Source organism: Pseudomonas sp. W5-01 (assembly GCF_046540435.1).
Lineage (GTDB): Bacteria > Pseudomonadota > Gammaproteobacteria > Pseudomonadales > Pseudomonadaceae > Aquipseudomonas > Aquipseudomonas graminis_B.
Genome location: NZ_JAXCIP010000003.1, coordinates 230,687 through 692,059 on the forward strand (window position 1 = coordinate 230,687; position 461,373 = coordinate 692,059).

Annotated in this window: 401 protein-coding genes, 13 tRNA genes, 8 pseudogenes and 3 riboswitches (1 of these 425 running past the window's edge); of the genes and pseudogenes, 245 read left to right on the forward strand and 177 right to left on the reverse strand. The window is 60.2% G+C overall.

Annotation, left to right across the window (positions count from 1 at the left end; genetic code table 11):
* On the reverse strand, positions 1-142 hold the 5' end (the start) of the coding sequence (locus SLW75_RS10985) for a glycosyltransferase family 2 protein (RefSeq protein WP_192132191.1). It extends 2,447 nt beyond the left edge of the window; 142 of the gene's 2,589 nt are visible here — the first part of the coding sequence; its start codon is at positions 140-142; its stop codon lies beyond the left edge, outside the window.
* 230 nt (positions 143-372) lie between these two features.
* Between SLW75_RS10985 and tcdA the strand changes: the two genes are divergently transcribed.
* On the forward strand, positions 373-1,191 hold the full coding sequence (gene tcdA / locus SLW75_RS10990) for a tRNA cyclic N6-threonylcarbamoyladenosine(37) synthase TcdA (RefSeq protein WP_410934468.1): 819 nt from the start codon (positions 373-375) through the stop codon (positions 1,189-1,191).
* Positions 1,192-1,208: 17 nt separating this feature from the next.
* Here tcdA and SLW75_RS10995 read toward each other — a convergent pair whose 3' ends face one another.
* From SLW75_RS10995 to SLW75_RS11010, 4 genes are all read right to left on the reverse strand, one after another.
* Complete coding sequence (locus SLW75_RS10995; protein ID WP_410934469.1) at positions 1,209-1,613, reverse strand: SufE family protein; 405 nt, start codon at positions 1,611-1,613, stop codon at positions 1,209-1,211.
* Entirely contained in the window at positions 1,610-2,815 is a 1,206-nt protein-coding gene (locus SLW75_RS11000) for an aminotransferase class V-fold PLP-dependent enzyme (protein WP_410934470.1), read from the reverse strand. Before SLW75_RS11000 ends, SLW75_RS10995 begins: the two co-directional genes overlap by 4 nt.
* A 64-nt stretch (positions 2,816-2,879) precedes the next feature.
* Positions 2,880-3,914 carry a 2,3,4,5-tetrahydropyridine-2,6-dicarboxylate N-succinyltransferase gene (gene dapD, locus SLW75_RS11005; protein WP_065989858.1) on the reverse strand — a complete coding sequence of 345 codons (1,035 nt, stop codon included), beginning with the start codon at positions 3,912-3,914 and terminating at the stop codon, positions 2,880-2,882.
* Between the two features lie 31 nt (positions 3,915-3,945).
* The gene (locus SLW75_RS11010) at positions 3,946-4,308 is read right to left on the reverse strand and encodes an ArsC family reductase (RefSeq protein WP_410934471.1); all 363 of its coding nucleotides are present in this window, start codon (positions 4,306-4,308) and stop codon (positions 3,946-3,948) included.
* On the opposite strand from SLW75_RS11010, the gene SLW75_RS11015 reads away from it, so the two are divergent.
* Positions 4,301-4,507 (forward strand): hypothetical protein, encoded by a 207-nt coding sequence (locus SLW75_RS11015; RefSeq protein WP_192132184.1) that lies wholly within the window; start codon positions 4,301-4,303, stop codon positions 4,505-4,507. The two genes, SLW75_RS11010 and SLW75_RS11015, sit on opposite strands and share 8 nt — an antisense overlap.
* A 56-nt stretch (positions 4,508-4,563) precedes the next feature.
* A complete protein-coding gene (locus tag SLW75_RS11020) occupies positions 4,564-6,210 on the forward strand; it encodes a Na+/H+ antiporter (protein WP_410934472.1) in 1,647 nt (548 codons plus the stop codon).
* A gap of 30 nt (positions 6,211-6,240) precedes the next feature.
* Here SLW75_RS11020 and dapC read toward each other — a convergent pair whose 3' ends face one another.
* From dapC to map, 3 genes are all read right to left on the reverse strand, one after another.
* Positions 6,241-7,437 carry a succinyldiaminopimelate transaminase gene (gene dapC / locus SLW75_RS11025; protein ID WP_410934473.1) on the reverse strand — a complete coding sequence of 399 codons (1,197 nt, stop codon included), beginning with the start codon at positions 7,435-7,437 and terminating at the stop codon, positions 6,241-6,243.
* A 96-nt stretch (positions 7,438-7,533) separates the two neighbouring features.
* Complete coding sequence (locus SLW75_RS11030) at positions 7,534-10,233, reverse strand: [protein-PII] uridylyltransferase (RefSeq protein ID WP_065989850.1); 2,700 nt, start codon at positions 10,231-10,233, stop codon at positions 7,534-7,536.
* Between the two features lie 84 nt (positions 10,234-10,317).
* Positions 10,318-11,100 carry a type I methionyl aminopeptidase gene (gene map / locus SLW75_RS11035; protein WP_065989849.1) on the reverse strand — a complete coding sequence of 261 codons (783 nt, stop codon included), beginning with the start codon at positions 11,098-11,100 and terminating at the stop codon, positions 10,318-10,320.
* 338 nt (positions 11,101-11,438) lie between these two features.
* Between map and rpsB the strand changes: the two genes are divergently transcribed.
* The 23 genes from rpsB to ispD all read left to right on the forward strand — a co-directional run bounded on the left by rpsB (position 11,439) and on the right by ispD (position 37,606).
* The gene (gene rpsB / locus SLW75_RS11040; protein WP_065989848.1) at positions 11,439-12,179 is read left to right on the forward strand and encodes a 30S ribosomal protein S2; all 741 of its coding nucleotides are present in this window, start codon (positions 11,439-11,441) and stop codon (positions 12,177-12,179) included.
* 187 nt (positions 12,180-12,366) lie between these two features.
* Entirely contained in the window at positions 12,367-13,230 is an 864-nt protein-coding gene (gene tsf / locus SLW75_RS11045) for a translation elongation factor Ts (protein WP_410934474.1), read from the forward strand.
* Between the two features lie 221 nt (positions 13,231-13,451).
* On the forward strand, positions 13,452-14,195 hold the full coding sequence (gene pyrH, locus SLW75_RS11050) for a UMP kinase (RefSeq protein ID WP_037014256.1): 744 nt from the start codon (positions 13,452-13,454) through the stop codon (positions 14,193-14,195).
* Entirely contained in the window at positions 14,192-14,749 is a 558-nt protein-coding gene (frr, locus tag SLW75_RS11055; protein WP_065989845.1) for a ribosome recycling factor, read from the forward strand. The genes pyrH and frr overlap by 4 nt, the downstream gene beginning before the upstream one ends.
* 16 nt (positions 14,750-14,765) lie before the next feature.
* Positions 14,766-15,521 (forward strand): polyprenyl diphosphate synthase, encoded by a 756-nt coding sequence (uppS, locus tag SLW75_RS11060; protein WP_065989844.1) that lies wholly within the window; start codon positions 14,766-14,768, stop codon positions 15,519-15,521.
* Positions 15,521-16,339, forward strand: coding sequence for a phosphatidate cytidylyltransferase (locus tag SLW75_RS11065; protein WP_410934475.1), 819 nt, complete (start codon positions 15,521-15,523; stop codon positions 16,337-16,339). Before uppS ends, SLW75_RS11065 begins: the two co-directional genes overlap by 1 nt.
* The gene (gene ispC, locus SLW75_RS11070) at positions 16,336-17,526 is read left to right on the forward strand and encodes a 1-deoxy-D-xylulose-5-phosphate reductoisomerase (RefSeq protein ID WP_192132175.1); all 1,191 of its coding nucleotides are present in this window, start codon (positions 16,336-16,338) and stop codon (positions 17,524-17,526) included. Before SLW75_RS11065 ends, ispC begins: the two co-directional genes overlap by 4 nt.
* An 87-nt stretch (positions 17,527-17,613) precedes the next feature.
* Positions 17,614-18,966 (forward strand): RIP metalloprotease RseP, encoded by a 1,353-nt coding sequence (gene rseP, locus SLW75_RS11075; protein ID WP_296309217.1) that lies wholly within the window; start codon positions 17,614-17,616, stop codon positions 18,964-18,966.
* A 75-nt stretch (positions 18,967-19,041) separates the two neighbouring features.
* Positions 19,042-21,414: an outer membrane protein assembly factor BamA gene (gene bamA / locus SLW75_RS11080; protein WP_065989835.1), complete on the forward strand. Its 2,373-nt coding sequence runs from the start codon at positions 19,042-19,044 to the stop codon at positions 21,412-21,414.
* Positions 21,415-21,460: 46 nt separating this feature from the next.
* Positions 21,461-21,964, forward strand: coding sequence for an OmpH family outer membrane protein (locus tag SLW75_RS11085; protein ID WP_037014235.1), 504 nt, complete (start codon positions 21,461-21,463; stop codon positions 21,962-21,964).
* 5 nt (positions 21,965-21,969) lie between these two features.
* Positions 21,970-23,025: a UDP-3-O-(3-hydroxymyristoyl)glucosamine N-acyltransferase gene (gene lpxD, locus SLW75_RS11090; RefSeq protein ID WP_192132168.1), complete on the forward strand. Its 1,056-nt coding sequence runs from the start codon at positions 21,970-21,972 to the stop codon at positions 23,023-23,025.
* A gap of 110 nt (positions 23,026-23,135) precedes the next feature.
* Positions 23,136-23,576, forward strand: a complete 441-nt coding sequence (gene fabZ / locus SLW75_RS11095) for a 3-hydroxyacyl-ACP dehydratase FabZ (protein ID WP_037014232.1) — start codon at positions 23,136-23,138, stop codon at positions 23,574-23,576.
* Positions 23,573-24,349: an acyl-ACP--UDP-N-acetylglucosamine O-acyltransferase gene (gene lpxA / locus SLW75_RS11100; protein ID WP_065989832.1), complete on the forward strand. Its 777-nt coding sequence runs from the start codon at positions 23,573-23,575 to the stop codon at positions 24,347-24,349. The genes fabZ and lpxA overlap by 4 nt, the downstream gene beginning before the upstream one ends.
* Positions 24,350-24,351: 2 nt before the next feature.
* The gene (lpxB, locus tag SLW75_RS11105) at positions 24,352-25,488 is read left to right on the forward strand and encodes a lipid-A-disaccharide synthase (protein WP_065989830.1); all 1,137 of its coding nucleotides are present in this window, start codon (positions 24,352-24,354) and stop codon (positions 25,486-25,488) included.
* An 11-nt stretch (positions 25,489-25,499) separates the two neighbouring features.
* Positions 25,500-26,141, forward strand: coding sequence for a ribonuclease HII (rnhB, locus tag SLW75_RS11110; RefSeq protein WP_065989828.1), 642 nt, complete (start codon positions 25,500-25,502; stop codon positions 26,139-26,141).
* Positions 26,142-26,212: 71 nt separating this feature from the next.
* Positions 26,213-29,734: a DNA polymerase III subunit alpha gene (gene dnaE, locus SLW75_RS11115; protein ID WP_410934476.1), complete on the forward strand. Its 3,522-nt coding sequence runs from the start codon at positions 26,213-26,215 to the stop codon at positions 29,732-29,734.
* A gap of 127 nt (positions 29,735-29,861) precedes the next feature.
* Entirely contained in the window at positions 29,862-30,809 is a 948-nt protein-coding gene (locus SLW75_RS11120; protein ID WP_065989826.1) for an acetyl-CoA carboxylase carboxyltransferase subunit alpha, read from the forward strand.
* Positions 30,810-30,888: 79 nt separating this feature from the next.
* Positions 30,889-32,226, forward strand: coding sequence for a tRNA lysidine(34) synthetase TilS (gene tilS, locus SLW75_RS11125; RefSeq protein WP_410934477.1), 1,338 nt, complete (start codon positions 30,889-30,891; stop codon positions 32,224-32,226).
* 272 nt (positions 32,227-32,498) lie between these two features.
* The gene (locus SLW75_RS11130) at positions 32,499-34,130 is read left to right on the forward strand and encodes a CTP synthase (RefSeq protein WP_192132158.1); all 1,632 of its coding nucleotides are present in this window, start codon (positions 32,499-32,501) and stop codon (positions 34,128-34,130) included.
* A 14-nt stretch (positions 34,131-34,144) separates the two neighbouring features.
* Positions 34,145-34,990 carry a 3-deoxy-8-phosphooctulonate synthase gene (gene kdsA / locus SLW75_RS11135; RefSeq protein WP_065989822.1) on the forward strand — a complete coding sequence of 282 codons (846 nt, stop codon included), beginning with the start codon at positions 34,145-34,147 and terminating at the stop codon, positions 34,988-34,990.
* Positions 34,991-35,160: 170 nt separating this feature from the next.
* Positions 35,161-36,447, forward strand: coding sequence for a phosphopyruvate hydratase (eno, locus tag SLW75_RS11140; RefSeq protein ID WP_122537377.1), 1,287 nt, complete (start codon positions 35,161-35,163; stop codon positions 36,445-36,447).
* A gap of 159 nt (positions 36,448-36,606) precedes the next feature.
* Positions 36,607-36,885, forward strand: coding sequence for a cell division protein FtsB (gene ftsB / locus SLW75_RS11145; RefSeq protein ID WP_037014212.1), 279 nt, complete (start codon positions 36,607-36,609; stop codon positions 36,883-36,885).
* A 10-nt stretch (positions 36,886-36,895) separates the two neighbouring features.
* Positions 36,896-37,606: a 2-C-methyl-D-erythritol 4-phosphate cytidylyltransferase gene (ispD, locus tag SLW75_RS11150; protein ID WP_065989818.1), complete on the forward strand. Its 711-nt coding sequence runs from the start codon at positions 36,896-36,898 to the stop codon at positions 37,604-37,606.
* A 5-nt stretch (positions 37,607-37,611) separates the two neighbouring features.
* Here the strand turns inward: ispD and SLW75_RS11155 are convergent, their stop codons facing one another.
* A complete protein-coding gene (locus tag SLW75_RS11155; protein ID WP_410934478.1) occupies positions 37,612-38,508 on the reverse strand; it encodes a LysR substrate-binding domain-containing protein in 897 nt (298 codons plus the stop codon).
* Between the two features lie 103 nt (positions 38,509-38,611).
* On the opposite strand from SLW75_RS11155, the gene SLW75_RS11160 reads away from it, so the two are divergent.
* The 8 genes from SLW75_RS11160 to rpoS all read left to right on the forward strand — a co-directional run bounded on the left by SLW75_RS11160 (position 38,612) and on the right by rpoS (position 45,893).
* The gene (locus SLW75_RS11160) at positions 38,612-39,724 is read left to right on the forward strand and encodes an S-(hydroxymethyl)glutathione dehydrogenase/class III alcohol dehydrogenase (protein WP_410934479.1); all 1,113 of its coding nucleotides are present in this window, start codon (positions 38,612-38,614) and stop codon (positions 39,722-39,724) included.
* A 93-nt stretch (positions 39,725-39,817) separates the two neighbouring features.
* A complete protein-coding gene (gene fghA / locus SLW75_RS11165) occupies positions 39,818-40,663 on the forward strand; it encodes an S-formylglutathione hydrolase (RefSeq protein WP_410934480.1) in 846 nt (281 codons plus the stop codon).
* 106 nt (positions 40,664-40,769) lie between these two features.
* Positions 40,770-41,243, forward strand: coding sequence for a 2-C-methyl-D-erythritol 2,4-cyclodiphosphate synthase (gene ispF, locus SLW75_RS11170; RefSeq protein WP_122622973.1), 474 nt, complete (start codon positions 40,770-40,772; stop codon positions 41,241-41,243).
* Complete coding sequence (gene truD / locus SLW75_RS11175) at positions 41,240-42,298, forward strand: tRNA pseudouridine(13) synthase TruD (protein ID WP_410934481.1); 1,059 nt, start codon at positions 41,240-41,242, stop codon at positions 42,296-42,298. The genes ispF and truD overlap by 4 nt, the downstream gene beginning before the upstream one ends.
* Positions 42,286-43,035 (forward strand): 5'/3'-nucleotidase SurE, encoded by a 750-nt coding sequence (gene surE / locus SLW75_RS11180; protein WP_065989806.1) that lies wholly within the window; start codon positions 42,286-42,288, stop codon positions 43,033-43,035. Before truD ends, surE begins: the two co-directional genes overlap by 13 nt.
* Before the next feature lie 41 nt (positions 43,036-43,076).
* Positions 43,077-43,712 carry a protein-L-isoaspartate(D-aspartate) O-methyltransferase gene (locus tag SLW75_RS11185; RefSeq protein WP_172610991.1) on the forward strand — a complete coding sequence of 212 codons (636 nt, stop codon included), beginning with the start codon at positions 43,077-43,079 and terminating at the stop codon, positions 43,710-43,712.
* Between the two features lie 179 nt (positions 43,713-43,891).
* Positions 43,892-44,785, forward strand: a complete 894-nt coding sequence (locus SLW75_RS11190; protein WP_065989802.1) for a peptidoglycan DD-metalloendopeptidase family protein — start codon at positions 43,892-43,894, stop codon at positions 44,783-44,785.
* A 103-nt stretch (positions 44,786-44,888) separates the two neighbouring features.
* Positions 44,889-45,893, forward strand: coding sequence for an RNA polymerase sigma factor RpoS (gene rpoS / locus SLW75_RS11195; protein ID WP_065989798.1), 1,005 nt, complete (start codon positions 44,889-44,891; stop codon positions 45,891-45,893).
* Positions 45,894-46,471: 578 nt separating this feature from the next.
* On the opposite strand, the gene fdxA is transcribed toward rpoS, so the two are convergent.
* Together fdxA and mutS are read right to left on the reverse strand one after the other, a co-directional pair.
* Complete coding sequence (fdxA, locus tag SLW75_RS11200) at positions 46,472-46,795, reverse strand: ferredoxin FdxA (RefSeq protein WP_065989796.1); 324 nt, start codon at positions 46,793-46,795, stop codon at positions 46,472-46,474.
* Between the two features lie 239 nt (positions 46,796-47,034).
* Complete coding sequence (gene mutS / locus SLW75_RS11205) at positions 47,035-49,602, reverse strand: DNA mismatch repair protein MutS (protein WP_192132495.1); 2,568 nt, start codon at positions 49,600-49,602, stop codon at positions 47,035-47,037.
* Between the two features lie 260 nt (positions 49,603-49,862).
* Between mutS and SLW75_RS11210 the strand changes: the two genes are divergently transcribed.
* The 4 genes from SLW75_RS11210 to recX all read left to right on the forward strand — a co-directional run bounded on the left by SLW75_RS11210 (position 49,863) and on the right by recX (position 52,225).
* A complete protein-coding gene (locus SLW75_RS11210) occupies positions 49,863-49,994 on the forward strand; it encodes a hypothetical protein (RefSeq protein ID WP_265386899.1) in 132 nt (43 codons plus the stop codon).
* 104 nt (positions 49,995-50,098) lie between these two features.
* Entirely contained in the window at positions 50,099-50,599 is a 501-nt protein-coding gene (locus SLW75_RS11215; RefSeq protein ID WP_410934482.1) for a CinA family protein, read from the forward strand.
* Between the two features lie 85 nt (positions 50,600-50,684).
* Positions 50,685-51,749, forward strand: a complete 1,065-nt coding sequence (gene recA / locus SLW75_RS11220) for a recombinase RecA (RefSeq protein ID WP_065989790.1) — start codon at positions 50,685-50,687, stop codon at positions 51,747-51,749.
* Between the two features lie 8 nt (positions 51,750-51,757).
* Complete coding sequence (recX, locus tag SLW75_RS11225) at positions 51,758-52,225, forward strand: recombination regulator RecX (protein WP_065989787.1); 468 nt, start codon at positions 51,758-51,760, stop codon at positions 52,223-52,225.
* Positions 52,226-52,273: 48 nt separating this feature from the next.
* Here recX and SLW75_RS11230 read toward each other — a convergent pair whose 3' ends face one another.
* The gene (locus SLW75_RS11230) at positions 52,274-53,389 is read right to left on the reverse strand and encodes an LOG family protein (RefSeq protein WP_410934483.1); all 1,116 of its coding nucleotides are present in this window, start codon (positions 53,387-53,389) and stop codon (positions 52,274-52,276) included.
* Between the two features lie 378 nt (positions 53,390-53,767).
* Complete coding sequence (locus tag SLW75_RS11235; RefSeq protein ID WP_065989783.1) at positions 53,768-54,193, reverse strand: quorum-sensing-regulated virulence factor family protein; 426 nt, start codon at positions 54,191-54,193, stop codon at positions 53,768-53,770.
* 222 nt (positions 54,194-54,415) lie between these two features.
* On the opposite strand from SLW75_RS11235, the gene SLW75_RS11240 reads away from it, so the two are divergent.
* Entirely contained in the window at positions 54,416-55,147 is a 732-nt protein-coding gene (locus tag SLW75_RS11240; protein WP_065989782.1) for a tRNA-uridine aminocarboxypropyltransferase, read from the forward strand.
* 60 nt (positions 55,148-55,207) lie between these two features.
* On the opposite strand, the gene SLW75_RS11245 is transcribed toward SLW75_RS11240, so the two are convergent.
* Positions 55,208-56,092 (reverse strand): DMT family transporter, encoded by an 885-nt coding sequence (locus SLW75_RS11245; RefSeq protein WP_410934484.1) that lies wholly within the window; start codon positions 56,090-56,092, stop codon positions 55,208-55,210.
* A 175-nt stretch (positions 56,093-56,267) separates the two neighbouring features.
* Between SLW75_RS11245 and erdR the strand changes: the two genes are divergently transcribed.
* Together erdR and SLW75_RS11255 are read left to right on the forward strand one after the other, a co-directional pair.
* Positions 56,268-56,915: a response regulator transcription factor ErdR gene (gene erdR / locus SLW75_RS11250; RefSeq protein ID WP_065989781.1), complete on the forward strand. Its 648-nt coding sequence runs from the start codon at positions 56,268-56,270 to the stop codon at positions 56,913-56,915.
* Between the two features lie 105 nt (positions 56,916-57,020).
* The gene (locus tag SLW75_RS11255; protein ID WP_065989780.1) at positions 57,021-57,389 is read left to right on the forward strand and encodes a diacylglycerol kinase; all 369 of its coding nucleotides are present in this window, start codon (positions 57,021-57,023) and stop codon (positions 57,387-57,389) included.
* 27 nt (positions 57,390-57,416) lie between these two features.
* On the opposite strand, the gene SLW75_RS11260 is transcribed toward SLW75_RS11255, so the two are convergent.
* Positions 57,417-58,343 carry a LysR family transcriptional regulator gene (locus SLW75_RS11260; protein WP_065989779.1) on the reverse strand — a complete coding sequence of 309 codons (927 nt, stop codon included), beginning with the start codon at positions 58,341-58,343 and terminating at the stop codon, positions 57,417-57,419.
* A 122-nt stretch (positions 58,344-58,465) separates the two neighbouring features.
* On the opposite strand from SLW75_RS11260, the gene fpr reads away from it, so the two are divergent.
* Complete coding sequence (gene fpr / locus SLW75_RS11265) at positions 58,466-59,245, forward strand: ferredoxin-NADP reductase (protein WP_065989778.1); 780 nt, start codon at positions 58,466-58,468, stop codon at positions 59,243-59,245.
* A gap of 164 nt (positions 59,246-59,409) precedes the next feature.
* Here the strand turns inward: fpr and tsaA are convergent, their stop codons facing one another.
* The 3 genes from tsaA to SLW75_RS11280 all read right to left on the reverse strand — a co-directional run bounded on the left by tsaA (position 59,410) and on the right by SLW75_RS11280 (position 61,377).
* The gene (gene tsaA / locus SLW75_RS11270) at positions 59,410-60,117 is read right to left on the reverse strand and encodes a tRNA (N6-threonylcarbamoyladenosine(37)-N6)-methyltransferase TrmO (RefSeq protein WP_192132136.1); all 708 of its coding nucleotides are present in this window, start codon (positions 60,115-60,117) and stop codon (positions 59,410-59,412) included.
* 17 nt (positions 60,118-60,134) lie between these two features.
* Entirely contained in the window at positions 60,135-60,596 is a 462-nt protein-coding gene (locus tag SLW75_RS11275) for a DUF1456 family protein (protein ID WP_074891250.1), read from the reverse strand.
* 70 nt (positions 60,597-60,666) lie between these two features.
* On the reverse strand, positions 60,667-61,377 hold the full coding sequence (locus SLW75_RS11280) for an rRNA pseudouridine synthase (protein ID WP_410934485.1): 711 nt from the start codon (positions 61,375-61,377) through the stop codon (positions 60,667-60,669).
* Between the two features lie 162 nt (positions 61,378-61,539).
* Here SLW75_RS11280 and SLW75_RS11285 point away from each other — a divergent pair, with 162 nt between their 5' ends.
* On the forward strand, positions 61,540-62,535 hold the full coding sequence (locus SLW75_RS11285) for an alpha/beta fold hydrolase (RefSeq protein ID WP_410934486.1): 996 nt from the start codon (positions 61,540-61,542) through the stop codon (positions 62,533-62,535).
* A 12-nt stretch (positions 62,536-62,547) separates the two neighbouring features.
* On the opposite strand, the gene SLW75_RS11290 is transcribed toward SLW75_RS11285, so the two are convergent.
* Together SLW75_RS11290 and rimO are read right to left on the reverse strand one after the other, a co-directional pair.
* A complete protein-coding gene (locus tag SLW75_RS11290; RefSeq protein WP_296313500.1) occupies positions 62,548-63,000 on the reverse strand; it encodes a GNAT family N-acetyltransferase in 453 nt (150 codons plus the stop codon).
* A 121-nt stretch (positions 63,001-63,121) separates the two neighbouring features.
* A complete protein-coding gene (gene rimO, locus SLW75_RS11295; RefSeq protein WP_065989766.1) occupies positions 63,122-64,459 on the reverse strand; it encodes a 30S ribosomal protein S12 methylthiotransferase RimO in 1,338 nt (445 codons plus the stop codon).
* A gap of 270 nt (positions 64,460-64,729) precedes the next feature.
* Here rimO and SLW75_RS11300 point away from each other — a divergent pair, with 270 nt between their 5' ends.
* Positions 64,730-66,628, forward strand: coding sequence for a potassium transporter Kup (locus SLW75_RS11300; RefSeq protein ID WP_065989764.1), 1,899 nt, complete (start codon positions 64,730-64,732; stop codon positions 66,626-66,628).
* A gap of 209 nt (positions 66,629-66,837) precedes the next feature.
* On the opposite strand, the gene SLW75_RS11305 is transcribed toward SLW75_RS11300, so the two are convergent.
* From SLW75_RS11305 to SLW75_RS11320, 4 genes are all read right to left on the reverse strand, one after another.
* Positions 66,838-68,127 (reverse strand): virulence factor family protein, encoded by a 1,290-nt coding sequence (locus SLW75_RS11305; protein WP_192132128.1) that lies wholly within the window; start codon positions 68,125-68,127, stop codon positions 66,838-66,840.
* Complete coding sequence (gene mprF, locus SLW75_RS11310; RefSeq protein WP_410934487.1) at positions 68,127-70,769, reverse strand: bifunctional lysylphosphatidylglycerol flippase/synthetase MprF; 2,643 nt, start codon at positions 70,767-70,769, stop codon at positions 68,127-68,129. Before mprF ends, SLW75_RS11305 begins: the two co-directional genes overlap by 1 nt.
* A 329-nt stretch (positions 70,770-71,098) precedes the next feature.
* Positions 71,099-71,175 (reverse strand) — tRNA-Met (locus SLW75_RS11315).
* A gap of 267 nt (positions 71,176-71,442) precedes the next feature.
* A tRNA-Met gene (locus SLW75_RS11320) sits at positions 71,443-71,519 on the reverse strand.
* 237 nt (positions 71,520-71,756) lie between these two features.
* On the opposite strand from SLW75_RS11320, the gene dinB reads away from it, so the two are divergent.
* Positions 71,757-72,815 carry a DNA polymerase IV gene (dinB, locus tag SLW75_RS11325; protein ID WP_369319703.1) on the forward strand — a complete coding sequence of 353 codons (1,059 nt, stop codon included), beginning with the start codon at positions 71,757-71,759 and terminating at the stop codon, positions 72,813-72,815.
* A gap of 17 nt (positions 72,816-72,832) precedes the next feature.
* On the opposite strand, the gene SLW75_RS11330 is transcribed toward dinB, so the two are convergent.
* From SLW75_RS11330 to SLW75_RS11340, 3 genes are all read right to left on the reverse strand, one after another.
* A complete protein-coding gene (locus SLW75_RS11330) occupies positions 72,833-73,789 on the reverse strand; it encodes a hypothetical protein (protein WP_410927908.1) in 957 nt (318 codons plus the stop codon).
* An 83-nt stretch (positions 73,790-73,872) separates the two neighbouring features.
* A complete protein-coding gene (locus SLW75_RS11335) occupies positions 73,873-75,588 on the reverse strand; it encodes a proline--tRNA ligase (RefSeq protein WP_065989756.1) in 1,716 nt (571 codons plus the stop codon).
* A 173-nt stretch (positions 75,589-75,761) separates the two neighbouring features.
* Positions 75,762-77,084 carry an OprD family porin gene (locus SLW75_RS11340; RefSeq protein ID WP_410934488.1) on the reverse strand — a complete coding sequence of 441 codons (1,323 nt, stop codon included), beginning with the start codon at positions 77,082-77,084 and terminating at the stop codon, positions 75,762-75,764.
* Positions 77,085-78,065: 981 nt separating this feature from the next.
* Between SLW75_RS11340 and SLW75_RS11345 the strand changes: the two genes are divergently transcribed.
* Both SLW75_RS11345 and SLW75_RS11350 read left to right on the forward strand, forming a co-directional pair.
* Positions 78,066-78,491, forward strand: a complete 426-nt coding sequence (locus tag SLW75_RS11345; protein ID WP_410934489.1) for an HIT domain-containing protein — start codon at positions 78,066-78,068, stop codon at positions 78,489-78,491.
* A 2-nt stretch (positions 78,492-78,493) separates the two neighbouring features.
* Entirely contained in the window at positions 78,494-78,700 is a 207-nt protein-coding gene (locus tag SLW75_RS11350) for a SlyX family protein (protein ID WP_065989748.1), read from the forward strand.
* A 76-nt stretch (positions 78,701-78,776) separates the two neighbouring features.
* Here SLW75_RS11350 and SLW75_RS11355 read toward each other — a convergent pair whose 3' ends face one another.
* Positions 78,777-78,998 (reverse strand): cold shock domain-containing protein, encoded by a 222-nt coding sequence (locus SLW75_RS11355; protein WP_004667445.1) that lies wholly within the window; start codon positions 78,996-78,998, stop codon positions 78,777-78,779.
* 108 nt (positions 78,999-79,106) lie between these two features.
* Positions 79,107-79,382 (reverse strand): annotated as a pseudogene (locus tag SLW75_RS11360) (cold shock domain-containing protein membrane protein); the annotation flags it as partial.
* Positions 79,383-79,807: 425 nt separating this feature from the next.
* On the opposite strand from SLW75_RS11360, the gene SLW75_RS11365 reads away from it, so the two are divergent.
* The 17 genes from SLW75_RS11365 (at position 79,808) to SLW75_RS11445 (ending at position 93,562) form a co-directional block, all read left to right on the forward strand.
* On the forward strand, positions 79,808-80,281 hold the full coding sequence (locus SLW75_RS11365) for a Dps family protein (RefSeq protein ID WP_037014103.1): 474 nt from the start codon (positions 79,808-79,810) through the stop codon (positions 80,279-80,281).
* A 436-nt stretch (positions 80,282-80,717) separates the two neighbouring features.
* On the forward strand, positions 80,718-81,065 hold the full coding sequence (locus SLW75_RS11370) for a ribbon-helix-helix domain-containing protein (protein ID WP_065989744.1): 348 nt from the start codon (positions 80,718-80,720) through the stop codon (positions 81,063-81,065).
* A 262-nt stretch (positions 81,066-81,327) separates the two neighbouring features.
* Positions 81,328-83,103, forward strand: coding sequence for an aspartate--tRNA ligase (aspS, locus tag SLW75_RS11375; protein ID WP_065989742.1), 1,776 nt, complete (start codon positions 81,328-81,330; stop codon positions 83,101-83,103).
* A gap of 138 nt (positions 83,104-83,241) precedes the next feature.
* Positions 83,242-83,988 carry a YebC/PmpR family DNA-binding transcriptional regulator gene (locus SLW75_RS11380; protein ID WP_065989740.1) on the forward strand — a complete coding sequence of 249 codons (747 nt, stop codon included), beginning with the start codon at positions 83,242-83,244 and terminating at the stop codon, positions 83,986-83,988.
* A gap of 124 nt (positions 83,989-84,112) precedes the next feature.
* Entirely contained in the window at positions 84,113-84,637 is a 525-nt protein-coding gene (gene ruvC, locus SLW75_RS11385; protein ID WP_065989739.1) for a crossover junction endodeoxyribonuclease RuvC, read from the forward strand.
* A gap of 61 nt (positions 84,638-84,698) precedes the next feature.
* The gene (gene ruvA / locus SLW75_RS11390) at positions 84,699-85,307 is read left to right on the forward strand and encodes a Holliday junction branch migration protein RuvA (RefSeq protein WP_065989737.1); all 609 of its coding nucleotides are present in this window, start codon (positions 84,699-84,701) and stop codon (positions 85,305-85,307) included.
* Positions 85,308-86,363 carry a Holliday junction branch migration DNA helicase RuvB gene (gene ruvB / locus SLW75_RS11395; RefSeq protein ID WP_410934490.1) on the forward strand — a complete coding sequence of 352 codons (1,056 nt, stop codon included), beginning with the start codon at positions 85,308-85,310 and terminating at the stop codon, positions 86,361-86,363.
* Positions 86,364-86,500: 137 nt separating this feature from the next.
* The gene (gene ybgC, locus SLW75_RS11400; RefSeq protein ID WP_093463495.1) at positions 86,501-86,971 is read left to right on the forward strand and encodes a tol-pal system-associated acyl-CoA thioesterase; all 471 of its coding nucleotides are present in this window, start codon (positions 86,501-86,503) and stop codon (positions 86,969-86,971) included.
* Positions 86,961-87,656, forward strand: a complete 696-nt coding sequence (gene tolQ / locus SLW75_RS11405) for a protein TolQ (protein WP_037014076.1) — start codon at positions 86,961-86,963, stop codon at positions 87,654-87,656. Before ybgC ends, tolQ begins: the two co-directional genes overlap by 11 nt.
* Before the next feature lie 14 nt (positions 87,657-87,670).
* On the forward strand, positions 87,671-88,135 hold the full coding sequence (gene tolR, locus SLW75_RS11410; protein WP_037014073.1) for a protein TolR: 465 nt from the start codon (positions 87,671-87,673) through the stop codon (positions 88,133-88,135).
* Positions 88,135-89,226, forward strand: coding sequence for a cell envelope integrity protein TolA (gene tolA, locus SLW75_RS11415; protein WP_065989723.1), 1,092 nt, complete (start codon positions 88,135-88,137; stop codon positions 89,224-89,226). Before tolR ends, tolA begins: the two co-directional genes overlap by 1 nt.
* A gap of 17 nt (positions 89,227-89,243) precedes the next feature.
* Positions 89,244-90,524 (forward strand): Tol-Pal system beta propeller repeat protein TolB, encoded by a 1,281-nt coding sequence (tolB, locus tag SLW75_RS11420; protein ID WP_410934679.1) that lies wholly within the window; start codon positions 89,244-89,246, stop codon positions 90,522-90,524.
* 53 nt (positions 90,525-90,577) lie between these two features.
* Positions 90,578-91,081, forward strand: coding sequence for a peptidoglycan-associated lipoprotein Pal (gene pal, locus SLW75_RS11425; protein ID WP_065989719.1), 504 nt, complete (start codon positions 90,578-90,580; stop codon positions 91,079-91,081).
* Positions 91,082-91,087: 6 nt separating this feature from the next.
* On the forward strand, positions 91,088-91,906 hold the full coding sequence (gene ybgF, locus SLW75_RS11430; RefSeq protein ID WP_065989717.1) for a tol-pal system protein YbgF: 819 nt from the start codon (positions 91,088-91,090) through the stop codon (positions 91,904-91,906).
* A 179-nt stretch (positions 91,907-92,085) separates the two neighbouring features.
* A complete protein-coding gene (gene queE, locus SLW75_RS11435) occupies positions 92,086-92,733 on the forward strand; it encodes a 7-carboxy-7-deazaguanine synthase QueE (RefSeq protein ID WP_065989715.1) in 648 nt (215 codons plus the stop codon).
* A 15-nt stretch (positions 92,734-92,748) separates the two neighbouring features.
* The gene (gene queC / locus SLW75_RS11440; protein WP_167355802.1) at positions 92,749-93,423 is read left to right on the forward strand and encodes a 7-cyano-7-deazaguanine synthase QueC; all 675 of its coding nucleotides are present in this window, start codon (positions 92,749-92,751) and stop codon (positions 93,421-93,423) included.
* 63 nt (positions 93,424-93,486) lie between these two features.
* Positions 93,487-93,562: transfer RNA gene (locus tag SLW75_RS11445), tRNA-Lys, on the forward strand.
* 347 nt (positions 93,563-93,909) lie between these two features.
* Here SLW75_RS11445 and xerC read toward each other — a convergent pair.
* The 4 genes and pseudogenes from xerC to SLW75_RS11465 form a co-directional block, all read right to left on the reverse strand.
* A complete protein-coding gene (xerC, locus tag SLW75_RS11450; protein ID WP_410934491.1) occupies positions 93,910-95,247 on the reverse strand; it encodes a tyrosine recombinase XerC in 1,338 nt (445 codons plus the stop codon).
* 8 nt (positions 95,248-95,255) lie between these two features.
* Positions 95,256-96,370, reverse strand: a pseudogene (locus tag SLW75_RS11455) (helicase/relaxase domain-containing protein); the annotation flags it as partial.
* A gap of 1 nt (position 96,371) precedes the next feature.
* A pseudogene (locus tag SLW75_RS11460) lies at positions 96,372-96,506 on the reverse strand (DUF2857 domain-containing protein); the annotation flags it as partial.
* 28 nt (positions 96,507-96,534) lie between these two features.
* The gene (locus SLW75_RS11465; protein WP_410934492.1) at positions 96,535-98,274 is read right to left on the reverse strand and encodes a ParB family protein; all 1,740 of its coding nucleotides are present in this window, start codon (positions 98,272-98,274) and stop codon (positions 96,535-96,537) included.
* 1,002 nt (positions 98,275-99,276) lie between these two features.
* Between SLW75_RS11465 and SLW75_RS11470 the strand changes: the two genes are divergently transcribed.
* The 9 genes and pseudogenes from SLW75_RS11470 to SLW75_RS11510 all read left to right on the forward strand — a co-directional run.
* Positions 99,277-100,137: a ParA family protein gene (locus tag SLW75_RS11470; protein WP_410934493.1), complete on the forward strand. Its 861-nt coding sequence runs from the start codon at positions 99,277-99,279 to the stop codon at positions 100,135-100,137.
* A 1-nt stretch (position 100,138) separates the two neighbouring features.
* Positions 100,139-100,882: a hypothetical protein gene (locus SLW75_RS11475; RefSeq protein ID WP_410934494.1), complete on the forward strand. Its 744-nt coding sequence runs from the start codon at positions 100,139-100,141 to the stop codon at positions 100,880-100,882.
* A complete protein-coding gene (locus tag SLW75_RS11480) occupies positions 100,882-101,580 on the forward strand; it encodes a DUF2786 domain-containing protein (protein WP_410934680.1) in 699 nt (232 codons plus the stop codon). The genes SLW75_RS11475 and SLW75_RS11480 overlap by 1 nt, the downstream gene beginning before the upstream one ends.
* The gene (dnaB, locus tag SLW75_RS11485) at positions 101,577-102,923 is read left to right on the forward strand and encodes a replicative DNA helicase (protein WP_410934495.1); all 1,347 of its coding nucleotides are present in this window, start codon (positions 101,577-101,579) and stop codon (positions 102,921-102,923) included. The genes SLW75_RS11480 and dnaB overlap by 4 nt, the downstream gene beginning before the upstream one ends.
* Positions 102,920-103,252 carry a hypothetical protein gene (locus SLW75_RS11490; protein WP_410934496.1) on the forward strand — a complete coding sequence of 111 codons (333 nt, stop codon included), beginning with the start codon at positions 102,920-102,922 and terminating at the stop codon, positions 103,250-103,252. The genes dnaB and SLW75_RS11490 overlap by 4 nt, the downstream gene beginning before the upstream one ends.
* Positions 103,249-103,497, forward strand: coding sequence for a type II toxin-antitoxin system HicA family toxin (locus tag SLW75_RS11495; protein ID WP_074891480.1), 249 nt, complete (start codon positions 103,249-103,251; stop codon positions 103,495-103,497). The genes SLW75_RS11490 and SLW75_RS11495 overlap by 4 nt, the downstream gene beginning before the upstream one ends.
* The gene (locus tag SLW75_RS11500; protein WP_410934497.1) at positions 103,484-104,116 is read left to right on the forward strand and encodes a nucleoid-associated protein; all 633 of its coding nucleotides are present in this window, start codon (positions 103,484-103,486) and stop codon (positions 104,114-104,116) included. The genes SLW75_RS11495 and SLW75_RS11500 overlap by 14 nt, the downstream gene beginning before the upstream one ends.
* A 52-nt stretch (positions 104,117-104,168) precedes the next feature.
* The gene (locus SLW75_RS11505; protein ID WP_410934681.1) at positions 104,169-104,237 is read left to right on the forward strand and encodes an Arc family DNA-binding protein; all 69 of its coding nucleotides are present in this window, start codon (positions 104,169-104,171) and stop codon (positions 104,235-104,237) included.
* Positions 104,219-105,058, forward strand: a pseudogene (locus tag SLW75_RS11510) (DMT family transporter); the annotation flags it as partial. The gene SLW75_RS11505 and the pseudogene SLW75_RS11510, both read left to right, overlap by 19 nt.
* Before the next feature lie 396 nt (positions 105,059-105,454).
* On the opposite strand, the gene SLW75_RS11515 reads toward SLW75_RS11510, so the two are convergent.
* Positions 105,455-105,769 (reverse strand): hypothetical protein, encoded by a 315-nt coding sequence (locus tag SLW75_RS11515; protein ID WP_065986020.1) that lies wholly within the window; start codon positions 105,767-105,769, stop codon positions 105,455-105,457.
* Positions 105,770-105,882: 113 nt separating this feature from the next.
* On the opposite strand from SLW75_RS11515, the gene SLW75_RS11520 reads away from it, so the two are divergent.
* From SLW75_RS11520 to SLW75_RS11535, 4 genes are all read left to right on the forward strand, one after another.
* Positions 105,883-106,704 (forward strand): NADPH-dependent oxidoreductase, encoded by an 822-nt coding sequence (locus SLW75_RS11520; RefSeq protein ID WP_192132110.1) that lies wholly within the window; start codon positions 105,883-105,885, stop codon positions 106,702-106,704.
* Positions 106,705-107,089: 385 nt separating this feature from the next.
* Entirely contained in the window at positions 107,090-109,117 is a 2,028-nt protein-coding gene (locus SLW75_RS11525) for an FIST N-terminal domain-containing protein (protein WP_065986019.1), read from the forward strand.
* A gap of 53 nt (positions 109,118-109,170) precedes the next feature.
* A complete protein-coding gene (locus SLW75_RS11530) occupies positions 109,171-109,980 on the forward strand; it encodes a helix-turn-helix transcriptional regulator (protein ID WP_065986018.1) in 810 nt (269 codons plus the stop codon).
* Positions 109,981-110,085: 105 nt separating this feature from the next.
* Positions 110,086-111,483, forward strand: coding sequence for an NAD-dependent succinate-semialdehyde dehydrogenase (locus tag SLW75_RS11535; protein ID WP_410934682.1), 1,398 nt, complete (start codon positions 110,086-110,088; stop codon positions 111,481-111,483).
* A gap of 114 nt (positions 111,484-111,597) precedes the next feature.
* Here SLW75_RS11535 and SLW75_RS11540 read toward each other — a convergent pair whose 3' ends face one another.
* The 4 genes from SLW75_RS11540 to SLW75_RS11555 all read right to left on the reverse strand — a co-directional run bounded on the left by SLW75_RS11540 (position 111,598) and on the right by SLW75_RS11555 (position 116,890).
* Complete coding sequence (locus SLW75_RS11540) at positions 111,598-113,091, reverse strand: M10 family metallopeptidase C-terminal domain-containing protein (protein ID WP_410934498.1); 1,494 nt, start codon at positions 113,089-113,091, stop codon at positions 111,598-111,600.
* A gap of 281 nt (positions 113,092-113,372) precedes the next feature.
* Complete coding sequence (locus tag SLW75_RS11545) at positions 113,373-114,062, reverse strand: type 1 glutamine amidotransferase domain-containing protein (RefSeq protein ID WP_065986742.1); 690 nt, start codon at positions 114,060-114,062, stop codon at positions 113,373-113,375.
* 224 nt (positions 114,063-114,286) lie between these two features.
* Positions 114,287-114,889, reverse strand: a complete 603-nt coding sequence (locus tag SLW75_RS11550) for a TetR/AcrR family transcriptional regulator (RefSeq protein WP_410934499.1) — start codon at positions 114,887-114,889, stop codon at positions 114,287-114,289.
* Between the two features lie 141 nt (positions 114,890-115,030).
* Positions 115,031-116,890, reverse strand: coding sequence for an ABC transporter ATP-binding protein (locus tag SLW75_RS11555; protein ID WP_065986746.1), 1,860 nt, complete (start codon positions 116,888-116,890; stop codon positions 115,031-115,033).
* 259 nt (positions 116,891-117,149) lie between these two features.
* Between SLW75_RS11555 and nadA the strand changes: the two genes are divergently transcribed.
* Positions 117,150-118,208, forward strand: coding sequence for a quinolinate synthase NadA (nadA, locus tag SLW75_RS11560; protein ID WP_410934500.1), 1,059 nt, complete (start codon positions 117,150-117,152; stop codon positions 118,206-118,208).
* A gap of 109 nt (positions 118,209-118,317) precedes the next feature.
* Here the strand turns inward: nadA and SLW75_RS11565 are convergent, their stop codons facing one another.
* Complete coding sequence (locus SLW75_RS11565; RefSeq protein WP_410934501.1) at positions 118,318-119,754, reverse strand: M48 family metalloprotease; 1,437 nt, start codon at positions 119,752-119,754, stop codon at positions 118,318-118,320.
* A 146-nt stretch (positions 119,755-119,900) separates the two neighbouring features.
* Between SLW75_RS11565 and SLW75_RS11570 the strand changes: the two genes are divergently transcribed.
* Both SLW75_RS11570 and SLW75_RS11575 read left to right on the forward strand, forming a co-directional pair.
* Entirely contained in the window at positions 119,901-120,152 is a 252-nt protein-coding gene (locus SLW75_RS11570) for a sulfurtransferase TusA family protein (RefSeq protein WP_065986752.1), read from the forward strand.
* A 37-nt stretch (positions 120,153-120,189) separates the two neighbouring features.
* A complete protein-coding gene (locus tag SLW75_RS11575; RefSeq protein WP_065986753.1) occupies positions 120,190-121,260 on the forward strand; it encodes an AI-2E family transporter in 1,071 nt (356 codons plus the stop codon).
* 113 nt (positions 121,261-121,373) lie between these two features.
* On the opposite strand, the gene SLW75_RS11580 is transcribed toward SLW75_RS11575, so the two are convergent.
* Positions 121,374-121,847 carry a peroxiredoxin gene (locus tag SLW75_RS11580; RefSeq protein ID WP_065986754.1) on the reverse strand — a complete coding sequence of 158 codons (474 nt, stop codon included), beginning with the start codon at positions 121,845-121,847 and terminating at the stop codon, positions 121,374-121,376.
* Positions 121,848-121,857: 10 nt separating this feature from the next.
* Positions 121,858-122,421, reverse strand: a complete 564-nt coding sequence (locus SLW75_RS11585) for a glycine cleavage system protein R (protein ID WP_037014004.1) — start codon at positions 122,419-122,421, stop codon at positions 121,858-121,860.
* A gap of 313 nt (positions 122,422-122,734) precedes the next feature.
* Here SLW75_RS11585 and dapA point away from each other — a divergent pair, with 313 nt between their 5' ends.
* The 6 genes from dapA to SLW75_RS11615 all read left to right on the forward strand — a co-directional run bounded on the left by dapA (position 122,735) and on the right by SLW75_RS11615 (position 127,355).
* Positions 122,735-123,613 carry a 4-hydroxy-tetrahydrodipicolinate synthase gene (dapA, locus tag SLW75_RS11590; protein WP_192132095.1) on the forward strand — a complete coding sequence of 293 codons (879 nt, stop codon included), beginning with the start codon at positions 122,735-122,737 and terminating at the stop codon, positions 123,611-123,613.
* 17 nt (positions 123,614-123,630) lie between these two features.
* Entirely contained in the window at positions 123,631-124,746 is a 1,116-nt protein-coding gene (gene bamC, locus SLW75_RS11595) for an outer membrane protein assembly factor BamC (RefSeq protein WP_410934502.1), read from the forward strand.
* On the forward strand, positions 124,747-125,505 hold the full coding sequence (locus SLW75_RS11600; RefSeq protein ID WP_065986758.1) for an MBL fold metallo-hydrolase: 759 nt from the start codon (positions 124,747-124,749) through the stop codon (positions 125,503-125,505).
* 60 nt (positions 125,506-125,565) lie between these two features.
* Positions 125,566-126,279: a phosphoribosylaminoimidazolesuccinocarboxamide synthase gene (gene purC / locus SLW75_RS11605; protein ID WP_410934503.1), complete on the forward strand. Its 714-nt coding sequence runs from the start codon at positions 125,566-125,568 to the stop codon at positions 126,277-126,279.
* Positions 126,280-126,383: 104 nt separating this feature from the next.
* Positions 126,384-126,473: transfer RNA gene (locus tag SLW75_RS11610), tRNA-Ser, on the forward strand.
* A gap of 204 nt (positions 126,474-126,677) precedes the next feature.
* Positions 126,678-127,355, forward strand: a complete 678-nt coding sequence (locus tag SLW75_RS11615; RefSeq protein ID WP_410934504.1) for a class I SAM-dependent methyltransferase — start codon at positions 126,678-126,680, stop codon at positions 127,353-127,355.
* 45 nt (positions 127,356-127,400) lie between these two features.
* Here SLW75_RS11615 and SLW75_RS11620 read toward each other — a convergent pair whose 3' ends face one another.
* A complete protein-coding gene (locus tag SLW75_RS11620; RefSeq protein WP_410934505.1) occupies positions 127,401-127,631 on the reverse strand; it encodes a DUF6555 family protein in 231 nt (76 codons plus the stop codon).
* Positions 127,632-128,028: 397 nt separating this feature from the next.
* Here SLW75_RS11620 and SLW75_RS11625 point away from each other — a divergent pair, with 397 nt between their 5' ends.
* From SLW75_RS11625 to SLW75_RS11660, 8 genes and pseudogenes are all read left to right on the forward strand, one after another.
* Positions 128,029-129,717: an NAD-dependent malic enzyme gene (locus SLW75_RS11625; RefSeq protein ID WP_065986764.1), complete on the forward strand. Its 1,689-nt coding sequence runs from the start codon at positions 128,029-128,031 to the stop codon at positions 129,715-129,717.
* 130 nt (positions 129,718-129,847) lie between these two features.
* Positions 129,848-131,473, forward strand: a pseudogene (locus SLW75_RS11630) (GMC family oxidoreductase).
* Between the two features lie 196 nt (positions 131,474-131,669).
* Entirely contained in the window at positions 131,670-133,319 is a 1,650-nt protein-coding gene (locus tag SLW75_RS11635) for a phosphoethanolamine transferase (protein ID WP_410934506.1), read from the forward strand.
* Complete coding sequence (locus tag SLW75_RS11640) at positions 133,312-133,971, forward strand: class I SAM-dependent methyltransferase (RefSeq protein WP_410934507.1); 660 nt, start codon at positions 133,312-133,314, stop codon at positions 133,969-133,971. Before SLW75_RS11635 ends, SLW75_RS11640 begins: the two co-directional genes overlap by 8 nt.
* Before the next feature lie 140 nt (positions 133,972-134,111).
* Positions 134,112-135,245 (forward strand): ribonuclease D, encoded by a 1,134-nt coding sequence (gene rnd / locus SLW75_RS11645; protein ID WP_410934508.1) that lies wholly within the window; start codon positions 134,112-134,114, stop codon positions 135,243-135,245.
* Entirely contained in the window at positions 135,242-135,535 is a 294-nt protein-coding gene (locus tag SLW75_RS11650; RefSeq protein ID WP_065986773.1) for a YcgL domain-containing protein, read from the forward strand. Before rnd ends, SLW75_RS11650 begins: the two co-directional genes overlap by 4 nt.
* 131 nt (positions 135,536-135,666) lie before the next feature.
* The gene (locus SLW75_RS11655; RefSeq protein ID WP_410934509.1) at positions 135,667-136,599 is read left to right on the forward strand and encodes a D-2-hydroxyacid dehydrogenase; all 933 of its coding nucleotides are present in this window, start codon (positions 135,667-135,669) and stop codon (positions 136,597-136,599) included.
* A gap of 353 nt (positions 136,600-136,952) precedes the next feature.
* Entirely contained in the window at positions 136,953-137,402 is a 450-nt protein-coding gene (locus tag SLW75_RS11660; RefSeq protein ID WP_410934510.1) for a YcgN family cysteine cluster protein, read from the forward strand.
* A gap of 62 nt (positions 137,403-137,464) precedes the next feature.
* Here the strand turns inward: SLW75_RS11660 and SLW75_RS11665 are convergent, their stop codons facing one another.
* The 4 genes from SLW75_RS11665 to SLW75_RS11680 form a co-directional block, all read right to left on the reverse strand.
* A complete protein-coding gene (locus SLW75_RS11665; protein WP_065986777.1) occupies positions 137,465-137,836 on the reverse strand; it encodes a DUF2892 domain-containing protein in 372 nt (123 codons plus the stop codon).
* An 85-nt stretch (positions 137,837-137,921) separates the two neighbouring features.
* Positions 137,922-138,410, reverse strand: coding sequence for an RNA methyltransferase (locus tag SLW75_RS11670; protein ID WP_410934511.1), 489 nt, complete (start codon positions 138,408-138,410; stop codon positions 137,922-137,924).
* Positions 138,411-138,566: 156 nt separating this feature from the next.
* Positions 138,567-138,938, reverse strand: coding sequence for a YajD family HNH nuclease (locus SLW75_RS11675; protein WP_037013952.1), 372 nt, complete (start codon positions 138,936-138,938; stop codon positions 138,567-138,569).
* Positions 138,939-139,008: 70 nt separating this feature from the next.
* Positions 139,009-139,695 carry a spermidine synthase gene (locus tag SLW75_RS11680; RefSeq protein WP_410934512.1) on the reverse strand — a complete coding sequence of 229 codons (687 nt, stop codon included), beginning with the start codon at positions 139,693-139,695 and terminating at the stop codon, positions 139,009-139,011.
* A gap of 111 nt (positions 139,696-139,806) precedes the next feature.
* On the opposite strand from SLW75_RS11680, the gene SLW75_RS11685 reads away from it, so the two are divergent.
* Complete coding sequence (locus SLW75_RS11685) at positions 139,807-140,094, forward strand: hypothetical protein (RefSeq protein WP_410934513.1); 288 nt, start codon at positions 139,807-139,809, stop codon at positions 140,092-140,094.
* A 16-nt stretch (positions 140,095-140,110) separates the two neighbouring features.
* On the opposite strand, the gene SLW75_RS11690 is transcribed toward SLW75_RS11685, so the two are convergent.
* Complete coding sequence (locus SLW75_RS11690; RefSeq protein WP_369319715.1) at positions 140,111-140,578, reverse strand: Crp/Fnr family transcriptional regulator; 468 nt, start codon at positions 140,576-140,578, stop codon at positions 140,111-140,113.
* A gap of 118 nt (positions 140,579-140,696) precedes the next feature.
* Positions 140,697-142,754, reverse strand: a complete 2,058-nt coding sequence (locus SLW75_RS11695; RefSeq protein WP_410934514.1) for a S9 family peptidase — start codon at positions 142,752-142,754, stop codon at positions 140,697-140,699.
* Positions 142,755-142,905: 151 nt separating this feature from the next.
* Here SLW75_RS11695 and SLW75_RS11700 point away from each other — a divergent pair, with 151 nt between their 5' ends.
* The 6 genes from SLW75_RS11700 (at position 142,906) to SLW75_RS11725 (ending at position 147,471) form a co-directional block, all read left to right on the forward strand.
* A complete protein-coding gene (locus SLW75_RS11700) occupies positions 142,906-143,409 on the forward strand; it encodes an MFS transporter (protein ID WP_410934515.1) in 504 nt (167 codons plus the stop codon).
* A gap of 51 nt (positions 143,410-143,460) precedes the next feature.
* Positions 143,461-144,234, forward strand: coding sequence for a class II glutamine amidotransferase (locus tag SLW75_RS11705; protein ID WP_065986787.1), 774 nt, complete (start codon positions 143,461-143,463; stop codon positions 144,232-144,234).
* A gap of 13 nt (positions 144,235-144,247) precedes the next feature.
* The gene (locus SLW75_RS11710) at positions 144,248-144,772 is read left to right on the forward strand and encodes a DUF2937 family protein (RefSeq protein ID WP_192132068.1); all 525 of its coding nucleotides are present in this window, start codon (positions 144,248-144,250) and stop codon (positions 144,770-144,772) included.
* A gap of 310 nt (positions 144,773-145,082) precedes the next feature.
* Entirely contained in the window at positions 145,083-145,847 is a 765-nt protein-coding gene (locus SLW75_RS11715) for a 5-oxoprolinase subunit PxpA (RefSeq protein WP_410934516.1), read from the forward strand.
* Positions 145,844-146,548 (forward strand): 5-oxoprolinase subunit B family protein, encoded by a 705-nt coding sequence (locus SLW75_RS11720; RefSeq protein WP_410934517.1) that lies wholly within the window; start codon positions 145,844-145,846, stop codon positions 146,546-146,548. The genes SLW75_RS11715 and SLW75_RS11720 overlap by 4 nt, the downstream gene beginning before the upstream one ends.
* Positions 146,545-147,471 (forward strand): biotin-dependent carboxyltransferase family protein, encoded by a 927-nt coding sequence (locus tag SLW75_RS11725; RefSeq protein ID WP_410934518.1) that lies wholly within the window; start codon positions 146,545-146,547, stop codon positions 147,469-147,471. The genes SLW75_RS11720 and SLW75_RS11725 overlap by 4 nt, the downstream gene beginning before the upstream one ends.
* 137 nt (positions 147,472-147,608) lie before the next feature.
* Here SLW75_RS11725 and SLW75_RS11730 read toward each other — a convergent pair whose 3' ends face one another.
* Together SLW75_RS11730 and SLW75_RS11735 are read right to left on the reverse strand one after the other, a co-directional pair.
* Positions 147,609-148,787 carry a vWA domain-containing protein gene (locus tag SLW75_RS11730; protein WP_410934519.1) on the reverse strand — a complete coding sequence of 393 codons (1,179 nt, stop codon included), beginning with the start codon at positions 148,785-148,787 and terminating at the stop codon, positions 147,609-147,611.
* Positions 148,788-148,832: 45 nt separating this feature from the next.
* Positions 148,833-149,678 (reverse strand): AAA family ATPase, encoded by an 846-nt coding sequence (locus SLW75_RS11735; protein WP_074890636.1) that lies wholly within the window; start codon positions 149,676-149,678, stop codon positions 148,833-148,835.
* Positions 149,679-149,885: 207 nt separating this feature from the next.
* Here SLW75_RS11735 and SLW75_RS11740 point away from each other — a divergent pair, with 207 nt between their 5' ends.
* Both SLW75_RS11740 and SLW75_RS11745 read left to right on the forward strand, forming a co-directional pair.
* Complete coding sequence (locus SLW75_RS11740) at positions 149,886-150,116, forward strand: DUF4160 domain-containing protein (protein WP_410934520.1); 231 nt, start codon at positions 149,886-149,888, stop codon at positions 150,114-150,116.
* Complete coding sequence (locus tag SLW75_RS11745) at positions 150,113-150,643, forward strand: hypothetical protein (protein ID WP_410934521.1); 531 nt, start codon at positions 150,113-150,115, stop codon at positions 150,641-150,643. The genes SLW75_RS11740 and SLW75_RS11745 overlap by 4 nt, the downstream gene beginning before the upstream one ends.
* Before the next feature lie 103 nt (positions 150,644-150,746).
* Here the strand turns inward: SLW75_RS11745 and SLW75_RS11750 are convergent, their stop codons facing one another.
* Positions 150,747-151,820, reverse strand: coding sequence for a DUF748 domain-containing protein (locus SLW75_RS11750; RefSeq protein WP_065986805.1), 1,074 nt, complete (start codon positions 151,818-151,820; stop codon positions 150,747-150,749).
* Between the two features lie 126 nt (positions 151,821-151,946).
* Here SLW75_RS11750 and cysK point away from each other — a divergent pair, with 126 nt between their 5' ends.
* The 3 genes from cysK to SLW75_RS11765 all read left to right on the forward strand — a co-directional run bounded on the left by cysK (position 151,947) and on the right by SLW75_RS11765 (position 155,333).
* Positions 151,947-152,921 (forward strand): cysteine synthase A, encoded by a 975-nt coding sequence (gene cysK / locus SLW75_RS11755; RefSeq protein ID WP_065986807.1) that lies wholly within the window; start codon positions 151,947-151,949, stop codon positions 152,919-152,921.
* Positions 152,922-153,079: 158 nt separating this feature from the next.
* Positions 153,080-154,018, forward strand: a complete 939-nt coding sequence (locus SLW75_RS11760) for an aspartyl/asparaginyl beta-hydroxylase domain-containing protein (protein ID WP_065986809.1) — start codon at positions 153,080-153,082, stop codon at positions 154,016-154,018.
* 460 nt (positions 154,019-154,478) lie between these two features.
* A complete protein-coding gene (locus SLW75_RS11765) occupies positions 154,479-155,333 on the forward strand; it encodes a DMT family transporter (protein ID WP_065986811.1) in 855 nt (284 codons plus the stop codon).
* Positions 155,334-155,362: 29 nt separating this feature from the next.
* Here SLW75_RS11765 and SLW75_RS11770 read toward each other — a convergent pair whose 3' ends face one another.
* Positions 155,363-158,836 (reverse strand): hybrid sensor histidine kinase/response regulator, encoded by a 3,474-nt coding sequence (locus SLW75_RS11770; protein ID WP_296307026.1) that lies wholly within the window; start codon positions 158,834-158,836, stop codon positions 155,363-155,365.
* A 247-nt stretch (positions 158,837-159,083) separates the two neighbouring features.
* On the opposite strand from SLW75_RS11770, the gene SLW75_RS11775 reads away from it, so the two are divergent.
* Both SLW75_RS11775 and SLW75_RS11780 read left to right on the forward strand, forming a co-directional pair.
* Complete coding sequence (locus SLW75_RS11775) at positions 159,084-160,226, forward strand: TDT family transporter (RefSeq protein WP_410934522.1); 1,143 nt, start codon at positions 159,084-159,086, stop codon at positions 160,224-160,226.
* Between the two features lie 142 nt (positions 160,227-160,368).
* Positions 160,369-162,240: an MFS transporter gene (locus SLW75_RS11780; RefSeq protein WP_410934523.1), complete on the forward strand. Its 1,872-nt coding sequence runs from the start codon at positions 160,369-160,371 to the stop codon at positions 162,238-162,240.
* Between the two features lie 258 nt (positions 162,241-162,498).
* Here SLW75_RS11780 and SLW75_RS11785 read toward each other — a convergent pair whose 3' ends face one another.
* Both SLW75_RS11785 and rdgC read right to left on the reverse strand, forming a co-directional pair.
* Positions 162,499-163,461 carry a bile acid:sodium symporter family protein gene (locus SLW75_RS11785; RefSeq protein WP_410934524.1) on the reverse strand — a complete coding sequence of 321 codons (963 nt, stop codon included), beginning with the start codon at positions 163,459-163,461 and terminating at the stop codon, positions 162,499-162,501.
* 81 nt (positions 163,462-163,542) lie between these two features.
* Positions 163,543-164,463 carry a recombination-associated protein RdgC gene (gene rdgC / locus SLW75_RS11790; RefSeq protein WP_410934525.1) on the reverse strand — a complete coding sequence of 307 codons (921 nt, stop codon included), beginning with the start codon at positions 164,461-164,463 and terminating at the stop codon, positions 163,543-163,545.
* A gap of 159 nt (positions 164,464-164,622) precedes the next feature.
* Between rdgC and SLW75_RS11795 the strand changes: the two genes are divergently transcribed.
* Together SLW75_RS11795 and SLW75_RS11800 are read left to right on the forward strand one after the other, a co-directional pair.
* Positions 164,623-164,698, forward strand: a tRNA-Val gene (locus tag SLW75_RS11795).
* Positions 164,699-164,717: 19 nt separating this feature from the next.
* Positions 164,718-164,794 (forward strand) — tRNA-Asp (locus tag SLW75_RS11800).
* 546 nt (positions 164,795-165,340) lie between these two features.
* On the opposite strand, the gene nirD is transcribed toward SLW75_RS11800, so the two are convergent.
* Positions 165,341-165,736 carry a nitrite reductase small subunit NirD gene (gene nirD / locus SLW75_RS11805; protein ID WP_410934526.1) on the reverse strand — a complete coding sequence of 132 codons (396 nt, stop codon included), beginning with the start codon at positions 165,734-165,736 and terminating at the stop codon, positions 165,341-165,343.
* Positions 165,733-168,294, reverse strand: a complete 2,562-nt coding sequence (gene nirB / locus SLW75_RS11810) for a nitrite reductase large subunit NirB (protein ID WP_410934527.1) — start codon at positions 168,292-168,294, stop codon at positions 165,733-165,735. The genes nirD and nirB overlap by 4 nt, the downstream gene beginning before the upstream one ends.
* Before the next feature lie 593 nt (positions 168,295-168,887).
* Between nirB and SLW75_RS11815 the strand changes: the two genes are divergently transcribed.
* The 5 genes from SLW75_RS11815 (at position 168,888) to SLW75_RS11835 (ending at position 175,424) form a co-directional block, all read left to right on the forward strand.
* On the forward strand, positions 168,888-172,694 hold the full coding sequence (locus SLW75_RS11815; protein WP_410934528.1) for a molybdopterin-dependent oxidoreductase: 3,807 nt from the start codon (positions 168,888-168,890) through the stop codon (positions 172,692-172,694).
* 192 nt (positions 172,695-172,886) lie between these two features.
* Complete coding sequence (locus SLW75_RS11820) at positions 172,887-173,675, forward strand: FKBP-type peptidyl-prolyl cis-trans isomerase (protein WP_065986831.1); 789 nt, start codon at positions 172,887-172,889, stop codon at positions 173,673-173,675.
* A 428-nt stretch (positions 173,676-174,103) separates the two neighbouring features.
* Positions 174,104-174,553, forward strand: coding sequence for a YkvA family protein (locus tag SLW75_RS11825; protein WP_065986833.1), 450 nt, complete (start codon positions 174,104-174,106; stop codon positions 174,551-174,553).
* A gap of 143 nt (positions 174,554-174,696) precedes the next feature.
* The gene (locus tag SLW75_RS11830; RefSeq protein ID WP_410928059.1) at positions 174,697-175,053 is read left to right on the forward strand and encodes a helix-turn-helix domain-containing protein; all 357 of its coding nucleotides are present in this window, start codon (positions 174,697-174,699) and stop codon (positions 175,051-175,053) included.
* Complete coding sequence (locus tag SLW75_RS11835; protein ID WP_065986840.1) at positions 175,050-175,424, forward strand: hypothetical protein; 375 nt, start codon at positions 175,050-175,052, stop codon at positions 175,422-175,424. Before SLW75_RS11830 ends, SLW75_RS11835 begins: the two co-directional genes overlap by 4 nt.
* A 122-nt stretch (positions 175,425-175,546) precedes the next feature.
* Here SLW75_RS11835 and SLW75_RS11840 read toward each other — a convergent pair whose 3' ends face one another.
* On the reverse strand, positions 175,547-177,337 hold the full coding sequence (locus SLW75_RS11840) for a bifunctional diguanylate cyclase/phosphodiesterase (protein ID WP_410934529.1): 1,791 nt from the start codon (positions 177,335-177,337) through the stop codon (positions 175,547-175,549).
* Between the two features lie 120 nt (positions 177,338-177,457).
* Positions 177,458-179,539, reverse strand: a complete 2,082-nt coding sequence (locus SLW75_RS11845; protein WP_208600730.1) for a carboxy terminal-processing peptidase — start codon at positions 179,537-179,539, stop codon at positions 177,458-177,460.
* Between the two features lie 144 nt (positions 179,540-179,683).
* Here SLW75_RS11845 and SLW75_RS11850 point away from each other — a divergent pair, with 144 nt between their 5' ends.
* Positions 179,684-180,646 (forward strand): NAD(P)H-quinone oxidoreductase, encoded by a 963-nt coding sequence (locus SLW75_RS11850; protein WP_410934530.1) that lies wholly within the window; start codon positions 179,684-179,686, stop codon positions 180,644-180,646.
* A gap of 66 nt (positions 180,647-180,712) precedes the next feature.
* Here the strand turns inward: SLW75_RS11850 and SLW75_RS11855 are convergent, their stop codons facing one another.
* From SLW75_RS11855 to SLW75_RS11885, 7 genes are all read right to left on the reverse strand, one after another.
* Positions 180,713-181,801: an Ig-like domain-containing protein gene (locus SLW75_RS11855; RefSeq protein ID WP_410934531.1), complete on the reverse strand. Its 1,089-nt coding sequence runs from the start codon at positions 181,799-181,801 to the stop codon at positions 180,713-180,715.
* 249 nt (positions 181,802-182,050) lie between these two features.
* Positions 182,051-182,704, reverse strand: coding sequence for an HAD family hydrolase (locus SLW75_RS11860; protein ID WP_410934532.1), 654 nt, complete (start codon positions 182,702-182,704; stop codon positions 182,051-182,053).
* Between the two features lie 188 nt (positions 182,705-182,892).
* A complete protein-coding gene (locus tag SLW75_RS11865; protein ID WP_410934533.1) occupies positions 182,893-183,882 on the reverse strand; it encodes an ABC transporter ATP-binding protein in 990 nt (329 codons plus the stop codon).
* Between the two features lies 1 nt (position 183,883).
* Positions 183,884-184,681 carry an ABC transporter permease gene (locus SLW75_RS11870; protein WP_065986852.1) on the reverse strand — a complete coding sequence of 266 codons (798 nt, stop codon included), beginning with the start codon at positions 184,679-184,681 and terminating at the stop codon, positions 183,884-183,886.
* Positions 184,668-185,510 (reverse strand): ABC transporter permease, encoded by an 843-nt coding sequence (locus SLW75_RS11875; RefSeq protein WP_065986853.1) that lies wholly within the window; start codon positions 185,508-185,510, stop codon positions 184,668-184,670. The genes SLW75_RS11870 and SLW75_RS11875 overlap by 14 nt, the downstream gene beginning before the upstream one ends.
* Positions 185,507-186,313 (reverse strand): alkaline phosphatase family protein, encoded by an 807-nt coding sequence (locus SLW75_RS11880; RefSeq protein ID WP_410934534.1) that lies wholly within the window; start codon positions 186,311-186,313, stop codon positions 185,507-185,509. Before SLW75_RS11880 ends, SLW75_RS11875 begins: the two co-directional genes overlap by 4 nt.
* 147 nt (positions 186,314-186,460) lie before the next feature.
* Entirely contained in the window at positions 186,461-187,528 is a 1,068-nt protein-coding gene (locus tag SLW75_RS11885) for an ABC transporter substrate-binding protein (RefSeq protein ID WP_296309312.1), read from the reverse strand.
* 360 nt (positions 187,529-187,888) lie between these two features.
* Between SLW75_RS11885 and SLW75_RS11890 the strand changes: the two genes are divergently transcribed.
* Positions 187,889-188,608: a UTRA domain-containing protein gene (locus SLW75_RS11890; RefSeq protein ID WP_065986856.1), complete on the forward strand. Its 720-nt coding sequence runs from the start codon at positions 187,889-187,891 to the stop codon at positions 188,606-188,608.
* A gap of 285 nt (positions 188,609-188,893) precedes the next feature.
* Entirely contained in the window at positions 188,894-189,574 is a 681-nt protein-coding gene (locus SLW75_RS11895; protein ID WP_410934535.1) for a hypothetical protein, read from the forward strand.
* Positions 189,575-189,696: 122 nt separating this feature from the next.
* On the opposite strand, the gene SLW75_RS11900 is transcribed toward SLW75_RS11895, so the two are convergent.
* A complete protein-coding gene (locus SLW75_RS11900) occupies positions 189,697-191,886 on the reverse strand; it encodes a mechanosensitive ion channel family protein (protein ID WP_410934536.1) in 2,190 nt (729 codons plus the stop codon).
* A gap of 202 nt (positions 191,887-192,088) precedes the next feature.
* Positions 192,089-193,378, reverse strand: a complete 1,290-nt coding sequence (locus SLW75_RS11905; protein ID WP_192132015.1) for a M18 family aminopeptidase — start codon at positions 193,376-193,378, stop codon at positions 192,089-192,091.
* Between the two features lie 447 nt (positions 193,379-193,825).
* Between SLW75_RS11905 and SLW75_RS11910 the strand changes: the two genes are divergently transcribed.
* Positions 193,826-193,960, forward strand: a complete 135-nt coding sequence (locus SLW75_RS11910) for a hypothetical protein (protein WP_410934537.1) — start codon at positions 193,826-193,828, stop codon at positions 193,958-193,960.
* Between the two features lie 300 nt (positions 193,961-194,260).
* Here SLW75_RS11910 and SLW75_RS11915 read toward each other — a convergent pair whose 3' ends face one another.
* The 4 genes from SLW75_RS11915 to minC all read right to left on the reverse strand — a co-directional run bounded on the left by SLW75_RS11915 (position 194,261) and on the right by minC (position 197,061).
* A complete protein-coding gene (locus tag SLW75_RS11915; RefSeq protein ID WP_410934538.1) occupies positions 194,261-194,896 on the reverse strand; it encodes an RluA family pseudouridine synthase in 636 nt (211 codons plus the stop codon).
* Between the two features lie 151 nt (positions 194,897-195,047).
* Positions 195,048-195,302, reverse strand: a complete 255-nt coding sequence (gene minE / locus SLW75_RS11920) for a cell division topological specificity factor MinE (RefSeq protein ID WP_037013831.1) — start codon at positions 195,300-195,302, stop codon at positions 195,048-195,050.
* Positions 195,302-196,114, reverse strand: a complete 813-nt coding sequence (minD, locus tag SLW75_RS11925; RefSeq protein WP_037013830.1) for a septum site-determining protein MinD — start codon at positions 196,112-196,114, stop codon at positions 195,302-195,304. Before minD ends, minE begins: the two co-directional genes overlap by 1 nt.
* Before the next feature lie 200 nt (positions 196,115-196,314).
* Positions 196,315-197,061 (reverse strand): septum site-determining protein MinC, encoded by a 747-nt coding sequence (minC, locus tag SLW75_RS11930; RefSeq protein WP_074890214.1) that lies wholly within the window; start codon positions 197,059-197,061, stop codon positions 196,315-196,317.
* A 142-nt stretch (positions 197,062-197,203) separates the two neighbouring features.
* On the opposite strand from minC, the gene SLW75_RS11935 reads away from it, so the two are divergent.
* On the forward strand, positions 197,204-198,136 hold the full coding sequence (locus SLW75_RS11935) for a lipid A biosynthesis lauroyl acyltransferase (protein WP_410934539.1): 933 nt from the start codon (positions 197,204-197,206) through the stop codon (positions 198,134-198,136).
* Positions 198,137-198,155: 19 nt separating this feature from the next.
* The gene (locus tag SLW75_RS11940) at positions 198,156-199,400 is read left to right on the forward strand and encodes a patatin-like phospholipase family protein (protein ID WP_410934540.1); all 1,245 of its coding nucleotides are present in this window, start codon (positions 198,156-198,158) and stop codon (positions 199,398-199,400) included.
* 18 nt (positions 199,401-199,418) lie between these two features.
* Here the strand turns inward: SLW75_RS11940 and SLW75_RS11945 are convergent, their stop codons facing one another.
* The 3 genes from SLW75_RS11945 to SLW75_RS11955 form a co-directional block, all read right to left on the reverse strand.
* Positions 199,419-200,273 (reverse strand): pirin family protein, encoded by an 855-nt coding sequence (locus SLW75_RS11945; protein WP_296307786.1) that lies wholly within the window; start codon positions 200,271-200,273, stop codon positions 199,419-199,421.
* 457 nt (positions 200,274-200,730) lie between these two features.
* Positions 200,731-201,534: a VacJ family lipoprotein gene (locus tag SLW75_RS11950; RefSeq protein WP_065986871.1), complete on the reverse strand. Its 804-nt coding sequence runs from the start codon at positions 201,532-201,534 to the stop codon at positions 200,731-200,733.
* Positions 201,527-202,825, reverse strand: a complete 1,299-nt coding sequence (locus SLW75_RS11955) for a serine/threonine protein kinase (RefSeq protein ID WP_065986875.1) — start codon at positions 202,823-202,825, stop codon at positions 201,527-201,529. Before SLW75_RS11955 ends, SLW75_RS11950 begins: the two co-directional genes overlap by 8 nt.
* A 221-nt stretch (positions 202,826-203,046) precedes the next feature.
* Between SLW75_RS11955 and SLW75_RS11960 the strand changes: the two genes are divergently transcribed.
* Positions 203,047-203,412 carry a hypothetical protein gene (locus SLW75_RS11960; protein ID WP_410934541.1) on the forward strand — a complete coding sequence of 122 codons (366 nt, stop codon included), beginning with the start codon at positions 203,047-203,049 and terminating at the stop codon, positions 203,410-203,412.
* Positions 203,413-204,003: 591 nt separating this feature from the next.
* Here the strand turns inward: SLW75_RS11960 and SLW75_RS11965 are convergent.
* Positions 204,004-205,605, reverse strand: a complete 1,602-nt coding sequence (locus SLW75_RS11965) for a glycosyl hydrolase family 17 protein (RefSeq protein ID WP_410934542.1) — start codon at positions 205,603-205,605, stop codon at positions 204,004-204,006.
* A gap of 361 nt (positions 205,606-205,966) precedes the next feature.
* Here SLW75_RS11965 and SLW75_RS11970 point away from each other — a divergent pair, with 361 nt between their 5' ends.
* The 4 genes from SLW75_RS11970 (at position 205,967) to SLW75_RS11985 (ending at position 209,957) form a co-directional block, all read left to right on the forward strand.
* Complete coding sequence (locus SLW75_RS11970) at positions 205,967-206,824, forward strand: glycine betaine ABC transporter substrate-binding protein (RefSeq protein WP_065986879.1); 858 nt, start codon at positions 205,967-205,969, stop codon at positions 206,822-206,824.
* A gap of 233 nt (positions 206,825-207,057) precedes the next feature.
* Positions 207,058-207,369, forward strand: a complete 312-nt coding sequence (locus SLW75_RS11975; protein ID WP_065986881.1) for a DUF485 domain-containing protein — start codon at positions 207,058-207,060, stop codon at positions 207,367-207,369.
* Positions 207,366-209,024: a cation acetate symporter gene (locus SLW75_RS11980; protein WP_192135476.1), complete on the forward strand. Its 1,659-nt coding sequence runs from the start codon at positions 207,366-207,368 to the stop codon at positions 209,022-209,024. Before SLW75_RS11975 ends, SLW75_RS11980 begins: the two co-directional genes overlap by 4 nt.
* Positions 209,025-209,660: 636 nt before the next feature.
* Positions 209,661-209,957 (forward strand): hypothetical protein, encoded by a 297-nt coding sequence (locus SLW75_RS11985; protein WP_410934543.1) that lies wholly within the window; start codon positions 209,661-209,663, stop codon positions 209,955-209,957.
* Between the two features lie 571 nt (positions 209,958-210,528).
* On the opposite strand, the gene SLW75_RS11990 is transcribed toward SLW75_RS11985, so the two are convergent.
* The gene (locus SLW75_RS11990) at positions 210,529-211,569 is read right to left on the reverse strand and encodes a hypothetical protein (protein ID WP_012723149.1); all 1,041 of its coding nucleotides are present in this window, start codon (positions 211,567-211,569) and stop codon (positions 210,529-210,531) included.
* A 112-nt stretch (positions 211,570-211,681) separates the two neighbouring features.
* Here SLW75_RS11990 and SLW75_RS11995 point away from each other — a divergent pair, with 112 nt between their 5' ends.
* The 3 genes from SLW75_RS11995 (at position 211,682) to istB (ending at position 214,481) form a co-directional block, all read left to right on the forward strand.
* Positions 211,682-211,945, forward strand: a complete 264-nt coding sequence (locus tag SLW75_RS11995; protein WP_012723150.1) for a hypothetical protein — start codon at positions 211,682-211,684, stop codon at positions 211,943-211,945.
* 239 nt (positions 211,946-212,184) lie between these two features.
* Complete coding sequence (gene istA, locus SLW75_RS12000) at positions 212,185-213,735, forward strand: IS21 family transposase (RefSeq protein WP_032657045.1); 1,551 nt, start codon at positions 212,185-212,187, stop codon at positions 213,733-213,735.
* Positions 213,732-214,481 (forward strand): IS21-like element helper ATPase IstB, encoded by a 750-nt coding sequence (gene istB, locus SLW75_RS12005; protein WP_012723152.1) that lies wholly within the window; start codon positions 213,732-213,734, stop codon positions 214,479-214,481. The genes istA and istB overlap by 4 nt, the downstream gene beginning before the upstream one ends.
* A 204-nt stretch (positions 214,482-214,685) precedes the next feature.
* Here istB and SLW75_RS12010 read toward each other — a convergent pair whose 3' ends face one another.
* The 10 genes from SLW75_RS12010 to SLW75_RS12055 all read right to left on the reverse strand — a co-directional run bounded on the left by SLW75_RS12010 (position 214,686) and on the right by SLW75_RS12055 (position 222,597).
* Positions 214,686-214,775: a DUF4113 domain-containing protein gene (locus SLW75_RS12010; RefSeq protein WP_311138688.1), complete on the reverse strand. Its 90-nt coding sequence runs from the start codon at positions 214,773-214,775 to the stop codon at positions 214,686-214,688.
* A gap of 169 nt (positions 214,776-214,944) precedes the next feature.
* Entirely contained in the window at positions 214,945-215,325 is a 381-nt protein-coding gene (locus SLW75_RS12015) for a hypothetical protein (protein ID WP_012723153.1), read from the reverse strand.
* Positions 215,326-215,446: 121 nt separating this feature from the next.
* Complete coding sequence (locus SLW75_RS12020) at positions 215,447-215,641, reverse strand: hypothetical protein (protein ID WP_032657047.1); 195 nt, start codon at positions 215,639-215,641, stop codon at positions 215,447-215,449.
* A 3-nt stretch (positions 215,642-215,644) separates the two neighbouring features.
* On the reverse strand, positions 215,645-216,934 hold the full coding sequence (locus tag SLW75_RS12025) for a cbb3-type cytochrome c oxidase subunit II (RefSeq protein ID WP_012723154.1): 1,290 nt from the start codon (positions 216,932-216,934) through the stop codon (positions 215,645-215,647).
* Between the two features lie 3 nt (positions 216,935-216,937).
* Positions 216,938-218,395: a cbb3-type cytochrome c oxidase subunit I gene (locus SLW75_RS12030; RefSeq protein WP_046722265.1), complete on the reverse strand. Its 1,458-nt coding sequence runs from the start codon at positions 218,393-218,395 to the stop codon at positions 216,938-216,940.
* Positions 218,388-218,894: a c-type cytochrome gene (locus tag SLW75_RS12035; RefSeq protein WP_012723156.1), complete on the reverse strand. Its 507-nt coding sequence runs from the start codon at positions 218,892-218,894 to the stop codon at positions 218,388-218,390. Before SLW75_RS12035 ends, SLW75_RS12030 begins: the two co-directional genes overlap by 8 nt.
* Positions 218,891-219,253 (reverse strand): hypothetical protein, encoded by a 363-nt coding sequence (locus SLW75_RS12040; protein WP_224265906.1) that lies wholly within the window; start codon positions 219,251-219,253, stop codon positions 218,891-218,893. The genes SLW75_RS12035 and SLW75_RS12040 overlap by 4 nt, the downstream gene beginning before the upstream one ends.
* A gap of 1 nt (position 219,254) precedes the next feature.
* Positions 219,255-220,490 carry a molybdopterin-dependent oxidoreductase gene (locus SLW75_RS12045; protein WP_103388956.1) on the reverse strand — a complete coding sequence of 412 codons (1,236 nt, stop codon included), beginning with the start codon at positions 220,488-220,490 and terminating at the stop codon, positions 219,255-219,257.
* Between the two features lie 59 nt (positions 220,491-220,549).
* A complete protein-coding gene (locus SLW75_RS12050; RefSeq protein WP_012723159.1) occupies positions 220,550-221,542 on the reverse strand; it encodes a beta-propeller fold lactonase family protein in 993 nt (330 codons plus the stop codon).
* Positions 221,543-221,700: 158 nt separating this feature from the next.
* Complete coding sequence (locus SLW75_RS12055) at positions 221,701-222,597, reverse strand: LysR family transcriptional regulator (RefSeq protein ID WP_012723160.1); 897 nt, start codon at positions 222,595-222,597, stop codon at positions 221,701-221,703.
* 115 nt (positions 222,598-222,712) lie between these two features.
* Between SLW75_RS12055 and SLW75_RS12060 the strand changes: the two genes are divergently transcribed.
* A complete protein-coding gene (locus tag SLW75_RS12060; protein WP_012723161.1) occupies positions 222,713-223,882 on the forward strand; it encodes a TDT family transporter in 1,170 nt (389 codons plus the stop codon).
* Between the two features lie 8 nt (positions 223,883-223,890).
* Here SLW75_RS12060 and SLW75_RS12065 read toward each other — a convergent pair whose 3' ends face one another.
* On the reverse strand, positions 223,891-224,499 hold the full coding sequence (locus tag SLW75_RS12065; RefSeq protein ID WP_012723162.1) for a uracil-DNA glycosylase: 609 nt from the start codon (positions 224,497-224,499) through the stop codon (positions 223,891-223,893).
* Between the two features lie 45 nt (positions 224,500-224,544).
* Here SLW75_RS12065 and SLW75_RS12070 point away from each other — a divergent pair, with 45 nt between their 5' ends.
* A complete protein-coding gene (locus SLW75_RS12070; RefSeq protein WP_012723163.1) occupies positions 224,545-225,972 on the forward strand; it encodes a cytochrome ubiquinol oxidase subunit I in 1,428 nt (475 codons plus the stop codon).
* A 3-nt stretch (positions 225,973-225,975) separates the two neighbouring features.
* Positions 225,976-226,983 (forward strand): cytochrome d ubiquinol oxidase subunit II, encoded by a 1,008-nt coding sequence (cydB, locus tag SLW75_RS12075; RefSeq protein ID WP_012723164.1) that lies wholly within the window; start codon positions 225,976-225,978, stop codon positions 226,981-226,983.
* Between the two features lie 131 nt (positions 226,984-227,114).
* Here the strand turns inward: cydB and ppa are convergent, their stop codons facing one another.
* The 9 genes from ppa to SLW75_RS12120 form a co-directional block, all read right to left on the reverse strand.
* Positions 227,115-227,666, reverse strand: coding sequence for an inorganic diphosphatase (ppa, locus tag SLW75_RS12080; protein WP_012723165.1), 552 nt, complete (start codon positions 227,664-227,666; stop codon positions 227,115-227,117).
* A 114-nt stretch (positions 227,667-227,780) separates the two neighbouring features.
* Positions 227,781-229,064, reverse strand: coding sequence for a phosphopyruvate hydratase (gene eno / locus SLW75_RS12085; RefSeq protein WP_012723166.1), 1,284 nt, complete (start codon positions 229,062-229,064; stop codon positions 227,781-227,783).
* 73 nt (positions 229,065-229,137) lie between these two features.
* On the reverse strand, positions 229,138-229,479 hold the full coding sequence (locus SLW75_RS12090) for a hypothetical protein (RefSeq protein ID WP_032657050.1): 342 nt from the start codon (positions 229,477-229,479) through the stop codon (positions 229,138-229,140).
* Positions 229,480-229,582: 103 nt separating this feature from the next.
* Positions 229,583-229,849 (reverse strand): hypothetical protein, encoded by a 267-nt coding sequence (locus SLW75_RS12095; RefSeq protein WP_012723168.1) that lies wholly within the window; start codon positions 229,847-229,849, stop codon positions 229,583-229,585.
* A gap of 42 nt (positions 229,850-229,891) precedes the next feature.
* Positions 229,892-230,215 carry a DUF190 domain-containing protein gene (locus tag SLW75_RS12100; RefSeq protein WP_012723169.1) on the reverse strand — a complete coding sequence of 108 codons (324 nt, stop codon included), beginning with the start codon at positions 230,213-230,215 and terminating at the stop codon, positions 229,892-229,894.
* Between the two features lie 83 nt (positions 230,216-230,298).
* The gene (locus tag SLW75_RS12105; protein WP_012723170.1) at positions 230,299-230,664 is read right to left on the reverse strand and encodes a hypothetical protein; all 366 of its coding nucleotides are present in this window, start codon (positions 230,662-230,664) and stop codon (positions 230,299-230,301) included.
* On the reverse strand, positions 230,661-232,007 hold the full coding sequence (locus SLW75_RS12110) for a voltage-gated chloride channel family protein (protein ID WP_012723171.1): 1,347 nt from the start codon (positions 232,005-232,007) through the stop codon (positions 230,661-230,663). The genes SLW75_RS12105 and SLW75_RS12110 overlap by 4 nt, the downstream gene beginning before the upstream one ends.
* A gap of 80 nt (positions 232,008-232,087) precedes the next feature.
* Positions 232,088-232,160: riboswitch (Fluoride riboswitch) on the reverse strand.
* Between the two features lie 95 nt (positions 232,161-232,255).
* On the reverse strand, positions 232,256-232,579 hold the full coding sequence (locus SLW75_RS12115; RefSeq protein ID WP_012723172.1) for a DUF190 domain-containing protein: 324 nt from the start codon (positions 232,577-232,579) through the stop codon (positions 232,256-232,258).
* A 289-nt stretch (positions 232,580-232,868) separates the two neighbouring features.
* Positions 232,869-233,027 (reverse strand): DUF3309 family protein, encoded by a 159-nt coding sequence (locus tag SLW75_RS12120; RefSeq protein WP_092410703.1) that lies wholly within the window; start codon positions 233,025-233,027, stop codon positions 232,869-232,871.
* Between the two features lie 447 nt (positions 233,028-233,474).
* Here SLW75_RS12120 and SLW75_RS12125 point away from each other — a divergent pair, with 447 nt between their 5' ends.
* The 3 genes from SLW75_RS12125 to csrA (SLW75_RS12135) all read left to right on the forward strand — a co-directional run bounded on the left by SLW75_RS12125 (position 233,475) and on the right by csrA (SLW75_RS12135) (position 235,091).
* Complete coding sequence (locus tag SLW75_RS12125) at positions 233,475-234,287, forward strand: SDR family oxidoreductase (protein WP_410934544.1); 813 nt, start codon at positions 233,475-233,477, stop codon at positions 234,285-234,287.
* Positions 234,288-234,359: 72 nt separating this feature from the next.
* A complete protein-coding gene (locus SLW75_RS12130) occupies positions 234,360-234,692 on the forward strand; it encodes a YnfA family protein (protein ID WP_410934545.1) in 333 nt (110 codons plus the stop codon).
* 201 nt (positions 234,693-234,893) lie between these two features.
* The gene (gene csrA / locus SLW75_RS12135) at positions 234,894-235,091 is read left to right on the forward strand and encodes a carbon storage regulator CsrA (RefSeq protein WP_065986888.1); all 198 of its coding nucleotides are present in this window, start codon (positions 234,894-234,896) and stop codon (positions 235,089-235,091) included.
* Position 235,092: 1 nt separating this feature from the next.
* Here csrA (SLW75_RS12135) and SLW75_RS12140 read toward each other — a convergent pair whose 3' ends face one another.
* The 9 genes from SLW75_RS12140 to mnmC form a co-directional block, all read right to left on the reverse strand.
* Entirely contained in the window at positions 235,093-235,323 is a 231-nt protein-coding gene (locus SLW75_RS12140) for a YheU family protein (protein WP_296306106.1), read from the reverse strand.
* Between the two features lie 64 nt (positions 235,324-235,387).
* Positions 235,388-236,572 (reverse strand): osmoprotectant NAGGN system M42 family peptidase, encoded by a 1,185-nt coding sequence (locus tag SLW75_RS12145; RefSeq protein ID WP_065986892.1) that lies wholly within the window; start codon positions 236,570-236,572, stop codon positions 235,388-235,390.
* 92 nt (positions 236,573-236,664) lie between these two features.
* Positions 236,665-238,413, reverse strand: coding sequence for an N-acetylglutaminylglutamine synthetase (gene ngg / locus SLW75_RS12150; protein ID WP_410934546.1), 1,749 nt, complete (start codon positions 238,411-238,413; stop codon positions 236,665-236,667).
* Positions 238,414-238,416: 3 nt separating this feature from the next.
* On the reverse strand, positions 238,417-240,189 hold the full coding sequence (locus SLW75_RS12155) for an N-acetylglutaminylglutamine amidotransferase (protein ID WP_410934547.1): 1,773 nt from the start codon (positions 240,187-240,189) through the stop codon (positions 238,417-238,419).
* A gap of 434 nt (positions 240,190-240,623) precedes the next feature.
* Positions 240,624-240,851: a hypothetical protein gene (locus SLW75_RS12160; RefSeq protein ID WP_065986897.1), complete on the reverse strand. Its 228-nt coding sequence runs from the start codon at positions 240,849-240,851 to the stop codon at positions 240,624-240,626.
* A 135-nt stretch (positions 240,852-240,986) separates the two neighbouring features.
* Complete coding sequence (locus SLW75_RS12165) at positions 240,987-242,105, reverse strand: lipocalin-like domain-containing protein (RefSeq protein WP_410934548.1); 1,119 nt, start codon at positions 242,103-242,105, stop codon at positions 240,987-240,989.
* On the reverse strand, positions 242,095-244,575 hold the full coding sequence (locus tag SLW75_RS12170) for an FtsX-like permease family protein (protein WP_410934549.1): 2,481 nt from the start codon (positions 244,573-244,575) through the stop codon (positions 242,095-242,097). Before SLW75_RS12170 ends, SLW75_RS12165 begins: the two co-directional genes overlap by 11 nt.
* Before the next feature lies 1 nt (position 244,576).
* The gene (locus SLW75_RS12175; protein WP_065986903.1) at positions 244,577-245,245 is read right to left on the reverse strand and encodes an ABC transporter ATP-binding protein; all 669 of its coding nucleotides are present in this window, start codon (positions 245,243-245,245) and stop codon (positions 244,577-244,579) included.
* Between the two features lie 148 nt (positions 245,246-245,393).
* A complete protein-coding gene (gene mnmC, locus SLW75_RS12180; protein ID WP_410934550.1) occupies positions 245,394-247,409 on the reverse strand; it encodes a bifunctional tRNA (5-methylaminomethyl-2-thiouridine)(34)-methyltransferase MnmD/FAD-dependent 5-carboxymethylaminomethyl-2-thiouridine(34) oxidoreductase MnmC in 2,016 nt (671 codons plus the stop codon).
* 136 nt (positions 247,410-247,545) lie between these two features.
* Here mnmC and SLW75_RS12185 point away from each other — a divergent pair, with 136 nt between their 5' ends.
* On the forward strand, positions 247,546-251,856 hold the full coding sequence (locus tag SLW75_RS12185) for a dermonecrotic toxin domain-containing protein (RefSeq protein WP_410934551.1): 4,311 nt from the start codon (positions 247,546-247,548) through the stop codon (positions 251,854-251,856).
* 157 nt (positions 251,857-252,013) lie between these two features.
* On the forward strand, positions 252,014-253,516 hold the full coding sequence (gene pap / locus SLW75_RS12190) for a polyphosphate:AMP phosphotransferase (RefSeq protein WP_065986909.1): 1,503 nt from the start codon (positions 252,014-252,016) through the stop codon (positions 253,514-253,516).
* Positions 253,517-253,591: 75 nt separating this feature from the next.
* On the opposite strand, the gene SLW75_RS12195 is transcribed toward pap, so the two are convergent.
* Positions 253,592-254,179 (reverse strand): YecA family protein, encoded by a 588-nt coding sequence (locus SLW75_RS12195; RefSeq protein ID WP_192135458.1) that lies wholly within the window; start codon positions 254,177-254,179, stop codon positions 253,592-253,594.
* 210 nt (positions 254,180-254,389) lie between these two features.
* On the opposite strand from SLW75_RS12195, the gene recQ reads away from it, so the two are divergent.
* The 5 genes from recQ (at position 254,390) to SLW75_RS12220 (ending at position 260,855) form a co-directional block, all read left to right on the forward strand.
* Positions 254,390-256,516 carry a DNA helicase RecQ gene (gene recQ / locus SLW75_RS12200; protein WP_065986913.1) on the forward strand — a complete coding sequence of 709 codons (2,127 nt, stop codon included), beginning with the start codon at positions 254,390-254,392 and terminating at the stop codon, positions 256,514-256,516.
* 182 nt (positions 256,517-256,698) lie between these two features.
* Positions 256,699-257,133: a MarR family transcriptional regulator gene (locus SLW75_RS12205; protein ID WP_065986915.1), complete on the forward strand. Its 435-nt coding sequence runs from the start codon at positions 256,699-256,701 to the stop codon at positions 257,131-257,133.
* Between the two features lie 143 nt (positions 257,134-257,276).
* Positions 257,277-259,616, forward strand: a complete 2,340-nt coding sequence (locus tag SLW75_RS12210) for a FimV/HubP family polar landmark protein (RefSeq protein ID WP_410934552.1) — start codon at positions 257,277-257,279, stop codon at positions 259,614-259,616.
* A gap of 3 nt (positions 259,617-259,619) precedes the next feature.
* Complete coding sequence (locus SLW75_RS12215; protein WP_065986919.1) at positions 259,620-259,916, forward strand: SelT/SelW/SelH family protein; 297 nt, start codon at positions 259,620-259,622, stop codon at positions 259,914-259,916.
* Positions 259,917-260,036: 120 nt separating this feature from the next.
* Entirely contained in the window at positions 260,037-260,855 is an 819-nt protein-coding gene (locus SLW75_RS12220) for a UDP-2,3-diacylglucosamine diphosphatase (protein ID WP_410934553.1), read from the forward strand.
* A 64-nt stretch (positions 260,856-260,919) separates the two neighbouring features.
* On the opposite strand, the gene SLW75_RS12225 is transcribed toward SLW75_RS12220, so the two are convergent.
* Positions 260,920-261,231: a DUF962 domain-containing protein gene (locus tag SLW75_RS12225; protein ID WP_296306111.1), complete on the reverse strand. Its 312-nt coding sequence runs from the start codon at positions 261,229-261,231 to the stop codon at positions 260,920-260,922.
* A 106-nt stretch (positions 261,232-261,337) separates the two neighbouring features.
* On the reverse strand, positions 261,338-262,792 hold the full coding sequence (locus SLW75_RS12230) for a TrkH family potassium uptake protein (protein WP_065986924.1): 1,455 nt from the start codon (positions 262,790-262,792) through the stop codon (positions 261,338-261,340).
* Positions 262,793-262,966: 174 nt separating this feature from the next.
* On the opposite strand from SLW75_RS12230, the gene SLW75_RS12235 reads away from it, so the two are divergent.
* Positions 262,967-263,527, forward strand: a complete 561-nt coding sequence (locus SLW75_RS12235) for an NAD(P)H nitroreductase (RefSeq protein WP_410934554.1) — start codon at positions 262,967-262,969, stop codon at positions 263,525-263,527.
* A 149-nt stretch (positions 263,528-263,676) separates the two neighbouring features.
* On the opposite strand, the gene SLW75_RS12240 is transcribed toward SLW75_RS12235, so the two are convergent.
* From SLW75_RS12240 to SLW75_RS12260, 5 genes are all read right to left on the reverse strand, one after another.
* Positions 263,677-265,017 carry a sensor histidine kinase gene (locus SLW75_RS12240; RefSeq protein WP_410934555.1) on the reverse strand — a complete coding sequence of 447 codons (1,341 nt, stop codon included), beginning with the start codon at positions 265,015-265,017 and terminating at the stop codon, positions 263,677-263,679.
* 93 nt (positions 265,018-265,110) lie between these two features.
* Positions 265,111-265,554 (reverse strand): Spy/CpxP family protein refolding chaperone, encoded by a 444-nt coding sequence (locus SLW75_RS12245; RefSeq protein ID WP_065986932.1) that lies wholly within the window; start codon positions 265,552-265,554, stop codon positions 265,111-265,113.
* 276 nt (positions 265,555-265,830) lie between these two features.
* The gene (locus tag SLW75_RS12250) at positions 265,831-266,508 is read right to left on the reverse strand and encodes a response regulator transcription factor (RefSeq protein WP_065986934.1); all 678 of its coding nucleotides are present in this window, start codon (positions 266,506-266,508) and stop codon (positions 265,831-265,833) included.
* Between the two features lie 271 nt (positions 266,509-266,779).
* Positions 266,780-267,079 carry a YciI family protein gene (locus SLW75_RS12255; RefSeq protein WP_410928085.1) on the reverse strand — a complete coding sequence of 100 codons (300 nt, stop codon included), beginning with the start codon at positions 267,077-267,079 and terminating at the stop codon, positions 266,780-266,782.
* Position 267,080: 1 nt separating this feature from the next.
* Positions 267,081-267,689 (reverse strand): septation protein A, encoded by a 609-nt coding sequence (locus SLW75_RS12260; protein WP_065986938.1) that lies wholly within the window; start codon positions 267,687-267,689, stop codon positions 267,081-267,083.
* Between the two features lie 65 nt (positions 267,690-267,754).
* Here SLW75_RS12260 and SLW75_RS12265 point away from each other — a divergent pair, with 65 nt between their 5' ends.
* The 6 genes from SLW75_RS12265 to rluB all read left to right on the forward strand — a co-directional run bounded on the left by SLW75_RS12265 (position 267,755) and on the right by rluB (position 272,613).
* The gene (locus SLW75_RS12265; RefSeq protein ID WP_410934556.1) at positions 267,755-268,615 is read left to right on the forward strand and encodes a PHP domain-containing protein; all 861 of its coding nucleotides are present in this window, start codon (positions 267,755-267,757) and stop codon (positions 268,613-268,615) included.
* A 13-nt stretch (positions 268,616-268,628) separates the two neighbouring features.
* Positions 268,629-269,261, forward strand: a complete 633-nt coding sequence (locus tag SLW75_RS12270; protein ID WP_108121457.1) for an L-threonylcarbamoyladenylate synthase — start codon at positions 268,629-268,631, stop codon at positions 269,259-269,261.
* 140 nt (positions 269,262-269,401) lie between these two features.
* A complete protein-coding gene (locus SLW75_RS12275) occupies positions 269,402-270,100 on the forward strand; it encodes a segregation and condensation protein A (RefSeq protein WP_163022142.1) in 699 nt (232 codons plus the stop codon).
* A 17-nt stretch (positions 270,101-270,117) separates the two neighbouring features.
* On the forward strand, positions 270,118-270,909 hold the full coding sequence (scpB, locus tag SLW75_RS12280) for an SMC-Scp complex subunit ScpB (protein WP_410934557.1): 792 nt from the start codon (positions 270,118-270,120) through the stop codon (positions 270,907-270,909).
* A 54-nt stretch (positions 270,910-270,963) separates the two neighbouring features.
* A complete protein-coding gene (locus SLW75_RS12285) occupies positions 270,964-271,158 on the forward strand; it encodes a DUF1289 domain-containing protein (protein ID WP_065986946.1) in 195 nt (64 codons plus the stop codon).
* Between the two features lie 207 nt (positions 271,159-271,365).
* Complete coding sequence (gene rluB, locus SLW75_RS12290; RefSeq protein ID WP_410934558.1) at positions 271,366-272,613, forward strand: 23S rRNA pseudouridine(2605) synthase RluB; 1,248 nt, start codon at positions 271,366-271,368, stop codon at positions 272,611-272,613.
* A gap of 83 nt (positions 272,614-272,696) precedes the next feature.
* On the opposite strand, the gene SLW75_RS12295 is transcribed toward rluB, so the two are convergent.
* Positions 272,697-273,665, reverse strand: a complete 969-nt coding sequence (locus SLW75_RS12295; RefSeq protein ID WP_410934559.1) for a leucyl aminopeptidase — start codon at positions 273,663-273,665, stop codon at positions 272,697-272,699.
* A gap of 70 nt (positions 273,666-273,735) precedes the next feature.
* On the reverse strand, positions 273,736-273,873 hold the full coding sequence (locus tag SLW75_RS12300; protein ID WP_410934560.1) for a hypothetical protein: 138 nt from the start codon (positions 273,871-273,873) through the stop codon (positions 273,736-273,738).
* 518 nt (positions 273,874-274,391) lie between these two features.
* On the opposite strand from SLW75_RS12300, the gene SLW75_RS12305 reads away from it, so the two are divergent.
* The gene (locus tag SLW75_RS12305; protein WP_410934561.1) at positions 274,392-275,816 is read left to right on the forward strand and encodes an amino acid permease; all 1,425 of its coding nucleotides are present in this window, start codon (positions 274,392-274,394) and stop codon (positions 275,814-275,816) included.
* Positions 275,817-275,868: 52 nt separating this feature from the next.
* Entirely contained in the window at positions 275,869-276,282 is a 414-nt protein-coding gene (gene arfB, locus SLW75_RS12310) for an alternative ribosome rescue aminoacyl-tRNA hydrolase ArfB (protein WP_410934562.1), read from the forward strand.
* 15 nt (positions 276,283-276,297) lie between these two features.
* Here the strand turns inward: arfB and SLW75_RS12315 are convergent, their stop codons facing one another.
* From SLW75_RS12315 to phhA, 5 genes are all read right to left on the reverse strand, one after another.
* Positions 276,298-277,512 carry an MFS transporter gene (locus SLW75_RS12315; protein WP_065986958.1) on the reverse strand — a complete coding sequence of 405 codons (1,215 nt, stop codon included), beginning with the start codon at positions 277,510-277,512 and terminating at the stop codon, positions 276,298-276,300.
* Positions 277,513-277,775: 263 nt separating this feature from the next.
* Positions 277,776-277,913, reverse strand: a complete 138-nt coding sequence (locus SLW75_RS12320) for a hypothetical protein (protein ID WP_166650518.1) — start codon at positions 277,911-277,913, stop codon at positions 277,776-277,778.
* A gap of 180 nt (positions 277,914-278,093) precedes the next feature.
* Positions 278,094-279,290 (reverse strand): amino acid aminotransferase, encoded by a 1,197-nt coding sequence (locus SLW75_RS12325; protein WP_410934563.1) that lies wholly within the window; start codon positions 279,288-279,290, stop codon positions 278,094-278,096.
* 1 nt (position 279,291) lies between these two features.
* Positions 279,292-279,648: a 4a-hydroxytetrahydrobiopterin dehydratase gene (locus SLW75_RS12330; protein WP_410934564.1), complete on the reverse strand. Its 357-nt coding sequence runs from the start codon at positions 279,646-279,648 to the stop codon at positions 279,292-279,294.
* 52 nt (positions 279,649-279,700) lie between these two features.
* On the reverse strand, positions 279,701-280,489 hold the full coding sequence (gene phhA / locus SLW75_RS12335; RefSeq protein WP_410934565.1) for a phenylalanine 4-monooxygenase: 789 nt from the start codon (positions 280,487-280,489) through the stop codon (positions 279,701-279,703).
* Positions 280,490-280,761: 272 nt separating this feature from the next.
* Here phhA and SLW75_RS12340 point away from each other — a divergent pair, with 272 nt between their 5' ends.
* Complete coding sequence (locus SLW75_RS12340) at positions 280,762-282,315, forward strand: sigma-54-dependent transcriptional regulator (protein ID WP_065986966.1); 1,554 nt, start codon at positions 280,762-280,764, stop codon at positions 282,313-282,315.
* A gap of 164 nt (positions 282,316-282,479) precedes the next feature.
* On the opposite strand, the gene SLW75_RS12345 is transcribed toward SLW75_RS12340, so the two are convergent.
* Positions 282,480-282,746: a DUF2790 domain-containing protein gene (locus SLW75_RS12345; protein WP_065986968.1), complete on the reverse strand. Its 267-nt coding sequence runs from the start codon at positions 282,744-282,746 to the stop codon at positions 282,480-282,482.
* A 446-nt stretch (positions 282,747-283,192) separates the two neighbouring features.
* On the opposite strand from SLW75_RS12345, the gene acs reads away from it, so the two are divergent.
* The 14 genes and pseudogenes from acs (at position 283,193) to astE (ending at position 299,801) form a co-directional block, all read left to right on the forward strand.
* Positions 283,193-285,148: an acetate--CoA ligase gene (gene acs, locus SLW75_RS12350; protein WP_065986974.1), complete on the forward strand. Its 1,956-nt coding sequence runs from the start codon at positions 283,193-283,195 to the stop codon at positions 285,146-285,148.
* Between the two features lie 1,267 nt (positions 285,149-286,415).
* Positions 286,416-287,192, forward strand: a complete 777-nt coding sequence (locus SLW75_RS12355; RefSeq protein WP_065986206.1) for an ABC transporter substrate-binding protein — start codon at positions 286,416-286,418, stop codon at positions 287,190-287,192.
* Between the two features lie 91 nt (positions 287,193-287,283).
* A pseudogene (locus tag SLW75_RS12360) lies at positions 287,284-287,972 on the forward strand (ABC transporter permease).
* Complete coding sequence (locus SLW75_RS12365; protein ID WP_410934566.1) at positions 287,969-288,667, forward strand: ABC transporter permease; 699 nt, start codon at positions 287,969-287,971, stop codon at positions 288,665-288,667. Before SLW75_RS12360 ends, SLW75_RS12365 begins: the two are co-directional and overlap by 4 nt.
* Position 288,668: 1 nt before the next feature.
* On the forward strand, positions 288,669-289,781 hold the full coding sequence (locus SLW75_RS12370) for a succinylglutamate desuccinylase/aspartoacylase family protein (protein WP_410934567.1): 1,113 nt from the start codon (positions 288,669-288,671) through the stop codon (positions 289,779-289,781).
* Between the two features lie 21 nt (positions 289,782-289,802).
* Positions 289,803-290,567 carry an ABC transporter ATP-binding protein gene (locus SLW75_RS12375; protein WP_108121445.1) on the forward strand — a complete coding sequence of 255 codons (765 nt, stop codon included), beginning with the start codon at positions 289,803-289,805 and terminating at the stop codon, positions 290,565-290,567.
* 149 nt (positions 290,568-290,716) lie between these two features.
* Positions 290,717-291,700 (forward strand): transcriptional regulator ArgR, encoded by a 984-nt coding sequence (argR, locus tag SLW75_RS12380; RefSeq protein ID WP_410934568.1) that lies wholly within the window; start codon positions 290,717-290,719, stop codon positions 291,698-291,700.
* A 224-nt stretch (positions 291,701-291,924) separates the two neighbouring features.
* Entirely contained in the window at positions 291,925-293,145 is a 1,221-nt protein-coding gene (locus SLW75_RS12385) for an aspartate aminotransferase family protein (RefSeq protein WP_410934569.1), read from the forward strand.
* A gap of 192 nt (positions 293,146-293,337) precedes the next feature.
* Complete coding sequence (aruF, locus tag SLW75_RS12390; protein ID WP_065986199.1) at positions 293,338-294,369, forward strand: arginine/ornithine succinyltransferase subunit alpha; 1,032 nt, start codon at positions 293,338-293,340, stop codon at positions 294,367-294,369.
* Positions 294,370-294,492: 123 nt separating this feature from the next.
* Positions 294,493-295,518, forward strand: coding sequence for an arginine N-succinyltransferase (gene astA, locus SLW75_RS12395; RefSeq protein ID WP_369318794.1), 1,026 nt, complete (start codon positions 294,493-294,495; stop codon positions 295,516-295,518).
* Complete coding sequence (gene astD / locus SLW75_RS12400; RefSeq protein WP_410934570.1) at positions 295,515-296,984, forward strand: succinylglutamate-semialdehyde dehydrogenase; 1,470 nt, start codon at positions 295,515-295,517, stop codon at positions 296,982-296,984. The genes astA and astD overlap by 4 nt, the downstream gene beginning before the upstream one ends.
* Positions 296,985-297,054: 70 nt before the next feature.
* Positions 297,055-298,401 carry an N-succinylarginine dihydrolase gene (gene astB, locus SLW75_RS12405; RefSeq protein ID WP_065986196.1) on the forward strand — a complete coding sequence of 449 codons (1,347 nt, stop codon included), beginning with the start codon at positions 297,055-297,057 and terminating at the stop codon, positions 298,399-298,401.
* A 76-nt stretch (positions 298,402-298,477) separates the two neighbouring features.
* A complete protein-coding gene (locus SLW75_RS12410) occupies positions 298,478-298,771 on the forward strand; it encodes a topoisomerase II (protein ID WP_065986195.1) in 294 nt (97 codons plus the stop codon).
* Positions 298,772-298,793: 22 nt separating this feature from the next.
* Positions 298,794-299,801: a succinylglutamate desuccinylase gene (astE, locus tag SLW75_RS12415; RefSeq protein ID WP_410934571.1), complete on the forward strand. Its 1,008-nt coding sequence runs from the start codon at positions 298,794-298,796 to the stop codon at positions 299,799-299,801.
* 185 nt (positions 299,802-299,986) lie between these two features.
* On the opposite strand, the gene SLW75_RS12420 is transcribed toward astE, so the two are convergent.
* A complete protein-coding gene (locus SLW75_RS12420) occupies positions 299,987-300,481 on the reverse strand; it encodes a 6,7-dimethyl-8-ribityllumazine synthase (RefSeq protein WP_065986193.1) in 495 nt (164 codons plus the stop codon).
* A 126-nt stretch (positions 300,482-300,607) separates the two neighbouring features.
* Positions 300,608-300,767: riboswitch (FMN riboswitch) on the reverse strand.
* A gap of 182 nt (positions 300,768-300,949) precedes the next feature.
* Between SLW75_RS12420 and ltaE the strand changes: the two genes are divergently transcribed.
* The 7 genes from ltaE (at position 300,950) to SLW75_RS12455 (ending at position 306,964) form a co-directional block, all read left to right on the forward strand.
* Entirely contained in the window at positions 300,950-301,954 is a 1,005-nt protein-coding gene (ltaE, locus tag SLW75_RS12425) for a low-specificity L-threonine aldolase (protein WP_410934572.1), read from the forward strand.
* Positions 301,955-302,096: 142 nt separating this feature from the next.
* Positions 302,097-304,718: an alanine--tRNA ligase gene (gene alaS / locus SLW75_RS12430; RefSeq protein WP_410934573.1), complete on the forward strand. Its 2,622-nt coding sequence runs from the start codon at positions 302,097-302,099 to the stop codon at positions 304,716-304,718.
* Between the two features lie 90 nt (positions 304,719-304,808).
* On the forward strand, positions 304,809-306,041 hold the full coding sequence (locus SLW75_RS12435; protein ID WP_065986190.1) for an aspartate kinase: 1,233 nt from the start codon (positions 304,809-304,811) through the stop codon (positions 306,039-306,041).
* Between the two features lie 181 nt (positions 306,042-306,222).
* Positions 306,223-306,411, forward strand: coding sequence for a carbon storage regulator CsrA (csrA, locus tag SLW75_RS12440; protein WP_037013733.1), 189 nt, complete (start codon positions 306,223-306,225; stop codon positions 306,409-306,411).
* 62 nt (positions 306,412-306,473) lie between these two features.
* Positions 306,474-306,564: transfer RNA gene (locus SLW75_RS12445), tRNA-Ser, on the forward strand.
* Between the two features lie 107 nt (positions 306,565-306,671).
* Positions 306,672-306,748, forward strand: a tRNA-Arg gene (locus SLW75_RS12450).
* A 139-nt stretch (positions 306,749-306,887) separates the two neighbouring features.
* Positions 306,888-306,964, forward strand: a tRNA-Arg gene (locus SLW75_RS12455).
* Positions 306,965-307,005: 41 nt separating this feature from the next.
* Here the strand turns inward: SLW75_RS12455 and SLW75_RS12460 are convergent.
* Entirely contained in the window at positions 307,006-307,491 is a 486-nt protein-coding gene (locus tag SLW75_RS12460) for a cell envelope protein SmpA (protein WP_410934574.1), read from the reverse strand.
* A 320-nt stretch (positions 307,492-307,811) separates the two neighbouring features.
* Here SLW75_RS12460 and mgtE point away from each other — a divergent pair, with 320 nt between their 5' ends.
* Positions 307,812-309,254, forward strand: a complete 1,443-nt coding sequence (gene mgtE, locus SLW75_RS12465; protein ID WP_065986188.1) for a magnesium transporter — start codon at positions 307,812-307,814, stop codon at positions 309,252-309,254.
* 146 nt (positions 309,255-309,400) lie between these two features.
* On the opposite strand, the gene SLW75_RS12470 is transcribed toward mgtE, so the two are convergent.
* The 3 genes from SLW75_RS12470 to SLW75_RS12480 all read right to left on the reverse strand — a co-directional run bounded on the left by SLW75_RS12470 (position 309,401) and on the right by SLW75_RS12480 (position 310,690).
* Positions 309,401-309,727: an Arc family DNA-binding protein gene (locus tag SLW75_RS12470; RefSeq protein ID WP_065986187.1), complete on the reverse strand. Its 327-nt coding sequence runs from the start codon at positions 309,725-309,727 to the stop codon at positions 309,401-309,403.
* Positions 309,728-310,180: 453 nt separating this feature from the next.
* On the reverse strand, positions 310,181-310,366 hold the full coding sequence (locus SLW75_RS12475; protein WP_410934575.1) for a PA3371 family protein: 186 nt from the start codon (positions 310,364-310,366) through the stop codon (positions 310,181-310,183).
* A gap of 75 nt (positions 310,367-310,441) precedes the next feature.
* Entirely contained in the window at positions 310,442-310,690 is a 249-nt protein-coding gene (locus SLW75_RS12480; protein ID WP_065986185.1) for a hypothetical protein, read from the reverse strand.
* Between the two features lie 285 nt (positions 310,691-310,975).
* Between SLW75_RS12480 and SLW75_RS12485 the strand changes: the two genes are divergently transcribed.
* Positions 310,976-311,047, forward strand: a tRNA-Arg gene (locus SLW75_RS12485).
* A 76-nt stretch (positions 311,048-311,123) separates the two neighbouring features.
* Here the strand turns inward: SLW75_RS12485 and SLW75_RS12490 are convergent.
* From SLW75_RS12490 to SLW75_RS12505, 4 genes are all read right to left on the reverse strand, one after another.
* Positions 311,124-312,701: a diguanylate cyclase gene (locus SLW75_RS12490; RefSeq protein ID WP_410934576.1), complete on the reverse strand. Its 1,578-nt coding sequence runs from the start codon at positions 312,699-312,701 to the stop codon at positions 311,124-311,126.
* A gap of 23 nt (positions 312,702-312,724) precedes the next feature.
* Entirely contained in the window at positions 312,725-313,321 is a 597-nt protein-coding gene (locus SLW75_RS12495) for a chemotaxis protein CheB (protein WP_065986183.1), read from the reverse strand.
* A 204-nt stretch (positions 313,322-313,525) separates the two neighbouring features.
* Entirely contained in the window at positions 313,526-315,166 is a 1,641-nt protein-coding gene (mqo, locus tag SLW75_RS12500; RefSeq protein ID WP_065986182.1) for a malate dehydrogenase (quinone), read from the reverse strand.
* Positions 315,167-315,544: 378 nt separating this feature from the next.
* Positions 315,545-317,185: a methyl-accepting chemotaxis protein gene (locus SLW75_RS12505; protein WP_192135410.1), complete on the reverse strand. Its 1,641-nt coding sequence runs from the start codon at positions 317,183-317,185 to the stop codon at positions 315,545-315,547.
* A 309-nt stretch (positions 317,186-317,494) separates the two neighbouring features.
* On the opposite strand from SLW75_RS12505, the gene SLW75_RS12510 reads away from it, so the two are divergent.
* Both SLW75_RS12510 and SLW75_RS12515 read left to right on the forward strand, forming a co-directional pair.
* The gene (locus SLW75_RS12510) at positions 317,495-319,099 is read left to right on the forward strand and encodes a response regulator (protein ID WP_410934577.1); all 1,605 of its coding nucleotides are present in this window, start codon (positions 317,495-317,497) and stop codon (positions 319,097-319,099) included.
* Positions 319,096-319,788: a sensor histidine kinase gene (locus tag SLW75_RS12515; protein WP_065986179.1), complete on the forward strand. Its 693-nt coding sequence runs from the start codon at positions 319,096-319,098 to the stop codon at positions 319,786-319,788. The genes SLW75_RS12510 and SLW75_RS12515 overlap by 4 nt, the downstream gene beginning before the upstream one ends.
* A gap of 89 nt (positions 319,789-319,877) precedes the next feature.
* Here SLW75_RS12515 and SLW75_RS12520 read toward each other — a convergent pair whose 3' ends face one another.
* Positions 319,878-320,600 carry a FadR/GntR family transcriptional regulator gene (locus SLW75_RS12520; protein ID WP_065986178.1) on the reverse strand — a complete coding sequence of 241 codons (723 nt, stop codon included), beginning with the start codon at positions 320,598-320,600 and terminating at the stop codon, positions 319,878-319,880.
* Between the two features lie 118 nt (positions 320,601-320,718).
* The gene (locus tag SLW75_RS12525) at positions 320,719-322,461 is read right to left on the reverse strand and encodes an IlvD/Edd family dehydratase (RefSeq protein ID WP_065986177.1); all 1,743 of its coding nucleotides are present in this window, start codon (positions 322,459-322,461) and stop codon (positions 320,719-320,721) included.
* Between the two features lie 230 nt (positions 322,462-322,691).
* Here SLW75_RS12525 and SLW75_RS12530 point away from each other — a divergent pair, with 230 nt between their 5' ends.
* From SLW75_RS12530 to SLW75_RS12565, 8 genes are all read left to right on the forward strand, one after another.
* Positions 322,692-324,008: an MFS transporter gene (locus tag SLW75_RS12530; protein WP_065986176.1), complete on the forward strand. Its 1,317-nt coding sequence runs from the start codon at positions 322,692-322,694 to the stop codon at positions 324,006-324,008.
* Positions 324,009-324,059: 51 nt separating this feature from the next.
* Positions 324,060-325,052, forward strand: a complete 993-nt coding sequence (gene araD1 / locus SLW75_RS12535; RefSeq protein WP_410934578.1) for an AraD1 family protein — start codon at positions 324,060-324,062, stop codon at positions 325,050-325,052.
* A gap of 97 nt (positions 325,053-325,149) precedes the next feature.
* Complete coding sequence (locus SLW75_RS12540; protein WP_410929274.1) at positions 325,150-326,475, forward strand: MFS transporter; 1,326 nt, start codon at positions 325,150-325,152, stop codon at positions 326,473-326,475.
* Positions 326,476-326,558: 83 nt separating this feature from the next.
* Positions 326,559-326,858 (forward strand): DUF5629 family protein, encoded by a 300-nt coding sequence (locus tag SLW75_RS12545; RefSeq protein ID WP_410934579.1) that lies wholly within the window; start codon positions 326,559-326,561, stop codon positions 326,856-326,858.
* Between the two features lie 285 nt (positions 326,859-327,143).
* Positions 327,144-328,313, forward strand: coding sequence for a lactonase family protein (locus SLW75_RS12550; RefSeq protein WP_410934580.1), 1,170 nt, complete (start codon positions 327,144-327,146; stop codon positions 328,311-328,313).
* A 196-nt stretch (positions 328,314-328,509) separates the two neighbouring features.
* Positions 328,510-328,692 carry a hypothetical protein gene (locus SLW75_RS12555; RefSeq protein ID WP_065986171.1) on the forward strand — a complete coding sequence of 61 codons (183 nt, stop codon included), beginning with the start codon at positions 328,510-328,512 and terminating at the stop codon, positions 328,690-328,692.
* Positions 328,693-329,257: 565 nt separating this feature from the next.
* Positions 329,258-329,449 carry a hypothetical protein gene (locus SLW75_RS12560; RefSeq protein ID WP_410934581.1) on the forward strand — a complete coding sequence of 64 codons (192 nt, stop codon included), beginning with the start codon at positions 329,258-329,260 and terminating at the stop codon, positions 329,447-329,449.
* A complete protein-coding gene (locus SLW75_RS12565; RefSeq protein WP_410934582.1) occupies positions 329,446-329,676 on the forward strand; it encodes a hypothetical protein in 231 nt (76 codons plus the stop codon). The genes SLW75_RS12560 and SLW75_RS12565 overlap by 4 nt, the downstream gene beginning before the upstream one ends.
* 35 nt (positions 329,677-329,711) lie before the next feature.
* Here the strand turns inward: SLW75_RS12565 and SLW75_RS12570 are convergent, their stop codons facing one another.
* The 11 genes and pseudogenes from SLW75_RS12570 to SLW75_RS12620 form a co-directional block, all read right to left on the reverse strand.
* Entirely contained in the window at positions 329,712-330,341 is a 630-nt protein-coding gene (locus tag SLW75_RS12570) for a glutathione S-transferase (RefSeq protein ID WP_410934583.1), read from the reverse strand.
* Between the two features lie 2 nt (positions 330,342-330,343).
* Entirely contained in the window at positions 330,344-330,853 is a 510-nt protein-coding gene (locus SLW75_RS12575; protein ID WP_296312085.1) for a peptidylprolyl isomerase, read from the reverse strand.
* A 104-nt stretch (positions 330,854-330,957) separates the two neighbouring features.
* Positions 330,958-334,605: an AAA family ATPase gene (locus SLW75_RS12580; RefSeq protein WP_410934584.1), complete on the reverse strand. Its 3,648-nt coding sequence runs from the start codon at positions 334,603-334,605 to the stop codon at positions 330,958-330,960.
* Positions 334,602-335,843 (reverse strand): exonuclease SbcCD subunit D C-terminal domain-containing protein, encoded by a 1,242-nt coding sequence (locus SLW75_RS12585; protein ID WP_410934585.1) that lies wholly within the window; start codon positions 335,841-335,843, stop codon positions 334,602-334,604. The genes SLW75_RS12580 and SLW75_RS12585 overlap by 4 nt, the downstream gene beginning before the upstream one ends.
* Positions 335,844-335,910: 67 nt before the next feature.
* Positions 335,911-337,605 (reverse strand): BatD family protein, encoded by a 1,695-nt coding sequence (locus tag SLW75_RS12590; RefSeq protein WP_410934586.1) that lies wholly within the window; start codon positions 337,603-337,605, stop codon positions 335,911-335,913.
* Positions 337,606-337,966: 361 nt separating this feature from the next.
* A pseudogene (locus SLW75_RS12595) lies at positions 337,967-339,335 on the reverse strand (VWA domain-containing protein); the annotation flags it as partial.
* Positions 339,332-340,399, reverse strand: coding sequence for a vWA domain-containing protein (locus SLW75_RS12600; protein WP_192134631.1), 1,068 nt, complete (start codon positions 340,397-340,399; stop codon positions 339,332-339,334). The pseudogene SLW75_RS12595 and the gene SLW75_RS12600, both read right to left, overlap by 4 nt.
* Entirely contained in the window at positions 340,392-340,883 is a 492-nt protein-coding gene (locus SLW75_RS12605; protein ID WP_065986161.1) for a DUF4381 domain-containing protein, read from the reverse strand. Before SLW75_RS12605 ends, SLW75_RS12600 begins: the two co-directional genes overlap by 8 nt.
* On the reverse strand, positions 340,880-341,824 hold the full coding sequence (locus tag SLW75_RS12610; RefSeq protein ID WP_065986160.1) for a DUF58 domain-containing protein: 945 nt from the start codon (positions 341,822-341,824) through the stop codon (positions 340,880-340,882). The genes SLW75_RS12605 and SLW75_RS12610 overlap by 4 nt, the downstream gene beginning before the upstream one ends.
* Positions 341,825-341,828: 4 nt before the next feature.
* The gene (locus SLW75_RS12615) at positions 341,829-342,788 is read right to left on the reverse strand and encodes an AAA family ATPase (RefSeq protein ID WP_037013687.1); all 960 of its coding nucleotides are present in this window, start codon (positions 342,786-342,788) and stop codon (positions 341,829-341,831) included.
* Positions 342,789-342,975: 187 nt separating this feature from the next.
* Positions 342,976-343,338 (reverse strand): hypothetical protein, encoded by a 363-nt coding sequence (locus SLW75_RS12620; protein ID WP_410929283.1) that lies wholly within the window; start codon positions 343,336-343,338, stop codon positions 342,976-342,978.
* A gap of 844 nt (positions 343,339-344,182) precedes the next feature.
* Between SLW75_RS12620 and SLW75_RS12625 the strand changes: the two genes are divergently transcribed.
* Positions 344,183-349,039 (forward strand): NAD-glutamate dehydrogenase, encoded by a 4,857-nt coding sequence (locus SLW75_RS12625; protein WP_410934587.1) that lies wholly within the window; start codon positions 344,183-344,185, stop codon positions 349,037-349,039.
* Between the two features lie 593 nt (positions 349,040-349,632).
* On the opposite strand, the gene SLW75_RS12630 is transcribed toward SLW75_RS12625, so the two are convergent.
* Together SLW75_RS12630 and acnB are read right to left on the reverse strand one after the other, a co-directional pair.
* Positions 349,633-350,136 carry a GNAT family N-acetyltransferase gene (locus tag SLW75_RS12630; protein ID WP_410934588.1) on the reverse strand — a complete coding sequence of 168 codons (504 nt, stop codon included), beginning with the start codon at positions 350,134-350,136 and terminating at the stop codon, positions 349,633-349,635.
* A gap of 649 nt (positions 350,137-350,785) precedes the next feature.
* Positions 350,786-353,395, reverse strand: coding sequence for a bifunctional aconitate hydratase 2/2-methylisocitrate dehydratase (gene acnB, locus SLW75_RS12635; RefSeq protein WP_410934589.1), 2,610 nt, complete (start codon positions 353,393-353,395; stop codon positions 350,786-350,788).
* A 427-nt stretch (positions 353,396-353,822) separates the two neighbouring features.
* On the opposite strand from acnB, the gene SLW75_RS12640 reads away from it, so the two are divergent.
* The 6 genes from SLW75_RS12640 (at position 353,823) to SLW75_RS12665 (ending at position 360,026) form a co-directional block, all read left to right on the forward strand.
* Positions 353,823-354,296, forward strand: coding sequence for a DUF1289 domain-containing protein (locus SLW75_RS12640; protein ID WP_065986417.1), 474 nt, complete (start codon positions 353,823-353,825; stop codon positions 354,294-354,296).
* Positions 354,297-354,415: 119 nt separating this feature from the next.
* Positions 354,416-355,024 (forward strand): tRNA-(ms[2]io[6]A)-hydroxylase, encoded by a 609-nt coding sequence (locus tag SLW75_RS12645; RefSeq protein ID WP_369306420.1) that lies wholly within the window; start codon positions 354,416-354,418, stop codon positions 355,022-355,024.
* Positions 355,025-355,169: 145 nt separating this feature from the next.
* Positions 355,170-355,643 carry a MarR family winged helix-turn-helix transcriptional regulator gene (locus tag SLW75_RS12650; protein ID WP_065986418.1) on the forward strand — a complete coding sequence of 158 codons (474 nt, stop codon included), beginning with the start codon at positions 355,170-355,172 and terminating at the stop codon, positions 355,641-355,643.
* Positions 355,640-357,136, forward strand: coding sequence for an efflux transporter outer membrane subunit (locus SLW75_RS12655; protein WP_410934590.1), 1,497 nt, complete (start codon positions 355,640-355,642; stop codon positions 357,134-357,136). Before SLW75_RS12650 ends, SLW75_RS12655 begins: the two co-directional genes overlap by 4 nt.
* 10 nt (positions 357,137-357,146) lie before the next feature.
* Positions 357,147-358,424 (forward strand): HlyD family efflux transporter periplasmic adaptor subunit, encoded by a 1,278-nt coding sequence (locus SLW75_RS12660; protein ID WP_065986420.1) that lies wholly within the window; start codon positions 357,147-357,149, stop codon positions 358,422-358,424.
* A 69-nt stretch (positions 358,425-358,493) separates the two neighbouring features.
* A complete protein-coding gene (locus tag SLW75_RS12665; protein WP_065986421.1) occupies positions 358,494-360,026 on the forward strand; it encodes a DHA2 family efflux MFS transporter permease subunit in 1,533 nt (510 codons plus the stop codon).
* Positions 360,027-360,209: 183 nt separating this feature from the next.
* Here SLW75_RS12665 and SLW75_RS12670 read toward each other — a convergent pair whose 3' ends face one another.
* Together SLW75_RS12670 and SLW75_RS12675 are read right to left on the reverse strand one after the other, a co-directional pair.
* The gene (locus SLW75_RS12670; RefSeq protein WP_410934591.1) at positions 360,210-360,974 is read right to left on the reverse strand and encodes a UDP-2,3-diacylglucosamine diphosphatase; all 765 of its coding nucleotides are present in this window, start codon (positions 360,972-360,974) and stop codon (positions 360,210-360,212) included.
* Positions 360,971-361,474 (reverse strand): peptidylprolyl isomerase, encoded by a 504-nt coding sequence (locus tag SLW75_RS12675; RefSeq protein WP_065986423.1) that lies wholly within the window; start codon positions 361,472-361,474, stop codon positions 360,971-360,973. The genes SLW75_RS12670 and SLW75_RS12675 overlap by 4 nt, the downstream gene beginning before the upstream one ends.
* Positions 361,475-361,747: 273 nt before the next feature.
* Between SLW75_RS12675 and SLW75_RS12680 the strand changes: the two genes are divergently transcribed.
* Positions 361,748-363,445: a glutamine--tRNA ligase/YqeY domain fusion protein gene (locus SLW75_RS12680; RefSeq protein WP_065986424.1), complete on the forward strand. Its 1,698-nt coding sequence runs from the start codon at positions 361,748-361,750 to the stop codon at positions 363,443-363,445.
* A gap of 10 nt (positions 363,446-363,455) precedes the next feature.
* Complete coding sequence (cysS, locus tag SLW75_RS12685) at positions 363,456-364,838, forward strand: cysteine--tRNA ligase (protein WP_065986425.1); 1,383 nt, start codon at positions 363,456-363,458, stop codon at positions 364,836-364,838.
* A gap of 201 nt (positions 364,839-365,039) precedes the next feature.
* Here cysS and SLW75_RS12690 read toward each other — a convergent pair whose 3' ends face one another.
* The 3 genes from SLW75_RS12690 to SLW75_RS12700 form a co-directional block, all read right to left on the reverse strand.
* Positions 365,040-365,417 (reverse strand): type II toxin-antitoxin system VapC family toxin, encoded by a 378-nt coding sequence (locus tag SLW75_RS12690; RefSeq protein WP_065986426.1) that lies wholly within the window; start codon positions 365,415-365,417, stop codon positions 365,040-365,042.
* Positions 365,414-365,653 (reverse strand): type II toxin-antitoxin system Phd/YefM family antitoxin, encoded by a 240-nt coding sequence (locus tag SLW75_RS12695; RefSeq protein ID WP_065986546.1) that lies wholly within the window; start codon positions 365,651-365,653, stop codon positions 365,414-365,416. Before SLW75_RS12695 ends, SLW75_RS12690 begins: the two co-directional genes overlap by 4 nt.
* A 194-nt stretch (positions 365,654-365,847) precedes the next feature.
* Positions 365,848-367,701 carry a sigma-54-dependent Fis family transcriptional regulator gene (locus SLW75_RS12700; RefSeq protein ID WP_410929292.1) on the reverse strand — a complete coding sequence of 618 codons (1,854 nt, stop codon included), beginning with the start codon at positions 367,699-367,701 and terminating at the stop codon, positions 365,848-365,850.
* 355 nt (positions 367,702-368,056) lie between these two features.
* On the opposite strand from SLW75_RS12700, the gene SLW75_RS12705 reads away from it, so the two are divergent.
* From SLW75_RS12705 to SLW75_RS12730, 6 genes are all read left to right on the forward strand, one after another.
* Positions 368,057-369,151, forward strand: a complete 1,095-nt coding sequence (locus tag SLW75_RS12705) for an ABC transporter ATP-binding protein (protein WP_065986430.1) — start codon at positions 368,057-368,059, stop codon at positions 369,149-369,151.
* A complete protein-coding gene (locus SLW75_RS12710; RefSeq protein ID WP_065986432.1) occupies positions 369,151-370,281 on the forward strand; it encodes an ABC transporter ATP-binding protein in 1,131 nt (376 codons plus the stop codon). The genes SLW75_RS12705 and SLW75_RS12710 overlap by 1 nt, the downstream gene beginning before the upstream one ends.
* Entirely contained in the window at positions 370,274-371,140 is an 867-nt protein-coding gene (locus SLW75_RS12715) for a carbohydrate ABC transporter permease (protein ID WP_192134653.1), read from the forward strand. Before SLW75_RS12710 ends, SLW75_RS12715 begins: the two co-directional genes overlap by 8 nt.
* A 27-nt stretch (positions 371,141-371,167) precedes the next feature.
* A complete protein-coding gene (locus SLW75_RS12720; RefSeq protein ID WP_074892149.1) occupies positions 371,168-371,968 on the forward strand; it encodes a carbohydrate ABC transporter permease in 801 nt (266 codons plus the stop codon).
* Positions 371,969-371,979: 11 nt separating this feature from the next.
* On the forward strand, positions 371,980-372,252 hold the full coding sequence (locus tag SLW75_RS12725) for a DUF2160 domain-containing protein (RefSeq protein WP_065986436.1): 273 nt from the start codon (positions 371,980-371,982) through the stop codon (positions 372,250-372,252).
* A 97-nt stretch (positions 372,253-372,349) separates the two neighbouring features.
* Positions 372,350-374,122, forward strand: a complete 1,773-nt coding sequence (locus tag SLW75_RS12730; RefSeq protein ID WP_410934592.1) for an ABC transporter substrate-binding protein — start codon at positions 372,350-372,352, stop codon at positions 374,120-374,122.
* A gap of 88 nt (positions 374,123-374,210) precedes the next feature.
* On the opposite strand, the gene folD is transcribed toward SLW75_RS12730, so the two are convergent.
* Entirely contained in the window at positions 374,211-375,065 is an 855-nt protein-coding gene (gene folD, locus SLW75_RS12735) for a bifunctional methylenetetrahydrofolate dehydrogenase/methenyltetrahydrofolate cyclohydrolase FolD (RefSeq protein ID WP_133776580.1), read from the reverse strand.
* Positions 375,066-375,375: 310 nt separating this feature from the next.
* On the opposite strand from folD, the gene SLW75_RS12740 reads away from it, so the two are divergent.
* The 3 genes from SLW75_RS12740 (at position 375,376) to SLW75_RS12750 (ending at position 375,729) form a co-directional block, all read left to right on the forward strand.
* Positions 375,376-375,452: transfer RNA gene (locus tag SLW75_RS12740), tRNA-Arg, on the forward strand.
* Between the two features lie 59 nt (positions 375,453-375,511).
* Positions 375,512-375,587, forward strand: a tRNA-His gene (locus SLW75_RS12745).
* 57 nt (positions 375,588-375,644) lie between these two features.
* A tRNA-Leu gene (locus SLW75_RS12750) sits at positions 375,645-375,729 on the forward strand.
* A 1-nt stretch (position 375,730) separates the two neighbouring features.
* On the opposite strand, the gene SLW75_RS12755 is transcribed toward SLW75_RS12750, so the two are convergent.
* Entirely contained in the window at positions 375,731-375,883 is a 153-nt protein-coding gene (locus tag SLW75_RS12755) for a hypothetical protein (protein WP_410934593.1), read from the reverse strand.
* 219 nt (positions 375,884-376,102) lie between these two features.
* On the opposite strand from SLW75_RS12755, the gene tig reads away from it, so the two are divergent.
* The 6 genes from tig to SLW75_RS12785 all read left to right on the forward strand — a co-directional run bounded on the left by tig (position 376,103) and on the right by SLW75_RS12785 (position 384,666).
* Positions 376,103-377,413, forward strand: coding sequence for a trigger factor (gene tig, locus SLW75_RS12760; protein WP_410934594.1), 1,311 nt, complete (start codon positions 376,103-376,105; stop codon positions 377,411-377,413).
* A 91-nt stretch (positions 377,414-377,504) separates the two neighbouring features.
* Positions 377,505-378,146 (forward strand): ATP-dependent Clp endopeptidase proteolytic subunit ClpP, encoded by a 642-nt coding sequence (gene clpP / locus SLW75_RS12765; RefSeq protein ID WP_065986441.1) that lies wholly within the window; start codon positions 377,505-377,507, stop codon positions 378,144-378,146.
* Between the two features lie 115 nt (positions 378,147-378,261).
* Positions 378,262-379,545, forward strand: a complete 1,284-nt coding sequence (gene clpX / locus SLW75_RS12770; RefSeq protein ID WP_037013640.1) for an ATP-dependent Clp protease ATP-binding subunit ClpX — start codon at positions 378,262-378,264, stop codon at positions 379,543-379,545.
* Positions 379,546-379,746: 201 nt separating this feature from the next.
* Positions 379,747-382,143, forward strand: a complete 2,397-nt coding sequence (gene lon / locus SLW75_RS12775) for an endopeptidase La (protein ID WP_410934595.1) — start codon at positions 379,747-379,749, stop codon at positions 382,141-382,143.
* 136 nt (positions 382,144-382,279) lie between these two features.
* Positions 382,280-382,552 (forward strand): HU family DNA-binding protein, encoded by a 273-nt coding sequence (locus SLW75_RS12780; protein WP_065986445.1) that lies wholly within the window; start codon positions 382,280-382,282, stop codon positions 382,550-382,552.
* A 239-nt stretch (positions 382,553-382,791) separates the two neighbouring features.
* Complete coding sequence (locus SLW75_RS12785; protein ID WP_410934596.1) at positions 382,792-384,666, forward strand: SurA N-terminal domain-containing protein; 1,875 nt, start codon at positions 382,792-382,794, stop codon at positions 384,664-384,666.
* Between the two features lie 948 nt (positions 384,667-385,614).
* Here SLW75_RS12785 and fabI read toward each other — a convergent pair.
* From fabI to gloB, 9 genes and pseudogenes are all read right to left on the reverse strand, one after another.
* Positions 385,615-386,409 carry an enoyl-ACP reductase FabI gene (gene fabI / locus SLW75_RS12790; protein WP_065986448.1) on the reverse strand — a complete coding sequence of 265 codons (795 nt, stop codon included), beginning with the start codon at positions 386,407-386,409 and terminating at the stop codon, positions 385,615-385,617.
* 19 nt (positions 386,410-386,428) lie between these two features.
* On the reverse strand, positions 386,429-388,039 hold the full coding sequence (locus SLW75_RS12795; RefSeq protein WP_065986449.1) for an ABC transporter ATP-binding protein: 1,611 nt from the start codon (positions 388,037-388,039) through the stop codon (positions 386,429-386,431).
* Position 388,040: 1 nt separating this feature from the next.
* On the reverse strand, positions 388,041-389,060 hold the full coding sequence (locus SLW75_RS12800; RefSeq protein ID WP_410929294.1) for an ABC transporter permease: 1,020 nt from the start codon (positions 389,058-389,060) through the stop codon (positions 388,041-388,043).
* A gap of 1 nt (position 389,061) precedes the next feature.
* On the reverse strand, positions 389,062-390,144 hold the full coding sequence (locus SLW75_RS12805) for a microcin C ABC transporter permease YejB (protein WP_410934597.1): 1,083 nt from the start codon (positions 390,142-390,144) through the stop codon (positions 389,062-389,064).
* A 1-nt stretch (position 390,145) separates the two neighbouring features.
* Positions 390,146-392,056, reverse strand: coding sequence for an extracellular solute-binding protein (locus SLW75_RS12810; protein WP_410934598.1), 1,911 nt, complete (start codon positions 392,054-392,056; stop codon positions 390,146-390,148).
* Complete coding sequence (locus SLW75_RS12815) at positions 392,053-393,882, reverse strand: extracellular solute-binding protein (protein ID WP_410929297.1); 1,830 nt, start codon at positions 393,880-393,882, stop codon at positions 392,053-392,055. Before SLW75_RS12815 ends, SLW75_RS12810 begins: the two co-directional genes overlap by 4 nt.
* A gap of 255 nt (positions 393,883-394,137) precedes the next feature.
* Positions 394,138-395,574 (reverse strand): LysM peptidoglycan-binding domain-containing protein, encoded by a 1,437-nt coding sequence (locus SLW75_RS12820; RefSeq protein WP_410934683.1) that lies wholly within the window; start codon positions 395,572-395,574, stop codon positions 394,138-394,140.
* Positions 395,575-395,642: 68 nt separating this feature from the next.
* Positions 395,643-395,751: pseudogene (locus tag SLW75_RS12825) on the reverse strand (lytic transglycosylase domain-containing protein); the annotation flags it as partial.
* 99 nt (positions 395,752-395,850) lie between these two features.
* A complete protein-coding gene (gene gloB, locus SLW75_RS12830) occupies positions 395,851-396,630 on the reverse strand; it encodes a hydroxyacylglutathione hydrolase (RefSeq protein ID WP_410934599.1) in 780 nt (259 codons plus the stop codon).
* 99 nt (positions 396,631-396,729) lie between these two features.
* Here gloB and SLW75_RS12835 point away from each other — a divergent pair, with 99 nt between their 5' ends.
* From SLW75_RS12835 to SLW75_RS12855, 5 genes are all read left to right on the forward strand, one after another.
* The gene (locus tag SLW75_RS12835; RefSeq protein ID WP_065986459.1) at positions 396,730-397,488 is read left to right on the forward strand and encodes a class I SAM-dependent methyltransferase; all 759 of its coding nucleotides are present in this window, start codon (positions 396,730-396,732) and stop codon (positions 397,486-397,488) included.
* A gap of 45 nt (positions 397,489-397,533) precedes the next feature.
* Entirely contained in the window at positions 397,534-397,986 is a 453-nt protein-coding gene (rnhA, locus tag SLW75_RS12840) for a ribonuclease HI (RefSeq protein ID WP_065986461.1), read from the forward strand.
* Positions 397,987-398,294: 308 nt separating this feature from the next.
* Positions 398,295-398,429: a hypothetical protein gene (locus SLW75_RS12845; RefSeq protein WP_410934600.1), complete on the forward strand. Its 135-nt coding sequence runs from the start codon at positions 398,295-398,297 to the stop codon at positions 398,427-398,429.
* Positions 398,422-399,168 (forward strand): DNA polymerase III subunit epsilon, encoded by a 747-nt coding sequence (gene dnaQ, locus SLW75_RS12850; RefSeq protein ID WP_410929379.1) that lies wholly within the window; start codon positions 398,422-398,424, stop codon positions 399,166-399,168. Before SLW75_RS12845 ends, dnaQ begins: the two co-directional genes overlap by 8 nt.
* Positions 399,169-399,353: 185 nt before the next feature.
* Complete coding sequence (locus SLW75_RS12855) at positions 399,354-399,923, forward strand: GNAT family N-acetyltransferase (RefSeq protein WP_410934601.1); 570 nt, start codon at positions 399,354-399,356, stop codon at positions 399,921-399,923.
* Between the two features lie 81 nt (positions 399,924-400,004).
* On the opposite strand, the gene SLW75_RS12860 is transcribed toward SLW75_RS12855, so the two are convergent.
* On the reverse strand, positions 400,005-400,217 hold the full coding sequence (locus SLW75_RS12860; protein ID WP_083232993.1) for a hypothetical protein: 213 nt from the start codon (positions 400,215-400,217) through the stop codon (positions 400,005-400,007).
* A 329-nt stretch (positions 400,218-400,546) separates the two neighbouring features.
* Between SLW75_RS12860 and SLW75_RS12865 the strand changes: the two genes are divergently transcribed.
* The gene (locus SLW75_RS12865) at positions 400,547-401,110 is read left to right on the forward strand and encodes an NADPH-dependent FMN reductase (RefSeq protein ID WP_065986466.1); all 564 of its coding nucleotides are present in this window, start codon (positions 400,547-400,549) and stop codon (positions 401,108-401,110) included.
* A gap of 227 nt (positions 401,111-401,337) precedes the next feature.
* Positions 401,338-406,629 carry a dermonecrotic toxin domain-containing protein gene (locus SLW75_RS12870; protein WP_410934602.1) on the forward strand — a complete coding sequence of 1,764 codons (5,292 nt, stop codon included), beginning with the start codon at positions 401,338-401,340 and terminating at the stop codon, positions 406,627-406,629.
* 78 nt (positions 406,630-406,707) lie between these two features.
* Here the strand turns inward: SLW75_RS12870 and SLW75_RS12875 are convergent, their stop codons facing one another.
* From SLW75_RS12875 to egtB, 3 genes are all read right to left on the reverse strand, one after another.
* Complete coding sequence (locus tag SLW75_RS12875) at positions 406,708-407,859, reverse strand: acyl-CoA dehydrogenase family protein (protein WP_065986472.1); 1,152 nt, start codon at positions 407,857-407,859, stop codon at positions 406,708-406,710.
* A 3-nt stretch (positions 407,860-407,862) separates the two neighbouring features.
* Positions 407,863-408,960 (reverse strand): enoyl-CoA hydratase/isomerase family protein, encoded by a 1,098-nt coding sequence (locus tag SLW75_RS12880; RefSeq protein WP_065986474.1) that lies wholly within the window; start codon positions 408,958-408,960, stop codon positions 407,863-407,865.
* A 138-nt stretch (positions 408,961-409,098) separates the two neighbouring features.
* Positions 409,099-411,246: an ergothioneine biosynthesis protein EgtB gene (gene egtB / locus SLW75_RS12885; protein ID WP_410934603.1), complete on the reverse strand. Its 2,148-nt coding sequence runs from the start codon at positions 411,244-411,246 to the stop codon at positions 409,099-409,101.
* 458 nt (positions 411,247-411,704) lie between these two features.
* Here egtB and SLW75_RS12890 point away from each other — a divergent pair, with 458 nt between their 5' ends.
* From SLW75_RS12890 to SLW75_RS12900, 3 genes are all read left to right on the forward strand, one after another.
* Positions 411,705-412,877: an XdhC family protein gene (locus SLW75_RS12890; RefSeq protein ID WP_410934604.1), complete on the forward strand. Its 1,173-nt coding sequence runs from the start codon at positions 411,705-411,707 to the stop codon at positions 412,875-412,877.
* A 77-nt stretch (positions 412,878-412,954) separates the two neighbouring features.
* Positions 412,955-414,634, forward strand: a complete 1,680-nt coding sequence (locus SLW75_RS12895; protein ID WP_410934605.1) for an MFS transporter — start codon at positions 412,955-412,957, stop codon at positions 414,632-414,634.
* 95 nt (positions 414,635-414,729) lie between these two features.
* A complete protein-coding gene (locus SLW75_RS12900) occupies positions 414,730-415,845 on the forward strand; it encodes an HlyD family secretion protein (protein WP_410934684.1) in 1,116 nt (371 codons plus the stop codon).
* A gap of 47 nt (positions 415,846-415,892) precedes the next feature.
* Here SLW75_RS12900 and SLW75_RS12905 read toward each other — a convergent pair whose 3' ends face one another.
* Entirely contained in the window at positions 415,893-416,435 is a 543-nt protein-coding gene (locus SLW75_RS12905; protein WP_167355767.1) for a cytochrome b, read from the reverse strand.
* Between the two features lie 676 nt (positions 416,436-417,111).
* Here SLW75_RS12905 and SLW75_RS12910 point away from each other — a divergent pair.
* The 7 genes from SLW75_RS12910 to SLW75_RS12940 all read left to right on the forward strand — a co-directional run bounded on the left by SLW75_RS12910 (position 417,112) and on the right by SLW75_RS12940 (position 424,005).
* Positions 417,112-418,215: a transaldolase family protein gene (locus SLW75_RS12910; RefSeq protein ID WP_410934606.1), complete on the forward strand. Its 1,104-nt coding sequence runs from the start codon at positions 417,112-417,114 to the stop codon at positions 418,213-418,215.
* On the forward strand, positions 418,212-418,949 hold the full coding sequence (locus SLW75_RS12915) for a sulfotransferase family protein (RefSeq protein ID WP_410929305.1): 738 nt from the start codon (positions 418,212-418,214) through the stop codon (positions 418,947-418,949). Before SLW75_RS12910 ends, SLW75_RS12915 begins: the two co-directional genes overlap by 4 nt.
* The gene (locus SLW75_RS12920; RefSeq protein ID WP_065986486.1) at positions 418,946-419,677 is read left to right on the forward strand and encodes an SDR family NAD(P)-dependent oxidoreductase; all 732 of its coding nucleotides are present in this window, start codon (positions 418,946-418,948) and stop codon (positions 419,675-419,677) included. Before SLW75_RS12915 ends, SLW75_RS12920 begins: the two co-directional genes overlap by 4 nt.
* Before the next feature lie 45 nt (positions 419,678-419,722).
* Positions 419,723-420,925, forward strand: a complete 1,203-nt coding sequence (locus SLW75_RS12925) for a hypothetical protein (protein ID WP_410934607.1) — start codon at positions 419,723-419,725, stop codon at positions 420,923-420,925.
* Positions 420,894-421,676 (forward strand): class I SAM-dependent methyltransferase, encoded by a 783-nt coding sequence (locus SLW75_RS12930; protein ID WP_410929307.1) that lies wholly within the window; start codon positions 420,894-420,896, stop codon positions 421,674-421,676. Before SLW75_RS12925 ends, SLW75_RS12930 begins: the two co-directional genes overlap by 32 nt.
* A 25-nt stretch (positions 421,677-421,701) precedes the next feature.
* On the forward strand, positions 421,702-422,307 hold the full coding sequence (gene cysC / locus SLW75_RS12935) for an adenylyl-sulfate kinase (protein ID WP_410934608.1): 606 nt from the start codon (positions 421,702-421,704) through the stop codon (positions 422,305-422,307).
* A 120-nt stretch (positions 422,308-422,427) separates the two neighbouring features.
* On the forward strand, positions 422,428-424,005 hold the full coding sequence (locus tag SLW75_RS12940; RefSeq protein ID WP_410934609.1) for a diguanylate cyclase: 1,578 nt from the start codon (positions 422,428-422,430) through the stop codon (positions 424,003-424,005).
* Positions 424,006-424,121: 116 nt separating this feature from the next.
* Here the strand turns inward: SLW75_RS12940 and SLW75_RS12945 are convergent, their stop codons facing one another.
* Entirely contained in the window at positions 424,122-424,385 is a 264-nt protein-coding gene (locus tag SLW75_RS12945; RefSeq protein WP_410934610.1) for a hypothetical protein, read from the reverse strand.
* 72 nt (positions 424,386-424,457) lie between these two features.
* Between SLW75_RS12945 and SLW75_RS12950 the strand changes: the two genes are divergently transcribed.
* The 10 genes from SLW75_RS12950 (at position 424,458) to SLW75_RS12995 (ending at position 440,621) form a co-directional block, all read left to right on the forward strand.
* Positions 424,458-425,684, forward strand: coding sequence for an MFS transporter (locus tag SLW75_RS12950; RefSeq protein WP_410934611.1), 1,227 nt, complete (start codon positions 424,458-424,460; stop codon positions 425,682-425,684).
* A gap of 307 nt (positions 425,685-425,991) precedes the next feature.
* Positions 425,992-426,789 (forward strand): hypothetical protein, encoded by a 798-nt coding sequence (locus SLW75_RS12955; RefSeq protein WP_065986498.1) that lies wholly within the window; start codon positions 425,992-425,994, stop codon positions 426,787-426,789.
* A 679-nt stretch (positions 426,790-427,468) separates the two neighbouring features.
* Entirely contained in the window at positions 427,469-429,091 is a 1,623-nt protein-coding gene (locus SLW75_RS12960) for a methyl-accepting chemotaxis protein (RefSeq protein WP_410934612.1), read from the forward strand.
* Positions 429,092-429,981: 890 nt separating this feature from the next.
* Positions 429,982-431,154 carry a non-hydrolyzing UDP-N-acetylglucosamine 2-epimerase gene (gene wecB, locus SLW75_RS12965; RefSeq protein ID WP_410929313.1) on the forward strand — a complete coding sequence of 391 codons (1,173 nt, stop codon included), beginning with the start codon at positions 429,982-429,984 and terminating at the stop codon, positions 431,152-431,154.
* Between the two features lie 39 nt (positions 431,155-431,193).
* Positions 431,194-433,407 (forward strand): hypothetical protein, encoded by a 2,214-nt coding sequence (locus SLW75_RS12970; protein WP_410934613.1) that lies wholly within the window; start codon positions 431,194-431,196, stop codon positions 433,405-433,407.
* Positions 433,408-433,419: 12 nt separating this feature from the next.
* Entirely contained in the window at positions 433,420-435,528 is a 2,109-nt protein-coding gene (locus tag SLW75_RS12975) for a glycosyl transferase family protein (protein ID WP_065986506.1), read from the forward strand.
* Positions 435,525-438,101, forward strand: coding sequence for an NfrA family protein (locus SLW75_RS12980; RefSeq protein WP_410934614.1), 2,577 nt, complete (start codon positions 435,525-435,527; stop codon positions 438,099-438,101). The genes SLW75_RS12975 and SLW75_RS12980 overlap by 4 nt, the downstream gene beginning before the upstream one ends.
* 8 nt (positions 438,102-438,109) lie before the next feature.
* Positions 438,110-438,775 (forward strand): alginate O-acetyltransferase AlgF, encoded by a 666-nt coding sequence (locus tag SLW75_RS12985; protein ID WP_410934615.1) that lies wholly within the window; start codon positions 438,110-438,112, stop codon positions 438,773-438,775.
* Positions 438,772-439,761: an alginate O-acetyltransferase AlgX-related protein gene (locus SLW75_RS12990; protein ID WP_410934616.1), complete on the forward strand. Its 990-nt coding sequence runs from the start codon at positions 438,772-438,774 to the stop codon at positions 439,759-439,761. Before SLW75_RS12985 ends, SLW75_RS12990 begins: the two co-directional genes overlap by 4 nt.
* Complete coding sequence (locus SLW75_RS12995; protein ID WP_065986511.1) at positions 439,758-440,621, forward strand: hypothetical protein; 864 nt, start codon at positions 439,758-439,760, stop codon at positions 440,619-440,621. The genes SLW75_RS12990 and SLW75_RS12995 overlap by 4 nt, the downstream gene beginning before the upstream one ends.
* 32 nt (positions 440,622-440,653) lie before the next feature.
* Here the strand turns inward: SLW75_RS12995 and SLW75_RS13000 are convergent, their stop codons facing one another.
* Positions 440,654-441,424, reverse strand: coding sequence for an SDR family NAD(P)-dependent oxidoreductase (locus SLW75_RS13000; RefSeq protein ID WP_192134729.1), 771 nt, complete (start codon positions 441,422-441,424; stop codon positions 440,654-440,656).
* Positions 441,425-441,600: 176 nt separating this feature from the next.
* On the opposite strand from SLW75_RS13000, the gene SLW75_RS13005 reads away from it, so the two are divergent.
* The 3 genes from SLW75_RS13005 (at position 441,601) to SLW75_RS13015 (ending at position 445,682) form a co-directional block, all read left to right on the forward strand.
* Positions 441,601-442,422 (forward strand): SDR family oxidoreductase, encoded by an 822-nt coding sequence (locus SLW75_RS13005; RefSeq protein WP_410934617.1) that lies wholly within the window; start codon positions 441,601-441,603, stop codon positions 442,420-442,422.
* Positions 442,423-442,650: 228 nt separating this feature from the next.
* A complete protein-coding gene (locus SLW75_RS13010; RefSeq protein WP_410934618.1) occupies positions 442,651-443,676 on the forward strand; it encodes a type III secretion system chaperone in 1,026 nt (341 codons plus the stop codon).
* Complete coding sequence (locus SLW75_RS13015) at positions 443,676-445,682, forward strand: hypothetical protein (protein WP_410934619.1); 2,007 nt, start codon at positions 443,676-443,678, stop codon at positions 445,680-445,682. Before SLW75_RS13010 ends, SLW75_RS13015 begins: the two co-directional genes overlap by 1 nt.
* 662 nt (positions 445,683-446,344) lie before the next feature.
* Here the strand turns inward: SLW75_RS13015 and SLW75_RS13020 are convergent.
* The 9 genes from SLW75_RS13020 to SLW75_RS13060 form a co-directional block, all read right to left on the reverse strand.
* Complete coding sequence (locus SLW75_RS13020) at positions 446,345-447,661, reverse strand: OprD family porin (RefSeq protein WP_410934620.1); 1,317 nt, start codon at positions 447,659-447,661, stop codon at positions 446,345-446,347.
* Between the two features lie 199 nt (positions 447,662-447,860).
* Positions 447,861-448,691: a DJ-1/PfpI family protein gene (locus SLW75_RS13025; protein WP_410934621.1), complete on the reverse strand. Its 831-nt coding sequence runs from the start codon at positions 448,689-448,691 to the stop codon at positions 447,861-447,863.
* An 11-nt stretch (positions 448,692-448,702) separates the two neighbouring features.
* Complete coding sequence (locus SLW75_RS13030; protein ID WP_410934622.1) at positions 448,703-450,019, reverse strand: TonB-dependent siderophore receptor; 1,317 nt, start codon at positions 450,017-450,019, stop codon at positions 448,703-448,705.
* Positions 450,020-450,022: 3 nt separating this feature from the next.
* A complete protein-coding gene (locus SLW75_RS13035) occupies positions 450,023-450,889 on the reverse strand; it encodes a TonB-dependent siderophore receptor (protein WP_410934623.1) in 867 nt (288 codons plus the stop codon).
* A gap of 98 nt (positions 450,890-450,987) precedes the next feature.
* A complete protein-coding gene (locus SLW75_RS13040) occupies positions 450,988-451,404 on the reverse strand; it encodes a DUF2946 domain-containing protein (protein WP_410934624.1) in 417 nt (138 codons plus the stop codon).
* Between the two features lie 18 nt (positions 451,405-451,422).
* Positions 451,423-452,817, reverse strand: a complete 1,395-nt coding sequence (locus SLW75_RS13045) for a PepSY-associated TM helix domain-containing protein (RefSeq protein WP_410934625.1) — start codon at positions 452,815-452,817, stop codon at positions 451,423-451,425.
* Positions 452,818-452,925: 108 nt separating this feature from the next.
* The gene (locus SLW75_RS13050; RefSeq protein ID WP_410934626.1) at positions 452,926-453,336 is read right to left on the reverse strand and encodes a DUF2946 family protein; all 411 of its coding nucleotides are present in this window, start codon (positions 453,334-453,336) and stop codon (positions 452,926-452,928) included.
* 196 nt (positions 453,337-453,532) lie between these two features.
* Positions 453,533-454,585: a HoxN/HupN/NixA family nickel/cobalt transporter gene (locus SLW75_RS13055; RefSeq protein WP_410934627.1), complete on the reverse strand. Its 1,053-nt coding sequence runs from the start codon at positions 454,583-454,585 to the stop codon at positions 453,533-453,535.
* Between the two features lie 33 nt (positions 454,586-454,618).
* Positions 454,619-454,740, reverse strand: a riboswitch (cobalamin riboswitch).
* A gap of 111 nt (positions 454,741-454,851) precedes the next feature.
* Positions 454,852-455,766, reverse strand: a complete 915-nt coding sequence (locus SLW75_RS13060) for a LysR substrate-binding domain-containing protein (protein WP_369318744.1) — start codon at positions 455,764-455,766, stop codon at positions 454,852-454,854.
* 112 nt (positions 455,767-455,878) lie between these two features.
* Between SLW75_RS13060 and metC the strand changes: the two genes are divergently transcribed.
* The 6 genes from metC (at position 455,879) to SLW75_RS13090 (ending at position 461,273) form a co-directional block, all read left to right on the forward strand.
* Positions 455,879-457,030 (forward strand): cystathionine beta-lyase, encoded by a 1,152-nt coding sequence (gene metC / locus SLW75_RS13065; RefSeq protein ID WP_410934628.1) that lies wholly within the window; start codon positions 455,879-455,881, stop codon positions 457,028-457,030.
* Between the two features lie 105 nt (positions 457,031-457,135).
* A complete protein-coding gene (locus SLW75_RS13070) occupies positions 457,136-457,960 on the forward strand; it encodes a transporter substrate-binding domain-containing protein (RefSeq protein ID WP_410934629.1) in 825 nt (274 codons plus the stop codon).
* A gap of 3 nt (positions 457,961-457,963) precedes the next feature.
* The gene (locus tag SLW75_RS13075) at positions 457,964-458,614 is read left to right on the forward strand and encodes an amino acid ABC transporter permease (RefSeq protein ID WP_410934630.1); all 651 of its coding nucleotides are present in this window, start codon (positions 457,964-457,966) and stop codon (positions 458,612-458,614) included.
* The gene (locus tag SLW75_RS13080) at positions 458,611-459,369 is read left to right on the forward strand and encodes an amino acid ABC transporter ATP-binding protein (RefSeq protein WP_410934631.1); all 759 of its coding nucleotides are present in this window, start codon (positions 458,611-458,613) and stop codon (positions 459,367-459,369) included. The genes SLW75_RS13075 and SLW75_RS13080 overlap by 4 nt, the downstream gene beginning before the upstream one ends.
* Before the next feature lie 86 nt (positions 459,370-459,455).
* Positions 459,456-460,232: a transporter substrate-binding domain-containing protein gene (locus SLW75_RS13085; RefSeq protein ID WP_410934632.1), complete on the forward strand. Its 777-nt coding sequence runs from the start codon at positions 459,456-459,458 to the stop codon at positions 460,230-460,232.
* Positions 460,233-460,265: 33 nt separating this feature from the next.
* Positions 460,266-461,273: a succinylglutamate desuccinylase/aspartoacylase family protein gene (locus SLW75_RS13090; RefSeq protein WP_410934633.1), complete on the forward strand. Its 1,008-nt coding sequence runs from the start codon at positions 460,266-460,268 to the stop codon at positions 461,271-461,273.
* Positions 461,274-461,373: the final 100 nt, after the last annotated feature.

Consider the following 461,373-nt stretch of genomic DNA (forward strand, 5'->3'; position numbering starts at 1 on the left):
AAGGCGAATAGGAAAAGCCGGAGATCTGTTCAGGCCAGTTGGGGGCGGTGACGGGGCGGTTGATCAGCGCCCAGAAGCCGGTAAACAGCGCAGCGATCGCCACGACGACAACGAGGTTGAGTCCAAATTTACGCGATGACATAGGTGCTTCAGGTTCCAAAAGGGGAACGGGGAGGAGTGACAGGGTACAGCGGGCCGAAACTTTGGCAACCGACACGTGTTCAAGTTCTGTTCGGCCACGCATGTGAGACGTTACCGGCTCTCTGCGGGCCTGCCGGGAAAGCGCTGACTTTCAGACCAAACGCCTGCAACTCAGCGCTTTGCGAATCGCCGTCAGGGCCTATAATGCCCCGGTTTTTTGGGGTATTGGTCATGAGCACAGAAGATCCGCGTTTCGCTGGCGTCGCCCGCCTGTACGGCATCGAGGGCCTGGAACGCCTGCGCGCGGCCCACGTGGCGGTGGTCGGCATCGGCGGCGTGGGTTCCTGGGCGGCGGAAGCCATGGCGCGCTGTGGCGTGGGCGAGATTTCCCTGTTTGATCTGGACGACGTGTGCGTCAGCAACAGCAACCGCCAGTTGCACGCCCTGAGCAGCACCGTTGGCCGCGCCAAGGTCGAAGTCATGGCCGACCGTCTGCGGGAGATCAATCCCGATTGCGTGGTCCACGCCGTCGCCGACTTCGTCACCCGAGAGACCATGGCCGAATACATCACGCCGGACATCGACTGCGTGCTCGATTGCATCGACAGCGTCAACGCCAAAGCGGCACTCATCGCCTGGTGCAAGCGCCGCAAGATCCAGATCATCACCACCGGCGGCGCGGGCGGGCAGATCGACCCGACCTTGATTCAGGTCTGCGACCTCAACCGGACATTCAACGATCCGCTGGCGTCCAAAGTGCGTTCGACCCTGCGGCGGGACTACGGCTTTTCTCGCACGGTCACCCGCCATTACAGCGTGCCGTGTGTGTTCTCCACCGAGCAACTGCGCTACCCGAAACCGGACGGCAGCATTTGCCTCCAGAAAAGCTTCGTCGGCGACGGCGTGAAGCTGGACTGCGCAGGTGGTTTTGGCGCGGTCATGATGGTCACCGCCACGTTCGGGATGGTCGCCGCGACCAAGGCCGTGGACAAAATCGTCGCCGGCGTGCGACGCCCGTCGGAGCGGACCAAGGCGCAGCCTGCGGTCTGACGGCTGGGTAAGCGGTATCAGCCGGCCAGCTGTCGCATCTTCTGCAACACGGCATTCAGCCCGTTGCTGCGGGAGGGCGACAGCTGGCGACTTAATCCCAGCTGCGCATACCACTCAACCAGATCCACCTGTTGCAGTTCTTGCAACGACAGACCGTTGACCCGAGCCAGCAGCAACGCCACCAGACCCCGAATCAAGCGCGCGTCACTGGCGGCACGGAACTGCCAGTGCCCGTCGATCACGTCGCCCACCAGCCAGACCTTGCTCTCGCAGCCGTCCACCCGATGCTCGTCGGTTTTTTCTTCGTCGCTCATGGGCGGCAGCCGATCACCCCATTGCATCAGCAACCGTGCGCGCTGCTCCCAGCTCAATGACCCGTTGAAGGTCTCCAGCGCCGCATGCGCATCGGACGGCAGGCTCATCGCAACAGCTCCAACGCTTGATCCAGTGCGATGAAAAACCGCTCCAGATCATCGGAATCGTTGTACAGCCCCAGCGACACGCGGATTGCGCCAGAGAGGCCTAAACCACTGATCAACGGGATGGCGCAGTGGTGACCGGCGCGAACGGCAACCCCTTGCTCGGTCAGCAGGTGCGCAAGATCAGCGTTGTGCACGCCCTCGACGATGAAACTCACCAGCGCCACGTGGGGATCGCCCAGCACTCGTACGCCGTCGCGCAGCATCAGCCCGGCGCGCAGCCGCTCATGCAGGCGGGCTTCGTATTCGGTGACAGCGGATTGATTGAGTGCGTTGAGATAATCCAGCGTCGCGCCGAGGCCGATCACCGCGCTGATGGGCGGCGTGCCCGCCTCGAAGCCCAGCGGTGCAGGACGAAACGTAGCCGTCTGGTAACCGGTCTGCAGGACCATTTCGCCGCCGAACTGCCAATGCTGCAACTGTGCCAGCGCCTGATGTCGGCCGAACAGCACTCCCACGCCGTCCGGGCCATAGAGCTTGTGGCTGGAAAACACATAGAAGTCGCAGCCGATGTCCTGCACATCGTGTCGGCCATGGACGACGCCTTGGGCGCCGTCAATCACCGTCAGCGCGCCCTGTGCCTGGGCCAGCGCGACCAGTTGCCGGACCGGCTGCCAGGTGCCGAGCACGTTGGACAACTGACTGACCGCCAGCAATCGGGTGCGTGGAGTGATGAGTTCGGCGGCGCCCTCAACATCAATCACACCCGCCTCGGTGACGGGCAGGACCACCAGCTTCAGGTCGCGACGCAGGGCCAGTTGCTGCCAGGGCAACAGATTGGCGTGATGCTCCAGCGCGCTGATGACGATCTCGTCGCCGGCCTGGAACACATGCTCCAGACCATACGCGAGCAGGTTGAACGCGGAGGTGGCGCCGTGGGTAAAAACGATTTGCCCCGATGCGCCGGCATTCAGCCATTCGCCGGCCTTGCGCCGCGTGTCCTCGAAGGCCTGGGTCGCCATGGCGCCCGGCAGGTGCTGGGCGCGATGCACGTTCGCCGCGCCATTGGCGTAGTAATGCACCGTGGCGTCGATCAGGGCTTGGGGTTTTTGTGCGGTGGCGGCGCTGTCCAGGTAGGTCTGGCCTTGCCGTTGCAGGGCGTCAATGGCCGGAAAGTCAGCGCGCCAGGGAGAAATGAGGGGCATATCAGTCACGCTCGTTGAGGCGGGTTCGGCCCCTGAAGGAAACCGAACCCGCACGCAGCATCGATCAGTTGTGAGCGTGCAGCGCTTCGTTCAGCTCGATGGCCGACTTGTGGGATTTGCACTCCACTGCGCCGGTCTGCGAGTTGCGACGGAACAGCAGGTCCGGTTGGCCGGCCAGCTCACGGGCCTTCACGACTTTGACCAGCTCGTTTTTGTCGTCCAGCAGCGCCACTTTGGTGCCGGCGGTGACGTACAGACCGGCTTCAACGGTGTTGCGATCGCCCAACGGAATGCCGATGCCGGCGTTCGCGCCGATCAGGCAGCCTTCGCCGACCTTGATCACCATGTTGCCGCCGCCCGACAGCGTGCCCATGGTCGAGCAGCCGCCGCCCAGGTCCGAACCCTTGCCGACGAATACGCCAGCCGACACGCGACCTTCGATCATGCCCGGGCCTTCGGTGCCGCCGTTGAAGTTGACGAAACCTTCGTGCATCACGGTGGTGCCTTCGCCGATGTAGGCGCCCAGACGCACGCGCGCCGTGTCAGCGATGCGCACACCGGCCGGCACGACGTAGTCGGTCATTTTCGGGAATTTGTCCACCGAGAAGACCTCCAGAAAGTGGCCTTTCAAGCGAGCTTCCAACTGACGCTCGGCCAGTTCGCCCAGGTCGATGGCGCCCTGGCTGGTCCACGCGACGTTCGGCAGCAGGGGGAACACGCCGGCGAGGCTCAAACCGTGGGGCTTGACCAGACGATGGGACAGCAAATGCAGCTTGAGGTAAGCCTCAGGGGTGGAGGTCAGCGCGGCGTCTTCAGCCAGCAGCGTGGCAACCAGCGGGTTGTGGCTTTCGGCGAGTCGGGTCAGCAGTGCGGCCTGGGTGTCGTCGATACCCTTGAGTGCATTGGCCAGACGCGAGGACAGATCGGTGTTGAATGCGATGGCCTGATTGCCACCGGTGTAGCCCAGGATCGGCGCGATGGCGGCGACGATTTCAGCCGACGGGTTGAGCAGCGGCAGGGCGTAGAAAACTTCCAGCCAGGTGCCTTGACGGTTTTGTGTGCCAACGCCAAAGGCCAGGCTGAACAGAGAAGTGGACATGCAGATACCTCGTTATTTAGGGCTATCTCAATCAGGCGATAGCCGCAGCGTACAGTTCGGGTTTAAAGCCAATCAGGGTTTTTTCGCCAAGATCCAGCACCGGGCGTTTGATCATCGAGGGCTGGGCGAGCATCAGCTCAATGGCCTTTTCCTGGTCGAGGTCGGCTTTCTGCGCCTCGTCCAGTTTGCGAAAGGTCGTGCCGGCGCGGTTGAGGACCGTCTGCCAGCCATGCTCGTTGCACCAACGGGTCAGGTGGTCCCGATCAATGCCCTGGGTCTTGTAGTCGTGGAAATCGTAATTCACCGATTTTTCATCGAGCCAGGTGCGCGCCTTCTTCATTGTGTCGCACGCCTTGATCCCAAACAGGTGCAACGTGTGGGTTTCCTTGGCCATCGGCCTGCTCCTTTCGGGACGGTTGAAAAAAACGGTGGAGGATTATGCCACGTACACGCCGGGTAAGCGCGGCGGGCCGACGCTTTGTCCGTTCGAGGTGGGTTTGCGCGGCGTGACCTGGGGCGACAATGGCCGGCTATCAGGGATGTATCAGAAGCCCATGATCCCTTGCAGCCGCTATGAGGGGCACTTTGCCTGACGCATCGGGTCTGTTGCCGATGTCAGTCATGTGCCACACGCTTGGGGAAACACGCAATGCAAACAGCCTATACCGTCCTTATCTTGTTGACGCTGGTAGGTGTCTCGCGATTGCTGGCCCGGGTGATTCCGCTGCCGTTGCCGCTGGTGCAGATCGCCGCGGGCGCCTTGCTCGCCTGGCCGACGCTGGGCCTGCACGTGGCGCTCGACCCTGAGCTGTTCCTGTTTTTGTTCCTGCCGCCGCTGCTGTTTTCCGATGGCTGGCGTATGCCCAAGCGCGATCTCTGGCGCTATCGCGGCGCAATCCTGACCCTCGCGGTCGGGCTGGTGATTTTTACCGTAATCGGCGCCGGTTACTTCATCCACTGGCTGCTGCCTTCCATTCCCTTGCCTGTCGCCTTTGCCTTGGCCGCGGTTCTGTCCCCGACCGACGCCGTGGCGGTCTCGGCCATCGCCCAGGACCGGCTGCCTGCGCCGATCATGCGCATGCTCCAGGGCGAGGCATTGATGAACGACGCCACCGGCCTGGTCACCTTTAAGTTTGCCCTCGCAGCTGCCATCACAGGCGTGTTCTCCCTGACCGATGCCAGCCTGAATTTTGTGCTGGTGGCGTGTGGCGGTCTGGCCGTCGGCGTTGCGCTCAGTTGGGTGGTGGGGCGTCTGCGCAGCCGGATGATCACCCGGGGCTGGGATGATCCGGCGACCCACGTTGTCTTCATGTTGCTGCTGCCGTTTGCCGCTTACGTCTTGGCCGAGCGCCTTGAACTGTCCGGCATTCTCTCGGCGGTGGCGGCGGGGATGATGCAAAGCTGGGTCGATCTGCTGCCCCGCCAGACCACTACTCGACTGCTCAATCGCAGCGTGTGGACCCTCCTGGAGTTTGCGTTCAACGGCCTGATCTTCCTGCTGCTGGGCTTGCAACTGCCGGACATCATTACCGCCGTTACCCACCACGAAGCGACCCTGTGGCCGACCCTGTTGTGGCGTTGCCTGGATGTGCTGGCGATTTTCGTCGTGCTGGCGGTGTTGCGTTACATCTGGGTGCAGAGCGTCTGGCGGCTGATGATCCAGATTCGGCGCTGGCGCGGCAGGGGCGATGGCACGCTGGATCTGTCGACCCGTTCTTCATTGCTGCTGACGGTGGGCGGGGTGCGCGGTGCAGTCACGCTCGCGGGTACGTTGTCGGTGCCGCTGCTGATCAGCGCCAGCGTCGACTTTCCCGAGCGTGATTTGCTGATTTTCATCGCGGCAGGGGTGATCCTGCTGTCGCTGGTGTCGGCGAGCATTGGCTTGCCGCTGCTGCTGCGTGGGCAGGTCAATGAGCCGGACACGCGCATGAAGCGCGAAGTGCGGGATGCCTGGAAACGGACGGCTCAGGCGGCAATCAAGACACTGGAGAGCGAAGCGATCCCCGCAGCCACGGATTCACCCGAGGCTGCGCAGGCGGTGCTCGCGATAGAAGTAAAGGCGCGGATCATGTCCGAGTACCGCCAGCGTCTGGATATATTCAACGACACCGCCGAGGCCCAGGCGCTGGCCTTCCAGATGGACCAACTGGAGAAACGCATGCGCCTCAACGCCCTGCGTGCCCAGCGTCTGGAGCTTTACAACCTGCACCGTCATCACCAGATCGGCGATGACGTGCTGCGCCTGGTGCTGGCGGAACTCGATCTCAACGAAGCCAATCTGGGTCTGGCGCACTGAGGCGCAAGTAACGCCTCAGCAAGACAGGTATCAGCGGCTCGTGACGAAATCCCGGATGCGCTCGGCGGCTTCGATGCACTCGGCCAGCGGTGCGACCAGTGCCATGCGCACGCGGCCGGCGCCGGGGTTGAAGCCGTCGACGTCCCGGGACAGGTATGACCCCGGTACCACGGTCACGTGTTCAGTGACGAACAGATCACGGCAGAACTTCGCGTCATCAGTCCCGACGTTGGGCCACAGATAGAAGCCGCCGTCGGGGCGCTGCACGTCCATGACCGGGCTGAGGATTTCCAGCACAGCGTCAAACTTCTCCCGGTACAGCGTGCGGTTGGCGCGCACGTGTTCTTCGTCGCTCCAGGCCGCGATGCTTGCCAGTTGCGTTTGCACCGGCATTGCGCAGCCGTGGTAGGTGCGATAGAGCAGAAACGCCTTGAGAATGTCGGCATCGCCTGCGACAAAACCTGAACGCAGGCCCGGCAGGTTCGAACGCTTGGACAGGCTGTGGAACACCACGCAGCGCTTGAAATCCTGGCGACCCAGTTCCGCGCAGGCGCTAAGCAGCCCGGCCGGCGGGGTCGCTTCGTCAAAATAAAGCTCGCTGTAGCACTCGTCGGCCGCGATCACGAAATCGTGCTTGTCGGCCAGCGCAATAAGCTTCTTCAGGGTTTCCAGCGGGATCAGCGCACCGGTCGGGTTGCCCGGCGAGCACAGAAACAGAATCTGGCAGCGGTCCCAGACATCAGCACTGACCGCGTCGAAATCCGGGTTGAACCCATGTTCGGCCAGGCAAGGCAGATAGTGCGGAGTGGCGCCGGCCAGAAACGCCGCGCCCTCATAGATTTGGTAAAACGGGTTGGGGCTGATCACCAAACCGTTGTCAGCGCGATTGACGACCGTCTGGGTAAAGGCAAACAGCGCCTCGCGGGTGCCGTTGACCGGCAGCACATGTTTCGCTGCATCCAGCCAGCCGGCCGGCACGCTGAAACGGCGCTCGCACCAGTGAACGATGGCTTCACGCAGCGCAGGAATCCCTGCCGTGGTCGGGTAGACCGCCATCTGATCGAGGTTGTCGGCCAGCGCCTTGGCCACGAACTCTGGCGACTTGTGCTTGGGTTCGCCGATCGACAGGGCGATCGGACGTTTGTCCGGATTCGGCGTGACGGCACCGAGCAAGGCGCGGAGTTTCTCGAAAGGGTAGGGCTGAAGCTGCTGCAGGGCGTTATTCATGTCGAATCGTTCTCAAGGCTGGGCGCCCGCACTCGTGTTCACGATGTGGCAGGGCGCCGTTGAATCAAGTCGGTATGGCTGGCCGTCCTGGCCGGTTCAAATGCTGATGCGCAACTCGCTGCCGGGCTCGGGATTGACGCTGAGCTGTTCGACGATTTCATCCTGCAGGCGTCGGCACAGCTGCGGATCGGACAGCGGCTGGTGGTTTTCATCGGTCAGGAAGAACACGTCTTCCACGCGCTCGCCCAACGTGGCGATCTTGGCGTTCTGCAGTGACAGATCGAACTCCAGGAAGATCTTGCCCAGTCGCGCCAGCAGCCCGGGGCGATCCGGCGCGCTGAGTTCCAGCACCGTGACTGGCCGTTGCGCGTCGTTGGAAATCGTCACCACGGGCGCGAAGGCAAAGTGCTTGAGCTGACGCGGTACCCGGCGTTTGATGATCGTCGGGTAATCGTCGGGGTTGCGCAGCGCCTCGGTCAGCCCTTCACGAATGGCCTTGATGCGCTCCGGGTTTTCACCGATCGAACCGCCTTCACTGTCGAGCACGATGTAGGTGTCGAGGGTGAACTGGCTGGTGGAGGTGATGACCCGGGCGTCGTGAATGTTCAGGTTCAGCTGGTCCATCGCTGCCACGGTCACGGCGAAGAAGTCATGCTGGTCGGGCGCATAAATGAATATCTGCGTGCCGCCTTCGAACTCGCGCTGGGTGGTTTCCTTGATCAGCACCAACGGGCCGCCATCGGCCGGCTGCTGCAAAATCGCGTCGCTGTGCCAGGCCACGTCACCTGCGGTGTGACGCAGGAAATAGTCATCACCCAGCTGGGACCACAATTGCTCGACATCGTCGGGGTCAGTGCCGCTGCGCACCAGAATATCCAGGGCGGCGCTTTGGGTGCGACGTATCTGCTCCTCGCGGTCGACCGGATTCTCCAGCCCACGCTTGAGCGCGCGCTTGGTCTCGGTGTACAGCTGGCGCAACAGGCTGGCCCGCCACGAGTTCCACAGCGTCGGATTGGTCGCGTTGATGTCGGCGATGGTCAGCACGTAGAGGTAGTCCAGATGCACTTCATCGCCGACGAACTGGGCGAAGTCGTGAATCACCTGCGGGTCGGACAAGTCCTTGCGCTGGGCGGTGGTCGACATCACCAGATGGTTCTGCACCAGCCAGACAATCAGCTGGGTGTCCCAGTGGGGCAGGTGATGACGAATGCCGAACGCTTCGGCATCCACCGCGCCCAGTTCCGAATGATCGCCGCCGCGGCCCTTGCCGATGTCGTGGTACAGCCCGGCCAGATAAATAAGCTCGGGCTTGGGCAGTCTGGCCATGAGCTTGCTGGCCAGCGGGAATTTCTCTGACACCTGCGTGTATTGCAGCTTACGCAGGTGCTTGATCAGGTTCAGCGTATGGGCGTCGACCGTGTAGATGTGGAACAGGTCGTGCTGCATCTGCCCGACGATGTGGCCGAACTCTGGCAGGTACAGCCCGAGAATGCCGTAACGGTTCATCCGCCGCAGGTTGCGGTGGATGCCGATCTCGCATTTGAACAACTCGATGAACAGGCTGGTGTTGCGGATATCGTTGCGGAAATCGTCGTTGATCAGGTAGCGGTGTTCCCGCAGCAGCCGGATGGTGTCGGCGCGCACGCCTTTTATTTCCGGGCGCTGCGCCATCAGCACGAAGATCTCGAGCATCGCGAACGGCGTGCGCTTGAAAACGTTTGGATGAGTCGCCTCGATGTAGCCGTCATGCAGCTGGAAGCGCGAGTTGATCGTCTCGGTGACCGTGCCTTCATCGTCCGCGAGAATCACTTCTTCGAAGTGCTGGATGATCAGGTCGCTGAGCTGCGCAATGCTCATGACCTCCCGGTAGTACTTCTGCATGAAGCGCTCTATGGCCAGCTTGGCGTCACTGTCTTCGTAACCCAGCAGGCGCGCGATGCTGGTCTGGTAATCGAACAGCAGTCGGTCTTCGGAACGACCGGCCAGCATGTGCAGCGCATAACGGACCTTCCAGAGAAATTCCTGGGAGGACGCCAGCAGCGCGTTTTCGCTCTCCAGCAGAAAACCCTCGTCGGCCAGTGCGTGCAGATTCAGCGTGCCGTACTGGCGACGGGCAACCCAGAGAATGGTCTGAATATCCCGCAGCCCGCCGGGCGAGCCTTTGACGTTGGGCTCAAGGTTGTACTCAGTGTCGAAATATTTGTGATGACGGTTCTTCTGCTCGGCGCGCTTGGCCAGGAAGAACTCCTTGCTCGGCCACATTTCGCGGGTGCTGGTGACGGCGAGCATGCGCTGGCGCAGTCGCTCGGGACCGGCAATCGTGCGGCTTTCCATCAAGTTGGTGATGACGGTGAGATCGGCGCGGGCTTCGGTGACGCATTCGTCCACTGAACGCACGCTCTGACCGACCTCTAGGCCGATGTCCCACAGCAGCGTCAGAAAACGCTCGATGGAATCGCGGAAAACCTCATGGTCGGCGCTGTCCAGCAGGATCAGCAGATCAATGTCGGAGTAGGGGTGCAGTTCGCCGCGACCGTAGCCGCCGACCGCCAGCAGGGCGATGTCGGCGTCTTCGCTCCAGTCGAACTGATCCCAGGCCTGCTGCAGGATGTTATCGACGAACCAGGCGCGGTCTTCGATCAGGCGGCGAATTTCACGGCCTGACTTGAAGCGTCCGTCCAGCACTTCACGCGCCTGACGGATAGCTTTCTTGAAGGCGGGTATGGGGCTGGCCTTCAGCGCCAGCTCGGCCTGAAACTGGCCGCGATCGAATAAATCTGGGTCCACCTGCGGCATCGAACTGCTTTCCTTCTATCTATACCGACCGTGCTAAACCGACCGTGCTGGCTGTAACGACCACAATGGCGAGTGACGTCGCGATCAGGCCGAGGTGCGGGCGATGGTGTCATCGCTGCGCAGGGTGAAGATTTCGTAGCCGGTCGCGGTCACCAGAATGGTGTGCTCCCACTGCGCCGACAGCTTGCGGTCCTTGGTGATGGCTGTCCAGCCGTCGCCCAGCAAGCGGGTGTCAGCCTTGCCTTGATTGATCATCGGTTCGATGGTGAAGGTCATGCCTTCCTTGAGCTCCATTCCTTTACCGGCCTCGCCGTAGTGCAGAATTTGCGGCTCTTCGTGGAAGACCCTGCCGATGCCGTGGCCGCAGTATTCGCGGACGACGGAGAAGCCGTTCTTTTCGGCATGTTTCTGGATCACTTCGCCGATATCGCCCAGGCGCGCACCGGGCTTGACCACTTCGATGCCTTTATAAAGGCACTCTTGGGTGACGCGGGACAAACGCTCGGCCCACTCAGGCACCTTGCCCACGTGGAACATCTTGCTGGTATCACCGTGGTAGCCGTCCTTGATGACGGTCACGTCGATGTTCAGCACGTCACCATTCTTGAGCGGCTTCTCGTTCGGAATGCCGTGGCAGACGACATGGTTGATCGAGGTACAGATGGATTTCGGGAAACCCTTGTAATTCAGCGGCGCCGGAATGGCTTTCTGCTCGTTGACGATGTAATCGTGGCAGAGGCGGTCCAGTTCGTCGGTGGTTACGCCAGGCTTTACATGGGCGCCGATCATTTCCAGCACGTCGGCAGCCAGGCGGCCGGCAATTCGCATCTTTTCGATGTCTTCGGGGGTTTTCAGTGTCACGGTCATTAAACAGGCTCTCTCGGCGCGGCGCAGCCACGGCTTGATACGGAAAAAACGCGATTCTACCAGACCGTCGTCAGGCGGGTTATCATCCCGTCTCCCATCGAGCAGGCAGGGTGCCTCACGGCTCGCACGAGGGAGGCAAAAGCGTCGGGAAAACAGGCTCTTATTTCGAGTTCCGTTATCCGGTTTTTTGTGATATAAAATGCGCCGCTTTACGGGGTCTGCCCCGAAAGCTCTAACCCACACACGTGTCGACACGATGACCTGGGTGCCTTCGGCTCAAGCCGCTGGTTGGTCATTGGGATACGTGGAGGCCTAACCCGACTTATCAAGGAACTATCATGTCCCAAGTCAACATGCGCGATATGCTGAAGGCCGGTGTGCACTTCGGTCACCAGACCCGTTACTGGAACCCGAAAATGGGTAAATACATTTTCGGCGCGCGCAACAAGATTCACATCATCAACCTTGAAAAAACCCTGCCTATGTTCAACGAAGCTTTGACTTTCGTTGAGCGCCTGGCCCAGGGCAAAAACAAGATTCTGTTCGTCGGCACCAAGCGTTCCGCTGGCAAGATCGTTGCTGAAGAAGCAGCACGTTGCGGTTCGCCGTACGTCGATCACCGCTGGTTGGGCGGCATGCTGACCAACTTCAAGACCATCCGCGCTTCCATCAAGCGTCTGCGTGATCTCGAAGTCCAGGCAGAAGACGGCACGTTCACCAAGCTGACCAAGAAAGAGGCGCTGATGCGCACTCGCGATCTGGAAAAGCTGGATCGTAGCTTGGGTGGTATCAAGGACATGGGCGGTCTGCCAGACGCCCTGTTCGTTATCGACGTTGATCACGAGCGCATCGCGATCACCGAAGCCAACAAGCTGGGTATCCCGGTCATCGGCGTTGTCGACACCAACAGCAGCCCTGAAGGCGTTGACTACATCATCCCGGGCAACGATGACGCAATCCGCGCCATTCAGTTGTACATGGGTTCGATGGCTGACGCTGTGATCCGTGGTCGCAACAACAATGCTGGCGGCACCGACGTTTACGCTGAAGAAGCTCCAGCGGCAACTGTTGAAGGCTGAGTAACAAACGCCTGGCGTTGACTCAGTACGCAAAAAGGGGGCTTGGCCCCCTTTTTGCCACCTCGAAAACCATCTGACGTTGCCATCGATCTTATTGTCATGTGCAGCAGTCACCATGGATTTTCAAGAATTTGAACGCCCGCATTGCGGGTGGAATGGTTGAAGACCTATCCAAGAGGATTTTGAAATGGCAGAGATTACTGCAGCGTTGGTCAAAGAACTGCGCGAGCGTACCGGCGAAGGCATGATGGATTGCAAAAAGGCCTTGACCAAGGCTGGCGGCGACATCGAGAAAGCCATCGACGATATGCGTGCTTCGGGCGCAATCAAGGCAGCCAAGAAAGCAGGCAACGTTGCTGCTGAAGGCGCCATCGCCATCAAGGACGACGGCAAAGCCGCAGTCCTGATCGAAGTCAACTCCCAGACCGACTTCCTGGCTCTGCAGGATGACTTCAAGGCATTCGTCGCTAAAAGCGTCGAGAAAGCCTTCGCTGACAATCTGACCACCGCTGAGCCTTTGGTTGAAGCGATGGAAGCTGATCGTCTGGTTCTGGTCGGCAAGGTTGGCGAGAACGTCAACATCCGTCGTCTGGCGCGCATCGAAGGCGACGTTCTGGGTTCGTACCTGCACGGCAACAAGATCGGTGTGGTTGTCGTCCTCAAGGGCGGCGATGCAGAGCTGGCCAAAGACATCGCGATGCACGTAGCAGCGACCAACCCTGAGTTCCTGCTGCCTTCGGACGTTTCCCCGGAAGCGATCGAGCGCGAGAAGAATGTCTTCATGCAACTGAACGAAGACAAGCTGAAAGGCAAGCCTGCTGAAATCGCCGAGAAGATGGTTGGCGGTCGTATCAGCAAGTTCCTGGCTGAAGCCAGCCTGGTTGAGCAAGCGTTCGTCAAGAACCCGGAAATCAAGGTCGGTGAACTGGCCAAGAAAGCCGGCGCTGAAATCGTTTCCTTCACCTACTTCAAAGTGGGCGAAGGCATCGAGAAGCCAGTCGACAACTTCGCTGAAGAAGTCGCTGCTCAAGTAGCTGCAAGCAAGCAATAAGACGGTTTCCAACTGTCGCCCCGAAGAGGCTGCCCGCTCACGCGCGCAGCCTCTTTGTCAAAGCGGTACGCGGAATTGTTATTGCTGCACGGAATTTGTTTTTGCAGGAAGTTGGGCCTACGAGGCTGCAATTCCCTGAAGCAGTGACCTAGAGTTAGCGCAGGTCGAAAACGGCCCGCAACTCGAACGATTTTTTTCAAACGCCGCAGGAGAGATTCGCAATGGCTCAGCAGGGCAGTGGCTATCAAGCTCGCTATAAACGCATTCTACTCAAGCTCAGCGGCGAGGCCCTGATGGGGTCGGAAGAGTTCGGCATCGACCCCAAGGTGCTGGATCGCATGGCCCTTGAAGTGGGTCAGTTGGTCGGCATCGGCGTTCAGGTCGGCCTGGTCATCGGTGGCGGTAACCTGTTCCGCGGCGCAGCGCTGAGCGCGGCCGGCATGGATCGGGTCACTGGCGACCACATGGGCATGCTGGCCACCGTAATGAATGCGCTGGCCATGCGTGACGCGCTGGAGCGCGCCAACATCTCGGCCATCGTGATGTCGGCCATTTCCATGGTGGGCGTGACCGATCACTACGACCGTCGCAAAGCCATGCGTCACCTGAATGCCAAGGAAGTCGTGATTTTCGCGGCCGGTACCGGCAATCCGTTCTTCACCACGGATTCAGCAGCGTGCCTGCGCGCGATCGAGATCGACGCTGATGTCGTGCTGAAAGCAACCAAGGTCGATGGTGTGTACACTGCCGATCCATTCAAGGACCCGCATGCCGAGAAGTTCGATCGTCTGACCTATGACGAAGTGCTGGATCGCAAGCTGGGTGTAATGGATCTGACAGCCATCTGTCTGTGTCGTGACCACAAGATGCCACTGCGTGTCTTCAATATGAACAAGCCCGGCGCCCTGCTGAACATCGTGCATGGCGGCGCGGAAGGTACTTTGATCGAGGAAGGCGAACAATGATCAACGAAATCAAGAAAGACGCTCAAGAGCGGATGAAGAAATCCCTTGAGTCCCTGGCCCATGCATTCGGCCAGATCCGTACCGGCAAGGCCCACCCGAGCATTCTCGGCAGTGTGATGGTGCCGTACTACGGTTCCGACACCCCGTTGAGCGGCGTGGCCAACGTGACCGTGAAGGACTCCCGTACGCTGCAGGTCGTGGCGTTCGAGCGCAACATGCTTTCTGCGGTCGACAAGGCCATTCAGAGTGCTGGTCTGAACCTCAACCCGACCAACCTGGGCGAGATGCTGTTGATCTCCATGCCTGCTCTGACGGAAGAGACACGCAAGGGTTTCACCAAGCAGGCACGCAGTGCCGCAGAAGACGCTCGCGTTGCCGTGCGTAACATCCGTCGTGACGCTTTGGGTGAACTGAAGAAGCTGGTCAAGGACAAGGAAATCAGCGAAGACGAAGAGCGCCGTGCTGCTGCCGACATCCAGAAGCTGACGGACAAGGCTGAGGCTGACATCGACGCCGCGACCAAGTCCAAAGAAGCGGACCTGATGGCCGTATAAGGGCCGGGAAGCTTTCATGGATAAGACAAAGCTGGCTGCGCCGGCATCGGTGCCGCGTCATGTCGCGATCATCATGGATGGGAACAACCGCTGGGCCAAAAAGCGCCTGCTACCCGGTGTAGCGGGCCACAAGGCCGGGGTCGATGCTGTTCGTGCCGTGATTGAAGTCTGTGCAGAGGCCAAGGTCGAAGTGCTGACCTTGTTCGCGTTCTCCAGCGAGAACTGGCAGCGCCCGGCGGAAGAGGTCGGCGCGCTGATGGAGTTGTTTTTCACGGCGCTGCGTCGCGAAACCAAGCGCCTGAACGAGAACGGCATCAGCCTGCGCATCATCGGCGACCGTTCCCGGTTTCACCCCGAGCTTCAGGCCGCCATCCGCGAAGCCGAGCAGCGCACGGCTGAAAACAGCCGCTTTGTTTTGCAGATTGCCGCCAACTACGGCGGTCAGTGGGATATCGCTCAGGCAGCCCAGCGGCTGGCCCGTGAAGTTCAGGCAGGCCACTTGCGGCCGGACGACATCACCCCGGAGCTTCTGCAGACGTGCCTGGCCACTGGCGATCTGCCGTTGCCCGACCTCTGCATCCGCACGGGCGGCGAGCACCGCATCAGCAACTTCCTGCTCTGGCAGCTGGCCTATGCCGAGCTGTATTTCTCCGACCTGTTCTGGCCGGACTTCAAACACGATGCCATGCGCACTGCGCTGGCCGATTTCGCTTCTCGCCAACGCCGCTTCGGGAAAACCAGCGAGCAGGTAGAAGCTGGAGCCCGCGCTTAATGCTTAAACAACGAATCATCACTGCGCTGATCCTTGCGCCGCTGGCCCTGTGCGGTTTCTTCCTGCTCGAAGGCGGCAGCTTTGCATTGTTCATTGGTGCAGTCGTCGTGCTCGGCGCATGGGAGTGGGCGCGTCTCTCCGGCTTCGAGGCGCAATCTTCCCGCGTTCTGTACGCCGTGGTGGTCGCTGCGCTGCTGTTTCTGTTGTACCTGTTGCCCGACCTCGCGCCGTGGTTGCTGGTGGCGGCGCTGATCTGGTGGCTGGTGGCAACCTGGCTGGTGCTGACCTATCCCGAGTCCAGCGAGCACTGGTCCAGTGCCATCTGCAAGCTGCTGATCGGTTTGCTGATACTGCTGCCGGCGTGGCAGGGTCTGGTGCTGATCAAGCAAATGCCACTGGGCAACTGGCTGATCCTGTCGGTGATGATTCTGGTGTGGGGTGCCGACATTGGCGCCTATTTCTCCGGCAAGGCATTCGGCAAGCGCAAGCTGGCACCGAAGGTCAGCCCGGGTAAAAGCTGGGAAGGCCTTTATGGTGGTCTGGCGGCGTGCCTGCTGATCACTGCGGCGGTGGGTGTCTATCGCAGCTGGTCGCTGGGCGAAATCATCTTCGCGCTGGTGTGTGCGGCGATCGTCGTGCTGATCTCGGTCGTCGGTGACCTCACTGAGAGCATGTTCAAGCGCAAATCCGGGCTCAAGGACAGCAGCAACCTGCTGCCAGGCCACGGTGGTGTGCTGGATCGCATCGACAGCCTGACCGCTGCCATTCCGGTGTTCGCATTGCTGCTCTGGGCTGCCCAGGACTGGGGCGTGATGTGAGTACGCCTCAGCTCATTACCGTGCTTGGCGCGACGGGCTCGGTCGGGTTAAGTACGCTGGACGTCATTGCACGGCACCCGTCGCGGTACCAGGTGTTTGCCCTGACGGGCTACACGCGTCTGGCCGAGCTGCTGGCGTTGTGCGTTCGCCATACCCCGCAATTCGCCGTGGTTCCGACGACAGCCGCCGCGCGGCAGTTGCAGGACGATCTGCGCGCCGCGGGTCTCGATACCCGCGTGCTGGTGGGGGAGGGCGGGCTCTGTGAAGTGTCTGCACACCCTCTGGTGGATACCGTGCTGGCCGCGATCGTCGGTGCCGCCGGTTTGCGTCCGACCCTGGCCGCTGTCGAGGCGGGCAAGAAGGTCCTGCTGGCCAACAAGGAAGCGCTGGTCATGTCCGGCGCCTTGTTCATGCAGGCTGTTCGTCGCAGTGGGACGGTGCTGCTGCCGCTCGACAGCGAACACAACGCGATCTTCCAGTGCTTGCCGCGTGATTACGAAAGCGGTCTCGAGAAGGTTGGCGTCAGGCGCATTCTGCTGACCGCATCCGGTGGCCCGTTCCGGCAGACACCGCTCGCCGAGCTGGAGCACGTTTCCCCGGATCAGGCCTGCGCCCATCCCAACTGGTCCATGGGCCGCAAGATTTCCGTCGATTCCGCCAGCATGATGAACAAGGGCCTTGAGCTGATCGAAGCCTGTTGGCTGTTCGACACGACGCCCGCGCGGATCGAGGTGGTGATTCACCCTCAGAGCGTGATCCATTCGATGGTCGATTACGTCGACGGTTCGGTGCTCGCGCAGCTGGGTAATCCCGACATGCGTACGCCGATTGCCCACGCGCTGGCCTGGCCCGAGCGTATCGACTCAGGTGTCTCGCCGCTGGATCTGTTCAGCATCGCGCGGCTGGACTTCGAGGCACCGGACGAAGTGCGCTTCCCATGCCTGCGTCTGGCACGGCAAGCTGCTGAGGCGGGCGACAGTGCACCTGCGGTACTGAATGCTGCCAATGAAGTCGCGGTCGCGGCGTTTCTGGACAAGCGCATTCGCTACCCGGAAATCGCGAGTATGATCGACGAGGTTCTGAACCTCGAGCCCGTCGTCGCCGTGTCCGAGCTGGAGACGGTTTTCGAGATCGATGCGCGAGCGCGTGCGCTGGCTGAGCAATGGCTAGGGCGCAATGGTCGCTAGGCAGTCGGTTCAGGCAGTAATGTTTCTTATGATTCGCAGGCAATGTGGGCTTCAACGCACCGCTAGATCGGTACCCGGAGAGCAGCGATGAGCGCGCTATACATGATTGTCGGCACCCTGGTTGCGCTGGGCGTGCTGGTGACGTTTCACGAGTTCGGCCACTTCTGGGTGGCCCGCCGCTGTGGCGTCAAAGTCCTGCGTTTTTCGGTGGGCTTTGGCATGCCGTTGTTGCGCTGGAGTGATCGAAAGGGCACCGAATACGTCGTGGCGGCGATTCCGCTCGGCGGCTACGTGAAAATGCTCGACGAACGGGAGGGCGACGTCCCCCCCGAGCTGGCTGATCAGTCTTTTAACCGCAAGTCGGTCTACCAGCGTATCGCTATCGTGATTGCCGGCCCGGTCGCCAACTTTCTGCTGGCGATTGTATTTTTCTGGGTACTCGCCATGCTGGGCAGCCAGCAGGTGCGGCCTGTGGTGGGCGGCGTCGAGCCAGGCAGTATTGCGGAAAAGGCCGGGCTGAGTTCCGGTCAGGAAATTGTCTCGGTGGATGGCGAAGCCGTCACCGGGTGGGCCGGCGTGAACCTGCAACTGGTGCGTCGCCTGGGTGAGAGCGGCAGCATCGCGTTGAAGGTTCGCGAGCAGGGTTCTGACGTGGAAACCCCACGTTCGCTGGTGCTCAACGACTGGCTCAAGGGCGCAGCCGAGCCGGACCCTATTCGTTCGCTGGGTATTCGTCCATGGCGTCCAGCCCTGCCGCCGGTTCTGGCAGAGCTCGATCCGAAAGGCCCTGCACAAACCGCAGGTCTTAAAACCGGTGACCGTCTGCTGGCCCTTAATGACGAGCCTGTCGACGAATGGCAGAAGGTCGTGGACTGGGTTCGTGTCCATCCCGACACGCGGATTTCCGTGCGCGTCGAGCGTGACGGCGCTCAGCTGAATGTGCCTGTCGATCTGGTTACACGGGGCGAAGGCGCTGCGGCGACCGGGTATCTGGGTGCGGGCGTGAAAGGTGTGGATTGGCCGCCGGAGATGTTGCGGGAGGTGAGCTATGGCCCTGTAGCCGCCGTGGCAGAAGGCGCGCGGCGTACCTGGACCATGAGCGTGCTCACGCTCGATTCGCTGAAGAAAATGTTGTTCGGCGAGCTCTCGGTAAAAAACTTGAGCGGACCGATAACCATTGCTAAAGTGGCGGGCGCTTCGGCCCAGTCAGGCGTAGGTGACTTCCTGAATTTCCTCGCTTATCTGAGCATAAGCCTGGGTGTTCTCAATTTGCTGCCCATACCCGTGCTGGATGGGGGGCACTTGCTGTTTTATCTGATCGAGTGGGCGCGTGGTCGACCACTGTCAGAGAAGGTGCAGGGCTGGGGGGTTCAGATCGGTATCAGTCTGGTGGTTGGAGTGATGTTGCTCGCACTGGTCAACGATCTGGGACGACTGTAAAAGCTACGCCGAATTGTGAATCTGCCGCATTTTGCGGCAGTTTGTTTATTGCCAGTTGGAATAAGAAAGGACTTCATGAAACGTCTGCTGCTAACTGCGGTTCTTGCCGTACTGATGATCGCCGAAGTTCACGCCGAGTCCTTCACTATCTCCGATATCCGTGTCAACGGTCTGCAGCGGGTTTCCGCCGGCAGCGTGTTTGGCGCGCTGCCGTTGAACGTGGGTGAACAGGCCGATGATGGGCGTCTTGTCGACGCAACTCGCGCGCTGTTCAAAACCGGATTTTTCCAGGACATCCAGCTGGGCCGCGACGGCAACGTCCTGGTCATCACAGTTGTCGAGCGTCCGTCGGTTTCGAGTATCGAGATCGAAGGCAACAAAGCGATCACCACTGAGGACCTGATGAAGGGTCTGAAGCAGTCGGGTCTGGCCGAAGGCGAGATTTTCCAGCGTGCAACGCTGGAAGGCGTGCGCAACGAGCTGCAACGTCAGTACGTTGCACAGGGCCGCTACTCTGCAGAAGTCGCCACCGAAGTCGTGCCGCAGCCGCGTAACCGTGTGGGTCTGAAGATCAACATCAACGAGGGCGCAGTTGCCGCCATCCAGCACATCAACGTGGTGGGCAACTCGGTCTTCCCTGAAGACGATCTGGTGGATCTGTTCGAACTGAAGACCACCAACTGGCTTTCGTTCTTCAAGAACGACGACAAGTACGCCCGTGAGAAGCTCTCCGGTGACCTGGAGCGTCTGCGTTCGTATTACCTCGACCGCGGCTATATCAACATGGATATCGCCTCGACTCAGGTATCCATCACGCCCGACAAGAAGAGCGTGTACATCACCGTCAACATTCATGAAGGCGAGAAGTACAGCGTCAAGTCGGTCAAGCTGAGCGGTGACCTCAAGGTCCCTGAAGATCAGGTCAAATCGCTGCTGCTGGTCAAGCCGGGCCAGGTGTTCTCCCGTAAGGTGATGACCACCACCTCCGAGCTGATCACCCGCCGTCTGGGTAACGAGGGTTATACCTTCGCCAACGTCAACGGTGTGCCGACCCCGAACGATGAAGACCACACGGTCGATATCACTTTCGTCGTCGATCCGGGCAAGCGTGCTTACGTCAACCGCATCAACTTCCGTGGCAACACCAAGACAGCGGACGAAGTGCTGCGTCGAGAAATGCGTCAGATGGAAGGCGGCTGGGCCTCCACTTACCTGATCGACCAGTCCAAGACCCGTCTTGACCGTCTGGGCTTCTTCAAGGAAGTGAACGTTGAAACCCCGGCGGTGCCTGGAACCGACGATCAGGTAGACGTGAACTACGCCGTTGAAGAGCAGGCGTCCGGTTCGATCACCGCCAGTGTCGGCTTTGCGCAGAGCGCGGGTCTGATCCTCGGTGGCTCCATCAGCCAGAACAACTTCCTGGGTACGGGTAACAAGGTCAGCATCGGCCTGACCAAAAGCGAATACCAGACCCGTTACAACTTCAGCTACGTCGATCCGTACTTCACGCCGGACGGTGTGAGCCTTGGCTACAGCGCTTTCTACCGCAAGACCGACTACGACGACCTTGACGTCGACGTAGCGAGCTATTCGGTTGACAGCCTGGGTGCCGGCATCAACATGGGCTACCCGATCAGCGAGACTTCTCGTTTGAACTTCGGCCTGTCGGTACAGAAGGATGAGCTGAGCACCGGTAAGTACACCGTCGATGAGATCTTCGACTTCATCGAGAAGGAAGGCGACAGCTTCACCAACTTCAAGGCGTCGGTGGGCTGGTCCGAGTCGACACTCAACAAAGGCACCTTGCCAACCCGCGGGAGCTCGCAGAGCCTGACCCTGGAAACCACCATTCCGGGCAGCGACCTGGCATTCTATAAACTTGATTACCGCGGTCAGTTGTTCCACCCGATCACCAACAACTACACCCTGCGTCTGCACTCGGAGCTGGGTTATGGGGACGGTTATGGTTCGACGTCAGGCCTGCCGTTCTACGAGAACTATTACGCCGGTGGCTTCAACTCCGTACGTGGCTTCAAGGACAGTACGCTCGGTCCGCGCAGTACACCTAGTAATGGCAAGCGTGGCACTACTATCGACCCGGATCAGGATCCACTGCCATTCGGCGGCAACGTGCTGATCACCGGTGGCGCCGAGATCCTGTTCCCGCTGCCCTTCATCAAGGACCAGCGCTCGCTGCGCACCTCGATTTTTTGGGATGTGGGTAATACGTTCAATACCAACTGCGGCTCGCAGAAGACCACACTCGACAACCAAAAAGTCGAATGCAACGGCCCCGACCTCTCCGGTCTTGCAAGCTCCGTCGGTGTCGGCGTGACGTGGGTGACTGCACTGGGTCCGTTGAGTTTTGCCCTGGCGATGCCGGTCAAGAAACCGGACGACAGCACCGAAACCCAGGTCTTCCAATTCTCTCTCGGTCAGACCTTCTAAGGGTCTGATCACTGCTAACGAAAACGGATTCTGTAGGAGTTACATCGTGCGTAAGTTGACCCAATTGGCATTGCTGGCAACGGTTCTGATCGCAGGCCCGGCATTTGCTGACATGAAAATCGCAGTACTGAACTACCAGATGGCCCTGCTCGAATCCGACGCAGCCAAACGGTACGCCGTGGATGCAGAGAAAAAATTCGGTCCCCAGCTGACCAAACTCAAGGCTCTGGAAAGCAGCGCCAAAGGCATTCAGGATCGTCTGGTCGCCGGTGGCGACAAAATGGCCCAGCCTGAGCGCGAGCGTCTGGAGCTGGACTTCAAGCAAAAAGCCCGTGATTTCCAGTTCCAGTCCAAAGAGCTGAACGAAGCCAAGGCTGTTGCTGACCGCGACATGCTCAAGCAACTCAAGCCCAAGCTGGACCAGGCTGTGGAAGAAGTGATCAAGAAAGGCGGCTTTGACCTGGTGTTCGAGCGCGGTGCCGTGATTGACGTCAAGCCGCAATACGACGTCACTCGCCAGGTCATCGAGCGCATGAATCAGCTGAAGTAAGTTTCATGACTATGACGACCACACTCGGCCACTTGGCCGAGTTCCTCGGCGCCACTCTGCGTGGCCCGGCGGACAAGCAAATCACGGGACTGGCAACCTTGCAGGAAGCCGGTCCCGATCAGGTCAGCTTTCTGGACAATCCCAAGTACCGAAAATTCCTCGCGACCACCCACGCCGCTGCCGTGCTGCTCAAGCCGGCGGATGCAGAAGGGTATGCCGCCGACGCGTTGCTGGTGCCTGATCCGTATCTGGCCTACGCCCGTATTTCCCATCTGTTCGATCCCAAGCCCAAAGCTGCCGTCGGCGTACACCCGACTGCCGTAGTGGCCGCAGACGCGTTCGTCGACCCGGCGGCCAGCGTCGGCGCTTATGCGGTCATCGAGAGCGGAGCGCGGATTGCGGCCGGTGTGACCATTGGTGCCCATTGCTTCATCGGTGCCCGCAGCGTGATTGGCGAGGGTGGCTGGCTTGCACCGCGCGTCACGCTGTATCACGACGTGCGTATCGGGCAGCGCGTGGTCATTCAGTCCGGTGCGGTGTTGGGCGGCGAAGGTTTTGGTTTCGCCAACGAGAAAGGCGTCTGGCAGAAGGTCGCGCAGATTGGCGGTGTGACCGTTGGTGACGATGTCGAAATTGGCGTGAACACTGCCATCGACCGCGGCGCCATGGACGATACACGCATTGGCAACGGCGTGAAGCTGGATAACCAGATTCAGATCGCCCACAACGTCCAGATCGGCGACCACACGGCCATGGCCGCGTGTGTTGGCATTTCGGGCAGCGCCAAAATCGGCAAACACTGCCAGTTGGCCGGCGGTGTCGGGCTGGTGGGCCATATCGAGCTTTGTGATGGGGTTGTCGTCACCGGCATGACCATGGTGACGCGGTCGATCACAGAGCCGGGCTGGTATTCTTCCGGGACAGCCATGCAGCCGGCCGCGGAGTGGCGCAAGAGCGCGGCACGCATGCGTCATCTCGACGACATGGCGCGACGTCTGCAGCATCTGGAAAAGATTGTCGAGGCGGTGACCTCAGGCGGTAAGCCTTCATCTGATAGCTGATACTTTTCTTATCAAGCGTGCACAGCCGATAAACTGCCTCCTTGATTTGCTAGAGGAGTGACGCGCGTTAGTCGCGCCCTCCCACTCTTTACTACAGGCTTCCTTTCGAAATGATGGACATCAACGAAATCCGCGAATATCTGCCGCACCGTTACCCGTTCCTGCTTGTGGACCGTGTGGTGGAGCTGGATGTCGAGACCAAGAGCATTCGTGCCTACAAGAACGTCAGCATCAACGAGCCTTTCTTCAACGGTCACTTTCCGCAGCACCCGATCATGCCGGGCGTGCTGATCATTGAGGCCATGGCTCAAGCTGCCGGCATCCTGGGTTTCAAGATGCTCGATGTGAAGCCTGCCGATGGCACCCTGTATTACTTCGTTGGCTCCGACAAGCTGCGCTTCCGCCAGCCCGTGCTGCCGGGTGATCAGCTGATCCTCGAAGCGAAGTTCCTGAGCTGCAAGCGGCAGATCTGGAAGTTCGAGTGCCAGGCATCGGTTGATGGCAAGCCGGTGTGCTCGGCTGAAATCATCTGTGCGGAACGCAAACTATGAGTTTGATTGACTCTCGCGCAATCATCGATCCGACGGCCGTGCTGGCCGACAATGTGGAGGTCGGCCCGTGGTCGATCGTCGGACCTGGTGTGGAAATCGGCGAGGGTACAGTGATCGGTCCGCATGTGATCCTGCGCGGCCCGACCAAGATCGGTAAACACAACCACATCTACCAGTTTTCTTCGGTAGGTGAGGACACGCCTGATCTGAAATACAAAGGTGAAGCGACGCGTCTGGTAATCGGTGACCACAACGTCATCCGCGAAGGCGTGACGATCCACCGTGGCACCATTCAGGACCGTGCGGAAACCACCCTGGGTGACCACAACCTGATCATGGCCTACGCGCACATCGGCCATGACAGCGTCATAGGCAATCACTGCATTCTGGTCAATAACACGGCGTTGGCCGGCCATGTGCACGTGGATGACTGGGCGATTCTGTCCGGGTTTACCCTGGTGCATCAGTACTGCCACATCGGCGCGCACAGCTTTTCCGGCATGGGCACTGCCATCGGCAAGGACGTTCCGGCGTTTGTCACCGTGTTTGGCAACCCGGCCGAAGCCCGCAGCATGAACTTCGAAGGCATGCGTCGTCGGGGGTTCTCCGAGGAAGCGATTCATGCGCTGCGCCGCGCCTACAAGACCGTCTACCGTCAGGGCCTGACCGTGGAACAGGCGATCGTCGAGCTGAGCGAACCCGCTGCGCAGTTCCCCGAAGTCGAGCTGTTCCTCACGTCCATCCAGTCTTCGACTCGCGGCATCACCCGCTGACCATGGCTCGCTTGCGTATTGCGCTGGTGGCCGGAGAGGCCTCCGGCGACATCCTCGGCTCCGGCTTGATGCGTGCGATCAAGGCGCGGCATCCGGACGCCGAATTCATCGGTGTCGGCGGGCCGCTCATGGAAGCCCAGGGCATGACGTCGTATTTTCCGATGGAGCGCCTGTCGGTCATGGGCCTCGTGGAAGTGCTGGGTCGCCTCAAAGAGCTGCTCGCCCGGCGCAAGTTGCTGATTCAGACCCTCATCGACGCAAAGCCGGATGTGTTCATCGGTATCGACGCGCCGGATTTCACCCTCAATATCGAGCTCAAGCTTCGTCAGGCCGGCATCAAGACCGTACATTACGTCAGCCCCTCGGTGTGGGCGTGGCGGCAGAAGCGTGTCCTGAAAATCCGCGAAGGCTGCAACCTGATGCTGACCCTCCTGCCGTTCGAAGCTCGTTTTTACGAAGAGAAGGGCGTGCCGGTGCGCTTTGTCGGGCATCCGCTGGCCGACGCCATTCCGCTGCAGGCGGATCAACGGGCCGCGCGTGCGGAACTTGGCCTGGGCGAAGGTCCGGTGGTTGCGTTGATGCCGGGCAGTCGCGGTGGCGAAGTCGGACGCCTCGGTGCGCTGTTTTTTGACGCAGCCGAGCGCCTGCTGGCCGCGCGCCCCGACATCCGTTTCGTGCTGCCCTGCGCCAGCCCTCAGCGCCGTGAACAGATTGAGCAACTTCTGCAAGACCGCGATCTTCCGCTCACCCTGCTCGACGGCCAGTCCCACGTGGCTCTGGCCGCGTGCAATGCCGTGCTGATCGCTTCCGGCACAGCGACCCTGGAAGCGTTGCTGTACAAACGACCGATGGTGGTTGCCTATCGTATGGCGCCACTGACTTACTGGATACTCAAGCGGATGGTGAAAAGCCCGTACGTGTCGCTGCCGAACTTGCTGGCCCAGCGGTTGCTGGTCCCGGAGCTTCTGCAGGACGCGGCGACCGCCGAAGCCCTGGCGCAGACGCTGTTGCCGTTGCTGGATAACGGCGACGCACAGACGGCTGGCTTCGACGCGATTCACCGAACCTTGCGTCGCGATGCGTCCAATCAGGCCGCCGAAGCGGTGTTGAACCTGATTGGCGCAACGCCTTCACAATGAGCAGGCAATCAATGCAAATGGGTCTGGACTTCAATCTTGTCGAGCATCTGGTCGCCGGTGTCGACGAAGTCGGCCGCGGCCCACTGTGTGGCGCCGTTGTCACTGCGGCCGTCATTCTTGATCCCAAGCGTCCGATTCTGGGCCTGAACGATTCGAAGAAGCTCACCGAAGCCAAGCGCGAAAGACTGTTCGACGAGATCTGCGAGAAAGCGCTGTGCTGGCACATCGCGCGGGCTGAAGTCGAAGAGATCGATGAGCTGAATATTCTTCACGCCACCATGCTGGCGATGAAGCGCGCGGTAGAAGGCTTGATCATCACGCCGAAGCTGGCGCTGATCGACGGCAATCGCTGCCCGCAGCTGTCGGTGCCCAGCGCGCCGGTCATTCAGGGCGATGCTCACGTGCCGGCCATTGCCGCCGCCTCGATTCTGGCCAAGGTCAGTCGCGACCGGGAAATGGCGCGCATGGAGCTGCTTTATCCGGGCTACGGCATCGGCGGCCATAAAGGTTATCCCACCGCCGTGCACCTTGAGGCCCTGGCGCGTTTGGGTCCAACGCCGATTCACCGGCGCTCGTTCGGTCCGGTCCGTCAAGCCTGGGCGGCGCGGGACATGATGGTCTCCACCGGTTTTATGTCGCTGCCACTCAGTTGATCGCGGGCTGATGTTTTTCTGAATGGCCGGTACAATCCGGCCTTCGTTTTTTGTGCACCATAGGATCACCCATGCCGGCTTCTTTCGTTCATCTACGCCTGCACACCGAATACTCCCTCGTTGATGGTCTGGTCCGTGTAAAACCGTTGGTCAAGGCGCTCACGGCCATGAACATGCCGGCCGTGGCGGTGACCGACCAGCACAACATGTGCTCGCTGGTGAAGTTCTACAAAGCGGCCATGGGCGCGGGCATCAAGCCGATTTGCGGCGCCGACGTCTGGCTGGCCGGACGCGACCGCGATGCACCGCTCAGCCGTTTGAGCCTGCTGGTGATGAACCCCAAAGGCTACCTCAACCTCACAGAGCTGATTTCCCGAGGCTTCATGCATGGTCAGCGCAATGGTCTGGTAGTGATCGAGCGCGAGTGGGTGGCCGAGGCCAGCGAAGGGCTGATTGCCCTGTCAGCGGCCAAGGAAGGCGAGATCGGCATGGCCCTGCTCGGCGGCAACCCGGCGGAAGCCGATGAGTTGCTGAAAGAGTGGCTGACGGTTTTCCAGGACCGCTTCTACATCGAAGTCCAGCGCACCAACCGCATCAATGATGAAGAGCACCTGCACGCCGCCGTCGCCCTGGCCGAGCGCCACGGCGTGCCGCTGGTCGCCAGCAACGACGTGCGTTTCATCAAGCAGGAAGATTTCGAAGCCCACGAGACCCGTGTGTGCATCGGCGAAGGCCGGGCGCTGGACGACCCGCGCCGCTCGCACAACTACAGCGACCAGCAGTACCTGAAGAGCGCGGAGGAGATGGCTGAGCTGTTCAGCGATATGCCGGACGCCCTCGCCAACACCGTCGAGATCGCCAAGCGTTGCAATATCGACGTCAAGCTGGGCACGCACTTTCTGCCCAACTTCCCGATCCCCGATGGCATGACCATCGACGAGTATTTCCGCAAGGTGTCCTTCGAGGGGCTGGAAGAGCGCCTTGCAGTGCTCTGGCCGAAAGAGACCACGCCGGACTACGAGGCCAAGCGACAGGTTTACGTTGACCGCCTGAATTTCGAGCTGGATATCATCATCCAGATGGGGTTCCCCGGTTACTTCCTGATCGTTATGGACTTTATCCAGTGGGCCAAGAGCAACGGCGTGCCGGTGGGTCCGGGCCGGGGGTCGGGTGCCGGCTCGCTGGTGGCCTATGTGCAGAAGATCACCGACCTCGACCCGCTGGAATACGACCTGCTGTTCGAACGTTTCCTTAACCCCGAGCGGGTTTCCATGCCCGACTTCGACGTCGACTTCTGCATGGACGGTCGCGATCGGGTCATTGAGTACGTGGCCGAAAAATACGGTCGCAACGCGGTCAGCCAGATCATCACCTTCGGTTCCATGGCCGCGAAGGCGGTGGTCCGTGACGTGGCGCGGGTGCAGGGCAAGTCCTACGGATTGGCCGATCGTCTGTCGAAGATGATCCCCTTCGAAGTCGGCATGACCCTTGAAAAAGCCTACGAGCAGGAAGAGATCCTGCGCGACTTCCTCAAGGTGGATGAGGAAGCGGCGGAAATCTGGGAAATGGCGCGCAAGCTCGAAGGCGTTGTGCGTAACGTCGGCAAGCACGCCGGCGGCGTGGTCATCGCGCCGACCAAACTGACTGACTTCTCGGCGATTTACTGCGATGAAGAGGGCGGCGGCCTGGTCACCCAGTTCGACAAGGATGACGTCGAGGCAGCCGGTCTGGTGAAGTTCGACTTCCTCGGTCTGCGCACCCTGACCATCATCGACTGGGCACTGAAGACGATCAACCGCGACCGCGCCAAGGTCGACGAAGAACCCCTCGACATCGCGTTCATCCCGCTGGACGACATGCCGACTTACGAGCTGCTGCAGCGCGCCGAAACCACGGCCGTCTTCCAGCTTGAATCCCGCGGCATGAAAGAGCTGATCAAAAAGCTCAAGCCTGACTGCCTGGAAGACTTGATCGCACTGGTGGCGCTGTTCCGCCCCGGTCCTTTGCAATCGGGCATGGTTGACGACTTCATCAACCGCAAGCACGGTCGTGCGGAGCTGTCGTACCCCCACGTCGATTACCAGTACGAAGGCCTCAAGCCGGTGCTTGCGCCGACCTACGGCATCATCCTGTACCAGGAACAGGTGATGCAGATTGCGCAGGTCATGGCCGGCTACACCCTCGGCGGCGCGGACATGTTGCGTCGTGCAATGGGTAAAAAGAAGCCCGAGGAAATGGCCAAGCAGCGCGGCGGTTTCATTGAGGGCTGCAAGACCAACAATATCGACCCGGACCTGGCCGGTAACATTTTCGACCTGGTAGAGAAATTCGCCGGTTACGGTTTCAACAAGTCGCACTCGGCGGCCTACGGGCTGGTGTCGTACCAGACTGCCTGGCTCAAGCGTCACTACCCGGCGCCATTCATGGCGGCGGTGCTTTCAGCGGACATGCACAACACCGACAAGGTCGTGACCTTGATCGAAGAAGTCCGGATCATGAAACTGCGCCTAGATGCGCCGGACGTGAACAACTCCGAATTCAAGTTCACCGTGAACGACGACGGCCGTATCGTCTATGGCCTCGGTGCGATCAAGGGCGTCGGCGAAGGCCCGGTGGAAGCGATCACCGAAGCGCGTCAGGAAGGCCCGTTTGCCGATCTGTTCGATTTCTGCGCCCGCATCGACCTCAAGCGCGTGAACAAGCGCACCCTCGATGGCCTGATTCGCAGTGGTGCCCTGGACCGTCTCGGCCCGTTCTTCTATGACGAACCGAAACAGTACCAAGCCAACATTGATCGCAATCGCGGCGTGCTGCTGGCCGCGCTGGAAGAAGCCATTCAGGCCGCCGAGCAGACCGCGCGCAGTCACGACAGCGGCCATGCCGATCTCTTCGGCGGCCTGTTCGTCGAAGCCGACGCCGACGTTTACGCGAACCATCGCAGCGCCAAAGAGGTCACGCTCAAGGAACGGCTGCGTGGCGAGAAAGAAACCCTGGGCCTGTACCTGACCGGCCACCCGATCGACGAATACGAAGGTGAGATCCGCCGCTTCGCGCGCCAACGTATTGTTGATCTGAAGCCCTCGCGGGAAACCCAGACCATTGCCGGTCTGATCATCGCGCTGCGGGTGATGAAAAACAAAAAGGGCGACAAGATGGGCTTCATCACCCTGGACGACCGTTCAGGGCGTATCGAAGCGTCGCTCTTTGCCGATTCGTTCCAGGCCGCCCAGTCGCTGCTGCAAACCGACGCGATGGTGGTGGTGGAAGGGGAGGTCAGTACCGATGATTTCTCCGGCGGCCTGCGGTTACGCGCCAAACGGGTGATGAGCCTGGAAGAAGCGCGCACCGGGTTGGCGGAGAGTCTGCGCCTGAACGTGCGTGCCGAAGCGCTCAAGGGCGACCGGCTGCGCTGGCTGGGCGAGCTGTGCAAGAAGCACCGCGGCGCATGCCCGATCACCCTCGACTACACCGGGCAGGAAGCCAAGGCACTGCTGCAGTTCGGCGAAGCGTGGCGGATCGATCCCGCAGACAGCCTGATTCAGGCGCTGCGTGACCAGTTCGGACGAGAGAACGTCTTCCTGCAGTATCGCTGACACCGATCAGCTCAATATTGATGACTCGACACTTTAAACTCGACCGAAAGGCGCCTGCTCCATTAAGGTAGGGCGCTTATCGGATCAACCGGCCGGCCTCTTGGCCGTCGACCCAAGACGGATGCCTATGAACCCGAATTTTCTGGATTTCGAACAGCCGATTGCTGACCTGCAAGCCAAGATTGAAGAGCTGCGTCTGGTGGGCAATGACAACTCGCTGAACATCGGCGACGAAATCTCTCGACTGCAAGAGAAGAGCAATACGCTCACCGAAAGCATTTTCGGCAACCTGACCAGTTGGCAGATCGCGCGCATGGCGCGCCATCCGCGTCGTCCGTACACCCTGGACTACATTCAACACATTTTTACCGAGTTCGACGAGCTGCATGGCGATCGCCACTTCTCCGACGACGCCGCTATCGTCGGCGGTATTGCCCGTCTTAACGACCAGCCGGTGATGGTGATCGGTCATCAGAAGGGGCGAGAAGTACGCGAAAAGGTTCGCCGCAACTTCGGTATGCCGCGTCCTGAAGGCTATCGCAAGGCCTGCCGCCTGATGGAAATGGCCGAGCGCTTCAAGATGCCGATTCTGACCTTCATCGACACGCCGGGCGCTTATCCTGGCATCGACGCCGAGGAGCGTAACCAGAGCGAAGCCATCGCCTGGAACCTGCGCGTAATGGCGCGATTGAAAACCCCGATCATTGCCACCGTGATTGGCGAAGGCGGTTCGGGCGGCGCATTGGCCATTGGCGTGTGCGATCAACTGAACATGCTGCAGTATTCGACCTACGCAGTGATCTCGCCGGAAGGCTGCGCTTCCATTCTGTGGAAAACCGCCGAGAAGGCGCCGGACGCCGCCGAAGCGATGGGCATCACTGCCGAGCGTTTGAAGGGCTTGGGCATCGTTGACAAGGTCATCAACGAGCCACTGGGCGGCGCGCACCGTGACCCGGCCGCTGCCGCTGCATTGATCCGCGAAGAATTGAGCAGCCAACTGAGCATGCTCCAGAAATTCGATAACGACGCGCTGCTGGCCCGCCGTTACGACCGCCTGATGAGCTATGGCCTTTAACCGGACCGTTCTGCATGAAGAGCGTCACCGAACCCGGTGACGCTCCCGGTCCGGCGAGCTTTAAGCAGGGTTAACCAGCATGAGCAAACCGGACAGCATCACACTCGCACTCTCCAGACGTCTGCTGTCACGCCTTGAACCCTGGCGTGATGCAGCCGGCTGGCGGGTCGCTTTCTCTGGTGGGCTCGATTCCACCGTCCTGCTTCATCTGCTGGCCGAACTGGCCAGGGTTCACGCGCTTCCCCCTCTGACTGCGGTTCACGTCAACCATGGCCTTCAGGCTGTGGCCGCCTCGTGGCCGGTGCATTGTCGGCAGATGTGCCAGATTCTGGGCGTGCCGATGCAGGTCATCGACGTCCAGATGCGCCCCGGTGCAAGTCTTGAGCAAGCGGCACGCGACGCTCGCTACGCCGCATTCAACTCAACCCTAGGGCCCGGCGAGGTGCTGCTCACGGCCCAGCACCGTGACGATCAGGCTGAAACCTTGCTGTTCCGACTGCTGCGTGGCGCCGGGGTGCGCGGACTGGCCGCCATGCCGGCGCAGCGTCCGTTGGGCGCAGGACAGTTGCTTCGGCCGCTGCTGGACGAATCCGGCGCCACCCTGGAGGCCTATGCCCGGGAACAGGGTTTGAGCTGGATCGAGGACCCGAGCAACAAAGACAGCCGTTTTTCGCGCAACTACCTGCGCAGCCATGTGCTGCCGCTGGTGACGAGCCGCTGGCCGCAAGCGATTGCGAGCATGGCCCGCAGCGCCGGGCATCTGGCCGAAGCCCAGCAGTTGCTGGACGAACTTGCGGTGCAGGATCTGGCTTTGGCCGATACCCCGTGCCCCTGGCCCTGGCTGGACATGCCGTCTCTTGAGCTCGCGCCGCTCGAAGCGCTGTCTCCTGCCCGGCAACGCAATGCACTGCGCCACTGGCTGGCGCCGCTCACTCGATTGCCCGATACCGATCACTGGGCGGGCTGGGACTCGTTGCGCGATGCCGGTCCGGACGGTCGGCCCATCTGGCGACTGGCCGAGGGTCAGATGCACCGGGCCGAGGGGCGCATCTGGTGGCTGTCGGGGATCTGGCTGAAAAATGTCGCCGGCTCGCAACACTGGTCCCTGGCCTCGCAACCCCTCACGCTGCCGGGCAACGGCATGCTGCAGATCCTCGGCGCTGCGCCGGCGGGCGGTCTGCACGTGCACTACCGCCAGGGCGGCGAAACCTTCGATGTGCCGGACCGTGGACGTCGAGACCTGAAAAGGCTGCTCAACGAGAAGGGTGTGCCGGTGTTTCTGCGCGGCCGATTGCCGCTGTTGTACCGCGGCGAGCAGTTATTGGCCGTGGCAAACCTGCCGGGACTGGACGCCAGCCCCCGTGGCGACTGGCGATTGCACTGGTTGCCACCGACGAATGACCAAAGTTTGAGCTGAATGGGCGTTTCCGGTAGACTACGCTCCCTTCTTGATACAGCTTATGTCGATCCTTTCGGAACGATGCAAGTTGCCGATTACCAGCCAGTCTTTACTGGGCGATTCTCAAAAATGTGGCGAGCCATGGACAGACCTTTTCAAGGTCGGTCGTTGACTTGGGCGCGACAGATTCGAAAATGCGCAGTGATACACGCAGGTTGTCGGGGGCTTCGGCCTTCCTTCGCTTTCCCCGGCGGCTCTGACCGCTTTAACGCAGACTTCTAGGGTTTTTCATGACGCGCTACATCTTCGTCACGGGCGGTGTTGTTTCTTCATTGGGGAAAGGCATCGCCTCGGCTTCATTGGCGGCCATCCTGGAGGCGAGGGGACTTAAGGTCACCATGCTCAAGCTGGACCCCTACATCAACGTCGACCCCGGCACCATGAGTCCGTTCCAGCACGGTGAGGTGTTCGTCACCCACGACGGCGCCGAGACTGACCTGGACCTGGGTCACTACGAGCGTTTCATTCGCACCACCATGACCCAGAACAACAACTTCACCACCGGCCGTGTGTACGAACACGTCCTGCGCAAAGAGCGCCGTGGTGATTATCTGGGCGCGACCATTCAGGTGATCCCGCACATCACCGACGAAATCAAGCGTCGCATCATCAAGGGCGCCGGCGATGCCGACGTCGCCATGGTCGAAATCGGCGGCACCGTGGGCGACATCGAGTCGCAACCGTTCCTCGAAGCGATCCGTCAGCTGCGTTTCGAAGTGGGCGCCAAGCGCGCCATGCTCATGCACCTGACGCTGGTTCCGTACATCGCCACCGCGGGCGAGACCAAGACCAAGCCGACTCAGCATTCGGTGAAGGAACTCCGTTCGATCGGCCTGCAGCCAGACGTACTGGTCTGCCGTTCCGACCACCCGATCGACATCTCGTCGCGCCGCAAGATCGCGCAGTTCACCAACGTTGAAGAGCGCGCGGTCATCGCCCTCGAAGACGCCGACACCATCTACAAGATCCCGGGCATCCTGCATTCCCAGGGCCTTGACGATTTCGTCGTCGAGCGCTTCGGTCTGCAGTGCGGCAGCGCCGACCTGTCCGAGTGGGAAAAGGTCGTCGACGCCAAGCTCAATCCGGAACACGAAGTCACCATCGCAATGGTCGGCAAGTACATGGAGCTGCTCGATGCGTACAAGTCGCTGATCGAAGCGATGAGTCACGCCGGCATCAGCAACCGCACCAAGGTCAACCTGCGCTATATCGATTCCGAAGACATCGAAAACCAGGGCACCGGCCTGCTCGAAGGCGTTGACGCGATTCTCGTCCCGGGCGGCTTCGGTCTGCGCGGCGTCGAGGGCAAGATCACGGCGGTGCAGTTCGCTCGCGAAAACAAGGTGCCGTACCTGGGGATCTGCCTGGGCATGCAGGTGGCGGTCATCGAGTTCGCCCGTAACGTGCTGGGCTGGAAAGACGCCAACTCCACCGAGTTCGATCGCGCCAGCCAGCATCCTGTCGTCGGTCTGATCACCGAATGGGAAGACGCCACCGGTGCTGTCGAAACCCGCACCGAGACCTCGGACCTGGGCGGCACCATGCGTCTGGGCGCCCAGGAGTGTCTGCTGGAGCCGGGGTCGCTGGTGCACGATTGCTACGCAAACGACGTCATCGTCGAGCGCCATCGTCACCGTTATGAAGTGAACAACAATCTGCTGCCGCAACTGGTCGAGGCCGGTCTGAAAATCTCCGGTCGCTCCGGTGATGGCGCGCTGGTTGAAGTGGTCGAGTCTCCTGACCATCCGTGGTTCGTGGCGTGCCAGTTCCACCCCGAGTTCACCTCCACGCCCCGCGACGGCCACCCGTTGTTCAGTGGTTTCGTCAAGGCAGCGCTTGCTCAACACCAGAAGAACGGCTGACAGGGATTTATCACATGGCACAGAAAATCATCCGCGTCGGCTCGATCGACATCGCCAACGACAAGCCTATGGTTCTGTTCGGCGGCATGAACGTCCTCGAGTCGCGCGACATGGCGATGCAGGTCTGTGAAGAATACGTGCGAGTGACCGAGAAGCTCGGCATTCCCTACGTGTTCAAGGCCAGCTTCGACAAGGCCAACCGCTCTTCGGTGACTTCGTACCGTGGTCCGGGCCTTGAAGAAGGCATGCGGATTTTCCAGGACATCAAGCAAGCCTTCGGCGTGCCGATCATCACCGACGTGCACGAGCCTGATCAGGCCGCGACCGTGGCGGAAGTCTGCGACATCATTCAGTTGCCGGCCTTCCTGTCCCGCCAGACTGACCTGGTCGTGGCCATGGCCAAGACCGGCGCCGTGATCAACATCAAGAAAGCCCAGTTCCTCGCGCCTCACGAGATGAAGCACATCCTCGCCAAGTGCGTGGAAGCGGGTAACGATCAGTTGATCCTGTGCGAGCGTGGTTCGAGCTTCGGTTACAACAACCTGGTCGTCGATATGCTCGGTTTCGGCATCATGAAATCGTTCGAATACCCGGTGTTCTTCGACGTGACCCACGCCTTGCAGATGCCGGGCGGTCGCTCCGACTCCGCTGGCGGTCGTCGCGCCCAGGTGACCGATCTGGCCAAGGCCGGGATGAGTCAGGGCCTGGCCGGTCTGTTTCTGGAAGCCCACCCGGATCCGGACAACGCCAAATGTGACGGTCCCTGCGCCCTGCGCCTGGACAAGCTGGAGCCGTTTCTGGCCCAGCTCAAGGCGCTCGACGAACTCGTTAAAAGCTTCCCGACGATCGAAACGGCGTAAAACCCGCTTCTCCGGCGCCGAGCCCTCCGGTAGAGTGCCGTTCGTTGTTTTCCCGACCAAAGGGTCGGGAAAATTGTCGTTTCAGGGCCTGCCCGTTGTCCTAGAGCCCTGAGACGCCGAATCGTTTTCCCAGCTGCGTCGTTTTCGTCAATCTTGGAGTGTTAACAACAATGGCAAAAATCGTCGACATCAAAGGTCGTGAAGTTCTCGACTCCCGTGGCAATCCCACCGTGGAAGCAGACGTGCTCCTCGACAACGGCATCATCGGCAGCGCCTGCGCGCCGTCCGGTGCTTCCACCGGCTCGCGTGAAGCGCTCGAGCTGCGTGATGGCGACAAGAGCCGTTACATGGGCAAGGGCGTTCTGAAGGCTGTGGCCAACATCAATGGCCCGATCCGCGACCTGCTGCTGGGCAAAGACCCGGTTGACCAGAAAGCCCTGGATCACGCGATGATCCAGCTGGACGGCACCGAGAACAAAGCCAGCCTGGGCGCCAACGCGATCCTCGCTGTGTCCCTGGCTGCTGCCAAAGCGGCCGCTCAGGACCAGGATCTGCCGTTGTACGCGCACATCGCCAACCTGAACGGCACGCCGGGTGTTTACTCGATGCCGGTCCCGATGATGAACATCATCAACGGTGGCGAGCATGCCGATAACAACATCGACATCCAGGAATTCATGATTCAGCCAGTGGGCGCCAAGACCTTCTCCGAAGGCCTGCGCTGGGGCACCGAGATTTTCCACCACCTCAAAGCGGTGTTGAAAGCGCGCGGCCTGAACACTGCCGTGGGCGACGAAGGTGGCTTCGCACCGAACCTGAACTCCAACGGTGACGCACTGGACGCCATCGCTGAAGCCGTTGCCAACGCGGGCTACAAGCTGGGCACCGACGTGACCCTGGCGCTGGACTGCGCAGCAAGCGAGTTCTACAAGAACGGCAAGTACGTGCTGAGCGAAGAAGGCGAATACGACTCCGCCGGTTTCGCCGACTACCTGGCTGATCTGGTCAGCAAGCACCCGATCATCTCCATCGAAGACGGTCTGGACGAATCGGACTGGGATGGCTGGAAAGTCCTCACCGACAAAATCGGCGACAAGATCCAGTTGGTGGGCGACGACCTGTTCGTGACCAACACCAAGATCCTGAAAGAAGGCATCGACAAGAAGATCGGTAACTCGATCCTGATCAAGTTCAACCAGATCGGCACTCTGACCGAAACGCTGGAAGCCATCCAGATGGCCAAGGCTGCGGGTTACACCGCCGTGATCTCGCACCGTTCCGGCGAAACCGAAGACTCCACCATTGCCGACCTGGCCGTGGGCACCGCTGCCGGCCAGATCAAGACCGGTTCGTTGAGCCGTTCCGACCGTATCGCCAAGTACAACCAGCTGCTGCGTATCGAAGAGCAACTGGGCGCCAAAGCGGTGTACCGTGGTCGCGGCGAGTTTCGCGGCTGATTGCAAAGGTGGTAAAAAGGCAGCAGGCGTTGTAGGAGAAGTCTCTTAAAGGTGACTTCTCTTGTCGTCCTGATCCATGAGCCCGGTGACCACCGGGCTTATGGGCATTTGAAATGGTCGTTTTTGCTGTCTTTATTCGCCGGGTAACAGATATTCACAATGCGCAGTCCTAACTGGTTGTTCCTCGTTCTGCTTTTGATGCTCGCTGGCTTGCAGTATCGCCTATGGGTAGGTAACGGCAGTCTCGCGCAGGTGGCCAGTCTGACGCAGCAAATCGCCGATCAACACGCCGAAAACGATGCTCTGCTGGAGCGTAACCGGGTCTTGGACGCGGAAGTGCTGGAGCTGAAAAAAGGCCTCGAAACCGTTGAAGAGCGTGCCCGTCATGAATTGGGCATGGTCAAGGACGGCGAAACCCTTTATCAGTTGGCACAGTGACGTTGGTGTAATGACTCAATCCCTACCTGCCTTTTGGGCAGTGATTCCCGCAGCGGGCGTGGGCGCGCGCATGGCGGCAGACCGCCCCAAGCAATACCTGCAATTGGGCGGCCTCACGATTATTGAACACAGCCTGCTTTGTTTTCTCGATCACCCCCGGCTCAAGGGCCTGGTGGTCAGCCTGGCTGTGGATGACCCGTATTGGCCTGCATTGCCTTGCGCGCTGGATTCCCGGATTCAGCAGGTTGCAGGGGGCAAAGAGCGTGCGGACTCGGTGCTCAATGCACTGCTGCACCTGCACGCCAATGGCGCCGATGACAACGACTGGGTGCTGGTGCATGACGCAGCACGCCCGAATTTGGCGCGGTCGGACCTCGATCGTCTGCTCGGCGAACTGGCGGATGATCCGGTCGGCGGCTTGCTGGCGGTGCCGGCCAAAGACACCCTCAAGCGCGCCGATGCCAATGGCCGCGTGACCGAAACGGTGGATCGCAGCCTTATCTGGCAGGCCTATACGCCGCAGATGTTTCGTCTGGGGGCGCTGCATCGCGCGCTGGCGGACAGTCTGGTGTCGAATGTGGCGATCACCGATGAAGCCTCGGCCATCGAGTGGGCCGGGCAATCGCCGCGTCTGATTGAAGGGCGTGCAGACAACATCAAGGTCACCCGCCCGGAAGACTTGGAGTGGCTGCGCCAGCGGCGTGTGGAATTCAACGGCTAATCCGCCTACAGGCTGTACTCCTCCCGGGAAGCCAGTCCCGCCTTCAGGTAGTCCACCAGCTTCCTCACCTTGGGCGACAGATGCCGCTGCTGCGGGTACAGCGCCCAGACGGCGGTGTTCGGCGGCTGATGGGCATCCAGTAACGACACCAGCGCACCGCGCTTGAGATGCTCCAGCACATAGTAATCCGGAAGCTGACACAGCCCGATCCCGCGCAATGCCGCATCCAGCACTGCCTGCCCACTGTTGCAGCGCCAGTTGCCTTGCACCCGCTGGGAAAATTCCCGTCCGTTTAGTTGCAATAGCCAACTGTCCGAGCTGCCGATCAGGCAGTTGTGTCGCGCCAGTTCCGACACGCTGTGGGGCCGGCCGTACCGTTCGAGATAAGCGGGAGAGGCGCACAGGTACATCTTGCGCGGCGCCAGTCGGGCGGCCACCAGTCGCGATTCCTGCAACCGACCCAGCCGGATCGCCAAGTCCAGGCCTTCATGCACCAGATCCAGCGTGTTGTTGGTCAGCTCGATGTCCACGCGCAGTTGCGGGTAGTCCTCCATGAAGCGTGTCACCAGCGGGGCGATGAACCGCTCGCCGTACGCCACGGCGCAGGTCATCCGCAGCAACCCCTTCGGCTCGCTGGTCAGGTCGGTCACCGCGCGCAGCGCTTCTTCTCGCCCGTCCTGCAGGCGTTGACAGTGATGCAGAAACGTCTGACCGGCTTCGGTCAGCGCGACTTTCCGGGTGCTGCGATAGAGCAAGCGTGTCTGCAAGCGCTCTTCCAGCCGTGCGATCTGTCGACTGATGTGCGATGAAGACACCCCTAGTCGCTCAGCCGCGGCGGTGAACTGCCCGCACTCGGCGACGGCGACGAACTCGTCCAGACCTTCCCAGCGATTGACCTGCATAGATTGTCCCTGGACAGCATTAATGTTTTGCTTTCAGGCCGATTATTAATCAGCTAGCACTGCATTACACTCATGGCTCGTTTTTATTTAGCTGGAGATCATGATGATCAAGTCACGTGCTGCCGTTGCTTTTGCGCCCAATGAACCACTGCAGATCGTCGAAGTGGACGTTGAGGCGCCTGAAGCTGGCGAAGTGTTGATTCGTACCGTCGCATCCGGCGTTTGCCACACCGATGCCTACACCCTGTCCGGCGCCGATTCCGAAGGCGTCTTCCCGTGCATCCTCGGGCACGAAGGCGGCGGCGTCGTTGAAGCCATCGGCGAAGGCGTGACCTCGCTCGCCGTGGGCGACCACGTCATTCCGCTGTACACCGCCGAATGCCGCGAGTGCAAATTCTGCAAATCCGGCAAAACCAACCTCTGCCAGAAAGTCCGCGCCACCCAAGGCAAAGGCCTGATGCCCGACGGCACCACCCGTTTCAGCTACAACGGCCAGCCGATCTACCACTACATGGGCTGCTCGACGTTCTCCGAATACACCGTTGTCCCGGAAATCTCACTCGCAAAAATCCCCAAGGAAGCGCCGCTGGAGAAGGTCTGCCTGCTGGGTTGCGGCGTCACCACCGGTATCGGCGCGGTGCTGAACACGGCCAAAGTCGAGGAGGGCGCCACTGTGGCGGTCTTCGGTCTGGGCGGCATTGGCCTAGCGGCGATCATTGGCGCAAAAATGGCCAAGGCCTCGCGCATCATCGCGGTCGACATCAACCCGTCCAAATTCGACGTGGCCCGTGAACTGGGTGCAACAGAATTCGTCAATCCAAAGGACCACGACAAGCCGATTCAGGAAGTCATCGTTGAAATGACCGACGGCGGCGTCGATTACAGCTTCGAGTGCGTAGGCAATGTGAATCTGATGCGTGCGGCGCTGGAATCGTGCCACAAGGGCTGGGGCGAATCGGTGATTATCGGCGTCGCTGGTGCAGGTCAGGAAATCTCCACGCGTCCGTTCCAGCTGGTGACCGGTCGCGTCTGGCGCGGCTCGGCTTTCGGCGGCGTCAAAGGCCGCACCGAACTGCCAAGCTACGTCGAAAAAGCGCAGGCCGGCGAGATCCCGCTGGACACCTTCATCACCCACACCATGGGCCTGGACCGGATCAACGAAGCCTTTGACCTGATGCACGAAGGCAAAAGCATCCGTACCGTCATTCATTTCTGAGGAGCAGCGGCAAGCTTATAGCTGTAAGCAGCAAGAGGGGCGTGTCATGACCTCCGCCGCTCGAGGCTTGAAGCTTGCCGCCCGGAGAAGCCCATGAGTCTGGAAAACATCTCGTGCCAGAAAAGCTTCGGCGGCTGGCACAAGCGTTACAAACATCACTCTGATGTGCTCGGTTGCGACATGGTGTTCGCGGTGTATCTGCCTCCGCAAGCGGAGCAGGGCGGCAAGCTGCCGGTGGTCTACTGGTTGTCAGGGCTGACCTGCACCGATGAAAACTTCATGCAGAAGGCCGGTGCGCTGCGCGTGGCGGCGGAACTGGGGTTGATCATCGTGGCGCCGGACACCAGCCCCCGCGGTGCCGACGTGCCGGATGACCCGGACAAGGCCTACGACTTCGGCCTGGGCGCCGGCTTTTACCTGAACGCCACCGAGCAACCGTGGGCGCGGCACTACCGCATGTACGATTACGTGATCAGCGAGCTGCCCGCGTTGATCGAAGCGCACTTCCCGGCCTCGGACAAACGCAGCATCAGCGGGCATTCCATGGGTGGCCACGGCGCGCTGGTCGGCGCATTGCGCAATCCGGGCCGCTATCAATCGGTGTCGGCGTTCTCGCCCATCTGCAACCCGATGGATTGCCCGTGGGGACAAAAAGCGTTTTCCCGCTACCTGGGCGAAGACCGTTCGCGCTGGCGTGAATGGGACGCCAGCGTGCTCATTGCCGAAGCCACCGAACGCTTGCCTCTGCTGGTGGACCAAGGCGATCGCGACGACTTCCTCGGCAGTCAGCTCAAGCCGGAATCGTTGGTTCAGGCGGCGAAGGCGGCCGGTCATCCTCTGGAATTGCGCATGCAGCCGGGGTACGACCACAGCTATTACTTCATCGCCAGCTTCATCGAAGACCACCTTCGCCATCACGCCCGAGCCCTGGCCGGCTGAAGTCTTCGCCTTCAATTGCAGCGTCACGGGCAATTGAGCGCGGGCCGACCCTAATCTCGGTCAAAGTAGGTAGAATCACGCCCTGACTTTTTCAGGGCGTTTTTTTATGCGTATTGGCCACGGCTACGATGTGCACCGTTTCGCTGAAGGCGATTTCATTACCTTGGGCGGCGTGCGCATTGCGCACACGTCGGGTCTGCTCGCGCATTCCGATGGCGATGTGGTGCTGCATGCGCTGAGCGATGCCCTGTTGGGTGCTGCCGCGCTGGGCGACATCGGCAAGCATTTCCCGGACACCGATCCGCAATTCAAGGGCGCCGACAGCCGGGTCCTCCTTCGCCACGTGCTCAAGCAGGTGCAGGGCAAGGGCTGGAAGGTCGGCAACGTCGATGCCACCATCGTTGCCCAGGCGCCGAAGATGGCCCCGCACATCGAAAGCATGCGCGCCTTGATTGCCGAAGACCTGCAAGTCGACATCGACCAGGTCAACGTCAAGGCCACCACCACTGAAAAGCTGGGCTTCACTGGCCGTGAAGAGGGCATCGCCGTGCATGCCGTCGCGTTGTTGATCAGCGCATGACCGAGCTCGAACTTCTGGGCCCGAGCGCTTACGGCGACACGCTGGGTACTGCCGTGCTGAAGGCCACCGCCGAAGACTTTCAGGTCGATGAAGTGCTCGACATCCCGCTGTCCGGGGACGGTGAGCACCTGTGGTTATGGGTCGAAAAGCGCGGCTTGAATACCGAGGAGGCCGCCCGGCGTCTGGCCAAGGCGGCCGGCGTGCCGTTGCGAACCGTCGCCTATGCCGGTTTGAAGGATCGTCAGGCGTTGACCCGCCAGTGGTTCAGCATCCAGTTGCCGGGCAAGGCCGATCCGGACATGTCAGTGGCTGAAAACGATTCCCTGAAAATTCTCGACAGCAAGCGCCACAAGCGCAAGCTGCAGCGGGGCGCCCACGCGGCCAATGGTTTCACGCTGCGTCTGACGCAATTGCAGGCCGACAAAGCCGGGCTCGATGCGCGTCTTGAGTTGATCAAGCAACACGGCATCCCCAATTATTTTGGCGCCCAGCGTTTCGGCCATGAGGGTGGGAATCTGGGTGAAGCCCGGCATTATGCCGAGCGTCAAGCTTTGCCCGAGCAGCGCAATGTGCGCTCTCGGCTGCTCTCCACCGCCCGCAGTTACCTGTTCAATCAGGTCTTGGGCGCCCGGGTTGCCGACGGCAGCTGGCAGCGAGCGCAAGTGGGCGATCTGCTGGCGTTCACTGACAGCCGCAGTTTTTTCCCCGCAGGCGAAGCCGAGTGCAGCGACCCGCGACTGGCCATCCTCGATCTGCACCCCACCGGGCCGCAGTGGGGCGAGGGCGATTCTCCGGCGTCCGGCGCTACCGCCGAGCTTGAAAACAGCATCGCCTTGCGCGAGGCGTCGCTCTGTAACTGGTTGATAAAAGCGGGAATGGAGCATGAACGGCGCATCCTGCGACTGCCCATCGGGCGGTTGACGTGGCATTATCCCGAGCCTGACATTCTGCAACTGGAATTCGTCCTGCCGGCCGGATGCTTCGCCACCGCATTGGTGCGTGAACTCGTCGATCTCGCGCTGGCAGGGCAGACGGACAGCTCATGCGTATTCTGATTTCAAATGATGACGGGGTCATGGCGCCCGGGCTCGTTGCGCTGCATGGCGCACTGGCCGGGTACGCCGAGTGCGTGGTGATTGCGCCCGATCAAGACAAAAGCGGCGCGAGCAGTTCGCTGACGCTGGACCGTCCGTTGCACCCGCATACCTTGGACAACGGCTTCATCAGCCTCAACGGCACGCCCACCGATTGCGTCCACCTCGGACTCAACGGCTTGCTGCCCGATCAGCCGGACATGGTCGTTTCGGGCATCAACCTGGGCGCCAATCTGGGCGACGATGTGCTCTATTCAGGCACCGTCGCCGCAGCGCTGGAAGGTCGTTTTCTGCAACGTCCGTCATTTGCCTTTTCATTTTTGTCGCGTCAGGTCGATAACCTGGCAACCGCCGCGCATTTTGCCCGGCTTTTGGTCGAAGCCCACGAACGTCTCGACCTTCCACCCCGTACCGTATTGAATGTGAATATCCCTAATCTGCCGCTGGCGCACGTGCGCGGTATCCAGCTGACCCGTCTTGGCCACCGCACCCGTGCGGCGGCGCCTGTGCGCGTGGTCGATCCGCGCGGAAAGGCCGGTTACTGGATTGCTGCCGCCGGAGATGCCGAAGACGGCGGGCCGGGCACCGATTTCCACGCTGTGATGCAGGGTTACGTGTCGATCACCCCGTTGCAGCTGGATCGTACCTATCAGGACGGTTTCAACAGCCTGAACGCATGGCTGGAGGGAATGGCCTGATGTCGCGTGAGCAAGATGATCTGTTACGACGTGGCGTGGGGATGACTTCCCAGCGCACCCGCGAGCGTCTGATTCAACGGTTGTGCGAAGAAGGCATCGCCAACACCCAGGTGCTGGACGTCATTCGCAAGACCCCCCGTCACCTGTTTGTCGACGAAGCTCTGGCGCACCGCGCCTACGAAGACACCGCGCTGCCGATCGGCAACAACCAGACGATTTCCCAGCCTTACATGGTGGCGCGCATGAGCGAGCTGCTGCTGGCGGCGGGTCCGCTGGACAAGGTGCTGGAGATCGGCACCGGCTCGGGTTATCAGACCGCGGTGCTGGCGCAGCTGGTGGAGCGGGTTTTCTCCGTTGAACGCATCAAAGTGCTGCAGGACCGTGCCAAGGAACGCCTCGTCGAGCTGAACCTGCGCAACATGGTGTTTCGCTGGGGCGATGGCTGGGAAGGCTGGCCGGCGCTCGCGCCCTACAACGGGATCATCGTCACCGCGGTTGCCACTGACGTACCTCAGGCGTTGCTGGACCAACTGGCCCCCGGCGGTCGCTTGGTGATTCCAGTGGGCTCGGGTGAAGTGCAGCAACTGATGCTGATCATCCGCGAGGAAAACGGCTTCTCCCGGCATGTGCTGGGCGCCGTTCGTTTCGTCCCGCTGCTCAACGGCCCGTTGGCCTGAGCGCTATTTTGCAGCGGCAATGAATTCCACAGAACGCAGTCGGTCTACAGGCTGGCGTTTTGCAACGATGCTTCGGCCAACTGCCGCAGCGCCGTCTCACACCATTTTTTCCATGGCTGCCTGGTCTTTTCACGATGCAGGGCAGTTTCTTCTTCAGTCACCGGTAAAGGGAGTGGCGGGTGAGTCTCACAGTCATTCGGCAGCGTAGTTCTTCAACAAGTTTTCAGCGTCTGGTGATTGGAGTTGCCCTGAGTATCCTTCTGGTCGGCTGCTCCAGCACGCCAACAGGCGGCGTGCGCGTTGTTGACCGTAACGGCAAATCGACGGTGCCGACGCGTCAGCCGGTCACCACTGGCCAGTATGTTGTGAAGCGCGGCGACACGCTTTTTTCCATTGCATTCCGTTACGGCTGGGACTGGAAAGCGCTGGCTGCACGCAACAGCATTCCAGAGCCGTTCACCATTCATGTCGGTCAGACGATCCGCTTTGACGGGCGCGCCAACTCGCCATCTACGGCAGTGGCCGCTGCGCCGGTCGGCGTTCCGCAGACCAGGACCAGCAGTTCTACATCGCCTTCCGGGTCGCTGAAGACCACTGTGATTTCAAGGCCGGTAGGCGCCGTTGCCGCGACGACGCCTCCGCCAACCAGCAACTCGACGACCACGCCGGTCAACACAACAGTGGTCACCGGCGCCCGCTCGCCAAGCGGCTGGACATGGCCGACAAGCGGCGTTTTGATCAGTAAGTTCTCTTCAAACGGTAGTTTGAATAAAGGAATTGATATCGCTGGTGATTTGGGACAGCCTGTTTTGGCCGCGTCTGATGGGGCAGTGGTATACGCCGGGAGCGGTTTAAGGGGCTACGGCGAGCTGGTCATCATCAAACACAGCGATACCTACGTCAGTGCCTACGGTCATAACCGTCGGCTCTTGGTTCGGGAGGGACAACAGGTCAAGGCAGGGCAGAGTATTGCCGAGATGGGCTCGACGGGAACGGACCGGGTGAAACTGCATTTCGAGATTCGCCGCCAGGGTAAACCTGTAGATCCACTGGAATTTTTGCCACGTCGCTGATCGGTTGTCAGCCTGTTCCTGCGTAGAGGGGACAGGCTCAAGTGCTGCCACGGAAGAAGGCGTCACTGGAGCTTGAGGTCGAACTCACCAAAGGACTATAACAATGGCTCTCAGCAAAGAAGTGCCGGAGTTTGACATAGACGACGAGGTTCTCCTCATGGAGCCCGTAATCGTCCTGGATTCTGCAACGGATGAGAAGCCAGCTACACCTTCTGTTCGTGCAAAACCCAAAAACTCTGCAGCGCTCAAACAGCATAAGTACATTGACTACACTCGGGCACTGGATGCTACGCAGCTGTATCTCAATGAAATCGGCTTTTCCCCCCTGCTCTCCCCGGAAGAAGAAGTCCACTTTGCGCGACTGTCGCAAAGCGGCGATCCGGCTGGGCGCAAACGCATGATTGAGAGCAATCTGCGGCTGGTCGTGAAAATCGCCAGGCGCTACGTCAATCGTGGTCTTTCATTGCTGGACCTGATCGAAGAGGGCAATCTGGGCCTGATTCGAGCAGTCGAAAAATTCGATCCGGAGCGCGGATTCCGGTTCTCGACCTACGCCACCTGGTGGATTCGTCAGACCATCGAGCGCGCGATCATGAATCAGACGCGCACGATTCGTCTGCCGATCCATGTCGTCAAAGAGCTCAACGTCTACCTGCGCGCCGCGCGGGAGCTGACGCAAAAGCTGGATCACGAACCCTCTCCCGAAGAAATCGCCAACCTGCTGGAGAAGCCGGTCGGTGAGGTCAAGCGCATGCTGGGCCTCAATGAGCGCGTGTCTTCGGTGGATGTGTCGCTGGGCCCCGATTCTGACAAGACGCTGCTCGACACGCTGACGGACGATCGTCCGACCGATCCGTGCGAGTTGCTTCAGGACGACGATCTCTCCCAGAGCATCGACCAGTGGCTGTCCGAGTTGACCGACAAACAGCGTGAAGTCGTTGTCCGGCGATTCGGGCTGCGCGGGCATGAAAGCAGCACCCTTGAAGACGTCGGGCTGGAAATCGGCCTGACCCGAGAGCGTGTGCGGCAGATTCAAGTGGAAGGGTTGAAACGCCTTCGCGAGATTCTCGAGAAGAATGGGTTATCCAGCGAGTCACTCTTTCAATAAACCGCCGATGGTTGGCGGAAGTCAGATAACAGCAACACGAAAGCCCCGACGCGTCGGGGCTTTTTTTATGTCAGCTGAATGCGCTTTAGATGGATGTCACGTGACACCGACCGGACAGGCCGATGGTCTTTTTCACAATCGGGTAAGTGATGCTTACTCCTCCTGTAAGCCGTTTCTTACGCGTAATGTGAGTTATCGTCTCTTCTTTGGAGGATCAGGTCTCCGTCAGTTGAGAGCCGATGGTTATCCCATTGATTTAATTATCAATTTAAAATGAGCGTCGATTAGCGGCTGAATTTTTCTGCAAACTCTCGGCGCTTGCCCTCACCGTTTAAATCACTAAGATCAGTCCTGTACCGACGGATTGGTACAAGCGGTCAAGGACGACTGCTCAAGGACATCGCAGGACGCGATTCATCAGGATGATGAACAAGGATTAAAGGGATTATGGAAAAAATGTGGGCGGGTCATACCGCCCCTTTTTTCGTCTGCAGAAAAGTGCGACTGCAACCGGTCCACGATGCAAAAAGGCCCCGAGGGGCCTTTTGTGTCAGCAGAATGCGCAGCGCTCCAGACGCTTAGCGCTCCAGATCGGCGATCTTGCCGGTCTTGCCATCCCACTGCGCAGCATCCGGCAGCGCATCCTTGCGTTCCGTGATGTTGGGCCAGACGTCAGCCAGCTCTGCGTTCAGCTGAATGAAATTCTCCATGCCAGCCGGAATCTCGTCTTCCGAGAAGATCGCATTCGCAGGGCATTCAGGTTCGCAAAGGGCACAGTCGATGCACTCGTCCGGGTGAATCACCAGGAAGTTCGGGCCTTCGTAAAAGCAGTCCACCGGACAGACTTCTACGCAGTCGGTGTACTTGCACTTGATGCAGTTGTCGGTGACGACGAAGGTCATTTCTAATTCTCTCCTCAGGCGGCGGCAGCAAGGCCGTTCAGTCCGGCTTGCCAGGTACGGGACGTCCCCCGGCCGTAAAACTCAGCTTCTCGAGCAACGCGGCAGGCAAGGTGTCCTGCGCGGCGATGTCCGACCTTGGTTCGCTGCGTTCAATCGCGGCCAGGTGCGCTGTAAAGCCAGGCTAAAAGCTCACAGCGTCCCGAACCGCGCGGGATTCTAACAGCTTGTTACGAATCACGTTAGATGCGAGTTTTCATCGAATACAACAACTCAAGCGCCTGGCGCGGCGTCAGGTCGTCGATCTTCAGGTTCGACAACTCGTCCAGAACAGGGTGCGGCAAACTTGCGAACATATCGCTCTGCATCGGTAGCGGCGGTTTGCCCGGCTTGGCCTTGGGCTGTTCGTGGGGCAGGCTGGTGGTCTCCAGACGCAACAGATGCTCCTTGGCCCGGGTGATGACGCGCCCTGGCACGCCGGCCAGTTGCGCCACGGCAAGGCCATAGCTCTGGCTCGCCGGGCCCGGCAGCACGCGGTGCAGGAAGACAATCCGTTCGTTGTGCTCGGTGGCATTCAGATGCACGTTGGCCACCAGCGGCTCGCTCTCCGGCAGCACCGTCAGCTCGAAGTAGTGCGTGGCGAACAGCGTGTACGCACGCAGCTGGGCAAGGCATTCCGCCGCCGCCCACGCCAGCGAGAGCCCGTCGAAGGTGCTGGTGCCACGTCCGACTTCATCCATCAGTACCAGGCTTTTGTCGGTGGCGTTGTGCAGAATGTTCGCCGTCTCGCTCATTTCCACCATGAAGGTGGAGCGTCCGCCGGCCAGGTCATCGCTTGAACCGATCCGCGTGAAGATACGGTCGACCAGCGAAAGCTCGCAGCTCGCCGCCGGCACGAAGCTGCCGATATGCGCCAGCAGCACGATCAGAGCGGTCTGGCGCATGTAGGTGGATTTACCGCCCATGTTAGGACCGGTGATCACCAGCATGCGCGTGCTGTCGTTCAGGTCCAGGTCATTGGCCACGAAAGGCGACGAAAGAACCTGCTCAACCACCGGGTGACGCCCCTGCTCGATGCGCATGCACGGCTCATCGGTGAAGCGCGGACGGTTCAGGTCCAGATTCAACGCCCGCTCGGCCAGGTTGCTCAGCACATCCAGCTCGGCCAGCGCCGCGGCGGTGTCCTGCAGCGGCGCAAGGTGCCCGATCAGGTCTTCCAGCAGCGTCTCGTACAGCATTTTTTCCCGAGCCAGCGCGCGGCTCTTGGCCGACAACGCCTTGTCTTCGAATTCCTTGAGCTCGGGGGTGATGAAACGCTCGGCGCCCTTGAGCGTTTGACGGCGGATGTAATCGGCCGGCGCCTGTTCCGCCTGCTTGCTCGGCAGCTCGATGAAGTAGCCGTGCACGCGGTTGTAGCCGACCTTGAGGTTGGCCAGCCCGGTGCGCGCCTTCTCCCGTGTTTCCAGATCAATCAGGAACTGCCCGGCGTTCTCGCTCAGGGACAGCAACTCGTCGAGCTCGGCGTCGTAACCGGTCTTCAGTACGCCGCCGTCGCGAATGACGGCAGGCGGATTGTCGATGATTGCGCGTTGCAGCAGGTCGGCGAGCTCCGGGTAGGTGCTCGCGGTTTTCGCCAATTGCTGAATGTGCGGCGCTTCAAGCTCCGCCAGCGCCAATTGCAGTTCGGGCAACGCGCTCAGGGCATCACGCAGACGCGCCAGGTCACGGGGACGGGCGTTACGCAGGCCGATGCGCGCGAGAATGCGCTCGATGTCGCCGATTTCTTTCAGTTGCGGCTGCAGGTTCTCGAAGCGATAGCGTTCAAGGAAGCAACCGATTGATTCCTGCCGGGCCTGAAGGATGCGCAGATCGCGCAATGGCCGGTTCAGCCAGCGGGTCAACAGGCGCGTGGCCATGGCGGTCTGGCAGCGATCCATGACCGATTGCAGCGTGTTGTCCCGGCCGCCCGCCAGATTGGTGTCGAGTTCCAGATTGCGACGGCTGGCGCCGTCCAGAATCACCGTATCGTCGAGGCGTTCATGGCGCAGGCTGCGCAAGTGAGGCAATGCCGTGCGCTGGGTTTCCTTGGCGTAACTCAGCAGACAGCCGGCCGCGCCGATTGCCAGGGTCAGGTTCTCGCAGCCGAAGCCTTTCAGGTCCTGAGTGGAGAATTGCTGGCACAGGCTTTTATGCGCCGAATCGCGTTCGAAATCCCACGGCGCGCGACGACGGGCACCGCGGCGTTTTTCCGCTGGCAGGCCTTGGGGCCAGTCATCGGGAATCAGCAGCTCGACCGGATTGATCCGCTCAAGCTCGGCCAGCAGGTTTTCCCAGCCCTTGATTTCCAACACGGTGAAATTGCCGCTGGTGATGTCGAGCACGGCAAGGCCGAACAGGCGCTCGTCGCCCAGCACGGCGGCGATCAAGTTATCCCGACGCTCGTCCAGCAACGCTTCGTCGCTGACGGTGCCCGGCGTGATGATGCGCACCACCTGACGATCAACCGGGCCTTTGCTGGTCGCCGGATCGCCGATCTGTTCACAGATGACCACGGACTCGCCCAATTTCACCAGCTTGGCCAGATAGCCTTCCGCTGCGTGATAGGGGATGCCGCACATGGGAATGCTTTGCCCTGCTGACTGGCCCCGGGCGGTCAACGTGATGTCGAGCAGCTTGGCCGCCTTCTTGGCGTCTTCGTAGAAGATCTCGTAGAAGTCACCCATGCGATAAAACATCAACTGGTCGGGGTGCTGATTTTTCAGCCGCCAGTACTGCTGCATCATGGGGGTGTGCGAGGAGAGGTCGGAAATTGCTTTATTCATCAGTTATTTAGGCAAATTCTGTAGGAGATTGAGGCAAGTTTCGGGCGACGACGTGGATTCCACCTACGTGGCTCGACGTCATGTCCGATTGCTTTTGCGATGGCGGCAAGGTTACCACGCACGTTCGCGGGCCGCAGGTCCGGCTGATTCGTCACGGCGCGTTTCCGAACCGACACGAAGCGCTTCGAGCTGGCTAGGATGTCGAGCACCGCCCGACTGGAGGCGGCATCATCGACAAGGATTGCACCATGCAACGCAAGCGAGGACGAGATTCAACCAACGGCCGTTTCATCCCTCTGGAGGAGGCCAAGCGACGTCCACGGGAAACCATCGTGGAAACCGTCAAGAAACCCTGCCCCGAAAAACCGGAGCGCAAATGAGTGTCTTGCAGGCGTGACCCGGATTCAGGTCGCGTCCTGTGTTGCAGATCGACCCGGCTGGTGTAGCGTGTCTGCTTCGCCTCGACCGATACGGAGAATCTCCCGTGGATGACATTACCCATCTGGCAGCAACCCTGGGCCAGCAACTGTTGGCAACAGGCGCGCAGGTCAGCACTGCCGAATCCTGCACCGGAGGCGGTATCGCCGAAGCCATCACCCGAATCCCGGGGAGCTCGGCCTGGTTCGAGGCCGGGTATGTCACTTACTCCAACCGGCAGAAGACCCGACAACTGGCAGTGCCGGAAGCGTTGTTTGCGCAAGTCGGTGCCGTCAGTCGCGAAGTGGTCGAGGCCATGGCAAGGGGCGCGCAGGCCAACAGCGGCGCGCAGTTTTCGGTCGCGGTCAGCGGCGTGGCCGGGCCGGACGGGGGCTCGCTGGAGAAACCCGTGGGCACGGTGTGGGTCTGCTGGGGTGCGGCGGAACGATTGATCGCCGAGCGGTTTCTATTTGCAGGTGACCGCGATGCGGTCCGCCGACAAACGGTGATCGCCGCGCTAGAGGGGCTTGTCCGGCTCTCTCGCGGAGAAATACCAAATCAGGGGTAGGCGCGCGTCGGACCCTGTGGAATAATACTGGCTACTTATACAGTTATATCGGCCGTCAAGGCCTAACCTATTACGAGAGGATTCAATGGACGACAACAAGAAGAAAGCCTTGGCTGCGGCCTTGGGTCAGATCGAGCGTCAGTTCGGCAAAGGTGCCGTAATGCGCATGGGTGACCATGACCGCCAGGCTATTCCTGCTATCTCCACCGGCTCGCTGGGCCTCGATATCGCACTCGGTATCGGTGGCCTGCCAAAAGGCCGGATCGTTGAAATCTACGGCCCGGAATCTTCGGGTAAAACCACCCTCACTCTGTCCGTCATCGCAGAAGCCCAGAAAATGGGCGCCACCTGCGCATTCGTCGACGCCGAGCACGCGCTCGATCCAGAGTACGCCGGCAAGCTGGGCGTCAACGTCGATGACCTGCTGGTCTCTCAGCCAGACACCGGCGAACAGGCCCTCGAAATCACCGACATGCTGGTGCGTTCGAACGCGATCGACGTCATCGTCGTCGACTCCGTTGCCGCTCTGGTGCCAAAGGCTGAAATCGAAGGCGAAATGGGCGACATGCACGTCGGCCTGCAAGCCCGACTGATGTCCCAGGCGCTGCGTAAGATCACCGGTAACATCAAAACTGCCAACTGCCTGGTTATCTTCATTAACCAGATCCGTATGAAGATCGGCGTGATGTTCGGCAGCCCGGAGACCACTACCGGTGGTAACGCGCTGAAGTTCTACGCATCGGTCCGTCTGGACATCCGTCGCACGGGCGCGGTCAAGGAAGGCGACGAAGTCGTCGGTAGTGAAACCCGCGTCAAAGTCGTCAAGAACAAGGTGGCTCCGCCGTTCCGTCAGGCTGAGTTCCAGATTCTCTACGGCAAGGGCATCTACCGTAACGGCGAGATCATCGACCTCGGCGTGCTGCACGGTCTGCTGGAGAAATCCGGTGCCTGGTACAGCTACCAGGGCAGCAAGATCGGTCAGGGTAAGGCCAACTCCGCGAAGTTCCTGGCGGACAACCCGGAAATCGGTACCACCCTCGAAAGGCAGATTCGCGAGAAGCTGCTGACGGCAGCGCCTGATGTGAAGGCCCAGTCGTCCCGCGTAGCGGCAGACGATGTGGCTGAAGTCGAAGCTGACGCGGACATCTGATCACCGCCATGCCAGCTGTGCTTGATACGCCCGTCGCTGTAAGGCGTACTGCAATGGACCTGCTCGCACGACGCGAGCATGGTCGTGTCGAGCTGACGCGCAAGTTGCGTCAGCGCGGCGCTCCCCCCGAATTGATTGACGCAGCACTCGACCGTCTGACGGAAGAGGGTCTGCTGTCTGAATCCCGATACCTCGAAAGCTTCGTTTCCTACCGTGCCCGTTCTGGCCACGGCCCTTTGCGTATCCGCGAAGAGCTGGGGCAACGCGGCTTGCCGCGTGCAGACGTCGAACAAGCGCTGCGCGAGTGCGGCGTGGACTGGTGGGAGAAACTGGAAGCGCTGTGGCAGCGCAAGTTCAGCGGTCAACTGCCCAGGGATGCTCGCGAGCGTGGCCAGCAGATGCGCTTTCTGAGTTATCGCGGATACCCGCCCGAGCTGATTGGTCGTTTGCTGAGTGGCAAGGGCAACGACGACTGACGCGTGATCTGCCTGAAGGCGCGCAGACGCGCCCTCAAGCATGCACCATCACATCGATTTCACAGGCTCTGTCCCTCGGGCCTGCTGAGAGTGCGCAGGTCTTGCCCAGTTTTCCTCCAGGTTTATGCAGTCCACCAGTTCGCGCAAGCGGCCATGGTTGCGGCCGTTAAACGTGAATGCCAGGCGCGTGAGATGGCTGAACTGCGCTTCGTCATATTCGTCGTGATGCCCGTATTGCTGGAAGTCGCCGCTTAACCGCAGATCGACAAACCTGTCCTGTAGGGCGTTCAACGCCTGTTCGCTCAAGGCGTGGTGCATGCGAATGACGAAGGTGTTCTTCAGCCAGCGGCTGGAGTGAAAGTTGCTGTAGAAGCGGTTGATCTCGGCGACGGCCTCATCGGCGCTGTACACCAGCTTCATCAGGTTCATGTCCGTAGGCAGAATGTACTTGTTCGTCTCCAGCTCATTTCTGATGAAGCTGAGCGCTCCTTCCCAGAAGGTCCCGCCCGGGGCATCCAGCAGCACGATCGGAACCAGAGGACTTTTGCCGGTCTGGATCAGCGTCAGCACTTCCAGCGCTTCGTCGAGGGTGCCAAACCCGCCTGGGCAGAGCACCAGCGCATCGGCCTCTTTGACGAAAAACAGCTTACGCGTGAAGAAGAAGTGGAACGGCAGCAGATTGCCGGTGCCATCCACGGTCGCATTGGCGTGCTGCTCGAAGGGCAGGGTGATATTGAAGCCCAGGCTGTGATCCAGACCGGCGCCTTCGTGGGCCGCGGCCATGATCCCGCCACCGGCGCCGGTGATGACCATCAGGTCCGAGGCGGCCAGTTGCTTGCCCAGTTCACGGGCCAGCGCATAAACAGGATGTTCGAGGGGTGTGCGGGCGGAGCCGAACACGGTGACCTTGCGCCGGCCTTTGAATCGTTCGAGCACCCGGAAAGCATTTTCCAGTTCGCGTAATGCTTGCAGGGTGATTTTGGCATTCCAGCGATTGAGGTCGTCCTGGGCCATGCGCAGGACGGTCAGGGTCATGTCGCGGTACAGCGGAAGATTGGGGCTGTCCGGGGCGACCGAACCGAGGAGCTCTTCGACCTTGAGGGTGAGGTCATTTCCGTTGCTCTGAAAGTGCTGAGACAACGCGTCACTGGGTACGTACGGCATTCACGCTTTCTCCTTCTGCAGAATCATTGACCGTCACCAGGGGGCGGGATCGCGACGCTTCATGCGTCGGCGTGCGCAGCGCATCCGGAAGACAGGGGAGCATCAAAGCTGCGCGGCGCCCGATTCTGGACTAATCCATGGTTGAAAAGAGAAAACATTGATGGCAACCGGTGCCGCAGGCAACCCTTTCTTGCATGCAAAATGTGATGAGTCAGGATGGGCACGGCGAAACGAAAAGCAGGCACCAGGATCAGCGATCAAGCAGCGTGCAAGACGTGCTGAGTGGCGGGAATTTGAATGGCGTATGTAGCGGGGCGGAGAGGGCAAGACTGCGCGTTGAAGGGGGCTCGAAACGCGCAGTCCGTAAAGCTCGTTACATCACTTCTTGTGGGCAGGGGGCTTGGCAGCGCAGTCCGCCGCTTTGATTTCCTGGGTGGTGATGAGCTTGTTGGTTTTGTATTCGGTGAACTGGTACCGCAGGATCGCGCCCTTGGCCATCAGTTGGCGGTAACCGGCGTTGCGGCACACGCTACCGCCCAGCTGACCGCGGACGTCGTCCGGGTTTTCGCGCATCTGAGCCGCCTGGCCGGACTGCACGCTCAGGTGGTTGATCAGCATCTTGCCTTCAACGGTGTAGCCTTCGTCGAGGATGTCTTCGTTGATGGCGCGTGGGGTGCCGACACTGCTTTCCTTCGCGACTTTATCAAGCATCTGGCTCAGTTCGTAATCCTGCTTGGACGCCGCGTTGGCGCACAGTGGAGCGACGAGCAAAAGCGTGAGAGTGGGGGCGATGAGGCGCAGCATTGAATTCTCCTGGTGCGTGGACGGGTGTTGCAGAGGCTGGCCGTTGGACCGGCGACATCCCGAGGCGTTCACTGTGGGCGTGAGTGCTCTCAAGGCCGGGCAGTATAGGGGAGGAGCCTTGGCGGACACCAGAGAGCACGGCGCCTTGGCCTGCGTCTGATAGAATGCCGCGACTTTTCGACCTGCCGGATGCCCCTCGTGTCACTGCCTTCTTACCCCTCAATGACCCAGACTGTTTTTCACGGTAATTCGGTCGCACGTCTGAGAGATGAGCGGGAGGAGGAGAGCACGAAACCTTTCCTGGCTCGCGGATCACGTGCGCCAAGGTGCCATTGCTGTCGAGTGATCGAAAGTCACTGCCTTTGCAGGTGGCGTCCCAAGGTCCAGGCACGATCTGGGGTTTGCCTCATAATGACCAAAAAAGAGGTATTCAAACCCAGCAATACCGGTTGGCTGATAGCAGACGTGATTCAGGATAACCATGCGTTTGTGTGGTCACGCACCGAGGTCGACGAAAAGCTGATTGCATTGCTCAATGATCCGCAATGGCAGCCCTACCTGGTTTTCCCGGGTGAATACGTAGCGGCGGAGCGCGTCACCAACACCGTGACGATTAATCCGAACAAGAGACCGCTGTTTGTGCTGATTGACGCGACATGGACTGAAGCGAGGAAGATCTTCCGTAAAAGCGCTTACTTTGATTCGATCCCGATTTTAAGCCTGATTCCCGAGAAGCTTTCACGATACAAGTTGAGACGCTCCACCCGCAGTGAACATCTCTGTACCGCTGAAGTGGCCGCACTGTGTTTCGATCTGGCCGGCGATACTGAGGCAGGCTCTGCGTTGAGCTGTTATTTCGATGTGTTCAGTCAGCACTATTTAGGGGCTAAAAATCAGTTGCCCCTCGACTTGCTAAGCGATGCCCATCAAGAGCTGAAGGGTTACCTCGAGTAGTCATCAGTTGTGTCGCCGCCCGCGAGCCGCCTTAAAACGGCTCGCAATACGAGTATGACCTCAGGCGAGAGTTTTCTTCGGCCACAACTGCGCCAGCAGCATCCCCGCCAGCATTAATCCACAACCGATATAACCACGCAGTTGCAAGGCCTCTCCCAGAATCCAGGCGCCGGCGATGGCGGCGAACACGGCTTCCAGAGAGAGGATGATGGCGGCATGGGAGGCAATGGCGTGCTTCTGCGCGACCACTTGCAGCGTGTAACCCACGCCCACCGCGACGATGCCGCCATAAAGCAGGGAAGGGCCCGCATCGATGATCGCATTGAGGGCGATCGGTTCGAAGAGGACTGCCAGGAGCAGACTCACTACCGAACAGGTGGCGAACTGTAAAAAAGCCAGACGGATCGGGTCGTGGCGGCTGGCGAACAAACTGACCAACACCACGTGTGCACCCCACACGAACGCGCCGATCAACTGCAGCCAATCCCCCGAAGCGACCTGAAAGTTATCGCCGATACTGAGCAGGCACATGCCAACCACTGCCAACAGGCAACCCAGCCAGGTGCCCAGCCCGGTTTTATGCCCGAGCAGCAAGCCCAGCAACGGAACTACAATCACGTAAAGGCCGGTGATGAACCCGGAGTTGGTCACGCTGGTAAACAGCAGGCCGACCTGTTGCAGGTTGATGCCCAGTGCCAGCGCGAGACCCATGATGATGCCAGCGCGTAGCATGCCGCGATTGAGCAAGGGCTCTGGCACACGGGCCGTCTTGGCATTGCGCAGAATCAGCGGGATCAGGCAGAGGGAGCCCAGCGCGAACCGCAGACCCGAGAACAGGTAGGGACCGATGTGATCCATACCGGCGGTCTGGGCGACGAAGCCGGTGCCCCAGATCAATGCGGTCAGGAGCATGAGCAGGTCCGCTCGCAGGGCATGGTTTGGCATGATGGCACTCGTCAGGTCGGGGGCGCAGACTTTGCCGCAAAGCATCAGGCTTGACCACCCCGACTTCGCTGGGCATCCTTGGCGCCGCTCACGTACGGTCCCTGTGTCAAGATGTCGCGGGTGACCTCATTGGGTGTTGAATTCGTCGGCGCTCAGTCACTTACAGGATCATGAAATGCCATACGAAATCCTGATTGCCGACGACCATCCCCTGTTTCGCAGCGCCTTGCATCAGGCGCTGAGCCTTGGGCTCGGGCCGGACGCCAGATTGGTCGAGGCCGAGAGCATCGCTGATCTGGAAGCGCGACTGACCGAGAAGTCTGACTGGGATCTGGTTCTGCTGGACCTGAACATGCCCGGCGCCTATGGCTTTTCGGGGTTGGTGCTGTTGCGCGGTCAGTACCCGCAAGTCCCGGTGGTGATGGTCTCCGCTCAGGAAGAGGCCGCGGTGGTGGTCAAGTCTCGCGAGTTCGGCGCCAGCGGCTTCATCCCGAAATCCAGTTCCCTGGAAACCATTCAGAAGGCCGTGCGAACGGTGCTGGATGGCGATGTCTGGTGGCCCCCGCAGGTTAACGAAAGCATCAGCGTGTCGCCGGAGGCCAAGGCCGCCAGCGAAGGCCTTGCCAGCCTGACGCCCCAGCAGTTTCGCGTGTTGACGATGGTCTGCGAGGGGTTGCTGAACAAGCAGATCGCCTACGAGCTGAGCGTGTCGGAAGCCACGATCAAGGCCCACGTCACGGCGATCTTTCGCAAGCTCAACGTGCGCACCCGAACCCAGGCCGCTTTACTGCTGCAACAATTGGAATCCATTCCCCAGAGCTGATTCCCGCGAATCAGGCCAAACCCGGGCTTTACGCGGCTGACCTTCACACTTTTTTGACCGTCGCCGCACTAGCCTCCACCGCTTTCATTCATCAGTAGTTTTCCTATGACGTCCCCATTCAAAGGCCAGACCGGCCTCAAACGTATTCTCAACGCGTCCGGCTATTCCTTTGACGGCCTGACCGCTGCATTCAAGGGCGAAGCGGCGTTCCGTCAACTGGTGCTGCTCAACGTCGTGTTGATCCCGCTGTCCTTCGTGTTTCATGTCAGCCGCGGCGAGCGCGCGATCCTGATCGCGGTGTGTCTGTTGGCGCTAATCGTCGAACTGCTGAACTCGGCCATCGAAGCCGCGATTGACCGGATTTCCCTCGACCGCCACCCGCTGTCGAAGAACGCCAAAGACATGGGCAGCGCCGCACAGTTCGTGGCGCTGAGCATGATTGCCGTGGTCTGGGGCCTGATCCTGCTGGGCTGACAATCGCCTTTATAGCCGGGCTGCGCGTCAGGCAATGCTCGGCAGGACAATCTCGTCGCTGCGGTTAACACCGGCGGTGAATGAGCGACAGAGGTCGAGGAATTCGCGGATAGCGGACGTCTGATATTTCTGTTTGTGCCAGATGAAGTAGAACTGGCGCACCAGATCCAGCTCCGGCGTTTCAACCGCAACGAGGCTGCCGCGACGGAAAGCGTCACGCAGGGCCAGACGCGAGATGCAACCAATTCCCAGCCCTGACTCCACAGCACGTTTGATCGCCTCGGTGTGTTCCAGCTCCAGCCTCACGTTCAGGCTGTTCAGGTGATGACGCATAGCCTGATCGAAGGTCAGGCGCGTCCCCGAACCCTGCTCCCGCAAAATCCACGCTTCCCGCGTCAATTCCTCCAGTGACGCCCGGCCCTTTTTGGCCAGCGGATGCTGAGGGGCGCAAAACACCACCAGCTCATCCTCGACCCAGGTTTGCACTTCGATGTCGGGGTGGCTGCAGTCGCCTTCGATCAAGCCCAGATCGATTTCGTAATGGGCGACCTGCTGAACGATGTTCGCCGTGTTTTGCACGTGCAGCTTCACCTGGCTCTCGGGGTGGCGCTGCATGAAGCTGCCGATCAAGAGGGTTGCCAGGTAGTTGCCGATGGTGAGCGTTGCACCGACCGCCAGCGAGCCGAAGCCGGACTTGCCGTTGAGCAGGTCTTCGATCTCCTTCGCCTGATCGAGCAGCGCAACGGCCTGGGGCAACAGTTGCCGGCCGGTGGCATTGAGGCTCAGCCGCTTACCGGCGCGGTCGAACAGCTGGCAGCTGGACTGGCGCTCCAGTTCGGTGATGGAAGTACTCGCCGCCGATTGCGATAAGGAGAGCAGGACCGCTGCGCGGGAAACGCTTTCCTGCTGGGCGACGGCGACGAAAACCTGGAGCTGACGGAGAGTAAATCGCATATCTATATAACCGATAACCCATATCTTGATAATTCAGTTAACAGATATTGTGTCTGCCACTAGAATGTCGCGCAATGGCGCATCGACTGGCGCACGTTATTTATCAGGAGCTCCCACGTACCATGAGCAACATGAATCACGAGCGTGTCCTCAGCGTTCATCACTGGAACGACACCCTCTTCAGTTTCAAGTGCACCCGTGATCCTGGCCTGCGCTTCGAGAACGGTCAGTTCGTCATGATCGGTCTGCAGCAGCCAAACGGGCGCCCGCTCATGCGTGCCTACTCCATTGCCAGCCCGAACTGGGAAGAGCATCTGGAGTTCTTCAGCATCAAGGTGCCGGACGGCCCGCTGACCTCCCAGCTGCAGCATCTGAAGGAAGGCGACGAGATCATCATCAGCAAGAAGCCTACGGGCACGCTGGTGCTGGACGACCTCAAGCCGGGCAAGCATCTTTACCTGCTCAGCACCGGTACCGGTCTGGCGCCGTTCATGAGCGTGATTCAGGACCCTGAAACCTACGAGCGTTTCGAGAAGGTCATCCTCTGCCACGGCGTGCGTTACGTGAACGAAGTCGCTTACCGCGAGTTCATCACCGAGCACCTGCCGCAGAACGAATTCTTCGGCGAGATGCTGCGTGACAAGCTGATCTACTACCCGACCGTGACCCGCGAGCCGTTCGAGAACGAAGGCCGCCTGACCGACCTGATGCGCAGCGGCAAGTTGTTCAGCGACATCGGTCTGCCACCGATCAACCCGCAGGACGACCGCGCCATGCTGTGCGGCAGCCCGAGCATGCTCGACGAAACCAGCGAAGTGCTGAACAGCTTCGGCCTGACCGTTTCGCCGCGGATGCGCGAGCCGGGTGATTACCTGATCGAGCGCGCCTTCGTCGAGAAGTAACGCCATTCAGATACGACCCAATCGCCGATGAACACCCTCGCAGCCCTGCGAGGGTGACGTCATCGGCGAATAGGTCAGTACAGGCACCCGCATTTTTGGGGTCTGAAAAAAACCGCCTGGAGGTCACGGACCAGGCGGTTTTTTTGTGGGCAGGCGTCAGTCGTTTATCCACCGGCGGCGGGAACCACCTCCAGCACGCAAATGACACCCGGCTGCGGATAGTGCCAGCGAACGTCCAGATCCCAGAACTGCGCGCCGTAGCGGCGCTCTGGCGTGGGCGTCTGGTAGGCCGGTCGCGGGTCTTGAGCCAGGCACTGCTCGATCAGCTCGATCAGGGGTTCTTCGAGGCGCAACCCCTGTTCGCGGGCCTGGGTCAGCGCCGGGTCGGACCACTGCACCGGAATCATCTCCGGCGCGGCGGCGGCCATGCTGTTGCGTGCATCAGCGATCACATCGGCGTAAGGCACGTAGGGTTTGACGTCCAGCACCGGGGTGCCGTCCAGCAGATCGATGCCTGACAACCACAGGCGCCCGGCCTCGACCTTGTCCAGCTTGACCACCGACTGACCGATGCCGTTTGGCCGATGGGTGGCGCGCGTGGCGAACACGCCCATCGACTGATTGCCGCCCAGACGAGGAGGGCGCACCTTGAGTCGCGGCTTGTCCTCCAGGGCTTGATGAAACAGAAACAGCAGCCAGACATGGCTGACTTGTTCCAGGCCCTGCACGGCGTCACCCTGATCGAAGGGCGCGATCAACTCCAACACGCCCCGCGCGGCAGGCGCCAGTTGCGGCTGCCGGGGAATCGCAAACTTCTCTTTGAAGCACGAGCGCATGAAACCGATCGGCGAAACGCTGTAGGCCTGGGTCATCAACGGAGCTGCAGCGCTTAGCCGCGTACGCGCAGGGTCAGGCCGCGCAGGAAGTTGCGCAGCAACTGGTCGCCACAGACACGGTAGTTGGTGTGACCCGCCTTGCGAAACAGGGCGCTGAGTTCAGGCTTGGACACCGGGAACTCGGACGCCTTGAGGATCGCGTGCATGTCGTCTTCCTTCAGCTCGAAGGCCACACGCAGCTTTTTCAGAACGATGTTGTTGGTGATCGGCAGCTCGACAGGCAGCGGCGGGCGGCTCTCGTCCTTGCCGCGCTTGAAGAACACCAGACCGTCGAGGAAATGCGCCATGACCTCGTCGCTGCACGGCACGAAGCCTTCTTCTTCGTCTTTCTTCATGTAGGCCGCGACATCGGCCTTGGTCGCGTCGAACCCGCCGAGCTTGATGATATCGACCACTTTGGCGTCGTTGATATCAAGCATGTAACGGATGCTGCGCAGTACATCGTTGTTCATCATGGTGCGTGTATTTCCTGGGGATTCGCAGATGAGCGCCCGCGAGAGTCGATAGGGCGCTCAGAAAGGGGATTCAGAATTTTTCTTTGTCGGTCATGTAGCGCCACTGGCCTTCAGGCACCTTGCCGATGGACACGCCGCCGATACGAATACGTCGCACCGAAACAACTTTCAGGCCTACCGCTTCGCACAGCTGGGCAATGACCCCGGGCTGCGGGTTTTTCATGGCGAAGCGCAGGCGGTTTTCGTTCTGCCAGCTGGCTTTGACCTTGGGCAGTTCCTTGCCCTTGTAGGTCATGCCGTGGTTCAGGCGGTTGAGGCCGTGGGCAACCATGTCGCCCGAGATCTCGACGACGTATTCCTGCTCGATCTTGCTGCGGTCGTCGGTGAGTTTGCGCAGGATTTTCCAGTCCTGGCTGAACACCATCAGGCCGCTGGCGTTGGCTTGCAGCGTGGAAATAGATTCCAGGCGCAGGAAGTGCCCCTTGAGCGGGCGCCGGCCGATGCTGTGGTCGGCGGACAACGTACCGGGCGTGATCAGCGCCAGGGCGCTTTCAGGGGCCATGCCCGCCGGCGCGTTGAACAGCAGGGTGACGGATTCAGGGGTATCGGCTTTTGCTTCCGCATTCAGCACCACAGTCTGGTTTTCGACCTTGAACTGGGGCTCGTCGACGACAACGCCGTCCACCGTGACCCAGCCGCCTTCAATGAACAGCTCGGCTTCGCGCCGGGAGCAACCGACCAGCTCGATCAGGCGTTTGGAAAGGCGAATGGGGTCAGTCATGAGAAAAGCCGTAACAAAATGGAAAGGCGCCTATTGTACCCGCGCATGCACCGTTAATCGCGGCCACATTGAAATTGGCGGGTGAATAAGCCTCCACTCGATGGATTTTTCCGGGAGCGACGCAGGTCTGCTCTCTATTCCTACATTGTCTGGAGCGAATTCATGACCAAATGGCTACCCGTACTGCTGATGACTGTCAGCCTGCCGCTACTCGCTGCGCAAACCCCGGCCTACGGCCCGCAGCTGGAAGGCTTCCAGTACCCGTTCCCGGCGCAGAACTTCAGCTTCGATTCCCAAGGCGCACCGGTGCAGATGGGTTACATGGACATCAAGTCGACTGGCACCGCCAATGGTCGCAGCGTGGTGCTGCTGCACGGCAAGAACTTTTGCGGCGCCACGTGGGAAGGCACTATCAAGGCGCTGACGGGCGCAGGTTATCGTGTGGTCGCGCCGGATCAGATCGGCTTCTGCCGCTCCAGCAAACCGGCGGACTATAAATACACCTTCGAGCAACTGGCGCAGAACACCAAAGCGCTGCTGACCCAACTGGGCATCGATCACGTCACGGTGGTCGGGCATTCCATGGGCGGCATGCTGGCGACGCGCTTTTCGCTGATGTACCCCGACCAAGTGGACCAGTTGCTGCTGGTCAACCCTATCGGTCTGGAAGACTGGAAAGCCAAAGGCGTACCGGATCGCAGCTTCGATGACTGGTATACCCGGGAGCTGAAGACCAACGCCGGCAGCATTCGCAAGTATCAGCAGTCGACCTATTACGCCAACGAATGGCGGCCCGAGTTCGATCACTGGGTCAATATGCAGGCCGGCATGTTCAACGGCAAAGGCAAAGAGGAGGTGGCGCGAGCTTCTGCCCAGACCTACGGAATGATCTTCAATCAGCCGGTGTTCTACGACTTCGAGAAATTGAAGATGCCGACCGTGTTGCTGATCGGCCAGAAGGACAATACCGCCATTGCCAAAGACGCAGCGCCTGAGGCATTGCGCAAGACTCTGGGCAATTACCCGGAGCTGGGCAAGGCCGCCGCCAAGCGCATTCCCCAGGCGACGCTGGTGGAGTTCGCCGGGTTGGGCCATGCGCCGCAGATTCAGGATCCGCAGCAGTTCAACAAGGTGCTGCTGGAAAGCCTGAAGCGTTGATTCGGTTGTGCTTCAACTGATCCTGAGCCGCATCCGCAGCATCGGATGCGGCCGACCGAGTCCATCGACTTCCGCCCGGCCCACCACCTCAAACCTCTGCCGTTCATAAAAGCCCAGCGCCTGGGCGTTCTGCTCGTTCACGTCCAGCTCGGTGATGTGGAAATGCTCGATCGCGTAGTCCAGCAGTTGCTTGCCCAGGCCCATGCCACGGTGTTCAGGGGCGATAAACAGCATTTCGAGTTTGCCTGGCGTGGTGCCGGCAAAGCCAGTGATGCGCAGGTGCGAGTCCCGGGTGCAGAACAGGTTCACGGCGCCCAGGTATTGGGTTTCCAGCAGGTGCCGCAGCAGCGTGATGTAGTTCTCCGGCAGAAAGTCATGGGTCGCGCGCACGGAGGCTTCCCACACCCGGGTGAGTTCGGCGAAGTCGTGCTGCCTGGGCAGATAGATGACCGAGTGCCGGGCCATATTGCCGCTGCTCCCTGGGTAGTGATCCTGATGTGGGGACGATAGCCAGAAAAAACAAACCCCGCCGTTTTACGGGCAGGGCTGTTGGAGGCGAAGCGGCGTGCGAGCCGGGGATTGAGCGTTAGATCGGCTCAGCCCACAAATCGTACTCATCGGCATCCACGACGCGGCACATGACCTTGTCGCCCGGCTTGAAGTCACGGTCGCTTTCGACAAACACATTGCCGTCGATTTCCGGCGCGTCGAAGAACGAACGACCGACGAAACCCTGTTCATCCACTTCGTCGATCAGCACTTCGATTTCCTTGCCGATTTTCATCTGCAGGCGCGCGGCGCTGATGGCTTGCTGGTGCGCCATGAAGCGGTCCCAGCGATCCTGCTTGATGTCGTCCGGCACGATCGGCGCATCCAGCAGATTCGCCGGTGCACCCTCGACAGGGGAGTACTGGAAGCAACCGACGCGGTCGAGCTGGGCTTCAGTCAGCCAGTCCAGCAGGTACTGGAAGTCTTCTTCGGTTTCGCCCGGGAAGCCGACGATGAAGGTCGAACGGATGATCAGGTCCGGGCACTGCTCGCGCCAGTTCTTGATGCGCGCCAGGGTCTTGTCTTCGAAGGCCGGGCGTTTCATCAGCTTGAGGATCTTCGGGCTGGCGTGCTGGAACGGGATGTCCAGGTACGGCAGGATCTTGCCCGCCGCCATCAACGGAATGATCTCGTCGACGTGCGGGTACGGGTAAACGTAGTGCAGGCGCACCCACACACCCAGCGAACTCAGCGCCTGGCACAGCTCGGTCATGCGCGTGCGCACCGGCTGGCCGTTCCAGAAACCGGTGCGGTATTTGATGTCGACGCCGTAGGCGCTGGTGTCCTGGGAGATCACCAGCAGCTCTTTCACGCCGGCTTTGACCAGCCGCTGGGCTTCGTCGAGCACGTCGCCAATCGGGCGGCTGACCAGCTTCCCGCGCATGGACGGGATGATGCAGAAACTGCAGCTGTGGTTGCAGCCTTCGGATATCTTCAGGTACGCGTAATGTCGCGGGGTCAGCTTGACCCCTTGCGGCGGTACCAGATCGATCAGCGGGTTGTGATCGAGCTTTGGCGGCGCGGCGTCATGGACGGCATTGACCACTTGCTCATACTGCTGCGGACCGGTCACGGCCAGTACGCTCGGGTGCACGTTGCGGATGACGCTTTCGTCGACGCCCATGCAGCCGGTGACGATCACTTTGCCGTTCTCGGCCAGCGCTTCGCCGATGGTCTCGAGGGATTCGGCCTTGGCGCTGTCGATGAAACCGCAGGTGTTGACCACGACCACGTCAGCGTCCTGGTAGGTCGGAACGACCTGATAGCCTTCCATGCGCAGCTGAGTCAGGATGCGCTCGGAATCGACCAGGGCCTTCGGGCAACCGAGGCTGACAAAGCCGACCTTCGGGGCGGCGGACGTGGTGACGGTGGACATTGACTAACCTCGGCGTAGGATGCCCGGCGAATAGCCGAAGCATTGACTGGGCGCTTGGGGCGCCTCTGATCAAAAAGTGCGCAATTCTAGCGGCGCGTCGAACGATTGACCAGTGTTATACAGAGAATTACGACGAGTGCTGCGCTATGCTTCGCGGCGTTACGCCCGGCGGCCCAAGTGGGCCGGGCGCATCGGAATTTACCGGTGCGGCGCAGGTCAATCCGACAACGCCGGATCGCGGTGATCGAGTCATGGTTTCAGGAGTGGTAAATGGGTCACGCAACGAGTCAGGCAGGGGTCGGGCATTCTTCGGCAAAACCGCTGAGTCTGCTGGTGGGCGCGGTGGGTGTAGCCTATGGCGACATCGGTACCAGCCCGCTGTACACCATTAAAGAAGTGTTCGTCGGCGGCTACGGCGTGCAAGCCGGTCACGACGCCGTACTGGGCATTCTGTCGCTGATCTTCTGGTCACTGATCTGGGTGGTCTCCTTCAAATACATGGCCTTGGTGCTGCGTGCCGACAATGACGGCGAAGGCGGCATCATGGCGCTCACGGCGCTGGCGCGAAGGGCTTCAGCCAAATACCCGAAGCTGCAGGCGAGCATGATCGTCTTTGGCCTGTTCGGCGCAGCGCTGTTTTACGGCGACAGCATGATCACCCCGGCGATCTCCGTGTTGTCGGCGGTCGAGGGCATGGAGCTGGCATTTGACGGGCTTGAGCACTGGGTGGTGCCCATTTCTCTGGTTGTGCTGGTGGCGCTGTTTCTGATTCAGCGTCACGGCACCGCGCGGATCGGCGTGATGTTTGGCCCGATCATGGTGCTGTGGTTCGTGACCCTCGGCGTGCTCGGTGTCCACGGCATCCTCCAGCAGCCGGAAGTGCTGCACGCGGTCAATCCGGTGTGGGCGGTTCGCTTCTTTATCGATCATCCCGGCATTGGCGTATCGGTCCTGGGCGCCGTAGTACTCGCACTGACCGGCGCCGAGGCGCTGTACGCGGACATGGGCCACTTCGGTCGCAAGCCGATCTCGCGCGCGTGGTTCGCGCTGGTATTGCCGGCGCTGGTGCTGAACTACTTCGGTCAGGGCGCCCTGGTGATCCAGGACCCGGAAGCGGTGCGCAACCCGTTCTACCTCCTGGCGCCGAGTTGGGCGCTGTTGCCGTTGATCGCGCTGTCGACCCTGGCGACCATTATTGCTTCGCAGGCGGTGATCTCCGGGGCGTTCTCGATGACGCTGCAGGCGATTCAGCTCGGCTATATCCCGCGCATGTACATCCAGCACACCTCAAGCGACGCCCAAGGGCAGATCTACATCGGCGCGGTGAACTGGGCGCTGATGGTTGGGGTAATCCTGCTGGTGCTGGGCTTTGAGTCTTCCGGCGCGCTGGCCTCGGCCTACGGCGTGGCGGTGACCGGCACGATGCTCTGCACGACGATTCTGGTGGCGGCGGTCATGCTGCTGGCCTGGAAGTGGCCACCGCTGATCGCGGTGCCGATTTTGGCCGGATGCCTGTTCGTGGACGGCATGTTCTTCGCGGCGAACGTGCCAAAAGTCCTGCAGGGCGGGGCGTTCCCGTTCCTGGCGGGCATTGCGCTGTTCATCCTGATGACCACCTGGAAGCGCGGCAAGCAGCTGCTGGTGGACCGCATCGACGAAGGGGGTCTGCCGCTGCCGATCTTCATCAGCAGTATTCGCGTGCAGCCGCCCCATCGCGTTCAGGGTACGGCAGTGTTTCTGACGGCGCGTGCGGACGCCGTGCCCCATGCGCTGTTGCATAATTTGCTGCACAACCAGGTGCTGCATGAACAAGTTGTATTGCTGACCGTTGTGTACGAAGACGCCCCGCGCGTGCCGGCAGCGCAACGCTTCGAGGTCGAGGCGTTTGGCGAGGGCTTCTATCGCGTGATTCTGCACTTCGGCTTCATCGACGAGCCGGACGTACCGGCAGCGCTGAGCTTGTGTCACCTGAAGGAGCTCGACTTCAGCCCTATGCGCACGACCTACTTCCTCAGTCGCGAAACCGTGGTCTCGTCGAAACTGGAGGGCATGGCCCGCTGGCGCGAGGGTCTGTTCGCGTTCATGCTGAAGAACGCCAACGGCAATCTGAGGTTCTTCAAGCTGCCATTTAACCGGGTGATCGAACTGGGTACGCAGGTGGAGATGTAATCAGCTCCGTTTCGGTGCGATGGGGTTTAACCGGGAATGTGTCGGGTGTCACGACGCGAGATTGATGGCGTACATACAGGCCTCTGCCCGGCTGACGTCGATCCCCCGGGGATGAAACGTATCCCAGATGCTAACCGGCTTGAGCAGACCCCGAAAACAAAAAAATCCCCGCACTCGCAAGAGCGCGGGGATTTTTTATGGGTGCTGGATTACTCGGCGGCGGGCTCTTTGCCCTTCCACTTGTCGATCACCGCACTCAAGCGCTTGGCCAGGGCAGGGTAGTCTTCGTCAAAGTGATGGCCACCGGGCAGCTGCATCTTCTCGCCGGGCGCAGTGGCTTCGGTGCAGCCGCTTTCGTCCTTCTCTTCGATGCCGTAGACGCACAACACCTTGTCGCCGGGCAGCTTGGCCATTTCAGGCCCTGTCGCGGCTTCTTTACCGGCAGCGCCCAACCACCCTTCAACAGCGATCTCGAAGCTGCCGGTGCGGGCGAAGGCGAGCAGGATGATCCCGTCGACCCGCGCCTTGTCTTCTTCCGGCAAGCGGTTGTAGATCGCGGGCAGCACATCGGCGCCGAAGGAGTAGCCGGCAAGGACGAAGTGCTTGGCACCCCATTTCTGCCGGTAGTGGGCCATCAGCTCGCTGAGATCAGCGGCGGTCTGTTCAGGCGATTTGTGCTCCCAGTAATAACGCAGCGTGTCGATGCCGACGACCGGGTAGCCGCCCATTTTCGCCATGTCGCCTGCCACGTCCTTGTCCAGGTCGCGCCAGCCGCCGTCGCCGGACAGAAACAGCGTCACCGTGTCGGAGGGCTGTGAAGACGGCACCTCAACCACAGGAATGTTCAGGCCGCCGTTGTCATCACCACCAATCAGGCGACGGCGCACTTCGTTGTTCAGCACCTGCGGGTATTTGATGTCGTAATCGCTGATGCTGGTTTCGGTGTTGGGTGCGTCACGGACCAGCGTGGCGCTTTCGTCGTCAGGCCCATCGTTCCAGGCGACCGTCCACTTGCCGTGGGCGGCGGCTTTCGGCACAGGATCGGTGCAGCCCGGCTGATCGCGCACGAAGCCGACCGAGATGGCCCGGGCGTTGTCGTTGTTCTGACCGGCCAGCCAGCGCCAGGCCACCGAGGCACCAGGCCCGACACCGGCGACCAGATCAGGGGCACCGTCGAGCTTCTGCAGCGCAGCATTGAAGGTCTTGGCCTGAAGCTGACAGTCATCCTTCGGCAGTGTCACTTGGATCACACGAGCGGAAGCGTCGTAGCTCAGGGCGAGCAGTTGCTTCTCGGTCAGTGATTCTTCGGCGGTGACGGCCAGGGCGACTTGGGTTTTCACCTTGGTCGAGGGCACCACACGGATCAGCGCAGAGCCGTCGTCCAGGGTGATGTGTTCAAGGGTCGGTTGCGCGGCGGGGCGGTTCCACAGCCAGAAACCCAATGCCACCACCAGAATTACCAGGGCTGCGAGCAAAAAGCGCCAGTAGCGTTGAATCATCAGCGTTTCACCAATCCAGTCAGGCCGCCCGCGATCAGGGCGGCGGTATCTGCCAGTGCCACCAGCGGATCAAGTCCTGCGGGCACGGCCATATAACGAGGTTCCCAGTCAGGCTGGAATTTGTCTTTGAAACGGCGCAGCCCCTGGAAGTTGTAGAGCTGTTCGCCACGGCTGAACACCATCGAACCCAGACGCTGGGTCAGAGGTGCGCCACGCCGCGGTTGCAGCCCGGACAACGGCACCATGCCGAGGCTGAAGCGGGCGTAACCTTCTTTTTTGTAATGCAAGATCAGCCCGACCATCATGAATTCCATGGTCAGCTTTGGCGCTTCCGGGTGCGAGCGCATCAGGTCCAGGCTCGCCAGATCATTGCGCGAGGTCTCCAGCAGATTGGAGAACGCGACCGGCTTGCCCTGGAAATGGACGATGGCGATACGGAAATGCTTGAGGTACTCCAGGCTGAAGCGGCCCAGCGAGAAGCCTTTCTCGCGCACGTTCTTGCCCATTAGCCACGCATCGGAAATCACTTTGAGCTCATCCATGGGCGCTTGACCCACTTCATAGATTTCCAGCGACAGACCGTCGCGCCCACCCCGGTTCCAGGTGTAGCGCAGGTCCTTCATTTCCTTGCCCTTGGCTTCGATATCGAACTTGTGCAGATCCACCCGGGCTTCTTCGCCCAGCTTGATCGCAGTCAGGCCGATGTCCATGTAGAACGGCAGGTTCTCGGCGCGCACCTGATAGAACACAGGGCGGGCATGGTGAACGTCGCACAGATCGCGGAACTGCCAGATCAGCTCGGCCCGTTGCTGGGTCGGGCCAATCGGGTCGTACAACGCAACCAGGCTGCGGCCACGATGGGCGTACATCAGAAAGGCGTTGCCGTCCGGGTGCATCAACACCGCTTTGTCGCCGGTGAGGACCAGACCACCATCGGGCTGGCTGGACGCTTTGATGATCTCTGCCGCTTTGGCCAGTTGGGCCTCGTCAGGCAGGTTGATCACAGGGCGAGCGGTGCGCAGCAACCAGGTCAGCGAGACGATCAACAGCAACACCGCGCTGCCCAGTGCCGAACGCAGCCCGCGAGGGGCGTCGGCGTCCAGGGTGAATTGCCACCACAACTGATGGCTGTAGGGCACGTCCTGGTAGGCGAACAGCAGCAACCAGACCGAAGCGCCCAGCACGCAAACACTGGCGACCAGATACAGCGGCGAAAACGGCAGCTCCAGCAAACGACTCGGGCGGTAGAACGAGCGCCGGAAGATCGCCAACAGGCACGCGGTCAGGAGCAGCAGGCTCGCTTCTTCCCAGTCGAAGCCCTTGAGGATAGACAGGATGGAGCCCACAAACAGCAGAATCGTGGTCAGCATCCATGCCGCGGAGAGGCGACGACGCAGGCCCTGGGCAAGCAGCAGGCAGAGCACGCCAATCAGGCTGGCGCCGAAGTGAGAAGCGTCGATCAGTCGATGGGGAATGAGGAACCCGAGACTCTCCAGACGGGTATCAATCTCGGGCGTGGAGCCGGAAAACAGCAGTACCACGCCGGAGAGGAACACCAGCAACGCCAGAATCGGGGCGCCAAGGCCTGATGCAACACGCATGGCCTGTTGCGCGAAAAGCAGTCGCTTGGCCTCACTGTAGAGCAGCACCAGACACGCGATCAGCAGTGGCATCACCACGTAAATCAGGCGGTACAGCAGCAGCGCGGCAGCCAACGGTGCAGCGCCCAGTTCGTCGGCAAATGCGGCGAGCAGAATGGCTTCAAAGACGCCGACTCCACCGGGCACGTGGCTGAGAACACCGGCGGCCAAGGCCAGCAGGTAAACCAGCAGGAAAGCGCCGAAGGGTGGGGCGGAGGGCAGCAACAGATAAAGGACGGCCGCAGCGGCTGCAACGTCCAGCGCGGTGATCACCAGCTGCATCAGCGTCAGGCGCACGCCAGGCAAACGCAGCGTTCGGCGGCCGGCGCGCACCAGCAAGTTATGCGGGATCGTCTGTTCCGGCAGACGTCGGCGATAAATGGCATAACCCAGGATTGCGCTGGTGGCCAACACCGCCACCGCCACGGTGGCCAGCACCGGCACCGATACATGCAGCGCCAGCGAAGCGGCGGGCAGGTCGCTCAAGGTCGCCAGGGCAGCCAGCGGGGGAAGTGCGCAACCCAGTGACAGGCTGGCGAATAGGGTCATGTGGGCAACTTCGCCCGCACCCACTCCCAGTCGCGAATAAAGCCGGTAACGAACCGAGCCGCCGGACAACATTGACAGGCCTACGGCGTTGCCGATGGCGAACGCACAAAACCCGCCCATGATCAGCGACTTCGGTGGCAGATCGACATTGGCGTAGCGACTCGCGGACCACTCGTAGCCCAGCAGAATCACAAAGCCGATCGCCGTCGCCAGCACCGCGCCCGCCAGAGAAGGCAGCGGCACGCTGAGCAGCGAATCCTGCAGGGCGTAGATGTCCAGCTCGGTCAGCATGTGCCGGCAGGCGATCAGGGCGACGGCGAACAAAAGGATGGTGACGCCCAACCCGATGGGTTGACGGTACTTGCTCACCAGTTCGCGTGGGCGCAATCGTTTCGGGGGAGCCGGAGGATGCTCCGTCACTGCTTCATTTGTGTCGGACGGGTTGGCGCGCATCAATCACTCCTTGGATCGTGCGCGACAGGATGGAGGTATACAGCCAAGTTACCAATCCCTACGCAAAAAATAATTCAGGATGTTAGCGCTTCAACGTCTAACGGGCGAATACCACGGGTACGTATCAGTGACCGTTCAGTCTAGGTTCAGTCGCTGGCCAGCGTATCGGCAGGGGCGATTAAAACTATTGCCCCGGCAACATACAGTAACAAGACCTCTCGGATGAACGCACCCCGGTAATGGGATGTGACAAGGATTCCGACCCGCTGTTCGTGAGCTTTCAGCGAGGCAAAAAAAAGGCCACTCTTTCGAGTAGCCTTTTTAGATGTTGGTTGCGGGAGCCGGATTTGAACCGACGACCTTCGGGTTATGAGCCCGACGAGCTACCAGACTGCTCCATCCCGCGTCTGTGTGGCGGCATTCTACAGTCGAACGACAAAGTGTCAACCTTTAATGCCAAGGATCGACAAAATAACCGTATCGGGAGCGTTGGGTCGCCTAAGTGGCGGTTGGACAAGGCTTTTATCGAAATCCGCGCCGAAGGGCAGGTCGCCGTCATCCATGGACCCGGTTTAATTCATATTAAGAGGTGAGGGGGGTAACGATGGGGGCGGGCTTGCTCAAACAGCGGCCACAAAAAAGGCCACTCTTTCGAGTAGCCTTTTTTGATGTTTGGTTGCGGGAGCCGGATTTGAACCGACGACCTTCGGGTTATGAGCCCGACGAGCTACCAGACTGCTCCATCCCGCGTCTGTGTGGCGGCATTCTACAGAGGATCGCCGGGGTGTCAAGCAATCGGCAGAAAAAAATGCTTTTTCTTCAAGCGGTTAGCGTGGCGGGTGGGACGGATATCGGTGGCGCGCCTCGGTTTAGGGGTATTTTGGCTGGTTGGGTGGCGCGCACATTCCGTAGGGAGCGAGGCTTATTAAGTGTCAGAAAGTCGCGTGAATGAGATACTGCACGACCGTTTTCCTACGACCCCATGTGATGCCGCAGCGCAAAATCATCCATATCGACTGTGATTGCTTCTACGCCGCGATTGAGATGCGCGATGACCCGCGGCTGGCCGGCAAGCCCCTTGCAGTGGGTGGGTCGGCAGAACGGCGGGGTGTGATCGCCACCTGCAACTATGAGGCCCGGGCCTACGGCATTCGCTCCGCGATGTCATCCCGTCATGCGCTGACACTGTGCCCGGACCTCACCATCGTCAAACCGAGGATGGACGCCTATAAAGAAGCATCGAAAGAGATCCAGACGATCTTCCGCGACTACACCGACCTGATCGAGCCGCTGTCGCTGGATGAGGCTTATCTGGATGTCACGGAATGCGAGCACTTTGCGGGCAGCGCGACGCGCATCGCCCAGGACATTCGGCGGCGGGTCTCCAATCAGCTGCACATCACGGTTTCCGCCGGCGTTGCCCCGAACAAGTTTCTGGCCAAGATCGCCAGCGACTGGAAAAAGCCCAACGGGCTGTTCGTGATCACGCCTGATCAGATTGAAGACTTCGTCGCCCAGTTGCCAGTGTCCAAATTGCACGGTGTCGGCAAAGTCACCGCCGACAAGCTTGGCCGCCTCGGCATCATCACCTGCACCGATCTACGCGGCTGGAGCAAGTTGTCGCTGGTGCGGGAATTCGGCTCGTTCGGCGAGCGGCTGTGGAATCTGGCCCATGGTGTGGATGAGCGTCCCGTGCAGAACGACAATCGGCGGCAGTCGGTCAGCGTCGAAAACACCTACGACACCGATCTGCCGGACCTCGCCAGTTGTTTGCTGATGCTGCCGGCGTTGCTGGAAACGTTGAACGACCGCATCGGTCGGATCGACAGCCTCTACCGCCCCGGCAAGCCGTTCGTGAAGGTCAAGTTTCACGACTTCACCCAAACGACGCTGGAACAGGCGGGGGCAGGGCGCGACTTGAACAGTTACGAGCAACTGCTGACCCAGGCGTTCGCACGCGGTGGCAAGCCTGTGCGATTGCTGGGAATCGGCGTGCGTCTGCATGACCTTCGGGCTGCCCATGAACAGCTGGAGTTGTTCAGCTGAGGCTGGTCCAGGCCAGACTATTCGCTGCCCGGCGGCACTGCGACCAGTCGACCGGCGTCTTTTGCCAGTGACCGAAGGAATTCGTGCTGCAGCTGCGGATCGTTGCGGGTCAGCTCGATCAATGACTGTTCCAGCTCACTGGCTTCTTCTTCCAGGCCCAGCTCGGACAGACGCTTGACGCGATGCACCCACTGGCTGACTTCGTCGTCTTCCAGATCGTCGTAAATCAGGTCGTGGGCTTCAATCAGCTTGCCGCGCAGTGATTTGCTCAACGGCAGCGTGGCAGTTGCCTGGACGTTGCTCTGGTCATCCTGAACCTTGATGTTCAACTGGGTGACATAACTCAGGTTCTGCTCGGCGAACGGGCTGTCCAGCAGATTCACCCGCAGCACGCCGTTACGGTCCGTATTCAGCTCGTGGGCCTCTTTGCCCGCAGTGACTTCAACCGGCGCTTCACTCCACGGCAGGCTCGAATGCTCGACGCGATGATCGCGCTGCACCTCGTCGATACCGGCCAGGTTCTGTTGAGCGCGTCCATGGGAGGGCGCATTCATGAACGGGTTGACGCCCGCGACCCCGTAAGTGAGCCAGTCCTTGGTGACACTGTCCGGCAGGCTGCCGAACGTCAGCACGTTGACCACGTTGGCGCCGACGCCCGCGACGATGGCCACGGCGCCCAAGGGGATTTCATAGACTTCCCGCCAAGGCTGATACGGCGTGTACCGGTCGTAGTGGCGGGTGACTTCGAATTCAGTGATGTCGAAGGTTTTCAGCTCGTGGATGCGTATCCGGCGCTGGGGCAATTCCAGCGTCTTGGGCTCGCCAAGGTCGACCTGAAAACTGTGGTCGAGCAATTTGCGCTCGACACGTTCTTCATGCTCGCTGCGCTGGGACAGATGATTGGCACAGCCGCCGAGAACCAGGCTGGTGCACAACACAGTGCCCGCGAGACGTGAGGTATTTCGCTTGAACATGAGATCTCTAGGTGCAGGTAAGGCGCATCGCAGAGGCGTGGCGGATGAAAGCGCGCCTGCACAATCGCAGGCGCGCCATCCGGTCAGCGCTTGATCCGGTCCTTGATGAAAGACAACACATCGGCAACAGGCAGGGCCTGCGCTTCGGCTTCGATGCGGCTCTTGTATTCGAGGTTGCCCTCGGCAAGGCCACGGTCACTGACCACGATGCGATGCGGAATGCCGATCAGTTCCATGTCGGCGAACTTGATCCCAGGGCTGGTCTTCTTGTCGCGATCGTCCAGCAGCACTTCGAAGCCCGCCGCCGTCAGTTCGGCGTACAGCTTGTCGGTTGCCTCTTTGACTGCATCGGTTTCGTAGCGCAGCGGCACGAGGGCGATCTGGAAAGGCGCGAGCGCGTCGCTCCAGATGATGCCGTTTGCGTCGTTGTTCTGCTCGATCGCAGCCGCCACAACGCGGGACACACCAATACCGTAGCAACCCATGGTCAGGGTGACCGGCTTGCCGTTCTCGCCCAGCACCTGGCACTTCATCGCGTCGCTGTACTGGGTGCCCAGCTGGAAGATGTGCCCGACTTCGATGCCGCGCTTGATGATCACATTGCCCTGACCGTCAGGGCTTGGGTCGCCCGCGACGACGTTACGCAGGTCAGCCACGGCCGGAACCGGCAGGTCCCGTTCCCAGTTGACGCCGAAGTAGTGCTTGTCATCGATGTTCGCGCCAATGCCGAAGTCGCTCATCAGTTCCACCGAGCGGTCGATGATGCACGGCAGCGGCAGATTCAGTGGGCCGAGGGAGCCCGCGCCGGCGCCGATGGCGTCACGCAGTTCGGCTTCGGAGGCCATGACCAGCGGGCTGGCGACTTGCTCCAGATTGGACGCCTTGATTTCGTTGAGCTCGTGATCGCCACGGATGATCAGCGCAATCAGCTTGCCTTCTTCGGCAGCATGCACAACAAGGGTCTTGACCGTCTTTTCGATCGGCAGATTGAACTGCTCGACCAGGGCCGCGATGGTCTTGGCGTCGGGGGTGTCGACAAGGCGCAGTTCTTCGGTCGGGGCAGGGCGGCTGGCCTCGCGCGGAATGGCTTCGGCTTTTTCGATGTTGGCGGCGTAGTCGGAGGTGTCGCTGAATACGATGTCGTCTTCGCCGGACTCCGCCAGTACGTGGAACTCATGGGAGCCCGCACCACCAATGGAGCCGTTGTCAGCCACCACAGGGCGGAAGTTCAGGCCCAGGCGGGTAAACACGTTGCAGTACGCCTGATGCATACGGTCGTAGGTTTCCTGAAGGGAATCCTGGGTCGCATGGAAGGAATAGGCGTCCTTCATGATGAATTCGCGGCCGCGCATCAAACCGAAGCGCGGGCGGATTTCGTCACGGAATTTGGTCTGGATCTGGTACATGTTAATCGGCAGCTGTTTATAGCTGTTGAGCTCGTTGCGGGCCAGATCGGTGATGACTTCTTCGTGGGTCGGGCCCGCGCAGAATTCGCGATCATGACGGTCTTTCAGGCGCAACAGCTCAGGGCCGTACTGTTCCCAGCGGCCCGATTCCTGCCAAAGCTCTGCCGGTTGAATGCCCGGCATCAATACTTCCAGCGCGCCCGCTGCGTTCATTTCTTCACGAACCACCGCTTCGACCTTGCGCAATACCCGCAGGCCCATGGGGAGCCAGGTGTAGAGACCGGAGGCAAGTTTGCGAATCATGCCGGCACGAAGCATCAGCTGATGGCTGATCACGACCGCATCGGATGGCGTTTCTTTCTGTGTGGCGAGCAAATATTGACTGGTACGCATGGTCGGCCGTTGTCGGTTGCGGTGACTGGGAAATGACCCGGCATTGTACGGTGGTGGTATCGCTGAGTACAGGCCGGGCGGGCGCCACAAGGGGAGGGATTGTCAACCGTGCGCCCATGAAAAAGCCCGGCGCGAAGGCCGGGCTTTTCGATAACGAGTGTCAGACAGTGCGATTACAGGACCGAAATCGGGTAGTCGACGATCAGACGGAACTCGTTGATATCGCCTTCGCCCTGGTCAGTGTTGGCACGGTGAAATGCTTGACGGATGCGGAACGACAGGTCTTTGGCTGGGCCGGTCTGAACAACGTACTTGGCCTCAACGTTGGTCTCGTGGTGTTTGCCATCCTCACCGTACAGACTGGTGTAGGTGCTGTTCGACGGAGTGTGAGTCCCGTCGATGTCAGTACCGGTCACGTAGCGAGCCATGAAGCTCAAGCCTGGAACACCGTAAGTGGCCATGTTCAGGTCGTAGCGGGCTTGCCAGGATTTTTCACCCGGGCCGTTGAAGTCGGAGTATTGAATCGAGTTCGCCAGGAAGATCGAGTCGCCACCGCGGTTGTTGTCGCCAATACCGATGTAGTCGAACGGTGTATCACCGTTAACTTTCTGGAATGCCAGGGTCAGGGTATGAGCGGCCAGGAACGAGTAGGCTGCAGACAGGGAGAAAGTGTTGTTGCTGATGTCGCCTGCTTTCTTGCTGCCGGTGTCCTGGGTGTTGTAGTAGTTGAAGTCGAACGCCAGCGCCTGGTCGTCGGTCAACGGCAGTGCGTAGTTCACGTTGCCGTAGGACTGGTTCCACACGTCTTCCAGTTTGTTGTAGTAGAAACCAACGCCCAGGTTGTCAGTGATCGAGTACTTGCCCCCGCCATAAGTAGCGGACTTGGAGGTCACGCCAGCGTAGGTGGCCCAGATATCGCCGTTGTGGGTCATATCGTCCTGGCTGGTGCCCGAAGTGAAGCGACCGGCTTCTACGTCAAGACCTTTGATCTCGCTGCTCTGCAAGGTCACGCCAGTTGCTGTTTGCGGCAGCAGGCGGGAGCCGCCGACTGCGAAGACCGGGTTCTGCGGCTGCATGTCGCCGATCTTCAGTTCGGTCTTGGAGACGCGGAATTTAACAGCGCCACCGGCCTTGCCGAAGCTGTCTTCGTTTCGGCCCTGGCTGTCGGTGACCAGGTTGCCTGAACCAGAGTATTTGTCGGAGCCATCGAGCTTGAAGCCGGCGTAACCGAATGCGTCAATACCAACACCGATCATGCCTTGGGTGTAACCGGAGCTGTAGTTCGCCCAGAAACCTTGGGTCCAGTCTTTGTCGTCTACGGCGCCATCTTTTTTGTCGCGGTTGAAGTAGTAGTTACGAGCTTTGAGTTCCAGCGTGCTCCCCTCTACAAAACCAGTTGCTTCGGACTGATCGCTTACGAATGCCGCAGCCGATGCCAATTGGGTGCTGGCTGCAGTAACTGCCAGTGCGATTGCGCTCCACTTCATCACTCTCATCGTGACTTTGCTCCTTTGGTTTTTAAGAAGAGTACTGCCGTCCACCTGTTTTTTTATCTGGCCGGCTTCTTTCTTTTTGGTGTCGGCGAAATCTACAACACGCTGACATTATTGGCGATAGTGACAAACCTATCCTTTCAGTTTCTTTACGGCCTTGTCGCCGCCAGCTTTGTCCATGTCGCTACTGAACAGCTCCTGTTTATTAAACCGTGCGCTACCGGGTCACTGTGGACGCTGAATTCATTCATCACTCATCGAATCCAGCCGCTTCAGCTACCTTGTCAAACGACGCTGAGTCCTTTCGGGTCCGGCCTGTCTTTCGACGCGCTCGTCTTCAAGCTTGTGTGTGACAAAGCAACAACCGTGCACAAAATTTCGACGAACATGAAAAATTTGTCGAAAGCGGTGAGGAAACATTCGATGTTGCCCTTAACCCACTGAATTAAAACGATAAAAATATTTTAGATAGCCTGCTTTGTAACATCAGTTGCCTTGAGGATAACGCGGGCAAATGTCACTGGCGTTACCTGTTACCCCTCCGAAGTGGGTAAATCGCGGATAGCTGTCACATATTCGCGCCTCATCTGAGTCTTTTTGGTGCGTCGTCCGGCGAAGTTGCCTGCGTTTGGTTCTCTCGGATCGGAGTCGGCCTGGTATCTGGCGTTATGCAGCTAGGGTCAGCGTTTAAAATTGAACGTGAGGCCCGAGTTCAAAGGGTTTTCCCGAAATCCGGTGCTTGATTTGCAGCAACACATTCGCGCCTTGATCTGCTTCATGAGCGTGCGCTGCGGTTTTTTATGCGCGCTTCTGGTGCGAGGCTGGCGCGTACTGCTCGCCGATCAACACCAAATCCGCAAAATGCCTTGAACTGCACTGCCAGATGAATCACGCGGAATTCACGAGTATCCTTCCGTCTCCCACGACCTCCATCGGGCCGGTGACTTGGCTCGATAAATCTAATCGGCGATCAGGAGTATCAACGTGTTTGTTCTGGATCCGCGCTTGCTGCAAGACACACTGCCGATTGGCGATTTCCCGCTGTGCACGCTGCTGCTGTCCAATGATTCCAATTACCCATGGTTCATCCTGGTGCCAAAGCGTCCGGACATCAGTGAAGTGTTTCAGCTTTCAGAGACGGAGCAGGCCCAGTTGTGGAGGGAAACCACCTACCTCTCGGCCGTACTTGATCGTACTTACAAGGCCGACAAAATGAACGTTGCAGCCTTGGGAAATGTGGTCAATCAGCTGCATATGCACGTCATCGTTCGCCGGGTCGGCGACGCGGCCTGGCCTGCGCCGGTGTGGGGCAAGCACCCCGCCAAGCCTTACTCGGCGGAGGAGGTGGCCCGGATTACCACGCTACTGAAGTCGGAATTGACCGAAGCATTCACCTTTAAGGAGGACTGACCATGGAGCTCGAATCTCGGGTCATGGAGCTGGAAAGTCGACTGGCTTTTCAGGACGATACGATTCAGGCCCTCAACGACGTATTGGTTGCCCAGCAGCGCAGCCTTGATCGTCTGGAATTACAGATCGCCGCCCTGATCAAGCGTCAGGAGGAAATGGGCGGGCAGGGCGACGGCTTTGCTGAAGACTCGCGTCCCCCTCACTATTAAGGGAAAGGGCGCTAAGGGCAGGAATTTCAGCCAAAAAAAACCACGCCTGTGAGCGCGGTTTTTTTATGCGGCGACGTTAACGGCGCGGGAGCGCAGCGATGACGTCTTCCGCTTGCAGGCCTTTGTCGCGGTTCATCACCGAAAACTCGACACGCTGGCCTTCGACCAGAACGCGGTGACCTTCACCGCGGATAGCGCGAAAGTGCACGAAGATATCATCGCCCGAATCACGGGAAATGAATCCGAAGCCTTTGGAGGTGTTGAACCACTTTACCGTGCCGGTATCGCGGTTGCCCAAGTCCTGGGATTGCGCGGCGGGCGCGGGAGAGGAGCGATAAAAGCTGACAGCCAGGTGCAATGCCACGGCAATCACGACAGCGAGCAGACTGACCAGAACGGCCGGTTGGCCGGCGATGGTTTCAAGTGGAACGACCAGCGTGAGGATTTGAAGCACGACGGCCAGCACGAGCAAGCCGCTGACCAGGTTTTGCAGTTGATGACGTGGACCTTTATTCCAGTAGGGAATCACTGGCGCGAGCACCAGGTTGATGAGGCCGAAGAGCGCCAGGTACAGCGCATCCGGTTGGGACAGGTAAGAAGACAGCGCTTCACTACGCAGGCTGGGGATGAAAGACAGCAGCAGGGCAGCTGCGCCCGTTAGCAGGTGGACTATTTTCAACATTTCGATGACTCACATTAAGATGGATCACAAGGAAATAGCGGGTGACCTTCGGTACGCTTCGGGAAAAAAGGGAGGCGTGATGCACGAGTGTCGGTCCTGCCTATGCACTGCCGCCGGACGGCACTTTGGTGGCAGCGCGTATGTATTTAACAGCAAAGCCGAGAGCTACTCAAATCAAGCGCTTAGCGCCCGTGCAGGCGGATGATTGCCGCCGTATGCCGGTTTTTTTTGATTGCGATCAAAAGCTCGTTCCAGAGCGGCCGCCATAAACAAACCGTCACGCCGATCGTTGCTATTAAATGAAGCGGGTCTGACCGCGGCCGTCGTGGCCGAACTAATCCCGACAGATGGCTGCGCAGGGTCAATGGTCTTGATAGAGTGGTCGGCAGTCGTTTGAAAAAAACCATCATAGAAGAGGGCTGAACATGGCAATCGATATCGGCATCAGCGAAGAAGACCGCAAGTCCATCGTGGACGGTCTTTCCCGCCTGCTGGCAGACACCTACGTGTTGTATCTGAAAACCCATAACTTTCACTGGAACGTGACTGGCCCGGCTTTCCGTACGCTGCACCTGATGTTTGAAGAGCAATACAACGAACTGGCGCTGGCTGTGGATCAGATCGCTGAACGTATCCGCGCACTGGGATTCCCGGCCCCGGGTACCTATTCGACCTATGCACGTTTGTCGTCGATCAAGGAAGAAGAGGGCGTACCTGCGGCCGAGGACATGATTCGTTCGCTGGTTCAGGGGCAGGAAGCGGTCACCCGTACGGCACGGGGCATCTTCCCGTTGCTGGACAAAGTGAGCGACGAGCCAACGGCGGACTTGCTGACCCAGCGCATGCAAGTGCATGAGAAAACGGCCTGGATGCTGCGCTCGATGCTGGAAACCCAGTAATCAGACACGCAGTAAGCGACAGCTGATCAACGAAACACAGGCGCGGGCAACGTAACGAGTGCCCGCTCCGCACTGCTGCTACCCGCCTCGCACGACTGTCCCCTCCTGATTCATCCTCTGTGTCAAATCCCTCCGCTCATCGCGCTCATCTGTAAAACGCATTCGCCGAGTTTGTCGAGTCGGGCTGACTGCAGTCGTCGGCTGAACGGGAGGAAATAAATCGGCAAAAAATACATATCTAACACCCCGAGGGAGATAGGGTCTGGGCCGTTTGCCGCCTCTCGAAAATCACCCCTGCAGCGTGGCGATCTCCTACAGGTTCAGAGTGCTCCTTCTGCTGGTTGCGCCTTTTGGAATACGGCTTGATAGACACCTCTTTTCAACTGATTGCGAAGGTGCCGATGCCAAATCCGTAATCGCAACAAGGGGGACCTGCATGAACCTGAATACTGCCCGAGAGGGATGGGAGCCGACCCAGTGTCTGAACGCCCGGGGCGACCCTTTTATCGAAAATTTCAACATGAGCCTCGCCCAGCCGCACGCCAGATCGGTGAGGCTCAATGGGCTGGCCACGTGCCTGCGACTTGAGGAGGTGTACTGGAATATTCTGTCCGAAATGGCCCGATTCAACGATTGCTCCATCAATGCCGTGCTGTCCTACGTCGATCGCGAGGTTCATCTGCGTTACGGCGGCGTCAAGAACTTCAGCGGTCTGATCCGCGTCGTGTGCGTAGCGCACGTATTGAGTGCCGAGGGCCTGCGGTTGACGCCGTCCCCGACATGACCTGATTTCAGCGGGCCCGTTGCGGCGGGCCTGCATTCGCTGGCGGCACCGCGCCATCCACGCGCCGCGCCGACATCTTCTTGCCCGGTATCGGGCTGCGCGGCTGCACAGCGATGATTATCCCTATATAATCCCCCGCCTTACTGTGGAAGGCAGGAACTGACCGTCAGGTCGGACTGCATGCCAAAGCTTGCGCACCCTTGCACCGGCGACGGGCGAAAGCTCCATCGAATTCCGAATTACGAGAAGTGAACACACGATCATGATGCGCAGCCATTATTGCGGCCAACTGAACGAGAGCCTGGAAGGTCAGGAAATTACCCTTTGCGGATGGGTCCATCGCCGTCGCGACCACGGGGGGGTGATTTTCCTCGACATTCGCGATCGTGAAGGTCTGGCCCAAGTGGTTTTCGATCCGGATCGTGCTGACACCTTCGCCATCGCCGACCGTGTTCGCAGTGAATACGTGGTCAAGCTGACCGGTAAGGTGCGCGCGCGTCCTGCCGGCGCCGTCAACCCGAACATGGCGTCGGGCGCGATCGAAGTGCTGGGCTACGAGCTCGAAGTGCTCAACGAGTCGGAAACCCCGCCGTTCCCGCTCAACGAATACTCCGACGTCGGCGAAGAAACCCGCCTGCGTTATCGCTTCATCGACCTGCGTCGTCCGGAGATGGCTGAAAAGCTGCGTCTTCGCTCGCGTATTACCTCGAGCATCCGTGGCTTCCTGGACGGCAACGGCTTCCTGGATGTCGAGACGCCGATCCTCACCCGCGCCACGCCCGAAGGCGCCCGTGACTATCTGGTTCCAAGCCGCACCCATGCGGGCAGCTTCTTCGCCCTGCCGCAATCGCCTCAGCTGTTCAAACAACTGCTGATGGTTGCCGGTTTCGACCGTTACTACCAGATCGCCAAGTGCTTCCGCGACGAAGACCTGCGTGCCGATCGTCAGCCTGAGTTCACTCAGATCGACATCGAGACCAGCTTCCTCAACGAAGAGGACATCATGGGCATCACCGAGACCATGATCCGCAAGCTCTTCAAGGAAGTGCTGGATGTGGAGTTCGACGACTTCCCGCACATGACCTTCGAAGAAGCCATGCGCCGCTACGGCTCCGACAAGCCGGACCTGCGCAACCCGCTGGAGCTGGTTGACGTTGCCGATCAGCTTCAGGCTGTGGACTTCAAGGTGTTCAGCGGCCCTGCGAACGATCCGAAGTGCCGTGTCACGGCGCTGCGCGTTCCCGGCGGCGCGAGCATGCCGCGCAGCAAGATCGATGAGTACACCAAGTTCGTTGGCATCTATGGCGCCAAAGGTCTGGCCTACATCAAGGTCAACGAGCGCGCCAAGGGCGTCGAAGGCCTGCAGTCCCCGATCGTCAAGAACATCCCGGAAGCCAACCTCAACGTGATCCTTGATCGCGTGGGTGCAGTGGACGGCGACATCGTGTTCTTCGGCGCTGACAAGTTCAAAATCGTCAGCGAAGCACTGGGCGCCCTGCGCATCAAGCTGGGCCACGACCTGAACCTGCTCACCTGTGAGTGGGCACCGATGTGGGTCGTTGACTTCCCGATGTTCGAAGAGAACGACGACGGCAGCTTCTCCGCGCTGCACCACCCTTTCACCGCGCCGAAATGCTCCCCTGAAGAGCTCGAAGCCAACCCTGCGACGGCGCTGTCCCGCGCCTACGACATGGTGTTGAACGGCACTGAGCTGGGCGGCGGTTCGATCCGTATCCACCGCAAGGAAATGCAGCAGGCCGTGTTCCGTCTGTTGGGTATTTCCGAAGACGAACAGCAAGAGAAGTTCGGCTTCCTGCTCGATGCGCTGAAGTACGGCGCGCCGCCCCACGGTGGTCTGGCGTTCGGTCTGGATCGTCTGGTCATGCTGATGACCGGCGCTCAGTCCATTCGTGAAGTCATTGCCTTCCCGAAAACCCAGAGCGCTGCGGACGTGATGACCCAGGCGCCGGGCGTGGTTGATGCCAAGGCATTGCGTGAGCTGCACATCCGCCTGCGCGAGACGCCGAAGGCCGAGTAAGCCGTGTAGACAAGGGCTCGGCGGACCGACCATTCGGTCCGCCCTGATCCCCGCCCATTCCGGGCACAGATTCGAGTGAAGCGTCTGCGTGTGAGCGATCAAGCGCGGGCGTGCGTGTTTCAAGGTTTGGAGCGTGTTATGGCTGGTCATTCCAAGTGGGCGAACATCAAGCACCGCAAAGAGCGTCAGGATGCCAAGAAAGGCAAGATCTTCACCAAGTGGATCCGCGAACTGACCGTCGCTGCCCGTCAGGGCGGTGGTGATCCGGCGTCGAACCCGCGTTTGCGTCTGGCGCAGGACAAGGCCCTCGGCGCGAACATGAGCCGCGACATCATCGACCGCGCCATCGCTCGTGGCGCCGGTGCGGCCGATGCCGATGACATGGTCGAACTGGGCTACGAAGGTTACGGCCCCGGCGGCGTCGCGGTCATGGTCGAAACCATGACCGATAACCGCAACCGGACCGCGGCTGCCGTACGCCATGCGTTCAGCAAATGCGGTGGCAACCTGGGGACTGACGGTTCGGTGTCCTATCTGTTCGAGCGCAAGGGGCAGATATCCTTTGCACCGGGCGTTGATGAAGACGCGCTGATCGAAGCTGCCATGGAAGCGGACGCTGACGACGTGGTGACCCACGAAGACGGCTCCATTGACGTATTTACCTCGTTCTCCAGTTTCTACGCTGTGCGCAATGCGCTGGAGGCCGCTGGTTTCACCCCCGCTGATGCGGAAATCGTGATGCAGCCGACCACCAGTGCGGTGCTCGATCTGGACATGGCGGAAAAGGTCCTCAAGCTGATCGATATGCTGGAAGACCTGGACGATGTGCAGAACGTCTATTCCAATGCAGAAATCCCGGACGAGGTGCTGGAGCAGCTTGGCTGATCCTTCGCCCGCTCGGACTTGAGGCCGGAGCGCACGAAGCGTTGATGATCAACGCTATCGGCCTCCGGCTTCTGCCTTTATGCTGCGTCCAATTGTTCGCGTTACCTCTCAAGCTGCAGGCGTTATGACTCTTATTTTAGGTATCGACCCCGGTTCACGAATTACCGGGTTTGGCGTGGTGCGTGATACCGGGCGTGGCTGCGAGTACGTGGCCTCGGGTTGCATTCGTACGGGCACAGGCTTGCTTCATGAACGGCTGCAGATTGTGTACCGCGGCGTGCGCGAGGTCATTCAGACGTACGGCCCGGTGACCATGGGCATCGAAAAGGTGTTTATGGCGCGTAACCCCGACTCGGCCTTGAAGCTGGGTCAGGCCCGCGGTGCCGCTATTGTTGCGGGCGCCGAAGAGGGGCTGGAGATCGCCGAGTACACTGCGACCCAGGTCAAGCAGGCCGTCGCCGGAACAGGCGGTGCCAACAAGGATCAGGTGATGATGATGGTGATGCATCTGCTCAAGCTGACCACCAAGCCTCAGGTGGATGCGTCGGATGCATTGGCAATCGCCATGTGTCATGCACATACCCGATCCAGCCTCATCCCTCACGGCCTCAATACCGCGCGCAGTCGTGGTGGTCGTCTGCGGCTCTGATGGCATTATTTGCGTTAGCACGGCCCGTCGCAGCGACGGGCATCTGGAAAGGATTTGATTCGTGATTGGACGTCTACGCGGTACGTTGGTCGAGAAGCAGCCGCCGCATCTGGTACTGGATGTCAACGGCGTGGGTTATGAAGTCGAAGTGCCCATGACCACGCTTTATCGCCTGCCTCATCTGGGCGAAACCGTGACGCTGCACATCCATCTGGTGGTCCGCGAGGACGCGCACCTGTTGTTCGGGTTCTACGAGAAGCGTGACCGCGAGATGTTCCGCGAGCTGATTCGTCTGAACGGGGTCGGACCAAAGCTGGCGCTGGCCCTCATGTCGACGCTGGAAGTGGATGAGTTGGTGCGCTGTGTCCAGGCGCAGGACACCTCCGCGCTGACCCGCGTCCCGGGCGTTGGCAAGAAGACCGCCGAGCGTCTGTTGGTTGAACTGAAAGATCGCTTCAAGGCGTGGGATTCGCTGCCGGGCACCTTCGCCCTGGTATCGGACGGACCAGGCGCGCCGATGGCAGTGGCGACGGCGGAGTCGGATGCAGTCAGCGCCTTGATTTCCCTGGGCTACAAACCCCAGGAAGCGAGCAAGGCAGTGACCGCGATCAAGGACAAGAATCTCAGCAGCGAAGACCTCATTCGCCGCGCATTGAAGGGGATGCTGTAAGTGATAGATGCCGACCGTCTGATCGCCGCCACCGGGCGTGACCGTGACGAGCAACTGGACCGTGCCATCCGGCCGCTGAGCCTGGCCGACTACATTGGTCAGCCCACCGTGCGTGAGCAGATGGAGCTGTTCATCCAGGCGGCGCGCGGGCGCAGTGAAGCGTTGGACCACACGCTGATCTTCGGTCCGCCGGGCCTGGGTAAAACCACGCTGGCACACATCATCGCTCAGGAAATGGGCGTTTCGATCAAGAGCACTTCGGGGCCCGTGCTCGAGCGGCCGGGTGATCTTGCGGCGATTCTCACCAATCTTGAGCCGCACGACGTGCTGTTCATCGACGAAATCCACCGTCTGTCTCCCATTGTCGAGGAAGTGCTTTACCCGGCAATGGAAGATTTCCAGCTGGACATTATGATCGGTGAGGGCCCTGCGGCGCGCTCCATCAAGCTCGACCTGCCGCCGTTCACGCTGGTGGGGGCGACCACCCGTGCGGGCATGCTGACCAATCCGCTGCGTGACCGCTTCGGTATCGTGCAGCGTCTTGAGTTCTATAGCACCGCGGATCTGGCCACAATCGTGTCGCGCTCGGCGAAAATTCTCGGGCTGTACATTGAGGACGAAGGCACATTCGAGATTGCCCGCCGTGCACGGGGCACGCCACGGATCGCCAACCGGCTGCTGCGTCGGGTGCGGGATTTCGCCGAGGTGCGCGCCAAGGGCGAGATCACCAAGGCGATTGCGGACCTCGCGCTGAACCTGCTGGACGTCGACGAGCGCGGTTTCGATCATCAGGACCGGCGCTTGCTGCTGACGATGATCGAGAAGTTCGATGGCGGGCCGGTCGGGGTGGACAACCTTGCGGCGGCGATCAGCGAAGAACGACACACAATTGAAGACGTGCTGGAGCCCTATTTGATTCAGCAAGGCTATATGATGCGCACACCTCGCGGCCGCATGGTCACGCGGCATGCATACCTGCACTTTGGTCTGAACATTCCCTCGCGGATGGGCGACCGGGCGGTGATGGATGAACCGGTCGAAGACCCTGACGAATAAATGCACAATTGAGCGATTTATTCGGGTGATTGAGGGTCTGAAGGGCAGTCACCGTTAAGTGATGTGACGCGGGCAGTAAAAACGATGAAAAACAGTTGCCTGGCCGGATTGGCAACCTGAGGAGTAAGCACTAGAGTATGCGCGCGCAAAACGGGGCTCAGTCGTTCGCACATCGTTGTCGCGTTTATTACGAGGACACCGATGCCGGCGGCATCGTTTACTACGTCAATTACCTGAAATTCATGGAGCGGGCTCGAACCGAGCGACTGCGGGAACTGGGCTTTGCCCAATCCGCAATGGCGGGTGTCGAGAACCTGTTGTTCGTCGTGCATTCAAGCGAGGCTCGATACCACAAGCCCGCGCGGCTGGACGACGAACTGCTGATCAGCGCCGAAGTAATCGAATTGAACCGCGCCAGCCTGCGCTTTCAGCAACAGGTCAGGCGGGCTGCGGATGATGTACTGCTCTGCGAAGGGCAGTTTTTGGTGGCGTGTGTGCGCGCCGACAGTTTGAAACCCCGGGCCATTCCCGAAGCTCTGCGCACGGCCTTTGCCGGGCAGGGCGGCGCGGGTACACATTCAGAGCAGGAGATACAGCGTGGAAGCTAACGTCGTCGACCATTCCTCCATGTGGAGTTTGGTCAGCAATGCCAGCGTGGTTGTGCAGTTGGTGATGCTGATCCTGGTGGCCGCCTCGGTCACCTCGTGGATCATGATTTTTCAGCGCAGCGCCATGCTGCGCGCCGGTCGTCGCGCGTTGGACAGCTTCGAGGAGCGCTTCTGGTCAGGTATCGATCTGTCCAAGCTCTACCGTCAGGCCGGCAGCAACCCGGACCCGGACTCCGGCGTAGAGCAGATCTTCCGCGCGGGCTTCAAGGAATTCTCCCGTCTGCGTCAGCAGGCTGGCGTCGATCCGGATGCCGTGATGGAAGGTGTTGCACGTGCCATGCGCGTCGCGATCTCCCGTGAAGAAGAGAAACTCGAGCAGAGCCTGCCCTTCCTGGCAACCGTGGGTTCCACCAGCCCGTACATCGGTCTGTTCGGTACCGTCTGGGGCATCATGAACTCCTTCCGCGGCCTCGCTACGGCGCAACAAGCCACTCTGGCCACGGTTGCACCGGGTATTGCCGAAGCGCTGATCGCCACTGCCATCGGCCTGTTCGCCGCGATTCCTGCGGTCATCGCTTACAACCGTTTCGCCGCTCGTGGCGAGAACCTGATCGGTCGTTACTACACATTCGCCGACGAGTTCCAGGCGATCCTGCACCGTAAAGTGCACACCAGCGAAGAATAAGCAGGTATTTCCCAATGGCTTTAATCGCTCGCGGCCGACGCAACAAGCGCAAGCCGGTCGCCGAAATGAACGTGGTGCCGTACATCGACGTGATGCTGGTGCTGCTGGTTATCTTCATGGTGACGGCTCCGATGATCAACCAGGGCGTGAAAGTTGATCTGCCCAAGGTCTCCAGCGAGGCTTTGCCGCAGGACAACAACAATCAGGTTCTGACGATCTCGATCAAGGCTGACAAGACCTATTACTGGAACCTTGGCAGCGAAGTCGACACCGACAAGCAAATGGACAAGGCAATGACCTTGCCCCAACTGACCAGCGCCGTGACCAAAATCATTGCAGCCGGTCGTGACGCGGGCAAGCAGACCCAAGTGTTCATCCGTGGCGACAAGACGGTCGACTACGGCGCTGTCATGGGCACGATGGGCGGGTTGCAGAAGGCCGGGGTCGGGAACGTTGGTTTGATTACCGAGGCCCCCTGATGCAGCCGATTCGAGAGCCGTCCGCCTCGGAAAGCTACTTCTGGCCGTCCGTCTGGGCGGTAGGACTGCACGTCCTGATTTTTGGTTTGTTGTTCGTCAGCTTCGCAATGACGCCCGAGCTTCCTGAAGCCAGGCCGATTGTTCAGGCCACGCTCTATCAGTTGAAATCAAAAAGTCAGGCAACCACCCAGACCAACCAGAAGCTTGCCGGTGAGGCGAAGAAGTCCGCTGCGCGACAAACCGAAGTCGAGCAGATGGAGCAGAAAAAAGTTGAGCAGGAGGCGGTGAAGGCGGCGGAACAAAAGAAAGCCGATGCCGCTCAAAAAGCCGAAGAGCAAAAGGCTGAAGAAGCCAAGAAAGCTGACGACGCCAAAAAGGCCGATGACGCGAAAAAAGCTGCGGACGACGCCAAGAAGGCCGAAGCCAAAAAAGCGGATGACGCGAAGAAAACCGCTGAAGAGAAACAATTGGCTGATATAGCCAAGAAGAAAGCCGAAGACGACGCGAAGAAGAAAGCCGAGGAAGACGCCAAGCGCGCGGCCGCCGAGGAAGCCAAGAAACAGGCTGCCGAGGACGCGAAGAAGCAGGCTGCAGACGACGCCAAGAAAAAGGCTGCCGAAGACGCGAAGAAAAAAGCGGCTGAGGACGCCAAGAAGAAGGCTGCGGAAGACGCGAAGAAGAAAGCCCAGGACGCTGCCCGCAAATCAGCGGAAGACAAGAAGGCGCAAGCACTGGCCGACCTGCTTTCCGACAAGCCGGAACGCCAACAGGCGCTGGCCGATGAGCGTGGCGACGAAGTGGCTGGCAGCTTCGATGATTTGATTCGCTCTCGGGCGGCTGAAGGTTGGGCACGTCCCCCTTCCGCGCGCAAGGGCATGACGGTCGTCTTGCAGATCAACATGTTGCCGGACGGCACCGTGACTTCGGTCAACGTGAGCAAGTCCAGCGGCGATGGTCCTTTCGACAGTTCAGCAGTAGCGGCGGTCAAGAACATTGGTCGTTTGACAGAGATGCAGGGAATGAAGCCTTCGGACTTCGCACCTTACCGTTCATTCAAGATGACATTCACACCTGAGGACCTAGCCTTGTGATTAACCTTCTTCGAGGAATGCTTGTCGTTCTGTGTTGCGCAGCGGGTTTCGCCGCTGCCGACGAAAAGAACATTCTGGTAACAAGCGGCAGTGACCGCGCTACGCCAATCGCGGTGGTGCCGTTCGGCTTGCAGGGCGGCAGTGTGCTGCCGGAAGACATGGCCAAGATCATTGGCAACGACCTTCAGAACTCGGGCTACTACTCGCCGATTCCAAAGGAAAACATGATCAGCCAGCCAAGCCAGGCCAGCGAAGTCATCTTCCGTGACTGGAAGGCGCTGGGTGCCCAGTACGTCATGGTCGGCAGCATTGTTCCTTCGGGCGGTCGCTTGCAGGTCCAATACGCGCTGTTCAATGTGGCCACCGAGCAGCAGGTCCTGACCGGCAACGTTTCGGGCACCACAGACCAATTGCGTGACATGTCGCACTACATTGCCGACCAGTCATTCGAGAAGCTGACCGGCATTAAGGGTGCGTTTTCGACCCGCATGCTGTACGTGACTGCGGAACGTTTTTCCACTGACAACACGCGCTACACCCTGCAGCGTTCGGACTACGATGGCGCCCGCGCTGTCACGCTGTTGCAGTCCCGTGAGCCGATCCTGTCGCCTCGCTTTGCGCCCGACGGCAAGCGTATTGCCTATGTGTCGTTCGAACAGAAGCGCCCACGGATCTTCGTTCAGCACATCGACACCGGTCGTCGCGAGCAGATCACCAACTTCGAAGGCCTGAACGGCGCCCCTGCGTGGTCCCCGGATGGCACTAAGCTGGCCATGGTCTTGTCGAAAGATGGTAACCCGGAAATCTATGTGATGAATCTGGCGTCGCGTCAATTGTCGCGAGTGACCAACGATTCTTCCATTGATACAGAACCGTTCTTCGGTAAAGACGGCTCCACGCTTTATTTCACGTCTGACCGCGGCGGCAAGCCACAAATCTATAAAACCAATATTAATGGCGGAGGGGCAGAGCGCGTTACTTTCATCGGTAACTACAATGCCAACCCTAAGTTATCGGCGGATGAAAAGACTCTGGTGATGATCCATCGTCAAGATGGCTTCACTAACTTCAAGGTGGCATCTCAGGATTTGCAGCGCGGTAGCGTAAAAATCCTCACAGACAGCAACCTTGATGAGTCGCCTACTGTTGCGCCTAACGGCACCATGGTAATCTACGCCACCCGCCAGCAGGGCCGGGGAGTCTTGATGCTCGTGTCCATTAATGGACGCGTAAGGCTCCCGCTTCCTACCGCTCAAGGCGAAGTCAGAGAACCTTCCTGGTCCCCTTACCTGAACTGACGCGGCGCTTTACGTTGTACTTAACACACTTGGGGTTCATTAGGAGTTTTACGATGGAAATGCTGAAGTTTGGTAAATTTGCTGCGCTGGCTCTGGCCATGGCTGTAGCTGTAGGTTGCTCGTCCAAAGGCGGCGACAATGCCGGTGCTGGCGGCGCTGCTGTTGATCCTAACGCTGGTTACGGCGCTAACTCTGGCGCTGTTGATGGCAGCCTGAGCGAAGAAGCTGCTCTGCGCGCTATCACCACTTTCTACTTCGAATACGACAGTTCCGACCTGAAGCCAGAAGCCATGCGCGCTCTGGACGTTCACGCCAAAGACCTGAAAGCCAACGGCGCTCGCGTAGTTCTGGAAGGCAACACCGACGAACGCGGTACTCGCGAATACAACTTGGCCCTGGGCGAGCGTCGTGCGAAAGCCGTTCAACGCTACCTGGTTCTGCAAGGCGTTTCGCCAGCTCAGCTGGAACTCGTTTCCTACGGTGAAGAGCGTCCAGTTGCTACCGGTAACGACGAGCAATCGTGGGCTCAAAACCGTCGCGTCGAACTGCGTAAGTAATTTGACATGCGAACGTGCCGACGTGCTTTAACCGTTTTGGCTCTCACCCTTCCTCTTGCAGCGATGGGTGCGGTTCCTGTGGTCGATGACAACTCTGGCTCTGCTGGTAGCAGTTATCCGCCATCGGGTTATGGCACGTCTGGCGCCTACGCCGGGGGTGCGGCTACGGCCGCGCCTTCGGCGCAAGGTCAGCTGTTCATGCAATTGCAGCAAATGCAGGACGAAATTTCGCGCTTGCGCGGAATAGTGGAAGTTCAGCAGAACGATATCCAGCAGATGAAGCAAGAAGCGCTGGATCGTTACAAAGATCTCGATTCCCGTATCGGAGCTGGAGGCGCATCTGCCCCATCAGCTACCAACAATTCCGCATCCGACGGTGGCAGCAATGCCGGCGGAGCACCCGCGTCATCAGCCGCTCAAGCGCCTCAGGCGAGCAGCGAGCCCGGTGACCCAGCGAAAGAAAAGCTTTATTACGACGCTGCTTTCGACCTGATCAAGGCGAAAGACTTCGACAAGGCCAGTCAGGCTTTTGCGGCGTTCCTGCGCAAATACCCGAACAGCCAGTACGCGGGCAATGCTCAATACTGGTTGGGCGAAGTCAATCTGGCCAAGGGTGACCTTCAAGGTGCCGGTCAGGCCTTCGCAAAGGTCAGTCAGCTTTACCCAAAGCACGCCAAAGTGCCTGATTCCCTGTACAAGCTGGCGGACGTTGAACGTCGACTGGGTCACACTGACAAAGTGAAGGGTATCCTTCAGCAAGTGGTTGCTCAATATCCGGGCACCTCAGCCGCTCAGCTGGCTCAGCGAGACCTGCAGCGTCTCTGATTGCTACTCAATCTGACCGCTGATTCAAGAAAGCCGCGCATTGCGCGGCTTTCTTCGTTAGAATTCCGCCCCCGAAATTCCGGTATTGATTACGCTTCTGTGGATTCTGCGTGCGCAGGGTGTACAGAAGTGCCTGACGGAGGCGGATGGCCTGTTTAGCCGTTACGCCCGTGGCCCCTATGCAAGACACATTACGCATCACCGAAGTTTTCTACTCTCTGCAGGGTGAAACGCGCACGGCAGGCTTGCCTACCGTTTTCGTGCGACTCACCGGCTGCCCATTGCGTTGCGGTTATTGCGACAGCGAATACGCCTTCACGGGCGGAACCATCCAGACCCTCGATTCACTGATGGAGCAGGTTGCCAGCTATCGCCCGCGCTACGTCTGCGTCACAGGCGGCGAGCCCCTTGCTCAGCCGAACGCTATTCCTTTGCTTCAGCGGCTGTGTGACGCGGGCTACGAGGTTTCTCTGGAAACCAGTGGCGCGCTGGACATCTCGAAAGTCGATCCCCGCGTGAGCCGCGTCGTCGACTTGAAGACCCCAGGTTCAAAAGAAGTGGCACGCAACCGATACGAAAATATTGACCTGCTCACGCCCAACGACCAGATCAAATTCGTGATTTGTTCGCGGGAAGATTACGACTGGGCCGTCTCCAAGATCATTCAGTACGGTCTGGACCGTCGCGCCGGCGAAGTGCTTTTTTCCCCTGTCCACCGCGATTTGAACGTCAGAGACCTGGCCGACTGGATCGTTGCCGACAACCTCCCGGTGCGTCTGCAATTGCAGTTGCATAAAATCCTCTGGAACGACGAGCCGGGGCGCTGAATGAGTGAGCAATCGATGACTGAGAAAAGAGCGGTAATCCTGCTGTCCGGCGGCCTGGATTCGGCCACCGTGGTGGCAATGGCCAAGGCCGATGGCTTCAGCTGCTACACCATGAGCTTCGACTACGGCCAGCGGCATCGCGCCGAGTTGCAGGCGGCGGAGCGGGTAGCGGCGGATATGGGCGTCGTTGAGCACAAGGTCATCGGCCTTAACCTCAACGGCATTGGCGGGTCTGCGCTGACTGACAGCAGCATCGCGGTGCCGGAGACGCCGGGCGAAGGCATACCGGTGACATACGTGCCGGCGCGCAATACCGTTTTCCTCTCTCTCGCGTTGGGCTGGGCCGAAGTGCTCGGCGCACGGGATATCTTCATCGGGGTCAACGCCGTGGATTACTCCGGCTACCCAGATTGCCGTCCGGAGTTCGTCGAGTCGTTCGAGCGCATGGCCAATCTCGCCACCAAGGCTGGCGTGGAAGGGCAGGGCTTCAGGATACAGGCGCCGCTGCAGATGCTGAGCAAGGCCGATATCGTCAAAACCGGTACGCGTCTGGGTGTGGATTACGGGTTGACGGTTTCCTGCTATCAAGCCGACGAGCAGGGGCGTGCGTGCGGAAAATGCGACAGCTGCCGCTTGCGCGCTGAGGGCTTCGCGGCGGCGGGTGTGACGGACCCGACGCGTTATTTTTAAATTATTTTCGCTTGGGTGTTGAATTACTGTGAAATATCAGTAATATACGCGCCACAACGAAGCGGGTCGTTAGCTCAGTTGGTAGAGCAGTTGGCTTTTAACCAATTGGTCGTAGGTTCGAATCCCACACGACCCACCATTTCGAAAATCTGGAAGGCCCATGAAAATGCGGATTTCCAGATTTTTTTTTGCCTGAAAGGCAGTGGGCGCGAGTCCTGAAGGCGGATCTAACTTTCGCCGAACGTACAGACATGCAGCCGTCTGGGGCGAACCATAGTTTCGAGTTGACGTGATGTCAATATTGATCGGCGCGATCCCAGGGACGAACGCCTGCGGCGGAGTCAATGAAATCAGCGACCCTTCGTCGAAAAAAACGGTAATGGGTAGCTGGTGAATTTGATGCATCCCACTCGGTAATCCAGCGGGTTTGCATGACTTGGTGTCAGTGATCGGACCGACCGTTTTGTCGCCGTTGGCCCATCCTGTCTACCAGCTAAATGATCTTGTCCCAACCCTGTTGAGCATGAGTGTCAGCATAAGCGAATGCTCTGATGCCTCGCCCTCTGGTGGCGGCTTCGGCAACTCAAGATCCTCCCACCAAGTGCCTGGTCCATCCCACGTGAGTTCGTGACTCAGCCCCGTTCCCATCGGAAGCAATGCCTCCTCCAAGCTAAACCGCTCTGACTCAAGTCTGGCGACGTGAGTCAGGTGCTTGGAATCTGAAGTCTTGTGGCTGAATTCGACTTCTTCTGGCTCGGTCTCGAGTGTGGTCCCACATTCTGGCGCGTCTGGAGCCACCAGTAGCAGCGGCGGTTCAGATGCTGCGGCCGGAGCTGCAAGCGGCGGATGGGCACAGGTCGGTATCTGCTCATCGACGCGTCGCTCGAAAGTTATCGCGCCTTGCGCCAGGCTCCGCTCATGCAGCACGGTTCGCATGTGGTCGTAATCGACCTCGATGTAGCTCAGCGTCGTGGCGATGTTGGAGTGATTCAGCAAGCTCTTCGTCAGGTGAATGTTTCGCTCCGGTTGCCTCATCAGGTCTGTCGCGAGCGTGTGTCGGAAGCGGTGAGGGGACATGCGGATGCCGATCTCCTGGCTCAGCTTCTTGTACATTCCCTCGATCTGATCAATGTTCATGACTGCTGAGCGGTAATGTATGGAAAACCGGTTCACGTTGAAGAGCTGGTCATCCGGATCAAATCCGACATCCCGCGCGGCCTCAAGCAGCCGCAAAATATGCGGCTCCAGCCCAGGCATTATCGGGATTGAAAACTCTCGGTGTGTCTTCTCCGTATCGGCCTGGACGGTGATGATCTTGTTGATCCAGTCCACGTCTCTGTATCGGAGCGTCAACAGAGCGTTCAGCCGGATACCGGTGTAGTAAAACATCTCGAATACACCGAGCCAGAACCAGGCCGGAGTGACTTTGCATCGCTTTTTCGTGCATCTCTCCTCGGCCACCATTGACCTGAGCCAGCTGCGCGCGCGTTTGATGCCATCCCGTGCGATGGTTTTACTCGGCCGTTTCGGGGGGATGACTGCGGTCTTTCTGAAGGGATTGATCGAAGTGTGATTCAGCGTCCCATGCTCGATGGCATATCCCCACACGGTACGGAGGTGATTCGAGTAGGTGTTCCAGCTCTGTTTAGCGAGACCACGTTCCAGTTCCCCGCGGCGCCATCCGAGCACTGACCGGTGATCTATGGACTCAACCGGGCTTGTTTCTCCAAAGTGCCGAAGCAAAGCTCGCGTGGCGGCGAGATAGATTTTGGCCGTCGATTCTCTCAGGTCGTGAGTGAAGATGTAGTCGTGGGTCAGGTCCATGGCTGTGCTCATACCGCAGTCACCGATAATGCTTCGATGCTCAAGCTAGGATTGTCAAAAGGCACATCGACAAAGACCGTGAGAGGGTCCTTCAGCAGGTATCCTTTAAGTTGCTTGTGCTTCTGGGACCGGCAACTTTACACGTCCAAATGTTCAAACCTTTCTCCGTCTTTTTGTGCAATTTTTGTTTTTCGAAGGCGCGCTGTACCAACTGCCACGCATGAATCTTTTTGGTGGTTGCCTGGGCTTCCAAGGCGGGAAACTCCTGCACGAAGCGCTTGAAGATCCCGGGCGTAACGAGCATCGCGGTGGCATCCACGGTGTGCACCAGCGCCTTGGTGTCGTTGATGATGATTCGGCGCGAAACCAAGCCGGCGCGAAGCCATTCCACGAAGGTTGCGCCCAAGTCGCCTGCTTCGTTTGCCATGGGAGTGGGCACGTCGACGATGGCGTTTGGCGGGTCGATCGGGCTGGCTTCGCGTATCTGCACCACATCTGGAGGCATTGATGCGGATACCGGAATCTCTGGCGGCGGCTCAGAACTGGTAACGCTCTCCAGAAGGCTGAGCAGCGACGCAATCTCGGCAGGGGCGGGGATCGCTGGTGAGGTAACCGGCGCGACACTTGGGGCTGGGGGCATGTTTGCGGCAGGTGCCTCTCTACCCGGCTGTTGCTGGGGAAGCTGCACAGCGCTTTCGGCGCCGTCGTTGGCGTCGCCTGCCTCAACTGTCACCGTGCCGGAATACGGGGACGGTCGATCTTTAGGATCTGTCCAGATCAAGGCCGGCGAAAGCTTCAATACGGTGAAGCTGTTCTTCCAGCCGTTGCCGTTATCAATGGCAATTTTCCAGATCGCCTTGTCTTGGGTATTAGTCTGGATCACCCCCTGATCCTGGAGCATGTTGAAAAATGGCGCGTTCGAGCTCGGCACGCCTTCGACACCCTGTGCGAGCAGGTATGCCCGCAGTTGATCTGCGATCGGCTTGCTGACGAGCCACAGTGCATTGTCGGCGAGCCACCCATCTGACGGTCCGTCAGGCTGGTTCAGTTTGAATTTGTCGCGCACCAGGTGGCGGAGTCCGTCGGCCAGTTGCCGCTGCAGTGACTGCTTCGGTGCCGCCAATCTGTTTGAGCGTGGTGGTAACTTCGTCGATGCGCGCAGGCTCCAGGCCCATCTCGAAACATCGCCGCAACTGGCCGTTGCGCACGTTGTGCAGTACTTGAGAAAGAATGGCTTCATTGATAGGTGTCTTGGACATCACTGGTCCTCCCTGGCATGGGCTGCAGTCAGCTAGAAGCCGACCCAACTGATTCACCAAGAGCTTTGATTTCGAGATCAATCAAGCGTCTGGCCAAGCGGATGATGCGGAAGAGTTTGACGAGGGCGCCGTCGCTCAACCGCCCTGCGTCGTCCGGGACGCCGTCCTTTGCCGCCGACTGTCCCAGCAGGAGTTGGCCAAGTCCCGCTGCGAACTCAAAGTCGGAGAGGGCATCTTTGGGCATCTCAGGCTGCTGCTGAATCATGTTCAGGGCGATCGCGATCGAGCCGCTTAGGGACTGGAGCAGTGTCAGCGTGTGTTGTGCTGTCGCATTCACCTCTGCCTCGTCGTCGGGATGCCGGTAACTGAAACCGATGCCTCCTTCGATTCCGTAGATCTCTCCCGGCGCGTTGACCGACGCCGCGACTTCACTGGCAAGCTGGGCGATGTGAAGCCGCAGTTCTTTCTGGGTATCGATTTCACGCTCTATGTACCAGAGGTCCGAGATCGGGTGCAGGCCGCCTGCTTGGACGGGAATCGCTACCAGCGCATCGGCGGCGAAGTCCGGTAGCTGCTCTCCATCTATCGCTGCGAGTTGCTGTTTCACCTGCTGAACCCGGGAGGAGGTCGTCACCGGGCTTGCGATATGGCCCTCCAGTCGGGCTTGGGTTTCCGACTGGCTAAGCGTCGTCGATTGAGGGCCCTCAGATGGAGGTGTATCAACGGTTCTGGAGGGTGGTTTGGCATCGGGTTGGGATTGCGCCGCCAATGGCAGGGGTTTGGCGGGCCCGCTCTCGGCATCAGCGATGCCGGGGGCGGGCTCTGCGGTGGGGGGCAGTACAAGCGCGCTCGGCGGCATGTCCGCCACTGAGGTTGATCGACGAAGTTGATCCTGATTTTGCGTAATCTCTAGCAGCACCGCTTCGTAGCCGAGCCCCAATGGTCCTTTTATTTGGTGAATCAGCTCATCCTGAAATCGCTGCAGCAGAAACTCGTCAGCCTCGCCTTCGAACTGGGCAAGCACGTCCTGGAACAGTTGGTCGAAGTCCAGTGGCTGCTCCAGTCCCTCGGCGTGCTGCTCCCAGCACTGCCGGCTGGTTTTACGCAGGGCCAGCACCTTCGATATCCGATCTATCCCCAACCCTGAATACAAAAGCCCTGGAACAGCCGGCAATAGGTAGCGGATGGTGTCCTGCATCCGGCTCAAGTGAGACGCTGAGACAGGGTAGCCATCGGCCTTCAGTAGGCGAGAGAGCTCCCTCAGCGAGACCTTCTCCCCAGCGTCCGCCTCATAAAGCTGGCGGGCCTTATCCACGCCGATCGCCCGTTCGATGAAAAGGAGCTGCCCCTGCAGATCGTTCTCTGCCAAGTGGCCCGTCAGGGAGATGATCTCCCCACGCAAGGCATCCCACGGACGGAATAGCGTGTGAAACCTGAAGTACTTGTCGTCTCCGGTTTCTCTGTACAGCTCGTTGAGGATGGCGAGCCGAGTGTTGCCGCCATTCCTGATACGGAATTTGTCTTCGCCAGGCCGTCGTGTGACGGGAGGCGGCGTATCGAGGCCACGATGGCGGATCGATTCTTTGAGTTCGTCGTACTTCGGATTGCGCGCCGTGCGAGGGTTGGTGTCCCATGGCAACGTCTCATCCAGCGTCAGGACCATCGAAGTGTCGACGATCGGATCGCTCATGCGTTCCGCAGCGGGGGCCCGCTGTTCAAATGACGGCTTCAGCAACTGATCCTTCATGCTCGCTAAGGAATGCTTCATGTCTTGGCTCCCGAGCTGGCTAGGGGTTGAGAATCCCCTAGCAGTTGGTCGATGACTCGAGTCGCTCGCTCAAGAGCGGACTCCAGTTCCTCAATGTGCTCCAGGCGATGGAGGATTGCTGAGCACCCCAATGGTTGCGTTCAGTGCGGCAGCGGAGAGCGCGAAAATAACGCCTTTGCTGAAATTAGATTGCATTGATGTCGTTCCCTGTACTGGTTTGTCGTCCGAGAAGAGGTTGGCCCGTATCGACGGGGCGAAATTCGAGGATGTGAAGATGCTGCCAAAGCCCGCCGTGTAAGCAGGCTGATGGGGCAGCTACAATTCTTGCGCAGATATGGATCCAACAATCATTACTGATGTCACCATGAGAGAGCAACCGCGAAGGCGTGCCGAATTCTCACTGGGTCGATCGTTGGAGCAAGGCAGGAAGAGATCGTAGGTGGGGTCAGGTAGACAATGCGCGGGCGACGGCCCGTGGTGAGGTCTGCGCGCGACTACACCTCAGGCTTGATGGCTCCGCTGGGATACCGCACGTCTGCGACTTCCAGCGAGGCCACCTGAGCTATCCGGATGTCGCTGGAAGGGGTGACCCACAAAAGCATCACATCGCGCTTCGGTAGACGGCCAGTCAGATGCGGCGCGCATCAGGTGATTGAATGCACAGGGCGAAAGGAGGTGGACAGCTTCAACAAGCTGCAGTCGCCTGGCACACAGCGAAACTGAGGGAGTAGTCGTGCCCAGTTCCCAGTTGCATCGCCTCAGTTCGGAGCTTTACTCACGCCCTACTGCTTTTCAGACAGGCAAAAAAAAATCTGGAAATCCGCATTTTCATGGGCCTTCCAGATTTTCGAAATGGTGGGTCGTGTGGGATTCGAACCTACGACCAATTGGTTAAAAGACAATTGGTGGTAAGAATCGCTCCAAGCCCCGTGGCATAAGGCTCTTAGCCCGACGTATTTGGCAACGCAGCCTCTAATGAATCCACATTAGAGGCTCCAAAAAATGAAAATCACCTCGGTCGTTTCGACCAAAGGCGGCGTTGGAAAAACCACCGTCGAAGCCAATCTCGGCGCGTTGTGCGCCGACGCCGGGCTTCGAACCCTTCTCATCGATCTAGACCCCGCGCAGCCTTCGCTGTCTTCGTACTACCAACTGGTGGAAGAAGCCCAGGGCGGGATCTACGAGTTACTCGCGCTAAATGCGACTGACCCGCTCCGCATCATTTCCAGCACCGCGATTCCGAACCTCTCGCTGGTCATCTCGAACGACGTCAACAACCAGCTGAATACCTTGCTGCTGCAGGCTCCGGATGGACGCCTACGGTTGGCAAACCTGATGCCGGCCTTCGAGGATCATTTCGACCTGGTGCTGATCGACACCCAAGGTGCTCGCTCGGCGATGCTTGAGATGGTTGTCCTGGCATCGGACTTGGTCGTTTCCCCTCTTCTGCCAAACATGCTCGCGGCCCGTGAGTTCAGCCGGGGCACCATGCAAATGCTGGAAGGCCTTCGCGCCTATGAGCGTCTGGGCATGACCATCCCGCCGGTAAAGATCGTCATCAACAACCTGGATCTGACCGTCGACGCGCAGATGATCGAGCAGTCGGTGCGGGAGATTTTCTACGACAACTCGCAGATCAGCGTGTTGGACAACACCATCCCAGCGGCCGTGGTGTTTCGAAATGCGGCTTCCCTGGGAGTGCCGGCGCATCGGCTGGAGTATCGGCAGCCCTCCAATCGCAAGTCGCCTGCAGCCTTGGCGATTGTTCGTCAGCTCGCCATCGAGCTCTTCCCCGAGTGGCGTGATCGCTTCGAAGCAATGACCGAGACCGTTATCGAGTCACGCGTGAAGGGAGGCCACTGACATGGCAAATCCTTCAATGACTCAGCCTGGAAATATCAGCGCGGACGTGGTGCTGGAGCTCGGCAAGCACCAAAGCGCTCAGCAACTGCGCAAGCTGCAGACGAAGCTCACGACAATGGCTCGGGAGATACAAGGCTTGACTGCCGGTGGGTACTTCCCGCTCGGACGCCTCGGGGAAACGCTGAGCGCCGAGCAGGTTCAGCTCCTGCGTGACGCCGCCAGACTGATCGAATCAGTGGGTCTCAACATTGAGCACGCAAAAGAAAAGCGGCAACGGACCGAGGTGTCGGCCAAGACGCTTCAGAAACAGCGCGAGCGCGAAGCCAAACAGCTTGTCGCTACGGCCTACCCTCTGCTCAGCGCAACAATCGACCAAAAACTGGAGATCATCCGGCTTGTGTTGGTCCACAGCCGCGCGGGCTGCTTTCAGCCGTTTTACACGCCAGTGGAAATGTCACTGAGGCTTCGCAACTACGTCAGTTCCCCTCCCAGGTCCCACGTTTACAAAGGCCAAAACCATTACTGGGAAAACAAGGTCGAGGCGTTCGGGAGCGAATTACGGGAAGAGGTCGAGCTGTATTTGCTCACTGACGATGGAAAGAGCGTGCAGGAGCGATTCAACGCTTTGCAACTGGCAGTGCAAGAGGTTCGCGCCAGCGTGTTGGGAGCTTCCTATGAAATGGAGACGGTACGTCTGTGGGCCGCAGTGCTTTCCGATGCGCAACTGCGGAGGACCGGCAAATGATGGACAAGCAGAAGGTCCTCAGCAAAGTCGCCAAGCTCATGGCGTTGGCCAACTCCCAGGGCGCATCACCCAATGAGGTCGAAACGGCGCTCAGGCAAGCCCGCAATCTGATGAAGCAATACAACCTCGAAGGCGCGGAGGTTAAAGCTCATCTCGTGGATGAAGCCAGCGTCGTCACCCACACACGTCGACCTCCACAAAACTGGCTGCATTCCCTGGCATCAACGTGCGCAACTGCCTTTGATTGCGACCATCTGGCTTACTTCCATCTCACGAGCGGGTGGTCGTTCAAGTTCCTCGGGAAGGGCATTGCTCCCGAGCTGGCGGCCTACACCTACTCGGCCCTGCATCACCAGCTCGTTGCTGCGCGCCGCAGCCATGTCGCCCAACAAAAACGCTGCAAGCTCAAGACTAAACGGCGCCGGGGTCAGCTCTTCACGGAGGGTTGGCTTAACGCAATTTCATACAAAGTCGCTCAATTCGCTGGAGGTCTGGACGAGTCCACTCGCGGTGAGATCTTCGCGTACCTGGGCGTGCATCACCCCAATCTGAAGGAGCTGACCATCGAACCGCTGGAGGCCAAAGGTCACGACGCGGGATCGATGATCGCCGGCTGGGATCAGGGCGCCAAAGCAAATCTTCACCGCGCGGTGGAGGGGCGAAGTCAAGGCGCACTGGGTTTCGGGGGTGGTAAATGAGCCTTCTCGACCTTGCGCCACCCTACTCTGTCGAAGCTGAACAGGGCGTTCTCGGCGGCTTGTTGCTCGACAACAACACGTGGGACCTGATTGCGGACCAACTGACTGAAGAGGACTTCTTCAAGCAAGAGCATCGGCTGATTTTTCGCACCATTGCCGGGTTAGCGAGCCAGGCCATTCCGTTCGACGTCGTCACCGTCGACGATGCCTTGGCAGAGCCCGCTGCAACGGGAGGTCTGGCCTACCTGGGCGAGCTGGCGAAGAACACGCCCTCAGTCGCCAACATCGAACATTACGCACAGATCGTTCGCAACCGCGCCCACCTCCGGAGGCTGATTTCGGTCGGCTTCCAGTGTTCACGTGAAGCCGCTGACCAACAGGCCATCGCCAGCGAGGTTCAAGAGTCGATCGAGCAGCAGTTGTTTGCGCTGGGGCAGGACAACACCACAGCGGATTTCATCGACCTCAACCAGCAGCTAACCAAGGTCATCGGGGAGATTGACCAGCGCTTTAACAACAACGAGACCCTGACAGGACTCCCGTCCGGCCTGACTGACTTGGATGAGATGACCACGGGCTGGCAGCCGGCAGATCTGATCATCCTGGCCGCACGTCCTTCCATGGGAAAAACGGCACTGGCGCTCAACTTCGTAGACGCTGCGCTGCAGGAAGAGAAGTCCAGATCGGTACAGGTGTTCAGCCTTGAGATGCCAGCCAAAGCGCTGATCTACCGGCTGCTCGCGGTTCTCGGCCAGCTGGATCTGCGCAGGCTGCTCAGGGGTGATCTCGAAGACGCGGACTGGCCGAAGCTCACTTCAGCCGTCGCCAGAATGAATGACTACGGGGACCGCTTGGTCATTGATGACGCATCCGGCCTGACCCCTGCCGCATTGAGGGCCAAATCCCGGCGAGCCGCCCGCAAGCACGGGCATCCCTCCCTGATAATGATCGATTACTTGCAGTTGATGAATTGTCCCGGACAAGAAAACCGGGCCAATGAGATCAGCACCATTTCCCGGTCACTGAAGGCGCTGGCCAAAGAGATGGACTGTCCGGTCATCGCGCTTTCGCAACTCAATCGAGCGCTGGAGCAGCGCCAGAATAAGCGCCCGATCAACGCGGATCTGCGTGACAGCGGCGCCATCGAGCAGGACGCCGACGTGATCATGTTTGTGTACCGCGACGAGGTATACAACGCGCAATCCGAATCTGCGGGCATCGCCGAACTGATCATCGGCAAGCAGCGAAACGGCCCTACCGGGGCAGTCCGAACCGCCTTCATCCCCAGTCAAACCCGCTTCGCCAACCTCAGCCCAAACACATGGCAAGGAGCCTGCGCATGACCATCCCCTTTACCCATCCAATCACCCACTGGTGCAGCAACTGCGATGCCCACTTTAAGCTGGACCAGGTTCGCCTGTGCGTCCCGGCTCCTGAGTCAGCCCTTGGCGAAGCAGAAGTGTTGCAGTGCCCCACCTGCAGCAGCTACGAGATCGAGAAACTGCTCGAGGCAGATGCGCAGCACTGCACGGTGGTGTTTCGCCTCTCCGGCTCCCGCGAGGCGCTGGGCTACTTCCTGTCCGAGCTTGAAACCAAATTTCCCGAGTCCGAGCCGGAGATAGTCGCGGTGCAGTCAGGAAATGCACTTGAGCGCGGGGGAAACGCTGAATGAGCACGATCGTCAGGTCAGCCAGGCAAGGCATTCGTCTGCTAATGGACTTTGCCCTTTCACATGGGTGGAAGGTATCCCGCACTCAGGGTGGCCACATCAGGTTCACCAAGGCGGGTATGCCTCCGATCTTCACATCATCCACACCGAGCGATTATCGCGCTGAGCTGAACGCCAAAGCGCAGCTGCGTCGTGCAGATCGCTGTCACCGCCAGTTCCAGCAGGAGGCAACCGATGCTTGTTCATAACTGCATTATTCATTACGTCGATAAGACCGGGGAAAGCGCGAGTGGCCAGCTTTACTTGCGCGATTCCGTGCTGCCCGAATCGAAAGTCGTTAGCCAACTGATCGAACATCTACATGACAGGTTTGACGATGCTACTCCTACGGCACGGGGCTTCTTCAACTCAGACGAAGACACCTACCCGCTGAGTCGATGGCTCCAGGAATATGTCGAGGGCGATGTCGATTTCGCAGGATTCAGCCAGGCATCAACACTCCATTTGGGCACCTTGATACCGAAATCAGATGTCTACTCAGGGGGCCACGTGCTGTTTGCGCATTGCTCGCAAGGCATCACGGACTATCTGTACATCGCCGTTTTGCAGCTTCGCAGCGGTTTCGCCGTAACGCAGGAGCTCATGGTACTGCCCTCGCTGCACCTCGACCTTGATCGCTTAGGTATGACTGCCCGCATCAACCTCTCACTGTGGGAAACCGACTGCGAATCCGCGCCGTACATCTCTTTCATCGACGGACAGAGCCAAGTGCCATTTGCCGAATTTATCGGTTGCAAGGAAGCACACTGCCCTTCAACCCGCTGCGGCCAGAGCCTGCCAATCCCTCCTGGAGACCGAAATGATTAATCAGCCCCTGCGCCGCAACGAAGAAAAATTCGTTATCCGTCTCCCCGCCGGCATGAGAGGCCGGATCGCTGACGTGGCGCGCACCAACGCGCGCTCGATGAACTCGGAAAGGTGCTCATGAGCAATGGCTTCACTTCCAGCAGCGTTGCCGTCATCAAAACGATAGTGGGGTGCATCCTGCTCTCGATCGTGCTGCTTTTTCTCAAGCGTCCGACCTCAGCCGCCAAATGGAGCCAGGCGGCGATCTGCGCGTTCCTTGGTATTTTCGTGCTGTTCCATTTCGAGACTTCCGCCTACCGGCATTACGCCGCCGCGGGTGTCGTCGTCGTACTCATGGCCAGTGCCTCAATTTCGTCGATCATTCTGGGGCGCCTGTTCCTGAAGGATCCCATCACTGCAAACGCAACCGTGGGTGCCGCACTTGCCATCTCAGGGATTGCAGTGATATTCGGCGCTGATTTGCAGCAGGGTTTCACGCTGGAAGGCGCAGCGCTGGCCTCCGTCGCAGGCTGTGGCTACGGAGCGTTTTCAGTTGCGATGAAAAAAATGGGTGTTTCAGGAGGCTTGCATTTCACTCGTCAACTGCTCTTCTTCGGCAGCCTGTACCTGCTGATGCCTGCCGCCGCCGATGGCTTCGTGATAGGCGAGCTGTCATCCATCGCGATTGCCGCATTGCTGGCGCTGGCCGCGTTGCCGACCATCCTCGGCTTTTTCTGCACGACCAAGGCCATCGAATACCTCAAGCCATCCCAGGTGCAAGCGCTTGAACTGACCGAACCGCTCTTCGCGGCACTGCTGGCATTTGTCGCCCTCAATGAAGTACCGCGCGAAAGCCTTTATCTGGGAGCGGCCCTGATCATCGCTGGTTTGTGTTTCTCCAACGAACTGATACGCCTGGGTCACAAAGCGCCGTCCCAGGCGGAGCGGGTCAGTCGCATTTAATGGGGATTCATTAGGGGCTGCATTGCCGAATGCCTTGGGCTAAGCGCGTTATGTCACGGGGGCTTGGAGCGAGTCTTACGGCCGTTTGTCTCTAACAATGGGTCGTAGGTTCGAATCCCGCACGACTCACCATTTGAAAATCTGGAAGGCCCATGAAAACGGGTTTTCCAGATTTTTTTGCCTGTCTGAAGGTAGGTGGTCGGGTTGAGTCAGTAAGTCAGAGCCTTCCAGCCCATCTCACGCCTTGCCTTGCGCACTGCCACTGCCTTGAGAAGACGCACCCGTATCGCTCCGGACGTTATACCGCTTGAGTGGCAACTGATCCGCTTTGGTTCCGTCATCCCACGCTATGGGGCCGAGCCCGTTTCTTTTGACGCGCGGTGTATGAGTGTTCGATTAGATGAGGGAGAGCAGCGTTTCCAGCTGACCGCGTTCCCACGTGCTCAGCAGCTCAAGGGGATCAGTGCCGTAACGCTGGCGGGCGTCAAACATATAGGCCCGGCCTTCGGGGCTGAGGCAGCGGTCGCAGTGGTCCAGGGCGTTGTGCTCTTTGTAAAACGTGATCAGCCAGCCATCGGCATCGACGGTCATCAGTCCGCTGTCGGTCTGGACTTGAGCGTTGCCGTCCACCCGACGCATCACCCGAATGCCGAGGGCAATGTCACGCAGGACCTGACAGGTGTCACGCGCAGTAAGAGGCTCTGCTGACAAATGGCTTTCCTCGGATGGCTCAGTTTGAAGGGCGGTTGCATGAAAATGCCTACCCAAAGCATGCGCCTGTGGCATCGATTTGATAGCCTCGCATCACTTTTTTGGAGAGATTTATGACCACAACCAGCCAATCCAGAATGGCGGCGCGGTACGGCGAGCCCGATGCGTCTGCGCTCACCACCTGGAACGATACCATCGATCAATTGCTCGACCATCGCAGCGTTCGTGCTTTCAGCACCGAGCCTCTGCCGGATGGGCTGGTGGAAACACTGGTCGCTGCTGCGCAGTCTGCAGCCACCTCTTCAAACCTGCAGGTCTGGAGCGTGGTCGCGGTGCGGGACACGGATCGCAAGGCGCGCCTCTCGGCGCTGGCCGGCAACCAGGCTTACATCCGACAGGCGCCGCTGTTTCTGGTATGGCTTGCCGACCTTTCTCGCGTCTCCCGTGTAGCCGAGCAGCAGCACGCCGAACTGCACGCGCTTCCCTACCTCGAAAGCCTGTTGCTGGGCACGATAGATGCTTCGCTGGCGGCTCAAAACGCCGTTGTGGCACTCGAATCGTTGGGGCTTGGCAGCGTTTACATCGGCGCCATTCGCAATGACATCGAGGGGGTCGCCAAGGAGCTAGAACTGCCTCCACACGTTTACCCCGTATTTGGCCTCTGCGTCGGCTATCCCTCCAGCGAACTGCCCGCGAAGGTCAAACCGAGGCTTCCACAGGCCGCGGTGCTTCACCACGAAACCTACGCGGCGGAGCCAGAGCCGGCCGCAGTCGCCGCGTATGATCAGCGGTTGGGGGCTTTCTACCAGCGCGAGGGGATGAGGGCAAACGGTTGGTCTGAACAAGTCGTCAACCGACTTCGTGACACCTCCAACCTCCATGGCCGTGAACATTTGGTTGAGCAATTGATCCGGATGGGGTTTGGCCTTCGCTGACGACGGGGCTCCAGGATTCAGCGATGGGATCAGCGCGCCTTGATTGCGCATGACAGATGCAGGCCTCAGCATCAGTGCGGCGGGCAGGACGTCGTTTTGATCGTCGAAGCAATGAGGTCGCGCCGCCACAGGTGGGCGTCGACAGAACGCCGGAGATTATGAAATCCCGGCGCTCACGCTCAAGCCCCCTTCGCGGCGGGCGCCACGGCTTTCGCATCCATCGCACCGACGGCGATTGAAACTGAAGCAATCATGCGGGCTTAGGTTCGCCCCCCCCGACCAATCCCGCGGGTTGTCCTTCAAGTCAGATTTTCCACGGCCGATACAGAGGAAAGCTGCCGCGTATGCAGTCATGCGCTCAGCGATCCCTTCTAGTGAGCCGACGATGAACCCACTCAAACTCTTCAACCGATCCCGCGCGAACCGTCAGGAAGCGATCAGCATTAACTGCACCGCTGGTGAACTGGATCGTGCCTTGGCAGGCGTGCGTTCGGTTCCCGTTCTGGTGACGGGTTTCGTCTCTCCCCATCTGGACATCGATCAGGTCGCGGCGCGTATCAAGCAGCGCTTTCCCGGCAGCGCGCTGAGCCTGTGCACCACCTCCGGCGAGCTGTGCAACAGTGCGACCGGTTTGTATTGTGCGACGGGCGATCGCTGGGACCGCATCGTCTTGCAGCTTTTCGAAAAAAGCGTGATTGCCTCCGCTGAAGTGGTGATGGTGCCGCTGGAATGCGAAGACATCCGCAGCGGCGGCAAGCGCATGGAAATGCGTGAGCGTATTGAAAAACTGGTCAACAATATCAAGCGTGCCCAGGTCAGCACGGCCATCGACCACCGCGACACCCTGGCCTATGTGGTGTTCGACGGCTTGTCGGCGTCCGAATCGTTCTTCATGGAAGCGCTGTACGAGTCCGGTCGCTTCCCATGCCTTTTTGTCGGCGGTTCGGCTGGTGGCAAGTCGGATTTCAAGAAGACGCTGATCCACGACGGCCAGCGCAGCTATCAGAATCATGCGCAGATTGTCTTCATCAAGACCGCTGCCGACATACGGTTCGGCGTGTTCAAAAGTCAGAACTTCAAACCCGCCGGGCTGACCTTCAGTGTCCTGACTGCGTCGGTCGAAGACCGCACCATCGACCAGGTGATCGACAGCCAGGGCAACATCATGAGCATGGTCCAGGCCCTGTGTAACGCCTTCAGTTGCGACGCTCACGCCCTGGAAAAGAACCTCGCGGAGTACTCCTTCGCCATTCGCGTGGGCAGCGAGTTGTTCGTGCGATCGATCGCGCGCATCGATCATGCACAGCAAATCATTCAGCTGTTCTGCGACGTGGCTCCCGGCGAGGAGCTGGTGATGGTCAAGCGCACCCCGTTGCGCGAAGCCACCCAGGTGGATTACGAGCAATTCCTGCGCGGCAAGGGCGGGCAGCCCGTGGCGGCGATCCTCAACGATTGCATCTTGCGTCGGGCCAACAACGGCAAGGACCTGGGCAGCATGACCGGATTGTTCGGTGACGTGCCGGTGGTGGGGTTCTCGACCTTCGGCGAAATTCTCGGCCTGAACCTGAACCAGACGCTCACGGCGATCTTTTTCTTCCGGGTGGCAAAAGGCGCGTCATTCACGGATGAGTACGTGGACAATTTCATCGCCCACTACGGAGAGTTCAAGGCGTTTTTCCTGCGCCGCCAGCTGAAAAAGATGGTGGGTTTGAACCACGTCATCGTGAAGCAGATCGAGGCATTCAAGCTCAACGATTTCAACAATGCGCTGGACACTCGCGGGCTGGATACCAAAGTGCTGCCCGTGTTCGAGGGCCTGGCCGCACTGGGTAGGGTCCTTGCCCAGGCCGGTCAGCAGCAGGAAGAGATGTCCACGCAAATCAAGCACTATTCCGGCGAGCTGCACCTGTCCATGGACGATCTGGCCGGAACGATTGACCAGCAGAACACTGTCTCGACAAACGCCGGTAATACCGTGGTAGCGCTGGTCAGCCAGGCGGACGAAGCGGTGGTCGGCGCACGAGCCCTTGCGGAATCGAGCCTGCGGATCCAGTCCATCGTGCAGGTGATTCAGCAAATCGCCGGCCAGACCAATCTGCTGGCGCTCAACGCCGCGATCGAGGCCGCGCGGGCAGGGGACCTGGGCCGAGGCTTCGCCGTGGTCGCCGACGAAGTGCGCAAGCTGGCGGAAATCACCCGCAAAAACGCAGCGGAGATTGGCGTCGACATCGACCTGCTCTCCAGCGAGATTCAGCGGGTGGCGCAGCAGATCGAGGACCAGTCCACCGGCGTCGGCGCGTTGCGCGAAATGCTCGATTCCCTGGAACACTCGAACCAGGCCACCGAAGGCACGGCGCGGCGTACTAAAGCCATCGCCGATACCTTGACCGGCTTGACCCACGCCAGACCATGACCCACGATGCCTGATTGTCGGCGATAAACGACAGCATGGATCACGAGTGAGTTATGGCGAAAAGACCGTCGATAGAGCAGCGCCGCGAGTTCGGCAATTTCCTGTCCAGCCGGCGGGCCCGCCTTGATCCGAAGGACTTCGGTCTACCGGAGGGGCCCCGGCGCACGCCGGGATTGCGCCGCGAAGAAGTGGCGGCGCTCGCCGGGGTCAGCGTCAGTTGGTACACCTGGCTTGAGCAGGGCCGTGACATTCAGCCCTCGCCGGACGCGCTGGAACGGATATCCAAAGTCCTCAAGCTCGACCGTGTGGAGTCCGCGCACCTGTACGCGCTCTCCGCGCTGGAAGTGCCGGTTGCTGCGACCGGCGGCGGGGTGACGGCCGGGCTGGAAATGCTGGTGCGCGCGATCAACCCGATTCCGGCGTATGTGCGCAACGCCCGCCTCGACATCCTGGCGTGGAACGACGCCATCGCCGAGCTGTTCGTCGACTACGGTTCGTTGCAACCCCATGAGCGCAACACGCTGCGTCTGCTGTTTCTGTACATTCCGTACCGCACCATCATCCTGGATTGGGAGCAGATGGCGCGGGGCATGATCAGTGCGTTTCGGGCATCGCGCGCGTTGGCCCAGGACAAGGCACCGTTCGACAGCCTGATCGAAGAACTCTCGGCGCAGAGCCCCGAGTTCAAAGAGTGGTGGCAGGACACCGAGGTCAAAGGCTTCGAAGAGGGTCGCAAGCGCCTGCTGCACCCCATCAGCGGCCATATCGATTTCACCTACGTCGCATTGACGCCAGAAGGGCGGCCGGACCTGTCGCTGGTGACCTACATTCCCCGCCACACTGCCTATGACTCACGGTCATAGGATAACAACACGCCTTCCTGGCTATTTCGGGCTTGCCTAGAGTGACGGTCATCGCAGCGCACATGTGCTGCACCGACCGCCAACGAGGTAATCACGATGTCTGACCTGAGCACGATCTCCACCGCAAACGTCGCCACATCACGCAACCCGGCCACCGGTGAGCTGATCGCCACTTATCCCTTCCAGACGCAAAGTGACGTCGAGCAGTTGCTGGACGTGAACGCTACGGCGTTTCGTCTGTGGCGCGCCACGCCAATGGCTGAGCGAGTGTCGGCTTACCGTCGTCTGGCAGCCATCCTCCGTGAGCGGTCGGAACCCTTCGCTGCGCTGATCACCGCTGAAATGGGCAAAACCCTGGCGGCGGCCCGTGGTGAAGTCGACAAGTGCGCAGCCACTCTTGAATGGATTGCCGACAACGGCCCGGCGATTCTTGCCGATGAGCCGGTCAATGTAGACGGCGACGATGAAGTCCATGTGTCCTTCCTGCCGATCGGCACCGTGCTGGCGGTGATGCCCTGGAATTTCCCGCTGTGGCAGGTGATTCGTGCCTCCGGGCCAATCATGTTGTCGGGCAATGGCTTCATGCTCAAGCACGCGCCGAACGTCATGGGCTCGGCTTACGCGTTGCAAGAAGCCTACGAGGCGGCGGGCTTTCCAAAAGGGCTGTTCACCAACCTTATTGCCGACAACGACACCGTGGCCCGCACCATTGAAGACCCGCGCATCGCTGCAGTGACACTGACGGGCAGCATGCGTGCAGGGTCTGCCGTGGCGGCCACCGCAGGCAAGGCGCTCAAGAAGAGCCTGCTGGAGCTGGGCGGCTCGGACGCCTTTATTGTGCTGGCCGACGCGAACATCGACCTTGCGGTGAAAGCCGCCGTCGAAGCGCGTTTCCAGAACGCCGGCCAGGTCTGTCTCGCGGCCAAGCGCTTCATTCTCGAGGCGCCGATCGCCGAGCAATTCACCCGCCAATTCGTTGCGGCGGTCGAACAACTGAAAGTGGGCGATCCGTTGGACAGCGCCATCAATGTCGGCCCGATGGCTCGTGCTGATCTGCGCGATGAGCTGGATGGTCAGGTTCAACGCACTGTTGCAGCTGGCGCGACGTTGCTGCTGGGCGGGAAGAAAATCGACGGTCCCGGCAACTTCTATGCGCCTACCGTGCTGGCCGATGTGAAGCCAGGCATGGCCGCATTCGATGAAGAAACTTTCGGGCCGGTGGCCGCGATCACCATCGCCGCCAACGCTGAAGACGCTATCCTGCTGGCGAACACCAGTGACTACGGACTGGGCGGCAGCCTGTGGACCCAGGATATTCCGCGTGCGCAACGCATCGCCCGGCGTCTGGAAACCGGCGGCGTGTTCATCAATGGGTTTCCGGCCACTAACGCGCGCATCCCGGTGGGAGGCGTCAAAAAGAGTGGCTATGGTCGCGAGCTGTCCCACTTCGGGTTGCGCGAATTCACCAACGCCCAGGCGGTGTGGGCCAAAAGCGTTGACTGAGAGTCAGTGAGCAGTACCCGCATGGGAGAAGCTGTGTCACCGCCCATGCTGCAAAAAGCCGTCGCACCTGCGACGGCTTTTTCGTACCTGCCATTTGGAAGGGCGCTTATCGATTCAACCGATTGGGTGCAGGTCAGCGGGTGCCAGGCCCACAAGCTCGATATGCGCAGCGCTCGCGTCAGCCACGATCAGGTTATCGGCGCTGAAAGTCTTGGCGACGTTCTTGTCGATACTGATCTCGAATCGGTTACCGTCAGCGTCCGCTTCGTAATCCTTGAGGTAGGTGCGGTGCAGAGCCGTGTCATAGATCACCTTGAGCGTGCCATCGGTGCCATCGCCAAGGCCTGTGTAACCCAGCGCTGAAACATCGATGCGGTCCTGAGTGGCGTCGAAGTTTTTGATGAAGTCCGAATTGCCCCGGAAGCTGTCGCTCTTCTCGACATATCGGAAGGTGTCGACCCCGGTGTTGCCCACCAACAGATCATCATCACCGCCTCCGACGAGGATGCCGCCCGCGGTCGAATTGGTGAACGTGTCACGGTGGTTATCGCCAGTCAGCGTCTGGTTGGCGCGGTCTGCTGCGTTGTCCCCGGCAAAGGTGAAGCGATCCATGTCCTGCAGGCCGGTAAGCGGATCCCGGTCGTATTGCGTCAGGTGCACGGCGAATCGGTTGCCGTCTTCATCGGCCTCGAAGGATTGGGCAATCGCGTAACCAGCTTCATTGTCGTAGCTGTAATTGAGCGTGCCGTTGTAGCCATTGCCAAGGCCGGTGAACCCCAGTGCCGAAACGTCCAGCAGATCACCGTCACCGAGGCTGAAGCTGTGGATGAGGTCAACGCTGGACTGGCCTGTGCCGTCGTTCACGAAGCTATCGGTGAGATGCTCGAAGACAAACGTGTTACGGGAGCCGCCGCCATACATCTCGTCCGCTCCGCCTCCACCGGTTACGATGTTGCCGGAGCGGGGAACGACCAGAAAGTCATCGCCATCGGTCCCGGTGATGACGTATTGCTTGTCGCTTAGCCCATGTTCGCGGCCAGTGCTTTCTGCAGTCAGGTCGTAACGCAGGGCGAAATTTTGCGTGCCAAGCTCAGCGGCGTGATCGCCTTCAAGTCTGACTTCGAATGCCTGGCCCTGGGCGTTTTTATCCAGCGAGCGAACATAGGTAATGTCCTCGTCGGCGTTGTAGGTCACTGCCAGATCGCCGTTGTGGCCATTACCAACGCGTTCCAGCCCGAGGGCTGTCAGGTCAAGTACGTCAGTGGATTGGAAGTTTTTGATCAGGTCCGAGTGGGAGCCCTGTTTGTCGAAGTAACTGTCCGTCACCGAGGTGTAGACGAACGTGTTCCCGTAGACATAAGCGGAGTGGCTGGTGATCGTATCGACGCCCGCGCCGCCGTTGTAGCGATCCTGTGCGTTGCTGAACGGGTCGGGACCCCCTCCCCAACCGATGAGGATGTCATCGCCATCGCCGCCAGAGATGAAGTCCCGCTTTGTGGTGCCCGTGATGGTGTCGTCATCCGCCGTGCCCACATAGCTGTCATAGGTGCCATGAGCAGTCATGACAACCGCTTCACTCTGCAATGCCGCTTTCGTTCCCTGAGCCATTTTTTCTCTCGCGATAGAGGGGTTGGTACTGCGATCGCCGTAAACGACAGATCCAGTTGCAATGGGCATCATGAGTGTTCATCAATGCCCGCCACCACCGTGGTAGACCCGTTAAAGCCGTGTTTGTTTGGTTATTCGCCTTCGCCCAGAAACGACAAAGCCCGACATAAAGTCGGGCCTGGGGTCGGGTTGAATCCGTTCATTACCAGTTCATGGCAGTTATCTCGTTGCGAAGGTGAGAAGCGGGGAGGGGTGCGAACACCCCTCGCGCTGGGCGGTGATCAGGCCGATTTGTTCTGCAGTGCTTCGATCAGCACGTCTGCCGCAGGACCGGAGGAAGCAGGGTTCTGACCGGTGATCAACAGACCATCGGTGAGGACGTACGAGCCCCAGTCCGGACCTTTGGAGTAGACGCCGCCCAGTGATTTCAGCTCGTCTTCCACCAGGAAAGGCACCACATTGGTCAGGCCGACCGCCTCTTCTTCGCTGTTGGCAAAGCCGGTGACCTTCTTGCCTTTCACCAGTGGCGTGCCGTCGGCGCTCTTCACGTGGCGCAGCACGCCAGGGGCGTGACAGACGACAGCGACGGGCTTGCCGGCTGCGATGAACGACTCGATGAGCTGAACGGAATTTTTGTCTTCGGCCAGATCCCACAGAGGGCCATGGCCGCCTGGGTAGAACACAGCGTCGAAATCTGCCTGGGACACGCTGTCCAGGCGAACGGTGTTGGCGAGCAGGGCTTTGGCGGTTTCGTCTTTCTCGAAACGACGGGTCAGGTCGGTCTGGAAGTCGGGCTCGTTGCTCTTCGGGTCCAGCGGAGGTTGGCCACCTTGTGGCGAAGCCAGAACGATTTCAGCGTTGATGTCGCTGAATGCGTAGTAGGGCGCGGCCAGCTCTTCCAGCCAGAAGCCGGTAGGACGGCCGGTGTTGCCGAGGGTGTCGTGGGAAGTCAGAACCATGAGAACTTTCATCGGGTGTATTCCTTGTGACGGGCTAAAGTAGGTACACCATAATCCTGAGTAGACCAGTCGTCTAGAGTTAATTCAAAAAATTATTTGCGCGTTGATTGAGCGATGGAGAGGTCCGCGCAAATGAGGTGCATGGGCTGGGCCGCACGAGGCCGGCAGGCGTCATGGCGGCGTGAACCAGGGATGAGGGGTTGCAGATGGTGCGGCGCACGGTTGCCGTGCGCCAATCAGGCCAGGCGCAGAATCACACGCGTGGTCGCCATGGCTGTTTCAAAAGGGGCAAGGCTTCTTTCAATCTTGACCATCACGCTGGCCCCGACCCACAGTTGATACAGGCTTTGCGCAACGGCGAAAGGATTCTCGCAGGCGGGCAGCGAGCCGTCGGCAACGCCAGCCTCGATCGCGCTGCCGAGCCGGTCGGTGATTCCGGCAGTGCCTCGCTTGAGAACGGCGCGCATGGTTTCCGACAGATCGGCCACCTCAACGCCGAGCTTCACGGCGAGGCATTTGCCCAGGCATTCCTGAAACGACTGCGTGTCCTGCCAGACGCGCCAGTAGTTCATCAAGCGCTCGCCCATGGGCAGGCCGGGCTCGCCGAGGATGCGATCAATGTCAGCGAGGTAGTCGTCGAAGTAGTGCTCAAGCAACGCCTCCCCGAAGGCATCCTTGGAGCCGAAATAATGATAGAAGGAGCCTTTCGGCACGCCCGCAGCGGCCAGAATTTCGTTCAGGCCAACGCCGGAATACCCCTTGGCGGCCATGATGCGCTGGCCGACGTCGAGGATGCCTTGACGAACATCAGATGAACCACGTGTTTGGGGAGTATTCATAGCGTCGGAGAATACATCCTAGTAAGTCGGTCTACTAGAGGATTCTGATGGACGATGCTGTCGTGGGTCGGCGCGGCCCGCGTCGAACGACGGCTGCGCCCCAAGCCGTCGTTCAGCGCGTTTATACCGCGAGTCTGCCCGCTATACCTGATCCACCGCTTCAGGCACGCCTTGATCCTCACCCAGAAACCCACCGCTCTGGTGATGCCACAGACGCGCGTAAGTACCGTTCTTGGTGAGCAGTTCAGCGTGGGTGCCTTGTTCGATGATGCGCCCGTCGTCCATCACGATCAGCCGGTCCATGGCTGCAATCGTCGACAGCCGGTGGGCGATGGCGATCACGGTTTTGCCTTTCATCATCTCATCGAGGCTTTCCTGAATCGCCACTTCGACTTCCGAATCCAGCGCGCTGGTGGCTTCGTCCAGCAGCAAAATCGGCGCGTTCTTCAGCATCACGCGAGCAATGGCAACCCGCTGGCGCTGGCCGCCCGAGAGCTTGATGCCACGCTCACCGACCAGCGTGTCGTAGCCGCTGTGGCCATGCTTGTCGCTGAGCTGACTGATGAACCCATCCGCCTGGGCATTGACCGCAGCGGTGTGGATTTCCTCATCGGTGGCGTCAGGCCGACCGTACGCAATGTTGTCGCGTATGGACCGATGCAGCAGCGAGGTGTCCTGAGTCACCATGCCGATGGCGCTGCGCAGGCTGTCCTGCGTGACCTGCTTGATGTTCTGACCATCGATGCGAATCTCGCCGCTGTCCACGTCATAGAAGCGCAGCAGCAGATTGATCAGCGTGGATTTACCGGCGCCTGAACGGCCGACCAGGCCTATCTTCTCGCCCGGGCGGATGGCCAGGTTCAAACCCTCCAGCACCTGGCGCTCGCCGTTGTAGTTGAAGCTGACGTTCTCGAAGGTCACCGCGCCGCCGGTGGTTTTCAGCGAGTTTGCATTCGGCGCGTCCTGTACTTTAGGGCCCTGAGTCAGGGTCGCCATGCCGTCCTGCACCGTGCCGATGTTCTCGAACAGCGAGGTCATCTGCCACATGATCCAGTGGGACATGCCGTTGATGCGCAGCGCCATCGCGGTAATCGCCGCCACCGCGCCAGTGCCGACGTCACCCTGATGCCACAGCCACAGGGCGTAACCGCCTGCGCCCAGAATCAACGCGACGACCAGCGCCTGATTGACGATTTCGAACTGGCTCACCAGACGCATCTGGCGAAAGCCCGTGTGCTTGAAGTCCTCCATCGCCGCGCGGGCAAACTGCGCTTCGCGTTTGGAGTGGGAGAACAACTTCACGGTGGTGATGTTGGTGTAGGCGTCGGAAATTCGCCCGGTCATCGACGACCGCGCGTTGGCCTGCTCCTGACCGACTTTGCCCAGGCGCGGCACGAAGTACAGCATCGCCAGGCCGAACAACACGATCCAGGCAAGGAACGGCAGCATCAGCTTCAAGGCGAAGCCGCCGGCCAGCGCGATGATGGCGATGAAATAAACGCCGATGCCGGGCGCGATTTCAATCAGGGTGAACAGCACGTCCCGCACCGCCAGCGCGGTCTGCATGACCTTGGTGGTGACCCGGCCGGAGAATTCATCGGAAAAGAACGACAGGCTTTGCCGCAGCATCAGGCGGTGAAAGTCCCAGCGCAGCCGCAACGGCAGGTTGATCGCCAGCACCTGATGCTGAACCATCGTACGCATGGCCACCAGCCCGACGCTGATCACCAGCACAATGCCGATGCCCCACAGCGCTCGGCTTTCTTCGCCTGCGGTGGCGCCGCCGTCCTTCCAGGTCGACAGCAGATCGACCACTTGGCCAAGAAACGAGAAAAGCCAGGCTTCGTAAATCGATACACAGGCGCTGAGCACTGCCAGGGCGAGGATGTAGCCACGCGCACCCCGGGTGCAGGCCCACAGAAAACGTACCAGACCCACAGGTGGCGGCGGCGCTTCGTCGGGTGGGAAGGGGTCGAGGCGTCGTTCAAATACGCGCAGCATGAGGGTCTCCAAAACTGTCCAGTGACGCAGATTCTGCCATTGAATGGCGGGCTTGAGGGTTTCGGTGCTTTTTTGACTGACTCGTTCCAACCATTGCGGACGTGTTTTTACGATGCCCTCGCTTGAGGCGATGGCGATGGCGCTAACATTGAGGGCGGGGACTGCCGGTAAGTGATCGCTCAACAGAACCCGTGCTAACTTCCCGGGCGTTTTCTACCCTGCGGACTTTTGCTCCGTACGCGCATTCAGGTTCATCGACATGACACACATCTCCGAACGTCTTCTGGTCCAAGCGCACCTGGACGCCAAACAGCCCAAAACCCTGAGCCCTGACGAGGAAGCGGAATACCGCCGCTTGATCGCCGCCGAGCTCAAGGCCCAGGACGCCGTGCTGGTCGCTCATTACTACTGCGATCCGGTGATTCAGGCACTGGCGGAAGAAACCGGCGGTTGCGTCTCGGATTCTCTGGAGATGGCGCGATTCGGCAAAAACCATCCGGCGAAAACCGTGCTGGTGGCCGGGGTGCGTTTCATGGGCGAAACCGCAAAAATTCTGACCCCTGAAAAACGCATCTTGATGCCGACCCTCGAAGCGACCTGCTCACTGGACCTCGGTTGCCCGGTCGATGAGTTTGCTGGGTTCTGCGAACAGCATCCCGAGCGCACTGTGGTGGTTTACGCCAATACGTCGGCCGCCGTAAAAGCCCGTGCCGACTGGGTGGTGACGTCCAGTTGCGCGCTGGAGATCGTCGAAAGCCTGATGGACAACGGCGAGAAAATCATCTGGGCGCCCGACAAGCACCTGGGCCGTTACATCCAGCGCGAAACCGGGGCGGACATGCTGTTGTGGGACGGCGCCTGCATCGTGCACGAGGAGTTCAAATCCCGGCAGTTGGAGGACATGAAGGCCTTGTACCCGGACGCGGCCATTCTGGTGCATCCGGAGTCGCCCGAGTCAGTCATCGACCTGGCCGATGCTGTGGGCTCTACCAGCCAGTTGATCAAAGCGGCGCAAACGCTGCCGAACAAAACCTTCATCGTCGCCACCGACCGCGGCATTTTCTACAAGATGCAGCAGCTCTGCCCGGACAAGGTCTTCATTGAGGCGCCCACTGCGGGCAACGGCGCCGCCTGCCGCAGTTGCGCGCACTGCCCGTGGATGGCGATGAACACCCTGGCACGCACGCTTCAATGCCTGCGCGAAGGCAGCAACGAAATCTTCGTTGACCCAGCGGTCATCCCTCACGCCGTCCGGCCGTTGCAGCGCATGCTGGACTTTACCCAGGCGGCGCGGATGAAAGCTTCGGGGAATGCTTGAATAAAAGCGGTTAGCTTCAAGCTTCAAGCTTCAAGCTTCAAGCTTCAAGCGGAAAGCCGATTGGCTGCGTTTCAGCTTGCAGCTTATGGCTTGCCGCTTGTAGCTGACCTCAATTCATCATGTCCTTGACTGCCCGCTCCTGAGCGATGATTTCCTGCTGCCGCGCGTCGATGCGTGAGGCCAGCTGGAAGTTGTTGTTCGCCCGTCGCTTGGCAAATTCGAGCTGTTGAATCGCCTGCTTGAAATCGCCCATCAGCGCAAAATATTCCGCACGGGCCTGATGCAGGCCGATGGTGTTGCCGGACAGGCCGCGGGTGTCGGCCACCTGATTCCAGATGTCTGGATCGTCGGGGCGGCTCTTCAACAGAATCTCCAGAGACTTCAACGCCTCGGGCGCCTTGGACTGCTTGAGCAAAACGTCGACTTTCGCTTGATTCAGCGGGTAGTTGTCCGGATACAGGTTCAGCATTCGGTCCACCCGCTGTTGAGCATCGGGCAGGCGATTGTTGGAGATGTCCAGGTTCACGGCGGCGAGGTTGTAGGGAATGTTATCCGGGGCCTTGTCGAGCAAGGGCTTCAGTGTTTCGCGGCCCTCATTCAGCTGACCCGCCTTGGTCTGGGCTAGCGCCAGACCGTAGCGAGCAGCGTCGTTTTTCGGGTTCTCGGCCAGTTGCGCACGGAAACGCTTGGCGGCCATGCCGGGGGTTTCTTCGTAAATCAGCACGGTGCGTGCGCGCATCAATTGATACGCCGGGCTGTCTTCCTTGCCGCCGGGCTTGGCTTGTTCGGCGCGGTTGCGGGTGTCCGCGATACGGGATTCGGTCACCGGGTGGCTCATCAGGAATTCCGGCGGCTTGGCGTCATAGCGATACTGGCGTGCCAACCGCTCGAACATGGTGGGCATGTTGCGCGGGTCGTAGCCGGCCTTTTCCAGATTGAGGATGCCGATGCGGTCGGCTTCTGCTTCGTTCTGTCGGGAGAATCGCGCCTGCTCCTGAATCGCGGCAGCCTGGGTGCCGGCGATCGCGGCAATCCCCGCATCGCCCGCGCCCGCAGCGGCCATGACGATGCCGGCAAGCATCGCCGCCATTACCGGCACTTGCATGCGCTGTTGCGCCTGTACGCCCCTGGCAAAGTGCCGCTGCGACAAGTGAGCCAGTTCGTGGGCGAGGACCGCAGCGTATTCGCCTTCGGTTTCAGCGTGGAGGAACAACCCGCCGTTGACCCCGATGATCCCGCCGGGCGCTGCGAAGGCGTTGATCTCCGGGGTGTTGATCAGGATGAACTCGAGACGGCGGTCCTGCACCTGGCTGGTTTCAGCGAGCCGGCAAACCGACGATTCGACGAAGTCCTTGAGCAGCGGGTCGGACAGCTGTGCCACTTCAGAGCGCAGCAGCCCGAGCCAGGCACGCCCCAGGTCGTGTTCCTGCTGCGGAGAAACGATGGATGAACTCGCGTCGCCGAGGGAGGGCAGGTCGTCTTCTGCGAAACTCGGCGCTGCCAGCAGGCAGGCGAGGGTCAGCAGCGTGGGGCGCAAAAAATTCATGCACGAAACTCTGGGGCAGAAAGGCGTCACTGTAGCTGGCTCAATGGCTTGCTGACCAGAGTGGGGTATTCTGGAAAACTTGTAAGAATGTTCTTCCGCCCGTTGGCTTTTATGCGATGGCGGATGTGTCTATCCGGAGAGAAACGATGTCTGACGCTGTAGGACACCCCGCAGCCTGCGATGCAGAGCTGGACGCCAGCGGCCTCAATTGCCCGCTACCCTTACTCAAAGCCAAGATGGAGCTCAACCGTCTGGCCAGCGGCGCGGTGCTCAAAGTGACGGCCACCGACGCCGGCTCGCAGCGTGACTTCCGTACTTTCGCAAAACTGGCCGGGCACGCGCTGCTCCACGAAGAAAACGCTGACGGCATTTATCGGTATTGGCTACGCAAGGCCTGAGCGTTTCTGACCCCTCGCAACCCCCTTAGGATTTTTGATGTTCAAAGTGCTTCGCGACTGGATACAGCGCTACTTTTCCGACGAGGAAGCGGTAGTGCTGGCGGTGTTGTTGGTTCTGGGATTTACCGTTGTCCTCACCCTCGGCGGCATGCTCGCGCCGGTGCTCGCCGGGTTGGTGCTCGCCTTTCTGATGCAGGGGCTGGTCAACCTGCTCGAGCGTCTGCGGGTGCCCGAAGGCGGCGCCGTGGGGCTGGTCTTCGCTTTATTCATGGGGGCGCTGGCGCTGTTTCTGCTGGTGCTCGTGCCTTTGCTGTGGCGCCAGCTCATTACCTTGTTCAACGAATTGCCCGGCATGCTCGCCAAATGGCAGTCGCTGCTGTTGCTGCTGCCGGAGCGTTATCCGCATCTGGTGTCGGACGAGCAGGTCTTGCAGGCGATAGAAGTGGCTCGCGGCGAGGTCGGAAAGTTCGGGCAATGGGCGTTGACGTTTTCCCTGTCCAGCTTGCCGCTGCTGGTCAACATGATGATCTACCTGGTGCTGGTGCCGATCCTGGTGTTCTTCTTCCTTAAAGATCGTCGGATGATCAGCCGCTGGGCGAGGGGCTATCTGCCACGCGAACGTACGCTGATTACCCATGTGGCCGAGGAAATGAATCGGCAGATCGCCAACTACATTCGCGGCAAGGTCATCGAGATTTTCATCTGCGGCGGAGTGACCTACATCGCCTTCGTGACCATGGGCCTGAATTACTCGGCGTTGCTGGCGATGCTGGTGGGGATTTCGGTGGTGGTGCCCTATGTGGGCGCGGTGGTGGTGACGGTGCCCGTGGCGTTCATCGCGCTGTTCCAGTGGGGCTGGAGCGATCAGTTCATCTATCTGATGGCGGTCTACGGCATCATCCAGACCCTGGACGGCAACGTGCTCGTGCCACTGCTGTTCTCCCAGACCGTGAGCCTGCACCCGGTGGCAATCATCTGCGCCGTGCTGTTGTTCGGCGGGCTGTGGGGGTTCTGGGGGATTTTCTTTGCGATCCCGCTGGCGACCCTGTTCAAGGCCGTGCTGGATGCGTGGCCACGAAACGAACCGACGGTGGCGCCGTTGCTGTAAATGTTGCCGTGCTTTTGTAGGAGTGGGCTTGCTCGCGATCGGCGTCGTCATGGTCAACCTACGATGACTAAACGAACCCGATCGCGAGCAAGCTCACTCCTACATCATGGCGATCAAGCCTGGTTAAGCGCCTGAGCCGCTTCAAGCACCGCCGCCACATGCCCCGGCACCTTCACGCCGCGCCATTCCTTGCGTAGCACACCTTCCTTGTCGATCAGGAAGGTGCTGCGGTCGACGCCCAGGTATTCCTTGCCATACAGCTTTTTCAGCTTGATGACATCGAACAGCTGGCACAGCGATTCGTCCTTGTCCGAAATCAGCTCGAACGGGAATTCCTGCTTGGCCTTGAAGTTCTCGTGGGATTTCAGGCTGTCCCGCGACACACCGAACACCACCGTGTTGGCGGCCTTGAAGTCGGCGTGATGATCGCGAAAGCCCTGGCCCTGGGTGGTGCAGCCAGGGGTGCTGTCCTTCGGGTAGAAATAAAGGACGACCTGCTGACCCTTGAGCGCCGACAGGCTGACCGCCTGTTCGCTCGTGGCCTGCACCTGAAAGTCGGCAACGGGTTGGTCGAGTTCTACAGCCATTCGGGGCTCCTTACATCGGTGCTTGAGGGCGCCATGGTTCGATCAGCGCATCGAGGTTGAGGGCGTCGGCGAAGTCCAGGAACTGGTCACGCAGCCAGCTGATCTGGGTGCCGGCCGGCAATGTCACGGTGAACGTAGCGTTGAGCATGGTGCCGCCGGTCTGCGGTGCCTGATAGGTATCGCAGATCAAGTTTTCCAGCTCGACGTTGTGGTCGATGAAGAACTGGCACAGCTCGTTGATGATGTCCGGACGGTACGCTGAACTGACGTAGGCCACATAGGGCAGGGCTTCCGGACGGTTTTCCAGCGAAGCGCTGCGCACCACGTTGACGGTGAAGGCGTGTTTCTTCGCCAGGTTGGGCAGACCGGTTTCCAGACGCGCCAGGGCGTCCCAGCTGCCGGAGATCTGCAGGATCAGCGCGCTGCACTCACCGTGGCGAGTGAGGCGTGAGCTGACGACCGAGCAACGGCTTTCGTTACTGGCGCGGCACAGGACGTTGGTCAGCTCCATTGGGTTGGCGCCAAGGGCACTGATGACAAGGAATTGTTCGCGAACTGTGGGGATGGATGACATGCAGCATTCCTAAACGATGAGCGGTCGGTACGCAGCAGGCCTTTGCCGGCGGGCTCGACGGACGAAGGCATCGTGACGTCGCCCCGACCCACAGCCGGCAATCGCTGCCATGAGCCTGTCATGGCGCGCGATAACGACGCAGGGCGGGGTAAGTGACGTCAAAATCGAGCAGTCGAACGAGCCGGGCAGATGACCCGTACCGATCAAAGACCGAAGGGTAGCGAAAACCGGCGCCGAGGGGAATGCTCGCCTTGTGCAAGGATCATGGCGCCAGTACCATTACCGCTCTCTTTTTCCGGCAGGAGCGGTTTGCATGATTGCGGGCAGTATGGTGGCACTGGTCACACCCATGGATGCACAAGGTCGTCTCGATTGGGACAGCCTGAGCAAACTGGTGGACTTTCACCTGCAAGAGGGCACCAACGCCATTGTTGCCGTCGGCACCACCGGTGAATCCGCGACGCTCGACGTCAACGAGCACATCGAAGTCATCCGCCGCGTGGTTCAGCAGGTCGCTGGCCGCATTCCGGTCATCGCCGGCACAGGCGCCAACTCCACCCGCGAGGCGGTCGAACTGACCACCAACGCCAAGAACGCCGGTGCCGATGCCTGCCTGCTGGTCACCCCGTACTACAACAAGCCGACCCAGGAAGGCTTGTACCAGCACTTCAAGCACATCGCCGAAACCGTCGACATCCCGCAGATTCTGTATAACGTGCCGGGTCGTACTGCCTGCGACATGTCTGCCGAGACCGTCATCCGCCTGTCGAAAGTCAAAAACATCATCGCCATCAAGGAAGCCACCGGAGACCTGCAGCGCGCCAAGGATATTCTTGCCGGCGTGAGCAGCGACTTTCTGGTCTATTCCGGCGACGACGCGACTGCTGTCGAGCTGATGTTGCTCGGTGGCAAAGGCAATATTTCGGTCACCGCCAACGTCGCACCGCGCGCCATGGCCGACCTGTGCAAGGCCGCGATGGACGGTGACGCCGACACCGCCCGCGCCATCCACGAAAAACTGATGCCGCTGAACAAGACTCTGTTCATCGAATCGAACCCTATTCCCGTGAAATGGGCCCTGCATGAGATGGGTTTGATGCCAGACGGTATTCGTCTGCCACTCACCTGGCTCAGCGAGTCCTGCCACGAGCCGCTGCGTCAGGCCCTGCGCCAGTCCGGTGTATTGGTCTAATGAGGAAGCATTACGCAATGAAGCGACTGGCCGGACTTTCCGCACTAGCCTTGATTATCTCCAGCACCAGCGGTTGCAGCTGGCTTTTTGGCCAGGACGGTTATTTCCGCGATCGCAGCAGCGATTACCTGGAAGCGACCCAGAAGCCGCCGATGCAAATGCCCGAAGGCGTTCAGGAAGTCAAACGACTGGACCCGTTGCTGCCGATTCCGCGCAACGTTGCCGACGACACCCAGAAGGGTGAATTCACCGTGCCGCGTCCGCAACCGCTGACCACCGCTCAGGACTCCGGCGACTACACGCTGCAGAAGAGCGGCGACAACCGCTGGATTCTTGCCCAGCGCGCACCGGCTGAAGTCTGGCCAGTGGCGCATCAGTATTTCGAAGACAACGGTTTCCGCATCGCCGAAGATCGTCCGCAAACCGGTGAATTCAACACCACCTGGCAGCGCATGGACGAGTTGTCCGCATCGGTGGCCAAGCGCATGGGTTCGAGTGGCGATGCCGCCAACACCGAGACCCGCGTCCGCGTTCGTATCGAGCCGGGCGTGCAGCGCAACACCAGTGAAATCTATGTGGTCAGCGTGCAACGTCCGGCCGGCAGCCGTGATGATCCTGCATTCTCGTCGCGCAGCACTAACGTCGGCCTCGACTCCGTGCTGACCGATGACATGCTGGCAAGCCTGACCCGTACGGCCGAGAAGGGCGGTTCAGTGTCCCTGCTGGCGGCGCGTGATTTCGACACCCCAAGCCGTGTCTCTCTCAGTGAAGACGGCAGCGGCAACCCGGTGCTGAACCTGGGCGCAGACCTGGATCGGGCGTGGTCGAGCGTCGGCCGTGCGCTTAACCAGGGCGACTGGCGCGTTGAAGACATCAACCGCAGCTTGGGCCTGTACTACATCAACCTGGCGGAAAAAGCCGACAAGCCTGAAAACAAGCCTGGCTTCCTCAGCCGTGTGTTCGGCAGCGAAGAGTCCAAGGAAGAGAAAGAAGCCCGCGCCGAGCGTTATCAGGTTCGCCTGAGCAAGGTCGGCGAGAACGTTCAGGTAACGGTCGAGAAGAACATCAACACCGTGGCGCCGACGGAAGTCGCTCGTCGTGTGTTGAGCGTCATTCAGGACAACCTGGGTTAAGTGCGCTTCGCGGTTCTCGGCAGCGGCAGCCGTGGTAATGCCACGCTGGTTGCGAGCAACGACACGTATGTGCTGGTCGATTGCGGTTTCTCCTTGCGGGAAACCGAACGGCGGCTCGACAGGCTGGGCGTCAGCGGTAAACAGCTCAGCGCCATTCTAGTGACCCACGAACATGCCGATCATGTGCATGGCGTGGGTTTGCTGTCTCGGCGCTACGATGTGCCGGTGTACCTCAGCGACGGTACGCTGCGCGGCATGCGCAAACCGGTCGAAGCCGGTCTTCGGCTGGTGGGCGGGCAGGGGCTGCGCATTGGCGGTCTGGACATTGACGTGGTGTCGGTGGCTCACGATGCGCTGGAGCCCACGCAGTTCGTGTTCAATGACGGGCGCCGTCGCTTCGGCCTGTTGACCGACCTTGGCTCGTATTGCCCGATGGTGCTCGACAGCTACCGCGGCCTCGACGCGCTCATGGTCGAGTCCAATCACTGCCGCGATCTGCTCGCCCGGGGTCAGTACCCGTACTTTCTCAAGCAGCGGGTGGGTGGTGATCACGGTCATTTGAACAATCATCAGGCTGCCAGTCTGGTGAACGAGTTGGGATGGCAGGATCTTCAGCACCTGGTGCTGGCCCATCTGAGCAGCAAGAACAACCTGCCGCATCTGGCCCGGCAATGTTTCGTCGACACCCTTGGGTGCGACGAGGACTGGCTACAATTGGCCGATCAGGATTCAGGGCTCGACTGGCGCGAAATCGCCTAGCGTCCCAAACGGGCGACTCGCCCCCCATTATTCAGCCAGATTCAGCAAGCGGAGCCCATCATGGAAAAACGTGAAGAACTCTACCGCGGCAAAGCCAAGTCGGTTTACAAGACCGATGACGCTGACCGCTTGATCCTTGTGTTCCGCAACGACACCTCGGCGTTTGACGGCAAGCGCATCGAACAGCTCGACCGCAAAGGCTTGGTGAACAACAAGTTCAACGCCTTCATCATGCAGAAGCTGGAAGCCGCTGGCATTCCAACCCAGTTCGATAAACTGCTGGCCGACAACGAAGTGCTGGTCAAGAAGCTCGACATGATCCCGGTCGAATGCGTCGTGCGTAACTACGCCGCCGGCAGCCTGGTCAAGCGCCTGGGCGTGGAGGAGGGCGTGAAGCTCAACCCTTACACCTTCGAGCTGTTCCTGAAGGACGACGCCAAGGGCGACCCATTCATCAACGACTCCCACGTCGTCGCGTTCGGTTGGGGCACCGCCGAGCAACTGGTTCGCATGAAAGAGCTGTCCCTGAAGGTCAACGAAGTCCTGTCCAAGCTGTTCGACGACGCCGGCCTGCTGCTGGTCGACTTCAAGCTTGAGTTCGGCGTGTTCAGCGACGGCTCGATCGTCCTGGGCGACGAGTTCAGCCCGGACGGCTGCCGCCTGTGGGACAAAGAAACCCGCAAGAAAATGGACAAGGACCGCTTCCGTCAGGGCCTTGGCGATGTCATCGAAGCCTACGAAGAAGTCGCCCAGCGTCTTGGCGTACCGCTCTGATCCAACGCTTCACGCGGAAAACGCTGCAAGCATCTGAAAGAACGCGAAAAAATCCGTAAAAAGGGTTCGCGTTCTTCGGACGAACTGTTATGATGCGCGCCGTTGGAGAGATGCCGGAGTGGCCGAACGGGACGGATTCGAAATCCGTTGTACTGGCGACAGTACCTAGGGTTCAAATCCCTATCTCTCCGCCATTATTTGAAAAGCCCCAGAAGTTATGCTTCTGGGGCTTTTTCGTTTCCGCGATTTAAAAAAACCCCTCCAAAATCCGAGCTGCGCCCTGCGCACTTTACTTTTCCCAACCCCCGCCTACTCTCGATCTCACGCCCCTTCACGGTACGAGATCGCTCCACGCTCCATCCCCAATCCCTCAGCCCTTCCAGCCAGTCAGAGAAGCCATGACTACCATCCAACAGCTCAACGATTTCATCAGCAAGCCGGAGCTCAACGATTCGATCGCGCAGATCTGGACATTCATTGGCGAGCATTTCGAGCAGGCGCAGAGCACGTTGCCGGCGGAGCGGGCGATGCCGCGCAAGGAGTTGTCGTTTCATGATCATGTGCGGCTGCTGGGGTATCTGGCGCTGCTGGTCGAAGGCATCCCCGGTGATGTGGTGGAGATTGGCGTTTGGAAGGGCAAGTCGCTGGTGCTGATGAATGAGGTCTGCAACCGCGAGCGCCGCATCATCGGGATTGATCCCTTTGAGCTGCCCAATCAGTTTGAAGAGTTCAGTTACTACCAGGAGAAGCTGTTCTCGAACGCTCTGGTGCTGAGGGGCTATTCAGAGTTAAGTGCCGAGCGCTTCTACAACCTGTCGCCGAAGGTGGCGCTGTTACACATCGATGGCGGCCATGCCGGGCGCAATGTGCTGTTGGATTTCCTGCTGTATTCGCCCAGCGTCGTACCGGGTGGCTTTATTGTGTTCGACGACTACGGCGACTTCCAGCATTCACCTGAAGTCGGCCCGGCTGTGGACCTGCTTCGCGCGACGGGCTATTTCAAGGGATTCAACGTGATTGGGTGTGTGCATGGCTTTGAGGCGAGCTATGTGATTCAGCGCGTTGGACAGGCCTGACCACGGCATCAAAAAAGTGGGTAGATCGGCTTGGATGGCAATCAATCACACCCACTCCCCCCAGCGCACGTCCGTCAAACCGTAGCGGCGACCATGGGCCATCAACGCTGTCAGCTCCTCCCGAGTCTTGGACAGGTTGTGCAGCACGCCTATGCCTGCGTGCAGACAGGCGTAATACCAGGGGTCTGATTCGTCCAGCACTGAGTCGGGTTGGAGAAATACTCGGTGCTCGCCCAGAAAGCGGTAGTGGATGCGAAAGATGCGCTGGCCTGACATTAATATCTCCGTTTTGATATCAATGTGACTGCAATGGCTCATCGCCAGTTCAATGTGTAAGGCATTTCGTGTCTCGGTCGAGGGTGACCGTGGTCGAAAGAGCTTTGCTCGAAACGGTCGATTTGCCATAACGTCGTTTTTACTGTGACCCGCCACGGCCTGCTGGTTCCCGATGCACGGCCAGTTTCTGACCGTTTGGACGACTTGGCTCCATCATTTCGCAATCGTAGGGCGACAAAATGTCGCAATCGTTTTCAGGCGAGTAAGATAGGCACCCTGTTTTTACCCCCCTATTTCTTCGGACGGATCCTGCGTTGAGCGTCGTATACATCGACCTCCGGGGCATCGTTTCGACGACGTATTGATAGAGCAAACAGAGAAAAGGCGATCACTGCAAATGACCAAGACCTCGCGACCTTTATATATTTCCTATGCCGGCCCTTCGTTGCTGGAAATGCCGCTGCTCAACAAGGGCAGTGCGTTCACACCCCAAGAGCGCATCGATTTCAACCTGGTCGGCCTGCTGCCCCAGAACGTCGAAACCATCGAAGAGCAGGTCACCCGCGTTTACAACCAGTACCAGCAATGTGCGAGCGACCTGGATAAACACATTTACTTGCGCTCGATTCAGGACAACAACGAAACCCTGTTCTTCCGCCTGCTGGATTCGCACCTCGACGAGATGCTGCCGATCATTTACACCCCGACCGTGGGTCAGGCGTGTCAGGAATTCTCGAAGATCTACCGCACCCACCGCGGGCTGTTCATTTCCTACCCCGAGCGCGACCGCATCGACGATATCCTGCGCAGCGCAACGAAAGATCGCATCAAAATCATCGTGGTGACGGACAGCGAGCGCATCCTCGGCCTGGGCGATCAGGGCATTGGCGGCATGGGCATCCCAATCGGCAAGCTTTCGCTGTACACCGCGTGCGGCGGCATCAGCCCGGCGTACACCTTGCCGATCGTGCTCGACGTGGGCACCAACAACAAAGAGCTGCTGGACGACCCGATGTACATGGGCTGGCGCCACGAGCGCGTGACTGGCAAGGAATACGACGACTTCATCGCCCTGTTCATCGAGGCCGTTCAGCGCCGCTGGCCGGACGTGCTGCTGCAGTTCGAAGACTTCGCCCAGACCAACGCCATGCCGTTGCTGGAGAAGTACCGCGACGAGTTGTGCTGCTTCAACGACGACATTCAGGGCACCGCGTCGGTTGCCGTGGGTACGTTGCTGGCGGCGTGCAAGGCCAAGCACGAAACACTGGGCCAGCAGCGGGTGGTGTTCCTGGGCGCGGGTTCGGCGGGTTGCGGGATTGCCGAGCACATCATTGCGGCCATGGTGATCGAAGGTCTGAGCGAAGCCGAAGCGCGCAAGCGCGTGATGATGGTCGACCGCTTCGGGTTGCTGACCGACGGCATGGACAACTTGCTGGACTTCCAGAAGAACCTCGCGCAGAAGTCTGCCGACGTAGCGGGCTGGTCGAGCGGTGAGGGTTCGCCCGAGTTGCTGGACGTGGTCGCCAATGGCAAGCCGACTGTGTTGATCGGCGTGTCCGGCCAACGCGGCCTGTTCACCGAGCAAGTCATCCGCGAGATGCACAAGCACTGTGCCAAGCCGCTGGTGATGCCGCTGTCCAACCCCACCTCGAAGGTCGAAGTCACCCCGCAGGAAGTGCTGACCTGGACCAACGGCGATGCGCTGGTCGCGACCGGCAGTCCGTTTGCCCCGGTCACCGTAGGTGATCGCACGTTCCACATCGCGCAGTGCAACAACTCCTACATTTTCCCGGGCATCGGCCTGGGTGTTGTGGCGTCGAAAGCCACGCGCATCACCGACAAAATGCTGATGGCGGCTTCCAATGCGCTGGCCGAATGCTCGCCGATGGTGACGGGCAAAGGTGACGCTGTGCTGCCGCCGCTGAAGGAGATTCAACAGGTGAGCAAGAAGATTGCGTTGGCCGTGGCCAAGCAGGCTCAAGCTGAAGGCATGGCGCTGGAGACCACCGAAGAAATGCTCGTCGAAGCCATCGAGCGTCACTTCTGGATGCCGAACTACCGCAGCTACCGTCGCAGCGCGGTATAATCGCACAGCCACTGACGGCAAACGCTTCACCCCGGACCGCCCCATGGAAACATGCGGCGGTCTTTTGTTTCGTGGCGAAAAACTTCAGGATGGGGCCTGCATAAAAACAAAAAATATCAGCGAGGGACGCATGCAAACGGACGTCGGTCTTCATGACTACATCATCGTCGGCGCAGGCCCGGCGGGCTGCCTGCTGGCCAATCGGCTGTCGCAGAATCCTGCTCATCGGGTCCTGCTGCTTGAAGCCGGCGGCCAGGACAATTACGCCTGGATTCATGTGCCGGTGGGTTACCTCTACTGCATCGGCAATCCGCGCACCGACTGGTGCTTCAAAACCGAAGCGGAGCCCGGCCTCGGCGGACGCGCGCTCAACTATCCCCGCGGCAAAGTACTGGGCGGCTGCTCGTCCATCAACGGCATGATCTACATGCGCGGGCAGGCCCGGGACTACGACGGGTGGGCGGAGCAGGGCAACACGGGCTGGGGCTGGAGTGACGTCCTGCCAATCTTCAAACGCTCGGAAAACCATTACGCCGGCGACTCGGACCTTCACAGCGCGAACGGTGAGTGGCGTGTCGAGCAGCAGCGTCTTTCATGGTCGTTGCTGGATGCGTTCCGTGAAGCGGCGGCTCAAACCGGCATCCCGTCGATCCCCGACTTCAATGGCGGCGACAACGAAGGGTGCAGCTATTTTCAGGTGAATCAACGGCGCGGTGTGCGCTGAAACGCGTCCAAGGCATTTCTCCGTCCGGCATTGAAGCGGCCGAACCTGACGGTAATCACAGGCGCGGAAGTGTCGCGCGTCGTGTTCGAAAACAGTCGAGCCAGCGGGGTGATTGCTCGCGTCAACGGGCAGGAACAGACGCTTCGCGCGCGACGGGAAATCATCCTTTGCTGCGGCGCCATCGGCTCGCCCATGGTCCTGCAACGCTCCGGCATCGGGCCGCGGCCATTGCTCGAAAAGCTCGGCATTGGCGTTCGGCATGAGCTCCCCGGGGTTGGCGCGAATCTGCAGGATCACCTGCAGTTGCGCCTGATCTACAAGGTCACCAATGGCCAGACGTTGAACCAGATGGCCGGCAGTCTGTGGGGCAAGATGAACATGGGGCTGCGCTACGCCTTCAATCGCAGTGGGCCGTTGGCAATGGCGCCGAGTCAGCTGGGTGCTTTTGCGCGCTCGGGGCCGGAGCAGGCGAGCGCCAATCTCGAATACCACGTGCAGCCCTTGTCTCTTGAGCGGTTCGGCGAACCGCTTCACGGCTTCCCTGCATTCACGGCGTCAGTGTGCGACTTGCGCCCGCAGAGCCGTGGGACGGTGGAGGTCCGTTCGGCGCTGGCCGATGCCGCGCCGGTCATTCGGCCGAATTATTTGAGTCACGAGACCGATCTCAAAGTCGCTGCCGACGCCATTCGCCTGACCCGTCGCATCGCCGCCGCGCCTGCGCTCGCTCGCTTCGAGCCGGTGGAGTACCTGCCCGGCGCGGGCCTGCAAACCGAGGAAGAACTGCGTGAGGCCGCCAGCGTCATAGGCACGACGATCTTTCACCCGGTCGGCACCTGCAAGATGGGACAGGGCCGCGACGCTGTGGTCGACGAACGCCTGCGCGTGCACGGCATCACCGGCTTGCGCGTGGTGGACGCGTCGATCATGCCTAACATCACCTCCGGCAACACCTGCTCGCCGACCGTGATGATCGCCGAGAAGGCGGCGCAGATGATTGTTGAGGATGCAGCGGCGCAGACCTGTTCGGCATAAAGCTTGATCGGCTACTGAAGACTTGGCTGATTTCCTGCGGCTTGCACCGCAGGATCCTATCGAATAAGCAACAAACCCACCCCACCATTCGTTCTCATCCTTTTCACAAAAAATTGATGGCCAGATGCCTAAAGTTCGCGGCATCGGCGGGGTTTCCTCCGCGTTTATATTCTCATTTCCACCCAAGCAGACTTTTATGCTGAACGTCAAAGCAGTTCGCCCCGAGCTTGTGACAGTGCTTGCCAGTGCGTTTTTATTGATCGGGTTTAACCTGACCCTCTGGCAGCATTTATTTGCAGTTACTGACTCTGATGGTAAGGGCCTGTTGTTGCGTTGTGCTTTTGCGCTGATGGTATTTTGTGCGTTTAATATTTTCTTCACGCTGTTGGCGTTCAGGCGCGTATTAAAACCGGTGCTGATCGTTATCTTTTTCGTCAGCGCCGGCGTGGCTTACTTCATGAGCCAATACGGCGTGATGATTGATTCGGGGATGTTTAGAAACTTCGCTGAAACCAATGTCACGGAAGTACGCGATTTGCTCTCGTTGAAGTTGCTCGCCTATTTGTTTTTTCTGGGTGTGGTGCCGTCGTTCATTCTTTTCAAAACACCGATTGCCTATCGCCGCTGGCCCCGTGAGTTGCTCAGTAAGGCGTTGGTGTCCGTGGTGTGCGCGGTCGCCATTGGCGGTGTTGCGTTGATGAATTACCAGGGGCTGTCGTCGCTGTTTCGCAATCACCACGAGTTGCGCCTGATGGTGGTGCCAAGCAACTACCTGGCAGCGTCCGTGGGTTACTTGAGCGAGCAGGTCAAGTCGGCGCAGCGGCCGTTCTTAAGCATCGGTCAGGACGCCAAACTTGCCAGCGACTGGCAGCAGCACAAGCGCAAGTCGCTGACCGTGCTGGTGGTGGGTGAAAGCGCGCGGGCGGAGAACTTCGGCATCCTGGGTTACAACCGCGATACCACGCCCCAGCTGAGCAAGGAGCGCGGCCTGCTCACCTTTACGGATGTGCATTCCTGCGGCACGGAGACGGCGGTGTCGGTGCCGTGCATGTTTTCCAACATGGGCCGCAAGGATTACAACGCAACCACCGCGCGCAATGAAGAAGGCATGCTTGATGTATTGAAACGCGCCGGGCTGGATGTGATCTGGCGGGACAACCAGTCGGGCTGCAAGGGTACCTGCGACCGGGTGACGTTGCAGGATGTCAGCAATCTCAAGGACCCGGCGCTGTGCGCCAACAACGAGTGTCGCGATGAGATCCTGTTGCAGGGCCTGCAGAAGTTCATCGACACACTGGACAAGGACACCGTGCTGGTCCTTCATCAGATGGGCAGTCATGGCCCTGAGTACTTCAAGCGTTATCCAAAAGAATTCGAGAAGTTCACCCCGGTGTGCGAAAGCAATGCGCTGAATAACTGTTCCCGGGAAAGTATCGTCAACGGTTATGACAATACATTGCTCTACACCGACCATGTACTGGCGTCGCTGATTGATATTCTTCGCAGCAATCAGGGCAAAGTGGACACGGCCATGGTGTATTTGTCCGACCACGGTGAGTCACTGGGTGAATACAACCTGTTCCTGCATGGCACGCCTTATGTGCTGGCGCCCGATCAACAGAAACATGTCCCGATGATTGCCTGGTTCTCCGAGAACTATCAGCAGTCATTCGCAGTGGATACCCATTGCCTGCAAAAAGAGCGCAATGCCCCTCTCAGTCAGGACAACCTGTTCCATTCGATGTTGGGTCTGCTGCAAGTGCAGACAAAGGTCTATAACCCGGCGCTGGACATGTTCGCGGGTTGTCGGGGGATTTATACGGACGGGGTACTGGCCAATGAGTGAGCCCCTCGGCAAAAAAATACACGTCGACGCATACGTGGGCGGGCACGAACACACCCTCAGTCGACGTCTGAGTCTGTGGCGCGATGCGCAACTGGCACGGAGGGCGTTGCGTGATGCGGGCGAGCCTGGACTGGTGCTGGACGTGCCGTCGGGTTCGGGGCGTTTCTGGCCGGTGCTGGCCGAACACGCCAATCGGGTGATACTCGCGGCCGATCCGTCTACCGACAGGCTGGCGCTCGCCGAGGCGCAGTCATCCAACGAAGTGCGCAAGCGCATCCGCACATTCCAGAGCTCGGCGTTTTCCATCGGCCTGTCCGGCAACGCGGTGGACTGCATTTTCTGCATGCGATTGTTCCATCACCTGGCCGACAGCGAAAAACGCGGCGCGATTCTCGACGAGTTCCACAGGGTAACCCGCGACACGGCCATCGTCGGGCTGTGGGTGGACGGTAACGTCAAAGCCTGGCGTCGCAAACGGCAGCAGGGTCGACTGGACGCCGGCATGTCTGCGCCCCGCAATCGATTTGTGGTGTGCCGTAGCGACATTGAATCCGAGTTCGCGCGGGCGGGTTTTAGGATCGTCGCTCACCACGACTTTCTGCCCGGCTACGCCATGTGGCGTGTGTACGTGCTGCGCAAGGCGGGCCAGTGATCAGTGATCGGATGGACGGTCGTTGCCGCGGCGGCTATTTGCGCGCTTCAAAGATGAAGTTGTTCGAGACTTGCAGGACGGATGCCCGGTAACCGCTTGTAGCGATATATACTGCGCGCCATTCTTCGAGGGAGAGCCGTGTGGCCATCGATATTCACTGGATTCGCGACGACCATAGCCTCGCCGAACATTGCGCACAGTGGCAGACCCTGTCCTACGTCGCGCTCGACACCGAATTCATGCGGGTCGACACCTTTTATCCCATCGCCGCGCTGTTGCAGATCGGCGACGGTTCACGCGCTTACCTGATCGACCCGTTGCTGATAAGCGACTGGAGACCTCTGGCCGCGCTGCTGGAAAACCCTGACGTCATCAAAGTCGTTCACGCCTGCAGCGAGGACCTCGAGGTGCTGTTGCGCCTGACCGGCAGTCTGCCGGCGCCGCTGTTCGACACGCAACTGGCTGCGGCCTACCTGAACCTCGGGTTCTCGATGGGTTATTCGCGTCTGGTCCAGGAAGTGCTGAACATCGACCTGCCGAAAGGCGAGACCCGTTCTGACTGGCTGCAGCGCCCACTTTCGGAAACCCAGATCAGCTACGCCGCCGAAGACGCCGTGCACCTGGCGGAGGTGTACAACCTGCTGCGTCCGCGTCTGTCCGATGAAAAGTACGCCTGGGTGCTGGAGGACGGTGCCGAGCTGGTCGCCAATCTGCGCCGCGAAACCGATCCGTATGACGCTTACCGCGACGCCAAGCTGGCGTGGAAGCTGTCCCGGGCGCAACTCGCCGTGCTGCGTGAGCTCTGTGCCTGGCGCGAGCAGCAGGCGCGCCTGCGCAATCAGCCACGCAACCGCGTGTTGCGCGAGCACTCGCTGTGGCCGCTGGCAAAATCCCAGCCGGACAACCTCTCCGCGCTGGCGAAAATCGATGATATGCACCCCAAGACCGTGCGTCAGGACGGCGAGTTTCTGCTCGACCTGATCAAAAAAGCCGGCAGCGTGTCGCCGGATCTGTGGCCGCCCGCGTTGCCGGAGCCGTTGCCGATCGAGGCTTCAAGCGTGCTGAAGAGCTTGCGCGTCATTGGCCAGCAGCAAGCCGAGCGCCTCGACATGGCCCCGGAATTGATGCTGCGCAAAAAGACCCTCGAAGCCCTGCTCAAGACCGGTTACCCAGACGGTCCCTATAAATTGCCCGAATCGCTGCGTGGCTGGCGCCGCGAATTGATGGGCCAGATGCTGCTCGACAGCCTGGCCAATGCCGGAGAACAGCCTTGAAACATATTTGCTCCATCTACCGCAGCCCGCGCAGGAACGAAATGTACCTGTATGTCCTCAAGAGCGACGCTCTGGAGCGTGTGCCTGAAGAATTGCTGACTGCGTTCGGCAAGCCGCAGCACGCTTTCAACCTGGTCCTGTCGCCAGAACGCGCTCTGGCCCGTGAAGACATTCATGCGGTGCTCGCCAACCTGGAAAAGCAGGGTTACCACCTGCAGATGCCACCGGCCGAAGACGATTACATCGAGCACTTGCCCGAAGAGCTGCTGCGCCGCAACGATCCGATGTGATCGATTTCTGACCCTGCAATCCACCGCAGGGGTACACCGGACCGTCGCATGCGTCAGACCTGACCGGCTCAATCGAGCGCGGTCCGGAACGCTGCGCGGTCGCATGCCCCGTTTATTCGAGTTTTGAAGCCATGCGCGTTCTGATCGCCGAACACGATTATCCCGTTTACACCGAACTCCTCCGCCAGGCGGCCCCCGAAATCGAAGTGTTGAGCAGCGGTCACTCCGCTGAACTGTCGAAAATGGCCGCCGAGGCGCCGATCTGGCTCGGTCAGCCTGACCTGCTGGCGAATCTGCTGCGCCAGGGCCACAAACCGAAATGGCTGCAATCGACCTGGGCCGGCATCACGCCGCTGCTGGCAGACGGGCTGTACCGCGACTATCAACTGACCCGCGCCGTCGGCATCTTCGGTCAGGTGATGGCTGAGTTCGTGCTGACCTACATGCTGGTGCATGAGCGTGAGGTGCTGGCGCGGTTGGTCAGTCAGGTCGAGCGCAAGTGGGACAACCGCATGGGCCGCAGCCTGTCCGGACGCAAGGCGTTGATCGTGGGGACGGGCGACATTGGCCGCTGCGTGGCGCAGTTCCTCGTGCCGTTCGGCGTTGAGCTGTATGGCGTTGCGTCGAGTGCGCGGACTGAGGCGCCGTTCGTTGAGGTGGCTGCGCTGGATGACCTGCCGCGTCTGGTGGCCGAGGTTGATTTCGTCATCAATCTGCTGCCCAACACGCCGCAGACCCAGGACCTCTACAACGCCAAACTGTTTGCCGGCTTCAAGCCCTCGGCGTTGTTCATCAACGTCGGGCGGGGCACGGCGGTGGTGGATGCGGATCTGGTCGAAGCGCTGAAAGAAGGGCATCTGGCGGGGGCGGTCATTGACGTCTGCCGGCAGGAGCCATTGCCCCAGCGTCACCCGTTCTGGACGGCATGGGGCCTGTTGCTCACCGGTCACAGCTCGGCGCCGACCTCGCCGCCGGCGATGACCCAGCTGTTCGTGGACAACCTCAAGGCCTACACCGCCGGCGAGGCGTTACGCGGCGAAGTGGATTTCGCCAAGGGGTATTGAGCACTTCCCGGCTGAAACCGGTCCTGCTGACACAGCGATGAGTGGGACCGGCTTCAGCCGGGAAGAGGCCGGTGTGTACGCCATCCATTTTGCGGCGTGGCCCCCGAAGCCTTCCCGGCTAAAGCCGGTCCCACTAAAACCCAGCGTCCAGTCCTTACAAACTGAAATCCCCCTCAGCCGCCAGCTCAGCCAGCGGCCGACGCGGGCTCGGCGTTTCGCGGACCGCATTACCCCGCCAAAGCAGGTCCAGCCGGAGAACGCGTTTTACCGACAGTCGCCAATGCTTGGCCCAAATGACTTGTGCCTCTAGACTGGCGGCCTTTCATTGCCCCACAGCTGTTTGCGCGAGAATCATGGCCGCCTTCGTAGAACCCTTCTGGATACGCAAAACCCTCGAGCAGCTCGATGCAGTCGAGTGGGAGTCGCTGTGTGACGGCTGCGGTTTGTGCTGTCTGCAAAAGCTCGAGGACGAGGACGACGGCAGCGTTTATTACACGCGCATTGCCTGCAAGCTGCTGGATCTGAAGACCTGCGCCTGCACTGACTACCCGAATCGTCGCGCCCAGGTCCCGGACTGCATTCAGCTGACGCCGGGAAAGGCTGATGAATTCAAGTGGTTGCCGCCCACCTGCGGCTATCGGCTGGTCAGCGAGGGCAAGGACTTGCCGCTCTGGCACCACCTGGTGTGCGGGGACCGGGAACAGGTGCACAAGCAGCGTATTTCTCAGTCCGGCCGCATGCTCAGTGAAGGCAGCGTGCCGGAGGACGACTGGGAGGATTACCTGATTTTTCGCGCGGGCTAAAGCAAAAAGCTCGTGAGGCTGTCGGTTCAGCCGTCACGAGCTTGCGTGCGATGCAGCGTGGATCAGACGCCTTTCGGACCTTTCAACGCGTCGGCGCCGGTGTCGACAGCGTCTTCTACAGCGACTTCAGCCTTGGTCTTCAGCTTGCTCAGCTCGGCGCCGGCTTCTTCGATGCGCGAACGGGCCACGTCCATCTCGCTGCGGCTCTTGTCGATCAACGCTTTCGCCGAGCAGTGGCCAGTGATGCCACGGGCCAGTACGGCGCCGCCGATTGCCAGTTGCACCAGACCAAAGATCCCGCCGCGGCGCAGACCCTTGCCCATCATCAGTACACCACCTGCCAGCGAGCCGATACGCTCCCAGCCCTGTACGTTCTGCTCCGGGTAGTCGTGCAAAGGTCGTTCGATGCGTTCAATGATCGGGGTGTCGCTCATGATGCGTTCTCCGTGAAAGGTAGGGTCCTTAAAGCTGACTGTCAGCAGCGCAAACTGTTCAATGCGTTTTGTCAGCGCGCGGACGTCAGGTGCGATCGGTTTCCCGTCCGAACTGCGGGCCGGAGCGGGTGTTGATGCCTTTGGCCATGCGGTCGTAAAGCACGACATTGACCGTCGCGGCGAGGTTCATGCAGCCCGTCGTGGGGATGTACACCACGTCTTCGCACCAATCGCGGATGTCCTTATCCAGTGAACCGTCCTCCGGGCCGAATATGTAAATCGCGCGATCCGGGTGGGTGTACTCGGGCAACGCCCGTGCGCCTTCGACCAATTCCACGGCCACCGGCACACAGCCCAGCGGGATGATCTTTCTTAGGTCATCGATGCCGATCAGCGGAATGTCCTGATGAATCTTTTTGGTGTCGGTGACGAAATCACGCGCACGCTCATAGCGCTTGCCGGTATAGAACACCGACGCCACGCCATAGCAGCCTGCTGCGCGCATCACCGAACCGACGTTTTCCGGGGATTTGGGATTGAACAAGCCGATGCAGGCATAGCGTTTGTTGGCCACGGGGGAGGGTGCTCATCAGAGAAAGCGCAGGATTATAGGGGAAAGAAGCAGCGGCCAGCTTCAAGCTTTAAGCTGCAAGAGGCGGTTAAGGGTGGCCCGACAAACGCCGCTGTGCTTTTACTTGCCGCTTGCCGCTCAAAACTTGCAGCTCGTCTTCTAGTCCTTCTTCATCAACCCGGCCAGCGCGGCGAACGGGTTGTGGGTGGCCTTGGCGGTTTTCGGGCTGCTGGTCGAGCTTTCCGAGAAGTACTGCTGATCGGTGTAACGCGAGTGTTCGTTGTCGTGGCAGTACAGACACAGCAGCTCCCAGTTGGAGCCGTCCTGGGGATTGTTGTCGTGGTTGTGGTCGCGGTGGTGAACGGTCAACTCGCTGAGGCGTTTACCGGCAAATTCCCGGGCGCAGCGGCCGCAGACGTGGGGGTACATGCGCAGGGCTTTGTCGCGGTAACCCATTTCGCGATCACGCTGGGCGTCGGCGAGGATGCGGTCCAGTTTGGAAGTGTTGGTTGGCGTGTTGGCCGAACTCATGGCGTCACCTGTTTCGTGTTCTGTTGGCGATGGAGAGCAATGCAGGCAAGTCTAGCGCTTTGCCCGTCGATCAGCCCTTCAGTTTTTCAGCGATCCAGATGGTATGCCGTGTGCCCTTGTTGCCGTGGGCGTAGACCTTGACCTCTTCAGCCTTGAAACCGGCCTTGCGCAGTTTGTCGCTGAAGGCCGCATCGGCGCTGGCGGACCACACGGCCAGCACGCCTTTTGGGCGTAGCGCGCTGGCACAGGCCGCAAGACCGCCGGCCGAATACAGCCAGCTGTTGGACTTTTGCGTCAGGCCTTCGGGGCCGTTGTCGACGTCCAGCATGATCGCGTCAAAGCCCTGGGGTTCGGCTTTCAGCACTTGAGCGACGTCCTGTATCACCACCTTGGCGCGCGGGTCCTGCAACGGATTGCCCGATTTCTCACCCAATGCGCCGCGGTTCCACTCCACCACGCCGGGCACCAGTTCGGCGACCACCACTTCGCCGTTCTTGCCCAGGTGCTTGAGTGCCGACGCCAGGGTGAAGCCCATGCCAAGCCCGCCGATCAGCACCCGAGGGTTGAGGCGGGCAGCGACCTTCTTGCAGGGAATTTCGGCCAGGGCGTCTTCGGAGCCGTGCATGCGCGTGTTCATCAACTGGCCGCCGTCGCCGCCCTGTATCTTGATGACAAAATCTTCGCCGTACTCGAACAGGCACAAGGCGCCGCCGTCATCAGGGATCGGAGTGGTGTCGAGCAGAACAAAACGTTTCATGGATAACTCGTCAAAAGGGTAGGGCCGCATGCAGCGCAATTTGTCAGAGCGCGATGGGTTGCGCAGGAGTAGCCTGAGCGGTAAGCGAAAGATTGGCAGGGGAGGCCAACGATGAAGTGCTCCATTCTACTGACGATTGTCATCACTGTGCTCGGCGCGTCGCAAGCGTCTGCCGAGAGCCTGCAGCCTGTTCTGAATACACCCGAGCCCATCGCGGCTTCCGAGGGTTCGCCCGGCACCGCGACGCCAACGCCGTACCCGCAAGTGGCACCGCCGGGCGTTCCCCATGCAGGCGGGCAAGGCAACCCGCCGTTATTGCCGAAGATTCCCCAGCCAGGTCCGCCAAAGGACGATGAGGCATTGCCCGGCTTGCAGCCGTCGGCCAAGCCCAGTCCCTGACTCACGCTCGACGCTCTCAATCGTGCTGCGTCACCACCTGGCCGTCCATCATGCGCAGCCGCTTCGACATGGCCACCGCGATCGCGCGGATGATCTTCGCCGCCACTTTCGGTGCCTCGTTGAGCATCTTTTCCAGCGAATCCTTGCCAAGGTTCAGCAGGTAGCACGACGATGCGGCGATGCATGTGGCCGAGCGGCGTTCGCCGTCCAGCACCGCCATTTCGCCAAACGCTCTGCCGCTGCGCAGTACGGCGGTCTCCACCGGTTGGCCGTCGCTGTTGAGCTTCTGCACCGACACCGTGCCCGAATGAATAATGCACATGAACGTGCCCGCGTCGCCTTCGTTGAAGATCGCGTCGCCCTTTTCAATGCTGCTGATGCTGAAGTACCCCGCAGCGGCGGCGAATTCTGCAGGCGTCAGGGCTATGAACAGACCGCAGTCCATCAGCATGTCGCGGATTTCTTTGTTGAGTAATGTAGACATGGCGAGTTCTTGTTGAGTGTTCAGGGAGATTGCGTGAAGCACTGGCTGGCGTGAGAGCAGCCCCGGACTTTACAGCGTCCGGGGCTTGCCATGTGACACACCACTCGCGCAGATTTGGTTAGGCCATATTCAGCACTTTCAGAATAAATCCGTATTCGAGTGCTACGTCACGCAATCCCTGATAGCGCCCGCTCATGCCACCGTGGCCTGCACCCAGTTCGGTCTTGAGCAACAGCAGGTTATCGTCGGTTTTTAGATCACGCAGTTTTGCCACCCACTTGGCCGCCTCCCAATACTGCACGCGACTGTCGTTATAGCCCGCGATCACCAGCATGGCCGGATAATCCTGCGCTATGACATTTTCATAAGGCGCGTAGGCCTTGATCCGCGCGTGAACATCGGCCTCCTGCGGGTTGCCCCACTCGTCGTACTCGGTGACGGTCAGGGGCAGATCAGGGTCGAGCATGGTGTTCAGGACATCGACGAACGGCACTTCAGCGATGGCCGCCTTGAACAGCTCCGGACGCTGGTTCACTACCGCGCCGATCAACAGGCCGCCGGCGCTGCCGCCGCTTATGACCAACTGCTGGGCAGTGGTGATGCTCTCCGCGATCAAGTGTTCGGCACAGGCGATGAAGTCACTGAAAGTGTTTTGCTTGTGCTCTTGCTTGCCGTTGCGGTACCAGGCCTCGCCCAGCTCACCGCCGCCGCGCACATGGGCAATGGCGAAAGCGATGCCGCGATCAAGCAGGCTCAGTCGCGCGTGGGAAAACCACGGGTCGAGGCTTTCGCCGTACGCGCCATAGCCGTACAGATACAGCGGAACGGTCTGACCGGCCAATTCGCGCTTGACCACCAGGCTGATCGGCACTTGCGTACCGTCGGCGGCGGTCGCCCACAATCGCTGGCTGACGTAGGCATCGGCATCGAAAACACCCAGAACAGGCGTTTCCTTGAGTACGATTTTTTCCCCGGTGGCCAGCAACAATTGCCAGACCTGCGGCGGACGATTTAGCGACTGATAGCGCAGGCGAATCTTGTCGCTGTCGAATTCAAGGGTGTCCTGCACATACAGGTTGTACGCCGCATCCGGCAGTTGCACGCGGTACGCCGGCAGCCCCTGGGGATGCACTTCGACGATCGGCAAACCGCCTTCGCGCAGGCTCAAGGTCAGGCCTTTGGCGTTGAGGCTGAAACCGTCGAGCATGACCGTCTCGCTGTGGGCAATCAGGTTCTGCCAGTCGCTCCGCTCCGGGATGCCATCGCTTTTTTCCGGAGCGTTGTACAGCGCGAAGTTGATGCCGTCCTGATTGCTGCGGATGACCCAGCTCCACTTGCCCTCAATCAGCCCGTGGTCCACTGAGTATTCGTGCCCCTCGCTGCGCGGCGCCATGCACACGAACGCCTGCTCGGGTGTACCGGCGTCCAGCACCCAGGCCTCGCTGGTGGTCTTGCTGTCCAGCCCGACGATCAACTGCCGCTCCGAGCTGCTGCGGTAGCAATGCAGGAAGAAGCGCCCGTCAGGCTCGCTGAACACCAGCTCGGCGGATGCTTCGCCCAGCTTGTGGCGATACAGCTTGTGCGGACGGTGAGTGTCGTCCAGTTCGCCGAAGAACAGGGTCTGGCTGTCGTTGGCCCAGGTCATGCTGCCGTCGCAGTCTTCGAACGGCAGGCTGCTGACCGCGCCGCTGCTCAGCTCTTTGACGTACAGCTGATAAACCTCCTCGCCGCTGGTGTCGAGGCTGTAGGCCAGGCGCCGATGGTCGGGGCTGATGCTGAACGCGCCGAGGGAGAAGAAGCCACCGCCCGCCAGTTCGTTCGGGTCGAGCAGCAATTCTTCAGCGCTTTCGTCGAGGGTCTGGGAGTCATCGGCCGGGCGCGGGCAGCGGTAGTGACGGGCGTATTCGTCGCCTTCGGTGGTCCGGGTGTAATAAAGATACGAGCCCCAGGGGGAGGGCAGGGACAGATCGGTTTCGAGGATGCGGCCCTTGATCTCCTGGAACAGGGTTTCGCGCAACGGCTGCAGGTCGGCGAGCTGCTGTTCCTGCCAGGCGTTCTCGGCCTTGAGGTAATCGAGCACTTCATCGGTGTCGCGGTTTTGCAGCCAGGCGTACGGGTCGGCGCCGTCAGCCTTGCGGGCGACGGGGGCGGTGGCAGTGTGTGGGGCGGAAGGCATGCTGGGCTCTCTCACGTGGGCTCATTTAAAAGGGATCGGTCGCGCTGCCCTTTGCTGGACACGCGGCGGACCGATAACTGAAGCCGGGGAAGCCGGGCTGGTGAAAAGTCGTTATCATAAGCGCCTCTTTACCTGCCTTACCACGGACGTCATGACCGACAACGACTATCTGATTGCCTGGGGCCTTTACGCGTTCGCCGCGTTGGGCTGTCTGTTGGTGTGGTCCAAGCTGACCGGCTGGATGTGGCGCTACCTGCGCGAACCCCTGCGCGTGATCGGCGCCGTGCTGTTGTTCTGCCCGACCATCGTCGATCCGGCCAAGGATCAATACGCCCCGGCGCTGGCGATCAGCGTGCTGGATCTGGCGCTGAAAGTCGGCAACAACGTCTGGCGCGCCGTGCTCGACCTCGCCACTTACGGCGCCGTCGCGCTGGGCCTCTACTTGGTTTACGCCTTGATCCGCTTGCCGTTCCTGCGCAAGAAAAAAGCCCGTCTGGCCCACGCCGAAGCTGCCGCTGCACAGGCTGCCGCCGAGCAGAAGGAACACGACGAGCCTTACGCGGACCAGCCTGCAGGACGCTTCGCCAGCCCGTCGCCGGCGGCATCGCCAGCACCTGCGCCGAGCGGCCGCTATCGCGTCGAACCCAAACTGTGATGATCACCGGCATCCTCCCAGACGCGTGCTTCAACGCACCGAGACCCGAGCATGTGTGAACTTCTGGGCATGAGTGCCAACATACCGACGGACATCGTGTTCAGCTTCACCGGGCTGATGCAGCGCGGTGGCCGTACCGGTCCGCACCGCGACGGCTGGGGCATCGGTTTCTACGAAGGGCGTGGCCTGCGCCTGTTTCAGGACCCTGCCGCGAGCAGCGAGTCGGAAGTTGCGCAACTGGTCCAGCGTTACCCCATCAAGAGCGAAGTGGTCATCGGCCACATTCGTCAGGCCAACGTCGGCAAGGTCTGTCTGTCCAACACCCATCCTTTTGTGCGCGAACTGTGGGGGCGCAACTGGTGTTTCGCCCATAACGGTCAGCTCGCGGATTTTCACCCCGGTGCCACGTTTTATCGGCCAGTGGGCGATACCGACAGTGAAGCGGCGTTCTGCGACCTGCTCAACCGGGTGCGTGAAGCGTTTCCCGAGCCCGTGGAGATCGAGCAGTTGCTGCCGACTCTGGTCGAGGCCTGCAACGAGTACCGCAGCAAAGGCGTATTCAACGCACTGCTCAGTGATGGCGACTGGCTGTTTTGCTACTGTTCGACCAAGCTGGTGCACATCACCCGCCGCGCCCCGTTTGGCCCGGCGCGCCTGAAAGATGTCGACGTCATCGTCGATTTCCAGGCAGAAACCACGCCCAACGATGTGGTGACGGTGATCGCTACCGAGCCGCTGACCGAAAACGAGACCTGGAATCGCTACGAACCGGGTCACTGGAGTCTTTGGCGCCGCGGCGAATGCGTTGCCGAAGGCTCGGCCTGAGAGAGAGGGATCTATGCTGCGCAGCTATATACGACTGGTGTTGTTCACGGCAGGCCTGTTGATAGGCGTGCAGATTCCAGGCTTCATCAGCGATTACAGCAAGCGCGTCGAAGCGCACATGCTGGAAGCGCAACAAAGCCTGCGCGGTTATACCGAAACCGCCCAGCGGTTCTTCAATGGCGACGTGCAGGCCCTGATCCAGCATTACCGCAGCAGCGATGATCCGGTGTTCCGCACCGACGCTGACAACATCAGCAACCTGCTCACCCGCAATCAGACCCTCGACCGTGAATGGCTGGCGCTGCAAGGCCCGTGGTACTCCCGCGCCTGGCATGTGCTGACCGCCGCCGACACCGGCATCCGCGACGAAACCTGGAATGGCTATACCTGGCAGGTGCTGTTGTCGCCGGAAGTCATCGGCTGGGGCCTGCTGTGCGCGTTGCTGTTTTCGCTGGTCATCGAAAGCATTGTGGTGTTCATTGACTGGGTGTTTGTGGGTCGGCATCACGTGCGACCGGTGGGGCGCGACTGGCGTTGATGCTCATTGCCGGCACCCGCTTGATTGGGCAGTGATGCTACTGACGCCTTCCCGGCTGAAGCCGGTCCTACAATGGCCGGCACTTCGTAGGACCGGCTTCAGCCGGGAAGGGGCCATACCATTCAGCGAAGATCCTCCGCACCGTTCACTTTTTCTTATCCTCCCCCCGCGCTTTAATTAGTTGGACGCTTCGGCCATCCGCGCCGAAGAATGCCCCCAACGCACAGCCCCGTGTCCCGCGCTGCCAACCTGACAACCCCGCGCGTACACTCGAGCTTCTCCCCGTTTCGTTCGCACAGGAGTCACGCCTTTGAGCCGCCTGTTATTGAATTGTGATATCGGCGAAAGCTATGGCGCCTGGACCATGGGTCTGGACGCCGAGGTCATGCCCTACATTGATTGCGCCAACATCGCTTGCGGCTTCCACGCCGGCGACCCGAGCGTCATGCGCAAGACCGTCGCGCTGGCCCTGGTCAACAACGTCACCATTGGCGCGCACCCGGCTTATCAGGATCTGGTGGGTTTCGGCCGCCGCTCGATGACCTGTTCACCGCAAGAAATCCAAGACCTGCTGCATTACCAGATCGGCGCGCTCGACGGCGTTTGCCGAGCCCAGGGCAGCCACGTCAGCTACGTCAAACCCCACGGCGCGATGTACAACGACATGATGGCCAATCCGACGCAACTGCGCGCCGTTATCGAGGCCATCGCCCGTTACAACCCCGAACTGCCGCTAATGCTGCTGGCCATGCGCGACAACTCGGCGGCGCAAGCCATCGCCGATGAATTCGGCGTCACGCTGTGGTTCGAGGCCTTTGCCGATAGGGCCTACGACAATGTGGGGCGTCTGGTCTCGCGCAACCTTCCCGGCGCCGTGCATCACGACGCGGAAGTCATCATCGCCCAGGCCATGACCTTGTCCCGAGGCGAAGCCTTGATCGCCAGCGATGGCAGCGAGCTGCGGCTGCAACCACAGACTTTGTGCGTGCACGGTGACAACGCCAGTTCCATCGACGCGGTCCAGCGCATTCGTCAGGCGTTGAACGGCACTGACGCCGGACCGTCGGCCCCGTGAACCTGCGCATCGAAGTCGTCGCCATCGACTGCCTGATGGTCCGTCTGTTCGACGCCATCGACGAGGCCAATATGCCGTGGATGCTCGCCGCGACGATGCGTCTGCGCGAGGGTTTTGCTGCGCAATTGATTGATCTGGTGCCGTCCTACACCACGCTAATGGTGCATTACGATCTGTTGGCGTTGAGTCCGACACTGGCTCGGGCGATCATTACCGATGCGCTGAAAGACCTCACACCCGACGCCGCCCAAAGCGGTCGGCAGCATGTGTTGCCGGTCTGGTACGACCTCAGCGTCGGGCCCGAGTTGAGCCTGTTGTCCAGGCGCAGCGGGCTGTCGGTGGAAGAAGTGATTCGCCGCCACAGCCAGCGCGAGTATCAGGTCTTCGCCCTGGGCTTCGCTCCGGGGTTTGCGTTCATGGGCCTGGTGGAAGAAGGCCTCGCCGCGCCGCGCATCAAGACACCCCGCAAGCGCGTTGCCGCGGGAAGTGTCGGCATCGCCGAACGGCAAACCGCGGCCTACCCGCTGGAGTCGCCCGGCGGCTGGAACATCCTCGGGCGCACACCTGCCAAACTGTTTGATCGCGAAATCGACGGCTACAGCCTGATGCAGCCCGGCGACACCGTACGTTTTGCCGCCATTGATCACGCAGAATTCATTCGTCTGGGCGGCGACGACACGCCGCTGGAGGGCCTGGCATGAGCGCGTTGACGGTAAAAAGCAGCACGCCGCTGTGCCTGTTGCAGGACGCGGGACGGTTTGGCGTAAGACACCTCGGCGTCACCCAGGGTGGGGCGCTGGACTGGGTGTCGATGTCGTGGGCCAACAAACTTCTGAACAACGCGCTGGACGCTGCCGTTATCGAAGTGACCCTGGGCGGTCTGACGCTGCTGGCCGAATCCGACTGCTGCCTGGCGCTGGCCGGTGCGGATCTGGGTGCCATGCTCAACGATCGCCCGATTGCGCCGTGGCGCAGCTTCTTTGTACGCAAAGGCCAGCAGCTACGTTTTACCCGGCCCATCATCGGTGCCCGCGCGTATCTCGCCGCGCCCGGCGGATTTGCGGCGGTCGATGTGCTCGGCAGCTGCGCTACCGTCACGCGCGAAGGGTTGGGTGGGCTCGAAGGAAATGGCAAAGCGCTGGCTGAAGGCGATCAACTGAGCTATTCAGGGACTTCGTTTGCGCTTCACGCGCTGCCTGATCACCTCATCCCCGACCTTTCCGATCAGCGTCCGCTGGACGTGGTGCTGGGCGCGCAAATCGCCCAGTTCAGCGGCCTGAGTCTGTTCGATGCGTTTAACAGCGACTGGACCCTCGACAGCCGCGCCGACCGCATGGGCATGCGCCTGCTGGGGCCGGAGCTGGTTTATCAGGGCAAACCGATGATCTCCGAAGGCATCCCGCTCGGCGCCATCCAGGTCCCGCCGGATGGTCAGCCGATCGTCCTGCTCAACGACCGTCAGACCATCGGCGGCTATCCAAGGCTGGGCGCGCTGACGCCGCTCTCCCTCGCGCGGCTGGCGCAGAAACTGCCTGGGAGTGTGGTGCGGATGAAGGCGGCGGTGCAGGACGCGGCGCATCGGGAGCAGGTGGGATTCCAGAATCTCGTCCGCCGTCCGCTGTAGGAGCGTGGCTTGTCCCGCGATCTGCCGGGAACCGGCAGCAATTGGAAGATGCGTTCCGCCTGATGTACGCCACAATCCGGTTTTACGACGACTGCGTCGCCGATCGCGGGACAAGCCACGCTCCTACGGGCTCGGCATCACTTCGCCAAATACCGCATCCCTTCTTCCAACCCCCGCAACGTCAGCGGGTACATCTGATCTTCGATCAAGTCGCGCACGATGTTGGTGGAGGTGGTGTAGGCCCAGGCATCTTTGGGGTACGGATTGATCCAGATGATCTTCTTGAACTTGGCCATGAACCGCTGCATCCAGACGTAACCCGCTTCCTCGTTCCAGTGCTCGACGCTGCCGCCCGGCTGGGTGATTTCGTAGGGCGCCATGGCGGCGTCGCCGATGAAGATCACTTTGTAATCCGCGCCGTACTTGTGCAGCAGGTCTTGGGTAGCGGTGCGCTCGGAGGTGCGGCGCTGGTTGTTCTTCCACACCGACTCGTAAACGAAGTTATGGAAGTAGAAATACTCCATGTGCTTGAACTCGGTCTTGCAGGCCGAGAACAGTTCCTCGCAGATCTTCACGTGGGCGTCCATCGAGCCGCCGATGTCGAACAGCAGCAACAGCTTGATGGTGTTGCGACGTTCCGGGCGCATCTGGATGTTCAGCAGGCCAGCGTCACGGGCGGTGTGATCGATGGTGCCGTCGATGTCCAGTTCGTCCGCCGCACCCTGGCGCGCGAATTTGCGCAGGCGCCGCAGCGCCACTTTGATGTTGCGCGTGCCCAGTTCAACCCCGTCGTCGAGATTCTTGTACTCGCGTTGATCCCAAACCTTCGCGGCCTTGCCCTGGCGCTGGCCGGCGTCGCCCACCCGAATCCCCTCGGGGTTGTAACCGCCTGAGCCGAACGCGCTGGTGCCGCCGGTGCCGATCCATTTATTGCCGCCGGCGTGGCGCTCCTTTTGCTCTTCCAGACGCTTCTTGAATTCTTCGATCAGCTTGTCCAGGCCACCCAGGGACTGGATCTGCGCGCGCTCTTTAGCGGTCAGCGAACGCTCGAATTCCTTGCGCAGCCAGTCTTCGGGGATTAGCGCCTGCAAGTGATCGTCGAGCTTTTCCAGGCCATTGAAATACGCGCCGAACGCCCGGTCGAACTTGTCAAAATGGCGCTCGTCCTTCACCAGAATCGTGCGCGAGAGGTAATAGAACTCGTCCATGTCAGCGAACGTCACGCGCTGCTTCAGCGCGTTGATGAGGTCGAGCAGTTCACGCAACGAAACCGGCACTTTGGCCGCACGCATTTCGTTGAACAGGTTGAGCAACATAGTCGGCGTCCCGCGCTTGATCTAATTAAGCTTGACCAAAAAGGCTCAGCGATTGCCTCGACGGCTCATGAACGCCAAGCGCTCAAGCAGGTGCACGTCCTGCTCGTTCTTGACCAGGGCACCGGCCAGCGGCGGAATGGCTTTGGTGGGGTCGCGCTCGCGCAGCACGGCTTCGCCGATGTTGTCGGCCATCAGCAGTTTGAGCCAGTCCACCAGTTCGGATGTCGAAGGTTTTTTCTTCAGGCCCGGGACTTTGCGCACGTCGAAGAACACGTCCAGGGCTTCGCTGACCAGGTCCTTCTTGATGTTCGGGTAATGCACGTCGACGATCTTCTGCAGGGTGCTGCGGTCGGGGAACGCGATGTAGTGGAAGAAGCAGCGGCGCAGGAAGGCGTCCGGCAGTTCTTTTTCGTTGTTGGACGTAATGATGATGATCGGGCGCTTTTTGGCCTTGATCGTCTCGTCGATCTCGTAAACGTAGAACTCCATTTTGTCGAGTTCTTGCAGCAAGTCGTTGGGGAATTCGATGTCCGCCTTGTCAATCTCGTCGATCAGCAGAATGACCCGCTCTTCGGATTCAAAGGCTTCCCAGAGCTTGCCCTTCTTCAGGTAATTGCGCACGTCGTGGACTTTGTCGACCCCCAGCTGCGAGTCGCGCAGGCGGCTGACCGCGTCGTACTCGTACAGGCCCTGATGGGCCTTGGTGGTCGACTTGATGTGCCAGGTGATCAGCCGGGCGCCGAAGGATTCGGCCAGTTGCTCGGCGAGCATGGTCTTGCCGGTCCCGGGCTCGCCCTTGACCAGCAGCGGGCGCTCTAGGGTGATGGCTGCGTTGACCGCAAGCTTCAGATCGTCGGTGGCGACGTAGGCGTGGGTGCCTTCGAATTTCATCGGGAAAATCCTCGAACAAGGCGGACAGACCCGTGGCCTGAATCGCGCAAGATAGGGCGCAAAGAATGCAGCGACTATACCGCGCGCCCCGCGCGACTGTGAACGCAGACGGTTTATTCAGTATCTGAATGGGGCGTCACGGTCTGACCGGGCAGAAAATTGTAACTTTCATTGAGGTATCGCCAAAATAGCTATACCTTGCAGGCCATGTCGACCAAATACAGATTCAGGGACAAATACAGAATTCAACTGCGGGAAAAGGACCACCTGCCGCCTCACGTGCACCTCACCGGTGGCGGGCTGGATGTGTTGATCGGTCTGCAGTTGGTTGAACCCATGCTCGGCCACCCCCCGGCCGCCGTACTCAGGGAGGCGCTCGAATGGGTAAGGGCCCACCAAACAGAATTACTGGAGGAATGGAAACGATGGCATCCATGAAACGCCCACGCCTCAAAACCGTAGAGGCGCTGGCTCATCAAAAATTGGCGCTGACATTCATCAACGACGTGACGTACGTCCTCGACCTGAGCGGCGATATCGCGGCAATCCGGGGGCTGCAACCGCTCAGGGATCCGAGCGTGTTCAAGCAGGCGCAGATTGGCGACGACGGCTGGACCGTCGAGTGGGCCGAGCCCGACGTCCAGATCGGTGCCGACACTCTTTACCTGGACGCCAAGGCGCAGGCTGCCACCGACGAAAACACGCGGATCTTCATCGGCTGGCGCGCGCGCACCGGGTTGCCGCTGGCACTGGCGGCCGAGGCACTGGGCGTCAGCACGCGAAGCATCACCCGCTACACCAACGGCAGCGAGGCCGCACCGCGCACGTTGGCGCTGGCGTGTCTTGGGTGGGATGCATTGCAGAATCAGGCGGAGAACGGTGTGTTGCTGGCGGAGAAGCGTGCGGCCTATGGAGTTGCCAAAGAGAACCGCATTGACAAGGGGGCAGCCGAAAGTGGCGAGTGAGCTGACTCGCGAGGGAGGCGTGTCAGCGATCAAGGTCATCGCTGACTAAACCCTTCGCGAGCAAGCTCACTCCTACAGGGATGCGCCAGTCAAAACGCTGCGTTTACTTTGCCTCGCTCTTGCCACTGTCGTAGCGGGTATTGAACGCCTTCACGAAGGCATTGCGCAGGATCTGTAAAAACGCTTCGAACGCACTGATGTCCTGTTTGTGGACACTGCCGCTGAGTTCGACGCGGGTGGCGAACTGGTTCTTCACTTGGTTCTTCAGCACCGTTTCGCTGCCGCCGACCACGGCTTCCCAGATCGAGCGGAAGAAGCCTTTGTTCTGGTTCTCGACGTCCTGCTGCCAGTCAAAGACATCGACATTACGCAGCAGGGGCTTGATGTAGCCACTGAGCTGGCCATTGGTGGCCTGGGCTTCGATGACCACGTCGCCGTCGCCCGCGTTGAAGTCGAATTTGCCGTACGCCGAGGCGAAGTCGTTCAGGCGTTTGAGCTGGATACCGGTCGCGCGCAGCTTGAAGTCGAAATCTTCCAGGCTGAACGGGTCGAAGGTCGCTGTGCTTTCCAGTGGCGCATGGCCCAGCAGCATGGCCTTGCCCTCGAAGCGGGCATCGCGCTTGCCGGCTTTGTCTTCGACGTTGGTCAGGTTGTAGATGCTGGCGTTGATGTTGTCGGCATCGATTTTCACTTTCGGCGTCGAATTGAAGTTGCTGAACGTGATCTTGCCGTCCTGAATGCGCAGCTCGTTGAGGGTGATCGGCAGCAGCTTGTTCAACTGAGCACGCCAGTCAGTGCCGGCACCGGTCTGGGACTGGCGCTTGTCCGGGCCACCGTCGACGAAGTTGAGTTCAGGGCTGACAAACGCGACCTCGGCGACCACCGCATGGTCGTACCAGAGCGAGTGCCAGCTGACGGCGAGGTCGATGACCGGCGCATCCAGCAGAGGCACGGGCACCTTGCCATCGACCTTGACGATTTTCAGGCCGTTGATGCGGTACGCCCCGCGCCACAGTGCCAGGTCCACGTCGGTGACCTGACCGCGGTAGTCGCCCATGTCGGCGAGTTTTTCATTGAGATAATTGCGAACCACGTAGGGCAGCGCGATGTGGACTGCGATCAGCAACACCACCAAGCCAACAATTGTCCATAACGGCCAGCTGTAACGACGTTTCATGTCTCCACCCTCCAGTAACGTAGCTTTGTTGACTGCTGGCGATGTGATCGGTTCGCTTCGACTGGACGTTGCACCGGCTCAAGGCATAGGCTTTGAGCTTTTCCAAACCTGCACAAGGACCCGGTCATGAGCCGTATTTACGCAGATAACGCCCATTCCATCGGCAACACGCCACTGGTGCAGATCAACCGCATCGCGCCGCGCGGGGTCACCATTCTGGCCAAGATCGAGGGGCGTAATCCGGGGTATTCCGTGAAGTGCCGGATCGGCGCGAACATGATCTGGGACGCCGAAAGCAGCGGTAAACTCAAGCCCGGCATGACCATCGTCGAACCCACCTCCGGCAATACCGGCATTGGCCTTGCGTTCGTCGCCGCAGCCCGTGGCTACAAGCTGACCCTGACCATGCCGGCCTCGATGAGTATAGAGCGGCGCAAGGTGCTCAAGGCCCTGGGCGCCGAACTGGTGCTGACCGAGCCGGCGCTGGGCATGAAAGGCTCCATCGCCAAGGCCGAAGAGTTGCTCGCCAGTGACCCTGCCACGTACTTCATGCCGGCGCAGTTCGAGAACCCGGCCAACCCGGCCATTCACGAGAAGACCACCGGACCGGAAATCTGGAACGACACCGACGGCGCCATCGACGTGCTGGTCGCAGGTGTCGGCACGGGCGGCACGATCACCGGCGTCTCGCGCTACATCAAAAACGCCATGGGCAAGCCGATTATCTCGGTGGCCGTCGAACCCATGGGCTCGCCGATCATCACCCAGGCGATGGCCGGTGAAGAGATCAAACCCAGCCCCCACAAAATTCAGGGCATTGGCGCGGGTTTCATCCCGAAGAACCTCGACCTCTCGATTGTCGACCGCGTCGAGCTGGTCAGTGATGAAGAAGCCAAGGCCATGGCCCTGCGGCTGATGCAGGAGGAGGGGATTCTCTGCGGTATCTCCTGCGGCGCGGCCATGCACGCAGCGGTGCGAATGGCCGAGAAACCGGAAATGCAGGGCAAGACGATCGTGGTCGTGCTGCCGGATTCCGGTGAGCGTTACTTGTCGAGCATGCTCTTCAGCGACCTGTTTACTGAACGCGAGCTGACGCAATAATCGTGTGCGCCGCGGCTTCGGCTTTTTACCCGGCGGACTAAAGCTTATGATGGCCGCCATTCGAAACCCGCCGGAAGATTGTCCCAGATCATCCGGCGGCGGTTTCAGCGGCGTAAGCTTCGGGCCGCGCGGTTCGGCCCTGTTTCAAGGAGAGTTTCATGACCCTTTCTTTTGCTGTCAAAGCGGCGATTCTGCTGCTGTTTGTCGGCAGCACGCTGTACGTGCATTTGCGCGGCAAGGCGCGTTTGCCGGTATTGCGCCAGTTCGTGAATCACTCCGCACTGTTCGCCCCCTATAACGCCTTGATGTATTTGTTCTCCAGCGTGCCCTCAAAGCCGTACCTGGACCGCAGCAAGTTTCCTGAGCTGGACGTGCTGCGCGACAACTGGGAAACCATCCGCGACGAAGCCATGCACCTGTTCGACGAAGGCTATATCCGTGCCGCCGCCAAGGACAACGACGCGGGTTTCGGCTCGTTCTTCAAGAAGGGCTGGAAGCGTTTTTACCTGAAGTGGTACGACAAGCCGCTGCCGTCCGCCGAGGCGCTGTGCCCGAAGACGGTCGAACTGGTCAGCCGTATTCCCAACGTAAAAGGCGCAATGTTTGCCCTGTTGCCCGGCGGTAGCCACCTGAATCCGCACCGTGACCCGTTCGCCGGCTCCCTGCGTTATCACCTGGGCCTGTCGACGCCGAACTCTGACGATTGCCGCATCTTTGTCGACGGTCAGGTGTATGCCTGGCGCGATGGTGATGACGTGATGTTCGACGAAACCTACGTGCACTGGGTCAAGAACGAAACCGACGTCACCCGCGTGATTCTGTTCTGCGACATCGAGCGACCGCTGAGCAATCGCTTCATGACCGCTGTCAACCGCCGCGTCAGCGCGTTTCTGGGCCGTGCCACTGCGCCGCAGAACACCGATGACGAACGTGTTGGCGGGATCAATCAGGCCTATGCCTTCAGCAAGCGCTTCAGCAACAGCTTCAGCGGCAAGGTCAAGCAGTTCAAACGCGCCAACCCCAAGGCGTATCGCATCCTTCGTCCGGTGCTGGCGGTGGTCGTACTGACGCTGCTGGGCTACTGGCTGTTCGGCTGAACAAACGGTTTTGTCGAGCGCCGTCGCACCCTGCGCGGCGTCGCTTTTTGCTGTTCTGGCAGTTCCGCGTTGGAGCTGTCAACGACGTCGACTTATGACATTGCACAAGGCACCGGTCGCTGGTTATAGTCGGCCTCGTTGCCGCCCCACTTGGCGTCATCCAGTCCTTCCCTTTCAGAAGATAAGCACGATGCCTGCATCCAGCACCCGGTTTGCTTTATCCGCCACGGCTCGCGCTGTTGCGGAACCGCGCGACTGCCTGCAACTCGTCTTCATCACGCGTTACCCGCCACCCCCACCTGTGAGCAGTCCTGTCGTGTGCGCTGTTGCACCGCCAGGGGTCGTTGTGCTCGGCTGATCGACCGCCTAAACGCTGTCGGTCCAGGCCTGCAAACGCCCGCAAAACTTCCGTGAATCCGGTACGTGCCGGGTCCGATTCTGTCTGAATCACAGGTGACTCATGTTTGCTCATAAAGCCCTGGCCTCGATGGCCACGACGACGCTTTTCGTCCTGCTCTGGAGCAGCGGTGCGATTGTCTCCAAGTGGGGCCTGACCCACGCTTCACCGTTTGCATTTCTACTGTTCCGTTTCCTGCTGGCGCTTGTGGCGTTGGCGATTCTGATCCCCGCGTTGGGTTACAAGCTTCCCGCCACACGAGCCTCGATGGGCTTCGCGTTGCTGACGGGCGCTGTGCTGCTGGGGGCTTATCAGATCTGCTACCTGCTGGCGCTGGACCTGAAAGTCGCGCCCGGCGTCATGGCCACGATCATGGGCGTGCAACCGATTCTCACGGCCGTGCTGGTCGAGCGCAGCCGTTCGACGTCCCGCATGTTTGGCCTTGGTCTGGGGCTGGCGGGTCTGGTGCTGGTGGTCTGGAAAGGAATCGGCGACGGCGGATCGCTCGCCGGCATGGCGTTCGGCGTGCTCGGCATGTTGAGCATGACCGGCGGTTCGATCATGCAGAAACGCATCACCGACAACCCCCTCGGCACGCTGCCCGTGCAATACCTTGCGGGGACGGTGGTATGTGCGGTGTTCGTGCCGTTTCAGCCCTTTCATTTCGAGCACAGCATCGGCTTCTACGTGCCGGTGCTCTACATGGGGCTGGTGGTGTCGGTGCTCGCGACGTTCCTGCTCTACCGATTGATCGCCCAGGGCAATCTGGTCAACGTCACCAGCCTGTTTTACCTGGTGCCCGGCGTCACCGCGATCATGGATTACCTGATCTACGGCAACCGCCTCGCGCTGGTGAGTTTGCTGGGGATGGTGCTGATTGTGGTGGGGTTGGTGTTTGTGTTCAGGAAGGTTGAATAGCGTCAACCGTCCCGAGGCTGCGGTCAGGGTCAACCCAGCCGCACGTGCCGACTCAACAATGCCCGCAGCGCTGCGGGTTTCACCGGTTTGGCGAGGTATTCCAGGCCGGCGGCGTGTACCTGGGCGATCAGCTCCGGGCGGCCGTCGGCGCTGATGACGACGCCGGGGACCGGCTCACCCAATTGCGTGCGCAGCCACGCCATTAGTTCGGTGCCGATCTCGCCGTGGTCCAGGTGGTAATCCACCAAGGCCAGGTGCGGGCGAACGCCGTCGCTGAGCAGCGCCTGGCATTCCTCGCGATTGCGCGCCGTCCAGACCTGACACCCCCAGCGGCTCAGCAGGCTGTTCATGCCGATCAGGATGCTGTCTTCGTTGTCGACGCACAGAATCTGGGTGCCGTTCAGCGCGGCGCGCACAGGTTCGGTCGGCGCAGCGGCCGGCGTCGGCAACGCAGGCGCCAGCGGCACCGTAACGCTGAAAAGGCTGCCCTGACCCGGCCACGAACGCACTTCCAGCGAGTGACCGAGCACGCGGCACAAGCCGTCGGCAATCGCCAGTCCCAAACCCAGGCCCTTCTCGGCGCGCGTCTGGTGGCTGTCAAGCCGCTTGAACTCCTCGAAAATCACCTGCCGCTTGTCCTCGGGAATACCCGGCCCCCGGTCCCACACTTCCAGGCTCAGTTGCCCGTTACGGCGCCGCACCCCCAGCAGAATCGGCCCCTTGGCGTAACGAAACGCATTAGTCAGGAAGTTCTGCAGCACCCGCCGCAGCAGTTTGGCGTCGCTGGCCACACGCAATGTGCTGCCGCGCACGCGGAAGTCCAGGCCCTGCTCCTGAGCGAGGGCCTTGAATTCGGCACCGAGGGTTTCAAACAGATTATTCAGCGCAAACGGCGTGATGGTCGGCGTGAACTTGCCGTTCTCCAGACGCGAAATATCCAGCAGGTCGCTGATCAGGTCTTCGGCCGAACGCAGCGAGCTGTCCAGATGATGGATCAGCTGTTTCGCTTCCGCCGGCACATTGTCATCGTTGTGCAGCAGGGCCGCGGAGAACAAACGCGCGGCATTCATGGGCTGCATCAAGTCATGGCTGACGGCGGCGAGAAAGCGCGTTTTCGACTGATTGGCCGCTTCCGCATGGGCCTTGGCTTCGGTCAACGCCGTGTTCAACTGCGACAGCTCCCGCGTCCGCTCGGCCACGCGCTGCTCAAGGCTTTCGTTGGCGCCCTTGAGCGCCTGCTCGGCCTCGCGGAAGGCGGTGATGTCAGTGAAGCTCATCACGAAGCCGCCGCCGGGCATCGGGTTGCCGATCAGCTCGATCACCTGGCCATTGGGAAACAACCGCTCGGACGTATGTGCGCGGCCTTGGCGCATCCAGTGCAGCCGCCGGGCGACGTGCACCTCCGCTTCACCAGGCCCGAGCAAACCGCGCTCGGCGTTGTAGCGGATGATGTCGGCGATGGGCCGTCCCACGCTGATCAGGCCTTCCGGGTAATTGAACAGCTCCAGATAGCGCGCGTTCCAGGCCACCAGTCGCAGGGATTGATCCACCACGCTGATGCCCTGGGTGATGTTTTCGATGGCGCCTTGCAGCAGGGCGCGGTTGAACTGCAGCACTTCGGAGGCTTCGTCGGCGATGCGCACCACGTCTTCGAGTTGCATGTCGCGGCCTTCAATCGCCGCCTTGACCACCGCCCGTGTCGACGACGTGCCCAGCACCCCCGCCAGCAAGCGTTCGGTGTGGGCGATCCAGTCGCCGTTGGCGTTCTGGTTGGGGTTGAAGCCTTTGCCCTGGCGGTAGGCGAAGCGGATGAAGCTCTGCTGCGCGCGCTCTTCGCCGACAAAACGCGCCGAGAGCTTGAGCAAGTCTTCGATCTGCACCGCCAGCAGCGAGCGGTTGTTGGGCCGCGCCTGCAATTCCTGACCGATAAAACGGCCCGCCTGCCAGTGTTCCGACACGCGGGTTCGCGACAGCAGCGAGACCCACACAAACAACGCGAAGTTGCCGATCATCGACAGGACCACGCCCTGGGTCAGCGGACTGATCGGCAGATTGAACGGGTTGCTGTGCAGCCATGCCAACAGCGGAAAACTGCTCAGCGACCACCCCATGCTGTGGGCGATGATCGGCAGCACCAGCGTGTAAAACCAGATGAACACCCCGGCAGCGAGCCCGGCGAACACACCGCGTCGATTGGCCGGCTTCCAGTACAGCGCGCCGATCATCGCCGGCATCAATTGCGTGATGGCGGCGAAGGCGATCTGGCCGATGGTCGCCAGGCTCGCAGTCGATCCCAGCAGTCGATAGCTGACGTACGCGAGCAGCAGGATGACCACAATGCTGACCCGGCGCACCGAGAGCATCCAGTGGCGGAACGCCTCGAACGGACGCTCGGCGGTTTTGCGCCGCAGCAGCCACGGCAGCAGCATGTCGTTGGAGACCATGGTCGACAGCGCGACGCTGGCGACGATGACCATCCCCGTGGCGGCCGATGCGCCGCCAATGAACGCCAGCATCGCCAGCGCCGGGTGTGCATGGGCCAGCGGCACGCTGATCACGAATGAGTCCGGCAGCACCGAGGCGGGCAGCAGCATCTGCCCGGCGAGCGCAATCGGCACCACGAAAACGGCTGCGAGCAGCAGGTAGGCAGGGAACACCCATTTGGCCAGGCGCAAATCTTCGGGCTCGATGTTCTCCACCACGGTGACGTGAAACTGCCGGGGCAGGCAGATGATCGCCATCATGGCGACGCCGGTCTGCACCACCATCGACGGCCAGTTGACCGTTTCTTTCCAGTATTCCTCCAGGCGCGGTGCGAGCATGGCCTGGTTGAACAGGTCATCCACACCGTCGTACAGGCCAAACGTCACGAACGCGCCAACGGCCATGAAGGCGAACAGCTTGACCAGCGACTCGAAGGCGATCGCCAGGACCATGCCGCGGTGGTGCTCGGTGGCGTCGAGATTGCGCGTGCCGAAGACGATGGTGAAGAGCGCCAGTACCAGCGACACGATCAGCGCGGTGTCCTGGGCGCGAGTGCCGGTGGCGTCGGCGCCGGCACCGATCAGAATGTTCACCCCCAGCACGATGCCTTTGAGTTGCAGCGCGATGTAGGGCAGCACGCCGATCAGGCAGATCAGCGCGACGACGACGGCGAGGGTTTGCGACTTGCCGTAGCGGGCGGCGATGAAGTCGGCGATGGACGTGATGTTTTCCTGCTTGCTGATCAGCACCATTTTCTGCAGCACCCAGGGCGCCAGCAGCAACAGCAGGATCGGCCCGAGGTAGATCGGCAGAAACGACCAGAGTTGTTCGGCCGCCTGGCCGACCGAGCCGAAAAACGTCCAGCTGGTGCAGTAAACCGCCAGCGACAGGCTGTACACCCAGGCGCGCAGGCGCGGCGGCAGCGGGGTGCTGCGACGGTCACCGTAAAAGGCGATGGCGAACATGATGGCCATATAGGCCAGGGCGACGGCAGCGATCAGCCCGCTGGACAGCGACATGGGAACTCCGGAGGCAAGCGGCTAGCGGTTTCGGTGGCGATCCTTCGCCGGCCGGACAGTCTCGCACGCCGCGTAGGGTTCGTCTGTTACGACCAAGGTCTGAGCGGCGCGGTGTCGCAGGGGCGCAGCGAATACATGGTCAACGCATATCTGGGAAATCTATGAGGTATAGCTAAATTACCCGCTTATTCGATATCAGCTGCCGTCCTACTATGGGTGCCACCTCACACGAGGACAGGAGCCCGCCATGACCCACGCCATGTTCATCCCGCAAAGACCCTTCAGCCAACTGAGTCACCCTCGGGAAGTCATCCGCCAATTCACCCCCAACTGGTTCGCCGCGACAATGGGCACCGGCATTCTCTCGGCGGTGCTGGTGCAGCTTCCGGTGGCCATTCCCGGCCTGTTCCAGCTGGCGGAAGCCTTGTGGATGCTGAACGTCGTCCTGTTCCTGACCTTCAGTGCGCTCTATATCGCCCGCTGGGTGATGTTTTTCGACGAGGCGCGGCGGGTGTTCGGGCATTCCACGGTGTCGATGTTTTTCGGCACGATTCCCATGGGCCTGGCGACCCTTATTAACGGGTTGCTCACCTTCGGCCTGCCGCATTGGGGCGATGCCGTGCTGCCGTTCGCCGAGCTGTTGTGGTGGCTGGACGTGGCGATGTCTCTGGCCTGCGGCGTGCTCATCCCGTTTCTGATGTTCACCCGCCAGGAACACCGCATCGATCAGATGACCGCCGTCTGGCTTCTGCCCCTTGTCGCCTGCGAAGTGGCGGCGGTGAGCGGCGGGCTGCTGGCGCCGCATCTGGCCGACAGTCACAGCCAATTCAGCGTGCTCATCACCAGCTACGTGCTGTGGGCGATGTCGGTGCCGGTGGCGTTCAGCATCCTGACCATCCTGTTGCTGCGCATGGCCCTGCACAAATTGCCCCACGAAAGCATGGCCGCGTCGAGCTGGCTGGCCCTCGGGCCGATCAGCACTGGTGCGTTCGGGCTGATCGTGCTGGGCGCCGATTCGCCGCTGATCTTCGAGGCCAACGGCTTGCCCGGCGTCGGCGAAATCGCCTCGGGCCTTGGCCTGATTGGCGGCGTGATTTTATGGGGTGTCGGCGTGTGGTGGTGCCTGATGGCGCTGCTGATCACCGCGCGTTATCTGCGCAACGGCATCCCGTTCAACCTGGGCTGGTGGGGGTTTACCTTTCCGCTGGGTGTGTTCGCGCTGACCACCCTCAAACTGGGCGCTGTACTTCATCTGGGATTCTTTTCAGCCCTCGGTAGCGTGCTCGTCGCTGCATTGGCAGCCCTGTGGCTGATGATCATGAAGCGCACCCTGAGCGGCGCCTATAACGGCAAGCTGTTCGTCTCGCCGTGCATCGCTGCCTCACGGTAAATAACGCTCGCGCGCTCTAACGGGCTATCCGTTGGCGCGCATGCTCGACTTTGCCGCCGGTGTCGTCTTCAATGTGGCCCGGAACCGCCGTTCGGCGTTCCCATCCGTAAGCCGGCACCGGCGCCACTCAGGACCAGGGAAGATGAGTCAGTCGCAGTTCAGTTTGTTGGGTAAGCGGCGCTTTCTGCCGTTTTTCGTGACCCAGTCCCTCGGGGCGTTCAACGACAATATCTTCAAGCAGTCGCTGATCCTCGCCATTCTCTACAAGCTGAGCATCGACGGCGACCGGTCCATCTACGTCAACCTCTGCGCCTTGCTGTTCATCCTGCCTTTCTTCTTGTTCTCGGCGCTGGCCGGGCAGTTTGGCGAGAAATACCCCAAGGACAAACTGATCCGCATGATCAAGGTCCTGGAGATCGTGATCATGGTGGTGGGGGCCACCGGTTTTCTCTTCAATCACCTGTCGCTGATGCTGGCGGCACTGTTCGCCATGGGCACCCACTCGGCGCTGTTCGGGCCGGTGAAGTACTCGATTCTGCCGCAGCACCTGCATGAAAACGAACTGGTGGGCGGCAACGGCCTGGTGGAAATGGGCACGTTTCTGGCGATCCTGGCCGGCACCATCGGCGCCGGGGTCATGATGTCGGCGACCCATTACGCGCCCATCGTGGCCGCAGCGATGGTCTCGGTGGCCTGCCTGGGTTATCTCGCCAGCCGGGGCATTCCGCCGGCAGCCGCCGCTTCGCCGGACATGCGCCTGAACTGGAACATCTTCAGCGAATCCTGGGCCACCCTGAAACTCGGCCTGGGGCAGACCAAAGCGGTGTCGCGCTCCATCGTCGGCAACTCGTGGTTCTGGTTCGTCGGGGCGATTTATCTGACGCAGATCCCGGCCTACGCCAAGGACTTTCTGTACGGCGATGAAACCGTCGTCACCCTGATTCTGACCGTATTCTCCATCGGCATCGCCGCAGGTTCCATGCTCTGCGAGCGACTGTCCGGGCGCAAGGTGGAGATCGGTCTGGTGCCGTTCGGCTCCATGGGCCTCACCGTGTTCGGCCTGCTGTTGTGGTGGCATTCCGGTGATTTCCCACAGAACGTGCAGGCCAACGACTGGCTGGCGATTCTGGGTTACGGGCAGGCGTGGTGGGTGTTGCTGGACATCCTCGGCATCGGCGTCTTCGGCGGGTTTTACATCGTGCCGCTGTACGCGCTGATCCAGTCAAGGACGCCGGAGAAGGAACGCTCGCGGGTCATTGCGTCCAACAACATCCTCAACGCGCTGTTCATGGTGGTCTCGGCGATCGTTTCGATCATCCTGCTGAGCGTGGCGAAACTGTCGATTCCGCAGCTGTTCCTCGTCGTGTCGCTCATGAACATCGCGGTCAACGCCTACATCTTCAAAATCGTGCCCGAGTTCACCATGCGCTTCATGATCTGGCTGCTCAGCCACTCCATGTACCGCGTGGAGCATCGCGACCTCGACCTGATTCCGGATGAGGGCGCGGCATTGCTGGTCTGCAACCATGTCTCGTTCGTCGACGCGCTGTTGATCGCCGGCTCGGTGCGCCGGCCGATCCGCTTCGTCATGTACTACAAGATCTTCAATCTGCCGGTGCTGAATTTCGTGTTTCGCACGGCGGGCGCGATCCCGATTGCCGGCATCAAGGAGGACAAGGCGGTGTTCGACACAGCGTTCGAACGCATCGCCCATTACCTCAAGGAAGGCGAGCTGGTGTGCATCTTCCCGGAAGGCAAGCTGACCACCGACGGCGAGATCGACACCTTCAAAAGCGGCATGACCCGGGTCTTGCAGGAGACCGACGTGCCGGTGATTCCAATGGCTTTGCAGGGGTTGTGGGGCAGCTTCTTCAGCCGCGACCCGAACAAGGGCGTATTCCGCCGGCTGTGGTCGCGCGTGACGTTGGTGGCCGGGCCGGCATTGACGGGGGAAGAGTCGCAACCGGCGCTGGTGCGCGAGCGGGTGGCGAAGTTGCGGGGTGCGGTGCGGTAGTCAGAACCCCGATATTTTTCAAACTGCCGTAATTACCTTGCGGAGATTCCCGATCGTTCAGACGCCACGTTTTCGCGCAGCAAACACGATCCTGTGGGAGTGAGCTTGCTCACGAAGAGGTCGGTACATCCGCTAACCCTTCAGCGGTAGGAATACCGTCTTCGCGAGCAAGCTCACTCCCACATGGATCGCATCTGCTGGACGACTTGTGGGTGACCGGGAATCTCACCACAAAGAGCAAGCCAGCTGCGAGGCCGGTCAACCCACCACCGGCTTCTCTTCCGCGATCACCGCATCCGGCGTCATCTTCCGGAAGTACGTCGAAAGCAACGCGCCCGAAATGTTGTGCCAGACGCTGAACAGTGCGCTGGGCACCGCTGCCAGTGGCGAAAAGTGCGCGGCGGCCAGTGCGGCGCCGAGGCCTGAGTTCTGCATGCCGACTTCCAGGGACAGCGATTTGCGCTGGGCTAGCGGCAGCTTGAACAGCTTGCCGGTGAAGTAGCCCAGCAAAAAGCCGAAGCTGTTGTGCAGGATCACCACGGCCATGATCAGCAGTCCCGATTCGGCAATCTTCGCCTGACTCGCTGCCACCACCGCGCAGACGATCATCACGATACTCACCACCGACACCAGCGGCAGCACGTCGACGGCAAAGCTCACTTTGGCGCCCAGCAGGCGTTGAGCGATGACGCCCAGCACGATCGGCAGCATCACCAATTGCAGGATCGACCAGAACATCTCCATGAAGGACACCGGCAGCCACGCCGAGGCCAGCAGCCAGATCAGCGCCGGGGTCAGCAGCGGGGCGAGGAGGGTGGTGACGGCGGCGATGGCCACCGACAGCGCCAGGTCACCTTTCGCCAGCCAGGTCATGACGTTGGACGATGTGCCGCTCGGGCAGCAGCCGACCAGAATCACGCCTACGGCGATTTCCGGTGGCAGGTGAAACAGCTGGCAAAGCAGCCAGGCCACGCCGGGCATGATCACGAAATGCGCGACCACCCCCAGAGCCACGCGCCAGGGGTGGCGCACGACTTCAGAAAAATCATCGAGCTTGAGGGTCAGGCCCATGCCGAACATCACCAGCCCCAACAACGGCACGATGTACGACTTGAGGCCAATGAACCAGGACGGGAACAGGAACGCCAGCACGGCAAACAGCAGCACCCAGTACGCGAAGGTATTACCGACAAAACGACTCAACGCAGCCAGGGCGCGCATGGCCTGCTCCTTTCTTATGGGTATGAAGGTGATGCAGACGCTATGGAGCCAGCAAGCCGGCCCCTGCGTCAGTGGGCGAAATCAGATCCCCTGGGGAATCTCTTCGCCGCCCAGTGCTTCCATCAATTGCGGCAGGAAATCACCGAACGTCAGCATCATCAAGGTGAAGCTGGCGTCCTGCTGACCCAGCGCATCGTCGCCGCCGTTCTGCTCGGCTTCATCCTGCAGCAGGTCTTCGAACTTCAGGCGTTTGATACCCAGCTTGTCGTCCAGCACGAACGACAACTTGTCCTGCCACGCCAGCGACAGCTGAGTGACGACCTTGCCGGTGCTCAGGTGCAGCTGGATTTCGTCGCTGGTCAGGTCCTGACGCTTGCACTTCACAACGCCGCCGTCTTCGTGGGTGTCGCGCAGTTCGCATTCGTCCAGCACGAAGAAGTGCTCGGCGGTCTCGCCAGTCTTGACCCACTCGGTCATGACAGCGGTTGGCGCTGTTTTGACGGTCACGGGGCGGACGGGCAACGAGCCGACCACTTCACGCAGGGTCGACAGCAGGTCTTCGGCGCGCTTCGGGCTGGAAGCGTTGACCAGAATCACGCCCTGCTTGGGGGCGATGGCGGCGAACGTGGCTGAGCGACGGATAAAGGCGCGGGGCAGAAAGGCCTGGATGATTTCATCCTTCAGCTGATCGCGTTCCTTCTTATAGACCTTGCGCATCTGCTCGGTCTCGATCTCTTCGACTTTCTCTTTCAATGCATCGTTGACCACGCTGCCGGGCAGGATGCGTTCTTCCTTGCGCGCCGAGATCAGCATGAAATCACCGCTGACGTGCACCAGTGGCGCGTCTTCGCCCTTGCCGAACGGGGCGATGAAACCGTAAGTGGTCAACTCCTGGCTGGCACAGGCACGTGCAGGCTTGGTCGCCAACGCGGTTTCCAGCGCCTCGGCGTCAAATGGCAGGTCCTGGGTCAGGCGATAGACAAGCAGGTTTTTGAACCACATGGGGTACATCTCTCCTTTATACAAAGGGGGGCATTATTCGCTGCTGCGACCCTGCGGCCAACCCTGATGTAAGCCTTTGGAAGGATTATAAAATTTATTTCAAAAAGTGCTTGCCAGCTTTTTGCTCGCTCCGTAGAATGCGCGCCACACCGAAGCGAAGGGTGATTAGCTCAGCTGGGAGAGCGTCTGCCTTACAAGCAGAATGTCGGCGGTTCGATCCCGTCATCACCCACCATTCGTTTCAAGTGTTACGCGCAGCGGTAGTTCAGTCGGTTAGAATACCGGCCTGTCACGCCGGGGGTCGCGGGTTCGAGTCCCGTCCGCTGCGCCATATTGAGTTACGAGGCCCTTGAACTCCTCGTAACGACAAAGAGAGCGACCTTAGGGTCGCTTTTTTTGTGCCTGCGATTTGGTGGGCGCGGCTGATCTGAGGTGACCAGTGTCCACACTGGCCTCTTCCCGGCTAAAGCCGGTCCCACGAAAAGCACTGCGTAGTCCCGTAGGACCGGCTTCAGCCGGGAAGCTTTTGATCTGCTTTTGATCTTCGTACACAGAAGGCCCAAACACCGCCAATCGCGACTTGGGTGCAGGCTGAACGCAGGTTTCGCGCAGTGGGCCGAGCCGCATGGATGCGGCGAGAGCGCCGTCAGGACATGGATGTCCGTTCGGCGCGGGCCCACGGAGCGAGACCGGAGTGAGGGAACCCCGAGGCACGAGGGGCCCAACCAGGAGCAGGCACCCTTGGTTACTTGGGGTGCTTTTCCAAGTAACTCGCCGAAGGCGAAATGTCTGCCGTTAGGCAGACGCTCTTGACCTTCTCTCAGCCGCACCGCGCACTCGGGGACAGATTAATTTACGGTGAAGCGCTGTAAATAAATCAGTCCCCTAGACCCAAGTCCCCTAGACCCACCTCCACAACATCCCCCACCAGCCGAACCGGCCAGGTCCGCAGCCGCAGCGCTGCGTCTTCAAGGCACGTACCATCTTCCAGCCGGTAATGCTGCTTATATAGAGGCGAAGCGATCACAAGGTCCCCGCCCAAACTGCCGACCAACCCCCGACCCATCACATTCACCCCCGTCACCGGATCGCGATTGTCCACCGCAAACAACTGCGGCGCGCCGCCAATCGAGGCCACAAAAAACAGCGCCACCTGCGCATTGCCCACCAGCGCCACCACCCCGGAATTCAGCACCAGATCCTCGCGCACACACACCGCGCGCCACACCTGAGCTTTTGGCATCTCCCTCACAGCCGCATTGGCCTGGCTCATCGTGAAACCTCCACAGCAGCAATCAGATTCAACTCTTCAGCGCGAGCGGGACGACGCTGGCTGCGCTCCTTGACGAAATGAATGTCCGGGTCAGCGCCCTTGTCATTGACGAACGTGCGGAAACGCTTGAGTTTCTCCGGGCTCTTCAGCGCATTCGCCCACTCGCATTCATAACGGTCGACCACCAACTGCATCTGCGCCTCCAGTTCAGCTGCCAGCCCCAGGCTGTCCTCGATCACCACCGCTTTCAGAAAATCCAGCCCGCCTTCAATGGACTCGCGCCAGACCGACGTTCTCTGCAACTTGTCAGCGGTGCGGATGTAAAACATCAGCACGCGGTCGATGTAGCGAATCAGCGTCTCGTCGTCCAGATCGGTGGCGAACAGCTCGGCGTGGCGCGGGCGCATGCCGCCGTTGCCGCACACGTAGAGATTCCAGCCGTTCTCCGTGGCGATCACGCCGATGTCCTTGCTCTGGGCTTCGGCGCATTCACGGGTGCAACCGGACACCGCGAACTTCAGCTTGTGGGGTGAACGCAGGCCCTTGTAGCGGTCCTCGATGTTGAGCGCCATCTGCACGCTGTCCTGAATGCCGTAACGGCACCAGGTGCTGCCGACGCAGGACTTCACCGTCCGCGTCGATTTGCCGTAGGCATGGCCGGTCTCGAACCCGGCGGCGATCAGCTCGGCCCAGATGTCCGGCAGCTCATGCAGTTGCGCGCCGAACAGGTCGATGCGCTGGCCACCAGTGATCTTGGTGTACAGGTCGTATTTCTTCGCGACCGCGCCAATGGCGATCAAGCCGTCGGCAGTGATTTCGCCCGCCGGGATGCGCGGCACCACTGAGTACGTGCCGTTCTTCTGCATGTTGGCCATGAACGTGTCGTTGGTGTCCTGCAGCGGCACCAGCGACGGGTCCATGATCGGCCGATTCCAGCACGAGGCGAGGATCGAGCCGACGGTGGGCTTGCAGATGTCGCAACCCAGATGGCCTTTGCCGTGGCGGGCCAGCATCTCGTCGAAGCTTTCGATGTTTTCCACCCGGGCGAAGGCGTACAGCTCCTGACGCGTGAAGGGGAAGTGCTCGCACAGGCTTTTATCGACGGTGACGCCGCGGGCGATCAGCTCGTGCTCGAACACGCTCTTCAGCAGCGCTGCACAACCGCCGCAACCGGTGGCGGCCTTTGTGCAGGCCTTGAGCCCGGCGAGGTCCGTGCAGCCGCCGTCGATGGCCGAGCAGATCGAGGCCTTGCTGACGTTGTGGCACGAGCAAATGGTTGCCGTGGCGGGCAGGGCATCGGCGCCAAGCGTCGGCGCGCCGTCGCTGTGGGGGAGGATCAGGCTAGACGGATTGGCCGGCAGCTTGATGCCGTTCTGCACGTATTGCAGCAAGGTGTCGTAATAGCTGTTGTCACCCACCAGCACGGCGCCGAGCACCTTTTTGCCATCGGCGGACACCACCAGGCGGCGATAACTGCCGGTGGCCTCGTCGATAAACCGGTAGCTGCGCGCGCCCGTCAACGCGCCGTGGGCATCGCCGATGGAGCCAACGTCGACGCCCAGCAGTTTGAGTTTGGTCGACATGTCGGCGCCGAAGAATGGCTCGGCGGTCAGGTCGCACAATTGCGCGGCGACGTTGCGCGCCATTTGATAACCCGGCGCGACGAGGCCGAAAACGCTGCCGTTCCAGGCGGCGCACTCACCGATGGCAAAAATGTCGGCGTCGCTGGTGCGGCAATGTTCGTCGATGGCGATGCCGCCGCGCGGGCCCAGCGCCAGTTCACACTGGCGGGCGAGGGCGTCCTGGGGGCGTATGCCGGCAGAGAAGACGATCAGATCGGTTTCGAGGAATTCATCGCCGGCGAAATTCATCCGGTAGCGGTATTCCTCACCCGCGCTGATGGATTGCGTCGCGCGAGACAGGTGCACGCCCACGCCCAGCGCTTCGATGCGCGCCTTCAGGGCGGCGCCGCCGTGGTCATCCAGCTGCACCGGCATCAGGCGCGGCGCGAATTCCACCACGTGGGCTTCCAGGCCCAGGGACTTCAGCGCGTTGGCCGCTTCCAGTCCCAACAGCCCGCCGCCGACCACCACGCCGCGTTTTGCCTGGCTGGCGGCGGCGCGGATGGTGTCGAGGTCGTCCAGGGTGCGGTAGACCAGCCGAGAATGGCCTTCAGCGCCTTCGATGGGCGGCACGAAAGGATAGGAACCCGTCGCCAGCACCAGCTTGTCGTACCCGAAGCTGCCCTTGGCGGTGATCACTTCGCGCCGCGCCCGGTCGATTTCCAGCACCGGCACACCCAGGTGCAGCGCAAGCCCGGTCTGCTCATATAAAGAAGCAGCGCTCATCGCCAGTGACTCGGCGTCGCGACCACCAAAGTATTCGGACAGATGCACGCGGTCATAGGCGCGCTGGCCTTCCTCACCGAACACATGAATGCGATAGTGCTCAAGGGCGCCGGCGGCGATCAGTTGCTCGACGCAGTGGTGACCCACCATGCCGTTGCCGATGACGATGAGGGTTTGGACGTCGTTGAGTGGGGCGACTGTGGTGTTCATATCGAGTCCCGGCCAAGGCCAATCAGGTTTTTCGAAAGCAAAAAAAAAGGCGCCCGGAACCTCTCGGTTCCAGGCGCCTTTGCCTGTTCTTTTAGGGGTTGCCGCGCGACCACAGTGTCGACGCCAACCTGGTGAGCCCGACGCCGCGAACGGCTGGCGGTCCGCGTTGACCGGCCAGGGCTGCCAACCGCGTGTTCAGGCTGGACTTGATAAGAGACTTAGCAATGGCTGTGCCAGTGGGAATATCGACGCGCCCGCCCCGTTTCTTTCCGGCCAGATGCGCAGGTTTGACGGGCCAGAAGCGTGATCGTTATTCGATCTCGTCGCCCTCCATAGCGAACGGTTCCGGCTCGAAAAGGGTGCGATTTACACTGGTGCGCCCCACGGTGAAGCTCAACGCCCATTGATCGTGTGAGCAACTTTCGCTGAAACCGCCCGCTGCACGTTCCACGGCCAGGCTGGCCTGCTCTTTGCAATATCCTGTTCACAGGCAATCAACGCCGATTGCCATATTCACGACAAAGGCGCCGTGTGCTCTCCGTTTTCCAACGGATGAGAACAGGGCGTCTTTTTTTGCTTTCAGGAAACGGAATATGGCGAGCAGCAGCGTAAAGAGCGTGTGTCCTTATTGTGGCGTAGGTTGCGGCATCGTCATGCAGGTCGAGGACAACCGGGTCATCAAGGTCGTCGGCGACAAGACGCACCCGAGCAATTTCGGCCGACTGTGTACCAAAGGCACCACCTGCGGCCAGGCGATTGCCGAGTCGGGGCGGATGGAGTCCGCCTACATCCGCCATCAGCGCAGCCACGAGCCAGTGCGCGCGGAAATGGACGCCGCCATCAGCGAAACCGCCCGGCGCTTGCGTAGGATTCTGGATCGCGACGGCCCGGGCGCACTGGCGTTTTACGTCTCGGGGCAGATGTCCCTGGAGGCGCAATACCTGGCCAACAAGCTTGCCAAAGGCTTCGTGCGCACGGCCAATATCGAATCCAATTCGCGGCTGTGCATGGCCAGCGCGGGCAGCGGCTACAAGCTTTCGTTGGGCGCGGACGGCCCGCCGGGGTCCTACGATGACTTCGACAAGGCCGATCTGTTTTTCGTGATCGGCGCCAATATGGCCGACTGTCATCCCATCCTGTTCCTGCGCATGATGGACCGGGTCAAGGCCGGGGCGAAGCTGATCGTCGTCGACCCACGGCGCAGTGCCACCGCCTACAAGGCCGGCTTGTTCCTGCAAATCAAACCGGGCACCGACCTCGCGCTGCTCAATGGGCTGTTGCACTTGCTGGTGAAGAACGGCGACACCGATGCCGACTTCATTGCCTCGTTCACCCAGGGCTGGGACGTCATGCCCGAATTCCTCGCAGAGTACACGCCCGCTTACGTCGCGCAGATCACCGGCCTGGCCGAAGTCGACATCCGTCAGGCTGCGCGGATGATCGGCGCGGCGCAGGAGTGGATGAGTTGCTGGACCATGGGCCTGAACCAGAGCACCCACGGCACCTGGAACACCAATGCGCTGTGCAACCTGCACCTGGCGACCGGAGCGGTTTGCCGGCCCGGCAGCGGTCCGTTTTCCCTGACCGGCCAACCGAATGCCATGGGCGGAAGGGAAATGGGCTACATGGGCCCGGGACTTCCCGGACAGCGCTCGGTGTTGGTAGACGCCGACCGCCGCTTCATCGAAGACATCTGGCGCATCCCGGAGGGCAGCATCCCGCACATGCCCGGCGGCGGCACCATCGACCTGTTCGAGCAGATGCGCGAGGGCGTGATCAAGGCCTGCTGGATCATCTGCACCAACCCGGTCGCCAGCGTTGCCAACCGCACCACGGTCATCGACGCCCTGAAGACCGCCGAACTGGTCATCACCCAGGACGCCTTCCTCGACACCGAGACCAATCGCTACGCCGACATCTTGTTGCCGGGCGCGCTCTGGGCTGAGGCGGAAGGGGTGATGATCAATTCCGAACGCAATCTAAACCTGACACAGAAAGCCGTCGATGCACCGGGCCAGGCGTTGCCGGACTGGCAGATCATCGCCAGGGTCGCCTGTGAAATGGGCTTCGCTGATGCTTTCAGTTATGCCTGCGCCGAAGCGGTGTTCGAGGAAATCAAACAGGCGTGGAACCCTGCCACGGGCTACGACATTCGCGGCGCCAGCTATGGGCGGCTGCGGGATCAACCGGTGCAGTGGCCGTGTGCGCCCAATGACGAGCGCGTGCGCAATCCGATTCGCTACCTCAGCGAGATCAACGCGCGGCCCGTCGAGCGGGGCATACCAGCACGCCCGGCGATTGTCTTTCCCACCGCAAACGGCAAGGCGGTATTTTTCCCACGCCCGCACATGCCTGCAGCTGAACTGCCCAACGATGCATTTCCCATGGTGCTTAATACCGGCCGCCTGCAACACCAGTGGCACACCCTGACCAAGACCGGGAAAGTCCCGACACTGAACGCGCTAAATGCCCGTCCGTTCGTCGAGCTGCACCCCGACGATGCCCTTGCGCTGGGCATCCGCGAAGGCGATGGCGTGGAAATCCGTTCCGTACGAGGCCTGGCGGTGTTGCCTGCGGTGATCAGCGACCGCGTGCTGCCGGGCAACTGCTTCGCGCCCTTTCACTGGAATGACGTGTATGGCGAAAAGCTGGCGATTAACGCCGTGACCAACGACGCCGTCGACCCGATCTCCCGCCAGCCCGAATTCAAGTGTTGTGCGGTCGCCTTGCGCAAGGTCGAGCTGATCGGGCATCGCTTCCTCAATGTGCCCCAAGTCGACTCCGAGACGCAGACAGCACCTGACCATGCGCCGCTGTTGACGCTGCTCTGGGCATCACAAACCGGCAATGCCGAAGCGTTGGCCCGGCAGTTCGCCGACCGGTTGAAGACTGCCGGCGTACCCGTTTACGTGGCGGCGATGGACAGTTTCCCCTGCGAGCGTCTTGACCAACTGCAGAACGTCGCACTGATCAGCAGCACCTTCGGCGACGGCGAATCACCCGATAACGGGCAACGGTTCTGGCAGTCACTGGCTGCCCGGCAAGAACGTCTGGAATCGCTGCGCTACGCCGTGCTGGCGCTGGGCGATTCGAGTTACGACCGCTTTTGCCAACACGGCAAGAACCTCGACCAGCGCCTGCAGCACTTGGGCGCTTCGTCACTGCTCCCCAGAATCGATTGCGACGGCGAATACCAGGCCCACGCAGACAACTGGTTCACCGGGTTGCAGCAGGCGCTGTCGCTGAATCTTCCTACCCCTTCAATCACCGACAACGCCCCAGCTTTTGGGAATCAGCCTTCACGGACACAGCCCCATCACGCCAAGGTGTCGCTCAACCGGCGACTGAATGCGGAGGGCGCCGCCAAGGACACGCGGCAACTGGCATTGACCCTTGAAGGTTCAGGAATGACCTATGAAGCCGGCGACGCGTTGGGGGTGTGGCCGCGCAATTGCCCTGAACTGGTGAACGAGTGGCTTGAGCTTACGGGTCTGAACGCCGAGCAACCGGTGCGTGGCGTGAAGGCTGGCGACGTGCCGCTGTGTCAGGCGCTGGCCGAGCAGTTCGAGATTGCGCGACCTGGCGCAGACACTTTGGCGTTCATCGCCGAGCGTAACGGCAGCAACGATCTGAAAACCCTGCTGACCGAACCCTTCAAAAGCGAGCTAAAGGACTGGCTGTGGGGCCGACAGTTGGCCGACGTGTTGCGTGAGTTCCCCATCGCCTGCTCTGCGCAGGAATGGCTTGATCATCTCAAGCCCCTTCAGCCGCGGCTTTATTCCATTGCGTCGAGCGCCAAGACGTATCCCGATGAAGTTCACCTGACGGTTTCCGCGGTGCGCTATGGATCGCGCAAAGGCGTGTCGTCGACCTTTCTGGCGGATCGTGCGGCCGAGTGCGAGGTGCCGATTTTCCTGCAGCCCACGCGGCATTTTCGCCCCCCGGTCGATGGCCATGTGCCGATGATCATGATCGGTCCGGGCACCGGTGTGGCGCCGTTCCGGGCGTTTCTACAGGAGCGGCGCGCCCGGGGCGATCGGGGCCGGAACTGGCTGTTCTTTGGCGAGCAGCATCAGGCCACCGACTTTTATTACCGCGACGAGCTTCAAGGCATGCAGCAGGACGGCCTGCTCACTCGGCTGAGCCTGGCGTTTTCCCGGGATCAGGCAGAGAAAATCTACGTTCAACAGCGCATACAGGAACAGGGCGCCGAACTCTGGCGCTGGCTGGAGGAGGGCGCGCACCTGTACATCTGCGGCGATGCTTCGCGGATGGCGCGGGATGTCGATCAGGCGCTGCGTCGTGTGATCAGCGAACAGGGCGGCGTCAGCCTGGAAAAGGCGGCCGAACAGTTGCGCTGTCTGACCGAGCAGAAGCGCTATGTGCGCGACGTGTATTAGCGCCGTTCTCTCCCCCCGTAGCTGTCCGCTGAACCCCAACTGAACGAATTTCTCGATCAAACAAGAAAACCTTTGGATACCTGAACTTATCTGCCTTTTCTCCCTCTCATGCCGGTAGCCATTGATCGCGGCAGCCTGATAAGCTCGCGGCTTTACTCGTTTGCCCTATTGGCGCATGAACAAGGAAACAGAATGAAACAGCATCGGTTGGCAGCGGCGATTGCCCTGGTCGGTCTGGTACTCGCGGGCTGCGACAAGCAAGCCAGCACCGTTGAGCTGAAAACCCCGGCCCAGAAAGCCTCTTACGGCATCGGCCTGAACATGGGCAAAAGCCTGGCTCAGGAAGGCATGGACGATCTGGATTCCAAAGCGGTAGCGCTGGGTATCGAAGACGCCGTTGGCAAGAAAGAGCAGAAGCTCAAAGACGAAGAGTTGGTTGCAGCATTCGGCGACCTGCAAAAGCGCGCTGAAGAGCGCATGGCCAAGATGAGCGAAGAGTCGGCAGCCGCCGGCAAGAAGTTCCTCGAAGAGAACGGCAAGCGTAAGGAAGTCACCACGACTGCTTCCGGCCTGCAATACGAAATCATCAAGAAAGCCGACGGTCCAGTACCGAAGCCGACTGATGTCGTGACCGTTCACTACGAAGGCAAGCTGACTGACGGCAAAGTGTTCGACAGCTCTGTTGAACGTGGCAGCCCGATTGATCTGCCGGTCAGCGGCGTGATCCCGGGTTGGGTCGAAGGTCTGCAGCTGATGCACGTCGGCGAGAAGGTCAAACTCTACATCCCTAGCGAATTGGCCTACGGCGCACAGAGCCCTAGCCCAATGATCCCGGCGAACTCGGTTCTGGTCTTCGACCTCGAACTGCTGGGCATCAAGGACCCTGCTGCTGCAGGCGCCAATGATGCTGCCGCCGGCGCTGATGAAGAAGAAGAGGCTGCCCCGGCCGCCGAACCGGCCAAGCCAGCCGCCAAGAAGTAATCGTTCGTAAGTTCGGTTACCGCTTGAAAGAAATGCCCCGTCTCGACGGGGCATTTTCATTTCCGGGCCTATTTCATCGAACCGGCATGGACGGGCAGAGTCCCATGTCGGTCAGTCAACGGGCTTTAACCCGGGATTTGTCGGAGGCTGCGGGGCGCTCATCGCGGTCCTCATTGGATTGTGGCTAGCGCCACAGCCCCAGTGAGTCAACGATTTTCGCGGGTTTTTATGTGTGTAAAAAACGCGCGATCTAAGTCCGGCCCCTGTAGAACGGGCGTTCCGACCCCGAAAAGCGGGTCTGTTCACAAGGTTATCCACAATTTGTGTGGATAACCTTTGGGGGCGGAACCCGCACACGCGTCAGCAGGCGACTGCGGCTTACGCAGTCAGCCGGAATGTCGATTTTTATCGGTAATCGTGGAGTGGATATGAAAGCACCCTGGAATCTCATTCGTTATCTGCCCATGGCCAAGCGCTTGATGGCCGCAGGTCGCCTGCCCGCGTTGCTGTTCGCCGTTGCAGGTAAAACCGCCAGTGAGGGCGGTCGGCTGGGCAAGATCAAAGACGATTTGAAACTGCTTCAAGCGCTGTGCCTGGCCTACTGGCGCGGGGAATATCGCGCTATCAGCGGTAAGGCGATTCTCTCTATCGTGGCCGGTCTGATGTATTTCCTCAGCCCACTGGATGCGATTCCCGACTGGATCCCCGGCTTGGGTATGCTGGACGACATCGCCGTCCTGGCTTGGGTGATGAAGCACCTCGAAGCCGAGCTCAGCGCATTCCGTGCCTGGCGCGAATTGCAGAACCCGGAGAAGCTCGCGGTGGTCGAGCGTTTGCCGGCAACGCCTGTCCTGCTGGAGCACGAGAAAAAGATTTGAACGCGGGTTGGTGCAGCTCATCCATTCCGTCGCCAGTGCTGCAGTGATCCCCACACCCAAGTCGTAGCCAACCGCTGTTAAGATGCCGCCCATACTTAGAAAAAGACTGCTTAAAAGCGTGTTTAGTCCTACAGGGGAGCGTTATGGATCTTCAGGTTATTTCGCGCGATGGAGAGCCGGAATATGCGGTGCTGCCATGGGCGCAGTATCAGGCCCTGTTGCGCGCCGCAGGTGTTGCGCCTGGCCCGGAGCCAGAGGCGGCTACCCACACCCAGGCCGAGTCTGAACAGTCCTCATCCGCCGCAGACCTGCCTTCTTTATCTCAGTTGGGTGCATTGCGCGAGGCCAAGGGCCTGGCAGTGGCGCAACTGGCGCGCACGGTCGGCATCAGTCCTTCTTACCTGGACCTGATTGAGAGCGGCGCCCGTGAGCCGGACGCGGCCATTCGCCGGAGTCTGGCGTGGGAGCTGGGCGTCGCGGGCTGGCGGGGTGAGGCATGAGCGTGCGGATCAGTCGCCAGCACTGGGACGGGCTGCTCGCCGAACTGGACCTGGCCCGTCGTCAGCGTCATCTGGTGACCTATCGCGCGTTGCTTGAGCGGTTGCAATTACCCACCCCCGCCATGCAAACCCTGACTGCCGCCCTTGAACACCTCGCCGCCCTCGACGCCCGCGCCGAGCAGCCATTGCGCAGTTCGTTGGTGATCAGTCAGGGCGCCAGCCGTCTGCCTCGCACCGGGTTCTTTGAATGCGTCGAACGCCTCGGCCGTTTCTCCGGACCCTCTGACGGCATCGCTGCAGCGTCCTGGCACGCCTCGGAAGTGGCCCGCGTGTTTGAATTCGAGTATGCGCAGCCGGTAAAGCCGGAGTAGAGCATCTTCTGATTCGAGGTATGCCGAACTGTCGCCTTCGCGAGCAAGCTCGCTCCCACATGGCTAGTGTTGTACTCGGGATTTCAAGATTGACCCCAACCCCATTTCTGAAAAACGGCGGCTCACCCCAACACCGCCTGATTCAGGGTCGCCATTGCCTCCGCCTCCAGCGTATTGATCACATGCACACTTGCACCGGTCACCTCCTTGGCGTGGTGCTTGGCCTGGGACGCCAGTTCGGCAAGCTGGCTGGCGTCGAGGGTCGTGCAGACCTCCGGGTGCAGGTGCACAACGCCAATGGACAGCGACAGCAGCGGGAATTCCTGGCGTTGGCCCTGGCGGTTGAGCGCGACGAAGCAGCCGGCCTCCAGATGCTCGGCGCGGTAGAAGCGTCGGCACTGGTTCTGGAAATCTTCCAATAACATGTTCAGGCGTTTGCGCCAGTCGTCCGAGCCCAGCACCATCAGGAAATCGTCGCCGCCGATGTGGCCGACAAAGTCGCGGCTCGGGTCAATCCGGTCGTTCAGGCACTGCGCCAGACACAGCAGAACCTCGTCGCCGCGCCCATAGCCGTAAATGTCGTTGAAGGGCTTGAAGCTGTCGATGTCCACGTAGCAGATCATCGACTCGCGACCCTGCTGCAACAACCGGGTCAGGCATTGCTGGATCGGGACGTTGCCCGGCAACAGGGTCAGCGGGTTGGCGTAGCGCGCCTGCTGGATCTTCACTTCGGTAATCAGCTTCAGTACATCGATCACCCGGCCCAGCCCGAGGTAGAGGCCGTTCTGCATGATGATGAAATCTTCTTCGATGCGTTGACGCGCGCGGCTGGTGATCAGCCGGCTGACCTGCTGAAGCGACTGGCTCAGCTCGACGGCCAGAAAGTCGTCGCTCATCAGACGACTAATGGGCTTGCGCGCATACAGTTCGGTGGCGAAGGGCTGCAGCAGCACGTCCGACAGCGAGTGGCGGTGGACGATGCCGATCGGCTGATGCTGCTCATCCAGCACCGCCAGGGAGTTGAGATTGGCCTGCTTGCGAAACGCCTCCAGCACCGTTGCGGTGGGCGTGGTCTGCACCACCGCCGGCAGCTCGTTGAGGAGGGCGCTGAGGTCGCTGGTTTCCTCCGTCAGGGTCGCAGCGGCCGGGTCGATTTTCGGCAGCAGCGCGCGAGCGTCACGGGGCGGAAACTCCTGCGGACGGCACAGCAAATAGCCCTGAACCAGTTCGACGCCCATGTCGATCAAGACCGCCAGCTCTTCTTGCAACTCGATGCCCTCAGCGATCACCAGCGCCCGCGACGCCTTGGCCATCTGCAGCATGGAGCCCACGAACTCGCGCTTGACCGCGTCCTGATGGATGCCGTCGATGAAGTGCCGGTCGATCTTCACGTAATCCGGGCGCAGCTCGGACCACAGCCGCAGGCTCGAATACCCTGCGCCCAAGTCATCCAGGGCGATGGAGAAGCCCATATCGCGGTAGTGATACAGCGCGTTGTAGAGCAGGCCAAAGTCATCGGTCGGGGTCTGCTCGGTCAGTTCGATGACCACGCGGCTCGGTGGTATGCCGTAGCGCTGCAACAGCTGCAAGGTGCGCCCCGGCGGGTGCGAGGCTTCCAGCAGGGACTCCGGCGAGATGTTGAGAAACAGCTTGCCGTCCAGCTTCTGTTGGCTGAAGCGACGGCAAGCCGACTCGCGGCAGGCCAGTTCCAGTTCGCTCAGGCGCCCGGCCTGGCGGGCTACGGCGAACAGGCTGATGGGGGAATGCAGCGCGCTGTTGGAAGGACCGCGAGTCAGGGCTTCGTAGCCGAGAATGCGCCGATCCGATAGCGACACAATCGGTTGGAACAGGCTGTGCAAGTCGCCGCGAGTCAGAATCGAACTCAAAGCGCCCAGCTGCTCAGTCACGGTCATGGCAATCTCGGGGCAAGAAAAAGGGGCTGGACGCCTGTGGCGTCGAGCCCCGCTATTTCACGACAGCTTCATGACTGTTTGATGACGAATTGCCATCATTTTGTCACGTTTCATGGCGTTTTACTTTTTCGCCACCGAACCGCTCAAGCCCAGATAATCGAGCAAGATGCGCCCGGTTTCAGCCAGGTAGGCGTCATCCTCGGGTTTGGTCTTGTCGTCGTCAGAAGGCAGCGCGTCTTCGTCTTCCTTCTTCAGCTCTTTGAGCGGCTCTTCGCCTTTGGCCTTGCGACGCACGTTCTCCATCGCCAGCTGCTTGCTCTCGATGTCGGCGTGTTGCTTGCGGCGCTCGGCTTCGTTGAGGCTGACGGTCTTTTCGCTCATCAGCTTCTTCGCCAGCGCCAGTTTCTCTTCGATGAAGACAAACTCGGCGTCCTTGGCCGAACGCACGTCATGACGCGATTGCAGCTGGGCGAGGAACGGTTTGAACGGATCCACCGCAGGCTTGATCGCCGGCTTGATGGTGTCGTAAGTCATCGCTTCAGGCAGTGCGCTTTCGCCGATTTCCTTGGTGTCGATGATCGACGGGTAGGCGATGTCCGGCAGTACGCCCTGGTGCTGGGTGCTCTGACCGGAAACACGGTAGAACTTGGCCAGCGTCAGTTTCAGCTCGCCATGGTTCAGCGGCTGAATGGTCTGCACGGTGCCTTTACCGAAGGTCTGGCCGCCGATGATCAGCGCGCGGTGATAATCCTGCATGGCGCCGGCGAAAATCTCCGAAGCCGAGGCCGAGAGGCGGTTGACCAGCAGCGCCATCGGGCCTTTGTAGAACGCACCGCTATTCTCGTCTTCCAGCACATCGACCTTGCCGTCGGCATTACGCACCAGAACGGTCGGGCCTTTGTCGATGAACAGACTGGTCAGCTCGGTGGCTTCCTGCAACGAACCGCCACCGTTGTTGCGCAGGTCGATGACCACGCCGTCGACTTTCTCGGACTGCAATTCGGTCAGCAGTTTCTTGACGTCGCGGGTGGTGCTCTTGTACTCGGGATCGCCGGCGCGGTAGGCCTTGAAGTCCAGGTAGAAAGCGGGGATCTCGATGACGCCCAGCTTGTAATCCTTGCCGTCCTGGTTCAGATGCAGGATCGACTTCTTCGCCGCTTGCTCTTCGAGCTTCACGGCTTCGCGGGTGATCGACACGATTTTAGTGGTCTGGTCGCTCGGCGCATTGCTGGCCGGGACGATTTCCAGGCGCACGACCGAACCCTTCGGACCGCGGATCAGTTTGACCACTTCATCCAGGCGCCAGCCGATCACGTCGACCATCTCTTTGTCGCCCTGGGCAACGCCGATGATCTTGTCGGCGGTCGCCACTTGCTTGGTCTTGGCGGCAGGGCCGGCCGGCACCAGGCGCACGATCTTGACGTTGTCGTTGTCGCTCTGCAGGACAGCGCCGATCCCTTCCAGGGACAGGCTCATGTTGATGTCGAAGTTTTCCGCGCTGTCAGGTGACAGGTAGTTGGTGTGCGGATCGTAGGACATCGCGAAGGTATTCAGATAAGCCTGGAACACGTCCTCGCTGCGGGTCTGGCCCAGACGCGCGAGTTGGTTCTTGTAGCGCTTGGTCAGGGTTTCCTGAATCTTCGCCGGGTCTTTGCCGGCGATCTTCAAGCGCAGAACCTCGTCCTTGACGCGCTTGCGCCAGAGGTCGTCGAGCTCGGCTTCGTTCTTGGCCCATGGCGCGTCCTTGCGATCAACCAGCAAGGTTTCCTGAGTATTCAGGTCGATCTTGTCGACGCCCTTGCTCAGCTGCGCAAGCGCGAAATCCAGACGCGACTTGATGCGGTCCAGATAACGCTTATAGATAGTAAAGCCTGGGGCCAGGTCGCCGCTCTTGAGGAAGTCGTCGAACTGGAAACGCCACTTGTCGAACTCGGCGATGTCACTGGCGAGGAAGTAGCTGCGCGCGGGATCGAGGAGTTTCAGGTAGCTCTGATAGATGATTTCCGAACGCTTGTCGTCCAGCGGCGGCTTGCTGTAATGGTGGCGCTTGAGCAGCTCCACGACATTCAGACTGGCGATGACTTCATCGCGATCAGGTTGAAGATTATCCCAGCTGTTGGCGGCGAACGAACTGGCCGACATTGGCAGGACAGTCAGGCCAATGAGTAATGCAAGGGTGGTGCTGGGTAAAAAATGCTTCATGCTGATTCGACGCGGGGACAATTGATAACGCATATTAGGCCGTCTTTGGAGGTCGCCGGTTCGGTCAGAACACGGTCGCATAATGCAAAAAGCCCAGTGGCCGTGAGGCACATGGGCTCAGTCAAGACTCACTATGGAGGCACCGTGAAAGCATTGCAAGGCGTGGAAGGTCGTGTGGAATGGGTTGATGAGCCATCGCCGACGCTGGATGTAGGACAAGTCCGCATCCAGGTGGCAGCCGCCGGACTTAATCGTGCCGATTTGCTGCAACGCTCGGGGCATTACCCGCCACCGCCGGGTGTGACGGAAATCCTCGGCATGGAATGTTCAGGGGTGATTGCCGAGGTTGGCCCGGGCTGCGCCTGGGAAGTCGGCGACCGCGTGTGTGCGCTCGTTGCGGGCGGGGCGATGGCCGAAGAAGTCGTGGTCGACGCGCGGCATGTGCTACCGGTGCCCGAGGGGATTTCGCTGCACGAAGCAGCGGCGATACCCGAGGTGTACGCCACCGCCTGGCTCAACCTGTTTCAGCTGGCCGGTCTCCAGCCCGGCGAAAAAGTGTTGCTGCACGCCGGAGCAAGTGGAGTTGGTTCAGCTGCCATTCAGCTGTGCAAGGCCTTCGGCAACCCGGTCTGGGTCACCGTGGGCTCGGCGGAGCGGCTGGCGTATTGCGAATCCCTCGGCGCCCAGGGCGGTGTGCTGCGCAATGAGAACCTCGACGCGCTGAACGACTTTGCGCCGTTCAACGTCATCCTTGACCCGGTGGGCGCCAACTACGCGGCGCTGAACCTCAAGGTGCTTGGCGTTGAAGGTCGTCTGGTGCTGATCGGGCTGATGGGCGGAAGCAAGTCCGAGCTGGACCTCGCGAAGGTGCTGGGCAAGCGCATTCATATCCTCGGCTCGACCCTGCGCAGTCGCGACGATCAGTTCAAGGCCGACCTGCTCAGCGACCTGGGCCAACACGTCATGCCGCTGTTCACCGACGGCCGCCTGAAGCCACAACTGGCGCGCAGCTTTCCGATCAGTGAAGCCGAAGCGGCCTACGCTGAGCTGGCGACCAATCAGGTGTCTGGCAAAGTCGTGCTGGTGATCAACGAAAGCCTGGTCTGACCGCTGACGATACGGGTCGTCTGTTGCGGTGCCGAAAGGTCACCGCAGCAAACGGCCTGTGCGTCTTCAGGCGTTTCGTGGGTAGACTGAAAACGTATCGACAGCTTTGGCCGCCAGGAATACCTGCACCGCTCCATCGGACAAACTCTTGGCCCAGTACTCTTCAAAAAGTCCTGGGGCACGTTCGTTTGACCAGTACCAGCCATTGGGAATGCCTGCCGGCCAGTGGCCCCGATGTTGATCGCCAATCCTGCCCAGTTCTCCCGTATCGGACAGATGCCCACCTGGCCTTTGATACCCCACGGCTCCTCCGTGGACAAAAGAGCCAATGTGTTCCACCGTCCAGACATTACTGACCGTCACGGTGTAGTTTTTTGATTGCCCTGTGTTGTCTCTCACCGTGATCGTGGCGGCCCCGTTGCCGCGAGGGCTGACGAGTCCATCACTGGTCACATTAGCCACGCTGTCGTTGGACGAACTGTAGGTATAAGGCGGCTGACCACCGGAGGCGCTGCGAGTAATCGTGGATCCGGCCGGAAAGGTCGGCAGCGCAGGCGCTCCCGTACTTCTCCAGATCATGTAGAGCGTGGTTTGCAGCGCAACCGGGGAGACATCGAAGTCCAGAGGAGCAGCGATCGTGAATGTCCGCACTGCTGACTCTTGTTCGTTGCCGTAAAGTGCCCTGGCCTTGATTGCATGGCTCCCAATAGCTTGGTTGGTGAGCGTCCTGGTCCAGACGCCGCTGGCATTAGTGCTCGCCGTACCTTTTGACGCAGCGCCATCGAAGATCTCAATGTCTTCATTGGCCGCTGCAGTGCCGGTGATGGTCACGCTGGTATCGAGGGTGGAATCACCTTGCGGAATTTCAACGCCCCTCGAGTCCTTGACACTGGTGATGGTCGGTGCAGCCAATGCAAGGATGGTGAAGCTGTACACCGCCGACTCTTCTCCATGGCCGTTTAGAAGCTGTGCTTTTAAGGCGTGGGCGCCGACCGTGAGGTCGGTGATTGGCAGGGTCCACACTCCAGTGGCGTTTGCAGTGGTTTTGCCGATGGAAGTGCTGCCATCGAAGATTTCCACTTCGTAGTTGGCCGTTGCAGTTCCGGTTCGCTTCAGGCGGCTATCAGTGGCGGAGCTGGGCGGGGTGCTAGACATTTCGTTGACTCCTGTCAGTGAAGGCAGGCGTCATTAGGCGCCGCGTCATGAGAGTTGGCTACTGTCACAAATGACAGTTCTGAAAGAAGAAATGATCAGTACCTAAGGGCTTATGTCGAATTCGGGGGTAGCTGCTGAAAGCAAACTCATTCGCGAAGGATATTTCAGTCGACGAGGCGTGTCGGCTGTCCTTCCGTGTCGCGAATGGATTTGATCCCACAACGTGAATGCCTTGGGCGGGCGAATGGATTACTTCCAGTGGTGAATCGGCCATCCCGCGTTTTCTGCTGCTTCACGCAGCGCCGGGTCCGGGTTCACCGCATGGGGAAAGTCGACCTTCTGCAGCAGCGGCAGGTCATTGCTTGAGTCCGAATAGAAACTCGCCCCCTCAAGGTTCTCGCCTTCCTGATCCAGCCACGCCATCAAGCGGGTGATCTTGCCTTCGCGGTAGGTGAGCACGCCGGTGGTCTTGCCGGTGTAGACGCCGTGGGCGACGTCCAGATCAATGGCCAGCACTTCATCAACGCCGATGCGCTCGGCAATGGGCTTGACCAGATGCACCCCCGACGCCGAGATGATCAGGATGCGATCCCCGGCGGCGCGGTGTTCGGCGATGGCCTTGGTCGCGTCGCTGAAAATAATCGGCTCGATGTAATCCTCAACCCACGGCCCCACCAGAAAATCCACTTCCTCAGGCGTGCGCCCGACCATCGGGTCCAGGCTGAACGCCATGTAATCTTCCATGGCCAGCTCGCCCTTGCCGTAGGCTTCCATCAGTTCGTGGTCTTTCTTCATGAACCACTCGGGGTCGACCCAGCCCAAACGCCCCATCTGCTCGCTCCACAGGCTTGAACAGTCACCGTGGATCAGGGTTTCGTCCAGATCGAAAATTGCTAAAGCCATTAAAACTGTCCTCTTAAATCATTCACACGCAGATCAACTGTAGGAGCGTGGCTTGTCCCGCGATCTGCCGGGAACCGGCAGCAACCCAGGCCAATGCGGTGTGTCATTCTGACCTTCGTCGCAGGTATCACGACGGGTTCCCCGCCGATCGCGGGACAAGCCACGCTCCTACAGGGTTGGCGTCTAATTCATGCGACTTCACACAACGCCGACGCTTCAATGTGCAGGGTGACGCGCTGGCCGTTCGGGTGCAAGTCGCTGGCCGAGCGGTTAAGCACGTCAACCACCAGTTCCACGCCCCGGGCTTCGACGCGATAGCGGATCACGTTGCCCAACAGGCTGTGGCTGCGCACTTCGCCTTCCAGCGAACCGGTCAGGCTCAATTGAATCGCTTCCGGGCGAATCGCCACGCGACTGTTGATCGGGCGCTGCATCAGGCGGCTGGCGGCGTCGGCTTCCAGCAGGTTGTAGTTGCCGATGAAGCCGGCGGCGAACGCATCGACCGGCGAGGTGTACAGGGTTTCGGCGTCGCCGCTCTGCACGATCCGGCCCTGATTCATCAGGAAGATCCGGTCGGACATGGTCAGCGCTTCTTCCTGATCGTGGGTCACGAAAATCGTCGTCAGGCCCAGCTTCTGCTGAATCGCACGGATCTGCTCGCGCAGGTGTTTGCGGATGCGCGCATCGAGGGCCGACAGCGGCTCATCGAGCAGCAGCAGGCGAGGGCGGGTCACCAGCGATCGCGCCAATGCCACGCGCTGACACTGCCCGCCCGAGAGCTGATGCGGGTAGCGCGTGGCGAACTCGTTCAGCTCCACCAGCTTCAGCACCTCGGCCACCCGCTGCTTCATTTCGTCGGTACTGACTTTCTGCATGCGCAGGCCGAACGCGACGTTCTGCTCCACGTTCATGTTGGGAAACAGCGCATAGCTCTGGAACACCATGCCGATGCCGCGCTTCTGCGGCGACACCGGCACCAGGTCCTTGCCGTCAAGGAAGATGCTGCCGCTGGTCACAGGCGTCAGCCCCGCGATGCAGCGCAGCAAGGTGGACTTGCCACACCCGGACGGGCCGAGCAGGGTGACGAATTCGCCCTTGCGGATGTCGCAATTGATGTCGCTGAAGACCGCCGTGCTGCCGTAATTCTTCTGCAGGTTTTCGACACTGACGAAGCTCATATCAGTCTTTGTCCTTGTTCAGTCGGTTGGCCGCCCACGTCAGCAGCAGTACGAAAAAGAAGTAGGAAATCACCAGTGCGCTGTTGAAGTGACCGCTGCTGTTGCGCATGTTGTTCAGGTACACCTGCAGGGTCTCGTAGCGGGTGCCGACCAGCAGATTGGCGAACACGAACTCGCCGAACAGGAACGAGAACGACAGCAGCAGGGCAATCATCAGGCCCTTGCGCAGGTTCGGCAGCACCACCAGAAACGCGGCTTGAAAGGTGTTGGCGCCGAGCAACTGGGCGGCGTCCATCAGGTCCACCAGATTGATCGCTTGCAGGTTGTTGGTGATCGCCCGGTACATGAACGGCAGCGCCACGGTGAAATAACAGCCGATCAGAATCCACGGCGTGCCGACCATCGCCAGTGGTCCCGAACCGTAGAGTTGCAACAGGCCCACCGAGGACACCACCGGCGGCACCGCGAAGGGCAGCAGGATGAGGATGTTCATCAGCGCGTCGAGCTTGGGAAAGTGGTAATGCACGACGAACAGCAGCGGCAGAATCAGCACCACCGAGAGCGCCAGCGCGCCGACGCACACCAGCAGCGACTGGCCGAACGCGCGCAAAAAACGCGGATCGCTCCACAGCGCGACGTACCATTTATAGGTCAGGCCGTCGGGCAGAATCGTCGCCGACCAACTGGTGGCGATCGAATACACAAAGGTGCCCAGCAGCGGCGCGAGCAGGATCAGAAATAGCAGGTACACCACGACGCGGTGGTAGAGCCCCGGCGGGCGGCGTTCAGCGCGAGACATGGTAGCTCCTCTTCAACAGCCACTGATGCACGACGGTCACCAGCGTCATCATCCCCACCAGAATCATCGCCAGGGCGCTGGCCATGTTCGGGTCCAGCGTGATGTCGCCCGCCACCATCGCCGCGATGCGGATCGGCAAGACGTTGAAGTTGCCAGTGGTCAGCGCATACACCGTGGCGTAGGCGCCCAGTGCATTGGCCAGCAGGATCACGAAGGTGCCGAGCAGCGCTGGGGTCAGCACCGGAATGCCGATGTGCCGCCAGAAATCCCAGCCGCTGGCGCCCAGCAGTGACGCCGACTCGCGCCAGTCTTCGCGCAGCGCGTCGAAAGCGGGGTAGAGCAGCAGCACGCCCAGGGGGATCTGGAAGTAGGTGTAAAGGATGATCAGGCCGGTTTTCGAGTACAGGTTGAAGTCATCGATGATCCCGGCCTGTTTCAGAATCAGCGTCAGCGCGCCGTTGAAACCGAGCAGGATGATGAAGGCAAACGCCAGCGGGACGCCGGAAAAGTTACTGGTCATGTTGGCGAAGGCGCTGACGAAATCCCTCAGCCGCGACGGCACTTTGCGCAGGGAATAACTGCCCAGGATTGCGATGATGATGCCGATCAGGCTCGACCAGAAGCTGATCTCCAGGCTGTACTGCATGGCCTGGCGGTAGAAACGCGAATTGAACGCCTTGATGAAGTTGTCGATGCCCCAGCCGGCGTCTGATTGCAGGCTGTTGATCGCCACCCAGGCCAGCGGCGCGATCTGAAACGCGATGAAAAAAACCGCAAACGGCACAAGGCACAACAGCCCCAGCCATTTGCCGCGACTTAGTGAATTCACTTGAGCACCTCTCTGCACAAGGGTTTGTCGTGGGGTACGCCGAGCAGCGCGCAGACGGTGCCGCAGATCTCGCTCTGTTTCGGTCGCGCCTCGGGGTCGAGGCTGAAGGCGTCACCGAGCACGAACAACGGGACTTCGCGCTCTTCCGGCAGCACGCCGTTGTGCGAGCGGTCGTTGTTCATGCCGTGGTCGGCGGTCACCAGTACTTGATAGCCCGCATCCAGCCAGCGCTGCAGATATTCGGCGAGGATGATGTCGGCCGAGCGTGCGCTGTTGCGGTACTGCGGGGTGTCGAGGCCGTGCTTGTGGCCGGCGTCATCGATGTTCATCGGGTGGACGAACAAGAAGTGCGGCGCGTGCGCTGTTCGAAGATGCTCGGCGTCGTCGAACAGGTGGGAATCGGGGTAGTGATCGGCGTAGTAGAAGTGCCCGTGCTGAATCGGCAATTCGGCATCGTCGGTGTGGCGGTCGCGTGCGGCAATGAACGGACTGCGGTTGTACAGCTCGCTGACCCAGTGGTACGCGGCAGCGGCAGTGGTCAGCCCGGCGTCGGTGGCGTAGTGAAACACGCTGCGCTGGCTGGAAAGCCGGGAAACCTGGTTGTGCACGATGCCACTGTCGATGGGCGCCACGCCGGTCAGGATGCATTCATACAGCGGGCGGGACAGCGACGGCAGTTCGCATTCGAGTTTGTACAACGCCGCGCGGCCTGCGTTTCGGTAGGCCAGCAAATGCCCCATCGCATGTTGCGCCACGCTGTAACTCAGGCCGTCCAGCAGGATGAGGATGACGTTGTGTTTCATGGCATCTCCGGAGGGTGGATCGCCAAACATCACTGTAGGAGTGAGCTTGCTCGCGATCGCGGTATGCCTGCGACAGACAGGTCGAGTGACACACCGACATCGCGAGCAAGCTCACTCCTACAAGGGGGCTGCGTTAGCCGTTGAGGATTACTGCATCTCGACGATGACTTGCTCGTTCCACTGCTGTGGCAGGGCTTTCGAGGATTTTTCCCAGGCCGCAGCGTCTTTGATCGGCGTCACGTTCTTGTACTGCTCGTTAGGCAGCAGCTTGGCCTGGACCTCTGGCGGCAATGTCAGGTGCTCGGCGCGGATCGGGCGTGCGTTGCCTTTGGCCAGGTTGATCTGCCCGGCGTCGCTGAAGATGTATTCACGGGCCAGCTTGGCGGCGTTCGGGTGCTTGGCGTACTTGTTGATGATCGTGGTGTAGCCCGAGATCACCGAGCCGTCGGACGGGATCAGTACCACGTAGTCGTCAGGATTGGTCATCTTGGCCTTGTAGCTCAGGCCGTTGAAGTCCCAGACCACGCCCACTTCCACTTCGCCCTTTTCCATCGACTGGATCGTTGGGTTGTTGATGCCCAAGCGCTTTTGTTTGGCCAGTTCGGTGAACAGTTGCAGGCCCGGCGAGAGGTTGGTCTCATCGCCTTTCATGGAAATCGCAGCGGCCAGTACGCCGTTGGCAGCCTGGGCCGCAGTGCTGACATCACCGATGGTGACCTTGTACTTGCCGTTTTTCAGATCAGCCCATTTGGTCGGTACGTCGGAGCCGTGCAACAGCTTTTTGTTGACGATGAACGCGATGGTGCCGGTGTAGGCCAGCGCCCAGTGGCCTTCCTTATCCTTGGCCCAGTCAGGCACTTGCGCCCAGGTGCTCGGCTTGTAGGGCTGAGTGACGCCCTTGGCTACAGCGATCGGGCCGAAGGCGGCACCCACGTCGCCGATGTCGGCGCTGGCGTTGTCTTTTTCCGCATCGAACTTGGCCACTTCCTGAGCCGAACTCATGTCGGTGTCCATGTGCACCAGACCGTATTTGGCGGTCAGGTCGGTCCAGGTGCCTTTCCAGTTCGCCCAGTCATCGGGCATGCCCACGCTGTTGACCGCGCCTTCGGCCTTGGCCGCGGCTTCGAGGGTTTTGAGGTCGGTGTCGGCGGCCATGGCCGACGTGCTCAGCGCGATGGCCGAACCCAGGAGTGATGCCAGCAAAAGGTGTTTCATTCGAAGCTCCTTTGTGCACTTCTCGACGGACTCATAGAAGTGTTCGTTGCGGATGATTGGTCTAGGTCAGCAATACCTGAGCCAAGTTAGGCCAGTAACATGACGCTTTCGTGTCTGGACCGACTCTTGCTGGAGCAAGCCACAACCCGGGCAATCGCTGTGAAATGAGCGTAGACCATGCTCAAGCGCCTGATCTGAAAGGCCCTGATGATTTGCTGAGCGCTGGTGTAGCGCCCGTTCCTGGCTGGAATGTCACGCAACGGTCATCTACGCTACCTAGGCTCTGGAGCACCGAAACGGGCCAGTCAGCGAGCGACCTTGCCCTTAAATAGCGCTGGTCTAGTCCAGATAGGTAACGCAATGCGCGAAGAAATGCCCCGAGCGGTGACGACCATCTGCAATGCGCTGCAAGAGCAGATCGAGCACGGTCTGCTGCCGCCGGGCAGCAAGTTGCCAGCCGAGCGCAAGCTGAGCGAGGTCTTCGATACCACCCGCATTACCTTGCGCGAGGCATTGGTGCAGCTTGAGGCGCGGGGCTTGATCTACCGCGAGGAGCGGCGCGGCTGGTTCATTTCACCGCCGCGACTGGCCTATGACCTGATGCGCCGCAGCCACTTTCACGCGATGGTTCAGGCTCAGGGGCGGGTGCCCGCGACCCAGGTGATATCCGCGCGGCTGCAACCGGCCTCGGCGGTCATCTGCGGGTTGCTGCAGTTGCCGGCGCTGTCCAGCGTGATCCAGATCTGCCGCGCCCGTCGCATTGATGAACGGCTGGTGCTCTATGTCGAGCACTACCTCAATCCCGATTACTTTCCGCAGATCCTCGATCTGGACCTGAACCAGTCGCTGACCGAGCTCTACGCCAGCCATTACGACATTCGCTATGGCCAGGTGCGTTTCGAAATGGTGCCCACGGCGCTGCCCATGGAAGCGGCGGGAGCGCTGAAAGTCTCCATCGGCAGCCCGGGCCTGCGCATCGCCCGGGTCAATCACGACCAGCGCGGCCGGCTGATCGATTGCGATCTGGAGTATTGGCGCCATGACGCGATTCACGTGAGCGCAGTGGTGGCGGATATTTGAATTCCTTTGGTGAAGTTGTGTTGTGAGCTTCGTACTCCACATCAGGCGCTCTGCTTGGCCCTTAATTTATGCTTATAAGATCAATTTGAAATTAACATTATTTCGAATTTGAATAGCTTTATTCTTTATGTTTATGATTTTTAAAGTGAATCATGTCGCATGATCGGATCTCTGGCTGCGTTTGCTCATTCGCGGGTTCTTGAGCTGCCGTTGCCAAATGCATGTATTGCGTCACACTGATAGCGTTATCCATCATTCAGCTAACGCCATGGAAAGGAATTCATTATGGAGCGGCAGGTCCAGTTAAAAGAAGCCAACGGGGCTGACAGCAACGCCGATGCCCAGGTGGAGTTGTTTGATAACGGTGTTTCGCTGGGATTTGTCCCAGTGAGCGGCCGCGTGTGGGAAAAGAATGTTTCAGGGCTGGAGGAGGGGGCTCACAGCTTTATTGCAAAGACAGCAGACGGTACGACTGTTTCCGACCCGTGGGCCTTACAGGTTGAGCGTGCGCTAGCGGGCGTTGAGAATTTCGACTCGCTTCCAGATACCATGATCTCAGTTGGTCAAAGCATCGAAACGCCGATGATGACGATTACGTTTTTAGAAGGTGTGGGTAATGTAGGCATCTTGCCTGCGGGCACCAATTATCCCGGAAAGATAGAAAAGCAGACGCTGAACTTCCATGCAAAATTTACTGGCGGAAATCCAAAGCCACCGGGTCAGACCGTCAGTGTGAAGTTGAGAGGGAGTTGCTCTAAAGTGAGTTTTTGGTGCCGCGCTACGAACGAGAGGGATCACCAGGTATCTTTTTATAATCATGAGGGTTCGCCATTGGGGATAGTGGTATTACCCCCCGAGAGCCCCTATGTGACTGAAAGTACATTCTCTGCCGTGGGTATTAGAGAGATGGTATTTAAAACGGCTCGCGGAGATTGGTTTTTAGTCGATACGTTTACGTTTGAGTAGCTGCCCCGGCATGTGGGAGTTCTGAATCGTGTTTTGGGTCATCAGCGAGATAGCCCCGAGGCCGATTTCCGACAGAGGCTCCACCAAGCGTCACTCTCAGCGATGGTCGACAGGCTGACACATCAGCCTGCCGGGTCACCCTTCTTCCCACGCACCTCACTTACGCTGCCACCATTGGTGTTGACCTGCACGCTCAATCTAGGGGTCGCGAGATCCATCCCCGCTTCATCCAGATAACGCTTGAGCGACAGGTTGAACGCCCGCGACACTTCCCACTGCTTGATCGGCGCGGTCTTGAAGCGCGCGCGCAGAATGGCGTTGCCGGACTCGAAACTCTCCACCCCCTGAATCTCCAGCGGCGACCAGATGTTGCGTCGTTGCAGCGGGTCGGTGCGCATCTTCTGGCCGACGTCGCGGATCATCTTCAGGGCGTCATCGATGTTCATGCTCGCCGGGATGGCGATGCGGAAGATCGCGTAACCGAACTCCCGCGAGTAGTTCTGAATGCTCTTGATCTCACTGAACGGAATGGTGTGGACGATGCCGTCGATGTCGCGCAGGCGCACCGTGCGAATGGTCAGGCCTTCCACGGTCCCCAGGTGGCCGCCGACGTCCACGTAATCGTCGATGGCCAGGGAGTCTTCGATGATGATGAACAGCCCGGTGATCAAATCCGCCACCAGTGACTGCGCGCCGAAACCGATGGCCAGGCCGATCACACCGGCACCGGCCAGCAGCGGTGTCACGTTCATGCCCATGTTCGCCAGCGCGACGATCAGCGCGATGATGAAGATGGTCACGAACAGCACGTTTCGGATCAGCGGCATCATGGTCTGCGCGCGGGTATTGGCCAGGCCCTTGCGCGAGCGGGTGAGGGCGTGATGAATCGCCGTGTCTGCGAGAATCCAGATCAGCCAGGCAAACATCAGCGTGGCCGCCAGGCCGATCAGCCGCAGACTGATGTCGCGGCCGTCGCCTTCGGCGAAGCCAATCAACGACAAACCCCAGACTCGCAGGCCCAGTTCAATGAACACCAGCCAGATCAGCATGTGCGCAACGGTATAAAAGAAGTTCTTCAGGCGGTCCGAATACAGCGCGTGACGCTTGTGAGCGTGGCTTGGCTTGAGTGAATGACGCCGCACCAGGCCGTTGATGACCATGCACATCACCAGCAGCACGGTGCAGATCAGCGCCTGACGCAACGCAGTGCTGGTGTCGCCCGCAGAGAAAAACGTGGCGAACAGGGAGACGCCCACCAGTACCAGCGCCGGCAGGTACCAGAACGTACCGAGGACCTCGATGCTGTCGCTCAGGGCGCGGCGTTTCAGGCGGCGCTCCAGGGCCTGGTTACGGATCAAATGGGCGATCGGCCGACGGAAGCGGATGATGAACAGTCCGGTGGACAGCGCGGCCATGACATTGGCCAGGGTCGCGGCGGTGTGCGCTAGGTGCACGCCAAGGCTGGCGACCAGGCGCGGATCGCTCAACGCCTCGCCGAACGCGGCAAAGCTGCCGATCCACCACAGCGGCCGGAACGCCTGATGCCGCAGGATGTACAGCGCCTGATGGCGATGCGGCCCGTCCAGCAGTGAAAACGCGATAACACACACGGCCGAGAACAGCGTGCCAACGACCAACGCGTAAGCGAGCACCATCGCCAGATCGCGGCCGAGCGACGGCGGCAGCGAGTAACTCAGGTAGATCGTGATGACCAGCGCCACCAGCCAGGGGCCCAGCTTGCGTAGCGCGAAGCGCAGCATGTCCGACAGGCGCGGGTGCTGCGGAAGCTCGGCGGAAAGGCCGAAGCGCAGGCGCACCTTGTGGCCCAGCCAGATCAACGCCGCCGCCAGCAGGCCCCAGATCGCCAGCACCACGGCAAAGCCCCAGATGATTGGCCACCACTGGTTGGCCGGCAGCATCAGCGCCATCAGCTCGTCTTCAGCCATCCCCGCCTCATCCGCCCAGCGGCTGAGCGGGCTGTCGGTGCCGGTGAACTGTTTTTCCAGCTCGGCAAGCGAGCTGCCGATGAGGCCCAGTACGCCTTGCTCCACGGTTGGCTGCGCTTTTTTGGTGGCGTCCCTTAGCTTTTTCAGGTCTTGCAGCAACTTGCTGCGCTGCTGATCGTTTTCCAGCGACGTGATGACCTCGTCCAGGGACTGCCCCAGCGGTTCCTGGGCCTGAGGCTGCGTCTTGTCGCCGCCACTGAGCAGACTTGGCAGGCCAGCGGCGTGGGTCAACGCAAACGGGAACAGCGCCAGCAGGCAGAGCAAAAACAGGCGGGGCAGAACGGAAAGGCGGGTGGGAGCGATCACCTGGAAACAGACCTCGAATAGACAGGCGCTTGGGATGGCGTGGTTTGGGAGCCATGCCGGGTCAAGCAGAGGCGGATGAGTTTACGAGGGGATGGGGGGTGTGGCGAGGGGGAATTGTGAAGTCCCGGATAGCGCGAGGTGCAGGCCGTTTCCATGACCTGTGAAGGAAATGGATCGGCCCGCGCTCAAGGGTGGTTTGAGGTCAAGGCAACTCGGCACTCGCATAGAACGCCGACAACACCTTCACCAGATGCGCCAGGTCCTGGCTGCCGGCCAGTTCGCGGATCGAGTGCATGGCGAAGGTCGGCAGACCGATGTCGACGGTGCGAACGCCCAGGTGGCCTGCGGTGATCGGGCCGATGGTCGAGCCGCAAGCCATGTCGCTGCGCACAACGAAGCTTTGTACCGGCACTTCTTCGGCCATGCACAGGTGACGGAAGAAACCGGCGGTTTCGCTGTTGGTGGCGTAGCGCTGGTTGCTGTTGACCTTGATCACCGGGCCGGCGTTGAGTTTCGGGCCATGGTTGGCGTCGTGCTTTTCGGAATAGTTGGGGTGCACGCCGTGGGCATTGTCGGCGGAGATCAGCAGGGATTTCTGAATGGTGCGGACGTAGTCGTCGCCTTCCGGCAGCAGACGTTGCAGCACTTGCTCGAGCATCGGGCCATCGGCGCCACAGGCGGACGTCGAGCCGACTTCTTCGTGGTCGGTGCAGATCAGCACGCAGGTCTCGTCACCATCAGCATTGAGCAACGCTTGCAGCCCGGCGAAGCAGGACAGCAGGTTGTCGAGCCGGGCGCCGGCGATGAAGTCGCCGTTGAGGCCGATGACGGCGGCGCTTTGGGTGTCGTAGAAGCTGAGTTCGTAGTCGAGAACGACGTCGGCATTCAGGCCGTGCTCGCGGGCCAGTTGATCGGTCAGCAGGGCGCGGAAGTCAGGGCGTTCGTCACCGGCGACTTGGGCCAGGATCGGCGGCAGTTCGGTCTGCGGGTTGATCGCCCAGCCTTCGTTGGCGGTGCGATTGAGGTGGATCGCGAGGTTGGGGATGATCGCGATGGGCAGCTTGAAGTCGATCAGCTGACTTTCGACTTTGCCGTCGCGGCGGAAGGTGACGCGGCCGGCGAGGGAGAGGTCGCGGTCAAACCATGGCGCAAGCAAGGCGCCGCCGTAGACTTCGACGCCCAGTTGCCAGAAGCCCTGACGTTGCAGTTCGGGTTGCGGCTTGACGCGCAGGCACGGGCTGTCGGTGTGGGCGCCGACGAGGCGAATGCCGCCGGTGAGGGGTGACAGGCGGCCGAGTTTGAAGGCGACGATGGAGGAGTCGTTGCGGGTGACGTAGTAGCGGCCGCCCGCTTCGGTGTACCAAGGCTCGCGTTCGTCGAGCCGCTGGTAGCCGGCGCCTTCGAGGCGTTGGACCAGGCTGGCGGTGGCATGGAAGGGGGTGGGGGAGGCCTTCAGGAAATCGATAAGGCCCTGATTCAACTCTTCGCGCATAGGTTACTCCAGGCAGCAATGGGCGGGAGTTTACAGGCCAAAAGGTGTTTTGATCGAGATCAAGATCAAGATCCTTGAGATCAAGAGCGCCTGCCTGGGGGCAGACTGTTTCGCCTTCGGCGAGTTACTTGATAAAGCCCCAAGTAACCAAGGGCTTGTGCTTCTGGTTGGGCTCCTCCTTCGTCGGAGTACCCTCACTCCGGTCTCGCTCCGTGGGCCCGCGCCGAACGGACATCCATGTCCTGACGGCGCTCTCGCCGCATCCCTGCGGCTCGGCCCACTCCGCGAAACCTGCGTTCAGCCTGCACCCAAGTCGCGATTGATGTCGTCTGAAACTCTTGTGTTTGAGATCAAGATCAAGATCAAAAGCTTCCCGGCTGAAGCCGGTCCTACGGGGGTACGCAGTGTGCTTTTTGTAGGACCGGCTTTAGCCGGGAAGAGGCCGGTGTGGGCGCTGACTATTTTGCTGGCCTGGCTCTCTCCCCGTGGGAGCGAGCTTGCTCGCGAATGCTGTTGCTGTTGCTGTTGCTGTTGCTGTTGCTGTTGCTGTTGCTGTTGCTGTTGCTGTTGCTGTGCTTTTGATCTTCCTACACAAAAAGTCCAGACACCGCAAAACGCGACTTTGGTGCAGGCTGAACGGAGGTTTCGCGGAGTGGGCCGAGCGGCATGGATGCCGCGAGAGCCGCCCCCCGCCATGGATGGCGGATGGCGGCGGGCCCACGGAGCGGGACCGGAGTGAAGGAACCCCGAGGAACGAGGGGCCCAACCAGGAGCAAGCCCCCTTGGTTACTTGGGGGGCTTTTTCCAAGTAACTCGCCGAAGGCGAAATGATCTGCCGTTAGGCAGATGTTCTTGATCTCCAGTCTGTTCTGACGAACATAATCAAAACGGCGCCGGGCACTCAAACCTTACCCGCTCGCCCGTCCCCGGATGGGTAAATGCCAGCATGCTCGCATGCAGACACAACCGCGGATACGCCGCCAGGGCCTCCGGATGGGCGTACAAACCATCGCCCAGCAACGGATGCCCGATTGACAACATATGCACCCGCAACTGATGCGAACGCCCCGTGATCGGCGTCAACTCAACCCGACAATGGGTGTCATACCGCTCCAGCACCTTCCAGAACGTCAGCGCATGCTTGCCGAACTCATGATCCACCACATGACGCGGCTTGGTCGGCGGATCGTAGCGCAACGGCAAATCGATACTGCCACTGTCCAGCGCCGGCTGACCCCAGGCCAGTGCCGTGTAGGCCTTCTCCGTCTCGCGGTCATGAAACTGCCGGGATAACTCACGGTGGGTGTCCGCGTCACGGGCCAGCAAAATGATCCCGGACGTTTCCCAGTCCAAGCGATGGACGATGCGCGCCTCGGGGTAGCCGTTTTCCTGCAGGCGGGTAATCAGACAGTCCTTGTTATCGTCAGCGCGACCAGGGACCGAGAGCAGCAGGGTGGGTTTGTTCACCACCAGGACAGCGTCGTCCTGATGGAGGATATGAACGTTGGACAGCGGCATTGAACGCCTCATCACTCAAACGGGCGCCGCACGATCGAAACAGCCATCGCGGCGCAGAAAACAGGTCTTCAGGAACGCCAACGGCGGCGCGCTTGCCTGATTCCGCCAAGGGATTCAGGCAACCGGGCCGCCGTGGCGACTGCCTTCTCGATCAACGATCAGGCAGGGTGATATTCAGTTCCAGAATCGAGCAGCTGCCGTCGTTTTCAAGGGCGACATGCACGTCATCGTTGCCGATATTGACGTACTTGCGGATCACCTCGACCAGCTCCTTCTGCAAGGCAGGCAGGTAATCCGGGGTGCTGCGTTGGCCGCGTTCATGCGCCACGATGATCTGTAGACGCTCTTTCGCTACCGACGCGGTGCTGGGCTTTTTGTTGGCACGAAAGAAGTCAAAAATGCTCATCAGTTACCCCCGAACAGGCGTTCGAAAAATCCTTTTTTCTGTACGTCCAGGAAGCGGTGCTCACGGTCCTTGCCCAACAGACGGTCAACGGCATCGCTGTACGCCTGGCCAGCGTCGCTCTGATCATCAAGGATGACCGGCACGCCTTGGTTGGACGCCTTGAGTACGGCCTGGGACTCCGGAATCACGCCCAGCAGGGTCACCGCGAGGATCTCCTTGACGTCTTCCACGCCCAGCATCTCGCCCTTGCTCACGCGCTCGGGGTTGTAACGGGTCAGGAGCAAGTGCTCCTTGATCGGGTCTTCGCCACGCTCGGCGCGACGGGACTTGCTGGCCAGCAGGCCCAGCATGCGGTCCGAGTCACGAACCGAAGACACTTCCGGGTTGGTCACAACGATGGCTTCGTCGGCGAAATACATCGCCAGGTGAGCGCCCGTTTCGATACCGGCAGGGGAGTCGCAGACGACGTACTCAAAGGTTTCCTTGAGTTCCATCAGGACTTTTTCCACGCCTTCCTTGGTCAGCGCGTCTTTGTCACGGGTCTGGCTGGCAGCGAGGACGTAAAGACCTTCGATCTTCTTGTCCTTGATCAGCGCTTGCTGCAGGTTGGCTTCGCCGTTGACTACGTTGACGAAGTCGTAAACGACGCGACGTTCGCAACCCATGATCAGGTCGAGGTTACGCAGGCCGACGTCGAAGTCGACGATAACTGTTTTGTGGCCGCGCAGTGCGAGACCGGTACCGATGGCGGCGCTGGTGGTGGTCTTGCCCACACCACCCTTGCCGGATGTAACCACGAGAATCTTGGCCAAGGTGTATCACCCCTAGAGGAAAAGGACGTTGAGTCCCTGAAGAGCCCCTCGTGACGGCGCAACTAAAGCGGGCGAGGGCGGTGATCGGAATCCGTAACGGAATCCCTGCTCGGGAAAACAAAAAAATAACCCGAACGTTCCGGTGCCTTCGCGTCGTTTTCGCGACGAATCAGAGTGGCTTAAAAATGGCGCAGTATCCGTTAAAGACGGGTGATGTTCAACACGTCGCCGGACAGACTGATCTGCACACCGGCGCCCCACAGCGGATCCCGGCGCAGGTCTTCGGACACCTTGTACTGACCGGCGATGGAGATCAGTTCGGCGACCATTTGCTGGCAGAAAATCCGAGCCTTGGTATCGCCTTTGATCCCGGCCAGCGCGCGGCCGCGCATCGGGCCGTACACGTGAATGTTGCCGTCGGCGAGCAGTTCGGCGCCGGGGCTGACCGAGGAAATCACCACCAGATCCGAGCCCTGGGCGTAGATCTGCTGACCACCGCGCACAGGCGCCGTGATGATCTTGGTCGGCTTGATCAGCGGCTCGGGCGGTTTTTCGATGATTTCCGGCTTCTTTTTGACTTCGCCTTCCGTCGGATCGAGCGGTCTCTCCCGCGCGCCCGAAGGCGGCAATACCGGCAGGTCGATGGAAATGGCGGCGGCGATGTCTTCGATGCGATTGGCGCGAATGGCCAGGGTGCGCAACCCGTGCTGGCGGCAGATGCGCATCATTGCCGGCAGATCGATCGCGCCTTCATCCGGCGGCAACTTGTCGAGGGCCAGCACCAGCGGTGTATTGCTGAAGAAGTTCGGCGCCTGGGCGACTTTTGCCGCCAGTTGACGATCCAGCGCTTCGAGGTTGTTGCGGGCCAGTTCCAGCACAGTGATGGCCAGCATGCTGCCCTTCAGCTGGAACACGGGGTCCTTGTCTTGCAATTCGATTTGGCTCATGTCGGCATACAGCGGCTTGTCGCTAAAAGTGCCGAGACTTATAACGATAACGCCCGCCAGCCGCAAGGGAGGCGCAACCGACGGGGGCACGATCTGCGCGAACCGATGTAGAATGCCCGCCTTTGTCTTGACGGAAGCTGTAATGGATCGCCCGCGTTTTCGAGCTCACTTTCTTCATCCCCGCTTCTGGCTGCTGTGGCTGGGGCTGGGCGTGCTCTGGCTGATCGTGCAGTTGCCGTTTCGCGTGTTGCTGGTGATTGGCCGTGCGCTGGGCTGGGTCATGTATTACCAGGCGACCGATCGACGGGTGATTGCCGCGCGCAACCTCGAGCTGTGTTTTCCCCAGTATTCAAAGGCCGAGCGCAAACGCCTGCTCAAGGAGAACTTCGCCTCTACCGGCATCGCCTTTTTCGAGATGGCCATGAGCTGGTGGTGGAGCAAGCCCCGTCTTGCGCGGCTGGCCCACATCGAAGGCCTTCATCATTTAAAGCAGGCGCAGCTGGACGGCCATGGCGTCATCCTCATGGCGCTGCACTTCACAACGCTGGAAATCGGCGCGGCTTTGCTCGGCCAGCAGCACACCATCGACGGCATGTACCGCGAGCACAAGAATGCGCTGTTCGATTATGTGCAGCGACGCGGCCGCGAGCGGCATAACCAGGATTCCATCGCTGTCGAGCGCGAAGACGTGCGCGGCATGATCAAGCAACTGCGCAAGGGCCGGGCGATCTGGTATGCGCCAGATCAGGACTACGGCGCCAAGCAGAGCATCTTCGTGCCGCTGTTCGGTATTCAGGCGGCCACCGTGCCCGCCACCAGCAAATTCGCCAAGCTCGGGCACGCGCTGGTCGTGCCGTTCACTCAGGAGCGTCTGGCCGACGGCAGTGGTTACAAGCTGGTGATCCATCCGCCGCTGAGCAATTTTCCGGGGGAGAGCGACGAGGCGGACTGCATTCGCATCAATCAATGGGTCGAGCGCGCGGTCACCGAATGCCCCGAGCAGTACCTGTGGGCGCACCGGCGCTTCAAGAGTCGGCCGGCGGGTGAGCCGAAGCTGTACAAGAAGCGTGGCTGAAACCGAGAACTCAATCCCCATGACGACAAGCGCCATAGAACAACAACCGGTGCGCGACGACTCAGCGATATCTCCCGGCGTCGAGCCCATCACCGGGCTGATCCTGTCCGGCGGTGGCGCCCGCGCGGCGTATCAGGTGGGCGTGCTCGCCGGCATTGCCGACCTGCTGCCGGTCGGCGCCAAAAACCCCTTTCCGGTCATTGTGGGCACCTCCGCCGGGGCGATCAACGCGGTGAAGCTGGCCAGCGGCGCGGCGCAGTTTCGTACCGCGGTCCACGAACTGACCGACTTCTGGCAGGGCTTTCGCAGCCACCAAGTGTTGCGCAGTGACTGGCCCGGGGTCGTTCGGCAGGCCGCGCGGTTTTTCGGTCGCAGCCTGTTGGGGATCGGTCGCCAACAGGTGCCGGTGGCGCTGCTCGACAGTTCGCCGCTGAAGGATCTGCTGACCGCGCGGCTCAACCTCGACGGCATCCAGGAAGCCATTGAAGCGAAGCATCTGCGCGCGGTGGCAATCACCGCGTTTGGTTACGAGTCGGGGCAGGCGGTCACGTTTTATCAGGGCAAGGGCACGATCGAATCCTGGCTGCGGCACCGCCGCATCGGCCTGCCGACGCGCTTGACCATCGACCATCTGCTGGCCAGTTCGGCGATTCCCTTGCTGTTCGCGCCGGTGAAACTGGGGCAGGAATATTTTGGTGACGGCGCGGTGCGGCAGTCGGCGCCGATCAGTCCGGCGCTGCACCTGGGCGCCAACCGTGTGCTGGTGGTGGGCGTCAGCGGCAACCCCCGAGGTCCGGGCGCGAACCCGCCTGTGCCGCGCGCGGTCCGTGGCACGCAGCCGAGCCTCGCGCAGATCGGCGGGCACATGCTCAACAGCACGTTCATCGACAGCCTGGAGAGTGACATTGAATTGCTGGAGCGGCTGAATCTGGTCAGCCGAATGCTGCCCGGGCCCGACGAGCCCAGGCCGCAGTCGTCGGAATCCACGCCCATTCAGTCCCTGGCGCCCGTGGAGGTGCTGGTGATTTCGCCCAGCCAGCCCATCGACGAAATCGCCGCCCGCCATCGCCGCGAACTGCCCCCGGCGCTGCGCACGTTTCTGCGCGGCCCGGGCGCGACCAAGACCAGCGGGGCGGGGGTGCTGAGTTATCTGCTGTTCGAGTCGGGTTATTGCAGCGAGCTCATCGAGCTGGGCCGCCGCGATGCGATGGCCCAGAAGGAAGAGTTGAAGCGGTTCTTGCGTCTGGACTCAGTGCGTTGCTGAATGCCGGAGGGACGGCGATCACGCCGTCAGTTTGTCATCCCGAAAATCCCGCAGGGCCTGTTCGATTTCTTCACGGCTGTTCATCACAAACGGGCCGTATTGCACGATCGGTTCGTTCAGCGGCTTGCCAGCGATCAGCAGCACGCGGGCGCCCGCCTGGGTATTCAGCTGAATTTCACCCCTTTCCGACAACCGCGCGAGACGGCTCGTGCCCAGTTTCTGCGGCTGTCCTGCAATCTCGACTTCACCTTCGTACACGTACAGCAGCACGCGATGGCCCTCGGCGACGCGCGGGTTGATGTGGCTGCCGGCGGGCATGTGGAAATCGAAATACTGCGGCTCGGTGTCCGGACGCTGCACGGCGCCTGCCTGGGACATCTGACCGTCGTCAAATTGACCTGCGATGACCACAACGTCGACGCCGTTCTGCGTGGTGATGCGCGGAATCCGCTCAGGCTGAATGTCGTCGTAGCCGGCGTCGCCCATCTTCGCTTTGGCGGGCAGGTTGAGCCACAGCTGGAAGCCGCGCATGGCGCCTTTTTCCTGCTCGGGCATTTCGCTGTGAATGACCCCGCGCGCCGCGGTCATCCATTGCACGCCGCCGCCTTGCAGCAGGCCGACGTTGCCCATGTGATCTTCATGGCGCATGCGGCCTTCGAGCATGTAGGTCACGGTTTCAAACCCGCGATGGGGATGCGGCGGAAAGCCGGCAATGTATTCATCAGGGTTCTCGGAGCCGAACTCGTCGAGCATCAGGAACGGGTCGAAGGATTCAACGCCTGGCCCGCCGAACACTCGGGTCAGCTTGACGCCAGCGCCGTCCGACGTCGGTTGGCCGGCCTGGATCGACAGCACGTTACGAAATTGAGGCATGGGGCTCACTCCGGCAGAAGGGGAATGGCGCCTATGGTAGGCCTGTTGGGGCGATGGATGGGTGAGGTTTTTGCGGGGGAATGATCGGGTTTGGCGATGGGTCTGGGGCTTGTTCCGGATACTGTCGGGGAGTCCCTTCATCCGGGCGCCGTAAGGTCGAGCAGCAAACACTGTCCATGTGGGAGCGAGCTTGCTCACGAAGAGGCCCGAACATCCGACATATCGCCACCGGCCGGACCGCGCACTGGTAGGACTGGCTTTAGCCGGGAAGACGCCGGCATTAACACCACGAATGTGATGGCGTGCCGACGGGCCTCTTCCCGGCTGAAGCCGGTCCTACCAAAAAGTACCGCGTGCAGTCACACCGCAATGTGATGGCGCGCCAACCGGCCTCTTCCCGGCTGAAACCGGTCCTACAGGTTTTGCTGCCAGCAGTGCCGGCAGCGTTCAGGCCGCGTTACTCGGAAACCTGCAGCTTGCGGGCTTCTGTGTACACGTAACGCACTTTCTCGTACTCGAACGGCGAGTCCATCTGACCGTAGCGGAAGCTGGTGGTGTAGCGACGGTCGATGGCGCGCAGCAGGTACAGCTCAGGGTGGTCTTCGCTGACCTGGGCGACGTTGAGGAAGTTGATCTGCGATTCAGCCGTGAAGTCGAAGACCAGACCGCCAGTGTCACGCAGGTTCGACGGACCGAGGATCGGCAGCACCAGGTACGGACCGGCCGGGACGCCATAGAAACCCAGGGTCTGACCGAAGTCTTCGCTCTGTTTCTTCAGGCCCATCATGGTCGCTGGGTCCCACAGCCCGGCGATGCCCAGGGTGGTGTTGACGATCAGGCGGCCAGTGGTCTCCATCGAGCGCTTGCCCTTGAACTGCAGCAGGCTGTTCAGCAGGTTCGGCACATCGCCCAGGTTGCTGAAGAAGTTGCTGACGCCGGTGCGCACGAAGCTCGGCGTGACGTATTTGTAGCCGTTGACCACCGGCAGGAACACCCACTCATCGAAGCGATAGTTGAAGTGGTAAACCCGGCGGTTCCAGGACTCGAGCGGATCGTAGACATTCAGTGCGTTGAGCGACGAGCGCTCGAACTCCTGAGCGTCCAGACCCGGGTTGAATTTCAGCGACTTCAACGGCTCGGTGAACCCATCCGGGTTGTCGATCCGCTGGACCGGGGCTGCCTGGGAAACGATCGGCGCGTCGGCCGCGTGGACGGCGCCAGCGCAGAGGAGGGCGGCGATAAGCAATAGACGTTTAGCCACGGAAAAACTCCAGCATGGCGTCGCTGTTGACGCGATAGTTCATGTTGCCGCAGTGACCGCCGTAAGGGTAAACGGTCAGGCGATCGCCAAATGTCTTGCGCAGGAAACCGAGGTCGCCCGGGCCGAGGATCACGTCGTCGGCGTTGTGCATCACCGCAATCTTCTTGCTGCTGGCCAGGTAATCCTTCAGCGCGTACAGGCTGACCTGATCAACCAGTTGCAGCAGGCTGCCGCCGTCGGTGCGGGCACGCCACATCGGGATGACCTGCTCGGTGACGTAGCAATCGAAATCGCATTGCAGCGCGCGCTTGAGGAACGGCGTCAGGCTGGTGCCTTCGCTGATCGGGGTCTTGGGCGGGGTAATCAGGCCGCGACGGTTGATCAGGTCGGAAGTGAACGCGATATCGGCGGCGGAGAAGCGGAACGAGGTGCCGATCAGCATCGCCATCTGTTCATTGGACAGGTGCTGCTTGGACTGCTGGAAGTCATACAGCAGGGCATCGTTCAGGTCGATGTAGCCTTTTTCGCGGAAGTAGCGGGTCAGCTTCTGCAGCACCAGTTCATAGAAGGTGGTGCTGTTGGTGATGCCTTTAACGTCGGTCTGAACCATTTTGTCGAGGTTGGTGATCGACGTGTAGAGGTTCACCGGCGGGTTGATCAGCAGCACTTTCTTGAAGTTGAAGCTGCGGCGGGTTTCGTCGAGTTTGCTGACGAAGGCCGCATCCAGCGCGCCGAGGCTGTAGCCGGTCAGGTAATACTCGGTGACTTGCAGTTTGGACTGCTGGGCGCGAACGGCCTGCATGACGCGGTACAAGTCTTCGGCGTCCTCCTTGGTCACGCCAGGGGTGGCGAAACGCGAAGCGGCGCTCATGAAGTCATAACTGGTCGGCGACGAAAGCTGTACGACGTTGTAACCCGCGCCGTAATAAAGCTTCTTCAGGTATTCGTTCAGGGTGCTGTTATAAGGCGCGCCGGTGCCGGCGATCAGGAAGATCAGCGGCGCAGGGTGGTCTTGTTTGGCGAGGCGATAACGCAGTTTCTTCACGGCCCAGAAGTTGTCCGGCAGTGTGAACTCACGCTCCGGGCGCATTGTGAGGCTGTAATCGTCCTGATCGATGTCGGCGTCTTCAGGCACCTTGGCACGCAAATCCGGTGGGGTCGTGGCGATGGTCGCTTCGAACGGATTGGTCAAGGGGAAGCCATAGCTGGACGGATCGATATCGACCGCCATCACGGACGCACTCAAAAACAGGCCGCCTGATAAGGCGGCGAGGCGCAGAAAACGAAGCATGACTGAATCCCTTGGGAATGATGTGCTGTTGAAATACGCAGGCTATGACACGGGTGTAGTGCCAAAGTGCCGTGACGGCAAGCGACTCTCGCATGACCCTCCGCGACGATACAGGTTATGGCACTTCTGGCCTGTCTGCTCGTGCTTTTTATCGCCCGTATGGTTTTGCCCGGGCGGCTGCGGCTATGCTGCGCGCCGTTGGTTATTTTCTGGAGTGTGTCGTGTCCCGTCGTCTGCCGTTGGTGGTGCTGTTTTTTATCCTGTTGCTGTGGCTGGCCGTCAGTTACGGCTTGCGCTACGGCCTGATGGAAGACGTGCAATGGGTAGGAATTTGCGCTGACGAGGCGTCGAAATGGCAGTGCCAGTTGCGCTCGAACCTGGGCCTGTGGATTCACTTCGGTGTGTTCGGGTGGGGCGCGCTGATTGCATCGCTGGTCGCGTTCTTTGTGCCCCGTCAGGTTGGCCGGGTGCTCGCGGTCGTTGGCTTGTTGCTGGGGATACTGGCGCTGGTGCTGTACACGGCCAGTCTGGCGGTGTTCGCGGTGGTGATTGCCGGGTTGCGGCTGGTGCGGGCTCGGCAGGCGTGACTTAAAAATCGAGCGCTGAACGCCAAAGCCCAGACAGCATAAAGGGGAGCCGAGGCTCCCCTTTAAATCGTTGCACGTGCTCTTTCTTATTGTTGTAGGGCGGTCTGTTGTTGTTATTGGCAACCGGTCCCTTTACAGCGTCTTCGGTGATCCCCATACGGGATACAAGAGCAAACGTATTTTTTTGAGCGCTGACCTGCTTTGATTCCTCTTCTGCGAGAGGTGATCCAACCCGTTCTGGCCGCTACCTGAGGGTAGTTTTATTGTTCTCGGTCGGGCTGCGAGGCCGGGGCCTCGGTAAAGCGTTTCTACTCCAAAAAAATCTGTTGGCTGCGTCTCTGTGCCGTTGTTCTTGTTATGTCAGAGCCGATTCATCTTATTTTTATTGGGTTTTCACATTTTGTTCTTGTTATGCAGGAGATATAGCAGGGTGCGTGCCAACTTTTGTAATCCCTTTTAAATCAAGGGGTTGTGAAATCTGATCAATTGCCACCCCTGCGGTGTAACGGTTTTTTGTTTCCGTGTTACCCGCCTTCGGGCTTTTCAGTCCCTCGGCGGTAACACAATGTATCCGTGGCGCCGCACACTCGGTTACACAGCCTCTTCGCTGCGGGTCCGCGTACCGCTCGGCGCGGTTAACCAAACATCGACGCGCACGCTGCGCCACAGTGCCAGCGCCATCAGCAGGCTCACCGCCGCCCACGCCCACGCTTGAGGATTGCTCAAGCCTTCGCGAAACAGCTGCGGCACGATGCCCGCGCCGACGATGAACATCAGCAGGCCGATTTCCCGGCGCGGTGCCGCCACCGGGCGAATCAGGTAGACCAAGGCGGGGAGCCACAGCGTCGCCGTCGCGAAGCTGCGGTAGCGCGGATCAAAGACCATCGCCAGCATCATCACCGCCGCTGCGAAGCCGCTGGCGTACAACCACCACGCGGCCCGAGCGTCCAGCCAGGCGAACACGCGCTCGCGCCAGCCCGCGCGGGCTGACAACGCCAGCGCTGCGTGGGCAAGGACCAGCAGATTGAGCGCTACCAGCGCCGCCGCCCACAGGTATTCGCCGGCGAAGCGGCTGGTCACCCGGGCCAGTTCACCCCACGTGCCGATGCAGCAACCGGCGAACGCCGCCAGCAACGGGAGCATCAGCGCGCTGCGTGGTTGACTGACACGGCCGGCCCACGCCAGGGCCATCAGGGCGATGGCACCACTGACCGTCAGCCAGAATGGCCACAAGGGCAGGTTCGAGACCGGCCCGGCCAGCACGCCTTTGTCTTGGCGATCCGCGTCGAACAGCCCCCAGTAACCGCCTACGGCGCCTTCGGACTGGCGCTTCCAGGGCTGGTCGAAGGCCTCGATCAGGTTGTAGTGCCAACCGTGCTGCTCGGCCATCGTGACGAAACTGCGAATGAATCGCGCCTCGTTGACCCGGCTGGGCAACGCCGTTTCACGCTGGCGGCCTTCGCTGGGCCAGCCGGTCTCGCCGATGAGAATGTCCTTGGGCGCGAATTGCTTGCCGAACGTTTCGCGGATCTGCGCGACGTGGGCCAGGGCTTCGTCGATGCCGGTGGGGTCGTCTTCCCAGTACGGCAGCAGGTGGATCGTCAGGAAATCCACGGCAGGCGCGACTTCAGGGTATTGCCGCCAATACTCCCAGACGTCTGCGTAGGTCACCGGCTGCTTGACCTGAGCCTTGACCTGACGAATCAACGTGGCCAGTTGAGCGCCAGTGACTTCCTTGCGCAACAGGCTTTCGTTGCCGACGATCACTGCCGTCACGACATCCGGATGCGTATTGGCTGCCGTCACCAGTGCCTTGATTTCCTTGGCCGTGTCGACCGGATTGCCGTTGACCCAGGCGCCGAGCATCAGCTTGAGGCCGTACTTGCGAGCAATGTCGGGAAGCGCTTCCATGCCGGTCATCGAATAGGTGCGAATGCAGTCGAAACGGGTTGCCAGCAACGCGAGGTCAGCGTCCATGCGCGCGGGGCGCAGGGTGAACGGCTGGTCGAAGGGCGATTGATCCTTGTCAAACGGCGTGTAGGACGCGCACTGCAGTTTGTGGGTCGGCGTGGCGGCGTCCGGCAGAATCACCGGCTTGCCCAGCCAGTACCAATAGCCGCACAGGCCAAGCAGGGCAATCAAACAGGAGAGCAGATAAAGGAGGGCGACAGGGGAGCGGGAGGTTGCGGACATGACGGGGCCGAAGTGGGGCGAAGGTCGGCATAGTAGCAAGATGACGCGGTTACACACCTCATCCTCTCAGCGCTTTTGCACGCCATGCAATTTTCGGACGGTTTCATAGCGTCTTTACGACCTGTCTGTCGTTGATGGCCCGGTGATGTCGTTTACCGGGTGGCTGGGTGTCGCTGGCAGGAAAGGCACAAGGTCTGTGGGGGTTGATGATCCGTTGTCCACGCAGTGATTGCGTCTGCGCGGGCACGTGGTGGAAGCGTGAAACGCGTGGCTTGCCCCGAACCAGGGCGCGAGTGCGACGTTATAAGAACGTTAACGACGCCCGACCGCTGTCGGGTTCTGGACTACCGGGGAAGTGAAAATGACGATGCGAAAAATCCTGGGTGTCGGTGCCGCGCTGGCACTGGCCATCAGTTCCACGCTGGCCCATGCCGACGCCAAACCCGAGCTGAGCATCGGTTATGTCGATGGCTGGTCCGACAGTGTTGCCACCACCAACGTCGCCGCCGAGGTGATCAAGCAGAAACTGGGTTATCCGGTGAAACTGCAGGCCGTTGCCGCCGGGATCATGTGGCAGGGCGTCGCGACCGGCAAACTGGACATGATCCTGTCCGCCTGGCTGCCCGTGACCCACGGCGAGTACTGGACCAAGAACAAGGACAAGGTCACCGACTACGGCCCCAATTTCAAGGACGCGAAAATCGGCCTGATCGTGCCTGAGTACGTGAAAGCCAACTCGGTGGCAGACCTCAAGACCGACGACTCCTTCAAGAAGAAAATCGTCGGCATCGACGCCGGTTCAGGCGTCATGATCAAGACCGATCAGGCGATCAAGGATTACGGCCTCGACGGTTACAAGCTGCAGGCCAGTTCGGGCGCCGGCATGATCGCCGAGCTGACCCGCGCGGAGAACAAGAAGGAGTCCATTGCGGTGACCGGATGGGTGCCGCACTGGATGTTCGCGAAGTGGAAGCTGAAGTTCCTCGAAGACCCGAAAGGTGTATACGGTGCGGCTGAAACCGTCGACAACATCGGCAGCCTGGACCTGGCGAAGAAGGCCCCCGACGTGGCGGACTTCCTGAAGAAGTTCCAGTGGGCCAACAAGGATGAAATTGGCGAAGTCATGCTCGCTATCCAGGACGGCGCCAAGCCTGAAGCGGCGGCCAAGGACTGGGTCGCGAAACATCCGGATCGCGTCAAGGAGTGGACCGGCAAGTAACCGGTCACAAAAGTTTAACGTTGCACCGAACCGCCTGGTGAGCCATCGCCAGGCGGTTTTTTATTGGCCATTCAGCTCGCCTGTCATGACTTCTTTCAAAGCGGTCGGCAGAAGCGGTGCAATTCGGCGTATCTCAACTAATGTCGTTCTAATACTAAGGTCGTCTGGAGTGCAACGCAGAGCGGACTAAAGTGCAAACCGTGACATCCATCTGTGCTGCGAGGACAAAAACAATGAACGACAGCATTTACCTCTCGATTCAGAACAGCCCGCGCTTCAAGGAGCTGGTCTCGAAAAGGGAACGATTCGCCTGGATTCTCTCGGCAATCATGCTTGGGCTCTATGCCGCATTCATCCTTCTGATTGCGTATGGGCCTCAGATTCTCGGCGCTAAACTCAGCGCCACATCAACCATTACCTGGGGTATGCCGATCGGCGTCGGGCTGATTCTGTCCGCGTTTATTCTGACCGCCATCTACGTTCGCCGCGCAAACGGTGAGTTCGATGACCTGAACAACGCGATCCTGAAGGAGGCACAGCAATGATCCGGCGCCTGCTTGCGGCCTTCGGCCTTGCGGCTTTCGCACCGACACTCTGGGCAGCCGAAGCGCTGACCGGTGCGGTGCAGAAGCAACCGTTGAACGTGTCGGCGATCATCATGTTTGTGGTCTTCGTCGGATTCACCCTGTACATCACGTACTGGGCGTCGAAAAAGAACAAGACAGCGTCGGACTATTACTCGGCAGGCGGCAAGATCACCGGTTTCCAGAACGGTCTGGCCATTGCCGGTGACTACATGTCGGCGGCGTCCTTTCTGGGGATTTCCGCGCTGGTGTACACCTCCGGCTACGACGGTCTGATCTACTCCATCGGCTTCCTGGTGGGCTGGCCGATCATCCTGTTCCTGATCGCCGAACGCCTGCGTAACCTGGGCAAGTACACCTTCGCTGACGTGGCGTCCTATCGCCTCAAGCAGAAGGAAATCCGCACCTTGTCCGCCTGCGGTTCGCTGGTGGTCGTGGCGTTCTACCTGATCGCGCAGATGGTCGGCGCCGGCAAGCTGATCCAGCTGCTGTTCGGTCTGGACTATGCGGTGGCGGTGGTGCTCGTCGGTATCCTCATGTGCCTGTACGTGCTGTTCGGCGGCATGCTGGCGACCACATGGGTACAGATCATCAAGGCGGTGATGCTGCTCTCCGGTGCGTCGTTCATGGCGTTGATGGTGATGAAGCACGTCAACTTCGACTTCAACGTGCTGTTCTCGGAAGCTGTGAAGGTTCACCCGAAAGGTGAGGCGATCATGAGCCCGGGCGGTCTGGTGAAAGATCCGATCTCGGCGTTCTCCCTGGGTCTGGCGCTGATGTTCGGCACCGCGGGCCTGCCCCACATTCTGATGCGCTTCTTCACCGTGAGTGACGCGAAGGAAGCCCGTAAGTCGGTGCTCTACGCGACCGGTTTCATCGGCTATTTCTACATCCTGACCTTCATCATCGGTTTTGGCGCGATCCTGCTGGTCAGCACCAATCCGGCGTTCAAGGACGCGGCGGGCGCGCTGCTCGGCGGCAATAACATGGCGGCGGTTCACCTGGCCGATGCGGTCGGTGGCAGCCTGTTCCTGGGCTTTATTTCGGCGGTGGCGTTCGCGACCATTCTGGCGGTGGTGGCAGGTCTGACCCTGGCCGGTGCTTCGGCGGTGTCTCACGACTTGTATGCCAGTGTGATCAAGGCGGGCAAGGCTAACGAGAAAGACGAGATCCGTGTGTCGAAGTACACCACGGTTGCATTGGCGGTCGTGGCGATTCTGCTGGGTATCGCGTTCGAGAGTCAGAACATTGCGTTCATGGTGGGCCTGGCGTTCTCGATTGCGGCGAGCTGTAACTTCCCGGTGTTGTTGCTTTCGATGTACTGGAAGAACCTGACCACGCGTGGCGCGATGATCGGCGGCTGGATGGGGCTGGTCAGTGCGGTGGTGTTGATGGTCCTCGGTCCGACCATCTGGGTGCAGATTCTGCATCACGAGAAGGCGATTTTCCCGTACGAGTATCCTGCGTTGTTTTCGATTGCGATTGCGTTTGTCGGGATCTGGTTTTTCTCGATCACGGATAAGTCGAAGGCGGCAGAAGGTGAGCGTGCGTTGTTTTTCCCGCAGTTTGTGCGTTCGCAGACGGGCCTGGGGGCCAGTGGTGCGGTGTCGCATTGATTTGAGGTAGTGCTGTTGTGAAAGCGCCCCGATTAGTTCGGGGCGTTTTTGTTTAGGGGCCCTGCCTAACGGCAGGACTGTTTCGCCTTCGGCGAGTTACTTGATAAAGCCCCAAGTAACCAAGGGCTTGTGCTCCTGGTTGGGCTCCTCCTTCGTCGGAGTACCTTCACTCCGGTCTCGCTCCGTGGGCCCGCGCCGAACGGACACCCATGTCCTGACGGCGCTCTCGCGGCATCCATGCCGCTCGGCCCACTCCGCGAGACCTGCGTTCAGCCTGCACCCAAGTCGCGATTGGTGGTGACTGGGCTTTTTGTGTACGAAGATCAAAAGCAACGGCAACGGCAACGGCAACGGCAATGGCTTCCCGGCTGAAGCCGGTCCCACAGGGTGTACGCGGTGTGCTTTTTAGTGGGACCGGCTTTAGCCGGGAAGGGGCCAGTTCAGGCGGTAGGTATCTCGTAGATTTTGACCGAAGCTCGCTTGCGACCGTTGTTTCAGCGCTGATGAATATGAGGAACATGTCATTTTTGCGATCAGTGCTTAAAAAAGATTGAACCGCTTTTACGCCGGTTCGCCTAATGATCAGCGTGTGGAGATTCCCACAGGCCTTGTGCTAATACCGGCACTCTTCGAGAGGTGGTTAACGTGGCTAAAGACGACAAGAAAACCAAAGGTGAAGCTTCGAAAGCCAGCAAGGATTTGAAGGACAAGAAGTCCTCTCCGGAAAAGAAATCAGCGGCGGCCTCGACTCTTTCCAAGTCTTCTGAAAAGAAAGACACCAAGAAAGACACCAAGAAAGCGGCTGAACCAAAGAAAGCCGCTGAGCCAAAGAAGGCGGCAAAGAAAGCTGACAGCAAGCCAGAAAAGGCCAAGAAATCAGACAAGGCAGAAAAGGCAGAAAAGGCCGACAAGCCTGCAAAAAAGAAAAAGTAATATCTGCACCTGGCTAGGGCTTCACGCCCTAGCTTCCCCAGAACGTTCTGTTCGATCGTTGTAAATCCCCCCCGATCTCCTCAACACCCAGTGGCTGCCGCTGACGGGCGAACGCAAGTTTCTGAATTGTTAGTGTTCAAACCGACCCATTCCCGGCTAAAGCCGGTCCCACTAAAAAGCACACCGCGTACACCCCGGTAGGACCGGCTTCAGCCGGGAAGCTCTTGATCTGCTTTAAAGCGCTTTTGATCTTCGTACACAAAAGGCTCAAACACCGCCAATCGCGACTTTGGTGCAGGCTGAACGCAGGTCTCGTGGAGTGGGCCGAGCCGCATGGATGCGGCGAGAGCGCCGTCAGGGCATGGATGCCCGTTCGGCGCGGGCCCACGGAGCGAGACCGGAGTGAAGGAACCCGACGAAGTCGGGCCTAACCGAGAGCAAGCACCCTTGGTTGGGAAATTGCAACCCATTTGACCAGCCATTTGCATTCGACTTGACCAGTCGTTTGCATCGGAAGTGACCAGGCATTTGCATTGGACTTGACCACTCGCCTAGCGAGTCATTTGAAAGGCTAAAGCAGCGGTACTGGTGGCACTGTCTGTGGCGCGCCATCGATGATGCACATCCATCCCCAAGTTCTCAGTGCCGACGTCTTCTTAAACTCCTCGACCAGCTCGGCCGCAATTTCCCCTATGTCCGTCCGCAACTCGAACTGAGGGCGCATTGCGTGCAAAACGTCAATTCCCATGTCCCCGGCAAGCAGCTTGCACATCAGCTTATTACGAAGCTTCCAAGGTAGGGCTTTTCCGCGCCTTTCCGGATGCTGGTAAACCATGGTGTTCAAATGCGCCGACGCGTGGATGTAGTCAGCGCTGCTCATCCAGATATGCAGATGGGCAGGCACTCCAAGGGGTAGGACGTTGAACACGAGCCAATCGATTAGGCCAACGGCAACACCGCGCGCTTGAAGCTCCATTGCCAGCATCAGAAGTACTTTGTGCAAGGTGCCTGCTGCCTTGATAGCAACGGTTTTTCGACCTAGGAGATCTGCTTCGACCACTATCGCGATCAACGCAGCGAGGGCATCCAAGCTTGCCCTGCGTTCGAGTTTTTCGAGTAGAACTTGAGTGATTGGTTCGCGCTGAACACTGTCCCAAATCATGTTGCTGGTGCTGCGATAAAGCACCAGTTGGACATCGGTATTTAACGCACGGAAGTAGCTGTCGAAGCTGATTTTCTGTTGCCGGGAGATCAGCTTCATCAAAGTCCATATGGGATGATTCAGGTCGCGGGACGATCCAGGTGCTAGCAGTTCCACCCTACTCAAGGTCTTGGCCTTGGGGGAGATCATTTTCTGTTCGTACCTAGACCACTTGCTTCGGTAATGCCGGATCGTGCCATTCGTATTTCTTCGAAATGACTCTTTTTCGAAATACAGCTCAAGGGCATAGGCAGTTTTGAGGCCTGTCCGCTGCCTCAGTCCTTCGAACCAGTAGCCCACTGCGAGCATTTCCACTGTGTTGCTTCGGGGGCGGCTATTTTCCGGAATTTGTTCGCGCAAGCTGCCTGCGAACTCCGAATAAATGTTTGCAATTCTCTTAAAATCAGACACTTAAAAATCCCCGAACGATCTTTGTACCGTAAAAAATGTAGAAGTCTTACGGCTGGAGCGCAAGGGGGCGGTTTATTACTATCAACTGTGACCAAACCGGACATTAAGTGCGATGCGCGAGCCCCTTGAAATCCAATTTCTGTCATTCGAATTAGAGCTCGACCTCAAACAGCGATATGGCCTGATGGTGGGTGGCAGCGCGCTGTGGAGAGAGTTGGGTTACACATCGTACGACGCGTTTCGTAAAGCTAAACAGCGAGGGACAATTGAGGTGCCGCTATTTGAAGTGCCTAATCGTCGGGGGTTCTTTGCTCTGTCCAAAGAGGTCGCTTGGTGGATTGCTACGCAGCGCTGCGCACGGCAGCAGGCCGTATGAACTAAGCATATGAGGAGTATCACAATGAGATCAGGATAGGAGCTAGCCGGTGGATTTGGAGCACAAAAAAGCCCAGGGGTGGAGCCCTAGGCTTTTTTGATGGTGTTAGGTTTCAGCCCTACGCGCCGTCATTCTGTGTTCCCTCGCGTTCGGCGTCAAGTCGATCACATTCCGTTTGTCTGCAATTTTCACACGGCGCGACCTGTGAGGTGTTCACACACCTGTCGCGAGGAGAACATATGAGGCTGCCAATAAGTACGCAGCGCGAGGTGCTACGCCTTACGAGCGACCCCAAGCTGTCGAATAGGGCTATTGGCCTATTAGCCAAAGTGTCCCATAACACTGTTCGCACCATTCGGGATCAGTTGGCACAGTGTGGACAAAGCTGGGAAGAACTGAAGCACCTTGACGACAAAGCGCTGGCGGAGCGTCTGCATACCCAGCCAAAAGTCTCATCTCAAAGGAAGGCTTACCCGTCATGGCCTGCCATCCATGAACAGCTAAAACTTCCTGACATCACCTTGGAACTCCTATGGCAAGAGTTTCGTACAAGCGAGCCAGAAGGCGTGTCTTATGCTCAGTTCACACGGATTTATCGTGAATGGGTCAATAGGCAAAAGCTGAGCATGCGACAGACTCACCTCCCCGGAGACAAGTGCTTCGTGGACTTTTGTGGCAGGACAATGCCTGTGACCAACCCGGATACTGGAGCAATCAGCCAAGCTCAGGTGTTCGTGGCAACGCTAGGTGCCTCGGGATACATTTTTGCCACCGCCGTGAGAAGTCAAACGATCCCAGACTGGCTCAGATGCAACATTCTGGCCCTGGAGTTCTTCGACGGGGTTCCACGGTTCGTTGTGCCTGATAATTTGAAGTCAGCAGTGACGAAAAACACGAGAGATGTGGTGACCCTAAATCGTGCCTACGCCGAGTTTTCTGAGCACTACGGATTTCAAATTTACCCCGCCAGACCGCGTAAACCGCAAGACAAGTCGCTAGGTGAGATTGCTGTTCAACTGGTACAAAGATTCGTTCTCGCAAGGCTGAGAGCGAGCACCTTTTTTTCCTTAGAAGAGCTCAACGAGAAAATCAGCTACTGGGTTGATGAGCTAAACAGTCGAATCACTCGAACGTACCCTAAGAGCCGAACCAGCCGCTTCCTTGAGCTTGACTATCCAGCCCTCAAGCCGCTCCCAGAACATAAGTACAGCTACAGCAAGTGGGTGTATCAGGTTAGGGTAGGCAGCGACTACCACGTACAATTTGAAGAGCACAGCTACTCGGTTCCTTACCACTTCGCGAATCTTCTTGTCGATTTGCGCGTGCGAGACGATTGGCTCGAAATCATTCATCAGCGCCGTCTCATCGGCTCGCACAAGCTCAATCGTCAGCGGGGCACTAGCACTCTCAAAGAGCACTTGGCCCCGAATCACAGATATTTCCAGGACTCCCAGCCGGAAGCTCTGATTGTCTGGGCTGAGACTATTGGGCCGGAAACGCTCCGTTTCGTGAAGGACAACCTCAACCTGCGGAAAGATTTCTCGACCGGTTTGAAGGTCGTTGTTGGCCTGAAACGTGACGTTCGCAAAGGGGCAATCACACCGTCACGCCTTGAGTCCGCGTGCGGCTATGCGAATAGCTTGAACATCCTAAGTTCTGAGCGGCTGCGTTCGATCCTTCGGAACGAATCTGACCTGCGCCCCAACTACCGAAGATCCGCCCCCTTGGTCGAACACGCCAACATACGTGGTGCTGAATACTACGCCTCACAGGGAGATGAGCCGCTATGAAGTCAATCCTCGATACTGCCCAAAACCTTATGTCTCTTGGTCTGCACGGGATGGCAGCAGCCTACGAGCGTCAGCTTGAAACACCGGCGCTGCTGAAAGAACCATTCGAAACAAGGCTTGGTTTAATGATGGATGCCGAAAATAGCGAGCGTGAGAGCAGAAAGGTTGGACGTTTGCTAAAGAACGCAAGGCTTCGTGAGAATGAAGCCACAATAGACAGCATTGAATTCAAGGCGTCTCGAGGCATAGACCGCAATACGGTCATGTCCCTTGGTGAGTGCGAGTGGTTAGCGCGACGTCAGAATGTGATCATCACGGGCGCTACGGGCACTGGCAAAACCTGGCTCGCTTGCGCACTCGGAAACCAAGCCTGCCGCCTTGGGCGAGCGACGCTGTATCGCACTGCCACGAAGCTTTTTGAAGAAATCTCACTTTCTTACGCTGACCACACCACGCCTAAACTACGTCGGCATTTGATCCGCGCAGAATTATTAGTCATAGATGATTTGGGCATCGGTGGCATTGACGCCCAGTTGGGCCCGTTCCTCCTGGACGTTATCGACGAGCAGTCACAGAACGGCTCATTGTTGATTACAAGTCAGTACCCTAAAGAAAAATGGTATGACCTGTTCTCCGACCCCACGATTGCCGATGCAATTCTTGACCGTATCGTTCACAAGTCCCACGTTATAGAACTGAAAGGCGAATCAATGCGAAGGATCAAAAGTCGCAAACGGTTGCAATAGGATCCGGTGTTTATCCAGGTGGGCAATACGAATGCAATTGGTCAAATTGAATGCAAGCAGTTGGTCAAATGCAACGCAATCACCTGTTTTTTCAATAATGTATAATTGGCGGGATTAAGATTTTTGCTATGCTCTTTGAATCATCCTACCTTAATCAGATCTGAGGGTTGAAACCTTTAGTAAGTCCCAGCCCCAGTGCTAGCCCTATTTAAATTTAACAGTCCAGAGGTGATCCAGCTGGGTTGTGCAAATGGGGCTTAGCATCTGGCGCTTCATACCCCAGTATGGCGTTATGGGAACATCTCAAGAGCGTACGGTGCCTCGGCCCCATTTTACGTTGATCTGATCCATCATGCTTTGTGAGGCGCAGCGGCCGCACGTTGGCGGAACTATCAGGTAGTTAAACTTCTAGTTTGCGCCACTGACAAAGCCAGGGCGCATGCTAGCCTGTTAATTAATGAGGTTACGGTTTAGCAACGTGCCAGACTTGGTTGACACCGTCGCCGGTTGTATCCCCTGGCTTGGTATCTTTGACCCAGCTGTAAAGTGGCATGCCTTTGTAAGCCCATTGTTTTGTGCCATCGTCTCGAGTGACGACAGAATAATCATGATCCGCTTTGGCGTTTGCCGACACTGCCAGAGGTGGCCAGTTTGCAGCGCATGGCCCAGTGCAGACCGACTTGCCCGAGGTGTCCTTACCGAACGTGTACAGAGTCATTCCTTTCGCGTCTACGAGTACTTTTCCCTTGTCTGTTTCAGCAACCTTGACTGGCGCGTCGGCGAACGCAAAACCAGATATGCAGCAGACGGCAACAGCAGCGGTGAGGATCATTTTTTTGAACATACGTATTCCTTTGGTTTTTGTGAATTTTTGTAGGCTCGCCTGCTATTTGAAATAGTACGCGACCAGACAGTAGACGAACGCCAGACAGTTCTATTCCAGTTCCGTAAAAAACTTCCCAATATTATGTTTTACCGGAACCCTGATCTTTCCCCCCCTGTTGATCCAATGGCGTTCTTATTTGAGCAAAACGACGTTCACGCTCAAGCATCACGAGCTTGGGCGCCTCACTCCACAGCCGAAGTTCAGGGCTGACCCACCAAGCTACAACGAATGCAGAAACGATCAGGGTCATCACAATTACCATTGAAGCAAACATGATTCACTCCTGCTCGGTAGGTTGGTATAGCGTACGCAAATAGGTAACTACAGCAGTTCGTTGTTCGTCCGAGAGCACTGCTTTCCAGGGAGGCATTGCCGTACCTGGTATGCCTTCACGCAAGACGTTCTCCAGATACGCCGTGTTGCCTTTCTTCTCCCAGAAGTTCGCGGGGCGTGGGGAGAGCCCGCGAGATGCAGGCCCATTGCCCTGGCCACTGGCACCGTGGCAGCTAGCACAATTGGTGGAAAATAGAGACTGCCCAAGCGCTACGTCGCTAGACGGCAAGGCGCGCTCGTCCGCTGTATGCAGGCTTTGCACATAAAGCGTGAGTGCCACCAGCGTTGAGTTATCAAGGTCTCTCCAAGCGGGCATTGCTGTCCCGGGCCTGCCGTTCCACAAAACATCGGCTAAATGCCGGGTTGTAAATTGTGCATCGCGCAGGTTAGCCGGACGTGGCAGCAACGTCGGCGCCGCTAAGCCATCACCTGTTCCACTCGGACCATGGCACCCGGCGCAGTTCTCCGCGAAAGCCGCTTGTCCCAGACGTAATGCGATCGAGCGGTCATTTGCGTTAGTAGGTATCACAAAGCCAGGCACTGGCCCATCCAAGCGAGGTCGCGCGGCGATTGCATCTTGGCTTACATTGAGTGACGCCGACATTTCTTCATCTGCCATGCTGTCGTGCGACATCGCGTTACTGCTCTTCTGGGTTGATTGTTGAGCGTCAACCTGCGCCTGAAGCGGATCGTCATAACCCGAAACTTTTCTAGCTCTACCAAGCGTCTGTAAGTAGGCAACGAGGTCAATTCCATCCGATGTCGGTTTGTTGGCATCACCTTTAAACAACCAGGGATAGCCAGGCATTACAGAGTCACGAACGACATATCGAGGATTGAATAGGTGGGTCAGATGCCAATCATTACTTCGTACCTCGGTTTCCCGAGCTAAATCAGGACCAATGCGGCGAGTCCCCCAGAGTTGTGGGTAGTCGTATTTCGTTTCCCATGCTTCAGTGGGCGCCCCCCAGCGACTGACGTCCTGAGCTACGAATCGTACTTGTTGAGTATGACAATAACCGCACCCTTCGCGGGCATATACAATGCGCCCTCGTTCTTCTTTCGCGGAATACTGTTGCATGTTGGCAGGTGCACGGGCCTCGATTTCCTTTTGCAGTTGCTTCCCAGGCAATATCCCGAGCAGCATAAACGACAAGATAAAGAAGCCGATACCGGCTACAAATATGATCAGATAGGCGCTATTGAACAGGCGATGCTTGGTAACCGTTTGCATACCTTAAACTCCCGCTAACGTAGGGTGAATGACGGGAGAGGTACTTACGGCAGCACCGTTGTTTCGGGCTCCTGTAGTTAGGCCCAGGAAAAACGCGATGAAGCCTGCCAGAATCGGCAATCCGCTTAGGTCTCTGATCCACCAGTACGCCAGAGATGCGCGTACAGAGTCCATCCACGGCGCGGTGGTTTCCCATATTTGTGCCTGTACCAAACCGCCGGCCGTTAGTGTGGTGAACATGGCCAGTAGGCCGATAGTTATCAGCCAGTAAGCCCAATTCATCGCCGCTGCGCTGTAGCGGTTGTTTGGTATACGCTGCCAGGCATGGGCAATCCCGCCAGCGGCAACGAAGGTTGCAAAACCCAGCATCGCGAGATGCGAATGGCCAATTACCCAATCGGAAAAGTGAGTCAATCGGTTGACCGGCATCAGAGCCTGGAACGCGCCCTGCAAACTGACGATTAAATAGAACACCGTGCCCGTCCAGACAAACCTCAGAGGGACATCGCTTGCGACTGTCGAAGCTTGGCCTCGCAGTGACATCAGTTGGTTGAATACAACTAGTATCACGTCCATGCCCAAATACACGGAGGCGATAATGGCCGCCTTCTGCGCGTCCATGGGGATAGCCGAATAGACGTAATGGTGAGTGCCATTGAGCGGATAAAAAAAGAATAGAAACCAGAAACCGATCATTGACAAAAAGTGGCTATAGATAGGTCGATTGGTGGCGGCCGGAATAATGTAGTAAGAGATCGCAAGTACAAATGGCGTAACGAACAAACCCACTGCGTCGTGAATCCAAAGCCCGCTGAATGCAGCACCTTGCGCGCCGGGGATAAATGCAGGCGCGAAATTTCCTACTGGATATGCAAGCAGCGTAAATACGGCTCCGCCGATCAGGTACCAAGCCGAAATATACAAGCCTCCTCGTTGCCGCTTAAGCAAGAAAGGCCCCGCGAATTGGGCACATACCAAAATCAGACCGAGTACTACCACTAGGTCCACGATCATTGGGAACTCCGCCCATTCTAAAGACTGTATTGCGAACCATGGGCTATCGAGCCCGAGGGAAATAAGTAACCATCCGGGCAAAAGGACACCAAGATTCCAAATATAGAAAATGACCCAGCCCAATCTGCGACTGAACACCGGGCGATCAGCCAGGCGCGGGACCATGTGGTAACAGAACGCAAAGAAAGCATTGGCAAGCCAACCAAAAAAAATACCTTGTGTGTGATCGAACCTCAGGCGACCCCAGGTCAGCGCTGCGTGGCTACTCAGCAGATCGGGCATTGTCAGCTTCAGAGCAACAAGCAGGCCCGCAAGAGCTGATAGAAACAGTGTGATCACTGCTGCATAACCGTGGGCTTTGATAAGATCGTAATCAATGCGCGGCAAAATATCCGAGGGTTGATTCGCGTCTAGAGCATGCTCTGTTCCAGCTATCAGTCTACTCATGGCTTAGCTCCTTCAACGAAACGGTTTTGGAGCGGCTTAGAATCCATGCTGCCGTTCCTGATCGCTCCTCCGGCGTCAGTGTTATGTCCGTAGGCCCTGCAGAATAACCATCCCATCCTGGTTGGGGATGGGAAATGGCAGCGACCATGACAGCCAATGCTTCGTGATTAAGCGGCTTCGTCCCAATTACAGATTTATATCGTGCAAGGACTGCATTCCAGCTAGGACCTACCGAACGTTGAGTCGCGTCATGACACCCTGCGCAACGCTGTTGGACCACAATTGCGCCTGCGCCGACCAATGCAGTGGTCAACTCGACCTTATCTGTTGAGTCCACTCGCGACGGGAGAGCATCTCCTCGTCGGGTGATATCCGAGGCGCCGTGGGTGCCGATGACCTTCCAAGATATCAACGTGCCGAGCGCCAATACACCAATCAACATAGCCAATGCAGTTCGGGAAATCCCATGGGCCGATGTGTCGCGAACAGGATCACTCATGGTGTCTCCTTGCCATTGAAGAACATCAGATAATCGATGATTGGTTGTACGGCTTCGTCGGGGATGGGCGCTCCATATTCGTCGCGCATTTTGGCGACCTCAGCCGCCCAGGTTTTACGCGGAAATGCAGGTTGGTTGGTAACGTAACGAGGAGAATGGCAGATCACGCATTGTGCCAGAAATTCGCTGCGCCCCGGACCGTCCGGCAAGTAGGGCTCGTCGTGGGGAACAGTGATTGAGTGCACGGGAGCACCAAAATCGACCTTCGGTTCCTCGGCCGCAAAGGCGCTTGGTATCCAAATAGGTAGGCTACACATCAAGGCAAAAAAGAGCATTCTAGGCTGGAGAAATGTCGTCATCTCACACCACCATTCCAGTGGTTTGTTCGATAACCCGGCGCGCATAGCCTCCCCGATTCCACTGGGTGGTCAGTTGACCTTGCCCGGCGCGGTTGGTGGCGCGGACCTTGAACGTGTATCGGCCTTTGTCAAGGGGGGTCCATACGAAGCGCCACCGACGCCAAGAGAACCGGCCGATCTCGGGGTCGAGCGTCGCATCTGCCCAAGTACGCCCGCCGTCAACTGAAACCTCAACCCGAGCGATACCATCGCCGCCATCATTGGCTAAGCCCTCTAGCATGTATGGATGATTTACAAGCAATAGTTCTTCGGGTTCTGGACGTACGAATACGGAGTGAGTGACAAAGCGGTTGATGGGTACCGTTTTCTTGGAGAGGTTTCCTGGCTCCTCGTTGATCTCTGGATTATCAGGAATTCGGTAGGCTTGGTTCATCCAAATATTGCTTAAAGGTTTATCTAGCACCTCAATGTGAGCCAATGATTTAATCCAGTAAGTCGCGTACCAACCGGGTACCACTAAGCGCAATGGAAAGCCATTGAGCATCGGCAGTGGTGCGCCATTCATTGCGTATGCAACCATCACATCACCATCATTGGCATGGTCAAACTTCAATGACTTCACGATCTTTGGCAAGCCTGGCATTGGCGACTCATCCAGCCCAGAAATTGCCACCTCGACTGCTCCTGCTTTAACACCTGCACGATCAAGGAGGTCCTTGAGGCGAACGCCTGTCCACTGTGCATTTCCCATCGCGCCAAATTGCCATTGCCCACCAGGAGGTTTAGGACCAAACAAGCTTCTGGCATTGCCTGAACATTGGTTCATGGCCACCAGTGTCACGGGCTCGAACTCGTTGACCAAGGCATCAAGAGAAAAAGACTGAGGATTGGCAACCTGGCCATCGAGACGCAGTCGAAAGGTTCGCGTATCGACCTGAGTTGGATACCCCGACAGATGCCACCGAACAAAATAGGCTTCGTTAGGCGTCAGGTCCTGGCGAAAATAATGCAGCGGCGTTTCCAACTGCGGCGGACGATCAGTAATCAGAATCAGTCCCGTTTTCTCTGGAAAACGTACAAGGCGTCGTTCGGACTCTGCGGATTCGATCCTATCTAGTTGCGCCAAGTCCGTTCCAGAAAGGGCTTGGCGCGGAAGCAGGCTAGCGAGACCAGCGCTAGTGGCCAACCCGAGTAAACGACGGCGATTCATCATCCAGAACTCATCACTTCCATTCATTATTATTCACCAGGTCGTGGAGTATCAGCAGGCCCTCGAGAAGGCCTGCGTTGTTTCGATCAGTCAGCCTTGAGCGTCGATACCACCTTGTTGCTGGCGAGATCGACGGTGGAGATGCTCAGGTCCTCGTTGAGGACATAAGCCTTCGACTTGTCTTTGGTGAAGACAATGGCCTGGCGGGGTGCCTTCAAACCGGTCACAGTGGTCGTCACTTTCAGCGTTTTGGTGTCTATCACTGACAGGGTGTTGTCACCCAGGTTACCCGAGTAGACGTGCAGTCCGTCTGGAGTCAGGGCTGCACCGTAGGGGTCTTTGCCCACCATAACGGTGGTTGTGATAGCGCGTTTTTGAGTGTCGACAACTGCGATGCTGTTACTGCCGCTGTTAGCCGCGTACAGCGTATTGCCGTCGGCCGATATGGAGATGGCGCGCAACTTGTTGAAGCCAGTGATCTCACCTTCGATCTTATTGGTCTTGCTGTCGACCAGGGTGATTTTGTCGCCAAGAAAGTTGGTGACATAGACGGTTTTGCCGTCAGGGCTTACTCGGATGCCTTGGCGCGGTTGGGAGAAGCCAGGTACCACAGCTACTGGTCGTTGGTGATCAAGGTCAATAACCGACAAGGTGCTGGCGGCCTCGTTGTTGACGTAGAGCAGGCTCCCATCCTTGCTGAGCGTGGTACCAAAAGCACCTGCACCTAACGGAAGATCTGCGATGACTTTTAATGTTTTGGTGTCGATCTTACGAACGACCCCTAAGCTGCTGTCGGAAAGGTAGAACACATCGCCGTTTGGAGAAAAGACAATGTTGCGTGGCGTGATATAGCCGGTGAGAACCTGACGAACCTTGCCGGTTTTCAAGTCGTAGACCACCACGTCAGGACGCTGACTGTAGGAGACTACGGCTGTCGATTCGTCAGGGCTGACAGCCAGTGAGTTGTTATGAATATCACCATCGAAGGTCCAGCGATCTTCCGCTGCCGACGCACTCATTGATGCGGCGAGCGCGATACCCAACGCCAGTGCAGTCACTGTTTTCTTGATCACATTCATCAGAGGTTCCTCACAAGGGGCAGCCAGGCGTGAGATTGCGCCTTGGCAAATGCAGCTCGCTGATTGCTGCTAGACAATGAGTTGACCTTAAGCGCTTGGGATAAATTCCGAAAACAAGTTGTTGTGGTAGTAGTTACCTACTTTTCAAATAGATTTCGTTAGCTTTGGCTCGCAAACTGAGTGCAACTTTGCCAGAACCGTTCAAGTCCGGACGAGATGAATTTTTCCCGGTGGCGGATCAGAAAAAAGCGCCGGCTCAGCCCAGGCAACGCATGCGGCAGTTCAATCAGGTCTTGAGAAGTCAGCAGATCCCGAACGACCCTGCTCGACAGGCAACTGATGCCGATGCCTTGTGCAAGGACGTGTTTGATGGCTTCTGAGCTGCCGATCTGGCGGGTTTCAGCGAGGTCGTGCAGGTGACGCAACAGCAACTGTTCGACTTCCTCCCGAGTGCCCGAGCCAGGTTCGCGGAGAAGCCACTCAGCAGTACGCAGGTCATCAAGGGTGACCTGCGACTTGAGTGCTAAAGGGTGACGTTGGCCCGCTACAATGAGCAGTTCATCTACAAGCCAAGGTTCGGCACTCAGTTCGGGCAAGTGGCACGGTCCCTCAATCAGTCCCATATCAATCTCGAAATCTGCGACCTTCCGGGCGATAGCCATGCTGTTGGCCATATCAACATCGACCCGCAGGTGCGGAGCCGATTGGCGTAACTCGCCAAGTATCAATGGCAAAACATAGTTGCCTATAGTGGTACTACAGCCTACCCGCAAGCGAGTCTTCAGCTCTGCATGCCCTGGAAGGAAGCTGTTTTCTATCTGCAACGCGTTCTCAAGCATGCTTCTGGCCTGGGGCAGTAATGCTTGGCCGTTATTGTTTAACACCAAGCGTTTGCCTACGCGATCGAAAAGCCGGGTATCCAAGGCGCTTTCCAACTCGTTGAGTGCGGCGCTGGTGGCCGATTGCGAAAGTGACACAGCGATGGCCGCGCTGGTGGTGCTGCCCTGTTGCGCAATGGCGCAGAAGATTTGCAATTGACGTAGGCTTAACTTCAATTTTCTACCTCTTTAACAGGTAACGTAAACCTATACTATCCGTTTAGCCGCTAACCTCATCAAGCTATACTTCAGGCAAGTCACATTGAATGAACACTGAAGCGGGAGCGCGAAAATGAGTGATACACGACTCGCAGCGATTATGGGCGGCAGCCATCCACTGGCAGCATTGTCCAATCCACGAGAAGCGATCCGGCAGTTCACACCTAACTGGTTCGCCGCCACGATGGGCACCGGGATTCTGGCTCTGGCTTTGGGCCAACTGCCATTTGCCGCGCAGTGGCCCAAAGTGTTAGGTGAAGCCTTGTGGTTTTTCAATATCGCGTTGTTTTGCCTCTTTACGGTGTTGTACGCAAGCCGCTGGGCCCTGTTCTTTAATGAAGCCAAACAGATCTTCGGTCACTCCACCGTGTCGATGTTTTTTGGAACCATCCCCATGGGGCTGGCGACAATCATCAACGGATTTCTCCTTTATGGCTTGCCACGCTGGGGGGATGGGGTTGTCGCTTTAGCTGAAGTCCTGTGGTGGATCGATGTCGCCATGGCGTTGGCGTGCGGGGTTCTGATCCCGTTCATGATGTTTACCCGCCAGCAGCACAGTATCGACCAGATGACAGCAGTATGGCTGCTACCTGTGGTTGCGGCCGAGGTAGCCGCCGCCAGTGGTGGGCTACTGGCGCCGCACCTTGCTGATGCGAGTGCACAGTTCACCCTGTTGATCACCAGCTACGTGCTATGGGCATACTCAGTGCCCGTTGCCTTGAGTATTCTGGTGATTCTGCTGCTGCGCATGGCATTGCATAAATTGCCTCATGAGAGCATGGCGGCATCGAGCTGGCTTTCATTAGGGCCCATTGGTACTGGTGCGTTGGGGATGCTGGTACTCGGCAGCGACGCTCCGGCGATCTTCGCCGCTCATGGAATGGCCGGCATCGGAGGCGTTGCCGAGGGCATTGGCTTGATCGGTGGTGTGCTGTTTTGGGGGCTTGGATTGTGGTGGATGGTTTTGGCGCTGCTGATTACCGGTCGCTACTTCAGGGAGGGTATTCCTTTCAACCTCGGCTGGTGGGGTTTCACCTTTCCGCTAGGCGTGTATGCGGTGACTACCCTTAAATTGGGCTCCATGTTGCACCTCGCGTTCTTCAATTTTGTGGGCGTGGTACTGGTATTGCTGCTTGCGATCATGTGGATCATCGTCGCGGCCAAAACTTTGGTAGGCGCGTATCGCGGCAACTTGTTCATCTCGCCCTGCATCGCCTCGCTGAACAAGATGAGCAAACCCTGAACCTTTGGCTACTCAATCGACTGTTTGGCGTCACGCAGCGTGGATAGGATGCGTTGCCGAACACTCGGGTGAGTGCAAACAGAAAGCGGGCTGGGGTGTGGCATCTCGAGCAATGAGATATCGGGAAAGGCGTGTCGAACCCGCAGCATCGCCTGCTGAGCGACACGTCCGGCAAATACGACAGTCGCGAGATCAGGAAAATGCGGAAGCAGCGTGATTAGCTTCTCAATTCCCTCCTCAATTTGCGCCCTGCGGAGCGACGCCTTGGGCTTTTCAAGATCGGGCAGCCAAGGATATAGATTCCAGATAACGGTCTCTCGGCGTTCCAACCCAACCTGTTCCATGAAACTTTTGAGGTTGCGTTGTGCAGGCCCCGGATTGTCTCGTGAGACATACCGTGCACGACTGACCGTTCGCGCGGGTGACTCTAGCAATATCAATATTTTGGCGTAGACGCCGCCATCCAACGGATCGAAATACGGCAAGGTTTTGTCGCCCGTGGACTGGGAAATCACCCAGCGCGTCAGTTGCGCAACGTTCGGCATCAGCAGAAAAATTTCTCGCGCTTCAAGCGAAATCCCGAGGGGGGCGGTGCCTTGGTGAGTCGACACTGACAAGACGCTTCCTCTATTGATACGAAATTGCCATTAGGAGGCCACGATATGTTCGATCTTCAAGCTCTTGACCTCGCGCGAATGCAGTTCGCTTTCACCGTTTCATTCCACATCCTGTTCCCGGCAGTTACCGTCGGGCTGGCTGCTTATCTAGCAGTGTTGGAAGGTCTTTGGTTGAGGACGCATGACAATACCTATCGGACCTTATACCACTTTTGGATCAAAATCTTCGCAGTCAACTTCGGTATGGGTGTGGTGTCAGGATTGGTCATGGCGTATGAGTTCGGTACCAATTGGAGCAGATTTTCGTATTTCGCCGGCCCTATAACGGGGACCCTACTGACCTACGAGGTACTGACGGCTTTCTTTCTTGAAGCTGGATTCTTGGGTGTGATGCTTTTTGGTTGGAGTAGAGTCGGCCGTGGCCTACATTTCTTTTCTACCGTGATGGTGGCCGTTGGCACCTTGGTTTCCTCGTTCTGGATTCTCGCCTCTAATAGCTGGATGCAAACCCCACAGGGCTTCAAAATTGATCATGGTCAAGTGATTCCGATGGACTGGCTGAAGATTATCTTCAATCCGTCTTTTCCTTACCGCCTGGTGCACATGTCGATTGCTGCCTTCGTGGCAACGGCGTTCTTTGTCGGCGCTTCAGCAGCCTGGCACCTGTTGGGAGGTCGCGATAACCCGGCCGTCCGTCGAATGTTATCAATGGCGATGTGGATGGCGTTGATTGTGGCGCCGATACAAGCCGTGGTGGGCGATGCTCACGGGTTGAACACTTTGGAGCATCAGCCGGCAAAAATTGCGGCAATAGAGGGCCACTGGGAAAACGTGGGCAATGAGCCGACGCCGTTGATCCTGTTTGGCTGGCCCGATATGAAGGCTGAGAAGACCCGGTTTTCCGTCGAGATTCCCTACTTGGGCAGTTTGATCCTTACCCACAGCCTGGATCGTCAGATTCCTGCCTTGGCATCCTTTGCGCCGGAGGATCGCCCCAACTCGACTATCGTGTTCTGGTCGTTCCGTATCATGGTTGGCTTGGGAATGCTGATGATTTTCACTGGACTGTGGAGTCTATGGTTGCGAAAGCGCGGCACGCTCTACCGGTGCCGCTCGTTCTTATACTTCCTGATGCTTATGGGGCCGTCAGGGCTGATCGCCCTATTGGCCGGCTGGTTTACCACTGAAATCGGTCGTCAGCCTTGGGTAGTGTATGGACTGCTGCGCACTGCCGATGCTTCGTCGAACCATAGCGTGGCGCAGATGAGCATTACCTTAGTGCTGTTTGTCCTGGTTTATTTCGCGCTTTTCGGAACCGGCTTGGGCTACATGATGCGCCTGGTACGTAAAGGACCCCAAAATCACGAAGGCGACGCGCTTAGCCACGGTGGGCCTGGCCATCTGCGAACACCTGCCCGTCCTCTATCTGCCGCCCACGGTGGCGATGCTGATAGCCATCACAAGGGGCATTGACTCATGGGCATTGATCTTCCGCTGATTTGGGCCGTGATCATCATCTTCGGCATCATGATGTACGTAATTATGGACGGCTTTGACCTAGGGATTGGCATTCTTTTTCCTTTCATGAAGGGCTCGGGCGATCGCGACGTAATGATGAACACGGTCGCGCCTGTCTGGGACGGCAACGAAACCTGGCTCGTGCTTGGCGGCGCGGCGTTGTTCGGCGCCTTCCCGCTGGCCTATTCGGTGGTCCTGTCGGCCCTGTACCTGCCGCTGATTTTCATGCTGTTCGGGCTGATTTTCCGCGGCGTGGCCTTCGAGTTCCGTTTCAAGGCCACTGACGAGAAGCGCCACATCTGGGACAAGGCCTTTATCGGCGGCTCCCTGGTGGCGACCTTCTTCCAGGGCGTGGCGTTGGGCGCCTACATCGACGGCCTCCCGGTGGTCGATCGCCAGTACGCCGGGGGCGGCCTAGACTGGCTGACGCCGTTCAGTCTGTTCTGCGGCGCTGCGCTGATAGTTGCGTATGCCTTGCTTGGCTGCACCTGGCTGATCATGAAAACTGAAGGCGTGCTGCAAAAAGCCATGCATAACCTGGCCCGTCCTTTGACGTTGGCACTGCTGGCTGTGATCGCCGTGGTCAGCTTATGGACGCCGCTCGCCCATGGCGATATCGCTGCACGCTGGTTCTGCCTACCGAACCTGTTCTGGTTCCTGCCGGTGCCAGTCCTAGTGTTGGTGACTATGTGGGGGTTGTTCAGGGCCGTGGCGAGCAGTGCTCACTACGCGCCTTTTATCTTGACCCTGGTATTGATCTTTCTGGGTTACAGCGGCCTCGGCATCAGCCTGTGGCCGAACATCGTCCCACCGTTGACGTCGATCTGGGATGCCGCAGCCCCCCCGCAAAGCCAAGGTTTTATGCTTGTAGGTGCTCTGCTCATTATCCCGATCATTCTGGGCTACACCATTTGGAGCTACTCCGTGTTCCGAGGAAAGGTTAACGATCAGGCAGGCTATCATTGAGTGAACTGACACCCTTTAAATGCCTCGGGAATCTCTAGTCCGTTCAGGAATGCAGTCCTTGGGTTACTTCGCCATCAGTGACATTATTGCAGTGCTTGGAGCGTAGCTCGGTACACAGGTGGCCACATCCTTTAATGTGGCGAGTGGTCCCCCTTTTTTGGTTTATACGTAGCTACCGATTTGCGAATCTCTTCTCGGGCCTCATCTGCGCTCCCCCAACGGCCCATCTTTACCCACTTACCCGGCTCCAATGCCTTGTAGCTTTCGAAGAAGTGCTGGATCTGTGCGAGGAGTAATGCAGGGAGGTCAGAGAATTCCTTTATGTTGCTGTACACAGAGCTTAGTTTTTCATGAGGCACCGCGATCACCTTGGCATCCGCTCCAGCTTCGTCCGTCATGTACATCACGCCAACCGGGCGACTACGAATGACAACGCCAGGCGATACCGGGTAAGGGCAAATCACCAAGACGTCCAACGGGTCTCCGTCATCGCTCAACGTATTTGGAATGAACCCGTAGTTGGCCGGATAGAACATGGGCGTGCTGAGGAAGCGGTCTACGAAAATTTGTCCACTCGGCTTGTCCACCTCGTACTTGATCGGCGAGTGGTTTGCAGGAATCTCGATAACGGTGAAGAAGTCATCGGGGATCGCGTTACCAGCTGGAATATCCGTGTAGCTCATGCTCATATCTCCAAGCGTCTAGGAAAGGCCAATGCCACTGACGTTTTTGCCAACAGCGATATGTGGTTCGTTTTTTACGGTAACCAGTACAACAGGTTTACCGGCTATAGGCCGTCAGCGCACGAATGCATCATGTCCTGCATAAAACGCATGGCTGCCAAGATGCTCTTCTATTCTCAGAAACTGATTGTATTTCTCGACCCGCTCCCCTCGACATGGAGCGCCCGTCTTGAGATGGCCAGTACCCATGGCAACAGTCAGATCTGCGATGAAGCTGTCTACAGTCTCCCCGCTACGATGAGAAACCATAGCTCCCCAATTTGCCCCGTAAGCCATTACGATGGCGGCTTTGGTCTCAGTCAGGGTTCCGATTTGATTGGGTTTAATCAGTACAGCATTGGCGACGTTTTCTTTGATGCCTCGTTGAATCCGTTCGACGTTGGTGACAAACAGGTCATCTCCAACCAACTCGATCCGGTTACCCAGCGCAGCATTCAATTGCTTCCAGCCCGACCAATCGTCTTCCGCGAGGCCATCTTCCAGTACCGCAATCGGGTACTTGTCGACCCAGGAGGAATAGAGACTAATCAGCTCTTGAGCATCGACCTTACGACCTTCAGAGCGCAGATGGTAAAGACCGTTCTCATAGAAACCGCTGGATGCTGGGTCGATAGCGATCTCGATCTGAGATCCAGGGGTATAACCGGCCCTTTCAATTGCCTTAATGATCAGCTCAATGGCATCTGAGTTTTTCTTGAGCGTCGGCGCAAAGCCGCCTTCATCTCCGACCGCTGTTGAGTAGCCGGCGTCCTTAAGCACCGCTTTCAGCTCGTGGTACACCTCAGCGCCCCAACGCAAGGCTTCCTTGAAACTGCCAGCCCCTGTAGGTGCAATCATAAATTCTTGGAAGTCAGGGCCTTGCCAGTTTGCGTGAACACCGCCATTGAGAATATTGAACATTGGGACGGGCATTCTTGCTGCTTGCTCGCCGCCCAGATATTGGAACAAGGGCACTTTCATCGCAGAAGCCGACGCTCTGGCTACGGCGAGGCTGACGCCCAAGATGGCGTTTCCTCCAAGCCTAGACTTATCAGGTGTTCCATCCAGCTTAATCATCAGATGATCAATCTGTTCCTGGTCAACTGCATCCTGGCCTCTCAGAGACTCAAGTATTTCGGTATTCACATTGCTAACGGCCTTTAACACTCCTCTGCCGGAATACCTCTTTGGATCATGGTCACGCAACTCAACAGCTTCGTGAGCGCCTGTAGAGGCACCGGACGGGACTGAAGCCCGGCCCAGTGTTCCGCACTCCAAGGTGACGTCGACTTCAACGGTAGGGTTACCGCGTGAATCGAGAATTTCACGTGCATGAATAGCCTGGATTTGCGTTTTCATTGATTTTCTCCAAGGGACGATTCGGGAACGTCATTAACCATGTGAATAAGTCGAGAGGCCTCGATTTCGGAAGTCAGCTCTCCATGAGTATTCTGAACAGCTGCACTGCCGACACCGCAATTGCGGGAACCAAGAAGCCTCCAATAATTAGCTCAGGAATCTCTCCCACCAAGGGCATGAATTGCCCTCCCTTTGCCATCTGGAAAAGCTCCAGCATTTGGTTTGACGCAACCATCACAGAACAGCAGTACGCAGTCTGGGCTTGTAGCATGGCCCGCCTTTGATCTAGCAGATGAAACGTCAGCAACGACACTCCAATGCTTACGATGAAAAGCGCGACGAATTCATAGACGGATCCTGTAAAAAGCCTGCCCATCACAAGCCCGAATACGATGCTCAGCATCACTGCGCTCATGTGGTATCCCATTTCTCTAAAGTGGTTTTGATGAGCCGACGTCGGTGAGTTCCATTTCGCAATCTCATCTTTGGATTGCCCACCACCATCGCGCTCGTAACGTTCAACGTTGCTGTGCTCTCAGCTCGTAGCCAGGTACGCAGGTGATGGTCACGTCTGCCTTGCAGGATTTCTCACTGGGCATGCGCATCGTGACCAAGGCGCCTTCGAGCGAGGTGACGATGTACCAACCCTCGCTCGATACCTTTTGGCTGCCTGCAATGCCCGCCAAAAAAAGCGCCCAAAAAACCAGTCCTACGAGGAGCGGCCTGTTGTCACGAGCCCAGTTGACGGGGGCTGGCTGTGGACGCAGGTTATAAATTCGGTACATGGCGTTTATCCTTTTTACTGGTTGTCCAACAAACCGTGGTTTTCAGCTTTTCGCCTGGCCCACTCGACCGTACTCGATGGGCAATTTGATAAAGCTCAGCGAAAACGCCTCCTTGGCCAATGCTTCCAGCAACTTCTCGCACCCGGGCTCATCAGTGGATATCGTCACTGTGACCGGATGATCAGCACCGCTGAGGAAATGCGCGGTATGCAAATGTCCTAAATGATCCAGGCCTTCCGTACCGCTCACCAGCGTCGCTCCCAACATGCCCTCTCGTTTGGCGAACTCAACCAGCCACTCCCCGAGTGGAAGATGCTGGTAGTTGGTACTCTGTTCAGTGAAAAACGTCAGTTGAAAGCCATTCATGGCAACATCCTCTAATGTGGCGAGAGCGACCAACGGTTAGTCGGCTATGCCTCTTCATTTGCGAACTGTTTCTTCGAACTGAATTACAAGGCTTCACTGAGCGGTAACTCGCATAAGAGAAGAACTGCTCGCACCTTGCGCAACTCGTCAGCGTGGTCGCGCAGGAAGGTGCGCAGCTTGACCTCTGTATCCAGCAATTCCAGACACTGCGGATGACGCATATCACCAAGCTCCGGGTGATGATGGGAAATGCGATGGCCCGTCAAATAGCCCGCAGAAATCGGTTTGAGCATGACCTGATCAATCTTGGCTTTCTGCGCGACTTTAAGAAGGTGTTGGGCAAGTGCGGGCGCACTCAGGTGATGCCAGAAATTTGTAACTCGAGCCCGACTAGCGCCAGGGAAATAGAGCTGCAAAGCTGTCAGGCGATCTTGGCGATGTTCGGTCATTTCTCTTCCCCAATAAAAGTCACTTTGCGCTCGCTGGCGGATTCACTTTGAGCATGAAATTGCTTGATATCGGAGAGCCGGATTTCCTTCGGCAGAGGACGGTGATGCTTGCTGTGACCGACGCGCTGGGCGTGATAGATCCCGGTATGCCCGGATACGAGGTAACTTGCGATACAGGCAATGGCTGCAAGCGGAGCAATTTCAGGCCCGAAGAGCTCCATGGCCATGACAATGGTTGCCAGTGGCGTATTAGCTGCACCAGCGAAGACAGCGACAAAACCGATACCAGCCAGCATGCCGAAGGGAAGATGTAAGAGGGGCGCTAGCGCGTTCCCCAAGGTGGCTCCAATGTAAAACAGCGGAGTGACTTCGCCGCCCTTGAATCCAGTCCCCAGGGAGACAACGGTGAACAACATCTTTCCAAGCCAGTCCCAAGGAGCCATTGGCATTTGAAAGGATTGGACGATGCTCGGAATCCCCAGTCCGATGTACTTATCGACATCGGTGTAATGGTTGCTACCAAGCGCCCACACTGCCACTGCGATCAGAAGGCCGCCGGCGAATGGTCGTAATGGCGAATAGGAGATAAGTCGTTTAACGAAAGCCCCTAGCTTATGGGTGGTCGTCGCGAATAGCAGGCCAGTGAGGCCGAAGATAATCCCAGCGGCGACCACAGCCATGACGCTCCAGAGCTGCACGGGAACCACTTCGCCAATGACGTAATGCGTATGAACCACTCCCCAGGCTTTCCCCACCTGGTCAGCAACGATTGCCGCAACCACGCAAGGGAAAAGCGCGTCGTAACGCATGCGTCCGATGGCCAACACTTCAAGTCCGAACAAAGCCCCGGCAAGAGGGGTGCCGAAGACGGACGCAAAGCCAGCACTGATACCGGCCATGAGAATCACCCGGCGATCTTCGCGGCGTAGCCGAAAGACATGCGTCAATTGATCCGCAAGAGCGCCGCCCATCTGCACCGCCGTTCCCTCACGTCCCACAGATGCACCGAAGAGGTGGGAAACCACGGTTCCGATTAGCACCATCGGCACCATGCGCAAGGGAATAGTCTTTTTAGGATCGTGGATCTCATCGATGATCAGGTTGTTTCCGGCATCAACTGGTTTGCCTATCAGGTGATACGCAAGTCCCACGGCAAAGCCAGCAACTGGCAGGAGCCAGAGCACCCAGGGATGGGCTTCTCGCCACTGGGTGGCATGATCCAAAGAAAGGAGGAATAACGCAGAGGCAGAGCCTGCCAAAAGAGCTACAAGACCAGCAAGCGCAAGCCATTTCGCAATATAGGGCAGTAAGTCGAGTTGTTCAGGTCGTCGAAATTTAGACATTTGGCCAGCCACAAAAATGTAAGTGGGCCTGACCAAAAAGGGGATTCTGGGCGCGAACGCCTACAGACCTGGTTGATCAGGTTTCTGTAGGCATCATCAGCTGCTACGGGCACAGCGGTTGGTTAATGGAGGAATGCCATCTCCAATGAGCCGATCTTAGCGAGCTCTGTCCAAAATGTAAAATCGTGTTTCGGAGCACGAGGCAAGCGTAGGCGTCTTCGAGTCACCGCTTATGAAAGCAGGCCAGACTAGGTGACTTCTGTTCCGGCGAAGCCCATCTCAACTGGGGTTTTTATGTAAAATAACGAGATATCTTCAAGCTCCAATCGCTTGAATAACTGCACAGATTCGTCCTCGGTAATGGCCATACGAATTTCGGTAGGCTGATCCGCTAGTTCAAAAAAATGCGAGGAATGCAGCCGGCCGGTATGCCCAAAGCCTTCGATACCTGTGGACAGAGTCGCACCCCGCAGTCCCATTTCTTTCGCCAAATCAACGATCCAGTCGCCGAGCATCTTTCCCTGATAGCGACGATTCTGTTGAGTAAAGAAAGTGACCAGAAAACCTTTCATGTTCCTCTCCTAAGCGCGTGCTGATTATTTGATAGGACAGAAGCCCGGCAGCCGTCATTGCCACCCGGGCAGGATTCACACTGGCATCATGCGCACTGGTCAAGTCGGATGCAAACGACTGGTCAAGTCGAATGCAAATGGCTGGTCAAGTTCATGCAATTGCCCACTTGGTTACTTGGGGTGCTTTTCCAAGTAACTCGCCGAAGGCGAAACAGTTCTGCTCCAGCAGAACCGCTTCCATAAAAAAACCGCGCCTAAGCGCGGTTCTTTTTTAATGTCAGCCTGGCAGTTAAATCCTGCCCAGCAACACCAATATCAGCAGGATCACCAGGATCGTACCAATGATGCCCGACGGACCGTAGCCCCAGCTTCTGGAGTGCGGGAATACCGGAAGTCCACCGATCAACAGCAGGATGAGGATGATGATCAGAATTGTGCCGATGCCCATGACGAGTTCCTTCTAGTGTTCTTGGAAGATGGCTATGCAACTCAAGACGTTGCCTCTCAGGCGAGTCATTGTGCTGCTTGATGAATCCGACTGTCGCTTTAATCAAAAGGTTCTGAGCGGCGGAAATAAAAATTAACACCTGTTGAAAAATCGATTTAAATCATGGGTTTGAAATTTTAGCAAGACAATTTGTCGCAGCAGATTTTGATTAAAAATGCGCAAAAAGTGCCTGGCTTAGTGTGGAACGAACCTGTAACTAATTGGTCGCCAAGTTTGATATAACACGCTGCGCTTTAATCAACCCGCAGACCGAATACATCCAAAAGAGGGGCCATCCATTCAAAGCATCGGTTTGCCTCTCATATTCAGCGACCTGATGAAGGGTTTGTCGGACAATCCTCCTGTTTACACTCTGGCTACTTCTTCGTAACCGACAGGGCGTCTGCTATGCACAATCGCATCATGATCACCGGCGCAGGGTCCGGGCTGGGACGCGAGATCGCGCTGCGCTGGGCGCGCGAAGGGTGGCAGCTGGCGCTGTCGGATGTCAGTGACAGCGGCCTTCAGGAAACCCTGCGCCTGGTGCGCGAAGCAGGGGGGGACGGTTTCGTTCAGCGCTGTGACGTGCGGGACTACAGCCAGCTCACCGCGTTCGCCCAGGCCTGCGAACAGAGACTCGGCGGCATCGATGTGATCGTCAACAACGCCGGCGTCGCTTCAGGCGGATTCTTTGGCGAATTGTCCCTGGAGGATTGGGACTGGCAGATCGCGATCAACCTGATGGGGGTGGTCAAGGGCTGCAAAGCGTTTTTGCCGCTGCTGGAACAGAGCAAGGGCAAGATCATCAACATCGCCTCCATGGCGGCATTGATGCAGGGGCCGGCGATGAGCAATTACAACGTCGCCAAGGCGGGGGTGGTTGCGCTGTCGGAGAGCCTGCTGATCGAGCTGCGCCAGCAGGAAATCAGCGTGCATGTGGTGTGTCCGTCGTTCTTCCAGACCAATTTGCTGGATTCCTTTCGCGGCCCCACGCCGGCGATGAAAGCCCAGGTTGGAAAGTTGCTGGAGAGTTCGCCCATCAGCGCGAGGGACATCGCCGATTACATCTACCAGCAGGTGGCCAGTGGCGAGTTCATGATCCTGCCCCATGAGCAAGGGCGAATGGCCTGGCAGCTCAAGCAGAAAAATCCTCAGTTGCTGTACGACGAGATGGCCACTATGGCGGAGAAGATGCGCGCCAAGGCGAAGTCCGGAAGCTGAGCCAGACATTCTGAACGGGTCTTTTCTGATAGGGTGGCCGGCACTTTCCGGCTGCCCAAGACGAGGCTCATTGTGCTCAATTACCTGTGGTTTTTCCTCGCCGCGCTGTTCGAGATCGCCGGGTGTTATGCCTTCTGGATGTGTCTGCGCCAGGGCAAGAGCGCGCTGTGGGTGATTCCGGCGCTGATCAGCCTGACGCTGTTCGCCGTGCTGTTGACCCGGGTCGAAGCCACGTATGCCGGGCGCGCCTACGCAGCCTACGGTGGCATCTACATCATTGCTTCCATTGCCTGGCTGGGCGTTATCGAACGTGTCCGACCGTTGACGTCCGACTGGATCGGCGTTGGCCTGTGCGTGATCGGCGCGACCATCATCCTGCTCGGCCCGCGCTGGTCAGCCGCCTGATGCGTTGTGCCTGAGGCACAACCTGACGTCTGCCGTACCTTTCTCCGACGCGTGGGCCGGAAATGTCCAAGTGCGTAGGAAGCGTCTGTCGGCCATGTTCTTGAAGGGATGAAGGGCGTTACTGATTTTGCTCTGGCGCATTGAAGCGCTGGGACCTGAGCGTCAACCTGCTTCCTCGGTTACAGCCAAGGAGTAGGACGTATGCTGGTATTGACACGGGAAATCGGAGAGACCTTCAACATTGGCGATGACATCACCGTGAAGGTGCTGGGCATCACCGGCAATCAGGTGCGCCTGGGAATCGATGCGCCGCAGAGCATCAGGATTCATCGGGCAGAAGTTATCCGACGGATCGCCTCACGGCTGCAGCACCTCGCCAACCGGTTGCCGGGCAGGTGACCTATTCCTCGAAATATTCCTTTGGCACGTCATGCTTGAGCATCAGCTGACATTGCTGGCTGTCCATGTCGAAAAAAATCACTGCCTGGCCTTTGCTCAGCGCATGGCGCACCCGCAGTACGCGGGTTTCGAGGGGGGTGTCGTCGCCGTTGTCAGTACCGTCGCGGGTCACGAAATCCTCGATCAGGCGCGTCAGGGTGTCGGCTTCGAGTTGGTCGTAAGGGATCAGCATAGGTTTCTCGGCCATCACAAAAAGTACACGGGGCGGCGATGCTATCGCGCCCCGTGCGGGCAGGCTACCGCTGCCCCACCAATGTATCCACCGACGGCACACGAGTGTCGCTTTCCATCTGCGCGTCGTGCTCCAGCTGATGGCTGAAATTCTCCAGCGATGCGTTGGACGGATGCGCGTCGCTGGCAAACACTGGCGGGCTCATGATGTAGGCGGTGAGCAGACGGCTCAGCGTGCTCAAGCTGTCGATGTGGGTGCGTTCGTAGCCATGTGTCGCGTCGCAGCCGAACGCCAGCAGGGCGGTGCGCGTGTCGTAACCGGCAGTGATCGCCGAGTGCGCGTCGCTGTAGTAATAGCGGAACAGGTCGCGTCGTACGGACAATTCGTTTTGCTCGCCCAGGCGCAGCAAATGGCGTGACAGGTGATAGTCGTAGGGGCCGCCGGAATCCTGCATCGCCACGCTGACCGCGTGTTCGCTGGAGTGCTGGCCGGGGGCAACGGGGGCGATGTCGATACCGACGAACTCGCTGACGTCCCACGGCAGGCTGCCCGCAGCGCCGCTGCCGGTTTCTTCGGTAATGGTGAACAGCGGGTGGCAATCGATCAGGGGCTCGACGCCGCTGTCGACGATAGCTTTGAGCGCCGCGAGCAGGGCGGCGACGCCGGCCTTGTCGTCCAGATGGCGCGCGCTGATATGCCCGCTGTCGGTGAACTCGGGCAACGGGTCAAATGCCACGAAGTCGCCGATGTTGATGCCCACCGATTCACAATCCGCGCGGGTCGCGCTGTAGGCGTCCAGGCGCACTTCGACGTGGTCCCAACTGATGGGCATCGTGTCGACGGCCGTGTTGAACGCGTGCCCGGAGGCCATCAACGGCAGCACGCTGCCGCGAATCACGCCATTGTCGGTGAACACGCTGACGCGGCTGCCTTCGGCAAAGCGGCTGGACCAGCAACCGACCGGGGCCAGACCCAGCCGGCCGTTGTCTTTGACTTCGCGAACGCTGGCACCGATGGTGTCCAGGTGCGCGGAAACGGCGCGGTCGGGACTGTTCTGTTTACCTTTCAACGTGGCGCGGATGGTGCCGCGGCGGGTCAGCTCGAACGGGATGCCCAGTTCTTCCAGGCGCTCGGCGACGTAGCGCACGATGGTGTCGGTGAAACCGGTGGGGCTCGGGATCGCGAGCATTTCCAGCAGGACTTTCTGCAGGTAATTCAGATCCGGTTCATGGATGTTTGCAGTCGTCATAGGAACCTCAGTGTGGGGCGCTGAATGACCTGATAGCGGGCTCGCTCGCGAATTCGATCCGGTGGCAAGCTCACTGCTACAGGGATGGCGCCTTAGCCATGGGCAGGCTGGCTGTGGGGAAACAATAGATCGACGAAGCGCTCGGCCGTCGGTTGTGGCTCGTGATTGGCCAGACCGCAGCGCTCGTTCGCTTCGATGAATACGTACTCCGGCTGATCGGCGGCGGGGACCATCAGGTCCAGGCCGACCATCGGGATATCGAGGGCGCGCGCGGCGCGTACGGCGGCGTCCTTCAGTACCGGGTGAAGAATCGCGGTGACGTCTTCCAGACAGCCGCCGGTGTGCAGGTTCGCGGTACGTCGCACGGCCAGGCGCTGATCGGCCGGTAACACACTGTCGAAGCTGAACCCCGCTTCTTCAACGGTGCGGCGGGTTTCATCGTCCACCGGGATCTTGCTCTCGCCGTCGGTAGCGGCAGACCGACGCCGGCTCTGGGCCTCGATCAATTGGCCGACGGTGTGACGGCCATCGCCGATGATCTCGGCGGGCCGACGGATCGCGGCGGCGACCACGTCGAATCCGATCACGACGATGCGCAGGTCCAGGCCTTCATGGAAGCTCTCGAGCAGCACACGACTGTCGAACTGCCGAGCACGCTCGACCGCTGCCTGGACGTCTTCGATGGTGCGCAGGTCCACGGCCACGCCCTGACCCTGCTCACCGTCGACCGGTTTGACCACGACGCGCTGATGTTCTTCAAGAAACGCCAGGTTATCATCGCCATTGCCGGCCAGCTGCTGCACCGGCACTGCCAGACCTGCGGCCTTCAGCGTCTTCTGGGTCATGCGTTTGTCCTGACACAGCGTCATGCTGACCGCGGTGGTCAGGTCGCTCAGTGACTCCCGGCAACGCACGCGGCGACTGCCATGAATCAGCGTGAACAGCCCGGCTTCCGCGTCATCCACCTGCACCTCGATGCCGCGGCGATGGGCTTCTTCTACGATGATCCGGGCATAGGGGTTGAAGTCCGCCTGGGGGCCGGGGCCGAGAAACAGCTTCTCGTTGATGCCGTTTTTACGCTTGATGGCGAAGGTCGGCAGGTTGCGGAACCCCAGCTTGGCGTAAAGGCTCTTTGCCTGCTGATTGTCATGCAGCACCGACAGATCCAGGTACGCCAGGCCCCGGCTCTGGAAGTGCTCGACCAGATGACGCACGAGCACTTCGCCGACACCGGGCCGTGTGCACTGCGGATCAACCGCCAGACACCACAGGCTGCTGCCATTTTCGGGATCGTTGAAAGCCTTTTGGTGATTCAGGCCCATCACGCTGCCGATCACGGCATTGGTGGCCTCGTCTTCGGCGATCCAGTAAACCGGGCCGCCGTGATGACGCGGTGTCAGCAGGTTGGGGTCGATGGGCAACATGCCACGGGCGATGTACAGGTTGTTGATCGACGTCCAGTCTCCCTCGCTTTGTGCCCGGCGAATCCTGAAGCCACGAAACACGCGCTGGGCCGGGCGGTAATCGCTGAACCACAGGCGCAGGGTGTCCGACGGATCGAGAAACAGCTGTTGCGGCGATTGCGCCAGCACCTGTTGCGGGGCAGCGACGTATAAAGCGATGTCGCGCTCGCCCTGCTTTTCGTTGATCAAATCCTGCGCGAGAGAGGCCGGGTCAGGGTAGGTATGGCCAATCAGCAGCCGTCCCCAGCCGCAATGCAGAGCCAGCGGTTCTGTCTCAGGCGTGCTGCCGTCTTCGGCAAGGCGAGCCTGCAAGCGTTCGTACGACGGCGCCTGGCCGCGCAACAAACGCTGGTTGTGAATCGAAGCGTTGGCTTTCATCGGTCAGAGTCCTTGTTCGCTGAGCCAGAGGTTCAGCGCTGCAAGCTGCCACAGCTTGGAACCGCGCAGTGGCGTCAATTGACCCTGCGGATCTGTCAGCAGTTTGTCGAGCATGACCGGGTTGAACAGCCCGCGGTTCTGGCTTGGATCGAGGAGCAGATCGCGCACCCAGTTGAGCGTGTTGCCTTCCAGGTGCTTGAGGCCCGGTACCGGGAAATAACCTTTTTTGCGATCAATGACTTCTGACGGGATCACCAGGCGCGCGGCTTCTTTGAGCACTTGCTTGCCGCCGTCGGGCAATTTGAAGCGGCCGGGAACGCGGGCAGACAGCTCGACCAGTCGATAGTCCAGGAACGGGGTTCGCGCCTCGAGGCCCCAGGCCATGGTCATGTTGTCGACGCGCTTGACCGGGTCATCCACCAGCATGACAGTGCTGTCCAGTCGCAGGGCTTTGTCCACTGCGGCATCAGCGCCCGGCATCGCGAAGTGCTCGCGCACGAAATCACCGGCTGCGTCATTCGCTGTCAGCCACTTCGGCGTAACGGTTTCGGCGTATTCGGCGTAGCTGCGGTCGAAGAACGCATCGCGATAGGCCCCATAGGGGTCGCTGGCGCCGTCCACTTGCGGGTACCAGTGGTAACCGGCGAACAACTCGTCCGCGCCCTGACCGCTCTGGACCACTTTGCAATGCTCGGCGACTTCGCGGGACAGCAGATAAAACGCGATGCAGTCGTGGCTGACCATCGGCTCGCTCATCGCACGGAACGCGGCGGGCAGTTGCTCGATGATCTCGCTTTCCTTGATGCGCAACTGGTGATGGTTGGTGCCGTAGTGTTTAGCGATGAGGTCCGAATACTGAAACTCATCGCCGCGTTCGCCGCCGGCATCCTGGAAGCCGATGGAGAAGGTCGACAGATCCTTCACGCCCACTTCGCGGAGCAAACCGACCAGCATGCTCGAGTCAACGCCACCGGACAGCAGCACGCCGACGTCTACCGCAGCGCGTTGACGGATGGCAACGGCTTCGCGCGTGCTGTCGAGCACACGGTCGCGCCAGTCTTCAAGGGTCAGATTCGCTTCGTCGGCGTGCGGGCCATAGGGCAGCGTCCACCAGACTTTCTGCTCAACCTTGCCTTCGGCACTGACGCGCATCCACGACGCCGGCGGCAGTTTTTCAACCCCCGCCAGCAGGGTGCGCGGTGCAGGCACTACGGCGTGGAAGTTCAGGTAATGGTTGAGTGCGATCGGGTCGAGCATCGGGCTGATGTCGCCGCCTTTCAGCAGCGCCGGCAGGGCAGAAGCAAAACGCAGGCGCTTGTCGGTGCGTGACAGATACAGCGGCTTGACGCCCAGACGGTCGCGGGCGATGAACAGGCTACGGTTGTCACGCTCCCAGATGGCGAACGCGAACATGCCGTTGAGCTTGGGCAGCATGTCGGCGCCCCAGGCGTGATAGCCCTTGAGCAGCACTTCGGTGTCGCCGCCGGAATGGAACTGATAGCCGAGGCCTTCGAGTTCGGCACGCAGTTCCGGGAAGTTGTAGATGGCGCCGTTGAAGGCCAGGGACAGGCCCAGGTGACTGTCGATCATCGGCTGCGCCGATCCGTCCGACAGGTCCATGATCTTCAAGCGACGATGGCCGAGGGCAACCGGCCCCTGGCTGTGAAATCCCCACGCATCCGGGCCGCGAGCTGCGAGATGATGGGTGATACGTTCTACTGCGGCGAGATCCGCAGGTTGATTGTCAAAGCGTAGTTCGCCAGCTAATCCGCACATCTGTCCTAAACCCTTTATGTTTTCGGCGTGTTTGGCGTTACTGGGATTGCGCGGCGATGAAGGCCGGGTTCACACCGGGCATCAGGCACGTGGTTGCGTACGTATGGCGCGTTTCGTACATCCTGCGCTGTCAAATCCCAAGCTTGCGCAATGCACTCAGCCAGTAACGTTTGGGCCCTGTCCCGGCGTGGATATACAGCCCTGACCTGAGCCCACTTCCTTATGGCGCAGACACATCATCAGGGCGCGCTGCCGTCAGCGGCCTAGCTTTATCGAGTACCGGCAGGCGTGGATCGTTCAATAAAAACATTGCAGGCGAGGGAGGTGTGCCCGGGTTTTCAATCACTGACGACGTTTTTCGTGGGGTGTCGACTTGCTCATAGGTCCAAGAAGCGTCCCCACGTCATGTCTTGGGAGCGCATACCTCGCCCGAGTCAACGCGAGCGGTTGGCGATCCGTAAAGCAGCGCTTTTGATGTACTTCACCGAGTTGGCAAGGTTACCGGCGTGACTTTCGAGGAGCATGAGGTCCTCTTGTCGACACACAACTCTCTGAGCCTTCAGGTAGATGGCATGACCTTCGAGAAATTGCGACAGAGAGTCAAAGTAAGCCGCCGAATCTTCGAGATCCAGCTGCATATCTTTCAAGCTTAATGTAGGCATTGAGGCTCCAGACGCTATTGAAGCAGGCGTCCTGGCCTGACGGGGTTGGGGTATCGGGTTCACTGTCCGATTCTTTGTTTATCGGCAGCGACCAAGAAACTTTAGAGGCTTATCAGGGTCTGTCGCGGCGGCGTGTCAGTAGCCCGTCATCTCCAGATACCCCACGCCCTCGTGGCTGCCGCTTATGGTCACCGGTCCCTCCCAGTAGGGAATTTGCAAGTTCATCCACGCCTGAGGGTTGAGCGCTTCGACGGCGATGTCCACGGCCTTGGACGGGATTTTCACCGACCAGCGTGTGGGCATGTCGCGGCCTTCAACGTCAGTGGTGTCTTCGGGTGCCAGCGCTATGTCTGCCGCCGCCAGTTGTTCGGTACTGCCGTCGGCGTTGATCCACGTCCCGGTCAGGTATGGTTCGCCGTCCTTCTGCCGCATGCGGTACAGCATGACTTCGGCACCATCCCCCACGTGCAGCGAGAACCAGTCCCAGCCCGTTTGATTATCGGTGAGCGGCTGACTGCTCCACTCCCGATCCAGCCATGCAGGCCCGGACACCTGGTAGGTTTTGCCGTCGATCTCGATGCTGCCATCCGCCTGAAAGAACGGCTGGCTGTAGTAGTACGACGCTTGCCCCTGCTCGGACTTCTGGCTAAAGCCCTGTTTACCTTGCAGCACCAAAGGCTTGGTGGCTTTCAGGCGCAGGCGGTAGTTGAACTGTGGCCCGCTGGCCTGCAGCTGCATATCCGCCAGCGGGTCATCGCTGGCGGACTGGCTGGTGAAGGACCAGTCGTCGATCCAGGCCGCGAACGGCGCCAGTGTCACGCCGGCCTGCTGCACGCCGCCACGGGCATAGCGTTCCGCTGCGAAGTGCTCGTCCTGGGACGTCACCGCCGCGTGTCCCATCCACAGGTTGCGGTTGCTCCATCCAGCCCCATCGCCCTGCAGACCTTTTGCGCGGGGCAGGGCGTTGCGAAACAGCGTCCATTGCACGCCGAACGACTGGCCGTCGGCATCCTTCAGATTGGCGGTGACGTACCACCACTCGATGCGGAAATCAGCGTGGGGGCCATGATCGTCGGGAAACTCGAACCGCTTGCCCGGCGTTACCTGTGCGTAACTTGAGGCGTCGTCGGCAAGGCCGGCGAAGCCTTTTTCTTCTTCGGGTTTGTCGTCGCAGCCGCTCAGCAGCAGACCGAGCATCAGCAGGGCGACGATCTGCAGGCGAACGGTGATCAGGGGCAGGGCTTTAACCTTCATTGGCGAAAGTCCTCAGCAAATCAGCGGGGCGGGTGCGGTACAGGCGGTAGAGCGGCCAGGCCGACGCCAGCAGTGTGGCGAGCATTGCCAGCAGCGTCAGGCGCACCAGCTGCATAGGGAACACTTGCAGTGGCAGGCGCCAACCGAACGCTTGCACGTTGATCACGGCGTCCAGGCACCAGGCCAGCAACAGCCCCAGCGGAATTGCCAGCACCAGTGTCAGCACCGCCAGAAGCCAGGTCTGCGCCAGATTAAGCAGCATCAATTGCTGCCGCGTCACACCCAGCGCCCATAACGGCGCCAGTTGCGCGAGGCGGCTTTGGCTCTGGGTCAGCAGACTGATGAACAAGGCAACTCCGGCCACCATCAACGTCAGGCTGTTCAACGCAGCTGTGGCGGCGAAGGTGCGTTCGAAGACTTGTTGCGACCAGGCCTTGAGCTGGATCTGATCGACGATGCGGTTGTCGTCGATGGTGAATTTGTTGTGCAGCACCCGCAGCAGTTGCGGGATGGCGCGGGGATCGATGCGCAGATTGAAGCGGTTGGGTGTCAGCTGCGGCCAATGCTTGAGGAGGTGCTCGGCGTTCACCAGCACGTGGCCCTTGGGATTGCCGTAATCGGCATAAATGCCAACGACGCGCAGCGGCCACGGCCCGTCGGGCGCGGGCAGTTTTACTTCATCGCCAACGCTGACGTCCAGGCGGCGGGCCAGTTGTTCGCTGAGCATCAGCGTGTCTTCCTGCGCCAGTTGCTTCCAGGCATCACCGCTTGCCGACTCCAGCAGCGGCCAGTGCTGGCGGTAGTGCGGATGATCGATCACCCCATACAGCTCGGCCGGCCAGCCCTTCAGTTGCAACGAAACCTGCCAGTTGGGCAGCACGGCCGACGTCAGCGGTTGCTGGCTCAGCCATTGCTGCAGCGGCGCGGCTTGCGCCGGGTTCTGCGGATTGATGTACAGCTCGGCGCTGAGGCGTTGTTCCAGCCAGTGGGTGAACGTCTGGCGGAAGCCCGACGTCATGCTGCCCGCGCCGATGTTTGCTGCCATTGCCAGCAGCAAGGCCATCAGCGCCAGGCTCAGGGCCGGCAATTGCTGCCGGCAGTCAGCGAGAAACCACTGACCCAGCACCGAACGGCTCCTGCCCAGCAGTGCATCGAGCAGCAGATTAAGCAGCACCGGCAGCCCCAGCGCCGCGCTCAACAACAGGCTCGCCATCAGCACGAAGCCCAGTGCCAGGCTGTCGCCAAACAGCGCGGCCGATACGGCAATCAACGCCGATATTCCGGCCACCCAGCCCTGGCGTCGCAGCCATTTGGAATGGGTTTCATGCCACGCCTGGGCATTGGCCAGCGCCAGCAAAGGCAGGCGCGCAGCACGCAGCAGGCTGCTGGCCCCCGCGAGAAATGCGCCGAGCAGACTGACGCCCAGACCGCTCAGCCACCACCAGACGCTAAGGTTCAGGTGGCCGGCGACTTCAGCGCCGTACAGCCCGCGCAGACTCGCCGCCACGTCCGGCAACAGCGCGCTCGCCAGCCAGTAACCGCTGATGACACCCGCTATGCCGCCGAGCAGGGCCAGCACGCCGAGCTCGACCACCAGACTCACCATCAACCCGCGTGCGCTGACCCCGCAGGCGCGCAGGTTGCGCAGCAGCCCGCGACGCTGTTCCAGCGCGAGACCAATGGCGGCATGGACGATGAACAGTCCGACCACGAACGAAAGGAAACCCAGGGCGTCGAGGTTCAGGTGGAAGCTTTCGGTAAGCCTGCCCAGATCGTTGTCTTCGCCACTTTTGCGCAGCACCAGCTCGCCATTCAGCTCGGCCGGCATTGCGGGGGCGTTATCGGCAAAGTCCTTTGGCAGCACCAGCCGCGAGATCTGATCCGGCTGGTTGAGCAGGTGCTGAGCGAAGCCTATGTCCATGAGCAGTACGCCCGGCGCCATGTCGGTTTTCGCGCGCAATGGCGGCAGTACCTTGCCGGAGTCGGTGACCGGCTGCTGGCCTTCATGGAGACCGAGGGCGGCAAGGGTCTGCGGTGAAATCCAGGTGGTGCCCGGAGGGGTGAAGAAGTCGACGATCTGCGCGGTGTCCAGGGATTGCCCTGCCAGCGCGGTGTTCACCGGCAGCGAGACCGGCTCGATGCCGAGCACGGTCAGACGTTGCTCCGGCGCCTCTTTGAGGGTGACGCGCCCGCGCAGTGCGGGAGAGACCGGCCATCCGGCCCGGCGCAGGGTTACGAACAGGTCCTGGGAAAAGTTGGCGCCGTTGGGCGAGACCAGAATCTTCTGCGGCTCGCCGCCGATCATCTGGCTGGCCTTGGCGTAGCTTTCACGGGCCTGACTGTTCAGCGCCTGCACCCCGGTCAGCAGGCTGGTTGCCAGCCACAGGCCGGTCAGCACGCTGAAAAACTGCACGGGGTGGCGCCGCCAGTGGCTCAGCAGCGCTTTCAAGGTCCAGTAGAAGACAGGCATTTCAGCGTTCGCCTTCGCTGACCAGACGACCCAGGTGCAGCACGGCCTGACGCTGCAATCGTGCCGCCACCCTCGGGCTGTGGGTGACCATCAACAGGCTGGTGGTGCTGTCGGCCAGAAGGTCCAGCAGCAGTTGCAGCACTTCATCGCTCGTGGCTTCGTCAAGGTTGCCGGTGGGTTCGTCAGCGAGCAGCAGGGCGGGGCGCGAAGCAAGGGCGCGTCCGATCGCAACGCGCTGTTGCTGGCCGCCCGAGAGTTGTTCGGGATAGCGCCTGAGCAGCGCGCCCAGGCCCAGCCGCTCAGTCAGTTCGGCCTGCCATTCAGGCTGGTAGCGCCCGGCCAGACGCGCCTGAAATGCCAGGTTGTCTTCTACCTTCAGACTGCCGATCAGGTTGAACTGCTGGAACACCAGACCGACTTCCGTGCGCCGCCAGTTGGCCAGTTGCGCCTCGTTCATCTGATCCAGACGCTGTCCGGCAATCTCAATGCTGCCCGTGTCCACATTGTCCAGCCCGGCCACCAGATGCAGAAGCGTGCTCTTGCCGCTGCCTGACTCACCCATCAACGCGAGGCTGCCACCCTGATCCAGTTGCAGGTCCGCGCCACGCAAAACGGCCAAAGGGCCCTGGGCCGTGGCATAGCTCTTGAACACACCCTGGACTTGCAGCATCGACACGCACCTGATTGAAGGGATGGGCTGGAGGATAACGGTTTGACCGGAGCCGATGTAGCCGGCGAAGCAGTGGATCTTCGGCAGGACAAAGAAGTTGCGTCGGAAAGCGATGACGGGCGCGGGACACCCGGTACCGCAGACTTTGCTATTTCCCGCGAATCAGCCCTCGCAGCGCGAACCGATTGGGATGACAGGCTTCGGCCACGCTTCGCGGCAGGGGCAAGGGTTCGTTATCCAGCCAGGCGGCGATCAGTTCGCCGGACAGCGGCGCAGTGATAAGGCCGCGTGAACCGTGACCGCTGTTGACATACAAACCGTCCAGCCATGGGCATTCGGTATCCGGCGTCTGGCGCGCGTCCTTGCGCAGCACGGCGTACGTCTCAAGGAATGCCGCCCGGTCCGCCAGTGGCCCGACGATGGGCAGGTAATCCGGGCTGGTGCAGCGAAATGCGGCGCGACCTTGCAGGTCCTCGGCGGGCAAACCATTGGCGTTCAGCCGCTCGGTCAGGTCCTCGGAGATTTCCCGCAGCAGCTCGAGATTGCCGAGATGTTCGGCCGTACTCGGCGTCAGGTCATCGCTGTTGAAGGCGAAGCTTGCGCCCAGCGTGTGTTCGTCGCCGCGTGCGGGCGCCACGTAACCCTCGGCGCAGACGACAGTCTTCAAGGCCTGGCTGTCGGGCGTGGCAGCCAGTCGGGTGATTTGCCCCCGAATACGCTTGAGTGGAAGGTCAGCGCTGGCCGGGAAGCGTTTGATCTCGGCTGCGCCCGCCAACACGACGACTGGAGCAGAAGCCAGCAGACGCTCGCCATCCCACGCTTGCCACAGCGGCCCGTCCCGCCGCAGCTCGATCGCATCGTTGTGAGTCAGCAGCTTGATGTTGCTTGCGCTGGCCTGATCACGACACAACGCCGGTGGGTGGACCCAGCCGCCTTGTGGGTAAAACAAGCCGCCGCTCTTCAACACGATACCGGCCCGCGACTCGGCGTCAGCCCGGTCCAGTACATGCAGCAGATCGTCGGGGAACGCCTCAGCCAGTTGCGCCTGACGCGCCTGCTCTTTGTCGTCGAAGGCCAGTTGGAGCACGCCGCAATCGTCCCAGTCGATGCCCCGTTGCAGGCGCTCCAGCAAGCGTCGGGTGTGACCGAACCCGCTCAGGATCAGCTGCGACAACGCGGTGCCATGGGCCGACAGTTTCAGGTAAAGCACGCCTTGTGGATTGCCCGATGCTTCTTGCGCCAGATCACCATGGCGCTCCAGAAGACTGACGTGCCAACCGCGCGCCGCCAGGCTCGCCGCGGTGGCGCACCCGGCCAGCCCTGCGCCAATCACCAATGCTGTGCGAGGGGTGTCTGGTGAACGGGGCAGTAGACGTGGCAGGGAACTGGGCCGGGCAAACCAGGGCTTGGCGCGCGGAGGCGTTGGCACGTCTTCAGGCCATGCGATGAAGCGGCCTTTGAGTACCTCCCACTTATGCCCGATTCCCGGCACGCGCTTCATTTTGAAACCGGCTGCGTTCAGTGCCCGGCGCACCCAGCCGGTGCTGGTAAAAGTGCCGATGGTCGAGCCCGGTGCCGCCAGCCGTGCCAGCTCGGCGAATAGCTCGGGTGTCCACATTTCCGGGTTTTTCGCGGGCGCGAAACCGTCGAGAAACCAGGCGTCGATCTGTCCGTCGAGTTGCGGCAGCATGTCCAGCGCGTCACCGATCAGCAAGGTCAGCGTGACGCGCCCGCCGTCGAACACCAATCGCTGAAAGCCCTGATGCACCGCCACGTACCGGCCCAGCAACTGATCCGCCAGCACCTTGAGCTCGGGCCACAAATTCAGCGCGCGCTCCAGATCAGCACGGCTCAGCGGGTATTTTTCGACGCTGACGAAATGCAGCCGTGCATCTGCGACTGCGCTGGCGTTGAACAGCTGCCAGGCGCACAGGAAATTCAGCCCGGTGCCAAAACCGGTCTCACCGATTACCAGCCGACCGCCCGCCGGCAAAGCGGCAAAGCGTTCGGGCAGCTCGTTCTGGGTCAGGAACACATGGCGGGTTTCATCCAGGCCCGACTGGGTCGAGAAATAGACGTCGGAGAACACCCGGGAATGCGGATTGCCGTGTTCGTCCCAGTCAATCTGGGCGTTGGCGATCTGGGTGTGGTCAGTGGTGATCATGTTCGGCTCGGGGCGGGCAAGGTGCCGATGTTACTCCAGCGTCCGGTAGGCGGTGCACTACATATGTATGCCACTTTGCGGGCGGGTTCCTGTTTATCTATGCGCCTTTGATCACACGCAAAAACAAGGACGTCACATGAACACCGCCAGTCTGGCTCTCACTGCTTCATTCATTCGGAACACGCTGCCGCAATGGTTTATCCAGGCGACGCCGGCGATGCGCGACGCGCTGCGCCGGGACATGACCCTCGCGCAAGCCGCCCGCGAACACCTCAATCAGGTTCTCCTGCGCATTCAGGACCTGCCGTCGTTTGCGCGGCCGTTGCTGACTCAGGCCCTCGACACCGAATTCGGTCCGGGTCTCGATGTCGACCGTGACCACTTCTTTCACGCCAGATTCCAGCGTGACTGGCTGACAGGTCGCGCTTCGCCTCAGGGTTCCAGCACGCGTCCGCTGCTGGCCGCTGCGCTGCAGAATTTCGAAGCGGTCGAAGCGACGGACGCTGATCGCGAAAGCACCTCGGCTATCATTGGCGGCGCGTCGGATGCGCCGGCGGGGACGGAAAACGTTCATCCCTTGGGTGTCAGCCCCGGTCGCTTCATCGAGCTGTGCCGCCGGCTTGATCTGGGCGGCCAGTATCAGCGGCACCTGCACCATGTACTGCACCCCGTCGCGAGGCCGGACGTGCCAGATAGCCTGGACAGCGATGACATCAAGGCGCGCATGATCGAGCACGCCCGTCTGGCCTTGCGGGTCGATTCCCACATCGCACGCCTCAAGCGCTCCATTGATGAGGCCCAGTACCAGATGCTGCTTCAAGTCAATGCCTACGGGCCTGCGGATCAGGTGTCTAGCCTGAAACTGCTGGGCTGCCGGTTGCGCGACGCGTTGGTGTTCAAAGCCGCCGGTCAGACGCGTTGCGTGGTTTACCTGCCAGGCGAGCCTGATGGTGCGATTCAGTCCCATGCATCCCTGGAAGATTTCACACAGGCACTGAGGACCAAACTGCGTTCCGAGGTGTATCAGCGCTACTTTGATCGCTTTATTCCCCAGCGCAGCAAGTCGGCTTTCTTCAAGCGTCTGCACGAACGACTGGCGCCCCATGTCCTGCACAGCGTCGCCCGTGGCGACGGTTTTCACCGACAGCTGATCAGCGTTTCCGAGGTGGATCAGACGGCTTTTCTCGATCTGGAAGCCATCGAGGTGGGCGGCGCATTGGGTGATGTTTTCTACCTGTATCAGATGCTGCGACTGAAGGACGACGCTCGCGTACTCGCGGTCCCTACCGATGACGAGGACCAGAAAACCCGGGAGCAACGTCTCGCTGAATGGCTGGACTACGGCATGGACGCGCTGAATGTTGCCGCGCTGTTCGTTCCCGGTCTGGGTGAAGTCATGATGGTGGTCGCGGGTGCGCAGTTGCTCGACGAGACCTTCGAAGGCATTGAAGCGTGGCGCCATGGCGACATGGATGAGGCGTTGGATCACTTGGGGAGCGTCGCGCGAAACCTGGCATTCATGGGCGCGCTGGGTGCCGCGGGCGCGGCGACGGGCGCAATGGCCGCAGAATCCGCTGGGTCGCAGCCTCCGTCGTTCATCAAACGCAGCCTTCCGGCCCGGGACGCTGCAGGTCGTCTGCGCCTGACTGACGTAGGCACGGCCCTGCGCCGTCTGCACCCCGAACTCGCAGACATCGACGAACCATCCGTCAGCCGGATAATGGCAGTGAGCGGCGTCGACGAAGAGTGTCTGGCCGCATTGCACATCAGTCAGCAACCCGCGCCCGCAGCGCTGATCGACACTGCCAAGCGGTTTCGGCTCAGTCAGCAGGCGGCCGACTCTGCCCAGGCCCTGGACGCGGCATACCTCGCCAGCGAGCAGTCGAACGACCCGCTGATTGCACTGCTGAGACGCGATTTCCCGTCGCTCACCCTGGCTTCCAGCCAGGCTCTGATCGCTGAGGCCGGTGCCGAGCAGCGGCTGGCCATGCTGGACACCCGGCGCATCCCGCTGGAAATGGCCGGAAAGGTACGCGGGCATTTGCGTCAGACCCGCATGAGCCGCGCGCTGGAAGGCTTTTTCCTGACCCCCAGCACCGCCAATGACGATCTTCAGCGCCTGACGTTGCGCAGCCTCGCGACGTTCCCGGGATGGCCCGCCGACGTGCGCATTGAGATACGAAGCGGCGACGCTACCGGCGCGTTACTTGACAGCATCGGCGCCGAGAATGCCACCCGGCAACGTGTGTTGATCAAGGGCGAAAAAGGCTTTCAGGTAGAGACCGCTGAGGCATCGGGGGGAAAAGGCAGTCTGTTTTCCGCGCTGTTGCGCGCGCTGCCCGAGAGCAGTCGCCAGGCGATGGGGCTCAACGACCCGCAGACCGGCGTGCGCGCTTTCAAGCGCCGTGTCTTCAACTGGGTTCGGTCGCAACCGAAATGGGCGGCCGAGCAGTTGGGGCAATGGACGTTACCCACCGAGTTCAGGCCGCCGCAGCGTTTACTGGACGGGCGCATCGGTTATCCACTCAGCGGACGCGGGTTGCCTGTGGCCGAAGGTGCGATACAACAGCAATTGCTCCAGGCAATGACGCACCTCTATCCGGAGAGTGTCGAGCTGGCGGATCAGCTGCGGGCCATGGCTCGGCGCGGGCGATCACTGGAGCAATTGCTGGCCGCGACGCACGCCCGTGCGGCCGCCTATGACCACCTGCACATGAGCCTGATCGCCTGGGCGGAGGCCGAAGATATCAGCGTGCTGCTCAATGACGGTGAACGGCTGGCGCGGCGCCGGGTGGCCAACGTGCTGGGTCGGGCGTGGCGTTACAGCCATGGGGATGCTCCCCGGGGGTCGCGCTGGCTGACACTGGAGCACCTGGTCATTCCGGAATTGCCGCCGTTGCATAGTTTCTATGCCGACATCACGCAGATCGAGCTCAATAACGTTCAGTTTGATACTTCCGGGGCGAATGCGTTTCTGGCCAACTTTCCGAACGTCACTCACCTGAACGTGCGCGGCAGTTTGGCCGCGCTGCCGGACGGATTGTCTCAGCTGCACTCCCTGCAGCACCTGTCGCTGGAAAATTTGTCGTGGACGCTGGACCAGCCCGCCATGAACACGTTGATGGATATACCTGCGCTGGACTCGCTGAGCCTGGCTGGCAGCCGTCTGGGCGACTTCACCGACACCAGCCGCCTGCGCCTCTCGACCCTGTGGATCAACAACACGGGCCTCACTCAATGGCCGGAATGGACCCATACGCTGGGGCTGGGCGAGCTGGACATCAGTGACAACCACATTACCGAGGTCGCCGCCGAAGTCATCGAGAACCCGCAGGACCATGGCCGCCATACAGTGATCTACGCCTACAACAACCCGTTCACCCACCAGTCGCTCGAGGATTACTGGCGCAACGACACCGGCTACGGTCATCGCTACCAGCTCGACTACGATTTTCCCGAAGACACTCGCGAGATCCACGTCGAAGGCGCGCCGATGGACACAGAGTCCGAGGTATCGGATGACGAAGGCGAGTCTCATGGCCACCGCGCCGGTGCAAGCGCCGGTGCAAGCGCCGGTGCTGCCAGACCCTCCGCTCAGGTGTGGTTGCGCCCGGGTGAGGATGTGCTGAATCAGCGGTTGCTCGCGGCGTGGACTCAGGTTGAACACGCCGCCGACGCGCCTCATCTGCTGGTGCTGTTGCAGCGGCTGAGAGAAACCCCGGATTTCCGCCAGTTCCACGCCGAGCTCGCCAGTGAGGTGCTCACCGTTCTGGAAACGGCCGCGCAGGATGCGGTGTTGCGCGGGCAGATCGAGGTCATGGCCAACGACCGTCTGTTTGGCGCCAACCAGACCTGTCAGGACGGGGCACGGCTGATCTTCAGTGATATTCAAGTGGCGGTATACAGCCATGGATCGCTGCGGGATGTCGCAGAAAGTCAGCGCACGGACGCGTTGCTGGGGGTGATTCGTCAGCTCTTTCGCCTCAATGAAGTGCAGGCGATCGCGGATGCGGAGATTGCCCGGCGCGAAAGTCTGGGGATGGCGCTGGATCATGCCGAGGTGCGACTGGCGTACCGGGTCGGACTGGCGGACGACCTCGGGCTGCCCGGTCAGCCTTACCGGATGGTCTGGGCGCGCCTGGCAGCGGTTGACCGTGGTGCGTTGCTGGAGGCTCGGGGTCGTGTGCTGGAAGCAGAGCGTGGCCCGGCTTTTCTGCAGTTTGCCGTCGACAATCAACAGTGGAACGCGCGACTGCGATCCGGCCACGAGTCAGCCCTCGCGTCGGCCACCGCGTCAGTGCGCGCGCGCATGGCGGCGCTGGAAGAACATCCGCCAGCTGATCCCGACGAGTACCACCGACAAGGTCTGGCACTCATCGCCGAGCGCGATGGGGCTGAAGCACTGATGCTCAGGCAGTTGACGGATCTGTACCGCGCGGGCTGGTAATTGGCTGAACGAGGTGGCGCCGCCGTGGTGCCGCCTCGTTTCTCCTGCAACCGAATGTTTCCCGCTGCAGTGATCCATCGCAGCGGTTGGCGGTCATAACCTGCATCGGCGCTGCCTGCCGCCTGCTAGTCTTGACCGATCCTGAAGGGAGCCTTGAATGTTCGAATCCGCTGAAATCGGCCACACCATCGACGACGAAACCTACGACGCTGAAGTCCCGGCCCTGCGCGAAGCGCTGCTGGAGGCTCAGTACGAACTGCATGAGCAAGGCAAGCGCCAGATCATCGTATTGATCAATGGCATCGAAGGCGCCGGCAAGGGCGAGACCGTCAAGTTGCTCAACGACTGGATGGACCCGCGCTACATCGAAGTGCGCACCTTCGATCAACAAACTGATGAAGAACTGGCCCATCCACCGGTCTGGCGCTACTGGCGCCAGTTGCCGCCGAAGGGCCGGATCGGCGTGTTTTTCGGGAACTGGTACAGCCAGATGATCCAGGGCCGGGTGCACAAGCAGTTCAAGGACCCGGTGCTGGATCAGGCCATCAACGGTGCCGAGCGACTGGAAAAGATGCTGGTCGACGAAGGCGCTGTAATTTTCAAATTCTGGTTTCATCTGTCCAAGCGGCAGATGAAGCTGCGCCTCAAAACCCTCAAGGATGACCCGCTGCACAGTTGGCGCATCAGCCCGCTGGACTGGCAGCAGTCGAAGACCTACGACCGCTTCGTGCGTTTTGGCGAGCGCGTGCTGCGCCGAACCAGTCGCGACTATGCGCCTTGGCACGTCATCGAAGGCGTCGACCCGAACTACCGCAGCCTGACCGTCGGCCGGTTGCTGCTCGAAGGTTTGCAAAACGCCCTGAAGACGCCTGAAGGGGCAACCCATCTTGTCGGACTCGGCCCTTTGCCCAACAACAGCAATGAGCTGAGCCTGCTCGACAACCTCGACATGACCCTGGCGCTGGAAAAAGACGATTACGACGAGCAACTGATCACCGAGCAGGCGCGGCTTTCGGGGCTCATGCGCGACAAACGCATGCGCCGTCACTCATTGGTGGCGGTGTTCGAGGGCAACGATGCAGCGGGCAAGGGCGGCGCGATCAAACGTGTCGCCGGCGCGCTCGATCCAAGGCAGTACCACATCGTGCCGATCGCCGCGCCCAGTCAGGATGAACTGGCTCAGCCTTATCTGTGGCGGTTCTGGCGGCAGATTCCGGCGCGCGGAAAATTCACCGTGTTCGATCGATCATGGTACGGACGGGTGCTGGTCGAGCGGGTCGAAGGCTTCTGCTCCGAGGCTGACTGGTTAAGGGCCTACAGCGAGATCAACGACTTCGAAGAGCAGCTCACCGACTTCGGGGTTGTAGTGGTGAAGTTCTGGCTGGCGATCGACGACAAAACCCAACTGGAGCGTTTTCAGGCGAGGGAGAAGGTGCCGTTCAAACGCCACAAAATCACCGAGGATGACTGGCGTAACCGCAGCAAGTGGCCGCTGTATCGCGAGGCAGTGAGTGACATGGTGGATCGCACCAGCACTGAAATCGCGCCGTGGACGCTGGTCGAGGCCAACGACAAACGCTGGGCGCGGGTCAAGGTACTGCGCACGATCAACGAAGCGATCGAGGCGGCATTCAAGAAGAGTGACAAGAAACACAAGTAGCGGGGAAGGGGGCGTACGAGCCGGCGTCGGCTCGTACGTTTCTCCTGCGCTAACGCCGAGACTTGATGGTCGGGCTTAGTGATGGCGCGGCTTGAGGATAGCCGGCTTTTCATCCGGGGCTTGCAGCAGCAGGTACAGCGCGGTCAGCGCTTCCGGGATCTGCACGATCATGTCGTCCATCAGGTTGGCGTCAGCGGCGATGTCGGCGAACTCTGGCTGTTCATCGAACAGACCGGAACCGACCATAATCGGCAGCAGCATCTCGCTGACTTCCTCTTCGTCGTTCTCGAACCAGGCCGACTCGCGCAGGAACACGCCTTCCATAAAACCGATGCACCAGCCACGCAGCTCGGAGTCGTCTGGGTCATCGCCCAGGTCCAGATCGCACGGCAATTCGAACTCCTCGTCCGATGCCAGCTGGCGAGCGATGTGCGCCTTGAGCTGGATCAGGGTGGATTCGATTTCCTCGTGTTGCGCCTCGTCGGCGTAGTGCGGAGGCTCGGCGAACAGTGCGTCAATCCACTCGCGATCAGGAACGGTTTCGGCGCAAATGGACAGCGCGGTGAGATAGCCGTGGGCGGCTACGTAGTCCAGCGCTTCGTCATGCAGCTCATCGGCATCGAGGAAGGCTTGCAGGCGGTGTAATTGCTCAGCGAAGGACATTGACAGACTACCTTGGGAATAAACGATGCTGAATTCTAGGCCCTGAGGGCGCCCGGCGCCAGCGGCGAGGCCACTGGAATCGGTATTCCGGTAAATTTCGACCGCCGGTGTCACCGCGGTCCAATCTGTCGGAGCGCTCCGGTATACTGCCGCGCTTTGCGATTTCCACAGCGATTCTCGACCGCTGTTGCGGCACCATCCGGGGTATTTATGCTCGACCAGGCTCAACGCGTACTTAAAGACATCTTCGGCTACGACAGCTTCCGTGGTCGCCAGGGTGCCATTATCGAGCGCGTGGCCAGTGGCGGTGATGCACTGGTGTTGATGCCCACCGGCGGCGGCAAGTCCCTGTGTTTCCAGGTGCCGGGCCTGTTGCGCGACGGCCTTGCGGTCGTGGTTTCGCCGCTCATCGCGCTGATGGACGATCAGGTGGCAACGCTGGAAGAACTCGGTGTTTCAGCCGCCGCACTGAACTCCACGCTCAGCGCCGAGCAGCAGCGCGACCTCGCTAACCGCATTCGTCTGGGCGAAATCAAGATGCTGTATCTGGCACCGGAACGTCTGGTCCAGCCGCGCATGCTGTCGTTTCTGCAAAACCTCAAGATCGCCCTGTTCGCCATCGACGAAGCCCACTGTGTGTCGCAATGGGGTCATGATTTCCGTCCTGAATACCTGCAGCTGGGCCAACTGGCCGAGCTGTTTCCGGACGTGCCGCGTATCGCCCTGACCGCCACAGCCGACAAGCGCACCCGTGAAGAGATCGTCGAGCGTCTGCACCTGCAGAACGCCGAGCGCTTTTTATCGAGCTTCGACCGCCCGAATATTTTTTACCGCATCGTGCCCAAGGAACAGCCACGCAAGCAGTTGCTGGCATTTCTGTCCGAGCGGCGCAGCGACGCCGGCATCGTGTATTGCCTGTCGCGCAAGAAGGTCGAAGAGACTGCGGCGTTCCTCAGCGACAACGGTTACCCGGCGCTGCCGTACCACGCCGGCTTGCCCATCGAGACCCGCTCCGGCAATCAACGGCGCTTCCTTAATGAGGAAGGCCTGATCATGGTCGCCACGATCGCGTTCGGCATGGGCATCGACAAGCCCAACGTGCGCTTCGTGGCGCACATGGATCTGCCCAAATCGCTGGAAGCCTATTACCAGGAGACTGGCCGGGCAGGGCGGGACGGTCTGCCGGCCGATGCGTGGATGGCGTACGGTCTGCAAGACGTTTTAATGCTCAAGCAGATGCTGCAGAACTCCGAAGGCGACGAGCGTCACAAGCGCGTCGAGCAGCACAAGCTCGACGCCATGCTGGCGCTGTGTGAAGAAACCCGCTGCCGGCGTCAGTCGCTGCTCGCCTACTTCGACGAAATCATGCCCAACCCTTGCGGGCATTGTGACAACTGCGTCGACGGCGTGCAGACCTGGGACGCCACCGAACCCGCGAGACAGGCGCTTTCAGCGATTTATCGAACCGGCCAGCGCTACGGCGTCGGCCATCTGGTCGATGTGTTGCTGGGCAAGGAAAACGACAAGGTTCAAAGCTTCGGTCATCAGAAGCTGGCGGTGTTCGGTGTCGGCAAGAGCCGCAGCGAAGGCGAATGGCGTTCATTGTTCCGACAACTGGTGGCGCGTGGTCTGGCCGACATCGATCTGGAAGGCTACGGCGGTCTGCGCCTGAGTGACAGCTGCCGACCGCTGTTGCGTGGCGAAGTCACCTTGCAGCTGCGCCGTGACCTGAAGCCGCAGACCACCGCGAAAGCCTCCGGCAGCCCGGCGAGTCAGCTGGTGCGCGGCGAAGAGCGCGAACAGTGGGAAGCGCTGCGTGCTTTGCGGCGCAAGCTGGCCGAAGAACATGGCGTGCCGCCTTACGTCATCTTTCCGGATTCGACCCTGCTGGAAATGCTCCGCAGCCAGCCGGGGACCATGGCCGAAATGGGCCGGGTCAGCGGTGTGGGCGCTCGCAAGCTGGAGCGTTACGGCGAGGCGTTCCTCGAAGTGCTCGGCGGTGCAGCACCGGCGCCGCGTGTCGTCACCGATGTACGGCACGAACTCATCAGCCTCGCCCGCGCCGGTATGACGCCGATGCAAATCGCCGGGCAACTGCAGTGCTCGGAGAAGAACGTCTACACGATGCTCGCCGAAGCGATTGGCAAACAGCAGCTTTCCCTGGATCAGGCGCTGGATTTGCCCGAGGACCTGATGACCGAGATTCAGGATGCGTTTCTCGACGGCGAAGGCGAGCTGCCCCCTGTTGCCGCTATTGCCGAACTGTTTACCGGGCGCGTACCCGAGGGCGTGCTGTATTGTGTGCGGGCGGCGTTGCAGTCGGAGTTTGAGGTCTGACCCGTCGCAACCTCGGCAGGCAGCACACTCAAATAATCCCAAGCAACCCGAAGGCCTACCCGCCGCATCCCGGCACCTCCTCGCCGCTGCGACGAATCACCACGCCCGGGCGCTTGCCTCATCACTGTCTCCATGGTTAGCTGCCTATTAATTAGGATTCGCCTTTAACCATCGAGTTACCTATGCCGTTAACCGAAGAACATCGCTTTGGCATGCAACTGGCCCATATGTCCCGGGGCTGGCGCGCGGAGCTGGATCGCCGGCTGGCTGATCTGGGATTGTCCCAGGCGCGCTGGCTGGTGTTACTGCATCTGGCTCGTTTCAAAACGCCACCCACCCAGCGTGAACTCGCCCAGAGCGTGGGCGTTGAAGGCCCGACCCTGGCCCGGCTGCTGGACAGCCTGGAAAATCAGGGACTGGTGCTTCGGCAGGCGGTGCTCGAAGATCGTCGGGCGAAAAAGATCGTCCTCTGTGACACCGCGCGTCCGCTGATCGAGAAAATCGAAACCATCGCCACCGCCTTGCGCCACGAGTTGTTTGCCGGCATCGACGAAGAAGAATTGCTCATGTGCATGCGCGTTCATTCGAAAATCCTCGCCAATCTCGAAAAATCCTGAAAACCGCGCGAACGCCTGCGACAAATACATTGATGCGGGCGAAACATCCTGTTCTATTTGCACCCATACTGATGCTGCCCGGATGACGTGTCCGGGCATACCGAATGTGCAGGGAAGCCTGCCTCGTCTTCAAAAGGGTTCGCATGCTGAAGAGTTTTCAGGCCGGTAGTCGTCGTGAAGGGGGTGCGCCTCTTCGCGTTCAGTCGGGTCTTCGTTCGGGTTTGCTCGCCATCGGGCTCGCCTCGGCCGCGTTGCTGCACAGCTCCGTGGCGGCTGCGCTGGGTCTGGGCGAAATCAGCCTGCATTCTGCGTTGGGGCAACCCTTTAACGCCGATGTCGAATTGATTGAAGCGGGTGGGATGAGTCCCGAGGAAATCGTCGTCGGGCTCGCGCCGCCCGAAGCCTTTGCCAAGGCTGGCGTGGAGCGCGTGTTCTTTCTCAACGACCTGCGTTTCACTCCGGTGATCCGTGGCAACCGCAGCGTGATTCACATCGAATCCCACAAGGCGGTCACCGAGCCGTATCTGAATTTCCTCGTCAGGCTGGTACGGCCGAACGGCGACCAGCTGCATGAATACACCGTGCTGCTTGATCCGCCGACATCGCCGACCGGGCTCGCCGCGACGCGCAGCCGTACTCAATCGCCAGCGGCCAGCGCGAAGAATGATGATTCGCGTCTGCCGGTCGCGCCGCCCCAGGCTCGACAGGGCAAGCACTACACGGTCGTGTCCGGCGACACGCTGGCGGGTATTGCCCGCCAAGTACAGGCGCCTGGCAGCAAGACCTCTTCTGCCGAGTTGATAAAAGGCGTGGTGGCGCTCAATCCGCAAGCGTTTCCCAATGGTGAGCGCAGCCAGTTGAAGGTCGGTCAGAGCCTGTTGCTGCCGGACAACGCCGTTGAACCGAAGACCGCCAATGGGTCTGCTGCAGGCAGCGGCACCTCGGCCGCAGCCTCCGCCCCGACGCCTGCCTCGGCGAAGCAGAACGCCAGCGATCAGTTGTCGGCGGCGGCGCTGGAAAACCAGCAGTTGAACAACACGCTGGACGACCTCAAGCAGCAAGTCCAGACGTCCACCGTCGAAGAGGCCGACAAGGACAAGCAGATCATCGAACTGCAGACCCAACTCGCCGAACTCAAGGCCCAGTCGGCCAAGCCTGTGGCGGCGCCAGTTGCTCCGGCCCCCTCGACGGTGGCGACGACTCCAGCTGACACGACGGCGGCAACGCCGGCTGCACCCGCTCCGGTAGCCACTCCCGTACAAGCGCCGGTGCCGGTTGCCGCCGAGGATGAGTTCCCCTGGACGTCGGTTCTGGCAGCGCTGTTGGTGATATTGCTGCTCCTCGCGCTGGCCTGGTCTGTGCGCCGCAACCGGATCAAAAATCAGCTGGCCCTCGAGCCTGTGCCGGCGGAACCGGTGGTCAGGTCTGCGGCCACGGTCACCCCGGTCTTCGAAGTGCCGGCGGTCACCCCGGCGCGTCCGGCTTCGTCAGCACCTGCCGGCCAACGTCTGGCCGGTGCCGCCACTGACGCCCTGGATGGCGCGAGCATTTACATCGCCTACGGTCGCTTCGCCGAAGCACTGGCCATCCTGCGTGATGCGTTGGGCAAACAGCCCGAGCGCACCGATGTTCGCCTGCGCATTCTCGAACTGCTCGGCGAGCAGGGCGACATCGATGCGTATGACGAAGAAGAACGCGTGCTCCTGAGTCAGGGCGTCGACGCGCAGAAGCTTCAGGATATTCGCAATCGTTACCCGAAACTGAAGCCCGAACCCGTGGTGCCCGCAGCGCCGTCCGCGCCAGTCGCGTCGCCAGCCATGACCTCGGCCGCAGCCTCCGCCGCGGCCCTGGGTGCTGCCGCGGTGCTGGCCAGCCAAACAGCCTCGGCCAGTCAGGCATCAGAAGAGCCGCCGGAGCTCAGCCTGACGGAACCCACCCAGTTGGACGAAAATGCGGCCGCATCACTGAACCCGGTCGACCCTGCCGACGATTTCCAGCTCAACCTCGACGACCTCTCCATGGACGCCGACTGGGATCTGGTTGATCCGTTCGACAGCACGCCCGCCCCGCGCAAGCCCGCGCCTGTACTCGAAGCCGAACCTGAACTCGACACTTCATTCTCGTCCGACCTCACGCAGCTGCCCGAGGTGTTCGAGATGCCCGATGAGCAGTTCCTCAGCGACTTCGCCGAAGAGGAAACGCCGCCGGAAATGGACGTTCAGTTCGAGACCGGTCCGGCAGTCATTGTGCAGAGCAACAGCGATCTGCTGGACGACGCTTTTCTCGACAGTTTCATGATCGAGGAGGGCGGCTTCGATCTGCTGAGTCTGGACGAAGAGCCGCTGAGCAAGATCAATGAGGCGCAGGTGCTGATCGATGAAGGCAATGTCGACGAGGCCCGTCGGCTGTTGCAGGAAGTGATCGACGGCTCCGACGACGGCCCGCAGCAAACCGCCCGTGATTTGCTGGCAGGGTTGGGCTGACCGATGTCTGCCAAGCCTGAAATCACCATCACCTACTGCACACAGTGCCAATGGCTGTTGCGCGCCGCCTGGCTGGCTCAGGAATTGTTGAGCACCTTCACCGATGATCTCGGCAAAGTGTCGTTGATCCCTGGCACCGGCGGTGTATTTCGCATCACCTGCGACGACGTGCAGATCTGGGAGCGCAAGGCCGACGGCGGGTTTCCCGAGGCCAAGGTGCTCAAGCAGCGCGTGCGTGATCAGATCGATCCGGCCCGGGACCTGGGGCACAACGATCGTCACGCCGGCCTGGATACCTGAGCGCGCATCGGGTCTGGGAAAGTGTTAATCGATATGTCGTGTCATCAAAGCTAAACACCGCCGTCATGTTCATATCACCGACCACGTCCACGCTTGGGAAAACCAAAGTGGAGGTGGTCCATGAGCATTGCCGAGAGCGTGAAACCCAGTCGTAAACAACGTGTCCGGACCTTGTGGATCTCTGACGTGCATCTGGGAACCCGCGACTGCCAGGCCGAACACCTCTCCGGATTTCTCAAGCAATACCACGCCGACAAGGTGTACCTGGTGGGCGACATCATCGACGGCTGGAAGATGCGCGGCGGCATGTACTGGCCGCAAGCCCACACCAACGTCATCCGCCGTCTGCTGACCATGAGCAAGCGCGGCACCGAAGTCATTTACGTCACCGGCAACCACGACGAATTCCTGCGCCGCTATTCAAAACTCATTCTAGGCAACATCCAACTGGTCGATGAAGCCGTGCATCTGACCGCCGATGGTCGTCGTCTGCTGGTGATCCACGGTGACCAGTTCGACGTCATTACGCGCTACCACCGCTGGCTGGCGTTTCTTGGCGATTCGGCCTACGAATTCACCCTGACCCTCAACCGCTGGCTCAACCACTGGCGCGCCAAGTACGGCTACGGCTATTGGTCGCTGTCGGCGTACCTGAAGCACAAGGTCAAGACTGCGGTGAATTTCATCAGCGATTTCGAGGAAGCCATCGCCCATGAGTGCGTCAAGCGCGGTCTGGACGGGGTGGTGTGCGGGCACATTCACCATGCCGAAATCCGTCAGGTGGGCGGCGTGGAATACCTCAACTGCGGCGACTGGGTTGAGTCCTGCACGGCGTTGATCGAGCACTGGGATGGCACGATCGAGCTGTTCCGGTTGGCCGATGCCCACGTCAAAGCCAAAAGCCCGGAAGCAGCGCAGCCCGTGGGCGAGACGGTCTGAGCAGGCAGCTTTTACTCAAACAGTGGGGCAGCAAGGCGTCATGCGCGACGCCGACGAGTGCCGGTCAAAACGGTACTTTGCCCCTGAGCATGTCTCTGTACATGACGAAATCACCGAGCAGGCTGTAGAACGGATGCTTGAACGTGGCCGGACGGTTCTTCTCGAAAAAGAAGTGGCCGATCCAGGCGAAGGTGTAGCCCGCCAAGGGCAGTACCCACAACAATGTCCAGTGAGCGCTGAGCACGGCGAATGCCAGAATCAGGATGACCAGACTCGTGCCGATGAAATGCAAGCGTCGGCACGTGCTGTCCCGATGTTCGTGCAGATAATACGGATAGAAGTCTTCGAATCGGTCGAAACGCTTCACTGTTTCCACAAGGCTATGCTCCGGGCAGGGTATTGGTTGAGCTTAGTCGAGCCCCCACTGCCCGCCGCGACATTTCTCGGGGCTACGCAGCTGACGTTGCCCGGCCCGCAGTGTTCTAGTGCCGCCAGAACGCCGGTATGCACAGCACCAGGACCGTGATGATTTCCAGCCGACCGAGCAGCATGCCCAGTGACAGAATCCACTTGGCGGCATCCGGCAGCGTCGAGAAATTACCGGCCGGCCCGATGGTTTCACCGAGCCCCGGCCCCACCCCTGACACGGTGCTGGCGGCGCCCGTCAGCGCAGTCATCCAGTCCAGCCCCAGCAGCGACAGCATCAGCGCGATCAGGCAGATGGTGAAGGTGAAGAAAAACGAGAAGGTCAGAATCGAACGCACGATCTCGTCGTCCAGCCGGTGACCGTTGTACTTCTGCTTGATCACCGCGCGCGGGTGGATCAGCTGGTGCAGGTTGGCGCGCAGCAGGATGTAGGCGACCTGAAAGCGGAAGATCTTCACGCCGCCCGCCGTTGACCCTGAGCATCCCCCGATGAACCCCAGGTAGAAAAACAGCATCAGCGCGAAGTTGCCCCACAGGCTGTAGTCCCCCAGGGCGAAACCAGTGGTCGTCACCACCGAGGTCACGTTCAGTGCGACATGGCGCAACGCGTCGTACCACGGCAGATCGGTCGTCGCCCAGTACCAGGCGGTCATCACCAGCCACATCACCAGCAGCAGGACGAGAAAACCCTGCACCTGTTGATCCTTGAGCAGCGCCCCGCGATTGCCCCGCAGCGTCGCCACATAGAGGGTGAACGGCAGGGCGCCGAGGATCATCACCACGATGGCCACCCAATGCACGGCGGGCTGCGGCCATTTCGCCAGTGACTGATCCGAGGTGGAGAACCCTCCGGTCGATATCGCCGACATCGCGTGATTGATGGCGTCGAACAGGCTCATGCCCGCCCACCAGAACGCCAGCGTGCCCAGCACGGTGATGCCGAGGTAAACAAGCACGATGAATTTGGCGACCATGTGCGAACGCGGCATGACTTTTTCGGAACGGTCCGACGACTCGGTCTGAAACAGGCGCATACCGCCGATGCGCAGCAGCGGGAGAATCGCCACGGCCATGCCGATGAAGCCGATGCCGCCGAGCCAGTGCAGCAGCGATCGCCAGATCAGGATGCCGGGGGACATGGTGTCCAGGCCGCTGAGCACGGTGGAGCCCGTCGCGGTGATGCCGGACATGCTTTCGAAGAAGGAGTCGGTGTAGCTGATGTGTTGGGTGAGCAGAAACGGCAGCGCCGCGAAGATGCAGACGATGACCCAGCTGCTGACCGTCAGCAGGTACATGTCCCGGGGCCGCAGGTGCACGTGTTCAGGTCGGCCCTGGCCCACCAGCGCCAGCCCGGACACGAAGGTGATCAGGCTCGACCACAGAAACGACGGCATGTCGGCGGTGCGGTGAAAGATCATCAGGGTGATCATCGGCACGACCATGGCGATGGCCAGGGTAATCAGGAAGATGCCGATAATGAAACCGATGATGCGGAGAGTCGGCAACGCCATGCAGTCGCTCTGATCAGGTAGTGAGAGGGCGGCCATTCTACTCGCGAGCCCGTTGGTGTAAACCGAGGCATTTCCGAGAGTGTTGTAAGTAATTGCCCCGGTTAATCGTTATTGAAGTTCAAGACTGCACCGAGGGCACTACAATGGCCCGTCATTTTTCCTGGAGACGACTTAATGGAAGCGCTCGACGTATTGCTTAATCGCGTGTCCGTGCCCCGCTTGATCGAACCCGCCCCGGACGCCGAGCAACGCGAGATCCTCTTCGGCGCAGCCCTGCGCGCGCCTGACCATGGCGTCTTGCGGCCTTATCGATTTCTGACCATCGAAGGCGACGCACGCAACCGCATGGGCGAACTGCTGGCCCAGGCATTGATCGACAAAGGCGGCGATGTTGAGGCCAAAGCGCTGGACAAGGCCCGCAACGGACCGTTGCGCGCGCCCTTGGTGGTGGTGGTCATCGCCAAGTTGACTGACCACTTCAAAGTGCCGAAAAAGGAACAAGTGATCACCGCAGGGTGCGCTGCCCACGGCATCCTCCTGGCCGCTTATGCGATCGGCATCGGCGCGGTCTGGCGCTCGGGGGATTTGTCCTACTCCCGCCACGTCGCCGAAGGGCTGGGTCTGACGGCCGAAGAAGAAGTCGTCGGCTTTCTGTACCTCGGCACGCCGCAAAATCCGCCGCGTGAACCCGCGAAGCCGGAGGTTGCTGGTTTTGTGAGCGCGTGGGAAGGGTAACAAACTGGTTTCATCCCGCTATAAGCGCCGGCCCCGATCTGTAGGACTGGCTTTAGCCGGGAAGGCATTAAGCGTTACACCGCAAAACTGAGGGTGTACAGACAGGCCTCTTCCCGGCTGAAGCCGGTCCTACCAACCCCCGCATCCACTCAGCGGGACTGCATAGCGGTTAACTCGCGCGGCACGACGATGCTGGCCACGAATCCGCCCTGCGGGTGATTGCCCAGCACCAGCGTTCCGCCGTGCTTCTCGGCGGCGCGTTTGGCAATGGCCAGGCCGAGCCCGTAGCCCGGCGCTGTCTGGTTGGGCGCGCGATAGAACGGCTCGCCCAACTGCGCCAGATGCTCCGGATTGGCACCGGGGCCATGGTCCCGCACGCTGAGCCGCCATTCATCCCCCTCAAGTGTTGCGCTCAACTCGATCGGCTGACCCGCCGGATTGAAGCGCAGCGCGTTGCGCAGCAGGTTATCCAGCGCCCGTTCCAGCACGCTTGGCCAGCCCTGCAACTGCACCCCTGGCTGCACCGACACCGAAACCGTCTGCTCGCCGCCGCCCATCTCCGTCTCGGCCTGCAGATGATGCAAAAGCCCCGACACATCCACCGCCGTGGCGCTGCCCATGTCGGCGTCCAGTCGTGCCAGCGCCAGAATTTCGCTGATCAACTCTTCCAGCCGGTCGCACTCACGGGTCAGGCGCGGCCACAGCTTGTCGCGCTCCACCGGTTCTGCGCGTTCGGCCAGGGCCAGGGCAATCCGCAGCCGGGCCAGGGGAGAGCGCAGTTCATGGGAAACGTCGCGAAGCAGCTGGCGCTGGCTGCTGATCTGACTTTGCAGGCGGGCACCCATGCGGTTGAAGTCGTTCGCCAGCACGCCAAATTCATCACGGCGGTTGGCCAGTCGCGCCAGGCTGTTTTGCTGGTAGGTGGTCTGGCCGAGGTCATGCACCGCGCCGCGCAGACGGCTTAGCGGGCGGGTGATCGACAGCGTCACCATCAGGCTGAACAACGTCAGCACCACCAGCGCGATCCCCAGCGCGCTCAGCGGCCAGACCAGACTGTCGCGGTGCCACGCGTCCAGCTCCGGATGTGGGATCCGGTAAATCAGCAGGTAGGTTTCACCGGTTTTTTCACTGGTGTATTCGGAGGTCAGTCGCCGCCACGGCAGTGGTCGTGTGTCGTCATTCTGCCGCTCTTCAAAAGCCGCCGCGCGGGGCGGGAAGGTGCCGGGAATCACCGCTTCGCCGCTGTCGTTGAGCACCTGAACGTCGATGTGGTATTTGCGCTTGAGGTCTTGCAGATAATCCTGGGCGGATTTCTCGCCTTTGTCCTCGTACAACTCGACCCACTTCTGCGGCAAGTTGTGCAGGCCGGGATGACGGCTGAGAATCCAGGCGTCCTGATTGAGGACATGGCCCATCAGGATCGACAGGCCCGCTACCAACGCGATCGCAAGCCAGAAGCTCGCCAGGATTCTCCAGAACAATGAACGCACGTGCTGCCCTCGACCCGGTGTGTCAAAAAGAAAACCCGACACGCCGGGAAGCGTGTCGGGTTGGGGGAAGTGTAATGCCGCGCCAGCAGGCAGTTACTGGGTTTTTTGCGCTTTCTGCGCTTTCCACGCTTCGAACTCGGCGCGATCCGCACGGCGCTGGGCTTCATCCTTCTGGATCTGGTCGAAGGTCTTCTGTTGCTCTGGCGTCAGCAGGGCGCGGATGCCGGACTGGGTTTTGGCCCGGGCAGCTTCCTGTTCATCCATCATCGCCTTCTGGTCGGCGGGCGACAGCTTGGCCAGGTACTTCTGGGTGATCTCGGAGCGGCCGCGCCACTGATCGCCCATCATCTGGTCGACTTGCTGACGTTGTTCCGGGGTCAGGTTGAGTCTTTCCATCGGGCCGTGGCGATGATGCATGCCAGGTCCTTCAAAGCCAGGACCGCCAGGGCCACCCATAGGGCCAGCTTCTGGAGGCATGGCCATTGCAACGGTAGGCAGGGCTGCGGCGAACATCAAAGCCATCAAAGTCTTGCGCATGGTGAATCTCCTTGTCTCGATTTCGGCTCTGTGCCGGTTGAGGCCAGTTTAGGGAGATCAAGGTCAAGCGAGGTCAGGCGTCGGTAAAGCTTGGGTAAAGGCGGTGCGTTCCGATGTTTACGTAAGGGGCAATTGCCGAGTGCGCGCCCAGCTGTAAGCGGCAAGCCACAAGCTTCAAGCCAAAAAGCAGTCCGGCGTCGCTGCCGATGCTGTTGCTTGTGCTGTCGCTGTTGCTTGCAGCTTGCAGCTTGCAGCTTGCCGCTCCCAACTGCCTCGTCAGAGGCTGTAATAATACCCGCGGCTGCGCAGGGCAACGATGCGCGGGCGGCCGTCGGCGTGGGGGCCGATCTTCTTGCGCAGGTTGCTGACGTGCATATCAAGGCTGCGGTCGTAGAGCGTCAGTTTGCGGCCCAGGGCCAGTTGCGCCAGCTCCTGCTTTTCCAGCGGTTCACCGGGCTGGCCGAGCAAGGCCTCAAGCAGACGCGCTTCGGAGACCGTCAGGGTGAATTCCTGCTCGTCAATCGTGACCACGCCCCGTGCGGGACTGAAGCACAGATCGCCCAGTTCGATTTGCGACGATACCGCCGTCGGATGGCTACGGCGCAGCACCGCGCGTAGACGCGCTGTCAGTTCGCGAGGATCGCAGGGCTTGGCCAGATAATCATCGGCGCCCAGCTCCAGACCCAGAATGCGGTCCAGCGGTTCGCCGCGCGCCGAGAGCATCAGCACGGGAAGGTCGGGGTGATCGGTGCGCAATTGTTTGAGCACTTCCAGACCGCTGCCGTCGGGGAGCATCACGTCCAGCACCACCGCAGCGGGTGCGGATTCGGCAAGCGCTTTGCGCGCGCTCTGGCCATCGTGGCAGGCACGCACAGCGAACCCTTCCTGACTCAACCAACTGCTCAGGAGCTCACACAGCTCCTGGTCATCATCAATAAGTAACAGCTCGCTCATGACTCACTCATTTAGCCATTGCCGACGACATCGACGCCGGCCGCTGGCAAAGATACCGCACTGGAGGGCCACCCTGGCTGCGTGACCCCTCGTGACAAACCATTATTGTTCGGTCAATACCCACAAGGCATGACCGCCCGTGCCTCTTTGAGCCGCAGTCAAAGCCTTTGGTTCTAGCAACTTATCGGCAGGGCAGTGCGTAGGGTGAACTTCAGAAGGCGGGTGAAGGCGGTCCGGCCCGGTGTACAGAGCCGGGCGCCTGACAGACGTTTCAGGGCAGGACTTGCTTGAACGGTTTGACGATCACGTCAGCGTAGACACCCGCTGCCACATAGGGATCCGCCTCAGCCCAGGCCTGGGCGTCCTTGAGGGACTCGAATTCGGCGACGATCAAGCTGCCGGTAAACCCTGCAGTGCCCGGGTCGATGCTGTCTACCGCAGGCATCGGGCCGGCGAGGACGATGCGCCCTTCGGCCTTCATTGCGTTCAGACGCTCCAGATGCGCAGGGCGTGCGGCCAGGCGTTTTTCCAGCGAGTTGGCGACGTCGGTTGCCACGATTGCGTAGAGCATGTCAGTCCTCTCTTTTTTTGTTTGTAGGCTGGGTTGACGGATCGGCGTCATGGATGTGGCGAGCCAGGTAGATGCCCTGGCCGACCAGGAACAGCAGGGTCATGCCCAGGCTGCCGAACACCTTGAAGTCGACCCAGAACTCTTGATAGGTAAACGCCACATAGAGATTGGCCGCGCCGCAGAACAGGAAGAACACGATCCAGGCGATGTTCAGTTTGGTCCAGACCGCCTGCGGCAGGGTCAGCGCGTGGCCCATGATGCGTTGAATCAACAGACGATCGCCGATGAAGTGACTGCCGGCGAAGATCAGCGCGAAGACCCAGTTCACCACCGGGGCTTTCCACTTGAGGAAGGTTTCGCTGTGGAACGCCAGGGTCAGGCTGCCGAACACGAGGCAGGCAATCAGCGTCAGCCACTGACTTTTTTCCAGTTTGCCCTGACGGACATAGAGGACGCCGTAAACCACGAGGGAACTGGCGATCAGCATCGCGGTGGCGCTGTAAATCCCGCCTACCATGAAGCTGTGGCCAAGGACATCGACGGCTTGCGGGCTGATTTTGTAAACGATGAAGAACAGGATGAGCGGGATGAAGTCGATGAATTGTTTCACAGTAAGAGCCAGAAGCTGGATGTGACGGCATAATAACAAACATCAATGACTGCGAAAGCGCCCCTATGAACGTCGATCTGCACTGCCACAGCACCGCTTCCGATGGCGCCCTTGCGCCCGCGGTACTTGTCGCGCGTGCCCACGAGCACGGCGTGAAAGTCCTCGCACTCACCGACCACGACACCCTCGAAGGCCTCGCCGAGGCCCGTGCTGCGGCGCTTGCGCTGGGTATGCAGCTGATCGACGGCATCGAATTGTCCTGCACCTGGGGCGGTGCCACCATCCATGTGCTGGGCTATGGGTTCGATGTGGACGCCCCGCAATTGCGTAAGGCGATCGAGCAATTGCACACCGGCCGCTGGTTGCGGGCCGAAGAAATAAGCCGCAAGTTGGCGATGAAAGGTATGCCCGGCGCGCTCGAAGGTGCGCGTGCGGTGCAGCAGGCGCTGGGCGACAGCGGTAATGCGCCGGCCCGGCCGCACTTTGCCGACTTTCTGGTCAACCAGGGGTTCGTCAAGGACCGCGCCGAAGCGTTCCGCAAATGGCTCGGTGCGGGCAAGCTGGGCGACGTCAAGCAACACTGGCCGACCCTTGAGCAAACGGTGGCGACCCTGCGCGCCGCCGGTGCGTGGGTCAGCCTCGCGCACCCTTCGCATTACGATTTCACCCGCAGCAAGCGTCGCAAGCTGGTCGCCGACTTCATTCAGGCCGGCGGCCACGCCATAGAAGTGGTCAACGGCCTGCAGCCTGCCGATCAGGTCGGCAGTCTGGCGATTCTGGCCCGTGAGTTCGGTCTGCTGGTCAGTGCCGGCAGTGATTTTCATGCCCCAGGCGCATGGTCTGAAATCGGCGTTTATCGCCCATTGCCCGAAGACCTGCCGCCCCTTTGGTGTCGGTTCAAACATGACCAGCCTACTGCCGTCTGAACAGGAAATTACCGTGAGTCAATTTTTCCAGGTCCACCCGGAAAACCCGCAAGCGCGCCTGATCAAGCAGGCCGTGGAAATCATCCGGGCGGGCGGTCTGGTGGTTTATCCCACCGATTCGTCCTACGCATTGGGTTGCCAGATGGGCGACAAGACGGCCGTCGAGCGCATCCGTCGCCTGCGTCAACTCGATGACAAACACAATTTCACGCTGATGTGCAGCGATCTGTCCCAGCTGGGATTGTTCGCCAAGGTCGACACGGCGGCGTTTCGTGTGCTCAAGGCGCACACGCCGGGGCCGTACACCTTCATTCTCGGCGCCACACGTGACGTACCGCGTCTGGTCCTGCACCCCAAGCGGCGCACCATTGGCCTGCGCGTGCCGGGTCATCCCATCGCGCAGGCGCTGTTGCAGGAACTGGGTGAGCCGCTGATGAGCGTCAGCCTGATCATGCCGGGCGAGACCATTCCGATGAGTGACCCTTACGAGATGCGCGGGATTCTCGAGCATCAGGTGGACCTGATCATCGACGCCGGCGAGGGCGGCATCTCGGCCTCGACCGTGGTCAACCTGACCGATGGCGAGCCCCAGGTGGTGCGTGTGGGTTGCGGCGATCCGACGCCGTTTGGGGTCGAAGTCGAGTGACCGAGGCGCAAACGCTGGAGGCTCAGACCGACGCTCACATCGACCCGCAGGCCAACGCCCAGCAAGAGCTGCCGTTTGCCATGGTCTACGGTCAGGCCGTCACACAGATGCCGGTCGACCTGTACATCCCGCCGGATGCGCTGGAAGTGTTCCTCGAAGCTTTCGAGGGCCCGCTGGACCTGCTGCTTTACCTGATTCGCAAACAGAACATCAATATCCTCGACATCCCCGTGGCGGAAATCACCCGCCAGTACATGGGCTATGTCGAGCTGATGAAAACCGTGCGCCTGGAGCTCGCCGCCGAATACCTGGTCATGGCGGCCATGCTTGCCGAGATCAAATCGCGGATGCTCCTGCCGCGCTCGGAAATGGCCGAGGAAGAAGAAGGCGATCCCCGCGCCGAACTGATCCGTCGCTTGCAGCAATACGAGCGGTTCAAGGCGGCGGCAGAAGGCATTGACCAGCTGTCCCGCGTGGGCCGCGATGTACTGGTGCCCCGGCTGGAGGCGCCCGAAGCGCGGGTGCGCAAGTTGTTGCCGGACGTCGCCCTCGAAGAGCTGTTGATGTCGATGGCCGACGTGCTGCGCCGTGGCGACATGTTCGAAAGTCACCAGGTCAGCCGCGAAGCACTGTCCACCCGCGAGCGCATGAGCGATGTGCTGGAGCGCTTGAAAGGCGCGGGTTTCGTGCCCTTCGCCGAGCTGTTCACGGCAGAAGAGGGGCGGCTGGGCGTGGTGGTGACGTTCATGGCGGTGCTGGAACTGGTCAAGGAGCAACTGGTGGAGCTGGTGCAAAACGAAGCCTTCGCCGTTATTCATGTGCGGGCGCGAGCCGAATAAAGAGCAAGAGCTGATCAATGAACCTGAATGAACCCCGCGATCTGGCGCCGTTGCTCGAAGCGTTTCTGCTCGCCTCCGGAAAACCGCAGTCCCTGGAGCGTCTCTACGAGCTCTTCGAAGAGGGCGAGCGGCCCGAACCGCCGGTGTTCAAAAAGGCGCTGACGTTGCTGGGCAAATCCTGCGACAACCGCGCCTTTGAGCTGAAAGAAGTCGCCACCGGCTATCGCTTGCAGATCCGCGAGAAGTTTGCGCCCTGGGTCGGGCGTCTGTGGGAAGAACGCCCGCAGCGTTATTCGCGCGCCCTCCTGGAAACCATGGCGCTGATCGCTTATCGCCAGCCGATCACCCGGGGCGAGATCGAGGACGTGCGTGGCGTCGCGGTCAACACCAACATCGTCAAGACCCTGATGGAGCGCGAATGGATCAGGATCGTCGGCCACCGCGACGTGCCCGGCAAACCCGCGATGTTCGCCACCACCAAAGCCTTTCTTGATCACTTCAACCTGAAAAACCTCGACGAACTGCCGCCACTGGCCGACCTGCGCGAGATGGAAACCGAGCCGGTGCTTGAATTCGACGACGCACCTGTGCCCGCGCACTTGCAGGCGTTGGCCGATGCCAGCCTGCCACTCGATGCTGACGCAGAGCCTGAGGCACCCCGGGATGAGACCAGTTTCCGCAGCTTGTTGGCCGAGCTGGATACTATGGAGCAGGGCCTGAAAATCGACTTCGACGATTTATTGCTCGATGAGGCCGATAAAGAGTCTGAATTGGAAGAACCGCCGCAGGACGATGAAGATCCGCGGTGACGAACGCTGTGGCAGGACGATGCGCAGCGCCCAATTCCTCATTCAGGCGAACCCATGAGCACCAAGAATCCCTGCATCAGCCTCTGCAAATTCGACGATGATATTTGCCTGGGCTGTGGTCGCAGCAAGCGCGAGATCAAATCCTGGAAGAAGATGGAGAAGGACGAAAAGCGTTCGGTGCTCGCCGAATCGGCGCTGCGGCTGATCAAGCTCAAGGGCGCCAGTCGGCGGAAAAAGAAGTCAGCCTGAATTTTTCATCTAGTCTCTGATGCGCAACGCGCGTCAGGCGCGTATGATTCGCGACCTTTTGGCGATCCACACGCGCCAGGGATTTCAGTTTTCCGCCCGTTCCGCTTCAGAGCTGTTCTGATCCGGAGCTGCTTTCGTCCAGAGAGCCGGGCCACAGGCCATGCCCACTCGCGCATGCCCTGATTCGACACACCGGGAGGTGCCCAGATGAGTGAACAAGACAAGCAAGACAAAGAGATCGGCCCAGCAGGCGAAAAACTGCAGAAGGTCCTGGCGCGCATCGGCGTCGGTTCCCGTCGCGACGTTGAAGCCTGGATTGGCGAAGGCCGCATCAAGGTCAACGGCGTTCAGGCCACTCTGGGTCAGCGCGTCGACCTGCACGACGCCATCACGGTCGACGGTCGCGTGATCCGCCGCGAAGAAGCCGCCGAAACCGTTCGCCGCGTCGTCATGTACAACAAGCCGGACGGTGAAATCTGCACCCGTGACGACCCTGAAGGCCGTCCGACCGTATTTGATCGCCTGCCGCGCCCGAAAGAAGGCCGCTGGATCAACATCGGTCGTCTGGACATCAACACCACCGGGTTGCTGATGTTCACCACCGACGGTGAACTGGCCAACCGCCTGATGCACCCTTCGTTCGAAATGGACCGCGAGTACGCCGTGCGCGTCCGTGGCGAAGTCGACGACGACATGCTGGCGCGCCTGAAGGCTGGCGTGGTGCTGGAAGACGGTCCGGCGCGTTTCACCGACATTCAGCAGGCGCCGGGTGGCGAAGGCTTCAACCACTGGTACCACTGCGTGGTCATGGAAGGCCGCAACCGCGAAGTCCGTCGGTTGTGGGAATCCCAGGGTTTGGTGGTCAGCCGTCTGAAGCGCGTGCGTTTCGGTCCGGTGTTCCTCAACTCCGATCTGCCGATGGGTCGCTGGCGCGAAATGAGTCAGCAGGAAGTCGACATCCTCAGCGCCGAGGTCGGCCTGACGCCGGTCGCGATGCCGCAGATGACCGCCAAGACCAAAGACAAGCTGGAGCGTTTGCAGCGCCAGTCTTCCCGTCCGTTGGGCAAAGGCGAACGCGTGCGTCAGGTTCGTCCGGCCAAAGATGCAGTGTCTTCGGACCGTCCGGCCCGTGAGCCACGTCTGGCGGATGGCGAGCGCCCGGCGCGCAAGCCTGCGGAAAACGGTCGTCCGGCGCGCACCCCGCGTCCTGCCATCGGTGGTCGTGGCGACACTGCCCGTGGCGGCAATCCACGTGGCGACAGCGCGCGTAGCGAAAACGGTCGCGGCACGCGGGTCGCGGAGCGCCCGAGCGACATGAACAAGCGTCCCGCCAAGCCGAAGCCTTCGCGTCCCGGCATCGGTCTGGTGGACGACAAGGCCCCGTCCGGCAAACGCCGCGGCCCGCCAAGCGGCACCGGTCAGCGCCCGGGCTTTGGTCGTCGCAAGCCCGAGTAATGGCCTTGTGAAGCAGTAATCGCGGTCTGAAGTACAAAAAACGCCAGTCGAGAGACTGGCGTTTTTTTATGCGCGCTTGGGAGTCAGACGACGTAGGCAGTGCCGTCGAACACCACGCGCTTGTCCACGGCCAGTGAGCCGCTGTTGAAAATCAGGTCCATGTGGTGGCTGCCTTTGGCACCGCCACCCAGTCCCAGATGCAGTCCGCAATGGCGCTCTTCGAAACCCGCATTGCGCGCGTACAGCTGGCTGACACCTTCGTTGGTGCCGATCCCCAGTTCTTCGATGCGCCGGTTCGAGGGATTGGCGTCCAGGTATTTATTGAAGTCGTGCTCCAGCCCCGGCACGTCGGTGGCAATGCGGGTGATGGTGGAGTTCTCGATCCACAATTCCAGTGGCGACTCGATGATCCCGTACTTGCGCGCGAAGGGTATGGTGCTGAGAAAGGTGCCGAGGAACCGCACATGACCGTTGATGGATTCGCTGTGGGTGGCGATCTCACCGGGAGCCAGGTCGTAGTTACCGACGCCGTTGATGTTGGTCCACTTCTTCAATTCACGCAGCGGCGCCTCGAAGTACGAGCCGTGATCGTCGCTGAAGCTGAGGGTCTCGCCTTCGTTCATGGTATCGATCAACGCCGCATTCAACTGCGCGATGCGCTCGGGCTCAACGCTGAACGTGTCGTAGAAATAATCGCCGTAATCTTTGAACAGCAAAGACTTTTTCCACTGCGCCGACATCACCTCTTGCAGCTGACGAATGAACGGCGGTCCCTCGGCGCGGGGATTGGGCAGCGTTGAGGAATCGTAGAACAGGACGAAGAGATCGGAGTCGGTGATGGCCTCTGATAGCTCGCGGACCGGGGTAGTGTCCAGCGGCAATGTGCTGAACCGGAAGACATCCCGCGCCGTCGAGCTCTCGGCGATGCCCTCGATGAGACGGCGGTATTCCGCGGTGTGTGCCAGTAAGACGTGGGGGGTGTGAATGCCGGTGACGGCGGGATGGTGTTGCAGGTAGTAGAGGAAATGTTCGATTGCGCTGCTGTTATCCATAGTGCGCTCCGCATCCGGATGCTCGAAACAAGAGGGCGAACGCGTTAGCCACGTTCGCCCTTCAGCTGTTTTAGAACGGCCACATCGCGGTGCCAAACGGCACCACAGCGTCAGCCTGCATCATCTCCACAGCGGCATCATGAATCGGTGCTTCAAACCAATCGTCCAATTGCAGTTCTTCTTCCAGAGCCAGTTCAACTGTTTGCATAGGTGAATCTCCTGAGAATGACGTACTTGCCGAATGCAGCGAGGACGAAAGGCCTGAGCCCTGGGTCCTCGTCATGGAAGCACACTGACCTTCGTGGCCAGCAAGCACTGAAAAAACTAGTGCAATAGTCAGACTGTTGCAAAATAAAAATCGACCGGCAAATGCTGGCATTTCGCCGGACTTATTGAAACTTGCAGCGAAAACAACGTTATGGAGCTTTCGATTTCGGTGAATTATTTTTGCGACAGAATTGTGTCGGAGATTGGTATAGAACAGCTTCCCGGCTGAAGCCGGTCCTACAAAAGCACCGGTCGAATTAGGTGGGAGCGGCTTCAGCCGGGAATTCTTTCGCCGCCAAACGCCATGTGAGCGGTGTACAATGCGCGCCCGTTTTTTCTGTGATCCACCGGCGTATGGACGCCAACCCCTCGGGGTTACCCACTCCGTTTCCCTCCGCCGCGTCATGAGCGCGTCGGGTTCGATTCCGTCACAGACAAGCGCGCCAAGGTGGTTTGCCAATGAGTGAAAACATGTCCCATTCGGGTGACTTGAAGCGTGGTCTGAAGAACCGTCACATCCAGCTGATCGCCCTCGGTGGCGCGATCGGCACGGGGCTGTTCCTAGGCTCGGCAGGGGTGCTGAAGTCCGCAGGCCCGTCGATGATCCTTGGCTACGCCGTCTGCGGCTTCATTGCTTTCATGATCATGCGACAGCTCGGCGAGATGATTGTCGAAGAGCCGGTGGCCGGGTCGTTCAGCCATTTCGCCCACAATTACTGGGGTGGTTTTGCCGGCTTTCTGTCGGGCTGGAATTGCTGGGTCCTCTACATTCTGGTGGGCATGTCCGAACTGACCGCCGTCGGCAAATACATCCAGTACTGGTGGCCGGAAATCCCGGCGTGGGCATCGGCGGCGGTGTTCTTCGTGATGATCAACGTCATCAACCTGGCCAACGTGAAGGTCTTTGGCGAGGCAGAATTCTGGTTCGCGATCATCAAGGTGGTGGCGATCCTGGGAATGATTGCCCTGGGCAGTTATCTGCTGGTGAGCGGCGAGGGTGGCCCACAAGCATCGGTCAGCAACCTGTGGGATCGGGGCGGCTTCTTCCCCCATGGCGTGAGCGGGCTGGTCATGGCGCTGGCGTTCATCATGTTCTCGTTCGGCGGGCTGGAAATGCTTGGCTTCACCGCAGCCGAGGCGGACCAGCCGCGGACCATCATTCCCAAGGCGATCAATCAGGTCATTTATCGGATTCTGATTTTCTACATCGGCTCGCTGGTGGTGCTGCTGTCGCTGACGCCGTGGGACGCCTTGCTGATTGACCTCAACGCGTCCGGCGATGCCTACAGCGGCAGCCCGTTCGTGCATGTGTTCTCGATGCTGGGCAGCACGACGGCGGCGCATATTCTCAACTTCGTCGTGCTGACGGCGGCCTTGTCGGTCTACAACAGCGGCACCTATTGCAACGCGCGCATGCTGTTCGGCATGGCCGAGCAAGGCGATGCGCCGCAGTCACTGGCGCGGGTCGATGGCCGGGGTGTTCCGGTGCGAGCGATTCTGGTGTCGGCGGCGGTGACGCTGATCGCCGTGTTGCTCAACTACCTGATGCCGCAAAATGCCCTTGAGCTGCTGATGTCCCTGGTGGTCGCCACTCTGGTCATCAACTGGGCGATGATCAGCTATTCGCACCTCAAGTTCCGCCAGCACCTGACCCGGGTCGGCCAGCAGCCGCTGTTCAAGGCGCTGTGGTACCCGTACGGCAACTACGTCTGTCTGGCGTTTGTGGTGCTGATTCTGGTGATCATGCTGATGATCCCCGGTATCCGGATTTCGGTGTACGCGATCCCGATCTGGCTGGCGGCGATGTGGGTGTTTTACGTGATCAAGAACAAGCGTCGGGCCAACAGTGAGTCAATGGCCCAGCGGACGTCGATCATCAAATAAGGCGAGAGCCGCCGGTGACGTCGCGGCGGCTTCGACCAGGAACTGGATTGCCATGCTGATCATCTCCAACAACATCCATCTGCCGGACGGCGACGTCGAGCTGACCGCCATCCGTGCCCAGGGTGCGGGTGGTCAGAACGTCAACAAGGTGTCCAGCGCCATGCATCTGCGTTTCGACATCAACGCCTCGTCGCTGCCGCCGTTCTACAAGGAACGCCTGCTGGCGCTGCGTGACAGCCGCATCACCAGCGACGGCGTGCTGGTGATCAAGGCGCAGCAATACCGGACGCAGGAGCAGAACCGTGCCGATGCGCTGGAACGCCTGAGCGAGCTGATCATCAGTGCGGGGAAGGTGGAGAAGAAGCGCCGGCCGACCAAGCCGACCCTGGGCTCGAAGACCCGCCGGCTGGAATCGAAAACCAAGCGCGGGTCGATCAAGGCAGGGCGGGGTAAGGTGGATTTTTGAGTGTCGCTTGCGGGATCAGCTGGCGACCGGCTTGTCCCGCGTCCTTTTCGCGTGCTTGTAGAGATACACGCTTAGCCCGAGGCCGCTCAGTGACGCCAGCGCAGCAAACAGGAAGATCGACGCGAAGCCGAAACCAGCCGCCACGGCGCCCGCCACCGGCCCGGTAATCCCCAGCGACAGGTCAATGAACAGCGAATAAGCCCCCACCGCCGCACCGCGACTGGCCGGCGGCACCAGGTTCACCGCTTCGACGCCCAGCGCCGGAAACACCAGCGAGAAGCCGAAGCCGGTCAGCGCCGCACCGGCCAACGCCAGATTCGGGTTGGGCGCCAGCCACAGCAGCAGCAAGCCCAACGTCTCCACCGACAGGCAGGCAATCGCCACGCGGAAGCCGCCGATGCGATTGATCAGGTTGCCGAACAGCAGGCGTGCACCGATGAAGCAGGCGCCGAACAGGCTCAGGCACAACACCGCATTTGGCCAGGTGTGGCTGGCGTAATACAGCGTGATAAACGTTGCGATGGTGCCAAAGCCGATTGACCCCAGCGCCAGCCCGGTGCCGTGGGGCAGCACGCGGCCCAGCACGTGCAGGAAGGGCAAGCGCTCGCCATGCACCAGCGGCGCCGGGGTTTTCTTCCAGGCCAGGGAAATCCCCAGCGCCGCCAACAGCATGATGCTGACGCCCATGCTCCACAGCCCCAACGCATTGACCAACAACACCCCCACCGGCGCGCCGATGGCCAGGGCGCCGTAGCTGGCGATGCCGTTCCATGAAATCACTTTGGCCGTATTGGCAGCGCCGACGCGGCCGATGCCCCAGCCGATCGAGCCGGAGCCGACCAGGCTTTCAGCGCTGCCGAGCACCAGCCGCCCTACAAACAGGCTGATCAGGCTGATCATTGGCCAGGCGTCGAGCCAGTCGGCGAGGAGCATGAACACGCCGCTCAACCCGCAGCCGAACAGGCCGATGATTACCGCTTTTTTCGGGCCTCGGGTGTCGATGAATCGCCCGGCAAAGGGCCGGCTGAGGAGGGTCGCGAGGTATTGCACGCTGATCACCAGCCCGGCAGCGACCGCGCCGAAGCCAAGGTCGGTGTGCACATAACCTGGCAATACGGCCAGCGGGATACCGATGTTCAGGTAGCCGATGAAGGTGAAAAGGACGATGGAAACAACCTGCAGCGTGACAGCCATAGGACGTTGAGGGGCAGCGCTCGAAGCGTCTGGCATGGGCATAGATCCACGGTTACGACGGAAAAAGAATAGCGAGGGGGCAATCGGGTTGAAGCGTAGACGCTTGAATCCGCGCGAGGGCACATGATAGCGAGGCACGGCGGTTCATGGCAGTGGCGGATGGGTGGATCTGAGTTCGGGGTCAGGCAGGGGTGGAACCTGTCGCGAATGATTCAGCCCTTATGGAAATACACCTTGAAGACGCTCTTCCGTAGGGGCTGAAAATTTAGCGGCTGAAAAATCAGTGGCTAAACAGGCCTTCAGCGCGGGCTTTGGGCTTTGCTGCTGTCGTTGCGTTTACCGCTGGCTTTCATCTCGATCGGCTGACCGAGTTCCTGGCGGGCTGCTGCACTTTGCTGATTCTGGCTTGGGAAGGGGAAGTTCGGGATTTCATGCATATCGTCGCTCCTCACAAGTGTGTTGCGGCTGAATTGAACAGCGCGTCCGAGAACGCTCAGGGAGGATACAGCAGTACAAATGACAATCAGACTTTTAAATGCGGGCCGCTGGTCATGTAGTGAGGATGGGTTCCTGCAACATGCGCGCGGCCCTTTAAAAGCGTCGGCTCGATAAGCGCCTCAGTCCTTGCAAACCGCCGCAAAGGCCGCTGCCAGTTCATCCAGTCGCGTGGCGTCAATCCCCGCAACGTTGGCTCGACCCGCCGCCACCATGTACACGCTATGCTCGTTTCGCAAACGCGCGACCTGGTCGTCGTTCATGCCAGTGTAGGAAAACATGCCGCGCTGCACGCCAATGTGGGCGAAACGTTCACCCAGACCCAGCGGCGTGAGTGCTTCGACCAGCCCGACCCGAAGTTGCGCAATGCGGCTGCGCATCTCCTCAACCTCTCCAGCCCACAGGGCCTTCAATTCAGGATCGCCCAAAATTTCGGCCACCACGGCGGCGCCATGATCCGGCGGGTTCGACCACAGATTACGGGCCGTCGCCGACAGTTGACTGCGCACGTCCATCAGCTTCTCTGTGGTGTCAGCACAGACGAGCAAGGCGCCGGTGCGCTCGCGGTACAGACCGAAGTTTTTCGAGCAGGAACTGGTGATCAGCAGCTCAGGCAGCTCGCCGGCAAACAGGCGAACCGCCCAGGCGTCCTCCTCGAGACCGTCGCCAAAACCCTGGTAGGCGAAGTCGATCAGCGGCAGCAGGTTGCGTTGCTTGACGATTTCCAGCACCGCGTACCAGTCATCACGGGACAGGTCGAACCCGGTCGGGTTGTGACAGCACGCGTGCAGCAGGACAACGTCGCCCTCGGGAATGGTCTTCAACGTCTCCAGCATGGCCGGCACGTTGAGCTGATTGTCGCGGCCCACGTAGGGGTAGTGACTGACCTTCAGGCCCGCCGCCGCATAGATGGTTTCGTGAATCGGCCAGGTCGGATCGCTCAACCAGATGCCCTTGCCCGGCAGGCAATGGGCAATGAAGTCTGCGCTCAACCGCAGCGCGCCGGTACCGCCGGGTGTCTGGGTGGCGCCGACGCGTTTGCTGGCGATCAGCGGCGAATCGGCGCCCATGACCAGTTCACAGATCAGCGTGCCGAAACGCGGTTCGCCATGGCCGCCGATGTAACTCTTGGTGGGCTGCGAGTCGACCAGTCGCTGCTCGGCGATTTTCACCGCGCGAGGGATGGTGGTCAGGCCCTGCGCATCTTTATAGACGCCCACGCCCAGGTCGAACTTGTTCGGATTCGGGTCTTTGGCGTAGGCCTGAATCAGGCCCAGGATGGGATCGTCCGGTACGCGCTGAATCTGTGAGAAATGCATTTTACTTACGGCCCTCGGCGCTTTTGGCCACCTCGTCTGTGCGGGAGGCCATGATGAAATCGTTGCGGTGCAGCCCTTTGATGGAGTGGCTCCACCAGGTCACGGTCACTTTGCCCCATTCGGTCAGCAGACCCGGGTGGTGACCTTCGGCCTCGGCAATTTCGCCGACAGCGTTGGTAAACGCCAGCGCAAATTTGAAATTCTTGAACAGGAAGACTTTTTCCAGTTGCATGACGCTGTCACGCACTTCGATGTTCCAGTCCGGGATCTGCTTGAGCAAATCCGGCAGCTCGGCGTCAGTGACTTGCGGGGCGTCGGCGCGGCAGGCTTCGCACTGGGATTGGTTGAGAGCGGTCATTGAAAGATTCCTTGATCGGGTTCGGGCTGCTTTTTTCGGGGCGGCTGTTGTTTTAAGCGGCTTTATTTTTCGGTGGAAATTTCGGCGCGTGCAGCCCCAGTTCAGCCGCCGTGCGGGCCATGTCCATGATGTCCTCATGGGCAAGGTCAAACAGGCGCTTGAGGCCTGGCAGTACAAAATACACTGGCTGCAGAATGTCGATGCGATAGGGCGTGCGCATGGCTTCAATCGGGTCGAAGGGCTGATGTTCGGGGGTCGATGACACGCTGTAAACGGTTTCCTTGGGCGAAGAGAGGATGCCGCCGCCGTAGATCTTGCGCCCTTGTGGCGTGTCGACCAGGCCGAATTCGATGGTCATCCAGTAGAGGCGGGCAAGATACACGCGCTGCTCTTTGCTGGCTGCCAGACCGAGCTTGCCGTAGGTGTGGGTAAATTCTGCAAACCACGGGTTGGTCAGCAACGGGCAGTGTCCGAAAACCTCGTGAAAGATGTCGGGCTCTTGCAGGTAGTCGAGTTCTTCTTCGCTGCGAATGAACGTGGCGACCGGAAATCGCTTGCTCGCCAGCAACTCGAAGAAGGTTTGAAAAGGGATCAGCGCCGGCACGCGCTCGACTTGCCAACCCGTGGCTGCCCCCAGCACGCGGTTGATTTCGCGGAGCTGCGGAATACGGTCGTGGGGCAGGGCGAGCTGCTCGATGCCATCCAGATACTCCTGACACGCGCGGCCTTCGACCACCTTGAGCTGGCGGGTGATGAGGGTGTTCCAGATTCTGTGTTCGGCGTCGGAGTAATCAATAAAACCGGTGGCGTCCGGTTCGCGTGCGACGTACTGCGTACTCATGGGGCTCTCCTGATGGCTTTTTATTATATGGAGCAATGCGATATAGGGATGAACCTGATGGGCCTATTGATAGCTGATTTGGCGCTTCCGGACGCGGGGCTTTCGCTCGATTTGCCTGAAACGCTACGACAATTCGTAAAGAAAACGTGACGATCCCATGGATAGGCTCGTATGTAATTGCCACGCGGTCGCCTCCGTCCCTTGCGCTGTAACGTATTCTTGACGATAAACTTGAACGAACCCGAAATCGCTGCCACGTCCGCGAGCTCTCCATGCGTATCAAAGTCCATTGTCAGAACCGCGTTGGCATCCTGCGCGACATCCTTGAGCTGCTGGTGGCCTACGGCGTCAACGTCTCCGGTGGCGAAGTGGGAGGTGAGCATGGCGATGCCATCTATCTGCGTTGCCCGAACCTGATCAATCTGCAGTTCCAGGCGCTGGTGCCGAAATTCGAGACCATAGCCGGGGTATTCGGCGTCAAGCGTGTGGGATTAATGCCCAGCGAACGTCGGCATATGGAGCTCAATGCCTTGCTTGGCGCCCTTGAGTTTCCCGTGCTCTCCATAGACATGGGCGGCTCCATCGTTGCGGCGAATCGCGCTGCGGCGCAGTTGCTGGGCGTGCGGGTCGATGAGGTGCCGGGGATCCCGCTGTCCCGTTACGCCGAGGATTTCGACCTGCCGCAGCTGGTGCGCGCCAACCGCTCGCGCATCAATGGCCTGCGCGTGAAAGTAAAGGGCGACATTTTTCTCGCGGACATCGCGCCCCTGCAATCCGAGCACGAAGACAGCGAAGCCATGGCCGGCGCCGTGCTGACATTGCACCGCGCCGACCGGGTCGGCGAGCACATCTATAACGTGCGCAAGCAGGAGTTGCGCGGTTTCGACAGCATTTTTCAGAGTTCGAAGGTGATGGCGGCGGTGGTTCGGGAGGCCCGGCGCATGGCCCCGCTGGATGCGCCGTTGCTGATCGAAGGCGAAACCGGCACCGGCAAGGAATTGCTGGCGCGGGCTTGTCATCTCGCCAGCCCGCGCGGTCAGTCGCCGATGATGGCGCTCAACTGCGCGGGGTTTTCCGAGTCCATGGCCGAGACCGAGCTGTTCGGCTACGGCCCCGGTGCGTTTGAAGGTGCGCGCGCCGAAGGCAAGTTGGGGCTGCTCGAATTGACCTCGGGCGGCACGTTGTTTCTCGACGGCGTCGCGGAAATGAGCGCGCGGTTGCAGGCGAAACTGCTGCGCTATCTGCAGGAAGGTTGCTTTCGACGGGTAGGCAGCGACGAAGAGGTGTATCTCGATGTGCGCATCATCTGCGCGACGCAAGTGGACTTGTCCGAACTCTGCGCCCGGGGTGAATTCCGCCAGGACCTCTACCACCGGCTTAACGTGTTGTCCTTGCACATTCCGCCCCTGCGCGAGTGCATGGACGGTCTCGCGCCGCTGGTGGAGCATTTTCTCGATCAGGCCAGTCGGCAGATCGGCTGCACCTTGCCTCGGCTGGCGCCCGCGGCCATGGAACGCCTCAGCCAATACCACTGGCCCGGCAATGTCCGGCAGTTGGAGAACGTCCTGTTTCAGGCGGTTTCGTTGTGCGACGGCAAACGAGTGAACGCCGAACATATTCGCCTGCCGGATTACGGCGTGCGCCAACCCTTGGGCGACTTTTCTCTGGAAGGCGGATTGGAAGATATTGTCGGGCGATTCGAGAAAGCAGTACTTGAACAGTTATATGCAGCACACCCGAGCAGCCGGTTATTAGGCAAGCGACTGGGTATTTCCCATACAACGGTGGCCAATAAGTTGAAGCACTATGGAATAGGTCAACGTTGAACGATGTGCTGATTAACTACAGGGGAGTGATCGGAATGGCGGTCCACCTTGCCCGCGAGTGACTCAGACAGATAACAGCCAGATAAACGGATACACCGCATTACATGAGCAAGCACGCTTCTTTAAATAAGTCGCGCGCCCAACTCAACGAAACAGATGGCTGATCAGCCGTTGCTGCAACCGTTACCCATGACCTGATACTCAAGCACGTGGCGTTTGCCCTGCGAGTCTTCGTAAGTCATGTGCTGGGGGACGACCTGGCAGACGTCCGGCACGTCATCCACCGAAATGACCTTCGCGATATCCAGCTTGGTGGAGTAGGTGTACTCCTCGACACGCTGTTGCTGGGCGGCCACTTTCGCGCCGGATTCTTCTGCCATTGCCATGGCGCTGAAACCACAAAGAGCCATTACAACCAGTGCAGCTTTCATTACTCGTTTCCTCTAAGTTGCTTCATTCACACTGCGGCGCAGAAAGTGCGGTCGACAGGGTGCACAGAATCCTTGTGGGGCTCTGGGTGAAGCGAATGATGACCGGGTGGGTTAGTTGATCGATGTCCAGCGTGGGGGCTGTTGTTAATCAATCAGTTGCCGTGTTGGCGGAACGGATTCTATGCCCCTCTCCGGAATTCATATAGAAACCATTTTGATAAAGTCTATTGAGCAAATCGGCAACAATCGTCGTATGCAGGTTGTTCGCAGGCGCCCATGGATTCTTTGGTCGTAGCCGAGACATGAAGATTTGCCTGAAGCCGGGCACGTCACCTGCTTTCGGCGCTATGCTCGGGAGCGGTAAGACCATCGTCGAATGGCCTTTGCAGCCGTCGGCGGATACAACAGGGTCATAAAACAACAACATTTCCACCGAGGTAAGAAAGATGAGTGCGGCTTCCCTGTACCCCGTCCGCCCTGAAGTGGCAGCCAACACGCTGACTGACGAGGCGACCTACAAGGCGATGTACCAGCAGTCGGTGGTCAACCCCGATGGCTTCTGGCGCGAGCAAGCCCAGCGCCTTGACTGGATCAAGCCATTCACCACCGTCAAACAGACCTCCTTCGACGACCACCGCGTCGACATCAAGTGGTTCGCCGATGGCACCCTGAACGTTTCCTACAACTGCCTCGACCGCCATCTTGCCGAGCGCGGTGATTCAATTGCGATCATCTGGGAAGGCGACGATCCTTCCGAGAGCCGCAACATTACCTATCGGGAACTGCACGAAGAAGTCTGCAAGTTTGCCAACGCGCTGCGCGGGCAGGATGTCCACCGCGGCGACGTCGTCACTATCTATATGCCGATGATCCCGGAAGCCGTTGTGGCCATGCTGGCCTGCGCGCGTATCGGAGCGATTCACTCGGTAGTATTTGGTGGTTTCTCCCCGGAAGCACTGGCCGGTCGCATCATCGACTGCAAATCGAAGGTGGTGATCACCGCAGACGAAGGGCTGCGTGGCGGCAAGAAAACGCCCATGAAGGCCAACGTCGACCGTGCGCTGACCAACCCGGAAACGGCGAGCGTACAAAAGGTCATTGTGTGCAAGCGCACCGGCGGCGATATCGAGTGGAACCGTCATCGCGACATCTGGTACCACTCGCTGCTGGACGTGGCATCAAGCACCTGCGCGCCGAAAGAAATGGGCGCCGAAGAATCGCTGTTCATCCTTTACACCTCCGGCTCCACCGGCAAGCCGAAGGGCGTGTTGCACACCACAGCGGGCTATCTGCTGTACGCCGCGCTGACCCACGAGCGTGTGTTCGATTACCGTCCGGGCGAAGTGTACTGGTGCACCGCCGACGTCGGCTGGGTTACCGGCCACAGCTATATCGTCTACGGACCGCTGGCCAACGGCGCCACCACGCTGCTGTTCGAAGGCGTGCCGAACTACCCGGACATCACTCGCGTGTCGAAAATCGTCGACAAGCACAAGGTCAACATCCTCTACACCGCGCCGACCGCCATCCGCGCCATGATGGCCGAGGGCACCAAAGCCGTAGAAGGCGCCGACGGTTCGAGCCTGCGCCTGTTGGGTTCGGTTGGCGAGCCGATCAACCCGGAAGCCTGGAATTGGTACTACAACACCGTCGGCAACAAGAATTGCCCGATTGTGGACACCTGGTGGCAGACCGAGACCGGCGGCATCCTGATCAGCCCGTTGCCTGGCGCCATTGCCTTGAAGCCGGGTTCGGCGACCCGTCCGTTCTTCGGCGTGATCCCGGCGCTGGTGGATAACCTCGGCAACCTCATCGAAGGCGCGGCGGAAGGCAATCTGGTGATTCTCGACTCGTGGCCCGGTCAGTCGCGCAGCCTGTACGGCGATCACGACCGTTTCGTCGACACCTACTTCAAGACCTTCCGCGGTATGTATTTCACCGGTGACGGCGCCCGTCGTGACGAAGACGGTTACTACTGGATCACCGGCCGCGTCGACGACGTGCTCAACGTGTCCGGCCACCGCATGGGCACCGCCGAAATCGAGAGCGCGATGGTGGCTCACCCGAAAGTCGCCGAAGCGGCCGTGGTGGGCGTGCCTCACGATCTGAAGGGGCAGGGCATCTACGTTTACGTCACCCTCAATGGCGGTGAAGTGCCGGACGAGGCGCTGCGCATCGAGTTGCGTAACTGGGTGCGCAAGGAGATCGGTCCGATCGCCTCGCCGGATGTGATTCAGTGGGCGCCGGGCCTGCCGAAGACACGTTCCGGCAAGATCATGCGCCGTATCCTGCGCAAGATCGCCACTGGGGAGTACGACGCGCTGGGCGATATCTCTACGCTTGCCGACCCGAGTGTGGTGGCGCATCTGGTGGAGACGCACAAGACCATGACTGCGGCCTGACGGTCGTGTTTCAGGGGCGACAATCGCTAAGATCAAGAGCGTCTGCCTAAAGGCAGACGTTTCGCCTTCGGCGAGTTACTTGGAAAAGCACCCCAAGTAACCAAGGGTGCTTGCTCCTGGTTTGGTTCCTCCTTCGTCGGAATACCCTCACTCCGGTCTCGCTCCGTGGGCCCGCGCCGAATGGACATCCATGTCCTGACGGCGCTCTCGCCGCATCCATGCGGCTCGGCCCACTGCGCGAGACCTCCGTTCAGCCTGCACCCAAGTCGCGATTGGTGTCGTCTGGAACTCTTGTGTTCGAAGATCAAGATCAACAGCTTCCCGGCTGAAGCCGGTCCTACTGACACCGCGCGCAGTCAGTGGGACCGGCTTTAGCCGGGAAGGGGCCAGTGGGTTCACCATCAATTTCGCGGTCTACACACCGACGCCTTCCCGGCTAAAGCCGGTCCTACAGTCGGAGCCAGTCTCACTGGACGCACGCGATGCTTTTGTAGGACCGGCTTCAGCCGGCAAGCCTCTGATCTGCCTTTGATCTTGATCTTCAAACACAAGAAGCTCAGACGACACCTACCGCGACTTGGGTGCAGGCCGAACGCAGACGACGCGGAGTGGGTCGAGCCGCATGGATGCGGCGAGAGCGCCGTCAGGACATGGATGTCCGTTCGGCGCGGGCCCACGGAGCGTCGTCGGAGTGAGGGTATTCCGACGGAGGAGGAACCCAACCAGGAGCACAAGCCCTTGGTTACTTGGGGCTTTATCAAGTAACTCGCCGAAGGCGAAACAGTCCGCCCCCAGGCGGACGCTCTTGACCTTCACGTTTCCCAGACTCAGGAATCGGGAAATATCGATTTGTTACCACGCATCCGCCTCGGTAACCTCCCTCGCTCCAGTGGGGCGTTTCCACCCGAAAACAAAGCATTTCATCGCCCCGAATCAACCCGCTCCCACGCTGGACTTGCCGGATCATAAGGCTTTGCCAATAATGGGCGCGTTATTTGCTTCGTTGATAGGTTTGCCAACTCTGGCACTTGCATAAAGCTTTTTGGATGTCAATTAGCCTGAATACGATTTCATGCGCTTCTGTAACTAGTTGTCGCATTGAAGAAATATCGACTTTCAGCCTGCCGCTAAAATGCCGACCACTCGCCGAAGGCTAGTCGGGTCCAGAGACCCGCCGGCACCTCGCGTCGCAATTTCTGATTCCTCCTGTTCATTGAGCGCCTCGCTCACTGCCATTTGTCGCGTTATACCGATGGAGTTCCAAGAAATGAAAAAGCTCATGCTGCTGGGTGCGCTGGCACTGACCGTATTGGCACAGCCCGTATTCGCCGATGAAAAGCCCATGAAGATCGGCATCGAAGCGGCATACCCTCCGTTTGCCTCCAAGGCACCGGACGGCAGCATCGTCGGCTTCGACTACGACATCGGCAACGCCCTGTGCGAAGAGATGAAGGTCAAGTGCGTATGGGTCGAGCAGGAATTCGACGGCCTGATCCCCGCGCTGAAAGTGCGCAAGATCGACGCCATCCTGTCCTCGATGTCCATCACAGAAGACCGCAAGAAGTCCGTCGACTTCACCAACAAGTACTACAACACCCCGGCCCGCCTGGTCATGAAGCAGGGCACCGTAGTCAGCGATGGCATGACCGAACTCAAGGGCAAGAACATCGGCGTGCAGCGTGGCTCGATCCACGAGCGTTTCGCCCGCGAAGTCCTGGCCCCGCTGGGTGCTGAAATCAAGCCGTACAGCTCGCAGAACGAAGTCTATCTGGACATCGGCGCCGGTCGTCTTGACGGCACCGTGGCCGACGCCACCCTCCTGCAGGACGGCTTCCTGAACACCGAATCCGGCAAAGGCTACGCGTTCGTTGGCCCGGCCTTCACCGACGTCAACTACTTCGGCGACGGCGTCGGCATTGCCGTGCGCAAAGGCGACAAGGCGGATCTGGACAAGCTCAACGCAGCCATCGCGGCCATTCGTGCCAACGGCAAATACAAAGCCATTCAAGACAAGTACTTCGACTTCGACATCTACGGCAAGTAACGTGGTTTGAAACCGTCAATGGCGCAAGCAGCCGGTCACCGTACCGACTGATTGCGCCATTTTTCTATCCCGCGCTTGAGGGCCAAACAACATGTTGAAAGGTTACGGAGCCGTCATCCTCGACGGTGCATGGCTGACCTTGCAGCTCGCTCTGTGCTCCATGGCGCTGGCGATCGTGCTCGGCCTGATCGGCGTGGCATTGCGGCTGTCGCCGGTGCGCTGGCTGGCATGGCTGGGCGTCTGTATTCCACCGTGATCCGCGGCATTCCCGATCTGGTGCTGATTCTGCTGATTTTCTACGGCGGTCAGGACCTGCTCAACCGCATCGCGCCGCTGCTCGGTCACGACGACTATATCGACCTGAATCCGCTGGTGGCCGGCATCGGCACGCTGGGTTTCATTTTTGGCGCGTACCTGTCGGAGACCTTCCGCGGCGCGTTCATGGCCATCCCGAAAGGGCAGGCCGAAGCGGGCATGGCCTACGGCATGAGCAGTGGCCGGGTGTTCTTCCGCATTCTGGTGCCGCAGATGATTCGCCTGGCGATCCCCGGGTTCACCAATAACTGGCTGGTGCTGACCAAGGCCACCGCGCTGATTTCCGTGGTCGGTCTGCAGGACATGATGTTCAAGGCCAAGCAGGCGGCCGATGCCACCCGCGAACCCTTCACTTTCTTCCTCGCAGTCGCGGCCATGTACCTGGTGATCACCAGTGTCTCGCTGCTGGTACTGCGCTACATCGAAAAACGTTACTCGGCCGGCGTAAGGGTGGCAGACCTATGATTTTCGACTACAACGTCGTCTGGGAAAGCCTGCCGCTGTACGTCGGCGGCCTGCTGATCACCCTCAAACTGCTCGCGCTGTCACTGTTCTTCGGCCTGCTCGCCGCACTGCCGCTTGGCCTGATGCGCGTGTCGAAAATCGCCTGGGTCAATCTGCTGGCGTGGAGCTACACCTACGTCATTCGCGGCACGCCGATGCTGGTGCAGTTGTTCCTTATCTACTACGGGCTGGCGCAGTTCGAGGCGGTGCGTGAGAGCATTCTGTGGCCGTGGCTGTCGAGCGCGACCTTTTGCGCGTGCCTGGCCTTCGCCATCAACACCAGCGCCTACACCGCTGAAATCATCGCCGGCAGCCTGAAGTCCACGCCGCCGGGCGAGATCGAGGCGGCACGGGCGATGGGCATGTCGAAAGCCAAGATGTACCGCCGCATTCTGCTGCCGTCGGCCCTGCGCCGGGCGCTGCCGCAGTACAGCAACGAAGTGATCATGATGCTGCAGACCACCAGTCTGGCTTCCATCGTCACGTTGATGGATATCACCGGTGCGGCGCGCGCGGTCAACGCGCAGTTCTACCTGCCGTTCGAGGCCTACATCACCGCAGGCATTTTCTACCTGTGCCTGACGTTCATTCTGGTGAAACTGTTCAAGCTGGCCGAGCGCCGCTGGCTCAGTTACCTCGCCCCGAGGAAGCACTGATATGCAGCGCATCGATCACCATTTGCCGTGGGGTAACCTCGGCACCCAGCGCACCTTGAGTGTGTTCCGTTTCGGCCAGGGCGAGCGCAAGGCCTACATTCAGGCCAGCCTGCACGCCGATGAGTTGCCGGGCATGCGCACCGCCTGGGAATTGAAGAAACGCCTGACACAGCTGGAAGAGCAGGGCTTGCTCAAGGGCGTCATCGAGCTGGTGCCGGTCGCCAACCCGATCGGTCTGGGCCAGTTGCTGCAGGGCAACCATCAGGGCCGTTTCGAGTACGGCAGCGGCAAGAACTTTAACCGCGATTTCACCGAACTCAGCGAGCCAGTTGCCTTGGCGCTGGCGGGCAAGCTCGGCGACGACCCCCACGCCAACATCAAGCTGATTCGTCAGGCCATGGCCGACGTGCTCGAGCAATTGCCGCCCGCCGGCAGCGAGCTGGCCGGGATGCAGCGCGTCTTGCTGAGTCACGCCTGCAACGCCGACGTGGTGCTGGACCTGCATTGCGACACCGACGCCTCGCTGCACATGTACGCTTTGCCCCAGCACTGGCCCCAATGGCGTTCGCTGTCGGCGCATCTGGGGGTGACCGTTGCGCTGCTGGCTGAAGATTCCGGCGGCAGCTCGTTCGACGAAGCCTGTTCGCTGCCTTGGCTGCGTTTGTCCAAGCAGTTCCAGGACGCGCAGATTCCTCTGGCCTGCCTGTCGACCACGCTGGAGCTGGGCGGTCAGGCCAACACCGGCAAGGCCGAAGCCGAGGCCTACGCCGAAGGCATTCTGGCGTTTCTGGCCGAGCAGGGCCTGATCGGCGGCGAGTGGCCGCAACCGGTCCATGAGGCTTGTGAGGGCATGCCCTTCGAAGGCACCGAAATGATTTATGCGCCCCATCCCGGCGTGCTGACGTTTTTACGTCCGGCGGGAGCCTGGGTCGAACCCGGCGAACCGCTGTTCGAGGTCATTGACCCGTTGACCGATCGCGCCACCACCGTCTGTGCCGGCACCGCCGGGGTGCTGTTCGCCATCGAAAAACTGCGTTACGCCCAGCCGGGTTTCTGGATGGCCAAAGTGGCTGGCCGCACGCCGTTGCGCAGCGGCCGCCTGCTCAGTGACTGATTACTTGTGAGAACCGACATCATGAACAAACTGGAAGTCCAGGACCTGCACAAGTGCTATGGCAGTCACGAAGTGCTCAAAGGCGTTTCGCTGACCGCCAAAGCCGGCGATGTCATCAGCATCATCGGCTCCAGCGGCTCGGGCAAGAGTACGTTTCTGCGCTGCATCAACTTGCTGGAGCAGCCGAAATCAGGGCGCATTCTGCTCAACAATGAAGAGCTCAAGCTGGTCTCCAACAAGAACGGCGGCCTGAAGGCGGCTGACCCGAAACAGCTGCAGCGCATGCGTTCGCGCCTGTCGATGGTGTTTCAGCACTTCAACCTGTGGTCGCACATGACCGCAATGGAAAACATCATCGAAGCGCCGGTGCACGTCCTGGGCGTGCCGAAGAAAGAAGCGCTGGAAAAGGCCGAACATTACCTGAACAAGGTCGGCGTCTATCACCGCAAGGACGCTTACCCGGGGCACATGTCCGGCGGCGAACAGCAGCGCGTGGCGATTGCCCGGGCGCTGGCCGTGGAACCGGAAGTCATGCTGTTTGACGAGCCAACGTCCGCCCTCGACCCCGAGCTGGTTGGCGACGTGCTGAAAGTCATGCAGGCGCTGGCTCAGGAAGGCCGAACCATGGTGGTGGTGACCCACGAAATGGGCTTCGCCCGTGAAGTGTCGAACCAGCTGATCTTCCTGCACAAGGGCCTGGTCGAAGAGTCCGGCAACCCCCGTGAAGTGCTGGTTAATCCGAAATCCGAGCGTCTGCAGCAGTTCCTGTCCGGCAGTTTGAAGTAACCCGCCCGCCACGTGAGAGCGGTGCGTTTTGCATCAGAACGGTTCATGCTGCGCGTCATCCAGACCGCAGCCATTGACTGCAGGTTACAGAATCCCATCGCATGCCAGGCGTGCGACCCCTTTTAGCGACACGTTTCGGACTGCACGCCATGACTGCCCATCGAATCGGATTTCTCATCTGGCCCGGCACCAAAGCCTTGACCCTGGCGCTGGCGGAGGAAGCCCTGCGTGTTGCTCAGCGCGTTCACCCCGAAGTGGTTTACGAACTGTCGTTTCTGCAGGCCGAGCCGCCCGTTGACGCTGCCGGTTGGCAGCTGCCGGGCGAGCCGTGGGTCGGTCGTCTGGAAGGGTTTCAGAAGCTGTTTCTGCTGGCCGACGAGCCGCCGGCGCTGATGTCTTCGGCCCTCGGTGGCGCGCTCAAGCAACTGGTTCGTGCCGGTTGCGTGATCGGTGGATTGTCGGCGGGCGTGTACCCGCTGGCGCAGTTGGGTCTGCTCGACGGTTACCGTGCCGCGGTGCACTGGCGCTGGCAGGATGATTTTGCGGAACGCTTCCCCAAGGTCATCGCCACCAGTCATTTGTTCGACTGGGATCGTGATCGCCTGACCGCCTGCGGCGGGATGTCGGTGCTGGATCTGCTGCTGGCGGTGCTGGCCCGTGATCACGGCGCCGAGCTGGCCGGCGCGGTGTCGGAAGAACTGGTGGTGGAGCGCATCCGTGAAGGCGGCGAGCGGCAGCGGATTCCATTGCAAAACCGTCTCGGTTCCAGCCACCCGAAGCTGACCCAGGCGGTGCTGTTGATGGAAGCCAACATCGAAGAACCGCTGACCACCGACGAAATCGCCCAGCATGTGTGCGTGTCGCGCCGTCAGTTGGAGCGCATCTTCAAGCAGTACCTCAATCGTGTGCCGAGCCAGTACTACCTCGAACTGCGCCTGAACAAGGCCCGACAGATGCTGATGCAGACCAGCAAATCGATCATTCAGATCGGCCTGTCCTGCGGGTTCTCCTCAGGGCCGCATTTCTCCAGCGCCTACCGCAACTTCTTCGGCGCCACCCCCCGCGAAGACCGCAACCAGCGCCGCAGCAGCAGCCCGTTCGAATTGTCCTCGGTGCCCGCCGAGCGCGGCTGAATATTCAGCTTGGCCGGTTTCGAATCAGCACTGCTCCAGGCGCACGCCACCGGTTAAACTGCGCCTTTGTGACGCAATTTGTCGCATTGCCGAAAACCCCGTAAAAAGCCGGTTTGGCGCTATAAGAAGTTGTCGCTTGTCGGCAAGGCCCGGCCCGAATCAGTCCTTACAATCCTTCCATCGCTCGCCTGTCCCAGGCAGGCGTTCCTCTTCAGGAGACTCCGATGTCCGTTGAGCAAGTACCGGTGCAACGTGCCGATTTCGACCAGGTGATGGTTCCCAACTATGCCCCGGCAGCGTTTATCCCCGTGCGCGGTCAGGGCTCTCGCGTCTGGGATCAGTCGGGTCGTGAACTGATTGATTTCTCCGGCGGCATCGCGGTCAACGTGCTGGGCCACGCGCACCCTGCGCTGGTCGGCGCGCTGACCGAACAGGCCAACAAGCTGTGGCACGTTTCCAACGTCTTCACCAACGAACCGGCGCTGCGCTTCGCCAAAAAGCTGGTCGACGCCACTTTCGCCGACCGCGTCTTCTTCTGTAACTCCGGCGCTGAAGCCAACGAAGCTGCGTTCAAGCTGGCCCGCCGCGTTTCCCACGATCTGTATGGCCCGGACAAGTACGAAATCGTCGCAGCCCTGAACAGCTTCCACGGTCGCACCCTGTTCACCGTGAGCGTCGGCGGTCAGCCGAAATACTCCGACGGCTTCGGCCCGAAAATCACTGGCATTACCCACGTCCCGTTCAATGACCTCGACGCGCTGAAAGCCGCCGTCTCGGACAAGACCTGCGCGGTGGTGCTGGAGCCGATCCAGGGCGAGGGCGGCGTACTGCCTGCCGAACTCGACTACCTGCAAGGCGCGCGCAAGTTGTGTGACGACCACAACGCGCTGCTGGTCTTCGACGAAGTCCAGAGCGGCATGGGCCGCAGCGGTCACCTGTTTGCGTACATGCATTACGGCGTGACGCCGGACATTCTCTCCAGCGCGAAAAGCATCGGCGGCGGCTTCCCGATGGCGGCCATGCTGACCACCGAAAAACTCGCCAAGCACCTCGCCGTGGGCGTCCACGGCACCACCTACGGCGGCAACCCGCTGGCGTGCGCGGTGGGCGAGGCGGTCATCGACGTGATCAACACCCCGGAAGTGCTGGCCGGCGTGAAGGCCAAGCATGAACGGTTCAAGGCCCGTCTGGAGAAGATCGGTCAGCAATACGGCGTGTTCAGCCAGGTGCGCGGCATGGGTCTGTTGATCGGCTGCGTGTTGACCGAGGCCTGGAAGGGCAAGGCCAAGGACTTCTTCAACGCCGCCGAGCAGGAAGGCGTGATGGTGCTCCAGGCCGGTCCTGATGTGGTGCGTTTCGCGCCGAGTCTGGTGGTCGAAGACGCCGACATCGACGAAGGCTTGAACCGTTTTGAGCGGGCGGTGGCCAAGCTGGCCGGGGCGTAACGCCCTTCGCTCATGGACGCATAACCTCTGTAGGAGTGAGCTTGCTCGCGATAACGGTGTGTCAGCGAAACACTTGGATCAGACACGACGCATTCGCGAGCAAGCTCGCTCCCACGAGGTTGAGCGCCGCTTCACCTTTTGTTTTTTCCTGTGCCGGTCGACCGGCCCGATTTTTTCTCAAGGAGTAACACCATGCTGGTGATGCGCCCCGCGCAAATGGCGGATCTGAGCGAGGTTCAACGACTCGCGGCAGACAGCCCGATTGGTGTCACGTCCCTGCCGGATGACGCTGGACGTCTGGGTGACAAGATTGCCGCGTCCGAAGCCTCGTTCTCGGCGGAAGTCAGTTTCAACGGCGAAGAGACCTACTTCTTTGTCCTCGAAGACACAGAAGCAGGCCGTCTGGTGGGCTGTTCCGGGATCGTCGCTTCGGCGGGCTATTCCGAGCCGTTCTACAGCTTTCGCAACGAAACCTTCGTCCACGCCTCCCGCGAACTGAAGATCCACAACAAGATTCATGTGCTTTCGCAGTGCCACGACCTCACGGGCAACAGCCTGCTGACCAGCTTCTACGTGCTGCCTGAACTGGTTGGCACGCTGTGGTCCGAGCTCAACTCCCGCGGCCGTTTGCTGTTCGTCGCCAGCCATCCCGAGCGCTTCGCCGATTCAGTGGTCACCGAGATCGTCGGTTACAGCGACGACCACGGCGACTCGCCGTTCTGGGACGCCATCGGGCGCAACTTCTTCGACATCAACTACGCCGAAGCCGAGCGCCTGTGCGGGCTGAAAAGCCGGACCTTCCTCGCCGAGCTGATGCCCCATTACCCGATCTACGTGCCGCTGCTGCCCGATGAAGCGCAGGAAGCCATGGGCCAAGTCCATCCGCGTGCGCAGATCACCTTCGATATCCTGATGCGCGAAGGCTTCGAGACCGACCATTACATCGACATCTTCGACGGCGGGCCGACCCTGCACGCGCGGGTGTCCGGCATTCGCTCCATCGCCCAGAGCCGCGTCGTGCCGGTCAAGGTCGACACGGTCAGCACCGGTGATGCGGTCAAGGGTGGCCGACCTTATCTGGTTTCCAATGGCCAGCTGCAGGATTACCGCGCGGTGATGCTGGAACTGGACTGGGTGCCTGGCAAACCGGTGGCCCTGAGCCTGGCCGCGGCCGAAGCGCTGGGCGTCGGCGAAGGCGCCAGTGTGCGTATCGTCGCGGTCTGACAACCGGGTCATGTTGGGTTGAGATGAGTTGACGGCGACCGGTGCTGCAGTGGCAGGCCGACGCCGTAAAGCAGGTTAGCGAGTTCGCCGGGGGTTGCAGAACCCACGGCTTGAGGAGAAAGCATGATCGTTCGTCCCGTACGCAGCAGTGACCTTCCGGCGTTGATCGAGCTGGCGCGCAGCACCGGCGCAGGCCTGACCACCTTGCCGGCCAATGAAGAGCGTCTGGCGCACCGGGTCGGCTGGGCCGAGAAAACCTTCCGTGGCGAGGCCGGGCGGGGCGACGCCGACTACCTGTTCGTGCTCGAAGATGACGACGAAAAAGTCGTGGGCATTTCAGCCGTAGCTGGGGCCGTAGGGCTGCGCGAGCCCTGGTACAACTACCGGGTGGGCCTGACGGTCAGCGCCTCCCAAGAGCTGAACATCTACCGCGAGATCCCGACGCTGTTCCTGGCCAACGACCTCACCGGCAACTCCGAGCTGTGCTCGCTGTTCCTCCACGCCGATTACCGCAATGGCCTCAACGGCCGGTTGCTGTCCAAGGCGCGGATGCTGTTCATTGCCGAATTCCCGGAGCTGTTCGGCACCAAGACCATCGCGGAAATGCGCGGCATCTCCGACGAGCAGGGCCACTCGCCGTTCTGGGAAAGCCTGGGCCGGCACTTCTTCAAAATGGAATTCAGTCAGGCCGACTACCTCACCGGTGTCGGTAACCGCGCCTTCATTGCCGAGCTGATGCCGAAGTTTCCGCTGTACAGCTGCTTCCTCTCGGAGGCCGCGCGCGAGGTCATCGGCCGCGTACACGTCAGCACCGAACCGGCGCTGGCCATGCTCAAGGCCGAAGGCTTCAGCTATCAGGGTTACGTCGACATCTTCGACGCAGGACCCGCTATCGAGTGTGAGACCAGCAAGATCCGCGCAGTCCGTGACAGCCAGGCCCTGGTGCTGGCGGTCGGGACGCCGGGTGACGATGCGACGCCATTCCTTATTCATAATCGCAAGCGCGAAGACTGCCGCGTGACCGCTGCGCCTGCGCGTTTCGCCGCCGGCACCCTGGTGGTCGACCCGCAGACGGCCAAGCGCTTGCGCCTCAGCGCCGGTGATCAGGTTCGCGCCGTGCCGCTGTCGCCTGCCCGGGAGGGTATTTGATGAACACCTTGTATATCGGCGGTGCCTGGCAGGACGGCCAGGGCGACGCATTCAATTCCCTGAACCCGGTGACCCAGCAGGTGATCTGGTCCGGCAAAAGCGCAACGGCTGAACAGGTCGACGCGGCGGTCAAATCGGCTCGTCAGGGGTTTCCGGCCTGGGCGACGCGTAGCCTGGACGAGCGCATTGCCGTGCTCGAAGCCTTCGCTGCTGCGCTGAAGAGCCGCGCTGATGAAATCGCCCGTTGCATCGGTGAGGAAACCGGCAAGCCGCTGTGGGAATCGGCGACTGAAGTGACCAGCATGGCTAACAAAGTCGCGATCTCGATTCAGAGCTACCGCGAGCGGACAGGCGAGAAGAGCGGCCCCCTGGGCGACGCCACCGCTGTGCTGCGCCACAAGCCCCACGGCGTGGTGGCGGTGTTCGGCCCTTACAATTTCCCGGGGCACTTGCCTAACGGGCACATCGTCCCGGCGTTGCTGGCGGGCAACACCGTGGTGTTCAAGCCCAGCGAGCTGACCCCCAAAGTCGCTGAACTGACCGTGCAATGCTGGATCGAAGCCGGTCTGCCTGCGGGCGTGCTCAATCTGCTGCAAGGTGCCCGTGACACCGGCATCGCGCTGGCCGGCCATTCAGGCATCGACGGGTTGTTCTTCACCGGTTCGAGCCGCACTGGCAATTCGCTGCATCAACAGTTCGCCGGCCGTCCGGACAAGATTCTTGCCCTGGAGATGGGTGGCAACAACCCGCTGGTGGTCGATCAGGTCGCCGATGTCGATGCTGCGGTCTACACCGTGATTCAGTCGGCGTTTATTTCCGCCGGCCAGCGCTGCACCTGCGCTCGCCGTCTGCTGGTGCCCCAAGGGGCGTGGGGCGATGCATTCCTGGCGCGGCTGGTTGAGGTGACATCGACCCTTCAGGTCGGCGCGTTCGATCAACAACCTGCGCCGTTCATGGGTTCGGTGATTTCCCTTGCCGCTGCCCGTGCGCTGCTTGATGCCCAGGAAGTGATGCTGGCCAACGGCGCGGTTGCCCTGCTCGAAATGACCCAGCCTGGCGCGCAGTCGGCGCTGCTGACCCCGGGCATCATCGACGTCAGTGACGTGGCTGATCGTGAGGATGAGGAATTGTTCGGGCCGCTGTTGCAGGTCATTCGCTACGCTGATTTCGACGCAGCGATCGAAGAGGCCAACGCCACGCAGTACGGGCTGGCGGCGGGGCTGTTGTCGGACTCCCAGGCGCGCTTTCAACAGTTCTGGCTGCAGAGCCGCGCGGGTATCGTGAACTGGAACAAGCAGCTGACCGGCGCGGCCAGTACCGCACCGTTCGGCGGTGTCGGCGCCTCCGGTAACCATCGCGCCAGCGCCTATTACGCGGCGGATTATTGCGCGTACCCGGTGGCCTCGCTGGAGACGGAGACCCTGGCACTGCCTGCCACCCTGACGCCCGGCATCACCCTGAATTGAGCGCGCTCCTTGATAGCGCAGCGCACGTCGAAGAACGTGCACATAAAAACAGATCCACGGAGCCTCACCGATGAAATCCTGTGAAGTCAACTTTGACGGTCTAGTGGGCCCGACCCACAACTACGGTGGGCTGTCCTACGGCAACGTTGCGTCCCAGAACAACTGCCAGCAATCCTCCAACCCGCGCGAGGCCGCTTTGCAGGGGCTGGCCAAAATGAAAGCGCTGATGGAGATGGGGTTCACCCAGGGCGTACTGGCCCCCCAGGAACGTCCCGACGTGGCCGGTCTGCGCAAGCTGGGCTTCAGCGGCAGCGACGCACAGGTGATCGAGCGCGCCGCCAAAGAGTCGATGCCGCTGCTGGCCGCCAGTTGCTCAGCGTCGAGCATGTGGGTGGCCAATGCCGCCACGGTCAGCCCGAGCGCCGACACCGCTGACGGCCGCGTGCATTTCACCGCCGCCAACCTCAACTGCAAATACCACCGCAGCATCGAGCACCCGACCACCAGCCGTGTCCTCGGCGCGATGTTCGCTGATCAGCAGCATTTCGCCCACCACGCGGCGCTGCCTGCCGTCGCCCAGTTCGGCGACGAAGGTGCGGCCAATCACACGCGCTTTTGTCGCAGCTACGGAGAGCCCGGCGTCGAATTTTTCGTCTTCGGCCGCGCCGCGTTCGACAGCCGGTTCCCTGCACCGCAGAAATACCCGGCCCGTCAGACCCTCGAAGCGTCCCAGGCCGTTGCGCGTCTGCATGGCCTGAGCGCCGAGGGCGTGGTCTTCGCCCAGCAGAACCCGGCGGTGATTGATCAGGGCGTGTTCCACAACGACGTGATCTCGGTCGGTAACGGTGAAGTCCTGTTCTATCACGAGGACGCCTTCCTCAACACCGAGCCCATGCTCGCCGAACTGCACAACAAGCTCGGTCAACGCGGCGGTCGCTTCCAGGCCATCTGCGTGCCGCGCAGTGAAGTGGCCGTGGAAGACGCGGTGCGTTCGTACCTGTTCAACAGCCAGTTGCTGTCCCGCGCCGACGGTTCGATGCTGCTGATCGTGCCGGAAGAGTGCCGCAGCAACGAGCGCGTGTGGCATTACTTGCAGCGCCTGCTGGCGGACGACAGCCCGATCCGCGAGGTCAAGGTGTTCGACCTCAAGCAGAGCATGCAGAACGGCGGCGGCCCGGCGTGCCTGCGTCTTCGCGTGGCGCTGAATGAAACCGAACTGGCGGCGGTCAATCCAGGCGTTATCATGACCGCGCCGCTGTACGACACGCTGACGCAGTGGGTCGACAAGCACTATCGCGACCGCATGAGCGACAGTGATCTGGCCGATCCGCAATTGCTGACCGAATGCCGTACGGCGCTGGACGAACTGACGCAGCACCTGAAACTGGGCGCGGTCTATCCTTTCCAGATCAACTGATGCACCCCATCCGTTACGCCTGCGCCCAAACGGTGTCAGGCGACGATGTTTTTGCTTTTAAAGAGAGAGTTTTGCCATGACCGACGCGCTGCGTTTGATCCTTGAAGACACCGACGGCACTCAGCTGGAAACGTCCTGCACCCGTCTTGCCGTTATCTGGCAGGGCAAAGAGGTCTGGATTCAACAGGATGGCCGTGGCCAGTTGCTGATCGGCGTGGACGTCGAAGAAGGCGATGCCGAATACGCCAACCTGCTGCTGCGTCCATTGGCGACCAACCTGGTCAGCCTGCAACTGGAAATGGAACCGGCTGACATGAGCGGCGACGATGAAGAAGGCCACGTGCACGGTCCCGACTGCACCCACGACTAAGCCTGCGCAGGAAGCTTCCCCCATGCTCGCCCTCGGCAAACTGCTTGAACTGACCCTCGCGGGTCGCGAACCCGCGGAAAAAACTCAGCTGACCGTCGACGGCGTTCGCATGCGCTGGCTCGCTGAAGGGGCACTGGAAGTCCGGCCTCCCGAAGCGCGGGACAATGGCACCGACCTGCTGTTGTCCGCCGGCATCCACGGCAATGAAACCGCGCCGATCGAACTGCTCGACGCGCTGATTCAGGCCATCGCCCGGGGCGAACTCAAGCCCCGCGCGCGTATTCTGTTCCTGTTCGGCAATCCCGAAGCGATGCGTCGCGGCGAGCGCTACGTCGAGCAGGACGTCAACCGGCTGTTCAATGGCCGTCATGAGCACAGCGGCGGCAGCGAAGCCTTGCGCGCCTGCGAACTCGAGCGTCTGGCCGCCAGCTTCTTCAACATTCCGGACCGCTACCGCCTGCACTACGACCTGCACACGGCGATTCGCGGTTCGAAGATCGAGCAGTTCGCGCTGTACCCGTGGAAGGAAGGTCGCGCCCATTCCCGCCGCGAACTCGCCCGGCTGCGGACGGCCGGCATGGAAGCGGTGCTGCTGCAGAACAAGTCATCGATCGTGTTCAGCGCTTACACCTACGACAAGCTCGACGCCGAAGCCTTCACCCTGGAGCTGGGCAAGGCGCGCCCGTTCGGGCAGAACCAGCAGGTCAATCTCGACAAACTGAAAACCTGCCTCGAACACCTGATCGCCGGCACCGAAGCCGATGAGCCTGCGGATCTGAACGGCTTGCAGCTGTTCAGCGTGGCCCGGGAGATCATCAAGCACAGCGACGCCTTCCAGCTGCACGTGCCGGCGGACATCGAGAACTTCTCGGAGCTGGAAAAAGGCTACGTGCTGGCCGAAGACCTGGCTGATTCACGCTGGGTGATAGAAGAGGAGGGCGCCCGGATCATTTTCCCCAACCCGAACGTCAAAAACGGGCTGCGGGCGGGGATTCTGATCGTGCCGGCGACGGACGAGATATTGGCCTGATCCCGGTCATGCTGGCCTCTTCCCGGCTGAAGCCGGTCCCACTCAGGTAGCGCCAGCATTCAATGAAATGCGTGGCGATCAAACCGGGCTCTTCCCGGCTAAAGCCAGTCCTACAATGGGAACGCGGTAGGTCCGTAGGACCGGTTTCAGCCGGGAAGCAGTTGATCTGGATCTTCGGATGCAAATCAACCCGCCGCTTTCTGCACCTCACCCACCCGACGCACCGCACGCAATTTAGTCAGTGTGTCCGCGCAGGTCTTGGCCGCTTCCTGGCCCTTGTGCACGAAGTGATCGAAAAAGAACTTCTGGTGCTCTTCACCGGCGTGGAAGTGGTGCGGGGTCAGCACGACCGAGAACACCGGCACTTCGGTTTCCAGCTGAACCTGCATCAGCGCACTGATCACCGATTGCGCGACGAACTCATGGCGATAGATGCCGCCGTCGACCACCAGACCAGCCGCCACGACGCCGCCATAGCGACCTGACTTGGCCAGCAACTTGGCGTGAAGCGGGATTTCAAACGCGCCGCCGACCTCGAAGAAATCGATGTCGGTCTCGGCGTAACCGTGTTGCGCCATCTCGGCGACAAAGCCCTTGCGCGCCTGATCGACGATTTCCTTGTGCCAGCAGGCTTGAATGAAGGCGATGCGCTCGTGAGCGTGAATGGCGGTAGGTTGCATGTGTTCTGACTCCTGTTTAATGAAAAAAACAGGGCGTTTTGGATCGAATGGGATGCCAGGGTACGTGCGAAACCGTCCTCGACGCCAAGCGCCTGAACCCGTCTCGAAACGATCCTGCTGTGCCAGTCCCGTTCTCTCTTCATCCGGACTATGACCGTCGGCCCCGGGATCACACCGGGTCTGCTGACCTTGCATCGCGCATAAGCTCGCTGCAAGCGCTCGCGGGCTAGACGCATTGCGCGCCATTACCGCCGGTGGGGAATTGCACCCCGCCCTGAGAACGTTGCCAACGGTTTTTTCCGTCGGCGTGCAGTTTGTAACATAGATTCCCGCGATCCGCTTGGAGCCTTTTTGATGGTTTTCATCAGCTTTTCTTATAAGGCGTCTTGGCATTCCTGCCTTAAGCCTTGATTATCGATGCCCCGGCCTCAGAACTGAGGCTCGACCCTTACCAGTGGGAGCTTCATCGTGGCGGTTATCGATCTGCGCAGTGACACCGTGACCCAACCCTCTGCCGGCATGCGCGACGCCATGGCCAGCGCGCCCCTTGGCGATGACGTGTATGGCGAAGACCCGACGGTCAATCGCCTGGAGTCGTGGCTGGCGGAACGTCTGGGTTATGCCGCCGCGCTGTTCGTGCCGACCGGCACCATGAGCAACCTGCTCGGCCTGATGGCCCACTGCGAGCGCGGCGACGAATACATCGTCGGACAGCAGGCGCACACCTACAAATACGAAGGCGGCGGGGCGGCGGTGCTCGGCTCGATTCAGCCTCAGCCCCTGGACAACCAGACGGACGGATCGCTGGACCTGGATCAGGTGGTCGCCGCCATCAAGGCCGACGACTTCCATTTCGCCCGCACCCGCTTGCTGGCCCTGGAAAACACCATGCAGGGCAAGGTCCTGCCAATGGAGTACCTCTCGGCGGCCCGGGCATTCACCCGCGAAAATGGCCTGAGCCTGCACCTCGACGGCGCGCGCCTGTACAACGCCTCCGTCAAGCTGGGCGTGGACGTGGGGGAAATCACCCGGCATTTCGATTCGGTGTCGGTGTGCCTGTCCAAAGGGCTCGGCGCGCCGGTCGGCTCGGTGCTGTGCGGCTCAAGCGAGTTCATCGCCAAGGCGCGGCGCCTGCGCAAGATGGTCGGCGGCGGCATGCGTCAGGCCGGGATGCTGGCAGCGGCGGGTTTATACGCGCTGGAGCATCAGGTCGAGCGGCTGGCCGACGATCACGCCAATGCCACCGCCCTCGGCAAGGCCCTCGCGGACCTCGGTTTTGACGTCGAGCCGGTGCAGACCAACATGGTCTACGTGCACATCGGCGATCGTGCCCCGTCGCTCAAGGCCCTGTGTGCCGAGCGCGGTATCGTGCTCAGTGCTGCGCCGCGGTTGCGCATGGTCACCCATCTGGATGTGACGTCTGCGCATCTGGACAAGGTGGTGGCGGCCTTTGCCGAATTTGGCGTTCGCTGATCGTGTGATCAGCCCGATTGCCGGTTTCTATCGAATAACACGCTGTACCGAGCGTACAACGCCTATATAATGCGGCCCTTTGCCGTCGCTGCGTCGAATGACGCTATGCATGTGCCAGGCCGCAGTTTCCGTGGAAGAACCTATGAAAAGCGCAGAAATCCGTGAAGCCTTCCTTCGCTTCTTCGAAGAGCAAGGCCACACCCGAGTCGCCTCCAGCTCCCTGATCCCGGGCAACGACCCGACCCTGCTGTTTACCAACGCAGGCATGAACCAGTTCAAGGATTGCTTCCTCGGCCAGGAAAAACGGGCCTACACCCGCGCCGTCAGCAGCCAGAAGTGCGTGCGTGCCGGTGGCAAGCACAACGACCTGGAAAACGTCGGCTACACCGCGCGTCACCACACCTTTTTCGAAATGCTGGGCAACTTCAGCTTCGGCGACTATTTCAAGCGCGACGCAATCACCTACGCCTGGACCTTCCTCACCGGGGTGCTGAACCTGCCCAAGGAAAAACTCTGGGTCACTGTTTACGCCTCGGACGACGAAGCCTACGACATCTGGACACAAGAGATCGGCGTGCCGGCCGAGCGCATGGTTCGCATCGGTGACAACAAGGGCGCACCCTACGCCTCCGACAACTTCTGGACCATGGGCGACACCGGCCCGTGCGGTCCTTGCACCGAGATCTTCTACGACCACGGCGCCGACATCTGGGGTGGCCCGCCGGGTTCGCCGGAAGAAGACGGCGACCGCTACATCGAGATCTGGAACAACGTATTCATGCAGTTCAACCGCACGGCCGACGGCGTTCTGCACCCGCTGCCAGCGCCATCGGTGGACACCGGCATGGGCCTCGAGCGCGTCAGCGCCGTGCTGCAACACGTCAATTCCAACTATGAAATCGACCTGTTCCAGAGCCTGTTGGCCGCCGCTGCCAAAGCCATCGGCTGCAGCAACGACAATCAGGCGTCCCTGAAAGTCGTCGCCGACCACATTCGCTCGTGCGGCTTCCTGATTGCCGACGGCGTGCTGCCGTCCAACGAAGGCCGTGGCTACGTGCTGCGCCGCATCATTCGTCGCGCCTGCCGTCACGGCAACAAGCTGGGTGCCAAGGGCAGCTTCTTCTATCAGATCGTGGCTGCACTGGTCGCCGAAATGGGCGAAGCCTTCCCCGAACTGAAAAACCAGCAGGCGCACATCGAGCGCGTGCTGAAGGCTGAAGAAGAGCAGTTCGCCAAGACCCTGGAGCAAGGCTTGAAGATCCTCGAGCAGGATCTCGCTGAGCTCAAGGGCACCATCGTCCCTGGCGACGTGGTGTTCAAGCTCTACGACACCTACGGTTTCCCGATGGACCTCACCGGCGACATCGCTCGCGAACGCAACCTGACCCTCGACGAGGCGGGTTTCGAGCGTGAGATGGATGCCCAGCGTGAACGAGCGCGCTCCGCCAGCTCCTTCGGCATGGACTACAACAGCCTGGTGAAGGTCGATGTGGCCACGCAGTTCACCGGCTATAAAGCCACTGCAGGCGAGGCCAAGGTCGTCGCGCTGTACAAAGACGGCCTCGCGGTCGAGCAATTGAGCGAAGGCGAGGACGGCGTGGTCATCCTCGACCAGACGCCGTTCTACGCAGAGTCCGGCGGCCAGATCGGTGACAGCGGTTACCTGACTGCCGGCGGCGAAGTGCGCTTCGACGTGAGCGACACCACCAAGACCGGCGGCGCGTTCCTGCACCACGGTGTTCAAGTGTCGGGCAGCCTGAAAGTAGGCACCACCGTCAGCACCGACGTCGCCGCCGAAGTTCGTCAGGCCACATCGCTGAACCACTCCGCCACGCACTTGCTCCACGCCGCGTTGCGTCAGGTCCTGGGCGATCACGTTCAGCAGAAAGGCTCACTGGTCGACAGTCAGCGCCTGCGTTTCGACTTCAGCCACTTCGAAGCCATCAAGCCCGAGCAGCTCAAGGCGCTTGAAGACATCGTCAACGCCGAAGTGCGCAAGAACACGGTCGTCGAGACTGAAGAGACCGACATTGAGACCGCCAAGCAGAAGGGCGCCATGGCGCTGTTCGGCGAGAAGTACGGCGACAGCGTCCGCGTGCTGAGCATGGGCGGCGGTTTCTCGGTGGAGCTGTGCGGCGGCATTCACGCCAACCGCACCGGCGACATCGCGCTGTTCAAGATCATCAGCGAGAGCGGTGTGGCCGCCGGCGTGCGCCGTATCGAAGCGGTGACCGGCGCTGTGGCGCTGGAATACCTGAACGCGGCTGAAGAACAACTGAAGGAAGCCGCGAACCTGGTCAAAGGCAATCGCGACAACGTTCTGGATAAGCTGTCGGCGGTGCTGGAACGCAACCGTCTGCTGGAAAAGCAGCTGGAACAACTGCAGGCCAAGGCGGCCAGTGCTGCGGGCGACGACCTGTCGGGCTCGGCAGTGGACGTCAACGGCGTCAAGGTCCTCGCTGCCCGTCTCGACGGTCAGGATGGCAAGGCGCTGCTGGCCCTGGTTGATCAACTGAAGAACAAGCTCGGCCGCGCAGTGATCCTGCTCGGCGGGGTGCATGAAGACAAGGTCGTGCTGGTGGCAGGCGTCACCAAAGACCAGACTGGCCAACTCAAAGCCGGTGATTTGATGAAGCAAGCGGCTGCCGCGGTAGGCGGTAAAGGCGGCGGTCGTCCTGACATGGCGCAAGGCGGTGGTGTTGATGCTGCCGGACTCGAAGCAGCGCTGGCACTGGCTGTTCCGTTCGCCGAACAAGGTATTTAAGTCGACCCACCCGGGGCCCGTCGTTCGGGCTCCGGCGCTTCGCGGTTTGAATGATAACGGGCGCCCTTCATGGGCTGAGGCGGCTTTGAGATGGCTTTAATCGTACAAAAGTTTGGCGGCACCTCGGTGGGCTCTGTCGAGCGCATCGAACAGGTGGCCGACAAGGTCAAGAAATTCCGCGATGCGGGCGATGATCTGGTGGTCGTGCTGTCGGCCATGAGCGGCGAAACCAATCGCCTGATCGAACTCGCCCGGCAGATCAGCGATCAGCCGGTGCCACGCGAGCTGGACGTCATCGTTTCCACCGGCGAGCAGGTCACCATCGCTCTGCTGGCCATGGCGCTGATCAAGCGTGGCGTGCCGGCTGTTTCGTACACCGGTAATCAGGTCCGCATCCTGACCGACAGCGCCCATAACAAGGCGCGTATCCTCCAGATCGACGATCAGAAAATTCGCGCTGACCTGAAGGCCGGTCGTGTGGTGGTTGTCGCCGGTTTCCAGGGCGTCGACGAAGACGGCAACATCACGACCCTGGGTCGTGGCGGTTCCGACACCACCGGCGTGGCGCTCGCTGCAGCGTTGAAAGCCGATGAGTGCCAGATCTACACCGACGTCGATGGCGTTTATACGACGGATCCGCGTGTTGTCTCGCAGGCCCAGCGTCTGGACAAGATCACCTTCGAAGAAATGCTGGAGATGGCGAGCTTGGGCTCCAAGGTCCTGCAGATCCGCGCGGTCGAATTCGCCGGCAAGTACAACGTCCCGCTGCGCGTACTGCACAGCTTCAAGGAGGGTCCAGGCACCCTCATTACCATTGATGAAGAGGAATCCATGGAACAGCCGATCATTTCGGGCATCGCCTTCAACCGCGACGAAGCCAAGCTGACCATCCGTGGCGTGCCAGACACCCCGGGCGTTGCGTTCAAGATTCTCGGCCCGATCAGCGGCGCGAACATCGAAGTCGACATGATCGTGCAGAACGTCTCGCACGATAACACCACCGATTTCACCTTCACCGTACACCGCAATGATTACCAGGCGGCGCTGCAGGTTCTGCAGAACACGGCCAACGAAATCGGCGCCCGTGAAGTCATTGGCGACACCAAAATCGCCAAGGTTTCCATCGTCGGTGTCGGCATGCGTTCCCACGCCGGTGTGGCCAGTCGCATGTTTGAAGCGCTGGCCAAGGAGAGCATCAACATCCAGATGATCTCGACGTCCGAAATCAAGGTCTCGGTAGTGATCGAAGAGAAGTACCTGGAGCTGGCCGTGCGCGCGCTGCACACTGCCTTCGAACTCGACGCACCACGTCAGGGCGAGTAAGCCTTGGGCAGGGGGCGCGGTTTCGGTCGCGCCTTCCGATACTGAATGTGGGCAATAAACTGTTCTTTTTCCGGCGCTGGTCGATACTGAGACATAGACCTGCGGCCGCTTCCGGCTCGGGCCCCTGCCGTTTGTCTATGCAGACTGTTGTCCCTTGAATGCAAGCGGTAAGGAGATAGGTATGCTGATTCTGACTCGGCGGTGCGCGGAAAGTCTGATCATTGGTGATGGTGAAATCACCGTGACCGTGCTCGGCGTTAAAGGCAATCAAGTACGCCTTGGGGTCAACGCGCCCAAGGAAGTGGCTGTTCATCGCGAAGAGATTTACCTGCGTATAAAGAAAGAGAAGGACGAAGAACCAAGCCATTAATTTTTATTGAATTTTTGGTTTGCAAACGGGGAAAAGGGTGGTTATTATACGCCCCGTGTTGCGGAGAGCTGGCCGAGTGGCCGAAGGCGCTCCCCTGCTAAGGGAGTACACCTCAAAAGGGTGTCGGGGGTTCGAATCCCCCGTTCTCCGCCATTATTTGCTTAGTACGTTGTAATCTGGCTTGATCGGTAAGTTGTTGAATTTACTAGAAAAAGTGCTTGACCAAGAGATTTGACGGCCTATAATGCGCGGCAACAAATGCACTCGTAGCTCAGCTGGATAGAGTACTCGGCTACGAACCGAGCGGTCACAGGTTCGAATCCTGTCGAGTGCACCATTTAAGCGTTGTTTGTAGTGATACGAACAGCAGTCTTAAGTTAGAAAGAGCCTGGCTTCAACAGGTCTTCGGAAGAACCACTCACTTCCAGAAGTAAAACGCGATAGCCAGAGGTGAACTGGTTTAAAAAGCGCCATCTGCACTCGTAGCTCAGCTGGATAGAGTACTCGGCTACGAACCGAGCGGTCACAGGTTCGAATCCTGTCGAGTGCACCATAAAACGAAAAGCCCGCATGCAAATGCGGGCTTTTTGCTTTCTAGCGTTTGCCTTTTACGCAACCGTGTTCATCGAATGACACCTGTCGGCTGCGCCCCTTCTTCTCCTCATACACATACCGGACTTCGGCGTTACGGCTGACGATCTTGTCCGGTCGCCCCAGCAAGCTTTCCACATCACGTTTGCTCATCCCCGTTGGCGTCTGCTGATTGATGATCGCCTTTCGGCGCTGCTCCGCACTCAGGACATTGCCGCAACCGTCATCTCGCTGGCCCACAACCACCGCTTCGTTGCTTTTGCGTTTTTGCAGGGTGTCCGCGATTGCAGGCGGAGGAGTGGGAGTGAAGGTCATGCCCGATGCTGGATTGATACCCTGTGGGGTCATGGCTTGACCGTTGGGGCAACTCAGTGTGGTGAATGTCACGCTGCCGCTTTGATCCTCGCAGCGATTAACGATGGTGGCGCCTGCGCCGAGTGGCAAAAACAGCACCAGGGTGATGAGGAGCTCTCCAGTGTTGCGCGGCATCGCAATGTCTTCCCTGACCCAAGTGCGGAAAGGGTAACGGTGAAGGTTTCTCACGGCGAGCGAGTTTTGTTCACCGGATGTGACGAGGGGGTAGGAGTGACTTCGTCAGCGTTAACGTTGCGTTGCAACCGATTGTTTCACGTTGAATTTTTAGCCTCCCGCCACGGCAAGCGGTGTATGATTGCGCCCGTCAGCCCCGCCGGGGCTTGTGGACTACCTCCATGGACTTACCCAGTAGCAACTCAATACTAAGTTTCACCAATCAAGAATCGACTGATTGATCTTCTGGCGGGTTCCACTGCTGGGAGTGGAGTTCGCCTATGACCCAAATCGAAGTAAAAAAGACGCAGGAAAGCCTTCAGGATCGTCTCGCCCAAGTCATCGACTTGCTGCAACGTCAGCGCATCGTCGAAGACCTGACACACCGTCAGGAAGGCCAGCACCAGGATCGTGTCGAGAACCTCGTTCACCGGCAGAACCTCGTCGAGCTGCAGCGTAAGCTCGACGACCTGCACTCTGCCGACGTTGCCTACATCCTCGAAGCACTTCCCCTCGAAGACCGTCTGACGGTCTGGCAGTTGGTGAAGGCCGAGCGTGACGGCGACATCCTTCTTGAAGTGTCGGACTCCGTTCGGGAAACCCTGATCGCCGACATGGACGATCACGAGCTGCTTGCGGCCGCCAAGGAAATGGACGCCGACGAGCTGGCCGACCTTGCACCAGAGCTGCCGCGTGATGTTGTCCATGAGCTGATGGAGGCGCTGGACAGCCAGCAGCGTGAGCGCGTGCGCTCGGCCCTGTCCTACGACGAGGAGCAGGTAGGCGCCCTGATGGACTTCGAGATGGTGACCATTCGCGAGGATGTCAGCCTGGAAGTCGTTCTGCGTTATCTGCGCCGCCTCAAAGAGCTGCCCGGTCACACTGACAAACTGTTCGTGGTCGACTCCGATGGCGTCCTCAAGGGCGTGCTGCCCATCAAGCGTTTGCTGGTCAACGACCCGGAGAAGCAGGTGTCGGAGGTCATGGCCAGTGATCCCGTGAGCTTCCATCCTGACGGCGATGCGTATGAAGCCGCCCAGGCGTTCGAACGTTACGACTTGATTTCTTCCCCGGTGGTCGACAAGAACGGCAAGCTGATCGGCCGTCTGACCATCGATGAAATGGTCGATCTCATCCGTGAGGAGAGCGAGACCGAAGTGCTCAACATGGCGGGTCTGCGCGAAGAAGAAGACATCTTCGCCTCGGTCTGGCGTTCACTGCGCAACCGCTGGTCCTGGCTGGCGGTCAACCTGATTACCGCCTTTCTTGCGTCGCGGGTAATCGGCCTGTTCGAAGGCTCCATCGAGAAGCTGGTGGCGCTGGCGGCGTTGATGCCGATCGTGGCGGGGATTGGCGGCAACTCGGGCAATCAGACCATCACGATGATTGTCCGGGCCATGGCCCTCGATCAGGTGAACACCGGCAACACCTCACGGCTGATGCGCAAGGAGCTGGCCGTCGCGCTCATCAACGGTCTTGTGTGGGGTGGCGTGATCGGGATCGTCGCTTACTTGCTGTACCACAGCTGGTCTCTCGGCGTGGTGATGACCGTCGCCATGACATTGAATCTGCTGTTGGCAGCATTGATGGGCGTGCTGATTCCCATGACCCTTTCTCGGCTGGGTCGCGATCCGGCGATGGGCGCCAGTGTGATGATCACGGCCATGACCGACAGCGGCGGGTTCTTTATCTTTCTGGGGTTGGCCACCGTGTTTTTGCTCTGACCCCCACGCTTCACCCAAAACCGCCTTCAGGGCGGTTTTTTAATGTGCGCGATGCCGCTTAATGGGTTGGAAGCTATGAATTCATCAAGTTTCAGGCACAAAAAAGCCAGCAGTGTGCTGGCTTTAAAGTCTCTGGTTTAAACGACTTATTCGTCGTCGTTTGCCAGGCTAGTGTCATGGGCAATCAACGAAACCAGTGCGTTCTGCTGGCGGTGAGCCAACTGACGGAAACGCTGCAGCAGCTCGCGTTCGTGGAGCGAAAGCTCCGGACTGTCCAGACGCAGACTCGGCTCATCACCCAGTGCGCCTTCCTGAATCAGACTCTGCTCAATACGCGCAATGATTTCCGAGTTCATGCTGCGGTGGTGCTGTTTGGCGACGTCCGCAATACGCTCGCGCATGCCTTCCGGTAGGCGAACTACGAACTTGTCAGCTGTGCGACTGGAATAATTGGCCTGTTTCATAGGGCTCATATATTTAACCGAATTAGTTCAAAGAGAGAGGCGGTTTCTACATTAGGCCGCAGATGTCATGCTCTGACTGTCTTTTGGCCGAAATGTTCAACCAGCCCGCATAAAGGATCGCCATCCTGCACCAATGTGTCGATTCCTTGGCGTCAAATGTGTGACAAATATTGAACTACATAAAGGCTTTTAGCCAGCACCAATTATCCGAAATGCGTCCTGGTTTGCAAGGTGAAACTCTGATCACCCTTGCAGTGCTGGGCAAACGCCGTGATGGCAATCTGTCTTCATCGTAGAGGGAGACTGGGGATAATACGAGGAGGCATTCAAGAAAGAGACGAAGGGTTCATTGCGCCCTTGTCGCTGTAGCGTAAGCCTAAGCCCACATAGACAGGGTATCCGGCGTCGTATGTTTGGCGACTTGATGCGCCAGCAAGTGCTGGCGAAGGGTCGGGGCTTGGGTTAACGCAAAACCGGGTCAAACTTGATACGGCGACCCACAAACAGCGCTGCAACGAACAGGCTGGCGAAAATTCCTGCGGCTGCTTTCGCCAGGGTACTCATGGTTTCCATTGACGGAGCCAGCAGTTGGTCAGTGGCGAGGGCCATGACGGCCAGGATCAGGAACGAAATTGCTGCTTTGGACATGGCTGCTCTCTAATGGGTTGCTCTCTCATGGAAAGCGGGTCGAAGCCGTTGTGGTAGCTGATCAGCACCCGCTGTTCAGAACACCCAGCGCTCCGAGCGACTCACCGGCACGGCTTCTTCACTGTCATGGGCCAGGATGGCTTCCGTGCCCTGACTTGGCATGACTGCGAACCGTGGCGTCTGTGGCATGAGGTGATGAGGCTGAGCCTGAACCGCGATGCTCTCTGATTTCACGGTCTCTGACGTGCTGCCATCGTTCTGGAAGTGGAAGGCAACCAATGCGACAAGCGCGGCAGCATTGAGCAGGGACAGTGTCATGTTCATCTCGGGTACCTTCGCTTGGACGGCGTTCAGAGGGGTGATTCGCGAAGAGTATGTTGCAGTCTGCATGCCAACCCTTAGTCCAAAGAAATGCTATAAAAATCAACAGGATAATCAGGATTTTCAGGATTGTAGGGTTGCGTTTTGCAATAAGGCCCATGGCCATCGTTGCATTCTGCACGATAGCCCTATGATGTGAGCGAGAGGCAGCGTCTTACAGCTCCCATTGATAATGACGACATGACAAGCCAGCGCCTTGTCGTTAAGATGCACGCCGTCCGATTTGGTGTCCTCTTAGTTCAACGGATAGAACGAGCCCCTCCTAAGGGCTAGATGCAGGTTCGATTCCTGCAGGGGACATATCTGACTCGCTTTTACTCCCGCCCGAACACCTGTCTCACATCTCGCCCACCCGCCAGTCAACCCGAGGTGTCATTCATTCCTGCGCGCTCGCCTGTGGGTGCTGATCCGCGTACCACCGATTGCGGCCATTATTTTTCGCGTAGTAAAGATAGGCATCCGCCGCTTTGATCATGCCGGCAGGCGTCGTGTCTTCCCGCGCAGGGAACCTGACCGTCACGCCTGCGCTTGCGGTGACGATCTTTTCAGGATGATCGGCGTGCTCCAGCGCGAGCGCCCGGATGGCCTGCAGGATGTCCTCCACGAGGCGGCCCGCGCCCTGGAGGTCGGTATCCGGAAGCAGCACGGTGAATTCCTCGCCACCGTAGCGAACGGCGAGGTCCGCAGGCCGCTTCAACACGCCGCTGATGGCTTGGGCGACCTGCTGGAGACAGTCGTCACCCGCCGCATGGCCGTAGCGGTCGTTGAAGCGCTTGAAGTAGTCGATATCAAGCATGATCAAGGCGAGGGGGTAGCGCTGTCGTTTTGCCCGGCCGATCTCGGTTTCGAGGGTCATGTCGAGGCGGCGCCGGTTGCCCAGTCTGGTCAGGCTGTCGGTCAGGGCCATGTCTCTGACGGCCTGATGGGCGAGGCGAATCTCGCTCTCCATGGCCATCCGTCCGCGCAGTTGAGTGAGCACGATGAAGGCAAATCCGACAAAGCCGGCGACCAAGACCAGCAGCACAAGCCCGGACTTGAGCAGATCACGACGCCACGGCCCGACGAAGGATTCTCTCGACAGCCCGGCAGCGACCACCAGCGGATAACTCGACAGCGCACGAAATCCATACAACCGGTACGTGCCGTCCACCACGGCTTTGATCTCGACGATCCCTTCGTTGACGGTCGGCAGGTAGCGTTTGAAGATCTCGCTGTCAGCCAGGCTTTGCCCCACCACGGAATGAATGAACGGGCGCCTGACCAGAATGGTCCCGTCTCGCATCGCCAGCACCAGCGCACCGCGATCATCAATCTTGAAGTCGCCGTAATAATCCATGAAGTAGCTGAGTTTGATGGTCCCCAGCAACACACCTGCGAACGAGCCATCAGCGTTATTCAGCCTTCGGGAGACCGGAATGATCAGCTCGCCGGTGGAGCGGCTTTTGACCACGTTGCTGATGCGCACACGGCGATCGGTGTGGGTGCGGTGATAGTTGAAATAGTCACGGTCGGCGTTGTTTGCGGTGTCCGGGGTCACGTCCTTGTCGGTGACGATCCATCGCCCGTCGGCGCCATAGATGAACAGCCCGTGGAGCTGAGGCATGAGCTTCGATTGCTCCGCCATCAGTGTGTGGAGGCGCGGAACGTTGATAGCGGCCAAGCCATCGCCCTCCACCCGCTCGCCCAGGGCGTAGGTAAGGATGTCGACTTGCCGGATGGCGTCCTCGGCGTGCTGCGCGGTGGCACGGGCCAGGTTGGTGACCGAGTCTCGGGCGAAATCGTAGGCGTGGGTGTAATCGCGCCAGGCGCGCCACCCCTCGACTGAAAGGAACGTCATCAGCACCATGATCATGAACGCGAGGGTCAGGCGAAACACGGCCGTATTGCGCCCTGGCCCCAAGTCCAATTGATCGAAGGCGCCTGACGGCGGCGGATGCTGTTCGCCTCCTGGCATGCTCTCTGGCCTCCTGTGAAATGTCAGCTGTTGACGGTGCGGACCGCTTTGGTCAGCGCGTCCGCCATTTCTTCCGCACTCAGCTGAGGGCTCAAAATAGTTTTTCGCATCGTCTCAATCGGCATGCTGGGCACCGGCGCTTCCTCGGGACGCTGTACGAAACTCAACCCGCCAGCGTTCCTGACCTCTACCGCGCCATCCGAACCGTCGGAGTCGCCGCCCGACAGCACCAGGCTGATCACCCGCTCGCGGAACACTTCGGCAGCCGTGGCGAACAGGCGATCGGCGGCAGGACGTGCGAGGTGTACCTTGGGGCCGTCGTCGAGATGAATGATCCCGGGCGAGACGATCTCCAGATGCCGGTCCGCAGGAGCCAGATACACACGGCCCGGCAGTACCGGTTCGCCTTCTTTTCCGTAGTCCACAGGCAGCGTCGAGTACCGAGCGAGCACAGACGCCAGGTAGTCCGGACCTAATGGGTGGGTGTGAATCACGATGAGCACGGCAGCGGGAAAATCCGCCGGCAGCTTGGCGAGGAGGTGACGGAGGGCCTCGGGGGCGCCTCGTGAACCTGCGATGACGACAACATCCCTCAGCACTTGCGTGTTTGTAGCGTCCATACCGTTGCCCCTCACTGGTTCTATAGGGTGGACACAACGCAAGCGCTTGCCGTTCATTTTCACGTCATCAGCGGCCGACGAATTCCTCGTGCAATTCGCGCGTCACTCGACGGGATCAATGGGCAATAAAAAAGCCACGAGACGCAGAGTCTCGTGGCTTTCGTGATCAGCGGCATCGGAATCGATGCAACCGGTCAGGCGTTGTTACAGCGCCATGTCGCTGGCGGGCTTGCTTTCAGCAGGCTTGCCCGGCGCGGCAGTGCTGGTGCCGACGCTCTGATCGAGCACAGGCGGCTTGCCCAGTTGCAGCACTTCGGCGGTGTAGTTCCACTCTTGTTGAACAGCGGCTGGCGAGTCATTCAGCTTGGTGCCATAGCTCGGCACGATCTGATGGATCTTCGCTTGCCACTCAGGCGTCGCGACCTGGGTTTTGAAGAGCTTCTCCAGGACATTCATCATGATCGGTGCAGCAGTCGATGCGCCTGGCGATGCGCCCAGCAGGGCAGCGATGGTACCGTCCTGGGAAGAAACCACTTCGGTGCCCAGTTTCAGCACGCCGCCCTTGTCCGCGTCACGCTTGATGATCTGCACGCGCTGACCGGCTTGCCACAGGCGCCAGTCTTCTTTCTTGGCGTGCGGGAAGTATTCCTGCAGCGCTTTGAAGCGGTCGTCGTCAGACAGCATCAGCTGACCGGCGAGGTACTCGACCAGCGGGTACTGCTCCACGCCCACCTTGGTCATCGGCCAGATGTTGTGGGTGGTCATGCTGCTGAACAGGTCGAAGTACGAACCTTCTTTCAGGAACTTGGTAGAGAAGGTGGCGAACGGGCCAAACAGGATGACGCGCTTGCCGTCCAGCACGCGGGTGTCCAGGTGCGGAACCGACATGGGCGGCGCGCCGGTGGAGGCGATGCCGTAGGCCTTGGCCATGTGCTGCATGGCCACGGTCGGATTCTCGGTCACCAGGAACGAACCGCCAACCGGGAAGCCTGCGTACTCCTGAGCTTCGGGAATGCCGGATTTCTGCAGCAGCTTCAATGCCCCGCCGCCTGCACCGATGAACAGGAACTTGGCGTCGGTACCGGTGGTGGTGCCGTCTTTCAGGTTCTTGTATTCAACGTGCCACGAGCCGTCGTCGTTGCGGGTGATGTCGTTGACTTCGCTGGACAGCTTCAAATCGAAGTTCGGGCGGGTCTGCAGGTACGACACGTACTGACGGGTGACTTCACCCCAGTTCACGTCGGTGCCGATTGGCGTCCAGGTGGTCGCCAGCTTCTGCGAAGGATCACGGCCTTCCATCATCAGCGGGACCCACTTGGCGATCTGCGCCGGGTCTTCGGAGTACTGCATCGGGCGGAACAGCGGGCTGGCTTGCAGCGCGTCATAACGCTTTTTCAGGAATTTGATGTTGTCATCGCCCCACACAAAGCTCATGTGCGGTGTGGTGTTGATGAACGAAGGCGGGTTCTTCAGGACGTTCTGGCGGACCTGCCAGGACAGAAACTGACGGGTGACCTGGAAGGCTTCGTTGATCTCGATGGCTTTGGAGATATTGACCTTGCCGTCTTTGTCTTCAGGCGTGTAGTTCAGCTCGGCGAGACCGGAGTGACCGGTGCCGGCATTGTTCCAGCCGTTGGAGCTTTCTTCGGCGACGGCGTCGAGGCGCTCGACCATTTCCATCGACCAGCTTGGTTCGAGTTCATTGAGCCAGACGCCCAGGGTCGAACTCATGATGCCGCCGCCGATCAGCAGGACATCGACTTTCTTGCTCTCTGCGGCGTGGGCTTGCAGGAAGGTGGCCGAAATCGCGAGGCCCAGTAGAGCGGTGCTCGTTTTCTTGAACATCGAATCATCCAATAGATAGAAAGTTATCCGCCTGCCGCATTCGTCGCGCAACGTCCTGCAGTGCCGGGCGCCATCGTGCGGCGCGAACGTCAGACAGGCTTCGCTCTCGGAAAACGAGGAGGAAGGGTCAAGAGGCCAGTCAACAGGTCGACCTCGTGTTCTATGTCCCTCGGCGCTGTGCTTTTTATTCGGTCATTGGAATCAGCAGCTTGAGTAAACATCATCCACCGCAGGACCTGGTCATCAGGTCCATCCCCTGCGGCGGGCGGGGATTGTACCCGAAATGTCATTTTCGACAAATCGAGTGTCAAATTAGTCAATACGCCATTTTGTCTCAGGGGGACGATTGGCAGGCCTGGCGCCGAAACGCCAAGCGGATTACAGCGTAAATTTGCCCACCATGCCGTGGAACGACACGGCCAGTCGCGACAACGCCTGACTCGACGCGCTGGTCTGATTGGCGCCTGCCGCGGTCTGCGTCGACAGGTCCTGAATGTTCACCAGATTGCGGTCTACCTCGCGAGCCACTTGCGCCTGTTCCTCGGCCGCGCTGGCGATCACCAGATTACGTTCGTTCATCTGGCTGACGCCTTCGCTGATGCGCTCCAGTGCCCGACCGGCTTCGGTGGCCAGTGACTGGGTATGCACGGCGATCGCCTGGCTCTTGCCCATGGCCTGCACGGCTTCGTCGGCGCCATTGCGCACCTTGGTGATCATTGATTCGATTTCGCCGGTGGAGGTCTGGGTGCGGTGGGCGAGGGCACGTACTTCGTCCGCCACCACCGCAAAGCCTCGACCCTGCTCGCCGGCGCGGGCGGCTTCAATGGCCGCGTTGAGCGCCAGCAGGTTGGTCTGCTCGGCAATCCCGCGGATCACGTCGAGCACTTTGGTGATGTCGCGGATCTGCCCGGCCAGCGCTCCGACGCGCTCGGTCGATTCGGTGATTTCCACGGTCATGGTGTTCATCGCGGTGACAGCCTGCTGGACTTGTTGCTGACCCTTGATGGCGTCTTCGGAAGTCTGCGCAGACACCTGCGACGCGCTGGCGGCGTTACGCGCCACTTCTTCCACCGCGGCGGTCATCTCGTTGACGGCCGTGGCGGCCTGCTGGATTTCATCGTTCTGACGCATCAGCCCGCGGGTGCTGTCGTCGGTCACCATGGTCAGCTCTTCAGCCGCAGAAGCCAACTGATCCGAGGCGGTGGCGATCTGCTGAACCGTGCCTTTGAGGCTGCCCTGCATGGTGGACAGCGCCTTGAGCAACTGCCCGGTTTCGTCCTGGCCGCCGACGTGGATGGGCTGACTCAGATCGCCGGCCGCCACTCGAGTGGCGCTTGCCACCGATTGATAGATCGGCCGGGTGATCATGCGCGTGACGATCAGCCCCAGCGCAATGGCGCACACCACCGCGATCAGCGAACCGATGATCAGAATCCACGTCACCTGGGTGTCGGTTTCAACCCCGGCCTGTGCCTGCTCGTTGGCCTGGCGCAGATTGGATTCGATCATGATTTTCAATTCGCCCATGGTCTTGCGATAGCTGGGCGTCACGCTGGTCGCGGCCAGTTTGCTGGCTTGCTCCAGGTCTCCGCTCTGCGCCACTGACAGCGCATTGAGGGCGGCGCTGATGTAAGCGGCCCAGTCGCGTTCGAAGTCATCGCCTGCGGCTTTTTCATCCGGATCGAGCGGCGTGGCGCGGTAGGTCTTGAAGTCCGTCTCGGCCTGGGCCTGGTTTTCTTTCAGTGACTGGATCGCGGCGTTGATGTCGTCAGGGTTGGCTTTGAGCGCGCTCAGTCCGATGGCCTTGAAAAAGTCGCGGTTGGTGGCGATGACGTTGGCCTTGACCGAATCGACCTTGGCGATCGACACCAGGTTGTCGCTCACCGTATTTTCAAACAGCTCGTACAGGCGCGAGATACCGCTCTGTCCCAGCACACCCACCACTACAGTGATCAGCGCACACAGGCAGAATGCCGAAAGGAGCTTGGTCTTCAATTTCAGATCGGTCAGCCAGGACATAGGGCGCACTCGGAGAGGGTGGGGTTGTGGCTGTTGGCTACGCGTTGCATGACTGGATATCGGCGGGACGCCCGAGGACTTTACCCATTCTCCTGCGCTTGCTTGGGCGTTGATCCTCCGTCGCAACGGCGCGTACGCGTCACTTTTCCAGCGCCGGGTGCCTAAGCTTTGCTCCGCTGCCGCCGATAACTCGGACAAGTGGCGTCATGCCGCAACTCTATTGGCCGTCTCTACCCCGACGTCGGGGACGAGACCGCCGCTCTTGCAAGTGCCTCAGGGCCGAATTTTTATCCGGTGACAGGAATCTCGATGCTGGCGTGGAACCAAAAAAACTTTCTGATCGTCGACGATTTTTCCGACTTCCGCAGTTCGGTCCGATCGATGCTGCGCGAGTTGGGGGTCAAGGTGGTGGACACCGCCGACACCGGCGAGGAGGCGTTGAAGATGTGCGCGCAGAAGCGCTACGACTTCGTTCTCCACGACTTCAATCTGGGCGACGGCAAGAAGAACGGCCAACAGGTGCTCGAAGACCTGATGACCGATCGGCTGATCAGTCATGAAAGTGTGTTCGTCATGGTCACCGCCGAAAACAGCCAGGCGATGGTGATGAGTGCGCTGGAGTGGGAGCCGGATGCCTACCTGACCAAGCCGTTCAACCGCGCGAGCCTGGCTCAGCGTCTGGAGAAGATCGTCCAGCGCAAGACGTTGCTCAAGCCGATTTTGCAGGCGCTGGACCGTGGCAATCCGACCGAGGTGCTGAACGCCTGCGTCGCACTGACCCAACAGGAACCCCGCTTCGCGCCGCTTTGCCTGCGCTATAAAGCCGACGCCTTGCGTGACCTCAATCAGCACGAGCCGCTGGAAGCCTTTCTCAAGTCGATCCTCGCTGATCGTCCGCAACCCTGGGCCTATGCGGCGTTGGGCAAACTGTTGTTCAAGCGTGGGCGCCATGCTGAAGCGCAGACCGTTTACGAAGAAGCCATTCGCGCCTTCAATGCCATGCCGGTGCTGTATGACGGGCTGGCGGATGTGCTGGTGGCCACCGGCGATAGCAAGCGTGCGCAAAAGATGCTGGAAGAAGCGGTGCGATTATCGCCTTACGCCGTGCGCCGTCAGCGTTTGTTGGGCAAGCTGGCGCTGGAAAATGAGGACTTCGACGGCGCTTCAAAGGCGTATCGTCAGGCCGTTTCCCAGGGCCAGTTTTCCCGCTTCAAAGACCCGGAAACCAACCTGGGTTTTGCGCAGGCCCTGATCAGCCGTGGCGGCGAACGCGGCCTGGATGCGCGCGCCCGCGTGGAGATCAACCAGACCCTGACCGAAGTGGCCAAGGAAAACGGCAACGACGCCGGCCTGCAAGTGCGCGCGCGTCTGATGAAAGCCACCAGCGTCGCGTCCTCCGACCCTGAAATGGCCGCCAAGCTGACCGAGCAGGCGATGGAGCGGCTCGAGGGCATGGAGCAGTTTCTCAGCGCCGATGCGGCACTGGCAGTGGCTTCGCAGCTCAAGGCCCTCGGCCAGGAAGACGCTGGCGCGGGCATTCTGAAAAGCTGTGCCGAAATTTACGGTGACGACCCTCAGGTCATGCAGAACATCGCCAGGCAGACCGACGATCCTGAAATTCTGGGCGCGGGCAAGGCGGCCATCGATTTCAACATTCAGGGCATTCGCTGTTACCGCGCCGGCAAGCTCGGCGAGGCGCAGGACCTGTTCCGCCAGGGCCTGGCCCTGCAACCGAAGAACATCAGTATCGCGCTGAACATGGCGCAGTCGCTGCTGCACATGGGCGTTCATAACCTCGACGCGGCGAGCCTGGCGGAATGTCAGAACAGTCTGAAGATGGTGGGCAAGATGCCGGAAAGCGACGCTCGCTTCGAACGTTTCCAGAAACTGCAGCTCAGGGCTTTCGGCGAATGAAAGATCAGGATCTCGGGCTCGACTTCTCGATGGTGATTGCTTCCACCGTCCATGACATGAAGAACTCGCTGGGGTCGTTGATCCAGGCCCACGGCCAGTGGGTCAAGCAGCTTCCCGAGGCCTGTCGGGGTACGCCGGATCAGGGCGTCATCGACTACGAGTTCGCTCATCTCAACGGCATGCTCGTGCAGTTGCTGGGGCTGTACAAGCTGGGCGTGAACCAGTTGCCGTTGCGCCCGGATTATCACGAGCTGGATGACTTCATCGAAGCGCAGCTGGCTTTCCATCAGGAGGTGCTCGTCAGCCGCGGCATCACGGCCCGCTATGCGGTGGACGATTTCGGTCTGCCGGGGTTCTTTGATCGGGAGCTGGTGGGGTCGGTGGTGTCCAACGTGGTCATCAACGCCATTCGCTTTGCGCGCAGTGAAGTGCTGATCACGGCAGGCCAGGTCGGCGAGCAGCTGGTGATCAGCATCAACGACGACGGCCCGGGTTTTCCTGCGCGCATGATCGAGGAGCACACCGACTACGTGCTGGGCATCAACCAGAACAGCGGCAGCACAGGGCTGGGTTTGTATTTCGCGGCGAACATCGCCAAGCAGCACCAGCGAAAAGGCGTCCCCGGCCACATCGAAATTACCAACGGCGGCGAGCTGGGCGGCGGGTTGTTCAGCATTTATCTGCCCTGAGATTGCGTGCGCTAGGCTGCGGTCGAGAGCAGATCAAAGGCTTCCCGGCTAAAGCCGGTCCTACGAAGTGCACGCGTCGTTTTGTGGCGTTAAAGCTTCACGCCTTGCCCCAACACCACATTCAGCGCGTTGCGTGCATCGTCCAGTTGCACCAGCGTGGCGTGATGGGCACCCAGCGCATCGCGGTTTTCGATGGCGGTGAGGATCGCACGATGACGGGGCAGGGCCAGTTCGTGCAGGTTCGGGCGCTTGTTGGAATGCTTCAACGCCTCGCGCAGTGCCAGCGACAGCATGTTGCACAAGTGCGCGAGCAGGTCGTTGTGGGTGGCGTCGGCAATGCGGCTGTGGAAATCGAGGTCCGGTTGCAGCACGTCCTCGACGGTGGGCGCGGCGGCCATGCGGTCGTAGGCTTCGCCGATGGACGCAAGGTCTTCGGGGGTCGCGTGTTGCGCAGCGAGCGCGGCGGCAGCTGGTTCGATGATGCTGCGCACGCTGGTGAGAAGGGCGAAAAATTCATTCTGCGGCGAGCTTTGCATCAGCCAGTGCAGCACGTCCGGATCAAGAATGTGCCACTCCCGGCGCGGCTTGACCACCGTGCCCACCCTCGGCCGGGAATACACCAGCCCTTTGGCGACCAAGACCCGCGTGGCTTCGCGCAGCACCGGACGACTGACGGCATATTCTTCACAAAGCAAGGCTTCGGCGGGGAGTTTGTCATCAGGTTTGAAGCGGCCCGAGACAATCTGCATGCCGATGTCCTGGACAATGCGCGAGTGCATGCTTTTACGATCGGAGGGCTTACGGTAATCCATGGGGCGCGGGGCAATCCTGAGCGGTGAATGCGGCGCATCATAGCATTGGCGACAGAGCGCAAGGGTGGACTCTGCCTCCACCTGTAAGGGCGTGGCGCATTCAATCAATGGCTCCTAATCAATGGGAATGCCGTGGCACTTCCGAGCCGCGCATACCCACCAGGAAGTCGAAATCGCAACCCTGATCCGCCTGCATCACATGGTCGATGTACAGCTGACGGTAGCCGCCGATCAGCAACTGTGGCGGCGCTTGCCAATCGGCCAGGCGCGCGGTCAGTTCCGCTTCCGGAATGTCCAGGTGCAAACGGCCGGTCGCGCAATCCAGTTCGATGAAGTCACCTTCCTGCACCACCGCCAGCGGACCTCCGGCTGCGGCCTCGGGCGCCACGTGCAAAACCACCGTCCCATAGGCCGTGCCGCTCATGCGTGCATCGGAAATCCGCACCATGTCGGTCACGCCCTGGGCCAGCAGCTTGGCCGGCAGCCCCATATTCCCAACTTCGGCCATGCCCGGATAACCCTTCGGCCCGCAGTTCTTCATCACCAGAATGCTGCTGGCGTCGACATCCAGGTCCGGATCGTTGATGCGCGCCTTATACATGTCGAAGTTTTCGAACACCACCGCCCGACCCCGGTGCTTCATCAGCGCAGGCGTGGCGGCGGATGGCTTGAGCACCGCGCCCAGTGGCGCAAGGTTGCCGCGCAGCACGCAGATGCCGCCGTCGGCGACCAGCGGATTGTCGATGGCGCGGATGACTTCATCGTCGCCGTAGATTGGCGAGTTCTGCACGTTTTCCCACAGCGTCTTGCCGTTGGCAGTCAAGGCGTCGGGATGGGGGATCAGATTATTCTCGCCCAGACGACGCAATACGGCCGGCAAGCCACCGGCGTAGTAGAACTCTTCCATCAGGAAGCGCCCGGAAGGCTGCAGGTCCACCAGCGTTGGCGTGCCGCGACCGATGCGGGTCCAGTCGTCCAGCTCCAGGTCCACGCCGATGCGACCGGCGATGGCCTTGAGGTGGATCACTGCGTTGGTCGAACCGCCGATAGCTGCGTTGACGCGGATGGCATTTTCAAAAGCTTCGCGGGTCAGGATTTTTGACAGGCGCAGGTCTTCGTTGACCATCTGAACAGCCCGCATGCCGGACATGTGCGCCAGTACGTAACGGCGCGAATCCACCGCAGGAATCGCAGCGTTGTGCGGCAGCGAGGTGCCCAGCGCTTCGGCCATGCAGGCCATTGTCGAAGCAGTGCCCATGGTGTTGCAGGTGCCGGCCGAGCGCGACATGCCCGATTCGGCGGAAAGGAATTCGTCGAGGCTGATTTGCCCGGCTTTGTAGGATTCGTGCATCTGCCAGACGATGGTGCCGGCGCCGATGTCCTTGCCTTTGTGTTTGCCGTTGAGCATCGGCCCGCCGGTGACGACGATGGCCGGGATGTCACAGCTGGCAGCGCCCATCAACAGGGCAGGGGTGGTCTTGTCGCATCCGGTCAGCAGCACAACGCCGTCGATGGGATTGCCGCGGATCGCTTCTTCGACGTCCATGCTTGCCAGGTTGCGGGTCAGCATGGCGGTCGGGCGCAGGTTCGATTCGCCGTTGGAGAAGACCGGGAATTCAACCGGGAAACCACCGGCTTCGATTACGCCGCGTTTGACGTGTTCGGCAATGGTGCGGAAGTGAGCGTTGCAGGGCGTGAGTTCGGACCAGGTGTTGCAGATGCCGATGATCGGCTTGCCCTGGAACTGGTGGTCGGCGATGCCTTGGTTCTTCATCCAGCTGCGGTACATGAAGCCGTTCTTGTCGGCGGTACCGAACCACTGGGCGGAGCGCAGCACGGGTTTCTTATTGGAATCAGACATAAATCAGCACTCTTATTGTAAGGCTTTATTTGTAAGACTAAAGGCTGCAGGTGCTGACTAAAATAGGCCGAAAATGTCACCAGTGGAAGAGTTGTAACCTTAAATAGTAATACTATATAGTCGATCTCAACCGAGGGACGACCCTGCCGGCTTCACCCGCAGCAATGCGCACACGAAGGCAGAGGCGATCCCCGCAGGCTTCCATAACAAAAACAATGAGGACCGCATCCATGAGCCAGGAACTCAGGCTTATTCGTCGCATCACCCTGAAACTCATTCCCTTCCTGATCCTGCTCTACCTGATTGCCTACGTGGATCGCTCAGCCGTCGGTTTCGCCAAGCTGCACATGGGCGCGGACGTCGGCATCGGCGACGCGGCCTATGGCATGGGTGCCGGCCTGTTCTTCATCGGCTACTTCCTGCTGGAAATCCCCAGCAACCTGATGCTCGAACGCTTCGGCGCGCGGCGCTGGTTCGCGCGGATCATGGTCACCTGGGGCGTCATCACCATGGGCATGGCCTTTATCCAGGGCCCGACCAGCTTCTATGTCATGCGCTTCTTGCTTGGCGCTGCCGAAGCTGGGTTCTTCCCGGGCGTTCTGTACTACATCACCCAATGGTTCCCGGTCCGCCATCGCGGCAAGATCCTCGGCCTGTTCATCCTTTCCCAACCCATCGCGATGATGATCACCGGCCCGATTTCCGGTGGTTTGCTGGGCCTGGAAGGCGTGGCCGGTCTGCACGGCTGGCAGTGGCTGTTTCTGTGCATCGGCGCGCCGGCGATTCTGCTGACCCTGCCGGTGCTGCGCTGGCTGCCTGACGGCCCGAAAGACGTGAAGTGGATGGACCCGGTCGAGAAGCAATGGCTCGCTGGCGAGCTGAAAAAGGACCTGGAAGAATACGGCCAGACCCGCCATGGCAATCCGCTGCACGCGCTGAAAGACAAACGCGTCCTGCTCCTGGCGCTGTTCTATCTCCCTGTGACCCTGAGCATTTATGGCCTCGGCCTGTGGCTGCCGACGCTGATCAAACAGTTTGGCGGCAGTGACCTGACCACGGGGTTCATTTCTGCCGTGCCCTACATTTTCGGCATCGTCGGCCTGTTAATCGTGCCGCGCAGCTCCGACCGGCTCAATGACCGCTATGGCCACTTGGCGGTGCTGTATGTGATCGGCGCCATCGGTTTGTTTCTCAGCGCGTACCTGACGGTTCCGGTGCTGCAACTGGCGGCGCTGTCGCTGGTGGCGTTCTCGCTGTTTTCCTGCACCGCGGTGTTCTGGACCTTGCCCGGTCGATTCTTCGCCGGGGCCAGTGCGGCGGCGGGCATTGCGCTGATCAACTCGGTGGGCAATCTTGGCGGCTACATCGGCCCCTTCGTCATCGGCTGGCTGAAAGAACTGACCGGCAATCTGGCCAGCGGCTTGTACTTCCTCTCCGGCGTCATGATCTGCGGGCTGATCCTGACCGGTGTGGTCTACCGCGTTCTGGAACGCAAGCACGTGTTGCCCGAATCGAAATTTGCCGCCAGCGCGCGCGGCTCTCGTTAACCGCAGGCCGCTCCGTGGAGCGGCCGTGTAGACCCCAAACAGGAGAACCCCATGCATTTAGTACAGTTCGAGCTGGGCAATGGCCAGCGTCGCGTAGGTCTGGTGGACGGTCCGCTGGTGCGCGAAATCCAGGGCGCGACCAGCACCCGTGAGCTGGCCCTGGCGGCCATCGAAAAACACATCTCCCTCGCCGAGCAGGTCGACAGCCTGGGCCTGGGTGACAATCACGATTACTCGCAGCTGCGCGCCGATTTGATGATTCTGCCGCCGCTGGACCATCCGGATCCTGCCCACTTGCTGGTCAGCGGCACGGGCCTGACGCACTTGGGCAGTGCCTCGGCGCGGGACAAAATGCACCAGCAAGGCAATGACGAAGCGGGCATGACCGACACCATGCGTATCTTCAAATGGGGCCTGGAAGGCGGCAAGCCGGCGGCCGGTCAGCCGGGCGTGCAGCCGGAGTGGTTCTACAAGGGCGACGGCAGCATCGTCATTCGTCCGGGCGAGTCGTTCCCGCAGCCTCCCTTTTCCGAAGACGCTGGCGAAGAGCCTGAGCTGAGCGGCCTGTACGTGATTGGTCACGACGGCAAGCCTTACCGTTTGGGTTTCGCCATCGGCAACGAATTCTCCGATCACGTCATGGAGCGCAAGAACTACCTGTATCTCGCCCATTCCAAACTGCGCGCCTGCTCGTTCGGGCCGGAGCTGCGGGTTGGCGATCTGCCGCAGAACCTGGCGGGCACCAGCCGCATCCACCGTGACGGCGAGGTGCTGTGGGAGAAGGAATTTCTCAGCGGCGAGGCCAACATGTGCCACAGCCTGGAAAACCTTGAGTACCACCACTTTAAATACGCCCAGTTCCTGCGGCCGGGCGATGTCCACGTGCATTTCTTCGGCACCGCGACGCTGTCGTTTGCCGACGGCATCAAGACCCGGCCGGGGGACAAGTTCGAAATCAGCCAGCATGAATTTGGCGCGCCGTTGATCAACGGTATTGCGCCGGCCGAGGCCGTTTTCCAGCCGGGTGGCATCAAGCAGCTTTAAGTCATCAAGCCCTGCAGAAGCACGCTCCTGCAGGGCTTTTAGTATCCGCGTCCTGCACACCCCGACACCCCCATAAAAACAAAACGAGGTGCGACCCATGACCGCCACTGCCATCCCGCTGGAACGGGTCGATGCCGACGCGCTCGAGGACAGCATTTATCGAAAGGTGAGCTGGCGAATCGTGCCGTTGTTCATCGCCTGTTTCCTGTTTGCCTACCTCGACCGCGTCAACATCAGCTTCGCCAAATTGCAGATGGCCAGCGATCTGGGCTTCAGCGAAACCGTTTATGGCTTGGGCGCGAGCCTGTTCTTCGTCGGCTACTTCCTGTTCGAAGTGCCGAGCAACGTGCTGCTGCACAAGATCGGCGCGCGGATCTGGATTGCACGGATCATGGTGTCGTGGGGCATCGCGTCCGCGTGCATGATGTTCGTGCAGACCGAGTTCTGGTTCTACACGCTGCGCTTTCTTATCGGCGTGATGGAGGCGGGCTTTGTCCCCGGCGTGCTGTATTTCTTCACCCAGTGGTACCCGGGCTCACGTCGGGCGCGGGTGAACTCCTACTTCAAAAGCTCCATCTGCCTGTGCGGGATTGTCGGCGGTCCGATTGCCGGGCTGATCCTCGGTCACTTCGATGGCGTTATGGGCCTGGCCGGCTGGCGCTGGCTGTTCCTGATCGAAGGCATCCCGTCCATCTTGCTCGGCGGCGTGGTGTTCTGGCTGGTCAAGGACCGTATCGAAGACGCCACCTGGCTCAGTGATCAGGAGAAACAGGTGGTGCTGGCGCGGATGGCGAAAGAGGCCAAACCCGTCGTCAAACAGACCGTGAAAGACATCTGGAAGCACCCGACCACCTACGTGATGTCAGGCATTTACCTGTGCCTGGTCATGGCGCTGACCGGGCTGTTGTTCTGGATGCCGCAGCTGATCAAAACTGCCGGTGTGATCGATACGCTGAACATCGGCCTGCTGACGGTGATTCCGTATGTGGGCGCGGTGATCGGCAATCTGCTGATCGGCGCCAGCTCCGACCGCCACGGCGAGCGCCGCTGGCACATGGCGGGCTGCGCAACGCTGACGGCTGCGGGCTATCTGGTGTGTGCGTTGTTTCCCGGGCAACTGCTGCCGCTGATGATCGGCATGACCATGATCATGACCGGCATCATCGCCTGGATGCCGATCTTCTGGACCATTCCGCCGCGCTTCCTTACCGGTATCGCTGCGGCGGCGGGCATCGCGCTGATCAACTCCCTCGGGCAACTGGGCGGGATCATCGCGCCTTTCATGGTTGGCCGCATCAAGGACCTCACCGGCACGGCGACGCCTGCGCTGTTTGCGTTGTTCGCCGTCAGCGTGCTGGCCATCGCGCTGATCGTCTGGGGCATCCCGGCGCGTTACTACGCCAGGGAAGCGGTTCAGGACTGACTTCGCTCTCTATCGACGCCGAAGCCACTGCTTCGGCGTCTTTTCACCTATCATTCGCGCTTTCACTGATGCGAACGACTGCCATGACCTCGACACCTCAATCCCTGCGCACTGAACTCCAGAACGCGCTGACCGCCCACAGCATGCTGGAAATCGACGGCCTGCACGCCTTCGAATTTACCCTCGACGACATGCTCCAGATCGAAAGCATGGACGGCCGCGAGCGCAAGGTCTGGCGCTTCTCGCTGGCGCAGATCGACGCCGCCGAATTTGATGCCGAATTGCAAAGCTGGGTCGTTAACGACGGCAACGCCGACCACCGCATCGTGGTGCTCAATGGCATCTCGGCGAGTGATGAGGACGAAGAGGGCGAGCAGGCGTAACCGCGCACTGTTGCACTGCAGAGTGAATATCGAGGGGACTGATTAATATCGAGGGGACTGATTTATTTAATATCGAGGGGACTGATTTATTTACAACGCTTCACCGTAAATCAATCTGTCCCCGGGCATGCGGCGGTCAACCGTAAATCAATCCAACCCCGGCAAGCCTCATGCCCTCGCAGTTTCACAGCACCCAGTCGGCAACTACTTTCCGCAATCCGCTGTCATAGCCGGAGACCCCCGCGCGCACGCCGCGCCAACAACTCCAAAAAGAGAACACCCCAAATGACTCCCAGACTTCTGCCGTGGTTAGCGCTCGCCAGCAGCCTTTCCGCGCTCTCTGTTCAGGCCAAACCCATGACTGATTACGACGTACTGGTGGGTTCCTACACCGCCGGCGCCAGCGAAGGCATCTACCGATTTGGTTTCAACACCCAGACCGGTCAGCTCGACGCCAAACCGCGTCAGGTGATCAACACTGAAAACCCGTCCTGGCTGACCCTCTCCAAAGACCAGCGCCACCTGTTCGCGGTCAACGAAAACGGGCCGGGCCAGACTGACGTCGTCGGCAAAGTCAGCAGCTACGCCATCGACCCCAAGACCCACGCCGTGTCGTTCCTCAATCAGGTCGAAACCAAAAGTGAGGAGCCGACCCATTCCAGCCTGAGCCTGGACGGCCGTTTCCTCTTCGTCGCCAACTACGCCGTGAACCCCGATCCGGGTGGCCTGCTGGCGGTAGTGCCGGTCGGCAAGGACGGCAAACTCGCGCCGGTGGTGCAGACCGCCACCCACGAAGCGAGCAAGGTCAATCCGGAGCGTCAGGCTTCATCCCACGTCCACGCCGCGGTACCGACGCCGGATGGCAAGTACCTGATCGCGATGGACTTGGGCGCCGACAAGATGTTCGTCTTCAACTACGACGCCAAGAAGCCCCAGCCGCTGCAACCCGCGAAAGTGCCTTCGGTCGATCTGCCAGCGGGCAGCGGTCCGCGTCACCTGACCTTCAGCAAAGACGGCAAGCACGCTTGGCTGACGATGGAAATGACGGCGCAAGTGGCGGTGTTTGACTACCACGACGGCGTGTTCAAGCAGACCCAACTGGTGGACCTCGCCAACAAGGAAGGTCAGCAAAACCGCGCTGCCGGTGGCCTGCACACCTCGCCGGACGGCAAATTCCTCTACGTTGCCAACCGTGGCGAAGTGAATGAGTTGCTGGTGTTCAGCATTAATGCTGCCAACGGCCAGCTCAAGGAAATCCAGCGCCGCGCCGTGGAAGGCAAGGAACCGCGCGAATTCGCCTTCGACCCGAGCGGCCACTTTGTGCTGATCGCCAACCAGAAGAGCAACCAGATCGTGACCGTTCGCTTTGACCCGAAAACCGGCCTGCTGGGCGACACCGTGCAGAAAGTCGACTTCGATTCGCCGTCCGACTTTCATTTCCTCACGGCCAAGTAATCCCCGAGCAAGCACCTCAGCGACACTTTGACGCAGGCTCAGCCCTTGGTTCTCAAGGGCTCCGGGCCTGTATCAATTCAGGTGATAAGGGCTAGTGCCAGAAAAGATTTTTTCCAGAACATCCTCGGGCGTAACTTTCATTCCACGGCCACGACGGTCAAGACTTGAAACGATACGCCACAGCGAGGTACCCACCATGAACTTCAATCTCTTCTCCATCATCGCCGCGTCCGCCATCTCCGCCACTGTTGCATTGCCCGCCAGTGCCAGTGTTGAAGCGACCGACAAGAAAGTCAGTTCGACCCAGAGTTACACCCCGAAGTACCTGCAACAAAGCGCCAACTTCTACGCCGCTCTGGATCACAAGATTCAACAATGAACAGCACTTCGAAGTGAATCCATTCCCCGTTAACGAACGTATCGTTGCCGGGGAATGGATTTGTAAGAACCTGATTTGATCTGCAACTTTCTGAAAGCCGGAAAACGCTTTCGCGAGCAACTTCGTCTTCTACAGGTTGATGCGACCCACTGACCACCGCGTGTCAGGCCATGCATCAAGTGTCGGCGAGCTTGTTCGCGAAAGCGTTGATTCCCTCCCCTTTGGTCCCCGTCTGCTGGATAAGCGATGGGGATTTTTTTGTGGGCTGGATTCAAGGGGCGACGCCCGGTTTCCAACAGCAGGCACCGATCATGTGGGAGCGAGCTTGCTCGCGAAGACTGCATTTCAGCCTCTGGAGATTTGGTGGATGTCCCAGCCTATTCGCGAGCAAGCTCGCTCCCACTTGGATTGATGTCAATAGGACCAATGCGTTGGTCTATCAAGCTGATTAACTTCTTGAATAATCAAGCCCGTCGATGTTTTGAATCGTCCGCCATCGTTTTTTAATAAGAGCACCTTCAAGCATTCTGGGCGCCTGAAACAGACACGTCCCGGAGCTTCAAACATGGCCACTGCCATTCTCACTTCAATCAAACACGGCGCTTATACCGCCATCGCGTTGTATGTTGTTTTCATCGCAGTGGTCACCGTCATCAGCACGAACCCACCACTCAATGCCCCGTCGCAGATGTCGACGCAAACAGCATCCGTTGAACTCAATCGCGCGGCAGTTCAGTCCCAGGGGCGTGCGTCGTGAAAGGCGCGAACTTCTGGGTGATTGTGTTCTTCGCACTGATCAACAACGGCTGCTCATTGCTCGGCCATGGCGAAGGTTCGGTGGGCGGTGTGGCACGCAGCATGGCGTTCAAGACCGAGGTCGCTGAAGCGGTCGAGATGCAGCGCTCGCAGAAGCTCAACGCCGGCAACCCGCCGCCACGGCACAGCGAAATGATTTCGCCGATCTTTCAGATGGAAGTGGTGTAGCGAAAGGGTTTGGCTATTAACCAACGCGGTTGCAATCAGCCCTTGGCCATCGCGGTGATGAACAGGTCCGATGCGAGAAATCGCTGTAACCAGCGTTGTAGGTTGGGGTAGGGGCTTTGCCAGAACCAGTCCGCATCCACCGCGCAGAACTGCCGTATGAACGGCGCTATGGCGATGTTGGCGAGGGTCAGTCGATCGGTGATCAGAAAGTCCCGTGACGCCAGTAATTCGTTCAGCCTGTGCAGAAAATCCTCACCCCGCTGGCGGTATTCTTCCTGGGTGAATTCGGGATACCGCACGGCGTATTTGTAGTGATCCAGATCCTGCTTGAAGCTGCCGTCGTTTTCCGCGATCAGCTCGGCGATCTGCCGCTGCCCGTCGACGTCGTCGGCCAGGGACCAATCGTCCGGGTCATGCTGCGCCAGGGCCCAATGCATGATGTCCAGACTTTGCTCCAGCACCCGGTCTTGCAGCACCAGAACCGGCACCGTGCCTTTGGGTGAGCGTTCGAGCATCTCGGCCGGTTTGGCCTTGAGGCTGACTTCCACGGTATGCACCGGTACGCCGCAATACCCCAGCGCCATGCGGGCGCGCATGGCGTAGGGGCAGCGGCGGAACGAGTAGAGCGTCGGCACCGTCGATTCAGCGTGAGGCGCCGACGTCATGCTCAGGCCTCGGTCAGTTCGCCGCAGTCGGCGATGATGACTTTCTTGCTGGTGCGGCCGGATTGCGAACCCAGCGCTTCGATGGCCTTGACCACGTCCATGCCTTCAACGACTTTGCCGAACACGACGTGTTTGCCGTCCAGCCATTCGGTGACGATGGTGGTGATGAAGAACTGGCTGCCGTTGGTGTTCGGGCCAGCGTTGGCCATCGACAGGTCACCCGGGGCGGTGTGCTTGAGGGTGAAGTTTTCGTCTTCGAACTTGTTGCCGTAGATCGACTTGCCGCCAGTGCCGTTGTGGTTGGTGAAATCACCGCCCTGCAGCATGAAGTTCTGGATCACGCGGTGGAACGACGAACCCTTGTAGCTCAGGCCATCGCCTTTCTCGCCGGTGCACAGGGCGCGGAAGTTTTCAGCGGTTTTCGGAACGACGTCGTTGTGCAGTTCCATGACGATGCGGCCCATTGGCTCGTCGTTGGCAGTGATGTCGAAAAATACTTTGGAGTTTGCCACGTGGTTCTACCTTCTTTCGAGTTTGGCGCGACTGCTGCCGCGCAAGGGATACAGGGTTGCACAGAAACGCTATCAGGCGTGTCCGTGCGTCGTGAAAAAACGGTTTAGCCGCTGCTGACCTCGACGGTGCTCAGGCCGTTGCCCTGACGCCGGACCTGAATCTGCACGGGGATTCGCTCGTGCATTTCCTGCACGTGGGAGATCACCCCGACCTTGCGGCCCTGGGCCTGCAGTCCGTCGAGGGCGTCCATGGCCAGTTGCAGGGATTCGGGGTCGAGGCTGCCGAAGCCTTCGTCGATGAAGAGCGATTCAATCTTCAGCGTGCTGGACGCCATGGACGCCAGGCCCAACGCCAAGGCCAGGGAGACCAAGAACGTTTCCCCGCCCGAGAGCGAGTGAACCGAGCGCAGTTCGTCGCCCATTTCGGTGTCCATGACCAGCAGGCCGAGCATGCTGCCGCCGCGTTTCAGGCGATAGCGACGCACGAGTTGCTTGAGCTGCGCGTTGGCGTGGTGCACCAGCAGATCAAGGTTGTAGGCCTGGGCGATCTTGCGGAACGTGTCGCCGGTGGCCGAGCCGATCAGCGCGTTGAGGCGGCCCCAGCGCTGGTATTCGGACTGCGCGTGAGCGATGCGCTCTTGCAGCTCGCTGCTGGCGTCGCGACGGCGGTTGTCTTCACTGACCTGGGCACGCAATTCGGCGCACAGCTGATCCTGAACCACCGATTGCGCCTGCGCTTCGGTCAACGCCGCAAGTAACTGCTCAGCGTCGCCACCGTCACTGTGCTGGGCCTGATGCTGCTGTAACTGCGCCGCGCGCTCTGCCACCAGAACCCTGGCTTGCTCCAGGGCTTTTTCGCTGGACTGCAATTGCTGACGCAACCCGCTGACGCTGTCGTCGCTCAGCCCCAGCAAGGCTTCAAGGGCGGCATCGTCAAGCTCGCTGTGGCTGCTGCGCCACTCGGCGATCTGCCGTTCGAGCTCTGCCACCTCCTGTTCGAGGGTTTGCAAGCGCTGTTGTTCGCCCTCCAGCTCCGCAGTCACCTTGATCAGTTCGCTGCGCGCCGCCTGAAGTTCTTGGGCGATAGCGGCCTGAGCCTCTCGCGCCTGCTCGACCCCCTGTTCAAGGGCGTGCTGCCAGCGCTCGGGCGATGCATGGTCGCCGAGGGTCTGCGCCAATTGTTGTTGCACCGTCTGTTGCTGCTGCTGACGGGCAGCGAGTTGCGCCTGCAACTTCTGATGTTCTGTCTCGCGACTCTGCTGCGCAACCTGCTCGCGCTCCAGTTTTTGCGCCCGCTCGCTGTACTCCAGTTGTTCGGTCTTTTGCTGATCGAGCTGCTCGACGCGGGCGGCAATGTCGTTGTCCAGCTGCATGAAGCTCTGGGTCGCCGACTCGCGCCACTGGCTCAGGCTTTCGGCGGGGAGCAGGGGCTCGAACTCCTGCAGCGCCGCTTCGAACTCCTGGTTGTCCAGAGCGATGTGGCGTTGCTGATCGTCCAGCAGCTTCATCGCCTGCTGACTGGCCTCGCGGGCATCGAGCACCTGCTGCTGCAGGGATTCGGCATCCCGTTGCACTTTCAGCAGACGGCTCTGGCGCTGCTCGGCGCTGAGGATGTCCTGGGCCAGTTGATGCAGGCGTTCGCTCAGCCAGTCCCCGCGCAGGTGCTCGGGTTGCTCCATCAGGCGCGCATGCAGCGGGTGAGCTTCCAGTTCAGGCGCGAGGGTTTGCAACTGTTCGGCCAGTTGGTCTTGCTGCGGCTTGGACTGCTTAAGCTGATTGTTCAGCTCAGCAACTTCGGCGCGCAGCTCGGCGAGCTTTTCGCTGAGCTGCCCGACGGTCTGCCGGGCGCGCGCTTCCTCGCCGTCGTCGTGGCCCGACAGCGCTTCAAGCAGTGCCTCGGACTGGTGATACGGATGGTCTTCGCTGCCGCACACCGGGCACGGTTGCTGATCGACCAATTGCTCGCGCAGTTGCTCGACACTGGCGCTGCGGGCCAGGCGCTGGCGTTGCAGCAGTTCAACGGTGACCTTCAGCGCCTGCTCGGCGGCTTCATGTTCGGCCTTGAGTTTCAGGCCTTGGGCGATGCCTTGGGCACGACGTTCGGTGGCCTGCTGCTGGCGGGTTTGCACGTCGAGCAGGCGGCCGGCGACGTCCTGATGGCGCTGCCACAGACGTTCAAGTGAGTCGCTGGCGCTGTGCTGCTGGCGGTTGTCTTGCAGCAGTTGCCCCAGCCGCTCGATGTCGTGGCTGACCGCATCGGCCTTGACCTCGGCGTCGTCGTAAAGCGCCTGCAGGGCGCTGCGGCGTTCGCTCAGGGTCTGCTCGGCGAGGGTGGCGTTTTTCTCCAGCTGCGGCAGCTCGCCACGGCCCTGGATCAGACGCGCGCTGAGTTGCACGGTTTGCTGCAGACGCGGCCTGTAGGCGCTCCACGACTGACTCAAGGTGGTCAGCGACGCGCTCTGCTCCAGTTGCTCGGCGATCGACTGCAAACGCGCTTCGACCTGGCGTTGCTGCTCGCCCAGGTGCTCGAGCGTCGACTGGCCCTCAATGCTGGCTTGCTGCGCGGCGCGCGCCTGCTCGCCGAGCGGTTGCAGCTCCTGATTCAGATGATTGAGCTGGGCCTGCTGCTCGAACGCTTCACTCAGGGCCGGCCGCGCGTTGAGCAGTTGTTCCTGCGCCTGCTGCAACGCGCCGTCGGCGCTGAGGCGTGTGCTGTCCAGCTCGGCGATGCGCCCATCGAGCCCGGTTTGCTTGAGCTGATGGGCCTGAATCGCGGCGGTGAGCGGCGCGAGCTGAGCCTGCAGCCGGGCGCGCTGACCGAACAGATGCCGCTGCGGCGCCAGACGCTCCAGCAGCGCGAGCTGCTGACGATCGGCGCTGTGTGCGTCCCACGTCTGCTGGGCGCTGGCGAGCTGTTCGTTGGCGGCCTGGTGGCTGTCGCGCAGGCGATTCAATTCCTTGAACCATTGCTGCTTGAGCTCCAACTGGCGCAGTTGCGCCTGTTCCAGCTTCAGTTGCTGCTGAGCGTCGTTGAAGCGCTGCTCAAGCTCGGCGCGCTGCGCAGGCTCCATCGGCGTCAACGTGCCGGCCTGGGCCTGGAGGGTTTTCAGTGCTTCCTCGGCTTCCTTGCTTTTGCTGTAGGCGCGACGGCCCAGCTGGCTGTAGATCGCCGTGTCGGTGAGCTTTTCCAGCAGTTCGCTGCGGTCTTTGTCGTCGGCCTTGAGGAAGGCGCTGAATTCGCTTTGCGCCAGCATCACCGCCCGGGTGAACTGCTCGAAGTTCAGCCCCAGGCGCGCTTCCAGCAGGGTCTTGTACTCGGTCTTGTTCTGCGTGCTGAGAATCTGCCCGCTGTCCAGGTCGATCAGCGTCTGGCGGCTGGCCTGGAGTTTTTTCGTGGCGTTGTCACGGGCGCGGTTGGCTTCCCAGCGCGCGCGATAACAGCGCTTGTCGATGCCGACGAAATCCACCTCGGCGTAACCGCTGCCGGTGCCGCGACGCAGCAGGTTGCGCGGGTCGTTGGTGCTGATGTCGCCGTCGATCTCCGGCACGCGGGACTGGCCGATGTTGTTGAGCCGGGGAATCGCGCCGAACAGCGCCAGGCAGAGGGCGTCCAGCAGCGTGCTTTTGCCCGCGCCAGTGGGGCCGGTGATGGCAAACAAGCCGGCGCTGGCGAGGGGCTCGGCGGTGAAATCCAGCTCGAACGGGCCGGCCAGCGAGGCGAGGTTTTTCAGGCGAATGGCGAGGATTTTCATGGCTGCTCGCTCTCCAGCTGCACGTCCTGAAGCAGGGTCGCGAAGTCCTGCAGCGTCTGCTCATCCACTTCGCTGCCGTAGCTGTCCTGCCATGCACGGCTGAACAGTTCCTGCGGGCTCAACTGGTCCAGTTCGATCAGGTCTTGATTGGCGTCTTCATCACGACTGCCCTTGCCGGCGTATTCGGCGGCGATGCGCACCAGTCGCACGGCCTTGCCCTCCAGCGCGGTTTCGATCTGGTTGCGCAGGTCCGGCTGAGGTTCGTCCAGACGCACACGGACTTCGAGCCACGGCTGACGGTCGACGTCAGCCAGCAAATCGATGTCCGGAAGATCCCGCAATTGCAGCAACAGCTCGGCCAGTGGCGCCGGGCCGACCCGTTGCAGGTTGACGGCACGGGGGATCAGCAGTGGTTTGACGCTGACCAGCTTGTCGCCGTCGCACTCGATTTCGAGGATCTGATGCTGGTAGCCGATTTCCGAAAACGACAGCGGTATGGGAGAGCCGCAGTAGCGAATGCGATCCTCGCCGTTGATTCGCTGGGGTTTGTGCAGATGCCCGAGCGCCACGTAGGTGATGCTTTCGCCGAAGAGGCTGGCGGGGAGGGCTTCGGCGTTGCCGATGATCAGGCTGCGTTCGGAGTCTTCCGACACCGAGCCGCCGGCCATGTGCGCGTGGCTGATGGCGATCAGGGCCTGGCCTTTCTTGCGCCGCTGATTCGCCGCGGCGATAAGCATGTCGTGGACCTGTCCGATGCCGCGCAGGTAGTTGTCGCCCAACGCCGCGCCGGTGACTTCGGCCGGCCGCAGAAAAGGCAACGCCAGGCACCAGCCGAGGACTTTGCCCTTGGCGTTGCTCAGTGGAAGCAGCAGTCGGTCAACGTCCAGCGCGCCATCGTCGAGCCACAGCACCCGGCCCAGCGCGTGGGTGCGCAGGCGTCGCATCAGCGGCGCGGGCAACTCGATGCGCGAGCCGGAGTCGTGGTTGCCGGCGATCATCACGATGGTCAGGTGCGGGTTCTGTTCGTGGGCGCTGACGATGAAGTCGTACAGCCGCTCCTGGGATTTGACCGGCGGATTGACCGTGTCAAAGATGTCGCCGGCGATCAGCAGGACATCAGGTTTGCGCTCGGCGAGACGGGCCAGCAGCCAGGTCAGGAAGCCGGCGTGTTCGAAATCTCGCTCCTGACCATGGAGGTTCTGGCCGAGGTGCCAGTCGGAGGTGTGGAACAGACGCATGGGGTTACCTTGGTTTAACAATCAGCGCATTTTATCTGTGACCGGAGAATGCGCTGATCGATGGAAATCATTTCGGATAAAGCGGCGGCAAGCTGTCGCCCCCGCTCGGGTCCTGGGGGTTTTCGATGGCGGGCAGCGCTTTGACGGCGCGCCAGAGGTCTTCGCCCAGCCACAGTTTTTCGGTCTCGCTGTACAACGCGCCGTTCAGGCCGTCCAGCGCATGGGACAGCGGCACGAAGCGCGCAGCCATATCGGCCAGGGTTTCCGGCTGCTGTCGGGCCCAGGCGTCCAGCGCCTGGCGGGTGGCGTGGGGATCGTTGGCCAGGGAGGCGCGTTTCAGGTCGTCGAGCACTGTACGCGGACTCGGCCCCGTTTGCGCGACCCGGGCCAGCGCCGGTTGCCAACGACCGCGCCACCACAGGCCGAAGCCCAGCAACGTGGTGAAGCTCAACAGCACTGTGCTCAACTGCCACGGCCACACCGGCGGGCCGATCACCGTCACATTGCTGTTGTCGCTCACGGGCGTGTCCACCGCAAACGCCGGGTTAAGGCTGACCTGCAAGGTGCGGGCGGGCAGGGCGCTGTGTTCAAGGTGATCTTCCTGGGTGTTCCACCAGACCAGATCGATAGCGGGAATCTCGATGGCGCCGGGACGGTTGGGGACGAGCGCTTCCCGCTCCTCGCGCACGCCGGTCAAACCGCGCTCACCGGGCTTGTTGCTCAGTTGTGGCTGATCGGGGTAACGCCGCAATGCGCTGACGTCGGTGGCAGGCAGCGGCGGCAACTGCGCGCTGGACAAGCCTTCGGCTTTCAGTTGCAAGGTGCGCGTGAGGGAATCGCCGACCTGGCTGTGGGCCGGTTCCGGGCTCCAGTTTTCACTGAGGCTGATGCTGCGCGCCGGCAGCCATGGCGTGTCGGCGGGGTAGTGCGCCGGTTGCGGCTCGACGTCGAGGGTCAGGGGCAGCGACGTCACGTGCATCAATCGGCCCGGCTTCGGCCCGCTGGCGATTGCGCCCGGTACCATGGCGGCGGCCGCACTGGCGTCGGTGGTGTCCTGAACCAGCGTGGCGCTGAACGCCTGGGCCGGGATGGTCAGCTTACCGCTGTGCTGGGGGTACAGCGCGTAGCGCATTTCGATCACGCCGTGGCGAATGCCGTTGATCTGCTTCTCGTACGTGCGGGTGTCGCCGAGCTTTTCGATGCGCGCGTCCGGCACTTGCAGCGGCGTCAGGCTGCTGTCGTCGAACAGCGACACCGAGTGGTAGATGCGCACGGTGAGCAAGACCTGCGCCTGAACATACACGCTGTCCTGATCGAGGCTCGCCTCCATGAACACCGGGGCGAGCTTCTGCTCCTGACCCTGGGTGACGGGGCCGACATCGACCACCTGCAGCACGATGGGCTTGCTGATCATTTCGCCCAGCTTCAGCGACGGGATCTCAATCGAGCCGCTGTGGCGCGGCATCAGCGTGATCAGCCAGCGAGTCGTCGCGTGAACGTTGCCTTCCAGTGTGGTCAGGCTGTTGAGCTGGCGGGTGTCGCGCACTTCGAAGTCGGTGTCCAGCGCGGTCATGTCCGGCCTGCCGAAGACGGTCGCGTCGTCGGTTTCAAGGGTCAGTTCAACGGTTTCGCCGGTATTGACGCGCGTGCGGTCGACGCTGGATTGCAGCGTGGAGCCCGCACTGTCGGCCTGGGCCAACTGCGCCGCTAGAGCTAACAGGCACCACATTCCTGCAATCAGCAACCTGTGCAGACGACTCATCGGGTCTTTTCCTGATGCTGCTGTTGTTCGTACCAGAATTTGCGCCGCAACAGTTCACCGGGTTCGTCGGGGATCTGCCGCAGCCATTGTTCGAGCGCCTGTTTCTGCTCGCCATCGATTTGCCCGTCGCCCGGCTTACCCGAGGCACGCGCCGGCTCATCGCTGTCGGATCCTGCGCCGGAAGCCTGCTCGTCGGTGGCGCTTTGCTGATCGCTGGCCGAGCGGTCGGCATTGGCCTCCTGCGGCGCCGACTGCGCGCTCGACGACGACTGTCCGGCATTGCCTTCGCGGGCCTTGTCGGCATTCTCGTCAGTCTTCGCCTTCTCGTCGGCTTTCCCCTGATCCGATGCCTTGGTCTGCTCCAGCACCTGTTCCACCAACGCCTTGTTGGCCAACGCCGCCGGGAAGTCCGGTTGACGCTCCAGCGCCTGTTCATAGGCGTCGATGGCGGCTTCCAGCTCACCGCTTCGGGCCAGCGCATTGCCGCGATTATAATGGTCGGCGGCGCTGCTGCCCTGGGCAAAGCGCTGGACGGCGCCGGCGTAGTCACCGGCCTGGTATAGCGCGACACCTTGCCACTGCGGGTCTTCGAAATGCCGCGCGGCTTCTGCCGGGTGATGCCGCTTGAGCAGATGCTCGCCCTGTTGATCGGGGCGGCGCCACAGGTCGTCGAAACCAGAGGCATAGCTGGGTTGCGGCACGGCCATCAGCAGCAACGGCAGGCACAACAACCAACCGCGTCGCCCGGCGCAACCGGCCAGCAGCAGAAGTGGCAACAGCAACCAGTAGCCCTGGTCGGCCCAGCGGTCGAGGCGCACTTTCTGGCCCTGGCTGATCAGACTCTTCGGACCGTCGAGCAGGCCCAGGTCGTTGAGGTCCTGATTGTCTAGGCGCAGCGACGTGTAGCGACCGCCCATGCCGTCGGCGAAATCCTTGAGCACCGGCCCGTCCAGACGCGGCACAAGGATGCCGCCCTGGGCGTCCTTCAGAAAACCGCCTTTCTCCTGGGTGACCGGGGCGCCTTCAGCGGTGCCGACGCCGAGCATCAATAAAGGAGGGGCGTCGCGGCCGGTCATCGCGGAGCGAATGCCCTGACGCTCGGCGTCGCTGAGGGACGAACCGATCCACAGCAGCCGCCCTTGACCGAGGTCGCCCTGTTCCAGCAAGTCGAGAGCCTTGCGCACGGCGAGGTCTGCGCGCTGGCCGGCTTCGGGCATGATCGACGGCTTGATCGCATCCAGCAGGTTTTTGCTGGTCGCCAGGTCGTCCGACAGCGGCACCAGCGTGTGGGCGCTGCCGGCATACACGATGATCGCGGTCTGTGAATCGCTGCGCGCCTGTAACAGGTCGAGCACTTTGCGTCGCGCCTGTTCCAAGCGGGTGGGCGGGCTGTCGGCGGCGAGCATTTCCGGCGTCAGTTCGAGCATCACCACCAGTGGATCAACCGGCCGCTGACTGTTCTGCTCGACACGCTGCCAGCTCGGGCCGAGCAGTGCCAGGACCGCCAGCAACCAGCCGAGACCCAGTACCACCCACGGCCATTTGCTGTCCCGGCCACCGCCGCCACTGAGCAACGCTGAATGAAACGCGCTGGGCAAAATCATCTGCCAGCGCCCGACGCGCTTCTGCCGATTCCATAGCCTCCACAACAGCCAGCCGAGCGCGGGCAGCAGGAGCAGCCAGCCAGGGCGTGACCAATGGGGCCAGAGACCGGAGAGAAAGTCGATCATGGGCGCCTCGTCAGGCGCTTCAAGCGTTCACGCCACAGCGTGGCCTGTACAAGCGTCGGGCGGCGCGAAAAAAGGCGGTAGACCGGGTTGTTCGGCCAGCGCTCCTGGACCACCAGCAGAAGGCTCAGCAACAGGGCCATCGCTAACGGCACGTGATAAAGCGCCCGGGCCGGACGTGCCTGGGTCGGTTGCTGTGCCACCGGCTCAAGCCGGTCCAGCGCCTTGCCGATGCCGGCGAGTTCGGCGCCGTTGCGCGCGCGGAAATACTGCCCACCGCTGACTGCGGCGATTTCCCGCAGCGCAGGCTCGTCCAGATCCAGGCTGGGGTTGAGGCCAAGAATGCTGGTGGCGCCTTTATCGGGATCGGCACCGATGCCGATGGGGTAGATTTTCACGCCTTCGCTGGCGGCCAGACGCGCGGCCGTTCTCGGGTCGATCTGGCCCGCGTTGTTGGCGCCGTCGGTGACCAGAATCAGCACGCGGCTCTGGGCCGGGCGTTGGCGCAGACGCTTCAACGCCAGGCCGATCGCGTCGCCGATAGCGGTGTTCTTGCCGGCAATGCCGATCCGCGCTTCGTCCAGCCAGAGCCGCACGGTCTTGCGGTCAAAGGTCAGCGGCGCCTGCAGATATGCCTGGCTGCCGAACAGAATCAGGCCGATGCGATCACCCTGACGGTGCTCAAGAAAGTCCCCCAGCAGTGTTTTTACCAGGGTCAGGCGGCTGACCTCGTCGTTTTTCCAGACCATGTCCGGGTAATCCATCGATCCCGACACGTCCACTGCGACCAGCAGATCGCGGCCGCTGGCGGCAACCGGTAACGGCTCGCCCAGCCATTGTGGACGGGCGGCAGCGACCAGCAACAAGAGCCAGACGGTCACGAACGGCAATTGTCGCCGCCAGCCCGGCAAATGGGTTCGCGCACGGCGCCCGGCCAGACCTTCCAGCTCCTGGAGAAAGCTGACGTTCAGCGCCGCTTCGCCGCTGTCTGCGGCGGGCAGCACAAGGCGCATCAGCCAGGGCAGCGGGAGGAGGGCGAAAAGCCACGGCCAGGCGAACTCAAACATGCTTGCGAATCCAGGTCTCGACCGACTGGGTCAGGCCGTTGATGGCCTTGTCGTCGAGTTTGCATTCGGGCTTGTAGGCGCCCTCGACGAGGATCATCCAGCGCGTGAGGCCGGCGGCCGGGCAGCGGTTGTCGAGGAACGCCAGCCATTTGCGGCCATTGAGGGTGTGGCTCTGGCTGTAGGGGTAGTGATTGCGGCACAGGCGCTTGAGCAGGCCGTTGATCTGTTGCAGCCAGGCTCCGGCCGGTGCGCCGTCGTAGGGTTTGGGCATCTGCGCGAGTTCGACCAGTGCGGCCTGGCGCAAGGGGTCCAATGGCTCGACGGTGTCAGCGCTGGCCTTTTTTGGCAGCAGCGTGCGCGCTCGCCACAGGCCGTAGCCGAGCGCGGGCAGCAGGATCAGCAACAGCCACCAGCCCGGCGCGGGCGGCCAGAACCCGACCGGCTCCGGCAGGATCAGCGGTTGCAGCTGGTCCAGCGCACTCATGGCTGTTTCACCGGACGCTGGCCGTTGAGGTACTCGCGCAATTGCTCGACCATTTCACGCTGAGTGCTCAGCGGCATCAACAGCACGCGCAGTTTCTGCGCCAGCAGTTCCCAGCGCGCCTGACGCGCCTCGCCCTGGGCGCGGTAGCTCTGGCGCAGGTCGGCGTTCAGGGTGTCGAGCTCCAGGTGCGCGCCGCGGTCAGCGAAGCGCAATAAACCGGCGGCGGGCAACGCGTGGTCCAGCGGATCGGACAGCGGCAGCAGCAACAGGTCGCAATGCCGTGACAGCAAGGCCAGTTGCTGTTCGGCCGAATCGGACAGCGCGCGCTCGTCGCACAGGATGATCGCCAGACTGCCCGGACGCATCACCTCCCGCGCACGACGCAGCGCCACGCCGAAGGTGTCACGGTCGGCAGCCGCTTCGGTATGCAGCGACTGATTGACTCGCACCAGCCGGTTCAGCAGTTGCAGCAGGCTTTGCTTGCTGCGTCGCGGCTTGATTTCGTAATGCTCGTTGTCACCGAACACCAGCCCGCCGACCCGGTCGTTGTGGCCCAGTGCGGCCCATCCCACCAGCGCGGCAGCCTGGGCGGCGAGGACTGACTTGAACATCAGCCCGGACCCGAAAAACAGGCGGCGGCTTTGCTCGACCATGATGAAAATCGGCCGCTCGCGTTCTTCGTGAAACAGCTTGGTGTGGGGTTCTTGCGTGCGGGCGGTGACGCGCCAGTCGATAGTCCTGACGTCGTCCCCGGCCTGATAGACCCTGACCTGATCGAAGTCCACCCCGCGCCCGCGCAGCTTGGAATGGTGCAGACCAATCAGCGGGCTGCGCTGGCTGGGGGTGGAGAACAGCTGCACTTCCCGCACGCGATGACGCATCTCAATCAGCTCGGCGAGGCTGATGCGAATGCCCGGTTGGGAAATCAGATAGGGTTGCATGGGGTCAGGCGACGGCCACGACGTCGAGAATGCGCTGGATCACGCGGTCTTGATCGATGCCCGCCGCTTCTGCTTCGAACGACAGAATGATGCGGTGACGCAGCACGTCGAAGACCATCGCCTGGATGTCCTCCGGGCTGACGAAATCCCGCCCGGCCAGCCAGGCGTGGGCCCGGGCGCAGCGGTCCAGGGAAATCGAACCGCGGGGGCTTGCGCCATAACCGATCCACTCGGCCAGCTCGGCATCGAACTTGGCGGGCGTGCGGGTCGCCATCACCAGTTGCACCAGGTATTCCTCAACGGCGTCAGCCATGTACAGCCCGAGGATTTCCTTGCGCGCCGCGAAGATCGCCTGCTGGCTGACCCGGCGCTCCGGCTTGGTCTCGCCGTTGAGCGCTTCGCCCCGGGCCTGCTGGAGGATCTTGCGTTCGACGGTGGCGTCCGGGAAGCCGATCTTGACGTGCATCAGAAACCGATCGAGCTGCGCTTCGGGCAGCGGGTAGGTGCCTTCCTGCTCGATGGGGTTTTGCGTCGCCATCACCAGAAACAGCGGCGACAGGTCGTAGGTACTGCGCCCGACACTGACTTGACGCTCGGCCATGGCTTCCAGCAGCGCCGATTGCACCTTGGCCGGCGCGCGGTTGATTTCGTCGGCCAGCACCAGGTTGTGGAAGATGGGGCCTTGCTGGAACACGAAACTGCCGGTTTCCGGACGATAAATTTCGGTGCCGGTGATGTCGGCCGGGAGCAGGTCGGGGGTGAACTGAATGCGATGGAATTGTGCTTCGATGCCTTCAGCCAGCTCTTTGATCGCCTTGGTCTTCGCCAGTCCCGGCGCGCCTTCGACCAGCATGTGACCGTCGGCCAGCAGCGCGATCAGCAAGCGCTCAACCAGTTTCTCCTGCCCGAGAATCTGGGTGGAGAGAAAGGTCCGCAGCGCGATCAACGCTTCACGATGTTCCATCGATGACAGTTCCTGGCAGGAGAGGCAGCAGCGCCAAGTGGCGCCGAAGCTGGGGGCGTTACTTTAATCCATCGCAGGGGCGCCGACTAATCGGCCGGCGGGTTTTTTCGGCTTTTCAGCAAAGGACTGGGCAAAAACAAGAACTGTCTTACATTTGCGTCAATTGGGGCCCGATGCCGGGGAGGTCTCAGTTGATCTGGCTGACGTACGTCCCGACACCGCTGAGGATGATCCGCAGCGTGGCGTCCAGCTCGGTCAGCTCATTGGCAGGTGTGCTGTGGGTAATGTCGTACGTGGCGTCGCCGCCCAAGGGTTTGGCGTCGTTGGCGTCGATCTCGACCAACAGCCGAGTGGCGCTCAGGGTGACGGTGATGTTGTCTTCGACATGGATAGTGTCGTCACGAAACGTGATATCGACCTCATCCTCATCGGGGAAACGCGCGAGCAGAAACAGATCACCGGTGCTGCTGCCATGGCAACAGGCCAGCGCCATATCATCTTCCTCCTCGTCGCATGGGTTATAGATGAAGCTGTCGGTGGTCATTTGCATGGCGGTGATTCCTGTGGCTGGGGGGCAGGGCAGGGATGGATTTTGCCAGTCTTGTGGGAGATTTGCTGGATATTGCGGTTGGCAGTTGAATGACCGATCCGCCGGGGACAGATTAATTTACGGTGAAGCGCTGTAAATAAATCAGTCCCCTATCCATTTGATGGCGCTCAAACTGGCCTCTTCCCGGCTAAAGCCGGTCCCACTAAAAAAGCAGCGCGTGCATCAAGTGGGATTGGCGATGACTGTAGGACCGGCTTCAGCCGGGAAGCTTTTGCTTTTGATCTTCATGCACAAAAAGTCCAGACACCACAAAACGCGACTTGGGTGCAGGCCGAACGCAGACGACGCGCAGTGGGCCGAGCCGCATGGATGCGGCGAGAGCGCCGTCAGGACATGGATGTCCGTTCGGCGCGGGCCTACGGAGCGGGACCGGAGTGAAGGAACCCTGACGAAGGAAGGGCCAAGCCAGGAGCAAGCACCCTTGGTTACTTGGGGTGCTTTTCCAAGTAACTCGCCGAAGGCGAAACCAAGGCCGTTAGGCCGACGCTCTTGACCTTCTTACGGAACAGGCCCAGCGAAGCACCCTGCCTGCAACCCGATGTCCGAATATGTCGCAGCATCGCAAGCAGATTCAGGGCGCCACTCGTTAAGCTGCACCCGAGCCGAACAAATGTGACGGCACACACACCAAAAGCGTTAGTAATTCACGCAGTGCCAATCGCATTGCCCTCTGTCACGTTATGCTGACTATCATCGACCAGACGCAAACGAGGCAAACACACAAGCTCCACCCGACACACGCATCTCTCCTATATAAAAGCTCAAGCCAATCGGAGTACCACAGATGGCGTTCTTCACCGCAGCCAGCAAGTCCGACTTCCAGCACCAACTGCGAGCGGCACTGGCTCAGCACATCAGCGAACAGGCACTGCCACAAGTGGCGCTGTTCGCCGAACAATTCTTCGGCATCATCTCCCTCGACGAACTCACCCAGCGCAGACTCTCTGACCTGGCCGGTTGCACCCTCTCGGCCTGGCGCCTGCTTGAACACTTCGAGCACGGCACGCCGCAGGTACGGGTCTACAACCCCGATTACGAACGTCACGGCTGGCAGTCCACCCACACCGCCGTCGAAGTGCTGCACCACGACCTGCCGTTCCTGGTCGACTCGGTGCGCACCGAACTGAACCGCCGCGGCTACAGCATCCACACGCTGCAGACCACCGTGCTCAGCGTGCGTCGCGACGAGAAGGGCCAACTGCTCGAACTGCTGCCAAAAGGCACCAGCGGCGACGGCGTGCTGCAAGAATCGTTGATGTACCTGGAGATCGACCGTTGCGCCAATGCCGCGGAGCTGAACGTGCTCGCCCGCGAACTGGAGCAGGTGCTGGGTGAAGTCCGCGTCGCGGTGGAAGACTTCGAGCCGATGAAAGCCAAGCTCCACGAGCTGCTGGCCGGCATCGACGCCACGGAGTACACCATTGACCCGGAGGAGAAATCCGAGGTCAAGGTGTTCCTCGAATGGCTGGTCAACAACCACTTCACGTTCCTCGGCTATGAAGAATTCACCGTCAGCAGCGAAGGCGAGGGCGGTCAGCTCCAGTACGACCCGTCGTCCTTCCTTGGCCTGACCAAACTACTGCGCGCAGGGCTCACCGCCGAAGACCTGCACATCGAAGGCTATGCAGTGAACTACCTGCAGGAGCCGACCCTGCTGTCGTTCGCCAAGGCTGCGCACCCGAGCCGCGTGCATCGGCCGGCGTACCCGGACTACGTGTCGATCCGCCAGATCGACGCCGACGGCAAGGTCATCAAGGAATCGCGCTTCATGGGCCTGTACACCTCCTCGGTGTATGGCGAAAGCGTGCGTGCCATTCCTTACATCCGCCGCAAGGTCGCCGAAGTCGAGCGCCGCTCCGGGTTCGACGCCAAGGCGCACCTGGGCAAGGAACTGGCGCAAGTGGTTGAAGTGCTGCCGCGCGACGACCTGTTCCAGACCCCGGTGGACGAGCTGTTCACCACCGTCATGTCGATCGTGCAGATCCAGGAGCGCAACAAGATTCGCGTGTTCCTGCGCAAAGACCCGTACGGTCGTTTCTGCTACTGCCTGGCCTACGTGCCGCGCGACGTCTATTCCACCGAAGTCCGTCAGAAGATTCAGCAAGTGCTGATGGATCGCCTGAAAGCCACCGACTGCGAGTTCTGGACCTTCTTCTCCGAGTCGGTACTGGCGCGCGTGCAGCTGATCCTGCGTGTGGACCCGAAAGTCACCCTCGACATCGATCCGCAGCAGCTGGAAAACGAAGTCATCCAGGCCTGCCGTTCGTGGAAAGACGACTACGCCAGTCTGGTCATCGAAAGCTTCGGCGAAGCTCAGGGCACCAACGTGCTGGCCGACTTCCCGAAAGGTTTCCCGGCCGGCTACCGCGAGCGTTTCGCCGCGCACTCCGCCGTGGTCGACATGCAACACGTGCTGAGCCTGTCCGAAGCCAATCCGCTGGTCATGAGCTTTTACCAGCCGCTGTCCGGCGACAAGGCGCAGCTGCACTGCAAGCTGTACCACGCTGACACGCCGCTGGCGCTGTCCGACGTGCTGCCGATCCTGGAAAACCTCGGCCTGCGCGTACTCGGTGAATTCCCGTATCGCCTGCGCCACACCAATGGCCGCGAATTCTGGATTCACGATTTTGCGTTCACTTACGGCGAAGGCCTGAACCTGGACCTGCAGCAGCTCAACGACACGCTGCAGGACGCCTTCGTCCACATCGTGCGTGGCGAAGCCGAGAACGATGCCTTCAACCGTCTGGTGCTGACGGCCGGCTTGCCGTGGCGCGACGTGGCGCTGCTGCGTGCCTACGCGCGTTACCTGAAGCAGATCCGCCTGGGCTTCGACCTGGGTTACATCGCCAGCACGCTGAATAACCACGCCGACATCGCTCGCGAGCTGACGCGTCTGTTCAAGACCCGCTTCTATCTGGCGCGCAAGCTGAGCGGCGGCGACCTCGACGACATGCAACAGCGTCTGGAGCAGGCCATTCTGACCGCGCTGGACGGCGTGCAAGTGCTCAACGAAGACCGCATCCTGCGTCGCTACCTTGACCTGATCAAGGCGACCATGCGCACCAACTTCTACCAGACCGACGCCAACGGCCAGAGCAAGAGCTACTTCAGCTTCAAGTTCAACCCGCGCCTGATCCCCGAGCTGCCGAAGCCGGTGCCGAAGTTTGAAATCTTCGTCTACTCGCCGCGCGTCGAAGGCGTTCACCTGCGCTTCGGCAACGTGGCCCGTGGCGGCCTGCGCTGGTCCGACCGTGAAGAAGACTTCCGCACCGAAGTGCTGGGTCTGGTCAAAGCCCAGCAGGTGAAGAACTCGGTCATCGTGCCGGTCGGCGCCAAGGGCGGTTTCCTGCCCCGTCGTCTGCCGACCACCGGGACCCGCGACGAGATTCAGGCCGAAGCGATCGCCTGCTACCGCCTCTTCATCTCCGGTCTGCTGGACATCACCGACAACCTGAAAGAAGGCGCACTGGTGCCGCCGGCCAACGTCGTGCGCCATGACGACGATGACCCGTACCTGGTCGTCGCCGCCGACAAAGGCACCGCGACCTTCTCCGACATCGCCAACGGCATCGCCATCGACTACGGTTTCTGGCTCGGCGACGCCTTCGCGTCAGGCGGCTCGGCAGGTTACGACCACAAGAAAATGGGCATCACCGCCAAGGGCGCGTGGGTTGGCGTACAGCGCCACTTCCGCGAGCGCGGCATCAACGTGCAGCAGGACAGCATCAGCGTGATCGGCGTCGGCGACATGGCCGGTGACGTGTTCGGTAACGGCCTGTTGATGTCCGACAAGCTGCAACTGGTCGCGGCCTTCAACCACCTGCATATCTTCATCGACCCGAATCCGGACCCGGCCAGCAGCTTTGCCGAGCGTCAGCGTCTGTTCGACCTGCCGCGCTCGGCGTGGACCGATTACGACACCAGTCTGATGTCCGCAGGCGGCGGTATCTTCCCGCGCAGTGCGAAAAGCATCGCGATCACCCCGCAGATGAAAGCGCGCTTCGACATCACCGCTGACAAACTGACCCCGACCGAGCTGATGCACGCGCTGCTCATGGCGCCGGTGGATCTGCTGTGGAACGGCGGCATCGGCACCTACGTCAAAGCCAGCACCGAGACCCACGCAGACGTCGGCGACAAGGCCAACGACGCACTGCGCGTCAACGGCAATCAGCTGCGCTGCAAGGTAGTGGGCGAGGGCGGCAACCTGGGCATGACCCAGCTGGGCCGCGTCGAATTCGGCCTGATGGGCGGCGCGACCAATACCGACTTCATCGACAACGCCGGTGGTGTGGACTGCTCCGACCACGAAGTGAACATCAAGATCCTGCTGAACGAAGTGGTCCAGGCCGGCGACATGACCGAGAAGCAGCGCAATCTGCTGCTCGAAAGCATGACCGACGAAGTGGGCAACCTCGTCCTCGGCAACAACTACAAGCAGACCCAGGCCCTGTCCCTGGCGGAGCGCCGTGCCTACGAGCGCATCGCCGAGTACAAGCGCCTGATGAGCGACCTGGAAGTGCGGGGCAAGCTGGACCGTGCCATCGAGTTCCTGCCGGCGGAAGATCAACTGGCCGAGCGCATCGCCGAGAAGAAAGGCCTGACCCGGGCCGAGCTGTCGGTGCTGATCTCCTACAGCAAGATCGACCTCAAGGAAGCGCTGCTGGAATCCCGCGTTCCGGACGACGACTATCTGGCGCGTGACATGGAAACGGCGTTCCCGCCGTCACTGGGCGCTAAGTTCTCCGAGTCGATGCGTCGCCACCGTCTGAAGCGCGAAATCGTCAGCACGCAGATCGCCAACGATCTGGTCAACCACATGGGCATCACCTTCGTGCAGCGGCTCAAAGAGTCGACCGGCATGACCGCCGCCAACGTGGCCGGTGCTTACGTGATCGTGCGTGACATTTTCCACCTCCCGCACTGGTTCCGTCAGATCGAGGCGCTGGACTACAAGGTCCCGGCGGAGATTCAGCTGGCGTTGATGGATGAGTTGATGCGTCTGGGTCGTCGCGCGACGCGCTGGTTCTTGCGCAGCCGTCGCAATGAGCTGGACGCAGGGCGTGATGTGGCGCACTTCGGTCCGCACATCGCGGCACTGGGTCTGAAGCTGGACGAGTTGCTGGAAGGCCCGACCCGTGAGGTCTGGCAGACGCGTTATCAGGAGTACGTCGCGGCCGGCGTGCCGGAGCTGCTGGCGCGGATGGTGGCGGGTACGAGTCACCTGTACACGCTGTTGCCGATCATCGAGGCGTCTGATGTGACTGGTCAGAATGCAGCGGACGTGGCGAAGGTGTATTTCGCGGTGGGCAGTTCGCTGGATGTGACGTGGTATTTGCAGCAGATCAGTGCGTTGCCGGTGGAGAACAATTGGCAGGCGCTGGCCCGTGAGGCGTTCCGTGATGATATCGATTGGCAGCAGCGGGCGATTACGGTGTCGGTGTTGCAGATGGCGAATGGTCCTGCGGATGTCGAGGAGCGTTTGAGTCTGTGGCTGGAGCAGCATTTGCCGATGGTCGAGCGCTGGCGCGCGATGTTGGTGGAGTTGCGTGCGGCGAGTGGTAATGATTATGCGATGTATGCGGTCGCTAACCGTGAGTTGCTGGATCTGGCAATGAGTGGGCAGACGGCGGTGGTGTGATGGTTTAGTCGTCTGTAATCGGAAGCCCCGCGTTGTGAGACGCGGGGCTTTTTTTGTTTTTGCGTTGGGGAGATCAAGGTCAAGGGCGTCTGCCTGGGGGCAGACTGTTTCGCCTTCGGCGAGTTACTTGGAAAAGCACCCCAAGTAACCAAGGGTGCCTGCTCCTGGTTTGGCCCTTCGTTCCTCAGGGTTCCTTCACTCCGGTCTCGCTCCGTGGGCCCGCCGCCATCCGCCATCCATGGCGGGGGGCGGCTCTCGCGGCATCCATGCCGCTCGGCCCACTCCACGAGACCTGCGTTCAGCCTGCACCCAAGTCGCGATTGGCGGTGTCTGGACTGTTTGAGTTCAAAGATCAAAAGCAAGGCAGATCAACAGCTTCCCGGCTGAAGCCGGTCCCACAGGGTGTACGCGGTGTGCTTTTTAGTGGGACAGGCTTTAGCCGGGAAGGGGCCAGTGGGGATGCTGGCAGTTTTGCTGATCGGACACCCTGCCTGTGGGGGCGAGCTTGCTCGCGAATGCTGTTGATCATTCCCACGCTCCGCGTGGGCATGCATCCCCAGACGCTCTGCGTCGCTCTTCCACAGGCTGATCGGTTATTTAAAGCGCGCCATGCTGATAGCGTCGACGAGGACGCCGTCGCGTATGGCGTAGTCCCGCAGGCGGCCTTCGGTTTCGAAGCCGAATTTGCGGTACAGCGCCAAAGCGGCTTCGTTGTCGGCAAACACGGTGAGTTCCACCCGGTGCAGGTTCATCCAGTTGTCCGCGACTTCCAGCACAGCGGCCATGAGCCTCGACCCCACCCCTTTGCCCTGCCAGGCCGCCGCGATGCCCATGCCGATGGCGCCGACATGCCGCTGGCGAATGCGCGCGTATTGCTCCAGGCCAATGTTGCCGATCACCTGACCCTGATGCAGAGCGACAAGCTTCGATGAACGCTCATCCGCCCCCGCCAGCCGTTTGCGCCAGACATCGGCCGACTGATACGGCATCTGAAGCACCTGACGACACACACTGGGGTCGTTATACAACGCAGTGACACCCTCGATATGGGCCTCGGTGAAACGATGGATCACCACCTGATCAACAGCAACATTCACTGGATTCATCCTTTGAAAACAGAAAGAGGGGACAGTCTAAGCGGCTGATTGCGGGCGTGGCTACGGCTAGAAGCATGGATATCGCACGTTGTGACGCGCAGCGTCACGGGATGCATGCCCACGCGGAGCGTGGGAACGATCAACGTGCCAGGCCGTGAAATTGCCCTCGCCCACACCGGCCCCTTCCCGGCTAAAGCCGGTCCCACTAAAAGCAACGCATGCAGTCAGTGGGGCCGTCTTCCCGGCTAAAGCCGGTCCTGCTGACAGCAGCGCGTACGCCCGTAGGACCGGCTTCAGCCGGGAAGCTTTTGATCTGCTTTTGATCTTCATACGCAAAAAGCCCAGTCACCGCAAAACGCAACTTGGGTGCAGGCCGAACGTAGACGATGCGTAGTGGGTCGAGCCGCATGGATGCGGCGAGAGCGCCGTCAGGACATGGATGTCCGTTCGGCGCGGGCCCACGGAGCGTCGTCGAAGTGAGGGAACCCGACGAAGTCGGGCCAAACCAGGAGCAAGCACCCTTGGTTACTTGGGGTGCTTTTCCAAGTAACTCGCCGGAGGCGAAACAGTCTGCCCCCAGGCAGACGCCCTTGATCTTAAAAACAAAAAACCCCGCCGAAGCGGGGTTTTCTCAACACGGTCTCAGCTGTTAAGCCTGAACAACCGGAATATTAGCGTTCGCTGCAGCCTCACGGAACTCCGCGATCTGATCGAAGCTCAAGTAGCGATAAACATCGGCAGCCATGCTGTCGATCTTGCCCGCGTACTCCATATACTCCTCGACCGTCGGCAGACGACCCAGAATCGACGCCACAGACGCCAACTCAGCCGACGCCAGATACACGTTCGCCCCATCACCCAGACGGTTCGGGAAGTTACGGGTCGACGTCGACACCACCGTCGAATTCGGCTCCACACGTGCCTGGTTACCCATACACAGCGAGCAGCCCGCCATTTCCATGCGCGCGCCAGCCTTGCCGTAGATCCCGTAGTAGCCTTCCTCGGTCAATTGATGAGCGTCCATCTTGGTCGGCGGCGACAGCCAAAGACGCGTTGGAAGCTGACCCTTGACCTGATCCAGCAACTTGCCCGCCGCGCGGAAGTGGCCGATGTTGGTCATGCACGAACCGATGAACACTTCGTCGATCTTCTCGCCGGCAACGCTGGACAGCAGACGCGCGTCGTCCGGATCGTTTGGCGCGCAGAGCACAGGCTCTTTGATGTCGGCCAGATCAATCTCGATTATTTCTTCGTACTCGGCATCAGCGTCCGCAACCATGAGCTCCGGATTGGCGACCCAGGCTTCCATCGCTTGAGCACGACGCTCCAGCGTGCGCGGATCGCCGTAACCCTGTTCGATCATCCAGCGCAGCAGCGTGATGTTTGAGTTCAGGTATTCGGTGATCGACTCTTTCGACAGCTTGATCGTGCAACCTGCGGCAGAACGCTCGGCCGAGGCATCGGACAGTTCGAATGCCTGCTCGATGCTCAGGTTGTCCAGGCCTTCGATTTCCAGGATGCGTCCCGAGAAGGCGTTTTTCTTGCCTTTCTTCTCGACGGTCAGCAAACCGTTCTGGATCGCGAAGTAAGGGATCGCATGCACCAGGTCACGCAGGGTGATGCCCGGTTGCATCTCGCCCTTGAAGCGGACCAGGATCGACTCCGGCATGTCCAGCGGCATGACGCCGGTGGCCGCGGCAAACGCCACCAGACCCGAACCGGCCGGGAACGAGATGCCCATCGGGAAGCGGGTGTGCGAGTCACCGCCGGTACCGACGGTGTCCGGCAGCAGCATGCGGTTCAGCCAGCTGTGGATGATGCCATCGCCCGGACGCAGGGAAACGCCGCCGCGGGTCATGATGAAGTCAGGCAGCGTGTGGTGCGTGGTCACGTCGATCGGCTTCGGATACGCCGCGGTGTGGCAGAACGACTGCATCACCAGATCGGTCGAGAAGCCCAGGCACGCCAGGTCTTTCAGTTCATCACGGGTCATGGGACCTGTGGTGTCCTGAGAACCGACGGTGGTCATCTTCGGTTCGCAGTAGGTGCCAGGACGCACACCTTTGCCTTCCGGCAGACCGCATGCCTTGCCCACCATTTTCTGCGCCAGGGTGAAACCTTTGCCGGTGTCGACAGGGGCTTCAGGCAGCTTGAACAGGTCGGTCGGGCCCAGGCCCAGTTCAGCACGCGCCTTGTCTGTCAGGCCGCGGCCGATGATCAGCGGGATACGACCGCCAGCACGGACTTCGTCGAGCAGTACCGGGGTCTTCAGTTCGAAGGTGGTGATCACTTCTTCGCTGTCGTGCTTGCAGACTTTGCCCGCGTACGGATAGACGTCGATCACGTCGCCCATGTTGATGTTCGAGACATCGAATTCGATTGGCAGAGCGCCGGCATCTTCCATGGTGTTGTAGAAGATCGGGGCAATCTTGGTGCCGAAGCAGAAACCGCCAGCGCGCTTGTTCGGGACGTTCGGGACGTCGTCGCCGAAGAACCACAACACCGAGTTGGTCGCCGACTTGCGCGAAGAACCGGTGCCGACCACGTCGCCAACGTAGGCGATAGGGAAGCCCTGACCGCGCATTTCTTCGATCTGCTTCATCGGGCCGATGGAGCCCTGAACGTCAGGCACGATCCCTTCACGGGCCATCTTCAACATGGCGAGGGCGTGCAGCGGGATGTCCGGACGCGACCAGGCATCAGGTGCAGGCGACAGGTCGTCGGTGTTGGTTTCGCCGGTGACCTTGAAGACGCGCAGGCTGATCTTCTCGGCCAGGGTCGGACGCTTCTGGAACCACTCGCCGTCAGCCCAGGACTGCATCACGCCCTTGGCGTGTGCGTTGCCGTTCTTCGCTTTTTCAGCGACGTCGTGGAAGGCGTCGAACATCAGCAGTGTGTGCTTCAGTTGCTGTGCGGCGACCGGTGCCAGCTCGGCATCGTCGAGCAGGTCAACCATGGTCACGATGTTGTAGCCGCCCTGCATGGTGCCGAGCAGTTCGACGGCGCGCGTCTTGTCCAGCAGAGGGGATTGAACTTCGCCCTTGGCCAGGGCAGAGAGGAAACCGGCTTTGACGTAGGCAGCTTCGTCAACGCCCGGTGGAACGCGATTGGTGATCAGGTCAAGCAGGAAAGCTTCTTCGCCAGCCGGTGGGTTTTTCAGCAGCTCGACCAGGCCTGCAGTTTGTTCGGCGTTAAGCGGCTGGGGCACGATACCCTGGGCGGCACGCTCTTCGATGTGTTTACGGTAGGCTTCAAGCACAGTATTACCCTCATCAGTGGTCCCAAATGGGTGTCCGGGACGCTCATCCAGAGAAGGTCCGCATCGGCGCTCTCGAACTTTTTAAAGTTTCTTGGCAGGAAGCTGACGATCTCCAACAGAAGCTGTTTTCAAAGTTTTACGCCTGCATGATCGGTCGAGGAGGGGACGCAAGCGAACTCGCGTCGGACCGGACTGCGGGGCGGGCTTTGCGCGACAAGTGGCTGGCCGACTCATCGTAAAAAGCCCTGACTGTGCTCGTGACGCTTTGAAAACAGCTTCCAACGGACATTGGCGCCTTAAAAGGCCCGGTGATTCTACGGTAAAAAACCGCTGAAGGTAAGTTAGCCCCTACAGGTTGAAGGGTGTACCTCGTTAGACAAAGGGCTAACATGCCGGCTTGTTTCGTTCGCCGCCGTGTTGCTCCGTCATGCCCAATCAAATCATCAAAACGCCCTGCGTGGGCCTGTGCTCCACTGTCTACGGCGACCTCGTGTGCCGCGGATGCAAGCGCTTCCACCACGAAGTGATCCACTGGAACGGCTACGACGAAGACGCGAAGCGCGCTGTCTGGCTGCGCCTGGAACAGCTGCTGGTGCAAGTGATGGCCGGGAAAGTCGAGGTGTTCGACCCGGCCAGGTTGCGGGCGCAACTGGAGCAACGCAAAATCCGTTTCGTCCCGCATCAGTCGGAATATTGCTGGGCGTACCAGTTGATTGCACGGGGCGCGCGGGTGATCAACCAGCTGGACGCCTACGGCATGGTGCTGCTGCCGGAGTTTCGCGACTGGTCGCTGCCTGAACTGCGCGATGCCATTGATCGGGAATTCTTCCTGCTGTCCGAAGCGCACTATGAGCGCTACATCGCGCCCGGCTTCCTCAAGGATGCAATGGGTGCGGTCTGACAGTGGCGTGACCCTCACCCGCTGGCAGTAAATCCTGCGCTTTTCATCTGCGCAGGCTGGCTCTGTCCGTCAGGCTCCGTATAATGCTGCGCCTTGCCCAGCCAGCCATCCGTGAACCCATGCAGATTTATCCAGAGATCGACGCCTTCCTGCTTTGCCCCACGCCCGACAGTTGGGTTCAGGCCGCTTTGCAGAATCTGGATATCCTGCTGATCGATCACGCCAACAATGAAAAGAAGGCCGCCGGTGCGGCGTTTCAGTTCATGTTTCAGTACAACGACAAGTTCGACCTGCTGGCCAAGATGTCGCGGCTGGCGCGCGAAGAGTTGCGTCACTTCGAGCAAGTGATCGGCATCATCAAGAAGCGCAACATCCCGATGGCCAACATCAGTTCGGCGCGCTATGCCGGGTCGCTGCGCAAACTCGTTCGCACCCACAACCCCTATCGCCTGACCGACGCGCTGGTCGTCGGCGCCATCGTTGAAGCGCGTTCCTGCGAACGCTTCGCCGCACTGGTGCCGCATCTGGACGAAGACCTGTCGAAGTTCTACGCCAGCCTGCTCAAGTCCGAAGCCCGGCATTTTCAGGATTACCTGAAGCTCGCCTACACCTACGGCACAGAGGCGGACGTCGATGCCAAGATCGAAGAAATCCGCCTGGCCGAGCGCGAGCTGATACTGAGCCCGGATGAAGATTTCCGCTTCCACAGCGGTGTGCCGGCGCTCTAAGCCCACTGTAGAAACCTACCCATTCAGCAGGCGAACCACGTTCGTCTGAATTCGCGCGCCTTAAAATTTGTTTCATTGTGTGTTTGCTGCCTAGGCAGTAAGATCCGCCCCATTCACTGCCTAAGCAGATAATGGGTGGCTATCAATGGCACATTTCACTCCTGAAAACTTTCACGACAGTCTTTTGGGCATGCTGCTGGGCCGGACTGAGCAGCTGAAAAACCGCATCCTCGACCGACATCTCGAGCCCCACGGCGTCACCGCGCAGCAGTTCAAAGTGCTGGTGATGATCGCGCGTTTCTGCGCCGAGACCCCGGCTGACATTTGCCGCATGTTGAACCTCGACAGCGGTTCGATGACCCGCATGCTCGATCGTCTTGAGCAGAAAAACCTGCTGTCCCGTGCGCGCTCGGAATCCGATCGGCGTCAGGTGCAACTGGTGCTCACCGATGAAGGCAAGGCGCTCTCCGATCTGCTCCCGGAAATCGGTGCACACGCGATGAACGAGATGGTCGGCGTCCTGGAAGACAGTGAGCTGCTGGCATTGGAAAAGATTCTGACGAAAATTCTGGTTGCCTCGGGCGACCCCATCACGATTGCCCGGATCGCCGAACGATGAGCACTCACATTCAGCGGGGCTCGACCCTGCGCACGTCCTTGAGCGTGATAGTCGTGGCACTGGTGCTGGCCGGTTGCGCCAGTTCCAAAGGCCTGAACACCGAAGCCGTCGGCATCGATGCCAACAGCCTGCAGACCGCCCAGAGCCTCAACGGCATCACCCTGTCACCGGCGGCCTGGCCCAAGCGCGACTGGTGGACCAGCCTGGGCGATCCACAGCTCAACAGCTTGATCACTGAAGCGCTGCGCGACAGCCCGGACATGCAGATCGCCGCGGCCCGTACCCGTCAGGCCAGTGCCCAGGCCTATGCCGCCGACGCCGAACGCATGCCGACCGTCGATGCCGATGCCGGCGTCAGCCGTTCCCGTCTGGCCCGCGACCAGGACCCGACCGGTGCAGGCGGGCGCTATAGCACCTTGCGCAGCCTGAGCGCCGGCTTCAATTACAACTTCGATCTGTGGGGCGGCCAGCGCGCTGCCTGGGAAGCGGCATTGGGCCAGGCCCGTGCCAGCGAAGTCGATCAGCAAGCGGCGCAACTGACCCTGGCGGCCGACGTCGCCCGCGCCTACAGCGACCTGGGCCAGGCCTACATCGTCCGCGACCTGGCGGCCGAAGACCTCAAGCGCACCAGTCAACTGCTGGACCTGGGCGCGCGGCGTTTCAAGTCGGGCATCGACAGCGAGTACCAGTACGAGCAGACCCAGAGCCTGGAAGCCAACTCCCGCGAATCGCTCGCGGACGCGGACAAGAGCCTGCGCAGCGCCAAAATCCAGCTGGCCGTGCTGATGGGCAAAGGCCCGGACCGCGGCGAACAACTGAGCCGGCCTGCCGTGCTGCAACCCGCTGTTGTGGCCTTGCCCTCGGTTGTGCCCGCTGAGTTGCTGGGCCGTCGCCCCGATCTGGTGGCGGCGCGGTGGCGGGTTGAAGCGGCGAGCAAAAACATCGACGTCAGCAAGACCAACTTCTACCCGAACCTCAACCTGAGCGCGTCGGCGGGAGTTGAGTCGATGTTGGGCGACGCGATGTTCGGCTCGGCCAGTCGCTTTTTCAACGTCGCGCCGACGGTGTCGCTGCCGATCTTCGACGGTGGCCGTCGCCGTGCCGACCTTGATGCGCGGGACGCCGACTACGACCTCGCCGTGGCGCAGTACAACAAGACGCTGGTCCGGGCGCTGGGGGATGTCAGCGATGGCATTGGCCAGTTGCGCGACATCCGCCGCCAGATCGAGGCGCGCCAGCAGGCGACCGACGTGATTCAGAAATCCTACGACACCGTCGTTCAGCGCTACTCATCCGGCATCGGCAACTACCTGGACGTGCTGAGCGTCGAGCAACAACTGCTGCAATCGCAACGCCAACAGGCTGATCTCAACGCGGAACGAATCGATCTTTCGATCCAGTTGATGCAGGCCCTCGGGGGAGGCTTCGAAGACAGCAAGCCCGGCGAAAACGCCGCCCCGGTCGTCCCGTCAACTGCTTCGCTGACTCATTAAGGTAATCGTCATGGCCACTGCCACTACCGACAACAATCCTGCAAACGAACAAAAGGACGCCAACGCATCGGCGCCCGACAACAGCGCTGACAAAGGCGGCGACAAAGGCGCCGAGCAGACCAAACCGGCCAAGAACCCGCGCAAGCGCAAACTGCTGTTCCTTGGCCTGCTGCTGGTCGTGGTGCTCGGTGCGGTGGGTGTCTGGGCCTGGTACGAAATGTACGGCCGATGGAGCGAGAGCACCGACGATGCCTACGTCAACGGCAACGTCGTGGAGATCACCCCGCAAGTCACCGGCACCGTGGTGAGCATCGGCGCCGACGACGGCGATCTGGTCCGCGAAGGTCAGGTGCTGGTGCAGTTCGACCCGAATGACGCCGAAGTGGCGCTGCAAAGTGCCGAAGCCAATCTGGCAAAAGTAGTGCGTCAGGTACGCGGTCTGTACAGCAACGTCGACGGCATGAAAGCGCAACTGGCGGCCCAGCGCGCCGAAGTGCAGAGAGCCCAGGACAACTACAACCGTCGTCGCAGTCTGGCGGCGGGCGGGGCGATTTCTCAGGAAGAGCTGTCCCACGCCAAGGATGACCTGACCACCGCACAGAACGCGTTGACCAACATCCAGCAGCAACTGGCAACCAGCAGCGCGCTGGTGGATGACACCCAGGTCTCTTCGCACCCGGACGTCAAATCGGCTGCCGCGCAACTGCGTCAGGCCTACCTGAGCAACGCGCGCAGCACGCTGATCGCCCCGGTCACCGGTTACGTTGCCAAGCGCACCGTGCAACTGGGCCAGCGGGTTCAGCCGGGCACTGCGCTGATGGCCGTGATTCCCCTCGACCAGCTGTGGATCGACGCCAACTTCAAGGAAACCCAGCTCGGCCAGATGCGCATCGGCCAGCCGGTGGACATCGAAGCGGATCTGTACGGAGGCGACGTCAAGTACAGCGGCACCGTGGACAGCGTCGGCGCCGGCACCGGCAGTGCGTTTGCCTTGCTGCCTGCGCAAAACGCCACCGGTAACTGGATCAAGATCGTCCAGCGTGTGCCGGTGCGGGTTCGCATCAACGCCGATGAACTGGCCAGGCACCCGCTGCGCATCGGTCTGTCGACCACCGTTGACGTGAACCTGCATGACCAGAGCGGTCCGGTGCTGGCGCAGCAACCGCCGAAGCAGCCGCTGTTCACCACCGACGTTTATGCCAAACAACTGGCCGATGCCGACACGATGATTGCCCGCGTGATCCACGAGAACAGCGCGCCAACCAGCGGCAAGACGGCCCAGCGCTGATTCGCCAATCCATCTGCCCCGGCCCGCTTCAGCCGGCCGGGGTGATCTTCGAGTGTCAAAGGATTCGCGATGAGTACTAACGCTCCCGCTTCTTTTACGCCGCCAAGCCTGTTGCTGACCACCATCGGCCTGTCGCTGGCGACTTTCATGCAAGTGCTCGACACGACCATCGCCAACGTGGCCTTGCCGACCATCTCCGGCAACCTCGGCGTGAGTTCGGAGCAGGGCACGTGGGTCATCACCTCGTTCGCGGTCAGTAACGCCATCGCGCTGCCGCTGACCGGCTGGCTCAGTCGACGCTTCGGTGAAGTGAAGCTGTTTCTGTGGGCCACGCTGCTGTTCGTGATGGCGTCGTTCCTTTGCGGCATATCCACGTCGATGCCCGAACTGGTGGGCTTTCGGGTCGTGCAGGGCATGGTCGCTGGACCGTTGTACCCGATGACCCAGACCCTGCTGATCGCGGTCTATCCCCCGGCGAAACGGGGGATGGCGCTGGCACTGCTGGCGATGGTCACCGTTGTGGCGCCGATCGCCGGCCCGATTCTCGGCGGCTGGATCACCGACAGTTATAGCTGGCCGTGGATCTTCTTCATCAACGTGCCGATCGGTCTGTTCGCGGCGTTCGTGGTGCGTCAGCAAATGGCGACGCGTCCGGTCAGCACCAGTCGCCAGCCCATGGATTATGTGGGCTTGATCACGTTGATCATTGGTGTGGGTGCGCTGCAGATCGTGCTCGACAAAGGCAATGACCTGGACTGGTTCGAGTCCAACTTCATCATCATTGGCTCGGTGATTTCAGCCATTGGCCTGGTGGCGTTCGTGATCTGGGAAATGACCGATGACCATCCGGTCGTCAATCTTCGGCTGTTTGCGTTCCGCAACTTTCGCTTCGGGACGATCTGCCTGGTGGGCGGTTATGCGGGGTTTTTCGGTATCAACCTGATTCTGCCGCAATGGCTGCAAACGCAGATGGGCTATACGGCCACCTATGCCGGGCTGGCAGTAGCACCGCTCGGGGTGCTGCCGGTGTTGATGTCGCCCTTTGTCGGTCGCTACGCGCATAAGTTCGACTTGCGTCTGTTGGCCGGTCTGGCATTTCTGGCGATCGGCCTGAGCTGCTTCATGCGTGCGGATTTCACCAGTCAGGTGGACTTCACCCACATCGCTCTGGTGCAGTTGTTCATGGGGGCAGGGGTGGCGCTGTTCTTCATGCCGACCTTGAGCATTCTGCTGTCGGACCTGCCGCCGTCGCAGATTGCCGACGGCTCGGGGCTGGCGACGTTCCTGCGTAACCTTGGCGGCAGCTTCGCGGCGTCATTGACCACCTGGATCTGGATCCGCCGCGCCAATCAGCATCATGCGTATCTGAGCGAAAACGTGAACGCTTACGAGCCGACAACGCGGCATGCGCTGGAGACCCTGGGCGGGGCGAGCAACCAGGCCTACGCGCAGCTTGATTCGATGGTCACCAGTCAGGCCTACATGATGTCGACGGTGGACTATTTCTACATGATGGGCTGGATCTTCCTGTCGCTGATCCTGATCATCTGGCTGGCCAAGCCACCGTTTACCGCGAAGGCTGCGCCCGGGGGAGGGCATTGATCACAGCTATCGGGCGCAGACTGTAGGAGCGTGGCTTGTCCCGCGATCGGCCGGGAACCGGTCGTAAAACTGCGAATGCGGTGTATCAGGTGCATCGCGTTTTACCGGTTTACTGCCGCTGCGCGCCAGATCGCGGGACAAGCCACGCTCCTACAGGTTTAGCGCCCGGCAACGAGGCTGCGTTTAGGGCCGCAGGTCGCCCTGCTCATTCGCCAAACCCGGCTCTGGTTCAAACGCAAACGATTCCAGATGGAATCCGCGCTCATCGATCTGCAGCAACCACCCCTCGCGGTCCCAATCCCCCAGCACAATGCGCTGCGCCGTGGTCTCACCCAGTTGCACGTCGTGGACCGCAGGCCGGTGGGTGTGGCCGTGAATCAGCGTCTTCACGCCAGACTCGGTCATCACCCGCGGCACTTCGTCCGGCGTCACATCAACAATGTCGTTGGCCTTCATTCGTGTCTGCGCACGGCTTTCGCTGCGCAGCTTGCGCGCCAGCTTGTGCCGGGTGCTCAACGGTAGATGACGAAGCACCCACAGCGTCAGCGGATGGCGCAGGTAACGGCGCATACGCATGTAGGCTTCGTCCCGGGTACACAGACTGTCGCCGTGCATCAGCAGCACCGGCTCTCCGTTGAAGTGTACGACGCTTGGGTCCTTGAGCAGCGTGCAGCCCGCCGCTTTGCAGAACGCCTTGCCGATCATGAAGTCGCGATTGCCGTGCATCAGGAACACCCGGGTGCCGCTGTCGCTTAACGCGCGCAGCGCCTGGCAGATCGAGCGCTGAAAGGGCGACATGGCGTCATCGCCGATCCAGGCCTCGAAAAAATCCCCAAGGATGTACAGCGACTCAGCGTTGCGCGCGCGGCCGTTCAGCAGGCCGAGAAACGCCTGGGTAATGTCCGGGCGTCCTTCTTCCAGGTGCAGATCGGAGATCAGCAATATCACTCAACGATCTCGGCTTTCTCGATGATCACGTCGTCAGCCGGCACGTCTTGATGACCCGCCTTGGACGTGGTGGCGACGCCTTTGATCTTGTCGACCACCTCAGTGCCTTCGACCACCTCGGCGAACACGGCGTAACCCCAGCCCTGTACGGTCTTGGCGCTGTGGTTGAGGAAGTCGTTGTCGGCGACGTTGATGAAGAATTGCGCCGAGGCTGAATGGGGCTCCATGGTGCGGGCCATGGACACCGAATACTTCTTGTTCGGCAGACCGTTGTCGGCTTCGTTCTGGATGCTCGGGCGCTTGTCTTTCTTCTCTTTCATGCCCGGTTCGAAGCCGCCGCCCTGGATCATGAAATTACCGATCACGCGGTGAAACACGGTGTTTTCGTAGTGGCCGGCTTTGACGTATTCGATGAAGTTGGCGACGGTCAGCGGCGCCTTTTCTGCGTTCAGTTGCAGAACGATTTCACCGTGGTTGGTGGTCAGCTTTACTTTCGACATGGTCAGCTCGCTCTTTGAAGTCGTGGTGAGAGGCAGTGATCGCGGCAGTCGGCCATCGCGATGCGAAGCCAGTACCGCTGATGCACACCAGGCGCGCAGTTTACAGAGGGTAGCCGCTGCTCGGGTAGTTGCGATTGCGCCGGCGGTTCTCGCTGAGCGCAGGCCCATCTCGGCAGTTTTGTCACAGCGCGCTGTCAGGGGCTTGACAGCTTCGGCTATGATAGGCGCTTTGATTTAACCGGCCTTCCTGGCCGCGACCCGTACAAGGATCCTATGAGCAAGCCCACTCAAGATGCCGCTGCGAATTCCAAGGCAGGCCCTGCAATTCCAACCAACTTCCTGCGCCCGATCGTGCAGGCTGACCTGGACTCGGGCAAGCACACCCAGATCGTGACCCGCTTCCCGCCGGAGCCCAACGGCTACCTGCACATCGGTCATGCCAAGTCGATCTGCGTCAACTTCGGTCTGGCTCAGGAATTCGGTGGCGTTACGCATCTGCGCTTTGACGACACCAACCCGGCGAAGGAAGACCAGGAATACATCGACGCCATTGAAAGCGACGTCAAATGGCTGGGCTTCGAGTGGTCCGGCGAAGTGCGTTATGCCTCGCAGTACTTCGACCAGCTGTACGCCTGGGCGGTCCATCTCATCGAAACGGGCAAGGCCTACGTCGATGACCTGACCCCCGAACAAGCTCGCGAATACCGCGGCACCCTGACCGAGCCGGGCAAGAACAGCCCGTTCCGCGATCGCAGCGTCGAGGAAAACCTTGACCTGTTCGGCCGCATGAAAGCCGGCGAGTTCGAAGACGGCGCCCGCGTCCTGCGTGCCAAGATCGACATGGCTTCGCCGAACATGAACCTGCGCGATCCGATCCTCTACCGCATTCGTCACGCGCACCACCATCAGACCGGTGACAAGTGGTGCATCTACCCGATCTACGATTTCACCCACGGCCAGTCTGACGCCATCGAAGGCATCACCCATTCGATCTGCACCCTCGAATTCGAGAGCCATCGCCCGCTCTACGAGTGGTTCCTCGACAATCTGCCGGTGCCGTGCAAGCCGCGTCAGTACGAGTTCTCGCGCCTGAACCTGAACTACACCATCACCAGCAAGCGCAAGCTCAAACAACTGGTCGATGAAAAGCACGTGCAAGGCTGGGACGATCCGCGCATGTCGACGCTGTCAGGCTTCCGCCGCCGCGGTTACACCCCGGTGTCGATCCGCAATTTCTGCGAAATGATCGGCACCAACCGCTCCGACGGCGTGGTCGATTTCGGCATGCTGGAATTCAGCATCCGTCAGGACCTGGACCACAACGCTCCGCGCGCCATGTGCGTGCTGCGTCCGTTGAAAGTCGTGATCACCAATTACCCGGAAGGCCAGGTCGACCACCTCGAACTGCCGCGCCATCCGCAGAAGGAAGAACTCGGCGTGCGCAAGCTGCCATTCTCCCGCGAGATCTACATCGACCGTGACGACTTCATGGAAGAGCCGCCGAAGGGCTACAAGCGCCTGGAACCGAACGGCGAAGTGCGCCTGCGTGGCAGCTACGTGATTCGCGCCGACGAAGCGATCAAGGACGCCGACGGCAACATCGTCGAGCTGCGCTGCTCCTACGACCCGGAAACCCTGGGCAAGAACCCTGAAGGCCGCAAGGTCAAAGGCGTTGTGCACTGGGTGCCGGCGGCGGAAAGCATCGAGTGCGAAGTGCGTCTGTACGACCGTCTGTTCCTGTCGGCAAACCCTGAGAAAGCAGAAGAGGGCAAGACCTTCCTGGACAACATCAACCCAGGCTCCTTGCAGGTCCTGACCGGTTGTCGCGCTGAACCGTCGCTGGCTGACGCTCAGCCGGAAGACCGTTTCCAGTTCGAACGCGAAGGCTATTTCAGCGCGGATCTGAAGGACTCGAAACCCGGTCATCCGGTCTTTAACCGGACTGTGACGCTCCGCGATTCGTGGAGCTAAGGTAGGCAACGTGCTTTCTATCTACAACACGCTCAGCAAGAGCAAAGAAGTCTTCAAGCCGCTGGATGGCAACAAGGTGCGCATGTACGTCTGCGGGATGACCGTGTACGACTACTGCCACCTGGGCCACGGCCGCAGCATGGTGGCGTTCGACGTCGTCACCCGCTGGCTGCGTTTCAGCGGCTACGACCTGACCTACGTGCGCAACATCACCGACATCGACGACAAGATCATCAACCGCGCCCGTGAAAACGGCGAGGCGTTCGATGCCCTGACCGCGCGCATGATTGACGCGATGCACGAGGACGAAGCGCGCCTGAACATCCTCAAGCCGGACATGGAACCACGCGCGACCGATTACATCGGCGGCATGCACGACATGATCCAGCGCCTGATCGACAAGGGCTATGCCTACGCACCGGGCAATGGCGACGTGTACTACCGCGTTGGCAAATTCCTGGGCTACGGCAAGCTGTCGCGCAAGAAGATCGAAGACCTGCGCATCGGCGCTCGCATCGAAGTCGACGAAGCCAAGGACGACCCGCTGGATTTCGTGCTGTGGAAAGGCGTCAAGCCGGGCGAGCCTAGCTGGGAATCGCCGTGGGGTGCAGGACGTCCGGGCTGGCACATCGAGTGCTCGGTGATGTCCACCTGCTGCCTGGGTGAGACCTTCGACATCCATGGCGGCGGCAGCGATCTGGAATTCCCGCACCACGAAAACGAGATTGCCCAGAGCGAAGCCGCGACCGGCAAGACCTACGCAAACGCCTGGTTGCACTGCGGCATGATCCGCATCAATGGCGAGAAGATGTCCAAGTCCTTGAACAACTTTTTCACCATCCGCGACGTGCTGGATAAATACCACCCGGAAGTGGTGCGTTACCTGCTGGTGTCGAGCCACTACCGCAGCGCGATCAACTATTCCGAAGACAGCCTGAAAGAATCGAAAGGCGCGCTGGAGCGGTTCTACCACGCGCTCAAAGGCCTGCCGGTCGCTGAGCCTGCGGGGGGCGAGGCGTACGTCGAGCGTTTTTCGACTGCCATGAACGACGACTTCGGCACCCCGGAAGCGTGCGCCGTGCTGTTCGAGATGGTTCGCGAGATCAACCGCCTGCGCGACAGTGATGTCAACGCAGCGGCAGGCCTGGCGGCACGTTTGAAGGAGCTGGCCAGCGTGTTGGGCGTGTTGCAGCTGGAAGCCGATGACTTCCTGCGCGCCGGCGCCGAAGGGCGGGTGGATGCTGCCGAAGTCGAAGCCTTGATCGCCGCACGCCTGCAGGCACGCGCCGACAAGAATTGGGCTGAGTCCGACCGCATCCGCGATCAGCTCACCGCCATGGGCGTGGTGCTGGAAGACAGCAAAGGCAGCACCACCTGGCGTTTGGCGGATTGATCGGCAACCCTCGGTAAACGCCTATCCTTGATCGTTCCTACGCTCCGCGTGGGAATGCCTCGCCGGACGCTCCGCGTCTTCGTTGACGCGGAGCGTCTTGGGCGGGGTTACCACGCGGAGCGTGGGAACGATCAGCGTCCCGAAGGTCGTTTGGCAAATTGTTGATTTCTACTGGCCTGCTGCCGTCCGCGCTTGGGCGCCTCAAGCCAGCACTGCGAGCGACGTGTACTTAGCAACCATCGCGTCTGACGTAATTAGCTTCATCGGTTCAGTGATGGCGGCAGCAACGATTAGCCTATCGAATGGGTCGCGATGATGGTGTTCCAGATCTTTGACTGCGATTGCATGTTCAACGCTGACAGGGAGCTCGATAAAGCCGCTGTCTCGGCAGTATTCGCGAATCTCCTCAAGATCAGCCGTTAGTTTCCCCAAGCCAATCTTTATCGACATCTCCCAAAACGTGGCGGCGCTGATGTAAACCTCAGTAGCGGTTTCGATCAGTTTTTTTGCTTTGGGAGAAAGCTTCGGGTCGTCAGTCAGAGCCCACAGAAGAATATGAGTATCCAGCAGTATCCTCATGGGCGACTGCCTTCGAAATCATCCAGCACAGAGTCAGAAAGCGGCGCATCGAAGTCGTCCGGTAGTTGAAGAATACCTTTCATAGCACCGATGCGTTTACCGGTGGGCCGCCCGATCGGGACGAGGCGCGCCATTGCGCGACCATGTTTGGCGATCGTGATAGTCTGGCCCGCCGCAGCGTCATCTACCAGTTTTGACAGATTGTCCTTGGCCTCACCGAGAGGGACGATAATCATGACGTATGCTCGCATTCGGAAATATTGGCCAAATATAGCCATATAATTCTTCTTGCCCAAGCCACCGTTACAATTCTGTGCTGATTGCGGTGACCCCCCCCGCGTGGGAATACCTCGTCTGACACTCCGCGTCTAATTTGGCGCGGAGCGTCATCGGCGGGTTACCACGCGGAGCGTGGGAACCATCTAAGCCTTCAAAACCCCTGTTCCCTCAGCCGCTTGTACAGCGTATTCCGGCTCACCCCCAGGCGTTTCGCCAACTGCGAGATATTCCCGCCGGCCGCCTGCAGCAACTCACTCAGCTCTTCCGGCGTGTCCAGCGCTGCCTTGCGGTTGAACACTGTCTCGGGTTCGACGCGCTCGCAGCCCATCGCCAGGTCGGCAAAAAAGTCTTCCGGCAGATGCTCCGTGGAAATGGGTTGATCATCGGCCAGCGCCAACGCCACCTGAATCACGTTGCTCAACTGCCGCAGGTTGCCCGGCCACGGGTGCCGTTCGAACAACTCCATCACCTGTGGCTCAAAGCCTGCTGTCTGCTGCGGTTCGCGATGCTGTTCCCAGATGGCACGGACCAGCGCGGGCTTGTCGCTGCGATCCCGCAACGGCGGCAACTCCAGGTTCAGGCCGCTGATGCGGTAGTACAAATCCTGACGAAACCGTCCGTTCTGCACATGTTCGCGCAATGAGCAGTGAGTGGCGGAAATCACCCGAATATCCACCGGGTACAACTCGCTGCTGCCAACCGGCTGCACACACCGTTCCTGCAACACCCGCAACAGACGCGCTTGAACCGGCAGCGGCATGTCGCCGATCTCGTCGAGAAACAGCGTGCCTTTGTCCGCCTTGCGGATCAGCCCGATGCTGCCTTTATGGTGAGCGCCGGTGAACGCGCCTTTTTCATAGCCAAACAATTCAGCCTCGACCAGCTCCGACGGGATGGCCGCGCAGTTCACGGCAATCATGGGCTGATCGGCGCGGGAGCTGGCGCGGTGCAGGGCCTTGACGAACACTTCCTTGCCCACACCCGTCTCGCCAAGAATCAACAGCGGGACGTTCTTCTCCAGCAATCGCTGACCCTGACGCGCGGCTTTCTCGACCCGCTCGTCACCCATGCCGGGCTCAATGACACCGACCGCGAGTGGGCGGGACAGAATCGGCACCTGCACAGGCACCGTTCTGAGCTTGAGCACCGGTGCTTTCGGCCGCTTCAGCACGCAATGGAAACGGTTGTGGCCCGACGCCTGGAGCGGGAAGGGCTGGCCTTCCATTTGGTCAAGCAGATCGGCAACCGGCGCTTTGAACAGGTTCTCGATGTTGGCGTTGAGCAGGCTGACGCCCAGCAGGGTGTCGGCGCGGCGGTTGGCGCAGAGCACACGGCCGCTTTCATCGAACACCAGCAGGCCGGCCCACTGGCTGTCGAGGTTGTTCAGGCCGGTGTTGAACACCAGTTGAAAATGGCTGTGCTGGAACTGGTCGAGGATCAGCCGGTTTTCGATGGTCTGGCTCATCATCTTGACCATCCCAAGGGTGTGGGAAGGCGGCAGGAAGCTGTCGCTGGACACATCGAGCACCGCGATCATCCGCCGCGACGCATCGAAAATCGGCGCCGCCGACCCGGTCATGAAACGGTTGGCCTTGAGAAAGTGTTCATCGTGTTCAATGTGAACAGCCTGTTCACAGGCCAGCGCAGTGCCGATGGCATTGGTGCCGGCGCTTTGCTCCAGCCAGCTGGCGCCGGCGACGAAACCCGGCTGTTGATCCGGCTCGACGAAGCGCTTGTTGCCCCAGGAATTGAGCACCTGGCCCTGCTGATCGGCGAGCAGGATCAGGCAATTGGAATTGCTCAGGATGTTCTCGTAGAAGGGGAGCACCTGCTGATGGGTGGTCTGCACCAGGGAATGATGGCGCTCGAGCAGCTGCGAAACCTGCTGATCGGGCAGGCGACCGAAGGACGGGCGTGACTGGTGGTCGAGGCCGAACTCGCGGCAACGGGCCCACGAGTCCTGAATGATGGTGTCGTGGCTGGGGGATGCGCCTGCTGTGGCCATGAAATGGCTCCGTCCGAGTACTTTTATTTATTGTTGTCGAGATGCCGTTAGGCAGAGCATCCCTGCTCGAAAACGTCCACCCATTGTTGTTCAGGATTGTTCAAAGTCAATGTTCATTTTGTTCAGGTGTTCAGCATTTCCTGTTCATTTACGTTCATCAACGAATGCCGGTCTGTGCGGCAAATTGTCGCAACCGCTCTAGTCCGCGTATCCCAGCCAGAAAGCGCCTGAGCGGGCCGGTTGGCACGATTGTCGCTATCCAACAATCGGTCAGCACAATCGGTCAACGGATGTCACGACCTGCCATACGGCATACACGCAACACCCCGAACAAAACAAATAAAAAGGGCACGCCATGTCTCTCACGCTTGAGCACGTCAGCCGCGCCGTCGACGGTCAGATCTGGATCGACGATGCTTCGCTGAGCTTTGAACCCGGCTCATTCAACGTATTGCTGGGGCGCACCTTATCAGGCAAAACCAGCCTGATGCGCTTGATGGCCGGTCTGGACAAGCCAGACAGCGGCCGGATACTGATGAATGGCAAAGATGTCACCCAGGTCGCGGTGCGTCATCGCAATGTCTCGATGGTTTATCAGCAGTTCATCAACTATCCGAGCATGACCGTCTACGACAACATCGCCTCGCCGCTGCGCCAGGCCAAGATGTCGAAAGACGAAATCGACCGACGCGTCCGCGAAACCGCGAAGATGCTGCGCATCGAGAAATTCCTCAGCCGTCACCCCCTCGAATTGTCCGGCGGTCAGCAGCAGCGCACGGCCATGGCGCGGGCGCTGGTCAAAGACGCCGAGCTGATTCTGTTCGATGAGCCGCTGGTCAACCTCGACTACAAGCTGCGCGAAGAGCTGCGTCAGGAAATGCGCCAGCTGTTCGAAACGCGCAACACCATCGCCATTTACGCCACCACCGAGCCGAACGAAGCGCTGGCGCTCGGCGGGACCACCACGATTCTGCACGAAGGCCGCGTGATCCAGAGCGGCCGCACGCCCGAGGTGTATCACCAGCCGAAAACCGTGCTGGCCGCCGAATTGTTCTCCGAGCCGCCGATCAACCTGATGCCCGGCCGTATCGAAGGCAACGAAGTCAGCTTCGCCAATTTCGTGCACTTCCCGCTAAACGTTGACCTGCGCAGCATCGGTGACGGCGAGTACCGCTTCGGCGTGCGGCCGAGCCACCTGAGCCTGGTGCCGTCCAACGACGACGATCTTGAGCTGGCGGTCACCGTCGAACTCGCCGAGATCAGCGGTTCGGAAACCTTCCTGCACGTGCGCAACGAGCATTTCTCGCTGGTGCTGCATCTGCCGGGCGTCCACGAGTACGACGTGGACACGCCGATTCGCGTGTACATCCCGACTCACAAACTGTTCGTATTCGATCAGCAGGGCGGCCTGATTCAGGCGCCGGGCCTGCGCATGGCGAGGGTTGCCTGATGGCCGAGATCCGCTTGCAAAAACTCGCGCACAGCTACAGCGCCAATCCGACCGGCCCTGAAGACTATGCCATCCGGGAAATGACCCACATCTGGGAGCAGGGCGGCGCGTATGCCTTGCTCGGCCCGTCCGGCTGCGGCAAATCGACCCTGCTCAATATCATCTCCGGCCTGCTCAGCCCGTCTGAAGGCAAGGTCATGTTCGACACCACGGTGGTCAACGACATGTCGCCGGAGGAGCGCAACATCGCTCAGGTTTTCCAGTTTCCGGTGGTCTACGACACCATGACGGTGTACGACAACCTCGCTTTTCCGCTGCGCAATCAGGGCATGCCGGAAGCGAAAGTGAAGATCAAGGTGCAGGAAATCGCCGACGTGCTGGATCTGCAGCCGTTGTTGAGCAAGAAAGCCAAAGGCCTCACCGCTGACGAAAAACAGAAAGTCTCCATGGGCCGCGGACTGGTCCGCGATGACGTGTCGGCAATTCTGTTCGACGAACCGCTGACCGTGATCGACCCGCACCTGAAGTGGAAACTGCGCCGCAAGCTCAAGCAGATTCACGAGCAGTTCAACATCACCATGGTTTACGTCACCCACGATCAGTTGGAGGCCTCCACCTTCGCCGACAAGATCGCGGTGATGTACGGCGGCCAGATCGTGCAGTTCGGCACCCCGCGTGAACTGTTTGAAAAGCCGCACCACACCTTCGTCGGCTACTTCATCGGCAGCCCCGGCATGAACCTCATCGAGGTCAAGCCTGAAGCCGGTGGCGTGGGCTTTGGCGGCATTCACCTGCCGTTGCCCGATGCGCTGCAGCAGCGCCTTGCATCGACTCAGTGGAGCACGCTGAAAGTCGGGATTCGCCCCGAGTTCGTACACGTCTGGGACAGCCCCAACGACGACGCCATGCAGGCCGAGGTGACCTATGTCGAGGACCTGGGGACCTACAAGATCATCACCGTCAACCTGGCCGGCCAGTCGCTGAAAGTGCGCCTGCAGGAAGACAAGCCGGTGCCCCAGGGCCAGGCCTGGATCAGTTTCCCGGCGCAATGGCTGATGCTCTACGCCGATGAATTTCTGCTGGAGGCCGCCACGAACACACTGCCGGCCAGCGAGGTGTCCCATGACTAAAGTGCAAAACAACAAGGCCTGGTGGCTGGTGCTGCCGGTGTTCCTGCTGGTGGCGTTCAGCGCCATCATTCCGATGATGACCGTGGTCAACTATTCGGTGCAGGACATCTTCGACCAGTCCAGCCGCTACTTCGTCGGCGCCGACTGGTTCCGCCAGGTGCTGCAGGACCCGCGCCTGCATGACTCGCTGCTGCGCCAGTTCATCTACTCCGGCTGCGTATTGCTGATCGAAATCCCGCTGGGCATCGGCATCGCCCTGACCATGCCGACCAAGGGTCGCTGGTCGTCGCTGTGCCTGATCGTCATGACCATTCCGTTGCTGATTCCCTTCAACGTGGTCGGCACCATCTGGCAGATTTTCGGCCGTGGCGACATCGGCCTGCTGGGCTGGGTCCTCAACGACGTGCTGGGCATCAGCTACAACTACGCGGCCAATGCGTCGGACGCCTGGGTGACCGTGCTGGTCATCGACGTCTGGCACTGGACCTCACTGGTGGCGTTGCTGTGCTATTCGGGGCTGCGCGCCATTCCGGACGTGTACTACCAGGCGGCACGAATCGATCGGGCGTCCAACTGGGCCGTGTTCCGACACATCCAGCTGCCGAAGATGAAAAGCGTGCTGCTCATCGCCGTGATGCTGCGCTTCATGGACAGCTTCATGATCTACACCGAGCCGTTCGTGCTTACCGGTGGCGGTCCGGGCAACTCCACGACCTTCCTCAGCCAGACCCTGACGACCATGGCCCTCGGCCAGTTCGACCTGGGCCCTGCGGCGGCATTCTCGCTGGTGTATTTCCTGATCATTCTGTTGGTGTCGTGGGTGTTCTACACCGCCATGACCCACAGCGAAAAGAACTGAGGAGCGCCCATGAACAAGCGCGAGAAAGTGTCGTTCAAAAAGCTCATACCGCTGTGGATCTACCTGCTGTTTCTGCTGGTGCCGATCTACTGGCTGGTCAACATGTCGTTCAAGACCAACACCGAAATCCTCGGCGGCCTGACCCTGTTCCCACAGGACTTCACGCTGGCGAACTACAAGGTGATCTTCACCGACGAAAGCTGGTACAGCGGCTACATCAACTCGCTGTACTACGTCTGCCTGAATATGGTGATATCGCTGAGCGTCGCGTTGCCTGCGGCCTACGCGTTTTCACGCTATCGTTTCCTCGGCGACAAACACCTGTTCTTCTGGCTCCTGACCAACCGGATGGCGCCACCAGCGGTTTTCCTGCTGCCGTTCTTCCAGCTTTATTCGTCCATCGGCCTGTTCGACACGCACATTGCGGTAGCGTTGGCGCACTGCCTGTTCAACGTGCCGCTGGCGGTGTGGATTCTGGAAGGCTTCATGTCCGGGGTTCCCAAGGAGATTGACGAAACCGCCTACATCGACGGCTATAGCTTTCCCAAGTTCTTCGGCAAGATTTTCATCCCGCTGATCGGCTCGGGCATCGGTGTCACGGCGTTCTTCTGCTTCATGTTCTCCTGGGTCGAATTGTTGCTGGCGCGCACGCTCACCTCGGTCAATGCCAAGCCGATCGCGGCGGTCATGACCCGTACCGTTTCGGCGTCGGGGATCGATTGGGGGGTGCTGGCAGCGGCGGGGGTGTTGACCATTCTGCCGGGCATGCTGGTGATCTGGTTCGTTCGTAATCACGTGGTCAAGGGCTTTGCTCTTGGTCGTGTCTGAGGAGTCGAAAAATGGAGTGGATGTCCTGGACCCTGCCAACTGCTATTTTCTTTGCGTCCATCGCCGCGATTCTGGTGGCGATGACGGCCTGGGAACTGCGTTCGGCGAGTATTGAGCGTCGCGGTTTTCTGCCGATTGCCACCACGCGCGGCGATCGTCTGTTCATCGGCCTGCTCGGAAGCGCTTACCTGCATCTGCTGGTCATCGGCGCGACGAGCTGGGATATCTGGGTGGCCTCCGGGTTGTCCCTGGTCTGGCTGTTGGTGGTGATGCGTTGGGGTTGAAAGGTTTTGACGGTGCAAGCGCAGACGCGCTTGTGCCGCGAACGAATGACGAAGGTTGAAACGCGGGATCACATAAGAATCAACACAAGAGGTGTCTATGTTCAATAAGAAAAACAAGCTGCGACATAGTGTGACGGTAGCGACGATGGTAATGCTCAGTGGCTTGAGCGTGTCGGCTTGGGCCGATCAGTACGAGGATGCGGCGAAGAAATGGGCCGACAGCGAGTTCAAGCCGAGCACGCTCTCCGATGCCGATAAGCTCAAGGAACTGGAGTGGTTCATCAAGGCCGCCGAGCCGTTCCGCGGCATGGACATCAAGGTGGTGTCCGAAACCTTGACCACCCATGAATACGAATCCAAAACCCTGGCCAAGGCGTTCACCGAAATCACCGGCATCAAGGTCACCCACGACCTGCTGCAGGAAGGCGACGTGATCGAGAAACTGCAGACCGCCATGCAGTCCAACCAGAGTATCTATGACGGCTGGGTGAACGACTCCGACCTGATCGGTACGCACTTCCGCTACGGCAAGGCGATGTCTCTGACAGACCTGATGGCCAGCCCGGAAGGGGCGAAAGTCACTTCTCCGACGCTTGACCTCAAGGACTTCATCGGTACGTCCTTTACCACCGCGCCGGACGGCAAGCTTTACCAACTGCCTGACCAGCAATTTGCCAACCTGTACTGGTTCCGTGCTGACTGGTTTGACCGTCCTGACCTGAAAGAGAAATTCAAGGCCAAATACGGCTACGAGCTGGGCGTTCCGGTGAATTGGTCGGCCTATGAAGACATCGCCAAGTTCTTCAGCGAAGACGTCAAGGAACTCGACGGCAAGAAAGTCTACGGTCACATGGACTACGGCAAGAAAGACCCGTCCCTGGGCTGGCGCTTCACCGATGCCTGGTTCTCCATGGCCGGCAGCGGCGACAAAGGCTTGCCGAACGGTCTTCCGGTCGACGAGTGGGGTATCCGCGTAGAGGACTGCCACCCGGTCGGTTCGAGCATTACCCGCGGCGGCGACACCAATGGCCCGGCCGCTGTGTACGCCACTCAGAAGTACATCGACTGGCTCAAGGCCTACGCGCCGCCTGAAGCGGCAGGCATGACGTTCTCCGAATCCGGCCCGGTGCCGTCCCAGGGTAACGTTGCTCAGCAGATCTTCTGGTACACCGCTTTCACCGCCGACATGACCAAGCCGGGTCTGCCGGTCATGAATGCCGACGGCACGCCGAAATGGCGCATGGCTCCATCGCCAAAAGGCCCTTACTGGAAAGAGGGCATGAAGCTGGGTTACCAAGACGTGGGCTCCTGGACCTTCCTCAAGTCCACCGAGGAGAAGAAACGCCTGGCCGCCTGGCTTTACGCGCAGTTCGTGACGTCGAAATCCGTCTCGCTGAAGAAAACCATCGTGGGCCTGACGCCGATTCGTGAATCGGACATCAACTCCAAAGAGATGACCGCCCTGGCGCCGAAACTCGGTGGTCTGGTCGAGTTCTATCGCAGCCCGGCCCGCGTGCAATGGTCGCCAACCGGCACCAACGTTCCGGACTATCCGAAGCTGGCACAGCTGTGGTGGAGTCATGTGGCTGAAGCCGTTACCGGCGAGAAAACCGCGCAGGCGGCTCTCGACGGTCTGGCCAAGGATCAGGATGCAATCATGACCCGCATCGAGCGCTCCAAGGTTCAGGAACCAAGCGGTTGCGCGCCGAAGATGAACCCGGAAACCTCGGCGGAAGAGTGGTACACCAAAGCCGAGAAGAGCAACGGTGCCTTCCTCGCACCGCAGCGCAAACTGGCCAACGAGAAGCCGAAGGGCGAAACCATCGCTTACTCCGACCTCTTGAAGAGCTGGGAAGCGGCCAAGAAGTAAGCTGCACGGTTCCACGTTCAGCCCATAAAAAACGGCACCCTCGGGTGCCGTTTTTCATGTGCGCGTCTTGATGCGCCGGCTTGAATGATCAGCCGTGCAGCGTTTCTGCCGCGTACAGTGTGTTTTCCAGCAGGCAGGCGCGGGTCATAGGGCCAACGCCGCCTGGCACTGGCGTGATCCAGCCGGCGCGGGGCAGGGCGGTCTCGTACACCACATCACCCACCAGCTTGCCGTCATCCTGACGGTTGATGCCGACGTCGATAACGATCGCGCCTTCCTTGATCCACTCGCCCTTGACCAGGCCCGGCTTGCCCGCCGCCACGACCACCAGATCGGCACGGCCCACGTGTCCGGCCAGGTCCTGAGTGAAGCGATGGGTTACGGTCACGGTGCAGCCCGCCAGCAGCAGCTCCATCGCCATCGGACGACCGACGATGTTGGAAGCGCCCACCACGACCGCGTCCTTGCCGTACAGATCGACACCGGTGCTTTCCAGCAGGGTCATGATGCCCTTGGGGGTGCAGGGCCGCAGCAGTGGAATGCGCTGGGCCAGTCGCCCTACGTTGTAGGGGTGGAAGCCATCGACGTCTTTATCCGGGCGGATGCGCTCCAGGAGGCTGGAAGATTCCAGATGCTCGGGCAGCGGCAGTTGCAGCAGGATGCCGTCGATGGCCGGATCGTCGTTGAGACGATCAATCAGATCAGTCAGTTCGGTCTGGGTGGTTTCACTGGGCAGGTCATAGGCCTGGGAGATGAAGCCGACCTCTTCGCAGTCTTTGCGTTTGTGCGAGACGTAAACCTGAGAGGCGGGGTCGCTGCCGACCAGAATCACCGCGAGGCCCGGCGTGCGCAGGCCTTGCTCGCGACGCTGGGCGACTCGTTGGGCGATCTGCTGGCGCAGGTTGGCTGCGATCGCTTTGCCGTCTATTAGTTTTGCAGTCATTACGCGTGATTAACCATCGGAAGGGGAGGGAAAAAGAGCGCGCATTCTCGCATGACCTGACCCAAGGGCAAAGACGGTTGGTCCGCTTAATAAGCTAACCCCTTTAATTAACTGAATTTTTTTGAAAAAAGTGTTGACGACCTTTTGGGCCGTCTATAAGATTCGTCGCACTTGTCGGGCACAACCCCACACAGGATTAGCCGGAAGCGGCAAATCAGGTCGAAAGGTTGAATAAGTCAGGTAGAGTTAAGATCTGCTCAGCGTGATTGAAAGCTCTTAATTTGCAGTCTTACGAAGGCAAATGAAATAAGTGCCCGTAGCTCAGCTGGATAGAGCATCCGCCTTCTAAGCGGATGGTCGCAGGTTCGAGTCCTGCCGGGTGCGCCATTAGGCAGCTTTGGCACAAGTAGCATTCAAGTTGAATGCGTCGGTTACAACGCAATATGGTGGGCGTAGCTCAGTTGGTAGAGCACGGGATTGTGACTCCCGTTGTCGAGGGTTCGATCCCCTTCGTCCACCCCATATTCGAAAAGGCGCCAGATTCATAATCTGGCGCCTTTGCTTTAAGCGCTTTAAAACGCGGATGTGGTGGAATTGGTAGACACACTGGATTTAGGTTCCAGCGCCGAAAGGTGTGAGAGTTCGAGTCTCTCCGTCCGCACCAGTTACAGGTCTCGCAACACCTCGGGTGTTGAGGGATGAAAGAAGGCCGCCTTGTGCGGCTTTTTTTGTTTCAGCGTACTGCTTTTTAACGCGGTGCGAGCTTGATGGGTCCAGGACATGGGGCTCGTCCGGTGTGCTTCCAGGGACTGGATCATGTTTCGGTCGTCCTTTTGCTTCCTTTATATAGGGGCGTATCAGGTGCGTTCCAGACACCTCGCGCGGGCTGAAACATTCGTCTGCGATTCCCGGGCTGCATGCCACTTTATTTACCCTTGTTCAGTAGGGTGACTTCTTGAGTTTGACCCACTAGAATGCTTGCCCTTGATTCTGGGGTCGGAAACGGCCGGCTAACGTCTGTGCAACGAGGAATATCCATGCAAGTTTCTGTTGAAAACACTTCCGCTCTCGAGCGCCGCATGACCATTGGCGTGCCCGCTGAGCGCATCGAGACTGAAGTCAACAAGCGTCTGCAGCAGACCGCACGTAAAGCCAAGATCCCGGGCTTCCGCCCAGGCAAAGTGCCTATGAGCGTGATCCGCCAGCGTTACGAAGACGGTGCTCGTCAAGACGCACTGGGCGACCTTATCCAGGCGACCTTCTACGAAGCAGTCGTCGAGCAAAAGCTGAACCCGGCTGGCGCACCTTCCGTCGAGCCAAAAACCTTCGAAAAGGGCAAGGACCTCGAGTACATCGCTACTTTCGAAGTGTTCCCTGAATTCACCGTTGCCGGTTTCGACTCCATTTCCGTCGAGCGTCTGTCGGCTGACGTCGCTGATTCCGATCTGGACAACATGCTGGAAATCCTGCGCAAGCAGAATGTCAGCTTCGAAGTAGCCGACCGCGCTGCGCAAAACGAAGACCAGCTGAACATCGACTTCGTTGGCAAGATCGACGGTGAAGCATTCGCTGGCGGTTCGGCCACCGGTACTCAGCTGGTGCTGGGTTCGGGTCGCATGATCCCGGGTTTCGAAGACGGTCTGGTTGGCGCCAAAGCCGGCGAAGAGCGCGTTCTGAGCCTGACCTTCCCAGAGGATTATCAGAATCTGGAGCTGGCTGGCAAAACCGCCGAGTTCACCGTCACTGTCAATACTGTGTCGGCACCGACCCTGCCTGAGCTGAACGAAACGTTCTTCAAGCAGTTCGGCATCAAGGAAACCAACATCGAAGGCTTCCGCACCGAAGTTCGCAAGAACATGGAGCGCGAGCTGCGTCAGGCCATCAAGTCCAAGGTCAAGAATCAGGTAATGGACGGTCTGCTGGCCGCCAACCCGATCGAAGTGCCTAAAGCGCTGCTGGAAAACGAAGTGAACCGCCTGCGCGTCCAGGCTGTTCAGCAGTTCGGCGGCAACATCAAGCCTGACCAACTGCCGGCAGAGCTGTTCGAAGAGCAGGCCAAGCGCCGCGTTGAACTGGGTCTGATCGTGGCTGAAGTCGTCAAGCAGTTCGACCTCAAGCCTGACGACACCCGCGTTCGCGAGCTGATTCAGGAAATGGCTTCCGCTTACCAGGAGCCAGAGCAGGTTGTGGCCTGGTACTACAAGAACGAACAGCAAATGAACGAAGTTCGTTCGGTTGTGCTGGAAGAACAAGTTGTGGATACTGTTTTGCAGAAAGCGAGCGTGACCGATAAAGCGGTCTCGTACGAAGAGGCAGTCAAGCCGGTTGAAGCTCCACAAGCCGACTGATTTCCTTCTCTCGTTCGAAAACACCATAAGCCAGCCTTCGCGCTGGCTTATGCGTATTCAAGACATGACTATTTGGGAGTGAATGCGAGACATGTCCCGCAATTCTTATATTCAGCAGAACTCTGACATCCAGGCCGCTGGCGGCCTGGTCCCGATGGTTATCGAGCAGTCCGCCCGTGGCGAGCGCGCCTATGACATCTACTCCCGCCTGCTCAAGGAGCGCGTCATCTTCCTGGTCGGTCCGGTTGAAGACTACATGGCCAACCTCATCTCGGCGCAGCTGCTGTTCCTTGAAGCGGAAAACCCGGACAAGGACATCCATCTTTACATCAACTCCCCAGGCGGTTCGGTGACTGCGGGCATGGCGATCTACGACACCATGCAGTTCATCAAGCCTGACGTTTCCACGACCGTCATGGGCCAGGCCTGCAGCATGGGCGCTTTCCTGTTGGCCGGTGGCGCCAAGGGCAAGCGTTTCGCACTGCCGAACTCCCGGGTCATGATTCACCAGCCGTTGGGCGGTTTTCAGGGCCAGGCGTCGGACATCGACATCCACGCACGGGAAATCCTGTTCATCCGTCAACGTCTGAACGAACTGCTGGCGCACCACACCGGCCAGTCGCTCGAAACGATCGAACGCGACACCAACCGCGACAATTTCATGAGCGCAGAACGCGCTGCCGAATACGGTCTGGTGGACTCGGTCATCGATCGGCGTCAAATGACCAAATGACTGCGTGAAGGGCAATGATCCCGGGCGGTCGGTACTTCCATGCCGCCTGCGGACTTGAAAAATCGAGCAATTGCCTTCATCTTGTGTTGCAAGCCTACCGGATTGGATCGATCGAATGACTGACACCCGCAACGGCGAGGACAACGGCAAACTGCTTTATTGCTCCTTCTGCGGCAAAAGCCAGCATGAAGTGCGCAAGTTGATTGCCGGCCCCTCGGTATTTGTTTGTGACGAGTGCGTCGACCTGTGCAACGACATCATCCGCGAGGAGGTGCAGGAAGCACAGGCCGAAAGCAGCGCGCATAAATTGCCATCGCCTAAAGAAATCAGCGGCATCCTTGACCAGTACGTCATTGGTCAGGAGCGTGCCAAAAAGGTTCTCGCAGTAGCGGTTTACAACCACTACAAGCGACTGAACCAGCGCGACAAGAAAAACGACGACGTTGAACTGGGCAAGAGCAACATCCTGCTGATCGGCCCGACGGGCTCCGGCAAGACCCTGCTGGCGGAAACGCTGGCTCGTTTGCTCAACGTTCCTTTCACCATCGCCGACGCCACCACCCTGACCGAAGCTGGTTATGTGGGTGAGGACGTCGAGAACATCATTCAGAAGCTGTTGCAGAAGTGCGATTACGATGTCGAAAAGGCCCAGATGGGTATCGTCTACATCGACGAGATCGACAAGATTTCGCGCAAGTCCGACAACCCTTCCATCACCCGTGATGTGTCGGGCGAGGGCGTGCAGCAGGCCTTGCTGAAGCTGATTGAAGGCACCGTGGCTTCCGTTCCGCCTCAAGGTGGTCGCAAGCACCCACAACAGGAATTCCTGCAGGTGGACACGCGCAATATCCTCTTCATCTGCGGCGGTGCGTTCTCTGGCCTGGAAAAGGTCATCCAGAATCGCTCCACCAAAGGCGGCATCGGCTTCAACGCCGAAGTGCGCAGCAAGGAAGAGGGCAAGAAGGTCGGTGAATCCCTGCGTGAAGTCGAGCCTGACGATCTGGTCAAGTTCGGTCTGATCCCGGAATTCGTGGGTCGTCTGCCTGTACTGGCGACGCTGGACGAGCTGGACGAAGCTGCGCTGATGCAGATTCTGACCGAACCGAAGAACGCGCTGACCAAGCAATACGGCAAATTGTTCGAAATGGAAGGCGTGGACCTCGAGTTCCGCCCGGATGCGTTGAAATCGGTTGCCCGTCGTGCGCTTGAGCGCAAGACCGGTGCTCGCGGTCTGCGCTCCATCCTCGAGGGCGTTCTGCTCGACACCATGTACGAGATCCCGTCGCAATCCGACGTGAGCAAGGTGGTGATCGATGAGAGCGTGATCGAGGGCACCTCCAAGCCGCTGTTGATTTATGAAAACAGTGAGCCACCTGCCAAGGCGGCACCGGACGCGTAGCCTGCTGGCAACGCACCGGGCGACTGGAAACGAAAAGGGCCCTCGGGCCCTTTTCGCGTTTCCCTCAAGTCCGGCCCGCGTTTCAGAGTCCTTTCGCTTTAACTCAAAGCGGCGCTTGTTTTTTTAAGGTTCAACCCCCATCTTGATTTTCAGCTTATTTATATCTGTCCATGGCCTGAAGGCCGCCGTAGAGGCGAAATCATGAAGACGACCATTGAACTGCCTCTTTTGCCACTGCGCGATGTTGTGGTTTACCCGCATATGGTTATCCCGCTGTTTGTGGGGCGCGAGAAGTCGATCGAGGCCCTTGAAGCGGCAATGACCGGCGACAAGCAAATCCTGCTGCTGGCGCAACGCAACCCGGCCGACGACGATCCCGGTGAAGACGCGCTGTACAACGTTGGCACCGTCGCCACCGTGCTGCAGCTGCTGAAGCTGCCGGATGGCACTGTGAAGGTTCTGGTTGAAGGCGAGCAGCGTGGCTCGGTCGAGCGCTTCATCGAGGTCGACGGCCATTGCCGCGCCGAAGTCGCGCTGATCGATGAAGTGGACGCGCCGGATCGTGAATCCGAGGTCTTCGTCCGCAGCCTGCTGGCTCAGTTCGAACAGTACGTCCAACTGGGCAAAAAAGTCCCGGCGGAAGTGCTTTCCTCCCTCAACAGCATCGATGAGCCGGGTCGTCTGGTCGACACCATGGCTGCCCACATGGCGCTGAAGATCGAACAGAAGCAGGAAATCCTCGAGATCATTGACCTGTCGGCCCGTGTCGAACACTTGCTGGCGTTGCTGGATGCCGAAATTGACTTGCTGCAGGTCGAGAAGCGCATCCGCGGTCGCGTGAAAAAACAGATGGAGCGCAGTCAGCGCGAGTACTACCTGAATGAGCAGATGAAGGCCATTCAGAAGGAGCTCGGCGACAGCGAAGAAGGCCACAACGAAATCGAAGAGCTGAAAAAGCGCATCGATGCCGCCGGTCTGCCCAAAGACGCGATGACCAAGGCCACCGCAGAGCTGAACAAGCTCAAGCAGATGTCGCCGATGTCTGCTGAGGCCACTGTCGTTCGTTCCTATATCGACTGGCTCGTCCAGGTGCCGTGGAAGGCTCAGAGCAAGGTCCGTCTGGACCTCGCCCGCGCCGAGGATATTCTCGACGCCGACCACTACGGCCTGGACGAAGTCAAAGAGCGGATCCTCGAATACCTCGCCGTTCAAAAGCGCGTGAAGAAGATTCGCGGCCCGGTGTTGTGCCTGGTCGGGCCTCCTGGCGTGGGTAAAACCTCGCTAGCCGAGTCGATCGCCCACGCCACCAACCGCAAGTTCGTCCGTATGGCGCTGGGCGGCGTGCGCGATGAAGCTGAAATTCGCGGCCACCGTCGCACCTACATCGGTTCCATGCCTGGTCGTCTGATCCAGAAAATGACCAAGGTTGGTGTGCGCAACCCGCTGTTCCTGCTCGATGAAATCGACAAGATGGGCAGTGACATGCGCGGTGACCCGGCGTCGGCATTGCTGGAAGTGCTCGACCCCGAGCAAAACCACAACTTCAACGACCATTACCTGGAAGTCGACTACGACCTGTCCGACGTAATGTTCCTGTGCACCGCCAACTCGATGAACATTCCACCGGCGCTTCTTGACCGTATGGAAGTGATTCGTCTGCCCGGCTACACCGAAGACGAGAAGATCAACATCGCCACCAAGTACCTCTCGCCCAAGCAGATCGCTGCCAACGGCTTGAAGAAAGGCGAGGTCGAGTTCGAAGTCGAGGCGATTCGCGACATCATCCGTTACTACACCCGTGAAGCGGGCGTACGTAGCCTCGAGCGTCAGATCGCCAAGGTGTGCCGTAAAGCGGTCAAGGAACACGCCCACGAGAAGCGTTTCTCCGTGACCGTGACCGCGGACATGCTCGAGAACTTCCTGGGTGTGCGCAAATTCCGTTATGGCCTCGCCGAGCAGCAGGATCAGGTCGGTCAGGTGACCGGTCTGGCGTGGACGCAGGTGGGTGGCGAGCTGCTGACCATCGAAGCGGCGGTCGTTCCGGGCAAGGGTCAACTGATCAAGACCGGTTCGCTGGGCGATGTGATGGTCGAGTCGATCACTGCCGCGCTGACCGTTGTGCGCAGCCGTGCGAAGAGCCTGGGCATCCCTCTGGACTTCCACGAGAAGCGCGACACGCACATCCATATGCCGGAAGGTGCGACGCCAAAAGACGGCCCGAGCGCAGGCGTAGGCATGTGCACGGCGCTGGTGTCCGCCCTGACCGGGATTCCGGTTCGCGCCGACGTGGCCATGACGGGTGAAATCACCCTCCGTGGACAGGTGCTGGCAATCGGCGGTCTCAAGGAGAAATTGCTGGCTGCTCACCGTGGTGGCATCAAGACAGTGATTATCCCCGAGGAGAACGTTCGCGATCTGAAGGAGATCCCTGACAACATCAAGGCCGACCTGCAGATCAAACCGGTTAAATGGATTGACGAGGTCTTGCAAATTGCGCTGCAATACGCGCCAGAGCCCTTGCCGGACGTGGCTCCCGAGATGGTTGCCAAGGATGAAAAGCGCGAGTCTGACGCCAAGGAGAGGATCAGCACGCATTAGTCTGGGAGGCCTTCCTTGACAGGTTTTTGGAGCCCTTGCTATAAAGCGGCTCTTCAAGCCTGTTCAGGCCGCTCAGTGTTCGTTTTGTTACACCAAAAAAAACTTAGAAATACTCAAATACATAAGGGGACTTAGAGTGAACAAGTCGGAACTGATTGATGCCATCGCCGCATCCGCTGACATCCCGAAAGCTGCTGCCGGCCGTGCGCTGGACGCTGTAATCGAATCCGTCACTGGCGCTCTCAAGGGTGGCGACTCTGTTGTACTGGTAGGCTTCGGCACGTTCTCTGTCACTGATCGTCCTGCCCGTACCGGCCGTAACCCTCAGACCGGTAAAACCCTGGAAATTCCAGCGGCCAAGAAACCAGGTTTCAAAGCCGGTAAAGCTCTGAAAGAAGCCGTCAACTAAGTTTCTTTTTACTTTGCCCGCCCAGGACAGCGTTATCTCTGTTCAGGGCGTGAAGCGGCAAGTGCGGTTGGTCAAGCGCTGGACTGTCACTCGGGGAACGCACATCGAACCCCGTCCGCTTTGCAAGTTACGAGAAGGCGCATCCTCCGATGCGCCTTTCTTCTATCCGGATTCAACCCACGCTCCGCGTTACCGTGTGCAGCAGCCTGGTGAGTCGAGTACAACCCTCTGGGGGATACATGCTGCAGAATATCAGGGACAATTCACAGGGCTGGATTGCCAAAACCATCATCGGGGTCATCATCGCTCTGATGGCCCTGACCGGGTTCGATGCCATCTTCCGCGCAACCAGCCACTCGCAGGATGCTGCGAAGGTGAATGGCGAAGAAGTCACCCAGGCTGAACTGGGTCAAGCGGTTGAAATGCAACGCCGTCAGCTGATGCAACAGCTGGGCAAGGATTTCGATCCTGCAATGCTCAACGAAAAGATGTTGCGTGACTCGGCCCTCAAGGGCTTGATCGACCGCAAGCTGCTGTTGCAGGGCGCCGCTGATTCCAAGTTCGGTTTCTCCGAAGCTGCGCTGGACCAGCAGATGCTGCTGACCCCTGAATTTCAGGTCGACGGTAAATTCAGTGCTGATCGCTTCGATCAGGTCATTCGCCAGCTCGGCTATTCCCGTCTGCAGTTCCGCCATATCCTGGGCCAGGAAATGCTGATCGGCCAGATTCGTGCCGGTATCGGCGGCAGTGCATTCGTCACTGACGCCCAAGTCGACGCATTCGCCCGTCTGGAAAAACAGACCCGGGATTTCGCGACGCTGACCCTGCCGGCCGATCCGTCGAGCGTGAAAGTCACCGACGACGAGATCAAGGCGCACTACGATCAGCACGCCAAAGAGTTTCTGAGTCCTGAGCAAGTGGTCCTCGACTACATCGAACTGAAGAAGTCCTCCTTCTTCGACAAAGTGTCGGTGAAGGACGAAGACCTGCAGGCGGCGTATCAGAAAGAGGTCTCCAACCTGGCCGAGCAGCGCCGTGCGGCCCACATCCTGATCGAAGTCAACGACAAGACCACGGACGCTCAGGCGAAAGCCAAGATTGAGGAAATCCAGCAGCGTGTGGCCAAGGGCGAAGATTTCGCTGCGCTGGCCAAGGAGTTCTCCCAGGATCCGGGCTCGTCGACCAAGGGCGGTGACTTGGGCTACGCCGGCAAGGGGGTCTATGACCCGGCCTTCGAAGACGCGCTGTACGCGCTGAACAAGGATCAGGTGTCCGCACCTGTTCGCAGTCAGTTCGGCTGGCACTTGATCAAGCTGCTGGGCGTTGAAGCACCGTCGGTGCCGACGTTCGCCAGCCTGAAAGACAAGCTGACCCACGACCTGAAGTCTCAGCAGGTCGAGCAGAAGTTTGTCGATGCGAGCAAGAAACTGGAAGACGCGGCGTTCGAAGCGTCGGATCTGTCGCAGCCTGCTCAGGATCTGGGACTGAAAGTGCAGACCACTGCGCCGTTCGGTCGCGAGGGTGGCGAAGGCGTTGCAGCCAACCGTGCGGTGATTCAGGCGGCTTTCAGCCCGGAAGTGATGGAAGAGGGTTCCAACAGTTCCGCGCTGGAGCTGGATCCCGAGACCGTGGTGGTGGTGCATGTCAAAGAGCACCGTCAGCCTGAGCAGTTGCCGTTGGAAGCGGTATCGGCGCCGATTCGTGCGCAACTGGCGAAGGAGCATGCCAGCGATGCGGTGAAGACCAAGGGTGAGGCGCTGCTGGGAGGCCTGCGTGACGGTAAAGTGCCGTATGCGGCGACCAAGCAGGAAGGTCAGAGCTGGAAGGTCGTGGAAGCGGCCTCACGCAGCCAGGAGGGTGTCGATCCTCAGGTGCTGCAGGCTGTATTCCGTATGCCGAAGCCGGAAGGCAAGGACAAGCCGGTTTATGGCAGCCTGACAGCGGCGGATGGCAGCTTTGTGATTGTGCGTCTGAATGGCGTGAATCAGGCGGCGCCGGCGTCGGATGAGGAGAAGAGCCAGTACCGTCGTTTCCTGTCGTCCCGTGAGGGTCAGCAGGATTTCGCGGCCTACCGTAAGCAGTTGGAAGCAGCGGCGAAGATCGAGAAGTATTGATCGACGCAGGAAGCTGTTAACAGAAAGCCCCGATTCGCGAGAATCGGGGCTTTTTTGTGTCTTGTGAAAGGGTGTGAAAGGGGACTGATTTATTTACAACGCTTCACCGTAAATTAATCTGTCCCCGGGTCTGCGGCGCGGCTGACTGTACCAAGATCAAGAGCGTCTGCCTCACGGCAGACATTTCGCCTTCGGCGAGTTACTTGGAAAAGCACCCCAAGTAACCAAGGGTGCTTGCTCCTAGTTAGGCCCCTCGTTCCTCGGGGTTCCTTCACTCCGGTCTCGCTCCGTGGGCCCGCGCCGAACGGACATCCATGTCCTGACGGCGCTCTCGCCGCATCCATGCGGCTCGGCCCACTCCGCGAGACCTGCGTTCAGCCTGCACCCAAGTCGCGATTGGCGGTGATTGAGCTTTGTGTGTATGAAGATCAAAAGCAGAGCTAAAGCAGATCAACAGCTTCCCGGCTAAAGCCGGTCCTACAGTCGGCGCCAGTCCCACTGGATGCATGCGATTTCTTGGTAGGACCGGCTTTAGCCGGGAAGCTTTTGCTGTTGATCTTGATCTTATACGCGGTAGCCCGGACACCCCGGAACCCGACGAAGTCGGGCCAAACCGGGAGCAGCCACTTTTTGTGAAAGGGTGTGAAAGGGGACTGATTTATTTACAACGCTTCACCGTAAATTAATCTGTCCCCGGGTCTGCCCGCGGCTGACTGTACCAAGATCAAGAGCGTCTGCCTCTGGCAGAACCCTGTCAGCGCCACCCGCGGCCTGGAATTATCACGCTACTCCAGGGCCGATCTCACCAAAGAAACCCAAGGCGAAAAAAAACGGCAGATCATCCAGCCACAGGGCCGTCTGATCCACCGCTTTCGCCAGCTAGCCGGCGCTTACAGGTCGTGCACCAGGCTTCAGAGCGTCATCACTCTGAAAAGGGGCAAGCAACCCTCAACCTTCCAGATCACCCATCGCCGTGGTGTTGAAACCACCGTCGACGTACATGATCTCGCCACTGACACCGGACGCCAGGTCAGAGCACAAGAAAGCGCCAGCGTTACCCACTTCTTCAATGGTCACGTTGCGACGCAATGGAGTCTGCGCCTCGTTGGCCGCCAGCATCTTGCGGAAGTTGGAGATACCCGAAGCGGCGAGGGTACGGATCGGGCCAGCCGATACCGCGTTGACACGGGTACCGTCCGGGCCGAGGCTGCGGGCCAGGTAACGGACGCCGGCTTCAAGGCTGGCCTTGGCCATGCCCATCACGTTGTAGTTCGGCATGGTGCGCTCGGCACCCAGGTACGACAGGGTCAGCAGGCTGCCGTTGCGGCCCTTCATCAGGTCGCGGCCGGCTTTGGCCAGGGCCACGAAGCTGTAGGCGCTGATGTCGTGAGCGATACGGAAACCTTCACGTGTGGTGGCTTGGGTGAAATCACCGTCCAGTTGGTCGCCCGGCGCGAAGCCAACGGAGTGCACGATGCAGTCCAGGCCGTCCCACTTTTTGCTCAGTTCTTCGAAGACCTTGGCGATTTCTTCGTCGCTGGCGACGTCGCAAGGGAAGCACAGGTCGGCGTTCGAACCCCAGCCCTCGGCGAATTCCTCGACGCGCTTCTTGAGTTTTTCGTTCTGATAGGTGAAAGCAAGCTCTGCGCCTTCACGGTGCATGGCGGCAGCGATACCGGATGCGATGGACAATTTGCTGGCGACACCGACGATCAGGACGCGCTTACCGGCGAGAAAACCCATTGTTTTGTTCCTCTTCAGGTTAATCGACAGCTGCCGGCGCCAAGAAGGCGGCCTCCAGCAGCTGCTGTGTATAAGGATGTTGCGGTGCGGCGAAGATGTCTTCTGCCACACCCTGTTCGACCACTTGGCCTTGCTTGACCACCATCAGTTGGTGGCTTAACGCCTTGACCACCGCCAAGTCATGGCTGATGAACAAATACGTCAGGTTGTACTTGGTTTGCAGGGAGCGTAACAGCTCCACCACTTGACGCTGAACGGTGCGGTCGAGGGCCGATGTCGGCTCGTCCAGCAAAATCAGCGCCGGTTTTAACACTAATGCCCGGGCAATGGCGATCCTTTGCCGCTGTCCCCCTGAAAACTCGTGGGGGTAGCGGTGCCGGGTGGCCGGATCCAGGCCCACTTCCTTGAGCGCTTCAACCACGGCGGCTTCCTGCTCCACCGGGGTTCCCATCTTATGAATCCGCAGGCCTTCGCCGACGATATCGCACACCGACATGCGCGGGCTGAGGCTGCCGAACGGGTCCTGAAACACCACCTGCATCTGCCGCCGCAGCGGTCTGACCTGATGCTGATTCATCCCGCTAAGCGATTGCCCGTGAAAGCGTATCTCGCCTTCGCTGCGAATCAACCGCAGGATCGCCAGGCCCAGCGTCGATTTGCCCGAGCCGCTCTCGCCGACAATCCCAAGCGTCTGGCCCTTGGGCAGACTGAAATGGATGCCGTCGACCGCCTTGACGTGATCCACCGTGCGCTTGAACACGCCTTTCTTGATCGGAAACCAGACCCTCAGGTCTTCAACTTCCAGCATCGGCGCGCCCGGCGGGTTGTTCGCCGGCCCGCCCTTGGGCTCGGCGCTGAGCAGTTCACGGGTGTACGGATGCTGCGGCGCGCGAAACAGCTCTTCGCACGATGCCTGTTCGACGATGCAACCGCGCTGCATGACACATACTCGGTTGGCAATTTGCCTGACGACGTTCAAATCATGGCTGATCAGCAGCAAGGCCATGCCCAGCCGGGCCTGCAATTCCTTGAGTAGCTCGAGGATTTTCAGCTGCACCGTGACATCCAGCGCAGTGGTGGGCTCATCGGCGATCAACAATTCGGGCTCGTTGGCCAGGGCCATGGCAATCATCACCCGCTGACGCTGGCCGCCGGATAGCTCGTGGGGCAGAGCCTTCAAGCGCTTGGCCGGTTCCGGAATGCCCACCAGATCCAGCAGCTCCAGCGTGCGCCGCGTCGCGGCCTTGCCGGTCAGGCCCTTGTGCAGGCCGAGCACTTCGTTGATCTGCTTTTCGATGGACTGCAGCGGGTTCAGCGACGTCATCGGCTCCTGGAAGATCATCGCGATGCGGTTGCCGCGAATACCGCGCAGGCGCTTCTCACTGACTGTCAGCAGGTCATCACCGGCGTAGCGAATCGTCCCGGTCGGATGACGCGCGAGCGGGTAGGGCAGCAGCCGCAGGATCGAGTGTGCGGTGACTGACTTGCCCGATCCGCTTTCTCCGACCAGCGCCAGGGTTTCGCCCTTGCGGATGTCGAAGCTGATGCCCTCGACCACCCGCTGGACGTTGGTGCCGTTCACGAATTCGACGGAGAGGTCGCGGATTTCGACCAGATTGTCCTGATTCATCTCATTTCCTCGGGTCGAATGCGTCGCGGGCGGATTCGCCGATGAACACCAGCAGGCTCAACATGATCGCCAGCACGGCGAAGGCACTGATGCCCAGCCACGGCGCCTGCAGGTTGGATTTACCTTGCGCCACCAGTTCGCCCAAGGAAGGCGAGCCAGCCGGCAGGCCGAAGCCGAGGAAATCCAGCGCGGTCAGCGTGCCGATCGCGCCGGTGAGGATGAACGGCATGAAGGTCATGGTTGAGACCATCGCGTTGGGCAGGATGTGGCGGAACATGATCGCGCCGTTTTCCATGCCCAGCGCCCGGGCGGCGCGCACGTATTCCAGGTTGCGGCCACGCAGGAACTCGGCGCGCACCACGTCCACCAGGCTCATCCACGAGAACAGCAGCATGATGCCCAGCAGCCACCAGAAGTTGGGCTGCACGAAGCTGGCGAGGATGATCAACAGGTACAGCACCGGCAGCCCGGACCAGATTTCCAGAAAGCGCTGGCCGATCAGATCGACCCAGCCGCCGTAGAAACCCTGCAGCGCCCCGGCGATCACGCCGATGATGGAGCTCAGGATCGTCAGCGTCAGGGCGAACAGCACCGACACGCGGAAGCCATAGATCACCCGCGCCAATACGTCGCGGCCCTGATCGTCGGTGCCCAGCAGGTTGTCCCGCGAGGGCGGGGCAGGGGCCGGGACTTTCAGGTCGTAGTTGATGCTCTGGTAGCTGAACGGGATCGGCGCCCACAGCGTCCAGCCGTCTTTGGCCGTCAGCAGCTCTTTGATGTACGGGCTCTTGTAGTTGGCTTCCAGCGGGAATTCACCGCCGAAGGTGGTTTCCGGGTAGCGCTTGAACACCGGGAAGTACCACTCGCCGTCGTAGCGCACCGCCAGGGGTTTGTCGTTGGCGATGAGCTCGGCGCCGAGGCTGGCGCCGAACAGGATCAGAAACAGCCACAACGACCACCAGCCACGCTTGTTGGCCTTGAAGCGTTCGAAACGGCGTCGATTGAGGGGGGACAACGTCATATCAATGATCCCTGCGGTCGAAGTCGATGCGTGGGTCGACCAGCGTGTAGGTCAGGTCGCCAATCAGTTTCACCACCAGCCCCAGCAGGGTGAAGATGAACAGCGTGCCGAACACCACCGGGTAATCACGGTTGATCGCGGCTTCGAAGCTCATCAGGCCAAGGCCGTCGAGGGAGAAGATCACTTCCACCAGCAGGGAGCCGGTGAAGAAGATGCCAATGAACGCCGACGGGAAACCGGCGATCACCAGCAGCATGGCGTTGCGGAACACGTGGCCGTAGAGCACCCGGCGCTGGGTCAGGCCCTTGGCCTTGGCCGTGATCACGTACTGCTTGCCAATCTCGTCGAGAAAGCTGTTTTTCGTCAGCAGGGTCATGGTGGCGAAGTTGCCGATGACCAGCGCGGTGATCGGCAGCACCAGGTGCCAGAAGTAATCGCCCACTTTGCCCAGCCAGCTCATCTCATCGAAGTTGCTCGACGTCAGCCCGCGCAACGGGAACCAGTCGAAGTAACTGCCGCCGGCGAACACCACGATCAGCAGGATGGCAAACAGGAACGCCGGAATGGCGTAGCCGACGATGATCGCCGAGCTGGTCCACACGTCGAAATGGCTGCCATGGCGCGTGGCTTTGGCGATCCCCAGGGGGATCGACACCAGGTACATGATCAGCGTGCTCCACAGCCCGAGGGAGATCGACACCGGCATCTTCTCGACGATCAGGTCGATGACCTTGGCGTCGCGGAAGAAACTGTCGCCGAAATCCAGATGTGCGTAGTTCTTGACGATGATCCACAAGCGTTCCGGCGCCGATTTGTCGAAGCCGTACATGTGCTCGATTTCTTTGATCAGGCTCGGGTCCAGGCCCTGTGCGCCGCGATAGTTCGAGCCGGCCACCGAGACTTCAGCGCCGCCACCGGCGATGCGGCTGGTGGCGCCTTCGAAGCCTTCGAAGCCTTCGAGCTTGGCGATCATCTGCTCCACCGGGCCGCCCGGCGCGGCCTGGATGATGACGAAGTTGATCAGCAGAATGCCGAACAGGGTCGGGATGATCAGCAGCAGACGCCGCAGAATGTAGGCCAGCATGCTATTGCTCCGTGCCCTTGGATGGCTCTGTTTCAGGCTGCGCTGCGTCGGGCTGATCTGGGCCGGGCGCGGCCTGCACGGGAATCGCCGGCGTCGCGTCGGGTTTGACCCACCAGGTCACGGTGCCGATGTCGTAGAGCGGGGTTTTGCCCGGGTGGCCCAGGTGATCCCAGTACGCCACGCGCCAGGTCTTGATGTGCCAGTTCGGGATCACGTAGTAGCCCCACAGCAGCGCGCGGTCGAGGGCGCGGGTGTGGTCGATCAGGCTCTGGCGCGAGTCGGCGTTGATCAAGCCGCTCACCAGCGTGTCGATCGCCGTGTCTTTTAGGCCGATCACGTTGTAGCTGCCCGGCTTGTCGGCGGCGGAGGAATCCCAGTATTCGCGCTGCTCGTTACCCGGCGAACTGGATTGCGGGAAACTGCCGACGATCATGTCGTAGTCCCGTGAACGGCGGCGGGTGATGTACTGGGAGACATCGACCCGGCGGATTTCCAGATCAATGCCGATGTCGGCCAGGTTGCGTTTGTACGGCAGCAGCACGCGCTCGAATTCGGTCTGGGCGAGCAGAAACTCGATGGTGACCGGCTTGCCGTCGGTGTCGACCATCTTGTCGCCGACGATCTTCCAGCCGGCGTCCTTGAGCAGCTGGAACGCCTTGCGCTGTTGCTCGCGGATGATGCCGCTGCCATCGGTGACCGGCAGCTTGAATGCCTCGGTGAACACCGATTCCGGCAGCTTGCCGCGCAGGGGCTCGAGGATCTTCAGCTCGGCAGGCGTCGGCAGGCCTTTGGCGCCCATGTCGGAATTGTCGAAATAGCTTTTGGTGCGGGTGTAGCTGCCGAAGAACAGCTGCTTGTTGGTCCACTCGAAGTCGAGCAACAGGCTGAGGGCCTGACGCACGCGCACGTCCTGGAACATCGGCTTGCGCAGATTGAAGATAAAGCCCTGCATGCCCTGGGGATTGCCGTTGGGGATTTCTTCCTTGATCAGACGGCCCTCTCTGACCGCCGGAACGTCGTAGGCCGTCGCCCAGTTCTTCGCCGCCATCTCCTGCCAGAAGTCGAAAGCACCGGCTTTTAAAGCTTCGAGGGCCACCGTGTTGTCGCGGTAGTAGTCGGTGGACAGCCGATCAAAGTTGTAGAAGCCCTTGTTGATTGGCAGGTCCTTGCCCCAGTAATCCTTGACCCGCTCGTAGCGCACCGAGCGTCCGGCTTTGACTTCGACCACCTTGTACGGCCCGCTGCCCAGCGGGATTTCCAGGTTGCCCTTGCTGAAGTCGCGGGTGGCCCACCAGTGCTTGGGCAGCACTGGCAGCTGGCCGAGGATCAGCGGCAGTTCGCGGTTGTCGTTGTGCTTGAACTTGAACAGCACCGTGGTCGGGTTTTCGGCGACGGCCTGATCAACGTCCGCGTAGTAACTGCGGTACAGCGGCGAGCCGTCCTTGATCAGGGTCTCGAAGCTGAACACCACGTCTTCGGCGCGGACCGGGTGGCCGTCATTGAATTTCGCTTCGGGACGCAGGTAGAAACGCACCCAGCTGTTGTCCGGGGCTTTTTCGATCTTGCCGGCGATCAGGCCATATTCGGTGAAAGGCTCGTCCAGGCCCTGGCGGGCAAGGGTGTCGTAGATCAGGCCGATGTCGTCGGCAGGCACGCCCTTGCTGATGAACGGGTTGAGGCTGTCGAAGCCGCCAAACCCGGCGCTGCGCAGAATCCCGCCTTTGGGCGCGTCCGGGTTCACGTAATCGAAATGCTTGAAGTCCGCGGGGTATTTCGGCGCTTCGTTGTACAGGGTGATGGCGTGTTGCGGAGCCGCCTGGGTTGCACAGGTTACGCCCAGCAGCAGCGGGGCCAGCACGAACGGGCTCAGAAACAGGCCGCCGGCGCGGGTCAGGGAGCGCAGGGCAGTCATTGGGTTTTCTCCGAAGGCTTGAGCCACCACGCACGCAGGCCCAGGGTATAGGGCGGGGTGGTGACCATGGCGAACCGGTTGCGGTACGCCAGACGGTGATTATTGAGGTACCAGTTGGGGATCATGTAGTGCTGCCACAGCAACACGCGATCCAGTGCACGGGTCGCCGCCACCTGATCATCCCGGGTCTTCGCGGCCAACAGCTGGTTGAGCAGGTTGTCGACCACCGGGTTGGCGACGCCGGCGTAGTTTTTGCTGCCTTTGATGGTGGCCTGGCTGGAATGGAAATACTGCCATTGCTCCAGCCCTGGGCTGAGGGTCTGGTTCAGGGTCATCAGAATCATGTCGAAATCGAACTGGTCCAGCCGCTGTTTGTACTGAGCGCGGTCAACGGTGCGCAGGTGCGCGTCGACGCCAATCCGCGTGAGGTCTTCGATGTAGGGCTGCAGGATTCGCTCCAGGTTGGGATTGACCAGAAGTATTTCGAAACGCAACGGCTGCCCGGCGCTGTTGGTCAAACCGCGCTCGGTGAATGTCCAGCCCGCGTCGGCCAGCAGCCCCAGCGCCTTGCGAATGGAATCCCGGGGCACGCCGCCGCCGTCGGTTTTCGACACCGCGAAGGGCTGGGTGAACAGCCTGGCCGGCAACTGCTCGCGGTAGGGCGCGAGCATGAGGAACTCACGGCCGGCGGGCAGTCCGCTGGAGGTGAATTCGCTGTTGGGGTAGTAGCTGGTCGAGCGCATATAGGCGTCGTTGAACAGCGTGCGGTTGGTCCACTCGAAGTTGAACATCAGCCCCAGGGCTTCGCGCACACGGATGTCGGCGAACGCGCCGCGACGGGTGTTCATGAACAGCCCTTGGGTCTGCGTGGGGATCTGGTGCGGGATCTGCGCCTTGATCACCTTGCCCTCGGTCACCGCCGGGAAGTCATAACCGGTGAGCCAGTTCTTCGCCTGATGCTCGATGTAGATGTCGAACTCGCCCGCCTTGAACGCTTCGAACGCTACGTCGGCGTCGCGGTAGAACTCCACTTCGACGCGGTTGAAGTTGTACTTGCCGCGGTTGACCGGCAGGTCCTTGCCCCAATAGTCCTTCACCCGCTCGAACACCAGGCTGCGCCCCGGCCGCACCTGGGTGATGCGATAGGGGCCGCTGCCCAACGGGGCCTCGAAGGAGGTGGCCTTGAAGTCGCGGTTCTTCCAGTAATGCTGCGGCAGAACCGGCAGTTCGCCGAGGCGCAGAATCAGTAATGGGTTGCCGGAACGCTTGAACACGAAACGAATGCGGTGGCGGTTGAGGATGTCCACGCGCTGCACTTCCTGCAACGCCGTGCGGTACTGCGGGTGACCGTCCTTCAGTAACGTTCTATAGGAAAACGCCACGTCGTAGGCGGTAATCGGCTTGCCGTCGTGAAAGCGCGCTTCGGGGCGCAGGTTGAACACCACCCAGCTGCGGTCGTCGCTGTACTCGACGGTTTTGGCGATCAGGCCGTAACTGGAGGTGGGTTCATCGCCGGAGGGGTCGTACTGTCCCGTGCCGACCATCAGTGGTTCGTTCAGCTCGCTGACGCCGTACTGGCCGAAGTTGGCCGTCGAAATCGGGCTGCTGCCCTTGAAGGTGTACGGGTTGAGGGTGTCGAACGTGCCGTTGGCCATGATTCGCAGGGTGCCAGCCTTCGGCGCCTCAGGATTGACCCAGTCGAAATGCGTGAAGCTGGCAGGGTACTTGAGGACGCCGAATTGTGCGTAACCATGGCTTTCGCTGATGGTCGCGGCGGCTGTCGTGCTCAAGACCAGGCTGAAAGTCAGCAGCAGGTGACGTATCAAGTCGGCGGTCGATCCAGGCAGCGGTCGGTCACAGTAACAGCTTGTATCGGCTGGAAAAAGGGCAGGGCGGAGGTGTCAGGCTGACGCAACATCTGTAGGAGCGTGGCTTGTCCCGCGATCTGCCGGGGACCGGCAGTAAATCCTGAGAGTGCGGTATGCCTGGCAGATCGTGAACAGAGGTTTTACGACGACTTTGTCGCCGATCGCGGGACAAGCCACGCTCCTACAAAGAGCATCGGCGTTGCCTGCGACTCATCAGTGCGGCAGGTACACCGTCAGTGTCTGCCCTGGCTTGAGGGCCTGGCCGCTGCGCGGATTCCAGCGCTTGAGGTGCTGCATTTCGACGTTGAAGCGCTTGGCGACGAGGTACATCGAATCGCCTTTCTGGATCTTGTACTGCATCGACTTCTTGCCGGCGTCTTCGCCCCTGGCGCTGTTGTCAGCCTTGGCCACGGCGCGTGAGCTGGCTTTCGCCGGTTTGCTGTTGTCCTGCATGACCAGCGTCTGGCCGACCTTGAGGTTCTGGCCGGACAGCTTGTTCCAGTGCTGTAAATCCTTGACGTCGACCTTGTTGATGCGCGCGATCTGCACCAGGTTGTCGCCCTTCTTCACCCTGTAGCTGCGGGTGCGCGCCGGCTTTTCGTCCACCTCGGCGACTTCTTCGAACACCGGCATCGCGTACTGCATGCCGGGCTGCACCGGAATCGTCAGCGCCTGGCCGCGTTTCACCTGATTGCCGGACAGCTTGTTGATGTCCTTGAGGGTGCTGGTCGACACCTTGTAGCGGCTGGCGATGCTGGCCAGGCTGTCGCCCGGACGCACGCGGTATTGCTGCCAGTCGACCAGCTCTTCAGGCTTCATGTTGGACAGGTTGGTGGTCAGCAACTGGGATTTCGACGTCGGCACCAGCAAGTGCTGAGGGCCGTCGATGGTCAGACGCTTCTTGAACGCCGGGTTGAGCTGCACCAGCTCGTCCTCGTCGATGTTCGCCATGGCGGCGACTTTCGACAGGTCCATGCGCTGATTCAGCTCGACGACCTGGAAGTACGGCTTGTTGTCGATCGGGTTGAGGTTGACGCCATAGGCGTCGGGCGACATCACCACCTGGGACAGCGCCAGCAATTTAGGCACGTAATCGCGGGTTTCCTGCGGCAGCGGCAGGTTCCAGTAATCGGTGGGCAGGTTGAGCTTTTCGTTGCGTTCGATGGCGCGGCTGACCGTGCCTTCGCCGGCGTTATAGGCCGCCAGCGCCAGCAGCCAGTCACCGTTGAACATGTCGTGCAACTTGGTCAGGTAGTCCAGCGCTGCGGTAGTGGACGCGGTGATGTCGCGGCGGCCGTCGTAAAAATTGGTTTGACGCAGGTTGAAGTAGCGGCCGGTGGACGGAATGAACTGCCAGATCCCCGCCGCATCGCTGCGCGACAAGGCCATCGGGTTGTACGCGCTCTCGATCACCGGCAGCAACGCCAGTTCGAGGGGCATGTTGCGCTCCTCCAGCCGCTCTACGATGTAGTGCATGTACAGGCTGCCGCGGTTACCGGCCGTCTCGAGGAACGACGGGTTGTTGGCGTACCAGAGGCGTTGCTGATCGATGCGTGGGTTGAGGTCGTTGCCGTCTTGCAGCTGAAAACCCTGACGCATGCGCTCCCACACATCATGGGGCGGGGCGAGGGGCACGGGTTTGCGTGCGATGTAAACAGGTTTTGGTTTGGTGCTGGCGACGGGATGGGCGGCGCTGGCGCCGTTCCCGGATTCGAGGCCGCCGGTGCTCTGGCAGCCTGCCAATGTCGCGCTCGCGACCACTGCGATTGCCTGGGCCAACCGAGTCAATGTGTCGGAATTAATGGTTTTGCGTATAGATGACGACATTGGCTGGGGGATAGTTCCAGGCGAAAATGTCGGGCGATTCTAGAAAGTGACTGGTGAACGGTCAACCTTTCAGAATTTCCGTGCTGATTCGCAGCCTGTTTAGAACTTATCTTTCCATGCCCGCAACACGGCAAAGACCTCTGTGGCCGTCGCGTTATGGGTTCCGCTCCGTTCGTCTGCTTTTTGTTTCACGGAGATGACGGCGGCTCGCAGAAACGGATTGGTCTTGCGCTCCAGTGCCAGCGTCGACGGCACACTGATACGATTTTGCGCACGCCACTGCGTCACTTCTTCAAAACGCTTCAGCACGTCGGCGTTGTCCGGTTCAACCGCCACGGCGAAGCGCAAATTGCTCAAGGTGTACTCGTGGGCGCAGTACACGAGGGTGCTGTCGGGCAGCTCGGCGAGTCGGCTCAGGGAATGATGCATCTGCTGCGGGGTGCCTTCGAACAAGCGGCCGCAACCGGCGGCGAACAGTGTGTCGCCGCAGAACAGCAGTGGCTGTTGTGCGTCGGCATGGTAAAAGGCGATGTGGCCCAGGGTGTGGCCGGGGACCGCATGGACGCTGAATGTCAGGCCGAGTACGGTGAGCTGATCGTTGTCGGACAGGGCCACGTCCCGCGCCGGAATCTTCTCATTGGCCGGGCCGTAGACCTTGGCGTCGGTGAGTGTTTTCAGTTGCGCGACGCCGCCGGTGTGGTCGGCGTGGTGATGGGTGATGAGAATGTCGGTCAGGCGCCAGTCCGGGTTGCGCTCAAGCCAGGCGATGACGGGGGCGGCATCACCCGGGTCAACCACGGCGCAGCGTTTGACGGCATTGTCTTGTAACAACCAGATGTAGTTATCGCTGAAAGCGGGCAGGGCATCGACCTGTATCATGGCGCGGTTCGCTTGGCTGGAAACATAGAGAAGCATCTTAGGGTCTGAACAGACTCGAGGCGAGTCTCTATCGCAATGACCCTCTCATGGAGACCGGAAATGACCGATGAAGCGTTCGCCCAGGCCGATCCCGAGTGGCTTGAGCTGATCAGCGCCGCCCGCGACTGGCTGTCCGGGCCCCTGGGGCAGTTGTTGCTGGAAGAAGAAAGCCGTGTGCTGGAGCAAGAGCTTGAGCGTTTTTTTGGCGGTTATCTGGTGCATTACGGCCCGTCGGCGCAAACGCCGCCGGCGGCGAAGCAAGTGCAGCGCAACGTGCGACTGGGCGCGCCGTTGCCGGGCGTCGAGATTGTCTGCGAAGAGCAGGCCTGGCCTTTGAGCGAGCACGCCGCGGATGTGGTGGTCATGCAGCACGGTCTGGATTTCTGTTTGTCGCCCCACGGCCTGTTGCGCGAAGCCGCCAGCAGCGTGCGCCCCGGCGGGCATCTGGTGATCGTCGGGATCAACCCCTGGAGCACCTGGGGCATCCGCCATTTCTTCGCCAATGATGCCCTGCGCAGGGCGCGCTGCATCTCGCCATCGCGGGTCGGCGACTGGCTTAACCTGCTGGGCTTCGCGCTGGAGAAACGCCGCTTCGGGTGCTATCGTCCGCCGCTCGCTTCGCCCAAGTGGCAGGCTCGTCTGGCCGGGCTCGAACGTCTCGGCGATGGCTGGCAAAGTCCCGGCGGCGGCTTCTATCTATTGATCGCGCGCAAGATGAGTGTAGGGCTGCGGCCCGTGCGCATGCCGCGCCGCGAGCCCATGGGCAAACTGCTGCCTCTGCCGATGGCCAAGGTCAATCGGCGCACGCCCGAGCCCTGATTCACCGGCTGACGCCACGCTTTCTCAATTTCTGGAAACATCGTAATGAGCGATACCGTAGAACTCTTCACCGATGGCGCCTGCAAGGGCAACCCGGGCCCCGGCGGCTGGGGCGCGTTGCTGGTGTGCAAAGGCGTCGAAAAAGAACTCTGGGGCGGTGAAGCCAACACCACCAACAACCGCATGGAGCTGCTGGGCGCCATTCGCGGTCTCGAAGAACTGAAGCGGCCGTGTGAAGTGATCCTGGTGACCGACTCGCAGTACGTGATGAAAGGCATCACCGAGTGGATGGTCAACTGGAAGAAGCGCGGCTGGAAAACGGCAGCGAAGGAACCGGTAAAAAACGCCGATCTGTGGAAGCAGCTGGACGAGCAGGTCGGCCGGCACAATGTGAGCTGGAAGTGGGTGCGCGGCCACATTGGCCATCCGGGTAACGAGCGCGCTGACCAGTTGGCGAACCGCGGCGTGGATGAAGTGCGCGGTATCAAGCACGGCTAGGTAGCATCGAGCGCTATTGCCTGTTCTCGGCTGGGCCCTTCCTTCGTCAGGATTCCTTCACTCCGGTCTCGCTCCGTGGGCCTGCGCCGAACGGACATCCATGTCCTGACGGCGCTCTCGCCGCATCCATGCGGCTCGGCCCACTACGCAAGACCTGCGTTCAGCCTGCACCCAAGTCGCGTTTGGCGGTGACTGATCCTTTGGCGTATGAAGATCAAAAGCAAATCAAAAGCTTCCCGGCTGAAGCCGGTCCCACTGACCCACCGCGCACCCACTGTAGGACTGGCTTTAGCCGGGAAGAGGCCAGCATGACCGACATCAATGTCGTGGCAAACAATCCTTGTGCGGTCTGGCAAGGTTGCGCACATCGCAAAACCGCCATGCTAATATCCGCGCCTGAAGCTGAGGCGGTAGGCAATGACTGTACAAAACATCATCACTGAACGAAGGGTTGTCCTCGATACCGAGACCACCGGCATGCCCGTCACCGACGGCCACCGGGTCATCGAAATCGGCTGCGTCGAGCTGATTGGCCGGCGTCTGACCGGGCGGCATTTCCACGTTTACCTGCAACCGGACCGGGAGAGTGACGAGGGCGCCATTGGCGTTCACGGCATCACCGACCAGTTCCTGATCGGTAAACCGCGTTTCGCTGAAGTCGCCGACGAGTTCTTCGAGTTCGTCAAAGGCGCGCAGCTGATCATCCACAACGCGGCGTTCGACGTCGGCTTTCTGAACAACGAATTCGCCCTGATCGGCCAGCACGATCGCGCCAATCTCAGCAGTTACTGCACGATCCTCGACACCCTGGCCATGGCCCGCGAGCGTCATCCGGGCCAGCGCAACAGCCTTGATGCGCTGTGCAAACGCTACGACGTCGACAACTCCGGCCGTGAGCTTCACGGCGCATTGCTCGACTCCGAGATTCTCGCGGAAGTCTATCTGGCGATGACCGGTGGCCAGACGACCCTGTCGCTGGCCGGCAACAACGACGGAGAGGGCGGCGCCGATCGCCCATCGGAGATCCGCCGCATCGCCAACCGCACGCCCGGACGCATCATCGTCGCCAGCGAGGCCGAACTGGCGGAGCACGAAGCGCGGCTGGCCGTGATCGCCAAATCCGCCGGTGCCCCGGCCCTGTGGACCCAGTTGCTCGAAGCCCAGGCTCAGGCCGAAGCCTGACGATGGCAGCCCCGCTCTCGCCCAGCAAACACAGTAGGTGTGGGAGTGACCGGTGTGGCGCTGCGCCTTGCTCACGAAGACGGCATTTCAGGCGCCGCGGATGTACCGGACGCAAGGGCCTCTTCGCCAGCAAGCTCGCCCCCGCATTGGCAGATACATCTGTGGTTGTTTGACGAGAGAGGCCCATGGTGAACACGTCCAGCCCGACTTTCAGCATTCGTGTCGCTGACGAATGCTTCGAGGATTACATCCTCAACAGCGAGTTCACCTTCACCGTCACCGGCTATGCCCGGGTGCAGATCGGCGAGCCCGTGGCGCAGTGGCACGTCGATGCCGTCGAGCCTTACCTGAAAAACTACGGCATCGATTCCGAAGAGTTCTGCAATTATCGGGACGCCGCCGACGGCACGGTGCTGGTGGCCTGGCTCGATGAGCAGCCGGTCGGGCATGTGGTGGTCAGCGAGCACTGGAACGGTTTCGCTCACATCGACGAACTGGCGGTCGATACCGGGGCGCGACGCAATGGCGTGGCACAAAAGCTGCTGGACGTGGCGCAGTTCTGGAGCCGCAAGCGCGGGCTGCCGGGCATCACCCTGGAAACCCAGAACAACAATCTGGAGGCGTGCCGGTTATATGAGCGCTACGGGTTTGTGGTCGGCGGGGTCGATCATCTGCGCTATCGGGCGATAGAACCGTTGACGCGGGAGGCGGCGATTTTCTGGTATCTGTTGTTCGACGCGCCTGGCGTCGATTGAAGCGGCAAGCCCCTCTGACCTGACTCGTGGCCGCAGGATATGAGCGGCCTGAGTGGAAAGAGGCGGGCTTGCAGCGGTGTTTCAATGCTCTCGTATGAGCTTGACCTTGCCCTGAATCAACTCGAATTCCTCTCCGCCCAAATGTTTGACGCGGTCGCCAATGGCCAGGCGATAAGTGGAAACGGGCTCCTTTCCATCAGCCTCGTCAGGCTGTGATTCACGGAATTCATGCACCGAGTAAACGCGTCCCTCCGCATCCCTCGCATGAAATTGCCCAACTAGAACTGAAGCCATTTGCTTTGTAACCTCTGGAAATAACTGCTCGTTTTCGCTCGCATCCTAACACCGCGAGTGAATAAACCGTGTCCGCTTGTAAGGTAATTCCCAAATTTGTCCGGGGACCTTATTCGCCTAAGGCAGTCAGACCGCCGTTTCCGGGGGGAGTTTTCGGCGATCGGAAAAATAGTCGCGACCGACGGTAGCACGGCTCGCCCAAAGCAGGGGCCGATAACCCACGGGCCAGCATCGAACGCTTCGATGATTAGCAACGGAAAAACAACACAGAATTGCCTTCCTGTTTCATCTATAACTGTTGTCTCCTCCCACAGCAGAAGGTCCGTTTCATGAGCCAGGTTCATTCGATTGCAGTCATCGTCGGCAGCTTGAGGAAAGACTCCATCAACCGCAAAGTGGCCCACGCACTGGCTGAGCTGGCGCCGTCCAGCCTGAAGCTGAGCATCGTCGAAATCGGCGACCTGCCGTTGTACAACGAAGACATCGACGCGGATTCGCCGCCTGCCGCTTACACCGCCTTCCGTCAGGCCCTGCAGGGCGCAGACGGGTTTCTGTTCGTCACCCCCGAATACAACCGTTCAGTGCCGGGCGCGCTGAAAAACGCCATCGACGTTGGCTCGCGGCCCTACGGCAAAAGCGCATGGGGCAGCGCCAAACCGGCGGCCGTGGTCAGTGCGTCGCCCGGGGCGATCGGTGGTTTTGGCGCCAACCAGCATTTGCGCCAGTGCTTCGTGTTCCTCGACGTGCTGTGCATGCAGCAACCGGAAGCCTACCTAGGCAACGCCGGGACCTTCTTTGACGAACACGGCAAGCTGAGCGAGAAAACCCGCCCGTTCCTGCAGAACATCATCGATGCATTCGCCGGCCACGTTGCGCGCACCTTGAAAGCCTGATCATCTGTACCGTCTTTCGGTGAAAGGGCCTGCGCGCGGCGCCGCGTGCAGGCCCCTCGCACCCACCGCGCAAGGTCGTCGCGCCTTCGTCAGTCAATCCTGAATTTCCTTGCCCGTGTACAGCGTTATGTACCGCAATCGCGGTGGATTTCTTCCCTACGCTCCCAGCCTTTCCTGCCCATGCCCGGCCAATGCCGGCCGTGGACGCTTGTGCTCAAGGAGTTGTCATGTCCACCGTTACCACCACGTACTTCAACAGCGCGTCATTGCGACGGCGCTTCCTCGAAGAACTCGACCGCGCCGTCACTGCCGATCTTCTCGTGTCATTCGAACAGACTTGGCTGAAACGCGCAGCAGGCGCGCCGGCAACCGATGATGCCGATCCGGTCCGAGTGGATCGGCTGCTGCTCAATGACGGCCTGCCCAACTCGCTGGAGCTCAGCGCGGCGTTGATGTTCAGCCATGGCCAGACCGCCGATCCGCGTGTGTTTCTGTTTACCCTGGCGTCCGGGGTTGAAGCTTTCGAGGATCGCGCACAGCTTTTGGCGACGCTGCTCAGGCGATTTGCCAACGATGATCCATTGGCCTCGTTCGAATACGAAAAAATCGACGGCGATGCTTTCCAGGCGCAAATGGAAGCCATCGTTGAGTACCAGGCCCATTCAGTCAGGCAGTTCACCGACCAGTTGAAGCTGATCCCGGACCTGATCGGCGCGGTCAATTCGTCCCTGGCCCTGCAGCTGCGCCGGCTGTTGCCGGATCAGCAGATGGATCCGGCGACGCACCTCATGCGCCTGGTGCAGCCGGCTTCCAGTGCCGAAGAAGAACTCGTGTTCAGGACCCAGACGCTGGTTCAAACGGCGTATGAAGCCGTGTGCCGTGCCGAGCTGGACCAGGGCGTGACGATGCAGTACCTGGATGCGCAGGGGCGAGTGGCGAGCGACAGCGATGCGGCGTTGTTCGCTCAGGCCATACGCGAGACGATTCCTGCGGTGCCTGCTCGATTCGCCCAATTGCTAAGCGACTATTGGGGGCAGCGACACGCGGCCGGTTCGTGCCGTGACATGGCCATGCAAATTTACGCCACGAGCCTGTGCCATGAGCTCTACCGTTATGGCCACGAGGCGAATCTCACTCGGCGGGAGCAAGCGTTGTTGCGGCCGTTGCTCGTGGCCGGGCCGCGCTTCACCGCATCAGACGCCGAGTTCCACTGCAGTCGTCTCGCGCTGCATGTGCCGGGCGCCCCTGCAAAGCCACTGGCCGGCACCCTGGTCTTCGATGTCAGCCCGGCAGCGTTGCCGTTGCTGTGGTTTACGCCGGAGCACGGCCTGCGCCGATTCGCCAATCTGACGGCGCTGAGTGCCTTTTGCTCGACCCCGGAAGGACGCGAGATGCTCCGCCCGACACTGGCGCTGGCCGATCAGCCCCTGTTGCTGCGCGAAGGCGCCCTGTCCCTTTCGATGCAACGCATCAGCGGGCCCCTGCTGGGCGAACGGATTGATTCCATCCTTGCGCTGCAGGCGCGCAATCTGCAGTTCGTCACGGGGTTGTCGACCGAGTCGGAAATGATCTCGGCGATGTACGACGACGCGCTGGACGTGCGTCAACTGATCGACCCTCGTCAACTGCACTTCAGCGCCGGACGCTGGCGCCGCGAGCAGCCGATGGACTTCGCCGCCGTCTGGTGCAGCAGCGCCAACGATGACTTGGTGGTGGCCGTCACGGAGCCAGAGAGCATTGGCAGTCAACTGTCAGCGTCCGACCCTTCCCAGCCGACCCAACTGCAACCAACGCCGCCTTCCTGGCTGGAGCGAACCCAAGTGTTCGATGCCAATGCGGCGCATCTGCGCGAGCTGGACAACGTCCTTGCCGGCTACGCCGAGCAGGCGCTGCAACGTTATCTGTGCGTGGCGTCGGCCCGGGGATTGCGCGCGAGCGAGGTGCGGGTGCGCTGGCTGGAGTCGCTGCCGCTGGGCTCCTCCGATGTCGAACCAGACTCCGTCGCCATCAGTGAGACCTTGAGTGCCACGTCGATGGATCTGGTGGCGCTGTTGCTGGAACGCGTCAGCGGACACCGTTGCGATCCGCTCGAATCGTCGGCGCAGGTGCTGCTCACCGCCCAGGCTGCAGGGGCACACCTGGATATCGAGCTCATCCGCTTCATGCTCAAGCGCGTGGCGGCGGATTTCATCGAACGTTATCTCGACCACTTCAGGCGCTTGCGCACGGGCCTTGCGCGTCTGGGCGACAGGCAGCTGCAACCGGTTGCCATCGCGCTGGTCCTCAGGGAAGACACGTTGCGGCTCGATCTGGCACTGCGCCAGCGAATGGAGCAGGTGACAAGCGCGTCGGCGAGCATGGTCATGCAAGTGCTGAACGCGCCGGTCCGCGCGCAGAGGACCGAGCCGGGGGCGCCGACCACTGAAGTGTTTGCGGTGTCGCTGGTCTACGGCCCACAGCCGGGGGCCACCCTCAGTGACTCAATGGCCCTCTGGCAACCCTTGGCCCTCGATGCGGGCGTGATGTTCTGGAGCAGCCAGCTGGGCTGGGAGTATTTCGTCTCCAAGCAGGCATTGAGCGACAAAATAGGCAGTCGCTTGCGTGGCGCTCATAGTGAGCGTTGGCTGGCGCTTTTGGGGGAACGCGACCGTGTGCTGCTGCGCAGCCACCTGCAAGCACACCCTGCGGGTCCGATTCGCATTCATTTCAGTCATCGCGCCGGCCACGCGATCGAGGCGTTGCAGCAAAGCGTGTTTGACCGACAGTCACAGAACCTCCAGCAGATGTGCGCCCGCGCCCGGCGTTGTCGCTTTGAAGCCGGGCTGTTCACGCGCCTTGCCCGGGCCACCGAGCTGGACACGCAATTGATCGAGATGCTCGATGCGCTGTCGGTGCGGATCGACAACACGCTGTTTCAAGAGCTGCTGCCGGACTGGCTGAAGGCGGCATCGCCCAACGACCTTCGAGCGTATAACGCGATATGGCGTCGTTTCTTTCTGGCCAGCGACGGCGAGGAGGACTTTCTCTTCGACATCCCGACGCTCTCGGATTACGCACGCGACCGGCTGCTCGAACAGATGCGCAAGGATTTTCCCGAGCATGTCCTGCACCCCGACGAGATCACCGTCACCCAGCGCCGCTACGTTGCGGCGCCCACCGGCGTTGGCCAGATCCCGTCAGGGATTCCGGCCGCCACCCTCGTGCACAGTGAGACGCTGACCGATTACGCGATCAATCGCTTTTCCGACATCCCGGACGGTGTATTGAGCATCAATGACGCCGACGACCCAGAGGCAGCCCGCCTGATCACGCCCGATTACCTGCGCAGCACGGTGCGAAAGCTGGACGTCGGCACAGGATTCAGGACGCTGCTGCGTCAGACGTTGAACCCCGCGGATGCCAAATGGGTGAGGCGCAACAAGCTGTTTATCGACCAGCTGCCACCGATGATGCAGGCGGTGGCGATGCAGCAGAAGCTTGAAGGACAGCTGAGCGCCGAAGCCTACGCGTTCATCTCGCGTGTGGTTGAGATGCCTGACGGGATCGCCCGTGAACCGGTCAACGGGGTGCGCGTCATTATCAGTGCGTTGCGGCTGGTCGCCGACGCAGGCATGACGCCCGACATCCTCAAGGGCATTTATCTGATCTGCGCCGAGGCGGGCGCCAGCGGTCCGGTTATCCTGCACGCCGTGTTCCACCGCGATTTTGTCTTCCGCGAGTACACCAGCCTCTCGGCGCTGGAGGCCGATATCCGCAGCGATGCGAGCCTGCAAGCGTTGTTGTTGCAGCGAGTGGACCCGGAAGTTCGCAAGCGGTATGAACACGGCGGCTTCATTGAGCCTCACCTGCCGTTCTTTGCGCAGGGGTTCGGGGATGTGCCGACACACACACCGGGTCCGGTCACGGTGTCACTGGCTGAGGAAAACGGCAACTCGCTGCAGTTCATGTTCACCGACACCATGAGCCTGCTGGTGGACATCGGTGAGTCCGACACGGTCACGAATCAGGAGGCTGATCACGCGTCGCGCCAGTTTCTGGCGTCCCTTGGCCTTGAGCAGGCACTGAGTGTCATGCCCGGCAAGCTTGGCACGATGATCGCGCTGTGGCAGAGCCATACGTTGTTTCGTGCGTCAGCTGCGTCGGCCTCCGGGCGTCATTGGGGGGAAGCCCTCTCCGAATTTTCTGCCGCCCTGGGCGTCATGATGACGGCCCGGGACCAGGCTGAAAAAGACGAGTTGATCAGCGCCGATCTGGTGGAGGGCGAGGAGGTGCCTGCGCCGGTGTTCTTCTGGGGAGGCGCCACGCTCACGGGCGAGCAGCTGACCCGTCTGCATGCGCTGGAGGCCCGGAACGTCTCGCTCAAGGACTTGCGCCGGGACGACCTGCTGAGTCTGTTCATGAACACGGAAAACGGCAGGGCGTATGCGGCTGTTTCCGGGCGGGTCTATGAAGTGCGCCGTCAGGCCGAAAGTGGCCGCTGGATGATTATCGGCCCCGACCGATCGCCCGGCCCGTGCCTGAAGCTGGACGACAGGCAGCGCTGGCAGCTGGATATCGAGTCCGGTCTGAAGGGCGGCGGCGGGGCCATGACCAAGCTGCGGACCCACGCTGCCGATGTCAGTGCTGACGACGTGCTGCTTATCGAGGCCAGCGGCATGGCCGACATACGCACCTTCTATCGGGAGCGCGCCCAGCGTATCGGTGAAGCCCATCTGCAGGCCAAAAGGTACCTCGAAAATGCGCTGGATAACCTCAACGTGCATGCCCCCGGCACGCCGCTGGACCCGAGGGTTACGCAGATCATTGGCGACTTTTTCGGGGTCAGTGAGCCCGGACAAGAGCTGCTGGTCGACACCGAGCGCGCGGTCAAGGCGCTGTTTGATGAAGTGATGGATGCGTCGCTGTCACCCTATTCTTCGCCACGGTTTGTGGTGGGCACCAACCGCCCGGGGCGGGAGGGCACCATGGGCTTCGTCATTAAACGAGACCCGAAAAAGCGCGTGTTTCTGACCGACCGGTATTTTGATGCGCCGCCGTTTCCACTGAAGCCTGAGGCGGCGAACGAAGGGTTCGATTGCCCGGCCCATTACCGCGCGGCCACCTTGATCCATGAACTCTCGCATCTGGTGCTCGATACCCACGACATCGCCTACCTGGAAAGCACGTCGCCGTATCCGGACCTGCTGCAGGAAAACAATGCCTACAACATCAAGTTGAAGGGAGACATTGAGCGCATGCAGTCGTCCGGGTTGTCGCATCTGAGCATCAAACGGGAGCTTTTTCTGCAATTGACGGACGGGGAGTGGCGCGATTTCGATGAGGAGGAGAGTTTCGAATACGACGCGATCCTGAAGCTCACTAAGTGCAAGACCCTGGACGATGCCCGTGATGTGTTTATGAGCGATGCCCAGAAACGCAGCCGGGTTATTCTGGCCAACGCCGATTCGGTGACCCTGCTGGTGCTGCGGCTGGGGCGCCGAAGCTTTGTCGTGCCGAGCCCTTCGCCGGGCGGCCGCTGAGTGACAGGCGCCGAGCGTTCAGGCTCGGCGTCTGCTCCTTGATGGGCAGGCGCCGGTATTGGCGAGCCGGCACGTCCCTTACAGCGAGTAGTGGCGCAGCTCGCGGGCGATCAAAAGGCGCTGGATTTCGCTGGAGCCTTCGTAGATCTGGGTGATCCGCGCGTCTCGGTAGTATCGTTCCACCGGGTAATCTTCCAGATAGCCGTAGCCGCCGTGAATCTGCACCGCCTTGGAACAGACCCATTCGGCCATTTCCGAGGCGAACAGCTTGGCCTGGGACGCTTCCGACAGACAGGGTTTGCCCGCCGTTCTCAAGCGCGCGGCGTGCAGGACCAGCAGCCGTGAGGCGTTGATGCGGGTGTGCATGTCGGCCAGCAGATTGGCGACGCTCTGGTGCTCGATGATCGGCTTGTCGAACTGCACCCGCTCACGGGCGTAGCCCAGTGCCGCCTCGAATGCCGCACGGGCGATGCCCAGGGCCTGGGCGGCAATGCCGATGCGTCCGCCTTCCAGGTTTGAAAGGGCAATGGACAGTCCCTTGCCGCGTTCACCCAAGAGGTTTTCCGCCGGAATCCGGCAATCGCTCAGGGTCACGGCGCAGGTGTCGGATGCACGGATACCCATCTTGTGTTCCATGCGGTCGACGCGGTAGCCGGGGTTGTCGGTGGGCACCAGAAACGCTGACAGGCCGCGCTTGCCCAGCTCCGGGTCGGTCACCGCGAAGACGATCGCCAGCTGTGCGCGCTTGCCGTTGCTGACGAACTGCTTGGCGCCGTTGAGCACCCACTCGCCGTCTTTCAATTCGGCACGGGTGCGCAGGTTGTGGGCTTCGGAGCCGGCCTGGGGTTCGGTCAGGCAGAAGCAGCCGATGGCCTGGCCGCTGGCGAGTTTTTCCAGCCATTGTTGTTTCTGGGCGCCGCTGCCGTAATTGAGCACCGGCCCGCAGCCCACCGAGCTGTGCACGCTCATGAGCGTACCGGTGGCGCCGTCGGCGGCAGAGATTTCTTCGACGGCCAGCGCATAGGCGACGTAGTCGATATAGCTGCCGCCCCATTCCTCAGGGACGATCATGCCGAGCAGGCCCAATTCGCCCATCTTTGCCACGAGCGCGTCGTCGATCCAGCCGGCCTTTTCCCAGGCCTGGGCATGGGGCGCGATTTCATTGCGCGCGAAGTCCCGCGCCATGTCGCGGATCATCACTTGTTCTTCGGTCAGTTCAAGATCTTGCATAGGTCACGCCTCATGACCGCTGAAGAAGCTTGCCACGTGCTCGGCATTCAAGGCCTGCACGCAGGAGGGGCTCCATTGCGGTTTCTTGTCTTTGTCGACGATCAAGGCGCGCACGCCTTCGATCAGGTCACCGCGTTCAAACCACTGGCGGTCCAGATGCAGCTCCAGGGCGAAGCAACGCTCAAGCGGCATATGCCGGCCGCGGCGCAGCAGCTCCAGAGTGACCGCCATCGCCAGGGGTGAACGGGTCTGCATCAGGTTGGCAGTGTCGACGGCCCAGGCATGGGTGTCGTGGACGGTCACCTCCAGCAGTTGTTCGATGATGCTCGGGATGTCCGGCAGCGCGAAGAAATGATCGATGGCCGGCCGCAGCTTTGCCAGCGGCGGCGCAGGCAAGTGCTGCACGCCGAGTTTCGCCAGCGCGCCCTGTACATCCTTGAGCGGGGTCAGGCTCCACTTCAGGTTATCCAGCTGCAGATCGAGGTCTTCAAGGCGCTGGCTGTTGAGGTACCAGTTCGCCAGCCCGCAATACAGCGCATCGGCGGCCTGGATCTGCACGCCGGTGACGCCGAGGTAAATCCCCAGCTCGCCCGGTATCCGGGGCAGAAAGTAGCTGCCGCCTACGTCAGGGAAATAACCGATCGCCACTTCCGGCATTGCCAGACGGCTGCGTTCGGTGACCACGCGCAGGTCCGCCCCCTGGGCCAGGCCCATGCCACCGCCCAGCACGAAGCCGTCCATCAGGGCAATCACGGGTTTGCGGTAATGATGAAGGGTGAGGTCCAGCGCGTATTCTTCGACGAAGAAGTCCAGGTGCTCGTTTCGACCGGTTTTGAAGCTGTCGTACAGCGAGCGGATGTCGCCGCCGGCGCAGAACGCCTTTTCGCCTGATCCGCGCAGGACCACGGCGTAAACGTTGTCATCCTTCGCCCAGGCGTCCAGCTGAAACTGCAGCTGCCGCACCATGTGCAGGTCGATGGCGTTCAAGCCCTGGGGGCGGTTGAGGGTGATGTGACCGATATGATTGCGTACGTCGGACAGAACGCTCTCGCAGGCTGATTGCTCGCCCGCGTATTCGGCAGGTAGTACCTGAGCCGTCATCGCTGAATCCCTGTTGATTTTTGTTGTACTCAATTCCCGGCTGAACAGCCGGGATCCGTGAGGGTGCTGATGGATGCTACCAGCGCCATTTTGCAAATGACAATGAAGATTCCTGCGGGGCCGGGCGCATGCCTCCAGTCACGCCTGCAGGCTGAACAGGGCCATTTCCGGCGCCTCGCTGATCCAGCATTCGCTGACGGTCCACCCTGCACGGGCGGCCAGTTCGGTGAACGATTCAACCGTAAACTTGTGGGAGTTCTCGGTGTGCAGTCGTTCCCCGGCGGCGAAGCGGAAGGTGTGCCCGGCGACGGTGACGCTTTGCTGCTTGCGGCTGACCAGGTGCATTTCCATGCAGGCCTGGTCGGCGTTCCACACCGCCAGATGATCGAAGGCGGACACATCGAAGTCGGCGTTCAGCTCGCGATTGATGCGGGTCAGCAGGTTCTTGTTGAACTGCGCGGTCACGCCCTCGGCGTCATCGTAAGCCGCTACCAGTGTCTGCTCATCCTTGACCATATCGACACCGACGATGAAATGCGCGTTTTCCCCCAGCACCTCATGGGCGCTGTGGAGGAAATCCACGGCCTGCTCGTGGCTGAAGTTGCCGATGGTGGAGCCCGGGAAGAAGCCCACGCGGGTGTGGCCGTCGGCTTCTTCAGGCAGGGTGAGCACCCGGGTAAAGTCATCGACTTGCGGGGCAACGATCAGCGCAGGGTAGCGCTGGCGCAGTGACCGCGCGGCCTTGTTGAGCGCCGTTGCGCTGATGTCGATCGGCACGTAAACGGCGATGTGCGGCGCGGCATCGAGCACCAGGCGCGTCTTCTCGCTGGCGCCGCTACCGAACTCCACCAGCGCTGCGCCGGAGGGAATGGTCGCGGCAATCTGCGCGGCGATGCCTTTCAGCAGCCCGGTTTCGGCGCGGGTCGGGTAATACTCGGGGGTTTCGCAGATGGCTTCGAACAGGTCGGAACCCGCTGCGTCGTAGAAATACTTGGGCGACAGGGTTTTCACCGCGGCGCCAAGACCGGCCACCACGTCCCGGGCGAATTCGCTGTCGTTCGGGTCCACGACGCCGGGCTGACGGCTGTCACGGGCCAGACGCAGGCCGGAGACCATCCAGCGCTTGTCGGCATGGAAAAAGTTGCGGTACGTCAGGCGGCAATGATCGGGCGACGTGACGCTGGCGCCGCCGCGCAGGACCATCTGATTGACCATGAATTTGCCGTTGTACTCACCGACCGCGCCCACTGAGGGCTTGAAGCCTGGGTAGGCGCTGTAGGCGCTTTGCGTCCACTGCCAGGCGACGTCGTCCATTTGCTCGAGCAAGCCGGCGCGGGCGGCGGCTTCCCATTCCGCTTCGGTGGGCAGGCGCGCGTCGGCCCAGAGGGCGAATGCGGCGGCTTCGTAATAACTGATGTGGGTCACCGGCGCAGACGGGTCGATCGACTCAAGGCCGCGCAGGCTCATGCGCTTCCAGCCGTTCTCGTCGTGCTGCCAATACATGGGCGAGTTCCAGCCGTTTTCCTGCACCAGGCTCCAGCCCTCGGACAGCCACAGGGCGGCAGTGTGGTAGCCGCCGTCGGCAATAAAACTCAGCCACTCGCCGTTGGTCACCAGCCGGTCGCTGATCTCAAAGGACTGCAAATACGTGGTGTGGCGCGGGCCTTCGTTGTCGAAAGAAAAACCGTCGCCGTTGTGGCCGATCTCAGTCAGGCCGGCGCTCAGCGGCTTGAAGTGACCGCGACGCCCCGATGGGTCTTTCGGCCAGCGCGGGCTGTAGGCGGGTTTCAGGGACGACAGGCTGAACAGATGAAGGATGTCCATCAGCAGCAGTTCCTGATGCTGCTCCTCGTGGGCAAGACCCAGCTCGATCAGGCTGGTCATCTCGTCGCTGAGCGGCGTCATCAACAGCGTCGTCATGTTTTCGTCGACGTGCCTGCGGTAGGCCAGCACCTGATCGACGCTTGGCCGGGTCATCAACCCGCGTTGGGGGCGGGGATGACGCGGGCCGACCGCTTCGTAATAGGAATTGAACAGGTAACCGAATGTCGGATCGAAGGCTTCGTAACCCGGCAGGTTCGGCGCCAGCAGAAAGGTTTCGAAGAACCACGTTGTGTGCGCCATGTGCCATTTGGCCGGGCTGGCGTCGGGCATCGACTGCACCACCATGTCCTCGGCGCTCAGTGGCTCGACCAGGAATTCGGTACGTTCCCGCACACTTTGAAAGCGCTGGCACAGGGTGTGGGTAGCGGATGTTTCACGAAGCTGGCGTAGTTGGCGCGTCATCAGGTGCTCTCCGGCGTTGCCGATGCCCGGTGGACCCGGTGGAGTGATTCCACGCAGCCAGGCGGTACGGCGATTCAGGGTTTGAGGCTCGTGGGGCCCGGAATGTTCAACCGAAATATCCAAACGAAGGATGGCCACTGCCCACGCATACGTCGATGCCTTGAGTCATCAGCGTTTGCATGGATTTAACGGCACGCACCGAGTGTAGTCACAGCGTGGGTTGATTCGCGCAGTCGGTGACCGATGGCCAATGAGCGGCCAGTCTGCGTTACCCTGCCGGCCATTCAGCGCAGTTGCGCTGCCCAGGACGTAGGTCTTGTGGGCAAAACCTGAACCTGCGCGGCAACTGGCAGTCAGCACAACAGCACGTTTGTCCGAGAGGGCAGGGGCGTTGCAGGGCATTAGTCAGGTTAAAAGTGAATCACGTCAGATGAATGAACCGGTTTTTGGGGACGCGCATGAATGATCTATCCAGTCTGCTGGTGGCGCTTGATGAAGCGCAGGCCGGGCAGCAGGAAGTGGTGATCGCCACGGTGGTCAAGGTCGAAGGCTCGGCTTACCGGCGCCCCGGCGCGCGGATGATTATTGCGCCGATGGGCGAAGCCACCGGCACCGTCAGCGGCGGATGCCTGGAAAGCGACGTCAGCAAGAAGGCCTGGTGGCTGACCGCCAACGGCAAGCCGTCCATGCGTACGTACAGCACCGGCGAGGATGACGACGAGCTCGAAGATGCCGAACTCAGCTTCGGCCTGGGCTGCAACGGCACGGTGCACATCCTCTTCGAACGGATAGATCCGCAGGCGGCGAGCCTGGTGGTCGACGTGCTGCGTGAGGTCAAGGCCAGCGGCACTGGCGCTGCGCTGGCGACGGTGATCGGTACGCAAAGCGAACGCCACACGGCACTGGGCGAGCGGGTAGCCATCCGTGCATCCGGGCAGGTCCAGAGTGAAATGCGCGAACGCTGGCTGGCGACGGCCATGTCCGAGGACCTGAAAACGGTGCTCGACGCCCGCCGTTCAGCCACACGTACTTACGACAGCGCCGACGGCGCCGTCGAAGTGCTCCTCGAATACATCGCTGCGCCCCGCCGGCTGGTGGTCTTCGGTGCCGGGCACGACGCGATGCCGCTGGTCAGCATGGCGCGGCTGCAGGGCTGGCACATCACGGTGATTGATGCGCGCTCGCACTTCGCCCGGCCCCAGCGTTTCCCGGACGCCGACCAGGTGCTGTCGGCGCCGCTGCAGCCGATGCCTGAATTGCACGCAATGGTCGCCGATGCCGCCGTGGTGGTGATGACCCACAGCCTGACCCAGGACCGTCACTGGCTGGGGCAGGTCCTTGAGTCGACGCCGCGCTATATCGGCCAGCTCGGGCCGCGCAGCCGCACCGAGCGTTTGCTCGACGAGCTGCCGGATCAGCTCCGCGACGCCGCGGCACAAGCCAGCCTCCATTACCCGGTTGGCCTTGATCTGGGCGGCGACGCGCCGCACAGCGTGGCGTTGTCGATTCTTTCGGAGATCAATGCGGTGTTCAACGGCCGCAGCGGCGGGATGCTCAAACACAGGCAAGCGAGCATTCACGCAGTGGATGTCACACTGGAGCAGGCGCGCGAACTGAGAATGATCAGCTAGCTTTGAGGGGGCAGCGCTGATAGAGCGCGCCCCATCGCGCTTCAGTGGTATTGCATGGCATTCATCAGGTTCGCTCAATGAACGACAAGTACAGACCCCACGACTGGGCCCCCCACGAGCGACCGACGTTGCCGGGGTCGCCGTCGACGCCCTTGCACGCGACGCCGAAACGCTGGGCCTATGCCATCGTTGGCGTCATCGTGGCGCTGACCGGCGGACTCGGCAATGCGCTGGTGGTCGCCAACCTCCAGTACCTGCAGGGCTCGCTCGGCGCTACCCAGGCCGAAATCGCCTGGCTGCCCGCCGCGTATGTCATGACCAACGTGTCGATGAACCTGCTGCTGGTGAAGTTTCGCCAGCAGTTTGGTTTGCGGGCGTTCACTGAAGTGTTCCTGGTGCTGTACGCCCTGGTCACCTTTGCTCACCTGTTCGTCAACGACATCGAATCGGCGGTTGCCGTTCGAGCGGCCCATGGCATGGTCGGCGCGGCGCTGAGTTCGCTGGGCCTGTATTACATGATCCAGGCCTTCCCGCAGAAGTGGCGGATGAAAGCGCTGGTGCTGGGCCTCGGCACGGCGCAGCTGGCGACGCCGCTGGCGCGACTGGTTTCCGAAGACCTGCTGCAGATTGCCGAGTGGCGCGGGCTTTACCTGTTCGAACTGGGCATGTGCCTGCTGTCCCTGGGCTGCGTGCTGATTCTCAAACTGCCACCCGGTGATCGCTTCAAAGCCTTCGAAAAACTCGACTTCCTGACCTTTGCTTTGCTGGCATCAGGCTTTGCGGCATTGTGCGCGGCGTTGTCCCTGGGGCGGATCGAATGGTGGCTTGAAGAGCCGTGGATCGGCATCGCCCTTGCGTCGTCCATCGTGCTGATCCTCGCCGGACTGTGCATCGAGCACAACCGCACCCGCCCGCTGTTGATTACCCGCTGGCTGGGCAGTGGCCGGATGATCCGCTTCGCCTTCGGCGTGCTGCTGACGCGCATCGTGCTGTCGGAGCAATCCACCGGCGCGGTCGGTTTTCTTCAGGGCCTGAATCAGGGCACCGAGCAGTTGCACACGCTGTACCTGTTCATGCTGCTGGGCAGCGTTGCGGGCCTTGCGGTCAGCGCGCTGACGATCAATCCCCAGCACCTGTTCAAGCCGCTGATTATTTCCCTGGCGTTGATGGCGATCGGCTCAAGCATGGACAGCTTCTCGACCAGCCTCACCCGCGAGCCGCAGATGTATTTCAGCCAGTTTTTGCTGGCGTTCGGCGGCACCTTCTTTCTGGGGCCGACCCTGGTGATGGGCATCAGCGGGGTGATCAGCAACCCGCGCAACATGGTCAGTTTTTCGGTGATGTTCGGGATTACCCAGAACGTCGGCAGCTTGATCGGCTCGGCGTTGCTGGGCACCTTTCAGGTGTGGCGCGAGAAATTCCATTCGGCGCACATCGTCGAGCACGTCACGCTGATCGATGCCCAGGTGCAGTCGCGCCTGCAAAGCGCGAGCGGCGCGTATATGTCCGCCATCGCCGACCCGGCCGCGTGCACCAGCCTGGGCATTCGCTCGCTGGCGACCGCCGCCACCCGCGAAGCCAATACCCTTGCGTACAACGATGTGTTCATGCTGATCGCTGTCATCGCGGTGCTGACCATGATCTGGATCACCAGCCGCGCCACCTGGCTGTGGATCACCACCGAGCCGGTCGCACCCTTTACTCCGGCGACCCCTGCGGCATCTCCTCTCACACCTTCTGGCGCTCAACCTTCATGACAGAACCCGGTAAACCTTCTGGCAACGCTTCCAACAGTTCTGCGGGCGGCTCGGCTCCGTCTCAGGCAACCTCCGCAGCACCTGCACCGGCGGTCATGCCGGCCACCACGCAACCGCGTTCGGCGCGCATACGCCTGGTGTCGTCGATTCTGTTCGGCGGCATTGCCCTGGCGGGTGTGCTGGTGGTGCTCTACGCGTGGCAGTTGCCGCCGTTCAGCAGCCCGATTGAAAGCACCGAGAACGCGCTGATTCGCGGGCAGACCACGCTTATCGGGCCGCAGCTGAGTGGCTACGTCTACGAAGTGCCGGTGCAGGATTTCCAGTGGGTGAAGAAGGGCGACCTGCTGGTGCGCATCGACGACCGGATTTACCAGCAGCATCTCGATCAGGGCATTGCGCAGTTGGGCGTCCAGAAGGCCGCACTGGCCAATAATCTGCAGCAACGGCGCAGCGCCGAGGCCACCATCGCCCAGCGTCAGGCGGCCGTTGCGAATGCCCAGGCGCAGAGTGAAAAAGCCGCTGCCGACCTTCGCCGCGGTCAGGCACTGGTGACCGATGGTTCGGTGTCCAAGAGCGAATTCGACGTGACCCGCGCCGCGGATGCGCAGGCGAAAGCGGCACTGGCCGAAGCCAAGGCAGCGCTGGAGATTTCCCGTCAGGACCTGCAGACGGTGATCGTCAATCGCGGCTCGCTGGAGGCCTCGGTGAAGAATGCCGAGGCCGCCATCGAGCTGGCGCGGATTGATCTGACCAACACGCGCATTACCGCGCCTCGGGACGGTCAACTGGGGCAGATCGGGGTGCGCCTGGGGGCGTACGTCAATTCCGGCGCGCAGTTGATGGCCCTGGTGCCGCGTCCGCGCTGGATCATCGCCAACATGAAAGAGACCCAGATGGCCAACGTGCGCCTGGGCCAGCCGGTGAGCTTCACCGTCGATGCCCTGGAAAACCTGAAGATGCGCGGTCGGGTGCAGCGCATCTCGCCGGCGGCGGGGTCCGAGTTCAGCCTGCTGCCGGCGGACAACGCCACCGGCAACTTCGTCAAGATCGCTCAGCGCATCCCGGTGCGCATCACCATCGACGACGACCAGCACGACGTGGACCGGCTGCGCCCCGGGATGTCGGTGGTGGTCAGCATCGACACCAGCCAGGACGGCGCCGTACCGCCGGATCCGGTGGATGGGCGGGTGGATTCAGTCGATCCTCGCTGATCCGCAGCAGGTTGACGCAAGCGGCGCCGTCGAATGAACGGTCCGGCCTACACCATGCGCTTGACGGTGTTGTCCTTGCGCACGAAGTGGTGCCAGATCGCCGCAATCACGTGCAGGCCTATGACGTAGTAGAAAATCGTGCCCAGCAAGACGTGGTAATGCTCCAGCGTTTCGGCGGTGTCCTTGGACAGGTCGAACGGCGCGGGAATGCTCAGGGATGTCAAGGGGATCGGCAGTGCGCCGCGCTCCAGCAGCACCGTGAACAGACCCAGCAGCGGTTGCGCGAACAGGAACGCATACAGCGCGTAATGGGACAGCGTGGCGGCCAGACGCAATACGCCTTCCAGGGGCGGAGTAATCCCCGGCGGCGTGTGGCGGTGACGCTCGGCGATGCGGAAAAACGCCATGACCAGCACCACGATGCCGACCCAGAAATGCGTTTGCACAACGAAAGTCCGCGCGTCACTGCCACGGGCCAGCTGGGTGCGGCTCAGGATCAGCGCATACGCCAGCACAATCAGGATCGCCATCACCCAGTGAAACCAGCGGGCTTTGTAGCTGTAGCGTTCGGTAGCGGAAGGTTTGCTCACGGTCAGGTCTCTTGGTCTGTTTTTTTTGAGTGGCGCAGTGCGGTGACCGCCCCTGCGCTTTCTTAACCCAATGGCTGACGGTCGTCGAGGAGAACGTGCAAGGCGCACTGCAAGAAAGCCGTCGCTTGTTCCTCGGAGAAACGTGTTGACGACACATGCGCTTACATCTTGGCCACTCATTAATATAAGTAGTATGACTAATTAATTCAGCGATCCCTGAGTGTAACTTTTATTGTGAATCATGACGCATCAATACAATTTTGCACTGGATCTTGTATTGAACATTAATTTTCATTCGTTTGAGTTACTTCGAAAAAGGGAAGAAATTCTGATAGAGATTCGTCTTCATATCAGCGATGACAAAGTGTGTTTCTTATTCGAATTTGGCATTAGAATCCCGGCCAATTGCATTTGACAGGTTATGGGAATGGATCCATCTTAGAGCCTCGAAGGCTCAGTTTCCTGACTATCAGCTTGAAATAGCTGGCATTTTGCCCGTGTGCAGCCGGGGCCTCGATTTTCGTGAATTTATCGAACCGGGAAGGGCACCCTCATGGATGTTTCGGGCTTCGTTCAGCGATTAAAAACATATAATTCCGATTCGGAAGTATGGTTCGATTCTTCACCCCTTATATATAAGCAGTGCCAAAGGCGGTTATTACAGACCTACCCGGATATGCAGTCGTCGGTTATTGCGCTGTTGCCTGAAGCATTGGGTTCATCGGCCGCGGGTGTCAGCGGAGCCACTACAAATCCTGCGTTGATGGGGCAGGCGTTGGTGACCCATTCAGCCCACTACCGATCATTCCTCCACACCTTGCCGGCGTCCATGTCTGCGGACATTCGCCTGCGATCGCTTTATGACCAACTGATCATCGACAGCGCGCAGCTGTTACTACCGCTGTTCCTGCAATCCTGGCATCGAACGGGCTGGCTGTCCGCGCAGATCGAGGGCGGGCACTGGATGAATCAGGACGCGCTGGTGGCCCGCGGGCTCGAACTGGCGGCGCTGGCGCCGAACATCATGATCAAGATCCCGGGCAGCGCCCAGGGCTATCGCGCCATCGAGCAACTGGTCGCCCGGGGCTGCTCGATCAATAACACCTTTTGTTTTAGCGTCTCTCAGCTGGCTGCCTGCCTCAAGGCCATTCAAGCCGGGCGCCAGCGGGCGCTTGCCAACGGTGTGAACACGGAGCGGGCGCGTTACGTGGTGAGCTTCATGATCGGCCGGCTGGGTGCGAAACCGGAATTCGAGCGGCAGGCGCGGGGCCGTCGCCTCCACCTTGGCCAGACGGATAAGCGCTGGGCCGAACTCGCGGTGTACCAAGCGATGCAGGCGCTGATGCGACGGTGCGAGACACCGGCGCAACTGTTGCTGTGCAGTATCAAGGTCGACACCGATGCGCGTGGGCGTGAACATTGCTGGCACCTGCAGCGCACCGGCGCCGACACCACGCTGTACACGTTGACGCCTGAACTCATCGAATTCCTCATACGCCGTCAGCAGGCCGGGCGCAGCATCGCACCGGCGACGGAATGGGTGCAGATTCCCGGCAAAGTGCTGGACCGCCTTCTGGCCATTCCGTATTTCAACCAGGCGTACTTTGAGGGCGGCCTGACCTCGGACGAATACGCCCGTTATCCGGCGTTCCTGACTGCGGGCAATGACGCACGCCTGGGCGTGCAGCGTCTGCAGGGCTTCATCGCCGACACGCTTGATCCGCCCGTTTCCACGCCGCCCGTCGCGCGTCACAAAACGACCATGGAGGGCCGCGCATGAACCGCATGATCGGCCTCTGGGCCCATCCCCGCTCGCGGTCGACGATCCTCGAAAGGGTGTTCATCGAGCGCGGTGACTTCGAGGTTTTTCACGAGCCGTTTTCGCACATGGCCTTCGACGAACAGTCCGCCATTCCCCATGGGGACCTCAACTGCGGCATGCCCCGTGACTATGAAGCGATCAAGGCCCTGTTGCGCGACGCCCGCCAGCGCGCTCACGTGTTCCATAAGGATATGGCCTACCACTGCCTCACGCCGCTGAAGGCCGACGCCGAGTTTCTCGCAGAGCAACAGAACGTCTTCATCGTTCGCGACCCGGCCCGGGCAATTGTTTCCCACCACGCCATCTTCCCGCAGATGCCCGCGCACGCCATCGGCCATCAAGCGCTGTACGAAGTCTTCTGCGAGGTCAGGCGGCTGACCGGCAAAACCCCTTGTGTGATCAACGCCGAGGACCTGGCCAGCCATCCGGAAACCACCCTGCGCAGGCTTTGTGACCACCTGCAGCTGGATTTCCTGCCCGAAGCATTGAGCTGGAATGCGAGGTGCCCCGAGCAATGGAAAGCCTGGCGCAGCTGGCACAAGGACGCCGAGAACAGCACCACGATCACGCCGGATAGCGCCGATTTCGACCCGCGACCGCTGCACGATAATCCCCATCTGATGGCGTATGACCAGCTGCATCGACCTTTCTACGAACGCATGAATCAGTTCACCGAGCAGGGACAGCCATGAAAAAGATCGTGATCACCGGCGCCGCCAACGGCATTGGCAAGGCCACCACCCTGGCCTGCGTCAAGGCGGGCTACTACGTCATCGCAGCGGACAGCGACAGACTGGGCCTGCAGTCGCTTCAGGCAAGCCTGCCCCTGCACCGACTGGAAACCCACCTGGCTGACTTCTCCCAGGCGCACGTCTATCAGTCGTTTATCGGCAACCTGTACGACCTTCACAATCACCGGGCGCTGTATGCCCTGGTCAACAACGCGGGGATCTATCACGGCAAAGGTGTGTACGACTACACCGACGCGGAAGTGGATGAGATCTGGGCCGTCAACCTCAAATCCCTGGGGTATCTGTCCAAGGACTTCGCACGGCGGGAGTCGGCGGCCGACTACTCGCGCAGCATCGTCAACATCACGTCGGTGGCAGGGGAGGTCGGCAGCATGGATGCGTGGTACGGCGTGACCAAGGCTGGCGTGATCGGCCTTACCAAGGCGAACGCCTGGAATTTCGGCCCCCGGATCAGGGTAAACGCCGTGTCCCCGGGGCTGATTCGCGACACCTCGATCCATGACCGTATTCCCGAGCACCGACGCCGTGAGTACGAGCGACAGGAAATCCTCAAGGAGCCTATTCAGCCGGACGGCGTGGCCGACGTCATTCTGTTTCTGCTGTCGGAACAGAGCCGTCACCTGACCGGAAAAGTCATCGCAGTGGATAACGGCGCCTACCCGCGCTAGCGATCGGAAACACCGTCGTCCCTCACGTATTTCAGGGAGAACACCATGCACCGCAAAAAACTGCTCATCGTTGGCGGCGGCAACCTGTGCCTGCAAGTCCTGCAGATCCTGGGCCCGCGCAACCCGTTCGAATTCCACGTCGCCAGTCGAGACCTCGGAAAGGCCACGCGGATGTGCAACCTGGTCCGACTGGCCGCGCTTCAACAGAACGTCAACATTCAGATTGAAAGCCATCAGATGGACCTGCGCGAAGCCTGCATCAGCCGCAACGCCGAAACGCTGCTCAAGATTCGCCCGGACATCATCCTCAACTGTGCCTCGCTGCAATCCTGGCGGGTGATCACGCAGTTGCCGGCCGAGCGTTTTGCTGCCCTTGATCAGGCGCAGCTCGGGCCCTGGCTGCCGATGCACCTGGCGCCGGCCTACGCACTGATGCGAGCCGTCAAACAGTCCTGCCCGAAAAGTCTGGTGGTCAACGCGGCGTTCCCGGATGCGGTCAACCCGATCCTCTACAAGGTCGGCATGGCGCCCGACGTCGGCATCGGCAACATCGCCAACTTGATCCCGGCCACCCGCAGCGCCATTGCGCATTTGTCCGGCTGCCTGCCAACTCAGGTCTGCGCCAAGCTGGTCGGGCATCACTATTTCAGCCATTGCGTGCCTCGCCATGGCCTGCCGCCGCAACGCATGGAGCCTATCTTCAACCTGACGTACTGGATCGACGGTGAAGAGCGGACCGGCGAGCACGCGCCGGAGGCTATTTTCGATTGCGTCGCCCGTCAATTCAGCCGGCTGGGCGGCGTCGACGGCCAGTACCTCACCGCCATGTCGGCGGTGACGGTGCTGGAAAACCTGCACGCCGAGCATGAGGTGCGGGTGCATGGGCCCGGCCCTCAGGGGTTGCCCGGCGGTTATCCGGTCAAGGTCGGCATGGGCAAAGTCCTGCTCGACCTGCCATACGGCGTGACCCGGGAAGAGGCGATCAGGGTCAATGAGGCGGGGCAGCGTCTCGACGGCATCACGCTGATTCGCGCCGACGGCTCGGCGGTGTTTGGCGAGGTGCAGAGGCAGATCATGCAGCGCGAGCTCAACTTCGCCATGGCCGAGATGCGCGTGTGTGACGCTGCGGCGTGGGCGGAAGAGCTGGGCAGCAAATACCTGGCGTACGCAGAAGGCACTCCCCACACCAACAGCCACCACACAGGAGTCGCCGCCCATGGCGCCGGTCATCGCGCTTTTGCCTGCTGACCGATCGGCAACCGCCGATCACGACTACACCCGCCAGTACGTGGCGGACTTCGTCGAGCGCTGGGACGAACTCATCGACTGGGAAAAGCGCGCAGCCGGCGAAGGTTCTTTTTTCTTCGACCTGCTGCGCCAGGCCGGCGCCTGGCGTGTGCTGGATGCCGCCACCGGCAGCGGCTTTCATGGGGCGCAGTTGCACAAGGCCGGCTTTGACGTCACCGCGTGTGACGGCAGCGCGACCATGGTGGATCGCGCCCGGCGCAACTTCGATCGGCTGGGCGTCGATGTGCCGGTCCACCGTTGCGAGTGGCAAGCGCTGGACGCTCGCGTACTGGGCAGGTTCGACGCGGTGCTGTGCCTCGGCAGTTCGCTTTGCCACCTGTTCGACCGCGATGCGCGCATCGCGGTGTTGAAGCGGTTTCGGCAGATGCTCAAACCCGGCGGAATGCTGCTGATCGATCAGCGCAATTTCGAAGCGATTCTCGCCGGGCGCTTCACGTCTTCAGGGCGCTATTACTACTGCGGCAACTCCGCCAGCATCACCCTCGGCGAACTCGACGAGTCGGTGTGCGAGTTCGTGTATCGCTTTGCCGACGGTGCACAGTATCGGCTGCGGGTGTGCCCGATACGCCCGCGACACCTGCAGGAAGAGTTGCGAGAGGCCGGGTTCCGTACCGTGTCTGCCTACGGCGATTTCAAGCCGATCTACGACGTCATGGACGTGGATTTCGTCATTCACAAAGCCCACATCTGATGCTGATCCACGCAGGAGTTTGGTCATGAGCACGCGCCATCCTGGGCTGACGCAGCACCACAACCTGGTGCCGTACCCGTTCAGCGAGATCACTCCGGCCCCGTCCGCCGTCCGACCGAGGGTCATCTGGTTGACCGGGCTCTCGGCGGCGGGGAAGTCCACCATCGTCGACAGCCTCAACCCGGTGCTGCAGGCGCGCGGGTTAACCACCTGCATTCTGGACGGGGATTCGGTGCGCACCGGCTTGTGCCGCGATCTGAGTTTTTCTGCCGAGGACCGAGAGGAAAATGTGCGGCGGGTGGCGGAAGTGGCCGCGTTGATGGTTGATGCGGGGCTGACGGTGATGGTCGCGTTGATCTCGCCCAGCCGCGCGGCCAGGAAGCTGGCCCGCTCGATCGTTGGCGGTGCGCGGTTTGTGGAAGTGTTTGTCGACGTGCCGCTGGCGGTGGCTGAAGCCCGGGACCCGAAGGGGTTGTACCGGCGCGCGCGGGCAGGGGGCATTCCGGGGTTTACCGGGGTGGATTCAGCGTATGAACCGCCGGTGTTTCCGGAGCTGCATATTCGCAGTGATGAAGTGGATGTGGGGCGGGCGGTGAAGATGATTGATGACTGGTTGTTGGCGCGGGGGTAGGGCGCTGTGTATCGGCTGTGCACGCTTTCACCGTGCGTGATGGGCCGCAAAATGGCTCATTGCAGCACCACGGTACGGAAACTGCATAGCGCCCCCTACCGCCAATCCGATGACAGCCCAATGAAGCATTTCTCCTTTATGTCGACCAGGTTAACCGCCTCGGCGCTCAGCAAAGCGCTGATCAGCTTCATTGCCCTGGTTTGTCTATCGTTGATTCTGGCGACAGCCTGGCAGATGAACCAGTCCAAGCGTGAGCGCATCGCCACCGCGCAAATTGCGGTCTCCAACATCGTCCTTGCCGCTGAGCAGCAAGCCCAGGACACCCTGAGACAGGCTGACAACACGCTGCGCGATCTCGTTGAGCGTGTTGAACATGACGGCATCGCAGGTGAGCAGCAAACACGATTAACCAAGCTGATGGCTCAAGCCGTGGTGAACGTGGAAGGGATTCAAGGGCTCTTCATCTACGATGCCCAGGGCAATTGGGTCGCCAACTCCTTCTCCAAAGGCGTCAAGGCTAAAACCAACGACGACCGCGCCTACTTCGTCTATCACCGTGATAACGCTGATGAATCCATCCACATCGGCTCCATTGTGGAAAGCCGGAATACGGGGGACATGGTCATCCCGATCAGTCGGCGTATCACTGCGGCTGACGGCAGTTTCGCAGGTGTTGCCCTGGCAACGGTTCCCGTGGCTTATTTTCAGAAGTTTTTTGAGCGCATGGACGTCGACGACAAGGGCGTCATCTTCCTGGCCCTGAACAATGGCGACTTGCTGGCCCGGCGGCCTACATTAACCGCATTGATGACCACCAACGTGGCCAAGGGCGATATCTTCACGCGCTATCTACCCTATAGCGATAGCGGCACCGCCGTTATCACCTCTGTGGTGGATGGCATCGAGAGGATCTACGCCTATCGGCGCGTGTCCGGATTACCCATCGTCGCCGCGGCTGGCGTCTCTTGCGAATACGTCCTCGCGCCCTGGTGGGCCTATGCGCAACGATCCATCATCCTGACCGGCATGATTATCCTGGCCCTGGTTCTGCTCGGCATCTTGTTGTACCGACAAATCAAGCAGGTGATGACTGCAGAAGGTGAACTGAACATTGCCCGCAACGAGCTGGAGATCATCGCTCAGACCGACAGCTTGACGCATCTGCCCAATCGACGTTGCTTCGACGCTGCCCTGCACCGGGAGTGGGGACGGGCAAGCCGTAATCACTCAACGATCGCCATTATTTTGTTGGATATTGACTGGTTCAAACAATACAACGACAACTACGGCCATCTCCGGGGTGACGACTGCCTGAAGCAGGTCGCGGGGCTGATCGGCAACAGTGTCAAGCGGGCAGGGGATGTCGCGGCACGTTACGGCGGTGAAGAGTTTGTCATGCTGCTGCCCGAAACGGACCTGGCGGGTGCGTTGAGTGTGGCCGAAAAGGTCAAGTCATCCATCGCGGACAACTGCATGGAGCACTCAGCCAGCCCGCTGGGCAAACTCACGATCAGCTCGGGCGTGGTGGTGATCGATGCACCCGAGAAAGAGGGCTATACAGCCGCGCTTGAAGAAGCCGATCGACTCCTTTACTTCGCTAAAACCAAGGGTCGCAACCGTGTCGAGGGACGTTTGATTCAGGGGGCGTGTGCGGATAATCACCTTGCCGAGGGGTTACCCGCAACGCTGGTTATTTAAGCGCAGTCCATGGCTGCATCGCCTCACACGATAAGTGCTGCAGGCAGCGATAAAGAAGAAAACGCATCGACAATTCCTTTCAAATAACAGCCTTTGATGAGCGGAACTCAGCGCACTCAGAGATGTTTTTTGACTTCTTTATCCAGATGCTTATCCGCTTTATGACGTTCCTCGTCGTCATGTTTAACGCCTTTATCCACTTCGCTGGCGTCGTGCTTGACGCCTTTGTCGGCTTCCGTGGCATCGTGTTCTACGCCCTTGTCCAACTCCCGATTGTCGTGATGGATACCTTTTGCCACGTCGTCTTCGGCGAGGGCCAAAGGAACAACGGACGCAGTCATCAGTGCAGTGATGAGTGCAGACGAAACGAGCTTGTGCATGGTAATACTCCTGAGCGAACGTCGAGGTCCTCATGACCCCATCGCTTTTCAGCGTAGACAAAGTTCCGCAACATGGAAGTCGTTTGGCAATGTCACGCCCACGCGCACAAGGGGGCACACGTGCTGGTGACCGGAATCCTCTGGATAGCGTTTTTCATCATTAACTTCAACGTGGTGATGATGATCCCGCTGCTGCCTTTTATTCAGCGTGATCTGCACCTTTCTTCCAGTGAGTCAGGGTGGATATTGGCCGCTTTTCCGGTCGTGGCGCTGATCAGCAATCTCGCCCTTGGTCCGCTGATTGATCGCTTTGGCAGAAAGCTGTTTATCACGGTGGGAGGGGCTGCTTGCTGCTGCACGCTGCTGATCACCGCCGCATCCTACAGCGCTTCGATGATCGTGCTGAGTCGGGCGGCGACAGGGCTGTTCATGCCGATGATTGGCGCATCGATTTTCGCCGCCCTGGCGGACTATGTCCCCGAGCCCAAACGCACCAGGGCAGCCGGGTATGTCACCACCGCCGCGCCCATTGCCTTTTTGTGCTCGCTGTCGATGGGCGTTGTCGTCGGAGGGCTGCTGTCGTGGCAAGTCACGGTCATTGGCCTCGCGCTTGTCTGCGCCGCCCTTGCCGGACTGGCGCTTACCTTTCCCACACCGCCTTCAGCTTCGTTGTCCTCTTCCAGAATAAGCCGAGCCATGTACAAGGAGCGCTTGACGTCGCTGTCGGCCAGTCCCGGCACCCGCCCGCTAATGGCGGCGTACTTTTGCTGGTCGATTGGCGTGTACGTTTTTCTGGGGCTGTATCCGAGCTGGCTGGTGCAGCACAGCCTGTCCTCATTCGGCTTCGATACCGTCGGCTCGGTCATCTTTATTGGCGAGGTCGGCGGACTGTTCGGCGCGATGCTTTCCGCCAGGCTTGCCAGTCGGTTCAACAATCCGTTGCGCCTGTGCGCCGTCGCCTCGATGGCGATCGCGGTGGTGATTCAGGTGATCCCATGGGGCGAGGGCTCGCCGTTTACGCAAGGCGCCGCCTACATGGCTTTCGCGTTCGGCCGAGACCTGATGCTGGCGTTGATCCTAGGCGATGCCATGGGGCTGGTTGAAGCGTCGCGCAGGGGAAGTCTTAACTCATCGCTCAACGCGGTCTACCAAACCGGCGGCACGCTGGGGGGATTGTTGAGTGCTTGGCTCTATGGCTTGAGCACCGGGTACTTTGCGAATGTCGTGGGCGCTTCGCTGGCGTTCGTGGCGTCTGCGGTTTTGCTGCACGGTATCTCGGGGGCGAGGATTCGTTCCTGAGGTCGCCACGGGAGTGTGTACTGCCATTTGTAGTCGGTGAGCCTGAAGCGGGCGCCTGACGCCCGCCCGCAGTGCTTGCATTGCCCCCACGACTATCAGGCGTTTTAAAAAAGAGCGAAAGCGCGTGATTGCATTGCTCTGTGCGCGGAACCGATCGGCCCTCCAGCGCCACACAAGGGCAACCCACTCACCACGCGAACCTCACAGCGATCGCCCCGTGACAACATCCAACACGCCTGCACCTGTGCAAGCGGCCATGAGTGGGCTTGGGGCACTGCCAACCGACCTTTCAGTTTGGAGAAAAAACGTGAAATTACCCGGAATCGGCGCCTCGTCGCCCAAGACGCCTGACATTACCCCCCATGCCTCCAAGCCGGACGCCAAACCGACGCCCGACGCGGGCAAACCGACGAATAGCCCCAATGACTCCGGTAACGGCGGCAGCCGCGCCACCGGTAACTTCAGCAACGTGGCCCAAGGTACCGGGGCTCTGGCCAGCGGCGGCGCGGCCATCTATCGGGCTGACCAAAGCACGCAGAATTCCCAATACGCCGCTCAGTCCCCCACAGGCGCGGTCAACTATGGCGGCCCTGCCGGGAGTGGCGCGCCGGCCGCTTTGCAAAACCAGTCTCTGGCTGAGCAAAGCCCGGGGCTGAGCAACAACGGTGAGGCTTCGAAGCCGTCTTCTCCCTTGATGCAGCTGCTTGATAAGTTAATCGGGGCGCTGTTGCAGCCGTTCGGTGGCGGGGCGAGTGCGCATTCCGCCGGCGATTCTGCCCGCACCCAGACCAAGGACGCCCCTGTGGCGGAGAAAGGCGATGACAAGAACGGACTGGCATCGGCCGCTGGCGAAGTGGGCAAAGCGCTGTGGATGGTCCCCGGCTTGAGTAACGTCATGACGGGGATCGGTGAGTCTGATGGCAGCGCTGGCGGGATGATCAAAGGCGGGGTTGAAGGCGGGGTGCACACCGCCAAAGGCGCGGCCGAAGGCCTGATCGGCGGTGGCGGCAACCCGGCGGCCATGGCGGCTGGCGCCTATGCCGGCGCCTTGTCAGAAACCAAAGCGGCACCCGAAGAGGTGCGCAACGTCGCGGGCATGCTCTAAACGATTCCTGCCGCATGTTTCTTTTGGGGGACATGCCTGGCAGGGCCTGAATCAGGGTACTGAGGATCATCTCCGACAACAGAAACCTTGTAAAAACTGGTCTTTGAGATACGCCACCAGAGCAGTGACAGCCCTGGGAATTTGTGGCGAGTAAGGTCGAACCAGATTGATCTCGTCCGAGAACGCCCCCTTGAGTTGCCAGTGCTCAAGTAGTTGAACCAGAGAACCTTCCCCCCAACGCTGCCTGAGCGCTGATGTTGTTGCCGAGCGAGAGCGACAGGTGCAGTCAACCTGAGAAGCCCACGCACAGCGCCTGCCGAGTGCCTGACGTCTAAAAAACGTTTGGCGATATGCACACAGGCGTCGCGCACCTGTGCGACCAGTTCGCTGCCTGCATCGTCCCCATCAATAGCAGTGTCTGTGTGGCGGAAGTCCTCGACCCTGCTTATCCCGTCAAAAAGTACCGCTCCGGGCTCGAAAAGGGCAGAGGCGTAGGGTGGACTAAAGCGAATCCATCTCCGCGCGCGTGATGCTGCACGTTTGATGGCAAATAACAGCCGGATTCAAGCTGCGAAGAAAGCTGTCGATAAGAGTGATGTCGGAATGATATCGACCAGATTGTTCGCGAAAAAAACTAAAAGCCGGAGCGAAGGATGCTCCACTGTCGAAGTGCACACCTATGTTTAGCAAACTCAGTATTACCCAAAAGCTCTATCTCAGTTTCGCCGCGATCGTGGTGATTCTGGGCGTTCTTGTCTTCAGTGCCTATCGTGGTTTTGGTCAGGTCGACAGCGCAATTAACAGCAACGTCCACACGTATCGTGTGTTAAATCAGTCCCAGATGGCCCTTGAACAGTTGATCAATATCGAGACCGGCATGCGCGGCTTCGTGATTACTGGCAAGGACAACTTTCTTGAGCCGCAGATTGCCGGTGAAGCGAAGTTTTCCGATGCGTTGGCAACGCTCAAATCATTGACGATTGATAACGCCGAACAACAGAAACGACTGGCTTCATTGGCGCAGTTACAAACACGCTGGCTGGACGAAGATGTTCATTCGATCATTGCTCAGCGTCGTCAATTGGCACAAAGCGGCAACTCCGATGATTCGGTTGATCAGCGCATCGACAGTGGCGCGGACAAAGCCAAAATGGATGGCATGCGCGGGATCATTTCAGATATCTCGCAGACGGAAGAAGCCCTGCTGGCACGGCGCACTCAAGAGATGAACGACGCCAAGGATCGCGCGATCACGATCCTGATGGCCGGTGGGCTGATTGCCGCCGTTCTGGCAATCATTCTGGCTTACGCCTTGGGCCGCACGGTCCGTGCCCGCCTGCAGGTGGCTATCGACGCGGCAACCGCAGTCGCCGAGGGCAGACTGGACACGGTGATCGATACCAGTACCAGCGATGAACTGCCGAAGGCGTTTGCTCGTATGCAAGCTCGCCTGCGAGAGATGATCCAGCAGATCAATCAAGCTGCCAGCCAGTTGATCGAGTCCGTACAGAACATCTCAGGGGCGTCGCAGCAGCTTTCCGGCGCGGTGAGCGAACAATCCAACGCAGCATCAGCGATGGCGGCCACGGTTGAAGAGCTGACGGTCAGTATCAATCATGTTTCCAATAACGCGGGGGAGGCCGGTGGACTTGCCAGTCGCTCTGGTCAGCAATCGTTGGATGGATCGGCCGTTATCCAGAACACCCTTATCAGCATGAATGGTATCGCCAAGACCGTGCAGCATGCGTCGACCAAAGTGTCGGAGCTGGGTCAACACTCCGAGCAGATTTCCACCATCGTCAGTGTTATTCAGGGCATCGCAGATCAAACCAATCTGCTTGCCCTCAATGCGGCCATTGAGGCGGCGCGGGCGGGGGAGCAGGGTCGCGGCTTTGCAGTCGTGCCCGACGAGGTGCGGTTGCTGGCGCAGAACACCGGTAAATCCACCAAGGAAATTGCCGGGATGATCGACAAGATCCAGCTCGGCGTCCGCGATACCGTGGAGAGCATGCGCAGCGGCGTGATGGAAGTTAGCCAGGGCGTTGAGATGGCGGAGTCGGCAGGCAAGGCGATTACCGAAATCAGTGAAAGCTCTGGCCAGGTGCTCGTGGTCGTCGAACAGATATCGCTGGCATTGCGTGAGCAAACAGCGGCCAGTCAGGACGTCGCCCGTAACGTCGAGCGATCTGCACAGATGTCCGAGCAGAATAATCTGTCCGTGCAAGACCTTTTGCGCAGCAGCCATGATCTGAATCAGCTGGGGATAGGGCTCAAGCAGGAAGTGGGTCGGTTCCGTCTGTAAGACTGTCAGAAATGATGTGTTCTTGAAGATGAGTGCGGAAGGCTTGCCGGTATGTCGGGCAGAAGAACACTGCCCTGGCGTCCCCCGTGAGCTTCCCGGCTGGTCTATTGGCGGGCTAAGCAGTCGCGCGGGATCCGGGCGAGGTTCGGCTGGGTGCACAACCCGATCTTTACCATGCCGGTTCGAGGTGACTTTTTTCACCCTTAAAGACTCACCCTGAACAGGCCGCCCCAGCGAAGACGCTGGGTGCTGCATGAGCGCTAACCCGTGATGGCCTCATATATTTCTCTTTCGATACATAACAGGCTTGCAACTGGGTATGTATTGTCCGACACTCTCGCTATCGGCTTCGACAATATACAGGCGCCATTGCGGTGACTATCGAAGGTGCATTGGATTAAGTATTTCTATATAGCCCGCGTCGCGACAACGGTATATAAGAAAAGGTCCAATTCGGCAGACGGGCGGCATGTATTAATCCCGGCACCCCCGGAAACACTGGGGCAAACGCCCATTAAGTTGCTCAAGAAGTTTCCACTCCCAACGAAATAAAAACCCCTAATCGACTGTTCATAACTTCAGAAGTTTCACACTGGATAATTAAACATTCTTTTTGCCCATCTGTGTTTGCAGTCATCCCTATTAGTGTTAATAATCCCGACTGCTCCGGGAAGCAAGGCAATGCGCCATCTCACAAGAAGTGAATATCAAGTCTGAATTCTGATTAAGTCCCCGGCCCAATAAACTCAATTCTCAGTTCGTTCAAGACGCAATGACGCCTTGAGCAGCGAGTAGGCGCGGAACATCCGTGTGAGGAGGGCATCATCGCTCGTAGTCATTCCGGGATTAAAATCCTGTCGATTTTCGGTACACGTCCGGAAGCCATCAAGATGGCCCCGCTGGTAAAGGCACTGGCTGCAGAGCCGGGTATTCACTCGCAGATCTGCATCACCGGCCAACACCAGAGCATGCTCAAGCAGGTGCTGGAGCTGTTCGATCTGAAAGCTGATTTCACGCTCGATGTGATGACGCCGCATCAGACCCTCAACTCGCTGACAGCCGCGCTGTACGGAGCCATTGATCCGGTGCTGGAAATCACCCGGCCGGACCGTGTGCTGGTGCATGGCGACACCACGTCCGCCATGGTCGCGTCGATGTGCGCCTTCCATCGCCGGATCCCTGTGGGGCATGTCGAAGCCGGTCTTCGCACCGGTGACATCTACAGCCCATGGCCTGAAGAGATGAACCGCCGGTGCATCGATCTGAGTGCCGACATGCTGTTCGCTCCGACCGATGAATCGCGCCGCAATCTGCTGGGCGAGCGCTTGCAAGGGCGTTCCTACGTGACCGGTAACACGGTCATCGATGCCCTGCAGTTGACGGCTCAACGCATTGATCAGAACGCTGAACTGCGTACCCGGCTGGATCAGCAATACTCCTTCCTGCGCAACGACCGCAAAGTGCTGCTGGTGACCGGCCATCGTCGGGAAAACTTCGGTGACGGCTTCCTGGATATTTGCAAAGCCTTGCGTCAACTGGCCCAGCGCAGTGATATCCAGATCGTCTACCCGGTGCACTTGAACCCGAACGTCCTGGGCCCGGTGACCGAGCATTTAGGCGGCTTGGCCAATGTGCACCTGATCGAGCCGCTGGATTACCTCGCGTTCGTGCGTCTGATGCAGCGCGCCCACGTGATCCTTACCGATTCCGGCGGCGTGCAGGAAGAGGCGCCAAGCCTGGGCAAACCGGTACTGGTCATGCGCGATGTGACCGAACGGCCTGAAGCTGTTGCGGCGGGCACCGTGCGGCTGGTCGGCACTTCTCCGGACTCGATCATCAGCGGCGTCAACGCGCTGTTTGACGACGACCTGCTGTGGCGCCGCGCGTCCCAGGCGGCCAACCCGTACGGTGACGGCAAGGCCAGTTCGCGCATCGTTGATGCCTTGATGGGCCGCCCGGTCAACGACTTCGTGGTCGGCCAGTTGCACGTGCCCAGATACCTCGAGTACGGGCACAGCGCCCCGGCACGGGACGACAACCGTCCGTCGTCCACTTACCAGTAACAAACGCCCGACCCCTCTATTAGCTTGAGATCTGCCTGAATGAAGTCTTCCGTTGCCACCCAAACGGGCGCACTTAGCGCCCTTGTCTGTGGCGTGAGCCTGCTCGCGCTCATGCCCAACTTTGCCCTGGCGGCGGACAGCCCGCTCACCGAGGCGATCAACCGACTCAATGCCGATACGCTGCAACACCGGGAGATTCGCCTGAGAGATCTGGGCATCGACGCCCCCATCGTGCTCGGCTCCACGGATTCGCGCCGCGAACTGTACCTGCCGGTTCCGGCGGGTGTGCCGTTGGCCGATGCGTCGCTGAACTTCGATGCCAGCTACCTGAATGGGGAGGGCGGTCGCAACACCCTGCTGCTGTCCCTGGATGGCTATCCGGTACGGGCCGAAGGCCTCAGCGAAGCGCAAGGCAATGCCAGCTCCACGCTCGGCGTGGACAAGGCCGCTCGCAACAGCGGTTCGGTACGCCTGGGCGTGGCCTGGTCGTCGATCGTTTCTCGCGTGCTGTGTGAAGACGAACGCGCGATTGGCAACGTGTTGCGCATCGAACCCGACACCCGCCTCAATTACAGCTACGACGCCAACCTGTTGCAGGACGTCGGCGCTGCCTGGACCGCATTGCCGGCCAAGCCGGGCATCATGGTCGCGCCGGGCAGCCTGGCAGTCGGCACGTACGACGCCGCCTGGCGCCTGGGCGTTGTGCTGGAACGGATCGGCAAACATGCGCGCATCCTGTCTTTCCCTGCCGTGCAGGACAGCGTTGACCTGAGCGCACTGCGCATTCCGGCCGAACTGCAGAGCATTCCGGCCTTCGCCAGCCTCAACGGCAAGGGCCCGCATGCCCTGGCCAACCCGGCGGAAATCGGTGCATTGCTGATGCTCGGCCAGACCCCTGACGTGCAGGCCGACCTGGCGATCAACGACCCGCAATTGCTCAAGGCGATCAACGAATCCCTGGACGCCTTGCAAAGCCAGATTCAAGGTGTGGACGCCACAGCTGCCAGCGCGTTCACGCAATGGCGCGAGCGTCACGTGAACGCCGGTTTGGCCGCCAAGGGCACGGATAACGTCCGTCTGGCATTGCTCGGCACCCGTCCGGTGCTGATGATCGCCCCTGAATCGACCGGCAAGGCCATGGCCCTGTTCAGCAGCGCCTGGAACAAACTGGCCCGCAGTCGCACGCTGACCGTCAGCGAAGCGCAGATGCCATTGAGTGCCGACGGCCGTGTGGCCTTGACCAATCTGGGCGGCAACCCCGGCACCATCGACGTGCTCGCCAAGTCCGACTGGAGCGCCTCCTTCCCCCTGGGCAGCGTGGCTTACGACGGTCGCCTGCCGGTCAAGGCCGTGATGGATGTGTCCGCCGCGCCTGGCGCTTCGGACACTGCCCCGGTGGCGTCACTGTTCCTCAACGATTACCTGATCGGCGCGCAACAGTTGCTTGCCAACGGTGAGAAACAGCGCATCGAAGCGCGTATCCCGAGCTACGCCCTGGGTTCCAAGAACGTCCTGCGTGTCTCGTTCCAGCGTCAGCCCGTCAGTGATCGCTGCCTGGAAACGCCGCAAGCGTTCCCGGTTTCCGTATTGCCGACCAGCCACATCGTGCTGGACAAAATTTCACTGGATGACGGTTTCTCCGGCATGGCCGCCCGTTACGCCACGAACACGCAGATCCTCGTGCCCCAGGCTTACCTGGATTACCCGGCCAGCAGCTTGCCGCAGGTGATCTCGGTGGCTGACGGTGCGGGCGTTTCGCCGCTTCGCGCTGAACTCAAAGTCAGCAGCGATCCTAAAGCCACGGTCACGCCGGACAAAGACTTTCTGGCCTTCGAGCTGCCGCTCAAGGACAGCAAGGAATCGGTTCGCGTCGATGACCAGGGTCGCCTGCGCATCAACCACCAGGATCAGCCGCTGCTGGACCTGTCGCCGCTCAACCACCTGGCGTCATTGCAGGCCGTGGATGCCGGTGGCCAGCACGGTCTGGTCTATCGCGTCCTGGGCAGCGATGCCCCGGTATTCGCCAAGCCCGTGCTGTTGCCCCGCGGCGACGTGTCAATCCTGGGCGACAACGGTGTCGTGAACACCTTCGACAGCAAGGATCCGAGCGGTAGCCAGTTCATCGACAAAGAGGAGCCCAAGGGCCTGGACGCCTGGCGCACGCCTTCGCTGTTGTGGCTGATTCCCGGCGGCATCCTGTTGGTGCTTATCCTGATGTTGGCTGGCCGTAGCGCCCGTCGCAATCGCCAGTAACGGAACCCTTCGATGACGTCGCTTTATTGGCCCTACTGGCTGGCTCATTACTACAGCTTCCTGGAAGTCGCGACCATTGTGGTCGCGGTGCTGATCCTGATTTCCAGCCTGGACGATCTGTTCATTGACTTGTGGTACTGGTCTCGCCGCCTGTTTCGCAAGTTCACCGTGGACCGCAAATACCGGCCACTGACCGCCCAGCAATTGCTGGACCGGGATGAGCAGCCACTGGCGATCATGGTTCCGGCCTGGCTGGAATACGACGTCATCGCGCCGATGATCGAGAACATGGTGTCGACCCTGGACTACCAGAACTACGTGGTCTTCGTCGGCACTTACATCAACGACCAGCGCACCATCGATGAGGTGGAGCGCATGCGTCGGCGTTACAAGCAATTGCACCGTGTGGAAGTCCCCCATGCCGGGCCGACCTGCAAGGCTGACTGCCTGAACTGGGTGATTCAGGCGATTTTCCTGCATGAACAAACCCACGGCATGACCTTCGCCGGTGTCGTGCTGCACGACAGCGAAGACGTGCTGCATCCGCTGGAACTGCGCCTGTTCAACTACCTGTTGCCACGCAAGGACATGATCCAGCTGCCGGTCGTTTCCCTGGAACGCAACTGGTACGAATGGGTGGCCGGTACGTACATGGACGAGTTTGCCGAATGGCATGGCAAGGACCTGGTGGTCCGTGAAAGCATGACCGATACCGTGCCCTCGGCCGGCGTCGGTACCTGCTTCTCGCACCGGGCCCTGAGAGTGCTGGCCGGGGAAACCCAGAACCAGCCGTTCAACACCGACAGCCTCACCGAGGACTACGACGTTGGCGCACGCCTGGCCAAGGTCGGCATGAACGCCATCTTCGTGCGCTTCCCGGTGGAATTCCGGGTGCTGCGCAAATCGTGGTTCCGCAAACCCTACGAATCAACCCTGAAGATGCCGCTGTGCGTACGCGAATTCTTCCCGGACACCTTCCGCACGGCGTTCCGCCAGAAAGCGCGCTGGACCCTGGGCATCGGCCTGCAAGGCTGGGAGCAGATGGGCTGGAACGGCTCGCTGGCCAACCGTTACCTGCTGTTTCGCGACCGCAAGGGCGTGGTCACAGCGTTTGTCAGCATCCTGGCCTACGTGATCCTGGTGCAACTGGTGGCGCTGATTATCCTGCGCCAGAGCGGGCTGTGGAACGTGAGCTTCCCGACGCCGTTCGAATCCAACGGCTGGATCAAGTACCTGCTGATTGCCAACGGCCTGGCCCTGGGCTGGCGCATCCTGCACCGCTGCTACTTCACCACGGTGCTGTACGGCTGGCAGCACGGCTTGCTGTCGCTCCCGCGCATGGTGGTGGGCAACTTCGTCAACTTCATGGCCGCCTCTCGGGCGTGGCGCATGTTTCTGGTGGGCAAGGTGCTCAACCGCAAGCTGGTCTGGGACAAGACCATGCACGACTTCCCGTCCACCGACCTGGTCGCTGCCGCACCGCGCAAACTGGGCAGCGTGTTGTTGTCCTGGCAGGCCATCAACGACAGCAATCTGCAAACCGCACTGGACGAACAACAAACCCGCCACATGCCACTGGGCCGTATTTTGCTCAGCCACGGCTGGCTGGATGACGAAACCCTGGCGGAAGCCATCGCGTTTCAGAACGATCTGCCGCGGGTGTTCGATGTGGCCCACAAAGCCAATCCATCGCTGCTGGCCGACGAGTTCGCCCTGCGCTGGCGTGTTGTGCCACTGGGGACCAACGAGGAGGGCCGTGGGCAGATCGCCGTCGCCAGCCCGCTGTCCGCTGAAGGCCTGCAACAGATCAGCGATGAGCTGGGCAGCGAGCCGGTGCAGCTGATTGCCCGTGAAAGCGAGATCGTCGCGCAACTGCGAAACGTCTATGCGCTCGACGGCCAACCGGTGCCCAACGCCCGCGCGCCGATGCTGGGCGACCTGTTGATCGAAATGGGCCTGCTGGACCGCGACGTGTTCAACCGCACCATGCTTAATTACCGCCCGCAGCACCACGGGCGCATCGGCGACTATCTCGTCGACAGCGGCGTGCTGCCTCGGACCACCATCGAACAGGCCGTGGCCCGTCAGCACAGTCATTACCCAACGGAGCTCCCGGCATGAACCGCCCTTTCCTGACGCTCATGGCCACGGGGCTGACCCTTTTGCCTGCGCTGGTGCATGGCGAAATTCTGCCGCTGCCGTTGACCGGTCCCGCGTATCAGGCGGCCAATGAGGCCTACAGCGCCTACGATCGCAAGGACTACGACCTGGCCATCGCCAAGGCCCGCGAAGCCTTGCGTCAGCGCGCCGATGTCACCCGTCTGAACCGGCTGATCGTGCAGGCGCAACGAGACAAGGAACAACGCGACAACCCCAAGCGCTACCCGCAGTCGCCTTCGCGCCCGGCCCCCGGTTTCAGCGCGGCGGCCCAAGCGTTCAAGGCCTACGATCGCGAAAACTTCGGCGTCGCCGCGCAGGCCGCTCGCAAAGCGATCGCCCAGGCACCCAGGCGCATGGATTACCGCCTGCTGCTGATCGAATCCCTGCAACGCCAACAGCATCTGGAGGAAGCCGATCAGGCCACCACCGAAGCCCTGCGGGTGTTCCCGGATGACGACACCTTGCTGATGCGTCGCGAAGCGATTCGCCGTCAGCTCGCCGCGCCACTGGCCATCGCCGGTTATCGCGCGCTGGAACAAGGCAACCTGCCACTGGCCGTGGATCAAGCCCGCAAGGCCGTGGCCTGGGCACCGGAAATCGGCGCTCACCAGCAGTTGCTGATCAGCGCGCTGATCGCCAACAAGGATTACCGCGCCGCCGAACTGGCCGCCACCGGCGCGCTGGCCCAGGACGATGGCGAAACCGCGCCATGGATTCTGCGCAGCTATGCCCTGGATCGTCAGGGCAAGACCCAGGCGGCACAGGCCGACCTGAACCGGGCCTTGTCCATCGAAGGCTTGCTGGATTCTGAAGTGCGCGAGATTCGCTTTTTCGCCGCCGACCTGGCGCTGGCCAACAACGAGCCGCAGCAGGCCCTGGATCAATTGCAAAAACTGCCCGCCGACACGGGCGGTGAAGTCGCCCGCCGTCGCGCCGCCGCCCAGGTTGCGTTGCGCCAGAAGGACAATGGCCTGAAAACCGCGACGCGTTTTCCGGCCCCGGCCCTTAACTGCCAGGAAAGCGCATTCGGCCTGATCTGCGATATCTGGCCGGGCAACCAGCGCGATGGCGGCACGGACACGGCCGTGCAGGCTTACGCTGCGCTGGCCCGCAAGGACGCCGCTTCGGCTGCGGCCCTGGCCAGCGAAGCCATTCGCCGGGCGCCGCAGAATCCGGCATATCGCAGTCTCTTGGTCAGCGCCCTGACCGAGCAGAAGCGCCTGCCCGAAGCCATATCTGCGGCCAGCGATGGCCTGCAAGCCAATGGCGACGACGCCCGTCTGCTGGCCCAGCGCGGTCGGTTGAAGCAGCAGACCGGTGACGATGCCGGTGCCCGCAAGGACTTCACCCAGGCCCTGGCCTTGGGCAGCCTGCCCACGTATGAAGAAGCCAGTCTCTATGCTGCCCTGGGGCAGCGTCGTACGGCGCGGGAACGCCTTCAGGTCGCCCGCGACGCTGGCGAACTGGATGGCATGAGCGATCTGCAAGTGGCTTACCTGTCGGTACAGGCCGGCGACGATGACAGCGCCCATGAGTCATTCCGCAAGGCTGACGCTGCCGCGCCTCTCGCGCCGACAGCGACTCAGGACGCGGCCTACAACGCGATGCGGGTCAGTGACGACGAACACGCTGTCGGCTATTTCAAGCGGGTTATCGACGCCAAAAATAGCGGCGAGCTGGACATGACCGACCAGCAGCTGTTCGACACCCGTCGCGCCGTGGCCGATGTGTCGCGCACCTGGGGCCTGACCAGCACCACCAGTTATCGCGGCAACAGTTCCACCAGTGGCCTGAGCTCGGCGCCCAGCACTGGCAGCAATAATGGCAACAGCGGCAGTGGCAGTAGCAGCAACGACAGCCTGCAGAACAGCACCGAACTGTCGTGGCGTCCGCTGGGTTACCGCAACGCCCGTTTCGTCGAACTGTATGGCCGGGTCACCGACACGCTGTGGAGCAAAAACAGCGATTCGGACACCGGCCTGGATGCACTGCAAGGCGCTTTGGGCGTGCGGGTCAAGCCGTTCACCTCGTTGAACGTCATGGCGGCCGTGGAACGCACCTTTCCCCTGGGTTCTTCCGACGTCGACGGCGACTGGCTGTTGCGGCTGGGTTACGGCTCCAGCATCGGCACCGATTTGCGGGTTGATGTCCCCAGTTGGTGGACGTCGCAGTTGTTCGCCGAGACCGGTCATTACGTCAACGACTCGCGCAATTACATCAACAGCGAGTGGCAGGGTGGTCGCAGCTACGCCATTGGCGGCGCCGGCTCGCGCTGGGTGACGTTCCCCCACGTGGTGGCCGCGTTCGACTACGACTCCAAGATGGACAGCGAAACCCGCTCCGATGGCAGCACTGACTACTCTTCCGGCCGTGCGGCTGGCGTCGGCGTGGGTAACAACGTGCGCTACTGGTTCCGCGAAGACGCGTACAACGCGCCGCGCTCCTATGTGGATTTTTCGCTGCAATACCGAGTGAAAGTGTCTGGCGATGACCGCGCCAAAGGTGTTTTCGCTCGTCTGACTTACTCCTATTGAGGACGGATATGCACCCTCGTATGTATTGGCTGATGTCGCTTGGACTGAGCCTGGGCATGGCGTCGACAGCGGCTCAGGCTGCTTCGGAAATCGCTCAACTCTATGCACCGAAACTGCCGGAAGGCTCTTCCTGGGTGCGGGTGGTCAATCCCGCCGACGGCGCCGTGCAAGCGAGCGTGGATCGCAAGCCCGGCGTTGCCCTGTCTGCGCAGTCGGTGGTGGCCAGTCCTTTCCAGGTGGTGGACTCGCGGCAACCGCTGCGCATCACGATCAACGAGCGTGAGCTCAAGGGCCTGAACGTCCCGAAAAACGCCTTTGTCACGGTGATTCTGGGCAGCGATCCTGCAGCGGCCCCCCGGCTGGTGATCGACCCGCAGCCGCGCGGCAAAGACTTGCGTGCCGAACTCAACGTCTACAACCTCAGCGCCGGCTGTGAGAAAGCCGATATCAAGCTGGCCAACGGCTCCAGCGTATTTAGCCAGCTGCCGCTCAACGGCCAGGCGCAGCGCACTATCAATCCGGTGCAGGCGACGCTGATTGCCAGCTGCGATCAAAGCGCCAGCCTGCCGCTCAAGCTTGAGCCATTCAAGGCCGGTGACCGTTACAGCCTGTTCCTGGTCGGCTCACGCCAGACCCCCCGCCTGATTGGCCTCGTTGACCAGACTGCCCCATGACCTCTTTAGTAAAACTTCACCATATCCTGCGCCGCCCTCCGGTATCCGGCCTGATTGCCGGTGTGCTGCTGAGTCTGTCCGGCGCCGCTGCCCAAGCCGATTCCGCAGTGATCACCGGGCAGGGCGGTTGGTTATTTCCTGCGTGGGAAAGCCTGAACACCGTCGATCACGCCGGCATTGCCCGGGACATCGCCCTGATCAAAGACGTCCAACACCAACTTGAGCGCGAGAAAATCGCGCTCGTGGTGCTGGTGGTGCCGATGAAAGCGCCGTTCTACGCCCAGCGCCTGCCTGCCGACCACCCTCTGAGCCCGGCCGTGGTGCAGCGCTACGACCGTTTGCAAGGCGAACTGACGAAGGCTGGCCTGACGACGCTGAACATCAAGCCGATACTCCAAGCCACGGAGCAGGGCAAGCAGACGGCGTTTTACCGCGCCGATTACCACTGGACCGCGTGGAGCGCCGAAAACACGGCCGATGCCACTGCGAAACTGATCACCGGACGCTATCGCCTGCAGGGTGAACCCGGCGGCGGTGCAGTGCTGGGGGAGTGGTTCGACAAGCGTGCGTTCGGCGATCTGGCCAGCAACTTCCTGCCGTCGATCAAGCGCAAGGCCATCGGCCGAGACATATACACCGTGCGCCATCAAGTTGAGAAAGACCTGCTGATCGACGACGCCCCGGCACCTGTTCAGGTCATCGGCAACAGCTTCGTGCAGCCTTACCTCGGCTATACCCAAAAGCTGTCCAACGCCCTGGACCGCCCGGTCACGTTGACCTGGAACCCCGGCGACGTCGGCCCCTGGGCAACACTGCTGCAATACCTCGAATCACCGGACTTTGCTCAGCACAAGCCGCAGGTGATCGTGTGGCAATTCAACGAGGGCCAGTTCCACCTCGGCCCCGATGCAGCCGCCCAGTGGAATGCCAAGGGAGTGACGTCGTTGGGCCAGTGGCGCCAGCGCATCAACAAGGCCCTGCCTTGAAGATTCTCCCGGGGCGCCTCGGGCGTGCGACTCTAGCTGTCCTGCTGCTCGCAGCGACACTGGTCACAGGCACCGCCATGTTTTACGTCACCACGCAAAAACGGCTGGACCCTGGCATCGTTGGCATCGTCTGGCAGCCCGATAACAAAACAGTGGGCATCAAGGGGCAATGGGACCAGCTCGGAGCCAAAGAATTGTTGGTGCAATGGACCGTGGTGGACGATCAGGCGTTTGTGCCTGGCACCGGTCTGCCCAGCGTGCCGGTCCTGCCCGATTGGGCACGTATCGCCAAAGAGCCCTGGGCTCAGGATGTGATTATCGGCCTGGCGGGATACTTCAGCGAAAACCGCTCCCGGGACAACATCGAGCAACTGGCGGCCGTCTCGGAGCGCATCGCCAAACTGCCGACGCCGCTGCACGTCACCGGCTACTACTTCCCGGCCGAAGTCGACCCCAGCTGGACCCGTGCCAAGGAGCTGCCTGCGCTGCTGGCCAAGCTTCCGCGTCCGTTGTGGATCAGCGTCTATGACGGCGCCAACATCGGCCCGGCCGCCACAGCAGACTGGCTCAAGCAATGGCTGCCAGACGACATCGGCGTATTCTTTCAGGACGGCGTCGGGGTCTACGCCCGTACTGCACCGGTAGCCCGCACCTACGCCGACACCCTGCGTGAACGCTTGGGCAAGGACCGCGTGCGCATCATCGTCGAAGCCTTCCGCCCTAACTACGGCGGCGGTTTCCGCTCCGCAACGGCCGCCGAACTCAAACCGCAGCTCGCCGCCTATGACGGCTACCCGCTGTACCTGTTCGATGGCCCGCATTACGTGACGCCGGCGTTGGTGAAAGCGTTGGCGAAGTAATTATTCACGTCCCGTTTCGCGCGTGGGAGACGTCACCAGACGATGGGGGTGTCGTCCCAGGCCCAAAAGGTCCCGCTGTCGGCCGGCCCATGTGCGCCCACCACCTCAAGAATACGGTCCGCCGAGAACGCCGGTTCGAACAACTGGCCCTCAGGCACGTTCCCCTGGAATGGCCGAGACAGCTCGGTGTCGGTCGTGCCTGGGTGTATGGCCAGGACAGTCGAGGCAGGGTTCAACCGTTTCAGTTCGATGCTGGCCGTGTGCAGCAACTGGTTGAGCGCCGCTTTGCTGGCTCTGTAGCTGTACCAGCCTCCCAATCGGTTATCGCCAATAGAACCAACCCTCGCCGAGAGCGCCGCGAAGGTAGAAGGTTGTTTGCGCAATAAAGGGAGGAGGTGTTTAAGCAGCAGGATCGGCGCGAACGTGTTGGTCCCAAAGCTGGCTTGCAGGCTCGCAAGCGTCAACTGGGCCAAACCCTTTTCTGGTTTTGCGCCGTCCTGATGAAGAATGCCCAGCGCGCTGATAACCAGGTGCAGATGGTCGCATCCGGCAAGCGTCTCGCTCACGAGCGCTTCGAGGGATTGCTCATTGCGCGCGTCGCAGTCGACTCGCTTCAGGCGCTGGCCATAGCGTTCTGCAAGCGCTGCCAGTTCTGATGAGGTGCTGGCGTTTCGCGACACTCCCCATACCTGCGTCACATCATCGCGAGCCAGCAACGCCGCGCACAGTGCCAGGCCAATACCCCGGCTGGCGCCGCATATCAGCACATGAGCTTCGCTGTTCAGTTCGGGTATCAAACGCATAAGGCACCTTGAGGGGCGTGGCTGAAGTGTGTTTATGACCCTGAGTCAGGTTTTGACGTTCAGGTTTCGTGGCGTTCGGTTATGGACTAGCCTCTTCGCCAACCGTGATCATGGCACAGGACATTGGCTCATTCTCATGGGCGCTCTACACGCCTTACCCTGGAGAAAAATCATTTATGGAAAATAAACTGGCCTCCAAGACAGCCGTCGTTACCGGCGCGGCTCAAGGCATCGGTGCCGCCATTGCAAAACTCTTTGTGCAAGAAGGTTGCTTCGTTTACGTCACGGATATCAACGAAGCGCTTGGTCGTGCGGTTGCAAGCGCGTTGGGGGTGCGCGCCTGTTTTCTGCGTCTGGATGTGCGGCGTGAAGAAGATTGGCAACGATTGGCCGGGCAGATTTCAAATGACGGCCGCCGTTGGGATGTTCTCGTGAATAACGCGGGCATCACCGGATTCGAGGATGGCGCTGTGCGGCATGACCCGGAACATGCACGGTTGGAAGATTGGCGTTCGGTGCATCAAACCAATCTCGACGGGGTATTCCTCGGATGCAAATACGCCATTCGCTCCATGCGCCCGTCAGGCGCCGGTTCCATCGTCAACATCTCCTCTCGCTCCGGTCTGGTGGGTATTCCAGGTGCCGCCGCGTATGCGTCGTCCAAAGCTGCCGTTCGCAATCACACTAAAACGGTGGCGCTTTACTGCGCCGAACAAGGGCTGAAGGTTAGATGCAACTCGATACATCCCGCGGCCATTCTGACCCCCATGTGGGAACCCATGTTAGGCAGCGATGCCGGTCGCGAATCGCGAATGGCTGCGCTGGTTCGAGACACGCCGCTCAGGCGATTCGGAATGCCTGAAGAGGTGGCCGCTCTGGCCTTGTTGCTCGCGTCGGATGAAGCCACGTACATCACGGGCAGCGAGTTCAACATTGATGGTGGGCTGTTGGCCGGAACGGCTGCGACTCCCGCAATCGTAGGTGACAGCGAAACCTAGGCATTAATGTCGCGGGGGCGAGAGACGGTTCTGCCCGATAACGGGCCATCGCTGGCAGCAGCCTTTGACCCCTCGGCAGTACAAAAATGTAGTACATGGCGGGGAACCGATCTGCGTGCTGGTACCACACACAGCTACGAACATGCCTTGCCTACTTGTAACGCCCCTAGTGCAGCTTTCCACGTGCCAGGGCGCTTTAGAAGAAGGCGCTGACGGATTGGTGATTTCATGCTCACAGACCCCAACCTGCGTTTTTCTACGCCGTCTCGCTCGCCCCGGGCCCGCAATGCGCCCGCCGACACGACGCTAAACGGCCTCCCGCCAATGGGGGACGACACCCGCTCCTGGCTGACCGAAGTGGCCCGCGCACTGGGCCTGTCGCCCCAGGCAGCCGCCACTTTCACACGCTACGGCATGCTGACGCTGTCACCCTTGAACGTGGTGATGGTCCGCCAGCAAGAGGAACCACCCAGATGGTCCCTGCTGGGGTTCATTCAGTCGCCGACCGGGATCAGCCCTTTGCTTTGGCGCGAGGCCCTGCTGCGCGCCAACTGCGTGAGCATGGCCCTGGACACCTGCGTGTGGGCCCAGGATGCAAGCGGCGCCACGCTGCTGGTCAAGCAATTGCCCTTCTACCACCATAACGACAGCCAGGCGCTGATCAAGGCCTTCGAGCAGATGCAAGCGTTGGGGGCCAGCCTGCTGGTCACACTGATAGCCGCCGCCAACGCCAGCGAGAATCCTCCCGAACAGCCCTCGGCGGATATGGCACCGGCGAACTCGCAATTGGCGCAGCTGGGCGAGAAGGTCGACGCCATCGCTCAGCAGCAGATCAACGACCAGTGGCACCGACCTTTGCTTGAGCGGGCCTTCACTGCTCTGCAAGTGCCGCTGCCAGGCCAGGCGTTCGGTAGCGTGGGCTCGCTTAAGGTGAATGATCGCTACATCGACATCATCGCCGACCCCGACCAACGCCACCTGCTGCTCAGCACGCCGGTGGCGGTTGCCCTGAACGGCAATGAGCAACGCGGCGCGGCGTTGCAGAGCAATCTGTACTTGATGACCGGCGCCCAATGTGGCGTCGCCCTGGCACCGGCTGGCGCCAGTCTGCAAGCGCGCTGGGACAGTACTGGGCTCGATGGCGACGACCTGGCGAGCTGGCTGGTGCGTTTCGTGACCCTGGCCGTTGGCATTGACAGTAATCAGCGGCCTGGGGCTACCTCCGGCAGGCGTTTGAACGGGAGCAATATCTGATGGTTGGCGGCATTGGCAATAACCACGTTACGGCCCCTCTACTGCCCAGCACGCAGCCGTCTGCAGGCAACGCAGGCAATGCGGGGCATCAACCACCTACTCTGCAGGACCGCTTGCGCAACGCTGGTCACTCGGCATTGGCGACGGGTGGCATGCTCATTGACGACACGCGGAACAGCCTGCCTTCGGGCCGCACCATGGGCGCCATGGCGGGGCACGCCTTGCAACAGGCGGTGACTTGCGGGGCCACCACCTTCGCCCGCGAAGAAGTGTTCATGCATGCCTACAATGCCATGCTGCCAATACTTCAGGACCAGGGCGCCCCGGCGTTGATGGCCGCCCAAGTGGCGGTGTCCGGCACCAAGATCGCGGCGAACCTCTATCGTCATTCACGCCTGGACCACCCGGACCCGGAAGCGGGGGTGAGGGGCCACTTTGGCCTCAGCCCCGAGCAGTGGCAGAGCAAGACGCCGACCGAAAAAGCCGCGCTCACAGCCGAACATAAGAGTGACTCGCGCAATGTGACGCGCAACGAGATCGTGGCCGACGCCGCTTTCCTGGTGATGTCCGCGCTGAGCCACAGCCATGGCGATGGCGCCCTGGCTGCCCGGGTGCTGGCCACCCAGATGCGCAATCTGACCTACGCCGCCAGCCGCGAAACCTTGCAGGCGACCGTCTCCACGACCACCAGCAGCAACGGCACGAGCACCCATGGTGTCAATTCCGATCATATGAACGCCAATGCCTGGACGTACTCAGCGATGACCCTGGCCATGGGTTACCTGCAAGATGCGGTGATCGGCCATGCCTTGCCCGCCGGGCAATCGGCGGCGGGCCCAACGGTTAATGATGAGCATGGCAAACCACTGACCGGCGCGGCGCTCAACAGCGCGATCAACACGGTGGCGGGCATACGCGCCTTGGCTAACACCGCCATCGAGACAGTGGATGCCTACCGGGGCAAGCACGCCAGCCTTGCTGAAGTGGGCGATACGCAAAAGCTTCAGACCGATGCAAGCAAATTGTTGCCGCTCAAGGACTATGAGCGTTTGCTTGACCATTCTCCTGCGCGCTTGAGCTGGAACAATATTTCAGGGGCCCTGCCCCTGGCTCTGGACACTCTGACCAAGGGCAAGGTCTCGCCCGCTGTGTCTCAGTTCTTTAATAACGCTGGCGCCGCTGCCATGTTTGGTTTGACCTACGAAACGGTCAACAAGACCTACAATGCCCATGCCACCAACCGGGCTGCCCGCGCCGCATTGAATACCGGTAGCCCCCAGACTACCGGCGGCCAGGCGGGTGTTACCGCCACGGTAGCACCGGCGCAAGTGCAGCCAACTCCAGTTGCGCCGGCGCAAGCGCAGCCAGCTCCAGTCGCGCCGGCGCAAGCGCAGCCGGCTCCAACTGCACCGGCGCAAGCGCAGCCAGCTCCAGTCGCGCCGGCGCAAGTGCAGCCGGCTCCAACTGCACCGGCGCAAGCGCAGCCAGCTCCAGTCGCGCCGGCGCAAGTGCAGCCGGCTCCAACTGCACCGGCGCAAGCGCAGCCAGCTCCAGTAGCACCGGCGCAAGCGCAGCCAACTCCAATTGCGCCGGCGCCTGTCGCCCAGCCGGTTCCAGCTCAACCTGCCCAGGCCCCGCAACCAGCCGCCCAGGCCAGCACACTTGCCCCGGCAACACCGGCGAGCCGAACTGCACCCAAACCAGCGCCAGTGCCGACCTCCGCCCTGGCCCAAGCCTCTATGAGGTCTCAAGCCCGTTTTGCTAATGTGGGCGTAGGCCAATCGTCCGCGGGCCCTGCCCGTTCGCCGGCCGCCGTGGCTGCCGGTGCCGCTGCCATTGCTCGTGCCGCCGCTGCCGCTCGACCCGCGCCCATGCCCACATCGACGCCGACCGCCGCTCAAGCCGCCGCTGCCTTAGCCACACCTGTCGAGCCAAGCGATGCGGCAGCGCCTGCACCTGAGAGCATAAATATGGACTTGGCAGACAGCTCGAGCGGGAAGCCGTAATCGGCAGGGGGATGTCAGCGTGCGGTGAAGGTACCTACCCGATCCGCCGCCTCCATCATCAGCACAGCACGATCAAGCTGGCCAAGACCGGGCAGGGCGGGGCCTCGGGGATCTGGGGCCCAATCCAAACACCGATTACCGGCAAGATGATCGATACCATCACCCGCAGACCCCGGGTTATTTTGCCCGCCCGTTAGTTGCGATGGCCGGCCCGGAAGAGGCCCCGATTTACCTCCGACGCGTGCTGCGACGGGATATCGTTTCGAAGATGGTTCATGATTCCCCAGAGTGTGTTTTTTGTTCTGCAACGCTTATGTCGCAGCCATCGCGTGTGTTGGGGCGCCTGCTGAAACTACAAGTGCTTATAGGTCGTGGATCGAAATGTCAGTACATGCAATTGCCGACATTCGGCTTTTACCCTGGGCGGCTGCAATTGGCAGCTAGCTGACCTCAACGAGCGGCCGATCTAGGTCGACCCTAAGCGGCCGCTCAGACTTAAGCCCCCCTAACGCTTAGCTGAATCGAGCGATGTTTACGTTGAATCCCTGGGAATGTGTAAGAGCATGACGTATTTCTTGCGCTGGTAATTGGAGCTGGCACCGCCGCTTTGCATAGGAAGCGTAGGGCTGCCTGCTCCTTAGAATGGTCATCACTCAGGCCCGTCAGAACCGTCCTGTCAACGGATACTCCACGGCCAACCTGATTTGCTCCGCATCTAGCTCTGCCTGAGCAGTATTTCCTCTGTGCAGATTATGCCGTATCGACACCGCTGCACCTTTGGCGGGCCCGCTCTGTACGACGTAGCGGGCCTCCAGATCTCTTTCCCAATGCTTACCATTGGCCCCATAACCTAGATAAGCGTAACCACCGCGAGTATCCACACGACTGCCATCAATCTTGCTGCCACGCGTATAGGCAGCGCTCAAAAGCAGACCCGGAGCGCCCCATTGCGCAAACGACAGGTCATACCGGGCTTGCCATGATTGTTCATTGGGCGCATTGAAATCCGACATCTGCACGGCGTTAGTGAGAAAGATGGCACCTCGGGTAACGTAGTCAAAAGGCGTATTCCCGTCGACGTGCTGATACCCCAATCCGAAGCTGTGTGCACCTTGAGCGTAAGTCGACATCAGACTCCAGGTCGTATTGTCGATGCGACCCGAAAGCGACTTTCCCGTATTGGTTGTGCGGTAAAGGTTCAGGTTGAAAGCAAGAGAGCGATTGTCATCCAAGGGGAACGCAAACGTGCCGCCCAGGTAGTGCTGGTTCCAGGTGTCTTCGTACCGAGAGCTGTAAAGGCTCGCAGTCATCTGTTTGGAAGGGGTAAACACCACGCCTGCAAGATCGAATGCGTTACCTTTCAAGCCGTTTGAGTAATTGACTACAAAACCTTGGTCGTGACTGGTTGCATTGCGATCAGTGCTTTCGGTGAAGTGTCCACCCACGAGCTTGACGCCTTGGAACTCATTGCTGCTAAGGAATACACCCGTCGCGGTCTCTGGCAGCAGGCGGCTATCTGAAGAGCTGAATACTGGTGTCTTTACCCGCTGCTCACCATAGGAAATGACTGTTGAACTGAACCGCAGCTTAAGCGCTGTCCCGGCTCGGCTGAACTCGTCTTTGGGATGTCCATCGTTATCCAGACCCAGCAGACGCGCTTTGCCGGCTCTGCCACCGCCGCTGTCGAGTTTCAAGCCTTGATAGGCATGTGCATCAACACCCACGCCCAGTGTTCCTTGGGTGAACCCCGACTGAACGGTGCCCATGAGACCGTATCCCCACTCCTCGGCATAGCCGTTACGATCGGCGCGTGGTTTGTATGCATTGCGAGCGCCGCCGTTGCGTGCCCCCTTCTGATAATTGCGATGGTCGTACACGCTTCGGTTAAGAACAGCCCAAGTGCTGTCCTCAATAAAACCCTTCGCCTGGGATTGTGCCGAGTCCGCAAATGCAGCGGGGCTCAGGAGGCTGGTCAACATTACGGTTCGAAAAGATAGAGCGTTCATTTGGTTTTTGACTTGTCCATGCGTTGGGCGGGAAGGTGGCGAGCCTGGAACTCTTCCGTCGAGGTAGCCGGTAAGCGCCTTTTAATGGACTGGCTTGTCGGATATTGCTTCGAAAGTACTCCATGCGTGCACGGCGCGCGCTCCTGCGAACGTGCGCTGTTAACCAATGGATTCAGCTTTTAGCCGCGTTGGAGAGGGCTTCTGCCTTTTCAGTGAAACCGGCTACGAGCTCGATCATGGCCTTCTTGACGTTCGGCGGTGCGGTCTTCATGGAACCGGCATTGAACGGCGGATCGGGATCGTATTCGCCTATCAACTGAGCGCACTCGGCGTAGGTCTGATCGCGCAGCTCAGCGACCATGCTCAGGCCGAAATCCAGTCCTGCCGTTACACCCGCCCCGGTGATTCGGTTGCGGTCGCGCACCACACGGGCATCGGTAGGGATCGCACCAAACCCGGCCAAAGCATCCCTGCACGACCAATGCGAAGTTGCCTTGTAGCCCTCCAAAAGCCCTGCCGCGCCGAGGATTAGCGAACCGGAACAAACACTGGTGACGTATTTGGCACGTGCGCCGCGATCAGCCATGAATGTCAGCGTCGCGGCATCTGTTGCAGCTGCAATGGTGCCGTCCGTGCCGCCTGGGGTGAACAGCACAGTGAGGTCGCGGGGGCAGGTGTCGAAGGTGGCGGTCGGGATGATCGTCAACCCTGCATCGCTCGTCACCGGGTCCAGTGTTTTGGCGACTATGTGAATTTTGGCGCCCATGAGAGAGCCGAACATGCAGTGTGGCCCGATCAGGTCCATGACCGTCATGCCGGGGTAGATCAGCATTCCTATTTGCTCGTCACCTACCCAGTGCACCTTGTCCATGTCGCGGTCCATGTCAGGCATGGTGTGTGCGTACGTTGGCTGTTCAGCTGCCGAGACTGCGCGAGGAATACTGGCCGCCAACGGCGCGAGAAGCGCGCCAAGCATCAGATTACGGCGTTGGTTATCGATCATGATGGTCGTCCTTAGAAGCGGGCAGTGAGAGTGAGGTACGCCGAGCGCGGCTGAGTGGGCAACACCAAGGGCGAGCCGAGGTATTGATAGGTCTCGAAGACCTTGCGTCCCGTGAGGTTGACTGCTGAGACCGAGACCGTGTAACGGTCGAAATCGTAGGAAGTCTGCGCATCGAGCAGCGCATACCCGGGTGCGGATACCGTGTTGGGGAGGGTGAGCTCGCGTGCGCTGAGCGCTGTGATACCGGCACCGAAGCCCACACCCTTGGCGGCGCCGTCGAGTATTCGGTAACGCGCGGCGAGGCGACCGCTGTGCCTCGGCACGCGCGGCAGTCCATCACCGACCGGGATCGAGTTGTCCTGCGTCACTTCTGCCTGTGTGTAGGCATAGTTGGCCAGCAATGAAAGGGCCGTGGTCGGTTCCCAGACCAGATCCGCCTCCACGCCACGAGCGCGTTGTTCACCGCTTTGCACTGAATAGCCCAGAAGCGCGTTAGCAGGATCTGGATCAGGGGTCGAAACATTACGACGCGTCTGCTCAAACACCGCGAGGGTGCCGGAAAGGCCCACATCGTTGAATGCCAGCTTGATGCCCGCCTCATAGTTGCAAGACAGCTCAGGCTTGGGTGTTTCATTACCGATGAAGTTGAACGCGCCGCGAAAACCGGTGGAGTACGCGGCATAAAGCGCGAGGCTCTCGGTCAGGTCGTAGGTGACGCCCAGCCGTGGCGTAACACGATGATAAGAAGTGTCGACGCCCTGTTCTTGCTGCTTGAGGTCTAGCTGGGTCAGACGCAACGAACCCAGCAAGTGCCAACGGCCGTAGGTCGCCTGGTCCTGAAAATAAGCGGCCGTGGTCTCGTAACGATTGGTCTGAGTTACGAGTACCTCAGGCGTCGCTCCGTAGGATATCCCATAGCGTGGATTGGCCAGATCAAGCTCGCCGATCAGCTCGGCATTGGAGACACCTGAGGTGAAGTCTGTACGGTCGTAACTGGCGCCCACGAGTAATTCGTGGCTCCCGCCCAGCGCCTCGACACGGGTGCCCAAATTGGTATCGAAGGTGTTTTCTCGTACGTTTCCTGGCAGGTACAGCTTGAAAATAGGATAGACGGTGGGTGACGCAGGACTCGCCCCGAGCAACTCCGGATAAACGAAGCTGCCGTAATCGCGGAACTTGCCCTCGTAGTGCTGAGCGGTGACGCTCATCCGCGTGTCGTCATTCAACTCATGCGTGAGTTGCGCAGTGGTTGTTCGATTTTCGATAGTAGTGTGAGGCTGCCCACTGGTAGCACCCGGGGAGGCATTGCGATCAATCTGACCGCTCAATGCCTAGACGGCTGGCAGGCCGGAATATTCAAGCTGGCTGCGATCCTCGTACTGGCCGCGCAGCAACAACTCGGTCTCTGGCGTCAGCTGGAACGAGATGCTCGGCTGAATAGACCATTGATGGCCTTTGACATGGTCAATCCAGCTGTCGTTTTCCTGGTAGTCAGCGGAAAGCCGTGCAGCGACCTTGTCGCCGATGGGCGTATTGAGATCCATCGACGGATTCACCGTACCGAAGCTTCCGGTGCGCATCGACAGCAAAGCGCTTGGCTCGGCCTCGGGTCGTTTGGAAATCACATTGATCAAACCACCTAATGGCGCACCGATGCCACCGCCATAAAGGGCAGATGTAGGACCTTTGAGCACCTCGATACGCTCGGTGCCAATCAGGCTGGTTGGGTCGATGCTTGCCGCTGTCCCTCCAAATGCGGGGAGCCCGTTCATGTAAATCTCAGCCGGAAAACCGCGCACAATGGGCTGAGCAAACAGCGCCTCTTGCGGCTTGGTGGCCCTCACACCCGAGACGTTGATCAGTGCATCTGAAAGCGAGTGACTGTCTTGCTCCTTGAGCATCGATTGGGTGACGACTTGCACCGATTGCGGAACCTCATTCAGCGGCGTATCGGTCCGGGTGGCTGAAGAGGCTGTGGGTGCTGTGTAGCCGTCACGCACACCTGAAACGCTTATAGGCTCCAGTGTCCAGGTGTGTGAACGCCTGGCCAGTTGTGTGGCATCTACGGCGGCGTCCTCTGTTTGTGCGGCTTGGGCAAGCACGGGTGCCGCCAAGCCCACAAACATGCAGAAGGTATGAGGCCAATACCGGCGAAATGGGTCAACGTGGAACAGCGGCTCGTTCTGAGTCGAGTACATGGGATCGTCCGATGAAAGTCAGAGGCTGGCCGAGCGCGCAGCACGCATCCGTATCAACGGGTACAAAAGCCCATCGACGCAGAATCAGCGATTCGCGCTCAGCAAAAAGTAGAGGTGACGTTCAGCGGCCAAGCCGGTGGTGCCCTGCTTCGCGCACCGGCAAATACCGGCGCAGTCGTTAGTTGGGTGGTGAAGTGACTAGAACGATATTGCGGGGATGGGACATTCAGCCGCAAGACTGGCAGGTTGGATTCGGCAAGCGCGGGATGCTGGAATAGCAGCGAACAATATCCGCACTTCTCCCAGACGATCAGCGCATGTTTTTTCTCGGCAGCAGCATGGAGAGACATCTGGCTCATGCCAGGCATGTCGTGGCATTCCATGCCAGCCATCATCTGCACCGGCTGGCTTTTACCGTGAGCAAGGCTGATCCCCTGACTGATCAGCGGACCGACGAAGATCATCAGCACGGCGAACAGACTCAGCCATGCTCCGATCAGACGCCTGTTACCCATTAGCCGCGCACCTGAAGATTACGCCTTGCTTTCGACAAAACGTCTGGCGGCTCGCCGGTAACCCAGGAGTGCATCCAGAACGATGAAGCCCAGGAGACTGACGCCCTGTACGGGCAGCGCAAAGCCAATGAGCAGTGCTGTCAGGATCGTCGTCCAGCGCACTCCCGGATTCAATGAGCGCCAGAGATTCAAGAGCGTTGCCTGCTGCTTGCGCGCCAAAGAGAGCGTTGGGCGACGTCGCCACCACATCACATAACCCATAACAACCATGGCAGCCAGGCCACTGGCGAAGACCACCAGCACCCATTGATTGACCAGACCAAACAAAACGCCCATGTGTGCATCAATGCCCCACCGGGTTAGTTTGGCGGGCAACGAGTATTCCGAAAACCTGACGTGGTCGACTACGTCCAGCGTTTGCGGGTTGATCGACACAGCATCCACGTGCGTGGGCCAGCTGCGGTCTATCTCGCTGACTACCCAAGCCTTGTCATTGCTCGCGGAAGGCCTGATTTCAACCTTGGCAGCATCGATATGCTCGGCGCGCGCTCTCGCCAAAACTCGGTCGAACAAGGCAGGGTCCAGCACGAATGCCTGTGCCGAAGCCGCCATGTACATATGATGCTCGGCGTGCTCGTCCATGGGCATCTGCATCGGCGTTGCCCCCGACTTGCCCAGTGAAGTTGCGACGCTAGGCGTTGACCAGCCGTAGTAGGCACGCAAAACGCCAATGTTATCGCCGGCGTACTGCGACCACGTCAGCCCGGTGGCCGAGAAGAACAGCAGCCCCAGCAGCAGCCATACGCCGGTAGTGGAATGCCAGCGGCGCACATTGCCGCGTTCGCGACTTTGCCCACCACGGCGAACTGCCCACAGTGTCAGGCCGCCAAGTGCCGCCACCCACAACCACGAGGCGGCCAACTCGCTGTAGATCCTGCCGATATCCCCAAGCAAAAGACCTCGATGGAACTGATCGATCCAGGTGCGCAGTGGTAGTACACCGCTGGTACCGTAAACCTTCATGTCTCCGCGAATCTCGCCACTCACCGGATCTACGAACAGCGCCCGGTGCTCTGACGGGCCAAAGCCCGGATCGCTGAACATAACCCGAGTGGTATCCCCTTGCCCGGGGGCAGGGCGTACCGCTGCAATGCTTAGACCTGGACCTGCCGATGCCTGGGCGTGTTGAATCTGATCCTGCAGGCTCAGAACAGGGCCACGGCTGTCTGTGTGGAGGGCATGTGCGTAGAGAGAATCTTCGATCTGAGGAGTTAACGCATAGACGATCCCGCTCAAAGCCGCCACCAGCATGAACGGACCGACAAATACACCGATGTAAAAGTGGAGCCTTTTCAGAAAGGCGACAAATGCCCCGGACGATTGGGGCTCCGTGCGTGAAGATGATACGGACATAAGGACTCACCAACGTGGAAACGCGTCCGACCGGGATCGCATCCCGGAAGACTATAAATTCAGAATTGGTTATTCGTGCGAGCGATGCTCACACTTCCACGACAGCCGCTAAGGGGCCTGTGGGTTGAGTCCTGGGAGGGTGTGGCGTGATCTTTTGCTTAGACAGAGGTCGGGCAACACGAAACGCGGACTGCGGGTACGGATCAGCCAGCTCAGCGCCACGAAAAAGATCATCGCCAGCGTGAGTGTCACGGCGAATGAACAGTCTGCCGACTGCATCTTCATACTGTCTGACCGATCCTTCTTTACTGAAGCACCGTCCATGGACATAGGCATCTTGTGATGCCCACCATGCATATCCGACATGCTGTGGGCAGCAGGGGAGGCTGGGCCCGCTGCATCACCGGCAGAAGCCGACATCATCCGGCCGTGGCCGACACTGCACGCAAGACCATTGAACAGGACAACTGCATAAAGTATCCAGGCAATGGCCGAGCAGTGGGTTCGGAAAAAATTCATGGCGGGTAATTTAGCATCTCTCGCATGGCCTAAGCACACGTTTACGACCTGTCAAAACGACGCAGTGCCTTGCAAAACGCGCGCAGTCGATCTGCCTGGCAAGATCGTGAACAGCCATGGGGTTCCCATCCGCATACCCGCCAAGTTGTGCAGCCGCACATCCAGGCATGCACACGTCGGCTCTATCGTCTCAGCTTCAGGTCAGTTCCATTCGATCAAAGCCTTTGAATCGATACAAAGCCACAGACGCTAGCCAGCTCAACACGAAAACAGCGATGATCAGATAACCCAGCATGCCAAAGTGATCGTTCATGTCGCCGACCAAGTCCCAGAAAGGTCCCTGCAGGGACAACTTGTCCGCTAATAACCCCAGCCCCTCCACGCCGCTTATCAGTACCGCGACTACGACGGACACCAGGGTGATGGTCATGTTGTAGTAGATCTTACGCATGGGCTTCAGGTAGGCCCAGCCATAGGCGCCAAGCATGAGGTGCCCGTCAAGGGTATCAACCAGTGACATGCCTGCGCTGAACAAGATCGGAAAGACCATGATCGACCACGGCGACATGCCTTGTGCGGCCTGTGATGCCGAGATACCCAACAGCGCAATTTCCGAGGCAGTATCGAAGCCCAGTCCGAACAGAAAGCCCAGTGGAAACATGTGCCAGCTGCGAGTGATGACGCGAAACAGCGGACGGAACAGGCGTGCCAGGAAGCCGCGGTTGGCCAGTAGTAGGTCAAAGTCGTCATCGTTATACTTGCCTCCGGCGCGGACATTCTTCCAGGCCTTGTAGATCGAGCGCAGTATGATCAGGTTCATGAGCGCGATGAGCAGGAGGAAGGTGGCTGATACAGAAGTGCCGATGACTCCGCCGATTTCTTTAAAGCCCTCGAAGCGATCGCTCAGGGCCGAAGTTGTCAGCGCCACTAGCAACGAAGCGATCACAACCACTGCGGAATGGCCCATGGAGAAGAAGAACCCGACCATGGCTGGGCGCTGTCCTTCCTGCATCAGCTTGCGCGTGACGTTGTCGATTGCCGCGATGTGATCGGCATCCACGGCATGGCGCAGCCCAAAGCCATAGGCGAGCAGAGCGGTACCGAGCAACACGGGGTGATCCCGGAAAGCGATGAATACCCACATCCAGGCGAACACATTAATGGCCAGTAACAACGCATAGGTACTGATCAGCTTACGACGTGTTTCGGGATTGGCATTGCGGATGACGTTACGCCATTTGGAGAACATGAGCATACCTCGGGAAAATGCGTCCCATTGGTGAAGATGAAGATCGGCAAAGACAGGTCTGGCTCCCAGCTAACTGGTTACAGTGGCGCGACCGCGCGGAATTTCACCGGCTTCCGTCTTTACGATAGTGTTGAGCCGTCTCAGTTTAACCCTGCGCGGGTCGAAGTCGACGGCTGTTTTGATGAGAGCAGCATGCGCCATCCATACCGGCCGGCGTCTGGCAGAGGACAGTCCGATCGGAGCCCTCGGCGGCCTGATTAGAAGACTCACATTTGCATATGATTCTCCACCAGCTTCAAGTCTTTGCTCAATTGAATCCGCAACGCAGAGATCAATCTTCGTGCGTTGTCCGCCAAAGGCTTCCCCGGGCGGAACAACAGTAAGCTGGTGAAGTTAACCTTAAGGGAGAACGGCCGAATGACCAGGCCACGGTCAATGTAATCCACAACCGCGACCGGGTTAGCGAAGCCAAAGCCGATGCCACGCATTGCCATCTCGCAGACTGTGTGGGCATAGGGCGTTTCAATCCTGATATTCGGCGTGACACCGTAAGGAGCTAGCGCGGCCTCCAATCGCCGACGGCTACTGTCTTCTGGGTTGAGCGCGATGAAGTCATGATCGCCTATGTCCTGCGGGGTGATCACTGACAGCCTGGCAAGTGGGTGATGGGGTGGCATTGCCATAACGCCTGGCGAATCCAGAAAAGACGAATGTTCAAGCCCTGCCACAGGCATCTCATCTGCCATCAGGCCAAAATCGCATTGGCCGGACGATACGTCTTGATGAACCTCCCTTGAGCTCAGCACCCGTAATGAAACCCTCATGTCTCGCGCTGCCAGATCGAAAGAGGAAAGGGCCCTGGGCATGAACGCATTGCCAAGCGCGGGATGTACGGCAATGGCCAAGCGATCAGTGCCGAATTGCTTGAGGCTCTTGATCCGGTGTTCGATGGCATCCATTCCGATGAAGAGCCTGTCGACGTCCACCATAAGTGCGTGGGCTTCCTGTGTGGGTACCAGGCGACCGCGAATCCGATGAAAAAAAGCCAGCCCGGCTGAGGTCTCCAGTTTGCGAATCGCCTGGCTGACAGCGGGCTGCGATATCCCCAGCATATTGGCGGCCTTGCTGGTACTGCCTGCGTTCATGACGACCCGAAACACTTCAATCTCGCGGATGCTCATCTGTGCAGCCTATAACCTTTGCTTATTGAGTTAATAATTCTACGTGTAGCCGCGATGGTAGGTCTATTGAACAATGCGCTCCAGTGTTAGTGACCCAACAAGGCGCATTCAGATGAAATTTGTAGACCCTGCCGGCAGCCCTTATGCCAGCCTCTCGCCAGGTGTATGGCGAGGTTCGACCGTGGTATTCGACTCTTTCGAAGATTTCGTGAGTCGCAAGAGTCGCCAGCCAGATGGCTACAGCTATGGCATTACAGGTACGCCGACTTCCCGTGCGCTTGAGCGTCAGGTCGCAGAGCTTGAAGGGGCACGCCATTGCGTGATCATGCCGACCGGGGCTTCCGCGCTTATTACGACAGTCATGGGATTTGTCCGAGCCGGCGACCACCTGCTTATTTCGGATTCCTGCTACGGCGCTCTCAAGACTTTTGGTCGCCAATGGTTGGCCCAGCTCGGTGTGGAAGTCGAGTTCTATCCGCCGACTATTGACGCTGGGATCGAATCGCTGATCCGGCCAAACACTCGCATGATCTGCATGGAGGCGCCCGGCACCGTCACCATGGAGATGCAGGACATCGGCGCTATCACCGCCATCGCCAAAATGCACGGTGTGCTGACCATGATGGATAACACATGGGCGAGCCCCCTGTATTTTAAAGCTGTCGAGCACGGCGTCGACTTCGTCGTCCAAGCTGCCACAAAGTATTTCGGCGGACACTCCGATCTTCTGATGGGGACCGTCAGTCTCAACGACTCGGCGCACTACGCCACGCTTCGGGAAACTCAAAGCATTTTTGGTCAGGCCACCAGTCCCGAAGATTGCTTCCTGGTGCAGCGGGGGCTTCAGACCTTTGAGCTTCGGCTGCGTGAGCAAAGTCGAAAAGCCCTTGTGGTCGCGCGTTGGCTGGAGGCTCAACCGTTAGTACGACAAGTGCTCTTTCCCGCTCTGGAAAGCGACCCTGGTCATGACCTTTGGAAAAGACAGTTTGAGGGTAGCGGCTGTCTGTTTTCGATCATCCTGGAGCCGCCTACCGATGAAAGTTCATTCGGCGCGTTCTTCAACGCCTTGCAACTGTTCCCCATCGGTGCGAGCTGGGGCGGTACGCATAGTCTGATTGCCTACTATCCGGCGGCGCAGCAACAGGCGCGGCAATTTTCGCCAACAGATCAACCTATCGTGCGCATCTCGATCGGCCTTGAGGATGAGGCGATGCTGATTGCCGATCTGGCCAGTGCCCTGGATGCGTACGCCCGAGTGCGCTGATACCACAAGCACGCTGCGCTTTAGACGCGGCGGCAACACATGATTTCTCTGCCGTTACTCCCGCGCGCCCATCGAGGCCGCACACTCAAACGAGGATGGACAAAAATGAAACAGAACGGCATTCGTTTCGCATTGGCAATGGTTTTGTCACTGGGCATCGGTTCGGCGGCGGTCGCTGAGGACTCCCTGCAGAACCTGCGTGAGCGTGGCGTTATCCGCGTCGCTAACACGCAGGCAAGCCCTCCCTGGAGTTATCTGGGGCAGGACAACCAGCCAGCAGGGTACGACGTAGCAATCGCCAAAGAGGTCGCCAAGCGCATTGGTGTAGCGAAAGTTGAGTTCGTAGCCGACAGCTTCAAAAGCTTCGTCGAGGGATTGAAGGCGGACAAATACGATATGGTTATGAACGACCTCACGCCCACCGATGAACGCCGGAAGCAAGTGGATTTTGCGAGTCCTTATGGCGTCGAAGAATTCTACATTTTCGTTCGCAACGATAATGAGGTCATCCGCAGCATCAAGGACATGCCAGCGCACTCCATCGGGGTAACTTCAGGAACCAGCAACGAGTCCTGGGCACGCAAACACATGACCACGTCCGACATTCGGGCCTATGAGAATGGTGGTCTGGTATTTAACGACTTGGCGATTGGGCGTGTCGATGCCGTGTTGTCCTCTTTGTTCGGCGGTGAGAAATACAGGAAGGTCAATAACCTTCCGATAAAAGCAGTGGGTGAGCCGCTTACATATCAGCTCTCGGCTCCGGCACTGGCCATGGGCAAAGACAGCTTGCGTGACGCCGTCAGCAAAGCCATTGAGTCAATGGTCGCGGACGGTACAGTGGACGCTGTAGCCAAAGAGTGGATCGGTCCTGATTACCACATGACCAACGGCATCAAGGCCGCCCTCGCCGAACTGAACGAGGAATAGGAAATGTGGGATCTATTTCTGCGCGCATTGCCTTTGTTGCAAAAGGCGATCGTTGTGACGCTAGGGCTTGGGCTGGGCGCATTTGTATTGGGTACTGGCATCGGGTTGATGATTGCCCTGATGCGAATCTCCCCGGTGCGTTTGTTCCGCGTGATTGCCTTCAGCTATGTCTCGCTCTTTCGCGGGACACCGCTGTTGGTACAGATACTCCTGATTTATTTCGGTCTACCGCACTACGGCATCGTAATGACGCCCATACCGTCTGCGCTCTTGGCCCTTACGTTGTTTTCAGCGGCATACCTGAGTGAAACCTTCCGTGCAGGCATTAGTGCGGTCGACAGTGGCCAGTGGGAAGCGGCCAACTCGATGAGCATGGGGTACTGGACCTGCCTTCGCCGCATCATCATCCCGCAAGCGTTTCGGATAGCGCTGCCGACCATGGGAAGCCGACTCATCGCGTTGATCAAAGACACCTCACTGGCCTCGACGATCACCGTAATGGAGTTGACCCGCGTCGCTGAGCAAATAGGTGCTTCCACGTTTCGTTACATGGAAATGTTCCTGATGGTGGGTGCGATGTACTGGGTGATCAACCAGGTTTTGACCATCCTGCAAACCTGGCTGGAAGGCCGCTGGACGAGGCACATGCGATGAATGCAAGCACTGTACGTGTTACTGGCCTGAGCAAGTCCTTCGGTGATCTTGCCGTGCTCAAAAATATTGATCTAGAGGTACAGGGTGGCCAGGTTGTTGTCATTCTGGGGCCTTCGGGGTCGGGCAAGACGACGCTTCTGCGCTCTTTGAACCTCCTGGAAAAACCAGACGCGGGCGTATTGGAGGTGTGCGGTCATCGGGTCGAAATTCCACGCAATGGCCGGTTCGACCGAGCTACGCGCAAGCAAGTGGCGCTGCTTAGGCAAAAGACCGCCATGGTCTTCCAGTCCTTCAACCTTTTTCCGCACATGACGGCCCTTGAGAATGTCATCGAGGGGCTTCTCAGCGTTAAGAAGGTCCCACGGGCACAGGCGCTTGAGCGAGGGCGCCATTTGTTGGATCAAGTCGGTCTCGCTGACAAAGCCGACAGTTATCCAGCCAAGCTTTCAGGTGGCCAGAAGCAGCGTGTCGCGATCGCGCGAGGGCTATCCATGGACCCTGAGGTGATCTTCTTTGATGAGCCGACTTCCGCCCTGGACCCTGAACTGCGTGACGAAGTGTTAGGCGTCATGCGTGAGCTGGCGAACAGCGGCATGACCATGCTGGTGGTCACCCATGAGCTGCGTTTCGCGCGAGAGGCAGCAGACCGCGTTGTGTTCATGGAAAACGGTGTGGTGATCAAGGATTGCTCCACTGAAGCGTTCTTCGGTGGGGAAAGCGGCGAGCGCATACAGCAGTTCCTGCGCCGGTACTGATCGCCAACTTCATCTGGGGCAAGACGATGACACCTTTAAGCAAATCCCGGTTACACGTTCTCACAGGCCTATTGTGTTCCTTACTGTTGAGCACCTCCAATGCTCATGCGGAGTCAGCGCCTGATGCCTTGGCCCGCATCAAGGCGGCCGGCACCGCACAGGTTGCGACAACTTTTACCAGCCGGCCTTGGAGCTATCTCGACGATCAGAACCAGCCTGACGGCTATGACGTCGCAGTGTCCAGGGAGATCTTCAAACGCATTGGCGTTGCCCACGTGGAGTTCGTCGCAGACAAGTTTGCCAACTTTGTGGAAAGCCTCAAAACGCACAAATACGACCTGGTCGTCAGCGGCATGGCCAACACCCCAGATCGTGCCCGACTGGTGGACTTCACCAATGCCTACAGCGTTCAGGATTTTCGTATCTGGGTGAATGACCTAAACACCGATATTCACGACGCGCAAAGCCTCGCGGGCAGGAGTGTTGGCGTCAGCTCAGGCACATCCAACGAGTTGTGGGCGCACCGCAAGCTCACGCAGTCTGATGTGAAGGCATATGAAGGTGGTGGATTGCTGTTCACCGATCTCGCAACCGGGCGACTGGACTCAGTGATTGCTTCGTATTTCGTTGGGGAGAAAACGCGTGTCGCGGGCAACCTGCCAATCAAACCGGTGGGAGAACCTGTCACCTATTCGCTTGGGGCAATCATTGTCCCAAAGGGCGACGACGCTCTTCGCATCGCGATCAACGGCGCGATCGCCTCAATGATCTCCGATGGGAGTTTGCAGGCTATCGGCAAACGCTATCTGGGCGCCGACTACGACGTGGTCGGCAACATGGCTAAAGCAAACGCCGATTGGTAGGCGTCTATGCATCACAAATGAAGGCTGGCAAACATGCTGCACACAATTAAAAGCGATATCGATCTAGACGCGCCCGGTAAGCATTTTGGTTATCTGCGCTTGCCTCACTCGGTCCATCGTTCTGCTTACGGCTGGATTCCGATCCCGATTGCGTCGATCAAACGGGGCGATGGCCCTGTGTTCATCGTGACTGCCGGCAGTCACGGGGATGAATATGAAGGCCAGATTATCGCCAGTAACCTGATCCGAATGATCGAGCCGGAAATGATTACCGGGCAGGTCATTATCCTGCCCATGCTCAACTACCCAGCGGCAGATGCAGGGTTGCGCACTTCCCCCCTGGATGATGGGAATCTCAATCGGCTTTACCCGGGTGACCCGGCCGGAACGCCCACCCAAGTCATCGCACATTTTGTGGAGCACGTACTTCTCCAACGGGCGGACTACCTGGTTGATCTGCACTCTGGCGGTTCATCCTTGCAATACAACGGCGCGAACATGATGGGCTTGGAGCCGCGAGACAAAGAGGAAGAAGAGCGCGTAGTCGGCCTGTTGAAGGCGTTTGGGTTACCGCGGGCTTATCTCTACTCTCCGAACCCGGTCAACATCACGGCAGCGGCACGTAGACAAGGTGCGATCTGCTTTCTTACTGAATTGGGTGGAGCAGGCAACGTGAGCAAAGCGCTGCTACAACAGGGTCAACAAGGATTACTGCATCTGATGGGGTATACCGGCGTCTTGAACGGGTCGCTGGTGCCAGCCAAGCCGCCTGCCGAGGCCGTGCTCATGCGCATCGATCGACTCACCCACTACGCTTACGCGCGGCACCGAGGAATTTGGGAGCCTCTGGTCGAACTTGGCGATGAGGTGAAGGCCGGGCAAGCTGCTGCGCTGATTCATTTCCCGGACGAGCCGCTGCATGAGCCAGAGGTCGTGGTCTTTGAGGGGACCGGCCAGGTAGTGTGCAAGCGGGCGATTGGCAGAGTCGAGCGTGGGGATTGTCTCTTTCAGCTCGCAGAGTCCCGACCAGGATTGCTCTAGCGTCACGAGCCGTCTCTAAATGTAGCCATGGTCAGGATGCTAGCGGGAGGACAATCGCCTTGGCATAGGATGTAATTGGTTATTTATCCTGACGGTATAC

Bases quoted from the DNA above. Each gene is read 5' to 3' on its own strand.
- SLW75_RS12975 (WP_065986506.1), top strand. From the start codon at position 433,420: ATGACGTCGCTTTATTGGCCCTACTGGCTGGCTCATTACTACAGCTTC.
- SLW75_RS12870 (WP_410934602.1), top strand. From the start codon at position 401,338: ATGTCCACCGTTACCACCACGTACTTCAACAGCGCGTCATTGCGACGG.
- SLW75_RS13000 (WP_192134729.1), bottom strand. From the start codon at position 441,424: ATGCGTTTGATACCCGAACTGAACAGCGAAGCTCATGTGCTGATATGC.
- SLW75_RS12520 (WP_065986178.1), bottom strand. From the start codon at position 320,600: ATGGATTACCGTAAGCCCTCCGATCGTAAAAGCATGCACTCGCGCATT.
- SLW75_RS12665 (WP_065986421.1), top strand. From the start codon at position 358,494: ATGAGTACTAACGCTCCCGCTTCTTTTACGCCGCCAAGCCTGTTGCTG.
- SLW75_RS11830 (WP_410928059.1), top strand. From the start codon at position 174,697: ATGGATCTTCAGGTTATTTCGCGCGATGGAGAGCCGGAATATGCGGTG.
- SLW75_RS12700 (WP_410929292.1), bottom strand. From the start codon at position 367,701: ATGGCCACAGCAGGCGCATCCCCCAGCCACGACACCATCATTCAGGAC.
- uppS (WP_065989844.1), top strand. From the start codon at position 14,766: ATGGATAAGACAAAGCTGGCTGCGCCGGCATCGGTGCCGCGTCATGTC.
- SLW75_RS11725 (WP_410934518.1), top strand. From the start codon at position 146,545: ATGAGCGCGTTGACGGTAAAAAGCAGCACGCCGCTGTGCCTGTTGCAG.
- SLW75_RS11240 (WP_065989782.1), top strand. From the start codon at position 54,416: ATGACCCAGACTGTTTTTCACGGTAATTCGGTCGCACGTCTGAGAGAT.
- SLW75_RS12645 (WP_369306420.1), top strand. From the start codon at position 354,416: ATGCAGATTTATCCAGAGATCGACGCCTTCCTGCTTTGCCCCACGCCC.
- SLW75_RS12050 (WP_012723159.1), bottom strand. From the start codon at position 221,542: ATGAATGTGATCAAGAAAACAGTGACTGCACTGGCGTTGGGTATCGCG.
- mprF (WP_410934487.1), bottom strand. From the start codon at position 70,769: ATGCGCGCCAACCCGTCCGACACAAATGAAGCAGTGACGGAGCATCCT.
- SLW75_RS11465 (WP_410934492.1), bottom strand. From the start codon at position 98,274: ATGAAGCATTCCTTAGCGAGCATGAAGGATCAGTTGCTGAAGCCGTCA.
- SLW75_RS12320 (WP_166650518.1), bottom strand. From the start codon at position 277,913: ATGCATGAAATCCCGAACTTCCCCTTCCCAAGCCAGAATCAGCAAAGT.
- ispD (WP_065989818.1), top strand. From the start codon at position 36,896: ATGACTCAATCCCTACCTGCCTTTTGGGCAGTGATTCCCGCAGCGGGC.
- SLW75_RS12245 (WP_065986932.1), bottom strand. From the start codon at position 265,554: ATGCGCAAGACTTTGATGGCTTTGATGTTCGCCGCAGCCCTGCCTACC.
- folD (WP_133776580.1), bottom strand. From the start codon at position 375,065: ATGACTGCAAAACTAATAGACGGCAAAGCGATCGCAGCCAACCTGCGC.
- SLW75_RS12900 (WP_410934684.1), top strand. From the start codon at position 414,730: ATGCCGGCCACCACGCAACCGCGTTCGGCGCGCATACGCCTGGTGTCG.
- SLW75_RS12155 (WP_410934547.1), bottom strand. From the start codon at position 240,189: ATGTGCGGATTAGCTGGCGAACTACGCTTTGACAATCAACCTGCGGAT.
- SLW75_RS11840 (WP_410934529.1), bottom strand. From the start codon at position 177,337: ATGACCGTGACTGAGCAGCTGGGCGCTTTGAGTTCGATTCTGACTCGC.
- SLW75_RS12625 (WP_410934587.1), top strand. From the start codon at position 344,183: ATGGCGTTCTTCACCGCAGCCAGCAAGTCCGACTTCCAGCACCAACTG.
- SLW75_RS12640 (WP_065986417.1), top strand. From the start codon at position 353,823: ATGCCCAATCAAATCATCAAAACGCCCTGCGTGGGCCTGTGCTCCACT.
- kdsA (WP_065989822.1), top strand. From the start codon at position 34,145: ATGGCACAGAAAATCATCCGCGTCGGCTCGATCGACATCGCCAACGAC.
- mqo (WP_065986182.1), bottom strand. From the start codon at position 315,166: ATGTTCAAGAAAACGAGCACCGCTCTACTGGGCCTCGCGATTTCGGCC.
- aspS (WP_065989742.1), top strand. From the start codon at position 81,328: ATGATGCGCAGCCATTATTGCGGCCAACTGAACGAGAGCCTGGAAGGT.
- SLW75_RS11995 (WP_012723150.1), top strand. From the start codon at position 211,682: ATGCGCGAGCCCCTTGAAATCCAATTTCTGTCATTCGAATTAGAGCTC.
- SLW75_RS12345 (WP_065986968.1), bottom strand. From the start codon at position 282,746: ATGAAAGCTGCACTGGTTGTAATGGCTCTTTGTGGTTTCAGCGCCATG.
- SLW75_RS12855 (WP_410934601.1), top strand. From the start codon at position 399,354: ATGGTGAACACGTCCAGCCCGACTTTCAGCATTCGTGTCGCTGACGAA.
- SLW75_RS12680 (WP_065986424.1), top strand. From the start codon at position 361,748: ATGAGCAAGCCCACTCAAGATGCCGCTGCGAATTCCAAGGCAGGCCCT.
- SLW75_RS11020 (WP_410934472.1), top strand. From the start codon at position 4,564: ATGCAAACAGCCTATACCGTCCTTATCTTGTTGACGCTGGTAGGTGTC.
- lon (WP_410934595.1), top strand. From the start codon at position 379,747: ATGAAGACGACCATTGAACTGCCTCTTTTGCCACTGCGCGATGTTGTG.
- rluB (WP_410934558.1), top strand. From the start codon at position 271,366: ATGAGTGAACAAGACAAGCAAGACAAAGAGATCGGCCCAGCAGGCGAA.
- SLW75_RS11955 (WP_065986875.1), bottom strand. From the start codon at position 202,825: ATGCTTCGTTTTCTGCGCCTCGCCGCCTTATCAGGCGGCCTGTTTTTG.
- SLW75_RS12690 (WP_065986426.1), bottom strand. From the start codon at position 365,417: ATGAGGATACTGCTGGATACTCATATTCTTCTGTGGGCTCTGACTGAC.
- SLW75_RS12610 (WP_065986160.1), bottom strand. From the start codon at position 341,824: ATGCAACCCTATCTGATTTCCCAACCGGGCATTCGCATCAGCCTCGCC.
- SLW75_RS11475 (WP_410934494.1), top strand. From the start codon at position 100,139: ATGGCAAATCCTTCAATGACTCAGCCTGGAAATATCAGCGCGGACGTG.
- SLW75_RS12990 (WP_410934616.1), top strand. From the start codon at position 438,772: ATGACCTCTTTAGTAAAACTTCACCATATCCTGCGCCGCCCTCCGGTA.
- SLW75_RS12960 (WP_410934612.1), top strand. From the start codon at position 427,469: ATGTTTAGCAAACTCAGTATTACCCAAAAGCTCTATCTCAGTTTCGCC.
- SLW75_RS11890 (WP_065986856.1), top strand. From the start codon at position 187,889: ATGCGCGAAGAAATGCCCCGAGCGGTGACGACCATCTGCAATGCGCTG.
- SLW75_RS11915 (WP_410934538.1), bottom strand. From the start codon at position 194,896: ATGCCGCTGTCCAACGTTCATATCCTCCATCAGGACGACGCTGTCCTG.
- dapA (WP_192132095.1), top strand. From the start codon at position 122,735: ATGATTGCGGGCAGTATGGTGGCACTGGTCACACCCATGGATGCACAA.
- SLW75_RS11905 (WP_192132015.1), bottom strand. From the start codon at position 193,378: ATGCGCGAAGAGTTGAATCAGGGCCTTATCGATTTCCTGAAGGCCTCC.
- SLW75_RS12480 (WP_065986185.1), bottom strand. From the start codon at position 310,690: ATGAACATGACACTGTCCCTGCTCAATGCTGCCGCGCTTGTCGCATTG.
- ybgC (WP_093463495.1), top strand. From the start codon at position 86,501: ATGCGCGCGCAAAACGGGGCTCAGTCGTTCGCACATCGTTGTCGCGTT.
- SLW75_RS11210 (WP_265386899.1), top strand. From the start codon at position 49,863: ATGCAACGCAAGCGAGGACGAGATTCAACCAACGGCCGTTTCATCCCT.
- gloB (WP_410934599.1), bottom strand. From the start codon at position 396,630: ATGATACAGGTCGATGCCCTGCCCGCTTTCAGCGATAACTACATCTGG.
- SLW75_RS12835 (WP_065986459.1), top strand. From the start codon at position 396,730: ATGACCGATGAAGCGTTCGCCCAGGCCGATCCCGAGTGGCTTGAGCTG.
- SLW75_RS12205 (WP_065986915.1), top strand. From the start codon at position 256,699: ATGCCGTTAACCGAAGAACATCGCTTTGGCATGCAACTGGCCCATATG.
- SLW75_RS12600 (WP_192134631.1), bottom strand. From the start codon at position 340,399: ATGTTTGAGTTCGCCTGGCCGTGGCTTTTCGCCCTCCTCCCGCTGCCC.
- SLW75_RS12980 (WP_410934614.1), top strand. From the start codon at position 435,525: ATGAACCGCCCTTTCCTGACGCTCATGGCCACGGGGCTGACCCTTTTG.
- lpxB (WP_065989830.1), top strand. From the start codon at position 24,352: ATGGCTCGCTTGCGTATTGCGCTGGTGGCCGGAGAGGCCTCCGGCGAC.
- SLW75_RS11010 (WP_410934471.1), bottom strand. From the start codon at position 4,308: ATGGCCAAGGAAACCCACACGTTGCACCTGTTTGGGATCAAGGCGTGC.
- SLW75_RS11000 (WP_410934470.1), bottom strand. From the start codon at position 2,815: ATGCCCCTCATTTCTCCCTGGCGCGCTGACTTTCCGGCCATTGACGCC.
- csrA (WP_037013733.1), top strand. From the start codon at position 306,223: ATGCTGATTCTGACTCGGCGGTGCGCGGAAAGTCTGATCATTGGTGAT.
- SLW75_RS11895 (WP_410934535.1), top strand. From the start codon at position 188,894: ATGGAGCGGCAGGTCCAGTTAAAAGAAGCCAACGGGGCTGACAGCAAC.
- SLW75_RS12145 (WP_065986892.1), bottom strand. From the start codon at position 236,572: ATGACGACTGCAAACATCCATGAACCGGATCTGAATTACCTGCAGAAA.
- pal (WP_065989719.1), top strand. From the start codon at position 90,578: ATGGAAATGCTGAAGTTTGGTAAATTTGCTGCGCTGGCTCTGGCCATG.
- SLW75_RS12805 (WP_410934597.1), bottom strand. From the start codon at position 390,144: ATGCTGGCCTACATTCTGCGGCGTCTGCTGCTGATCATCCCGACCCTG.
- SLW75_RS12375 (WP_108121445.1), top strand. From the start codon at position 289,803: ATGAACAAACTGGAAGTCCAGGACCTGCACAAGTGCTATGGCAGTCAC.
- nirD (WP_410934526.1), bottom strand. From the start codon at position 165,736: ATGAGCCAGGCCAATGCGGCTGTGAGGGAGATGCCAAAAGCTCAGGTG.
- SLW75_RS12140 (WP_296306106.1), bottom strand. From the start codon at position 235,323: ATGCTGATCCCTTACGACCAACTCGAAGCCGACACCCTGACGCGCCTG.
- SLW75_RS11280 (WP_410934485.1), bottom strand. From the start codon at position 61,377: ATGACTGACCCCATTCGCCTTTCCAAACGCCTGATCGAGCTGGTCGGT.
- SLW75_RS12705 (WP_065986430.1), top strand. From the start codon at position 368,057: ATGTCTCTCACGCTTGAGCACGTCAGCCGCGCCGTCGACGGTCAGATC.
- SLW75_RS11935 (WP_410934539.1), top strand. From the start codon at position 197,204: ATGGATCGCCCGCGTTTTCGAGCTCACTTTCTTCATCCCCGCTTCTGG.
- SLW75_RS12420 (WP_065986193.1), bottom strand. From the start codon at position 300,481: ATGCAACCTACCGCCATTCACGCTCACGAGCGCATCGCCTTCATTCAA.
- dnaB (WP_410934495.1), top strand. From the start codon at position 101,577: ATGAGCCTTCTCGACCTTGCGCCACCCTACTCTGTCGAAGCTGAACAG.
- SLW75_RS12185 (WP_410934551.1), top strand. From the start codon at position 247,546: ATGAACACCGCCAGTCTGGCTCTCACTGCTTCATTCATTCGGAACACG.
- eno (WP_012723166.1), bottom strand. From the start codon at position 229,064: ATGAAAACGCAAATCCAGGCTATTCATGCACGTGAAATTCTCGATTCA.
- SLW75_RS13080 (WP_410934631.1), top strand. From the start codon at position 458,611: ATGAATGCAAGCACTGTACGTGTTACTGGCCTGAGCAAGTCCTTCGGT.
- minE (WP_037013831.1), bottom strand. From the start codon at position 195,302: ATGAGCATTTTTGACTTCTTTCGTGCCAACAAAAAGCCCAGCACCGCG.
- SLW75_RS12195 (WP_192135458.1), bottom strand. From the start codon at position 254,179: ATGTCCTTCGCTGAGCAATTACACCGCCTGCAAGCCTTCCTCGATGCC.
- SLW75_RS12435 (WP_065986190.1), top strand. From the start codon at position 304,809: ATGGCTTTAATCGTACAAAAGTTTGGCGGCACCTCGGTGGGCTCTGTC.
- SLW75_RS11570 (WP_065986752.1), top strand. From the start codon at position 119,901: ATGTCTGACGCTGTAGGACACCCCGCAGCCTGCGATGCAGAGCTGGAC.
- SLW75_RS12580 (WP_410934584.1), bottom strand. From the start codon at position 334,605: ATGAAAATCCTCGCCATTCGCCTGAAAAACCTCGCCTCGCTGGCCGGC.
- aruF (WP_065986199.1), top strand. From the start codon at position 293,338: ATGCTGGTGATGCGCCCCGCGCAAATGGCGGATCTGAGCGAGGTTCAA.
- SLW75_RS11130 (WP_192132158.1), top strand. From the start codon at position 32,499: ATGACGCGCTACATCTTCGTCACGGGCGGTGTTGTTTCTTCATTGGGG.
- SLW75_RS12255 (WP_410928085.1), bottom strand. From the start codon at position 267,079: ATGCTCTACGCAATCGTGGCAACCGACGTCGCCAACTCGCTGGAAAAA.
- surE (WP_065989806.1), top strand. From the start codon at position 42,286: ATGCGTATTCTGATTTCAAATGATGACGGGGTCATGGCGCCCGGGCTC.
- SLW75_RS12930 (WP_410929307.1), top strand. From the start codon at position 420,894: ATGGCGCCGGTCATCGCGCTTTTGCCTGCTGACCGATCGGCAACCGCC.
- ybgF (WP_065989717.1), top strand. From the start codon at position 91,088: ATGCGAACGTGCCGACGTGCTTTAACCGTTTTGGCTCTCACCCTTCCT.
- SLW75_RS11290 (WP_296313500.1), bottom strand. From the start codon at position 63,000: ATGGCCCGGCACTCGGTCATCTATCTGCCCAGGCAGCACGACTTCGCC.
- SLW75_RS11365 (WP_037014103.1), top strand. From the start codon at position 79,808: ATGGCAATCGATATCGGCATCAGCGAAGAAGACCGCAAGTCCATCGTG.
- SLW75_RS12755 (WP_410934593.1), bottom strand. From the start codon at position 375,883: ATGATCCAGTCCCTGGAAGCACACCGGACGAGCCCCATGTCCTGGACC.
- SLW75_RS11625 (WP_065986764.1), top strand. From the start codon at position 128,029: ATGACCAAGACCTCGCGACCTTTATATATTTCCTATGCCGGCCCTTCG.
- truD (WP_410934481.1), top strand. From the start codon at position 41,240: ATGACCGAGCTCGAACTTCTGGGCCCGAGCGCTTACGGCGACACGCTG.
- egtB (WP_410934603.1), bottom strand. From the start codon at position 411,246: ATGACGCGCCAACTACGCCAGCTTCGTGAAACATCCGCTACCCACACC.
- SLW75_RS11685 (WP_410934513.1), top strand. From the start codon at position 139,807: ATGAAGTGCTCCATTCTACTGACGATTGTCATCACTGTGCTCGGCGCG.
- acs (WP_065986974.1), top strand. From the start codon at position 283,193: ATGAGTGCGGCTTCCCTGTACCCCGTCCGCCCTGAAGTGGCAGCCAAC.
- SLW75_RS12945 (WP_410934610.1), bottom strand. From the start codon at position 424,385: ATGCACAAGCTCGTTTCGTCTGCACTCATCACTGCACTGATGACTGCG.
- SLW75_RS11155 (WP_410934478.1), bottom strand. From the start codon at position 38,508: ATGCAGGTCAATCGCTGGGAAGGTCTGGACGAGTTCGTCGCCGTCGCC.
- SLW75_RS12340 (WP_065986966.1), top strand. From the start codon at position 280,762: ATGCGTATCAAAGTCCATTGTCAGAACCGCGTTGGCATCCTGCGCGAC.
- SLW75_RS11585 (WP_037014004.1), bottom strand. From the start codon at position 122,421: ATGTCATCCATCCCCACAGTTCGCGAACAATTCCTTGTCATCAGTGCC.
- SLW75_RS11885 (WP_296309312.1), bottom strand. From the start codon at position 187,528: ATGAAACACCTTTTGCTGGCATCACTCCTGGGTTCGGCCATCGCGCTG.
- SLW75_RS12795 (WP_065986449.1), bottom strand. From the start codon at position 388,039: ATGAATCAGGACAATCTGGTCGAAATCCGCGACCTCTCCGTCGAATTC.
- SLW75_RS11185 (WP_172610991.1), top strand. From the start codon at position 43,077: ATGACTTCCCAGCGCACCCGCGAGCGTCTGATTCAACGGTTGTGCGAA.
- SLW75_RS12095 (WP_012723168.1), bottom strand. From the start codon at position 229,849: ATGTACCGAATTTATAACCTGCGTCCACAGCCAGCCCCCGTCAACTGG.
- SLW75_RS11705 (WP_065986787.1), top strand. From the start codon at position 143,461: ATGTGTGAACTTCTGGGCATGAGTGCCAACATACCGACGGACATCGTG.
- SLW75_RS12230 (WP_065986924.1), bottom strand. From the start codon at position 262,792: ATGGCGTTGCCGACTCTCCGCATCATCGGTTTCATTATCGGCATCTTC.
- SLW75_RS12620 (WP_410929283.1), bottom strand. From the start codon at position 343,338: ATGCAAATGACCACCGACAGCTTCATCTATAACCCATGCGACGAGGAG.
- SLW75_RS11555 (WP_065986746.1), bottom strand. From the start codon at position 116,890: ATGCTGCGCGTATTTGAACGACGCCTCGACCCCTTCCCACCCGACGAA.
- SLW75_RS11675 (WP_037013952.1), bottom strand. From the start codon at position 138,938: ATGAGTTCGGCCAACACGCCAACCAACACTTCCAAACTGGACCGCATC.
- SLW75_RS13060 (WP_369318744.1), bottom strand. From the start codon at position 455,766: ATGAGCATCCGCGAGATTGAAGTGTTTCGGGTCGTCATGAACGCAGGC.
- SLW75_RS13045 (WP_410934625.1), bottom strand. From the start codon at position 452,817: ATGTCCGTATCATCTTCACGCACGGAGCCCCAATCGTCCGGGGCATTT.
- SLW75_RS11880 (WP_410934534.1), bottom strand. From the start codon at position 186,313: ATGAAACACAACGTCATCCTCATCCTGCTGGACGGCCTGAGTTACAGC.
- SLW75_RS12070 (WP_012723163.1), top strand. From the start codon at position 224,545: ATGTTCGATCTTCAAGCTCTTGACCTCGCGCGAATGCAGTTCGCTTTC.
- fghA (WP_410934480.1), top strand. From the start codon at position 39,818: ATGAGTCTGGAAAACATCTCGTGCCAGAAAAGCTTCGGCGGCTGGCAC.
- recQ (WP_065986913.1), top strand. From the start codon at position 254,390: ATGCTCGACCAGGCTCAACGCGTACTTAAAGACATCTTCGGCTACGAC.
- SLW75_RS12165 (WP_410934548.1), bottom strand. From the start codon at position 242,105: ATGAAGGTTAAAGCCCTGCCCCTGATCACCGTTCGCCTGCAGATCGTC.
- map (WP_065989849.1), bottom strand. From the start codon at position 11,100: ATGACCGTGACACTGAAAACCCCCGAAGACATCGAAAAGATGCGAATT.
- arfB (WP_410934562.1), top strand. From the start codon at position 275,869: ATGCTGATCATCTCCAACAACATCCATCTGCCGGACGGCGACGTCGAG.
- SLW75_RS12035 (WP_012723156.1), bottom strand. From the start codon at position 218,894: ATGAGTGATCCTGTTCGCGACACATCGGCCCATGGGATTTCCCGAACT.
- SLW75_RS12895 (WP_410934605.1), top strand. From the start codon at position 412,955: ATGAACGACAAGTACAGACCCCACGACTGGGCCCCCCACGAGCGACCG.
- SLW75_RS12030 (WP_046722265.1), bottom strand. From the start codon at position 218,395: ATGAGTAGACTGATAGCTGGAACAGAGCATGCTCTAGACGCGAATCAA.
- SLW75_RS12515 (WP_065986179.1), top strand. From the start codon at position 319,096: ATGAAAGATCAGGATCTCGGGCTCGACTTCTCGATGGTGATTGCTTCC.
- SLW75_RS11860 (WP_410934532.1), bottom strand. From the start codon at position 182,704: ATGGCTTTAGCAATTTTCGATCTGGACGAAACCCTGATCCACGGTGAC.
- SLW75_RS12040 (WP_224265906.1), bottom strand. From the start codon at position 219,253: ATGACGACATTTCTCCAGCCTAGAATGCTCTTTTTTGCCTTGATGTGT.
- SLW75_RS12250 (WP_065986934.1), bottom strand. From the start codon at position 266,508: ATGAGCGAGCTGTTACTTATTGATGATGACCAGGAGCTGTGTGAGCTC.
- bamC (WP_410934502.1), top strand. From the start codon at position 123,631: ATGAAGCGACTGGCCGGACTTTCCGCACTAGCCTTGATTATCTCCAGC.
- lpxA (WP_065989832.1), top strand. From the start codon at position 23,573: ATGAGTTTGATTGACTCTCGCGCAATCATCGATCCGACGGCCGTGCTG.
- SLW75_RS12925 (WP_410934607.1), top strand. From the start codon at position 419,723: ATGCACCGCAAAAAACTGCTCATCGTTGGCGGCGGCAACCTGTGCCTG.
- fpr (WP_065989778.1), top strand. From the start codon at position 58,466: ATGAGCAACATGAATCACGAGCGTGTCCTCAGCGTTCATCACTGGAAC.
- SLW75_RS12555 (WP_065986171.1), top strand. From the start codon at position 328,510: ATGAACTTCAATCTCTTCTCCATCATCGCCGCGTCCGCCATCTCCGCC.
- SLW75_RS12490 (WP_410934576.1), bottom strand. From the start codon at position 312,701: ATGCCAGGAGGCGAACAGCATCCGCCGCCGTCAGGCGCCTTCGATCAA.
- SLW75_RS11340 (WP_410934488.1), bottom strand. From the start codon at position 77,084: ATGAGAGTGATGAAGTGGAGCGCAATCGCACTGGCAGTTACTGCAGCC.
- csrA (WP_065986888.1), top strand. From the start codon at position 234,894: ATGCTGGTATTGACACGGGAAATCGGAGAGACCTTCAACATTGGCGAT.
- SLW75_RS12695 (WP_065986546.1), bottom strand. From the start codon at position 365,653: ATGATTATCGTCCCTCTCGGTGAGGCCAAGGACAATCTGTCAAAACTG.
- SLW75_RS11780 (WP_410934523.1), top strand. From the start codon at position 160,369: ATGAGTCAGTCGCAGTTCAGTTTGTTGGGTAAGCGGCGCTTTCTGCCG.
- SLW75_RS12025 (WP_012723154.1), bottom strand. From the start codon at position 216,934: ATGCAAACGGTTACCAAGCATCGCCTGTTCAATAGCGCCTATCTGATC.
- SLW75_RS12570 (WP_410934583.1), bottom strand. From the start codon at position 330,341: ATGACGTCGGCGCCTCACGCTGAATCGACGGTGCCGACGCTCTACTCG.
- SLW75_RS11680 (WP_410934512.1), bottom strand. From the start codon at position 139,695: ATGAAACGTTTTGTTCTGCTCGACACCACTCCGATCCCTGATGACGGC.
- SLW75_RS12940 (WP_410934609.1), top strand. From the start codon at position 422,428: ATGAAGCATTTCTCCTTTATGTCGACCAGGTTAACCGCCTCGGCGCTC.
- dnaE (WP_410934476.1), top strand. From the start codon at position 26,213: ATGCCGGCTTCTTTCGTTCATCTACGCCTGCACACCGAATACTCCCTC.
- SLW75_RS11970 (WP_065986879.1), top strand. From the start codon at position 205,967: ATGACGATGCGAAAAATCCTGGGTGTCGGTGCCGCGCTGGCACTGGCC.
- metC (WP_410934628.1), top strand. From the start codon at position 455,879: ATGAAATTTGTAGACCCTGCCGGCAGCCCTTATGCCAGCCTCTCGCCA.
- wecB (WP_410929313.1), top strand. From the start codon at position 429,982: ATGGCCCCGCTGGTAAAGGCACTGGCTGCAGAGCCGGGTATTCACTCG.
- SLW75_RS12090 (WP_032657050.1), bottom strand. From the start codon at position 229,479: ATGAGCGCAGTGATGCTGAGCATCGTATTCGGGCTTGTGATGGGCAGG.
- SLW75_RS11740 (WP_410934520.1), top strand. From the start codon at position 149,886: ATGTCGACCAAATACAGATTCAGGGACAAATACAGAATTCAACTGCGG.
- SLW75_RS12365 (WP_410934566.1), top strand. From the start codon at position 287,969: ATGATTTTCGACTACAACGTCGTCTGGGAAAGCCTGCCGCTGTACGTC.
- SLW75_RS12210 (WP_410934552.1), top strand. From the start codon at position 257,277: ATGCTGAAGAGTTTTCAGGCCGGTAGTCGTCGTGAAGGGGGTGCGCCT.
- ftsB (WP_037014212.1), top strand. From the start codon at position 36,607: ATGCGCAGTCCTAACTGGTTGTTCCTCGTTCTGCTTTTGATGCTCGCT.
- SLW75_RS11730 (WP_410934519.1), bottom strand. From the start codon at position 148,787: ATGTTGCTCAACCTGTTCAACGAAATGCGTGCGGCCAAAGTGCCGGTT.
- SLW75_RS11490 (WP_410934496.1), top strand. From the start codon at position 102,920: ATGACCATCCCCTTTACCCATCCAATCACCCACTGGTGCAGCAACTGC.
- tolB (WP_410934679.1), top strand. From the start codon at position 89,244: ATGCTTGTCGTTCTGTGTTGCGCAGCGGGTTTCGCCGCTGCCGACGAA.
- SLW75_RS13070 (WP_410934629.1), top strand. From the start codon at position 457,136: ATGAAACAGAACGGCATTCGTTTCGCATTGGCAATGGTTTTGTCACTG.
- SLW75_RS11700 (WP_410934515.1), top strand. From the start codon at position 142,906: ATGACCGACAACGACTATCTGATTGCCTGGGGCCTTTACGCGTTCGCC.
- SLW75_RS12545 (WP_410934579.1), top strand. From the start codon at position 326,559: ATGACCTCGACACCTCAATCCCTGCGCACTGAACTCCAGAACGCGCTG.
- SLW75_RS11760 (WP_065986809.1), top strand. From the start codon at position 153,080: ATGACCCTTTCTTTTGCTGTCAAAGCGGCGATTCTGCTGCTGTTTGTC.
- scpB (WP_410934557.1), top strand. From the start codon at position 270,118: ATGAACCTGAATGAACCCCGCGATCTGGCGCCGTTGCTCGAAGCGTTT.
- SLW75_RS12265 (WP_410934556.1), top strand. From the start codon at position 267,755: ATGAACGTCGATCTGCACTGCCACAGCACCGCTTCCGATGGCGCCCTT.
- pyrH (WP_037014256.1), top strand. From the start codon at position 13,452: ATGGCTCAGCAGGGCAGTGGCTATCAAGCTCGCTATAAACGCATTCTA.
- SLW75_RS11615 (WP_410934504.1), top strand. From the start codon at position 126,678: ATGACTACCATCCAACAGCTCAACGATTTCATCAGCAAGCCGGAGCTC.
- SLW75_RS12060 (WP_012723161.1), top strand. From the start codon at position 222,713: ATGAGTGATACACGACTCGCAGCGATTATGGGCGGCAGCCATCCACTG.
- SLW75_RS11655 (WP_410934509.1), top strand. From the start codon at position 135,667: ATGCGCGTTCTGATCGCCGAACACGATTATCCCGTTTACACCGAACTC.
- SLW75_RS11380 (WP_065989740.1), top strand. From the start codon at position 83,242: ATGGCTGGTCATTCCAAGTGGGCGAACATCAAGCACCGCAAAGAGCGT.
- SLW75_RS13040 (WP_410934624.1), bottom strand. From the start codon at position 451,404: ATGGGTAACAGGCGTCTGATCGGAGCATGGCTGAGTCTGTTCGCCGTG.
- SLW75_RS12710 (WP_065986432.1), top strand. From the start codon at position 369,151: ATGGCCGAGATCCGCTTGCAAAAACTCGCGCACAGCTACAGCGCCAAT.
- SLW75_RS11230 (WP_410934483.1), bottom strand. From the start codon at position 53,389: ATGCCGTACGTACCCAGTGACGCGTTGTCTCAGCACTTTCAGAGCAAC.
- SLW75_RS11335 (WP_065989756.1), bottom strand. From the start codon at position 75,588: ATGCGTACCAGTCAATATTTGCTCGCCACACAGAAAGAAACGCCATCC.
- dinB (WP_369319703.1), top strand. From the start codon at position 71,757: ATGCCGCAGCGCAAAATCATCCATATCGACTGTGATTGCTTCTACGCC.
- SLW75_RS12920 (WP_065986486.1), top strand. From the start codon at position 418,946: ATGAAAAAGATCGTGATCACCGGCGCCGCCAACGGCATTGGCAAGGCC.
- SLW75_RS11480 (WP_410934680.1), top strand. From the start codon at position 100,882: ATGGACAAGCAGAAGGTCCTCAGCAAAGTCGCCAAGCTCATGGCGTTG.
- SLW75_RS12950 (WP_410934611.1), top strand. From the start codon at position 424,458: ATGGAAGTCGTTTGGCAATGTCACGCCCACGCGCACAAGGGGGCACAC.
- astB (WP_065986196.1), top strand. From the start codon at position 297,055: ATGAAATCCTGTGAAGTCAACTTTGACGGTCTAGTGGGCCCGACCCAC.
- SLW75_RS12410 (WP_065986195.1), top strand. From the start codon at position 298,478: ATGACCGACGCGCTGCGTTTGATCCTTGAAGACACCGACGGCACTCAG.
- SLW75_RS13025 (WP_410934621.1), bottom strand. From the start codon at position 448,691: ATGATCGATAACCAACGCCGTAATCTGATGCTTGGCGCGCTTCTCGCG.
- SLW75_RS11620 (WP_410934505.1), bottom strand. From the start codon at position 127,631: ATGTCAGGCCAGCGCATCTTTCGCATCCACTACCGCTTTCTGGGCGAG.
- SLW75_RS12325 (WP_410934563.1), bottom strand. From the start codon at position 279,290: ATGCATTTCTCACAGATTCAGCGCGTACCGGACGATCCCATCCTGGGC.
- SLW75_RS11275 (WP_074891250.1), bottom strand. From the start codon at position 60,596: ATGATGAACAACGATGTACTGCGCAGCATCCGTTACATGCTTGATATC.
- dapD (WP_065989858.1), bottom strand. From the start codon at position 3,914: ATGTCCACTTCTCTGTTCAGCCTGGCCTTTGGCGTTGGCACACAAAAC.
- SLW75_RS11575 (WP_065986753.1), top strand. From the start codon at position 120,190: ATGTTCAAAGTGCTTCGCGACTGGATACAGCGCTACTTTTCCGACGAG.
- SLW75_RS13035 (WP_410934623.1), bottom strand. From the start codon at position 450,889: ATGTACTCGACTCAGAACGAGCCGCTGTTCCACGTTGACCCATTTCGC.
- SLW75_RS12125 (WP_410934544.1), top strand. From the start codon at position 233,475: ATGCACAATCGCATCATGATCACCGGCGCAGGGTCCGGGCTGGGACGC.
- SLW75_RS12115 (WP_012723172.1), bottom strand. From the start codon at position 232,579: ATGAAAGGTTTTCTGGTCACTTTCTTTACTCAACAGAATCGTCGCTAT.
- SLW75_RS12120 (WP_092410703.1), bottom strand. From the start codon at position 233,027: ATGGGCATCGGCACAATTCTGATCATCATCCTCATCCTGCTGTTGATC.
- SLW75_RS12540 (WP_410929274.1), top strand. From the start codon at position 325,150: ATGACCGCCACTGCCATCCCGCTGGAACGGGTCGATGCCGACGCGCTC.
- SLW75_RS11285 (WP_410934486.1), top strand. From the start codon at position 61,540: ATGACCAAATGGCTACCCGTACTGCTGATGACTGTCAGCCTGCCGCTA.
- rpoS (WP_065989798.1), top strand. From the start codon at position 44,889: ATGGCTCTCAGCAAAGAAGTGCCGGAGTTTGACATAGACGACGAGGTT.
- nirB (WP_410934527.1), bottom strand. From the start codon at position 168,294: ATGAACACCACAGTCGCCCCACTCAACGACGTCCAAACCCTCATCGTC.
- SLW75_RS11690 (WP_369319715.1), bottom strand. From the start codon at position 140,578: ATGTCTACATTACTCAACAAAGAAATCCGCGACATGCTGATGGACTGC.
- SLW75_RS12020 (WP_032657047.1), bottom strand. From the start codon at position 215,641: ATGTTTGCTTCAATGGTAATTGTGATGACCCTGATCGTTTCTGCATTC.
- SLW75_RS12860 (WP_083232993.1), bottom strand. From the start codon at position 400,217: ATGGCTTCAGTTCTAGTTGGGCAATTTCATGCGAGGGATGCGGAGGGA.
- SLW75_RS12315 (WP_065986958.1), bottom strand. From the start codon at position 277,512: ATGCCAGACGCTTCGAGCGCTGCCCCTCAACGTCCTATGGCTGTCACG.
- SLW75_RS11835 (WP_065986840.1), top strand. From the start codon at position 175,050: ATGAGCGTGCGGATCAGTCGCCAGCACTGGGACGGGCTGCTCGCCGAA.
- mgtE (WP_065986188.1), top strand. From the start codon at position 307,812: ATGACCCAAATCGAAGTAAAAAAGACGCAGGAAAGCCTTCAGGATCGT.
- SLW75_RS11710 (WP_192132068.1), top strand. From the start codon at position 144,248: ATGCTGCGCAGCTATATACGACTGGTGTTGTTCACGGCAGGCCTGTTG.
- recX (WP_065989787.1), top strand. From the start codon at position 51,758: ATGCCAGCTGTGCTTGATACGCCCGTCGCTGTAAGGCGTACTGCAATG.
- astA (WP_369318794.1), top strand. From the start codon at position 294,493: ATGATCGTTCGTCCCGTACGCAGCAGTGACCTTCCGGCGTTGATCGAG.
- SLW75_RS12475 (WP_410934575.1), bottom strand. From the start codon at position 310,366: ATGTCCAAAGCAGCAATTTCGTTCCTGATCCTGGCCGTCATGGCCCTC.
- SLW75_RS11940 (WP_410934540.1), top strand. From the start codon at position 198,156: ATGACGACAAGCGCCATAGAACAACAACCGGTGCGCGACGACTCAGCG.
- tcdA (WP_410934468.1), top strand. From the start codon at position 373: ATGAGCACAGAAGATCCGCGTTTCGCTGGCGTCGCCCGCCTGTACGGC.
- tolR (WP_037014073.1), top strand. From the start codon at position 87,671: ATGGCTTTAATCGCTCGCGGCCGACGCAACAAGCGCAAGCCGGTCGCC.
- SLW75_RS11980 (WP_192135476.1), top strand. From the start codon at position 207,366: ATGATCCGGCGCCTGCTTGCGGCCTTCGGCCTTGCGGCTTTCGCACCG.
- SLW75_RS12800 (WP_410929294.1), bottom strand. From the start codon at position 389,060: ATGACGTTGTCCCCCCTCAATCGACGCCGTTTCGAACGCTTCAAGGCC.
- istA (WP_032657045.1), top strand. From the start codon at position 212,185: ATGAGGCTGCCAATAAGTACGCAGCGCGAGGTGCTACGCCTTACGAGC.
- cysC (WP_410934608.1), top strand. From the start codon at position 421,702: ATGAGCACGCGCCATCCTGGGCTGACGCAGCACCACAACCTGGTGCCG.
- cysK (WP_065986807.1), top strand. From the start codon at position 151,947: ATGAGCCGTATTTACGCAGATAACGCCCATTCCATCGGCAACACGCCA.
- tig (WP_410934594.1), top strand. From the start codon at position 376,103: ATGCAAGTTTCTGTTGAAAACACTTCCGCTCTCGAGCGCCGCATGACC.
- rseP (WP_296309217.1), top strand. From the start codon at position 17,614: ATGAGCGCGCTATACATGATTGTCGGCACCCTGGTTGCGCTGGGCGTG.
- SLW75_RS12890 (WP_410934604.1), top strand. From the start codon at position 411,705: ATGAATGATCTATCCAGTCTGCTGGTGGCGCTTGATGAAGCGCAGGCC.
- SLW75_RS11235 (WP_065989783.1), bottom strand. From the start codon at position 54,193: ATGCTGCGCCTCATCGCCCCCACTCTCACGCTTTTGCTCGTCGCTCCA.
- SLW75_RS11530 (WP_065986018.1), top strand. From the start codon at position 109,171: ATGGCGAAAAGACCGTCGATAGAGCAGCGCCGCGAGTTCGGCAATTTC.
- SLW75_RS11870 (WP_065986852.1), bottom strand. From the start codon at position 184,681: ATGTCTCGCGCTGAACGCCGCCCGCCGGGGCTCTACCACCGCGTCGTG.
- pap (WP_065986909.1), top strand. From the start codon at position 252,014: ATGTTCGAATCCGCTGAAATCGGCCACACCATCGACGACGAAACCTAC.
- SLW75_RS11245 (WP_410934484.1), bottom strand. From the start codon at position 56,092: ATGCCAAACCATGCCCTGCGAGCGGACCTGCTCATGCTCCTGACCGCA.
- rnhB (WP_065989828.1), top strand. From the start codon at position 25,500: ATGCAAATGGGTCTGGACTTCAATCTTGTCGAGCATCTGGTCGCCGGT.
- SLW75_RS11495 (WP_074891480.1), top strand. From the start codon at position 103,249: ATGAGCACGATCGTCAGGTCAGCCAGGCAAGGCATTCGTCTGCTAATG.
- SLW75_RS12730 (WP_410934592.1), top strand. From the start codon at position 372,350: ATGTTCAATAAGAAAAACAAGCTGCGACATAGTGTGACGGTAGCGACG.
- tsf (WP_410934474.1), top strand. From the start codon at position 12,367: ATGGCAGAGATTACTGCAGCGTTGGTCAAAGAACTGCGCGAGCGTACC.
- SLW75_RS12460 (WP_410934574.1), bottom strand. From the start codon at position 307,491: ATGCCGCGCAACACTGGAGAGCTCCTCATCACCCTGGTGCTGTTTTTG.
- SLW75_RS13010 (WP_410934618.1), top strand. From the start codon at position 442,651: ATGCTCACAGACCCCAACCTGCGTTTTTCTACGCCGTCTCGCTCGCCC.
- ispF (WP_122622973.1), top strand. From the start codon at position 40,770: ATGCGTATTGGCCACGGCTACGATGTGCACCGTTTCGCTGAAGGCGAT.
- eno (WP_122537377.1), top strand. From the start codon at position 35,161: ATGGCAAAAATCGTCGACATCAAAGGTCGTGAAGTTCTCGACTCCCGT.
- SLW75_RS12045 (WP_103388956.1), bottom strand. From the start codon at position 220,490: ATGAATGGAAGTGATGAGTTCTGGATGATGAATCGCCGTCGTTTACTC.
- SLW75_RS13015 (WP_410934619.1), top strand. From the start codon at position 443,676: ATGGTTGGCGGCATTGGCAATAACCACGTTACGGCCCCTCTACTGCCC.
- SLW75_RS12235 (WP_410934554.1), top strand. From the start codon at position 262,967: ATGGAAGCGCTCGACGTATTGCTTAATCGCGTGTCCGTGCCCCGCTTG.
- SLW75_RS11775 (WP_410934522.1), top strand. From the start codon at position 159,084: ATGACCCACGCCATGTTCATCCCGCAAAGACCCTTCAGCCAACTGAGT.
- nadA (WP_410934500.1), top strand. From the start codon at position 117,150: ATGACACACATCTCCGAACGTCTTCTGGTCCAAGCGCACCTGGACGCC.
- SLW75_RS11765 (WP_065986811.1), top strand. From the start codon at position 154,479: ATGTTTGCTCATAAAGCCCTGGCCTCGATGGCCACGACGACGCTTTTC.
- SLW75_RS11525 (WP_065986019.1), top strand. From the start codon at position 107,090: ATGAACCCACTCAAACTCTTCAACCGATCCCGCGCGAACCGTCAGGAA.
- SLW75_RS12605 (WP_065986161.1), bottom strand. From the start codon at position 340,883: ATGAGTGCGCTGGACCAGCTGCAACCGCTGATCCTGCCGGAGCCGGTC.
- SLW75_RS12675 (WP_065986423.1), bottom strand. From the start codon at position 361,474: ATGTCGAAAGTAAAGCTGACCACCAACCACGGTGAAATCGTTCTGCAA.
- SLW75_RS12285 (WP_065986946.1), top strand. From the start codon at position 270,964: ATGAGCACCAAGAATCCCTGCATCAGCCTCTGCAAATTCGACGATGAT.
- SLW75_RS12370 (WP_410934567.1), top strand. From the start codon at position 288,669: ATGCAGCGCATCGATCACCATTTGCCGTGGGGTAACCTCGGCACCCAG.
- fabZ (WP_037014232.1), top strand. From the start codon at position 23,136: ATGATGGACATCAACGAAATCCGCGAATATCTGCCGCACCGTTACCCG.
- SLW75_RS11785 (WP_410934524.1), bottom strand. From the start codon at position 163,461: ATGCGCGCCCTGGCTGCGTTGAGTCGTTTTGTCGGTAATACCTTCGCG.
- SLW75_RS11825 (WP_065986833.1), top strand. From the start codon at position 174,104: ATGAAAGCACCCTGGAATCTCATTCGTTATCTGCCCATGGCCAAGCGC.
- erdR (WP_065989781.1), top strand. From the start codon at position 56,268: ATGCCATACGAAATCCTGATTGCCGACGACCATCCCCTGTTTCGCAGC.
- SLW75_RS12160 (WP_065986897.1), bottom strand. From the start codon at position 240,851: ATGCCTACATTAAGCTTGAAAGATATGCAGCTGGATCTCGAAGATTCG.
- SLW75_RS11845 (WP_208600730.1), bottom strand. From the start codon at position 179,539: ATGAAGCATTTTTTACCCAGCACCACCCTTGCATTACTCATTGGCCTG.
- SLW75_RS11120 (WP_065989826.1), top strand. From the start codon at position 29,862: ATGAACCCGAATTTTCTGGATTTCGAACAGCCGATTGCTGACCTGCAA.
- bamA (WP_065989835.1), top strand. From the start codon at position 19,042: ATGAAACGTCTGCTGCTAACTGCGGTTCTTGCCGTACTGATGATCGCC.
- SLW75_RS12470 (WP_065986187.1), bottom strand. From the start codon at position 309,727: ATGAGCCCTATGAAACAGGCCAATTATTCCAGTCGCACAGCTGACAAG.
- SLW75_RS12615 (WP_037013687.1), bottom strand. From the start codon at position 342,788: ATGGAACATCGTGAAGCGTTGATCGCGCTGCGGACCTTTCTCTCCACC.
- SLW75_RS12845 (WP_410934600.1), top strand. From the start codon at position 398,295: ATGACCGACATCAATGTCGTGGCAAACAATCCTTGTGCGGTCTGGCAA.
- clpP (WP_065986441.1), top strand. From the start codon at position 377,505: ATGTCCCGCAATTCTTATATTCAGCAGAACTCTGACATCCAGGCCGCT.
- SLW75_RS12560 (WP_410934581.1), top strand. From the start codon at position 329,258: ATGGCCACTGCCATTCTCACTTCAATCAAACACGGCGCTTATACCGCC.
- SLW75_RS11695 (WP_410934514.1), bottom strand. From the start codon at position 142,754: ATGCCTTCCGCCCCACACACTGCCACCGCCCCCGTCGCCCGCAAGGCT.
- SLW75_RS13075 (WP_410934630.1), top strand. From the start codon at position 457,964: ATGTGGGATCTATTTCTGCGCGCATTGCCTTTGTTGCAAAAGGCGATC.
- SLW75_RS12505 (WP_192135410.1), bottom strand. From the start codon at position 317,185: ATGTCCTGGCTGACCGATCTGAAATTGAAGACCAAGCTCCTTTCGGCA.
- SLW75_RS12175 (WP_065986903.1), bottom strand. From the start codon at position 245,245: ATGCTGCAAGTCCAGGGTGTGTTCAAGAGCTATGCCACGGCCCAGGGC.
- rdgC (WP_410934525.1), bottom strand. From the start codon at position 164,463: ATGTGGTTCAAAAACCTGCTTGTCTATCGCCTGACCCAGGACCTGCCA.
- SLW75_RS12495 (WP_065986183.1), bottom strand. From the start codon at position 313,321: ATGGACGCTACAAACACGCAAGTGCTGAGGGATGTTGTCGTCATCGCA.
- queE (WP_065989715.1), top strand. From the start codon at position 92,086: ATGCAAGACACATTACGCATCACCGAAGTTTTCTACTCTCTGCAGGGT.
- SLW75_RS12655 (WP_410934590.1), top strand. From the start codon at position 355,640: ATGAGCACTCACATTCAGCGGGGCTCGACCCTGCGCACGTCCTTGAGC.
- SLW75_RS12295 (WP_410934559.1), bottom strand. From the start codon at position 273,665: ATGGATAACAGCAGCGCAATCGAACATTTCCTCTACTACCTGCAACAC.
- SLW75_RS13055 (WP_410934627.1), bottom strand. From the start codon at position 454,585: ATGTTCTCCAAATGGCGTAACGTCATCCGCAATGCCAATCCCGAAACA.
- cydB (WP_012723164.1), top strand. From the start codon at position 225,976: ATGGGCATTGATCTTCCGCTGATTTGGGCCGTGATCATCATCTTCGGC.
- SLW75_RS12810 (WP_410934598.1), bottom strand. From the start codon at position 392,056: ATGACTGCCCTGCGCTCCCTGACCCGCGCCGGCGGCCTGTTTCTGAGC.
- SLW75_RS12915 (WP_410929305.1), top strand. From the start codon at position 418,212: ATGAACCGCATGATCGGCCTCTGGGCCCATCCCCGCTCGCGGTCGACG.
- SLW75_RS11815 (WP_410934528.1), top strand. From the start codon at position 168,888: ATGGCGAGCAGCAGCGTAAAGAGCGTGTGTCCTTATTGTGGCGTAGGT.
- queC (WP_167355802.1), top strand. From the start codon at position 92,749: ATGACTGAGAAAAGAGCGGTAATCCTGCTGTCCGGCGGCCTGGATTCG.
- rpsB (WP_065989848.1), top strand. From the start codon at position 11,439: ATGTCCCAAGTCAACATGCGCGATATGCTGAAGGCCGGTGTGCACTTC.
- araD1 (WP_410934578.1), top strand. From the start codon at position 324,060: ATGCATTTAGTACAGTTCGAGCTGGGCAATGGCCAGCGTCGCGTAGGT.
- SLW75_RS12170 (WP_410934549.1), bottom strand. From the start codon at position 244,575: ATGCCTGTCTTCTACTGGACCTTGAAAGCGCTGCTGAGCCACTGGCGG.
- xerC (WP_410934491.1), bottom strand. From the start codon at position 95,247: ATGGACCTGACCCACGACTACATCTTCACTCACGACCTGAGAGAATCG.
- SLW75_RS12110 (WP_012723171.1), bottom strand. From the start codon at position 232,007: ATGTCTAAATTTCGACGACCTGAACAACTCGACTTACTGCCCTATATT.
- tsaA (WP_192132136.1), bottom strand. From the start codon at position 60,117: ATGACCCAGGCCTACAGCGTTTCGCCGATCGGTTTCATGCGCTCGTGC.
- istB (WP_012723152.1), top strand. From the start codon at position 213,732: ATGAAGTCAATCCTCGATACTGCCCAAAACCTTATGTCTCTTGGTCTG.
- purC (WP_410934503.1), top strand. From the start codon at position 125,566: ATGGAAAAACGTGAAGAACTCTACCGCGGCAAAGCCAAGTCGGTTTAC.
- SLW75_RS12910 (WP_410934606.1), top strand. From the start codon at position 417,112: ATGCAGTCGTCGGTTATTGCGCTGTTGCCTGAAGCATTGGGTTCATCG.
- SLW75_RS13050 (WP_410934626.1), bottom strand. From the start codon at position 453,336: ATGAATTTTTTCCGAACCCACTGCTCGGCCATTGCCTGGATACTTTAT.
- SLW75_RS11520 (WP_192132110.1), top strand. From the start codon at position 105,883: ATGACCACAACCAGCCAATCCAGAATGGCGGCGCGGTACGGCGAGCCC.
- SLW75_RS12300 (WP_410934560.1), bottom strand. From the start codon at position 273,873: ATGCAAACAGTTGAACTGGCTCTGGAAGAAGAACTGCAATTGGACGAT.
- minC (WP_074890214.1), bottom strand. From the start codon at position 197,061: ATGAGCCAAATCGAATTGCAAGACAAGGACCCCGTGTTCCAGCTGAAG.
- SLW75_RS13090 (WP_410934633.1), top strand. From the start codon at position 460,266: ATGCTGCACACAATTAAAAGCGATATCGATCTAGACGCGCCCGGTAAG.
- SLW75_RS11750 (WP_065986805.1), bottom strand. From the start codon at position 151,820: ATGAAACGTCGTTACAGCTGGCCGTTATGGACAATTGTTGGCTTGGTG.
- ruvC (WP_065989739.1), top strand. From the start codon at position 84,113: ATGACTCTTATTTTAGGTATCGACCCCGGTTCACGAATTACCGGGTTT.
- SLW75_RS12220 (WP_410934553.1), top strand. From the start codon at position 260,037: ATGAGCATTGCCGAGAGCGTGAAACCCAGTCGTAAACAACGTGTCCGG.
- SLW75_RS11545 (WP_065986742.1), bottom strand. From the start codon at position 114,062: ATGAAAGTTCTCATGGTTCTGACTTCCCACGACACCCTCGGCAACACC.
- SLW75_RS12530 (WP_065986176.1), top strand. From the start codon at position 322,692: ATGAGCCAGGAACTCAGGCTTATTCGTCGCATCACCCTGAAACTCATT.
- SLW75_RS11260 (WP_065989779.1), bottom strand. From the start codon at position 58,343: ATGCGATTTACTCTCCGTCAGCTCCAGGTTTTCGTCGCCGTCGCCCAG.
- SLW75_RS12865 (WP_065986466.1), top strand. From the start codon at position 400,547: ATGAGCCAGGTTCATTCGATTGCAGTCATCGTCGGCAGCTTGAGGAAA.
- SLW75_RS12015 (WP_012723153.1), bottom strand. From the start codon at position 215,325: ATGTTCAAAAAAATGATCCTCACCGCTGCTGTTGCCGTCTGCTGCATA.
- SLW75_RS11770 (WP_296307026.1), bottom strand. From the start codon at position 158,836: ATGTCGCTGTCCAGCGGGCTGATCGCTGCCGTCGCCCTGGCCTATATG.
- SLW75_RS11160 (WP_410934479.1), top strand. From the start codon at position 38,612: ATGATCAAGTCACGTGCTGCCGTTGCTTTTGCGCCCAATGAACCACTG.
- SLW75_RS12105 (WP_012723170.1), bottom strand. From the start codon at position 230,664: ATGACCGAACATCGCCAAGATCGCCTGACAGCTTTGCAGCTCTATTTC.
- SLW75_RS12590 (WP_410934586.1), bottom strand. From the start codon at position 337,605: ATGAGTCGTCTGCACAGGTTGCTGATTGCAGGAATGTGGTGCCTGTTA.
- SLW75_RS12725 (WP_065986436.1), top strand. From the start codon at position 371,980: ATGGAGTGGATGTCCTGGACCCTGCCAACTGCTATTTTCTTTGCGTCC.
- SLW75_RS11350 (WP_065989748.1), top strand. From the start codon at position 78,494: ATGGAGCTCGAATCTCGGGTCATGGAGCTGGAAAGTCGACTGGCTTTT.
- SLW75_RS11470 (WP_410934493.1), top strand. From the start codon at position 99,277: ATGAAAATCACCTCGGTCGTTTCGACCAAAGGCGGCGTTGGAAAAACC.
- SLW75_RS11635 (WP_410934506.1), top strand. From the start codon at position 131,670: ATGCTGAACGTCAAAGCAGTTCGCCCCGAGCTTGTGACAGTGCTTGCC.
- argR (WP_410934568.1), top strand. From the start codon at position 290,717: ATGACTGCCCATCGAATCGGATTTCTCATCTGGCCCGGCACCAAAGCC.
- SLW75_RS13005 (WP_410934617.1), top strand. From the start codon at position 441,601: ATGGAAAATAAACTGGCCTCCAAGACAGCCGTCGTTACCGGCGCGGCT.
- recA (WP_065989790.1), top strand. From the start codon at position 50,685: ATGGACGACAACAAGAAGAAAGCCTTGGCTGCGGCCTTGGGTCAGATC.
- SLW75_RS11565 (WP_410934501.1), bottom strand. From the start codon at position 119,754: ATGAATTTTTTGCGCCCCACGCTGCTGACCCTCGCCTGCCTGCTGGCA.
- clpX (WP_037013640.1), top strand. From the start codon at position 378,262: ATGACTGACACCCGCAACGGCGAGGACAACGGCAAACTGCTTTATTGC.
- SLW75_RS12585 (WP_410934585.1), bottom strand. From the start codon at position 335,843: ATGCGTCTGTTCCACACCTCCGACTGGCACCTCGGCCAGAACCTCCAT.
- SLW75_RS12660 (WP_065986420.1), top strand. From the start codon at position 357,147: ATGGCCACTGCCACTACCGACAACAATCCTGCAAACGAACAAAAGGAC.
- SLW75_RS12715 (WP_192134653.1), top strand. From the start codon at position 370,274: ATGACTAAAGTGCAAAACAACAAGGCCTGGTGGCTGGTGCTGCCGGTG.
- SLW75_RS11500 (WP_410934497.1), top strand. From the start codon at position 103,484: ATGCTTGTTCATAACTGCATTATTCATTACGTCGATAAGACCGGGGAA.
- phhA (WP_410934565.1), bottom strand. From the start codon at position 280,489: ATGAGTACGCAGTACGTCGCACGCGAACCGGACGCCACCGGTTTTATT.
- SLW75_RS11255 (WP_065989780.1), top strand. From the start codon at position 57,021: ATGACGTCCCCATTCAAAGGCCAGACCGGCCTCAAACGTATTCTCAAC.
- SLW75_RS11305 (WP_192132128.1), bottom strand. From the start codon at position 68,127: ATGATTCAACGCTACTGGCGCTTTTTGCTCGCAGCCCTGGTAATTCTG.
- SLW75_RS12215 (WP_065986919.1), top strand. From the start codon at position 259,620: ATGTCTGCCAAGCCTGAAATCACCATCACCTACTGCACACAGTGCCAA.
- SLW75_RS11855 (WP_410934531.1), bottom strand. From the start codon at position 181,801: ATGTCTAGCACCCCGCCCAGCTCCGCCACTGATAGCCGCCTGAAGCGA.
- dapC (WP_410934473.1), bottom strand. From the start codon at position 7,437: ATGAATAACGCCCTGCAGCAGCTTCAGCCCTACCCTTTCGAGAAACTC.
- SLW75_RS11665 (WP_065986777.1), bottom strand. From the start codon at position 137,836: ATGAGCGACACCCCGATCATTGAACGCATCGAACGACCTTTGCACGAC.
- SLW75_RS12875 (WP_065986472.1), bottom strand. From the start codon at position 407,859: ATGCAAGATCTTGAACTGACCGAAGAACAAGTGATGATCCGCGACATG.
- SLW75_RS10995 (WP_410934469.1), bottom strand. From the start codon at position 1,613: ATGAGCCTGCCGTCCGATGCGCATGCGGCGCTGGAGACCTTCAACGGG.
- SLW75_RS11945 (WP_296307786.1), bottom strand. From the start codon at position 200,273: ATGCCTCAATTTCGTAACGTGCTGTCGATCCAGGCCGGCCAACCGACG.
- SLW75_RS12330 (WP_410934564.1), bottom strand. From the start codon at position 279,648: ATGACCGCTCTCAACCAATCCCAGTGCGAAGCCTGCCGCGCCGACGCC.
- SLW75_RS12785 (WP_410934596.1), top strand. From the start codon at position 382,792: ATGCTGCAGAATATCAGGGACAATTCACAGGGCTGGATTGCCAAAACC.
- SLW75_RS12550 (WP_410934580.1), top strand. From the start codon at position 327,144: ATGACTCCCAGACTTCTGCCGTGGTTAGCGCTCGCCAGCAGCCTTTCC.
- SLW75_RS11865 (WP_410934533.1), bottom strand. From the start codon at position 183,882: ATGAGCTTCGTCAGTGTCGAAAACCTGCAGAAGAATTACGGCAGCACG.
- SLW75_RS12100 (WP_012723169.1), bottom strand. From the start codon at position 230,215: ATGAATGGCTTTCAACTGACGTTTTTCACTGAACAGAGTACCAACTAC.
- ppa (WP_012723165.1), bottom strand. From the start codon at position 227,666: ATGAGCTACACGGATATTCCAGCTGGTAACGCGATCCCCGATGACTTC.
- SLW75_RS11330 (WP_410927908.1), bottom strand. From the start codon at position 73,789: ATGTTCAAGCGAAATACCTCACGTCTCGCGGGCACTGTGTTGTGCACC.
- SLW75_RS11540 (WP_410934498.1), bottom strand. From the start codon at position 113,091: ATGGCTCAGGGAACGAAAGCGGCATTGCAGAGTGAAGCGGTTGTCATG.
- mnmC (WP_410934550.1), bottom strand. From the start codon at position 247,409: ATGATCACCACTGACCACACCCAGATCGCCAACGCCCAGATTGACTGG.
- SLW75_RS12880 (WP_065986474.1), bottom strand. From the start codon at position 408,960: ATGACGGCTCAGGTACTACCTGCCGAATACGCGGGCGAGCAATCAGCC.
- SLW75_RS11745 (WP_410934521.1), top strand. From the start codon at position 150,113: ATGAAACGCCCACGCCTCAAAACCGTAGAGGCGCTGGCTCATCAAAAA.
- rimO (WP_065989766.1), bottom strand. From the start codon at position 64,459: ATGTCCACCGTCACCACGTCCGCCGCCCCGAAGGTCGGCTTTGTCAGC.
- SLW75_RS12385 (WP_410934569.1), top strand. From the start codon at position 291,925: ATGTCCGTTGAGCAAGTACCGGTGCAACGTGCCGATTTCGACCAGGTG.
- ngg (WP_410934546.1), bottom strand. From the start codon at position 238,413: ATGAAAGCCAACGCTTCGATTCACAACCAGCGTTTGTTGCGCGGCCAG.
- SLW75_RS12985 (WP_410934615.1), top strand. From the start codon at position 438,110: ATGCACCCTCGTATGTATTGGCTGATGTCGCTTGGACTGAGCCTGGGC.
- SLW75_RS11820 (WP_065986831.1), top strand. From the start codon at position 172,887: ATGAAACAGCATCGGTTGGCAGCGGCGATTGCCCTGGTCGGTCTGGTA.
- SLW75_RS11975 (WP_065986881.1), top strand. From the start codon at position 207,058: ATGAACGACAGCATTTACCTCTCGATTCAGAACAGCCCGCGCTTCAAG.
- fdxA (WP_065989796.1), bottom strand. From the start codon at position 46,795: ATGACCTTCGTCGTCACCGACAACTGCATCAAGTGCAAGTACACCGAC.
- SLW75_RS12650 (WP_065986418.1), top strand. From the start codon at position 355,170: ATGGCACATTTCACTCCTGAAAACTTTCACGACAGTCTTTTGGGCATG.
- SLW75_RS11300 (WP_065989764.1), top strand. From the start codon at position 64,730: ATGGGTCACGCAACGAGTCAGGCAGGGGTCGGGCATTCTTCGGCAAAA.
- SLW75_RS11580 (WP_065986754.1), bottom strand. From the start codon at position 121,847: ATGGCTGTAGAACTCGACCAACCCGTTGCCGACTTTCAGGTGCAGGCC.
- SLW75_RS11660 (WP_410934510.1), top strand. From the start codon at position 136,953: ATGGCCGCCTTCGTAGAACCCTTCTGGATACGCAAAACCCTCGAGCAG.
- SLW75_RS12970 (WP_410934613.1), top strand. From the start codon at position 431,194: ATGAAGTCTTCCGTTGCCACCCAAACGGGCGCACTTAGCGCCCTTGTC.
- SLW75_RS12355 (WP_065986206.1), top strand. From the start codon at position 286,416: ATGAAAAAGCTCATGCTGCTGGGTGCGCTGGCACTGACCGTATTGGCA.
- SLW75_RS13020 (WP_410934620.1), bottom strand. From the start codon at position 447,661: ATGTTGACCAGCCTCCTGAGCCCCGCTGCATTTGCGGACTCGGCACAA.
- alaS (WP_410934573.1), top strand. From the start codon at position 302,097: ATGAAAAGCGCAGAAATCCGTGAAGCCTTCCTTCGCTTCTTCGAAGAG.
- fabI (WP_065986448.1), bottom strand. From the start codon at position 386,409: ATGGGTTTTCTCGCCGGTAAGCGCGTCCTGATCGTCGGTGTCGCCAGC.
- SLW75_RS12510 (WP_410934577.1), top strand. From the start codon at position 317,495: ATGCTGGCGTGGAACCAAAAAAACTTTCTGATCGTCGACGATTTTTCC.
- rnhA (WP_065986461.1), top strand. From the start codon at position 397,534: ATGAGCGATACCGTAGAACTCTTCACCGATGGCGCCTGCAAGGGCAAC.
- SLW75_RS11965 (WP_410934542.1), bottom strand. From the start codon at position 205,605: ATGTCCGCAACCTCCCGCTCCCCTGTCGCCCTCCTTTATCTGCTCTCC.
- tolA (WP_065989723.1), top strand. From the start codon at position 88,135: ATGCAGCCGATTCGAGAGCCGTCCGCCTCGGAAAGCTACTTCTGGCCG.
- SLW75_RS11550 (WP_410934499.1), bottom strand. From the start codon at position 114,889: ATGAATACTCCCCAAACACGTGGTTCATCTGATGTTCGTCAAGGCATC.
- astE (WP_410934571.1), top strand. From the start codon at position 298,794: ATGCTCGCCCTCGGCAAACTGCTTGAACTGACCCTCGCGGGTCGCGAA.
- lpxD (WP_192132168.1), top strand. From the start codon at position 21,970: ATGACTATGACGACCACACTCGGCCACTTGGCCGAGTTCCTCGGCGCC.
- SLW75_RS12525 (WP_065986177.1), bottom strand. From the start codon at position 322,461: ATGTCTGATTCCAATAAGAAACCCGTGCTGCGCTCCGCCCAGTGGTTC.
- SLW75_RS11370 (WP_065989744.1), top strand. From the start codon at position 80,718: ATGAACCTGAATACTGCCCGAGAGGGATGGGAGCCGACCCAGTGTCTG.
- SLW75_RS11065 (WP_410934475.1), top strand. From the start codon at position 15,521: ATGCTTAAACAACGAATCATCACTGCGCTGATCCTTGCGCCGCTGGCC.
- SLW75_RS12305 (WP_410934561.1), top strand. From the start codon at position 274,392: ATGAGTGAAAACATGTCCCATTCGGGTGACTTGAAGCGTGGTCTGAAG.
- SLW75_RS11640 (WP_410934507.1), top strand. From the start codon at position 133,312: ATGAGTGAGCCCCTCGGCAAAAAAATACACGTCGACGCATACGTGGGC.
- tilS (WP_410934477.1), top strand. From the start codon at position 30,889: ATGAGCAAACCGGACAGCATCACACTCGCACTCTCCAGACGTCTGCTG.
- SLW75_RS11735 (WP_074890636.1), bottom strand. From the start codon at position 149,678: ATGAAATTCGAAGGCACCCACGCCTACGTCGCCACCGACGATCTGAAG.
- frr (WP_065989845.1), top strand. From the start codon at position 14,192: ATGATCAACGAAATCAAGAAAGACGCTCAAGAGCGGATGAAGAAATCC.
- SLW75_RS11030 (WP_065989850.1), bottom strand. From the start codon at position 10,233: ATGCCGCAGGTGGACCCAGATTTATTCGATCGCGGCCAGTTTCAGGCC.